The sequence below is a fragment of the Bacteroides ilei genome, assembly GCF_900128495.1.
Lineage (GTDB): Bacteria > Bacteroidota > Bacteroidia > Bacteroidales > Bacteroidaceae > Phocaeicola > Phocaeicola ilei.
Window position 1 is genome coordinate 519,045 of the sequence record NZ_LT635801.1, and the last position, 461,373, is coordinate 980,417.

Genomic DNA, 461,373 nt, shown 5'->3' on the forward strand with positions numbered 1-461,373 from the left:
TTCCGTAAATAAAAAGCCTGTAGTTTTGAAAGAAACAGGAAAGGACATGAATTTTCTACTTTGATAGTGAAAAAATTCATGTCCTTTCCTGTTTTATATATCTTGCCGGCCTGTCATTTCTGCCGTAGGCTGGATTCTATTTCCTCAATTTCTGCCTTGAATGCTTTGTCTACTTCTACCTGATCTTTTACAATCTTGCAGGCATGGAGCACCGTAGCATGGTCTTTGTTACCTATCATCTGTCCTATCTTTGAAGAGGAAGTTTCGGTATGCTTCTTGGCCAGATACATGGCAACCTGCCGTACCTGTACCACTTCACGCTTACGGGTTTTCGTATGGATGGTGGAAGCGTCTACCTGATAATGCGAGCAGACCTTTTCAATGATATCCTCAACCGTCAGCGGCTTGACTTCCGCACAGCGTACGGCTTTCCTTACAATATGTTGTGCCAGATCCAGGTTGATTTCACGTTTCAGCTTGATGGAATATACCAGCAGGGAGTTGACAATTCCTTCAAGTTCACGTACGCTTTCGTTTACGTTCTCTGCAATGTAGTTGATGACCGGTTCCGGTATGGAAAGACCGTCACGGCGGATCTTGTCCCTGAGTATGTTCTTCCGGAGCTCGATGTCCGGTTTTTCCAGTTCGGCCACCAGTCCCCATTTGAAACGGGTGAGCAGGCGGTCTTCCATCCCTTGCAGCATGACCGGAGCCCTATCGGATGTAAGGATAAGCTGCTTGCCGTTCTGATGCAGGTGGTTGAAAATGTGGAAGAACGTATTCTGGGTCTTGGTTACTCCCGCAAATTCCTGTATATCATCGATAATCAGTACATCGATGGTCTGGTAGAAACTGATGAAGTCATTGAAATGATTGGTTCTTACCGAATCCGTATATTGCATCTGGAAGAGGTGTGCCGAGATATACAATACACGTTTTTCGGGATAGAGTTCCTTGATACGTGTGCCGATGGCATTGATCAGGTGTGTCTTGCCCACTCCCGACGGACCGTATAGAAACAGAGGATTGAAGGTACGGGCCGGATTCTGGGCAACGGTTTCGGCAACCGTCCGTGAGAATTCGTTGCTCGCTCCTTTGATGAAGTTCTCGAAATTATAGTTCGGGTTCAGATGAGGATTCAGATCCTGTGCGTTCGAAGAAGCCTGTAATATTGTGGGCGCCTTATTGGCGTTATGGATAGACGTCTGGGGCGGTAGCGCAGCCGAGCGTTCCGTGCCTTTTATATCGACGGCTATATGGTTTGTCTTGTCGGTCAGGATAGAGTACATCAGCTCCGTGCCTTCTCCAATCTCCTTGTAGATGGCTGCACGAAGCAAGCCCACGAACTTTTCTTCCAGGTATTCATAGAAGAAAGGACTGGGTACCCCGATCGTCAAGGCCTTATTCTCGTATTTCAGCGGTACGATAGGCTCAAACCAAGTTTTGAAGGCTGTCGCATTCACGTTGTCTCTGATGAAAATGAGACAACGGTTCCATAATGCAATAGCCTGATTGTTCTCAATCATATTTATGTTCTAAAATTTAATAAGCGAAACTTCTACGTTTGCAAATTTCGTAATGAAATTCTAGAAAAACAAATCATATTTCTCTTGCTTTTTAATGGAATTATATAACTACCTGTTGTACAGAATTTTATACATCTGTTAAAATAGTGTATGCCTTAAAACAATTTGTTTTTCTATAAAGGTTTGAATTTCAGTTTATTGTGATAAAGTGTCTATTTGTTTATATTATAATGTCTTGATATTCCGATTTTGAATATCAAGACATTACATTGTAACTGCCATCATCCGGCAAGTAAATCCTTATTTAGAATTGTTCCATATAATGCCTAGTTGTCTTTTTTACCGAACAAGGAAAAATGTACGTAACGTTTAGGATGTTCCTTCAGGTCTTCCAGCAGGTTTGCGGCATTTACACTGGTGGCATTCAGGTTGTTGTAGAGTGAGGAATCATTCAGTAACAGTCCCAGGCTATTGTCTTTCCTGTTGAGCTTGTCGGTCAGGAGGTAGACATTCTGGAGTGTTGCATCCACTTTCTGGAAGGTTGCCGCATAGTCTATTCCCTTCAGGTTTTCACTGATTGTCTTCAGATTGGCCGATACGGCGTTCATGTTGTCGGCCAGTTGAGGTACCTCTGTGTTCATCAGCTTGTTGAGTTGTCTGCTTGTGCTGTTCAGTGAGGCGGTCAGCTGTTCTGTATTGTGGAGGGTATTCTTCAGTGCCGGATCGGCCAGCAGAGCGTTTAATGAAGCCAGTATCGAGTCCATTTTAGGGAGCATGACCTGTAGTTTGGGAAGCAGGTCGGTTTCAGCTGCTCCTAAAATACCGTTATTGGCATATCCCTGTAATGTATCTCCTTCTTCATGATAGGTCTTGCTTTCCATATTCAGGATAAAGTTCATCTTTACGGTACCCAGCATTTCCGTTACCAGTTCGGCATGGCTTCCGCTGGGAATGCGCATTTCATCGTCTGTTTCCACGCATACGACCACATGTCCCGGATGGTTGTAGTTATACTGTATGTCGTTGACTATACCTACCTTGTATCCGTTGGCGAATACAGGGCTGGATTTCGCCAGTCCGTTGATGTCTTCAAATTCTACATAGTAATAGCTTTCCGGTTTAAACATGTTTATGCCTTTCAGGTAGTTGATACCGAAAAAGAGAATAAGCAATGCAGCTATTCCTGCCAGACCTATTTTAAATTCTTTTCTCATATTGCGTTTCTTTTATTTATTTTCTGTTTTTCTTGAATTCCTTGATTGCGTCATTGACATTGGTCTTTTCACCGTTCTTGAAAGCGATGATGAAGGCATCCTTGAACTTAGCGTCGACCTTGTTGCGTTTCAGGCGGAGAACCTGGTTATAGTCGGTACTGTCACCGTATGTATATTTGTAAATGCCGTTCTCCTTATAGCAGCCCACCGGTGAAAGTCCCTTGAACAGCTTACTGCCAGAAGGCAGCTTCCTGTCCGAAGTCAGTATCTGGATCTTGAATACAGGCTGGCCACCGTTATCTGCGGGAGTATCCACTTTTCCAGGTGTGTCGTCACGGGTAGGAGAGGGAGCCTGTTTTTCCTTGGTTCCGGTTGCCGGTTTCGGGTCTGCATCTGCTTGCACTACCTGTGTATTTCCTTGCCGTTGTTGCCGGTAATTCATGAAGGCTAGATAAATGCTTCTGGCCAGTGCGGAAGAACCGTTTTCCGAAAGCAGGTATGCTTCTTCGTTCCTGTTCGTGATATATCCCAGCTCCACCAGTACGCTTGGCATAGTCGTTTCACGCAATACCAGGAATCCGGCCTGGTGTACCCCTTTGTCAACACGTCGGGCGTTGTTGCGGAACTGTGTCTGGATAAGCCGGGCAAAGCTGACACTTTGTGACATGTTCTTGTCCTGCATGAATTCAAAGATGATATAACTTTCTGAAGAGTTCGGATTAAAGCCGGCATATCGTTGCTTGTAGTCGTCTTCGATCAGAATGACGGAGTTTTCCTTTTTGGCAACTTCCAGATTATCCTGGGTGCGATGCAGTCCCAGCGTATATGTTTCGGTACCTCTTACCGAGCTGTTGCGTGAAGCTACAGAGTTTGTATGGATGGAAATGAACAGGTCGGCCTTGGCGTTGTTCGCAATGTCGGCCCGGCTGTGGAGCGGGACAAACACGTCCTTTTTCCGGGTATAGACAACCCGTGTATCACTACAATTCTGCTCGATAAGCTTTCCGAGCTTCAGTGCCACGTTAAGGTTGATGTTTTTTTCACGTCCCCGCTTGCCGATGGCTCCCGGGTCGTGTCCCCCGTGGCCGGCATCTATCACTACGGTAAAACGTTTGTCCGATGCACCGTAGGCCGGAGTTGCCGTGAGCAGGGTGAGTGCAAGACCGAATATATATAATATATAGAATTTAAAAGTTTTCATAACCGGATTATGTCTGCAAAGTTAATAGTTTTTTGCTCTTTTCCGAGAATTCGGACTTTAAGAATTACTATTTCAGTAGATAACGTCTATAAAAACAGATAAAAATGCTATAGTTCCAGGTTGTTTTCACTATTTTTGTCTGTAGCTTCTTGAATCTAAACATCTGTGCTTATGAAAAAGATCTTGTCGTTTGCAATTCCTGTTCTTTTTTGTCTGGGAATAGGAGTGGCCGGACGTTATGTCCAGGCCGAAGCCCAGGCGGAATGGTATCCGTTCCTGTCGAAACCGGCGCTTACACCTCCCGGATGGGCATTTCCGGTGGTATGGACTTTCATCTATGTCTGCATGGGGGTGGCATGTGGATTTGTCTGGAACATGAGTGAGGGTCTGCGCAGAAGGCTGCTGGCTCTCTGGATTGTCCAGCTTGTCCTTAATTTCTTGTGGAGCGTGCTTTTTTTCTATTGCCACAGCTTCAGTCTGGGTATGCTTGATATCCTGTTGCTCGACGTGTCGGTATTCTGTTTTATGTGGACCGGATTCAAGGTTAAGCCGGTATTGGGATGGCTTTTCGTTCCGTATATGGTCTGGTTGTTGCTGGCTACCTATCTGAACGGTTCTCTGTGGTATCTGAATGCCTGACAGGAAACGTGTATGGGGCAGGATGATGTGGTGTGGCAACGTTAATAAAGCATAAACCGACGGAATAATGTCAATCTGGCGCCCCGAAAAATTGTATATTTGTTTGTTTTCGTAGAAAAGACTAAAAATAAGTATAGAAATTATGACGTTAATTGATGGAAAAGCTATTTCGGAGCAGATAAAGCAGGAGATTGCCGCCGAGGTTGCCGAAATTGTTGCCCGTGGAGGCAAACGTCCGCATCTGGCCGCCATACTAGTCGGTCATGACGGAGGAAGTGAAACCTATGTAGCTTCGAAGGTGAAAGCTTGTGAGGTATGTGGATTCAAGTCTACCCTGATCCGTTTCGAGAATGATGTTACAGAGGCCGAACTGCTGGCCAAGGTCCAGGAGTTGAATGAAGACGATGACGTGGACGGATTTATCGTACAGTTACCTTTACCCGACCATATTTCGGCCCAGAAAGTGATTGAAGCTATTGACTACCGGAAAGACGTGGATGGTTTCCATCCTATCAACGTGGGCCGTATGGGTATCGGACTTCCGTGTTACGTATCGGCTACTCCCAACGGAATTCTGGAGCTGCTGAGACGCTATAAGATAGAGACCCAGGGAAAGAAATGCGTGGTGCTGGGGCGGAGCAACATCGTGGGTAAGCCGATGGCCATCCTGATGATGCAGAAGAAATATCCGGGCGACGCTACGGTTACGGTTTGTCATAGCCATAGCCAGAATCTGGAACAGGAATGTCGTGAAGCCGACATCATTATCGTAGCAATGGGAAAACCGAATTTCCTGAAGGCCGATATGGTGAAGGAGGGTGCCGTAGTGATAGACGTAGGTACGACCCGTGTCCCGGATGCGACCCGGAAATCGGGCTTCAAGCTTACCGGCGACGTGAAGTTTGATGAAGTGGCGCCCAAGTGTTCCTATATCACTCCGGTTCCGGGAGGAGTAGGTCCGATGACAATCGTCTCACTGATGAAAAATACATTGCTGGCCGGAACAAAAGCGATTTACAAGGATTGATACGGTCCGGTGAAATAAAGGCATACAAGGGAGGAGCAAGACGCTTCTCCCTTTTTCATTCCTTTGGAACAGGAGTGTTGCTACGGGCCGCTTTCAGTCCCAAGGTGGCAGCCAGTTCCGGTTCGTGCCGGCGTATGTATTGGCGGAGCACTTCCGGATTATGTCCATATTCGACGGCTGCCTGAGCTACAGGACGCGGATTCTTCTTCAGGCTTTCGATGGCCTCGGCATATTTGGCGGCTACGGTTTTCATGCGGCAGCGTGAACGGGTGATGTTCACTTCCGCATCTTCATCGGCGTGGATGCCTGCACGTTCCAGCACCAGTGCGCGGTGCCATTTATGCAGATAGAAGCGGAACCCTTCTGCCGCTACGCCGGTCCTTTTCACTATCTCTTTCATGGTAAGGGCTGTATCGCGGTACATGGCCAGCGCTTCGGCATATTTCTGTACGGTGGCCGGGAGCGGTTCATACTTGCGTCCGTTTCCCAGCAGCTCCCCGCGTTTCTTCTTTCCGCCGTGCTGTGCCCGTCGCCGGTTCTCCTTCTTTTCTTTCAACAGATCCTGGTGATAGAAACGCATGTGTTGCAACAGGCCGCCTTCGGATACGTTGCATCTTTGCGCCACCTCTTTGACCGTCATGTCTGTAGTACGGTAAAGTTCCAGAGCTCCTGCATATTGTTCCTTGCAGGCGGCACGCATTCCGTGGTGTATATTATCATTGATTCCCAGCTTTATCCGTACCTGTTCACGTCTGGTCAGGATGTCGGGATAATGTACTCGTATAAAGTTGGCCAGTGCCGTCCCGTTCACGCCGAACTTGCGTGCCACCTGTGAGACGTTGAGTTCTATGTACTGGAGTGAATCGCAGGCCTGTATGGCATCCTTGTATTTCTCATGCGATGCATAGCTCTGTCCGTCCGGTCCGTAAAACCGGATCTTGTACGGATCTTTCCCTTCTGTCTCTATCCCATACCTGCGCAGGATGAGTTCACGCCAGTAACGGTGCAGGTATACCCCCAGTGCACGTTCGTTTACGTTGCAGGTGGAAGCTATGGCACGTAACGGGGTTTCCGTTTCCGCATACAAGGTTACGGCTGCTTCATACTTGCTGTGCAGGGCATACCTTTGCCGGATGCGTGACCGCTCCCGGGCCGACAGGTGTTCTATGTTTTCCATTGACAGGTGTTGTTCATCCATGATACGTATGTGTTTATGGTTCTTGTTGCATGACCGTCCGGCGTACCGTTTCATAGGTAGCGTCTTTTAATATAACGCGTTTCTGTCCGTCAAGCAGGTAGAGCGACGGCATAGCCTTCAGATCGTACAATGCTCCCGTCTTCACCGCCTCACGGTCGGTGCCCACCGTCCAGTCTTGGGGCATGTCGGGCAGAGATTTGCGCCACGCCTCATCGTTTCCTTCGGTATAGACAGCCAGCACGCTCATTTTTCCGGCCTGTATCGTTTCGGCCAGTGCCTTGTCGGAGACCATCTGTTGCAGTACCTCATGACACGACTCACATTCGGGGTCGTAGAATACCAGCAACAGGCGGTTGTTCTTTACGGGTGTGGCGGCCAGCGTGCGGTGTGTGCCGTCGGGCAGGTAGTAGGTAAAGTCCGTAGCCTTGTCTCCTACGTTGTTGCGCCTCAGCAGTTCCAGCCTGAATTGATAGGAAGAACGCATGGCGTCCGTCTGCGGCAGCACGTCGAGAAGTGTTTCCAGATACATCCCATACAATGTTTCGTTGTAGTAGGGTGAATTGGGGTTATACAGGTAATCGTCCGTAAGCTGTGTCATAACCTGGCGTGAATGAGGATAGGGCAGAAAGTGTGTACACCAGTCGGCCAGGCTTTTACCCGTAAGTTCTTTCGTTGTTGTCCCATCCAGCAACAAGGCTATGAAATTCACAAAACCCTGTTCCGTCACGTCGCGGTTGTTTACCAAGGTAGTGTCGGCAAAGTCGAACTTATCCCAGTAGTGGGTGAGAAGGTAGGCTTTGCGGGCTTCCGGTTCCGTCAGAGTAGCAGGGATTTCGGGAAAAATAAATATTTGATCCTGTAGCTGTATAGCCACAGGATCTTGTTTATTTAATCTTGGAGAAGATTGAGAACCTGATTTTATCTGACAGGCTGTTAGTAGCAAAAGATTTCCAAGGATTAGATATTTAATTATCATTTTTTCGATATAAAAAATTTTATAGTGTATCAAGACACCAAATATAAATTTATTGATTGTCAAAATAATTGTTTGGGACATCGCGTACGCATCGTATATAATATGTACGGTTAATATGGCTATCATATCCACCTGGACAAGTTATCAAAGTCGAACGGATAAATCCATATCTTACATTCAGATTGGAGAATTGAGTGCAACAAGCATCACCATCTGTTGTATTGTCTGAACCTTCCAAAAGACCGGCAGCATTCATTGCTGAAAGTTCCACTAAGTTTGGAACACGCCAGTTTTTATATCCTTTTTCTCCATAAGTTGCACAGGGATTAAGCATTTCTCCGCTGAAATAAGTCCCATAACTTCTTCTTTCATTGTTATATCCAATGATGTCTCCTAAATTATATCTTTTTTTGTTGTTTCTTTCATCTTTTAAATAATCCTTTGCAACGAATATTCCTTCATAAAAAGAATTTACCGGTTGATCTTCATTATGTATACTTAGATTACCTTGTGCGCGAACACGATATAAATCATCAACTAAACGGTCTTTAAATTTTAATACAATAGGTTCTGTTTGAGTTGCATTAATTTTTTCATAGGTAGAAGCTGTAATTATATTCTGTAAATTACTGATATCCTGCTGGTCATTTATTGCTGGTAAAATGCGAATACAACGGATAGGTAATTCTGTTCCATAACTGCTACTAATACTACTATATGAGCCTTTTTCTACAGCCCAATAACATCTTTTATCGGATGCACTACTTGTAAAATACAAAGATCCATATTGTATGTAAGAAGAAGGATAGTAATCTATATTCATATCATTTTTGACTCCATGATAAAGTTTAGCTGTGCTGGAAATTGCATTGGAACCAATCCCCATGCGAATATATTCATTTAAAGAAGCAAGATACCAACGGATTTCATTAGGATTAATTATACCATCTCCGTTCAAGTCCCGATTACGTGAAAGACAAGCATAGTAAGCCTGCTTCATCTTGTAGGCATCTCCTCCATTTATTCCATCCAACTTATGAGAGGATATTGTAGATCCGAGTGTTTTAGTCCATCCATTTTTATTCAAATTTAAATATGTATCCCATTGGCCATAATCATTATCATTAGGTTTTTTCCCTAATAAATAGATTTGATTGGTTCGTCCATCTGAATCGTCTAATGTTGCATTACTTGGAAGCGTTGGATTTCCAAATGTAAATGTTAATGGCATTTCGTTATAAGTTTCAATCCCGAAACCATTGAGATTTATTGCACGGGAGTTATAAAATGTCTGCATAGAGAGTTGTGTTATATACGAATATACCTTATTGTATGAACTATTACCATCGTCAGAAATATCAGTACTCATAGAGATAATCATTTCACGTGGAATTTTGTTGGTAAATACGCTCCATGTAGTAACTGGGGCACCAGTTAAAGGATGTTTATAGTAATAGTATTCATCTACAAATGCTGTGAATCGTGCGACATAGTTATCGCCTGATTGACTTATAGTTATTCCTTTACCTGTGAAAAAATCTTGATTTAAAATACCTCCTTCAGCAAACTCATTTAGTGAAGGTTTCTCCTTCTTATATATTTTTTTTACTACATTTCCCATAGCAACTATTATATCATATGCATCCATCAAATTTTTACTACCTTCTGTTACATGTTCATTTGTGGTGCCATATACTTGTTCTGCTCCATTATTTAAGTCACTAACATCAGCTCTACTCCATAATGAAACACCTGGATATTCTGAAATTCCTGGATCTTTTTGTGGCAGGAATTCTATCCATTTATAATCAAATCCTTTAGTAGGAGTTGTTTCTCCTTTGATTCCATCAAGTATATCTTTCTTAGCTTGTTCAATATCTTGTTGATTACGTTTTGCATCAGCGTATATTTTATATGGCCACAATGAACCACGTTTGTTTCGTGTAGAATATTTACCTTCTTCTTCCTTATTATAATCCATTGCTTCCGACTGGATAATGAGAATCAATTGGTTGGCGATTGCATTATCCAGATCTTCTCCAGTTAAATTTGGATCTAGATTTGCGGCTATTTCTGAAAGGTTATACTCCAGATAAACTTGTTCATAGTGAGCATCTAGATTATAGCTATATTCTGTATGGTTATTATCATAAACGGAACCTTCGGCTCCTTGTTGTTCACCACCTTTCTTTTGTGCTTCAACAATAATATTGTCAACTCCTAAAATTTGAACCTTGTAGATATAACTATAATTACGCATCACAGAGAAATCTGTGAAATCACGTTGGCTATCATTTGATTCGCCAAAATCACCTAAATGAATTGTATACTCAACATTGGCGGTTACATGACCTGTTTCCGTACCAACAGTGGCCTCTCCTTCATATGTTCCACTTATCACAACGAAGGTACTGTTTTGAGGAGCTTTAGTCCATGTTTTATTTTCGGATGTAGCACCAGAGGAACCTGTCCATTCATCACGTTCGTTATAGCTTGTAGATTTACCGATTTGTTGTATATTCTCAGGCATGTAGAAGTTGAACGAATAATTTTCTCCTTGTGGTGTATCAATCTTTTCTGAAGCTGTATGAATGAACTGAACATTTTCTATGTTGTCTGTAAGCGCATAAGATTGGGTATCTTGTAAATCATTAGTCAAATAACTTTTCGTCGGAATGTTGTAAACCCGAAAGGAGCTTGGTGTAAAAATGCCTTTAGCATTATCTGGCTTTGCTGCAATATTGAATGTAATGTGTGCCATTGCACGCTTCATTTTTATTGCTATATCATTCGATTGATCTCCATACTTACCATAATTAGTGATAGTATTGTTCGTTCCAAAAATAATTCCCTCATTCCATCCTGAAATAAACATCTGTGACGGAGCTGTAATATGAAATGGTTGTATGCCGTCTTCTGATCCAGCTTGATCCACTAGATCCTGATTTATTTCTGCTATGATATTCTTAACTTCAATAAAATGTTTTTCCTGAGTAAAAGCTTTAGTTAATTCCGTTATCAGATTTTCCCAATAGGCACCATCGGCCACATTTGCTACAGCTATGAGCTTCTTTTCGCCGGAAGTACTCTTAAAACTTACTTTATAACGACGTTCGCCATTTGGAGAAATAAAATTTTCGTTTTTAGTCAAACCTCCACCTTCATAGCTAGTAACTATTTGTTCGAACGAACCGTCACCATGGAACACGCATATAATAATGTCGGACAATTCGGACAGGTCGCTTCCCGTTGCACGCGTGATGCTCACATCTGTTGACGGAACAGCCGAAAAATTCAGGCTAATAGCAATGGGGATGCCTTCTTTTACATTATTATGGTTGTTCTTCATCCAATCATCATCTTTACAGCTTGTCAAGCTCAAGGACAAAACACTCCAGCAGAGTAAGCTGACATATATCGAACGTAATATTCTTTTGGTATTCATATTGTATCCTCCTTCATTGTTTTATTCAAAAGCTGGAACATCCATTGTTTTTTCTCCCCAAGCATCTACCTGAATATACATGGTAGGTTCTGTAGGTTGCCATTTCAAGGTGGCGGTGATAGTATAGCTGGTGTTGCGATAAATATTATAATCATCTACAAAGCCATCATCATCAGCATCTTTACCTATGGCAATCGTATATGTTCTTTCTGTAGCATCAGAATTCTCAGGTCTGTAATTTAGTGTGAATGTAAAATATAAGTCTCCATCGGCCGTTTTATCATTGTATAGCTTTTCTGGGAAATAGACTATTGGACTAGTATATGGTTCATTTGGGTAACCAACAATTTCACCACTAGAAGAGAGTAAAGTCTTTGAATATCCAATACCGGTGATAATAGAACCATTTTCCCACAATGTGTATGATTCCGGACGTGTTCCATGTAAGGATACATTACTAATTGTAACTTCATCGTTCTCCGGTATTTTATTTTCACCTGTATTTTCCTTTTGTACAATCAGTTGCATCTTTGCTACACAGCGGACTAAATTAACATCTGCTATTTTGGTATCACTTCCCGGTTTGATGTATTGAGCGCTTGGATTAGCAATCATTAGAATAGGTTTAATACTCCAATCTTCTGTATCTGGTGTGGAAGTAATAATGCATTTTTTTAACTGAGTTTCCGTTAAATCACTCTTCCCTAAAAAATTAGTTAATGTTGTATTATTGCTATTGTATTTTATATATTCCTCTTCATTCGCTATAAAGTAGAACCTACAGTTTCCTCCAGAAAAGTTCTGGAGCTCCTGACTTATTTCATAATATGTTTTAGGGCCCAAACCTATTACCTTCCATGTCTTTATGTCATTTTGATCATAATATTTGTTACAAACCATTCTTGAAACATCATCAAAAACAATGATACGCAAGGTTTTGATATATTCATCATAACCATCTGACTCAGGGGTTTGTGTTACTCCACGTACCATAATGGAAAGCGTAGTTTTTTTAGATGTATTTTCATCCTCCATTGCCGGGTTATCACTACAACTCGCCGTACCACTTACCAACAAGAGTACAAGTAGCGAAAAGAACACCCAATTATATTTATATATAGAATGCTTGTTTATCATAATTTTCTGGTATTTAGCATAAACAAATTCGCTTATAATTCAATGTCTTTATCAATCAGGGTCCAACCATTAATGATGATAGTAATGGCCGACCATGGATCTTCCGGTTCTGGATCGGGTTCAGGTTCCGGATCGGGTTCCGGCTCCGGTTCTGGATCTGGATCAGGTTCCGGACCAGGTTCATCTTCATGCTCACATTCAAAGAGAAGTTCGATGAGGTAGCGGTCCTCACGGTCTAGTGCTTCCTGAGTCTGATATTGTTCCAATCGGGTGATGAGTCCGTCTGGGCCTGTCAGAGCATGTTCATATACCGTTGTTCCGTCGGCATTACGTATCACCAGACGTGAATCGGCATTGTCCTTCATCAGGCGGAGTTCGGAAAAGTCGGCCACATACGTATAGGCCTCTTCCGTAGGATAAACCTCCATTTCACCGTGGAAAAACGGATTATACCACTCTGGGAATCGTCCAGGCTGGTACGTCACTTCCTGTTTACCTACAATGTTGTTCAGGAAGTCATGTACCGCATTGTTATCTGTCAGGGTAGCAGTAATGTTCTGTGCATGTTCGGTATGGTGGCAATAGCCTTCGGTCATGCCTTTTTCTCGCCAACGTACCACTACGCGTACATCGTTACGGTTCTTCATCAGGTCAATGGGAACTACCTGGTCTTTCCCGTTTTCTACGGTAACCGTTTGTGGAGTACAGCCATGGAACAGGGAATCGGTAAGCATTCCGATTTCTATACTACGGCTGAAAGTCTGGAGCAGTGTCATACGGCCTTCCTCCAGTAATGTCGTTATATCCCCGTAATTATGTACCGTTTCGTCTTCGTAATGGTTTCCCCATACTACAAACTGGTAATCTCCACCCGGTAATTCAATTTCTTTCGTATAGTTTTCGGCAAATTGTGAGGCGGCTTCTTCAGTAATCTGCTGAATGAAACGGCCGGATTCATCGAACACGAACACATCGACCTTGTGTACCTGATCGTTGAAAAGGTCTACGTATGTACCGTTTTCCTGTGTGTTGTGCATTGTATAGGTCAGGGCCAGACGGAACGTTCCGGTGGTCGGTTCGGGTTCCGGCTCAGGTTCGGGTTCCGGTTCCACATTGATTGGACAGTCCGACAGGTCGTCCTTGATACACCCCGTCAAGCAGCCTGCCGATAGCAGCAGTCCGAGGAATAATAGGAATAGCTGATGTGTCTTGTTCATTGTTGTTTCTATTTATATAAAAATCGTTTAATAATAAAGGAAGGTACATTCAGCAATCGGGTATGATACCCGATTGCTGAATGAAAATAAATTTATTGAAGTACAATGTTTCTCTCTTCGAGCTCCCAATCCAAGACATCCAGAGTTACTGTTACATTAACATCAGGAGTTAAAGGAATATTTCCACCATCTCCTGGTTCAGAAGGCAAACCAGGTAATTTGATATCTGTTACTTTCAAATGGTACCAGTCATTGCGATAAATAGGAGAAGCATTACCTGTTTGATCAATATTAATCCAGATAGGACCAAAATAGCATTTACCATTTACATATTCCTTAGAAATCTTTGTGATACCGGTAATACCTGTGACCGTATAACCGTCTGTAGTCTCAGTAATATTCAAACCACTCTTTGGTGTTCCATTTTCTTCATACAAATCTGATTTCAAGATATAGTTTGAAGTGTAGTTTGCATCTCCATCAAGTACAACAAAGAAAGAAGGAGCATCTGCTGCTGTTGCTGGAGCTGTTACATCTTTATTGGATTGTACTATCCAAGGAGTTCCTGAAGTGTTAAAATTCAATACTTTAGCTGGGGTAAAAGTCGTTTGGAATTTTATATAAGTAGTTATATCCTGTGTGTATGTTTGATGTACATTTTCCATACAATAGTCAGCAGCGAAAGCTGATAAATCCTGATGGTTTTCTCCTCCAGTTACTGAAGTTTTACCTAAAGATACCTCCTTCCAATTTTCTGTCTGATTATTTGAAGGTAAGTATTCAACATCATTGGTAGGACTTGCAATGGTACTTTGCTGCAATAAGTAGAATTTACTGATTTTGTTTCCAAGAGCAAATTTCATATCACTCAATGTACCTCCATAAGTACTTGTAAAATTAGCTGGACTTTCTACTGTAACCTTAGCTGCCGCACGTTCGATATTGACAGTTATATTATTTTCTGTATCTTCGTTAATGGTATGTTTTATTCCTTTACCATTTTGATTGCTCATAAAGAAGTTATCAGATTGATAATAATTTGATTCTGTACCATTTGATACTAAATTTTCCGCCCAGCTAGTAGACAAATTATTTACATCATTATCATTAACATTGGCATAAACATAGAATGTTGCATCGCCCGCAGGAGTTTGAAATTCTAATGTTTTATTAGCCTCTGTCCATGTTACTCCAGTATCACCCTTTTTAAATACTTTTCGTGTATTGCTGCCATAATCTACTACTACCGTTACATTAGAAATCGTATTTTCAGCAGCAGTTCCTACCTGCTGATTAGTTGCTCCAGGGCTACCTTTTGTTAAAGGAGTATTCGACATGTCCAATTTCAATGTTACCACAGCTCCTTCATTATTCTGATCAGTTCCTCCATTAATGTCTTCTACAGAGGAACATGCTACCAAAGCCAATCCTATCAGCGTTGCAGCAAAAAAATTTCTTTTTTTCATATCTATATCATTTTAAGTGAATATTATTTTAAATTCATTTTCCCAGCAGTTCCAGGGCAGCCTTTACGGCCTCCCCATTCCCGGTAGCCTGTGCATATCCAGCCTGCACCGCCTGGCCGAACGCCTGTACCGCCTGCTGCCTGTTTCCGCTCTTGAAATAAGCAACACCCAGCAGGTTGAGCGAAGCACCGTCTTTCGTGTCTTTCAGCAGCGTAATGGCTTCGGTATAGTTTCCGGCCTCCACTTCCGCCAAGGCGAGGTTGTGACGGATGGCCACATTATCGGGATAAGTGCGCAGGGCTATGCGCAAGGCTTTACGGTAATTTTCCGAACCGTGGCCGTAACCGTCGGCCACACGTTGCATCTCGGCCGCACTCAGCAGGTCGGGACGGGTCTCGAGCATCTGCCGGGCCTCTTCGGGCGTGAAGTTGCGTACGGTGTATTCAATACGGTAATCGTTACGACGGAGCGGGGCATAGAGCTCGTCCAGCAGGTACTGGTAGTCTTCCCTTGAAAGCGAAGCCCGGATCTGCTTTTCGCAATCGTCCTGACTACCTTCGCACCCTTCCAGTATCTGAAGCACATCCTGACTCTTTTCCCAACCGGAAGCCTGCTCTACCTGACGGTGGAAGCCGTCCCAGTCTTCACCCTTCCATGCCACGTGCCAGAGTTCTTTCTTCAACTCCCTGTTATGTTGCCACACGTAGTCGGCAAAGGTCTGCGCACGGCGTTGCGACAGGCGTTCGTTGTATGTCATGGAGCCTTCGGGCGATGCGTATCCGGTAATGTAGATCCCTGTTATGGTGAGGTTCGGATTATCCTTTACCAGTGCCAGCGAGTGTTGCACGCTATCCAGTTCGGCCCGGTTGGTGCGGTATTCGGGAAGCACGGCATAGCTGTCACGCCGGTACTCCAGACGGGCGCTCTTGTCTTCGGCACGGCGCTTCACCTGCTCTTCGGCAGGCTGCATGGCCGTAGCCAGGGTAAACTCGGGTTCCCGGTACGGCAACACTTCACCCGCCGTCAGGATCTCGTCACCCTCGCTGCACCCGGCACATCCCGTAACGTATCCGCACAGTTCCAGACGGCCGTTCACCATCCAGCGGCTGAACGGAACCTCTGTGCTGTACTCTACGGTCTGGGCCTGTCCGTTTTCACGCCTTATCCGCAACGTACCTTCCTCTTCCGTCATGTCTCCCAAGGCCAGTTTCCGTGCCGTAACCTTGCTACGCACCTTCCCTTCTACCAGGATGGGAGCCAGTTCCTTCTGTTGCGTTCCGTCGGCCGATACGATGACCGGTACCAGACGCACCGACTGCTGGCGGTCAAGGTCCATTCCGTCCATACGAATATCGGCGCTTACCGTAACCTTGTTTCCCGTCTTTGTAACGCGCTGGTTTTCCAGTATCAGACTTTCAAGGTAGTGGGTCTGTCCGAAGGCTACCGGGCATGCCGCCAATAGCCAGCCGAGTAGTAATATCGTCTTTTTCATATCCTTCTCCTCCTTATTTAATAATGTATATCAGGGAAACGGCAGCTTTGGTCACTCCCAGGTAGTTCTTGTTTCCGGAACCCAGCCATTCACCGCAATGCACACACTCGTATTTGTCGTAATGGGCACGGATATAGCCCACACCGATGGCCGCTTCGATGCTCCAGCGCTTGCCCAGCAGCCACTGGTAACCATATACCAGACCACCGCCGGCGTACCAGCCTTCGTACCGATGATTCTCCAGGTCGTCGAACAGACCGAACGGCAACTTGATGCCGCCCCAGTTGTATTGTCCTCCCAGCAGATGGGCACCCAGAAAATGGCCGTTGAAACGCTCGCAGAACCAGTAGCGGGCTTCGGGTTGTGCCAGCCAATGTTTCCATTTCTTGTTCTCGCTGAATGTCCAGCCGTTGTAGTTGGCCGACAGGTCCAGGGTCCACTTTGGCGCCAGGCCGATTTCCGTACCTAAATTGATAGTCGCTGAGGCATCGTAAAGCAGGTTGGTCTTGACCGCAACGTTCTGGGCTGACAAGGATATGCCAACCATCAGAAAAAGTATACAAATGATTTTCTTCATGTCCCACATATTTAGGATGTGTATTTCCAGTTTATTTTACGTGTTTTTCCCATTCTTCCGTTACTTTGTAGGTAACGGATATCTTTATTCAACAGCAAAAATAGTAAAAACATTTTATAATTACATTAAAATAGTATATATTTTTTATAGACACCCAATATATTTTAAAAATCTGTTTTATAACATAATGTGAGTCTCTATTTTTACTGATTTTCTGACATAATAATAAATTGTTTCTCGTAAAGTCTTTGCGTTTTTATAAATTTAACCTGTATAATTGATCTATAAAGAATATTAGAAATAGTTTTTATGTCCCCATATTTCGCTGATTTTCCGTTACCTACAAAGTAACGGAATTTTATTTGTTAAAATAAATCTTGTATTCTTTTCTGATTATTAGTGGTTTATTCCTATATTTCATTTCTGGAATGTATAGCTTAATATGCCTCTGTTCATCTCATTGATACGCTCGTTTGAATGAGCCTTGAAGTAAGTTTCTGTTACTTTTACAGAGGAGTGTCCCATCGCATTCGAAATCAGTTCCTGCTGGTAGTCGCGGTAGTTGGCGATGGTGGCCCAGCTATGCCGGGCGCTATAGCTGCTTAGCGGGATGTTTCCGCCCAGCGATTCCGAGAGTTTTTTCAACTGGTAGTTGAATGTGCGCAAGGCGTATTGGTACTGGTGATATTCGTCGGTGCCGCATTTGTGGATGAAGGGGAACAGGTAAGGCGATCCGGTATCCGTGCTTTGCAGGGCATGGATGAGCTTCATGGCTTCCGGTTCCACGCGTACCGTAATCCACGTTCCTGTTTTCCGGCGCCGGTACGTAAGGATGTTGCCGTTCAGGTCACACCGTCGCAGGTAGGCGATGTCTACGAACGGGATTCCGCGTAGCATGAAGAGCAACAGGAAGAGTTTCCTGGCTTTTTCCATTTCCGTGTTTTCGGGTATCCGTTTCCTGTACAGGCGCTGGAGTGCCTGTACATCGAGCGCCCTTTTGACCGTTACGCGTGTTCCGGTATACACGCAATGGAACAGGCGGGAGTGTTCCGGCGTGAGCCCTTCGTCTACGGCGCGGAAATATACGGCACGGAGCATGCGCATGTAGGTGGAGATGGTGTTCCACTGGAGCTGGTATGACAACAGGTAGTTCTGGAAAGCTTTCAGCCACGAGGGGGTGAGTTCGCTGAACTTCAACGGACGTCCGCCCGTAAAGCTTCTGATCCGGTTGTAGGTGCTTTGGTACACGTGTGCCGTACCGGGCCGTCCTTCCTGCTGGAGGCGGACGATAAGCTTCTGCATGAAGCTTGTGAGGTTCTTTTCTTTCATCAATTTTTCTTTCATAAGTCTTGGTATATTGAGTTAAAGACAAATAAGGTTTGAGTTAAAGACAAATAAGGTTTGAGTTAAAGACAAATCAAATAGGGTAGTCGCTTCATGCTTGCCGGTACTTGAGGCAGATGGAACGGGCGGATATACCGGTGAATATAATGGAGATTTGCATGCAAAGACATCGGAGAAATTTTTTTGGTGATATTTTCCTTTCATTTATTTGCAAATTAAAAATCTTTAGCTACCTTTGCACTCGCTTTTGAAAGGGTAATCAACATGGTGACTATAGTTCAGTTGGTTAGAGCGTCAGATTGTGGTTCTGAATGTCGTGGGTTCGAGTCCCACTAGTCACCCTTCCTTAAAAAGCATTTTTTGATTCCAACATGGTGACTATAGTTCAGTTGGTTAGAGCGTCAGATTGTGGTTCTGAATGTCGTGGGTTCGAGTCCCACTAGTCACCCTAATCCCCGTTTACTGACAGGCCTCACAGATTTCTGTGAGGCTTTTTTTATTCCCGCTTTATTCTTGATTTTTAAAATTTTTATTATATATTTGCATATAATTAATAAATGAGGACTATGAAGCTGCGTGTAGTGGCCAAACTGGCAGTTATTGTTTCTATTGTTCTATTCTGTATAGGGGTAGGCTTCTATAGTTTTGCGCAGTTGAAGATGGTCAATGAAAATAAGGATGCCGATCTGCTATCGCTTGTGCCCCACGATTGTCTGGCGGTGCTGGAAACCGACAATATGGAATTTCTGGTCAATGAGCTCTCTCAGGTGAACTATGAGGCCCAGTTGGACACTACCCTGAGCCGTAGCAAGCTGCTTTCGGCCGTATTCAATAACCTTACCCCTTATATTGAAAACGATGGCGTACACGGGCTGAGCAACCGTCTGGATCGTGTCATGATAAGCATGCATGCGCCGGTGTCGCCCGACAATATCGTGATCTATTTCCGGGTGAACAGCCTGGACGACGGTTTCCTCAAGTCGCTCGTGAAGAATTCCTCATTGGATTTTGTACCTAAAGAAGAGATGTACCGTGGAAAGAAGATAGGGATCTATCCGCTCCGTGACGGGAATTTCATCGCCACTTATGCCGGGAAGGGGTTCCTGGCGGTCAGCCTCCAGAAACGCCTGATAGAGGAGGTCATCGATGCCGAGAGAGACAAGACTTCCCTGAAAAACGATTCTACCTTCATGGCCAGCTACCAGCCCAAGCGGGCGAATTTCGTCACCATCTACGCGCATGCCGCCTCCATTCCCCTGTTGGCGGATAAGGATGCCCGTTGCTGGAGCGGGTTCGACCTGCATTTCAATAATGAAGTGTTTTATTTGAGCGGATCCATCGACGGCAGGAATTCATGCATACGTGATGCCGGCGACCGTATCGCTTCCGTGCAACCGGTGGTGGAAGACAGCCTCCTGGTCCTTGCGGGGACGGAGAAGGTGGATAGTTGCATTTCGCGGTTACTTGCCCTTCCGGTGCGCGACAGGTTCCAGGAGTGCGTTTCGAACCTCTCGCGGGAGGCGTCGTTCATCATGGTGGCCGATATGGACAAGGCGGGCGCCGACATGCAGAGTTTCGCTTCCTTTATCCCTTCTTTCTTCAGCCGTCATTGGACGTTGTTCCGTCCCTTCATCCTTTCCGTACAGATTACGCACGTAGAGAACCGTCTGTCTTACCTCTTCGTGCTATCCATGAAAGATTAGTCTCACATCCCGTGTTTAGAACTAGTTTCACGTCCCGTGTTTGGAAAGACTAGTCTCACGTCCAGGTTCATGAAAGATTAGTATCACCTCAATCTGTTTTTATGGAAATAAGGTCCGGCCTTGACTATGAAGTATACCTGCGATACTACCGTCAGGACGGCTCCGAACAGGTATGCCATGCGGAAGGAGGCTATTTCGGCAATGTATCCTCCGGTGAGCATCCCTATACCCAGACCCACGTCCCACGAGGTGAGGTAGGTACTGGTGGCCGTGCCGCGCTGGTTGTTGGGTGCCAGGTTCACGAACAGGGTATTATAGGCGGGGAACATGGTTCCGAAGCCGATGCCCAGCAGCAGGGCGATGGTGAAGAACAGTACCGTTGTGAACCGGTAGTTCCAGGCGATGGTCCATCCGCATGCCGCAATCAGGAAATAGCAGATGCACACCATGTAGGTTCCGGCTATGATGACCTGGGTGATCTTCCCTTTGTCGACCAGCTTTCCGCTGAACAGGCGGCTGATGGCCATCCCGATAGCCATCAGGGTGAAGAAGAATCCCATTTCGGCCTTGATGCCTATCTGGAGGGCATACATGGCCACGTAGTTCGATGTCATGCCGTAGGGGATGGAAAGCAGGAGCAGGCTGAAGCCCGCGGGAAGTCCCTTGAGCAGGATGAAACGGTCGAGCGATATCGGCTCTCTCTTTACAGGCGGCTTGTAGGGGGTCTTTACGGCGCATGCCGAAAGGAAGCCCACGGTACCGGCTCCGATCGAGGCGATGAAGACGGTGTCGTAAGACACGCCGTGGCTATGCAGGAAGAGTCCGATCATCGGTCCTACCGACATGGCCAGGTTGTTGGCCAGACCGTAGTAGCCCAGTCCTTCACCCCTGCGGGAAGAGGGCATGATGTCTATCACGATGGTGTTTCCTCCCACGGTCACCATCCCGAACGATATGCCGTGTATGATGCGGAGCATGATGAACAGGGTAAGGAAGCCCGCCACCATGTAGCCGGCGAAGATGGCGATGAAGATGAAGTAGGAGAGCAGGTAAAGCGGTTTCCTGGCGAACGTGTCGAGCAGGTAGCCCGAGAACGGACGGATGCAGAGCGATGAAATGGTATAGCACGACAATACGAAACCGATCATGGCGTTCGAGGCGTTGAAGTTCTCGGCCAGGTAGAAGGGCAGGACGGGGGTGAGCAGCCAGAACCCGAAGTATAGCAGGAAGTTGGCCGCCAGGATGCAGCAGTAGCTTGGGGTGATAAGACGGTCCTTTTTCATGAAGGTAGGGTGATACGGATAAAATAAAAGGCTGTAATCGGAATTACAGCCTTTGTGGGTTATAATAGATACGGATTTCCGGTCTTTAGTTGGCCGACTCGAATTCCTTGAGGAAGCGCGTGTCGTTTTCCGAGAACATACGCAGGTCCTTGACCTTGTATTTCAGGTTGGCGATACGTTCCACACCCATTCCGAAGGCATAACCTGTATAGACCTTGCTGTCTATGCCGTTGGCGTCCAGTACGGCCGGGTCTACCATACCGCATCCCAGGATTTCCACCCAGCCTGTATATTTGCAGAACGGGCATCCTTCACCGCCGCAGATATCGCAACTGATATCCATTTCGGCGCTGGGTTCGGTAAACGGGAAGTACGACGGGCGCAGGCGGATCTTGGTTTCGGGGCCGAACATTTCCTGTGCAAACTGGAGCAGAACCTGCTTCAGGTCGGTGAACGATACGTTCTTGTCGACGTACAGGCCTTCCACCTGGTGGAAGAAGCAGTGTGCGCGGTAGCTGATGGCTTCGTTACGGTATACACGTCCCGGGCAGATTACGCGGATAGGAGGCTGAGACACTTCCATTACACGGCTCTGTACGGAAGAGGTATGTGTACGCAGGATGATGTCGGGGTGGCTTTCGATGAAGAACGTATCCTGCATGTCGCGTGCCGGATGGTCTTCGGGGAAGTTCATGGACGAGAACACATGCCAGTCGTCTTCCACTTCCGGGCCGTCGGCGATGGTGAATCCCATACGGCCGAATATGTCGATAATCTCATTGCGCACGATACTCAGCGGGTGGCGTGTTCCCAGTCCGATAGGGTAGGCGGTGCGTGTCAGGTCCAGTTCGTCCGAACAGGCATCCTGGTTTTCGAATGTCTCCTTCAGCGTGTTGATACGCTCCTGTGCACGGTTCTTCAGTTCGTTCAGCTTCATGCCCACTTCCTTCTTCTGGTCGGCGGGTACGTTGCGGAAATCTACCATCAGAGCGTTGATTGCACCTTTCTTGCTCAGGTATTTGATACGTAAAGCTTCCAGTTCTTCGGCGTTTGAGGCCGTCATGCTTTCCACTTCCTTGAGCAGCTCTTCTATTTTTGCTAACATATTACTTTTATAATTATTTTCGTAGCCGCAAAGTTAAGGATTTAAACTGAAATTTTTCCTTTTTCGGCCGATAAAAAAGAAATCTCTCACATTATTGCATCGGAAAACGAAAAAAAAGGTAATTTTGCAACTGATTTTTCTGGAGCACTGACTAATGAAAAGAATTGTATTCGGGTGCTGCCTGCTGATTGTTCTGGCGGTATCCTCTTGTGGAGGGGGCAAGAAGAAGATTGACCCCTTCGAGACTTTGACCGAGCAGATTGACTCATTGACCGCACATCCTGATTCTGTACAGGATACCATACCCGTGGTGGAAGACGTGATCCCGGCCACCGCCGACGAGAGTTTTGCCGATTTCTTTTACAATTTCGCTTCCGACGAGGATTTCCAACGTTCACGTATCGTATTTCCGCTCACTTCCTACAAGGGGAAGGAGGCCGTGCGCATCCCCAAGGAGGACTGGAACTACGACCCTTTGTTCAGCCGCCAGCCGGCCTATACCGTCCTGTTCGAAAGCGAGGAGGAGATGGAGATGGAAAAAGATACCGGCATGCACAGCATACAGGTGGATATGATCAACCTGAATACCGACCATGTAAAGCGGTATTACTTCCAGCGCAAGTCGCTTTCATGGTATCTGGAGGCGATCAATGTGGAGAGGCTGGTGCATGAAACCGATCCCGGCGAGGAGGACTTCATGCTGTTCTACAAGGAATTTTCGGCCGATTCCGCCTTCCAGGCCGAACGCCTGGAAAGTCCGCTGGGCTTTGTCACCGCCGACCCCGACGACGAGTTCCAGATTCTGGAAACTACCCTGGAGCCGGGACAATGGTTCGCTTTCCGGCCGCCTATGACGCCCGGCCGACTCACGAACGTGCATTACGGACAGAAGGAAGACCTGAAGGCGGATACGAAGATCGTGGAGTTCAAGGGCTTCGGAAACGGTTTCAGCAATACCCTTTACTTCGAACGCCGGGGCGGGAAATGGAAGCTCATGCGCTTTGAAGACTTGAGCGACTGACGGTGACTTGAGCTGCTGACTCTGAAATATCATATACATATATACACATATAGAAAGACGGAATGAAAGACATACAGAATTATCCGCTGCTTGCCCATAACACGTTCGGAATGGATGTGCGTGCGGCCCGTTTCATTGAATACGACAATGTGGACGAACTGACCGACCTTTTGCGGAAGGAAGGTGGCAGGCTGCATCCGCTCCTGCACATCGGCGGGGGGAGCAATCTCCTCTTTTCGGGCAATTATCCGGGTACGGTGCTACATTCGGCCATAAAGGGCTTCGAAGTGGTGGCCGAAGATGCCGATAAAGTGGAAGTGCGGGTCGGAGCGGGTGAAGTGTGGGATGATTTTGTGGCCTATGCGGTGGCGAACGGATGGTACGGGGCCGAGAACCTTTCGGCCATCCCCGGCGAAGTGGGGGCTTCGGCCGTACAGAACATCGGCGCCTATGGCGTGGAGGTGAAGGACCTGATTGTGGCGGTAGAGACCCTGGCGGCGGATACGGCCGAACGCCGTGTATTCACCAACGCCGAATGCGGTTACGCTTACCGCGAGAGTGTCTTCAAGAAGGAACTGAAAGGACGCTACATAGTGACCCATGTGGTGTACCGCCTGGGCAAACGTCCGGTGTTTCATCTGGACTACGGGAATATCCGTGCCGAGCTGGAACGCCGCGCGTGCGAGCCTACGCTCGAGACGGTGCGTGACGTGGTGATGTCGATCCGGGCTTCCAAGCTTCCCGACCCTAAGGTGCTGGGCAATGCGGGCAGTTTCTTCATGAATCCCGTTGTGCCGAGAAGCCTGTTCGAGACCTTGCGGGAGCGTTACCCCGACATGCCCCATTACGACGTGGATAATGACCGTGTGAAGATTCCCGCCGGCTGGATGATAGACCGTTGCGGATGGAAAGGCAAGGCGCTGGGCCGTGCGGCCGTGCACGACAGGCAGGCTCTGGTGCTGGTCAACCTGGGCGGAGCTACCGGAGAAGAGGTGATGCACCTGGCGCATGAGGTGGCGCGGTCGGTGCATGACACGTTCGGCATCGATATCCGTCCCGAAGTGAATTATATCTGAGTTTGGAAGTGAGTTGATACCCTGTTTTGTTATCCCAGAAAGAAGAATGTCATGAAAATTACCATATTAGGAAGCGGAACGTCTACGGGAGTGCCGCAGATAGGATGTACGTGTGCCGTGTGTACCAGTACCGACCCGAAAGACAAACGCCTGCGCTGTTCGGGCCTGGTGGAAGTGGACGGTGTGCGGATTCTCATCGATTGCGGTCCGGATTTCCGTGAGCAGATGATCCGCCTGAACGATTTCAAGCCCATAGACGGTGTGCTGGTCACCCACGAGCATTACGACCATGTGGGCGGACTGGACGACCTGCGTCCGTACTGCCAGTTCCGTGATGTTCCGGTGTATGCCGAAGCCTATACCGCCGAGCGCCTGCGCAACCGCATTCCCTATTGCTTTACCGAGCACCTGTATCCGGGAGTGCCGCACATTCCGCTGGAAACGATTCAGGAGGGGGTGCCGTTCACGGTGAGCAGCCTGGGCGGAAACACCGTAGAGGTACGTCCTTTCCGGGTGATGCACGGAAAGCTGCCCATTATGGGATACCGTATCGGCCGGATGGCGTGGATTACCGACATGCTTACCATGCCCGACTCGTCATACGATGTGCTGAAGGACCTGGACTGCCTGGTGATGAACGCCTTGCGCATCGAACCGCACTGGACCCACCAGAGCCTTTCCGAAGCCCTGGAGCAGGCGGCACGCATCGGGGCGCGTCAGACCTGGTTCATCCACATGAGCCATCAGATAGGGCTTCACGCCGAAGTGGACGCTTCGTTGCCCGAAGGCATCCGTCTGGCCTACGACGGTCTGCAACTTACCCTCTAACGCCCTGCCGGCCGTCATTTTCCGGCCGTAGCCTTCAACGATTCCTTGCAGAGCCCGTTCAGTCCGCATTGCTCGCATTTCGGCTTGCGGGCTACACATACGTAGCGTCCGTGCAGGATGAGCCAGTGGTGGGCCGTAGGCACAATCTCCTTGGGAATGTATTTCATCAGGTATTTTTCGGTAGCCAGCGGTGTGGTGCAGCTCATCGGTACCAGTCCGATGCGGTGGCTCACGCGGAACACGTGCGTATCTACCGCCATGGCCGCCTTGTTGAACACCACGCTCTGTATCACGTTGGCGGTTTTCCGTCCCACGCCGGGCAGCTTCACCAGCTCTTCCAGCGTATCGGGCACTTCGCCGTGGAAATCCTTCACCAGCATCTGCGCCATGCCCACCAGGTGCTTGGCCTTGTTGTTCGGGTAGCTCACGCTACGGATGTATTCGAATACCACTTCGGGCGTGGTGGCGGCCAGTGCCTCGGGTGTAGGGAAGTCGCGGAACAGGGGTGGTGTAATCTGGTTCACGCGCTTGTCGGTACACTGGGCGCTCAGGATGACGGCTATCAGCAGCTCGAAGGGGTTGTTGTAGTGCAGTTCGGTTTCGGCCACCGGCATGGTGCGCTGGAAGTAGTCGATTACCCGGTCATACAGTTCTTGTTTTCTCATGGGTCGTTTCGGTTTTTAGTGCCCTCTCCGGCAGGGGGCTGTTACAGGGTTCAATACCATTTCTTGTGCTTGAAGTAATAGTAGATGCCTACGGCCAGCACAATCATCAGGGCCCAGGCGTAGACGTAGCCGTATTTCCAGTCCAGTTCCGGCATGAAGTGGAAATTCATTCCCCAGATACCGGCCAGGAAGGTCAGCGGAATGAAGATGGTAGACACCACGGTGAGCTGCTTCATGATGCTGTTCATGCGCTGGTCGTTGCTGGAGATGTAGAGGTCTATCAGGGCTCCCACCATGTCGCGGCATCCTTCCAGCGTCTGCAGGGCGAATTGCAGGTGGTCGTTCACGTCGTTGAAGAACGGGCGGTTGACCTTGTGCAGGAGCTGGTTCTCGGTGTGGAACAGCTTGTTGATCTGTTCCTTGAGGGGCAGGATGCATTTCTTGATGAGGCGGTAGTTGCGCCGGTACGTCTGTATCTCGTCTATCCCCGGGTCTTCGTACGAGTCGGACGAGAGGAAGCGTTCTTCCAGGTCGTCCAGTTCGTCTTCCATGGCACTTAGGACAGACATGAAGTTTGCCATGACACTGTTCAGGATAACGCTGAGCAGGTAATCGGACTGCCGGTTCCGTATTTTCAGTACATTCTTGTCAAGGGCCGATAAGATTTCGTTGAAGAAGTCGGTTTCCTGTTCGGTAAAGGTTATCAGGAAATTGTCTCCCTGTACGATTCCCAGATGCTGCGGCAGGTACTCCCCGTCCTGGTTCCTTGAAAGCAGCTTGAGGATGATGACGTTGTAGTTGTCATGTTCCTCTATCTTGGTCAGGTGGTTGGCGTTCAGGATATCCTGCGTAGTGAGGAAATCGACGTTGAAACGCTCGCATACCTGGCGGATGGTGCCCGCGTTCTGAAGTCCGTGTACCTGGATCCAGTTGATACATTCCTTCTTCAGGAGCAGGTCAAGTCCGTCGGCGGTTTCCGTTTTGTGCCTCTCCACCGAAGTGGCGTTGTAGCTGCACACGTGCAGGTGGGTAGGGGTCCGGCTCGCCCCGTTGTAGTTCAGTTGCTCGCTGAGCAGATTGTTCTTTGTCATGATTCTCAAAAACTTCGTTGCACAAATATAACCCATTCCCCGAAAACGGACAAACGGCTTCCCCGTTTTTCGTTTGTCCGCCGGATTTCTGCCGGATGTGCCGGAGGGTTTCCCGGATTTCTGCCGGTTTGTGCCGGGGCTTTCCCCGGATCTGACGCCGGATGTGCCGGAGCTTTTCCCCCGGATCTGACGCCGGATGTGCCGGAGGGTTTCCGAATCTGATGCTGTTTTTTCTGAACCGCTTCCCGGAAATCTTGATGCCGCTAAGGTAGGGCGCTTCTGGCAGACCGCCAAAAACAGGGTACCGCTAAAGTGCAAAAATCTGTTAATGAAATTGCTTTTTTTCTCCAGTGGATTCCGTTCATTGCAGCCCTTACATTACAAAACTTACAGTAAGCAAAAAGAGAATCATAATCGGCTTGCGTTCATGCAGCCCTTACATTACAAACCTTACAGTAAAGCAAAAAGAGTTGCAATCGGCTTGCCCTGGATACTTGTATCAAAATTTTATATTATATATATAATATATATATTATATATATAATATAAGAAATATATTTACATTTCTTTAGGTTAATCCGGAAGCCTGATTTTTACTTTAAAACAACTGTAAGGTTTGTAATGTAATGGTTGTAACGGGAGGGAGTACGCTCTGTTTCGAGCATCGTTTTGTGGCGGTGTGGATCAGGGGTTCTTGGCAGGCATATGTATTAATTAGTGTTAAAAATAGGCAGAAAGGCACAAAACTTTTCATAATTGTGCGTTATAATGAGAGAAAAGAGGAGGATCCAGGCTTCCCGGTTCTGCAGATTCCGAAATTATTCGTATCTTTGTGCCCCGGATAGAAAAAGAGAACATTCACATGCGATGCCGTGAGTAGCGGCCGTGTATTCTAGAACACCACGTAAAAAACAGGAGCGATGAAGAAAGAAAACCTTGTTTCGGTACCTTTCATGGTCTTGGGTATCGTGTTTTGCGTCTGCCTGGTGGCAGCCAATCTGTTAGAGACCAAAGTTGTCCAGCTCGGGCCTGTGGCCGTTACCGCCGGACTGATTGTATTCCCCGTATCTTACATTATCAACGATTGCATTGCCGAAGTGTGGGGCTTCCGCAAGGCACGGCTCATCATCTGGATGGGATTCCTGATGAACTTCTTTGTAGTGGCCCTCGGGCAGCTGGCCATCGCCATACCCGCCGCACCGTTCTGGCAAGGCGAGGAAGCGTTCGACTTCGTGTTCGGCATGGCGCCCCGTATAGCCGCCGCCAGTCTGATGGCCTTCCTGGTGGGCTCGTTCATCAACGCCTACGTGATGAGCCGCATGAAGGTAGCTTCGCAGGGACGTCATTTTTCGGCCCGTGCCATCCTCTCTACCGTGGCGGGCGAGAGTGCCGATTCGCTCATCTTCTTTCCGCTGGCTTTCGGCGGACTGATGCCCGTGAACGAGCTGGTGAAGATGATGGTGGTGCAGGTGGTGCTGAAGACCGCCTACGAGGTGGTGATCCTGCCGGTGACCATCCGGGTGGTGAACTACATCAAGCGCGTGGACGACAGCGACGTGTACGACGAGCATATTTCTTACAACGTATTGAAAATAAAGGAGATTTGACGATGAATAATCAAGCTGCACTGGTTGTGTTCAGTGGCGGACAGGATTCCACCACTTGCCTTTTCTGGGCGAAAAAGCATTTTAAGGAGGTTTATGCCTTGAGTTTCGTTTATGGTCAGAAACACGTGAAGGAAGTGGAGCTGGCCCGTGCGATAGCCGGCAAGGCAGGAGTACATTTCGATGCGATGGATGTTTCGTTCATCGGGAATCTGGGACGGAATTCGCTCACGGATACTTCCATCAAGATGGATGAGGTGAAGCCGGACGGCTCGTTCCCCAATACGTTTGTGCCGGGACGCAACCTGTTCTTCCTGAGCATTGCGGCCGTATATGCCCGTGAACGGGGTATCTACCACCTGGTGACCGGGGTTTCGCAGACCGACTTCAGCGGTTATCCCGATTGCCGCGACTCGTTCATCAAGTCGCTGAACGTGACGCTGAACCTGGCCATGGACGAGCAGTTCGTGATCCATACGCCGCTGATGTGGATAGACAAGGCGGAGACCTGGGCGCTGGCCGACGAGCTGGGCGTGCTGGACATCGTGCGCCACGATACGCTGACCTGCTACAACGGTGTGCAGGGCGACGGGTGCGGACATTGCCCGGCGTGCAAGCTGCGCCGTGAGGGACTGGAAAAATACCTGGCTTCGAAGGGGGAGACGCTGGAGCGCCTCAAGGAAGCCGATGTGGAATGAATGGAATTACCCGAACGAAGAAAAAGACGAATCTGTATGGAAAGAAAAGACGAATTGACGATACTGGGAAAGACTACTGCCTACAAGCAGGATTACGCTCCCGAAGTGCTGGAGGCTTTCGTGAACAAGCATCCGGAAAACGACTACTGGGTACGTTTCAACTGCCCGGAATTTACCAGCCTGTGCCCGATTACGGGCCAGCCCGATTTTGCGGAAATCCGCATCAGCTACCTGCCCGACGTGAAGATGGTGGAGAGCAAGAGCCTGAAGCTCTACCTGTTCAGTTTCCGTAACCACGGCGATTTCCACGAGGATTGCGTGAACATCATCATGAAGGACCTCATCAGGCTGATGGACCCGAAATACATCGAGGTGACGGGTATCTTCACGCCACGCGGAGGGATCTCCATCTATCCGTACTGCAACTACGGCCGTCCGGGTACCAAGTACGAGGAGCTGGCCGAATACCGTATGCGTAACCACGACCTGTAACACACGGGCGGGCGTGCCCGGCGGGGGCCACGCCACGATACGCATTACGAGAGTTCCAGTCCGAATTCCTCTTTCAGTTTCAGCAGGTCGGGGTTCTTCTTGCTCATCATGTTGAAACGTTCCAGATGGCTGTATGCGCGCACATTTTCATTTTTCTGGCTTACGCGTACAGTCATCTTTATTTTCCGGTTATGGAGTTGCCCGCGCAGGTGGTTCTCTATCTGCGGCGCCAGGTTCTTCATGTACTTCTCTACCATCCCGTTGTCTACCACTACTTCGAATGTCTCCTTGTCGGCTAGCAGGTGCGGGGCGATGTTCATCATACGGGCCGCGTTGGCCGCTTCTTCCTTCGGGAGGCGGGAGGCGAATTCCCTCCAGTAATAGTTCAGGTCCTTTTCGTTGAAGATATAGTCTTCATACGTACTGTCGGTCATGGCTACGGTCTCGGGCGTCGGCTGGCGGCTGGCGGCGGGGGCCTGTTGTGCGTTGTTCCTGTGCCGGATGGAGAAGGTTTCCAGGGCTCCGGCCTTTACCACCGGTATCTTCTGCGACGGCGTCTGCACGGGCAGGGGACTTACGTGTACAGGTCGGGCAGGCGACTGAGGAGATGATGTCCCTGCGCTTGCGGGAGCCGTCTGCTGATGTGCGGGTACGGCCTGCGCCTGTGCGGGGCGTACGGCCTGCGCCTGTTGTCCGTTGGCCGGTTGGCCCTGTGCCTGGTTGAATATGGGTTTGATGGTCTGCGCAGGGCCGTGCCCTCCGCCGGCGTCGTCCGTTTCGGCGGTGAGCTGCGCCACCTGTATCAGGGTGAGCTCTATCAGCAGCCTCCTGTTCTTGCTTACCCGGTAGTTCAGGTCGCAGTCATTGCATAGTTTCATGGCCTTGTAGATGAATTGCGGCGTACATTTCCGGGCCTGTTCCTTGTAGCGTTCGCGGATAGACGCCCCCACTTCCAGCAGCGGGAGTGTAGCTTCGTCACGGCTCACGAGCAGGTTGCGGAAATGGCTTGTAAGGCCCGTTATGAAATGATTCCCGTCGAATCCCTTGGTGAGCACGTCGTTGAAAAGCAGGAGGCAGTCGCCTACCCGGTTGGCCAGGAAATGGTCGGTAAGCTTGAAATAATATTCGTAGTCCAGCACATTCAGGTTGTCTATCACGCTCTTGTAGGTGATATGTCCGTTGGTGAAGCTCGCCACCTGGTCGAAAATCGACAAGGCGTCACGCATACCTCCGTCGGCCTTCTGTGCGATGATGTTCAGCGCTTCGGGTTCGGCCTCGATCTGTTCTTTGGCGGCCACCTTCTCCAGGTGCTCCACAATGTCGTTGATGCCGATGCGGTTGAAGTCGTAAATCTGGCACCGGCTGAGGATAGTGGGCAGGATCTTGTACTTTTCGGTAGTGGCCAGAATGAAGATGGCATGGTGCGGCGGCTCTTCCAGCGTCTTGAGGAAGGCGTTGAAGGCCGATTGCGAGAGCATGTGCACCTCATCGATGATGTACACCTTGTATTTTCCGATCTGCGGCGGGATGCGTACCTGTTCGATCAACGAGCGGATGTCTTCCACCGAGTTGTTCGAGGCGGCATCCAGTTCATGGATGTTATACGAGCGCTGCTCGTTGAACGCCCTGCACGATTCACATTCGTTGCAGGCCTCCCCGTCGGCCGTAGGATGCAGGCAGTTGATCGTTTTGGCGAAGATGCGGGCACAGGTAGTCTTACCCACGCCCCGCGGTCCGCAGAACAGGTAGGCATGAGCCAGTTTCTGGTTGGCAATGGCATTTTTCAGGGTAGTTGTCAGCGCACGCTGGCCCACTACGGTATCGAATGTCGCCGGACGATATTTACGTGCCGATACGATGTAATTCTCCATACGTCGGATGTGATTGTTTAAGAAAGGTGATACGTTAAACTCTTCACAAATGTACATAATTTATCTGTTTTCTGATGTGCTTGCCGGTAAAATTTATATCTTTGCCGTTAAATCATCTGGTACTTTTTATGAGCAAACTGAAGCAATTGTGGAACTTTATCCGCCGTTACAAGTACATTGTCACGGTGTTTGTATTCTTGTTGATAATCGGCGTTCTGGACGAGGACAACAGCCTGATCCAGCGTTTCAGACACTGGCGTGAAATCCATGAGCTGAACACCGAGATAGAGAAATACCGCCGTCAGTACGAGGAGGACAGCAAGACCCTGAAGGAGATTACCAACAACCCGAAGGCGCTGGAGAAGGTAGCGCGTGAAAAGTACCTGATGAAGGAAGAGAATGAAGATGTATTTGTGTTTGAGGAAGATCTGAAGAAGAATGAAGATGAGTAAATTTTATCCTACCATATCGGTCATAGGGGCTGTCCTGCTTCTGGCAGGGGCGGTCATACAGATAACGCGTCTGGAGTGGGCGCCTTACCTGTATCTGCTGGGTGCCGTCATGTTCTCGTATGTGCAGGTCATGACCGGCTACGAAGGCAAGAGTTTTGTGATACGGCGTCTGCGCCGCCAGCAGATCATAGGCGCCATACTGCTTGTAGTGACGGGCGTGATGATGATTGTGTGGCATAACAACGAGTGGGTGCTCTGCCTGACCATAGCGGCCGTACTCGAACTTTACACGGCGTTCCGCATCCCTCAGGAAGAGGAGAAGGAGAAACGGGGCTGAGTCAGCCGCCGGATGGAGTGTGGAGGGAGCTTTCAGGCTCCTTTTTTTGTGCCCTGGCGCGGAGTACCTTCCTGGCGAGCCGTACGAATCCCATGCGGAGCAGCTCGGCCACCATTCCTCCGGCAAACAGGATGAGTGAGGAAAGCAGCACACTTTCCACGGGCGGGAGCTGCGTGTGGAGTTGCCGGGTGACGAGGTGGCTCAACCGGAATGCCTTGTTCTCGTGGAAGAGGTAGATCCCGAATGTGGTCGCGGCCAGGAAGTTGACGGTTTTGTGGCAGTTCATTTTCCAGTTCCGGAACAGATAGAACAGGAAGAGCGAGTCGGCCAGCATGAGGCTCGAGTGGCGTCCGATGTTACAGAAGAATACCTGGAGGAACCGGGTGTAGGGAACCTCCTTCAGCCAGCAGGAGGAGGCTATGATGAGGAGGGTGCATACCGTAAACCCGGCGGCCGCGTGCCGTTCGAAGAAATTGCCCGGGCGCGACAATACGATGCGGCAGGTCAGGTAGATGGCGATGAAGAAGGGAAAGTCTTCAATGAACGTGCCGTGCGACTGGAAGTTGGCGAGCAGCAGGAAGGCCGCCAGCACGTAGCATACCGGTCCCTGCAGACTGATACGGTTCAGGTAGGGGATGATGGCGTAGAGCGCCAGGTACGACCAGATGAACCAGTAGCTGGTGGTGAAGAACGGCGAGAACAGGAAGTCGTTTCCGAGTCCTTCGGCCCACGATGCCAGACTCTTGTGACCGGTGAAATAGCTGATGGCGTAGAACACGGCGATGTAGAACAGCGTCATGGCAATCATTCCCACGGTCTTGTGGAGTTTCACTTCGGTGGCCTTGCGCATGAACCAGGCCGTGATGATGATGAACGTGTCTACCCCCAATATGCCCCACGAGCCTATTGCGGTAAGGATGATGCGTTCGCCTTCCGTACATTCGTTCCGTTTGATGGCGGATGTACAATGGAACAGGACAATCATTCCCATGCATACCAGGCGTAGCAGCTCGATATTGCTTTCACGGCGTTTCTTGCGGGTGGCGGTATCCATAACTCAGTCTGTAGTTGTCTTAGCGTTCGGCGTCATGTTGGCTGAGCTTGGATCGGTAAAGCTGGCTTATCAGGTTGCAGGCGGTCTGCATGTCCATACTTCCCGTGTTGATGGTCAGGTCATATTGGTGCGGGTCGCCCCATTTCTGGCCCGTGTAGTGCTGGTAATGGGTGATACGGGCCTTGTTGATCCGTTCAATTTCGGCCTGCGGGTTTTCGGCCTGGAGCTTGTATTCTTCTACGCACCGTTTCAGGGCACTGGCCTTGTCGCAATAGCAGAATATCCTGATGAGCGAGCTGCCGGGCAGGTCCTTCAGGATATAGTCGGAACAACGGCCTATGATGACGCAGGATTCCTTCCGGGCTATTTTCCGTATGACACGGCTCTGTGACACGAACAGGGCGTCGGCCGAGGAGAGGCTCCGTTCGATGGGCGATTCATAGTCCTGCAGGATGATGTTCAGCAGGTAATTGGACGACATGGACTGCTCGTTCTGGGTGATGTATTTTTCAGAGAAGTTGCTTTCGCTCGCCACCATCGAAATCAGTTCCTTGTCGTACGAATTGATACCCAGCTGTTTGGCCAGCATCTGTCCCAGCTGGCGTCCGCCGCTTCCGTATTCACGGGTGATGGTGATGACAAGAGGATGTGGCACGGCATGGGCGCCGTCGGCCGCTTCTGCCCCTGTAGCCGGCCACGGAGACACGTTGAGCCATCCGTTGAATATGTTCATGTACGGGTTGAGGAAATGTACGATAGGGCCTACAATCAGGGCGGCGATGACGGTTCCTTCACGTACCCCTTCCAGTCTTCCCAGGAAGATGACCGACAGGATGCAGGCGATACTTACCAGGGTGACGTCGAAGCAGACCTTTACGAAACCGAATTCCTTGCGGATGAATTTGGAGATGACCTGTACCAGGTACTCTCCCGTAACCATGGCTACATTGGCCTTTACCTCCAGACCGATACCCAGGGCCAGCAGGAAGCAGCCTACAAGCAGGGTGAATACCTGGGTGAGGTAGTGTACCGGAGCAAGCCAGTACAGTATATTCATGGACACGTCAATGAACGATCCGAAGCATAAGGTGATGGGAACCTGGATGAGCAGCTCGTATTTCTTTTCCTTGATTTCATTTCGTTTCATGAGTACCATTTCCAGCAGGATAAATACCAGGTTCATCAGGATGGTATATTGTCCCATGGTGAGGTGCGCAAAAAGGCTGAGTACGTAAGGTACGCTGGATATGGGCGAGGTGCCCAGCAAGGCTTTGGTTATAACCGCGATACTGAAAGAATTGACAAATATGGCGCCGAGAAAAAGCAGATAGCGCCTGAACGTTTCTTTTGAACTCATAGTAATGTCCTCATTATCTAATACATTGCAAATTTAATGAATATCGGGTGACATTGTTCTGCCGGCTCTGCTTTTGTTGAGTAAAATAACGGGCTCCAGACCGGAATAACCAGTCTGGAACCCGTGGAAATGCATGTTTTTCGTATTTTCTGCTTATCTGATAATGTCCATTTCCTCTATCAGGTGGCGGGCACCCGCATACTTGTCGATGATGAACAGGATGTACCTGATGTCTACGCAGGCGGCGCGTTGCAATGCCGGGTTATAGGCTATGTCGCCGGTAAGCCCCTCGTAGTTGCGGTCGAAGGCCGTACCAATCAGTTCCCCGCGGGCATTGAACACCGGAGATCCGGAGTTTCCTCCCGTGTTGTCGGTACCTGTGGCGAAGCACACCGGCATCCGTCCGTCGGGCATGGCATATTCTCCGAAGTCCTGCTTTTCATACAGCTCTTTCAGTTTGGCCGGGACGATGAATTCGGGATTGTCCGGGTCTTCTTTTTCCATGACACCCTTCAGGGTGGTGTAGTAGAGGTATTCCACACCGTCGGCCGGCTCATAGGAACCTATTTTCCCGTATGTGAGGCGCAGGGTGGAGTTGGCGTCCGGATAGACCAGCTTCCCTTCTTTCTTTTTCAGCTCAAGCATGCCCGATACCCACGTCTTGTGTGCCAGGTTATATGCGTCCGTTTCTTTCTTCATGCTCTGGCCGGCCTCGTTGTAACCGTCCTTGACCGAGCGTGCGTACCGTACCATCAGGTCGTTCCTGAGGACATCGGCCGACGGCTTGCGGATGAATTCGTCGAGGGCTTCCGGGCTACGGAACACCGAGCGGTCGAAACATGCGTCTACAAATCGGTCCGTATTTCCCTGGAACTCTTCGTCGATGACCTTGAAGATACCGATGCGTTGCGCTTCCGGCACCAGTCGGGCATACAGGGCGATGAGCTGTTTGGACACCTTACGGTCCACGTCGGTGTTATAGTCCTTGTTGAAGAATTTTCCGCCCGCCTTTTCCAGCTTTTCCAGTTCCTGTTCGGTCTGTTTCCTGTCTCCCTTTTCGAGGGCCTGGAGAAGTTTGCCGGTATCGGGTATCTTGGAGAATTCCGTACCCAGCATGAGGGCTTCATAGATGGCCTGCTGGTTATACATGGCGTCATGGCGTTTGGCCACAATGTCTCTGATGGTTTCGTAGGCCTGCCGGTAGGCGTTGTTTCCGGTCTCCTCTCCATAGGCCAGCAAGCGTTCCTGCTCGGCACGTTTGCGGTCGAGCACTTTCAGGTGTACCAGACCTTCGTTCATGCCGATGGCGTTTTTCCAGTAGTTGGCCGATGAAGCGTATTTGGCCGCATATTGGATGCGTGTCCTGGCGTCTTTGGCCATTTCCTCACCCAGTACGCGCAACCGCACTCCACGTACCGTGTCGCGCATGAAGTTGGTAGTCTGCATCCGTTCCTCCACTTCATCGCTGATCATGTACCTCCAGTTCCGTCCGGGGAAACCCATGACGAAGGTAAAGTCGCCTTCCTTCACCCCTTTCAGGTTGATGGTTATGTGTCTTTTTACCTTGAGCGGTACATTCTGAGGGGAGTAGGCAGCCGGTTTCCCGTCGGCCGAGGCATAGATGCGGAAGAGCGAGAAATCGCCGCAATGGCGGGGCCACATCCAGTTGTCGGTGTCGGCGCCGAATTTACCTATCGAAGAAGGAGGTGCGCCTACCATACGGATGTCCTTATAGGTAGTCTTTACGAAAAGATAATACCGGTTGGCTCCGTAGAAGGGTTTCAGTTCCAGCGTAGTGAACTTGTCGGTCTTGATCTTCTCTTTCTTGGCGAAGCGTTTGGCTACGGTGGCCAGGTAGGAAGGCGAGAGGTAATTCAGGCCGTCGGGGTCCTTGTCTTTCTTGAGACGCTCCTGCACGTATGACGTCACATCCAGGATACGGTCGATGAATGTAACGCTCAATCCTTCGCAGGGAAGCTCTTCCGTGCGTTTCATGGCCCAGAATCCGTCGGTAAGGTAATCATGTTCGACCGAGCTGTGCTGCTGGATGTAGCTGTATCCGCAATGGTGGTTGGTGAGGACCAGTCCTTCGGAAGAGATGACCTCCCCGGTACATCCTCCGCCGAAATGCACTACGGCATCTTTCAGGCTGACATTGTCCGGACAATAGATCTTGTCTATCGCGATATCCAGACCCAGATCTTGCATGACCGCCGCATTCTGGCTCTTCAGGTCGGTGAGCATCCACATGCCTTCATCGGCATACGTGGTGAGGGAGCATGCGGCAAACAGAGTAGTTAGGATGATGTTCTTCATGTTTTCGCTGTTTTTGGTTTCAATGTTTCGGGTTTCTTGGGTTTCATTTGTTTATCTTTCCTGCAAATATAAGTAAAAGAGCCGGAACGGAAAAGCCCTCCCCGGAGTTCCGGAAAGGGCTTCTTCGTTTTTTTATGTCTGTCGGGGCGATTATTCCACGATGGTCATTTCATCGATCAGGTTCTTGCAACCGCCCAGCTTGTCGAGAATAAAGAGGATGTAACGGATATCTACCGCGATACAACGTTGCAGGTTGTTGTCGAAGTTGATATCGCCTGAAAGAGACTCCCAGTTACCGTCGAAGGCAGCTCCGATAAGTTCGCCGTTGCCGTTCATGACCGGAGAACCCGAGTTTCCGCCGGTAATGTCGTTGGTAGTAAGGAAGCAGGTAGGCATTTCTCCGTTAGGCATGGCGTAGCGTCCGAAATCCTTGTTGTTATACAATTCCTTCAGCTTGGCCGGTACCACAAATTCCGGATTGTTGGGGTCTTCCTTTTCCATCACACCTTTCAGAGTGGTGTAATAGTTGTAGTGCACGCCGTCTTTCGGGTTATACGATTTCACGTTGCCGTAGGTCAGACGGATGGTGAAGTTGGCATCCGGAGCCTTGGGAGTAGGAGCGTACATCTCGCACAGACCTCTTACGTACGTCTTGTGGAGCAGGTCGATGTCGCCGCTGGCCTTTTTCCGTGCGTCATACAGCTTCTGTGCCATTTCATTCTTGGTGGTAGAATATTGTACGGCCAGGTCGTTGTCGATGGCTTCTACGGTAGGATGTGCTATAAACGCGTTGAAGTTCTTTTCATTGGCGAAAATGCTGGTGTCATACAGGGCGTCGACATATTTGTCGGTATCTCCGCCGAATCGGGTCTTGATTGTTTCATAGAATGCAGGAAGAGCTTCGGCAGGCACGTTCTTGGCGTATAACGGAATAAGAACCTTGGCTACTTTACGGTCCACTTCATGGTCATAGTCTTTGTTATGTACGGCGGCGTATGCTTCTTTCAGCAGGCCTACGTTCTTTTCTATGTCTTTCTTCTTGTTCTTTTGCAGGGCCGTCTTCAGGTTATCGAAGATGAGGTAGGTAGCCCCGAATTCGATACCGTTACGGAATGTCTCGTTGAAGTAAGTCAGCTGCTTGGTAACAGGTGTAATGTTCTTTACATAGTCATCGATCTGACTCACTACCTTCTGGTAGGCTTCGTTGTTCTTTTCTTTGGCGAACTTGGCGAAGTTGGCTTCCTGTTCAGCTTTGGCTTCCAGAACCTTGTTGTCGACAATCGCCTTGTTCATACCGATGGAGTTTTTCCAATAGTTGCTTGAGCTGGCGAATTTGCTGGCATACTGGATACGTATTTTGTCGCTGGCCGCCATTTCCTTGCGCAATACCTCCTGGCGGGCTTCACGTACCTGTATACGGGGAGTGTTGGTACCCTCCATACGCAACTTCACCTCGCTTTGGGTGAGGTAACGGCTGGTACTTCCCGGGAATCCCATGATCATGGCATAGTCTCCTTCTTCCAGGCCTTTCAGGGAGATCTTCAGGAATTTCTTCACTTTCAGAGGAACATTGTCCTTGCTGTATTCGGCCGGATTACCGTTTTTGTCGGCATAGATACGGAACATGGAGAAGTCGCCGGTATGGCGCGGCCACATCCAGTTGTCGGTTTCCCCTCCGAACTTTCCGATTGATGAAGGAGGTGCGGCTACCATGCGGACGTCTCTATATGTCTTAATGAAGAAGCAGTAGAATTTGTTTCCTTCATAGAAAGGCAGAGCCTGGGTCGAGATACCCGGTTTACCCTTCAGGTCACTTTTCTTCAATTCCTGGGCGGCCAGTTTTGACAGGTATTCGGAACCGAAGGAATTGATCTCGCTCACCTTGCCGCTTTTGATATCGGCGTTGACCTTGTCGGTTACATCTACGATTCTTTCAACGAACCTGAAGGTCAGTCCCGGAGTAGGAAGTTCCTGGCTACGTTCCTTTGCCCAGAAGCCGTCGGTCAGGTAATCGTGTTCTACAGAGCTGTGTTGTTGGATTGCGCCATATCCGCAATGGTGGTTGGTAAGGATCAGACCGTCGGGTGAGATGATTTCGCCGGTACATCCGCCTCCGAATATGCCTACCGCATCTTTCAATGCCACGGCATTGGGGTTATAGATGTCAATGGCGTCAATTTTCAGGCCTTGGGCTTTCATCCTTTCGGTAAGGTTCTGTTCCTGCATGAGCTGGAGCAGCCACATACCTTCGTCTGCCTTTGCCGGTGAAAAGACTGTACAGATCAGTGCCAGTGCTAAGATTTTTAGTTTTTTCATATATATTACGTTATTAAAAATAGTTCCTACTTATTTAAGGTCGGCAAATATAGCGATTTTTGCGGTTAAAATTTCTGGATAAAGTAATAATCCTCTATTAAGTTTAAATTTTGGTAATTTTTTTCCCATACTTCACGAAAGATTATACCTTTGTCACTTGGAAATTTTAAAGGCTTGATGCATGCATAAATTTTATTTTCTTTTGATGTGTTGTGCTGTCATGCTTACGGCATGTGACAAGAAATATAACATAGAGGGTATATCTTCCGTTTCCAGACTGGACGGTAAAATGCTTTTCATAAAAGTCCCTTCAAACGGCCAGATGGTCAATATCGATTCGGCCGAAGTGATTCATGGACTTTTCAAGATGGAGGGCAAGGTAGACTCTACGGTCATAGGGTCTTTGTATATGGATGACGAGGTCATCATGCCTTTCGTCATAGAAAACGGAAAAATCAATATCAACATAGACAATTCGGGTATCACGATCAAGGGAACGCCGTTGAATGATAGTTTCAACGATTTTGTAATGAAGAAAAACTCGTTGGACGACCGTGCCTATGACGTGGAGCGTCTGGAAAGCCGTATGATTATGGACGGAGAAAATCCGGAGACCATCCGTACCGAAATAGAAAAGAAACGTGCCGAACTCTCTGAAGAAATGGACAAGCTGGCCAAGGAGTTCATCCAGACCAACTACGAAAACGTGTTGGGCCCGGGGGTATTCATCATGTTATGCAACACCTTGCCTTACCCGATGATGACACCCGTATTGGATGAGATCGTGGAGAAGGCTCCCGATTCATTCAAGAACAACCCGATGATCAAGGAATATGTTTCCGTGGCCCGTAGCAATATGGAGCAGATCCGTTCCATGAGCAGCAATTGACGGGATTTCGAAACGAAACGTTATACACACGAAACGTTATAGAAGAGATATAGAGATAAAAAGAACAGCGGTCATTTTCTCCCGGTTTCCGGAGATGACCGCTGTTCTTTTATTATACCGTTGTCTTTTATTATCCCGCTACTTTCTTTTATTATGCTGCTCTTTTATTATTATGTTCCGGTTCAATCCGGATTGTATTGTTTTCCCTTGTATTTTTCCGGCAGATCCTTTTCAATTTCCCGGTATGACTCTTCCATGATGCGCTGGAGGTTCTCTTCGTTCTTTCCGTTCGGATAGATCGGTTTGTGGATGGTGAGCCGCATCGGATGCCAGTGCAACAATTTGCCGGTGCGTGGCAAGACGTTGAACGGGCCGTCGATGGTGAGCGGTACCACGGGCATCTGTAGCTGGTGGGCAATCAGGAACGCCCCCTTCTTGAAGTCGGCCATATGGCCGGTATAGGTACGTGCCCCTTCGGGAAATACCATGAGTGAAGTCCCGTTCTGTAAGATCTTTTCTGCACTCTTGATGGTTTCCAGGATTTTGCGCGGACTTGATTTGTCGACAAAAATGAATCCGGCCGATTCGCATGCTTTCCCTACCAATGGAATTTTTCGCAGACTCTTTTTCATCATCCATTTGAAGTTCCTTTCCAGAAAGCCGTATACCAGGAAGATATCAAAAGATCCCTGGTGATTGGCTATGAAAACATAAGATGTATTCTTCTCCAGATTTTCACGGCCTTTCACCTTGACCGGAAGGAGGAACAGGTAACAGGTGAGTTGCGACCATATCTTTCCGGGATAATAACCCCAGAAGTTGCCGTTACCCAGCCAGCATCCCAATGTGGTGGTAAGGGCCGTTATGATTGTAATGGCCAGGAATATAGGGAGGCCGATACAGATCTGATAGATAATGTACAAGTATTTCATTGTCTGTTCTTTATTATGGATTAAATGGTTGTTTATTCTTCTGTTGGTTGTTTATTCTTCTGTCGTATGGGAAAGGCCGGTTTGCCGAATTTCAAAAGCCTGTCAGTTCCCGTCCTTTTCCAGTGTAATCACGGTTATTTCGGGCCATGCTCCCAGCCTCATGGGGAAGAGCACGTAACCTAATCCGATATTGACGTAGAGTCCCCGTTTCCCTTCCAGGTAAAGTCCGTTGTGCTCCGGATAGATGAAACGGGAGACGGAAAACCCGAATAGGCTGATCTGCATGTCGTGGGTATGTCCGGACAAGGTCAACTGGATATCGCTCTTGGGAAGTACCTCCCGGCGCCAGTGGGTAGGGTCATGGCTCAGCAGCACCTTGAACATGCCGTCGGTTCCGGAAAGTGCTTCCGGCAGGTTTCCCCGGTTGGGGAAAGGAGGGTTTCCGCTGTTCTCTACACCTATCAGGGCTATCGAATCATTTCCTCGCCTGAGTATGGCATGGGCATTGTTCAGCATGTGCCATCCCATTCTCCTTTCGCGCGATATGAGTGAGTCTATGTTATTCTGGCGATCGGCTTCACTTTTCCACCGTGAGTACATGGCATAGTCGTGGTTCCCGAGAACGGAATACACTCCGTCTTTGGCCGTGAGTTGTGACAATTCCGGTATAAACTCCAGCATTTCGTCGGCATTGCTATTTACCAGGTCGCCTGTAAATACGGCCAGATCTGGTTTCAGGGAGTTACAGATGCCGATGGCCTTCTGTATCGCCTTGCCGTTTCCGGTCCAGCTTCCGGTGTGGAGGTCGGATATCTGCAGGATGCGGTACCCCCGGAAAGCTTCGGGCAGGTCGGGGGAACGGAAGGTCACTTCCCTTACCTGGAAGTTTTCTTTGCCTTTTATTGCACCGAACAGCACGTATACAAATGAAACCAGTGCGATGGCGGTACTTAGCAAGACTTCCACCCTTTTTCCATACATCTGGTTATACGGGACATAGCATTTCCGTGCGGTCCATTCACAAAAGCGGATAAACAGGCTCGACAGGGTAAACGCTACTTTCGGAATGGCTACGCACAGGCATACGATAAGAAAAATGCCGGTAACGTTCCGGTAGGCGTTATGAAATATGGCAATGACGGCAAATGCCAGCAGCAACAGGATTGTGGGAGACCAGAACAGGCGCTTGATCCATCGCCGGCCGGTATTCCGCAGGTAGGTACGGTGTATGTACCAATCGGGAAGGAGGAACATGACGAGGAATGCCAATATGACTCTGAGTAATATCATATCTGTTCTTTAGTTTTGTAGATTGCCTAGTAGAAATTTTCTTGTCTTGCCTACGTCGTAACCGCGGCGTGCCGAATAGTCGGCAAGTTGTTCTTCATCGATTTTCCCGACCGCGAAATAGCGTGATGCCGGATGTGAGAACATGAGTCCGCAAACGGAGGCATGAGGTTGCATCATACCGTTTTCGGTCAGCCTGATCCCTATGAGTCCCATGTGTATCAGTTTGTCCAGAAGAAAGCTTACCGATATATCCGGCAGGGAAGGATAGCCTACCGCCGGACGTATGCCCTGGTATTCCTCATCCAACAATTGCTTGATGGTGAGGTTTTCGTCTTTCGCATATCCCCATACTTCTTTCCGTACATGTTCGTGTATCTTTTCGGCGGCGGCTTCGGCCAACCGTTCTCCCAGTGTCTTGATGAGCATGTGCTGATAGTCGTCATGCCTGAACTCCTCTTCCATCTTTTCGTCGATGGTGGTGGCGAATCCTCCTACGGTATCTTTGATGCCCGAAGATAGGGGACGTACAAAATCGCTCAGGCAAAGGAACGGGTCGTCGGGCCGGATACGGGTCTGCTGGCGGAGCAACGGGAAGACACTTCCGTCAAGAATCAGGTTGTCTCCGTCCGAATTGGCGTCCATCAGTTTATATAAAGAGTATACCTGGTAGCGCATGTCTACCTGGTTAAGCATGTGGACCGCATCCTGATAGAGCCGTACCGCTTCGGTAGCCTTCGGCCTGTCTTCTTCCGGAAAACCCGCAATCCATCCGGCCCGGCAGGAGTCACAACCGTGAATTCCGGCGATTGCCGCAAACCGGGGCTGGAACCCCCATGCGTGGAAGAAATAGATCCAGTTGATGTATTCTGCCAATTCGTGAATCTGATAGGTTACGGTCGTTATGGCTGTCTGCATACGATTGTTGTGTATAGGGTTTTAACGTTCGAAAATGAGTGCTTGTCCACGGTTGTCTTTATTTACTTTTCCGTCGGTGTAGGCCAGGTTGCCGTTGACAAAAGTCTTTTCCACTTTTGCGTGGAAGGTGCGTCCTTCCATCGGGCTCCATCCGCATTTGCTTTCAATGCATCCGGTGGTGACGGTCCATGTCTTTTCGGGGTTGACCAGAACCAGGTCGGCCTGGTATCCAGGTCGGATGAAACCACGCCTGCTTATCTGGTATAGTTCGGCCGGTGCATGACACATTTTCTGTACCAGTTGCTCGATGGTCAATACTCCTTCGCGGACCAGTTCCATTATGCTGACCAGCGAGAATTGCAGGGTAGGCATACCCGAAACGGCTTTCAACGCCCCTCCGTTCTTTTCACTCAGCAGATGAGGAGCATGATCGGTACCTATTACATCAATCAGGTTGGTTGTCAACGCCTGGCGGAGGGCGTCCCGGTCGGCACGGGTCTTTATGCTGGGATTACATTTGATGCGCGTACCCAGTGTCTTGTAGTCTTCATCACAGAACATCAGGTGAGAGACGCAGGCCTCGGCCGTTATCTTTTTCTGGCCGATGGGTTTGTCTTCGAACAGGCTGAGCTCCCGGGCCGTACTGACGTGAAGGATGTGGAGGCGGGCTCCGGTTTCACGTGCCAGTCTGACCGCAAGTGAAGACGATTCGAAACATGCTTTTTCACTACGTATAAGCGGGTGGAAACTGATGTCCGGGTCTTCTCCGTATCTGGCCTTGAAGAGTTCCGTGTTTTCACGGATGATATTCTGGTCCTCGCAATGGGTCGCAATCAACATTCCTGCATTGGAGAAAATCTTGCGCAGGGCTTCCATCCGGTCTACCAGCATGTTACCGGTACTGGCTCCCATGAATAGCTTGATACCGCAAACGTGGGTCTTGTCAAGTGATGGAAGCAGATCGGCGTTGTTGTTGGTCGCTCCGAAATAGAAAGAGTAGTTTGTAATACATTTGGTAGCCGCATCCGTGAATTTGGCATCGAGAGCCTCGAGGGTTGTTGTCTGGGGGATGCAGTTCGGCATATCCATGAACGAGGTGACTCCACCTGCCGCCGCCGCCGCCGTTTCGGTAGCCATATCGGCTTTATGGGTCAGTCCGGGATCACGGAAATGTACATGGTCATCAATGATACCGGGCAACAGGAAAAGTCCGGTTGCATCTATTGTCTCATCACATGAAACCGAAGGAATCTGGTCTCCACCTTCCAGTACTTCTGCTATTTTTTCATTCTCGATAACAACCGAACCAAGGAACTTACGGCCTTCATTGACGATTGTTGCGTTTCGTATCCATGTACGTTTCATAATTTTTCATGTTTTTTTTGCGGATATTTCTTGAACCAGCTGTCCCATTTGAGTCGGATAACACCGAATACGGCTTCGCCGAAAATGCTGCTGTTCATCTTGGAGGTTCCTAAAACACGGTTGACGAAGATGACAGGGACTTCCACCACTTTAAACCCACATTTGTAGGCCGTGAATTTCATTTCAATCTGGAAGGCATATCCTTTGAAGCGGATCTTGTCGAGATCGATTGTCTCAAGGACTTCCCGGCGGTAGCATTTGAATCCGGCGGTAGTGTCGTGGATGGGTACTCCGGTGATGATACGCACATATTTTGAGGCGAAATAAGACATCAGTACACGTCCCATAGGCCAGTTCACCACGTTGACTCCGCTTACATAACGTGAACCGATTGCTACGTCGCCTCCGTCATCGTGACAGGCTTTATACAATCGGGGCAGGTCGTCCGGATTATGGCTGAAGTCTGCATCCATTTCGAATATGTAGTCGTATTTTTTTTCAATGGCCCATTTGAATCCGGTAATGTAGGCCGTACCTAAGCCTAACTTACCCTGACGTTCGATCATGAAAAGCCGGTCGGGGAATTCCTTCTGGAGACGGCGTACAATGTCTGCCGTACCGTCGGGCGAATTGTCTTCAATAATCAGGATATGGAAGCATTTTTCCAGTCCGAATACGGCACGGATGATATTTTCAATATTTTCCTTCTCATTATAAGTAGGAATAATTACGATACTGTCACTTGTCTGCATACCTCTATTCTTATTTGGTGCAAAGATAGTTATTTTAATACGTTATTTGAACAAGAGCTGCGTAAATTCGGTCAGGTAAATCCGCCAGTTACGCCAGATGTGTCCGCCGTCCGTTTCCATATAAGTATACTTATATCCTTTCCGGTCCAGAAGTTTACGGAATTCGGCATTGTCCTTATAGAGAAAGTCGCCCGATCCTATTCCTATCCAGTACAGACGCGGCGCATGCTTGAATTGTACGGCCAGCTTTTCTTCCAGGTTGTCATAGACATCATTGTTCTCTCCTTTGTTCTGTCTGTTTATAGCGGCCGAGAATAAGCCGACATAGCCGAATTTGTCCGGATAGCGGGCCGAAATGTATAATGAATGGAAACCGCCCATTGACAACCCGCAGATGGCCCGGTGGTTTTTATCGTTGATGGTCCGGTAATGTTTCTCTATGTATTTCATTATGTCCGGGAAAGCTTTTTCTACAGATCCCTCCATCATTTTGGGGTTCATGAACTGGGGCTTCGGCATGCCGTCGGCCGCCTGTCCCGGTGCCGCCTGCTGTCCTCCGTTTCCGTTCGGCATGACTACAATCATGGGCTTGATTTTTCCTTGTGCTATCAGGTTGTCAAGAATCTGGCAGGCTCTTCCCAGGTCTCCCCATGAATCTTCATCTCCTCCTGCACCGTGCAACAGGTAAAGTACCGGGTATTTCTTGTGTCCTTCCGTGTATCCGGCAGGGGTATAGACGGTCATTCTCCGCTGGTCCATGCTCAATGTGGAACTACTGTACCACACTTTTGATATGTTTCCATGAGGGACGTCCTGTACCTGGTAAAGGTCGCCTTTTCCACCACCTACGATAAAGATGTTTGAGATAGTGGCTATATCACGGTTCTGGTATACATTGTTCGGATCGGGCGTGCGTTGTCCGTTTATGTAGAACGTATAGCTGTACAATTCTCCAGGAAGAGAATCGGTAGTCAGTTCCCATAGTCCGTTCTCCTTTTCTTCCATTTCCTTGCGTCCTGGAGCTTCCTGGGTGCCGGCAGGGGTCTGGATATGTCGGGATGGCAGGAAGTCCCCTTCTATTTCAACCTTGGAGGCCTTAGGGGCAACGAGACGGAACGTGACGGTCTTGTCGGGGTTGATTTGTGGAGAGGTGATATCTTCTCCTTTCCATAATGCCTGCTGCCCCCATAAGAAGGAAGACGACAGGCATGCCAATGCAAATACGTATAATTTTTTCATACCTATTCAAGTATTAAGTCGGGTATAAGGTAAATATTCTCTTCGGTGATGTCTTGTTCCAGCAATGCCGGTTTGTCGGCCATGTAAAGTTTCAGGAAAGCGTCGTGCGATCCGCAATTCTTTTCGGCCTTCCTGTAGTTCTCTATTGCCTTGGGTATATTGCCTTGTGCCAGATAGACATGCCCCAGATTTATCCAGTCGGAAGTCTGCATATCATTGGTTGACAACAATTTCTCATAGAAGCGTATGGCATCTTCATACTTCCCGGTCATGAAATAGCACCAGCCGATGGCACGTTGCGCATTGGCAGGTGATTTTTCCAGGTATTCCACTTTGAAGAAATAGGCCAGTGCCTTGTCGTATTTGTGCAGGGTGGCCAGAATCTGTCCTATCTGCATCAGCAGGTTCAGGTTTTCCGGTTGCATGGTTTCTGCCTTCTGGAAATATTCCAGTGATTTTTCATATTGTTTGGTCCGTTTATAGCATTGGGCCAGGTGCTTTATCGTCCAAAGGTTGTCCAGCTTGAGCATGTCCGCCTGTTTAAACGCTTCAATGGCTTCCGGATATTTTTTCATCTTCTGCAGGCTGAAGCCTAACTTCTGCCAAACTTCCGTGTTGTCGGGTTGGGTATGGCTCAGCATGCTGTATACTTGGACTGCCTCTTCGTAATATTCCTTGTTGAAAAGATGTGAGGCTATGCGTCCGAGCTGTTCATCCCGAGTCAGCAACGGCTTGAGCGGAATACAGTTCCAGAAATCGAGCTTGTCTTTGAACAGGTCGGTTTGTTCGTTACGGTAAGCCCATAGCTTGAAGAAACGGTACAGGTCTTGCAGGTATTGCCGGCATACCACGATGGGGGTACGTGCATTTTTTGCATCTTCTTCCAGTTGTTTGATGCTTTCGTTGGCTTCTCCCGAATCAATCATCTGCATACCGAGTATTTCACGTTGTGATTCCGGCAGGTTGGTCAGGGTAAGGCACATTGAATATTTGTCGGAGTTGCAGAACATGGTCGACCTTAACAGCACTTCAATAAAGGATGGCTTGTCGGATGGAGTTTGCTTTTCATCTTTGAAAACCTGTGAAACGGCTGTATTGTGACGGTCAAAGATATAGAACCAGTGGGCGGCCTGCCGGAAAAAGGCGTAACCTTTCAGTTGTGAGAATGTACTCATGTAAGTGTCGGCGCCTTCCATCTGTAGCTGGCCCAGTTCCATGATATTGTCTTTCATATGGTCCAGGTTCTTGTTCCACTCCGGATTCTTTTCTTCCATATCCTCCAGGTCTTCAATATCGATGATCTTCTGCTCCGGATTCATCATCTGTGTACTCCGCATCATTTGAGGAATGATCTCTTCCCGCATTTTCTTGTCGATCTTTTCCGTTTCACGTGAGAGGAGGAACAATAGCTGTACATCGCAGAGGCGTTGTATAAAGCTGTTGTCGTCCGAATAGAGAGAAAACATGGCAAGCAGGTCCGGATACATGGAAAGTCTTTTTTCCTGATAGTATATTATCAGGGAGATGCCTACCAGTGCGCGTTCGCTTACGTTTACATCAGGATGGTTGAAATAGGCGTTGACCAGGAAACGGAACTTGTTCGGATCAAAGATATGTAACAGGTTCAAGGTAACGGCGGTTACGGCTACCGCCAGGTCGTTGGCGGGCAAGGTTACCGATTTGAGCATGTTCTCGGCCGTTTTGATGTCTTCTTCTTTCCAGTAGGGAGATGTCCATAGCTCGTCGAACAACTCGTCCAGAGCGTTTTCATGGTTCCGGTTCAGTTCCAGAAGTTTCTGCCCCAGCTGGTTCTTGTCGGTTATTGTCAGACCCGTGACGTCCAGTTCCTGACTGATGTTTTCGAGTGTTTCAACGAGTTCCTTCAACGAATGTCCGGAACTTGACTGGCTGGCCCGGAACTTGTCGGCAAAGTAACCGAATTCCTTCCGGTATTTTGTGATGAATTCGGTACGGTCGGCCAGTTCGTATGCTTTGCGGTGTAGAGAGGCGTACATTTTACCACGTTCGGGGTCGTCCATACCTTGTGCGGCGTATTGCAACATGTACCCGTACGTATTCTGAAGGTTTTCTATATCTGATTTCAGTTCCCAGTTGTCGGTATCGGCTGCCATCGCACTGAGTTGTACGAATGCTTCTTTTAGTCGGCGCTGGTCCAGCAATTGAATGATGTCATTGTACATAGGTCTTGATTTTGTCTGTTTGTTACTTGCAAATGTAATAATAATTTTTGGATGCTTCTTTTTTAAGTTTATAAAAGTGGGATGACACGCTTTACGGAACGGAAGGAAAGGGAGAATATCCGACAAATACGGAGGGAAGGATTCCATTGAATATAATTATTTTATAATTTTGCAACCGTTTAGAATTGAAAGGATGGAAATAGCAGAACTTCAACGTATTTATGCCAAGCATCCTAATTTTGAAGGCTTGGCCAGACTGGTGGCAGACAAGGAAATCCGTACGGTTTTTCTGGAAGGTGTGCATGCTTCGTGCACTTCGTTGTTCGCCTCCGCATTTCTGAAGAAGATTAATCGTGTGCAGGTATTTATCCTGAATGATCTGGAGGAAGCAGGGTATTTTTATCATGACATGGTGCAGGTGAATGGTGATGGACAGATCCTGTTTTTTCCGTCTTCTTACCGGAGAGCCATAAAATATGGGCAGAAGGATGCGGCCAATGAGATTCTCCGTACTGAGGTGTTGAGCCGTCTGGAAAAGAAGGAGCCCGTGGCGGTTGTCACGTATCCGGATGCACTGGCCGAAAAGGTCGTTTCACAGAAAATCTTGAGTGACCGGACTTTGAAGTTGAATGTAGGCCAGCATATCGATACGGATACCATAACCCGGAAATTGGTGGATTTTGGTTTTGAGCATGTCGATTATGTGTATGAGCCGGGACAATTTGCCACGCGCGGGAGTATTCTGGATGTCTATTCCTTTGCTTCGGAATATCCGTACCGGATCGACTTTTTCGGTGATGAAATAGATAGCATACGTAGTTTTGAGGTAGAATCCCAGTTGTCGAAGGAGAAAAAGGAGGATATAAGTATTGTGCCGGAGCTTACCCAAAGTTGTGAGGGAGACATCGGTTTCCTTGATTTCATACCGGAAGATTCCATCTTGTGGGTGAAGGATTTGCAATGGGTCCGCGAGAAGATCCAGGCGGCACACGACGAGGTTCTTTCTCCCCAAGCCTTGCAGGCGTATGAAGGGGAACAGACCGATCTGATGAATCTGGAGAAGAAATTGATAGACGGAGCCCTGTTTGCGACGAAGGCGCTTGGCTTCCAGAGAATTGATTTCGGAAATAAGGCTACGGGGACTCCTCAGGCCAAGCTGACGTTTAACACTTCCATACAGCCTATTTTCCATAAGAATTTTGATCTGGTGGCGGGTACGTTGACCGATTACCTCCAACGGGGGTATAAGATCTATATCTGTTCTGATAGTGTGAAGCAGACCGATCGCCTGAAGGATATCTTTCAGGAACGGGGAGACCAAATTGATTTTATTCCTGTAGACCGGACCTTGCATGAGGGGTTCATTGATCATACCTTGAAGTGCTGTATCTTTACAGACCATCAGATTTTTGACCGTTTCCATAAATATAATCTCCGGAGTGATAAGGCCAGAAGCGGTAAGGTTGCTTTGTCATTGAAGGAGCTGAACATGTTCGAACCCGGAGACTATGTGGTACATATAGATCACGGTATCGGCCGGTTTGCAGGGTTGGTGCGTATTCCGAATGGAAATACTACCCAGGAAGTCATCAAACTGGTATATCAGAACGATGATGTGGTTTTTGTATCTATCCATTCGTTGCATAAGATTTCCAAATATAAAGGGAAGGAAGGTGAACAGCCGAAGATAAGCAAACTGGGCACAGGGGCTTGGGAAAAGATGAAGGAGCGGACTAAAACCAAGATCAAGGATATTGCCCGTGATCTTATCAAGCTCTATTCGCAACGCAAGCAGGAAAAAGGTTTCAAGTTCAGTCCCGATAGTTTCCTGCAACATGAACTGGAGGCGAGCTTCATTTATGAGGATACTCCCGACCAGTTGAAGGCTACTCAGGAAGTGAAGGCCGATATGGAAAGCGACCGTCCGATGGACCGGCTGGTATGTGGGGATGTCGGGTTCGGTAAGACTGAAGTTGCTATACGGGCGGCTTTCAAGGCCGTTGCCGACAATAAGCAGGTGGCGGTGCTGGTTCCTACTACGGTCTTGGCTTACCAGCATTTCCAGACATTCAAGAAACGTCTGGAAGGTTTGCCGTGCAAGGTGGAATACCTGAGTCGTGCACGTTCTGCTAAAGATACCTCACGTATCTTGAAAGAATTGGCGGCAGGCGATATCAATATATTGATCGGTACCCATAAAATCATAGGGAAGAGTGTCAAGTTCAAGGATTTGGGGCTGCTGGTTATCGATGAAGAGCAGAAGTTCGGTGTGAGCGTGAAGGAGAAATTGCGCCAGTTGAAGGTGAACGTGGATACATTGACCATGACCGCTACGCCTATTCCGCGTACATTGCAATTTTCGTTGATGGGGGCGCGTGACTTGTCGGTTATCCAGACTCCACCTCCCAACCGTTATCCTATCCAGACCGAGGTCCATACGTTCAATGAGGAAATCATTACCGAGGCCATCAATTTTGAAATGAGCCGTAACGGACAGGTGTTTTTCGTCAACAACCGGATTCAGAACCTTCAGGAGCTGAAGGCTATGATTCTGCGTAATATCCCCGATTGCCGAGTATGCATCGGACATGGGCAGATGCAGCCCGAAGAGCTTGAGAAGATTATTTTCGATTTTGTGAATTATGACTATGACGTGTTGCTGGCCACTACAATCATTGAAAGTGGAATTGATATACCGAATGCCAATACCATCATTATTAACCAGGCACAGAACTTCGGCTTGAGTGATCTGCACCAGATGCGGGGACGTGTAGGACGTAGCAACAAGAAGGCCTTCTGTTACTTGTTGGCTCCTCCGTTGGCCAGTCTTACCCCCGAAGCCAAACGCCGTTTGCAGGCCATAGAGAACTTCAGTGATCTGGGAAGCGGTATTCATATTGCCATGCAGGATCTGGATATACGCGGGGCTGGAAACATGTTGGGAGCCGAACAGAGCGGATTTATTGCCGATCTGGGATATGAGACTTACCAGAAGATTCTGGCTGAGGCTGTTACCGAACTGAAGAATGAAGAATTTGCCGACCTTTATGCCGATGAGATCAAGGCTGGGGAGGAGCGGTTCAGCGGAGATGAGTTTGTCGATGAATGTACGGTCGAAAGCGATCTGGAACTTTTGTTCCCGAACGAATACATACCGAGCAGTAGCGAGCGTATGTTGGTGTACCGTGAATTGGACAAGCTGGAACTTGACAGGGATGTAGAGGCTTTTAAGGCAAGGCTTGTCGACCGGTTTGGCAAGATTCCTCCCGAAGGCGAAGAGCTTATCCGCATCGTTCCGTTACGGCGTTTGGCGAAACGGTTGGGAGTGGAGAAAGCGGTCTTGAAGGCAGGACGTATGACTCTGTATTTTGTCAGCAACCTGGAAAGCCCCTATTATCAGAGTGATGCGTTTGGGAAAGTTATCAACTATATGGCCAAATATCCCCGTAACTGTAATTTACGTGAGCAGAACGGAAAGCGCAGTATGGTGGTCAAGGATGTGACCAGTGTAGAGCAGGGGGTACGTATCCTGCAGGAAATAATAAGCTTGTCTTGACGGTTCTGTAACAAAAAGATTGCATTGCTGTTTCATTTTGTGGTAGATGTCCTTTCCATGTCCGTAAAATAAAGACGGATATGGAAAGGATTGTTATTTTTGTACCGCTTGAAAAATAAACTATAAAGGATGAGGAGAATTTTGTTGGTGATATCATGGTTGGGTATGGCCTTTCCGTTGATGGCTCAGAGTGCCCAGGATGAGATCCGTGAAAATCCGGCTTTGGCCGCAGGTAAGTATTATGCCTATCAGGTGCCCGATATTCGCCTGACCCCGGCTCCTGATGGTTATGAACCATTTTATATTTCGGTCTTTGCCCGCCATGGCTCCCGCTATCTCACGAAAGAGAAGAAATATTCGGAACCGTTGGATCTGTTGCTGGAGGCGGATAAGGCAGGTGTATTGACAACCGACGGCAAACGTACGCTGGATATTGTTTCCCGATTGGCAAAAGAAGCGGAGAATAGATACGGGGAGCTTACTCCGAAAGGAGCCCGGCAACATCGGGAGCTGGTGGACCGTATGTTCAGGAACTATCCTCAGGTTTTTAAAGACGGTATCCATATCGATGCCCGTTCTACCTATAAGACGCGTGCCTTTCTTTCCATGGCCGCGGCCTGTATCGAATTGAAGGGATTGGATCCGAAGCTGGACATTACGGCAAACACAAGTGAAGCCGATACTTATTATATGAAATATGAGAATCCCCGGTATGAAGCCATGCATCTGGCAAACATGGATTCCGTCTATCGTGCGGCCGATAGTGTCTATGTACATCCGCAACGTCTGATACATCAGTTGTTCAATGATGAGGCATATGCCAAAGGACATGTCAAGGATCCGGTGAAACTGATGTCCGACCTGTTTGAACTGAACGGAATAAGCCAGAGCAGTTATGACCAGCCGGATTTGTCTTTCCTGTTTACGGATGATGAGCTGTACGATATGTGGCAACGCAATAACTTCGAGTGGTATTATGAGAAAGGAGCTTCTCCGTTAAGCGGTAATTGCATGTACAGGCTGGAGCGTAATCTGCTGGAGAATTTCGTGGCGACGGCCGATACGGTAATTGATTCCGGACGGAACGCTGTTACCCTACGTTACGGACATGATACCAATCTGGCTCCTTTGGCTGTTTTGATGGGGCTTGACAGCCTGCAGGTTTCCACATCCGATTGGCGGAAGATTGCCGATACTTACCGTACGTATCGCATTATTCCGATGTGTGGGAACGTACAGGTCATTTTTTATAGGAATAAGCGAAATAAAAAGGATATATTGGTAAAAGTTTTGTTGAACGAGCGTGAAGTTACTCTTCCGCTGGACGGCCGTGAGGCTCCCTACTATCGTTGGAATAGTGTTAAGAATTATTGGACAAGGACGGTAGGTTCGATAGAACTTCCGCTTCTACATTAAAATGGTGTGATTTGTATAGTTGTGATCTGCAAGGCGTTGGGTTAAACGTGTTGCAGATTTTTTTTGTCCTGCCCCGGTATGTGTGTAACTTTATTGTAACGGACGTGCAACGAACACGCAACAGACATGCAATGAACATGAAAAGCGATAGGTCTACTTTTGCGGCAAATAAAAAAGAAATGAAATCGAAATTGGTATTAGGTGCGTGTCTGTTGGCGTCGATCCACGCTCAGGCATGGGATTTGAAAGGAAGAATTAAGGATGCACAGACTGGGGAGGAGATTATCGGTGCATCGGTACAGGTAAAGGAGGAGCCTGGAAAGGGGGCCGTTACCGGTCTGGATGGTAGCTTCAACCTTTCGGTGGGCAGGAGTAAGTATACATTGGTATGCTCTTATGTGGGATATCAGAAAATGGAGATAAAAGTGGATGCTGCCCATAAGGATATTGAAATCCCGATGAAGACGGATGATGTGGAGCTGGCCGGTATTACGGTCGTCGCCAATAACCCGGGACGGACGGAAGCGGGAGCCCGAGGTATCGAAAAACAGTCTATGAATGTGGTGAATGTGATGAGTGCCAAGGCTATTGAACTTTCGCCGGATATTACGGTTGCGAATGTAATTCAGCGCATGTCGGGTGTGACGGTAGAGCGTAACAGTAGCGGTGAAGGACAATATGCTATTCTCCGTGGTATGGATAAACGCTATAATTATACATTGGTGAACGGGGTAAAGATTCCGAGCCCCGACAACAAGAACCGTTTTGTTCCTTTGGATATATTCCCTTCAGAAATGTTGGACCGTCTTGAAGTGACAAAATCACTTACGGCGAATATGGAAGGCGACGGTATAGGTGGAGCTGTCAATCTGGTCATGAAGGATGCGCCTTCGCAACGCCAGTTTACAGCAAATATCTCTACCGGTTACAACGCGATGTATTTCGACCGTGACTTCCAGTCGTTCGGTTACGGTGATATAGCAAAGAAATCACCGTATGAAGCGATGGGGAAACCTGAAGACTATAAAGTGACGATGGATAACTTCAAGATGTCAAATCTTCACATGAGCTGGAAGAGGCCGTTACCCGACCTGACGGCCGGGATTTCTTACGGTGACCGTTTTTTTGATGATAAGTTGGGCGTAATGCTGGCCGGAAGCTTCCTGAATACTTACCGGGGCAAGGAAAGTCAGATTTATTACCAGCCGGGTACGAGCCATAATGGTATAGAGTACCGTAACTATTCTTCCCAGCAGACCCGGATAGGAACTCACCTGAAACTTGATTATCAGATAAACCAGAACCATAAGTTGACATGGTATAACGGATATATGGATATGAGTGAGGCTGAAGTACGTGACGGTGAAGATGATAAAGAGCGCCAGATCCGTATGAAGTGGAATCATCAGTACATCATCAATTCTACATTGAAGGGGGAACACCAGTTTATGGATAGCGGTGATTTTCATATGAACTGGTCAGCCGTGGTTTCGAAAGCATACAGTGAGACGCCGGACAATACCGAAATCTATATGCAGGGATCGCATATCCAGACTTCGGGTGCGGCAACCCGCCGTTGGGAGCATAATTCCGATAGGGATCTTGCCGGTTACATCGACTTTATGTACAAGCTCCGTCTAGGTAACGGTTCGGTTTTCGATTTCTCTGCGGGAGGTATGTACCGTGACAAGAAGCGTGATAGCTTCTTTAATGAATATACATTCGATTCGGCTACAGGAAGTAAAGATCCTCAGTATGAAGGGGAGGACTGGAACAATTTTGATGAGATTCTTCTTACTCCGCGTGCTTACGGCAATATAGGTGACCCATTGAATTATGATGCAACCGAGAAGATTGGAGCCGGATATGGAATGGTGAAGTATACCAGAGGAAAATGGGAACTGATAGCCGGTGTCCGGGTGGAACATACCAACCAGGGATATGTATTGAAGTTTGCCCGTGACGAAGATCCAGAGGGCAATCAGAAATATACCGATGTATTGCCGAGTTTTCATGTGAAGTATGCCGTGCATAACAATTCGAATCTCCGTTTTTCGTATGCTCGTTCCATCAATCGTCCTAGTTTCTTTGAAATAGTTCCTTATAGCATTATCAATGAGGATTACAAGGAAAAAGGTAACCCTGATTTGAAACATACGATAGCCGATAATGTGGATATCCGTTATGAGCTTTTCCCTCGTTCGTCAGAACAGCTTATGGTCGGTGTCTTCTATAAACGTCTGCAGAACCCGATCGAGTACGGGCTGATCAATGAAGGTCAGGATACGTATTACAAGCCGATGAATTTCGGTAATGCCAGTAATCTGGGTGCCGAAATTGATGTGATGAAATATTTCAAATGGTTCGGTATCAAGGCCAACTATACATATACTCATTCCAGAATAACGACCGATAAACGTCTGATGAACGGTTCGGAAGTGACTTCTAGAAGACAATCCCGTCCCTTGTTCGGCCAGGCGGCCCATGTGGCCAATCTCTCACTTCTGTTTAAAGATACCAGGCACGGATGGGAAGGGCAGTTGGCCGGAAGTTATACGGGTAAGCGTTTGAGTGATATTTCCAATTGGTATGATGATGATATCTGGGAAGACGGATATTTTCAGTTGGATGCTTCCGTAGAGAAAAGTTGGAAAAACGGTATCAGTGTCTTTGCGAAGGCTTCCAATTTGCTGGACATACCTTTGCTCCGGTTTATCCAAAGCGGTCCCCATACCGAGAGCGTCGATTCCGACCGTCATAACGGAAATGTGATAGAGCGTAAGGAATGGCATGGCCAGTCGTTCATGTTGGGTATCCGATATAAATTGTGATTGGATAAGGATGATAAATATAATATAGTAAAAATCAATTAACCAAGTTCTTATGAAATTTAATTCGTTTTTAGTAGGTGCGGCTTTAATGTCAATGACATTGATGTCTTGTAGTGATGACGACACTGTAAACAATGGGGGTAATACAGATGAAGGGAATGGTAATGTAACCGAAGAATCTGTTTCAGGTGAAGTCGAAGGAGTCTGGGAAGCTAATTCTATCGTGAAAGTCAGTGGACATCTGGTTGTTCCGGAAGGAAAATCCTTGACAATTAAAGAAGGCGTCCAGGTCATTTTCGACGATAAAGGTGTAGGTGTCAATCATGTGCCTATTGAATTTACCGTGAACGGAAACCTGTATTGTGAAGGTACGGCTGAAAATCCTATTCTGATGTCGGTGGATGAGGCCGAACGTACTGAGAATAATATCTTTGCCGGATTGTGGGGAGGTATCGTAGCTTCCGAGTCGTGTAAGGAAATGCTGATTGACCACACCATTATCGAATATACCGGTGGACAGGTCATTGAGGGCTCTCCAGCCGCTACAAACGGTGTTTATACGGCAGGTGATGACGCTTATCCTCAGATTACGACTAATAATATCAACGGAAATTATGTAATTACTAATTCTATTTTGCGTAACGGTTGGTCGGACGGAATCTATTTGATGGGTGGAAATGCCATCATTGCCAACAATATCTTTGCTGCCAACGGTTATGACGGTGCGGAGGCTGTAAACGTAAAGGCCGGATGTACGGTTGATGTAGCCGGTAACATTATGTTCAGCCCGAATACAAACGGTCTGAAACTTTCCAGTTCCGGACAGAGTGAAACACGTGGCCAGGCCAAGGTTCAGGCATATAACAATACGATCATCAATGCCGGATGGCGTCGTGACGGTGAAAAAGGCGGTTGTGTATACGTAGAAAAGAATGCTTTGGTCAATGTAATAAACAACCTGATGGTAAATTGTAAGTTCAGAGCCATGACTCCCAGTTATACTATTCCGAACGATCCGGAGGAAGGATATGATTCAAAATCGGTCATCGATTACAATTTCTACGCTTCGGGTAATCAGAAAAGTGATATCATCTTTACGGAAGATAGCGGTGTAGCATATGCATGGGAAGGTTATAACTATAACCACGAAGATTATTATAACGGAGTGGTAGATGCACATAGTGTGATTGCTACAGAGAACAATCTGGAGGATCCGAAATTCGTGAACTTTGATGTCAACGGTGTTGGCCTTACAGAGTATGTATATAATGATGGATGGGATTTCCATGTAGAGGATGGCTCTTCGGTCTTGGCCGGAACTTATCCAGGCTCTGATATTGTCCCTTATTTTGCTGGTGGCCTGACTGTTAATGGCAAGTCCTATCAGTCTCCGGCTATAGCCGATTATTTCGGTGCTTACGGAACTAAATAATCAAGACTCCCTAATACACAATTTTATATATTTTAAAGCCCGGCCTGGATCTTTTTAGTGTCGGGCTTTTCTTTGGGGGGCGGGGGTGTCTGTTTTTTGTGGATTGCTTGTAGATAGATGCTTTTCAGATTTTTTTCAGCTTCGGTATGCATCTTTGTTCCATAATTACTGACTTTAATATTTATCAATTAATAAATATAATTTTATGTTTTCAACTAAAAGATCTTTTTTTGCCTTCTTGTTGGCAATGGTTTCTATCTTTTCATTTGCTCAAACTCCTGAGGTATGGAAGACGCTGGAGAAACCTTTGAATTTTTTTTCTGGCAAATGATTTGGGCCGTAACGGTTATTATGATCAGAAGCCTATTGCGGAATTGATGGGAAATATGGCCGAGAATGTAGATGTGGAATGTGTGGTTGCGGCCGGTGATGTACATCATTTTGAAGGTGTACGTAGTATAAACGATCCTCTTTGGATGACCAATTTTGAATTGATATATGCTCATCCGGAACTGATGATTCCCTGGTATCCGGTTCTTGGCAATCATGAGTATCGAGGTAATACCCAGGCGGTATTGGACTATGCAGATGTGAGTGCCCGCTGGGAGATGCCTGCCCGCTATTATACGAAGGTGCTGGAAAATGATGGGATTACGGTACGTCTGGTAATGGTTGATACAGCCCCTTTGCTCGACAAGTATCGTGAAGATACAGAAAAATATCCTGATGCCTGCAAGCAGGATATGGACCGGCAGCTTGCTTGGATCGATTCAGTCCTTACTTCTTCCAAGGAAGATTGGGTATTGGTGGTGGGGCATCACCCTATCTATGCGGAAACATCAAAGGAAGATGCCGAACGAGTTGATCTGCAGAAACGTCTGGATACAATCTTGCGTAAGCATAAGGTAGACATGTATCTGTGTGGACATATCCATAATTTCCAATATATCCGTAAGCCGGGAAGTGATATCGATTATGTCGTCAATTCGTCTGGTTCGTTGAGCCGTGATGTAAAACCGGTTGACGGAACCGTATTCTGTAGCGGTGAAACCGGTTTTTCATTGATTGCGGCTGATAAGAAGGTGCTGAATCTTCATATGATCAATAAGGAAGGCAAGGTACTTTATACGGTAACGCGTAAAAAATGACCGGATTTGCTCCGGATTTTCTGTTTGGACTTTGATCCGTTGGCATAATATGTACTACCATAGATAGAGTATGGCAGGGAGCAGGCAGAGATGGAAGATTGTTTTTCCTTTTTTGTCTGCTCCTTTGTTTTTTGTATCCAATTGTTTTTTCAGACCGGAATATTCAGCAAGGTTTGTTCTGCTTTTCATTAGTCTTATTCTATAAATAGTTTCCAAATAGTTTCCGTTAGTTTTTATAAAGCATATAGAAGTTGTCTTCCTGTATCATCAATGTGTTTATATATCGGGCGTAGGGTAGTGTGTAGTTTACATTTTGCCAACTGGACTTTGCTTTTTTGATAGATGGATAATTTGTAAGGATACTTTTTTTCTTTTTGATGCAAAATTATGTTGTGCAACCTAAAAAAACGCCCATTGTAGAAGTTTATCGGTTTTTTTTTCCTACTTTTGCACAGTTTAAAGTTTCTTGTGTAAAAAAGAAAATGTCAGTAGGACTGGCCTGGCTGTATGAGTGTGGCCGGAAATAAATCTTTAGAAGACAATAATTAAAACATAAAGCATGATACAAAAAGTATTGATCGCTAATCGTGGTGAAATTGCTGTGCGTGTAATGCGCTCCTGTCGTGAAATGGGAATCCGTACGGTAGCAGTATTTTCCGAGGCCGACAGAACGGCACGTCACGTACTTTATGCTGATGAAGCTTGCTTGATTGGACCGGCGGCATCACGTGAGAGTTATCTGAATATCGATAAAATCATTATGGCTGCCAAACGTCATGGGGCTGATGCAATCCATCCGGGATATGGCTTCTTGTCTGAGAATTCTGAGTTTGCGCGCCGTTGCCGTGAGGAAGGGATTATCTTTATCGGTCCGGATCCTGAAACGATGGATGCGATGGGAGACAAAATTTCTGCACGTAAACATATGATAGCGGCCGGAGTTCCTGTAGTTCCCGGAACGGAAAAACCATTGAGCAGTGTTGAGGAAGCGAAAGAAATCTGTAACCAGATCGGTTATCCGGTCATGCTGAAGGCTTCTATGGGAGGTGGCGGTAAAGGTATGCGCCTGATTCATAATGTGGATGAAGTCGAAGAAGCATACAATACGGCACGTTCGGAGTCTATGTCATCATTCGGTGATGATACGGTTTATCTGGAAAAATTTGTGGAAGAGCCGCATCACATTGAATTCCAGATTCTGGGAGACAATTATGGCAATGCCGTACATCTGTTTGAACGTGAATGTTCTATCCAGCGCCGTAACCAGAAGATCGTGGAAGAGACTCCTTCTCCTTTTATGACTCCTGAACTTCGTCAGAAAATGGGTGAAGCTGCGGTTGCTGCGGCAAAGGCCGTACATTATAAAGGTGCCGGAACTATTGAATTTCTGGTCGACAAGCATCGTAACTTCTATTTCCTGGAAATGAATACCCGTCTGCAGGTTGAACATCCTATTACAGAAGAAGTGGTGGGAGTTGACCTGGTTAAGGAACAGTTGCGTGTGGCAAGCGGTGAACCTTTACATTTCAAGCAGGAAGATCTGAAGCAGCGTGGTCATGCTATTGAATGTCGAATTTGTGCCGAAGACTCTGAAAACAACTTCATGCCGTCACCGGGTGTTATACGCCAATTGATGGAACCGAACGGTATCGGTGTACGTATCGACAGTTATGTATATGAAAGTTACGAGATTCCTATCTATTATGATCCGATGATCGGTAAACTGATTGTATGGGCAACAACCCGTGAGTTTGCTATTGAGCGTATGCGCCGTGTCTTGTATGAATACAAGATTACAGGTTTGAAAACCAATATCAGCTACCTGCGTCATATTATGAATGTACCTGATTTTGTAGAAGGACATTACAATACTTTGTTTATACCGAAACATCAGGACATGTTACGTGAATGGGCTGGGAAGAAGGAGGAAGATACTGAAAATATTGCCATGATTGCTGCATATATCGATTATCTGATGAATCTGGAGGAAAATAAATCGAATTCAACCGATAACCGTCCTATCAGCCGTTGGCGTGAGTTCGGCCTGAAGAAAGGTGTATTGCGTATCTGATAAATAAGGAAAGAAAAATTATGGAAATACATATTGGAAACAGAGTTGCGGATATCTCTTTGGTAAGTAAGGAGGGCAACAAGGTACAATTGACAATTGACGGAGTTCCTTACGATGTGGATATTGTAATGGCTGAAAATGGTAGTTGTTCTATTTTGCATGAGGGTAAGTCGTATAATGCGGAACTGATTCGTAAGGAAGGTGGAAAAAGCTATACGGTGAATGCCCATTATCAGTCGTATAACATTGATATCATTGATTCGCAGGCCAAGTATCTGCGTATGCGTAAAGGTAATGATGAGAAGCAGTCGGACAAGATTATTTCTCCTATGCCGGGTAAGGTAGTCAAGATACCGGTTAGGGTGGGCGACCGTCTGGAATCCGGTGATATCGTAGTTGTTATCGAGGCTATGAAGATGCAGAGCAACTATAAGGTAAACAGTCCTTGCATTGTTAAAGATATTCTGGTGAATGAAGGTGATTCGGTAAACAGCAATCAGGTTATCATGACACTGGATGTAATTAAAGAAGACGATAAATGATTATGACAACAGCAGAACAATATAAAAATTTCGAGGAACTTGACAAACAGGCTTCTCAGGGTGGCGGTGTAGAACGTGTGGAAAGACAGCATGCCAACGGTCACATGACGGCCCGCGAACGTATCGACATGTTGCTGGATAAAGGTACGTTCAATGAAATAGATAAGTTTGTAATCCATCATTGTACGGACTTTGGTATTGACAAAAGCCATATTCCCGGTGATGGAATAGTATGTGGCTATGGTAAAATCGATGGCCGTCTGGTTTATGTATATGCTTACGATTTTACGGTTTATGGAGGTACGTTAAGCGTAACTGGTGCCCAGAAGATTGTAAAGGTACAGCAGTTGGCATTGAAGAACGGTGCTCCCGTCATAGCCTTGAATGATTCGGGAGGTGCCCGTATTCAGGAAGGTGTGGGCAGTATTTCGGGTTACGCATCTATTTTTTACCAGAATACGATTGCTTCAGGAGTTATACCACAGATTTCGGCTATTTTGGGTCCTTGTGCCGGTGGTGCCTGTTATTCTCCGGCTTTGACTGACTTCATCTTTATGGTGAAGGAAAAAAGCCATATGTTCATAACCGGTCCGGATGTAGTGAAGGCTGTGACTCATGAGGAGGTTGATAAGGAAGAACTGGGTGGTGCTTATACACACAGTAGTAAGAGTGGAGTCACTCATTTCTTGTGTGATACCGAGGAGGAAACTCTCATGAGTATCCGTGAACTGTTGAGTTTCCTTCCTTCCAATAATATGGAAGACGCTCCAATGATTCCTTGTACAGACGATGTCCGTCGTGTGGAAGAATCTTTGATGACTGTTATCCCGGACGATCCTAACATGCCGTATGATATCAAGAACATCATTGAACCGGTGGTAGATAACCACTATTTCTTTGAAATCATGCCGCATTTTGCCAAGAATATCGTTATCGGTTTTGCACGTTTGGGAGGACGTTCGGTAGGTATCGTGGCTAATCAACCGGCTTATCTGGCAGGTGTGTTGGATATCGATGCGTCCGATAAGGCTTCCCGTTTCATCCGTTTCTGTGACTGTTTCAATATTCCTATCGTGACGTTTGAAGATGTGCCTGGCTTCCTTCCGGGATGTACTCAGGAGCATAACGGTATTATCCGTCACGGTGCGAAAATCGTATATGCATATGCCGAGGCTACAGTACCTAAAATTACTGTTATTACCCGTAAGGCTTATGGAGGTGCCTATATTGTAATGAACAGCAAACCTATCGGTGCCGATGTGAACTTCTCTTATCCGACAGCCGAGATTGCCGTAATGGGTGCCGATGGTGCAGTCAATATCCTGTACCGTAAAGCTACTCCCGAAGAAAAGGCAAAGGCTGTTGAAGAATATAAGGAAAAATTCTCGAATCCTTATCGTGCGGCCGAGCAGGGATATATCGATGAGATCATTCTTCCGAAGGATACACGCTATAAACTGATCCAGGCATTGGAAATGACACAGAACAAGAGCGTAAGTAATCCGCCTAAGAAACATGGAAATATGCCGTTGTAATCAAAGGCAATTATTATATGGCGCATATGGAACGCACTGTCATGATTTGGAGTGGCGGTGCGTTTTTTTATAAAAAGTTATTCGGTCATATTTTGAAAATTAGTAAGTTTGAATCCTGATAAAAGTTTTGGACTATGAAAAAATGGTGTATGATGATGTTGTTGGCATGTTGTGTGGGATGGGGAAACCTGACTTCCGCATGTGCCCGGCAGTCGGGGGCAGATGCCGCGGGTTATATTGTTAAAGTAGGGGATATGGCTCCTGACTTTGAAATGACGCTGACCGATGGCAGGACAATGAAACTTTCCGACTTGAGGGGGAAAGTAGTGATGTTACAGTTTACCGCCAGCTGGTGTGGAGTATGTCGTAAGGAAATGCCGTTTATAGAAAGTGATATCTGGCAGAAACACAAGGACAATACTTCGTTCGCTTTGTTCGGTATAGATCGTGATGAACCTCTTGAAAAAGTGAAGGCATTTATTGCTCAGACCAAAGTGACTTATCCGATGGGATTGGATCCGGGAGCCGATATCTTTGCCAGATATGCCGAGCGTAACGCCGGTATAACCCGCAATGTGTTGGTCGGCAAGGATGGCAGGATTGTGATGATGACCCGTCTGTATAACGAGGAGGAGTTTGCAGCATTATGTAAAAAGATTGATGAGCTGTTGAAATGAAAAAGGTAAAGATCTTATTGTTGCTGCTTGTTTGTCTGCTGGTTTCTCCAGGTTTTGCCAGAAAAAAGAAAGGGAATTATGAGCCTTTGTTCGGTAAGGCTTATGCTTCCTATTCCGTCACTTCCAGTAGTCTGAAAGGAGCGGTATTCTATCTGGTAAGCGGACATGGAGGCCCTGATCCGGGTTGTATAGGTAAGTACCATGGGAAGGAGCTCCATGAAGATGAATATGCGTACGATATCATTTTACGTCTGGGCCGTGAGCTGTTGAAGCGGGGAGCAAAAGTTTATTTCATTATTCAGGATGCGAAGGATGGTATCCGTGACGCCGCTGTCTTGAAGAACAGCAAGCGGGAAACCTGTATGGGAGATCCGATTCCATTGGGACAGATTCCCCGTCTGAACCAACGTTGTGAGGCGATAAACAGGTTGTATCGTAAAGATAAGAGCCGTTATAAACGGGCGGTATTTATCCACATTGACAGCCGTGGCAAGAAGGATCAGACCGATGTCTTTTTCTATCATGCTCCGGGTAGCAGGATGGGAAAGCGTCTGGCTCTCCAGTTACAGAAAACTTTTGCTGCAAAATATGATCGGCACCAGCCGGACAGAGGGTTTGATGGAACGGTGAGTGAACGTAATCTGCACGTGTTACGTAACAGTATTCCATATGGTGTATTTCTGGAATTGGGTAATATCCGTAATGCGCGCGACCAGAAACGTCTTGTAATAGCCGATAACCGTCAGGCTTTGGCCAATTGGATTACTGCTGCTATCGAGCAGGATTATAAGAAATCAGCGTCGGGAAAGAAATGATAGATATTTGTCTGTGTAATCGAAAATCCCCCTATTCCGATATTTTGTATATTAGTTGGAATAGGGGGATTTTATATCCTATTTTACAGTCGTTCTGTTGGAATAATTTTTCCAGGTCGTGGGAAAGATTAGAATTTCTGCTGCAATACACTTTTCAGTTTACCGGTAATTTCCGGATTAGGGATATCCGTCCTTCCAGAAAGGATTAGTGCAAAATTCGAAGCCAGAACCGTTTCCGGATTTTCTATATCGTTGGTATTGGCTCCTATTTTATCATACAGACTTTTTACTTCTTCTATCGGATAGATAATGGTATTTCCGTTTTCCTGTATAGGGACCAGCTGTTCATTCAGAGGGACAAGACCGATTTCGATGTAGTCATAGATTTCACCTCCGGAATAAGGACGGCTGGTATATTTGACCATCGTGCATTTTTCGTCTTTACCATTGACCGGTAAGGTTATATAGCTGTCATATCTGGTGACGTCAGGGTCGGATATCCGTTTTTCCATCAGGTCGGACGGGAACAAGATTTCGTGGCCTGTGACTTCAAATCCGATAGTGGCATAGGCTGCTTTCTTGAAATTCATGTCATTACGGGTCAACTGGTGGAACAGTTCTTTGGCTATGGCTGTTTTCAGCTGTGTTTCCGCTCCTGCTTTCAGTATGTTTTCTCCTATGGCAATCCAGTTCTTGCGTGTATAGCTTTCAATTCCACATTCCTCCTCCATAGTAGACTTGACCAGAATTATTTCGTTGGGAAACGAAATGTCCAGTTTCTGTTTTTTGATTGCTGTTTCAATATCTTTGAATGCTTTGTTTACTTTGGCTTTGTCGGCATCTCCCCATGATAAGGTAGAACTCATGGCCAGGGACAATAATTGTGATTTTCTGCCATCCGTTTTTCCTAGACGGGCATTGATATCAAACTGATTCCATCCGTTGGTATAGTCATCAATATCGGTTATGAGCATTTGGGCTTCTGCCTGTGTCGCAAATCTGTATGGAATAGTCTTTTTCGAGGTTTGAGCAAACCCTAATGTTGAGGTCAGGCAGAGTATTGCAGTGAATATAGTATGCGTCAATTTCATAATATTTGGTTTTTGTGTAAAAGCATACAGGTGTAAGCCTGTATGCTTTATTATATGATAGGAGTGTTATTTATTCCTTATCTTTCAAGGCAGCGAAAATCAAGCCTTCCAGTTCATCAGCCAGTTCCGGATTATCCTGGATACATTGTTTGGCAGCATCCCGTCCCTGTCCCAGTTTCGTATCGTTGTAGCTGTACCATGAACCGCTTTTCTTGATGATTCCCAGTTCGGATCCTAAATCGATGATTTCACCGCTGTGTGAAATGCCTTCTCCGAACATGATATCGAATTCTGCCTTGCGGAAAGGAGGAGCCACCTTGTTCTTGACCACTTTTACACGGACCTGGTTACCGATAACCTCTTCACCGTCTTTCAGCTGGGAAGCGCGACGGATATCCAGACGTACCGAAGCGTAGAATTTCAGTGCGTTACCACCGGTTGTCGTTTCCGGATTTCCGAACATGACACCGATCTTTTCACGCAATTGGTTGATGAAGATACAGGTGGTATTTGTCTTGCTGATCGCTGATGTAAGTTTACGTAATGCCTGTGACATCAGACGGGCTTGTAGTCCAACCCGGTTGTCACCCATATCACCTTCTATTTCTGCTTTTGGAGTCAAGGCGGCGACAGAATCGATGACGATGATGTCGATTGCAGATGAACGGATCAGTTGCTCGGCTATTTCCAGAGCCTGTTCTCCATTGTCCGGCTGTGAAATCCATAAATTATCTATATCCACTCCCAGCTTGGCTGCATAGAAACGGTCGAATGCATGTTCGGCATCGATGAAAGCGGCTATGCCTCCTGCTTTCTGGGCTTCAGCAATGGCATGGATTGCCAAGGTTGTCTTACCGGATGATTCTGGACCGTATATTTCGATGATACGTCCTTTAGGATATCCTCCCACACCCAATGCTGCGTTCAAAGCGATAGAGCCGGTCGGGATGACTTCTACTTCCTGTACATGGTCATCACCCATTTTCATGATGGATCCCTTTCCGAAGCTTTTCTCGATTTTATCCATCGCGGCCTGAAGTGCCTTCAGTTTTTCCGCATTATTGGGTTTCGAGGTAGGGGTGTCAATACCTCCTTCGAATTCAAGTTCGTCTTTTTTTGCCATAATCGAATATTACTTTAAAATTTGGGCGGCGTGATTTTGGTCTTTATCTCTTTTGGGGTGATGATCCGTTCGATGACGCCTTCTTCATTGATGATAAAAGTTGTACGGAAAGTACCCATATACTTCCGTCCATACATACTCTTTTCGCCCCATGCCCCGAACTGCTCGGTCAGCTTGTGTTCCGTGTCGGCAATAAGGGTGAATGGGAGTCCGTTCTTTTCAATAAACTTCTGATGTGATTTCTGGTCATTGATGCTGACCCCTATCACTTCATAGCCGGCCTTACGCAATGCTTCATAATTGTCTCTCAGGTTACATGCCTGGGCCGTACATCCGGAAGTCATGTCTTTCGGATAGAAATATAAAACCACTTTCTTTCCTTTATAGTCGCTTAAACGGATTTCTTCTCCTTTTTCGTTCAGTCCCAATATTTCGGGAGCTTTATCTCCTACGTTCATAGTCAGAATGTTTAAAAATTAAGCCGTTATAATACTGGCTTTATAGTAAAAACGGCAGTTATTTCAAAAATTTACTGCCGTCTTTATGTGTTTAAATATTTTTAGCAAATCAATTAAAGTTCAAGATCGCCGTCGAATACTTCATGCCATGGCAATCCGTTCTTGTTCAGTTCATCCATGAATGGATCCGGATCAAAATCTTCCACGTTCCATACCCCCGGGCGTTTCCATAGCCCTTTCAGATACATCATGGCACCGATCATGGCAGGAACTCCGGTAGTATAACTTACTCCCTGCATACCGGTTTCTTCATAAGCTGCATGGTGGGAACAGTTGTTATATACATAATAGGTATGTTCTTTTCCGTCTTTTAATCCGCGGATACGGCAACCGATTGATGTCTCACCGTCGTAATTTTCGCCCAGATCCTGCGGATTCGGCAATACAGCTTTCAGGAATTGCAGCGGAACGATTTCCATACCGTTGTAGTTTATCGGTTCGATACTTGCCATACCGATATCCTGAATTACACGCAAGTGAGTAAGGTATTCTTGTCCGAAAGTCATCCAGAAACGTGCACGCTTGATGGTCGGGAAATTCTTCACCAGTGATTCCAGTTCTTCATGATAGAGCAGATAGGAATCACGCGGTCCGATATTCGGATAAGTCAGATCCTTGTGGATTTCCAGTGGTTTGGTTGTAATCCACTTCCCGTTTTCGTAATAACGTCCGTTCTGAGTGATTTCACGGATATTGATTTCCGGGTTGAAATTGGTGGCAAAGGCTTTATGGTGGTTACCGGCGTTACAGTCAACAATATCCAGGTATTGGATTTCGTCAAAATGGTGTTTGGCTGCGTATGCTGTATATACTCCGCTCACCCCCGGGTCAAATCCGCAGCCTAAAATGGCAGTCAGACCTGCGTCTTCGAAGCGTTTTTTGTATGCCCATTGCCAGCTGTATTCAAAGTGGGCTTCATCTTTCGGTTCGTAGTTGGCTGTGTCCAGATAATTGACTCCTGCTTTCAGACAGGCCTCCATGATAGTCAGATCCTGGTATGGAAGAGCTACATTTATAACGATTTCGGGTTTGAATCCATTGAATAAAGCCACCAGTTCGTCGACATTGTCTGCATCGACTTTTGCAGTCTTGATGTTGGGATTACCGATTGCTTTTACAATCGCGTCGCATTTGGACTGAGTGCGGCTGGCAATCATAATTTCAGTAAAAACTTCGGGGTGTTGAGCCACCTTGTGTGCAACAACGGTTCCTACACCGCCTGCACCGATAATCAATACTTTACTCATTTCTGTCAGTTAATCATTTATGCCCGGTAAACGTTACCGTTCAGTATGCAAAGATAGAAAATTTTCTTAAACTCCATGCAGTATTTGGATTATATCCGTATTTTTGTAATAGACTGATTTATCAAACTAAACTGAAATTAAAGTATGAAGAAGATTTTTTTAGGGGTAGCTGCCATCTGTGCAGGTGCGTTGGTCACATCATGTGGAAGTGGTAAGAAGATAGCCGGGCAGGTTGATCTGTCGGGTGAATGGACCATTACATCGGTCGGCGGTGAAAAGATAGATATTGCTGAGATGCCTTATATAGGATTTGATGTTGCCGGCAAGCGTGTATACGGAAATTCCGGTTGTAACCGGATGTCGGGCGAACTGGATATCGATACGGTTGCCTATGCCGTCAAATTAGGTAATGTGGCTTCGACCCGTATGATGTGTCCTTACATGGATACAGAAACCAAGGTGTTGGATGCTCTGGCAAATGTTGCGGGATATAAGGGAACGGAAGAAGGGGCTGTATTGACCGATGCCGAAGGTAAGGATATCATGTCGTTGGTAAGACGTGAGGCCGTAACCTTTTCATTCAATGATCTGAACGGGAAATGGAATATTGTAGCTGTAGACGGTGTCGCTGTAGGACAGACAGAAGAAGTTCCGTTCCTGGCTTTTGATTTGGCTGCAGGCCGTGTAAACGGGAATGCCGGTTGTAATATCATCAATGGAGATTTCAAACAGGAGGAAGGAAAGTCTAATTCCTTGAAATTCGGACAGATGATTGCTACCATGAAAGCATGTCCGGATATGGAAACCGAACGCCGTATTCTTCAGGCATTGGACAAGGTACGCAGTTTCGGAACGAATCCCGAAGGGGCGTTGGCTTTGCTTGATGAAAACGGAGTAGAGATATTGACGTTAAGCAAGGTGGAAGAGTAAATACTTAGTTCTTTTTTACATACATGATGAAGCTTGCGCCGGGTATAGACCGGTGGCAAGCTTTTTTATTTGCGGAAGCAGCCTCTCCGGTTCGGGCAGGCGGATATTACTGCATCTTGTTGAACCGATATCTGATGGAAACTATAAAATAGCTTCCGAGTTGCCGTTCGTACCGTTCGTAAAATCCTTTGGCAGTACTGCTCCGGTTGATGTTCTTTTGCTGGTTCAGGATATCTGCCCAATAGACGGAAAGTTCGGCCTGGCGCTTTTTCAGGAATTTCCACGAAAGTTTCAGGTTCCATATCAGTTCGTTTTCTTCATTGCCGGAAACTCCGGTCCCGTTTAAAGCCGTGTATGAGGTTTCGGATGTCAGTTGCAAATGTCCCGGCAGAGAAAATGATGCGTCTAGCTGGGCTGTATAGGTGCGGTTGTAGGTATTGCCTCCGTAAAGGGAATTTTTGGACTGGTCGAAATTCCATTCTCCCGTAAGGTCTATATTTCCCCATGCGGGAAGGTATGAAACCGATATGCGTGTATTGATGTTGGAGGCACGGGTTATACTCCGTTCCAGCGTTTCGTTTCCGTTTTCATTGATGAGGCTGGCATCGTGGCGATAATTCCCGGAGCCGTTGAACTGCATCTTGAACTGTTTTATCTGTTTCTCATAACTGGCATTTCCTTGCAGGCTCCAATTGCCGTTGAGGTTCACAGGGTATGTAACGGTTCCTCCTGTTTCCGGATCATAGATAGTGGCATAGGTTATCTGGTTGATTGTCGGATTGGCCGAAATATAGGCCGAAAAACCTTTATTATAGTTCGAAAAAAGGATATTGAAGTATTGTTGGAATGACGGTTTCAGGTTAGGGTTACTTTTCCGGATATAGAGAGGTGAATTATAGCTGGTTGGGGCAAGCAGGTCCTGCAGCGAGGGCTGGTACGTGCTTCCGTAATATGAAAATTCAATCTGATAGTCATTCTTGTTGTATGATAAGTTGAAGGAAGGTTTCCATTCCGTCGAGTAAGCCGTGGTGTCTGTTCCGGCATGACGGTTGTTCTGTTGCAGTGATCTCCGCTGCGGCTGTATGTTCAGTTCGGCTCTGGCATTCCAGTATTCTCCTTCGTAATTGAAGGAAATGCCTATCTGATGTCCGGTTGTATGTCCTATTTGCCGGTTGCTCAGGCTGTCGCAATATCCCGATTCATAACCCTCCGGAAGTTGCCCGAACGGCAATTCTCCGTTTGCCCATGCCGAAAGGTCGTAAGTGTTCTGTTCCTGTCTTTCCCTGGTAAGGTTAAGGGCATAGGCAAGCTGCATATGTATCTTGTCACTGAAGGCTTGTGTATATGCAAGCTTCAGTTCATTGTTTATTGAAACGTTCGGCTGGTACTGGTATTGGTTCTGTCGTGCGATGGAATCTGTTCCGGCACTGCTTTTCTTCTGGTAAAGGGTGGTCTGTGAGAGGCTGTAGTCTTTCGTATCTTGCCGGTTGAGGCTGGAATTGGCCGTGATGCTGATATTGTTTCCTTTTTCATTCAACTTGCGTACCAGGTTTGCACTGACATTATAATCCAGTGATTCCATCCGGTTGGATGTCTGCTGCTCGTTCTTGTTTATCCTGTTTGACCGGTCGGTCTTGTCAAAACCCTCGAACGGGTGTTGCAGTGACAGTTCCGGATTGACATCAAATCCGGCAGAGAGTGAATTGTTCCGGTTGTCCGATGATCCCAATCCGAAACCTCCCGATATGAACAAGGTAGTCGATTTGTCTATTTCCCAGTGGAAGCTGCTTGCCCCGCGCAGATAGTTGTGTTTGTTGATGATGTTCCTTTCAGATATGTTGTACTGGTTCCGGCTGGTAAGATATTGTTCGTTACGGGCCGATGATTCCGATCCTTGTTTGTAGTTTGAGAAGTTGACGTTGGCCGAAAGGTTCATGCCTTCTTTCAGTTCCCGGGTGATATTGCCGTTGATGTTATTGGCTATATTTCCTTTGTACATGCTGCGGAAATGACGGTTGGTCGAATTGGCCAGTATTCCAAAATTGTCCCCTCCTTCATCGAATCTGAATATCTGGCCTGCGATGTTCCGTTTCCTTTTGTTTCCGTATCCGGCTTCCACATTGGCCATGGTTGTAGAATTCATTTCTTCTTTGGTCTGTATGTCAAGGACATAATTTTTTGCGCTGCTCTTGACACCCGTAGCTTCCTCTTCTTCGGTCGTCTTGTCGAATACCCTTATTCTCGAAAGGAAGCTGACCGGTAGATTCTCCAGCGCCACGGCATTGTTTCCCTGGAAGAAGGCCTTTCCGTTTACCGTAATTTCATTGATGGAATTGCCGTTATAGGTAATGGTATGGTCTTTCGGATTGTAGGACAGTCCCGGAACCCGACGGATCAGAGCTTCCAGGTAACTTCCTTCCGGAAGCTTGTAGGCCGATACATTATATATAATAGTATCAGCTCTCTGTTCCGTTGCCTTGACGGGGGCGGTCACTACAATTTCCTTCAGTTGCAGGGCATCGTCTTTCAGTTGCAATGTTCCCAATGAAACGGAATCCGTATCGGCTGTGAAACTCTGGTAATAGGTGGTGCAGCCGGTGTAGGACACTTTGATTACGTATCTGTTTCCTGTACTGGGGGCTGTCTTGAGTTCGAAATCTCCATTGCCGGTGCTGATACAGCCTTTCAGAAAGGTCGAGTCGGGCAGGACGAACAGGGAAATGTTGGCATAAGGAAGAGGTTGTACCGTATTGCTTATGTCAATGGAAGTTACTCGTCCGCTTACTGTCAGTTTCTGTGCCTGCAACAGGCACGGAAGGACCGACAACAGGCATATCAGCAGTATGGTTATTTTCTCTGTCTTCATGGCTATGGTTCCGATGCAAAGTTAAGAATAAACTTGAATCTGTTGTCCATTGTTGTCGGTATCTTCAGGAGACGGAAACGATTCTGTCATTTTATCTATCTGTTTAAGGTATGTTACAGGCTTTTTCTGATTCTTTTGTCATGCTTCGCTGTCAAAATGTCGGTTTGTTTCAAGAAAAGAACACTAGTTTCTTTTGGCATGCCATTTGTTTATATTAAGGCGTAATGCTTCGGCATTACAGAATAAACTTAATTAGATAATAAATAAAATAGATACAATTATGGGAAAGATTATTGGTATTGACTTAGGAACAACAAATTCATGTGTTGCAGTATTTGAAGGTAATGAACCGGTAGTAATTGCAAACAGTGAAGGTAAACGTACTACTCCTTCTGTAGTAGGTTTCGTTGACGGTGGTGAACGTAAGATCGGTGATCCTGCAAAACGTCAGGCTATCACTAATCCGAAACGTACAGTATATTCAATCAAACGTTTCATGGGTGAAACCTATGATCAGGTTCAGAAAGAAATTGCACGTGTTCCATATCCGGTAGTAAGAGGTGAGAACAACACTCCGCGTGTACAGATTGACGGACGTCTCTATACTCCACAGGAAATCTCAGCTATGATTCTTCAGAAAATGAAGAAGACAGCCGAAGATTATCTGGGTCAGGAAGTAACAGAAGCAGTCATCACTGTTCCGGCTTACTTCTCAGATTCTCAGCGTCAGGCTACTAAGGAAGCCGGTCAGATTGCTGGTCTGGATGTAAAACGTATTGTAAATGAACCGACAGCAGCTGCGTTGGCATATGGTGTCGACAAGGCTAATAAGGATATGAAGATTGCCGTATTCGACCTTGGTGGTGGTACATTCGATATTTCAATCCTTGAATTCGGTGGCGGTGTATTCGAAGTTTTGTCAACCAACGGTGATACTCACCTGGGTGGTGATGATTTCGACCAGGTTATTATCGACTGGTTGGTTCAGGAATTCAAGAACGATGAAGGTGCCGATCTGACTACCGATCCGATGGCTATGCAACGTTTGAAAGAGGCTGCCGAAAAGGCTAAGATCGAATTGTCTTCATCTACTTCTACCGAAATCAACTTGCCGTACATCATGCCGGTAGGTGGTGTTCCAAAACACTTGGTAAAGACATTGACCCGTGCTAAATTCGAAGCTTTGGCTCATAATCTGATTCAGGCTTGTCTTGAACCATGTAAGAAAGCGATGAGTGATGCCGGTCTGACTAACGCTGATATTGATGAAGTGATCTTGGTTGGTGGTTCTTCACGTATACCGGCTGTTCAGAAACTGGTAGAAGATTTCTTCGGTAAGGCTCCGTCAAAAGGTGTAAACCCGGATGAAGTCGTTGCAGTAGGTGCTTGTATCCAGGGTGCCGTATTGAATAAGGAAGCTGGTGTAGGTGATATCGTATTGCTGGATGTTACACCGTTGACATTGGGTATCGAAACAATGGGTGGTGTAATGACTAAGTTGATCGATGCAAATACTACTATTCCGTGCAAGAAGAGTGAAGTATTCTCTACAGCAGCCGATAACCAGACAGAAGTTACCATCCACGTATTGCAGGGTGAACGTCCGATGGCTGCCCAGAACAAGTCTATCGGTCAGTTTAACTTGACAGGTATCGCTCCGGCCCGTCGTGGTGTTCCTCAGATTGAGGTAACCTTCGATATCGATGCCAACGGTATCTTGAAGGTTTCTGCCAAGGATAAGGCTACAGGTAAGGAACAGGCTATTCGTATCGAAGCTTCATCTGGTCTGAGCAAGGAAGAAATCGACCGTATGAAAGCCGAAGCTGAGGCAAATGCTGAAGCCGATAAGAAGGAAAAGGAACGTATTGACAAATTGAACCAGGCCGACAGTTTGATCTTCACTACTGAAAATCAGCTGAAAGATCTTGGCGATAAGATTCCGGCAGACAAGAAAGCTCCTATTGAAGCTGCTCTGCAGAAACTGAAAGATGCTCACAAGGCTCAGGATTTGGCTGGTATCGATGCTGCAAGTGCCGAACTGCAGACTGCTTTCCAGGCTGCAAGTGCTGAAATGTATGCGCAGAGCGGTGCTCAAGGTGGTGCTCAGGCAGGTCCTAATGCTGGGCAGGCAAACGGCAACGCAGGTCAGGGTTCAAGCAATAAGAACAATGACAATGTTCAGGATGCTGACTTCGAGGAAGTGAAATAAGTATCGATAAACAACGATAAATATCCATAAGAAAAGAGGTGTAACTCAATAAGTTACACCTCTTTTCTTTTTTTTGTTTTTTTCTTTGATTTTGTTTGTTTGCTGTTTTTTTATTGTATATTTGTACCATATTTGTACCGCGATAAAAAAGTAGGAAATCTGCGATAAAATATAAATAAGTTGAATGCAAACAGTTAAAAATCAGCATTATGCCAGTAGCAAAGTTCGAGATAAAGCGTAAATGCCAAATATGCGGTCAGGAGTTTATTGCTAAAACCATAGAATCATGGTATTGTTCTAAACGCTGTTCCAATATAGCATATAAACGCAGGAGAGATGAGGAGAAGAGAAACCTACGCTTGGATGAAATCGTGAAAAACATTCCGGATAACCAAGATTATATCAAAGTATCAGAAGCCTATGCCCTGTTCGGTATCAGTATAGATACTCTATATCGTCTGATACATAAAGGCGCAATTTCGCATATAAATCTTGGGGTAAATCAAATCCGGGTTAACAAAGAGGAGTTACTGAAACTTTATCCACTACGAAGAAAAGCTTTGACTAAATCAAAACCTGTGGCAAAGCTTTATAGTTTGGAACCGGAGGATTGCTATACTATTGGTGAAATTGCAGAAAAATATCACTTAAATGATTCCACTGTATATTTACATATCCGTAAATACTCTATTCCTACAAGACAAATAGGTAATTTCGTTTATGTACCTAAAAAAGAAATTGATGAACTATATAAAGGCGCAAAGAAATGAAAAAAGCTATGGCAAATACAAGAGTTTCTGTGAAACTTAGAAAAACTGATTATCGGGAAGAATGGTATCTTTATATTGAGGCATATCCAGTATTTCAGAAAGGCTCTTCTACTCCGCAAAGAGTACGAGAATATCTTAATCGTACAATTTCTACTCCGATATGGGATAAATCAAAAAAATCCCGAACGAAAGCAGATGGGAAAAATACTTATAAGCCAAAACGCGATATGAATGGTGTTATACAATGTAAATCGCAGTTGGATCAAGAAAATTGTATATATGCAGACAAGGTCAGAAGCCTTCGACAAAAGGAATACGATAATGCAGCTCTCTATTCAGACACAGATGCACAACAGGCAGAAATGTTGGAACGTTCTCGTTGTAATTTCATCGAATATTTTAATCATGTGCAACAAACTCGTCATGTCCGTGGGTCTGAATCAATCATTGTTAACTGGAGACGTGTACATGAACTGCTGAAAATATTTGCTGATGGTGATACTATTACTTTTGCCCAAATTGATATGCATTTGGTTGAGTCATTCCGTAATTTTATGATGACGGCACCACAGGGAGGTGGTAAAAGTGGTACAGTGTCACAGAATACGGCTGCAACTTATTTCTCAATCTTCAAGGCTGCATTAAAACAGGCATTTATAGATGGATATTTGACAGTTGATATTTCCGCAAAAGTCAAAGGTATTCAGGAAAAGGAAAGCCGACGTGAATTTCTTACCGTTGATGAACTCAATCGTCTTGCCCAAACTCCATGTAGCCCAATACTCAAACGTGCAGCTCTATTCTCGGCCCTTACAGGCATTCGCCATTGCGATATTCAGAAAATGAAATGGTCTGAAATTGAAGAGTTTAATGGAGGTTATCGTATCAATTTTACACAGCAGAAGACAAAAGGTGTTGAATATATGCCTATTTCCGAACAGGCTTATCAACTCTGTGGTGAACGTCAGGATTCAAACTTGCTTGTTTTTGCCGGGCTTCCGGATCCGGCTTGGATAAGCCGGCCGTTAAAGAAATGGATAGAGGCTGCTGGTATAAAAAAGCATATAACATTTCACTGCTTCCGCCATTCATACGCTACCCTACAACTTGCTGGAGGAACAGATATATATACTGTAAGTAAAATGCTTGGGCATACAAATGTTAAAACTACTCAGATATATACAAAGGTTATTGATGCAAAAAAGGAGAAGGCAACCGAAACCATTAAATTAGATTTGTCATCTACGGAATAGAGTTATAGGTATGGACTTATCTATCTTTACAGTTGGTATTGTGGCTGATATAATTTATGAGTTTTTATGTCTTTTATTTATGGATGGCTTATGATTTTCTTATGATACTATTCATAAATAGAAAAAAACGATAATGGATTGTATCATTATATGTTTTGATAATCAATGATGTATGTTTATGTACTCAATGAATCGTCTATGCTTTTTTATGTGCTGCTCTGCATTGATAAATCAGCAATAAAAATCCTTTTTTCTTTGCAGCCATAATAACTGAAAGGAAGACATGGACGAGAAAAGAAACATTACATTTGAAGATTTGCCAAAGGCATTATCGTGGGTAATAGATAAGCTTATTCAGCTTGATTTAAAGATAGACAATCTAGCAAGTACATCCCAACTACCCCCTGCTGAACAGTGGATGAATTTAAAGGAATTATGTGAGTACTTGCCAAGTCATCCAGCAGAACAAACAGTTTATGGATGGACTAGTTGTCATCTGATACCATTCCATAAGAAAGGAAAGCGGATCATGTTCTTGAAATCAGAGATTAACTTGTGGTTACGAGAAAGCAAAATGAGATCATCGTATGAGCTTGAAAGAGATGCAGAGCAATTTGTTCAGTCCAAGAACGCGCGTAAATTCTGATATAACAGGCTTTGTTTTGTCATTGTTGACACTATCGGAAATATTATCTCTATCGTTTCACATCCATTTTAACTTATACAGTCAGGTTTTTATATTTGCTTATATGTGGTTTAGTTTAGTTTAGCATATATAAAGCTAACAAACCAAACTAAACTACTTTTTAAGATAATAATGCAGCCAAAAGAGAAGATATTTTTTCTTTTGGCTGCATTATTTTTATTCTCTTTCTTCTCCCTTTTATATGTTGTTTGTTCCCGTGTATCAGACTTTCGGGGCTTATGAATAAAATTAAGGTGCAAAGGTATATGTTATGGTAACTATTAAAGCAAGTTCATGTCTTTTGATTCTCGTACAAATCTCCACGCTCCTTTCTGGAGGTTGTATTTGTACACGAAAACTTGCATGAATAGCCATAACACCTTTTGAGCACCCGAATTTTAATCAACCCCGAAGTAGTTGATACTACATAAGGGAAATAATAACAATCAAAACGATAGCATTATGTTTGAATACGAAGAACAGACAGAAATCATTGGTGCAAGATGCACTTTGCACGAAGCGTACAAAGGCTATACAGAGGGAACGGTTGTAGGAGACTTCGGACTCAGAATTGTAGTACAGCTCGATAACGGTAAGGAGGTTGTCGAATACCGTGATGAAGTAACGATTTACGATTGATTGATGATCGATTAAATATATTGGGATATGGGAAATTTTAGATTTTATCAGGATTGTAAAGTTACGTGCTGGGAACGTGATTATTTTACCGTTGAAGCAGAGAATTATGAGGAAGCGGCAGCTATCGTGCGTTCCTGGAAATGTGATGATGTTACTAATGTCACTGACAAGCGCATTCACCTGGAGAGAAATGAAGTCCTTCGTGATACTTCTGAACGTATATTTCCTGATGAGAATGGTGGTTGTCCCACTATGGAAATATATAATACTGATGGTTTGGCTGTTATAAATGACGCTCCGGATTTGGAGCTAAATCTTGAATCTTAAATCAATTGTCGAAATGGATGTGATAATAGAACATATATTTTGTCAATATAGCGACGAAGCTACAGCCCTGTATTTACGGATAATCAATGTGATACTTTTGTCTTCCGATGAAGAAGAACTTCGTGCAAGTATGGAAAAACTAAGGCATACAACCAATTTTGATAAATACTTCATTTATGGTTTTGGTAAGCATCATATTTGGGTGTGTCTGCGCAAGCCAAGCGACAGGAATAAGGTATTTGAAAATCGGGTTTTAATGGCCCAGTTCTGAATTGGTCAGGTTTCTGGAATATTCCTTTCAGAAACCTGATTCCTTGTTATAAGCGGCATCCGCATAAATCCTGTTTTAATGCTTTCGTATCCGTTTATATCTCTGTCGTTTTCTTTTGGCTGTGCCTCTGCCTTTTTTACGTTATTAGCGCTATTGATGCGGGCCTGAGAGGGCCAGATGTATAATTCATTACTTTCCTATTCCTTTTCTCTTTTTTATTTCTCCTTTTCAAGGCGGATATGGTGTCCTCCGATGCATTTCCATCACCGTCCTTCAGACCATTCCCGTATTCAGGCAGCCTTTTGTCTGCTGCATTTTTTCCAAGCCAGATTCTCCTGGTGTTATCGTATCCTCCTTATACTCCATATCTTCGGAGCCGATGCTTTCTGTCCTGTCTTCATAAATCTGCCAGCTCCAATTTTTATGATGTACCTTGCCGGTTAGTACGAATTTATATTTCCATCCTTTTCCAACCTGTTTTTGTTGTTTGTTCCCGCTTTTTCATTATTGCTTTTGTCCGAAGTCGTCATCATTTTCCGATGCAAAGATAGTGTGCAGCCGGGAGTGGCCTATGGCCTCTGCCAATGGCGTGTATGCGAAAATCTTCCTTTATCAGGCCTTCGGTTTGGCATAAAGCCAAAATAAAGAGTATTTGCGCTACATCCTTGGCTTGTCCCTTGAACAGCACCTACTTTTTCATGCAGCGTAAAATTGATGTTTAACTTCTAAAAGCAATTGATTATGAAAAAGGTAGAAAACAACTTCATCGTAACAGGTTATGTAGGTAAGGATGCTGAAATCCGTCAGTTCACCACCGCAAGTGTAGCACGCTTTTCAATAGCGGTCAGCCGTCAGGAAAAGAATGGTGAGGAAAGCAGCTATGTATCGGCCTTCATGAATATTGAAGCATGGAGAAAGAACGAGAACACTTCTTCGTTCGAGAATCTGACCAAAGGAACGCTGCTTACAGTTGAAGGCTACTTCAAGCCTGAAGAGTGGACTGACAAGGACGGTGTCAAGAAGAACCGCATTATAATGGTGGCCACCAAGTTATATCCGGCCGTTGAAAAGGAAGAAGAAGCTCCTGCGGAAGCTCCCAAAGGCAAAAAGGGCAGGAAATAAATCCTGCCTTTACATACACAGGCGGCCTTCAGGCCGCTTTTTTTATATCTCTACACACTTTCAGAAGTTCCATTTTTATCACGTCATTCCGGGTTTCTACCACCGCAGATATTGAATTTGTACGTGCAAAATTAAGGAGGAGGTGAACCGTCAAGGAGCTTATCATTTTCTGTTAAGAATCATCAACTCGTTTACTCGCCAACAATTCTTAAACATAAATGATCCAGTATCCTACTTATTCGCTTCTTCCTTGGCTTGTTCACCTCTTTTCTCCTTTGTCAAGGCACGTCAATTCAAAATCCTGCCGGTGAGGTAAGACCTCAAAAGCAGGGAAATGAAGCAGAATGTATAACTTATATTTTTATATCATGAAACAGATGTTTATTTGGTCAAGTGAAGTTGTTTTTGATGAACAGACGAAATCAGAAATGCAGGAGTCTAAACGTGAATTGTTGGGCGATGATTCTTATGTACTGTCAGAGGAAGATATAGCCGACGAACTTCGCCGGGAACTTGAAGACGAACGCAGTAATCTTAACAAGATTATCGACGGCGTTATTATAGTATTTGGTGACCTCGGTCTTTGGAATGGCCGGCGGCAAGGGTTTCAGATTTTAGGAAATAATATTGCCAATATACTGTATAGTCAATGTGAGATAGCTGAGTGGTACGGAGACGGCTATAATATCAGGGGACGTATGTCGCACCACGATGGTACGAACTATACTCTTTATCGCATCGCTAAAGACAGAGAAGATGCAGAACATATTGCAGAAATGATTTATAACCATGAGATTGATGAAGCCGGTTTCAGACGCAGAACACGTTCCCTATATCCGCACGTGGCAGAGGTGTACGGATGGAAGATACGTGGGCGTAGAAATCTATAAAACTGACAACTATGATGGACGTTGCAGCATGATTGATGTATATTTTGCTGCAGCGTTCATTTTATAACACCCCCGGTACTTTCCCTTTGTAGTTCAATTGCCTTTTATATATTCCGGCCATACCGGCATATCCGCTTATAAATCTTGACCAGCATCTTCCTTGATGTGCAATCCAATCCGAAACGCGGTTATTTTGTCTGCAAAGTTCGATTGACTTCTCTTATTCCTGCCAAGGCCTGCTTCGAGCGTGCTGCTGAAAAATCTTCCTTTCGTTTTCTCGAAAGCGTATTTTTCGCATCATCCTTGTCCGGACTGTTTGTCAATCTGCGGGCAGAAAAATAATCAGCCTTCGGTCTAGGATGCGACCAGAGGGAAAATAAAACAACTTAAATTTCATAGTTATGACATTCAAAGAATTTATGCAGGAGAACGGTTACGAGTTGCAGACGACCTTTTGGGAAGACTTTACAATAGCTGACAGATTTGGTTTGTCAGCTATTCAGGACACATTCAATCGTGCTTTTGAAGAGTGGAAAGAGCATTACAAGTATCTTACCGAACTGATTCTTGTGCTTAATCATAAGATATGGCAATATCATGAGAAATGCCCTGAGTTTGCAACGCTGTATAATAGCCTTTGGGAACAGGCTGACCTTTATGCTCAAGAAAACCTTAAAGGTGACGAATTGGACTATTTTTATGAAGTAACTGATTAATTTACAAGGAAATGAAATCAAGTACAGAGCAGACAAATGAAAATGGCCGTTTGACGGTTGAAGAGTTAGTCAATCGAAACAAGACATTCCGGTATATGTTATTATCACGTCTTCAGTCTGATTGTGATTATTATCTTCACTATGGTGGCAGGCACCCCAAGGTCTTGTGGGCTGGCGATGAAACACGCCAGATAGAGTTTATGACAAAACTTCATGAAAGTTTCGGTGCAGGCGAAAAGCCTGAATGGCTGACAATGGAACAAATCCGGCACTATGCTGCCGAAATGTTGGGCGCAGACTCATAAGGTTTCCGACGGTTGGCATATATGCAATCGCCTTTTTATCAATGCTGCACGAACTTTTATGGTTTGGCAGCATTGATTGTTACCAATGTTGATGACTCCAGGTTGCTTGTGCAACAGGGCACAAAGATTCCATTTATACTGTTACCTGTCATCCTTGAAATTACTTTTTCCATAACCTCTCAGCAAGGCTTTTACTATTTTAGCGAATATCCATACTGCTGCAATGACTATTATAATTTCCATACTTATTATATTATTATACATTTATATTATTATATAATTACATGATTATATAATTCAATAATTATATAATCATGTAATTATACAATTAATGCCGTCTTGTTGACTAATATAGGCTGTTGGCCAATCAGTTACAGATTTTCAAGCTTTTCCTTGTTTTCTTCAATATACGTCATAATAATCGCCGATGCAAGAGTTCTCAGAGGAATATTCCTGTTCGAGTTAACACGGATTTTTTCTAATTCCTTTTTTACTTCTTTTGGTAGCCAGATTGCTTCTCCTTGTCCCCCGACACCGGTATATTTGACTATATTTTCTTCAAAGAGTTTTTTGCTCGTTCTTTTTGTTTTAGTTTTCTTTTCGGGACTTTCCTTTTCATCTTGCGCCTGTTCCTCTTTTATATCTTTCAATGTTTTCGGCTGTGTTATGCCGCGCACTATCTGGTCAAGCCCCATATTAGCCAAAGGATTGTCTATTGTAGGTCTCTCATTTCTTTTCATACTCATCTTTTATTTGATAATTTCCATAATCTTGTTGAATGCCGGTTTTACAATATCCAGTTGGGCCTTCTCCAAGGGGTACAAAGTTGTATAGCGTTTCACAGTGACACTTTGTTTTATTGTCGGCGTGACGGTTCCCACCAGACCAAGAAGTTCTGTAGTTTGGGCTCTCTGCCTCAATTCTTCTGATTTTCTTTCCGAGGTGATAATGCGGTTAGGCATAAACACAAGTTGGGCTTCCGATATACTTTTCAGGGCCTTTATGAAAATGCCGGTTGCATCTACGGTGTCGGGATCAAATGAAATCGGAATTACAGCTGTGTCAGCACTCTTATAGATATACTCAAGGTTGCGGTCGTTCAGGTTTCCGGGACAATCAATTAGGACAACGCCGGGAACCTTTTTAAGCTGTGTCATTACCTTTTTTAGTTGTTTGCTGTCCGTAGTGTCAAGCAAATCGACATTCCATGGAGCCTGTACTCCGACAGCTACATCTTGTTCTCTTTGACGGTGGCGATAGAGTGACGCCTGAAGGTCGGCATCTATGGCAATTACCGGAATACCGTTTTCTGCAAGATAACTTGCAAATAGTGCGCAGAGGGTTGTTTTCCCTACGCCTCCTTTGATGTTGCTGAATAATACAATTCTATTTTCCATGCCACTTTAGGTTTTAGTTTTTTTGCTGTTTGCAAATATAAATAATACTCTTATAATATCAAAATATTAATTATACAATTATATAAATATTGCAAGTATATTTATATAATTGTATAATTAATAAATTTATATAAACTAATGATATATAATACTATATGATGAATATTGTATTTTCAATGTTATTATATTACTTATCTTCATTTCGTTATATAATTATATTATTGAATAAAAGTATAATTATATTATTTCGTTCTACAAAGCTTTTTTATCTTGCCAATGCAAAGATGGTGGGTGGCCTGGAATGTTTTCCAATATCTGCCAATGACGTGTCTGCAAAAATCTTTTTTATCATACGAATCTCTTATATCTCTATTGCATTATACCCGTTGTCGCCCGTTAGGTGATGTCATTTTATCTGCAAAGTTAGTTTGCCCCTGAACGTTTTGCCAAGTGATGCTTTGCTTTTCATTTGAAAAATCTTCCTCCTTTGGAGAGTATTTTTCAAGAAACACTTGTCTTCACTATAGTGCAAACTTTGGGGCAGAAAAATCGACAATTTCCTCCGGGCGGAGTAAGCCGGGACATAAGGGAAACAAATGTTTTTAATTAACTTCTTAAATATTATTTGTTATGAGTATCTTAAAACAAGCTGAAAAAGTGCGTCCTCTTTCCGAACGTGGAGTTTATGCTTATCCTGTCAATCGTTTTAGCCGCGATGCGTCTGATGAGGATATTCTTTCCGATTATGAGAATAGTACCGACAATGAAGATTCGGTCAGGAAATATACCGTTGAAGAATTTCTGTCTTGCGTCAACGACGAGAGTTTTAACAGTCTGGACTATTGGGTTCGTTTGATTTAGTAACCTTGGTGATTCAATGTTCGTTGTTTTATATTAATCGGATAATTTTATGAATTTAGAGAATATCGACAAGAAACAGCTTTTTAGGGGGATTACTGAACTCATGCAGCCGTTGTATTTCCCTGTACCTTATAGTGAAGATAATATTCAGAAATTAGCTCAACACGAATACGAATTGTTTTGTAAGGTAATATCCGTAAAGTATGGTTTCGACAATGATAAGTATGTCTTTGAGCATGATGGCCATTCCCCGTTTGATGTCATATACAACGATGTCATTTGCGAACTGAAATCTCGTATGCGTAAGGACCCTTTCTTGCTTCAGAGTGAAGCCATTCGGCAGCATCTTGCCACGCTGGTGCGTCAGGCCGTTGTCAGAGTCGGAGGATGTCTTGGAACGTTTTACAAGAATGTGGGGATTCACCACATGGAACACGATTCCGAAGATATGTATGATGATGTTCCGGCTGTTGTTTTCAAGAGAGGTATGGCTTGTACTGCCGGTGGATATGAGAGTGCCATGCTGTACGATATTTATCTTGCACAGGATGACAGGCTGATGTGTACTGTTGATGACAAGGATTGTAGCGAGTATGATGTTCCACTTGATACAATTCTTCTTGAAAGCTTATTGGGGCTTGTTCATTGGTTACGTCTTAATAACTTTTTGCCGGATACAGATGCTCCAGATTGGGTGTGTGAGGAGTGCGGTTCATCAGATGTCGAAACTCTTGCTTGGGTCAGGCCAAACGAAAATAATAAATTCGTCGATTATCTTGGCATTGATGACAATGGCAACAACTGGTGTCACCATTGTGAGGAGCACACAGATATTATACAGTTTACAGGTGACGAGAGCTGTAAGCCCTCTTCACGGAATTAATGTTTATGGATAGTATTTGTATCAATAATTTCAATGTTAAAGTGACACACCGTTACAATATGACGTGTTCACATTGTATGATATTAAGCTGTGTCTGTGGTTCACAGCATCATAGTTTTAAGACGATGAGATACATTCTTTCTCACCTCAAACATTGTGAAATACCTTTCGCTTTTATCGTTATTTGAAATCAGATATAAAATAATGAAGACAGTAAACAGTTTGTCTGGAGGAAAAACATCTTCCTACATTGCCGTACATTACCCGGCAGATATCGAAGTCTTTGCGCTTTGTTGCATTGATTGTCACAATGCCGGAGCAACCATTGACAAGCGCATGAAGCAGATGGTCAATGACAGGTTGCAGAAGTATTGCTCACATTATCCCGAATTTGTGGCCACTTCAGAGGACCCGAAAGTCCTCAAGGTTATTTTCGACCTCGAACAGCGAATAGGGCGAGAGATTATCTGGTTACGCGGTATGGGCTGGGAGGAAATGATACGCCGTAAGCGTGCTATTCCCAATCGGACCAAACGTTTTTGTACAACCGTCTTGAAAATGCAGCCTATTTTTGAATTTTTGTATTTTTACCACGAACTGCCCGTTCGTATGAGGATAGGCTACCGTTACGACGAACAGGAACGGGCATTGCGTTTTACCGAGAATTTCAAGTTCGCTTATATGGCCGAGTGGCAGGAGCGGTCCTGCCGCTGGATTAACCGTTGGCAGGATATTCATTGGCGTGTGGGTGAGTTTCCTCTCATAGAAGACCGTATCACCCACTATGATATCCAGCGTTACTGGCAGGACAAAGGTATTGACTTCCCGGAAGATTCCAACTGTCTTAACTGTTTCTGGAAGGCTCCGGCACAGTTGCGCAAGAATTTCGATACATGTCCTCCCGTTATGTGGTGGTCAGCTATACAGGAGGACCTTCAAGGTAATACCTTCAAGGACAAAATGAGTCTTTCATCCATATCCAGGTTGCCGCTTCAGCTCGACTTTTTTTATGGTACAGGTTCAGGCTGTCAGGCAGGCTTCTGTACAGATTGATTTCGTATTCTTCATTGGACCTGCCGGCTGCCTGTCAGTGGGCCTTTCTTAACATTTGTATGCCGTTGTCCCCATCTCGGAAGTTCCCCATATACTTCTTTGCCGGTTAGTATCATCAATGTCGGTGGAAATTATTATACCCCTTTGTAGGTTTCATCTTCTCTTTTTATTTCCATGATTACTCCAATTATAGCTGTTGTTCCAACATTCATTGTTTACATAGGGAGTAGCCATTCATTTCACTGCAAAGTTTTATTGATGCCAGCCATATCTTTACAAGGTTCCCTTCCAGTTATGTCAGAAATCTTCCTTTTTCCTAAAGAAAAAGAGTATTTCAGTCATAAACCTTGCAGATATTGGCATCCATATATTAAGCAGTAAAATTGAATTAATTACTCCCTATTGATAAACAATGGATTATAATAGGGAAAAGTTGAACTTAAAATTTTATGATTATGGTTAAAAAAGTTTTTAAAGTAGGTGGTTGCAAATTCTTTTTATTAAAATGGTGTGATAAGTGGGTGTTTCCTCTTATTTCATATTATTTGGAGGGTAAAGATAGCCCTATTTACATGGCCCTTTTCTCGTGGAACCTGAAGGAAGGCATATTCGTAAAGGAAACTACTGTTACTATTAATTTTCCTAAGCATCCGCGTGGCTTTTGTTGCCAGTTTGTTGATCTCCAGAATAATGGTTCTTCAATGATTGATTGGCTTGTAGATAATGGCTTTGGTTTAGAGACGAAACGTTCTGTAACATCAGGTTTCACCTCTTATCCCGAATTCTACTTCGTAGGTGGCATTAATTTTCATAAGTACAGGAGGTTTTGTGATGAGCATCCGGAGATTTATAAATTTTTCCGTATTTGATTTTCCATCTGTTTTTCAGCCCCATAATCGGGGCTGGAATTTTTAAACAGACTTTCCATCCTGTTATATTTTCTTTTCTCCACTTATACGTGTCTCCCTTTTCTTTTATTGAAATATTAAATTCTTGTTAGCTATTCGGAATGTACTTTTTTATTTTTTCAGCAGCAAAGTCTCATTTTTGAGTAGATACCATTCTTTTATTTTGAAAAATTATTTTGTTAAGTATCGAAATGTTATAAGCCTTTTACAAAAAGACGTTTCTCGGTATGGGAAAATATCCATTTTGTGAAATGCAGATTGATATTAATATTGTTCGTCCAATAGATAGTCATTCTATTGGACGAATTTTTTAGATAGAAATAATCATTTCCTTAGTGAAGCCAGTATAATACGCTATCTTTTCAATAGGAATATTGTCTTTCTTCATTTTAGTTATAATATCTATGTCTTTTAGGGTCAGAGAAGATATAGGTTCAAATAATATATCTGACAATTTACGGATAGCTTCAATAACTTTTTTCCTGTCAGATTCTATTTTTAAATTGATTCCACTAAACGGAGAAAGTTCGTCATGTAAGATAAGATAATATATTCCCCCTACTATTAAAGCTGATATAGAAACGATATCAATATCTGAGTTGGAGAATATATCTGAGAATTTTTTATTCAATGGTAACGTATGCAGCTCTCGTAACTGGGCAGTACGTTGACTGGTATCATTGTTGCTAAACAGTTCCCATTTCAGAAGCTCTTGCATGACCTTATTTCCCGATAGAGATTGAAACAAACCTATGAGGATGTTTATATACAGTTCTTTATCGTTATGTGACTGTTTTTGTGACTTTACAATATCACTAAACCAATAGTCATATTTCTTTACATACTCGTCTATAAAACTATTCAAATCATCATATCTATTATAGAATTGTACAGGCTCAATTTCAGCTTGTCGTATAATACCTGTAACTGTTAAATTAGAGAACCCTCCATTTTCAATTAAACAGGTTGCTGCATTAATAATACTTTCCTCTATGTCCTTTGTACTTCTTCTCTTTCTTCGAACTTTCATTTTATTGTTTTATTTTTATGATTTTATTTATATCATTGAGAGCATTGACTAAAGCGTCTAACTGTTCAAATTTATGTGTTGCAAGTACACTGACTCTTAATCTTGCTTCTTTTGTCCTTACTGCAGGATATACAATGGCAATGGTAAAGATACCTTTTTCTTGCAATATTTTAGCTATTTCATAAACCTTTTTATTATCTCTTATCATGATAGGAAAAATAGGGGAAACGGATTTTCCTATGTCGAATCCGTCTTCTATCAATCGCCTTCTGAGATAATTCGTGTTTTCCCAAAGTTTGGCTCTTATTTGAGGCTCTTTTTTTATAATCTCTAAAGCCTTTAATATGGATGCTGTAACTTGTGGCGTAGGGGCTGCTGAAAACACATTGCTGTCCGCATAAAATCTCAAATACTGTATTACCTTCCTTGAAGCTGCTGCAAATCCTCCTACACAGCCAAATGATTTGCTGAATGTGCCGGTAATAATATCTATTTGACCTAAACAATTATAATGTTCTGCTGTACCCCTGCCATTAGCTCCCATCACACCTATGCCGTGTGCATCATCCATCATTAGCATAACTTCATATTTGTTGCATAATTTAATGATTTCCGGAAGTTTGGATAAGTCTCCATCTTGTGAATACACTCCATCGATTATAACCAACTTGGTCTGGTACTTGTCTTTTACATCTTTGAGAACCATCTCAAGGTATTCCAAATCATTATGCCCAATCCGTTTTACATTCGTGCCTTTCAATCCTGCCATTGCACTTGTGTGGATATAAGGGTCTATTAATGCAATATCATTTTTACCTAACAAGGCTCTTAAGATACCGGAATTTGCTCCAAATCCTGAAGAAAATAATATGGCGTCTTCTTGTCCTATGAATGAAGCAATTTCCTTTTCTAATTGTTGATGAATATCAAGATAGCCGCCAATTACCTGTGCTGCGCAAGCACCGGTTCCATATTTTTTAATAGCATCTATGCCGGCCTGTTTGGTTTCGTCTCTTTGTGACATACCTAAATAGTCATTGGATATAAATGCAATGACAGATCCATCGAATCCTTCTATGTTCATGGTCGCTCCAATGCCAGAATTTGAAGTTATCCAATAACTTTTACATCCAAAGGCATTTAGTTGTTCAATGTACTGTTGAAAGTCATCTGCTCTTTCAATAGCATTTTTCCCAAAAGATAGCTCAAAGTCTTTTAATGAGTAATAAGTTTTTTTCATATAATGTATAGTTTAGATTGTATATTACAAATATACGAAAAGAGTTATGTTTCTGAACATAAAGTAAAAAAATACCTATAAATTTTATTGGATATACAATATAAATTGTATATTTGCATTGGGTAATTAAATAAGAAAGATATGGGAATGAAATTTAATTTGAAATGGATGAATCTGATAATTCTTTGTTTCTTTGCTGCACTATGTTCAAGTTGCTTAGATAATGAAGATGATGAGGATTGGAGTGAAGTCGTAAATTTATATGTTGCTTCTGAAAAAGGGGAGTATTATCCTCAAGAATATCCTAATGGACTTGCACCGTTGGAAGGTATAAAGATAAAGGAACATCCAAATGATGAGTGGACTATAATATCTATTAATGGTATTAAAGGATTTGTATATGAAGAGGGATTTGAGTATTATTTGAGGGTTGAAAAAACGCATTTGGGTAATCCTCCGGCAGATGGTATGGATGTAATATATAAGCTTATAGAAATTATATCGAAAGAGTAATTGTTTTATTGTTTTTAACCTTAACTTTGAAAAACTGCTTTATGAGAAAGAATTGCTTAAATTTCATGGGAGTGGCAGCTTTATTGCTGTTGGCTTCATGTGAAAATGATGAGTTGTGTAAAAGTACAGTAGATTTGGCGAAAAATACATCTACTGAAAGTGAGATCATAACTCTTAAGTCGGGTTCTACCGTTGAATTGAAAGACGGGAAATATTTTTGGATGGGAGATGTCATGCTGTCAGATGCACAATTAAAACAACTTGATAAGACTGGAGATATTTTCCAAGAGGATCAAGAAATCGGACGTGACAGAGGTACATTATTATCCAGTCCTATGACAGGATATGCTTCTGTTCCTAAAGATGTCAATTCACGTTCTACAGCTATATATCCTACTCCATATAATTTATGGGCTATGGTAAGATTTACTTATGCTAAAAGTGGTACGGGTACGACATTAAATCCTTATACGAAGTCTCTTATTAGGGAAGCACTTGAGTATTGGGAAGCTCATACGAATGTGAGATTTTATAATGCAACAGACCAACCAACAGTTGATCCTGATTATGGTTTTGCCTATCCTTATGTTAATTTTTGCGACGGAGATGCTAATGCTTCTTATGTAGGGCGTATTGATGGAAGACAAGATTTGACATTAGTACCTTATGGATGTACAGTAGGAAGTGTAATACATGAAATAGGCCATGCTATAGGATTATTACATGAACAATGCCGTTATGACAGGGATAATTATGTCACGGTTAATATAAATAATGTAAGTTCTGATAACAGACATAATTTTGAAAAGCGAACAAGTAACTATTTATGTACAGGAGCTTTTGATTTTGAATCAATAATGTTGTATTCATCTTATGATTTTGCTGTAGATCCTAGTATTCCAACAATGACCAAGAAAGATGGTACTACATTTACTGCTCAAAGAAATGGCTTGAGTGATTTGGATAAACGTTTCCCAAATACTTATTATTTACCATATACTGCACGTTCTGATGTGTATCGGGAGTTAGATGATGTCGTTTATGATAGTAACAATAACAGATTGACAGAAGAACAAAGAATACAGTTACAAGCACAACTTAACAACGGTAATCCCAATCCTCCTGCAGGTGGACGTATTCCAAATGAATTTTAATGTTTTAAGAGTATAATTAGTAGAGGCTGAATTTAAAATCAGGGTAGCCTCTCAGATTCAAGATTACGCCAAACAGATGATACCCGTCTGCTGAATAATTCACATACGATCCTCTATTTAATCCCGCAGGCATTGACATAAAATCAATGTCTGCGGGATTCATTATGCCCCGTTCAATTTTCCATTTTTATTTCCAGGGGTACTCTCATTATGGCTGTTGTTCCAACATTCATTGTTTACATAGGGAGTAGCCATTCATTTCACTGCAAAGTTTTATTGATGCCAGCCATATCTTTACAAGGTTCCCTTCCAGTTATGTCAGAAATCTTCCTTTTTCCTGAAGAAAAAGAGTATTTCAGTCATAAACCTTGCAGATATTGGCATCCATATATTAAGCAGTAAAATTGAATTAATTACTCCCTATTGATAAACAATGGATTATAATAGGGAAAAATTGAACTTAAATTTTTATGATTATGGTTAAAAAAGTTTTTAAAGTAGGTGGTTGCAAATTCTTTTTATTAAAATGGTGTGATAAGTGGGTATTTCCTCTTATTTCATATTATTTGGAGGGTAAAGATAGCCCTATTTACATGGCCCTTTTCTCGTGGAATCTAAAGGAAGGCATATTCGTAAAGGAAACTACTGTTACTATTAATTTTCCTAAGCATCCGCGTGGCTTTTGTTGCCAGTTTGTTGATCTCCAAAATAATGGTTCTTCAATTATTGATTGGCTTGTAGATAATGGCTTTGGTTTAGAGACGAAACGTTCTGTAACATCAGGTTTCACCTCTTATCCCGAATTCTACTTCGTAGGTGGCATTAATTTTCATAAGTACAGGAGGTTTTGTGATGAGCATCCGGAAATTTATAAATTTTTCCGTATTTGATTTTCCATCTGTTTTTCAGCCCCATAATCGGGGCTGGAATTTTTAAGCAGACTTTCCTTTTGTATTTTTTCCCTTTTATACATTCCTTTGAATGTATGTTTGTGTATCGTATAGTTTTTATCGGTTATATTTGAATCTACAGTTTTTATTATCCACTTCTAAAACCTCACTTTTGGCTTTTAGATGAAAAGAAGAATGTTATCAAAGTTGTGGTCTGTAAGTTTATGTTAAGTTCTGTTGTTACAAGGTTCTATTCAATGCTAAAGCTAATGGATAGATATATTTGTTATATGTTTTGAGCTTTTCCAGATCTACGCCATATCCTGTATATGGATTGCTTGTTTCATCATAGAAAAAAATATCCATTATATCTCCGTTTCTCACAATTCTTTCACCTGTTTGCGGTATATCTTCCAAAGTGCAGATTTCCAGTGGTAGTGAATCCACGTTACAGGGGGTACCGTTTCCCAGTAAATTCATGTGGTAGTTGAATATTACAAATCCCTTACGTTTAAAATCAAGTCTGATTCCGTATGGACGGCTTGTAAGGAAGGCGTCTGCAGCTTTTGTTATATAATTCTCCATGATAGTTTTCTGATGTAAAAGTCATGCAAAGTTAAGGCTTTTTCCAAAGGTGTACAAAGCCTGTATCCTGTTTTTCTTGCCATTCGTCATGGTTGCCTGTGTTTGGCCAGCTCTTTCGGATATTCCCTGCAAAATTGTGGGGCTGCCTTTGTCAACCGTCAAACCGGGACACTGGCAGATTGCCTGTTCATGAAAAATCTTCCTCTGACATGCAGAGCGTATTTGTTCATGCCCTCATTTGTCTTGTTGCAGCAGTCCCACCCTATGGGCAGAAAATATCCCGATGGGCTGGCTGAAAGCCGGCAAGCAGAGGGAGTTAAACAAATGAGACTATGGCAGCAATCAACGAAAATCTGAAAAGGCAGTTGGCAAAGAAAATGTATCACTTCGTTAAATATTTCCCTGTACGCATCAGAAATGTAGGGGAAGATGCAGTCGAAAACCGTAAACTCGTATGGGGATTTAAGGATGCAAATCGTGAAGTCACACTTAAAGTGGCACAGATGACCGCATCATATCTCCTGAACGAATTTGGTGATAAGGTGAAAAGTATTGTTTTTGTATGTATTCCGGCAAGTACATGCGAACAGAACGAAAATAGGTACAGGTTCTTCTGCGAGCAGGTTAGCAGTCTGGCAGGTGTTATGAACGGATTTTCCCATATCCGGATTCTGGCTGACCGTCCGGCGGTTCACGAAAACCGGAAGAAAAAAACACATGTGGATTTTTCCGAACGGTTAATGAAATTTGATGAAGATTTCTTTAAGGAAAAAGACGTTCTGATTTACGATGATGTTGTCACTACCGGAATGAGTTATGCAGAGCTGGCCGAACGTTTGGAATTTTTGGGAGCAAATGTTTTGGGAGGGCTCTTCTTGAGTCGTACATACTATAAATACCAATAAATATGGAAAAAACAAAAATTTGTAATAAAGGTGTCGCTTTTACAGGACACAGAGATATTTTGTGTTCTAAACGCAGAGAGTTAAGGCAAAGGTTATCTTTTTGCGTGAGGAATTTGTATCACGAAGGAATGTTGGACTTTTATTGTGGTGCAGCTTGGGGATTTGACCTTTTGGCAGCCGAAGTTGTATTGTCTTTGAAAGGTGAGTTGCCAGCCATTCGATTAATTTGTGTACTCCCATATAGGGGGCAGTCTGAAAAATGGAATTTGATTGAGCAAGCAAAATATAAACGTGTAATATCAAAAGCTGATGACGTTGTCATATTGAGTGAAAATTATTTTGGAGGCTGTTTTTTTCGTCGAAATGATTATTTGGTAAATCATTCATGTGGGATAGTTGCCTATTATGACGGAAAGCCAAAGGGAGGAACTTTCTATACGGTCAGAAAAGCCCAGGCGAAAAGTTTATGGGTGATAAACCTTTATCATTAAGGGTCGTTCTCATAAGAGTACTTTTCGAGGCCACTAAGTCCTTTAATGTTAATAATTCTTTGAAGGACTTAGTGGCTGAAGACTATTCCCTCTTTTAAATGTCAACGCTAACATTTATTCCGGTTTATTTTTCTTGTTTTTATTGCGTGGCCCACTGAATTTTCCCCGGTTTAACTTTACACCATATTTATTGAGAATGCGAAAAACGGAACTTCTGCTACTGAATCCGCTCATTTCAAAAATATCATCAATGGAATGTCCGTTGTTGTACATGTCAACTATCATTCTTTCACGCTCTGTTTTAGATATGGATCCTCCGGTTTTAGAGGGTTGCTTAATGTATTGTTGCAAATGCATTATATGCGAAGATGACTTGCGTAAGGCAGCAATTTCTTCAGGAAGAGAACCAAACATTTTAATAACATCTGATACTTTTGTATCCGGGAATAATTCATCTTTGGTATCTATCCCGTCATGTATGGAAATAATGCGTGCATCTTTTATACGACATAGTTCAAGGAACGTTGCCAATTCACGTGTACCACGTACTGCATTACTGAACTTCGATACAACTATTTCATCTCCTCTCTCAATACTGGCCATCAGTTGTTTCCATAGAGGACGCAAAATCTCATGATCGGTAGATTCCTCAAATACTTGTACACATCCATATTGTAGCATCCATTCCTTGTCTGCCTCAAGCATATCATACTGGTTTGCCATAAAAATGTAACCTACTTTTGCCATATATTTAGTTGATGTTATTGATAACAATTGCAAATATAGAAGTTTTATTCTGTATTAAATCATACTTTAATGAAATTTTGAAAATCGTCGATTCTAATCATTTATTCTTTCTCTTTTTATCATTGTAAATCAAACTATTGAATATGATAGTACAATTAAATCAAAATCTGTTTTTTGATGCATTGTTTCCTGAAAATAATATATAGATTTGCATAGTAAAATATGAATTAAGAATATGAAAATTAAAAAATCATACTTTGAAATCATGGGCTTGATAAACAGATTTGCGCCCATTTTATTTTCCATCTTGCTGTTTATTTCTTGCAGCGGAAAAAATGGAAAAAACATTGTTGATAGTGTAAATGATCCTGTCACAAAATACAAGACTTACTTGAACAAAGTGCGTAAAATTGAAAATATATCAGTGAGCGACCTTATATTGTATGTTAACGATTGGCAGAAACTTAAAGATACCGTATCGGTACTTATCAGTCAAGATACAATAAAGGCTCATTCTACAGCACAGATAGACTGTGCTCTTTTATATGATTCCATTCGCATGGAGTTTTCTCGATTAGTTATGGAAGTCCCTCGCACCTATAAAGAGGTGCTTATAATTAAAGAGCGTTTATCGCCATACGATTCTATTAAAGAACTTCAATCTTCAGTTGACAAGATAAGACCATTTTTTAGTTCTTTGGATAAGCATGCAACTCATAAAGAGGGCCGAAATGGTATCTTGACTATTTATCGTTCCCTTTTGAAAGAGACGCTGAATAAGGGTATTCATAACATAGATGAACTTAAGAACTTCATTGAAAAAGAAGATATAGTATTCAGATCATTTCTCCCATATATGAGTGAGTTGAATGATATGGACATAACTGATATCGCCAGAAATACGGATAAATGTTATTCTTTCGTTTTTTCTAAATACGGTTGCCATGACATAACCTACACTGATGCTATGGTATATATAGCAATGCGAACCAATCGTAGGTTAATTCAGAATGTCCGGATGTGTCTGGAAGACATACACCAAGGAAAAGTGAAGAACAAGCAACAGGCTTGGGCCTATATCTACATGATTCTACAGCCTTATGCTTCCTTGGATTATTTAAATACAGCAGTGCTTTCACATAGAGAAAAAGAAGAGCTGTATGATATGGCAGCCTGCATTCCCAGAGCTTTTGAGATACTGGCAGCAACTCTGGAAACTGAGGATAAAAGATTGAATGATCTGCCGGGTATGCTTATTGATATATTCATAAGTTCATTATAAATTCTATTTTGATATATTAGGTATTATGCTGAGACATTTTTTGGATGATTTTTTATCGTTTGTTCCACTCCAACTGCCACAACTGCTTGATGTGACAACAATGGAGGAGCCAAAGTTTTATGGCGATTATGTATTACTGACATTCCCTCTAAGAGATCCGTATGAATTGGAAGAAGTAATGGATATGTTTGAGGATGATATGGAGTTGATAACCCTTTATCATCATATTCCTATGCTGTCTGAAAAGTTTGGTCATTGCACTTGTGCTTATTCCAATCCTTCATTTGGCCAGATGTTTAAGATGAATGCACGGACAGATGATAAGGGAATGGTAACTTTCATCACAGCTACTGTGTATGATTCATTAGAACAGATGTATGGTGATTTGTGTCTTGATCTTGATGTGCATTCCAAAGGAGGAACTTTCAAATACAAGAAGGAGAAGGAAGACATATTGCTAGATTTTATGTAAGTCTACACAGAATGCGACATACTTTATACAAGCGGCTTGTTTATTGGATTGATGCCAACCAAACTTGGATAGAAGTGGTCAATGACAATCTTTACAAGGAGCAGCTCATCAAAGGATATGGACGAACAGGATACTGGGTTTCACGGAACCTGATGCTGAAAGCATACCGTTCCAATGGTGCATATAAAAAAGGAACGACTTGGATAATTCCCGAGAATGATTTGGATAAGGCATTGGCAGCTTATCGTAAAAAAGATCCTCTGTTCAAACAGCGCATTAAAAGGCATCCCGATAGTCTGACTGCCAAAGATACCGAGGTTATCATCCAAATGGCCACATATGGCCTTGTACGATTAGAACTAGATAAATATTCCATTTTTACAATTCCAGAAATATACAAACTATGACTTGGATTATCTTACATTTCATTTTCCTTTTAATACCGGTCGTTGTACCTGTTGCTTTGTACAGGAACAAAGGACGTATAATGACACATTTCTATTTGATAATGGCTATGAATGTCAAGGCACGAAAGTTCTATGTTCGATTCTGGCTTCTTTTGCTGCTACTATTTCATTACGACAGTACATTTTTGCTGAAGGACAGGTTGGGCATTATGTTATCGACAATATTTTGTATAATGATGTTTTCCTTCAAATGGTCTGACCGATGGATGAAAGATGTACATGACCGCATAAGGACAGTTGTCATTTTGTCTATAATGGCATTGGTTGCTGTTGCCATACCACAGTTGTACACACTGTCGATTAGTATTGTCCTATTTCTTACGGCATCTCTTTTTTACCCATCATCAAAGGTTATATCCGAATGTCAGGATACGGATAATGTCCAAAATTTATTGAAACATCCTGATGAGCTGATCAAAAGCTATTACAATTATCATCACGCATAAAGCCACGATTTTGCGGATAGTGGCATTGGGGTTCATCCGCATGAAAAATCAATCAATTAAAACATGACAGAATGAAAAATAAGCAAAAATTATCCGCTTCAATAGTAGCGGACGTGGAGGTCTTTGACTTCCTTAAAGAAAAAGTAGGTGAAAGGAAAACACGAACGGAAGCATATTGTGATTTATTGGACAAGTCACAAAATGGTTTTATTTCCCCTTTTTTAAGAAGAGTGGATTATGCACTTGAGCCGCATCAGTGTCATGTGACCATATCTGACCTTGCAACGGAATGGCGTTGGCATCGTGCTACTGTACGTTCGTTTTTGGACACCCTTGAGGAAATGGGGCAATTGAAAAGGGTTAAGTTGGCAAAAAGTGTAGTAATCACAATGGCATTGCATGAACAGGAAGAGAAGGCTGATAATGTACACGAAGAATCAGCTTTTACCATACGCTTGATGGAAGCATTGTCCAATTGGATTGTTGGCAAAACAGATTCAGTCATGACAGGTAAATCATGTACTGAGATAATACAACAGAAAACAGGTGTATTGTTCAACAAAGAAGACTTCTTGGTATCTGGTACCGTTTTAGATGAGTCGGCTTCTTATTGTGAACAGCAAAACGAAATTAGGGAAATAACAATGAGTTGTATTGCCTTTGCCGCATTACAAAAGGTCTTGAGAAAATCAAGGTTTGATGAAAGGAAGCCGTTACAGGAGTTTTTCCAGAATGATTGTTGTGGTCAATGGGATAATTTTCTTGAGTTATGCAAGACTCTTGCAGAACTTGTAGTAACCGGAACAGAAAATGGAGCTGATACAGATTCTCCAATAAAAAAAGAACTCAAATCCCTTCGTTCCCCTTTTCTTTCATTGCTTGCAAAATCGCAGGAGGTTATCTGAGTTCTAACCGATTTCAAATGATTGTATAACTACGGATATTTCTTATTGTTTCGGCAGTATGGCGTACTACCTTTTGTAAATGGCATCCGGGCTTGCCCGTCTGCCACGAAACAGAGGGAAGGGGGAGCCTAATACCCCTGGTGACTTACGTCACCGGGAGAGGTGTCCAGACAAGCAGCAAGCTGGGACACATGGATTATCCTGAATTAATAGAATTGTAGTATGGTTAAAGCAAAACAGGTACTTGATGTACATGTATCAAAAGGCATTACCAGGGCGCAAAGCAATGAGCATCTGCGTTGCCGTAGCGCAAAAGCCACAGAATATGCCATGAGCAAGGGAAACTATGATCCTACACGTGAACGCCTCAATTTTGAGATTGTTCGCGGTGGAAAGGTGCAGCAGGTAGATACCAGCCGCAGCATCCCGGACCGGATGGCGGTATTGTTGCGTAGCCGTGGAATAAAGGACCCTAATGAAGGACTGGCGGAACCTAAATACCGTACAGTGGTCAACATTATTTTTGGTGGTTCAAGAGAGCGTATGCAGGAACTTGCTTTCGGCAATCAGAATGTGGATTTTTCCAAAGATAGTGATAACTCCCATATTGTAAGAAAGCCGGAAATTGAACAATGGGCAAAAGACGTTTATTCATTTGTTTCTGATAAATATGGAGAGGAGAACATTGCAGCTTTTGTTGTACATCTCGATGAGCTGAACCCGCACGTCCATTGTACGCTTTTGCCAATCAAAAATGGGCGGTTTGCATACAAAGAAATTTTTGCGGGAAAGGATAAGTTTGAATATAGCGAACGAATGAAGCAGCTTCACAGTGATTTTGCGGAGGTGAACAGAAAATGGGGAATGTCACGAGGTACAAGTATTTCGGAGACAGGTGCTAAGCACAGATCCACGGAAGAATACCGACGTATGCTTTCCGAAGAGTGTACAACTAAAGAAGAACAGATTGAACGCCATAAGGCTGTCTTAGCTTCACTCCAGTCTGATATAAGATTGGCAGAACGAAGAGTGAAGGGCCTTACCTCCATGGTAGAGAATCTAAAGCATGATATGGAGAAAAAGCAGGCTCAGCTGTCATCATTGGAAAATGAATTGAAGGAACAAAAGGGCGATGCTTCTGCCATTTCGGAACAGAAAGAACGGCTTGAAAAAGAATTGGCTGCTATTCAATTGAAACTGGCAGACAAGCAGGAAAAGCTTGATGTCGCTGATAGACAGCTCTCTGATTTAAGGGAGAATATGAATGCCATTAAAGAGCGGACAGAAGAGCTGAAAGAAGAAGCTTATCGGTATTCTCGTGATGTACATTCTAAAGTGGACAGTTTGCTTAAAGACGCAATGCTGGAAGAAATGGTTAACGAACATCGTGGCTTATCGGCAAGGTTGCCTCTTTCAGAACGGCAGATTTTTGACGATTCACTTGTCCGATCTGTAGCAGAACGCGGTACTGAAGTCATGCAATGTGCTACAATGCTGTTTCTCGGAATGGTGGATGATGCCACTACTTTTGCCGAAACACATGGTGGTGGAGGTGGTGGAAGCGATCTCAAATGGGGACGTGATGAAGACGAGGACAACCGTGCCTGGGCACGGCGTTGCATGAGGATGGCATCACGTATGATGCGTCCTGCCAGTGGCAAGAAACCTAAGCGTTAATTGGCAAAGAATTGTCGTTAGGTAATTTTTTAACTCATAATTAATTCGAATATGATAAAACTGATTACTATTTGTTTTGTTACGTTATGTACGATACAAACGTATGCAAGTGAGCAATACCATTATACAGATACTGTACAATGTAAATCGCGTGAGTATAGCCAGGAGATTTTACAACCTCTGGAGCCAACCTGGCTTGATGGTGTGCTTGTTCCGGCAGGTAGAAGCGGCAACTGGTTTGTCACGGTTGCAGGTGGATTGAATGCATTTCTTGGAACACCGTTGGGGTGTGATGATTTGTTTGGCCGTATGAAGCCGGCCTACAGTTTTGCTGTAGGCAAATGGTTTACTCCGGCTGTAGGCGGCCGTATCAATTATAATGGGATGGCATTTAAAGATGGTTTGTTGTCCGATCAGAAGTATCATTATGTCCATGCGGATCTGATGTGGAATATATTTGGGCGCAGGTATGCCAGACAGGAACAGGTACGATGGACTGTCGCTCCTTTTGCAGGTGTCGGAATGATACATCACGCTACCAATGGTAATAATCCTTTTGCTCTGTCTTATGGCATCCAGGGACAATATAAACTCTCCAAAAGAGTAAGTCTGCTTATGGAACTTTCTGGCATGACTACCTTTCAGAATTTCGATGGTTTAGGCCGTCCGAATCGTCCAGGAGACAATATGCTTCTGCTTACAACGGGATTGTCATTCTCTATTGGAAAAACAGGATGGAAACGTGTTGTTGATGCCGGACCTTATATGCGAATGAATGAACAATTGGTTGGATATGCCAATTCTCTTTCAGCGGAAAACCGTTACTATGCCGGTAAGAATGAGAAGAACAAACGGACTTTGATTGAACTGAAAAAAATTATGGAGATAGAAGGATTACTCGATAAGTATTCCCATCTTTTTGCCGATAGTTGTGAACATGCCGGACACACTTACCCTGTAAATAATTATAGTGGTTTGAACTCGCTTTTGGCAAGATTGAAGAATAAGAAATGGAATGGCAAATCGGTTGACGAAAGTTCAAGTCAGATTCCTGTAACGTTTCCGAGAGATAGCCTGTGTTCAAATGACAATAATACTCAGGGGGTATGTACTGCTGAAGAATTGGAACCAAAATATTTTTCGGAAGTAGATTCTGCATATATGAAAAAATATGCCGGTTGTTTTTCTAATGGAATCATTGGTTCACCTGTATATTTCTTTTTCAATTTAAATTCGGTACAGCTTACCGATAGGTCACAATCCATTAATCTTGATGCGTTAGCCCGAGTTGCCGTTAAATACGATTTGTGTGTAAAGGTTACTGGTGCGGCTGATAAGGAAACAGGGAGCTTTGCTATCAATGACTCGTTGAGTCTGACAAGGGCCAATTATATCTCGGAGCAACTGCAATGCCGGGGTGTAAAAGCTGAAAAAATAATTGTGGATAGTAAAGGTGGCATATCAGATTATTTGCCTACAGAGGCTAACAGAAACACTAAAGTTGAACTGCTTGTTCCGGATATAGTGAGGGCTTCTGGAATGTAGGAAAAATAAGTATAGAGAAGGATTGTCTGATTGTTAAGTTTTGTGGTTGATCAGAAAGCAGGGCCGGATTTTGTTTTTGACCCTGCTTTCATTCGTTTTGTATAATAAGAAAATTATGTTATGAGCAGACAATTACCAGCTGTTGGTCAAAAAAGCATTTCCAACGATCAGGCTGTCGGCTGAGAGTGTTATTGTTGTAAAGAGTGGTCGCTTTTTGTCCACGTTAAATACTTCCTTGTAAAAAACTATATAGGCACATCTGAACTCAATAGTTCTAAAGACGGAATTGTCATCAGTTCTGTATAAAGTGATTTTCCCACTGACGGGTTTGAATTGGCTGTTCACCATTGATTCAAGAATTTCTGTATCCTTTGTGGCCTCTATGCTGAATGTTAGTCTTCCTCCTATAACAGATGTTACAGGTCTGCCTTTATTATCTGTCTTGCGACTGAATTCAATGTGAGAAAAAAGAATATCTATTTCTCTTCCACGCATACTTACGGTTGCTCTCAATGCTCCCATACTATTGTTGTTTAATGGTTATGAATCAGGATTAATAACATTCTGATTAAAGCAGAGCCCCGCTTTCGAAAAATAAAAAGGATGTCTCAAAAAACAAATATAGAATGAAAATGTATTTCTTCCAAACAGTTTTGGGAAAAAGGTATGTTTTTAGTTTGAAAAGTCATGAAAATAGCTATTCTTGTGGTAGATAAAAAGAAATAAAGATAAAGATATCGTAGAATTACACTGATTTTGTATCTTTGCTATATACGAACAACTGATAACTTAAAATTATGATTACTAGAAAAGACTTTGATACAATTGTTATAATTGCTGATAATATATGCTATTCCAAAGAATCTGTTGGAATTTACAGCAGAGAACCAGATAGAGCCCAAAAAAGCAATGTTGACAGTTTAATTGATAGCATGAAGAAAATATTCAACAATGTTGTTTTATATAATAATCCTGCACTATTTTTAGAAAAAGCTACATTACATAAAAATGATATAATTTTTCCTTACTGGCATGGAGAGAAATCGAGAAATAAGCAGGCACTTGTTGCTTCTATATGTGAGACTTACAATATGATTTATATTTGCATATTCCGGTGGATACCCGTTCAGCATTTCCGGTGATATCCGTTCAGTCCCCAGTTAGTATTCAGTATCGTTGGCAAAGTTAATACTTCTTTCTTAGGCTCTCTCCTTTGAGGTCAAATTTTATTGCCTTATGCACGATTCTGTCCAGACAGGCTTCTGCAATGAGCTCGCTTTGGAACACATCATACCAGTCTGCAACGGGAAGCTGACTGGCCAGAATGAGTGCTTTCCGGTTGTACCGGTCATCTATGATCTGTTCAAAGTCATGCTGTACTTGTCCGTCCAGCTTGACCATCCCAAAATCATCTATGATCAGAAGGTCATGTGCATTCAGCTTACGGAAGAAGTTTGTCTCCCGTCCTTCCAGGTGTACAAGCTTCAGGTTCTCGATGAGCATGTTCATCGTGAAGTACAGTACCTTCCGGCCGTTCCTGCATGCCCTGTCACCCAAGGCACAGGCGAAGTAGGACTTTCCTGTTCCTGCCGGTCCGGTAATGATGACCGTCATTCCGCCCGTGATGTAATTTCCGGTCGCAAGGTCGGCTGCAGAGCAGGCCTGTATTCCCCTTGCCGTGTCTGTTTCCAGTTCTTCCATCGAGGCTCTCAGACGGAAGCCGGCATTCTTTATAAGACGCTGTATGCGGTTGTTTCCTCTCGTGTCACGCTCGTGCTGGAGCATGATCTGCATGCCTTCACGCAGGGTAAGCTTGTCCAACTGATGTGTTTCTTCCAGGGAGCTCCAGCAGCTTGCCATTCCCGGAAGCTTCAGCTCGTGCAGTGTTCTTTCTGTTTCGTTGCTCATAATCATTTATTGTTGTTTGTTCATGTCATTTCCTGTAAAATAGCTTCTTCCACGCATGTTTCCGTGGTTTGCCGGTATAGGCGCGTGGAAGATTACCGTCTCGTCGGCAGATGCGTTCATACCGTTACGCCTGAGTATGGCTTCAAACTTGCTGTAGGAGTAAATACCGTACTCCATGCACTGGCGGCAGGTAAGGTCAAAAGTGGCCAGGTCGTACTTCCGTCTGAGGCTGACTATGGAGTTGCACAGCTTGTAATACACCTCTTCAGGCTGTGTGGTACGTTTTGGGTCAAAGATTCTCTTTACATACTCATGGCAGTCAGGCGATATGTCTTTCGCTTTCTCCACATAATAGGCCGCCGAACGTTCCATGATTGCCCTGCTGCTGGATGCGAGATGTTCCCTGACTGTGGTATAGCCGTATGTATGGCTGCGGATGTGTGAGGCTACCAGTTTCTGCTCCACATAGACCTTTACCCATGAACGCGTAAAGACTACTCTTGCCTGTTTTCCTACATGGATATAGGGTACGGAGTAGAAATGGGTCACCTTGTCCTGTCTCAGTTCCACATGGCAGTTTGCCTGTACTTTCAGGTCGGCATACAGGCGCATCTCATAAGGCTCCGGTTTCAAGGGTTTCAGCAGCTCCTTCTCCATGGCATGAAAGCGCTCCTCACGGCTGTAGGGACGCTTCTGCATACGTGTCCGGTTGTGCCTTTCCATCAGTTCCCATACGGCACGGTTCAGTTCCATGAGTGAATGGAAGGTGTGGCTACGCAGTCTGGCATAAATACGGTTGTATGTGATTCTTACAGAGTCCTCTACCAGAGCCTTCTGGGTGGGCGATGCAGGGTCACATGGCAGCACTACAAAATGGTAGTAGTTGCCCATGTCCTCAAGAGCCTTGTTCAGCTTCGGCTCATGCCTGTCATTGCTGATTACCGCCGATTTGAGATTGTCGGGAGTCAGTATGGGAGGCACGCCGCCCAGATGTTCCAGACACATCCTTATGGCATACAGGAAGTCCTCCGTTTTCTGTGAAGGTACACATGTCACATAGGTATAGTCGCTGTAAGGCATACAGGCGACAAACACCTCCACCTTTATGACTTCTCCGGTTTCGGCATCCACATAGCTGAGCTTGTCACCGGCAAAGTCCACCATAAGTTTCTCACCCGGTTTGTAGGTGCTGGCCAGTACGGCTGTAACATCCTTTCTGGCGACGAGATTCTGCTTCAGATGATAATAGAACTGGGACTTGCCGTAACCGTCGGGATGGGTCGTACGGTATTCATCGAACAGGACCTGCCGGCTTACATGGGATTTGGGATCCGTCAGCAGTTCCCTGTATCTGGGCAGCAGACTCAGGAACTCTTCCATTCTCCTGTCCGTATATGCCGGAGAACCGGCATGGAACATCCTTTCCAACTCGGGATCGTCAATCTCAAGGAGGTCGCTGATGTTCCATCCGTTGGCTTTTACTGTATTCACATAACCGTTGACGGTTTCCTTATCAATCGGTAACTTGCGGCTTACACCGCGGTTGGATTCTCCGGCCTGCTTGAGCTGGAGTACTTGTTTTATGAGACTCATATCCTTTGTTGTTCCTGCCATGATGCCGAAAACGGAGCATCCCCACCCACTCTGAACGGCTTAATCCATCCAGTTTTACCGCTAAATTGGCCTTGAAAAGTGCCTGAAAAACGGAGTATATCCGTTCATTTCAGCTAAAAACGCCACAAAACGCCATAAAAAACGGAGCATATCCGTTCAGTGGTTTGGATATTACGATAGAATCTCCGTTTTCTCTACAGAAATCGGAGTATATCCGTTCACTAATGAGAATGTAATAATACTATAATCAGTTGTCTACATACGGAAAACGGAGTATATCCGTTCACCTTCTCACAGAAACGACAATGCCTGCATAAAAAACGGAGCATGTCCGTTCACTTGCTACTCTTTTCCCGTATCTTGTATGCAGAAAACAATCTTCATACGATACGACTATGGCAGGAAAAAGTAAGAATATGAGCCAGATCAAACAACTTCTTCTACTAAAGAAGAGCGGAATCTCCAACCGCAAGGCTGCTGATATAATCGGCATGAACAAGGAGACAGTGAACAACTACATGAACAAGGTCAACGCTGACAGCCTGAGCCTTGATGAACTTATCAGGTTGGATGATCCCATTCTTGAGCACCGTCTCAAGGGCGGCAATCCTGCATATAGCGACAAGCGTTTTGAAACATTCAAAGCCCTTCTTCCATATCTTCAGGAGGAGATGAAGCGCAAGCATGTCACGCTGAAGCTGCTTTGGGAGGAATACCGTAATGAGCATCCGGATGACCACTACAGCCTGACACAGTTCCGTTTTCATTACAATCAGAACACAGAGGCCAGAAAGGAGTCGCCATCCACCATACTTGCCGACATGCGTACGGGCGGCGAAAAGCTTTTCCTCGATTTTGCCGGTGATACTATGGGGTACGTTGATATGGAAACCGGTGAGGTCGTCCAGTGCCAGGCTTTTGTAGCCACTCTGCCTGCAAGCGACTACGGTTATATCCTCTTCGTACGTTCACAGCGCACGGAAGACTTTGTATATGCCATAACGCAGTGCCTGAAACATCTTGGCGGCGTACCAAAGATGCTTGTCCCTGACAACCTTAAAGCTGCCGTTGTCAAGACAGACAGATATGAGCCTTCGCTTAACCGTGTAATGGAGGATATGGCCAATCATTACGGCACGGTCATCATACCGGCACGTCCCGCACACCCAAAAGATAAAAGCAACGTGGAAGGGACCGTGAGGCTTGTCTATATGCGTGTGTTTGCCGAACTCCGCAATGAAACCTTCCATTCACTGGAAGAGCTTAACCGGGCAGCCTCGCTCAAAATGAAAGCGCACAACCAGAAACGCATGCAGAAGCATCCTTATACGCGTGAGGAACGGTTCCTTGCCGTAGACAGGCCTAATCTTATGCCGCTGCCTGACAGGGATTTTGAGATTGTGTCATATACCGATTTGAAGGTGTCAACCAACTGCTGTATCTATCTCGGACGTGACCAGCACTATTATACAGTACCCTATCAGTATATATCCAAAACTGCACATGTTGCATATACACGCACATTGGTAAAAGTATATGTGGACGGTGAACTTGTAGCCACTCACATACGTGATTACAACAGGGGAAAGTATACTATCGTAAAGGAGCATCTTGCAAGCAACTCCCGGGAATACAGAGGGATGAGTGCAAAATCATACATAGAGCGTGCCGAGCGTGCATCCGGCATACTTGGAGATGTAATCCGCCGCATATTTTATTCTTCCACAATGCCTCCGGAGACTCATTACAAGACCTGCGACGGGCTTCTAAACCTGCAAAGGAGCAGTGATCCGGTCGTTTTCCAGAAAGCCTGCGAGACAGCCCTGAATGTAGACAGATGCAACTATCGCTTTATCCGTTTACTGGTAGAGAGCAAGTGTGCCGGTGTGGGGCAGCCTTCATTTTCCTTTGCTCCTCCGCAGCACTGTAATATCCGTGGAAAATCACAGTTCAAATGACAGACTTCTAACACTCAAAACAAATAACGATGGATGAAATTATCAATGCTCTAAGAAACCTTAAGATGCCCGGAATGGCCCATTACTGGGCTACCATGCAGGAGACGCGACAGGCAGAGTCGCTCTCCTTGAAAGACGGTCTGCAACTGCTTATACAGGCTGAACTGGATAACCGGAATCAAAGCCGGAATGCCCGTCTGATAAAAAAAGCACACTTCCGTTATCAGGCTTCCATAAGTGAAGTTATCTATGACTGCAAGCGTGGCGTGGACAAGCAGAAAGTACTTAATCTTGCCACTTGTGACTATGTGAAAAACGGGGTATCCATACTTATTACGGGTGCTGCCGGTACCGGTAAAAGCTGGTTGGGTACAGCGTTTGGTCATCAGGCCTGCATGAACGGATATAAGGTTGCTTATTATAACCTGTACAGGCTCTTCGAGGAAATAAGCCTTGCCCGCATATCCAGTACTCTGCATCGTTTCTTCGCCAAGCTGGCACAGACTGACCTGCTTATACTGGACGACTTCGGCATGAAAGTTCTTGACGGACAACAGTTGCTTGACTTTATGGAGATTATAGAAGACCGCCATGGACAAAAAGCTACGATCATCATATCACAACTGCCGGTTGCTAACTGGTACGATGTGATGAAAGGCAACACGACTGCAGCTGATGCAATATTAGACAGGCTGGTACACACAAGTGTGCGCTTCGAGCTACAAGGCAGCAGTTTACGTCAAAAAAGACATCAAAACTGCAACGTTACAGACGAAAATCAATAAATTTGCATCGCCATAGGTAAAGAGTATGAAAAGTGAACGGATATCCCCGTTTTGGGTGAACGGATATCAACCGTTTTCAGCAGCCATGATTGTGCTGTTTCGTATAAATTTACCAGCACAAAGGAAACTGAAATCGGAGAAAGAATGAACGGATATGCTCCGGAAATGAAGATATGCACGGATGATTCTATGCACGGTTGAACGGATATGTTCCGGAAAAATGGAGAGCATACGCTTAAAGTGAACGGGTATGCTCCGGAAAAAAGGTGTTGCAACGTGCAATTCTCGAAAGTGAACGGATATGCTCCGGAAAAATTGAGATTTTAATGTCTGGTTATCCATTTTTTCATCCTTTTAGGGGATGAACGGATATAAAATTGCGTTTTTAAGGCCTGGTTTTATGCCTTAATAAGCTGCCGGAAAGTGAACGGGTATGCTCCGGAATATGCATTATATTGGTGGAGATGCTTATACCAATATCGTTTGTTGCGACAAAATTTTATCAAAAGATATCTGTAGATTATCTGATATAAAAACGCCAAAACATATGGTGGTGAACAAACTAGTTACAGATATTGATTTATCACGACTTAAATACCCATTACTCATAAAGCCAACGTATGAAGGAACTTCTATAGGTATAACTCAGGATAACTTAATTTTTAGCGAAGATAAAAATCGAATTATTAAACTTATCAATAATCTATATGAGAATTTGAACCAACCTATCATTATAGAAGAATTTATAGGAGGTAAAGAATTAAGTGTAAGCATTATTGGGTGGAAAGACAATATAAAGACTTGGGGAGTTGTTGAGAGATATTCGGAATTTAATGACAATTATTTCAATAATAATATACATAGTTTTGAGGATAAATTATATCATAAAATAAAACTAAGAAACGGCAAACACTTATTAAACGATTACAACATATCTAACCTCTTTAAATTATTTAATTGGTTAGATAAAGTTGAATATATTAGAATTGATGGCAAGCTAGTTAATGATACCTTTTACTGTTTTGAATTATCGCATGATACAACATTAAATCCGTCAGGGGCATTCTTTACTCCATTTTATTATGAAGGCTATAATTATCTATCTGTTCTCGAATTACTTATTGATAATTGTTTAGAACGGTATAATAATCTATGTCCCAGTTAACAATTAACACAGGGAAAAAATCACTTCGGATAATAGATGGTACTTGTGGATAATTATTTGTCAATAGTTTGCTATAATGACTAGCTAAAAAAGGAATATTTTCTTCATCATCTATTAACTTTGCGTATTTATAGCAGTTATAGACAACAGATTGAAAAATTGAACTGTTTTGATAATAGGACTTTCGTAAAGAGACTAACAAATTTTGATAAAATTCAACACCGCTATTTTTATCTTTTTGAATTATACAACAGCATAATAAATTAGATTGTATTGCAATAGAATCATCTGAATTTGTACAAATTTCAAGTGCTCTATATAAATTTAATAAAACCTTTCCAGATATATCTTGCGCCAGTATTCCTAGTACAGATTGATTATTGTAAAACATATACATTGGGAATACGGCCTTTTGAATGTGGTAGCTAGCTTCATTCATCCATTTATTGGCTTTTTTATAGTTACCCATAAATAGATAATCTCGCATTAATGTTAAACAAGAAGCAATAATTCCGTATGAATTGTTTCGAGTTCTAAATATATTATAGGCTTCTTTTATACGTTTTATCCTAAACTCCAAATCATTGTGAATACATAAACATGAATAACGCAAGAAATCGCCTTCCCACAATGAATTATTAAATACTTTATTCTCATAATATTCCATCCATAAATTATAGCAGTCATGTTTCTTGCGAAGAGATCTTAGCGTTCTCAATTCAACAAGCTTAAGCCCTAGATTATAAATTGAATCTTTTTCTTTATTACTCATTATGATATTCATAGCTTCCTGTGGGCTCTCACTTGATAAGGCTGCTATATAACATAATTTCACTCGTATATCTTCTATTGTTGAAAAAGAAATCTCATCAATAATCTTTTTATAATAGCCACAACGGAAATAAATATAAACAGACCATTTAATGATTTCTTTGTCAAATTCGTCATCTAGTTTGTTCGCATCATATGTTGCTCGTATTAAATTTAAATAATTAAGAACTGTATCAATAGGGAAAGAAGCTAAATCATCGTTTATTTGCTCAAGTATTTCAATAATATCTAAAAAAGAGTTGAGTTTTAAATAAAATGAAATCAAGTATAAATAGTTGTTTATTCTCTCTTCAATGCTTAGTTTTTCTTGATTTTTTTCTTTGTAGTAGGCAGCCATTCTCCTTAAAACAACAATGTATATTTTTTTAACTCATCAAGCTTATTTAGTTCTTTAAATAGGCTGTCATGTGTTAATTTAATATCTATTGGAGTACATTCTATTATGTAATTATCCATTAAGAGTCTCAATGAAGTATCGATTTCCCTGCAATTTATAAGATCTGATAAATGTGTCGCTATTAGCTCATACAATTTAGTATAAGAAATGCCATTTCTATGAGATTCTATAATTATCAAAATTGCCTTTATTGAGTTGTTAAAATTATTAACAAGATTCTTAATCGTTTCACTATAAACTAATTCTTTATGAAGCTTTAAACATTTGGCATCATTTAAAAGTAACGAAAGCTTAAAAAGATTCCCATCAGAAGTATCATATGATTCATTGAGAATGCCAATGATTATATCGTCCTTAACTCCAAGAGTTTTAATAATTTCAGCTTTGTCAAGTTTAGAAAGAGTATATTCAGATATATCTGCTGCTGCTTGAAAAAAATCATGTAACTCTGGAATAGAAAAGTTATAACGAATACCAGTAGTGTATTCAAAAATCAAATAAGCGTTATTTGTTGATTGAATAATTTCCTTTAAAACTTGTACCGAATAATTATCAATATTTTGGATATTTTCAATGGCTAAAATTAATTTTCTTCCTCTTAATACATACTTAATATATTCTTTTCCCAGTAATAGTAGATTAAATTCATTACCTAACCATTCTTGGATATTATCTTCCGTTGATTTTACATGATCAAGGTAATTATCAATACCTACTGAGGAAAATATTTTTTTTATTGTTATTTCACCAATTATTTCTAAAAGGTTTTTTTTTAATGAAAATTCATGAAATCTTAAATACCCGGCTTGATCGTGCAAAGCATTAATATCAAGCATCTTAACTATCCTTTTTATAAAAAAGCCAAGATCACATTCTTCAGATTCACTTTGTTTTATTTTTACTCTATGATCTAAATCGTAATTTAGCTTGTTTTTTACAACCTCATCAATTAATGATGATTTACCCAAACCTGATGGACTGCTTATTATGACTATTCTAGATTTAGAACGAGCTAATGTTATATCTTCTTGAAAAAATTTCTTTTCAATTTTCCTATTTATAAATATTCTAGTAATCATAATTTTAAGTTATCAGTTATTCATACCGGTATTTTTCCTGGTGATATTCACTTTCTCGATGCTTTGTATTTCTTTCCTTTGCGAAACTTTAATATATACCAGAATGAAAGAAGTAATTGAACAGCAGAGAAGTTATACAGCTATTAAAAATGTGATGAGTGACTTTTTGTCTCATTGTCGATATGAAAAAAGACTAAGTGAAAAGACGATTAAAGCCTATAAGGTAGATGGACTTCAGTTTGAAACTTTTGTCAACGGTGATTTTAATGTTACCTATTTTGAACACATAACCAAGGAAATGATAAAAAGATATATACAGACTATATCCACATTTAAGCCAAAGACAATTAAAAGAAAGATAGCATCACTGAAAGCATTATTCTCGTATTATGAATACGAAAATGATTTATTTGTAAATCCTATACGAAAAATTAGACTCCAGGTAAAAGAGCCTAAAGTATTGCCTGTAGTTATGCACTATAATGAGGTCGAGCAGATTCTCAGATATTTGTACGAAATAAGGGAAGAGAATGTTAAACCTCAAAGCTACACTTATTTGGCCAGAACACGTGATGTATGCATGATCGAAGTCCTGTTTGCTACTGGAATACGGGTTGCAGAACTATGCAGTCTGTCCTGTAATGATATAGATCTTGAGAATGGTGTTCTAAAAGTGAATGGTAAAGGCAGTAAGGAGCGAATAATACAAATATGCTCATCGGAAGTACTTGATATTCTAAAAGAGTATTATGTTTTAGTACAGCCCCAGACTTTTTTCTTCGTGAATCGCTTAGGGAATAGAATATCCGAGCAGTCAGTTAGATTGTTAATCAAAAAGTGTGTAACCGGTCTGCAGATGAACAAGAGAGTAACCCCTCATACATTTCGGCATACATTTGCTACATTACTTTTGGAAAGAGGAGTTGATATAAAATATATCCAGAATCTTCTCGGACATAGCAGTATCGTTACGACGCAAATCTATACGCATGTAAATATGAATATGCAAAAAGAAATACTACAAAGCAAACATCCAAGAAATGAATTGAAACTTATCGGTTTCAAAGCGGATGTTGATACTGAATTATAGCTATATTTAATGCCTATCTTTATATTGCTCAATTATTTGATTTATACAAAAATGCTTATGTAGTTTTATTGGGCAAGTCGATTGAAACAGTTTCCTATGAAAAAGGGAACCTTTTTTCGTATTGCTTACCAAACTTTGAAAGGAATAATCAGCGAACATACCAATAAAAGAAAGCCGGCTAATAAACAATTAGCTGGCTCTCTTTTTCACACTATTAATCAATCAAATTAGCTCAAAATGGTTATCTTTATTTCTCCTCTTTCCTTAAAGGATTATCAATAAATATCCAGGAAGAAGATTCCCAGACAGTATATTCACCGTTGCTTACAGATTGTCCTTCATACGTAACCTTTGCCTTGCCATCTTTGAAAGGGAAGGCAAATTTATAGCTTGGAGGGATGATTACTATTCCCAGAGTATCTGCAAATCCGATGGCACCATCTTCGTCTATAATTCTGAATAGCCCTTCTTGTGGGTAGTCTGGTCCATTGTCATACTTGAATACGTTAAAAAGCTTATTGCCTTTTTTGTCAAGGCATACTATTTTCCCGTTTCCTTCAGCCACAAATCCAATATGATTGATTGTGTCGGTATAGGCAAATGGATACATACATGGTATTACAGTATCACCATTTTCTGAGACATATCCGAATAAACCGTTATCTTCGACCACGAACAACTTCTCGTCAGGCGTTCTCGTACAACATGCAAGCCCGACTGTGCAGATGAATGAAAAATACAATAGGGTTCTGTTCATGATTCTTTCTATAGGTTATTGTAAAACATAGAGCTCAACATCGCCACAATCCGTAAAATAAGCTTTTCCTTCCACTTTTTCACCATTAAACAAATCCACATGTCCGGAAGCATCACTCCAATTACAGTTCTTGAAGATTATGATACCTTTTTTCCCTTTGAAGTCTTCCAGTTTTTTCCCTTTTATCGGTGTGCCGCCTATCTTTTGCTTGATGAAGCTAAGCATGTCAGTTACTCTATAAAGATACCATTTCTTGTCCTTTCCCGAAGATGTGGCACCGTCATAGCGTGATATGGGCATACCTGAATAGTTAAAGGCATACGACAGACGTATTGCGCATGCGTTGGTGAAGAAGCCGGCTTTTATGTTCTCTTCTACTTTTCCGCCGATTAGTTTACCGACCGCTGATGTTGGTAGATCCTTAACTTTGCTGAAGTTGGAACTCAGTGTTGAATAAGTAATGCTCATAATGTTCTTTTTTAGTTCGTTAAACATTCATTATAGAATAGCTTCAAGTAGTTGCTTCATCTTAAAGGAACCATAAGTTGGCTCGTAATATAATAAAACTTATTGATACTTGAAAATATTTTCAGGAACTTATTAATGTTAATAATGAAATTAGGTATCTTTGTAGAAGAAATTAAAAAATAATGCAATGGATATAAGGCAAATAATAAAGGAAAAGCGTGATATTTTTAAAGCCATGGATCAGGCAATAGACAAAACATTAAATGTACAAGATGCTCAAATGCGTAAAGAAGGTAGATTGGATCTGGATAAACTACGGGGCAAAGACCCGGCAGTACCTTTTTTTATCGGTTATGCGTATGAATTTGAATATGATTGTTCTAAAGATACAAAGTATGCCCAAAAAGCAATAGAAGAGTATAATAATCTTATTAATTATGAATATGCTTTTTTACATGCAAATATTGAACGGTTGCAGAGTGCTGTAAATAGTGTAAATCCATAAATGTATAAAGAATCTATATTCTTGAAAAGATGTTTGCTCGGGGTAAGAACAGACATCTTTTTTATTGTGAGTTTTGCTATATTCAATGAAGATTGATAAGATTGTCAAATATCTTAATTCTAACACAATTATGGGAAATAATATAAACCTTTGTGATAGTGTTGTTGACATAATATCATTGATATTATGGATATTACTAATGATGTTATTAGTAACAATGTGTTCTGGCAACAAATTCATGCATCGATTTTTACCTATTGGATTTGTAGAAAGTAAATGGAAATATTTCCTTATATCTTTTATTCTGGCTTTTGTGTTGATTTTTTTCTTACTTCTTGTTTGCATTTTTAATGAAGGGGAGTTTTTCTGGATAGTGAATAAGAATATCTCAACAGAATGGGAAACTTGGGGAGGTTTTGCCACTTGCTTGTCTGCAATCTTTACGTTGATAACTGTCTTTTATGCCTATACCGCATTTACGAATTCCAATAGGGCTTTGAAGTCACAACAGAAAGCTGCCGAAAGAGCCTCATTTGATGCGACTTTTACACAGATGTTTGCACAGCATAATATATTGTATGCCAAAAACAGATGTTTGAGGTACAAGCATTGTCATTTTGCAGAGTTTGTTGAGTTCTTTGAACGAATGTCCGTTAAGCAGGACATAAGTATATCCAAAATGTGGAGTAAATATAACGAAGTTCTGGATTGTGGTTGTGGTGCAGGATGTTCAAGTAACTTCAAGAACTATTTTAAGTATATACATAGGGAGCTGACTTTCATACGTGGAAAAATAGAAGCTCAAAATGGTATAAATGGAAGTTCTTCCTGTTGTTCTAACCGACAATATGAAGCGAATCCGATGCCTGCTTTCTTGGCTGATTCCATAAAGGAATATGTAAGGTTAATAGAGGGGCAGATGAATAATGACGAGTTGTTCTGCTATTTCATAAATCAGTTGGATTATTATGAGAACCATCTTAATGAAGAGAAGGAACTACAGTGGTATTTTCAATATTTAATAGATATGGCATTCTTCAAGGAGATATGTAAAGATACATACAAGTACCATAGCATGGTTAGACGGGCTGTTATGATATTTATGATAAATGGCGGTCAACATCAAAAACATCTTCCTATTAAGTTAGAGTGGATAAACTATAGCGAGTAATCCTCCTCGCTGTTGGTTTATTCTGCTTCTATGAGTTCAAGAAAGCAAGGATTTCATCACAGCAGGCCGCTGCATGTTTGAATCCTTTTGGTAATACCATTAGGCATCCATTGTCGCTGTATAGGGCACCTGTTCGGGGATTTTCGTTTTTATATAGTTGACGAATAACTCCATTGAAATCCCCACAATCAGTTATGCGACAAAGAAATCTTCCTTGATTCTGACTTAGCCAATATCCTCCATGCATTCTATTTTCTTTGGGAATCTTCCAAAAATCAATAAGTACAATGCGCTTTTGGTTTCCATGCAAGAAATTCATTCTTTCCAGGAGGTTATTGCAATACAAATCTCCAAAGCTATATCCTGCAATTACCAGTTTGTGATTTCTGATGATACAGTTGGTCATATTGGCATGATAAAAGTCAAATGGAACGCAGTTTAGCTTATCCGTTTTACGCAATCCTGTAACGATTGGAGAAGAATAATATGTTTCTCCTGATTGGGTACAAGGCTGGCTTTGTCCTCGTCCCATCATCAATCCTTTAACTATCTCATAGTCAGGATATTTATATAAGTCATTTGATAGATAATTATAAATATCAGTATTCGGATCTTTATATGACTGGAAGTAATAATTTATACATCCATGCAGATGATTTATAGTAGATAAGCCATTCGGATTTTCAAACAACTTCTTGGGATTGAACCGTAGGAATGCATCTTGAATTTCATCCAGTTCAAATCCATCCTCATAATTTTCTATTGATTTCTCAATTGTAGTGTCATAGTTTAATACAAAGAAGTCACTGTTTTCGCCAAACTGTTGATAAAATCTCCAATACCATTCATTCACCTGTTCTTTCATGATGTTGGAATCATACCCATTTACAATATCCATTATTCTGAGGATAAATTGGTCCATGACAGAACGAAGTGTATTAGGATCAAAGTCTATATTCGGTTTGGTGAAAGGAGCAAAAACCGGATATCTATTCGGATTATTACATTTTTTGTTCCATACCCAACTGTAAGCATCTAACATCTCTAATACGTGAAACAAATGTTCAAAATGAATATAGGGGGCAGGTGTTCCACTTATATATGGATTAGAACACTCTGATGGATAATTTTCCATGAGCCAGTTGTAGATATCATTTACAATAGTTATTGTATCCCCTTGAGTAAGATAATTTTTGTAAGGTCTGCAAACATCTTCTGTGATTTTTGTAGTTGCAGGTTTAATCACATCTTGTGGTAAAACCAAGTCAAGCGGTGTTCCTGCACCTATTAAAAATGTTGTACGATTATTTTCCATAATTCGCTATATTTACTCATTGAAACATTTCAGGAACTATATCTTCAATTTCAATTCCATCTATTACCTTGGCCGAGAGTTTTTTGCCAAAGTCGCGTACTTTATTACCTGCATACTTATCAAAGATATAAGTACTCTTGTGGGCGAAATCAAAGTTCTCCAATATCATTTTGTTAATTCCTTCGTCTTTACATCCATATCCTATGATTATCAGTTTTTCTGCATTTCGCAGGTTCTTTCTGAATCTTTTGAAGAGTTTCTTGAAAAGTAAAGGATTGTTGTATCTTTCTATTTTAGAGGTTGTGCCGGTCAGAAAATCGGCGTGGTAAGCAATCGGGCAACTTTCATAACCTATTTTGCTTCGTATTCCTCTTAATAAGTCACTCACGCCAATACCTTCCCTTATTTTCACATACTTAATGGGTATCATGAAATTGTTCTCAACAGTCTTGTAATAAGGCACATAATCTAAGCTACCATGTAATTTATAAAGCCTTATAGGAGCGTCGTATCTGGCTGCGTATCTTTCTAACCGGCAATGATAAGTAGCATTGTCTCTATTCAGTATTCCATAGAACTCCGAACCATATTCATCAAAGCCGTCAGAAATGCTACCATTGATATATTCAGTCTTATTAAAAGATTCAAAAAGTAAATCATGGTTCAGTGTATGCACATCAATGATATAATCTTCTTTCAAGTGATTTAGGTATTTCAGAAAGCCATCGTAATGTTCCACATATCCTACGTGGAATGGCTGGTTTTCGTAAAAAGAATTACCATCTTTATCTCTCAACAAATATCTCACCATCTGATTATAGATGTCGGGGAGACTGAAGACGAAACTTCCATAGTCTGTATATTCGTCTAATAAATCATCACACAATGTTTCGTAGCATGAGTTATATACTTCTTCACTTTTTATAAAGTCATAAAACTCTTCATAGTCGAACTTATGTGTCTCTGCATACTTTTTTATTAGACGCTTGCAAAATACGAAATGTTTTTGATGCAGATTAAGTATCCCTTCTTCTTGAAAAGCTGGTTTTTCTCCAGTTGTTGAGCAACATAATACACCACTTGGTGAAAAATCTGCATTATATTTTTCAAAGTCCAATATATTCTCATTCAGAGTATTTCCTATCGGATACCCTTGTGGCGCAGAAAAGCCAGCTCCAATTAAGATGGAGATGTGCTTTCTACCTGTCAAAGGCTTTTCTGGTATTTCATAGCCCAAATCTATATCTTTTTTCATAATGAGTCCTTTCTTTTATATAAACTTATTTATCAAATAATGTGTCTATATTTATGTACTAGCTTCTGCTCTGATTACAGTGGCGAGTTGTTGAAGATGGGCAGGAATGTCCGTTCTTTCATTCCCAACTTTCTGGATACTGGGAGTACAATCATTTTAATACCTTTATCAAAGGTGTAGTTTTTTCATTTTATCTTCAAAGTACGTTTTCATATTTTTCAAGATTTTACCATTAATACAAGTATTGTCATTAGGTGATGTACCTACCCCGATATTCCGATTCACTATAGATTAATTATTATAAGAATAAATATAACATAACTCCCATATTATATTTACAGTCTCATCTTTTCCAATCTTACAAAAAAAAGATTTTTGTTTTTGATTTAATTTGTTATATATATCAATTATTATTGGAGCTGTTTTTTTCTTATCCCTTAAAACAGCCTTATCTTTACATTTTTCAATTACTAATTGAAAAAATGGTAATATAAAATTATTGTATACATAGTTTCTTTCCAATCCAAAAGAAGGAGTAGTTAACTCTCTTTTAGATACCGTGATTAGATTTGACAATATATTAGAATCAATTATGTTGTTGATTCTGTTATGACAATTTTCAATTAAGGATTCATTATATAATGCATTTGTTACTATTTTTAATTCTATATTTGCAGATAAACTATATAACCCATCATCAGGCCTATCAATTGGACCAACCCACAGTGAGACGTTTATTGAATTTGATTGACTCAACCTAAATATAATATAGCTATAATATATATCCTCTAAATGTTTACAAAACACAAACAAGTCTTTATAGCATAATTTATTTAAACATTTATATCCATCTATATGGGGCGATGTTTCAATTGTTTTAACTATATGTTTCTTTAAAGAAATTCTATCCATTTACTTACTATAATAATTTTTACCATATGTCCAAGTAATACCACTTTTCTTCATTTTTCTTAGAAGGCTTCTCATTTCAGGACTTTTTCTTGGATCATGATCAAAATGCCAATGGGGATTAGCTTTCATTGATAATTTATTTGCTATATCCTTATTTAATTGAGTATTCATCCTTTTTAAAGACTCTTTACTTCTTGGACCTTTTGAGAAATTGTCAGATTTAAATTCGATATCTACCCCATCTACATATTTATCATAAACTCTTCCTCCAATCCGTCTACCATCACCCTCTCCAAAAATTTCTGTTGCACGTTTATCATGCCAAATCTTTGCGTAATTAAGCCATATACGTCCAGCCAATCCCAATATATCAATCCACGTATTGGAATCATTGACATACCCGTAAAGGTTATGTATTCCCCCAGCCAGCCCAATCGAATCTTGCGAGATATACATCCCCATTTGCGGCGAGTAATACCTGAATCGGTTGTACGCCAGCCCTGTCTCTCGGTCATAATACTGTCCTTGGAACAGGAACGGTATCATTCCGATATTTCCGGTCTCCTCGATGACTTCTCCGTTCATATCCAGAGTCCTGCTCCACACCTCGTTGCCTTGCGTGTCGTATGCCTCGGTTGGTGTACCCAGATGGTCTGTCAGTATAGAGTAGGCCCTGCCTTCTTTTATCATGGCGGCAGGCACGAAGGATTCCTCCTCAAAGAGCCAGAGCGTGCGGTCTTTACGCTCTTCCTCGGTCAGCCACGCATCCTCTTCCATTGAGTAGCTCCGTCTCTGCTTCCACTGGTGCAGTGGCACGTTCCCGTTCCACATCCATCGTGTCACGGTCGTTCCGAAGCTCTTCGAGAGCCTTCTTCCCAGCGCATCGTATTCGAATGTCACTTCCTCACCGTCAGGTCGTACCACCTTTGCCAGCGATCCGTCAGCGTTCCACCTGTATTTCCAGTGCTCCTTCTTTCCGTCCAGCCATCTTCCCGTACCGATGTATCGTTCTGTCAGATTCCCGTCCTTGTCATACTCGCAGTGCCACTTCCCGTCCTGTTCCATGGCTCCGCCTTTCAGGAAGCGGCGTACCATGCAGTCGGGGTCGGGGTACAGGTTTCCCAGGCTGTCGCTCTTTCTCCACTGTTCCGTTCCGTCTCCGTACTCGGCATACTCCAGCTGTCCGTTCGGAGTGTACCCGTACCGTGTCGTTCCCCGTCTGCTATCTTCCGTTGCGAGCAGCCGGTCAGCCTTGCCCCAGCGGTAGCGGCGCAGGTGTCGTGTCCGTGCATCCTTTCTCGTGCGTGCATCCACAAGGCGGCCAATGTTGTCGTAAGCGAAACTTCGCATTACGCCTCCGGGTAGCATACGTTCTGTTTCAAAGCCCAGTGTGTCATAGCTGTGCTGTGACTTCCACGGCATTTCACCGTTCCCGCAGCCGTCTCCGGCTCTGAACTCCGTCAGTTCTCCGAATTCGTTGCGTTTGTATTCCAGATTCGCCCCGAGCGTACTTTGCAGGGACAGTATCTGTCCGGTCCTGTCGTAGGTGCGTCTGATGGTCTCACCGTCTGCCGTTTCCATTACCGGCAGTCCTAGTGCGTTGTAGGCAAACTCCACTCGGCTTTCACCCCGTGTTGCTTCCACGAGCCTTCCCGATATTCCATATTGGTAGGTCTGGTCGGGCTCATCCGTTGTCACATACGACACCCTTGTTACCCTCGATGCATTGTCATATTCGTATTCCCTCACGATTCCGCTCGGCAGCCTTTCGCTGGTTACACGTCCGGCGATGTCACGTTGGTATATCCTTGTTCCCCGGTCAAACCCTGTTTCCCGGATTACGTTGCCTACGTCGTCAAGATCGAACTCATAGTATTGCATCCGCTCGTTTATCACGTGGCGCAACCGTTCTTCCCTGTCATAATGGAAACCTACTACACCTCGGCTGTCCTTGCGGTGTGTCAGCTTCCACATGCCCGAGTAGGTGTATTCCACTTTCTGCAGGTCGTCCCGGTATTCCAGCAGGTTGTCTATGCCGTCATATCTCAGGTGTATGTGGTTGCCGTCGAAGTCCTCCACTTCCGTCACGCGTCCTATGGCATCATAGTGTCTTGTCTGTACAGCACCTTTCGGATTTGTCACCTGTGTGCAGCGTCCCAGTCGGTCATAGCGGTAGCTTGAGGTGTTTCCCCGGCTGTCTGAGGCTTCCGTCAGGTTGCCGTCTTTGTCGTAGCTCAGTACAGTTTTTACACCATACGGGTCAGTGATACTTTCGGCCAGTCCTTCGCTGTACTCTATCTGTGTTTTCGCCCCTTCTGGGTTAGTACGTTTAGTCACATTTCCCTTTGTGTCATAGTCGAACTTCCATGTACCTCCGTCCGCTGTGGTCACGCTCAGCGGCCTGTTGCGCAATGCCCCCTTACGGAAAAACACGGCCGATACGCTGCCGCCTCCCGGATCGGAACTGTCGGTACAGTTTCCCCAGCGGTCGTATTTGTACAGGCTGCTGTTGCCTGCTGGATCAGTTTCCTGCAGGAGCTTGCGGTCCGAGTCGTATTTCCATCGGTGTTCGCCTCCGTTGGCATCCACCTTCCGATACACTAGTCCGTCCTTGTGGCAATATTCTGTCGGCTTGTCATGGCTGTCAAGCACTCTGGTCATGCCATCGAGGAATTGCAGTTTGTGGTCGTATATGCCTCCGTCTCCCCATGTATGTATGCATCGGGATCCGATTTCGCTGCCGTCGTATTCGAAGAACCAGTTCAGTCCGTTTCTCCATGTTTCCTTTACGATCAGCCTTCTTTGGTATTCATATCGCATGGCATCACCCACGGCGTTGCGCTGGCATATCATGTTTCCCTCCGCATCGTATTCGTATGATGCGAGTATTGTTTCTTCTCCCTTGTTCTCGGGATGAGGGCCTTTTATTATCAGAATGTGTCCGTTACGCTCGTCGCATTCTACGGTAAGCTTTCTTCCCGCACTGTCGGTAATCTCCTTCAGGTATCCCTTGTTGTTGTACCCGAACCGTATGGCGAACCCGTTCGCGTCCGACATGCTCTCCAGCAGGTGTACATCGTCATATTCTTTCTGTGTGAATCGGTAGTACAGGTCTTCGTCCATATCCCAGATGCAGTAGCCGTCCTTTTCTTTTCGTGCCTCCTTGCGTTCTGCACGGATGAACGAGGGCTTCTTCTCAGTAGGTAGCGGGAAGGCTACGGGTATTCCGTCAGACATTCGTAAGGTGAGGATACCGTCTTCCACTACGATGCCCATGTCGTATGCATGATGCCATCCATTGCCCAGTGGCCCCTGGTAGTCGCTTCGGCTGTACCAGGTACGTTCCCAGGAGAGAGGGATTGGACCGTCTATCCAGAAGTCCTCTTCATCTGTGAAGAATGTGCCGCTTGCCACGTCCACCGGGTGTCCGGTTACGGTACAGATGGTCTTGTGCAGCATGTCCTGCAACTTTCCGCTCTTTATCTTGTCATTTACGGCTCCATGCAGTTTGTCTGCCAGCTTCTCGGTTTTTTTCTTGTACAGTCTTCCGAAAGCCCCCATGCACTTGCGTGAGAGGGCAGCCATCGGGTTAAACGGCACGGGCACGGGGCTGGTCAGAATCTGTCTGACCGGAGGGATCGGGTTGATTACGCCTGTCGGCAGGAACAGTCCCGGCACCTTGTGTACGCTCGACATGCCCAGGTCGTTGCAGTCCAGATGCATGTGTGTTCCTCCTCCCGACAGCGGAAGTCCGTCGGCAAGTACGGTCAGACTTCCCATGAAGGCATGTCCGTTGTTTTTCGGGATTGGTATTGAGTTTGCGGCAAATCCGGCTCCCATCGGTACATGCGGTATGCTGCGTGTGGGGGTGGAAGCCACGGCACGTGGAATGAATCCGCCGATTTTTACGGTGGCACCCATCATGCCCACGGCCATGGTCAGTGCCGTGTGGCCTATCTCTGCGAGCTTGGCCGAGTCTGCATCCCCGGTTTCTTCCGCTGTGGGCGGAGGGGGGATATACGAGGCTACCGCCGCCGTCATGAAGTCCTGCGGACAAAGCAGTGTCCCTACATACGGGTGAGGCATCGGCACGCTTGTGGCCGGTGGTATGTTCACCAGGTGAATATCCACTCCGATTACAGGGTCGAGCTGTTTGGAGATGGGCAGGCACGCCTGTCCTTTCATCCCCAGTGCTCCGAGCACGGGGAGTACGGCTGCCTCGCTCACGTTGTCTGCCAGACTGCCCAAGGCTGTGGCTGCCTTCAGTCCGGTGTCAAGCGCGTTGACGGACGGGGATACACCCGCCTCCGCATTGGCGGAAGCTCCCGAAACCACACCCGACATCTGTGCTCCTACGGTGGCTTCAAGCTGTGCGCTTACCTGGTCGAAATACCCTGTTCCTGATGACATAGTTTATAGTTGTTTTTAGAGTGGGTTCAAGTTTTGAAAAACAGATAGGCCGACAATAGTATGGACAGCACTACGATAACTCCGAGCCAGAAACGGAATCCGTTTGGCCCCAGCAGGTCAAGCCAGAAGTTCCCTCCCCAGCTTCCGGGGCGGGCATAGGTCCATTTCCAGTCCAGTATCAGTCCTGTCAGCCATATCAGCAGAATCAGGATGACTACAAGGTAGCCCGATTTCGGGTTTTCCTTGATGTACCCTGGGCCTTCACTGAACATTTGCTGAAGGGTCGTCCATATTTTGTTGATCCATTCCATGATATTTTCCTAGATTTCGTTTGTATTCATACAGAAAGTCCTCCCAGTCTTTGCCGATAACACGGCTCAGCACGGAGTTGATTTCCTCATTGCTGACTGACGGCTGGCGTTTCCGGCTTTCCAGCAGCTTGAGCAGTAGCAAAGGGTAAGACGAATGCTTTATCAGGTCTGACGACAGTTTGTCTGCCAGTCGGAATCCCTCAATGTAGCACTCCGTGGCTCTTTCCGTATCGTATGCTTTCTCCCGGCACCACCCGCACATTCTCAGTGTTTCTGCCTGCATGAGGTAATCCTTGCAGTTTGCATAGGCGTCTGCCCCCATCCGGTAGGTTTCTGCGGCATCGTTCCATGCGGATTTCCGTATCTGTATGGATGCTTTCCCTACAAGCGAGCTGCCGAGAAGACGTCCCGAAAGAGACGGGTCTAGCTTTCCTTCTCCCATCCTTGCCGCTTCTACCGCTTTGTTGGCAAAATACAGAGCCATGTCCAGATCCTTATGATTAATGCGGTCTGTATATAGGATGGTATATACTGTTACGAACTGGCTCAGCCAGTTCATGTCTTTTTTTACATTGGCAAGTGCCATATCGAGGCATTTGCGTGCGTATAGGTCTGTTTGGGCAGCGTCTCCTTTCTTGACGCTGCTCATGAGTCTGGTCAGTGCCAGTCTGAATTCTGAGGCGGCAGGATCGCTCCGATCTTCGTTGGCTGCTTGTTCTGCCAGTTTTTCGGTTGCCCCGTCCATATCTATCGGAGGATAGATGGAAACCGTTTCCTTCGGATAGGTCGTCATGAGTTTTCCGAATTGTTCCTGGCCGGTGATATCTCCGGTTCCCCATACCATCTGTTTGTCAAATGGTTGGGAGAGTGCCTGATTGAACCATTGCCGGCATCCTTCATAGTCCGCAGTGCCTTCCAGATCGAAAATGAAGCTGCATTTCATGTCGGTACCGTTGACAAGTTCACGGGTCAGCCGGTTGAGATTTTCCACTACTGTCTGGGCTGCATTTCCGCTATTTATGGAGCTGTCGTTAGCCTGCCATTCCACTTTTTCAAAAATGATGTCTTCAGGCTTCTTGGAGTTGTTCCAGTACTCTATTTGTTTGCTGATATATTGCAGTACATCTTTGCTGAACTCCATTGCGGATGTAAATGGGAGAGTGATGATGAAGACCATGTCTTCTTCTTCGCTGTCGATGGCCAGCATGTAGTCATAGAAGGCCTTGAGCATGGTTTCGTCACCCGGATTGATGACAATGCGTATCATCTTTACCGGTTGTGTCACGGTATTCTCCCAAAGGTGGAGCATATTGTCCGCTATTTGTTGTATGGCATTGCTCATAGGTCAGTTCAGTTTTACGATTGTACCTGCTATGGCGGTTGTTCCGCTGGAGTCCACGGTTGCCTGCGTGGTACCCGAAAGGGTTGCCGTTTTGCTTCCCGTAGCGGTCACGTCACTTCCTTTTATGTTATATGCTTCTTCGGCACTGCTGTTTATTGTTTTTGCAGTCTGCGTTATTTCGTTGGCGGCCGTTTCCGTAATCTGGGCTTCTGCGGAGGATTTGATGTTTCCTTCGCTGTCCAGTTCAATGCTGGTATTGCCTACGCACAGCATGATGGATTTGGATGCGGAAATCTTGATGTTTCCTTTTCCGTCGGCGGCATAGCTGTTGCCGGCCTGATCCGTCATGGTGATGCTGCCTTCGTCATCATCTATGGTGAGGGTACATCCGCTCCGGGTGGTCAGGCTCTTTTTCTTGTTGCCGCTGTCACCGCCTGTTCCTGTCTTCCCGTTGAACAGGCTGCCCATTACGAACGGACGTTTCGGGTCGTCATACCGGAATCCAACCAGTACGATGTCGTCCTTTTCCGGAATGAAGACAAAACCTCTGTTGGTTGATACTTTATTGCTTATTCCGGCATCAGGAGTCATGACACGTATCCATGAGGTTGTCATGCCATCGCCCTGCCAGTTCATCTTTACCTGTACGCGTCCCTGTTTCTTGGGGTCATCGTTGCTTATCACTACCGCCTGCTGTGTCTGTGCCACGGGTAGAGGTACTTCCGGGGCAGGAAGACTTGTTGTCTGCGAGTAGAGTGCGGTAAAGTTGTTGTTATAGCTTTCTCCGGTTCCGGCTATATGGGTAATTTCAGTGATGAAATATTCACCTAAAGTCTTTTCAATAAAATCAAATTGGAAGTTCTGGATTGCGGTTTGTATTTCCACTACGCTGCCGAGTGTTATCCGGTTGCAGTCCGTTTCACAGGATATATAGTGTGAAGGCGAGGCATCGCTCTGCTGTTTCTTTTGGAAATGGTTTTCTGCCTGACTGTCGTTGGCAACCCTGATTTCCGTATGTTGGAATGCTTTCGATTTGAAGAGTTTGACAGATGCGTCAAAAGCTGTTTGTCCCAGCATGTTCATGCCGGTAGGAACATTGGAAGCGGCACCTTTGCTGAATTTGCCGTTGGCGGAGTCGTATGAGTTTCCCTCTACCAGGCGGGCAAGCGTCTGGATTCCGATGTTCAGGTCGGATATTTCGCGTCCGTAGCTCAGTGGTATGGCTGATGGCAGTTTGTCAGGCTTGCCGAATACAAGTTGTTTCCCGTCATAATACAGCCATTCGTGATATTGTCTGGCCAGCCTGCGGATAAAGTCGAAGTCGCTTTCCATATACTGGCATTCGTATTCTATGTCAGCTGTATATTCCGGCTTGATGGCGCAAGGCACACCGGCCCTGTCGCATATTTCCTTTACTATGCTGAATAGCGTGGTATTGGTCCACGAAGCACAGTTTAGTTCTGTTTCAAGGAGGAAGGTCAATGAATACCCCTGGATAAGCAGATAGCCGTGATTGCCTTTCGAGCGGTGCAGTCCCACATGTGTCACTATTCCTTTGAAGCTGTTGCCGCCCAAAAGGATTTCCGCTTGCTTGCCTATCCAGTTCATGCTGTTGTCAAGCGTATGAGTCTTGTAAAATTCACCGGACTCTATATCCATGTGAACTTCAAAATAATGATGATCATTGATGCACTGTTTCAACACAACCTGAAAAAAGGAAGGAAGAGGAACATCATCAATATTGACGGTTGTCATCTTCTGCTCAAGCATAACGGCAATGATTTTTTAGGTGAATAAATAAAATTGCCGCTTGACGGATTGAGCCCTTCAAGCGGCAATATCTTACATTCCGCTTAGGGGCGTTGCCCCGGAGCGTTTAGTTTTTCGGCCATCTGTTGTCAAGCGCAGCGTTGCCCACATTGATAAGCTCAGCGGAGAATGTGAGTGCGATGGTCATCGGCACGTCGTTGTTCACGTCAAGAGTTTCCTTGTAGTGTACGATGTAGGCGTTCTTGAACTCGATTTCCTTCATCTTAGCATCCTCTTCAATCTTCTTGTACACGATTTTTCCTTCCACCTGCTTGAACTGGCTGTTCAGCATGGCTTCGATGGTCGCAGTGTCGTCAGTTGATTCGATAACTACCGAAACACGTCCTCCCTGGATGTTTGAGGATGGTTTTCCCTTCGCGTCTGTTGTACGACTGAATTCATACTCAGAGTGCAGTACGTCATACTCTTTTCCTGCAAATTCCAATGTAGCTCTAAATGATGCCATAATTGATAGAATTTAAAAGTTTAACAATAAATTTGAATGACTCCGTTTCCCTTTTCTGAATCCTGTCGTCTTCCGTCAGAAAACAAAAAAAGAGAAAACTTCAAAAACGATCTTTTGAAATTTCCTCCGGTTCTTCCAGACGATTTCTGTTTTATTTGTGGAAAAAGAAGAAGAAAAATAAAACATCATCTTTGTCAATCGCAATTATAGGGAAATAAAATCATATATCCAAATATTTCTCCGATTTTTTTAGAAAAAGTTTTTTTGTAATCTTATATTATATGGATTTATCTTGTTGTAGTATTATGTTTTGCTCTTTTTCTTTGAACATTATTGTTTCTTTGGCAAAACTATAACGGATAATTTGTAGTTCAGATAAAAAACAATAGATTTGCAAATGTCACAATCTGAAATTTTGGAAATATATGAAAGAGAACAATACATTCGTGGCTCTATGTACAGAGTCTTTTACTTTCAATCATGCCGCAATATGTTCTGTTGCTATGGTGAAGGTGATTAATTCTGTAATAGTGCAGGAGCTCAATTCGCTTATCAGACCAGTTGCCGGTAAAGGAAACATGCTGGACACGTTTCTCTCCGTATTTGGTGGTAGTAAGTATGCCAATGCACCGGAGTTCCCGGAAGTGTTACGTTTGATGGAAATATTTACAGGTAATTGTAAGGTTGTGGTTTACGATGAGAAAGTAATTGTACGGTTGCGTAAAAACTGTAGATTCTTTGGCGCTGAGAGCACCTCTTTTTTTACTAATGAGTTTTTTTGTATTTCCCGTATGCCGGGAGAGGAGTTGGAGGAATCATGTGAGTGCTACAAGATTAAGCTGAAAGCTGATTGTTCTTTGCTTGATAAGGCACGTGCCTGTGCCGGATTGTATATGAAAGTCGGGCAGGCTCATAGGCTGTCTTCAAATGAATTGTGCGATGCTTGGGAACTTTTTTCAATGGGTAAGGAGGATTTGTATAATTTGCTTCCGGATCATGAGATTACAAACAGGAATACAATATTTTATCATAAGCATATTTTTATCTCCGGTATTTTTTCCCGATATCCGGATATCAATGTCTTGCTTTCCAAACTGCATAAGTTCGGAGCCATTAACTTGTTTTCATTTTCTTATACAGCCGATATGGTTGTTCTCGGAAAAGGGGCTGACCGCTCGGTTTGGGAAAAATTAAGACAAGATAATAATATTCAAATACTTACGGAAATTGCATTATATGATATTCTGGATGATATTGAAGGACGATAGAATTATGCTTTCGGTAGTTGGTATTCCCGTTCTATTTTAGCAGACAGTTCTTTTGAGTCTGCCTGCCAGTCTTCGCCATAAAGGTTTTCCATCCGTCTTGCTATTTCTTCACGTTCTTTTCCATCCAGAGAATATATTTTATCAATGTAGGTGCTTGCAATGAAAGAAAGGTTTACGGTTTTCAGTTCATTGTCATCAAGTGCATATCCGTATTCAAAGGCTTCTGTAAGGATTGGTTCATAAAAAAGCCTGTCTTTTTTAAGTGCGGCAAGCAGTGCATAGCCATATTGGTTGACTGCTATGGATTTCAATTCCTCTTTCTTGGCAATTTCAGCTCCTTTAAGGAAGCATTTTACAGCTTGTTTGGTATCTCTTGAAAGATTGAATGCGATACCCTTATAGTCATATAGCTGTATCAGAATCTGGTTGCATTCCTTGGTTTCTTCTTTAGCCGTTTGTACAATGCTGATTCCTCTATCTAGTATTTTATGAGTGAAGGCAGATTCGCTTTTGAAACTCAGCATGAATCCTCCATAAATCAGATAGGCTGAAGCCCACATTACCGTTCCTCCAATTTCACGGCATATATCCACAAGCTCTTCTCCCAAATTTTTCACTTCCTGCTTTTTGCCTGCATTTGCAGCTTCTCCCAGTTCAAATAGGCATTTTCTATATCTCACTTGTGGATCATGAGGGTCTCCTTGTGTGGCTATTTCCTTGTAGGCTCCTGACATATTCTGGTTAGGTATTTTAATCAGGCACGCCTTTTCCTTAAGCTTCTCTAGCAGTGGTTTGTATATTTCTCGGCCGTTATAGTCTGTTAATATCAGACTGGACTGGGTTGGAAGAATCTCCGCCAGTTCCTTTATGCACTTGTTTAGTGATTCCACATCTGCTATTTTGTAAACAACGACTGTTATACCCAGTATATTATCCGTGATTCCGGCAAAGGTTTTGAAACTGGTTACCAGACGGACATAAAATGATTTCATTTCGTCAATATCGTCATAGTTCAGTTCTTTTGCTTCCTGTTTCAGTTGTTCGAAGTCCGTCCATTTCCATTCCGGGTATTTTTTCATATCAGTCTCAAAGGACGTAATCCATTCAGTTATCAGAAAAGCATATAATGCCTTTGGCGATTCATAATCCGTCATGAATGCAAGAATAATGTCACTGCTTTTTCCGTAAGCAGATCCTTCCAGACGGATAAATCCTTCCACTAGTGGGTAGTCTTCCTGATTACAAGTTAGACAATATACCTTTGCATCTGGACATTCTTGCCTTTTCTCCATCCAAAGATTCTGTATATAGCCTACTCTGATAGCTATCGGATTATGTTCGTTATTTATCATATCGGATTATATTTCTATTGTTTTAGCAAACTTTGTACTCGTTATTGTATATTCTTTGTTCAAAGACAAAGTCATGTCAGTAAATCATGAGCCCGGATATTGGCGAATATTTTCTGTGGTTTCCGGAAAGCCTGTAATGATTTCGTGTAGTGTTCTTGATACATACGATTCCTTGAAGAATACCAGATCGTTGTTGGGCTTGTTGATGTCTGACTGCAAAGTTTTGTTGGCATAGGACAGGATATCTCGGTCTCTGCTGTTATCATGCTTTCCAATCCGTCCTGAAGCAGCGAGTTGAAACGCAGTTTGAATGGTGGACGGGTAATCTTCGCATTCTTCAGATAGAATCGGATATTCACCATTTTGTAGATGTATCTCATGAGTACAATAATCTTCATGATTGTACTCTTACAGCTGACAGACTTGTCGATAAATACGGTCAGTGGCTTGATATATCTTATTTCCACTTCTTTAAGTGGGCCTAAGTTTTTGATGATTATGGATTCTTTCATTATTTGAAGTTGTTTTCTTATAGACAAAGATAGAGAATAATTAATGGATTACGGGTGTGTGGGGACTGATTTTTCAATATTTAATTTGTTTGCCTCTGTCTCAAACGGTTTTAGTGTTTGTTTGACTACATGTGCCAACGTACATTAGAACAGTTAATAGCCTGTTTTCTTGGTTGTTTTCAGGTAAAAGGCTATCTTTGTAACCAAAATACATTGATTATGTGCAAATTCTCTGAATCTACTAAACAGAAACTTGGTAATGCGATTATATATATTGCGCGTCATACATCCAGTCTCAGCAAGACAAAGCTGTTGAAACTTTTGTATCTGATGGAGGAACGTATGGCGTTGAAATATCATGTCCCTTTCATTGGTATTCCGTTTGAGGTATGGCAGGCAGGCCCTGTAGCGAAGGATGTTTTCGTTGACCTTTCGGACGGCCCGTATCTTCTGAAGTCTTTTGTAAAGACAGATTTCAAGGATGGCGGTACCTTCATTGAGGCGGTAGCAGATTTTGATGACAGCGAATTCTCAGAATGTGAGATAGAGATGATGGACGAGATACTGGCAAAATATGGCAATATGACTGCTTCCGACTTGGTTGCAGAGACACACAAGGAGGGTACTCTTTGGTATCGGGTGGCTGCTCGCACGGGATTGCTGGAAGCATTCAATAAGCATGAATGCAACAACTCCGACCGGCAGATCGACTTTACTGAAGCAATGACTGATTGTGCGGCAGAGGATTATCGCGAGAGTTTGAATATACGGCAGACAGCTAACCTCTTAAATGCGGAATCCCATGTTTGAAGAAGGTAATTTGTTGTTTTTCCGTCCTTTTTTGTTCAAGAACGGAGCTGAGCCGCAGAACAAGTTTTTCCTTGTGCTTAAAAAAATGGAAAGTGATATTTTGCTTGCCAGTTTGCCTACATCTAAAGACCATGTACCATCAGATTTGGAGGTTAAGTATGGATGCTTGAACATTCCGGAGAGGATGCTGAATATTTTTGTGTTTATGGCTGGTGAGAATGTGGCTGTTAAGGATGACGGTACACCTTTTGCGTTTGATGAGAATACTTTTATTTATGGCTCCGATCTTGATACCTATCCGGCTGGACAGCTGGATTTACAGGAGCGTATGGCGCAGACTTCTATTGAAAAAATAGGTACATTGGATGAAGGTGTTTTTAATAATCTTATCGCTTGCCTGTCAGAAAGCAAAATGGTGAAGAATAAGTTCAGAAGAATACTGCAAGATTAGACGTATACTTATGTAAATCTCTATGATTGATTTAAATAATATTGTGGCCAAAGAGGGTATTGGTGAGGGAGGCAATTGGAAAGTATATAGATGCCTGTTGCAGGACTGTTCATCTGTGATTGTCAAGGAGTCTAAAGGTTTTGTTGATATGGTCATAAAAGGCAGTATAAAGAAATATCAGCTTATCAAAGCTTTAGATATTCCTACCACATCGTTTTTGGAAGTGGTTTCTCTGGATGGCAAGTCTGTATTGGTTACAGAGGATTTGAATAGTAATAATCTATGTTTTGTATCTCCTAATAGTGTTAAGACAGAAACAGATGAACTCCTGGCTTGCTTAAGGGATAATTCTATTCCTTGTTTATCTTCTGAAAGGATAGATTCTAAGGCTGAGCAGTATTTTTATAAGAACAAAATAAAGGAAATTTCAAACTTTCCGTCTTTTTTACAACGTGTTAAAGAAGATATTAACAAGGCTGCATGTCACAATATATCTATTGCCTTCGACTCTTATTTCTTCTCTATCGAGAAAGGTAAATTCTGTTCCGTTATTGATTATAGGATTGCAGATTGGGATAATATAGAGGAATGTGAAGATATAGATTTCAAGGAATTATTGAATGCTAATATTGTGGAGTTTCAGGATGCTATGTTTCGGTTCCTTGAATTATTTGTTCAGGAAGGAGAAAAAAGGGAACTTTATCAATCATTGATTTCAGGTCTGACTCCGTAATATTGTAATAAACTTACTGATATATTTTAAATTGATTATTGGTTTTATATATTTATGAATAACTTTTGGATTGTTTTTGTCAAGACTTTGAATCAGACATTAAACATGTTGACTTTGGTTTCTGTCATCCTTGTTTTTTGTTTGGATATGTGGCTTTTTGATATTCCTGCTCCCTGCCAGTTCTTTGTTGCTTGTGGAAAATTCTTTTATGGAGTCGGACTGTCGTTCATTGCCGCCTACATATTCTACCTCATAACAGTTCATTATCCTGAAGTAAAGAAGGCAAGGACTGTTTATAAGGTTTCTGACTTTCCGGCTATGGCAATAGTTACGAATATCGAACGGATATTCTTTGATATGGCAAAGAAGCAAGGAATGGATATTAAGAGGGAGAACCTGAATGAAAAGTTGATTAAGGATATTCTTTCTTCTACAAGATGTTATGATGATTCAACTCTCAATGATATTGATTCTCAAGGGAAAATAAAAGCAAAAAACTGGCTTGGGTATATTGTTTCCGTTGAAAAGACTTATCGCTCATTTATTAATGGTGTCAAACCACTCTATTCTCAGCTTGATTCAGAATATGTTGCTGCTATATCTGAGATTGAACAATGCGATTTTTCTCAGCCTATTATGGCGATGCTTCCCTTTTTAATATTACGACAACAGGCAAAACAGGAATCACAACAAAATACAGATTCAATTACTTTTGAGTTTGGTCTAGAGGATTTTTTTCTTAAGTTATATAATAAATCTCAAGTTTTGCGTAAGATTATTGAAGAACGTCGGCTGAGATATAAATATTAAATTTGTTTTGTATTTTAGCTCTATCCTAAATTGTAGAATAAGTCAACGAAAATCATCAGTGAAACATTATAAAATAGGCTTTTTATACTAACGTGAGTTCGATATAAGAATAAATATAATCTATTGAAAAATAGGAATATAGTAGTAAAGTGTTAAATTTATAGTGTCTAATTAGGGACATTCAGTAAATAGTATAAAATTAGCCAACTAATTCATACACAAAGTGTTGCGAATTAGTTGGCTTTTTTGTATCTTTAGGTATTCCCTCGCAAATAAGGTTTGGCAGCCAAAACGGGGGAAATTCCCCAACTAAGATATGGCTAAGATACAAAATATTTCAGAAATTCACCCTACTTTGGGCTTTACAGAATTTGATATTCTGGAAAAATACCGCAAGAGTTTTAACGAGAGTGAGCTTGGCAGGCTTCACTCGGTGTTTCCGTTTGAGCGTATGGCAAAAGCCTTGGGCCTGTCGGAACAGCGACTGGGACGCAGGAACATCTTCAGCCCTGCGGCAAAGATTGCTCTCATGGTCCTGAAGGCATACACCGGATTCTCCGACAAACAGCTGGTGGAACATCTGAACGTCAACATACACTACCAGATGTTCTGCGGAATCATGATAGACCCGTCCTTTCCCATAACCAACTACAAGATAGTCAGTGCCATCCGTAATGAGATGGCATCCCGTCTTGACATTGAATCCCTTCAGGAAGTGCTGGCCACACACTGGAAGCCGTATCTTGAAAACCTTCACGTGTGCATGACCGATGCCACATGCTACGAAAGCCACATGCGTTTCCCCACAGACATGAAACTCCTCTGGGAAAGCCTCGAATGGCTCTACAGGCATATGTGCCGTCATTGCAGGAATCTGGGCATAAGACGTCCCCGCAACAAATATGATGATGTTGCCAAGGCTTATCTGTCCTACTGTAAGAAAAGAAAGAGAAAGGCATCAAGGACAAGGATGCTCAAGCGCCGTATGATCAGACTCCTTGAAAAACTCCTTATGCAGAGGGATGGAATTCACAGGGAGTATGGAGCCTCACTCCGGTATACTCAGGATTACCGGAAGCGAATTTCCATCATCAGAAAGGTTCTTGTACAGGAGAAGGAAATGTTTGAAGGCCGGAAGGTCAGTGACCGCATCGTCAGTATTGACCGTCATTATGTGCATCCCATCGTCAGAGGAAAGGAAACGAAATCCGTTGAGTTCGGTGCGAAGGTAAACAACATACAGATAGACGGCATATCGTTCATCGAACACCTCTCGTTCAAGGCTTTCAACGAGGGTATACGCCTGAAGGACTGTATCCGCATGCAACAGAAGCTCATGAACGTGAGGGTAAGATGCGTGGCTGCCGATTCCATATATGCCAATAACGCCAACAGGAGGTTCTGCACGAAATACGGAATATCCACGTCCTTCGTACGCAAGGGAAGGGCGGCCAGGGATGAATCCTTGAGGAAGGTTCTCAGAAGTGAACTCTCCAAAGAAAGGACCACCCGGCTTGAAGGAAGCTTCGGCACACAGAAGCAGCATTACTCGCTCTCCAGGGTAAAGGCACGGAACAGGAGGACGGAAATCCTGTGGATTTTCTTCGGAATACATACGGCAAATGCCGTACTGATGATTGACAAGATTAGGAACAGGGCGGTTAAAGCGGCATGATATGATTTTACTGACGGAATCGGAAGAGGTCATCTGGCTTCTTCAGAAGTGTCATGTCCTGACGGATAGAATTATGTAAGAATACATGGAAAAATGACAATAAAAAATGGCATATGAAGATGATAGACCATAATCATTTCATATGCCATCTTATTTTGGGGACATTTACTGAATATCCCTAATTATAACATTTAAACGATTACCACTATGTTCGCAGAGTCTAAAATTACAGAGATTTATTGTATGGCCGATGATTTTTGCAAGGAATTTGCGTTGCAACAGGAAAAATATATGATTGAAGATAAGAATACCAAGCAACGAAACAAACCAAACCGCATGAGCGATGCTGAAGTTATAGTGATTCTTATCCTGTTTCATTCCGGTGGTTTTCGTTGCTTCAAGCATTATTACAAGGAGTATATCTGCAAACATCTGAAAAACCTATTTCCGTGTCAGGTGTCCTACAACCGTTTTGTTGAACTGGAAAAGGAAGTACTGCTTCCCCTAACCATTTTCATCAAGAAAGTACTGTTAGGGACCTGTACCGGCATCAGCTTTGTTGATTCCACTCCCTTATATGTTTGCCGTAATCAGAGAATATTGATTTATAAGACATTCGAAGGACTTGCTGAACGTGAAAAATGTTCTATGGGATGGTTTTCGGATTTAAGATTCATCTGATTATTAATGACAAAGGTGAAATCCTCAATTCCATGTTTACTCCCGAGAATGTGGATGATCGGGAACCGTTGAAAAGGGGAAAGTTCCTGGAAAACATCAAAGGAAAACTATGTGCAGACAAGGGATATATCGGTCAGGCTCTATTCGAAAACCTTTTTCTTAACGGCATACAGCTTTTCACTAAAGTTAAAAATAACATGAAGAATACCCTAATGAGTATAGCCGGCAAGATTCTGCTTAGAAAAAGAGCTTTGATTGAAACTGTCAATGATGAATTGAAGAACATAGCACAGATAGAGCACTCCAGACACCGTTCCTTCAACAATTTTATTGCTAACTCTTAGTCGGCTATTGCAGCATACTGCTTCTTTGAGAAGAAACCCGCCATTGATGTTAATTTTATCAATGACGGGCAACTTCCTATCTTTTGATTTTATATCGAATTCACGTTGTATTAGAATAGCCTTTTTGTTCCCTATCCTTATAGCCCGTTCCCGATAGTTGTTTTAACCACTTAACACCTGTTTGTTTCCCTGAAAAAGAAAGCCCCCAATCCCTCAATTATCATACGGGGAGAAAAAACGAACAAATATGTACTAAGCACAAAGGGAAAGCTAATCCCTTAAAACCAACAGAAGAAGACAGGGAAAACAATTAAAATACCTGTTGATAACTTTTGGGGAGAAGGTGATTTTTTAATCATTGTATTACCATGTTTTATACTTATATAAGATTATTCGTTATTATTTATAGATTTTTCTTGAATGACTAATAAAGCATTATGAATGTAATCAATACTTCTCGAACTAAATAATTTTAATGGTGTATTAAAGTTCTCTTCAAAATCAATTATTCTTAAATTATTCTTATATAGCATTGAAACAGGACAAATTTCAAATATAATTTCTCCATTTCCAAAAGAAATATCTGCATAGAGTTTTATTTGAGATTGCTCCAACCTGATTTCAATGGATAATATAATTTCATCTATCCAATCTTCTTCTGATTTCTTCCAAGCCTTATTACATACAGTACTTATATTCCAATTATATATATCTTCTCTTAAATCTACTTCTATTCTCGAATACGCAACATTATCCATATTAAAATTCTTAATTGCTGAATTTATATGTGCTAATGTTGGTTTTATGAATAGTTCACTCCATTCTCCAAGACTTACAATATTGCTTAGCTTCTTACCCATAACCATTTTAATGACAAATTTTGACTGAATCTGTTCTTGCTTGTTGAACTTGTTCCGCTAATGGATTAGGAACACCTTCTTTACCCTTTAAGTTACCCCATTCGGTTATTTTAACTTTATCAGGATCATTTTTTGGTTTAATACTAATGTGTCCTCCACCGTCATCAACTGCTATCAAATCACTGCCTAATTTAGATAAATCTAAAACTTGAGCTTTCTTTACATTTGGTAATCTTTGTTTTAAGACATCAGTACTTGAAAATGTGGAAAGTCCTTCTATATCTTTCGGTAATGATGGAGTATAGTTATTTAAAGTATTTCCACCAGCTCTATATACTGTGCCCTCTGTTAAAATATCGCCTTTCGCTAGTCCAAATACATCAACCTGACTATTTATATCAAAAACATAAGCATACAGTGTCGGATTATTCCCTGCAAGCCCTATGGGGTCTTGCGATAAATAATTGCCAGTATTAGAATCATACCAGCGGAAACGATTGTAGTACAGCCCATCAAGTTCGCTTTCAGCGTACATTCCTTGCATACAGAACGGAATGAAGCATTTTTCTCCTGAATATTCTTTCGCGTTTCCGTACACGTCCAGCAGCATTTCCCAAACAAGCTTTCCCTTGCTATCGTATGCCTGCGTAGGCGTTCCCAGATAGTCATGCACAATCGTGTACCGTTCCTGTTCCGTCACCTTGGCTACGGGCGTGAAGTTCTGTCCGTCATACACCCATGTAATGACATTTTCAAATGTCACCTTATGGTCATAACTCTCCCTTCCCATGTCGTCCGTCACAAGCCGTGGCCGTTCGTTCTCCCTGCAGTCCCATTCATGCAGCAACACGTTGCCGTCCCAGCAGAACATCCTTGCCGTTCCGTCAGAGGTCTTTGCCGTGCGTCTGCCCAATGCGTCATACTCAAAGGTTACGGTCTTTCCTTCCGGTGTGATGACGCTTTCCAGCATACCGTTGGCCAGCCACGTGTAGCAGGTGTCTCCCGGCTGCCATGCCTGTGCATCGTCTGCTTTTGCTTTCTCACTTCCCGAGAAGATACCCAAGAATCCGTGCTTTGCCTGTGCCTTTGGCGCTTCTGTCAGATTTCTCCGGCTCTTGCATACGAGGTTCCCCTCGCAGTCATAGCTGTAGTGGAACTCGCCGTCGCTTAGCAGCCGTCCGCCCCTGTCGTAGGTGCGGTCTCTGCGGTTCTCGTCCTGGTAGATGTTTCCCACCAGGTCGGGTGTGCGGAAGATGCGGTCGAACATACCGTATTCTCCCCGTATGAGGTTTCCCACCGAGTCGTAGTCGAAGATTACCGGTTCTGCCGACAGGTTGCAGCGCATCGACATCAGCCTTGCGCCCACATCCCATCTGTAGCTGCGGAATCCCGTATGCCTTCCGCCTGAATACACGTGGCGCGAGCGCACCATTCCCGTGTCGTCATAGTCCGTGGCTATGCGTATTCCTCCCGTGGCGAAGCGTTCCACCTCGCGTCCGGCATCGTCACGTCTGATGCCGCTTTCCCATTTGGGATTGGCTTCCTTGCCGCAGCTTGCACTTACTCCGCTTACCAGTCCGAAGCTGTCATAGTCCAGCCTCACGTCTGCGCCCAGCGAACTCCGTACCCTTGTGCGGTTTCCGTAGCCATCGTATTCCGATTCCACGGAGGTCACTTCCACGGGTGTGTCTCCTCCGGGCAGTTCCATGCTTTCCCTGGTGATGCGTCCTGCCGCGTCACGCTCCAGCCGGATGCGTGCCGATGCGTTTGCCGCCATTACCAGGTTGCCGTTCTTGTCGTAGGAGTATTCCTCTTTCGTGCCGTCATGATATGATACAGTACACACGCGTCCCTTTGCGTTATATTCGTAAGCGGTGCTTCTTCCTCCGGGGCGTTCCACAAGTACGGTCTCTCCGGCACGGTTGCGTATGTAATTGCGCGTCATGCCGTCAAATCCCCTTTCCGTGCATACCTGTCCGGCCTTGTCACGGACGAAGCTGTATGAGTCGCCACGTTCATTCACCACGTCCGTCAGCCTTTCCATTCTGTCATAAAGGAATTTTACCTCACATTCGCCTTCCGCACGTGTGGCAAGGCTTCCCAGCGGAGTGTATGTCATCCTTACGTGGCGGTGTGCATCCCGTGCTTCCGTCACGCTGTCGTATGCGTCATATCCCAGTTCCACCGTGTTGCCGTCATGTGCGTACACGCGTGTGACACGTCCCAGCGCATCGTATTCGAAGCGGTCAGGCCGGAGCATGGGCGAGTGTTCTGCAGTCACCTGTCCCTTGTGGTCATAGTCCCACCGTCGCAGTGTCTTGCCGTTCTCGTTCCACGAAACGAGGTTGTACTGCTCGTCGTATGCCAGTTCGCTTACCCGGTCTCCTTGTGTCATTCTGACGAGCATTCCGTGTTCATCATATCCAAAGACCGTCACCTCTCCGGTTGGTCCTATGGTTCTGGCTACCAGATGTCCGCGTTCCTCATCGTACAGCCGGTGCGTACGGTGCCCTTCTGCATCCACCCGTATTATGGGGCGTCCCAGTTCGTCATATACATACATTTCACCGGTCCCGTCAGGATGTGTCACTCCAGTGAGGTTGCCTTCCGGATCATAGCTGTAGCCTGTTACGCGTCCTTCGGGATCGGTTACGCGATACAGTTCCGAATGTTCGGTATATTCATATCGGGTGATGTTGCCCAGAGGGTCTTCTTCCGAAGTGACGATTCCGTCCGGCCTGTATCTGTAGGTGGTTACTCCACCCGTGGCATCGGTCACCAGGTTGTAGCCCTTTTCCGGATGGTACTCGATGCGTCCCTCCTGAATGCCGTCCTTGCCCCAGGTATGCACGCAGCGTTCCTTGCCGTCATATTCCCAGTGGAAGGTATCTCCGTTGCGGTCTGTCTTTTCTGTCATCAGATGTCCCTCGTACATGATGCGTGTGGTCTGTCCGAGTGCGTCAGTGATGGCCGTCATGTTTCCGTCCCTGTCATAGTCGTAGGCCACCAGTGTCTCTGTTCCCTTGTCTGTCTCAAGCGATAGCCGGGTGATGAAGCCGCGTCGTTCTGTTTCTATACGGATGCGCCTTCCGGTCGCATCTGTCATTCCCGACGGCTTTCCGTTGCTGAAGCCTATTGTGGTACCCAGTCCGTCCGGGTTCACCGCCTTTGTCATGCGGAAACGCAGTCCGTCACCTTCGCGCATATCAAACACATAGGTCATCCATGTGTCTTGGTCGTATGCCTCGTATCCTGTTTTTGTATGCTTCAGGGTGATTCGTTCTTCACGGAGGTAGAATTCTTCGCCTTCAGCTATAGCCGGAAATGCCACGGCCCGTCCGTCTTCCATGCGAAGTGCCACTGCATCGTCTTCGGGCAGTTCCTGTACGGTACGGTCATAGATACTATGCACACCGTGCCCCAGCCATCCCGTGTAGTGGGAGTCTGAGTACCATGACCGTTCCCAAGACAATGGCACCGGTGAAGGAAAACGAAAGTCCAGCCCTTCGTAAACCACCACGCCGCTTACCAGATCGACCGGCTCGAAGCCCATCTTACAGAATTTTTCGGACAGTTTCTTTGTGCCTGGCACTTTCTGCATTACCTTGCTTTTAAGTACCTTGTGGTTGAATTCTGTCAGTATCTTCTTGCCAATCTTGCTGCCGCTTTTTACAGCGGCCTTCAGCACGGAACTGAACCCGATGCTTGAAAGCAGTCCCATGGCCGCCCCTCCGATGTCCGGGATATATGGGCCGCCTACAAATACGGGCTTTCCCGTCGGGGCGGGGATGGAGAATGATGTCGGCGCGAAGAGCGTAGGCTTCAGCTTCTTTTTTCCTGCCTTGCTTTTTCCCATGGTGGCAGACAGCGGAAGCCCCGTGTCGTTACAGGTCATCACCATGTATCCTTTCGGACTCAGGCGGCTGCCGTCAGAGAATACACTCTGTGATGAGAAAAAGTTCATGCTTTCATGTCCGATGACGGGTGCCATCGTAAAGGCTCCCACCAGTGGGATATGCGACATGGTAAGCAGCATGCCGCTCGTATCGGACACACCTCTTTTCATTCCGTTTATGGTGACGTTTGTCCCGAGAAACGGAATGTAGTCGGCCGGGTCAATCACTATCCCTATGTAGGGATGGATGGGATTGTAGGGCGGTACGGTGGTTGTATGTACGTCCACGCCCGTAACCGATGTCATGTGTGTGTCCGCAAGCAACATAGAAAGTTTCTTTAACTTAAAGTGTTTATGTAAATGAATATATGCTTCTGTGACATAGCACCAAGATTCTTCAAGATTTTATCATAATTTTTGATAATATAAATTACTTGTTCCTTTCGTTAAGTTATTATTTATGGTCTATTGATAAAAAGTTTAACCGCATTAAATTCTTTTGCGTTGCATCTAATTTTGAAAATATTTTTTTTTGTTCTTTTATGAGTCATTATTAATTTGTTGTCTTTTAAATAAAAGACAACATTATTTAGGCTTGTTTTACCTTTTCCTCCATTACCCCATTTACAAGGGAAAAAATATAAAACTTGATTTTTTTCTTTGTTAATGTCTATAAATCCGTTTTTATTCTTTCCGCAAACAACTATTAAGCGAAGAGTGTTCTGGGTTTCTATATATGAATCCACAGAAGGTTTGGAACAAACCAATATACCTATAAGCATATGTATTAATACCATTTTCATTTACTTGCATTTATTTAATTTTTTTATTTTATCTGCTAGAATTGAAGGCGTTACACCAAATAAAAGATTTTTTTTGTACCATGGAATTTTTATCTCATTTATTCCCGCTGCTTGAGATGCTCCATATGCAAAACTTGCACATTGTCTATTTCTAAGGTTATAACCTATTCCATTTCCATTTTTTGAAGCAAATTCATTGATATAGCTTCTTAAATTGCTCATTTGAGTATCATCTATATCATAAGTTATACTAACTAAATCAGGGCTATGCAGATGGGATACATCATTATAATCCAACGCTCCTTGCATGTCTGAAAAAGTAATTCTTAGGATATCGCCTTTGCCACTAAATCCAGGATCAGGCCATTGACCTATATATTCAGTTGTACCATTTTCTGTAATACTAATAAAGGCATGTCCTATCGGATCTCCTTTAGGAGAATCTGAATATATTGTAATTTGTCCTTTTAATCCTAATAAGTCTATTTTTATATTAGCATTATTTACATAGGAATAAATATTTATACCTCCGATAATCGAAAGAGGATCTTTACTAGTATAATTTCCCATTTCAGGAGAGTAGTACCTGAACCTATTGTAATATAGACAAGTTTCGCTATCTTCATACTGTCCCTGATACCTGAACGGAACAAAACATTTTTCTCCTGTATATACCTTCGCGTTCCCGTACACATCCAGCAGCATCTCCCATACAAGTTTTCCCCTACTATCGTATGCCTGCGTAGGCGTACCCAGATAGTCGTGTACTATCGTGTACCGTTCCTGTTCCGTCACCTTGGCCACGGGCGTGAAGCTTTGTCCGTCATATACCCATGTGATGACATTTTCAAATGTCACCTCACGGTCATAGCTTTCCCGTCCCATGTCGTCCGTCACAAGCCTTGGGCGTTCGTTCTCCTTGCACTCCCATTCGTGCAGCAGCACGTTGCCGTTCCAGCAGAACATCCTTGCCGTTCCGTCGGAGGTTTTTGCCGTGCGTCTACCCAGTGAGTCATACTCAAAGGTCACGGTCTTTCCCTCCGGCGTGATGACGCTCTCCAGCATACCGTTGGCCAGCCATGTGTAGCAGGTGTCTCCCGGCTGCCATGCCTGTGTATCGTCCTTATCCGTTTTTTCACTGCCCGTGAAAATGTTCAGGAAGCCATGCCTTGCCTGTGCCTTTGGTGTTTCTGTCAGATTCCTCCGGCTCTTGTGTACGAGGTTCCCCTCGCAGTCATAGCTGTAGTGGAACTCACCGTCGTTCAGCAGCCGTCCGCCCCGGTCGTAGGTGCGGTCCCTGCGTTTCTCGTCCCGGTAGATGTTCCCCACCAGGTCGGGAGTCCGGAAGATACGGTCAAACATGCCGTATTCTCCCCGTATGAGGTTTCCCACCGAGTCATAGTCAAAGATGACCGGTTCTGCCGACAGGTTGCAGCGCATCGACATCAGCCTTGCGCCCACGTCCCATCTGTAGCTGCGGAATCCAGTATGCCGTCCGTCGGAATATACGTTTCGCGAGCGAACCATGCCCATGTCGTCATAGTCCGTGGCTATGCGTATTCCTCCCGTGGCGAAGCGTTCCACCTCGCGTTCGGCATCGTCACGCCTGATGCCGCTTTCCCATTTGGGATTGTCTTCCTTGCCGCAGCTTGCACTTACTCCGCTTACCAGGCCGAAGCTGTCATAGTCCAGCCTCACGTCTGCGCCCAGCGAACTCCGTACCCTTGTGCGGTTTCCGTAGCCATCGTATTCCGATTCCACGGAGGCCACTTCCACGGGTGTGTCTCCTCCGGGCAGTTCCATGCTTTCCTTGGTGATGCGTCCTGCCGCGTCACGCTTCAGCCGGATGCGTGCCGATGCGTTTGCCGCCATTACCAGGTTACCGTTCTTGTCGTAGGAGTATTCTTCTTTTGTACCGTCATGGTATGATACGGTACACACGCGTCCCCTTGCGTCATATTCGTAGGCGGTGCTTCTCCCTCCGGGACGTTCCACAAGTACGGTCTCTCCGGCACGGTTGCGTATGTAGTTGCGTATCATGCCGTCAAATCCCCTTTCCGTGCATACCTGTCCGGCCTTGTCACGGACGAAGCTGTATGAGTCGCCCCGTTCGTTCACCACGTCCGTCAGCCTTTCCATTCTGTCATAGAGGAATTTCACCTCACGTTCGCCTTCCGCACGTGTGGCGAGACTTCCCAGCGGAGTGTATGTCATCCTTACGTGGCGGTGTGCATCCCGTGCTTCCGTCACACTGTCGTATGCGTCATATCCCAGTTCCACCATGTTGCCGTCATGTGCGTACACGCGTGTGACACGTCCCAGCGCATCGTATTCGAAGCGGTCCGGTCGGAGCATGGGCGAGTGTTCTGCAGTCACCTGTCCCTTGTGGTCATAGTCCCACTGTCTCAAGGTCTTTCCATTCTCGGTCCACGAGACGAGGTTGTACCGCTCGTCGTATGCCAGTTCGCTTACCCGGTCTCCCTGTGTCATTCTGACGAGCATTCCATGTTTATCATATCCGAAGACTGTCACCTCTCCGGTCGGTCCTATGGTTCTGGCTACCAGATGCCCTCGTTCCTCATCGTACAGCCGGTGCGTACGGTGCCCTTCTGCATCCACCCGTATTATGGGGCGTCCCAGTTCGTCATATACGTACATTTCACCGGTTCCGTCAGGATGTGTCACTCCCGTGAGGTTGCCTTCCGGATCATAGCTGTAGCCTGTTACGCGTCCTTCGGGATCGGTTACGCGATACAGCTCCGAATGTTCGGTATATTCATATCGGGTAATGTTGCCCAGAGGGTCTTCTTCCGAAGTGACGATTCCGTCTGGCCTGTATCTGTAGGTGGTTACTCCACCCGTGGCATCGGTCACCAGGTTGTAGCCCTTTTCCGGATGGTACTCGATGTGTCCCTCCTGAATGCCGTCCTTGCCCCAGGTATGCACGCAGCGTCCCTTGCCGTCATATTCCCAGCGGAAGGTATCTCCGTTGCGGTCTGTCTTTTCTGTCATCAGATGTCCCTCGTACACGATGCGTGTGGTCTGTCCGAGTGCGTCAGTGATGGCCGTCATGTTTCCGTCCCTGTCATAGCCGTAAGCCACCAGTGTCTCTGTTCCCTTGTCTGTCTCAAGGGACAGCCGGGTGATGAAGCCGCGTCGTTCTGTTTCTATACGGATGCGCCTTCCTGCCGCATCTGTCATTCCCGACGGCTTCCCGTTGCTGAAGCCTATTGTGGTACCCAGTCCGTCCGGGTTCACCGCCTTTGTCATGCGGAAACTCTGTCCGTCACCTTCGCGCATATCAAACACATAGGTCATCCATGTGTCATGGTTGTATGCCTCGTAGCCTGTTTTTGTATGCTTCAGGGTGATTCGTTCTTCACGGAGGTAGAATTCTTCGCCTTCAGCTATGGCCGGAAATGCTACGGCCCGTCCGTCTTCCATGCGGAGTGCCACTGCATCATCTTCGGGCAGTTCCTGTATGGTACGGTCATAGATACTATGCACACCGTGCCCCAGCCATCCCGTGTAGTGGGAGTCTGAGTACCATGACCGTTCCCAAGACAATGGCACCGGTGAAGGAAAACGAAAGTCCAGCCCTTCGTAAACCACCACGCCGCTTACCAGATCGACCGGCTCGAAGCCCATCTTACAGAATTTTTCGGACAGTTTCTTTGTGCCTGGCACTTTCTGCATTACCTTGCTTTTAAGTACCTTGTGGTTGAATTCTGTCAGTATCTTCTTGCCAATCTTGCTGCCGCTTTTTACAGCGGCCTTCAGCACGGAACTGAACCCGATGCTTGAAAGCAGTCCCATGGCCGCCCCTCCGATGTCCGGGATATATGGGCCGCCTACAAATACGGGCTTTCCCGTCGGGGCGGGGATGGAGAATGATGTCGGCGCGAAGAGCGTAGGCTTCAGCTTCTTTTTTCCTGCCTTGCTTTTTCCCATGGTGGCAGACAGCGGAAGCCCCGTGTCGTTACAGGTCATCACCATGTATCCTTTCGGACTCAGGCGGCTGCCGTCAGAGAATACACTCTGTGATGAGAAAAAGTTCATGCTTTCATGTCCGATGACGGGTGCCATCGTAAAGGCTCCCACCAGTGGGATATGCGACATGGTAAGCAGCATGCCGCTCGTATCGGACACACCTCTTTTCATTCCGTTTATGGTGACGTTTGTCCCGAGAAACGGAATGTAGTCGGCCGGGTCAATCACTATCCCTATGTAGGGATGGATGGGATTGTATGGAGGCACGGTTGTCGTATGTACATCCACGCCCGTAACTGTTGTCATGTGGGTGTCCGCCAGTAACATAGGCTGTTCCTCCGATTTGTATTGTTGTTTTATTTTACATATTCAAGTTCAATATGCCACCTTTCACGTTGGTCATTGTTTTACCGTCCACATCAATCATAGTTCCTTTGATGGCAACGCTCTGTTTTCCCTCTGCTTCGATGGTAGGAGCGTTTTCTTTGATTACAGTAGAACTTTTGATTGCAGTTTCCGTAGTCCCGTCAATCTTGATTTTGTCACTTGTCATGCTTGCTTCTGTCTTACCGTTGGCATCTATCTTTTCATCGGCATGTATTTCGATTACTTTGGAATGTAGTGTAATCTTCTCTTCCGAGTCGATGGTAATGGTTTTATCACCGCCCAGCAATACTTTGCTACCGCTCGGATCTGTGATAAGGATACTTCCTGCATCATCATCTATGGTGATGGTGCATCCGCTCCGGGTAGTCAGGCTCTTTTTCTTGTTGCCACTGTCACCGCCTGCACCGGTATTTCCGTTGAACAGGCTGCCCATTACGAATGGACGGTTCGGGTCATCATGCCGGAAGCCTACCAGCACGATGTCGTCCTTTTCTGGGATGAAGACAAATCCCCTGTTGGTAGATACTTTGTCGCTCATTCCGGCATCCGGTGTCATGACACGTATCCATGAGGTCTTCATGTCCCCCGACTGCCAGTTCATCTTTACCTGTACACGTCCCTGCTTCTTGGGGTCATCGTTGCTTACCACTACCGCCTGTTGCGTCTGTGCCACGGGTAGAGGTACCTCCGGAGCCGGCAGGCTTGGTACAGTTGCGCTCAGTGCCGTAAAGGTATTGTAATAGCTGTTGCCAGACCCTATGATATGGGTGATTTCCGTAATGATATACGAGCCGAGTGTCTGTTCTGCAAAACTGAAGTTTTCGATTTGTATGGCCGTTTGTATGTCAACCACACTTCCTACTGTCAGGCTGTAGCAGTCGCTTTCGCTGGTAATGTAGTGTGAAGCCGCAGTATCGCTTTGTTGTTTCTTTTGGAAATAGCTGTCAAGTTCCCCTTTGTTGGATATACGGGGTTCGGCCGACTGATTGGCTGGTGATTTGAACAGCCCTATGGAAGCCTGAAATGCCGCGTGTCCTAAATTTCCGAGACCTTTTGGGGCATCAGGCGATGTTGATTCATACTTTTGTCCGTCCGGCGAATGATAGGATTGACCAGCCAGTGGGCGGGCAATGGTTTGGATGGAGATATCTAGGCTTTGCAGATTACGTCCATACATCAGCGGTATGCCTGCTGGTACAGCCGGCTTGCCAAATATGAGTTGCTTGCCGTCGTAGTACAACCATTCATGGTATTGTCTGGCCAGCCTGCGGATAAAGTCGAAGTTGCTTTCCCTGTATTGGCATTCGTACTCTATTTTCTCTGTATATTCAGGTGAAACCTGTGCGGTTACGCCTGCTTTCTCACAAATTTCGCTGACGATATTGGCCAGAGTCTTGTCCAGCCACGAAGCGCAGGTCTGGTCCGATTCCAGAAGGAATGTATTTGAATATCCGGTCAGAAGCAGACAGCCGTGGTTTCCGTCAGCTCGGTGCAGCGAAACATGAGTGGCGATTCCCACAAAGGTGTTTTCACCCATCTGTATGACTACTTTTTTCCCCAGCCAGTTTTTCGCCTGTTCCAGCGAATGCGTGGCATAGGTTTCTCCCACCTCTATATCAAGACTGATCTCGAAATAGTGATGGTCATTGATTACTTGTTTCAGCATGACCTGCAGAAAAGAGTGCAGCGGATTTCCATCTATGCTGATTGATATTTTCTTTTCTTCCAGCATGGCACAGTATGTTTAAAGTTCAACAACCGGAATTCTCTTACTGAAATATGTCAGGACATAAAAACAAAAAGAGAAAACTTCAAAGCCTGATCTTTTGAAATTTCCTCCTTGCCCTTCATCTGATTTCAGTTTTATTTAGAAGAAAAGGAGAAAAATAAAACATCATCCTTGCTAACCGCAAATATACGTGAATGAAAAGACAAAACCAAATTTTATATCTGGAATTTTATGCCGAGAGATATTCAATAAAAGCCAGATAATAACTCACTTAGAAAAATAAAGTGATTATTACTTGGCTTTTGTTCCCTTATTTTGTATTATATTCAACAATGCCGTATATCCATTTTGGGGAGTGGAAAGAATAGTCTTTATATTCTCCATTCTTATATGTAATAGACATTATTAAGAAATCATCAGTATCATAATATGAAGCTGCAAATTCAAATTTTTTCAAATATCGATCGCTTTCATTCTTTTTATCTGTAGCTTCTAGTTCTTGAAAGTCGGTATCATATTGATTTATAAAATCCAGAATTTCATTTTGGGCATTTGAATTTCTCTTGTTTATTATTTTTACAACTTTTCTTAATTTCAATCCATCTTCAGTTACGGTGATATTTTTCAACGGATATTCTTTTAAGGTTCGTTCATTATCTATTTTGAATACAATGAAACGGCCTATTAAATTACCCAACTCTTTTTCTGGATCCATTATTTTTATTTTTCTAACAAAAACTATTGCCCCATCTTTTATGCCAAAAGGTTCTAAGGATTTACCTACTACTTTTAGTTGTTCCAAGTTTGACATATCTACCTCGGCTATGCCTAGTTTGTATTTAGGGGCATTTTTGGGAAGAGGTGCAATATCTATGTTGGAAACATCGGATGATGGATGGCCTGCAAATACAATTTTATGTTTCACCGTCATTTTTTTCGTGATGAAATTCATGCAGATATAGGCTGCAGTTATTGCCAATATTATAATAGTTACTGTCATTTCCTTTAATTTATCTTTTTTCAACTTCATACGATGGACTAACCACATATAATGCTGAAACTTTTAATAATATGATACAACCGAATAAGCATGTAATACTTGCTATTTTTTGAAGCTCACAGGAATGATAAAAAATGCTTATTAACAATGTTACAAAAACAGAAAAGATCGCAAAGTATGATGCTTTTATCCAGGTTGGATTTAATTGCTCGTTTTTACCAATAGTCCAAAGTTGATAGAGAAAATCAACAAAAAATGCTATAATCCATATAAGCAGAGGAGCTATGATTTTTGTATAAAAATCTTCATTGGTAATGGGAGAAAAGTCTCCTTTTACTATTTTATGAATGGACGATATGATTTGATTGAATGAAGACACTAAAGAAACTATTGTCCAGAACAAAGTATAGACAATATTTTTTAGAGTGAAGACAAACTTTGTCTTATCAATTTTTATGTTAAATCTCATAATTATAACCCTTCATTAATGTATTTCATGAAAAAGATATGCAAAGATACTATTTTCCTTTTATATTTTCAATGATACACAATGACTTATTATAGAAGGACCTTATTCATCCTTCAGTATACTTGAGAAATGTTATGCTTTTTGTTGCAATGATTCACAACTCCAATGAACAATAAATATTGCCGCTTGAAGGTTCTTGCACCGTCAAGCGGCAATTCCTTTCTTCACTCTAATGGTCTTACCCCGGAGCGTTTAGTTTTTCGGCCATCTGTTGTCAAGCGCAGCGTTGCCCACATTGATAAGCTCAGCGGAGAATGTGAGTGCGATGGTCATCGGCACGTCGTTGTTCACGTCAAGAGTTTCCTTGTAGTGTACGATGTAGGCGTTCTTGAACTCGATTTCCTTCATCTTAGCATCCTCTTCAATCTTCTTGTACACGATTTTTCCTTCCACCTGCTTGAACTGGCTGTTCAGCATGGCTTCGATGGTCGCAGTGTCGTCAGTTGATTCGATAACTACCGAAACACGTCCTCCCTGGATGTTTGAGGATGGTTTTCCCTTCGCGTCTGTTGTACGACTGAATTCATACTCAGAGTGCAGTACGTCATACTCTTTTCCTGCAAATTCCAATGTAGCTCTAAATGATGCCATAATTGATAGAATTTAAAAGTTTAACAATAAATTTGAATGACTCCGTTTCCCTTTTCTGAGTCCTGCCGCCTTCCGTCAGAAAACAAAAAAAGAGAAAACTTCAAAAACGATCTTTTGAAATTTCCTCCGGTTCTTCCAGACGATTTCTGTTTTATTTGCGGAAAAAGAAGAAGAAAAATAAAACATCATCTTTGTTAGTCGCAATTATAATCAATTATTTTATAAAAAACAAATTTCCATTATTTGTTTTAATCTATTTAACATTATTCGAGGCAAATATCTCTAATAGTGTCCCATAAATATGAATTGTTCATTTCCTGTATTCATTTCAGTTACGTTTTCCATACCATGCTATCAGGAGCGAACTTGCTATCAGGATTGTTATACCGATAATCCACAGATAAATGTAGTTCTCGCGTTGGTTCTGCTCAATAATCCGTGTCTGATATCTGTTATATTCTACCAATGAACTTATCTGCTCTTGCTGGGAGCGGATTAAATCCAGCAATTCCTGATTGATTTCCTGTTGTCCTTTGAGCGATTGAGTCACATTCTTGAAGTTTCTGTTTATGGTGTACTCATCCTTGATATAGCCCATGGTACTGATTTTCATTTCCTGTATAGAGAGGCTGTCTTGCCTCTCTATAATAGGTGGGGTGATATCTTCTTTTTGGGCATAATGTTTGAAGCAGAGAATGCCAATAAGAATACCGCTCAAAAGAAAAGCTATGAGTGCTATAATGATATAGAACAGGTAGTTTTTACGCACAGTTGCGGTTGTATCTGTTCTGGCGTTTCTTATTTCAGTCTTGCTTTCATTCATTCCTGTGTTCTCTGGCTGTGGACTTGTATCTTGGTTCATTTCCTTTTCCTCCATGGCTTTTCTTTTACTCATCTCAATAAACTCTCGTTTGTTAATTTGGTACTTGTCACCTTGATATAGGACCACCTCATTTTTTACCAGCCAGTCCAAGGCTTCACGTACACTGCGTTCCGTAACTTTGATATTCTGGATGTTCCAGTATACTTCTGAGCAGGTTACCCAAACGGGCTTGACAAGAGATTTTGCATAGAGAATCTCCATGATCTCTTTCTGTAATTGTTCTTTGGTCTGTTCCATACGCTTTTACGGTAATAAATGTTTTGGAATGAAGTAATATGTTTCTCCCGACATTGATACGGTTTCGAATGACTGTTCCGCATACATTCCTTCCAGTATCTTAAGCTTGTTAATTACAGCCGGATAAATGGAATGGAAGCCGTTTTTCTTGCATTTTCTTTGTCTCAGTTTGCGGATCTTCAGGTTGTAAAGCAGTTCTTCTTCTGCTGGAATCCCTGTACGGTAATAAAACAGGTCTGATATTACCGCATTTCTTTTCAGAAGCTTGCGATGGAATGACCGGTTTATACCGCTTCTTTGTTTCCTATATACCTCAAATCCGCAACCGCCCTCATAAGATGACACAGAGGTCAAAAAGGTAGCGACACTGTGGCAAAAGAGGGTGCAACGCAGCAAAAATCGCCACAAAGACGCATTAAATCCCCTTACCCCACCATGCGACTTGAGGCAATACGCAAAATCACGACCATAAGTTGTCGGTGTCATCCAAAGTCATTCTGGAACACATCAGCATAAGCGTTGTTGCATGAATAGATATTCAGCACATACTGCCTTGATGTCCTGACCCATTTGGCTGGCACAGAGATGAACTTGAAGACAAACGCCTTGATGCGGCTTGTTGCTTTGAGTCCGAACCTCTTCACGTCAAGCCTCGCCATGATGAATTTATAGAAGTTGCGTATGAGTGCCGTAAGCAGAAGAAACACCGTGTTTTCTCCCATGAAGGATTTTGGAAGCCTGTTCCAGCCGAATCCGTTATTCATGTCATCGAAGATGCGTTCCTTCCCTCCACGGAGGTTATAGAATTCGACAATCTCTTTCTCGGAAGACTCGTAGTCATTTGTAAGGATGCAGCGGTAGGTGTATTCTCCTTCCCACAGGTCGAGTTCGCCGTCTATCCGCTTCTGTCTTTGAATCACAAGACGGTATGCCTTCCCTTTCCATTTCTCGATGAGAATGGAGGCCAGCTCAAACTCAATGCCGCCCAATTCCACTTTCTTCCAACCTCTGAGGGCAAAGATGTCATTGTAGAGCGAACTGCATCGGTTGGCACGGATATAGAAGGTCTTGCAGTGTTTAGCAATCTCTTCCACTATCTCTTCAGAACACGAGCCGCAATCAGCTCTGAAACGGTTGATCATAAGCTTGTTCTTTTCAAACCTTTCAAAGAACCTCTTCAGCGTGTCCTTCTGGTGGAAACGGACATTTGTGTTGCCGTCGCTGTTCTCAATGCCGACAATCAAGTCGCCAATAACCGCCACGCCAGGACGGTATCCGAGAAACTTCTTGTATGTGGGTTTCGCATCAAACTTCTCAGCCTCTATGAACTGGTGGTCGAAGTCAACGTCATACCCCTCGCCATCTTTCAGCTGCCCTGTGGACAATAGGCAATTGAGGAGCAGTGTATTCAGCATGTCTGCCGTGTTTAAGTCGTAGGTCTTGCCAGTGTCGGATGTGTAGGAAATGTTATCCTGGGTCAGTTCCTTTATGGCTCTGAGAATCGTGTCGGCACTGCATGTGCGAAGTGTCGGATGAAGCGAGAGGTGATACATCAGATGAGTGGTGACATCCTCTATGCATGAGCCGCCACAGAAATAAACGCTCATAAGCGAACGGATGATTTCGCTGTATTGATAACCATACAGCCTACATCTCATACCGAGGGTTGAGTCGATTACAGATGAGAGATTGGAGTCAAATTGCTCCATTATTGAAAAAATTCCTCCAAAAGGAGAGAGTTTCTCAGATTTTATTGCTACCTTTGCCATGTCTGTCGGGTTTGATACATATTTTGATTTGCAACACTAAGATAGGTGAAAAATCTGACATGGCAAAATCCTGAGCAACTTTTTGTTGCTCAGGTACTTATAAAATAAGTTAAACTAAAATGCTGCGGAATTTAGGATATATTCTTCGCAATATACGGAATTCCTTTTTTTGTATGCTGTCTGCAAATTCAGGGAGTAATCCACGATAGTTCTGCAATAGGTTTTCAAGTTCCTTTTCACTGAAGACATATCCTTCCTTATATTTCCAAAGTGATGAATCTGGTATGGAAAGTTTTGTGAAATAAGTGTCTGTTACGCTGTTACGGCTTATTCTTTCCATTCGTATGGTATCATTTTTATATACTTTTCTGACAATTTCTTTTAGATCATCTGTCGGACGGCTTCTTAATGTTCCCAGTTTGCTTTCATGATATTGCAAGGATTCTAGCAGTGTTGCATTTGTCGTCTGGATATTCATATTGATAGAGTCCAGTGCAAGTTCCAATGCTGTATTGTGCAGGATACCTCTTCCTTTTGGGAATATGATACCTCCTGCTGAAAGGCTCTTGGATGGTACGTCAAACAAAAAGATATTTGCCTCGTCTGTTTCCAGATTCCTGAAGAGTTCTGGCTTGATCAGCTTGTCATCTACAATATAGTTGGCTATATGGTTCACATATTGTCGTGACAGCTCATCCAGTGTAGATTTGGCTTGTAGGACAAAGTCTTGATATGGTGTGTCATAGGAGCGGTTTGTCTGTACAAACAGAAAACTGGCTGATTTTTGTCCCGCTCTGGCAATCAGGCTCTCATTTATTTTCAGGTTTTGATTGCTTCCTAATATGATGAACAGATTCTTGTCAAAGACATTTCCGTTTATCGTATTCATTATTCTGCTTAAAGCGCTGTTCAGTCCTGAATTTTCGCGTGATGTTGAAAATTGAATGCTGTCAGTCGTAATGAAATCGATCCATTTGGAAAAATCGGAAAGTACTTGAGAGTAACGGTTGCCGGTATTGGATATACATGTGGCGGTGAATCTGTATTGCACATCCGGAGATAATTTCATTTTCATGTTTTGCAGGGTATTGCAAAGCATATTCGCACGTTGCTGCTCATGCTCGAAATAAAGGAAATGGATGTTTACCAGATTATTTTCTTTTTCCATACGTCTGATATCAGAAGAATGGATATTTCCTCCTTTGATGTTTATCAGATTGTTCCATCTACTGTTCCATACCAGAACGGGAATATTGATATCCGTGTGTCCGGATTCCGACAAGCCGGATTGTCGGACATTCCCTGCATAGTCAAACAGTATCCTTGATTGTAGGCTGGCTTCCTGTATCTGAAGGGTATCATGCGTTTGGGTCAGTGCGGGAATTGAATCGGTATAGTGCGCATTGCTCAGCAGGAACGACCTGTTCTGGCCGACTTCTGCAATCAGGTCAGAAGGTACCCATCCGAATACTTTTCGGGAATCATCGTCCAGAGTGGGACAATCTGATACCAGGACAGATCGTTTGCTTTTGTCGTACTTATAGGCATAGACGATTTGTCCGCTTAACAGGCCGCCTTCCATCTTGTTTTTCAGGAGGGGCTCGCCGAAAACACACAATGTGTCTCCTCTGAAATATCTTCCCATGTCGAGCAATCGGTTCGGCATCGTCAGTCCTACACGGAATTTTACAGGCTGGTTGTTTTCTTTATCAATGTAGGCATGGTCAAACATCAGTATATTGTCCGCAGGAATCCATCCGGCATATTCGACCTTTGAAGGATCTTTGAAATGCCTTTTCTTGGATAACAGGAAACTGTAAAAGACCTTGGGCTTGCCTATAATGTCCTGATCGGCACGGACAAGACTGTAGTTCCCGTTTTCCTCATCAATGATGTAGTATGGGACGCCAATTTCTTGCTTTCCTCTTTTACGCTGGAAATAAGCATCCTCGTATGCCTGATTGCCATTTCTGTCGGAGTAGACAATCAGATTGCTTCTGTCTTTTTTGACTGCAGGATTTTTCCCTGCATCCGGCAGATAATTGAATATGTTTTTCCCTGTTGTTCTGGTTCTGTTCCATGCAGATACTTGCCCGGATACGTGTACGGGCATACTGCATCCGGCCCACACCAGAAATAATATGGCTATGGATTTGTAGTATTTCTGTTTCATCTCTCTGTGTAACTTTGGGTTATTTGGATAGTTGATACACAATGAAGTTTGTCGATAAGCACTTCATCAATGCGGACGCGTCGTTTGGTATTGCTTTCGAGGAAATGAAGCCCTTGGCAGTAACCGGTAAAGTCATTGTATTTGTCTCCGTTTACCACGACTGCGACCCTGTCAGCAGGGATACAGAAGTATTTGTTCCGTATGTAGTTATAGTGTTCGTAATAGACAGAGTGCTGTGAAACACGTGCATCTGCAATGGCTTGCAAATGTTGGCGAATGTCGTTCTGTGCCAGTACGAGTGAATCCACTGTTACTATTTCTTCTGCTTTTTCAAAGCGTGGCAGGATTGTTATGTGATGTTTTACAGGGTACTGCGTTGTATTCGTTTGCAGTTTTACAGTATATTCTCCCGGATTCTCATAGGTATATACCACCTGCTGGTCGTATGCATCAACAGTACCGCTCTCTCCAAATTCCCATTGCCAGGAATTCATGCCATATCCCTCTGCCGCAAAGACGAGCTCTTCCCCCTGATAGCCTTCAGTTACGCCATAAATATGCGGAACAGAATCAATGGCTGCACGTTCAGTTCCGGATATTACTTTTATGTATTTGTTGATAGTGTAGCTGTTGTCTATTTTCAGTGTTACCAGATATTTACCCGGAGATTCATAGCTGTATTTCATATTGCTTTTGTCGCTTATTGCATCACCGTTTCCCATCTGCCACAGCAGTTTCCTTCCTTTTACGGCAGCTGTATCGTTTATCATGAATTCCAGCTTCTCATTCACTTCGTAATGATAATTGTCATTGGAATCAAATACATAAAAGTCGATGTTGCTCAATTGAGATTTAGAGGGCAACAACAGGATGATGATTATACCTCCTATGGCAAGTATACCAAGGGCGGTGATGATAATTTTTCTCTTGTTATCCATATCGCTTATAGATTAGCTTTACATTCTTCCAGGTCTTTTTCTATTAGCTCATTGTTGTGTTTCAGTGCACTCAGTTCTTCCTGTATGTCGAAGTGGAATCTTAATGTTTTGGAAGTCAGTGCACCGAACATGAATCTCGAATTCATTCCGTTTTTGGTGTAGATTTCCTGAAGGCCATATATTTTTCCCTTTATTTCATCCATACGCTGTACCTGGTATGCGTTGAAATCCAATGAATCGATTTGATTCCATATTACCGAAGATTTTTTTGCATGTTCCTTTTGTTCGGTAAATATGGTTTCCGAGTGGTTGATGTCCTTGATCAGCTCCGAGCTTTCTTTCATTGGAACATCAAACACATACTTGCATAGGATGATAAAGGTCAGCACTACGGTAAACACCAGCAATATCGCAAAGCGTACATTACCCCATATATTTTCATCTTTTGTCATGGTTTCTGCAATTTTTCTTTTGTTAATTCCTGATACTTATTCCTGCATTTCTCCAATTGCTCAATATTGGATTCTCTTTTTTTAGCTTCACGGTCAAGGTTATCCATGGTAACCTGTATCTCTTTTATCTGGTCGAGCATTACCTTGTATACCTCATAGTTCTGCTTGTTGGATGCGAAGCTGGTTATCTCATTCTCCATCAGCTGGCGCTTCTTGGTTATCAGATTTTGCAAATGCTTGTGTTCGCTCGCATTTCGCTTCTTGGTTTTCAGACTGTTCAGTTCACGGAACAGTTCTTCAATCTGGAAATTGAGTTCAGCCTGTTTCTTGAACACTTCGTCGTATTCCGACTTTTTGTTTTCAAGAAGTGCGATTCCTCTCTGGGCTGTCACAATCGAGATGCTGCCGCATAAGGCAATGACCAGTAAGGTGACGACGAATATGATGGAGAATTTCCACTTGGCGCTTTTGCGCTCTTCTATGTTCATTGCTTCCATAATTCAGTTTTTTAATTACATGAAAGACCATTTCTTTTTCTTCTCTTCTTGGGGGGAAGCAGTGCTCTCTTCTCCGACTACAATATTTTCTCTCACTAGGCCGATATATTCAAGTTCTCCCATTTTGTGAAACATCCGTTCCAGAAGAGAAAGAAATGCGCCTAAAGTATGCAGTGAAGAACTGATATCCGTATGCTCGTATGTAATACCGGCGACTTTTTCAATGCTGTGCATAAAGTCTGATGGAGTAATATTGGTCCACTCGTAGTAATATTGCAGCAGCTCCTCACGCATGGTTTCAGACAAGGTCTGTAATGCGGAAACAAGCCCGTTGGCCAATTCATTGACGGCCTGGATAAGAAAAATAGGAGGCTGTTCTTGAGCTATCTGTTCTATAAAGAAGATATGGCTGTTATAAAAACTGCTGAAAGCATTGCACAGGACAAACGTATTGTTGGCCAGAGCATCCCTGCGCTTGTCTGACAGGTTACGGCTGTATATAGTCCTTATATCCTCCCGTATGTTGTGCAGAATGTGTGTCAGTTGGTTTATGAATGATTTCAAACCGTCATGATAGACAGATTTCTGCAATGGCGGTATATACTGGCGATTTACTGCAAATGCGTTTCCATGGGATTTTATTTCTCCGATTATCAGAAAGTTTTTGCTGTAGAATGCCTTGTTCGTTTGGTTTTTGGGTATAATATGCATTTTTATGCCTGGCAGTACATGAGGATGATGTAAGGGTACAACATCCGGATCTGGCTCGCCTATGGGTATCATTTCATAAGGGTTTATTGATACAAGAATGAGGAACACATTGTCCTCTATAGAGAGTGGATTGCTGTCTGGCAATGTAGCTGTAGGCACGTAATCTCCATATAGCCCTTCATAGAAGATGATTGGAATACCGCCTCTCGTCAGTCCGTTACATTTCTTCAGGCGTACACACAGGGTATCAAGGGATTCTCCGGTTATATCGAATTCTATATTGTCATTTGAGTTGTCAAGTGCTTTCCCGATTCCATAGTTGTAGTCAGTCAGTTGGCCCTCGATACTTCCATATAGAGATTCTATCATGTTATAATAATTCCCGAAGAAATGATCCTTTGTCAACTTTACTCCGTTGACCCAATTGATCGGTAAATGTTCTATCTTCATATGCTTACTCTTTTGTTGAAGTTAATTTTACTCTTCTGATATATATAGGTCGATTGTTCCTGATTTTGTTCTGCTTACTGTCCTTGTGGGGATCAAGAATCCGTATCAGCAGCGGATAACTGAACCATTTTGTTGTATAGAAAGTCCATCCGACCTTGTAACCGTCTTTTCCTGTTTCGATTCGGTTCTGCGGAAATCTGCGGTTTTGGTCTTCTATAAACCAGTTGAACCAATTACCCAGAGAAATGCCGTCCGGCAGCTTTACAACCAGCGAAACGTAATTCTTGTCACCTATCTTTCGGTTGATTTTTACTTTTACGGACTTGAACTCAAAGCTGTCAATATTGTCCCAATAGTTACGGTCGAAAGTCCCGAATTCCAGTTCCCACGGAGCATAGATGGGAGGCGGTATAAGCAGAAACAGTTTTCTGCCCAGCATAATCATGTATGGTACAATGAACCATAGTACATTCAGTGCTCCCCAAATGGCATACGGAAGATTGCTTATCCTCTCAAATATAAGGTAATATATCCATCCTCCGAGTATGCCGGAAACAGAAAGCAGCAGTATTGTTCCTCCGGTGGATTCTCCAAGTCCGACTGCTTTGAAAGAATCTGATTCTGTGTACTTCCAGAAGATAAAGCCCAGCCCGATGTAGCATAGGATTGTCAGAAGAAGTCCGCCCCATACGAATTCATTTCTGAGAAGTCCCAACAGGCAGGGAAGGGCAATTATCAAAGCTGAAACAAGTATGAAGATAATGGCTTTTTTCATACTCAGCTTCCGTTTCAGATTTTTCATGCCGTTCAGGAAAAACAGCATGACCGTTACGAGCAGCGGTGCTAACAGGTATTTCAAGAAAAAAGATAATAACATTTCCATATTCTAACTTTTTTATCTGTTGTTTATAGATTCATATCATATCCCAAACGGTTTTCTCCCAGAATACAGTCGGTACGTCCCTGTATCAGGTGTTTTATGTGTATTTCTCTGAATGAAAGTATAAAGAAGCTCAATATCTCTGTCACAATAGTGTCGATACGTGATTGCCTGTTGTAGTCATCTGAATTATCTGACTGTCCGAAGACTATGGTCGCTTCCATATCGTCGCCTTCACATTCTACATCTCCGTTCAATCCAAGATTTTCTCCCAGAATACCTTCATTGATAGGCGAATATTGTGAAACGGAAATCACATGCGGTATATATCTGAGCCTGACTTCAAGGTCAAGAACAACAGAAAACATCCTTTCAATGGCCGGGAGATTCTCCATGTATCCATCCGATTGGCAAAGAAAAAGGAACAATTTGTACTTTTGATGGCTGGTGATATCCAATGGTATGCCCAGCATCGTTTCTACAAGGTGGTTCAGATTTTCACGCATTGTTGGATTTGAAAAGAAATTCAAATCACGGTCGATGATTTTGACACGTTCCTTGAAGAAGGCTGTATCGAATGGAATAAAAAAAGAAATCAGCTCCTTCTCCTTTTTTTTGTTGGCACGTATCGCATCCACAATTTCCTTGTTGCTCATTCCCGGTGTGCTTATGACGAGAGGATGGAACAGGAGTTCCGGAAGCTGGTGATACATACTGTTCCTTGCTAGATGCAGGGCTACAAATTCCTTGTATGAATTTGACGTAGAGAAATAACGTAATGAAGCGCTCATAATGTCTTTGGAGTGGACACGCGGATTCATCCCGTGACAAATTATCATGAGAGAATCCAGCAGGTCTTCTTTGAGGATGAACTGCAATTCCTCAAAAAAGACTTCGGCAATGTAATTGTTTGCACTGCTGCGTTTCAGTTCGCTTATTTTTTCTTTCCTGTCTATTGGAGTTCCCATACAAGTTCGTTATTTCTTAAATTGACTACAATATTGTCACCTGGTTTGATCTGTTCCGAAACGATAAGTCTTGATACCGTTTTTTTAATATACGTTCTTATTACTCCTGCTATAGGGCGTGCACCGTATTTTGGTGAGAATCCTTTTTGTGAGAGGTACTGAAGTGCTTCTTCCGTCAGCTCAAGATTGATGTTCTTTTGTTCAAGTAACTGCTTTTTCAATCTTGAAAAATGCAATAAGAAGATTTCTTTGGCCACATTCTCATTTATAGGGGAAAATGGTACCACCTCTGTCAGTCGCCCAAGAAATTCAGGCCTGAAGTATTGGGCCATAACCTCTATAAGTTTTGCAGATGTTGGGGTATGGCCGGCCTGTATCTGATCCACAATCCATTGACTTCCAATGTTGGATGTGAAAATGATTATCGAGTTGGAAAAATCACCTTCTCTACCCAGTTTGTCATGTATCTTACCTTCATCCATCATTTGAAGAAATACATCATATACGCTGGAATGTGCTTTTTCGATTTCATCAAAAAGGACTACAGAGTAAGGCTTTTGTCTGATTTGTGTCACCAGCAGACCACCTTCTTCGTAGCCGACATATCCCGGAGGTGCTCCATAAAGCAGGGCAGCTGAATGCTCTTCCTTGAATTCGGACATATCAAACCTGATCATGGCAGATTCATTGTCAAACAGCAGTTCTGCCAATGATTTGGTCAGCTCAGTTTTACCTGTTCCGGTAGGTCCAAGGAAAAAGAAGGAGCCTATGGGCTTTTTGGGGTCACTCAATCCACTTCGTGATTCGATTATGGCATCAGACAAGGTAGTAATCGCTTTGTCCTGACCTTTGACTCTTTCCCTAAGCTTTGATTCTATACCGAGAAGTCGGTCTTTCTCCCTTGCCTGTATTTTTCCTATAGGAATATTGGTACATTCGGCCACGATTGCTTCAATTTCCGCTGCGGTTACGGTTCCTATGGTGCGGAGTGATAGATTTTCCAGCTCTGTCAGGATTTTATTAATCCATTGGAGTTTTACCTCATATTTGTCTTCATCATTCCATGTGTAGGTATCTGAAAGTTTCGATGTTATAACTGAACCTATTTTGTTGAAAATCATCCGGTAAAGTAATTGCAAATCGGAATTCTGAATTGTACCTTCTGCATTCTCCTGCAGGCGTTCGAATTCTGCCCGGATATTTTCTATTGTATTTCTTGCATTTTTGTTGCACAGACGGACTGCGGCAGAAGTTCTGTCCAAAAGATCAATTGCTGCAGATGGAAGACTGCGTTCCTTGAAATATCGGCGTGATAATTGTATTACATTTGGAATGCAGTCATCAGAAATTTCAAGACCGTAATGGCTTTCTATTTCCTTTTTGTGCAGGTGCAAGGCACATAATAGAGTGGAATAATCCAGCTCTTCCGCATTTATGATAACCAGTTTGCTTTCTATAGATTGCTTTTCTATGTGTTTGCGGTATGCATCTTTTGTAATGGTAAATATGAGATTGCAGGCTCCTTCACCAATCTGGGCATTGAGAATATTTATCAGAGTAGTTGATTTACCTGTATTCCCGTTTTCCAGTAACACATGAAGGTCATCTATCACAAGAACTACTTGCTCAATTTGTTTCAGTTTATGTATCAGGGCCACAGTCTTTTGGGATATCTCATTTTCTGATGATGTTCCGGCCAATAATTTGGCTGTGTCCATTCCTACAACAGAAACTTGTTGCAGCATTTCGTCTTTATTATAACAGATTTCTTTGACAAAAGCATTGATTATGGATGTTTTGCCTATACCTGAATCGCCTATTATCATTATGGCTTTATTTTCTGAGCGTTCCAGACATTCAAGCATGGTTCTGATTTCCTTGTCTCTGCCTACCACTATACTTCCGTTTTTGATGGTCGCTTCTGTTTTCAGATTCTCAGCGTATGGAAACGAGGCCAATATCTGGTTTTCTTCTCCTTGAAAGGAATAGGCCGGTGCAAGGGCGTCATAATATTTTAGAATATCCTCTTCACTTACTCCAAGTAATTCTATTTGCTGGTGCGAATAGATGACACCTTCTCTGGATATGGCTGTAAATACACAGAGGGCGTCTATGTGGTCACTTCCCAGCTTTATTTTGGAGCGTTCTGCTTCATCCAGTACTTTGGACAGTTCATCATCCGCGCATATTTCGTCTGAGTCGCTTTCCGACGATGTGTACATTTCTTTACGCGTGTCAAACCAGTCCATCAGATAGGCAACGTCCTTTTGCATGGATTGCAGGATCTCCTTAAGGCCTGTACTTTCTGTCAGCATGGCTAACACCAGATGTGGAACACCGTATGTACTTTGTCGTTCCTGCCGGGCCATTGATTGGGCTAATTTTATGGCAGAAACCAGACTGGGGCTGTAGTCGTTGTTTGTCATAAGAATACAATTTTATAAGATGAATTGCATACGGACTTTTCAGTCAGATCCTTTTCAAGAAAATGAGCGAAAACGGACAGATCCAAGAAGTCTCCTATATTTTGTTTTAATTTTATTTCAACTTGAACTATGCGGACAAACCCTTTTTTCCTTTCCGGAGAAATGGCTACACCGTCCTTAATCTGTATATTCTCTACATTGTTTCCTATCTTGTGGTAAATATAGTTATATATATCCTGCTTTGATACGATTCTGTCTCTGCTGACAAGTCCGTATCTCAGGCTGTGTACCAGATTGGATTCTTCTGTATGCACGATTCCGCCTTGAACGGGAGTTCTGAAAACAAGACTTGTAGCATCATATTTTTCCATGTTGAACTGTTGGATAAATGCCCTTTCATCAAGTCCGTTGGCCAGTCGTCCTGAAGTGATCCAGAATTTTACTTCCGCACTCGTAGCATTGGGGGCTGGTACCGTCAGAGCGAAAATACGTTGCCTTTTTTCATCCCTGCTTACGTTTTCTACAGTCTTTTCAATCTCGGAAAGTTTTGTGAACAGCTCTTTCAGTTGCGCTGTCAGCAAATCTGGATTTAATGCGGAAAAGGCATTTCCGTCTTCTCTGATTCTTTGTAGAATCTGGCTGATCAGATCAATGGCACTGTCCGAATCAAAGCGTTCCAGGTCTCCGAAGTACAAATCAAAAACACCTGTCGGATTTTCGTCATACTGCTGCAATCGGTTGGGGTACTCCTTTCCTGTATTGTCACAAATGGAGCGGATATTAAGGAAATAGGCTCCTTTTGGACATGGAAGAGGAATGTAACGCCCGTTGGTCGCAAAATTATGCTGTTTATAAACCAGCTTTCTGTTTACTACAGGGTATGTGTTCAGATATATGTTCAGTGAGTCAAGGGAATCTTGTGAATTGAAGACTTCAGGTAAACGGAGTTTTATCCAAAAGTATCCGTTCTTTATGTCTATATCCTGATTCTCCTGATTGGTCTGAGGTATAATTTGTGGTAATGCTTTGAGTGATTTGTCTGCTCCTGTTAGATTTATTTTAATAAAATAATCGTTGTAGAAGTCTTTTATTTCCTCAAAATAGTGAGCGTTATTGAACGGATCCTCCACAGTAAGACCAGATTGGGATGGCATCTTTTTCCCGTTGCAATCATAAAATTGGGCCATTTGCAAGAAGGGGACAAAGGACGTGTCGTCAGGAATCAGGCAAAGTGTCATTTCCTGTGTTTCTGCCAAATGTTCTTCGTCTATATCGATACCGAGCCAGACAACATATGATTCTATCTGATCTTTACGGCTGAGGAATACATTGGAAGCAGTACTCCTCTCAGAAAAGGTTTTGATGGTATCACCGTGGGCAACGAAACGGAGCCGGCCATTCACCAGAGGATAATTGAAGAGAGGAGTAAAGAATACTTGTACACTTTCTTTGCCGAAAATGAATTTCTCAGTATAGAAGTGGTCTTCCGCATTTAGTATGCAGGTTTCATTATTATTGGGGGTTACAGACATTAATGCGTGGGCCGGAATAGGCAAGGCCCATTTGTTGTCTATAAGTATACGTGACAACTGATGGAGCAAACGGGAGTCCGACGCTTTTATTTCCTGATGCAGACGGGCCGTTTCGTATGCGAAGACATCCAATAACAAATCGACTACGGGATCCATGTTGCGTGAGTCATTGATACCCCATAGTTCCATAGCGAATCTCAGAATTCTTTCCTTTATTTCAATATGTCTTTTGTCTGGCATAGTCTTTACTATTTTATTATTGTGATAACGGACTTATATAAACAAGCGTGCTGAAATAGAACGGTTGGTCCGTTGAACTTATGTTTCCTCTCACTGTTATTTGAGCTTTTCTGCGTACATGAGTATCTTTTTTATTCTCATCGTCAATCTCGGATAAAACCACATTTACGGTTACCTCTTTCAAGCGCTGTTCATACGTCGTTATGGCTTGTAACAAAGACTCCTGAACTTTATTCTCCCAATCGCTGATTTTTACCAATTGACTGAATTCCAGTTCCCATATTACAGAGCCATAACTTTCTTTACCAATTACCTCTCCATAACGTGAAACAATCAGCAACATTATCTGCTGTGCAATGGATTCTTCATAAGAACATCTTTCGAGTTTCCCGCTTACAGCTGCCTTCAAATCTATTGGTATTTTCAGATAACTCATGTCTTTTAGCTTTTATGTTTATTGTTGGTTTTCGCAAATATACGGTTTTTTATTAAAAACCCTAAGTTTTTCCATAAGATTCTTCTATATAAATTTGATGAAACAAAAATAAATTCGTATATTGCGCCCGATGCATCTTAAGAGTGAATTAAAACGGATTATTAACATATAAAGAAAAAATTTATGGGAATGTACAATTACGGAATTGGCGGCAATGAAGTTAAGGTCGATGCGAATGAGTCTATAGCCGAGATCCCTTCCAACCGAACTTTAATTGTCCAGAAACTGACAGACGATGCTCCTTCTGAGCCTGAGTGTGTTTACGGTTTGCAGACCATAGAAGATGTGTTTGGGCGTTTTGAGCCTACCGTGCAACTGGAACATGTAGATGCAGAAGGCAACGAAGTAAAGGAGGTTATGACTTTCAAAGGCCTTGGAGACTTTGGAGCGGGCAAAATTAAGGAGAACAGCGAGTTTTTGAGCGAGCTGGATATCGAACGTGAACAAAGTATCAAGATTGCCCGACAGCTTTCTTCTAATAAGGCTCTCCAGAAAGTGATAGAAAATCCTGCTTTAAGGGAAGCTTTGGCTGAAGTCCTGGAAATCTCTATGCAAGAGATTAATGAAGCTCAATCTAAGTCTAAAATTTAAAATTGAGATTTATGAAACCTGAAAATGAACAAAAACTACAACAGGCTGTAACGGCTACTTCTGTTCAAACAACCTCTCAAGGTAAGGCCGCTTCTGCCTCCGCAATAGATCGCCTGAAAGAATTCGGTGGCTTTTCATTCTTGGAAAATATTATTGACGGGTATTCAAACATGAACCCTAACAGAAAGGCTCGTCGAAATATTTTCTTGACTGATGCACAGTGGGATGCTGAGCGTAAAGCTCTCGTCAGACGTTTAGGTGTATGGGTAGATTTGCTCCGCAACAATACCACCACAGAGCAAATGCGTGATAAGGCTAAGGAAACTGCTCTTCAGGCCGAAGAATTGTTGAATAAGAATTTGAAAGCCGCATTGGCTCGTACCCATGATTTGGAAGTAGCTTACCGTTCCGTTGCATATTTCTATAAAAATACGGAAAATGACAAGGTCAAGAATGTTACAATTGTTAATGCCAGTATGGAACAGTTGCGTGATTTGGATAATACTGTTTTTGCTGACTATATCAACAAAGAATTGAAACAAAATTTTGACCGCCTGGATTTACGCCGTAATTATTCTTTGCTTGTTGTGCCTGGTTATTTGGGCTCTAATGCTATTTTGGACAAATGGTCTAAGATGGCTTATGACAACAAGGCATTCCTTATTACAGACTTCCAAGACTTGGAGTCTCCTGATGATGTAATTGATATATTCTTTAATGCAGATCACACAAGTGGTGATGCTTTCAAGTCAAATACAGTGATGACATGTAACTGGCTGCTTGGCCGTGCAAAGGAGGATTCCGTAGGAGAAGAAGAGAATCTTTATGTTCCGCCATCAACAGCACTCGCCGGTAAAATCTATGGGACATTGATGTCTCAGGTTGTTGCCGGAAAGAAATTTGGAGGACTCAATGAAGTTGAAAGTGTTCGTTTTGACTTGAAGCGTAGTGAAATCTCTGAACTTGAACGGATGGGACTTGTTCCGATGGTTAATGAATATAGCAAAGTAATGGCTTTCTCTGCCAAAACTTTGTTCAATGGAGATAACCTCGGTTTGCAGACTTATTCTGTTGTACGTGTGTTCGACTATATTACGAAAGTATTGTTTGACTTCCTCAACCGTCGTGCATTTGAAAACTGGAACACTCGTACAGAAGCGGATTTACGCTCTCAGATTGTAAAGTTCCTGGATAGTGTAATGGGGCCCAACAAACTTATCGAACGCTTTAAGGTGGTGAAGATTGAACAGGATCCGAACCAGAAAGACCGTATCTTGTTGGATATACATATTACACCGTTCTTCCCTGCTAAGAGTTTCGTCATTCAGCTTGCCGGTCACAAAGGTGACGGTCCGGAAGAAGCTGTTTGGGAAAGTGAGTACAAGCAAGAGTAAATTATTCTTTTACCAGCAAGCAATATGTCCTTTTTTGAGAAGGGATTATTGCTTGCTGTCTTTTTATACAATGGCTTTATGGATAATATCGAGAATTTAGGGTTAGTATCTTATCTTAATTCACAATTGGCATCGGCATGGCGTATGGCTGCTGATAGTTCAAGCTATGCAGAAACGCCAGAACAATATTTGTGTAAAACGATAAATATGTCTCTCAAAACAAACCCGCAAACAAAGGTTGAATTGGATTTATTTGCCCAAGAAGCAATGAAACAGTTGCTTTCGAACTCGATGCTGTTGAGGGAGAATGGAATTCCTACAGAAAATAATTCTTCTTTCTTTGACAATTCTTTAAATGTCGCAGGTAAAGTTAGTAGTGGTGTTGGATTTTATGCCGGTTATAAACAATACGACCTTTACATTGAAGCTAAGTGGAATAATGGTGTGGGGAAATGGAAAGGGAAAAACGGTGTATGGTATATGGAAAAAGTTGAAGGGAAAAAGAATTTCTTTGGAAATCAATATACCGGTGCAAGAAAAAATATTATTGCTGAATCAGAAAAATATGCTAATATTGGAAGCAAACTGTTTTGGATAGGTTGCGGTATTTCTATATATCAAGGTATTAAATCTTTTCAGGCGGGAGATGGTCAAGGGGTAATTAAAGCTGGAGCTGATATAGCCGTAGGAATTATAGCTACATGGGGTGGTCCGGTTGGATGGGCTATTAGCGGAATTTATATGTTTTTAGATTTGGCTGGAGCATTTGATCCAAGGTATACTAAGTGTGTATCACCTTATGCCAATAACCCTCATGTTCATTTGCGGGATAAAACCTATGTTAAACCTCCTGTTATGCCTACATATTTACCCAGGAGAGTGTCATCAGCTCCTACCAGCAATGCAGTATTCCGACAAGGTTATAAAAGATATTAATTTATATGAATGTTTGGAAATATATCTATATTAAGTTTTATAAATTTCGACGATGGGGGTTGGGTAAAACACTCGGAGAAGATTATGCTGCAATGTTGTTTGTAGCATCTTTTGATGTGCTTTTGTATTTTGGAATACTAATACTTATAGACAAATGGGTAGATAATGTATTATCAATAAAATATGAGCCATTGTATTTTGCTCTTTATTTATTGGGAATGTTTACTATTGAACGGCTTCGTAACCGTTCAATGTGTAAAAATGGAGCTTTTGAGCGTATTAAAAAGGAAGTTGAGAATGAACCTGAAAAGTTGAAATGGGGTCTTTTATCCATCCTATATATGATATTTGTGTTTCTCTTTTTTTTATCGTGTTGCTACATTGGAAAGTACGGATTAAACTTTTGAGGATGACTGTATGAACCAAATACAATATACCCCACTGGGTGTTTGAGAATATAGATCTATTGAAAGGAACTTTTTCAGTCGTTTATTTTATTTACGATTATATTTGTGACATTGGTCATGTATTGCAGATGTCGGTTTTAGCTTCATCTTGAAGACTATTTCAGAAGATCAGAAGCTCATTGTTGATTGGTGTCCTTTTTTGTCTAATGTTTTTTTACATGGATTGGTTTATATTGATTTTAGCATATTTTCATCATTCAACCATATAAAAGCATTGAGCCTTATTTTATTAAACTGGTATTATATTCTTCCTCCTTATTTCTCTGAGATAAATCCTATTTTACTCTGAATATTTAATTTCCTGTTTTAGACTTCGTACTAATTATCTTGCTGTTTATTTTGCTCTCTTGGCGTTATTGTCGGCCAGATTTTATTATGCAAAGATACATCTCAGGCTGTACCACATGTACCGCTTTGCTAATTTACGTCATATTTTTTCAGAAGTCTTCCACAAATCGTAGATTAGGGTATTCTATAAAAATATTCCTTCATTTACATGTCTGAACATCCCTTATCGCTGATATTCTAAGCATATAAAATTCATTCCCGACAATGCAAGCTAAGAGCTTCAAAAAAGAGGGAAAAAGATGTTTAACAATTAAAAACTTGGAATTATGCCAAATTGGTGCAGTAGCAGTTATGTCTTGATAGGCAGCGCAGATGAAGTGAAAGAACTTTATGGAATAATGAAAAAGCTGGAACAGAGAAAAAAAGCATCCATTGAAAACGGTTTCGGAATAACTTGGCTTGGCTGTCTTGTTGATGCATTGGGAGAAGACTGGAAAAAAGTGTCTTGCCGTGGGGAATGGAATGCAGTCAGCAAAAGAGGAAATACATTGAGGTTTACGACAGAAACGGCATGGGGACCTTGTAATCAGGTCTTTGACCTTGTTTGCAGAAAATATCCTTCTATCAGATATTATTTTCAGAGTGAAGAACCGGGAATGGTTGAATACCTTACCAATGATAAGGAGGGAAAATATTTCAAGGATAAGTATTGTGTCGATGTTTATACTCCGGAAAAAGAATTTAAGCATAGGCATTTTTTAGATGAACAAAGTCTGTATAAATGGCTTGGAGATATACTTGGTACTATCGTCACTTCTGCTGATGATGTTGAAAAACAAAATAAACGATGGTATGATACTGGCAGTTCGGCTTTTTGCCACATTTATGAGTTCAGGAAAATTTGAATATATTGTGAGTGGAACAGGAATGACATTATCCTGTTCCACTTTTTTGTAATCTTATGGGGATAAGATACTTTTATATACCATCGTGTCCTGCCTTTTCTAAAAAATAGTCTTTTTATTTTGGTAGCATATACCCTTGTCTCACCATTTATCCTTGCCGTCTTGATTTTACCATGCAAAGGTAAAGCGTACGGAAGGATTCCAAGTACCGTTTTCACTATCAGTTATCTGATTTTACCGGCAGCCTTCCACAAATCAAAGATTTGGGTATTCCAACAAAATCATTACTGCTTACTTGGCTTACCATCCTTTCACGCTTTTGTTTTCGGCATGAAAATTCATTCCCGACAATGAAATGGAGCGAAAAGCTTCAAGTAAAGGGAAAATAAGATGTTTAACAATTAAAAAACTTGGAATTATGCCAAATTGGTGCAGCAGTTCGTATGTCATTGAAGGTGACAAGAATGAGGTTAAGAAACTTTATGGTATCATGTCTGAACTCGAAAAAATGGAAACACCAGCCGTTGAAAACGGATTCGGGACAGCGTGGTTAGGATGTCTGGTAAATGCTCTTGGAGCTGATTGGAATAAAGTCTATTGCAGAGGAGATTGGAGCAGTCTTGAAATGGAGCGAGACACTTTGAAATTTTCGACAGAAACAGCATGGGGGCCTTGTAATGAAGTCTTTGACCTGATACAGCAAAAGTTCCCTTCATTGAGTTATTATTATCTGAGCGAAGAGCCAGGTATGGGAGTATTTCAGACAAATGATAAGGATGGCAAGTATTTTACGGATAAATTTCGTGCCGATATTTGTACTCCAGAAGAAGAGTACCAGTGCGAATATTTTGAAGATAAGCCAAGTATGTTCAAATGGTTGGAAGAGATATTCGGTCAGCCAGTCACTTCTGATGAAGATATTGAAAAATTAACTGATGAATGGGAGAATGCCAATGAGAATGCGTTTTGCAACATTGATGAATTTGTAGTGATAGAATAGAAATTGGTGAAGCAGGGTTATGGACACTAACATGACTCTGCTTTTTGTTCTTGGCAACATAGCTTTTATACCCTTTTTATTACTGGCCTGTACGGATTTTCTTTTTCCCTCTTTTATTTACCGCTTATAAGTATTCAGCTCATGCTTTTACGCAGTCGCCGGCCTATCCTTGCTACTGAATTTTATGATGCAAATTTACAGCATCGGGACGGACATCAAGTACCGCTCTGCTAATTTGCTTCTGAATTTGTCGGCAGCCTTCCACAAATCACAGATTGGGGTATTCCGTTAAATTCGTCTGCCATTTACTTGCCTTTACCATCCATTGAATGCTGTCGGTTGCATATAAAATTTCCTTCTGCAAGGAAGCCGGGAAAGCTTCTACAGGAAGGGAAAAAATGAAGTTTAACAATTTATTTTTTTTGTATTATGCACAGTAAGATTTTTCAAATTACCCAGAAACGTGTAGAAAAGGACTGTTATTTGAATGAGGATACTCTTATGCAGGGGGCAGGTAGTTTTTTTGACTATTGCGGAGAAATTGATGAGGAGGAACGTCAGTTACATATTGAAAATTTGGTGAATGGAGTATTGCCAAAAGGGATGTTTGAGTTTGTGTCCAAAGATACCATACGATACTTGGGGGGTGCAGATGAATGGAAACAAAACTTTGCCAAAGCAGTTCGCTTAAAGGCAGAAGACGTAATACCTGAGAAAGTACAAGAGTGGATTGGCCCGGTCTATCAGCTTGAGAAATTCCTTAAAAATCCTTTGGATACTGGCTATTGGTTTTACATGGATGAGAATGGCGTGCAGTCTTATGCAGAGCAATCCTACGAGTTCTTGCGTGAAGTTTGTGGTCTTGAGCCTGGTACATTGCTTTATATAGGTGGTGTTATTGATTATCATTTCTGATTTTATGTCATGTAGGTGGCTTGCTGGTATTCATTACCGGCAGGCTGCGTCTTAATTAGAGCAAGTACACTTTTATAGTTGCTTCCCCTTTTTATCTTTTTCATACTCTTCTTCCTTTTCTACATCTTTAGGAGAATCTCCGTATTTTGCAATAAACTCGCGTCATTTTGTTTTTTACTCAGCAAATGTACGGTGGACGGATGGCTGCCCAAGTACCGCTGTCGCTACATCGTCAAATTTTTCCGAAACTTTCCGGAATCACAGATTACGGTTTTTCATAAAATTTCATCCTCTGTTCCTTGTTTTTCATCCTTCTTTCCGCCGTGATGTTCGCACGTAAAAATCAACCTTTCGGCGAGTCTAAAGGCTCAAGATAAGGGAAATAAATAAACTTAATAAATATTTGATTATGGGAAAATATGATTTTATCAAGGAAGGAAATGTCTTGTTTTGGCACGACCCTGACAATGGACTCTCTGACGGTGTGTATCAAGTAGTTTCTGTGCCGGAAGTTATAGAGGACGATAGTATAATTCTTATTTCAGCATCAGGTTCTGAAGCGGAGGTTTATCCGACGGAACTGTCCCCGATAAATTCAGGCAGGAGTTACAAGGAAACATTCTTACGTTGGAAGGCCGAGCGTGAGGCAGACGGTAAGGTGTTTTATGACAGGCTTTCAAAGGTAATGAAAACGGACAGTAAAATGAAAGTCGGTGATAGGGTCATCTTTACAAACGATGCCGGTCTTGTGTACGGGCCTTATGAGGTGCTTGCTTTTGACAAGCCCGATAATGGCAGATCCCGGTGCGTATATATCGACCACGATTGCTATTGGCTTTCGGAAAGTCCCGACGATTTGCTGCTCGTTCCAAAAAAGAAGTACGTGATGACAAAGGAAGACAAATATCTTAGTAGGCTTTGCAAAAACATTATTGCTGGACGTTTTGATTGGCGTAAGTACTGTAGGCAACAGAGTTACTTCGGTCGTGAAATCTGTGTGACTCCATTGTTCTGCTCTTATGGGCAGGTAGGCTATACGGTTTACTTCCCATATTCCGGTATGCCGGATGTGGAATATGATTGGGAAATGAGAGAACTCACAATCGACGAAATGGATTATCGGAAATATTTTGAACAGGAGCAGGGGTGAAAGACAGAGAGGACGGGAAGGCACTCCCGTCCCTCTGTTTCGCCCCTCTGTTTTACCTTCTGAATCCGCTTCGTTCCATTTCTTCCTCTTCTTGGTATTCTTCCATACTTTCCAGCTTTTCATTCACTTCCGTCAGGTTGTCATCCAGCGCCTTATCATGGTTATACTCGAAGCTGTGCTGCACTGCCAGTCCCGAATTGGTTGCAGAGCCTACGTCCAATGTGTCTTTTTCCCTGTTATAGTTGATATACAGCACTTCGCCATTGGGCATCTCAAAGGCCGGAATATTCTTTTGTGATATTTCCGCAAATTGTTCTGCTACCATAGCTTTTGCCACCTCCTTTACGTCATTGCTGGCTCTGCCTATTCCATATCTGCGGATATGGTCACGTACTTCTTCTTCCGTATATTTCAGCATAATGTCATAGGTTCCACCTACGCTTCCGTTATACACCACGGCGAAGTTCTGGTCTTCAATCAGCAGGTCATCTCCACGATTCTGTAATGGTGATGAGTAAGTGTACTGTTCATCCATGCCGTTACCGTCATAATATTCTTTTGCAAGGGTTAGCAGACCGTTATAGTCCCCCTTGTCCTTCAGTTCTTCCAATTGCTTGGTATCATCCGCCATTTGCAGATAGGCTACAGATGCGTAATACATCTTTTCTTTTGGTGCTTCTGTCTGTTCCTGCTTTTCCGCCTTTTCTATTTCTATATCTCTGGCAATCTGGTCTATTTTCTGCGTAATCATGGATGATGCTTTCTTTACATCCATTAGCACAGTCTTAATGTACTGGGGGGACTCCTTCAGGTTATCCAGCCACGATTTCAGGTACGGACAGCTGTCTTCCTTGATATGCTTTGTAATGCCGTATCGTTGGGCTGTCAGTGCTCCGCATAACTCAGCCACAAGCTCCTCGTCGCTGTACTCCTTTGAACCGAATGCGGTCGGCTTAAAACGGTCTAGTACGCCTTCTGCGCCTGTCGAATGTCCCATTTCATGGAACAGGGTTCCATAAAATGATTCTCCGCTCTTGAACTGCACTTTCTCCGGAACGGTGATTTCGTTCTTGCTTATTGAATAGTAAGCATCATCCTGATGTCTCACATTGATGGGGCAGATCCACAGGTTGTCACGTATCATTCTGTCAGCCGGTTCAAAGCTGAACATTTCGCCTTCATGAACAAATGGGCGTCCGTTTTCCTGTTCCAGCTTTTCCCACAGTTCTGGACGAGCTTCTTTCAGATTTGTCTGAGCGACGTTAAACACGCGGAAAACCTGCATTTTGGGGTACACGTTATACTGTTCCTTCTCATCATTTGACAGACTCTTGTACTCATCATATTTGATCTTTTCCTTGGTTTCCTTGTGGATGCAGGTGAAGGTGGTCAGCATGACAGGAAACGATTTCTCGCCTTTCTGTACCGAAACCCGCGGCAATTCTTCACCGTCCTTGCCCGGCTTGTTCAGTCGCTGTACACAATCAAAGGTGCAGAACCTCGGTATATTGTATCCCTCTTTTTCGCAGTGAAACATGAGTAGGCTCGGTATGGGACGCCTTGTCGTCTTTCGGCGATAGGTTTCCCCATACCTGCCTCCAAACCGAACGTACATGTCTCCATGTATTCGGCTTTCCGTTGGTAATGTCAATTTTCTGTTAAACATAGCTTTGAATCAGTGTATTGCATTTTTCGCATACTGCCAATGTCTTGCGTCCTCTCTTCAGCATCAATCTATTCCACTCCGTATCTGCTTTCAGTTTACAGAGTGTTCTGACATGGTGCATTATCAGTGGCGCTTTATTTCCGCAAAGTTCGCACACACAGTTATTTAGCCTTTCTACAAGCGATGCCTGCGGCAGAAAATATGTATTCGGCATGTGGTCACATTCTGCAAAATCATTGACAGTTTTTCTTCTGAACCCCTCATTGTACAATACCCTGCACTTTTCTTGACCCTTGTTGTCCATATATCGGACAACAAAGTCCTGTCCTTCACGATAACGTTTCCATTCTTTACGCATGGTACTGTTATGTTTGTGTGCAAGAGTTTTAATGCAACTGCGTTTCATGATACCTCCGAAAGTACCTCCGACAGCTGAGATGTTATTGGCTATCGAATAGTAGTTATAGAACCCTCTTATTTCAAGGTTGTATCTGGCTATGATATCCTCCTCTTTCATGCTTGTTAGGAAACCTCTGGATTCAGCCCACCATATTTCTTTGCCATTGACTTGTTTTATTGCCATAGCATTCATAGCGAGCAGTTTCTCCCTTGCAATTTCAGTAGGGACATGTAGCCTTACATTTCCGTTGAACATTCGATTCGTTCTACCGAGGCTATTCTTTACCTTGCTTTCGGAACGTTGTACATAAATTTCATATCCGAGAAATTTTGCCTTGTCCTGTGCGTTTGTGATTAAGGTCTTTTCCTCAGACAGCTCAAGTTTTAGTTGTTCTTGCATGTACTTTTTGAGGTCTGCCTTTATCGCTTCACAGTCAGCTTTACTGCCGATAACCCCTATAAGGAAGTCGTCAGCATATCTCACGTATTTTAGTCGTCTGTACTGTTCATCCATGTCATTCCCATACGGGAGTTGTTGCATTTCTGTACGCATGTTTCTGATTTGCGAGATAAGGATTTTCCTTTTCTCCACGTCAGTTTCGGCGTTCAGTTTACGTTTCAGCGAGTTTCTTTTGTTGCAAATACGGTTGTAGGCTGGATTTACCCGTCTCTTGTTACCCTTGTCGAACCTCTTGGCATACTCGTTCATGAACTTATCAAACTTGTCAAGATAGATATTCGCCAGTATTGGACTGATGATTCCACCTTGAGGTGTTCCCGAATAAGTATGATTGAACTGCCAGTGTTCTACATATCCGGCTTTAAGGAACTTTCTAATCAAGCGAATAAAGCGAACATCGTTTATTCTTTCTTCAAGTATGCTTATCAGTACGCTATGGTCTATGTTGTCGAAGAATCCTTTAATGTCTCCCTCGATGAACCATTTAGCTCCGACAAACCTTTTCTGAATGCTTGATAGTGCGGTGTGGCAGCTTTTGAAAGGTCTAAACCCATGTGAGGTGTATTCAAAATACCCTTCATATATGGCTTCAAGTATCATTCTTACCACCTCCTGTACAAGTTTGTCTTCAAAGGAGGGTATGCCCAACGGACGCATTTTACCGTTCTTCTTGGGAATATATACCCTCTTTGCCGGATTAGGTTGATATGTCTCGTTTTTGAGACTTGCTATAAGAGATTCTATTCTTTGAATGCTCATTTGGTCAATGGTCTTGCCGTCAGTGCCAGGTGTCATATTGCCTTGCTTAGTGTAAATACGTTGATAAGCAACATAAAACATCTGTTCATTGAATAGATTTCGATACAGCCTTTCGAACCTGTAGCCCGAAACTTTGCTGTGTTCACATAAATTGTTTAATACTTGCTTTGGATTTCTCATAATGTCTCTCACATTATCCGTTGTTTGTATTAAAATTACCAACTGCTTCCCTTCGCCATGTACAAAGCTTTCCCTTGCTCAGACTACTACGGAAGCTCCGTTGCCATGTCGGGTATTCAGAGTCTTTACCCATAGCCTTTTGGCATCCCGATTTAGGCAATCTCCAGTTAGCACGCATAGTAACTATTGGCACGACAGATTGTCGGATGCGACTTTCGTTCTTTTCTTGCTTATCGCAAGTGCGTCGTGGTTGATACCTTTTGCCCATATTCCTAATGCTTTGGAATTGAGTACCACGAGAGGGCGTAGATATAACTGCCTTTCCGCCCACGCCACGCCTTATGCCGCTGAACTATCGTTGAACCAATGCAGGCTTCATCCTTATATCTGTCTTTCCCCCTCACGGAACTGTGTCGCATGACAGTTAGCCACACATTCCGTTTTACTGAAATGCTGTTTTCACCTTTTGCTTTCGCTCGGGGCTTATTCAGTTGGGAGTAGAACATATTGTATCCTATTCTAATCTCTTGCCACAGAGATATTTACTATGCGACCATTCTGGACGCACGCATCAACGCATTCATGCCGTTGTATTCGCGTCCGGCCAGATTACGGGGCCACTGGAGTGCTCCCTCTGTAAACCAGGGTTTTTTCCAGTCCTTACCGATGGTCTCCAGCTTTTCTATCATCATCTCAGCGAACAGGTCAAGAGCCTTGTCTTCGCTGTTCGGTCCGTCCGCATTGCGTTTCCTGTAACTTGCCATATCGTCAGTTGTCGTTAGATGCCGGAACGTATTGGTTTATCTCCTGACAACGGCATGTAATATCAACTTTGCCGTTATACAAGGAGAAATCGATTTCACCTTTTGCCTCTATTTTGGTAGCAGGCTGCAACCAGGATTCACGTTGTTTGTCGAAACAAAAGAATCTTACCCACAGGTATTCGAAATTTTCATTTACCTTTTCTGCGCTAAAGGCTGAAAAACTGAAGAACGGTTTGCCGTTTTTGTCCGTTCGTTCATCTACAGTTTTTCCAACTTTGCCGCGGAATGTGAGTTCCCCCTGCAGGCTGTCTGTGTCGCCTGCTCCGGCTGGTACGATACTTTCTGCCGACAGGTTGAAGTAAGTCTTGTCGCCCCTGTGTTTCGGTATCAGTACGCCTGTCACCTTTACACGCATACCGCTTCGCAGACGTGATGCTTCTTCCTGTGTACCGTCCATGCTGACGCTGATTTCCACTGTCCCGCTCTGGCCGTCCTTTCCTTGGATGGCGGTCTGTACGGTCATACTGACGAACTGTTTCCCTTCTTTTCCGTTTCTGATGATGGCATCACGGCTGATTAAGCCGCATACCGTTACATTACATTTGATCATAAAGTGTCTTGTTTATTAGTGTTACATGCCCACAGACCATGTATGTGCTGAATATTGATGTTGAATGCTGAAATGATTCTGTCTAATCGGGTGCACGGATTTTTATATAGACCATCCATGCGGCGATGGCTACCTGTACGGTTACGACGACTGCCGTACCTTTCCAGCCGACCAGCCGGTGGCATATCAGGATATGCATTGCCAGTGTGGATAGTCCGAGTACACATTTGCTTATTGTTATCACCACGCGTTTTGTCATGTCTTTTATGTGTTTGTTATGTCTATCTTTTCATGGTTTCCGTCTGTGTCTGCTGTTGCGACATGCCTTGTTCGAAATTACGGGAGGCGGTTTCCGAAAGAATTACGGTATTCAGCAGTCCGGTCACCCGCATCCGTTTGGCTTCTTCTGAAAGCTCGTTGTTGTTTAATACGGCAGACAGTCGGCTCAACTCGGCCGATGTCAGCTCGCGTGATATTTTCAGTTCGCCGTTATCTGCTTTCAGGATAGCCTTCCCGTTTTCTTCAATGCTCAGTTCACAAGTTCTCATGCCCGGCATCAGGGATGTCAGGTCAAGCCTGTGCCTGTCCATTGCAGCCGAGATTGCGGCATTCTGCTCTTCTTCGCTTTTCGCATCTATCTGCGTAGCTAATAGCATCAGTGATGTGAAAGCGGTCATCGCCATTTCTACGATGGGGTCATTGCATCCCGATATGCCGACACCGCTATCCTCCGAGGAAAGCAGTTTCTTCATCCAAGCATCAGGATTCATGGTCTTATCTATGTTTATGTTCTCGTTATCCCTGTACTTGGCTAGAAGGTCACTTCCGTTGTACATCACCTGCTGTTTTATATTTCCTTTTTGGGCGATCTCTGCTAGATAGGCCGCCGGATCCACCTCACGTTTCGTTCCGTCGCTGTATATGTTTGTCACACCGAAATGCAGATGCTCACCGGTTGTTCTGGTTCCCGTGTTTCCGGAGGTTCCGAGCCGTTGTCCTGCATTTACGCTGTCACCGGCTTTTACGGCGATGTCGCTCAGATGCATGTAGGTGCATTGTACCTTGTTCCCGTCCGGCCTACTGTATTCTACTGTTATCGTCTTACCTCCGCCAGAGTTCACATTATTGTTCACCGACACGACCTTTCCTCCGTTTTCCGTAGCCAGCACCGTGTCCCCCTTGCATCGTATGTCAAGTCCCTTGTGCATCTGCTGCTTCTCCTTGTTCATCGGATCCTGGCGCATACCGAAGGCCGACGTTACAAAGAGGAATTCCTTGCGTTCCACCGGAAATGAATACTTTTCTGCCGTTCCTGCCTTTTCTTCTCCGTGCAAAGGATTCTGCTCAATACCGAAATTTTTTCCCTGCGCGGCCATTTCCTGCATGACCTGACGATCGTATTTGTCAAGACCGTTATTTTCGATGATTTTCTGTAGTGTAGCTGCATAGTTTCCTCCAGTTGCATATCCGGCTTTTGCTATTCCTTCTGTCCATCCCTTATAGTCATCCGCACGGAGATTGAAGCACTCGGCATAGCGGCTGTTCTCTTTCAAAAATCTGGAATGATGTTCGAATGATTCGCCCACATTGTCATAGCTGCAGAATTTTTCGTTCGGCTTGTCATCTGTGTAAAGTCCGTATCGGCCACCCTGCGCAATCCAGTCGGGAGTAGCCTTGATCCCGAAGTGGTTATTCTCGTTCTGTGCCAGACGGCTCTGTCCGTTGCTGCTTTCCAGAATGCCTTGGGCAAGTGTCACGGATGCCGGTATGCCGTAGCGGCGCATCTGCTCCATGGCATACTCTGCATACTTGTCTGCATATTCTTTATTTTTCCCTGCCATATCCTTATCTTCTTAATGTTGTACGTTGTTCCTCTGATTCTTTGCTCCCGTCTTGTCCGGGCACTTGGCCTGTATCTCTGGTTGTGCCTTCGGATTGCCTCCCACCCGACATGCCTTCAGACTGTTGCGCGGCTTTGCCTCTTGCTTTCTCCAGTTCCGGAGCATCACAGATGACTACACGTTCACCGCCTCTGATCAGTTTGGGCAGGTACTCGTCCAGTTTATGATAAGGAAACTCTGCCGATTGTGCAAAGCCCCGTTCACTTCCTCCCGAAAGCTTTTTTACGATAATTCCCAGTATGCTGGCACCCTTTTCTGCATCTTCATTGTACATACGGTAAAAGTCACCCTTCCGTACCAATTGCAGGGCATCAGGATGTTTTGCCTTTATCCTGTCCCAGGATTCCCGCTGTGCAGACGTTTCATTCTGTATCGTCTTTTCAGCACTGTCTTTTGCGGTCTCAGTTGTCTGTTGTCTTTCGGCATCCTTTTCCTGTTTTTCTCCGGCGTGTTCTTCCTGCGTCTGTCCCTGTTGCAGTACGTCTGCAAACAGCGTTGCAGCCAGGTTGCGTTTATACTCATTCTTGTCCTCTGCCAGCCACATGCGTTGCCACTGCTGGGGAGTCATGCTTCTCGGTTGCATACGGTTGCCGTCTATGGTAGCCGCACACTGGATGCCGTCTTTCTTCGTCTTGAATACGCAGACCTTCTGTATGCGGTTCAGGTCTATATCCCTGGTGTCAGTACTGAACAGGTCCACCTTCAGGTCTGGTTTTATCTCTGCCAGTGCATAATACTTGTGTGCCAGCTCCATGCGTACCTTGTCGATGTCATCCATTGCCTGTTTCAGCGTGGTGAAGAAACGGTTCACATCCTCCTTGTCCGGATAAACGCTGTATCCCGGTTCATTCTCCGGTTTCAGATACAGGGCCCAGCGGTTCTTGTCATCCTGTACCATCTGTATCTTGTCAAAGCATTTTTCATTGGCTTGTTTTACGGCTGGAGTAACGTCCAGCGTAGAGAGTACTTCCATTGTCCAGTTTTTCAAACGGGCCAGCGACACTTGTTTTTCTGCGAAATACGCATCATCGGGTCGGTAGCCCAAGGCACCGTCCGGATTGAAGAAACGTACGTTTTCTATACCTTCCAGTCGCAAGGCACGTTCGATACGTGCTTTGTTCATGCCCGGAACCTCATTGTCCACCTCCGTAGAAGCGCCTGCAGGCAGTACCACGTCTGCCTTCTTGCCCTGACGGTCTATGACAAGCACGATGTTCTTGTCTTCCTTGTTCGGATATCTGCTGATTTCATCCGCTACAAAATAGTGCTTTGGAAGCTGGTCGCGCAGGTCAGTTGTCTTTTGCCGGTTACGCAAAGTGGCATATTCTATTCTTTCGCCTTTCTCCGCTTTGTGAATCACCTCAAGGGCGTTGTTCACGTCACTTTCCAATGCGTCTATCAGAATAGGGTTTTCTTTGAGTTCCCTGTTCCAGTAGTCTGCCATCTTCATGCTTTCTTCCGTCAGTCGTGCCGGCAGGCCAAGTTCCAGCATCTTGATTCCGGATGCTATTTCTACTACCAGCCTTTCCTGTTTCAATGCATCTTCCGAAGGTGGCATCCCGTTTTTCATCACCATACCTTCTCGTGCAAGTCGCTGCTGGTGGCCGGTGGCACTCACAATCTGACGAAGGGCTTCCTGTATATAGTCATGGTAATGTTTGAAATCTCGCTGTCGGGGCATATACACCGCGTCACGGTCTGTCTCATAGTGGGGCATACCGCTTCCGTCCGAACGTACAGGGACAAGATACTCGCGCATTTTCAGCAGGAAATCGTTGAATCGGATGTGCAGCTTGCGTTCGTCAGCCTCCGAATATCCTTTCTCCGTGATGCCGCCGTCGGTCTTCAGAGCAAGGTCGTAGCCCCTTTCGTCCACAGAGGGAAATGTCGTCTGATCGATGTTGAACAGGGTGCGTATTTCACGGTTGTGAATGCCTTTGTACTGTTCCTTTACTTCCGGTTCCAGCAGGAGATAATCCCTTCGGGTGATAATATCCTCCGGGTTGTTGCGGTTCACATAGCGGTTCCAGTTGTAGTAGAGGAACGGGACTCCCTGCTCATGTTCCCTTACTGATGTGCCGCGTGCCTTGGCATCGGTGTACAGGGTGAACAGATTTGTCTTGCACCCTTTGCTGTCCGAATGCAGGGCCATAAACAAGGCGTTGAACGGACTGGCCGAGACTCCTTGCGGGTAGAGTCTCGGATAGTGCTTACCGGCTGCATTGAGCCAGTGGCCGTTGGCATCCGAAGCGCTGCTCAATGCCGACGAAAGCAGTTCTACTTGCTTTTGTGCGGCATTCTTCTCTATTTGCGACTTTTCTTTCATATATTGGATGTGTTTGTGTTGTTGATTTTCTGCTAGTTTTACTGGATACCTCTGCTTCTGGCCGCTGATTCCTGTTGGCTGCTGTCGTAATTTTCCGCAGCCATCTGACGCAGTCTGTCACTTTGGGCCAGTATGGCGTTGGCCAGTGTGTTCAGAGGCACTGCGCCGCTGCGGTAGGCATCCGCTACTGTCGGACTGATTTGTATGGTGCAGGGCACACGATCTATCGTGGCAATTAGCGTGCAGCCCTGCAATACCGGATTTGCGATACGTGGATTCAAAGGTTCGTCCGCGTACCGCTTGTATTGCAGGTTTCCGCTTTCTTTACGGGAATATCCGTTATCCTCGTTCTGTTGGTTTGACAGGGCCTCCTTACTGGCCTTGTTCAGCAGATTGGCACCGCCAAGTCCCATGAGAAGTATTTTCAGCAGCGGGTTTCGGACAAACAGTCCGGCTACAATGCTGGCTATCGGCAGAAGGTTGTCTTTCAGTCCGAGGGATTTCGTTTTTCCGGTAAATAGTCCCAGCAGCATATCCGGCAGCATGGCAATGATATAGCCCAGATTACCGGCTACTTTTCCCATTCCGTCAAGACCGAAAGAGCGCAGAAGACCGTCCCATCCGTTTATGTTGGTTTGTTCAGCTTGGCTTTCCGTCTTTTCCCGGGTTTCGATAGCTGTTTCGACATCCTCCGCATTTTGTCCGGTATATCCGTCGGTCTGTGTTTCAGTATTATTCTTTGTCTGTTCCCTTTCAGCTTCAGCTTTTTCCTTCAGCATTTCCTGTTCTTTCAGGTAGGCATCCTCATATCCCGGGGCTACCACAAGGGGGACGTCTTTGTACTGATCTTTACGTTCTTTTCCCGGCATACTGTAGTTCTTCATCCATACCGGTTTTTCATTTTCTTTTTTGCTCCAATCCATAAAACCAAAATTGATGACAGGTATTTTGTTTCTCAGCTGTCCGTTGACTTGGGCAATCAGTGTATTTTCCTTGGCTGGAATCATGGTCGCTTCCTTACGGAAAATGTCGAACACATTGTTCTCCTTCCCGAATACGCCTTTGCTGATACATTCCTCTACGGATTTTTCCCGGGGAGTATCAGGCATAAGGCTGTCGGCGGCAGCAGTCAGTGCCACATCCATACCCACGAATCTGGCAAGAGAGGCCCACGAGCCGGCACCTCCCAGCATAATGGCGTCAGCCGAAGCGCCCAGTACATTTCCGGCACCCTTTTCCAGCGTACTTGGATGATAGGCAGCCTCACTGCGTGATTCTATCTCTTCGGCCAGCGGCGAACGTCCCAGTGTCTGGGCCAGTCCCAGCAGACTCGATTGTCCGGCCTTTCGGATAATGTATTCGGCCGATGACTTGGGTATCCGGTCGTTCACCAGCTTGTCCACCATCAGTTGGTCCATCCGGTAGTCCAGATAGGCATACGCCAGATCACATCCCAGTTTCTCAGAAAGGGCATCGTAACGCTTACGTCCGATTTCCGCCACTACGGTTTCACGCCACCGACCGGCCATACAAGCCAGGTCACGCTGGATGTCATCCGAGGCCAGAATGCGTTCCTTACACATTCCGATATACTCTTCCGTAGTCTTTGAGTTCCATTCTCCGGTCAGTTTGAGTGTCTGGTATGGATCTCCTAAAGGTTGTCCTGCAGTTGCCATCATACCGAGAATACCGCTGACCGAGGTAGAGTATTCCTTCATTTCCTCCACCTGCTTACGGTTAAGATAAGCCTGCGTTTCATTCATTACCGGTACCAGGTAACAGCGGAAATAACTGCTTGCAAGAGCCTCCATTTCCGCAAACCGTCTGCTATTGATTCCGTCCATATCTTGTTATTGTTTCGCTATACCATGTTAATCTGTTTGAGCAACTGCTCCTTGGTCTGCTCGATGGCGTGGTGATATACTTCCATCTGTCTTGGAAAATATTCTTCCAGCCATTTGTCCTTCTCTATGTTGTCCTGCAGGAAGCGTACTGCCTGGTCACGTTCAATTTCCACCGATGCTTCTCCTTCATCATGGTTGTTGAACCATGCCTTTGTCCACCAGCGGATGCCGAACCGGTCAGGATATACAGAAACTATCCTCGGAATGTCGAAGCTCTGGATGTCTATATCCAGTCCCGCCAGCGGATCGATCACACCTCCGCTGGCTATTGCTTCGCTATGGAGTTTTTTTTTAATTCCTCATCAGTCGTATTCAGGAATATTTCGTGTCTGAGTGCCAGGTAGTTCAGAAAATCCCTGATAAGCAGGTTCTGTACCTTTCCGGCAAGTGGCAGGGCCCTGTGTCCGAGTCCCAGCGGATTGGCCATACTGGGCATTCTTTCATAGAAGTACTCCTTTACGGCTCCCATGGTGAACAGATGACGCAGGTTCTGTTCCGTATGTTCCGGAAGCGTATAAGCACCGGATCTCAGGTCGTCCATATAAAGTGGAAGGAAACGGAGCATCAGTTTTTCTATTTCCTCTCTGTCATTATCGTAGTCAGTTACTACGGTCATTCCTTCTTCGTCAAAGTCTGCTGCGCTGCCGGTTGTCTGTCTGGCTGCCCGGATATTTCCGTACAGCATGGTCAGAAATTCAAGCGGATTCAGTTCTTCTCCTTTGAAGCGGGTTTCCAGATGCAGCAGGTCACCGCTAAGTGCCACTGTCTGTCCGGCTTTTACACGCTGTCCGAACTGTGCAAATACGTTCGACAGATGCCCGTAGGTCACTTCGTAGCAGTCATATCGGATAGTCTGACAGATACCGTGCACCGGATTGTTTGACACGCCCGACACGATACCGTCCGCAAGGGCTGACAGCATCCGGCAGTGCACGTTGAAGTCAATGCCGTGATGAAAGAACTTTTCTCCAGTTGTCGGATGTACCTGTTCGCCATATCCCAGCGACATTTCCACATCTTTTCCACGTACTTCCTCAAACGGCATACAGTAGCCGCTTTTCGAGTGCAGGATCATTTCTTCTGTATATTTCATATATTGTATTGTTTTTAAGTTCTATCTTCTCATGCCTCCCGGTCGCACTTGCTCTTCTTCCGGGGCGGCTTGTGGTTGTGTCCTTACGGCATTTTCCTGTGTGGGTGTACGGGCAATACCCGAATTGTTGCCGATAAGCATCATTCCCAGCAGTGCACCGGCGATTTTGCCGAGCCATCCGAAACGGCCGAATACGAGGAATGCGGCCGCTACCAGTCCTGCGATGCTCAGGCCTGATACGTTTCCACGCCCCAGATTGCCGAAAAAGTTTCCTATCATCGTTCCAAGTCCTCCGCTTGTCGTTTCTTTCAGGAAGTTTGATATTCCGTCCAGTTTCCCGTCCAGCCCGGATACAGCTTCCGTTACTGTATCCATTGCCGCTCCGGCTTTTTCCTTCAGGGCTTTCATTCCATCGGTCGTACCGGCAAGGGTATCCGTAGCATTTTTGCCTACTACAGCTTCGCTCACAATCCTTGCCACGCTTTTGTCCGATGTCAGTTTTTCCCAGCCTACATAGCCCACAGCACCCGTTACCGTAGCTGCCTTTATAGCATGACCGGCCGTGCGCAATGTTCTCGTAGGATGCAATATTGCACTTCCGGCCGTTTTTCCGGTCTCGGCAGCTGCTGCTCCTACACCTTTGGCAGCCTTGCCGCCATATTTTAATAAACTGCTCCAAAATCCCATATCTTTTCGTATATTAAGGTCTTACATTCTTTCCTGCCTGTTTCCACCGCCTTTTGGCCGCTTCTACAATGTCCCGCTTGTCTGTCACGGGCCGTGCGCCTTCGTCTATCTCCAGCCAGATGTCACCAAACGTGGTGTACTTTACGGCTTTGGTCAGCCGTTGCAGTTTCTGGTTCATTATCCTTAGTTTGGGACGGATGCCGAATACGATTTCCATCCGTTCCTTTTCGGTCATCTTGTTGTCAGATATACAGACGGACCGTATGTCATTCACAATTTCCACGCTATTCAGTATCAGTTCCCTGTATATGGCATTTCGCCTGGCGGAGAGGGCTACTGCTACGGCGTTCGGAGAATTCCGTGCCAGCTGCCGGCTGAAGTCACCCATATTGTCCGTCAGTTTGGATACTTCGTGGTAGAATCCGTATGTCTGCGCCGCATAGCTGACTATCGAGCGGAACGAGTCCAGATAATTGTTGAATTCCCGTTGCAGGTCGGTAGTTGCTTCCACCTCTTCCTTGGTCCAGATATGACCAGTTGTCTGCATCAGCATTACCTTCTCCTGGTTCTTCAGTTCCTTTTCCGCTTTCTCCGTGTACAGCAGGATCATACCTGCAAGTACCGGGTCGTTCTGTGCCCGGACTTTTGAAAGCCCCGTACACAGCAGAAGTGTCATTATTAATATTATCCTGTTCATTTTGCCTTGTTTTATCGTGTCATGGCTGCAGCCCTCCGCCAGCGCGACATGGCTGTTCTGGCCACTTCTCCGTTATTTCGTTCTATCATCCCGGCTGTCACGTTGTTCCATACGTCATTCAGTGTATAATAGCGCACACTCAGATAGAGCAGATGCAGTTTGCGGCTGAAAGCCGACAGCTTGTCATTCAGTGCCCACAGTGTCTTGCTGCGTTCTGCGCCCGTCAGCATGTTCTCTGTTCCTCCCTTGGCTACGGCATCGTTCAGCAGCGTAAAGACAGACACCAGTTCGGTGGCCGTCTCTATATACAGGTTGTTCATGCTCATTCCGGCTGCGATACCCTGTGGATTGTCACGCACGGCCTTGCCAAGTTTTCCCAGTGTAAGAAAAATCCTCACTCCGTCGTTGTACAGATGGGTACAGGCTTTCAGCGACGATGCATAGCCGTTTACGGTCTTCAGATAGCTGTTGTACTGTTTCTCCCACTGGTGGATGCGGTTGAACTCTGCTGCAATGGTATTTTGTAACAGTGCAGTCTGTGTCTGTCCCTTAATCTGCTTTTCTATCTGTCCGTTTATCAGGTCATTGCCCTCGGCCAGCGCCATCCATTCCAGAGGATTCGAAGCTGCTACCTGTGCACGGAGCGCCTGTGGAACTATAATGGCAAGTGCCAGCAGTATGCTAATGATTGGTAATCTCATATATTCCCTTTTTTCGTTTGTTGTATTCCACGCGTTCGCGTATCAGAGTCACGATTCTGTCACTGCGTTTCATCCCCAGCAGATCAAGCCGGGGCGTGTTCCGGTCCATCGAGAGGATGCTTACTGTTTTCAGTCCGCATATCTGTTGTAGGATACTCTGTTTCTCCTGAAAATCCACGATGCGGTACAGTTCCATATAATCCACTTTTCTTAACAGAATACCGCGCTCGCATACAAGCTGTTCGGCAGTGATGTCGTAGCGTATTCTGCGCAGGTAGATGTAGCGGTACAGCAATACAAGAAGTGTTAATGCAGATATTATGGTCGCCATGCTGCTGAGAGGCATATTTTCCATGCCTCCGTATATCAGTCCAGCAATACAGACCGACATCAGCGGCAGTTCATTGATGACAAACTGTGCCGGATGCGGTCGGAAGTTGATGATATTGTAATGTGTCATTTGCATAGGCAGACTCTGTTTATCGGTGAAACCGTGGTTGGTTCTCTTCTTTTATCTCTGGTAAGGAATCGGATATCTCTTTTTCCAGGCGGGATAGTTCTTCCCGGATTTTGTACATCTCCTGGAAACCTTTTTCAGGCATTCCCTGATCTTGGGTTTCAAAGGAGAATATTATTTTGTCCGCACGCTCAATTCTCTGTCGTACAGCCTTATAGTCCGCTTCGTCATACGTCCCGGTACGGATATGTTCCGGATTGACTTCCGGCAAAGCTGCCAAAGCACGGTTCAGAGTGGCTTTTCCGCTTATCTCCTGAAGTTCGTTCCTCTTTTCTTCTATTGGCCTCCCTTGGTCTAGTAGCTGGTCGTTCCAGTCCTTGTAGCCGTCAGCTGCCGGCTCATAGATGATACGGGATGTGGTGTTAGGGTCCAAGGAATCCGGCCTTCTTGCCGCTTCGTTTGTATTTACCGGCTCTTCTCCCTGTTTCCCAAATGGTTGGATTATCTTGTCAAAGTCAAAGGGTTCCAGCTTTATTTCATGGCGTAGGTTTCCTTTTCCGTTTTCCTGAATGACAAGCAGGTCCGCTTCCGGGGTGAAGCTGGTAAATTCCATTCCGGCATGGGTGAGGGCAAAGGTTATTGCATAGATTTTTCCCGCACGGTCACGGTCAAAGCAAAGGTGGTGTGAAGCCTGTGGCGCTGCTTCAAGCATTCCTCTGAACTGCTGGCGGCTCGGTGAACCTCCGGTAGATACAAACACGGCCTTTCTCAAATCCCTGTTTGTTTTCTGGTGCAGCTGGTAATAGGCCATTGCGTCGTATGCGCTTTCAAACCAGTAGATATCTTTTGCGTCAGCCGGCTTGGTCTGTGCAGGACTGGCGGCCCAGACACCTTCATTCGAATTGCTTCCTTCTGCCTTTCCTTTGTAGCTTCCGCTTCCGTCTGGTCGCGGACGACCCCTTTCCTCAAATCCCACAGTCTTGTCCGGCTCTTTTGGCAGAATCAGCGGAAACGACAAGTTTGTATAGGATCTCCCGTCTTCCAGATGTCTGGTTGCCAGACAGAAATTCCTGTGAAAAGCATATTGGGTGTACAGGTCTATACCTCTGCTCTTGAAATAAGGATAAAATCTTTTCTGTGTTTCCCGATCCTGTGGGTTGAATTTATGCAACTCGTAATGTTCAATGTCAAAAGGCCTGATATCCCGTTTGGGCTGTAGGATGCGGGCACTGCGCTCCTCTATGGGGTGGTTGAGCAGACGGCAGCATACAAGGTTCACCAGTCTGTCAGGTGAGACTCCGGTTTTGTATTCGGCAAAAAGCTGCGGATGCTCCTTGATGAACGATATTATATTGTAAAGTTTCTGTTGCGGTGGCTGGAAACAGCATTGTCCGTTGGCTGTCACTATGAACTTGTCGCCACGGATACGTCGTCCGTCGCTGTCCGTGCGGACATACGAAGGATAGCGCAGGCCGTCCCGCCTGTTCAGGCGGTAACCCGCATCAATCAGCACATCCTGAATGTTCAGTCTGCGCAGATAGTCGTCGTATGTAAGGTCTCCGTCTCTCATATTTACCTTCCTAATCTCATATCTGTTATTTCCTGGTTCATTTCTGCTTCGAAGTAGCGTATTGCCACATCCCTTGGAGTGTCAACTCCCGGTTTGTAATAGGGTCTCGGTCCGCAGTAATGCTCGCTGTACACCTCAGGGGCATGATGGCACCGCAGGTTGTGTGCCACTTCCGAGGCTACCACCGTACCTGCAGTCAGTGCGGCAAGTATCTTTACGCCCAGCCCCTGTCGGGCTTCCGGACGCATTTTCATGTCCACTTCGTCAAACACTTTCGAGAACAGTTTCATCCTGTGATAGTCATCAACTGCAAGAAACTTGTCATATTCCTTCTGACTTATCTCATGGCTCACAACCTGTCCGTTAATTACGGCACTCATCCGGTACTTTCCCTCGGATTCAGCAGGATGTACGGCTATTTCACCCACTTCGACCTCACGTCCGTTTCTTTCTTCCCTGTACCAGCCCATCTTTTCGTTGATGGGTGTGAGGTCACGTCCGTCCACAGTAGCTGCTGCCTGTATGCCTGTTGTCATCCGTTGTTCCTGTACCTGCTGTTCCTGCAGGAAAGTGTTTTCCTGCAATTGGTTTTGCTGTTCTATTTCCTGACGTATTTCAGGATGCAGTCCGATGGCAATACGGCTGTTGCTGTTCAGCGTTTCCATACTTACCTTGTCGGCAAAGTCCGGACTGATGATATCGTTTATCAGGCTGATGCGTTTTTCTGCCGGATGCTCTTCTATCGAGTTGGAGGTCAGTATGGCTGCCTCTTCATCCGATAGGTCATAGACCATGTCCACCGTTTCTTGTTCCGACTGTACAGTCATGGTCTTGGCTTCCTGATCAATGATTATTCCGTGCGATGACAGGCATTCCTGCCATTTCTCATTGGAAAAATATACCGGAGACGTTATCAGTTCGCGGTATGGAATTGCCGGTTCCGCACTTCTCGGTCGGCTTGTCATCGGAGTGATTACAGCCTGAAGGTCCTGCAGTACGTCCCGTTCTTGCTGTGGCTGGGGTTGCTTGTTCCCCTTGTAGTAGAAGCCGTAACCGCCTGACTGCAGTTCTCCGGGTTTCATCCGTCCGTCCCATCGTTCCGGCACAGCCGGTCCTCCCGGATAGAACAGGTTGCCTCCCACTCTGCGCAGATGAAAGCCCCACTGGTTGCGTGGAGTCCATCCTAAAAACGGAGGCGGCATCCTGAGCCATGCAGTCCGTCCGTATTCTCCTATGCCTATCCTGTAGCCGTGTAGTCCCATGGCCACACGCCCGTTTGCGTTTCTTGCATGTACAAAGTTCTTGGGCAGATAAAAGTCACTGCCTATAATGCTGGTAAATACATTGTAGGCTTTCTTGTTTGCTGTGTTTGTTCCCCAGTCCGTAAGGGCCAGCATCTGGCGTTCGGTGATGGCGTAGGTCAGCAAAGGTGAGTCATGTCCCTGAACGACCAGTCTATATCCCGTGCCGTCAGACACCACATGGGCCTGCATCCCGTTGCGCATCAGTATTTTTTGCATTTCGGGTTGCAGATCCATTTCCCGTGGATTGGTATTTTTTCGTATCGCCATAGTCCGTTGTGTAGTCTTTTGTTAGTTGTTTTTCTATGCTTCTCCGTTTTCCATGGCAGCTTCAAGTTCAGCATCCTTATGGCGGACAAACTCGGCTGCTGATTCGTTTCCTATGGAAAAGCCGTTCTCTTCGCAATAGCGGCCGTACTCCTCCTGCCACTCAGCAGAATAATGGTTGATGTAGTCCAGCCAACCGTATTCGCCGCTTTCCATTTTTTCCACCAGAATATCTTCTGGATAATATTTTTGTTCTGACATCTTTTTTTATTTAATGATTTTATAATGCTGTCTTATTTATGAAGGGCTGTCGCACGGTTCCTTTCCCCGCTTTTCTTCTGCTCGTTCCAGATTTCTTCTGTGTACTCTTCTTCCGGCACATAATCCAGGTTACCATCATCGTCCATTACCCAGCATCCGTAGCAACCGAAGTTGTATTTGTCCCATTCACGTTTGTCACGCTCTTTCCATTTCTGTCCGTCACCGGAGCAGAATCGGATCCCTGTCGGGGTTGTCAGGTCGATACCTACCGTAACCGTATCGTCATCTACCAGTAGGGTAAGCGGATCTCCGTGCTGCATACTCTTGATTTCCACTGCCCCCAGACGCAGTTCCTCGGCGAGAACCTGAAGGTTGCGTCCGATGATGGGTGTGGGTACCGACATTACCTGTTTCGTCCCCGGATCTATCTGTACGAAAGCCTTGCCGTGTCTGCCGTCGGTCTGTATTACATCTGCAATGATGGCTTTCCCGTCCAATAATTCTTTTTGTTGTTCAGGTTTGTATTGTTCCAGTGGCGATGATTTCAGTACCGGATAGAATACTACGTCTGTCGTTCCGTCATCCTTTCGGATACATACAAAGCGTGTACGGCTCTCTGCAGTCTGTCCGTTCTCATCAGTTACGCGTACAGGTAATACCGGTGAATGTCTTCCGTTGCATATTTCTTTCAGTACACGCATGGGAAGGTCTTCTATCATTTCTCTGCTAAGCCCAAATTTTGACAGTACCTGATAAGGTAACTCACTAAGATCGAAATTATTATTTTTCATATTTTAATTCCATATTAAAATTATACTCTGCAAATATATCTTCAATATCTAATTGCTGTAAACTATCAGATATATAAAGAGTTATATTATATCTTTTTTATGATTTAAGTATGATTATACTCCAAAAATCATATTCTAATATTAAAATAATCATATTTTAATCACATAGTTTTGTGGAAATTCGTCCTGATATGTTGGTCCCATTATCTTTGCTCCATGAGAAAAAATATATTGATTGGTCTGATGGGTATTTCAATTTTTGCTGAGTCTGTTTATGCACGAGCGTGTCCACTTGTGACAATGGATGATTCCTATAAATCAGACATATTGATTCTAACTGACAATAGTGGTGCTGTCAAATCGTTCGGGAGTGTTAATCCTGATAATTCCGAGATGTCAGGAAAAGCGGACGAAGCAAGAAAGTTTTGGACAGAAAGATATTTGAGTGTAAGTCTTCCGCTGAAAGCCCTGACGGTAACGTCATCTTACGGTTATCGTACCGATCCTTTCACCGGAAAGAAAAAATTCCATGGAGGTCTTGATCTTCATGCCAGAAATGAAGCAGTTCTGGCTATGATGTCCGGAATAGTAGTTAAAGTCGGGCAGGATAATGCTTCTGGAAAATATGTTGTTCTACGTCATGGAAATTATCTGGTCAGTTATTGCCATCTTTCACGGATTCTGGTGGGTAAAGGAAAACAAGTAAACCCCGCAGAACCAGTCGGAATAACTGGTTCTACGGGGCGCAGTACGGGCGAGCATCTACACGTTACGTGCAAGCTAAACGGAAAAAGTATCGACCCGTGGATTCTTTTCCGCCACATCAAAAATATTAAGGATGAATGTGTAAGGGCTTTGAGAGACCTGTAATGGCATTTCAAGGTTTCATGCTTATGTCGCTGTTTCATCTTTTCCTCGTTTTCAGCAGGCATTTTACCTGAATATACCAGACGTGCATTCTCAGTAAAAAAAGCGGCGGAACTTCCACCGTCTTCCCATAGAAGATGGCAGCTGTTACCCGTCCGCCGTGCCGTTCTATCTCTTTCTTATACTCGGATACGCTCTGCCCGGTGGTCATCACGTCGTCCACGATGACGATGTTTTTTCCTTCTACCTCGCCGGTGATGCTATAGTTCCGTTTGAGAATACGTTTTTTGCCGCCTTTCATCTTGTGCAGGCTTTCGCGTGTTCCGGTTATCACCACATCGTTCAGTCCCGAGGTCATCTGCGGGCAATGCATGGATATATATTCGTCCAGCCGTCTGAAGCGGCGGATGTATTTCTCACGGCTGCTGCACGGCATGAACATGATATGCAGGTTCCCTTCTTCAAGATGCAGGGCTTCCATGCAGGATTTGAAGAATCTCACTCCGCTGATTCCACCGTCCTTAAATCTGAATAGCGCATGGCAGAACATCCGCTGCCTGTCACTCAGCAGCTTTTCGTAGCGCATGGGGTAGTAGTAGCCGTAGAAGGCCATTTTCATCCCCCGGAAGCTGTACGGTTTCAGCGGTTGGCGGCTCTCGTATATGTCCGTATGTGAAAAGAAGAACATTCGGCAGGCATTCCTGTTACCGGCCAGTACGGACAGTCGGCAATACCGCTCACGCTCTTTCTTGTCTATAGCGGCTTGTGCAGCAGCAAAGGCAGCATCGCCGGCTTTCCTTCGCCAGAATCCTATGACGTAAAACAGAATGCACACCAGCGTACATAGAAGCGTGAATACGGATTTCGCAAACATATCTGTTTTATCGGGGGCTTTGGAATAGTTTTCTGATATCCATCGAGAGGAAATTTTCTACGCTGATGCCGCCGTCGCCGACAATGAACGAAGCCTGTGGTGCAAACAGTTCCCTGAATTTATCCAGGCCGTCTGTCCTTTTCTCGGCATTGCTCTTTACCTCGATGGCTATTGTTCTGTCTTTCTTTCGGATGACAAAGTCCACTTCATCATTTCGTTCCCTCCAGTAGAACACTTCAAACCGGTGGATGAACCCCTGACTTACAAGGTATGCTCCGATGCCGGATTCAAATATATGGCCCCATACCCGACGGTCAAGCAGGGCTTGTTTGAATGATACAGGGCTGTACACCGTCTTCAGTGCATTGTTGAACACCTGGAACTTCGGAATGCTGGCTTTTCTTCGGGCCGTATCAATGCTGTACTTCTGTAAGCCGCACAGCAGTCCGCTTTCTTCCAGCAGATTGATGTAGCCGGCCAGTGTGGCCGTGTTCCCTGCATCCTGAAGGGAACCGAGCATCTTGTTCAGCGACAGCAGGTTGCCTGAGTATGCCGCTCCCAGTTCAAAGGTCTGTCGCAGCAATGCCGGCTTGCTGATGGGGGTATCCATCAGGATGTCTTTGTTGATGGTCGCCTCGATAATGGCAGACTGTATATATTGCTGGAAACGGTCTTCGTCACCGATAAGTGAGGCTGCGCCGGGATAGCCTCCGTAATAGAGATATTGATCGATTGAGAAACCGAAACTGTCCCTCATCTCCGTATAGCTCCAGTGGCTCATGCGTATCTCTTCGAATCTTCCGGCAAGAGATTCCGACAGTCCCTTTTCCAACAGCACGCGGCTGCTGCCCAACAGCAGCACCTTGATGTTGCGGTCATGAAATGTGTCATCGTCCCATTCCTTTTTTACTACCTCGCTCCAGTTGGATATCTTCTGTATTTCGTCTATTACCAGGACGATCTCTTCCCATCCGTTGTTTTCTTTGAGGCTGCGCACTGCCGCCCAGCAGTTGGATATCCATGCACTGTTCGTAGCCGGTACATTATCAGCGGAAAACAGCTGATACGGAATGGATATATCCTTCAATACCTGTTTAACTACTGTCGATTTTCCTATCTGGCGTGCACCCATCACGACCTGAATGAACCTTCTTGGTTCTTCTATTCTGCTTTTAATTATCTGGTATTCAGCTCTTTTATACATAGCTTTACATTTTACGCAGTGGAGTGCGTATTTTTACGCAGTGCAAATATAATAAATTTATCAGACTATATCAATTTATTGAAGTACAATATTTTGCAATTATGTTTTTGGCCATGCTGTTCTACAGTCGCACCTTTTTTATCTCAAGATCTGGACAATCCAGATGATATGTACTACAAGTCTGGTATATATTTTATTTATTGCATGTCTTGATATGCTGAGGAAGAAAAAGAGCCTACTTCTTATTTGATTTATATTATAATATCAACATAATTCCCAAACCAACATAAGGACAGAAAAGCTATCTATCTGTTAACGACACATAGGCATACAGAGCGGCCATTATATATTCCTTTATTGGAACCTGGAAGTTTAAGATATAAATGTGAGATAAGCACTGTATTATGAAAGGAACGAAAAGAATATGACAGAATTTCTTCCACGGAATTGGGTGAATTTAGAAGGATTCTATTCCGATATAGATATAATTTGATGTTATCAGTTTCGACTCAGGGGCGACCTCAACGAACCGTACCGAGTCGGGATAATTTATTCCTCTTTTGCATTACGTACTTTACGGAGGCTTACATAACATCTGACGGATGATGCATTCTAAGCAGTAATCGGGTGGTTTTCACACGGAAGCAAACTGGTCTATGCGATTGAAAAAAGAACTCAAAAATTTCAGGTGTTATGCATTAACTGAATAATATTACGTCAGTATGGAAAGGGCTTTTCCGTCTCATTGACGAATAAGATTTTAGGGTATATTGCTATATTTTCTAAAAAAAAATAAATAATTTGTTGTTTTGTTATTTGTTTTCTAAATTAGCATTAGATAGTATTTCTATTTTTATTAAAACGCACAAAATTTGTAAGTATATGAGCAATTCAATAGATGGTTGGACATATATATCCGCAATATTCCAAGTTATGATAGATTCTTTAGATAAAAATAATCTAATTGAACCTAGACTCATTTTTCGGGGAGTAACAAGTAGATACTTTTCATCCTCAAAATCTATACCTAGTTTTTTACCTCAAATCCGCAACCGCCCTCATAAGATGACACAGAGGTCAAAAAGGTAGCGACACTGTGGCAAAAGAGGGTGCAACGCAGCAAAAATCGCCACAAAGACGCATTAAATCCCCTTACCCCACCATGCGACTTGAGGCAATACGCAAAATCACGACCATAAGTTGTCGGTGTCATCCAAAGTCATTCTGGAACACATCAGCATAAGCGTTGTTGCATGAATAGATATTCAGCACATACTGCCTTGATGTCCTGACCCATTTGGCTGGCACAGAGATGAACTTGAAGACAAACGCCTTGATGCGGCTTGTTGCTTTGAGTCCGAACCTCTTCACGTCAAGCCTCGCCATGATGAATTTATAGAAGTTGCGTATGAGTGCCGTAAGCAGAAGAAACACCGTGTTTTCTCCCATGAAGGATTTTGGAAGCCTGTTCCAGCCGAATCCGTTATTCATGTCATCGAAGATGCGTTCCTTCCCTCCACGGAGGTTATAGAATTCGACAATCTCTTTCTCGGAAGACTCGTAGTCATTTGTAAGGATGCAGCGGTAGGTGTATTCTCCTTCCCACAGGTCGAGTTCGCCGTCTATCCGCTTCTGTCTTTGAATCACAAGACGGTATGCCTTCCCTTTCCATTTCTCGATGAGAATGGAGGCCAGCTCAAACTCAATGCCGCCCAATTCCACTTTCTTCCAACCTCTGAGGGCAAAGATGTCATTGTAGAGCGAACTGCATCGGTTGGCACGGATATAGAAGGTCTTGCAGTGTTTAGCAATCTCTTCCACTATCTCTTCAGAACACGAGCCGCAATCAGCTCTGAAACGGTTGATCATAAGCTTGTTCTTTTCAAACCTTTCAAAGAACCTCTTCAGCGTGTCCTTCTGGTGGAAACGGACATTTGTGTTGCCGTCGCTGTTCTCAATGCCGACAATCAAGTCGCCAATAACCGCCACGCCAGGACGGTATCCGAGAAACTTCTTGTATGTGGGTTTCGCATCAAACTTCTCAGCCTCTATGAACTGGTGGTCGAAGTCAACGTCATACCCCTCGCCATCTTTCAGCTGCCCTGTGGACAATAGGCAATTGAGGAGCAGTGTATTCAGCATGTCTGCCGTGTTTAAGTCGTAGGTCTTGCCAGTGTCGGATGTGTAGGAAATGTTATCCTGGGTCAGTTCCTTTATGGCTCTGAGAATCGTGTCGGCACTGCATGTGCGAAGTGTCGGATGAAGCGAGAGGTGATACATCAGATGAGTGGTGACATCCTCTATGCATGAGCCGCCACAGAAATAAACGCTCATAAGCGAACGGATGATTTCGCTGTATTGATAACCATACAGCCTACATCTCATACCGAGGGTTGAGTCGATTACAGATGAGAGATTGGAGTCAAATTGCTCCATTATTGAAAAAATTCCTCCAAAAGGAGAGAGTTTCTCAGATTTTATTGCTACCTTTGCCATGTCTGTCGGGTTTGATACATATTTTGATTTGCAACACTAAGATAGGTGAAAAATCTGACATGGCAAAATCCTGAGCAACTTTTTGTTGCTCAGGTACTTATAAAATAAGTTAAACTAAAATGCTGCGGAATTTAGGTTTTAGAAAAAAATCCTAATTTTGTAACATTAGATAAACATAAAGACTCAAAACAAGAAAGGGATAAAAAAGCTTATGAAGTGTTTTATAAAAGGTTTTGTACATATTATAAAGATGACCTAAAAAAGAGAGGAATTACAAGTATAGAAATTCTTCAAGAACTAATGAAATGTGAAGAATACAAATATGTACCGCCAGAGTATATCAAATCTGGTGCAGCAATAAGGATGCAAAAACTTAAGAATCGATCACATATCGACTATATTAATTATATTAAATATTTAATTCGTGATGCTAAAATCAGATTCCCAGAATATACAGAAAATTATTCTGATATTGAAATATTAGCAGATATTCAGCATAAGGGAGGAGCATCTTGTCTTGTTGATTTCAGTAACAATTTTCTTATTTCTCTATGGTTTGCTACACAGACAAATAATGATGATAATAATTTCGGGTATTTATTTTGTTACGACATCAATTCAGAAATGATAGAAAAAGACAATTTATCTATTTTGTCATATTGTCGTAGTAAAAGTAGAATCGAAGATTTATTATATGCTACAACAAAAAGTACAAGATATAGCGAAGAAAAATCTCATAGATTCTGGATATGGAAACCATCTTTCTTGAATGAAAGAATAGCTAGACAAGATAGTGTGTTCATTTTTGGATTAGACCCGTTTTATATCAAAGAACATGGAATTATTGTTATTCCAATACCAGCAGATTGGAAAAAAGCTATTCAAGTTGCATTGAAATCTTATTTTGGAATCACAGAAGAAAGTATATTTGGTGATAATAATGGTTTCGCAACATCACACGATAAATCAAAACCATATGAACGCGTTATATCTCATTATTTTAATGAACAATTTTCTCCAATATCAAAAAATAAAAACTTGATTCTTAGCAATTTACAGAATGGGATGTCTTGCTTATTTCATGATGAATATGATTTGGCTTTGAAGTACTTTTTATCTTTTGAATCAAGTATTAAAGATAAAATTAGAGACATTTTAGACAAGCGACCACGAATTTCTTCAATAGACGATAGTGCGCAAGATATCAAAATGTTTCTAATAGATATAGAATTACACTTTTCAAAAGCTTTATGTCTTAGACACTTAGACAATAAATATAGAGCCATAGAAGAGTATGAATTGACACGGAAACATTGTATTGTATTGATTGAGAAAATTGAAGAAAATATTAATCATTGGGACAATAAACATATATCTATAGAGGAAATAAGTAAAATTGAAAGACTCAAAATGTATGCTCTGACAAAATATCAAAAGACGATAAAGGATTTAATTGATTTATTATACGATACAAAACAATATAATAAGGCTTTAGATCTTGTATCCTCTATCAAGAAAGTAATGCCCCAATTATCAAAACCATTACTGGAAACGATAACAAATGAGCTTAATACATTACATGAATTGTTTAAAAATAAAAATAGCGAAAATAAGATAGATAGTAATATAATTAAATCTACTTCAGCTGGCACTATTCAACCTTTATGCTACGTTCTAAATTATTACTTTATTTGTATACTAAAATCTGTACGTAAACAACAGATAGATACAGAATCATTGAATAATTTATGCGAAAAAATAGCATCAAAAAAAATATGGATTATTCAACACAATGTCATTTTACTCAATGGGATTTTTCGGATATAGTCTCTGCAATAGAATCTTATAAGGAATTTAATCCTAATTTATACCACGATTTAATTACTGTAACTGCAAAAGTTGAAGAATTTATGGGATTTATTAATGGCAAATTGAGAATACCTCCATATTAATAAATGTGTTTTATGAGAATTGAAGAGGCTGTGTCAAATTGAAGTGCACCCCAAAAGTTAGATACAAAACTTTTGGGGTGTTTTTTATGAAGTACAGTTACGAACAAAGGCTTATTATCGTAGCCGGGTAAAACAAGGAGAGTTAATAGCTCATTTGTCGAAAGAGTATCATATCAATAAGACTCAGATATTGGCATGGGTGAGAATGATGGGTAGCCACACATGTGTCCTCATGAGCTTTGTTAGGCTTTGGTTCATGTCTGTTATTGCTGATTACCGCAGATTTGAGGGTGTCCTAGTGTCAGTATTGGAGGTACATGTCATGCATGGGCATAGTCGCTGTAAGGCATAAAGGCAACAAACCCCTACTCTGATGATATCTTCGGTCTCGGTGTTCACATAGCATATCACTTTTATATTCCTCCTTTGGCAGATTTTCCATTTTTATCCGAACAGCAGTTCCTTTTTTACCGTTACATGTTCCGATTTATTTCCTGTTCCGCCTCACATATGGTACTCATCACCGGCATTGATTTTCTTCGCGAATCTACTGGCCGGTCCGAACCTACAGGTACCGCTCTGCTAACCGGGTACGGATTTGACGGCAGCCTTCCGCAAATCAAAGATTTTGGTTTTCCGTGAAATCCGCAGCCGCTTTCCCTGCTTTTGTCGTCCGCTTTTCCAGTCTTCATTGCTCAAAAATTCCAATCCCGGCATGAGAGTCCGAAATGGCTCGAACTAAGGGAAATTAACAATTAAAAAATACAGGTATGGACACAACAACAGCAACAACAATGCATCCGGCAGAAGCTTATCTCCGTAACGAACAGAACCCACCGGTCTTGTATGTCAGGATTTACGGGGAACGCCGGAAATTGTTTATCAACCGTGGTAGGGAGAACGTCGTCGGTATCATTGCGAAAGGCAAACGCAAACATGGCTACATCTTTTCAGACTGGAACCGCATCGAAAAAATCTATTACCCGTCACAGGAAAAGGAGAACGAAAAGGATTTAGACCGGAAAATGATACTCAAATACCAGCGGCTGGCCGCTCTTGCCACACATACCAACGACTGGCTCCGGAAGATTGCCGCAGCAGACCTTGAGAAGTCCCTGTACGAAAACCGTATTACCACAGGAACGGCTATTGACGGAAAGTGCATCCGCCTTTCCACGATTGAGAAGTATTGCGGAAGCTGGAACATGCAGCGGTTCCGCCAGGCCATGAAGAATAAGGAGAAATTCTCGACGCTTCGTTTCGACTTTTGCGGATACGACGGTACGCTTTGGTGCGAGCCGCGGGACAACGACGACATGGCTGCCGGTTTCAGCAAGGAATACCGGAATTGCGGCAACGGCTATTACTATCTGCTTATCAATGACGACTTCATGATTGGTTACGATATTGACTGATAATCCACGGACAGACCTTACCGGGGGGCCGGCAGGGTCTGTTCCGGCTTCGGTCTGCCGACGGCAAATTCCCTTTTTATCGATGGCATTGCCATGCGCCGTTCCTTTTTTACCTCAGATTTTCCTTTTCTATCTTTCCATCCGCCTGTTTTCAATCCTTTTTTATTCATCCCTCTTGTAGCTGCTCTTCCGTTCTCCACCGTGCGACCTCGGGGGATTGGATTTTTCAGCAAAGGTAACCGCCGGTTTCCATTCCTGCCAATGCCGGCATTCTGCCCGTGGGGTCTCGGAAAAATCTTCCTCTCCGGCTGTCGAGCGTATTTTTCCTTACCGGCCATGGCAGATGGCCACCGCCACCTTTCAAAGCAGAAAAATAATCCCTGCGGCCGCAAACGGGCCGAAAAAAGGGAAATAAAAAAATTAGGTTAAATCATGGGTTACAACAAATTGACATCATTATCGGCCAACATCAAGGCCATAGAGACAGCAGTAGCTATTCGCATACAGGGCAGGACGGCTACACAAGAGGAAAAACAGATATTGGCGCAGTATTCAGGTTTCGGCGGTATCAAGGACGTGCTGGACTTGGGTACGGACAAACCGCTTGACAAAGGCGTGTCCGAGCTGTTGAACCGTCTGCTGGATGCGTTAAGGACACTTGCAGGGGGTGACGAAGCCGCTTGCCGTTCACTTGTTGAAAGCATCAAGTCATCAGTCCTGACAGCGTTCTACACACCGCAATTCCTGATTGACGCAGTGGCGGCACAGATACACGGCACTTTTTCCGCAAACGGCTTGCAGATGCACAGCTTTCTTGAACCGAGCGCAGGCATCGGCGGTTTCCTGCCTGTAGCCATGTCCGGCACACACAGCTATGCTTTTGAAAAGGACACCATTACAGGACTTGTACTTTCGCTGCTGCATGAGGACGCAACCACCGTAACGGCAGGGTTTGAAACGATAGGCACACAGGAGCTGGAGCATCGGAAATTCGATGTCATTGCGTCCAATATTCCTTTCGGCAATTTCCGTGTATTCGATGCCGACCTGTGGAAAAAGGGCGGTATCTACGAACAGGCCACCAAGACCATACACAACTACTTTTTTGTCAAGGCTATGGAGCTGCTTTCCGAGGGCGGCCTGCTTGCCTTTGTCACTTCAAGAGGTGTGGCCGACACGGCAGGAAACAAATTTGTACGTGAGTATCTGGTGAGCCATGCCGACCTTGTCAGTGCAGTACGTTTGCCTGACGCTCTTTTCATGCAGACAAGCGGTATTGAAGTGGGCAGCGACCTGCTCATATTCCAGAAGCATACCAATAAGGCGGCACTTTCCGCACGTGAACAGATGTTTTTGCAGGTAGCCAAGGAAATGTACGACATGAACGGAACAATGACCGAAAATGCCAACAGGCTGTTTTCCATGCCGAAGACCGTACTGGCAACCGACAGCCGTATCGTGATGAACCAGCACGGCAAATATGTACGCAAACACCAGTGGCTCGGCTCTGATGCGGCCATGGCGCAATACCTTTCCGCACTTCTGAAATACGACTTTGACCGGTATTTCCGCAAAAGCCTTTTCGGACAGCAGGGCGAAGCGTCCGTACAGATGTCGCTGTTCGGGATGCAGGAGACGACCGCACTCTCCGTAAACAGAGGACGGAGGCCATATACTGAAAAGCTCGATGATTGGATGAAAAGCGGTACATTGGTAATGTTCGAGGGGCAGATTGGTACGGTCGTGTTCCGCAAGTCAAGCCACTATGTCGATGTGGCCGTGGATTTCGTTCCGGTGGACGAGGGAAAGGTCAATATGGAGCGTGCAACCGACTATTTCCCTGTCCGTGAGGCGTACTTTATGCTTTCTGTCAGGGAAAGGGATCTGCAGACCGAACAGACGGCCATACGTGAGCGGCTGAACACGCTGTATGATGCCTTTGTCACCAAATGGGGATTTTTCCATGAGAACGACAACAAGGAGTTTATCATGCTTGACAGCCTCGGTGTCGAGGTGTTCACTATTGAAATGCAGCTTGGCAGCGATATAGTCAAGGCCGACATCATGCGTGAGCCTGTAGCTTTCACAAAGATTGTGGCTGACCGCATTTTACAGCCGTCGGAAGCGCTGGCAAGCAGCCTCAATTTCTACGGGAAGGTGGAAATGGACTACATCATGCGCTCTACCGGCTTGTCTGATGAAGATGTAATCGCAGCACTGCAGGGCGAGATATACTACAATCCCCTCACGGAAGAATGGGAACACAAAGGCAGGTTCCTTGCCGGAAATGTGGTGGACAAGTACAAGGAACTCACATCCTGCCTTGACGACCTGTCCGGCAGGGAAAGGGATTGGGCGGAAATCTCCGCAAGGGCACTGGAGAACGCAACACCCGAACTGATACCTTATGAAGAGCTGGATATCAATATGGGCGAGCGTTGGATTGACCCCCAGCTTTACGCCGACTTTGCGGCAGACCTTTTCGGGGTGGAAGCCGAAGTGATGTACTTTGATGTAAACGATACCTATGTGGTACGTCTGAAAGGTTACTCCCCGGCAGCATACAACACCTATTCCGTGCGCAATTTCAACGGTGAAGACCTGTTTGTTCATGCCTTGCACGATACCGTACCCGAAATAACCAAAGAGGTGTATCGAAATGGTGATAAGATACGTGTGCCCGACGAGGAAGCCATTCAGGAAGCGGCTACCAAGATACAGGAAATCCGCAGCAATTTCAACCAGTGGCTCGATGCCTGTCCTCTGGAAGTCAGGGATGAACTGGTACGCACATACAACGAGCGTTTCAACTGCTATGTTCGTCCTGCCTATGACGGCTCGGCACAGACCTTTCCGCAGCTTTCCTTTGAGCAGTTCCCGTACAATGAACTCTACCCGTCGCAGAAAGACGCAATCTGGATGATTAAGCAGAACGGCGGCGGTATCTGCTGGCACGAAGTAGGTACAGGCAAGACGATGATAATGTGCGTCTCGGCCTATGAAATGAAGCGTCTGGGATTGGTACAGAAGCCTCTGATTATCGGCCTGAAAGCAAACGTCCACGAGATAGCCGACACATTCCGCAAGGCATACCCGAACGCCAAAGTCCTATACCCGGGCAAGGAAGACTTCACGCCGGCCAACCGCAAAGAGGTGTTTTCCAAAATCAAGAACAACAACTGGGATTGTATTATCCTGACGCACGACCAGTTCGCCAAGATACCGCAGTCCGAGGAAACCATGATAGAGATATTCACCGAAGAGCTTTACGATGTGGAGCGAAGCCTTGAAGTGTTGGAACAGTCCACCATGCGCTACCGCAGCCGTAAGATGCAGAAAGGGCTGGAAGTAAGGCAGGAGAACCTGAAAGCGAAGCTGTCCGAACTCCGTAGAAAACTGGACGACCGCAAGGATGATACCGTGGACTTTCATTCAATGGGTATAGACCATATCTTTGTCGATGAATGCCACATGTTCAAGAACCTCATGTTCCAGACACGCCACAACAGGGTGGCAGGTATCGGCAATACTAAAGGCTCGCAAAGGGCTATGAACCTGCTTTTTGCCATCCGTGACATCCAGCACCGCACAGGCCGTGACCTTGGGGCTACGTTCCTGTCCGGTACGGTGGTGGTAAATGCGCTGACAGAGCTTTATGTGATGTTCAAGTATTTGCGGCCACGTGAACTCAAGCGTCAGCAGATTAGCTGTTTCGATGCCTGGGCGGCCATATTTACAAAAAAGACAGCCGACTATGAGCTGAACGTGACAGGGGCAATCAAACGCAAGGAGCGTTTCCGCACTTATATCAAAGTGCCGGAACTGGCGATGTTCCTGCGTGAAATCACCGACTACCGTACCGCCGACATGATAAATCTTGATGTGCCGGAGAAAAACGTCCGCTTTCTCTCTCATGCACCGACAATCGAGCAGGAAGAAATGATCGGACGTCTCGTTTCCTTTGCCGGTAGCGGAAACTGGGAAGACCTCGGACTTGATACTCCCGAGCCGGACAACCTCGACAAGGCAAAGATGCTCATTGCTACCAATGTGGCACGCAAGATGGCTCTCGACATGCGTCTTTTGGGTGATAGGTTCAGCGATGATGCCAGTAACAAGGCTTCCATTTGTGCCCGAACCATCTATGACTATTATGTACGTTCGGCAGCCAATAAGGGTACGCAGTTTGTCTTCAGCGACCTAAGTACCTACAAGCCTAACGAGTGGAATATCTATACCGACATCAAGGAGAAGCTGGTACGCCTCGGCATCCCGGCTGATGAAATCCAGTTTATCCAGTGTGCCACCACGGAAAGGGCGAGGAAACGCCTCTTTGAAGACATGAACAGCGGCAGGGTACGTGTCCTCTTCGGTTCTACATCCATGCTCGGTACAGGGGTCAACGCCCAGCAGCGGGCTGTGGCAGTGCATCATCTGGAGATACCGTGGCGACCTGCCGACATGGAGCAGCGCAACGGTCGTGCGGTACGCAAGGGCAACACCGTGAAACTCTGGGGCGGTAACGTGGTGGATATTGTAATCTACGGAACGGAAAAGACGCTTGACGCCTACAAGTTCAACCTGCTCAAAAACAAGCAGATGTTCATCAACCAGATAAACAACGGCACTATCGCCGTGCGCCGCATCGACGAGGACAGCATGGACGAGGACAGCGGAATGAACTTTGCCGAGTTCGTGGCTATCCTTTCAGGAAATACCGACCTTTTGAACAAGGCCAAGCTCGACAACAGGATTATGCAGCTGGAGAAAGAGCAGGCCATATTCAAGAAAGAGCGCATCCGTGCAGAGCGTAAGATTGCAGCCAACACGGAAGCTGTCGGTATGGCAGAGCGCATCATGGCACAGGTTAGGCAGGATATGGAGTATATCGCATCCTATAACGGCAACAGGGAAACGCTGTTGCTCAATCTGCCGCAGGCTACCCGGGAAGAGACAGGTCGTGAACTGCACCGCATAGCCAAGACATACAGGAGCGAGGCATACCGAACCATAGGCAGCTATATGGGACTGAACCTGCTTGTCCGCAGCGAGTACACTCTTTCCGGCTCGTTCGACCGTAACGCTTTCTTTGTCGAGGGCGTAAGCGGACTGAAATACCGCTGTGGCGTGTCGGGAAGCCTGCCGTTGGGATTCGCTGAATCGGCACGCTACCCACAGGCCGCACTTGAAAGGATGCCGTCACTGATAGAGAAGCAGCAGAAACAGATAGCCATGCTGCAGCACGAAATACCTACCTTGCAGGAAATCACCGCCCGGAAGTGGAACAAGGCGGAAGAGCTGGAGCGGTTGAAACAGGAATGTAAGGACTTGCAGCAGCGGATTGACGAGGCACTTAAGGAAGCCGAGTGTCCGAAGCCGGAAGTTCCCGAAGAAGAAAACACTGTCAGGGCAGCCTGACCATGATTCATTGATTTAACCTTTTGCCTGTCCGGTCGTGATGATCGGGCAGGTTTTCCTGTGTTCTGTCCTGCCGGGGCCCAGTTGGCTTTTATAGCCTGGCATCTGCCTTTTTTATCCTCCTTTCCCCTTTTTATCGCCTCCCTTTATATCTGTCTTTCAATCCTTTTATATCTTTGTCCTTGCAGTCCGTCCTGACCTTCCGGCTTATTGTTCCGCGAAAGTAACGGATAACAGCTGTACCTTGCAAATCCTCACGGCCTGCGGTGGCCGACGGAAATCTTCCTTCTCGGGGAGAAGCGTATTTCTGTCGCCAGATTTGTCCGGTTGCCGTTATCACTTTCGTGATGCGGAAAAATAAATCCGGCAAAGGTCTTTAAGGACCGAAAGCAGGGAAAGAAAAAAGTAAACTTAAAAGAAGTAGCATTATGGAAAATGAAATCAGAGAAAGGGAAGTGGTTGTTGACGGCAAGACTCTGACATTGTTACGAAAGGACGGAAAATGGGTTTTTCCGCTTGTCACATATTACAAGCATGGACTCGGAACACCGCTTTGTCTGGCATTGTTGGCGTATGTGGAAGACAGTAACGAATTTGAGTCAGAAGCTGTTATTACGGTCAATCTTCCTGGTGCGGAACGCGGTGCCGGGTGTCAGTTCATCGACACGAACAACAACGGAGAAGAAGTTCTTGGCTGGCTTATGCTTTACGGCTTGTGTACTCCTACCGGCAAATACGCCGTTTCCGGTTTCTGCAAGTACCCCGAGGTGGACTTTTATCAGAGCGAACGCTTCATGCGACAGAAAGAGCTTTGTGACAGGTATTTCAACTTCGTTGATTGACAGGCAGGAGAAGGCGGTCATACAGGACTGCCTTCATGGCCTTGCCTGCCAGTGCCCTTTTATACGAATACCTTTCCGGTATTTCCTTCCTTTTCTATCCGGCTTTCCCACCCGAAGATCTAAGGTATGGTGTCTGTGCCGCAGTCCGCCCTTCACTTCAAGGTACGGAAGGCTGTGCCCGATCAACGGCAGTCTGCATCATGCCGCTTCATGCCGGAGCTTCGACCTGTCGAAACAACCGGTATTCCGCTATATGGGCATCCTGCCTGGTTGTTGCTCCGGCACATTTCGCCTTTTGTCCGCAGCTTTCCTTTCCGGGCCGACGGCGTCATGGGCAAACGGTGACACATTCTGCTTGTGCCGTCCGTCGAACCTCCGGAATGTCACAGTCAGAAAGAGTCCCCATTTTGTTTGCCCGGCAGACCGTTTCTTTTACCCGCCCAAGCCGTCATTCCTTTTATCAGATGCCTTTTATACAGGCCGATGGCCAATTCCATTTCTATTTGCGATTATTGCCTGCTGTCATTCCTTGTCTGCCACCGCATAGGTTTTATCGGGTGCGAATGTAGGCTGTCGCGCCTGATTCTTCCGTTTTGAAATGCATTTTGAAGGAAAATCTTCCTTGCGGGCAAGAGTATTTTGCTTCAAAAAAACGTCGAATGGGCTTTACCGACATCCATTGTCTGCACCATAAAACCCCAAGGCGGTTCGGCAGAAAGGAACCGACCAGAGGGAAATAAAAATATTATTAACAATTAAATTCGATGAATTATGGAAAAAACAGGAATGCAGTCAGTAGAAGAAAAGAACATCAGTATGGTAGCATTGGCAGACATTCAGCCGAGCGGTTACAACCCACGCAAGCATTTTGACGAGGCGAGCCTTGCGGAACTGGCAGACAGCATCCGTCAGCAAGGGGTCTTGCAGCCTATCGGTGTACGCCCGATTGAAGAAAGCGGAAAGTTTGAGATAGTGTTTGGAGAACGCAGATACCGAGCTTCCCTTATGGCAGACATGACGGAAATTCCTGCTGTCATTCTGAATGTGTCGGAAGAGGTGGCAGAGGAAATGGCGGTGACGGAGAACCTGCAACGTAAGGATGTCACACCTATTGAGGAAGCAAACGCATTTCAGAAACTCATTGAAAGCGGACGACACGACATTCAGTCTTTGGCCGTTCAGTTTGGCAAGAATGAAACCTATATTCGTACCCGATTGAAGTTCACAGCCCTTATTCCCGAGATAGCGGAACTTTTGGAAAAAGACGAACTGACTATCAGTGTGGCAAGTGAAATCTGCCGTTATGATACTGATATTCAGAAAGAAGTGTTCGACAAACATCTGAAAGAGGGTGTTATGTATGGCAGTTGGAGAGGTATGAAAGCTACCGAGGTGGCAAAGAACATTGAACGTAATTATACGACCGACCTTAGCCGTTACAACTTTGACAAGGCCGTTTGTGCTTCCTGTCCGCACAATACTAACAACATGACTCTGTTTTGTGAGGGTGGTTGTGGAAATTGTGCAAAGCGCAGTTGTCTTGCTGAAATGAATACGGCATTTATTGTTGAAAAGTCTGTTCAGGCGTTAAGTGCCCATCCGCTACTTTCTCTCGGGTACAATCAATACTGCTATGATATGGAAGCTGTAAACCGCCTTAAAGAGTTGGGCTATGAAGTTACAGAACTTTCAGGCAGATGTTACCAATACCCAGAATTGCCGGAAGAACCGCAGTCCTCTGACTATGAAACGGAAGATGCATTCCGGGAAGCCAGATTGGAGTATGACCAGGAAGTCAACGACTATATGGAAGAATGTAAGGAACTGGTTCGAAGAAACGAAGAGGGAGAGATAAGCCTGTATGCTCAGATAGGTCAGAAAGATATTTCCATGTGTTATGTGGAAGTGGCAACCCAAAGTTCAATTGGCGGACAGCCTACAGGACAGGAACAGCTCTCACCGATACAGAAGCTGGAAAAACAGGATAAGCGTAACAAGGAAATAGCACGTGAGAAGACGGTAGATGATACCAAGAGACGGATTTTTGAAGTTGATTTGACCGAAGCCAAATTCGGGGCAGATGAAGATAAAATGATATATTTCTTCCTGCTTTCATCGCTTCGCAAAGAGCATTTTGCAACCGTTGGATTGGTGGATGAAAATATTCCATATTTGACTGACGAGAACAAACTGAACATTATAGCAAATCTTACTCCAAAGGCAAAGGCTGTTATCCGCAGGGATTATCTGATTGCCAATTTCAAGAGTAACGCATACGGAAATAATGCAGTAGCCGACATGTTGCTTGAATTTGCACAGAAACACATGCCTGAAGAACTGGCTGAAATCAAGGGTACGCATGACGAGGTGTACGAAAAACGCCACCAGCGTATTGAGGAAAAGAAAGCTGTTCTGCAGGTGCAGGAACAGGCAAAGCAGGAGACAGGGCATTCAGAAAGTGATAGTACCGAACAACAGCCTCATTCACAAGAGGCTGCTGCCTGACCATAATTCATGATTTGTATCAGATACAGGGCGGAGGAATCTGTCCTGTATTTTTTTGTGTCGGTATCTCATGTGCCCGCCAGAATCACTTTTTTAATTACCTGCTTTTTCTCCGGTAGCCTGTAGCTACTGGAGATATTCGGTCCGGATCTATGGCTGATGACGGAATCCGGCACGAGCCGTCTTCTGTCATCGGCCGCTCCGGGAGCCTTTATAATCTTCCTCTTATATACGCCAGGGTTCTGGCTGTCCTTTTTATCAGCTTCTTGTCTTTCGGCAGCTTTTGGCTGCTGAAACAATACGCTCCGGGAATTTGGCTGATTTCTACTGACAGCACAAGCAGTCATCCGTCATCGGCCGTCCCGGGAGACTTTTATATCATTCCCTGTATCATGTGTGGTTAATGCTCTTTTTTATCCACCTCCTTATCTTCCGGTAGCCTGTGGCTACTGGAATCATCTCGGTCCGGATCTGTGGCTGATGACGGAATCCGGCACGAGCCGTCTTCTGTCATCGGCCGCTCCGGGAGCCTTTATAATTTCTCCGGTTATACACCATCCGTCACATTGCCCCGCCGCCACCCTTGTCCCTTTATATTTTCCCTTTTATACAGAAGTTACTGGATGTCGAGTTTTCCTTTCGCCCTTCCTTTGTCACCGCATTGGTTTTATCAGGTGCAAATTTAGTCAGCCGCGCCTGCTCCTCACGTTTTGAAATGAATTTCTTGATAAAATCTTCCTTGCCTGAACAAGAGTATTTTACCAAGAAAAAACGTCGGAATAGGCTTTTACGGCAGACATTTCTCGCACCATAAAACCCGAAGCGGCTCCGGTAATAAGGAAGCCGAACTGAGGGAAAAAATAAACGAGTTTTCAATTTAATAATAGAATCAACTATGGACAAAAACATTCAGGAGTCTAAAGAGTTCCGCCTTGCCAAGGATTGGGAAATGGCGGTGAACAGTTTTTCTTTCAATCCGAAACGCTTTGCGGCTGCAATCCCTACAATGCATCCTACGCTGCAACAATGCCTGTACAGACTGATTAGGGAATGTATCAAGGTTATGGCAGATGATACTCGTTACTACGATGACCGTAACATGGCTTCGCATGAGGAAGCGAAATGTTTGATGGAATACCTCAATAAACATGGACGTAACATACCGCTTAAATAATTGAATTATGAAAACAAAGGAATATCATTTTGACGGCAGCACTTATGTATGTCGTATTGTTCAAGCCAACGATGGTGAAGAACTTGTTATCGCACCTACCGCTTTGTTGGATGTCATCCAACCAGGTAGCATTGAAGATGAAAATGAAGGCTTTGCCAATAAGGAAGCCGAATATATTTATGACGAGATTTTTTTCTTTACTGATGCGGAAACTCTTGCTTTACCCGAGGAGCAGTTTATCGAAGAGCTGAAGAAAGATAACCGTGGGTAGTTTGAATAATTAGTATGTAATCATTAAATACTTTAGCATTATGGATAAAGATTATGTTATGCGTATAGCTGAGACTATCCGCGAACAGCTGGTAACAATGACCGACACAGCAGTCCTTTTGTCATGGGGTATTCATGAATTTATGGCAACGGTATATAAGGATTTGCCTGGATTGAAGTTCCGTGTCAACGGATGTCTCTTTCAGGGGTATGTTTTGATTTGTCTGAACAGTTCAGATTATTATGAGGTGTATCTTCAGAATGAGGAAGGAACTAGGTGCATTAGTGATGAAGTTTGTTTTGATAAACTGGGAGAGGTTATTGACTGGTATATCGAACTAAATATTGATGAAGGTGTCGTATGATTTGTTAGACTTAAAATAATTCTTTGATATATTTGTGAGTCATTTAATATTTATATTTTCTATAGAATCTTATACGTGAAATATTTATAGAAGTTCATAAATTAAAAGCTTAATAGGTGAATTTAATTAGGATTAAGACATGATGAATGCCTCATTATTGAATCTGTAAGAAAATGGATAGTTTATTTTTGATGTCACACTATAAATAAGTTTTTTGATATATCAATTTTCGGGTGACACCGAATTATAGCTTTATAATAGCAATTTTCTTCAGATTCTTTGAGGATTTCCCAAAAAAATACTACATTAGGGCCCGAAAGGTTGTTGCTTTATGAAAACATGAATATACTGTAACTTTTATTCAGAATGCTATCAAACGTTTTTTTACCGGTGCGTAGAAATTCGTAACTTTTATTAAAAAGAGGTGGAAGGGGCACCGACCTAATACCTCACAATACAAATAGTATGAAAATAGCTATTTTTTCAAGCGCAGCATTGTTGGACGAATCTTCTCTCCAGCAATTGAAGGGTGGTATTAATGACAAACTGGAGCATCTGGAATTGTCTAATTCTAACTCAAATTCGAATAGCAATTCGAATTCTAACAGTAGCATTGCTTCAATGCAAATGGCAAGTGGATGCAACTGTGGTTGTAGTTGTGGCTGTAACTGTTAAAGTGCAAAATGTTTTTATGTATGGGTTTATTCTTAAGCCCATACATAAAATAAATTAACAAAAGGATGAAAAAGTCTAGTAGATATAATCGATATATAATTGTTGATGATGAACTTTATGTTTATAATTTGTTGTCAAGAGCATTAATATGTCTTGGAAATATAGAGCTTGGTGATAAGCTTAGGAATAATTCTTTTTCTGATTTTGATGCGGTATCTTTGGACGTTTTGGAGAAGAATAAGTTTATCTGTGATGATTCTATAGACGAATATTTACAAATTGTACGTCTGCAAAGAATTATTAAATATGGAAATAGAAATGCTCGTCTAACAATTCTTCCAACGTTGAATTGTAATTTTAGATGTTGGTATTGTTATGAAGAACATACGGCAAAGAACCTATCAGAAAAAGATTGCGAGATTTTACTGAAATATGCAGAAAATCTTTTGAATAATAATCACTTAAATAGTCTAACTTTGGATTGGTTTGGGGGTGAGCCAATGCTTAAGTTTAATGATATAATTGTTCCTCTTTCATTAGAAATTAAACAGTTATGTGAGAAGAAAGGAGTTGTATTCTATAACATGATAACAACAAATGGCGCTCTCATTTCAGAAAAACAAATTGCAGACATGGATCGTATTGACCTTAAAAAGTTTCAGATTACGTTAGATGGTGGTAAGGAGTTTCATAATAAAACAAGATTTTCAAAGAAATTTCCTGATTCTTACGATTGCATTGTAAATAATATATCCATGTTAATTAATTGTTTGTCTAATCTTGATTTAACATTAAGGATTAATTGTACGCCGGAAAATATTGAATCAATTATGTCAATAATCGATTCTTTTTCTATGGAAGTAAGAGGTAAAATACATGTCAATTTTCAACCGATTTGGCAAGAAATAGATACCTTAAAAAAACTTTCTAAACGAGTAACGGAAATTACAGCCCATTTTTATGAAGCAGGTTTTTCTGTTCCATCATTTACTATACTCCCAACAACCCCCAATATATGTTATGTTGAAAATATGTTACATTATACAATAATACCAGGATTGGAAGTATATAAATGTACCGCAAGGGATTTTAAGAAAGATTCAGTAAATTATATTGGGAATATATCAGATGATGGGGCTTTTATTTCGAATGATAATATTTTAAGATATTATTGTAATTCTTTTTTTGAAAATGAAAAGTGTAGAGAATGTGAAGTCCTTCCAGTATGCAGAGGAAACTGTATTCAGAAATGTGTTGAAAAAAATAGGTTGGATTGTCAAAAGGAAAATTTAATAAAAGGTGTTGATTCAATTGTAATTGCTATGATTAAACGTGCGAAGTCATAACAATGTCAGGAGATAATCTATTCTTTCATTACCATTATTTATAATTTGTTATGCTCCGTGTTATTCATAGACTTTTTGGAAAGTGTTTTCCTATTATTTTGCAGAAAGATAGCATGCAGTGTGGTGTCGCATGTTTGAGTATGATTAGTTCATATTACGGTCGTTCATATTCGTTAGATTTTCTGTCAAAAAAATGCTTTCCTACAAAGGAAGGTGTTTCTATGCTTTCTATATCTAAAGCAGCAAAACAAATCGGATTGGATAATATAACGGGATTGATAAGCCTAGAAGAGTTGATGCGTGCTCCATTACCATGTATTTTGCATTGGTCCCAAAATCATTTTGTTGTATTATATAAAGTTAAAAAATGTAATACATTTTATTTGTCTGACCCGGCAAAAGGTAAAGTAAAACTTTCCTTAAATGAGTTTTGTGCTCATTGGCTTAATCAAACAGGAAAAAACGAGAATAAAGGTGTTGCTATGTTTTTTGAGCCTGAGCCCGAGTTTAAAATGCATATGGAAACTAATGTGTCAGAAGTCCATTCTTTGAGGTTTCTAAACAAGTATGTTAAAGAATATAAAAAATACTTGTTTCAGATTCTTTTAGGATTAATATTGGGCTGTATTCTACAATTAATAATGCCTTTTTTGACTCAAGCAATTGTAGACATTGGAATAAAACATAATGATGTTAGTTTTATTTGGCTTGTATTAATTGGTGAGTTGATAATTGTAATTGGCAAGACCATAACTGATTTTATTAGAAGATGGTTAGTCTTGTACATCTCAATGCGAATTAATATTTCTTTGGTAAGTGATTTCTTTATTAAATTACTTAAACTTCCAATGGCTTTTTTTGATACCAAACTAATGGGAGATTTATTGCAACGTATAAATGATCACTCTCGTGTACAATCTTTTTTGACAAATCAAGTTCTTGGAGTTATCTTTACATTTCTCAGCTTTATTGTTTTTGGTGTTGTTCTGTTGATTTACAATCAAACAATTTTTTATATTTTTACTATTGGTAGCGTAATATACGGTTTATGGATAACAAAGTTTTTGCACAAACGAAAAATAATAGATTATGAATTGTTTGAGCAACAAGCCAAAAACCAGAATAAGACGTATCAATTGATTACTTCCATGCAAGAAATAAAGTTGCAAGATTGTGAACAGCGTCGTAGGTGGGAATGGGAAGATGTGCAGGCTGATATATTTTCAGTGCAAATGAAATCATTGAAGTTACAGCAAACGCAAGAGGCAGGATCTATTTTTATCAATGAAGTAAAAAATATAACTATTACCGTACTTGCAGCTACTGCTGTAATAAACGGTCAAATGACTCTTGGTGCAATGCTTGCAGTACAGTATATAATAGGGCAACTAAATTCCCCAGTAGAACAATTTATGTCTTTCATTTATTCTCTTCAGGATGTTAAGATTTCTCTTGAACGTATCAATGAAATACATGAAGGGAATGAGGAAGAAACAAGTGATAATAAAAGAAAAGGTTTCGATTCTGAGAAATCAATAAGAATAAGTAATATAGATTTTAAGTATGATCAATATGCGATGAAGAAAACTCTGGAAGGAGTTTCTTTTGAAATTCCCGCAGGGAAGGTTACGGCAATTGTTGGGGCATCTGGAAGTGGTAAAACTACTTTAATAAAGCTCATGCTTGGCTATTATAAGGTTATGTCAGGTAGTATTTTAATCGCTGGTCACGATATAAATGAATATAATCTTAAATGGTGGAGGCGCCATTGTGGTGTTGTATTACAGGATGGAGTGATTTTCTCCGAATCTATTGCTAGAAATATAGCAATAGGTGATGGTGATATAGATTGGGAGCAATTGGAATGGGCTGCTAAAATAGCCAATATACATGATTATGTAATAAGTTTGCCTTTAAAATATGAGACACTAATTGGACGAGATGGGATTGGTTTAAGTCAAGGGCAAAAGCAAAGAATTTTAATCGCGCGTGCAGTATATAAAAATCCAGATTTTATCTTTCTCGATGAAGCCACAAATGCTCTTGATGCAAAAAATGAAAAATTAATAGTGGAGCGACTTTCAGATTTTTATAGAGGAAAAACAGTAATAGTTGTGGCACATCGTCTTTCAACAGTTAAAAATGCTGATCAAATAATAGTTCTTGATGAGGGTAAGGTTGTAGAAATAGGTACTCATACGTCTTTAATTAATATCAGAGGTGTCTATTATAATCTAATTAAAAATCAATTGGAATTAGGTAGTAACTAAAATTGCAATAAATATGAAGAATTATTCTAAAATGAGTTTAAAGGTCTTTTTTTCTATATTTTGCTTTGTATGCTTCCCCTCATTGAGAGGAATAAGTCAAACACTCGATAGTATATCAACTATTGACTTGAAGGAAGTGGTAGTGAAAGCTCAGATGCATCGAACAGATGCATCCTCTTCTACTTTTACTCCTACAATAAATCAAAAAGCTTCCGCACAAAATGCAATAGACCTTTTGAAACAACTTGCTATTCCTCAAATCAACATAAACATGATGGACAATACAGTCACTACGCCAAGTGGACAGAGTGTAGCCATATACATCAACTATATTCTCGCTTCAGCAGAAGAAATGGAAGGTATATCCACTTCAGACGTACGGCGAGTGGAATATCTTGACTTTCCATCGGATCCTCGCTTCCAAGGAAATGAGCATGTGGTTAATTTTATTGTACAGAAATATGAATACGGTGGATATACAAAGGCGACATTGAATGAAAACTTTCTGATAGGCAAACTTTCAAGCCGGGCTTCGATTTATTCTAAGTTTGTGTATAAACGTATGACCTACGATTTGTATGTGGGGGCTTCCAATCACAATATCAATCATTCGGGCAATTCCGTTTCGGGAGTTTACAGTCTGGAGAATGAAGCGGGAGAAGCCTATCAGATAACTCGAAACGAAACATTAGAGGGTGCCCATCTCAAGTATAACCAGTATCCGGTTACGTTCCGGGCCGTCTATGACACAGATAAAATGCAAATAGCCAATACCGTCGGCTTCAACTTTGACCAGACTCCATTGTCGGAAACAAAGGGTATGTTGTCGTTTGTTCCTCAGCAAAACACGGATTATTCCTATTATAAGAATGAACCATCCACTAGCCGTTATTTTGTCTGGTCGGGTAATTATTATTTCATCCTTCCTCGGGATTTTCATCTTAGCGTATCGCCTGGCATGAATTATGGGCATACGAATTATTCGTATATTTATCAGACCTCATTGCCTGGCAATTCCAGTATCGCGAACATTTCAAGAGAAAATGTTTGGCAGTTTCGTGGAAGCGCTACTTTATTCAAAAAGTTAGCTGACAAGCAGAGTGCTTTCTTCCGGACATGGTTTGGATCGACATCCAATGATGTGAGCTATTCCGGTACTTCGCCCTACGATAATGAATTCTTAGATATGTACGCCGGTGCCGCACTGGGTTATAATTTCTCAAACGACAAATGGAACGTCCGGGCCGATGCCGCCTTCCAATGGGAAAAGAACCAGATTAATGATCAGTCTGTGGCGGAAGTCTATCCGCTACTGAACTTGTCTGCAGGTTTCTCTCCCTCACAAAAGCACTCGTTCCGTACTTTCTTCCATTTCGGGGCAAACTATCCAGGGGCCAGTGAAAAGACGCCAAATGTTCTTCAGCAGAACGAACTGATGTACTATACGGGAAATCCCACCATCGGACTTTCCCGACAGGTGACCTTCAACCTGTCCTACAACTGGATACCGACGAGTGCATTCTCTGCTTCGGCATTTATGCAGTACTTCGGCGAATATGACCTGTATGTGCCGGTTTACCAGCCTTATCAGGAAGGTAAGGCTTTGCTGCGTACGTTTGAAACGGATGGAGCATACAACCGGACACAGATAGGTTTGTCGTTTAATTACAGGTTACTCAATGGAAAACTGCAACTGGCGGCCTCTCCTTCGGTCTCCTTCTATCGCATGACAGGGCTTTTCGACATTTCGCAGTCCCCGTTCTACTGTAATGCCTCTGCCACTTATTATTTAGGTAACTTCTATTTTCAGGCAGCCTATCAGACCCGAAGCCTTACGGTACAGGGCAATCGGGGCGTAATTTATAAAGACCGTGATTTCTATCAGGTTTTAGCCGGATGGAGTCATTCCAACTGGAACATTCGTGTTAGCGGAATGAATCTGTTCCGGAAGGATTGGCTGTGTGCCACGAATCTATTGTCTACACCTCTTTATTCCGAAACCCAGCTTGTGGAGGGCAACAATTTCCATCAGCGCCTAAACTTGTCGGTTACCTATACATTCGGATATGGCAAAAAGGTTAAACGAGGGAACGAGGTCGGCGAACAATCAGGAGCAGCATCAGCAATTATGAAATAAAATGCATATTAGTAATGACAAAATATTAAAGTTATATTTGTCTGGTTGGTGATATGTATATCTTAATCACGCAAAAAATATAGAATAAAATTAAATGAATAATGAGTTCTCGAAAAATATTGATTCACGTTCAGAAAAGGTTCGTAATCTTTTGGGGGAAAAACCTCCTTTCTTTGTAAGGTGGGGTACATCAATAGTCGTAATTATGTTTTTGATTCTATTGTTGATACTTTTAGGTTTGCAGTATCCTTATTCAAATGGAGAAAGCATATTGCAACATTTACTTCGTTGAAATATGATTATTTTTAAATTCTGATGAGAAGAAATAAAGAAACAAATTTCTTCAATACAAAATAGCCATATAGAACTTTTTAGAAGTTTGTATGGCTATTTGTTTTTTACATTATGGGGTATATAGAAGATGTAATTCTATGAGCCTACGCCTTTTTATGGATGCAACTGATTTACCATTGTAGTAACAATAAGAAACATATTCCTCATAGATATTCCTGTCACCAACCTCCAGTTTTCGAATAAGTCTGCTTTTAGGCATTTTTTTTGTACCTAAAAGTCTGTAGGCTCCCACCTTATGTAAACTTTTACATAATGTCGGTTATGTAAGCAATTTTATTATGTAAATAAAGAAAATATAAATCATTGATTAACAAATAGTATATTCATTTTTCACAGGATTACTTTTTACATAATATTCCTAACTTATTAGGTAAAATCATAGCATTATTTCCTAATAAGAGATATATTGAAGCTCCATCAAATCAAATAGATGGAGCTTCAATTAATATCAAACAATAAATAATGTTTTTATGGAAGAAAGTAATTTTTATGATTTAAGGAAACAAGTTGTCCAGCAACTGCGTGAAAGACATTATGCACCTTTAACTATTTGTGCATTTAAGAGTAGTTATAATAAACTGGAATGTTATATGCTGGAAAATAGAATTGAAATCTATTCTGCTCGTGTAGGGGAAGATTTTTTGAAAACTCGCCATAAAGGTGTTGCATACGCCCAACTGTCTGATTTTGAGAAGAACATGGTTAGACATATAAGAATAATGAATGAAGTTCTGCATACAGGAATTATCATTGGAAAACCAACACCGCGAAGTCCCATGTTTGAATTCAAAGGAGATTTAGGCATACAATTCAATGAATTTATTTGTCATGAAAGGAGAATTAAAAGTCCTCTAACAGTAAGTAAATATCACTTGTATTTGAGAGATTTGTTTAATTTTCTAAAAGAGAACAACAAGCTCGTTAAAGACTTTGACATTCCCAGTTGCTTATTATTCTTACGTGATTTGAAGCGACAGAAACGTCCTTGGCCTCATGTTGTATCTTCTGTAAGGGCTTTTATTAGATACTCATGTGAACGTAACTTATTAGGAGATTGTAATTTTTTTCGTTGGGATAAAATATTATGTCTCCATCGTCCAAGAAACCCTCAATTGCCATCGTATTATAGTAAGGAGGAAATAGAGAAATTATTGGTCACAATAGACAGGTCTTCTCCGAAAGGCAAACGTGACTATGCAATGATTTTACTTGCAGCACGTTATGGGCTCCGCGCTTCAGATATAGTAGGAGTTACATACGCCAACTTTGAATGGGAACTCAATCGTTTGTCCCTTGTCCAGACAAAAACAGGAAAACCTGTTTCATTTCCATTATCAGAAGAAATTGGAAGTGCCATTATTGATTATATCAAATTTGGACGACCAGAAATTGACAGTCCATATGTCTTTTTGGAACACATGGCTCCATACCAAAGAATTTCCCCCCAGGCATTACCAGGAATTGTTTCTGAATGGATGCTTTCTGCCCAAATAGATATCTCAACACGTAAACACGGTCCTCATTCTTTACGTCATAGTCTTGCTATTAACTTGTTTGAGAATGGTGAAACTCCAAGCGTTATATCTGAAATACTTGGACATTCTAATTTATCAACCACTTTAAATTATGTGAAAGTTGATTTAAAGCATCTAAGACAATGTGCACTTGAAGTTCCTCAAATTCCTGAATTTTTTTATTTAGATATATATGAGAAAGAGAACTGGTAAATTATGCAGCGTATTCTCAGGGTTAATTACCCAATATGTAGAATATAAACAAAACATAGGTTGTAAAACAACCGTAATGGAATTTATGTTGAAGCGATTTGACAAGTTTGCTAATGACAGAAACGAGAAAGCCCTTGGTATTTCCAAAGACTTGGCAGATGCCTGGTGCTGTAAATTTTCTGGAGAGTCCGAAGAAAACCGCTATTATAGGATCGTCATTCTTCGAGGATTCTCTTCTTTCCTGCAAATAATTGGATATAATTCATATATTCCAATATTACCAAAACATCAATCAAATTTTACCCCCTATATTTATACATCTGATGAAATAGAGAAGATTTTCAAGGAATGTGATAGGATTAACTCCTATTATCACTTAGTCAATTCAGCCCGATTTTCCATGCCATGCCTAATCCGTTTACTATATGGGACAGGAATCCGTGTAGGTGAAGCTCTAAAATTGAAACACAGTGATATCGATTTCAAAAATGAATGCTTATTGCTTAGAGAATGTAAAAATGGGAAAGACAGGTATGTGCCTCTTTCTCCTTCCTTGGTACTAATGTGCCATGATTATGTAGCCCAAAAACAGAAATTTGGGTTTAGTATTAATCCAGAAAGCTATTTCTTTGTAAAATGTAATGATACTTCCATCTCACCAAGGACTGTTTCAAATCATTTCAATCATATATTAGAACGTGCTGGTATTATGCGAAACGAAAATAGAAAAGGTCCTCGTCTACACGATCTCCGACATACATTCTGTGTAAATTCATTTGTGCAATTATGCAAATCAGGGAAGGATATACATAATGTGATGCTAATACTAATGACATATATGGGACATCAATCCATTAAAGCCACAAATAAGTATGTCAGAATAGTAGAGGCTATGTTTCCTGAAATTGTAGAACAGGTGGATATGGCTCATAATCATATTTTCCCTAATATGAATGAAATGATTGATTAGTTATGCGTTAAGACTTGGAATTATGACAGATTTTGGAAAATATCTCACAGATTATTTAAACCGTTATCTCACAATGGAATGTGGTTGTTCCTATCAAACGGTAAAACAATATAGTGTAACATTTATGCTTTTTATACAATACATGTATAAAATTGAACTAATAGCTCCGGAAAAACTATGCCTTAAAGAATTTACAAAAGAAAGAGTTTTGGGATTTTTACATTGGCTGGAAGATACAAGAAAATGTTCAATATCAACAAGGAACAACCGTTTATGCGCCTTACGGTCATTTTTTAAATTTCTTCAATATCGTGAGGTTAAGGGTATGGCTTATTGGCAAGCTATATTGAGTATCAAACAGAAAAAGACACCTTTTAAGGAAATGTCTTATCTGACTACGGAAGGAGTAAGGGTATTGCTTGAACAACCGGATTTATCAACTCGCAAAGGGCGTAGAGACTTTGTTCTTATGGGGCTATTATACGACAGCGGTGCCAGGGTTCAAGAAATCATAAACCTCACCCCGGAAAATATAAGATTAGGAGAAACTACGACTGTAAAATTACATGGGAAAGGTAATAAAATCAGAGTAGTTCCTCTCTCTACCAACCAAGTGAAAAATTTAAGGTTGTATATGGACGAAAACAATCTTTTTGCAGCACAATATAGATGTCATCCATTATTCCCTAATCCCAAAGGAGAAAGGTTGACAAGAATGGCTGTATTAGATATTGTGAAAAGACATGCAGAAAATGCAAGGAAACAATATTCAGAGTTGATACCCAATAATATATCTTGTCATACTTTTCGACATTCAAAAGCTATGCATATGCTGGAAGCAGGTATAAATCTCGTTTATATTCGTGACTTTCTTGGACATACTTCTACAACAACAACGGAAATATATGCCAGGGCAAGTGAAAAAATAAAAGAACAGGCATTGAAGAAACTGACTTCTGGTATTATTCAAGAAAGCAAAACTACATGGCAAAAAGACGGAGATTTAATGGAATTCCTAAAAGCTTTACAAGTAAAATATAAATAGAGGAATAGAATAGAGTGAAGAGTATTAGTTTAAAATTCTCTTCACTCTATTAAATATAATGTAAACAATTCAATAACTACAAAGTTAATAATCAGATAATTAACAGATGCTTTTTACATAATAAAATTGCTTACATAACCAACCTGGTATGCCAGACAGGCTAAAAGCACTGAATCATGGCCAAATTTACTGAATAAACGGCAAAGTTTCATCATGTCCGCTCTTAAGATAGAATCTCCCTGAGCTTTTGTGATGTCGTTGGTAAATCTCTCTCCGGGAAGGACCTTATGTCCCCATCCAACATAAGGCCAGTGTCTTTTTTCCCCATGCCAACCTTCATAGAATTTTATACAACTTATAGCCCTTTCCAGCGGTGGAAGACTGTATATGGACAGTTGGGTGGATGCCGGTTTTGCTCTGTACCTTTCCTGCCCATATACTGTCGTCATAGCCGCTATCATCAGCATGAAGATAAATATTTTTCTATGCTTCATTTTGCTCCGCGTTTGTTTAGTACATCCTTAATCATTTCCTTCACATCCAGTCCTACCTGTACAAAGTTTTTGTACAGGATGCGTTCCCTTTCATCCCTTGAATTGAATGTATAAAATTTGGGCAGTGGTACATATCCGGCTTCTTCTTTCTTTATTTCTTCCATATCGAAATCCGTTTTACAGAAGAACTTTGTGGTCTTGAATTCTTCTGATTCCTGAATGTTCATTGTTCCTCCGTTTCCTACCTTTGTTTTCACAAAGTCACGGGCTGTCTGTCCGCATATCCATCCGGTAGGCATGTCGGATATCTTTGATGCAGGTACCAGGCTGTCCATATTCTCGTTCAGGTTGATACTTGTCTTGTCGCGGTCTATGGTTACGCCTTTTTTCAGCTGAACCACTTTTCCGAAGATGTCATTCGACAGCCATTCCAGTGTTTCTTTCGAGCGAGCAGAACCGCTTACCACGTTACCCACTGTAGTGATAATTTTCTGCATACCAACCTTGCCGTAGTCGGCTTCAAGCTGCGGCAGTTCTTGGAATCCCAGCGTCACGCTTACCTTGTTGCTTCGTGCTGTTCCTATGAGCCGGTCTATCTTGTGGAAATATAGTGTCGGCAGCTCGTCCACGATGATGCTCACTGGGATATTCTTGCCCTGTCCGGTATTCACACGGGTTACAAGGCGGTTCAGGATAAGGGCGTTCAGCGCACCTATGATACTTTCCATTTCCGGATCGTTGGCTATGAGCAGGTAGCTTGGGTCCTTCGGGTCACTTACTTTCAGGTCGAAATCGTCCCCGTCCTTGTGGAATATCCAATATGATTCCTTGGTAGCCAGACGGGAGGTATATACTCTCAAGGTACCGATCATACCTTCCAGCTGCTCCATGGCCTTGTTCTTGAAAGCCGTTTGGAACGGGCCAAGAAGGGGAGCCACCTCATTGTCTGTTTCCAATACCTCGAAGATGGTCTGGTAGCTCTCGTTCAGGAATGACAAGATGTGTGGCATATCCGAGTATTTCCCCAGCCAGTAAGCAGGTTCTACAATATTGCCGTCTTTCTTGTCACGTACCACGCCGGTCGGCTTCCAGAATTTTGTTTCAGGATCCTGACGTTTCTCAGCATACAGCATGTTACCGTCCTTGTCGTAGGGTTCTCTCTCATAGTTGACAAAAAAGTAAATGCAAGCTGCCAGAAAGTTCACAGCGGAGGTCTGGAAGAATTGGTCGCTTCCGCCACCTCCTTCCTTCTTTCCTTTCTGCAATGATTCAAGCAAGGTCTCGGCAGTTTCGCTGGCGGCGGCCAGATTGTTTATATACTTTGCCTGTATGGGGTTCACACGACGGCTGTATTCTACATCCACAAAGTTGATGATGTTGAACTTGCAGCCTTTTGGCAGCTTGCCGAGTTTCTGGTTCTTCTTGTAATGATAATACAGTTTTGTCGCCAAGGTAGGGAACTTATAATCGTACACGACCATAGCGAATCCCTTGGCAGAGTGCTGTCTGATAAATGGTTCGATGATTGAAAATGTCTTACCACTACCCGGTGTACCTACTACCCATGTCCCGCGAAAGGGGTTGCTTATGCTTACCCAGCCCTTGCGGAATTTACCTTTATAGTAGTAGCGCATGGGGATATTTACACTGTATTTGTTTTCCTGTATTTCCTCGCTCTGCTCAAAACTCTCGTTCTCGAAGTTGAACCTGTCTTTCATCAGCCCGTCCTTCAGGAACTTTGAAATGTTGTCAAGGGCAATATGCGCCAGTATGACACCGGCAAGTGAGGTTGCCATGTAGAGCCAAATGTTCAGCGGCAAGGTGTACAGCCGCATGCCCATTTTATATCCGAACAGCCATACGGACAGTACAATCAGCCCTACACCGCCCACAAGCGGATACAGCACCATTCGCCGGGCATCAAATTCCAGCTGTTTTTTGTTGCGGGTGCCGATACAGGTGATACAGATGAGCAGGAAGGTTGCTACCTTGCTGTACACCAGGTGTCCGTCATTATATATCATCCAGCGCTTGATACGTCCGTGTATGTCACACAATATTCCGCTCCAACTGTCAAGCAGGGCCGGCTCCAGTGCATATTCAAAGAATTCCATAAGCACGGATATATAGATTACAGCCCGGAATATTCTGTAGAATCCCTGCAACTCTTTACTTTCTTCCATAATCTTTATTGAGTGTGTTTGTGTATGATGATAACCGTTTTCGAGTTGTTCTCTATTTTTATTTGTTCAGAGAGACAATAGGTCTTATACGGTGAGCTTGTGTCTTCGGTGTTTCCTGCATTGCTCCGCTGCCTAACGAATAGAGCCAGGCTTTTGCCGTCTGCTGTCCATCCACTTCTGTCGAAGTCCAATACCAGCAGTCCTCGGAGGTTTCCGGAAGCGGATCTCCACCGCATAGCTCTATTACGGGGTTTATAGTCTGGCGGGCAGTGTACAGCAAGCGCATCTCTGCTACTGAAGGGATAAAGGCACTCTGTCCGTATCTCCACATGTCAAGCACGGATTCTGCCATGGGAGAGGCAGTCTCATTTGTGTCGTAGAGGGCAAATGTATTGGCATTGCCGTCATAGGCATCTGTATTGGCAGATGTTCCTTGTTCGATACCCAGACTGTCTGCAAACGCCTGTTCCTTAAATTCCCAGAGATAGACGGCATACCCAATTCCTTTTTGACCGTCACGGATGCCTGTGTCAAATACTACAGCGATAGCTTTTTCCTTTGTCTTGTCGTACATTTCATAAGGTACAGTCGAACCGTCTTCACAAAGGATATGTCCTGGACGTACAGTCATGTCTGTTTCCTCGATGTGTGCATCACAAGCTGTCAGCATTGCGGCAATCAGCGTTGCCGGCAACAACCGGCAGATTCTTGTTATAGTCTTTCCTTTCATCTTTTCCCTTATTTTATCGGTAGTTTTACACCCAGTGCTATACCTGTACGAAACAGGTCAGCTCCATTGATCATCACGTCGTTTTTTACCTGCCAGTAAAAAGTCCAGCCTGAGCGTAGTACATAGTTATGCTCATAGCCCAGATGTATTCCTGCCACGAATTTCTGTGTGTCACTTCCTCCTGAACCTCCAATGCGAAGACTTCCGTAGTGGTTACGTCCTCTGATTACGCAGGGCTTGTATGCGATTCCGACTCCCCAGGTGCGATAATTCCTCCAGAAACTTTCCGGACATACATGTCCGCAGGTTCCGCAGTCCGTCCATTGCAGATAGCCGTTGGCAAAAAACTCCCATGTGTGTCTGTAGTTTACCTCATGTTCGTAGGCGAGTGTAGCTTCCATACCGTTCTTGTATAATAGTCCGGTACCAAGCAAAAGACGGCCGCTGTTACGTTGCGCCGATACGCTTATACAGAGGAACATGCACAAGAGGGAAAAACAAATCATCTTTTTCATGGCTATTCCTCCTCCAAAAGATTAGAATTAAACGAATCGGCCGAAAGGACATCTTCATAATCTATGTTCAGACTGATGTTGCGTCCGCTTATCTGCTTCTCTGTCATTTCAATGGTCAGCACCTTGTCATTGGGAAATGTCAGTTTCTTTATGGCAATCACGTTACGGTAACCGTGTCTGAATGTCTTGCCAGGTTCCAGAACAAGAGCCGGTGCCAGTTCGATTACCTGTGAATTGGTGGCTTTTGTTACTTTCTTGTCGGCAAGTTTGATACGTATTTCGTCAATGTCAAAGCGGATGTTGGTCTTGTTTTCAATGGAGAAGTCTATGAAAAAATAATCACCTACTGAATAGATGTTATTCAGGCGCATGACCATCCGATGCTCTTTGCTTGCTACGTTCCTGATTTTGGCCGGTGAATTCCAGATACGTCTGGCAAATCGGGCCATATCGGCAAGTGGCATCGAAACTGCCGGATTGTTGAAGGCTTCACGTTCTTGTAAAAGCACCTCTTTGTCCGTAACAGCTTCCCGCATCCGGGTTGTATAGAGTAAGGCATATTGCGTACGGTAGCGTTCTGTTACGATAGTCACAATAGCAAGTATGTCACCGTCTTCATGCCCGGCTTCTTTTGGCTTTAGGCGGATAATGTTGTCTATGGGCTGATCCCCAACAATTTTTTCAGTAGAGATATCTACAAAACGTATGGGTTCGGATGCTGTAATCACGGTTGTAACCTGTTCGTTTACTGTCAGATGTTCCATCTCTTCATAGGTACGCTGTGCCAGCACCTCACGTCCGGCAAACAGCCCCGTTGCGAGGAATAATACCATTATTGTTCTTTTCAAGTTCATATACATTTCGTTTTGTCCTTTTATTATTCTTTTGTTGCCTGTATTTCAGTATTATGTTGCTGCAGCTCTTCGTCAACACGTTTTTGGGCTATCTCATAATAGCTCTTTTCGGTTTCAAAGCCTATATAATGTCGCCCTGTCCGGATTGCGGCTACTGCAGTTGTGCCCGAGCCTATGCAATTGTCCAGAACTATGTCTTTTTCGTCCGTATAGGTTCGTATCAGATATTCCAGCAAGGCTACCGGCTTTTGCGTCGGATGATAGAATGTGCCCTTACGGTGTTCCTTGGGTATGGCGATTACCGAAGTGGGATATTTGTCATCAGCCATACGTATGGGAGACAGTTCTGTCTTGCCATAGCACCGGTTGGTAAATCCTTCTGTTTTCCGGCGGCTGTGGTTTCTTTGCTCCGGCAGGCTGGGCTTCATCTGCGGATGATAAACTGGTTGGTGCCTGTAGAAGATTATAATATCCTCATGCTGGCGCAGCGGCATCCGGTTGGCGTTCAAGTGTCCTGTTACCCTGTCCTTATGCCATACAAGGTTATACCTCCACATTTGTGGTTGCGAAAGCATCAGCTTTGCTGTAAACATGCCTTGTGAAAACAGGATGATGGGACTCTCCGGCTTGGCAATACGAAGATATTGTTCCCACAGCAGGTCCAAGGGAAGTTGTTTGTCCCATACTGCTGAATGGTTTCTGCTGTTCAGTACACCATACGGTAGGTCGGCAATGATGGCATCTACACTGTTGTCTGCCATTTGGTTCATTCCTTTCAGGCAGTCCATGTGGTATATGTGATCTGTTTCTATCATAATCTTTTATTGTTTGTTATTACCATTTACCAGATAGACAAAGGTTCCGTATTTCAGCTTCACCTTGTTTTTTTTGATGGCCTTGCCGATAGCGTTGCTCGTTTTCTGGTAGGCATTCTGCATTGCTTGCATTCCCCATTGGGCCAGACTGTTCCCGGCCCCCGTTGTGTTCATGCTGATGTTGCCTGTTACGGCACCACTTGCAACATCTTTGCTCGTTTCCCGGAACTGGCTGTTGGGTACATACAGTCCTTCCAGTCCATCCGTGTCATACAGTGACAGACTTACTTTCACCAGTTCGTCATCTACAAGTATGCTGTTGATGCTGCCTTTTACCCGCCCGGAAGAGAATCCGCTCATGGTGGCATACAGGTAAGAGCCGCGTTTGACTACATGTTCGTCAATTTCCACATCATCAAGTAGTCTTAGACGTACACGTGAACCGTCAACAGCCTTGATATTTTCATCAATGATGGCCTGTATGAGCTTTGGTTCACGGGAGTTTTTAGCCAGTGTATTGAAGTAGTCGGAGGTTGTCTTTACTTTCTTCACCACTTCACTGGCTTTTGCTGTTTCAGCAGGGGCTTTCACCGAACGGCTGTCTTCTTCAATTTTTCCCGCAGAATGGATTGTGTCCATGGGTATGGCTGTGGCATCAGAATCTCCAGCTATAGGTTCTATTGCTTTCTGTCCTTTTAACCTCGCTTCTGCCAAAGCCTTCTCCAGTTCCGCAAGGGCTTCTTTTTCTCTCTCTTTGGTATCGGTCTCTTGTGTGGCCATAGCCTTGTCTTTCTCCTGCTGGTCGAGCAGGGCGATGTCATTTTGTGTGTATTGCGATTCATAAGCTTGTTTGTTTTCGTCCGGTTCATCACGGTCGATGTTATCTACTGCGGAATAGTCTTGTATTTTACCCCATGATTTTGCCATGTTCTCATATTTGCTTCCGATTCCGTCTCCGTCTTTGATTTGGGCGTCCGGAAGCTCAGGATTCAGAAATTCCGTCGTCTGCAGCGTTTTATCCGGAATCTCTGCTTTTTCTGCATGGAACAGGTCGAAGATAAAGTACGATCCGCCCATCAGCGGAATGTAGAGGATTGCCGGTAACATAAATTTGGGCTGCCTCCAGTTGATTTGCTTGATTTTTTCCTTTATGTTCATTGCTCTCATTAATTGATTTGTACATATTTCCCTTCTAGGGCACACGTCTTTAATATTTCTGCATTGTCTTTTCCAAAGGCGATAAGGATACTTCCACATCCGGGCGAATCACCGCGTGTACCGTCCGGACGGTAGAATCTGATGCGGTGGCGTAGAAACTTCATGGCTATTGCTTTCTTGAAGATGATGTCCTGGAACATCTTGGAATCACATCGGTTATACAGCAATGCGATGCCGTTTCCATGTTCTGCCAGCCGGCGCACAAACTGCTCTATAAGTGGACGTGAGTAAGGTGGATTGAGCCATACGCGGCCTTCCCATTTTTGAGACAATCCGTCAATACGTTTGTCATACATGACTGTAGCTGTCGGCCACAGCGGAGCGACCGGTGCACAGGGGTCAAGGTCGAATTTTCCCAATGCCTCCAGTACATCTTTGGGAGTATACCATTCATCTGATGCCTTTTCAGTCCTTTCAAATCTTGTATTCATACGTGTCATGGTTGTGTTTGCTTTTTTCTGGATTTGTTTTTATGGGCTTTTTTCTTCTGCTTTGCTGCTGTTATGTTCAGATGGCGTGTAAAAGACTTTTCGCCGTTCTTTGAGTACGGAGTCTTGCATTTCGGTTGCTGTTCGTTGCACGGGCTGATGACGGTACACTACAGAAATGCGGTAAATGTTCCATACCAGTCCACCTAAGACAAAAGCAAAGACAATGACCAGAAACAGGTTCCGGTGCATGTTGGCAAACCCTTGCACTTTGGCTGCCGCCTTGTCTATTCTGGTTGCTTTGGCAAATTTGCGTCCGGCTTCTATGTCACGCTCGTAGCGTTCCTTGTATTGCGGATCATTCTTGTCCGGCATTTTCTCGCCGAACAGCATTCGTCTGAATCCTTTGGTATTCATGTTACTATAATTTTAGTAGTTTATTTTGGTTTTCTGTTCTATGTCTTTGTTCAGCAGCGTGCGCCAGTTGGTGATGAGCAGTCCGTGGGGGTTGTTATCGGTTCTCGGCACTCTTTTCAATTGGCCTGCTGTCACAAGTTCACGCATCAGGATGCTGCTGCGGCGTTCGATACGCTGCCTGCCATAGTAGGTGAACTCCATTTTTTCCTTGTCAAAGGCTATACTGTCACAGAAAATCGAAAACACGGCACTTGTTCCCAGAATATTGGAATAGAATCCTTTTTCTTTTAGTGTATTGTACTGTGCAAGTCCTGTCTCATCCACCAGATACATGGCTTTTTCCATCGTGTATCGGATATATTTGTCATCCGGTGCCAATGTGAAGAAATAGTGGTGGAACATTTCCACATGGCTTCTGGCTTCCACGTCCAGCGTTTCGTCCATAGTTGTGCGGTTTACAAGTATGGGGACGTTTCCGTCCAGTACATACACTTTTTTCTGGGCGTCAGTTACCATGGTACGGGCTGTCCAGATGCTCGACACACTGATGATGATACACCCTATGAGGAAGGCGGTACAGATAATACCTACCAGTTTTATCTTGTTCTCTAAGTTCTTTATTACCATAATTCTTTTATTTAGTTGTTCAATGTCCTCATATATTCCGCATGAAGCATTGGTATGAGGGTTAAGCGCAGTTCCGGCAACAGCCGGTCGAATTCTTTAGCGAAATACTTTACGTCATGTCCCAGTAGGATAACCTGTACAAATACCCACCAGATTCCTTCTCTGCGCTTCTTGGAGTTTTTTTTCAGTTTGGCACGGTGCAGTCTGTACACCAGATAATCTACTACCGGTACGACATACCGGTCGTCACGCCCGAAGCATTCATCCAGTTCCTCATATTTCAGGTCATACGGATAATTGTTCAGTATATACCTGGCTATTTCGGTAGTACGCTTTTGCGCGAAGCTCATGAATGCTTCATCTTCCAGCCATTTGTCAACTTTCTCTTTGCGTTTCATTTCTTCTTTTATATGTTGTTTTATCTCATTATTCCTCCTACGGCTCCGGTTGCCGTCATCTTGGCCTGTTGGGCAACTCCTTCTCCGAAGTTTCGGGTAGAGAATGCCGTATCGCCTTCCGGAATCATCCATGCCGCGAGGTCAGGTACGAGGTTCAGACACTTGAGTGCCACGATACTAGCCGCCATCAGATAGCCGGCAGAGAAGAACGAGTTTTGTAAGTAGGCTGCCATCGTTTGTTCGCTTGCGGTTATCGCCGTAAGGTTCTCTACCTGTATGCACAGTACGATGTCAAACAGCAGTAGCACGTAGAACCCCACAAAATACAGCATTGCCCCGTAGAAATGTACCGTCAAGTACCTTGTCAGCCATTTGGCCCAGGCACTTTCCCATTTCGGCAGGAGGGAAAATGCCCATTGTATAGGTCCGAAGATGGTCAGCATCCCCAGCAGGATCTGCTGGCAATATATGGTAGCCCACCAGCCTATGCGAAACACGATCAGGGCTATGAGCATGATGATTTTGTCAATCCCCACCATTACACCGGAAGTCAGTGAGGTAAACCACAGCTTGGCAGCATCCTTTTCCATCCCTGTCACTTCGTCCACACCGGTCTGTTCCATTGTAGCCTCTATCAGTCCGGGGTCTGATGTTCCCGTATGGGCCACGTCCGCCTGAGCCTGAAGGCTGGTGTAGAGTGTGTCGCGTACGTATATCAGTTCTTGTACTTCCGCGAACTTGTCTGATATTTGGGTGGCTTCCGCTTCATAGAGGTCATGCGTGTACGAACCGATGCAGTTGGGTATGTAGGACAGGAAGTCCAGAAAACACCAGCTGTTTCCGCTGTTCGCCATGCCTGTGTCCGCCGGAGGGTACCACCAGCATAGCACCACAGAAATAGCAAGAGGCCGGAACAGTTTCATCACGTCCAGAGGCTCGTGTTTTACCATCATTTTGTAAGTCATTCCGGCTGCCATAACAAGAGAAAACAGTGCGGCCAGTGCCATGCACATCTGCAGGATCCACCAGAAAGGGCCTTGTGACCCAGTAAAAGTCGCGTCAGTAAGAAATTCGTTCGTTTGGAATATCACGTCATCTATTTCCTCTTCAAGAATATTGATGCCGAAGTCTGATAGTATGTTTCCGTCTGCCATTTTTTCCTCCTTTTCCCTCTTATCTGTTTACTGTTTCTTCACCGTCACCGCCTTGTGTGCCGCCCGTATCCTGCGAACCGCGTACGGCAAAGCGTGATTCGTTCCATCGGTTCATCGCTTCCCTGGCAATGCTTCCTTTTTCGGGAGTTCTGTCCACCACATTCGCATTCAGCAGTTCACTTGTCAGCGAGGCGTTCTGTCTCTTTGCCAGATAGCATACAAGGATCTCGTTCTCTCGGGCCACATCCTCATAGATGCGCAGGTATTCCTTCTTGCGCTGTGCATTGGGCATATAGGCATCCCGAGTTGCGCTTATGGCGCATTCGTAGATTTGGTAGTATTCTGTCCACCGTTCTCTGTCGTCAGGGGTGCCGCCGGCAGTCAGGATGCGGTCGATGTTCCGCTTGAATCGTTCCATCTGTCCGTTTATCTTGTCTCCTTCAGCCTGCCATGCAAGGTCTATCTGGCGGTCTGCCACGTTCAGTGCCTCAATTTCCGCACGCTTTACCAGTGCGGAATCTATTGCTTCCGCATCGTCCACCTGTCCGTATAGGTTGGCTCCCGCAAGGGTACGGAAAGACAGTTTGTTTTTTGTCGCCGCCGTCTTCTTGTAGCTATTGTGCAGCGCCCAGTAATACAATTCAGGAGTGAGCGCACCCGTACCGGTTTCCATTACTGTAATCTGATTCTGCTTGGGTGAATCATGGTTGTAGGTCGCATACTGTGCATGAACCGTCGTAGCCTGAACGGCTATCACGGCAAGCAGGATAAATGTCCTTGATGTCTTCATATCTTTTTTGTTTTTATCGTTAATAATCCAGACGACCGGCACCGCGCCAGCGGCCGAAGGCACCGTCTATGATTTCCTGTTTGGTTCTTTCTCTGTATATCTTTGCTTTCCAGTAGCCGATTCTTACCTGAATGTATCTCCAGGTCTCTATGTAGGCCTGGTTCAGATGACGCTCGATGTCATCCAGCGATCGGTTCACCGATTCCAGTACCATCAGCAGGTCGGCGGTCGAGCAGGCGGCGGCACCCGTTGCATAAAGCACAAGGTCGCTAACCGACTTGTATAGCTGTTCCCCGTCATGGGCGATATCCCGTATGGCTCTTTCATTAATGGTGATTATCAGCAGGTCCGACGGATCTGCACGCCCATGCTGCAGTATCTTTTCGTTATAGGCCCCCAGCATGTCCTTGTAGTCACTTATGCGGTTGCTCACCGTGGTATAGGTGTTCTTTACGTTCAGCACCGTCCGCAGTGACTGGTACATCACGTCGATTATGTCAAAAGCTCTGGTATAACGGTCCAGATCAATATTCACTTCCTTGTAATTGCCTACCTCGTCCCGGCTGTATTCATGCAGCAGCTTGTTGCTGTATTCCAGTGTACTGCGTGCCAGCAGCAGACTGCGCTGTTTCTTGTGGTCGTTGATGTAGGCTTCTACCGATACAATATCAAAAGTCCATTGGGCTTTTGCTGCTTCCGGCAGAAGGATAATCAGCAACAGGCCGATAATCAGATAATGTTTCATGGCTCTACCTCCTTTCTGCTTGTCCTTTCCGGAAGGTTTCTGGCATTTTCCACCCACCGTTCATGGCATTCTTCCACCAGTGTCCGGCGGCGTCCTTCGTCCCAGTCCAGTGTAGGGGCGATGTCCTTCAATACGTCAATGATATTCCGTTTGTAGTGCATCATCTTTTCCAGTGATACAAGGTCGGCGTATATTTTCGTGATGCGCGAATCCACTTCTCTGGCTATCTCCAGACGGTCGCTTGACCAGAGCAGATGATATACCTCTCCGGTGGGTGTCTCTTCCAACGGAGGGGTTTTCATGTATTCCGTCGTAATCTTGCACGACGGGTACTGGCGGGCAATTTCCGCTATACGGTCATTTACCTGCTTTGTCTTCTCTGTATCGGACATGCCCGGGTCCAGCGTGATTACTTCGGCTACATGGGTATCCGTGTAGTCCGAGGTCAGTTCCCAGCTTATCTGTACGATAGCGCGGTGTATCTTGATGCCGAGAAAATATTTCGGTTTTCTGGCTATGGATACTGTCGCTTGGAAAGTGATTACCCCGTTAATGTTGGGCATGGTGGCCTTACGGACAAATGTGTAGCCGTTCCATGAACCGCTGTCCTCCCAGCGGAGTCCGTAGGTGGTCTTGCAGTCCTGCATGATGGCAGGTATGCGGTAATAGTCGTCCGTAGCCACCGAATTGTCCGCTGCGGCATCGGCTTTGGCCTGTTCGTATTCAGACAGTTTCCGTTCCCATTCGGAAAGCTCTGCCTTCAGCTTGTCTATCTGCGTCTTGTTCGCATTGTATTGCTGGCGGAGCACGGCAGCGTCTTCCACACTGGCTTCCGAGATTTTTTTCAGCAGTATGGCGTTCTCTTCCTCCAGTGCCTTGATCTGTGCTTCCAGCGATGCTTTCTTGTTTTGTGCTTCCTGAATTATGCCGTCCAGTTCCGACAGGTCCAGTTCGTCATCCGTCACCGAGGTCTGCATGGCACATTCTTTTGTGTGTGCGTTGGGAGAGCTGCCGCACTTTCTGCATTTGTATTGGGTACTCCCTTGTCCGAGAGTCACACCGTCCGAACAGGTTACGCTGATGGTCACGCTCTCACACCCCTGAAGCTTCACTTCATCCGTGGCCTGATAGTAGTTCCTGCCGTCCGATGCTATATAATAGGTGTAGCCGTCCTCGTTCTCATTGAACTCCGACAGCCGTGCGTTCAGTTGCGCCTTGAAGGTGTTCAGGTCCATCGAGTAGGAATCGAAGACCTCTTCATATACGATTTCCTCATGGTTCCAGCTTTTCTTTACATGAATCTCGTATGCATAGGCTTTCTTGGTCTGTTTGCCGCCCCGACTGATGATGTAGCTCTTCATCCAGTAGTTTATACTGTAGTTGTTTCCGTCATTTTGTCTGTTAAGCTGTTCCACACGGTTTCTCGACCATCCCGCGTAGCGTTCTGAGTTGGCCAGCGCCTGCTCTCTCTGCGATGCGTTCGGATAGAATCCGGCATCCGTGGTGGCAAAGCGTGTCCATTCGCCGCCGTTGAGGATACTGTTGTCGTCTGTGGGAGGATAGTAGTCACACAGTGCGATGCTTCCCTGGTCGCGGCGGGCTATGTACCACCGCTGGGTATAGTAGGTGCCGGCAGTTTCATCCAGATAGTCTGTTATCCATTGGGTGAGGTTATAGTTGCTGATGTCAAAGAGGCCTGCCACGTTGTCCGGACCGCCTACCATGTCTATCAGCAGTCCGCCGGCGTCCAGCTCGGCGCGTTCCATCAGTCCGCTGTAATGGTCGTAAAGGTTGAATATTTCCTCCACCTTTCCGTTCATCAGGTTGTGGAACGCACTCTTTTGCAGCAGGGCTTCCCCCAGATTGGCCGTACCGGCGGTGGCAAGTCCCACTCCCAGATTGTACAGGTTGTCTATGTCCTGACGCAGATTTTCTTTGGTAAAGTTACCCGGGACACTGGCCAGATCGTCCAGCATACGCTGCCAGTCAATGTTTCCAATTTCCGACAGTCTCAGAAGCGGGGCTATTTCCTCGCTGATTTTCAGAAAGGTGATGTCGGAGAAGGTCAGCGAACTGTTGGTTACGATGCTTTCAAACTGCATACACAGGTTTTTCGTGTCGTCGCAGACCTTCATCAGATAGCTCCCCCAGTAGATGGCCGTTTGCGGCGAATGGAGCATCTGTTTGGCCACAACCACAATTTTGGGCAAGATTTTTTCCGCTACCATGCGGTAAATGCGTCGGTAATAGTAATTTTCCGTACTGCTGCACCAGATTCCCAAGTCTGTAAAAGCCTTGTGCTGAAGAAATTTCGATGCGAATATTCCTGCTGCGGCCACTTCCGCGGCGTTGTAGTGCTTCAGAATATTATCCACCTGTTCACCGTAATAGCCCTCCGCTACGGCTTCCGTACCGAATGCGGCCGCCATGGCCGCCACGGTACGTGCGTCGTAGTTCACGCTGTAATACTGGGCATGTACGGGTCGGGTGACAGCCAGCAGTAGTATTGTTATGATAAGTGACAGATGTTTCATTATGGTTGCTTTTGCTATAGGTTACTCCAACAAATGGTATCATACACGTCTATTTCCCCTTGGCTCATGCTGGGATGCAGACCTTTTCGGCAAGCATGTCCTTTATGTGCTGTAGGTTCTTTCCTTTGATAAAGGGAATATTTGAAAGCTATTCTTCGGTTTTCCTGCACATTTCTCTATGGTTACAATATCCGCCTGCATCAGTGCCTTGCGGATAACCATATACGGACGTACCTATTGTGATGTGCATGATTGAGATATGCGTCTTTACATTCATTCCATCGTCTGCTTGTTTTTTGATGGCTTCAGATTCAATACTTTCCCGGCTTCATTCACTTTCTTTGCAAAGGGAAGTGATTTGCTGATTCCGCTGGCATCCCAATCACGACAGTAGGCTTCGATGGCTTCCTGATGAGAGCATCCCAGCTCTTTCTTGTATAGTTTCAAGGCTTCCTTTTCCGCACGTTCCGTCGTATAGGTCATATAGCATTCATGCGGTTCCTCCACACCATACACACCGCTTGTACTTCCTCTTCTGATAAATACCTCCCTGAAGAAACTTCGTCCCTCCTTGTTTTCAAGGCGGTTTACAGTGAATATCTTTTTGCAATCCACATCGGTAAGTCCGAGGATTGCCTTGATTTCATCAAAGCGTTCTCGGAATTTGCTTTGATCAAGCAGCATGACCACATCCGAATTGTTTATGATGGCTTCTTTTACTATCGGACTGCCGATAATATCCTGTATTTCCTGGGTTACAACTCCTACCGAAGCCCAGAATTTACGGGCGGTCTTGTACATAAATTTGATATACTCGGCCATCAGCGGGCTGGCGATGGCTTTCCATGCTTCCTCGATTACAAGCACCTTACGGTTCTTCTTGATACGCATCTTCTGCAGGAATACATCCATGATAATGAGCGTAACAAGAGGGAACAGGAGGGGATCATCTTTTATACTGTCGATTTCGAAAACAATGAATGTTTCATCAAACAGGCTGCTGTCCATGTTCTCGTTTAATGTCTTCTCATGGTTGCCGCCTCGATAGAAGTCTTTCATCATATACCGGTAGGTGGAAAGGTCAATCCCTGAAATTCTGTTTTCACTGCAAATGTCCGGGATACGCTGTACAGAGAACTCGTAAAAGGAATTGAAGGAAAGTTCCTTCACCTTCAGTTCTTTGCGTCGTCTTTCCATCTCGTTTATCATTCTGTCTATACGTGCATCCCGCTCTCTTTCGCTTTCATCCCGCCTGTCGTTGTGATTCCGCTCATCTATCTGAAGGCTCTTTTGTAAATCCTCACGCTGCGTTACGGTAAATCCTTCGAAACCATTAAAATACGTATCGTAGTATTCAGTGATTACCTGCTCTATCAGGCGGTCTTCCGTCTTTGTCACCGTACCCTGCGAGCCTTTCCAGATAAGCAGAACAAGATTTTTCAGGAAGCCGGTCTTTTCCACATTCAGTTCGGCACGGTTGATGCGGAACGGATTCATGGTTATCGGCTTTTCTTCCGTATAACTGATGTACTTGCCGTTCAGATATTCACAAAGTCCTTCATAGGAATTACCGGTATCTACCATCACTACATCCGTACCTTGCTCATATAACTGTCGTACTACCGAGTTCATGTGGAAGCTCTTGCCGCTTCCGGAAGGGCCGAGACAGAAGAAGTTCGAGTTGTCTGTCAACTTGTATTTTCCTTCTTTTCCTGTTATGTCGATAGCCACAGGTACACCCTGACGGTCAGTATAATATATTTTCAGTGGGGTTTCCTCACTGTGCTGGATACGTTCTTTATACATCAGACACATGGCCGCATCACTGAGCGTCAGAAAGCGGTCATAGTCCTCGCTCATACTGTAGCAGTTACCGGGGAAGGAGCTGACAAACAGTTCCAGTTGGTTATAGGCCCGTTTGCTGATATGGATGCCCAGACGTGAAAAAGTATTCTCCAGATGGTTTGTACATTTCTGCAAGTCAGTATCAGCCGGAACGGCTACTATCAGGTTATAATGGGTATAAACCAGTTGCTTGCTCTCTCTGGCGATTACTTCCTGTACTCGTTTTATGTCTTCTACTGCCATTTGGTTTCCAGGGTTTGGTATGCTTGCATGGCGGTTCTTCTTCTTGTCAAGTAAGGCCAATTCTCGTTTCTGGTTAGGCAGGAAGATAATCTGGTTATACACCACAGTTTCTGCATTTGGGATGCTGTCTATGGCCGAAAGCAGATCAACAGGCATCTCACTGTTGTTCACTTCAATATTTGAGTATGGACGTATAAGTGATGGCAGGCTTACACAGTCCACATCTACCAGGCTGTACACCTTGCAGCGTTTGTCACCCATTGACAGATTTTCATCACTCGCTTTGAAGTTGGTCATCGAAACTGTCTTGTTTTTGAAATCCATGGCAAAGAAGCGGTCTACATAACTGCTCGCCTCTGTTTCATTCAGGAATACTGCCTGTACACCTGCATCGTGCAGCAGGTCATGCACCTTGCGGATTTTTACCAGGAAGTCGCGCCACTTCTTGTTGTCAAATGAGAAAAGGCGGCTTTTCTTGGATTCCTGCGTAATTGTCAGATAGCATACACTGTCCGTGTAGTGTCGTCCGTTGAAATACCTGAAATAGGCTGCCGACAGGAATTCATGCTGATCTCCGCTTCCGTCTTCAAACTGTTTGCGGATAAATATGTCTTGCTTGTGAATGGCATACCCTTCGCCTAAAGTTTGTGCAATGGCAGAAAACAGATGTGTAAATTCATAATAGCTGTCTGTATTGGCCGAGTATTTCTGCACCGGATTTTCTATTTTCAGGATGGCGGAATATTCTCCGGTTTTGGTATAGATGATACCTATGCCATCTGTATTCTCTACAGAGAAATAGATGTCTCGGAAAATGTGCTTGCGTTTTCCGCCGGTACCGAAAGCATGGACAGAAATAGCCATTCCGATACATAAGGCGATGAAGATTAGAAGAATATATATTGTCATTTCTGTATTATTTCAATCAAATAAGGGCAGATTCACCTTCAGTGAAGGCGAACCTACCCGCATTCAAAATTTAACATTCAACTTGCCCACACATGTCTCATGATGGTTTATTTTTATTCAATCACATTTTCTTGGAACTTGCATAGACGAACACTCCCTTGTCGATTCGTTTGGAGTGCAGTCCCTGTCTTTGTTTCACGATGATCAGTGAGATGCCTGCCGACAGGATGGCCGTCAGGGCTATCAGTCCGGCAACAAAACCGAGCAGGCAGTAGGCGGCGATGAAGCCTACAATGGCTCCACCTGCCGTACCTGCAGCCCAGTAGATGTATCGCCCCTGAATCCCCATGAGTTCAAGCGGACGTTGCAATCCCTTGAACACCGGATAGTCAGGATAACGGGTCTCTTTGCTTTTCATCTTCTTTACACTGTTTTAGGCTGTGATTCCAAAGAACAACGGGAGTGCCTGAGCTGCTGCAATCAGGAAGATGCAGGCGCCTACTACCATCATAATCTTCTTCTTCACGTCCTGTTCCTCGTTGTTCATGGCGATATAGACGCTGATAGCACCCACAATGGCAACTACACCGGCAATGGCGTAGCACAGTTTAACCATGATTGGCACATACTTCGCAATTTCTTCCGCCACGGTGGACAGAGCATTTGTTCCTGCCGTGTAATCACCGGCCGTATTCTGTGCCATGAGCGAAGTTGCTCCGCACAGCAGCATAATCAAAAGCATCTGCACTTTCATGGATGCGGATGCTGTCATCCTTTTGAAAAACCCCTTTACTTGCTTGATCATTCTTTTTTACTTTTTTGTGTTATACTTGTGTTTGTTTTGGCCTCGTTTCTTCCATTCCGTTCCTTTATATGCGGTATCCGAAAAAGGCCGGAAAAACGATTGATGCTCCGATGATGAACAGGCAGGCGCCTACCAGAGTGGTAATTGATTTCGTGATACCGTCTTCACCTGTGTTCATTTTGATATAAATCTGGAGCGCGGACACGACAGCAAAGACTGAGGCGAATGCGTAGCAGATGTACAGGACATACAGCATCATTGTCACCACATAGTCGTGCATTGTCGCTAGTGAATCGGCGCCCCAACTGTAGTTTACGCTTCCGCATTTGGCGAATGCGTAATAGGGCATCAGACATAAAATACATAGTAGTTTTCTCGTTAGTTGCATTGTATTGTTTTACAGTTTGTCTCTGATTGGTTTCCAGGCTAAGGCCGGACGGTTGTCTATGTGTCCTCCCGATACCATTGCTTTGTACATTTCTTCTGTCGTAAATGCATCCGACAGATAAGGTTCGGTTTCTTCCATCCGTTCTTCGGCTTTTGCTTTCAGCCGTTGCAATTTCTCTTCCGGCGTTTCTGTTGGGGGAGCGGTTTCCGGTTCTTGCTGTTCTTCAGTAGCTGTACTGCCTTCTGTTTCATATTGCTCGCCACCTACGCTGAAACCGGTATCACTTTCTGTGACTGCGACGCTTTCCTCCTCGGACGGATCCAAGTCGAATACCTCTTCCTCTGTCTTTTCTTCCCTTTTTTTGCCATAAAGTTCCTGTGCGATGATTACGGCGTAGTAGATGATATATGCCACCGTTAGGACAATGGCGAAAATTAAGTATGATTCCATATTTTATTATGATATGATTATATGGTTTAAATATGATGATGCAAAGAAATATTTAAGATTCAATATTCTGAAATGCTTGAATATTAAATATATATCATCTTAATAAGATTTATCCAAAAACAAAAAATCATATTCAAAAATCATATTATAATATTGGATTGTATGAAGTAAAGTTTGATTTTACGGCAATAAATAATGGTATTCGTATTTCGATGTAACAATTCAAGAAGCTGATATCTGTATATATTACTTTTGAGATAATAATATTTATTAATGAGTTGGATTAAAATATTCGTTACTTTTGTAGATGGTGTAGTGAAACTGATATTTAGAATCACTCCTTGAATGTTTAATTTTAAGTGTAATTGTATATGGGAATAGTTAAAGACATGCAGGCAGACTACGAAAGCGGTCTTATGCATACTTTTGATGAAGATAGGAAAGTTTGTGCAGAACATTTTAGTGATCCATATTTGAAGGAGTATATTCGTAAGAACGGGTATAAAGGAAAATGTTCATATTGTGGCAAAACAAATACTTTAGTATTGGATATGAAAGGTTTTATGCAATATATTGAAGGACGATTGTCACAAAGATTATGTTCTTTGGATGATGCAAATTTGCCACTGGCTAGTTCATTCTACGATGATGACGAGGAAGAAATACCCGGTTTTTGCCGTGCCGGGTCTTATATCCTGCCTGAGAAAGTAGAAAAGTATGATGATGTACTAGATTTGATGGATAGCTATGGCCTTTGTACACAAAATGATGATCTTAATGAGGATATTGCTTCTTGTTTCAATGATAGCGAATGGACACAAACGGATGCTTTTGCAGAAGATCTTGATGAAGAATTGTCTTATGCATGGGATTATTTCTCCAAAATGGTTAAATACAAAAAGCGTTACACTTTTTTTCAGGATCCGCATTTCATAAGGCAAGAGGAATGGAAAGATGATGTATTGACAGAGCTAAACCAACTTTGCGGAAATATTCTTATATCCAGACTTAATAAGGGAACCCTCATATTCAGAGGACGTCCCAATGATACAGGTGTTCCACGTACTTCATTTAAGGATTTGACAGCACCTCCAACTGAGGCTGCCAAGGAAAATAGAATGAGCGCTGCAGGAATTTCTATGTTTTATGGTGCATTGGATAAGGAGACTCCGGTAAAGGAAATCAGAAATTATACTCCAGGTGCCGTGATAGATTTGGGTGAGTTTGAATTGAAAAGAGAACTTGTGGTTATCGACTTGTTCAAGATACCTGAACACCTGTCATTTTGGATGCCCAAATATTTCAGAGAATATAAATTCCTAAAGAAGTTTCATTCGGAAATAACACAACCTGTAGGTAAGAATCCGGGAATTGATTATGTGCCCACTCAAATTTTTACAGAATACATAAGGTTTATGAATAATTACCACATTGATGGTATTATATATCGAAGCTCTATGACTGGTGAAAAGAATATTGTACTTTTTTATGACAATGATACTTCCAGTGAAGTTCTATTGCTGAACAAGGTAGTTACAGCATAAATTTTGATATAAAAGGAGGGCTTCATAATGAGGCCCTCCTTTTATATGATTCCTTTAGCTTAAAGTAATTTGGCTTTAGAAAAACGGCACTTTATAGAGTAATGGCAGGGCTAAATATTTCTAATCATTTTTTGTCCTGTGTAGGATCAGTTTTTTTTAAAAACTCATATATTTTTTTTATTATTTCTTCTGCATCTTCTTTGGTTAATCCTATTATTTTATTTGCTTCTTGTAAATCTTTAATCGCTTTTTCTTTTTTCTTTTTCCATATTGAATAGCTGATTTCACCAATTGCAAATAAACTACTTATTATACTTAATGATTCTTCCACAATTGGAAGCCAATCTAGATTAAATCTTTGATCCTTACATCGTCTCTCTTTTACAGAAAGCAATTCATCAATCAAAAGTGATTTAATTTCAAATTCATTTTCATTAAAATAATGTTCAATCATCATTTTTAAAAAATCTTTTTTAAGTTAAACTCCAAATCTAATATATAATTATATAACATACAGTCTGGTGAATTACCCATTCCTTCTGGTACAATATAATTTCCTTCAGGTAATCTTGATATACGCATTCTACATCTTTTCTTTATAGAATCAAATTGTTTGAATTTCTGACAATAAGATCCATGGTGTGGACACATCGTTTGATTTAATGGACATTGAAAATATCCTGTTTCTAGGAATGTATTTTTTACAGCATGAGAAAATAGTCTGCATAATGTTTCTCTTATTGAACCTTGATTATTCTCAAGAATTTTCCTTATTTTTTCTTTATCTGAATCGAAATCAAAAAGTAGTTGCCGCTCTCTTATATTACTATTGAACCACTCCGTGTAAAAATTTGTAAGTCCAGTATTATAAATAATATAATTTCCTAGAAGGTGGATGATTTCTAGGCCTTGTCCATTGCAAAATAATATTTTTTGATGCATATATTGTAAAACACGTAATGCAGGCCAATTAAGAAAATCTTTATACTGCTCCTTTTTTATTAAAATGCCATTAAGTTGCTCGGTAATCATATTTTCTTTATGAGCAAAAAACCGTTTCATCAATGCATGATCTATCGACTGATACGTCTCTTCATAAGTTGGCCATCCAAGTTTGGTTGAGACCCAATCATGGAAAGTTATATAAAAATCCTCATTATCTTTTGCAGCAGGAAATCCTTGATTATCTCGTACAGCCTTTATTATTTTATAAAGGCGTAAGGGAGGACAAAAGTCCTCTTTTTTATAAGTTCCTGTTTCTGTTTTGTTTAAGATGTATTCTAAACTAGGTATATTCATTGAGACTTCTAAAATACATCTTGTAATATTATATATTTCTTCCGCCTTACTTTTTCTTAGATTTAATGGAATGTCGTGTTTATAGTAATCGAATAATTCTCTATAGTCATTTCTAATAAATGCAATGAATATAATGATTATATGGTTGACAAGCTGGTATTCATGATTAGCTTTAAGTTTAAGAATATCTATATTAATTTTTTCATTCTCGAATTTATATGGGAATAGTTTCTCTTCATTTGCGATTTGATGTAGAAGTTTGCATTCATCATTGTTTTCAGCCATATAAAAGACATCCCAGAAACTCTTATTATTTGCGCTACATTCAATTAAATCCTTGAATGATACGGCATAATTATCTAAAAATGATTCATTTGGGCTATGAAAGTTATATTCATCGTCTTTGGGCTTTTTATGTTTTTGTTCAAATAGATAATTTTTCAAATCTATAATTTTCCTTAACTCTTCTTTGGCTTGAGCATATTCTTCATTGAGTGTTAACTTATTATTGTATTCAATGTTTTTTGCATCTAAGAGAGGAAAACGAATGTCTGGATGGTGACTTAAAAATTTGATGTGACCAGCAATCCAGTCTGATATCTCTGCTTCTAATATGCAGGCAAAATTACTTAGATCTTGGACATAATGATTTAACTCATGCCAAAAATGGATACATTCACGCGTAGAATCAATATCAGCTATAGGGGAATAGGATAAATAGTTTTTTATTCTAGAATCAAATGAATATTTGTCTTCTCTATATTTATCTGGTTCAATAGGTTGCTTTATAAAAAAACAACCGCTATTATAAACCAAATTGTTGAAATTATCTTCTGATTGTGTCATAAAATTGTAAGTTAAAAAATATATTGAAAAAATTATTTAGCAATGATGGTGTCGTATTCTGTTATATCTGGAGACATGGCAGTGGTATTCTTCTGTTTGCTATCCAGGCCTGTTTTGTACCATATGTCTGTTATGCATGTGGAATTTATAAATATATTTAAGACTTTTGAAGCCTGCATAGACTATGGCATACCTTTCTCTTTCATGAACGCTTTGAACCCGTTCACAGTTATGTCATTGGCTTGTTCATACATGTCCTCCATACATTCAAGAATTTCCGGGTAGTACTCTTTGATGAAAAGTAAATCCTGAATCTGTCTGGATACAGCTTCCCTGATGTTGTTGCAGATATGCGTGTTGGGAGGGATGATTTTACCGTCTTTTATCAGTGTGGCCATACATAGCGTACAGAAATGTCCGGCCCAGCACGAACGGCATTCCTCACGGTTGATTATGCGGAAATAATCTGCGTACATCTGCTTTACAGTGCTTTCGTGGATGCCGTCAGCAACATTTCCTATCGGTTTGGAAAAGTCGGTGCGCTCGCACAAGTGCAGATTTCCCCTTGTGTCCACGAAATAGTTGGCTCTTCCGGCAAAGCATGAGTTAAAATAATTGCTGTATATCGCAGGTGTCGTGGCTGTTTTTTGCAGGATAGTGTAGATGAATTTCAGCCACGAGCGGACAAGAGGCTGGCTGACCAGGCTTTTGTATAGTTCGGAGCCTCTCAGTCCGGCATTATGCAGTTCGAGGATATTCTTTTTGATATCAAATTCCTGCAGCTGTCTGTCTTGCTCATGTTTATTTCTGTAATCACTGAACTCTATATAGTTGAGTTGTTTCACCCCGCCGATGGATTCTCCGATAGTACGGTTTCTGAAATAGCTATCCACCGCCGTATGGTCATAGTTGGGGGCGAGTACGGCCTGTATCTGTACATTGTTCAACAGATACGGTTCAGAAATTCTTCGTATCATACTGAATACTTTCTCTATTCTTTGGCCGGTTCCTTTTCCGTCTTTGAATACCCTGTTCTTGTCATTCTCTTCAGGGGGACCGTCATAGCTGATGGTGAGCGAAAAATTGTTCTGTATCAGAAAGTGAAGTTTCTCTTCTGTCAGCAGTGTCCCGTTTGTAGTGATATGAAACATCACTTTTTCATTGGGTATGTCGTACTTTTCCCATGGCAGCGTACGCGCATAGCGGCTTAATTCCTTCATCAGACCGAATTGCAACAATGCCTCGCCTCCGTAAAAGCCGATTGCGGGAGGATTCCTTTTGAGATAATATTCCCTGTATTGGCTGGGTACCTTGCCAAAGATATTTACATACGAGTTGAAATAGTTCTTTATTCCAGATTTTCCGGATTCTGCCGAAAGGGTGGCTGTCCCATGGGCTTTGCCATTTCCGTTTTCCTCATGAATGGTATATGGGCAATATTTGCAACGCAGATTACATGCGTTCGTCAGCTCAAGTGTAACCTTTTTGGGCACTGCATCATTCATGGCCTGCTGCCAGATTCTTTCTATATTATCTTCTTGCGTGTTGACCCTTGAGTCAAGTATGCCGGGAACCAGCACGTTATTTCGCTGTAGTTTTTTGATGAAATCTGTATCATCGGAAGAGAGATTCACATGGGCTTCCTCTTCCGATGACTCATTCAGACTCAGATATCGTGAAATAGTGTCACTTTCTTTGGGAGAAAGGCACAGAAAAATGTTTGCCCTTCCGTCATATAGATAAGTGTTGCCTTCTTTGGCGGCGAATGTCTTGATTAGAGGAAAGTTTTTGTATTTTTCTTTTTTCATGGATACCCGAGATTAAGTGTGACAATTCTGATTTCTTTTGTATGCAGCAGACGGCTTATTGCCAGGACATAGACCAGTAGTTCAGCTGCTGTCCCTGTGTGTCACCTTCTTGATAGCATACACATTCACAGACGCAATTATCCAAAACGGATGATTGTCCGCCTTTGATTTTTTCAAGCTGTTCAGCGTTGAGATCGTTCGCCGGTAGATCTTCAGGCCGGAGATTCAATTTTGACAGTTGTTTTTTCATAACATGTTAGATGGAGTTGGTTATGATGCCATATTTCTGCTACTCCTTTAGCAGATTAGGCCCTTTTTCAAATATACGAAAAAAAGTACAGAATCTTCTGTTTTGGAATGAAAAGAGTTCAAATATTTTGCAAAAAAAGAGAAAGAGTGACTTCCTACGATAAAAACAGATTCTATCGTTCACCATTTCACCCGTGTTCATAAAATCTGAACACGTCCGGACGAATGAACAGTCATAGCCATAAGCTTATGAAAATAATTTTCTATAAAAAATATTTTTATTAAAATGGATTGCGCTTCTTTACAGATGAAAGTATATAAAGCGGAAAAACGATGGGTATATCTAACAAGCCATCGGTAGAAGCTGATGATTTCTTTGGAAGAAAAAGGAAATTCGCAGGGCAGATGGGAGCGGAAAGACCTCATTGCTCAAAAGAATGTATTTCAGCATAGAGAATAGTGGCAAACAGCTTAAGCCGGTATTTATTGAGGGAAAAGAACTTTTCTCGACCGATGATATATGAAAGTTTTGTCCATTGCAGGATGATTCCTGCAGGACTGTTCTGTTGATTGACAATATCCAGCACTATTTCGAGAGGACTGATAATACCGAGCAGTATAATTTGAGGGGAAAGCTCAATAAAGCCGGTGCGCCCATTCTGATAGCGACATCCGACAAGGTGCTGCCGGCATTCACCGATTATGAGTCTGCTTTCTTCGAAGGATTGAAGATTTCTTATATACGGCCGCTTGCCGTTACTGATTACAGTATGTTCGTAGGGAACGAGACGGATATGGCACGTTTGGAAAATCTGATGTCTTACCTGCCTAAGACACCCCGTTCTGTACAGATAGCCGCAAAGATTATTGAAGATTCAGCAAGTCTGGAAACGGATATCATGCTTCTCATAGATTATTTCTCTTTCTATTATCAGGTAAAGTATGAGGGCTATGTAGTGCAGATTCAAAGGATTTTGTCGGCTATAGCAAGGGTTGAAGATGGAGTCAGTCTGCAGGAGATCTGTCAGATGACAGGTCAAGACAACGGTAAGATATTCCCGTATTTCAAACTGAAGGCTGACCGGAAAATTATAGATAAGACATCCAAAATCCAGCGGGGAGGTATATATAACATTGCAGACCCGCTGTTTAGATTATGGCTGCAAACTAATGTGTATTGTTCCCAGCATAATATTGTGACTCTAGTTGGAACGCTATGATGCGAAGTCTAAGAAAGACACACTCTTATTTCTAATAAAAAAGAGGAAAGTATATTGAATCTAATATTACTGAGCAATATGTTAAGCACAAAAAAGGGAGAGCACATAGACTCTCCCACAAATAATATAAATAAGTTAATCACTTACTAAAAGTACATTGTGCTATATAACCGGAAGAAGGAGTTGTCCCTTTTCCCTTAAATTCCCATTTAAATCCTTTATTTGGAACATTTGCATCCCAATATGAAGTCCAAGTAAATCTTGTGTTCCATAACGGCCCCGTTCCACTGAACGCTACACTTTCAGGTGTTAATATATTATCGTCCGGACTAGGTTTTGCGTTTGGATTTAATACTTCAAAGAAATAATAATTGAATGTAATGCTGTTATTAACAGCAACATCCATTATTAATGTTCTACTTGAATCATAAAAAACTCCAGTGGATGCGTCAGGAGATCCTCCGAATATATTAAGGGTTGGATAAATAGCTCTAGTTTGCGCAGTTACACCATTCGCTACAGAAAAGTCAAACCCGGCATCTTCTTTTACTTTCTTAACCAATGTCTTTCCATTTACTGAGAATACCATGTAGGCTGTATTAGGATTTGCGATGGCCTCTGCTACTTGTGCATTTAACACTTTCAATTCGGACTCATACTTTTCAAGACTTAACGGACTAACTTTTTCTAAATCTTGCCAATCCGAACCTGTAACGTAAGATAAGGCTCTTGTTTTCTTGTTCTCGTTAATGTAATACTCGTTTGTTGTTTCATTTACATCAACAAATCGGGAAATGACTTCCATGTCAGTCTGAGTGTTACTAACAACAGGTTCCATAACCTCATTATCACTACATGAACATACTGCAAGAGTTGCAAGAACTCCCAATGCGATTGAACTAATTTTTTTCATATTACCTCCGTTTTTGGTTAATGAATTGTATTTTCCACAAATATACATTTTTTTTTCGTATATTTGCATGGAATTCAATTTTTTTATAGCAATGAAAGCAAAAATCTTAATTATACTGTTCTCATTTCTTTTTATAAGCTGCATTGAAAGAAATGGATATTATTCTTACGAAGAAGAAAGTGTTATCTCACTTATTTGTGACATCACTTGGTCTACAAGTACATATAAAACAGAGAACGATGAAATAGGACAAACGACATACAATTTTAACCGAAACGGAATTTATAAGAGAACTGATATAGTAACAAATCAAAATGGAGAAGAAAAAAAATCTGAATATAATGGAAGATGGACTTTTGGAGACCCTAGTTTCAGTACTATATATTTCGGAGGTAATCATTATTGGGATATAGACAAATTGACCGAAAAAAAGTTTTCTTTCTATGATAGAACTGGAGAGTTTGGTGACCCCTTTATGTACAGAGAATATTACGAATTAATTCCTTATCAAACTTTAATTAATTAGTTCTATAAGATATTGAAACTTCTCAGGTGTTGGCGTAAACGAGTTTTTTGTTCGCGTCATACTCGTAGGCGTGGCTGTTGCGTGTCTTAATGATGTTAACAAAAAGAGGCAATCTGCCTCTTTTTGTTTTCTAGATTTTCAAATTGACTTTCATTTAATCATATGTATTCAATAATTTTTGCCGCAATTTATAGAACTCGTGTTTTGGAGGATAATCTTTATTTTTGAGTAAATCAAGCAGAGTTCTATTGTCGTCTTTTCCATATATGGTAATACGCCTATTAAGTGACATCCCTTTTTCATTGCATAAATAATCTACAATATCAAGTTTTTCTAAAACGACGGGATAATCAAGGATACATTCTCCATTAATCTCCATATAAGGGGATACATGCCCTTGTTCTATGAGTATTTTTGTATAAGTCAATGAAGTGCATACAGCTATAAATAATGGATTTTTCTTTAAACTTGTTGTTGAATCTAAAGTTACAATATTGGGATTTGCTCCAAAATTTAATAAATCTGTAATAAATCTTGGATCCGAGTTATAATTATCGTCAATCAAACCAGCTGCCAGTATTAGAGGAGTGTCGCCATTTTGGCAAATACTGTTTGGATTTGCTCCAAGTTCTAAAAGACATCTGAATGCTTTATATTTTCTATTGAATATAGTCCACATTAAAAGAGGCTTTCCGAAAATAGCATCAGGGGTGTCTATATTTAATTTTTTTTTATGAATATATAGTTTCATTTGAGTAGTATCTTCTCTATCTACAAGTTTTGCGAAATTCTCTATCGCAGTACCTTTATAACACTCAACATTATAAAATGTTATATTCGTTGTATTTTGACGGCAAGAAGCCGCCAAAATACAACAAAATGCAAGCCTTATGAAAGTAGCCAAATTCATTTCCTAATAATTTTTTCTTTTAATGTAGAAAGCGTATGATTCTTTACCCTTTGTCCTGAACGTATTAAATCGTCTATTTTTGTAAACGGTATTTTCGGACAATAATTTGCAGGTAAATATACCCTATTGCCTTCTGCATGCATATTTATTAAGCTTTGCAAATAGTCAACAATCTCTCCAGTTACGATATAAGCGGTTATATTGGGCTTATAATATAAATTTAGAGTTTCTTTTGTACTATTACTTAGTGCTGCGGCATTAAATGTTATAGCAGGATTACCTGTTGCCAAAGCATTTGCACTTGCTAGTCCGCCACCTAAAGAATGTCCAACAAATGTTAATTCTTTGTCGGAAATCATTTGGGAACGGGATAACAATCTAGCATTACTAACAGATTGATTGTATTGTTCTGATTTTCCAAATAATTGTTTGACATTATTATTCCAATCTTTATAACTATCAAATTTTGTTCCTGCTGTCGCGTAAACAAATTCAGTGTAAGTATCAGTTTTGTCATCATACCTTCCATACAACGCTGATTGGAATCCTGTTTCTTCATTTGATGTTCGAAATCCTGTTCCTAAATTTTTAGTGTTACGTATATATCGCCAATTTCCAGGTATTTTATTAGTACCAGGTGCATACGCATCTTCAGCCATTGCTAAAGCTTCTACATCTGTAGGTTCAAATCCATGGTCGTCAATATAATTAAGTGGATTATTAAATGTAAAACAGAGGCTACTAAAATTGGGATATTTTTCTTGCATCGGGTCTGTTGACATCCAAAGACTTATTCTTGGGTCATAATACCTTGCACCGTAGTAATACAGTCCTGTTTCCTCGTCGAATTCCTTCGCGTTGAAGAGGTAAGGCGTATTCCAAATGTTGTTCCGCTCTTCAATGAACACTTCGCCGAACGGCACGTACTCTATGTGTTGTACCACTTCGCCATCCAGGTTGGTGATGTAACTGCTGCTACCCAAATGATCGGAATGGTAGTAGAACTGCAGATTCTCGTAGACGTCGCCTTCCTGGAAGTTGTCCTCCAGTGCCTTTGCCATGGCACGTGTCTGGGCTGCTTCCATCGAGCCGTCGTCACAACAGAATCCCTCACCGTTTACATAGTCGTTGTTGTCCGTTCCGTTGTACGGCACCTCAAAGGTAACATAATTTTCTTTGATTGCCTCCTGTTGAGCCGAATATTTTCCGGCATAGTCCACAGATATGGCATCTGCCTCGCTTCCTGCATATTGTATGCGTCTCGGGTCCGAGCCGTAGGATGCGAAGTCACCTATCTTGGATACAATGCGCTGACTGCCTATATAGATGTGCTTGGTGTAGCGTCCGCCTTGGTTTGCCACGAGATAAGGGCTCACGTAGAGTGAGAATTTGGCCGTGTTGGTGCGTCCGCCGGCAAACTCTGAGTTCACATATACCTGCTCGCTCTCGCCGCTGGTCTTCACTGTGCGCTCGCCGTCTGCGTCATACCAGTAGTTGGTCACGAATCCGTCGTCGTCAGAGGCCAGCAGACGGTTCTCCTCGTCCCATTTCAGCTTGCGCTCATGGGCTTTCTCGTCTGTCGTTCCGTCCTTCTTTGTGCGTCCGGTATTTACGTAAACAAGGTTTCCGTTCGCGTCATACTCGTAGGCATGGCTGTTGCGGGTCTTCTGGTTTTCGTTCGGAGTGACTTCCGTGCGATAGTTCACGTCACTGACGTTGTCAAGCTGGAATTTCTTTCCATCTTCCTGTCCGTAGGTGTACGTCAGGTCATAGCCCACGTTCAGTGTGCCGTCAAACTGCAGGTTGCCCTGTGTCAGGTGCTGGCTCTTCGAGGTGATGCGGTGCATGTTGTCGTAGCCCATTGCCAGTGTGTAGCTTGCCGCCTTGCTGTCTGCACCCGTGTAGGTTCCGGTTGCGCCTGTCAGGCGATATAGTGCGTCGTAGGTATAGCTGTGGCTCATCTGTCCGCCGGCCTTGCCGCTCTGTGGCAGGGCTGCTCCGTTTGCCACGCTCAGCACGTTGCTCACTGCGTCATACGTGTAGGCGTTGTCCATGATGGTATTGCCTCCGGCATTTACTTTCAGGTTCTGCAGTCTGCGACGCTGCGGGTCGTAGGTGTAGAATGTCTCCGCTCCGTTGCAGTACTTCATGTACGTTCGCTGGCCGAATCTGTCATATCCTATGCGGTTCACATAGTCATATCCGTACGACTTGTATCCGTGTACGTTCGTAAGTTGTCCGCCCAGGTCATACGTATAGGTCACTTTCTCTTCGTCCGGGTAGATCATCTCCAGCAGTCGGTTGTGGCTGTCGTAGGTCCATTGTGTCACGTAGGTGGCGATGGCCTGGTTAGGCACGATCATAGTGCGTCGGGTCTTGGTTACTTCGCCCATCTTGCCGTAGAAGTATTCTATGGCACCTGTCCCGTCCTCACGCAGCATCAGTCGTCCTATGCGGTTCTGTGAGGCGTTGCGTCCGCCGTAGTAGTACTTCACGTTGTTCTCCGGATGGTCGGGATAGTTGATGCCCGTCAGTCGGTTGTAGTCGTAGTCATAGGTTATCGACTTGCCTTCCTTGGCCAGGTTGGCTGTCTGCTTGCTTGTCACGTTGCCCAGTGCATCGTAGGTGAATGTGGTCTTTCCGCTGGCCGGGTGGTTCACCTCCGTGCGGCGGTCGCCCATGTCATACGTCGAGGTCGTCACGTTGCCGTCAGCATCTGTTACACGTACAAGTCGCTGGATGCCGTCGTATCCGAATGTGGTAACTATGGCTCCGTCCGGACCGCTTTCCTGTATGCTCTTCAGCGTCTTTCCGCTGCCGCTCGTATGGATGGTCTGCACATTGTTCAGTGCGTCTTCCACGCTTGTCACCAATGCATGGCTGCTTCTTTCCATGCTGTATGTGGTCTTTGTCTCTGCATTGTCCGGCAGAGTTACCTTGATGGCACGATCGAGCACGTCATAGGCTGTGATAGTCGGGGTCACATTGTCAAAGGCCTTGTTGAAGGCAGCTTTGTTTCCCAGTGGCTCCGTGGTCGGATAGTAGGTCTTCGCTACGCGTCCGAATGCGTCATACACGTTCCGTCCGCTTACTATCATCACGTTCTCGGCGCTTGATGCGCTGCCGTTCGCCACGTCGGTCACTGTGCCGTCCTTCTTCACCTGTACCGCACGCCCGAATCCGTCAACGAATGTCACTGTTTCTATGTCGTCTTCAGGATGCTGTATGTCGTAGTGCTTCGTCACAGCGTATGCCGGGGCAGTGATGCCGTTTTCATTGAAGGTGGCTTTGGGCTGGTATTCAAATGCGATGATATAAGGCACACCTGTGGCCAGTTCGTTTGGTCCGCGCACGCCGGTAATACGGCCCAGATTGTCGATGTCGGTTTCGTAATAGAAATTGTTCAGGTCGCGGCGTTCCAGGGCGATACCGTAGCGGTAGTCGAAGTTGCCCGCTTCGCTTCGGTAGCCGAATGCATCCTCTACGCGTTCCACGTACATGTTCATTTCCGGCTCATAGCGGTACTTGTACCACATGCGCTGTCCTTCGGCGTTCTCCGGCAGGGTCTTCTGCGTGATGTTTCCGTATGCGTCATATTTGTAGTCGGTCACGGCTGTTCCGTTGCCCAGCTGCTGCGTTATCTGCGTCAGGTGGTTCGGATAGTTCGTATTATAGGTGGCCGATACATTGTGATATACCGTTCCGTCTCCGCCGGTTACGGTCACGTTCACGGGCAGACCGAGGATGTTCTTGGTACTGTTGGAGGTGTACTGGATGGCAGTCTGGTAGTCGAAGCTGCCGTTTCCGTCCTCACCGAGTGTGCCTTTGTCACTGTACTTGTACGATTTCAGCTCGCCGTGGTGGCCGGTCAGGTAGTATTCGTTCCATGCTTCCGAAGTGATCATGCCGTCAGCTGTACCTTCATACTGCAGGTTGGCCGTGTAGCGCAGCGGTACGAACGCCGATGCACGGTCGCTGCACAGGTTGCTCTGTGCCGTAAAGGTGTAGTCGTCACCGTTGGCTGTCAGATAGTAGCCGTCATATTCGTTCTTGGTTTCGGTGTACTTGTTGCCTGCTGCATCCTGTACGGAAGTATTGGTCAGGTTCCCCTGTACATAATAGTTGGCCACGTCGTATTCTTCCACGGCCTGACGGTACAGCGCATTGCCCTGTTCCGTGTCGAGGTTCTTGGTTATTACTTCACCGAATCCGAGGAACTCACGTTCATGGCGGTCACGCCGACCATTGCGGTATTCGAATGCGGTGGTCATTGTCGGTCCGTCATCGCGGATACCGTCGTCCACTGTCAGTTCCGACATTACCCATTTACCGCCCGGCAGTCCGTAGGTCGGGTCTGTATGTTCATAGTCGAGGGTAAAGGTTCCTCCCAGTGAATTCACTACCGATTTCAGCATGTTCGTGCGCCCGATAGCCGAACGGGTCACCTTCAGTTCGCTTTCCTTGTCAGATTCCACGATGTCAAGATATCCGTCGCCGTCCACATCCTGCAGCGTGTAGTTCACGCGGCTGATGCTGTTGCTCAGTGACACATTCGGATTGACAGAAAACTTGATAGGTATGATTTTCGGAGTGACGTTTACTGTAAAGGCCACATTGCCAGATTCGGAAGTTGATGCGGATTTGTTCAGGGCTGTTGCACCTTCCCACGAAATCGCTTCTGTAAATCCGTTTCCTATGTTGAAGGCTACCATGATGCCTTCTCCTGATACCCATACCTTGTCTGGCAGGCCGTCAGAGTTTACGTCCATCAGATTATACTGCTCACCATTCTGTGTGGTGACCATATTATATCCTCCGGCAAAACTCGTAGAACCGCTTTCCAGATTTTTGAATTTATTCTTAAATGGATTTTCACCGCCCGTTCCGCTTGCTCCTACATTGATGGAAGTTGCTTCACCGCCTTGTATGCGGTCAATGTCCCATTCAATAGGTTCAGAGAACGTATACCCATAGTTCAGACGAACTTTCTTATCCGATTGTATTTTGTCTGGCAGACCGTCACCGTTTACATCTACAAAGCTTTCTGTACTATGATCTTCATTATGCGGAATACCAAGAGAGACGTTGACACTTGCTTTTGAGTCTGCGCTTGATTTCTGGGTTTCTGAAGCGCGTTTCCATCCGGCTATGTGTCCTACCGTCATACTGGCAGATATGACAGGAGCACTTCCTGCTCCCCAAGTGGTTGCTTCGTTGGTACTGCTTATTGTTCCAATACCGGAATATCGTTCTCCGCTTATACCACCTAACGTATTGGTATATTGGATTGTTCCGTTGGCTATGATGTCAGGATAACCGTCTCCGTTCATGTCCATCATAGTGGAGCGTGTTGTACTTCCACCTGATGCTTCGCTCCTGGTGATTCCTACAAGTCCCACTTGTGTGACTGTGCTTGTACTGATTACTTCCTGAGTTATGGCTGCTGCTCCGGTTCCTTGCAGACAATCTCCGGTAAGTGCGGCCACATCTCCTAATTCGTCAAATGGATTGGTCAACACTACGTTTTGCTCAGTCAGGCGGGCAGTTCCCATTTCCGAAGCTGTAAGATATATCTCTGGCCTCTGTCCACTCCACCTGTCAAGGGTATTGAGGTCAGTCCCCACGGGAGTGAAAGCCCATGTCAATGGATCTATCTGGTCATTTTCATCTTCAGGCAGATTGAGCAAGGACTCATTGATGGGATTTGCATATCTGCCTTCTGCTGTATTATATGTGAATCCTCCCCAGCCGCGATATAGCGGTCCGAATCCAGTAGAGTTTTCCGATGTATATAAATTGACAGCGATTATTTTCGGGATTACTAACGATAGAGTGTCTTGTGGATTGTCTATTGAAACAGAAGCTTGCAATAGCTTATCTGACAATTGAGTGTCGTTGGAAAAGATTTCAAACCATACCGTATCACCCTCAATCTCACTGCGATTTATGATAATGGAGTCCGTTACAGATTCTTGTGTATTAATCTGGATAGAGCGTTTCCCAAATAGTTTGTTTATTCCCTTGACTGTCAGAGTGACATTTCCGTTATAATTGACTAACGGTTTGAATGTTAAAATTGGCTTGATGGACAATAATGAATCTTCTTCTGCAAATGCGTAAGGTTCAGCAGTGAATACATGGTTGGTATATAGCTTCATATCAGCACTGGTATTCCATTGCTGTTCATTGTTGTCTGAATCCTTATAAATAACTATCGGTTGCCATTTGATGTCTTCCCATCTGACGTTTGAGGATGCTGAAATCTCAAAGCGGAAGTTGGTGAACAAGTCCGGATTCTGGATTTGGAACTTCAGACTGTCATCAAACTCTTCGTTCCATGCAAATGTTCGTGCAAAAACTTCTTTTTCCTGATAGTTAGGATTCGCATTTCCTTCTCCATCTGCTTTATTATTGGACGCAAAAGCCTTGAGGATAACATCGTCAGATGTAACCGGTTTTACAAATTTACCGGAAACAGATACAATGCTGTTTCCTTCATCAATCATAGCTGATGAAGATGCATAGTAAACTGCTCCTTCGTCTGGTTTGTATATGTTGGACGTATATCCGTCAGGCGTTGTATGACTGACTCCTGTATATGTTATAACTGGTGACCAGTTAACATTGTCAAATGAGCCATTGCTCATTTCATTTGTACCGGACTGTACACGGAAATAGATCCTATCGTTTTTCTGAACGGTAAGATTATTTACATTCGCAGGATATGCAGTAGCATCCCCTTTGGATATTGTTTTATTCCAGCGTTCCGTACCCCCTGACTGTATGGCTACTCTTACTCCGTCAGCATGTTCATACTCGTTGGCATCATAGTCGCCTGAAGGAAGAATCAGATTAACTGTTCCGGTAATATTGACAATACCATTGTACGGGGCACGCCATACACGTACCATATCAACCATGGGGGAGGTTCGGATAAGCTCCGCTTGTTCCTCTGGATCAACGGCACCGATTGTTTTGTCTATGTTATTTGGGTCGTATATGATTGGGCTTGGAGTATCTGCACTGCTAAGAGTGAATGTCGGGATAGCGTTCCCGTTATCGTCAAACTCCAAATGGTTGAAATACACTTTCCCATTTGACACAAGGTCTATCAGCCCATCCCCGTTGATATCAGAGAAGTATTCTTTGGTCTTGGTATTGGTTCTTGAATTGTCAGAACCGGCAGTTCCAACTATTCCACCCCAACCGATTTTTACGTCACCTCCTCCTGAGTAAGAATTACTGCTGCTGGTCGAGAAGCTTGAAATACCTATGACTTTAATCGCTGCTCCGTATTCTACTGAACTGTTATTTGACGATTTTAATTGAGGACGGTAATAGACAGCCCCACCTTGACGGAAAACTTTGTCAGGCAAGCCGTCGCCGTTAAGATCTACAAATGTGGATAGTCCTTTTGTTTGGTCATTGCTGTAGTTGAATGATCCACCGGCTGTAGAACTTGTTGAAGGGCTTTGGTCATCTGGTCCGACACCGACATAGAACGAGCCACCGATAGAAGAACTGGTTGTTCCACCCAAAGCTGTTGGACGGTCACTGAATGTACCGAAAGATTGTAATGGATTGATGAATCCTGCATCCAGACCGTCGTCATGGAGGTTCCATGTCTCGCTGCTGCTTTGGAACGGTACATAGCCGTTGCCTGACTGTACGTCGTCATAATAGTCAAATGTCTGGAAGGCTACTTCCTGATTGTCGGAGTCAAACTGCCTCACGCTTTCCAGAACCTCCTTGAAGAAGGCACCATCCTTGTAGGTGAAGGCATAGCTTCTCAGCTCCTCTCCGAGGAAGTTTACAGTGACTTTCTCCAGCAGGCGGTTGGACGAGGTAAGGAATCCGTAACGTGCATTGTTCGATTTCAGTTGTTTTACCTTGTTTCCCTCAAATACGATAACCGTATGCGGTTCCTGTCCGGCGTTACCGGCATGTACTTCTTTCAGGTAGATGGCCTTTGCCTTCAGGCCTCCACGTACATCCTCGTCGGCCGTTTCATATACATATTCTATATAGTCACCGTGGGTTTCTTCCACACGTGCGAGTTTCCATTCGGAAATCACTTCCCGGGTTGCGCCGGTAGCGTCCGTTATAGTGCCTTTCAGCACGGCGTCCTCGCCTCCATAGGTGTATTTCACTCCCTGTTTGTCGGTCACTTCCCAGTAGTACTCCGTTGGCGAGTTTCCCTTGCGGATGATACGGGCGAAGTCGCCGCCCTGTCGGGTATAGAATTGCCGGTCGGCCTTTCGGCTCATCTTTTCGCCGCGGTGGGCCACACCCATGGTTCCATTTTCATCCATGGTGGAGAGCATGGCTCCCGACAGCAGGTAGGTCTCCGTTTCCTTTTCCGTGTCGTAGCGTGGTACACCCCAGCGTGTGTCCAGTGTGATGGACGGTACCGGCATGTTCCAGCCTTCTCCCAGCCAGCCGCTACCGCCCTCGCTGCTGTACTGGATGCCGAGCGAAGGTGTCATGCCGTTTCGGGCAGGAGGCATCTCAAAGGCATACTGTAGGTTGGCGGTTCCCCGGCTGTTGGCTGCCGGAGGTGCTATCACGTTGATTTTCGAAGTCGGATCAGCCGCCTTGATGTCGTTCATCATCGTAGGGGCAAACCCTTCAGTCTCCGGAGACTCGGGTGCCTGGATGACACCGTTTATCATGTCCGTGAAGTGGGTTGTCCTTGATACCACACAGGCAGCTTCCTTATCTACTTCCACTCTTTCCAGAGCTACCCAGTGACGGGTATCGGTATCAAAATAGTAGGTTCTGATATCATCTTCGGTATATCCGCTAGGTATTCTTGTCCGGTCGTATTTCAGTTTTACCGTAGCGCCTTCACCTGCGAAATGGTTACCATGAGGCAGGAAACGGTAGCCTTCACTTTCAGCAGTGACATTTGTCATGCCGAAGTCCAGAGCCGGTACATCAATGTCACGCAATGAGTTGACCGACAGTCTTCTGTCACTCAATAATATATCTTTTCCTACAACCAGCTTTCCTCCGCTGATGCTGATGCTGTCTGCGGTTTCCTTGTTGAAAAGCTTGGCTACAGGTCTTGATGTATATGCAGTATATTTACGGCTGAAATCGGCTTTCCCTCCGTCGCTTACTGCAAATGTTCTGGTAGCTATGCTTCCGTCGGCTTTCGACGCTGTGATGGTTACCTTTCCAGATTTGGCGCTGACCATTCCTTCAAATTCACCGTCGGTCAGATTAAGCGGTTCGCTTTCGGCTTTCACGGTATGGATGCCATTGCCTGTAAAACCGTGGATATATGTTTTTCCCTCATAGGCTATAGGCATGAGCGCAAGAGATATGCTCTCATCATTTCCATCTGCTGTTTCTATTCGCAAATTGCGTACGGAATATGCGGGCATTCCTTCCACGGCTGTGAACAGAATGCGGTTGGTGCCTTTATGTAACCATGAAGGATTGATTTCTTCGCGGACTGTAGTCCAGTCTTTGTTTACAACAGCATGGTAACCGCCTGTAGCGGGCCGGTCATTGATACTCTTGCTTACGCCGTTCCCGGAGCTGATACCATACAGGTCGTATGCCAGCCATACCCGTTTGTTGCCTGCAATATTTTCAGCCAGTTCTATTTCAAAGAGGTTGTCCTCAGGATTGTCCGAAGCTTTTCCTTCCGGTATTCCTATATGGCCTATACTTTGCTCCGAGGTTATTACCAGCATTGGAGTTGATGCTGGAGTTTCGGATTTCTCAGGGTCGGAAGATGGCGAACCTGCGGTTATGTTGCCATGTTTTTCAGACATCTGGTCATTTTGCTCAGCAACGGGTGCCGTTGGCTGATATCCTTTTCCGGACACAGTATCAGGAGAGTGGTCCGAAAAATGCCGTGATGTGGCAAAGCCGGCGACAGCCAGTACCAGGGCTGCCGTGGCAATTATATGTGATCTTCTCATAATATTGTTGCTTTAGTCGTTATTTTACAATAATTTTTCTTGTAAACTCTTTGCCGTCTGCTGTAAGGACTTTGATGATATAGACACCTGGACCAGGCACCCTGAATTCTGTATTTTTCACGGATTCACCTTCCATGTCCTTATTTTCTATCATTCTGCCCGATGCATCAAAGACAATCAGTGTTGCTGATGACGTTATGTCACGCTCCAGTACCGCATCATAAATTCGTGTGGCATTACCTTTTTCATTGACAATGAGGTTGTTGTGCTCTGTGTTTCCAGTATTGTTGCCGTTCTGGATTTCAAAGTTCTGTTTTTCCCTCATTTCCTCCGTACCGTTAGGGAGTGTATCGTCACATTCGCTGCCCACATGTACGGTCAGATTTACGGTATTCGACTTTGGCGTTTCAATTTGTACGCTTCCGGAAGTTGCAAATGATTCAACCGGCTTACCGTTTACCGTAAGATTGGTAATGTGTGTTTCTCCGGTTCCGTATTTGATGCAGAAACGCCATGACCGGAGTGACCAGACCGTTTCACGATGGAATACCACACCGTTCACACGGTAAACCACTTGCATACTACCCACCGAAACGCTCAGTACATCACCCTCTTTTATCGTGGCATACTGTGTTATGCTGGTATAACCGTCGTATATGATATGTGCTCTGTTGCCGCGTACGTCAAAACCGTATTGCGTGATTTCGTCGGTAAGAGCAGGCTCAAGTCCCACACGATAGTTGGAGTTGGTTTCAGCTACTGTCCATGTAATTTCACCGGACAGATAGGTATGTGTATCGTGCGAATAGCTGGTGTATAGCGCATTTCCGCTGCCGTAGATATCATTTCCACCTCCTTGTGTGACGGAAAGCGTATAGGTTCCCGGGGCAAGGCTGTCAATCCGGTGTGTGTCACCTATAAATGTTCCGCTTGCTACTGTGGTACCGTGTTCCATTCCTGCCACAGTATCTACCGACAAGATATAGTTATACACAGGGGTGCCTATATTTACTCCGATTTCTATCGAACCGTCGTTCTGCGGCACTCCGTTTTCACAGCTGGAAGGGGTTGGTTCCGCCTCAATATCCAGACCATCATAATAGGCAAAGGTGAACATGTCACTGCCGCTGCCGTCAGCATCCCAGAATATATTATGGAATATGGTCTTTCCTCTGGCTATGTCAGGTTTTGAACATCTCACTACTATCATGTTCTCTGGATCGAACGTTCCTTCTCCGCTAGGATCTATGAGCATGACAGTGCGCTTACGGCAGTAGTCGGCAAATTCACTTCCGGCTGTCAGATTATAACTGAGCTCTGCCTGGTTCCCGGTATCGCCGATACCTCCTGTACGTAGAGAGATAATAGACAGGGGTACTTCAGCCGATTGCGTCCGGATTATTCCGTTTGATGTTCCCGTAGTATCAGGTGCGGCCATAGTGTAGTTGGCGCTGCCTGAGCCGTCTATACGGAGAAACAGATAGCCGTTTTCACGACGGATTGAAAGCATTCTTCCGCTGACTCCGGTTGCCACAGTTCCGGAAGATACCTGCCCGTTATTGATGGTATATACAGAACCGTTATTGCCGATTCTGAATCCATAGACACATTCATTGCCACCGGCGGTAAAACCGATATCAAAGGTCGGATGTGTTGTCGGGCATCTGAACTCCATTGCTCCTCCTCCTGTTGGCATAGCTGGGGTTATGGCGTATGCTCCTGCTGTTGCAGTTGTTTGGGTAATATCGTCCAGGAATCCTTCGCTCGTTACATCAAGTCCGTTTCCGGTCCATCTGGCCATGAGGCTGTCTGCGCTTGCCGGCATATTGCTTTTTACTAGCCAGGTACGGTTCATGATATGCCACAGTGTGTCATTCGGTGCGGTATAGGTTGATGTCTGGGCATCATCGTCTCCCCAGAATACATAGCTGTTATCCGGCATCGTATTGCCATATTCTCGTCCCATAACCAGCAGGTGCGCAGCTGAAGGGAGATTGTATGAATTGGACTGATAATAACTGTCGTTCTCTTTTAATGACGAGTAGGCAGGGGCTTCTTCGTAAGAAGTGGAAGATAGCGGCTGCATGAGTTCTCCATTCACATCCTGGCCAAAGGCTGCCACTCTGTTATGATACGGCCGGTATTCGTCCCTGTCCCATATCAGGTTCCCTTCACTGTCGAGATATGATCCGTTTAATGTTATACCGTATTTTACAGCCAGATAACTTTCCACTTTTCTCCTTTCTATGGGAGTGAGATATCGGCTGTAAACAATATATTCTGGTGTGTAGCCGTCAAATTTCTCATTTCCGAAGGATGATACGTCAAAAGAAGTGCTGTAATCGGTATCTGTTGATGAATATGCACTGCCAAAAGATATGGCGGTTTGGCTGTCTTCTCCCCACAGATTGAAGTTCGGTCTGTCGGCTTTCAGGTAAGTCGCAATACGGGGTGATTGCTCCTTGAACTCATCTTCAGACAGCGAATCGGAAGACGAATATACCAGATCTTCTCCGTTTTCACTTCCGTAGTCAAGCGGGTCAGTTCCTTGTGTACGGACTGCTTTATCTTTCGTAAATACGGTACCGGAGCCTTTGCGGCCGTTGATGGCATATAATACCATGTCTTTATTGCTGCTTGTCGATAAAGGAGCAAATACTCCGAAAACGGTCGCTTGTGACAGGTTGGAATACTTCAGATGGGCAGACTTACCGAACGAACCCTCTGATAGGTTGAATGCTGGATGAAAGTTGATAGCATGCAATGTGGCACGTGACTGTGTAAATTCTGTAAGTACTGAACTGCCAAGCCTGCGTTGGTTAAGTCTCACGGAATCGCCGGAATGATCCAGCCAGTGATAGTACCCTTGCAAGTTGGATGTCACCGGTGATGCCTTGAACCAAAGATCGGTTCCATTTACACCACCAGGCGATTGTGCATGTGCATGCAACGCTCCAATTCCTAATAGAATTAGTAAAGTCTTTTTCATGGGTAAAGTTTTTGTTGTGTAATTGTAAAATGCATTGTAGAAAAGCAAAGTTTCAAATCATTTCAGACTTGAACTCATCGAGAGGATGCCACTTTCAGTGCTTGTTCGCAAAGAGGCTGATGGACTATACATACTTTCTAATAGGGGATAATATGCCGGCTATATCGAGTGTCCGGCTGACAATAGATTGTTGATTCTCCCCTAACCCCGTCTAAATTTATATATAATATTTTCGTGACAAAATATTTTGATGTTAAATTTTATTGATTTATAATTTTTTAATATTAAGTTTATATTCTATAAAATCTGAAAAGTATTGTTATATTGCATGGGGATGGCCGTATTGCTGGTTAAAAAAATAAGAGCCCACTTTTAAGGAGGGCTCTTGAAAAAAAAGTGATAATTGCACATTACATTTTTCTGTCACGTAAATAATCATTCAGATCCTTATATTCGAAATATCTTGATGATTCGTCGCTAGTGTGTTCTGCATAAATTCCAGAGATTGTCTCTACCGTCTTTTTCCCTGCCATGTCGTTGTCAAGGTAACAATGGATTTGTTGGTAGTCATTTATGACCCCCAGAGTTTTCTTCAGATTATTGACTGAATTCATGACAAGGTAATCAGAGGGAAAGTCAATACAGACCTCTTTGTTGTCGGACTGTTTCAGTGTCAGGTAGGAAAGAAAGTCCATGAAACCCTCGAATATACAAACATGGCATTGTATTTCGTCATGTCGGTGTCTGATAATAGATATATCTTTGGTTTTGATGCATCCTTTGTAATATGGATTCCGGATTTCAAATCCTTCTGACTGGTTTCTGAAGCCAAGGGCAAAATATTTTCGCCCTCTCAGTTCATAGTGTATCTCCTTGCAGAACATTTTTGCCACTTCTGTATTAATAAGTCGAGTCCTAAGATAGGAAAGCAAGGCATGGTTCTTGAGTGGAAGCACAATCAGATTGCTGATTTCCGGTTCTATCGGCTGTGATACTGGACTAGGCAAACGGATGTGTGGTATGACAGTTCCTTTTACATGTTGCTCTATGTTGGCCAGCACCTCACTCACACTGTTTGTCTGGTACAGATGCTTTCCCAGTTCCACCAGGTCACCGCCGGTTGCTGCTCCGAAATCGTACCATTCATTGATCCGGCTGTTTACCTTGAATGAAGGTGTCTGTTCTTGCCTGAATGGAGACCGGTACCAGTACTGTCCGGATTTTACACATTGTGCATGATACCCAAGCGATGCCAGGTAGTCCACGATGCATAATCGTTTTGCTTCTGCTATGGTCATATTGTTTATCTGTTTTACCTTTCGGTTTAGTTTGGTTTATTTCCTTTATATATAGATACTAAATTAAACTGAATTATATAGAGAACCGGCCGCCGTCATTCTTCATCAAAAAGCATGGCTTCGGCTTTGCTCATGTCATAATAGAAAAGTTTGTCTCGTTTTATAATCAGTTTCAGGTTGTCTGTCAGGTATTGCAATAATTTGACCATGACATTGCGTCCGCGTTTGAAGCCGATGCCTTCATAGGAGACCATCAAAGCCTGCAGCATGTTTTCAAATCCTTTGATAGGTTTGTCATTGAAGGCAGCTGACAGGGCTTCTCGGTGTTGCTCAATGCTGAGTTCGGTATAACTCGACCTTTGTCTGGGTTTCGGCTTATCCGGTGAGGTACTGCATTCTGCAAGAATCGGGAGTCCGTTGTCATCTATGGTAAAGGCAAATGGCTGGAACTCTTTTTCACGGATGTGCAAAGCATGCACCTCACTGACAGAAGGGTTTTCATTGTTTTTGCTGATTACAAGAACTGTTTCCGCCTTATTGCTCATCTCTGTGCCAATATGTCCGCGCACATTGTTGTCCCCTTTGTTGAGATGTAGGACACAGTGGATGTGCAGATCGTATTTTGATGACCATTCCATCATCTTATTGATAACCTCCACTGATTCGCTGGTGCTGTTGATATCCAGCATGAGGTCACGTATTCCGTCTATAATGACTAACCCGTATCCTCTTTTTTGTTGTAAGGCATAGTCAATTATCTGTATCCTCAATGACGGAGAATATTCTCGCAGACCGATAAAATCAAGATTATCGTTATCGGCTGTTGTAGGCATATCGGCTAGTTTTAGAATACGCTCAAGTACATTGTGACAATGGTATCTGCTCTGTTCGGTGTCTACATACAGTATTCTACGTTTGCCTTCAGGTAAATGGGCTCGGTAGTTCAACACTTGCTTGCCGGCTAGTGAAGCGGCTACGATGGCAGATACGTTAAAGGTCTTTTTTGATTTTGCCTTACCTGTTGATGCACTGAAATTTCCAAGCGTGGCTATTGTCGAATTGTCTATCCAGATTATTTGTGGAGGGGTTTCGTATGTGTCTGTTACCTTGATCTGGCAGGCTGACAGCATCTCTGATAGCTGGTTTATGTCAAGATCTCCACCGGATGTGTAATTAGTTTTTCTTTCTTCTTCCATATTGATTGTGATTCTTTAATGGTTGTGTTGCAGATATTTCAGTAGCTAAATGCATGGCTTCGTCTGCTGCTGGTTCGTAGTTCTGCAACAGCCAGTTGTCCAGATCTTTTTTTGTGAAATAAATTTTCTTTCCACGTGGCTTGTAATGGGGTATTACTTTGTTGGCGGTAAGTTTGTAGAGCAGACTTTCCGATACACCGATATAGACACAGGCTTCCTTGAATGTAAAGACATTCTTTGTCGTATAGATACTGTCTTCAAGTGTGTTCATACGCTCCAGGATTCCTTCTATGGGTCCCAGCTTTTTGATAGCAGCTTCCATTTCACTCAGCTGTTTGTTCAACCGTTCCATGAGTGTTGTTCTGTTCGACATATAATAACTTTTTAAAATTTGACAATAAGAATGTTCCTCCGTTGAGCGGCGCGCTAACGGAGGATAAAGGTACAATCTGTATTCTCTGATACCGAATTTATTGCGTGATACTAAACACGTATCACTGCTACTATCACGCTTTTACCTTTCACATTCTTTCATTTCAGTCTTTTCTTGTCATTTTCTCAGTCTTTCTATTGCCTCCCTTATATTGTAGGCAGCGGAAGTCATATTGTTCTTTGCCGCAGATAATGCGGAAGAAAGACTGGAAGCGGAAACGAATCTTTTACCGTCTTTTGAACGTAAAAAATGCCCTTTGCTAAGGATGGATTGCCAGTTTAACTGGATAAATCTGTTTTCCAAAAGGGCATCAAACAAAATGGCCAAAAGCCTGATATTATTTACTTGTATGCAGAACCCTTTTTCACAATAAAGAAGATTCTGCATATCCTTGATGGTAAGTGTAGAAACACAAAACAGATGGTAGGTATCAGCGCAAGCTGTAATACATACCATCTGTTCTGCTGTAATATTGCATCCCAAAGAAGGGGGAGGAGTACGCATGAGAGTGCTCAAACTATGTGCCTCAGTTGTTTTCGACGGAACTGATGAATCGTACATCTGTTTAAGTTCCATGCATTTCTCAAATGATAATGTACCGTGAGTAAAAGAACTTCTTACGATCCCAGAATACTCTGTCAACAGAATCTTCACTATGTGAATATTCATTTCATGACAATTCCTGCAAGCAACATCGTCACATTCTATGTAACGATGGCTGTTTACAAAATCATCGACATAGCGCGAGTACTGTTTGCTGCTTTCCAGTACTTCCTGCAAATAAACCTTTTGTGCTTCCTGTAGCAGGGTGCACAGTTCGTTAGCAACATCTTCTACTGTTACGAAATGGTTCACGTGTTTGCCTTTCCCAAAAAGAGAGAAGGCAATAGCCTAAATCTTTTTTCATAATAGAAACTTTGAATTAAGTTAAACGATATTATAATTGATTTTACTCCAGCCTTTTATATGACTGGAGCATAACTTGAGGTTTTCTTTTGCAGAATTATAGTGTCATTTTATTTTTTTTCATTCAAATAATCCGTTGGTCAAATTTACTGCCAGTCCCTTACGCTGCTCAATCATTTTTGCGTACTCAAGAGCCATCTTTATATCTGAGAGCCCAAGTAATTGGGACGTTGTATAAAGATCGGCTCCTAGTGTGAGCATCATAGCAGCGAATGTATTACGTGCTGTCTGGAACGTTATTTTTTTTTGTATTCCTGCTGCCTTGCCCCAGGATTTGATAAGCAGGCTGATCATGACAGTTGAAGGCAAGTCGAAAACATAATCATCGGCTTTCTTTTGCCCGCGTTCAGGCATCCATTTTACCGCCTCTGAAGATAAAGGAATATGGATGGGGGATTTGCCTTTTCGTATTTCCATCTTCAAATGATATTGTCCGTTGTTAATATAAATGTGACTCCATTTCAGTTCACGTATATTGCCGATACGGAGTCCACAGAAACAAGAAAACAGGTAGGCACTCTTCACTTCTCTATTTTTCATTGGAGTTGCTATCAGTGTGCGTATTTCATCTAACGTCATATATTCCCTCCTGCACTCAGGTTTATGGATCTTGCAGTCAGAACTTATTTGAGTAAAAGGATTCACTTTTATATGGCCGGCTCGTACTGCGGCATTTAGTGCACTGTTAAAGACTCGGTAATAATTGTATAGTGTATAGTTCGATACGTTTTTTCCGTTCGGGCGGTACTTTTCAGTCAGGTAATTAATGAATCCTTGACAGAACTCCTTGTCAATATGTTCCAATAAAACTGGTGTTTGTACATAGTCGCCAAGGATCCGCGTGGCAACTTTTATTTGCTCACTGTCCTTTTTCCCTTTTTCTTTTTGATTTTTCTTATAGATATTCATCCAATCAGATAGAGATATTGCTTTCAGGGAATTATTGCCTGTTCCTGCTTCCTGATTGGCTAATTCAATTATTCGCTTTGTCTTGATTTTATTAGCAGCTGCCAATATAGCCTGATTTTGGTTTCGGGCATTATTATCGGTTTCTGGTATCAGATACATTTTCAAATACTCGTAAGAGCGTTGCCCGTTATGGTATATATCCAGATATAGGCTGTAGTTCCCATTTGTGAGTGCCTTCATCCGGAGCCGGACAGGTTCTTTTACCCTTGTTGATTTTTTCACTCGTGCCATAGGACATATTCTGTTGTCTATATAACAAAGTTAACGATTAGAATTGACAAAAAGAAACAAATAAGAAACAAAATATTCCTTGAAATCAACCATGGATCACATTCTGATATGCGGAATAAAATATATTATAATTCCCTGAATGATAGATAATTCATGTGAATAATAAAAGTGTTCAATTATTTTGTATTATTTGTCGATTAATAAATTTCTATAATTTATACACTAAAAGCATGGATTTGTCATAAAATAAACATTTGTAGTATTAATCTTTAATTAGAATCTGGCTATAGACTCATCTATTTCTATTTTGTGTCTCCCTGAAATTGTTCGTAAATTTTTCCTGACGGTCTCGAATGATGTATTCACAAACCATTCGCTGAATGTCTCCATTACAAATGTAGCTGTCGCTTCACTGCTTAGGTTATATTGGAAAGCAATATTCCAGGCAAAGTTCTTCAAGGAAATTTGTGTTACCGCCATTCTTTTTTTTATGTGAATGCCCTTAATGGAAAGAACCTTACGATTGGTAACAAAATAGCGGACACATTCATTTATTTGAAAGATTTCTGACTCGTCAAATCCCAATTGCTGGAACGTATCACGTGTATATCTTAATACGGCACATAGCTTTTTGTTTTCTTCTCTTTCTTTTTGTGAAATGTATTGCTGATGCTCTTGTTGATATTCATAATGAAATAGCTCCATTCTTTTTTTCAATAGAATCAGGTCACTTTCTTCCTGATTAACATCTTGGGAGGTATTCTCATTTACTCCATCTGTGGAAGTAGTTGATTCCAGTTCTTTGAACATGTATATGAAGTAATGAAATATGAGTTTGAGTGGAATATAGATGGACACAATAACTACGGGCAGTAAGATGAGTTTTGTACCAAACAGATTACATGCCTGGAATGCAAACATAGACGCCAACAGTATTGTTATGGCTTGGACTGTCAATGACCAGAATAGGTTTCGTTTTTGGCTCATATCTATTTTTATTTATTGATGTGACAAAGATATAATAGATTTCCATAAATAAAGAAAGACAAGAGCCCTCTGCCTGATTGTAATTTTTTGACTTATAGAAAGTTATGAAAAGAAGAGCCGAACAACTGCAAATAAATCCTCAAAAATGAAAGGATATGAAAGTAAAAAATACTCAGTTAAAAAAATATAAATATTCGTGATGGTAATTTATTGCTTAATTATATGTTATTGTATGAAGGGAGTAGAGTAGATTCTTCTTATTATGAAATTATCTTTTAATAAAAACAGACAGGATATTACCGCCCCTCCCGGAACAGACCTTCGATTATCGTAATACCATGAAGAACTTTACAATGAGATTATAATTTTCGATAAAAACGAAAGGTTTCTTAGCACAAAACACTTCATAATACCCTAATAATCGTTTTCTTGTAAAGAACTAATAGCAGACAAACTGTAAAGGATAGAGGATAGTAAGCATTGTATGTCGCTTTATTTTTTCCTCTGTTTTGCCTAACAGCTACCATCTTTATATTTCTGTCATGGATGCAATAAAGAACAACCAAGTAAAGCTGAACGGAAAATACGTTAATCGCTTACAATAGAGAGGAATATTTTTCAGTTCATCCCTATGACTGTCAACCGGCATTGTCAGAATTGTGACGGGCAGGTATTTTCGCAATAAAATAACTCTGCCGAGGTTGTACAGCTGAATGGTGAAACATGGGATAAAAGAGTTCTGTTAATAACAGGAAAGTGATATGCAATATAGAATGAAACGAGAAAAGCTGCTGATTTTTTTTAGAACAGAAAAAATGTGTTACTTTTGCAGCAACATGCTTACCCCGCTTCCCATAAGAACAGCGCGCTCAGGGTGAGCTTTTTATTTTATATACTCATGGAGACGAAAACGAATAAAATTCCTTATCCCAAGCATCAGACAAAAACTAATTTTTAGAGTATGGTGTTCCCAATGAGTCTCAAGCTATATTGAGTTACAAGGAGGAGCCATGAAGTAGAGAAAGAAAAATAAGATACAACTTTTACAGGACTTGAATATAGTACTGTTTGTAGTGCTATCGTTATTTGGCAGAAGATTGAAACTGATTTATTCAATATAAAATCTGCGAATATCCTTTGTGGTAAAATGCATGCCAGTGTGCATACACATTATTAAGAAAGCAGCAAAAAGAAAAATTCGGAAGTATATTGTCTAATAGTCTAAGCAAAAGACTAGATACCAAATTTGATAAGGTTTTGGGTGCTAATAACCAGTTTAGTTTAGTTTAGTTCCCCTATATATAGATACTAAATTAAACTGAATTATATAGAGGTCCGCGCGTGCCATCTTTTCCAAACATTGTGATAATTTGTGTAATATGTGAATAACTAGGTTTTTAGAAATTATTTTTGTAGCATGAGAAAATATTTCATAGCTCTTTAACTCTCCCGAAGGCATACAGGAAAGATGTAACCATTTGTTTATGCATCTCCATATAAATGTTTTCAACTTTACATTTTACTTCTAAAGAATAGATTCTTTGTTCTGTTTATTCCTGGTCTCAATGTTAAAAATATTTCACCTTTGCAGTACAAGTGTCTGCTAAAATCACCGATCGATGGATATGCTATGAAATTGCGACAACCATTGATCATGGAATTTCGTGGTTAAGGTTTATAATTGGCTTTAAGATATTACATTCTTTACTTCCAGCATATAGTTGTGCTTGTGAATTATGCGATGTTTATGAATATGCGCATTGATTGCCTACAACACTGAAAACTAACTGGGGACTGAACGGATATCACCAAAAATGCTGAACGGGTATCCACCGGAATATGCACATAGATGATTATTTAATAGTAAGAATTGGCTGTGAAACGATTTTTTTCGTATAATTGCTCAATCTTTTTTTGAGGGCTTTTTCCCCTATTTTAAGCTTCAAAAAGTACTGCTATAAAATACCCATATTTGTACCATGTTATACATAACTAACTGATTTTCAGCACACGTTATCTTTGAGGAAGTGAAATAATATCGGTAAACAAACGATAAACTCCATAAGAAAAGGTGTGAAACTCAAGCGGTTTCACACCTTTTCTTTTTTTATAGCTAAGAATGAGGCACACATGCCTTTACCGCTCTCCCAATTATGAATGACTACAGCATCTGTACTGGATATGTGGGAGAGTCCACATTTATTCTCCCAATCTGAAATCTTTTACGTGATCAGTGGTCAGCTGTAGATTCTCAAAGGTTGAAATACATTCATCAGATTGAGGGGCTTGGCTGCAGATGCCCAGATAGATCTTATCACCGTACTCGTTTTTATAGAGACGGACCATCTGCCATGTCTTACCGTCCAATGAATAGTAATTGGCTATAGTCTGCGTGTCGGATGATATTTTAAAATAAATACATTCCGTGTCATCATTTACCACTTCATGGTTGTTGTCATCGGATGTTCCGATGGTACGTACGCTGACTACGCGATGTGTCCCTCTTTCATCCTGCTCGAAACACAATTTCTGCCAAAGCGTATCGTTGGCATATACAAACAGTACGGCCGCATTGTATGTCCCTTCCGGAGTGAAACCCGTTCTGACTTTGGCGGAATACGTGAAAGGTTTCTTGTTGTCTATTTCCATAAAAAGGATGGCGGCATCATCTTGCGATATTTTTCCGTTAGGGTCACAGAAAAAATCGGCTTGAGGTTTGGCACGGAAGGTGACAATACCAGCCGAATCGCTTACCTGTTTTTCTGCTCCGTTGAGTGATTTGGTAAAGTGAAGACCATTTAAGGAGACGTTACATTCTGTCAGTCTGGAACTTTCCGCAACTTTTACGGTCTTATCTGCCGTTTTGTTGGAGCAGGCGGCTGCCATCATCGCAGCCATAGCTAAAAAAAGATATTTTTTCATGGTTCTATTATATTTAATAGGTTTATAATTAATTCAGTCGAGATCTCTCATATTCATTTGGCCCGGGTTTTTTCCATTAACCGATCATGCCCAGTCTTTTTGCTTTGTGACATGCCTCGATGGTATTGTTTACCTGTAGTTTGGCTATGATATTCTGTCTGTGGCGGTCTACCGTATGCTTGCTGATTTTCAATTTGTCTGCAATCATTTTACTGGATTTCCCCCTTTGTATCATTTGCAATATGATCTTCTCTCGGACAGAAAGAAGTTTGTCCTCATCCGTTAAAAGAATTTTCTTTTCCCCTGTCATCGTATTTATCAGATAAGCCACTCCGCTATCTTCAGGTGTCGGATTATATAGGCAGAGAGAATAACTTATCCCTTGTTGTCCGTTTCCTGAGAAATAAAAGATACGATGCCTCCAATCGTGGTATTCACCTTCTTTATTGCACATCCGTATGGTGTTTTCAAGATACCATGAGAATATTTCTTTCGAATGGGATGAAGATACCATACGGAAAAAAGTCAGCTCTTGCAGACATCGTCTTTTCCGGTCGTCCGGATGAATCCGGTTGTAAATCTCTTCCTCCCATACAGAATCAACCGTTTAAATCGTATTGGATTTACCTAATCCCAATATTTCACAAGACTTTCCGAAGAAAATATGGCTTTGGTCGGTACGCAAATTGCTTAATACAGCAATGGAGTTCTCACAGATAGCGTATGACTGTGCGACAAGACAAAGACGTTGTTCTTCGTCCTGTGCATATACTCCATCCATTTGTTGATGGAACTTTTTGTTTAATCTGTCATCTATATCTATCATACATTTGTTTACAGTATAACAAAAGTAAATAAAGCTTTTCCGAACTGCAATGAAATGCTGGTGTTCTTGATAATGTATGGTTATAAATCAGTATACTTTTCTTAATGGATGTTTAGTGGAGGAACCATGAAGGGATATCTCTGGAGCAGATCAGGATTCTATATGTCAATAAGTGTGAAGATTTTATTTTACTGGAGAAAGTATTTTTATCGTTTAGTTAATTTTTTGTAAAATAAAACCGTTCCGGTTAAACATTTATTTTATATCTTTATCCAATGACAAACCAAAATCTAATGAAAAACAATATGAAACAAATGTTAGGGCTAGTGGGGCTTATGGCTGCAGCCTTTGTACAGGCGCAGGATTTGAAGCTGAATGAGAAAGATTATTTTGAACGGCAAGGCATCAATGTGCTGGTATTCAGCAACAGTTTTGACGGTGGGTTTAACGACGAAAAGAATTCGGGCATCGAAATTATCCAGCACGGCGTCCGTTCCATTCAGGGTGGAGCCGTCCGGTTGAACAATACCCCGGAACAGTGGGATCTGGTACCGAAGATGACTTTCCGGCATGTGGACCGTGAGAAAGGTTGCATCGAAGTGGGGTTACGTTATGATGATTATGATTTTGACAGCCGTATTGTTGTGACGGCAAAGGGAGAAGCGGTGGAGATAGCCGTGTGGCTCGACAAGCCTGTGCCCGAGAAGCTGGTGGGAGAGGCCGGTCTGAACCTGGAATTCCTTCCTTCGAGATATTGGCTGAAGACGTTTACTATGGACGGCCGTTTGAACCGTTTCCCGCGTTATGCTACCAGTAGGACCGTTACCCGGCCCAATGCCGAGAAACCCCGGCAGTTCAAGGGGTTCAAGACGTACGATGACCGAGGGACGGGACGCTTTGTCGATCCTTTGCCTTTGGAAACGGGGCATAGCATTACCATGGCTATGGACGATCCGGAACGGATGGTCAGCATCCATAGCGATGATTCCGAACTGAAACTTTATGACGGCCGTATGCTGGCGCAGAATGGCTGGTTCGTGCTGCGCAGTGTGCTGCCCGGAGGCAAGACCGGAAAGGTGGTGAGCTGGACGGTAGAGCCGCATGCCATTGAAGGATGGATCAGGAAACCCAATATCGGATTCTGTCAGGTGGGCTATACTCCCGACCAGCCGAAGGTGAGTGTCATCGAACTGGATAAGAATGATGTGCCGAAAGCTACCGCTTCCCTGATGCGCATCAACAATGACGGGACGGTTTCGAAGGCTTACGAGGGGAAAATCAAGACATGGGGTCCTTATTTTAAATATAATTATGTGAAGTTCGATTTTTCGGAAGTGAAGGATCCGGGTATCTATTATATCCAGTATGATACCGTGAAGACCAACAATTTCCTTATCGACAGTCACGTGTACGACAAGATCACCGATGCAACCACCGATGTGTGGGTGCCTATCCACATGAACCACATGTTTGTGAACGAGGCTTACCGGGTATGGCATGGCGAACCTTTCAAGGAGGGTTACCTGCAGGCGCCTCCAAGCGACCATTTCGACCTGCATTACCAGGGTCCTGTGTCTGATACCAAATACAAGTCGCTGGAACTTATTCCGGGGCTGAATGTGGGCGGATTTTTCGATGCGGGCGATTTCGATATCGAGACGGGTTCGAACATCAGTGTGGTAGAGAACCTGATCCGCGCATGGGAGCTTTTCAAGCCGGAGCGTGACGAGACATTCGTAAGTGAACGGCAACGTTACGTCGACCTGCACCGTCCCGACGGTATACCCGATATCCTGCAATACATAGAGCATGGTACACTTAACCTTGTGGCACAGGCCGAACAGATAGGCCATATGGCATCTACGTTGTCGAATTCCGTACTCGACAATTATCACCATCTGGGAGATGCCGCATCCATTACCGACGGACTCCATTATGATCCGTCGCTCAAACCGTATGAAGTATCGGCCGACGGCAAGAGGAGCGGTACCCCCGATGACATGTGGGCCTTCACTACCAGAAATCCCCAGCTCGACATGCGTGCCGCTACCATGTTTGCCGCCGCCGCCCATGCATTGGAAGGTTATAACGACAGTCTGGCGGCACGTGCTCTGAAGCAGTCCACACGTCTCATGCAGGAAGCCGAGGAACTTATGAGCCGCAAAGGTAAATCTGCCGATAAGGAAGATTCCCGTATGAAAAGCCGTGGTCTCGCCGCCACCAACCTGCAGCTTTATGCCGCTACCCACGACCGGAAATACCTCGATGTATTCAAGAAAGAGATCTGGAAAGATCTGGACCGTAACCTGGAATTCAATATCCAGATTGCCCTTGACGCTATACCTTATATGGATGATGCATATCGCAGCAAGTTGCGTCCTTATGTAGAGAAATATGCACAGTACATCCACAGTTTCGACACCGACAATCCTTATGGTGTGCCTATCGGTTTGGGTAACTGGGCCGGAAGCGGCCAGCTGCTCGGGTTCGGTACTTCCGTATGTTTCGCACATCTGTATTTCCCCGATATCGTTGCAAAGGATGATGTGTACCGTACAGCCAACTGGCTTTTCGGCTGCCATCCTTACCACAACTATTCGTTTGTTGCCGCTGTAGGAGCTGCCCGTCCTAAACTGGTGTTCTATGGTAATAACCGTGCCGACTTTTCGTTCATTCCCGGAAATGTGGCTCCCGGACTGCTCTTCCGTAAGCCCGACCATTTTGAGAATTTCGATGACTGGCCTTTCCTTTGGGGACAGAACGAAGGTACCATTGCCGGAAATACGCAGTACATCATCTTCGGCTCCGCATTCAAGCATATCATGGAACAAATTGACAGAAAATAAACGATATTTAACGGTTGGACATGCAGGATTTGTCTTTATGCTTTATTTATATGGCAGATAATAAGAATAAATTTTAAACCATAAGATGAATTATGAAGACTCAATCATTATTGCGTAAAGGACTTGTCGCCATGCTGGCTGTATTTCTTTCGGTAGGATTACAGTCATGCCTGGATGACGATGACGACACTTTGTATTTCTCTAATTATTATGCCAATGCGCTTGTAACCGTGAAACTGAACGCCGACAATGCACCTTACCTGCAGTTGGACGACAGTACTACCCTGCGGCCGGTGAATATGTCACGTTCTCCGTTCGGTGAAAAGGAAGTGAGGGCACTGGCGAACATTGCGACTTCCGATGAAGATCCGCAGGGATACAGCCGGGCGGTTTTCGTCAACTGGATTGACAGTCTGCTGACCAAACCGATGGCCCTGAACCTGGGTGAAGAGGAAAACGACCGTACTTACGGTAATGATCCGGTCGAGATTTTCAATGACTGGGTTACCATAGCCGAAGACGGATACCTGACACTCCGTTTCGCTACCCGGTGGGGGAACGGAAAGGCACATTTCGTCAACTTGGTTCCGACGGACAATCCGGAGAATCCGTACGAGGTGGAGTTCCGTCACAATGCGTACGGTGATACGGATGGACGGATGGACGATGCGCTGGTTGCCTTCAAGCTTGACGGGCTGCCCGATACACAAGGCAAGACGGTGAAGCTGAAACTGAAATGGAATTCGTTCAGCGGAGAGAAGTCGACCGAGTTCGACTATTGCACCCGCAAGGCTACCAACCCTCAGGCTGATGCCGTGACCTCTGTCCGTACTTCGGTAAATGTGAAATGATCTATTGCCAAAAAAGCCATTCCAGTATGTGTCTGGAATGGCTTTTTCTTTTTTCCATCAGTGTTTTACAGGAATCAGTCTGTAAAGCATTCTACGTGTCATAATTCTGTGGTTCAGGAAGTTTACTATATATCCTGTAATAAGTGCCGCAATGACCGATCCCTCACGGATGCCTTCTATACGCATGGTGAACGCCAGTGAAGTGACAATGGCCAGAACCACCAGTGTGATATCTACATACACTTTCACGTTTCCGAATTCCTTGTGGCTGTGGCGGCAGATGTATTTTACCAGTCCTTCCGCACTCATCATGGCTACTTTAGGTTTGATTTCGAGTACTACGCCCATAGCCTGGATAATACATCCTACCAGCAGGATACCTACCGACATGGCATAGTTGCCGGGAATCAGTCCCCGGGTGAAGAACATGTTCAAGTCTATGAAGGCCGAGAATATGAACGAAAGCGGGATCTGAAGCAGTATCTCTATGAAATCCTTGCGGGTACCGTATCCGTTGCGGATAAGCAGGAGCTGGATAATGATCATGATCATATTCGTGATGAAGGTCCACGTACCCAATGTGAGCGGTGTATTGATGCTCAGCACATAGTTGATACTCGAAATGGGGGTTGTTCCCAGGGCGGAATGTACAATCAGAACGATTCCTAAAGCCAGAAAATAAAGTCCTACAATAAATACAAGGTAACGTTTCAATAAACTATCTTTTTCCATGGATCTATAAATCCCTCTTTATAAGGGTCATGCAAATTTCGTAAAAAATCCGATATGTTGTATAACATAAAATGTGATTTTTGTCTTATTGTCGCAGATTTTGTATATTGCCTTCAATAATAACCTTTATAACAATATAGAATCTATGGATGTAATGCATGATGAGGCCCGGAATCTTTTCCGGGTGGAGGCTGAAGGGCATACGGCCTATGTGGAATATGCCGTCCATGACGGGGCACTGGATATCCTGCACACCATTGTGCCCGCCGAAATAGGCGGGAAGGGAATCGCTTCGGTTCTGGTAAAGGCCGCCTACGACTATGCGCTGGAGCATGGGCTCAAGCCACTGGCTACTTGCTCGTATGCCGTGGTGTGGCTGCAGCGCCATCCCGAATACCGGCGCTGACAGCCGGTCCGGGGTCGTCAGCATCCACGGGCAATACGGCGTGCGGCGGCCCGGTCGGGTTTTCCCGTTCCGGTAAGTGGAAGCTTGTCTACATACATGACCTGCTTGGGGCGCCAGTAGGGAGGGAGCGTGGCAAATGTGTCTTCGGGAAGCGCCTCTTCGGGAGAGCCGGGAATCTTTTCCAGCAGCAGTACGATGCGTTCGCCGAAACAGGCGTCGGGGGCGGCCGTTATCTGGAAGGGGCGGTGAAGGTGTTTCTTCAGCAGCTCTTCTACCTGTTCTATCTGTACTTTGACACCTCCCGTATTGATTGTATTGTCTTTCCGGCCCAGTATGCGGAACTGCCCTTCGGCGTTGAATTCCACAATATCATTCGTAACCAGCGTCTCCTTGCTTACGGCAGGGGCATGTATTATCAGTGTGCCTTCGTCCGACGGAGAGACCGATACGTTCCCGAACGGTGTGTACCATGTTGAGGCATGAGGACCGTCCAGCCGCCTCAGTGCTATGTGCGACAGGGTTTCGGTCATGCCGTATGTGCTCCATACCGCATGCGGAAAGCTTTTCAAGGCTTCGGCCAGTGCGTCGTCTATGGCACCTCCGCCTATAATGAGGTGTCTGGTTTCTTCCAGCATTTTCCGTTCTTCGGGCACCTGCAGCGAGTTATATACCTGCATGGGTATCATGGCCGAGAATACGGGAGCTTCCTTCATTCCCTGCATGGGATGTCCGCATGGAGTTACGGGCAGCAGGTCGAGCTGTCCTACCAGTGCACGTACCACCACCATTTTTCCCGCAATGTATTGCAGAGGCATGCAGAGCATGGCAGTGTCATGCGGTTTCAGTCCCAGAAAGGACACCGTCATCACGGCACTGTTCATCATACGTCGTTTTTCCACCTGAAGCTCCTTCGGTGTGCCGGTAGATCCCGACGTATGTACTTTCAGTGTTTCGGAGCCGTCGAACCATTCGGCCAGGAAATCGGCCAGTGCGGCATGGAAACTTCCGGCACCGTATCTTTCCCCGAACAACCGTTGTAGCATGCTGGGCTGTCCTGCCGTAGCCTGTGCTTCACGAGGCGTATAGGTTGTGCCGTCGACGGTGATTGTCTGTTGTTCTATTTCAGTAATCATTTTCCCTGTAATTCTGTAGTGTTATCCTATTCTGAAATCCCTGCAGTCGGAAAAATCATTTCCTCAGGAACGCCTGAAGGTCGGGTTCCTTCTCTTCCGGGTGGAACCACAGGCAGTCGCCCTGAATATGCAGCGGATAATCGATGTTGTCGGTAAATAGCAGTCCGGTACCCAGTCCCTGCGGCATGGCCGGCTTCAAGGTAGCGCACCATTGTGCTATGGCGTTCAGTCCCACGTTCGATTCCAGCGCCGAAGTGACCCACCATCCGATACCTCTTTCTGTAGCCAGGTCTATCCATTCCCTGGCTCCACACAGTCCGCCGTGCAGAGACGGCTTCAGGATAATGTAGCGGGGGCGTATCGTTTCAAGCAGTTCCTTTTTCTTCTGGAGTGTGTTTATACCTATCAGCTCCTCGTCGAGCGCTACGGGGAAAGGCGATGATGCGCAGATGGCCGCCATTTCCTTCCACTGTCCGGCCCGGATAGGCTGTTCTATGGAGTGCAGGTTGTAGCGGGCCAGCATTTCCAGCTTGTGCGGTGCATCGGCAGGAGTAAAGGCTCCGTTGGCATCTACGCGCAGTTCAATCTGTGATGGCGGGAAATGTTTGCGGATATGTTCCAGCAGTTCCAGTTCCTTGTTGAAGTCGATGGCGCCTATCTTTACCTTGATGCAGCGGAATCCCAGCCGCATCTTCTCTTCGATGCGCCGGTACATTTCTTCGAAATTTCCCATCCATATCAGTCCGTTGATGGGGATTCCGGCTTTTCCTTCCGAAAAAGACGTGTGCCACAGCTGCAGGTTTCCGGCCTTGAGGTGTGCGAAGGCCGTTTCCAGTCCGAACAGGATGGAAGGGTACGGGCGCAAGGCTTCGTAATCTATTTTTCCGCTATCAGCCGTTTCACGACAGAAGCGTTCCAATATGGCCTCATAGTCGGGGAGGTCGTCGCAGCTCAACGCCGGAAGCGGTGCACATTCGCCCACTCCCCGGCGGCCTGTAGCGGGGTCGGTCACGTTGACATACCACACCTTACGGGTCGTGTAGACACCGCGTGAAGTTCCTGCCGGCTGTTTGAAATGCAGGGTACGCGGAATGACGGTTATTTCATACATACATACTTCTTTTTTGATCGTATGTTGCAAAGATACAAGGTTCCGTTCAATTTCAGTGGCAGGTATTCCGCCTTTTTCTATTGCAGTATCTCCGGCATTGGGCACATATGTCATATCCCAGTAATGCACCCAGTATGAAATCTTCTTCAGGGCTAAGCTTGTTGAGCGGGCAGGTTACCAGCATCCGGATGGCATGAATACATTCCTCCCGTCCGAAGAACAGGTTGATCCGTTCCTCATCTACTTTTTGTATCACATAGTCGATGTTTTGTCTTTTCAGCCGGTTTTCGGCAAAAATCTGGTACCGTCTGTTCATGGTATAAAGTACCATTTGCCGTATTCCTTTCTTGAATTCATAGATGTGGTTCAGAAAAACCTTAAGTTCTACGGGATTGATATCGGGAGTCATCATAGGCTATTTGTCTTTAGAGAGAATCAGTTTATTCCAGTCCGGCTTTCAGGGCATCGGTCCATGCCGTGATACGGCGTTCCGTACGGTCGCTTTCATTGACATCGTCTATAGCCAGTCCCACAAACTTTCCGTCCGTTTCGGCTACAGATGAACTGTACGTATATTCTGATGCGTCTACAGCCCCGATGAATCGGCATCCGCAGTCTTTCAAGTCTTCAAACAGAATCCCCATGCCGTCGCAGAATGTATCCGGATACGATTCCGAATCACCGCAGCCGAACAGGGCTATTGTCTTTCCCGTGAGGTCTGTTCCTTTCAGGACCTTGATACCGTCATACCAGTCATCCTGCAATTCTCCGTCTCCCCATGTAGAGGTCCCTAAAATCAGTACATCGTATGAGGCGGCCAGTCCGCTTGTCAGTTTGCTTACGTCGTGTACGTCGGCTGCGGCAATACCCAATTTGCCGGCAATCAGAGATGCCACATTTTCGGTGGTTCCGGTAGTGGAACCGTAAAAAATACCAGTCTTTTTCATATCTTTTTTCCTTTAGAGTTTGACAAGACAAAGAAAGGGCTTGCATCCGGTTTTTGAAATACCGAAAAATGAGGAATTTGTGGCTGTAGCAGCAGTTACCTGGATAGCATGATTTAGGTATACGGATGGCTGTCCGGTTTTATGTATCGGTGGTAGCATCCTTTTCTGTCATCCGTTATGGCTAGTTTCTTTTTGTATTGTCCGCTACCGGCATGTAGACCGGCTGGTTCCGGGTGCCTGCGTTGCGGATTACCTTTTCGTCGATGAGGCGGTTTATGTGGTTCAGGGCAGTGCTTTTCCTGAAGCCGCACAACTCTTCGAATTTCTGTCGGGTAATGAAGGTGTTTTCTTTGAAATAACCGGTCAGCAATTCTGCGATTTCCTCATGAGTGAGATTCCTGGAGTGCAGGCTGCTGCCTTTACGGCTCTGTTCCAGCCTGAGCGATTTCTCCAGCCGTTTTTTCAGTTGCCTTTCTGCCTGGAACTTCACCGTTTTCAATTTGACAGCCTGCCTGTCCGGTTTGTCGGAGTTTCCAGCGTCTGTACACGACAGTGCCAGTGAAAAATATCCCACCTCGGCCATATGGATCCGGTTTCCTTCCTTCATCACTTCTACCATCACTTCCGACAGTGCGGTGAGTACGGCAATGGTGTCGGCGGCATTTACCGTACAGCGTTTCTGTATCAGTTCGGCCAGTTCGTCCTGTTCCACGGTACGTCCTTCTACAATGCGTGCCTGATAGGTTTTCTTCTGGCTCAGTTTCGATCCCGGGTTTTCATAGATTTCAAATTTTGCGCTCATATAGTAATAAGATTTATAAGGTTTAAAAGGTGTTCAATATCTCTTTAAAAGGTTTTTTAAAGGTCTCTTATGCGTTTGTGGTATGGTAGACGATCGTTTCCTGTATGGTATACGATTGTTTACGGTACGGTAATCAGCCGTCTACGGTATGGCAGACGATATAAAGATAAAGTTGTTTTGTGGATTGGCATAACAGTTTTAGGATAAAATGACTAATGTCTGTTTTTAAACAAGGTTTGGATAACTTTATTGATTGGAAATGAGATTTGATAAAATGATTTGATCTTTCTTAACTAGATCAAATTCCAGAATGTTTTATTTGATAATGATGTATTTTAGTCCTGAATTTTAATTAATATAATTATGCCGAATTGGTGTTATACATCTTATGTTTGTGTGGGAAACAAAAAGGAAGTTTACGATTTATATGAAAAAATGCTTGACTTGACGGAACGTAATACATCTTTAACTGTCAATGATTTTGGTAAAGAATGGGTAGGTAATTTGATTGTAGTGTTGGGTGGAAATTGGAAGGAGATTTCATGTCGTGGTGAATTTGGTGGTTTGGATTTTGAAGACGGTATTCTTCGATTTTTTATAATGTCGGCTTGGGTCGAGTTGTCTGATGTCAGAAAGTTTATAGAATCCTATTATGTAAATCTAAAAATGTATTATTATGCGGAAGAACCCGGATGTAGCTATTATATAACGAACGATGTGATGGGTTATTTTTTCCCGGATAGATATATTTTGGGAATTGAAGATGACGATGATATGTATTTTGAGCATTTGGAGGATTTATTTACGGCAATAGAGACTATGACAGGATTGATTTGTAAATCGGAAGATGACATAGAACGCATTCTTGATACTGGTAATGGAAGATTACTTTCTTTTAATCAAATTGTAGTTGATCATTTTAACCTGTAAATATATTCTTATAAATGCCATGTCCAGGTTTGATTATCTTTTATAATTATCTCTTTTCCTGGTATATTTACGCCATAAACGTAAATTATAATGGTTTTATGGAGACGAGATATAATATAGGAGATATCATTTATTGGTATTGTGATGAAGAACAATGTGTTCATCATGCAGAAGTTTTATTTGTGAATTATGCAGGGGTTGGTTATCCAGATATTAATTATGAGGTAACAACGGAGTGTTGTGGTGAATTGAAAACGCTTTTTATTGATGAGGAGAAAATAATTACACTTGATTTGTAATTTTTTATATTAGAGTTGATTTTGTGTCGTAGAAATTATTCAGTAGACTTGTTATAATATCGTTTTTTCTGTAAGTTTGTTTCTATTCTATGTCATGAGAAATAATATTACTATGAAAGGGTTGGAAGAAGGTGTTTATGAAAATCTAATCAATAAAGATTTACAGGATAAAATAATATATGAAAATGAGATAGGAAAAGTATGTAAAACTATTCCGATTGATAAAGCTGAATCGCCATCAATGCTTTCTGAATATTTGTCTCAGGTTATTTATAATAAGCTAAATGATGAGACATTGTCTACTGAAGAGCGTTTTAAAATAGTTAATAATATTTTAAAAGATGCTGGCGTGCCTGAAGAAGAATATTTAGCCAATTCGGAAAATTATCTTTCAGCTGTTTTATGTAAAGAAAAAGCGGCAGAATTAGCTATTACTCAAAAAGATTTAATACGTCCGTTATCTGGTTTTCGTAATAGTAATTTGTTCACAGGCGGCCAAAGTTTCTTATCATTAGATTCAGAAATAAATAAAGATATAGTTTCAGCTGATCATATTTGCTTAATAGTATCATTTTTAAAGTTATCGGGGATTCGTTTATTGATAGATAACCTTAGTAAGTTTTGCGCCAATAATAATCATACTTTACGTATTATTACAACTACATATTGTGGAGTAACTGATGCAAAAGCTGTACAGCAATTATCTGAATTGCCTAATACGGAGATTAAAATTTCTTATAATACTGATATTGAAAGGTTACATGCAAAGTCTTATATTTTCATTAGAAATTCAGGTTTTCATACGGCCTACATAGGTTCATCTAATCTTTCTAAGTCGGCTCATACGGATGCTTTGGAATGGAATATTCGAGTAACAAATATTGAAAATCCTCATATTATACGCTCTGCTATAGCGACTTTTGAGATGTATTGGAACAGTCCTAATTTTGAAGATTTTCGTATAGGCGGTATTAAAAAATTTTATGATGAAACGCAAAAGAACCAGATAAGATCTAGAACAACAACTGTTTTACAACAATATCGGTTATATCCTTTTCAAAAAGCTATTCTTGACAAGTTACAAGCAATCCGGGAAGAAGCTCATAGTTTTCATAATTTGGTCGTTGCTGCAACAGGTACGGGCAAGACTGTGATATCTGCATTTGATTACCAGTATTTTAAAAGAAATAATTCGCATAATAATCGGTTATTATTTATTGCACATCGCAAAGAGATTCTTGAGAAATCTCTTCAAACTTATCGTGGAGTTTTGGGTGATGCAAATTTTGGAGAGTTATGGGTGGGTGAATATAAGCCGGAGAATGATTTGACACATTTGTTTGTTTCTGTGCAAACGGTGAATTCAAAATTCGAAATATTTAGTAAGTTACCTGCTGATTATTATGATTATATTGTAATTGATGAGGCTCATCACATGGCAGCTAATAGCTATCAACAAATTATAAATTATTTTAAGCCTAAAATATTATTAGGGCTTACAGCAACTCCTGAGCGAATGGATGGTATCAGCCTTTTACCAGATTTTGATAATCATATAAGTGCTGAAATTAGATTGCCTAAAGCGTTAAATGAAGGACTTCTAACTCCTTTTCAATATTTGTGTATTTCAGATAATACGGATTTGCGAGATGAAACACTTTGGGCTGGAGGTAAGTACATTAAATCTAAATTGGCGGATAAATTATGTGATGAAGGACGATTACATATAATTTATCAAGCATTGCAACGTTATATTCCAGACGAGACTACCTGTAAAGCTTTATGTTTTTGTACTAATAAAAAACATGCAGATTTTATGGCTGATGGCTTTAAGAAATTAGGATTAAAAGCTGTAAGTCTTACAGATGAGACTCCTAGAAATGAACGTGAATCGTTAAATCATAAATTAGCCGAAGGAGAAATCAATTATATATGTACCGTTGATATTTATAATGAAGGAGTGGATATTCCTGAAGTTGATACTGTATTATTTTTACGGCCAACAGAAAGTTTAACAATTTTCTTGCAACAGTTAGGTCGTGGCTTAAGATTAAGTGTAGGAAAAAGCCTTTTGACAGTTTTAGATTTTGTAGGTCAGGCTAACCGGTCTTATGATTTTGTAAGTCGTTTTCGTGCTCTTTTAACTAAACCAGGAACCAATGTAGCCGAGCAAATAAAAAAAGGATTTACACTATTACCTCAGGGATGTTATATTCATATGGAGGAAAAAGCTCAAAAATATATTCTTGAGAATATTCAAGGAGCTATTTATAATGTTCCACGTTTGATAAAGGAATTACAAAGTTATTCAATTTGTCCTACCTTGGAAGATTTTCTTGAAGCAAATGGACAAGATATTGGGTTGATATACCGTGATAATCATTGTTGGACTAGTTTAAAACAAAAGGCTGGAAAATGTTATTATACCCCTGATGCGAACACAAAAAAGTTTGAAAAAGGAATGAGTAATTTTTTACATATTAATTCTTTCAGCTATATACGTTTTATAAAAAGACTTATTGCGGATAATTTTAAGTATGAAATTAAAAATAATACGGATGAAACATTTTATTTGATGTTTTATTATACTCTCTTTCAGGATCCTATACAAAAGACATCGTTTAATTCTATTGTAGAAGCTTTGAAATGTTTCGCACAATATGCTTTATTTGTAGAGGAGCTTAAAGAAATTATAGAATATAGGATAGAGCATATTGAAACGAAGACATTTAGTATTGGAAAAGGTCTACCTGAAGCTCTTGAACAATACGGTTGTTATTCTCGTGAAGAAATTTTTATCATTTTTGGCCAACAAACTATTAATAAAAAGATGCAAGGGAATGTATCGGGATTATTCAATTTTGCTAATATAAATACTGAAATATTTTTTGTTACTTTGAATAAGTCGGATAAAGATTTCTCACCTACAACCCAATACCAAGATTATTTGATAAATGATCAAATATTTCATTGGCAATCACAAAATACAGACTGTCATGCAAAGAGAGGACAACGTTTTGTTAATCAACATTCTTTAGGGAAAAAATTTATCTTATTTGTCAGAGAAGATAAATACGATGGATATAGAAATACATGTCCTTTTTATTGCCTTGGACTGATTGATTATATTCGTTCTTATGGCGATTTTCCAATGAATATAGAATGGAAATTACAAGAGCCTGCTTTACCTCAATTTATTAAAGCGGTTTAGTGAATATAAGGGTTTCTTTAATTGTAGGATGGTAAAATGATTAAGTTTTTTATTGTACGGAAAAAAGAAAGGATGCATAACCCATATAGGGCCTGTGCATCCTTCTGTTCCGTATAGTGGGTACCTCCTTCCGGAGCCTTTTTCATCAGGGGAATTTAGGGTATTTAGACCAGTCCGGCTTTCTCTTCTCGAGGAATGCCTTTCCGCCTTCCTGTGCCTCTTCGGTCATATAGTAGAGCATGGTGGCATCACCGGCCAGTTCCTGTATGCCGGCTTGTCCGTCCAGTTCGGCGTTGAGTCCGGCCTTGATCATGCGCAAGGCAAGCGGACTGTGCTGCATCATGGTTTCGGCCCATTCCACTACTTCGTCTTCCAGCTTGTCGAGGGGAACCACTTTGTTTACCAGTCCCATCTGGAGGGCTTCCTGTGCCGAATACTGGCGGCAGAGGAACCAGATTTCACGGGCTTTCTTCTGGCCTACGATACGGGCTAGATAGGATGAGCCGAAGCCGGCGTCGAAGCTTCCCACACGCGGGCCGGTCTGGCCGAAGATGGCGTTTTCGGATGCGATGGTCAGGTCGCATACCACATGGAGTACGTGGCCGCCGCCTATGGCATATCCGTTTACCATGGCGATGACAGGTTTCGGTATGGAGCGTATCTGCTTCTGCACGTCGAGCACATTGAGGCGCGGTACACCGTCGGTGCCTACATAGCCTCCGTGGCCTTTTACGTGCATGTCGCCGCCCGAGCAGAAGGCTTTGTCGCCGGCACCGGTCAGCACCACTACGTTGATGTCCTGACATTCACGGCAGTACAGCAGGGCGTCGCTTATTTCGGATGTGGTGGTCGGGGTGAAGGCGTTACGGTAACGCGGGCGGTTGATGGTTATCTTGGCTATTCCGTTATAATAGTCGAAAAGAATATCCTGGTATTCTTTGATGGTTTTCCATTCTCTGGGTTGTGACATGATTGTTCTGTTTTTTAAGATTGGTTTAGTGTTTCAGTGCCCGGTAATAGTTCTTCAGCAGTTCTATATCGGGATTCTTCTCGGTAAAAACTTCAAGCAGCAGAGGTTTCTGCGTGATTTCGGGCTGGGTGAAGTAGGTTGCCGCAGCCGAAAGTTCCGCATCGTTGTGTGCCGACAGGTATTCGAATCCACGGTCTTCGGCCCAAGCCTTGGCATTGGCCTGATGGGTGGCGGTCACGAACCGGCGGGCGTTTTCATGGAGTTCCAGTCCCGGAAGGGCGTGGAATATCTCGCCTCCGCTGTTGTTGAGCAGCAGTATGCGTACGTTCGATCCGTAGTTGGGGTTCCACAGGGCGTTCATGTCATAGAAGAAGCTCAGGTCGCCTATAATGATGAAGTTCAGCTTTTCGGATACGGTGGCATATCCCAAGGCGGTAGAGAGTGAACCTTCTATTCCGTTGGTACCCCGGTTGGAAAGGATCTCCACATCGGCCGGTACTTTGAAAAGCTGGGCGTAGCGTACGGTAGAGCTGTTGGCCAGGTGCAGCGAGCACGGTGCGGGCAGGCAGGTGATTATTTTCCCGATGGCGCTCATTTCGGAATACGGGAAGTCCACGTCGGGCACGGCTTTGGAGCGTGCTTCCCATCCGCGCGGGTATTCGGGGGTGCGGTTGTCCATCATGGGGGCTATCCTTTCGAGGAATTCGAAAGGGTCCATTTCGATGACGGTGGTAAGCGAACCGAAGAGGTCGACCACTTCGCCGTCGGGCGAAATGTGCCAGTGCTCTATAGGCGGGTGACGCCGGAGGAAGTTTTTCAGGCGTTTGGAGATGATGTGTCCGCCGTAGGTGATAAGCAGTTCGGGGCGCATCTTTTCCTGCTCTTCATTGTTCATGGAGCAGAGCAGCGGATCGATGTTTCGGATGGGTTGTCCGGGTACGGTCTGGTTACTGATGTTTTCGGCAAACCAGGCGAAATGCTTGTAGAGCATCTTTACATAGCGCTTGTCGAAGAGGTAGATCAGGCTCATCTGTCCTACCACCACCATGCGGCGCTGGTATCTGTTGAGGCGTTCTATAAGCGGCTTGTAGTCCTTGTCGTATACGCTCAGGCCTTGGTAGCGGGTAATTACACGGGCTTCGGGCAACTGGTCGACAGGAAGTTTGAAGAACGGTTCGCTGATGGGTACATTGATGTGTACGGGGCCTTTGCCGTGATGGTTCAGCTCCAGCAGGGCCTCGTTGATGAGGCGGTTACAGAACCATTCGTCTTCGTCGGTCTGTACTTCGGGCAGGTTTACCGATTTCTTCACCAGCTTGCCGAATACGTCGGGCTGGGGGAGTGTCTGTCCGTCCATCTGTCCGATCCATGCCGCAGGGCGGTCGGCCGAGATCACTACCAGCGGAACTTGTTGGTAGAAGGCTTCGGCCACGGCGGGGTGCAGGTTGAGCAGGGCAGTGCCCGAAGTGCAGCACACAGCTGCAGGTGCTCCACCGTGCAGGGCCAGACCGATGGCGAAGAAGCCTGCGCTCCGTTCGTCGGTAACCGGGTAGCAGGTGAACTCGGGGATGTTCGTGAAGGTCTGTACCAGAGGGATGTTCCGGCTTCCCGGGCAGAGTACAATCCGTTTGATGCCGTGTGCCTTGAGCAAGGCCGCCAGTTGCAGAATGCTTTTCTTGTCTGTATACATAAAATTACAATATATTTCTCATGGTGTTCATTTTCTGTCGGGTCTCCTCCCATTCGGTTTCGGGAGTGGACGATGCCAGGATGCCGCCTCCGGCATAGAGTGTGGCCCGGTGGTCGCCGATGTTCATGCACCGCAGGTTGACGTACAGGTTGGTGTTTCCCTGCGGGTCTATCCATCCGATGATTCCCGAATAGTAGCTGCGGTCTATGCCTTCGTTTCCGGCTATGAATTCGTAGGCTTCCTGTTTGGGAAGTCCGCATACGGCGGGAGTAGGATGGAGTTCCTGGAGAATATCACCCTGATGGTGGGCATCTTTCAGCAGGAAGTGGAAGTCGGTCTTCAGGTGTACCAGTTGGCCGGCACGGGCGGTATACGGTCCTTTTTCGGTAATCTTGCTACCGAATTTTCTGACTATGCGCCGGATGTATTCGCTCACCAGAGCCTGTTCTTCCTGGTTTTTCCGGCTCCATTCGGTGGGCATTACTTCACCCTGCATGGGCATGGTTCCGGCCAGCGCTACCGTATGCCAGAGGGTTTCATTGCCGCTGAGGATGATTTCGGGTGTGCTTCCCAGCCAGGTTCCCGTTTCGGGTGTGTGGCACAAGGAAATCAGCATGCGAGGATAGCTGTTGCAGGCTTTGATGAACGTAGCCAACGGTGAAAAGTCGGAAGGCAGCCGGTGTTCGGCCTTGCGGCATAGCACCAGTTTCTGGAATTTCTTTTCTTTCAGCGGGACAATGAAGCGCTGGAAGGCAGCCATGTAGGCTTCCCGGTCTTCGTCGGTGTCGGTCACATCTACAGCCCGGCTGCTTTCCCCGCAGCCGCTGTCTACGGCCTCCAGTTCGGGGTGTTTCTGCAGGAAGCTGTCAAGTGCGGGGCAGATGGTGTCCCAGTCGTGTTCCACCAGATCGGGGCGTATCAGTACGATGGGATGTTTTTCCGAAGGGCTGAAGGGGGCGAGCAGGAATCCTTTCTTCCCGTTGAGGTCGGTCAGGCTTTTCATGGTTTCGGGCCGGCCTTCTTCCTGAAGGACGAAAATAGGTTCGTCGGTCCACGGAATCCGGGTGATGGCGAAACTGATGTCGCTTCCGGTCAGTCGGTCGATGAGTTGGTGTATATGCCTTTCGGGTAGGTTCATGGGCGTTCCTTTATGATGAGATTCACTACTCTGGCGGTAGAGACCAGCTTCCCTTCGGGAGTGGTGATGTCTACGTTCCAGACATGTTGGGTACTCCCCCGGTGTATCAGTTTCCCCACCGCTTCCACATGTGTGCCTATGGGCACCATACGGACGTGGCTGGCGCTGACCTGTATGCCGCAGGGCATAGTACCTTCTTCACAGAGGGGATAGGAACCGAATCCGGCCACAATTTCGGCCAGTGCCAGCGAGGCGCCTCCGTTCAGGATGTCGGTGGGCTGGCTGGGGCGCGAGGTACGGCTGTTTACGGGCATGGTAGCCTTTATGTAGCCGTCTTCTACTTCTTCTATCTTGATTCCGAGATGTTCGGGAAGGGAATCCGCCAGACGCGGAAGCCTTGGTTCATTGGTTTGGTTCGGTTTCATAACTATGTCTTTTATCTGTCATTTCTTGCAAATGTATATAATTTCAGGGAATTTCCGGAGTGTGGCGGTGCTTTTTGTGGAGAGGCGTTCGGATATTGCGATGGAGATTCTGGACGCTGGAAACGGGAAATGGCTGAATTTTAATATTTTTTTGTTTGTCTTTGAAATGGAGGTTTCTTATTTTTGTCCACGTGATTAGAAAAGTCGTGCCGTCATGCGAAATCTTCTGTTTATCCTGCTGGTAGCCCTTATCGGTGTGAAGCTCTGTTCCGGTTACGGAATGGAACGGCAGGTTGCGGATATGCCTGAGGGAGCGGCCGTAGTGCCGGACGAGGAACGCCATGCCCGGCAACTGGCCTACAAGGCGTTGGAGAATGCTCTGGACTTTTCAATCTGTTGTGATGAGACGGCCCAGTCGGTCTCCCATCAGTTCAATGTTTCACAACGGCTGTTGCTGCGTATCGTGCAGGGTAATTCCCAGTTGGCGAACAGGATGCAGGCCAAGGATCTGATCAGGTATATCCATCATCAGACAGCCGTGGGTGAGTCTTCATGTGGAGTCTCTTATTGCATAGGCCGTACGGGCGGACAGTCGCTGTATGTCTATGCCATCCGTCATCTTCTGATTTAGCCTGTTGGATTTTTTGTCTTTTTATGTAACGGGCAGGTACGCGTTGTATCTGTCGGAAAAATCTTTTTGTCAAACTTTTAAATCCAATTCTGGTTATGTCAACAAATCAATTACTGTATGCATTTGAAAATCAAGATATAAAGAAACGTATAAATTCACGTAGCATTGTCATTGCCCTGGTCCTGCTGCTGGCGGGATTTGGCGTATTCGGCCTTCTTCCGGCCGATCCGGGATCCAACCTGGACATACTGCGCATCTGTGCCGGCGTTTTTCTGGTGGTGATGGCCTTGTTCTTCCTTACCTTCCGGCTTACCCATCTGGTGTATGTTCCTACTTCAAGCGAAGTCTTGAAGAAGTCGGTATCGTATGATACAGGCGATTTCATCGGTCTGAAGGCCGGGCTGGGCAAATTTGTGGATGTGTCGGGTATCCGTATGGTCGACGACAAGAGTCCGGTACGTATGGACTGCTTCCATTCCAGAGACGGCCGTTACATCGCTTTCCAGCTTTTCCAGTATGCTTCATACCTTGACCAGCCCATTTCGGCTGTTTTCCATTTGAAGGATGAAGCTGCCCGCGGACTCATGGATATGATGGATAAGAAATGATTCTTCCGCATCCGTCCCTTTATAGGTTACCGGGATATTCGATAGGTATGATGAAATATTCGATACGCATTAGCGGATAAACTGCTATTTTTGCATAGAAAACATTTTGAAAGGATGAAAAATATGCAGTTGGATATAGTAAAGGCGTCTTTGTCCGATCTGGACCGCCTGATGGAGATTTTTGATACGGCACGCCGGTTTATGGCTTCTACCGGTAATGCGAACCAGTGGATTAACGGTTATCCGCAACGTGAACTGATAGCCGGAGAGATTGAACAGGGGCATTGCTATGTGTGCCGTGACCGGGAAGGTGTCATTGTGGGTACCTTTTGTTTCATAAAAGGCCCCGATCCTACGTATGCCTATATTGAGGATGGAGAGTGGCCGGACGATGAGCCGTATTATGTGGTTCATCGGCTGGCTTCCAGCGGAAGCTGTAAGGGGATATTCGATGCGTGTATGGATTGGTGCTTCCGTGTGTGCCCCAATATCCGTGTGGATACCCATGCCGACAACAAGGTGATGCAGCATCTGTTGCTTTCACGTGGATTTTCGCGGTGCGGTATCATTTATATTGCCAACGGTACGGCACGTATCGCTTTCCAGAAACATATACATTAGTGCCCAAAGTGTTAATAATCCATTTATTTCGGGTAAAAACAGTCTGATATCGAATAAAAATATTTATCTTTAGTGATATAGATAAATTGATTCGGTATGATGACATTCAGGAATATTATGGCGGTTTGTCTGTTGTTGTGCTCTATAGGTAGCATGATGGCGCAGAGAGAGACTGAAATTAAGGAAACTCCGGTACAGGCAGAGGAAGATAGCCTGTTTCTCAAAAGGAAAGTTGCCATCGGGCGTTTTTCAAATGAGACACAATATGCGAAAGGTATATTTTATGACAGAGAAAATGATCCTATGGGCAAACAGGCTCTTGACATTCTGTCGTCGAAGCTGGCGGCTTCCGGTAAGTTTCTTCTGTTGGAGCGGAATGATCTTGCCACTTTGCTGGAAGAGAATGCCAGAAACGGAAATCCGTTCTCTACTGTGGGGGCCGATTATGTGATTATCGGTTCCATTACTGAATATGGCAGGAAGAATACCGGACGGAACAAAGTGTTTTCTTCAGAGAAGACACAGACTGCAGAAGCTGCTGTAGCCATACGCTTAGTGGATGTGTCGACTGGATTGATCATTTACTCCGATGAAGCGAAAGGTAGTGCCGAACTGACGACAAAGACAACTCTGGGATTGGGTGGACAGGCTTCGTTTGATGCAACTTTGAGCGATAAAGCCATTTCGGAGGCTATTGGACAACTTGTTGAGAATATTATCAATAAATGTACCGACTCCCCGTGGAAGACATATTTCCTGTCGTATGGTCCGGACGGCATTCTCATTGCTGGAGGACAGAGTCAGGGAATCAGGGAAGGTATGGTGTTTTCTGTTGTCAGTAAAGGCCGTAAAGTGAAAAATCCTCAGACTGGAATCATGATTACATTGCCAGGGAAAAAGGTAGGAGAGGTCAGAGTGCTTTCTACCGGTGGTGATACTCCGGAAACAGAATATTCTTTTGTGGAAATCAGCGGAACCACTGGAATCAATTCGGAAAATATGGGTGACTATATCATTGAAGAATCAGAATAAAGGCGGGAGTGTATGAAAAGGCAGATTAAGGGAATAATGTGTGTCGTGGCACTATTGTTTGCATTGCTGGCAGGATGTAAAGCTCCTGTAGCCCAACAGAGCGGTAAAGAAGATATCGCTTATCTTCTGTTTGTTAGTCCGGATGTGTATGCCGGAAAAGAAGTGACGGTTACTTTGGACGGTGAGAAGCCCTTTTTAGCGAAAGTGGTGGAGGAGAGGAAATCGAACAGAAAAGGTACGCGTTATGGGGTAAAGACCGGTACAAGGAGTATAAAGGTTACATGCGACGGCAAGACATTATACGGGAAGAAGATTTTTGTGTCCACACAGGAGGTGAAACAGATAATTCTTCCATAATTAATTAATCGGAAACAGGAAAGGACGGGTGCTATGAAAATCGGCAGGTTATTATATCTATTGCTCCTGTTTATGGCTGTGTCTTTGGTTTCTTCATGTATGGGGCCCGAAAATTTATATTCATGGCATAACTATGAGGATGTCACGTATAGGTATAATAAGAGGCATACGGAAGAACTGAAATCGGAAGTCATTGAGGAATACCGGAAAATAATAGAGGAACAATATGGTAACCGGTGTACGGTTCCTCCAGGGATGTGTGCGGAATATGGCTATATACTCTATAAGACAGGAAAACAGGAGGAGGGTCTCAAATACTTGAAGGAGGAAATCAGGCTTTATCCTGAATCGGAAAGATATATTTCTCGGATTTTAAAACAGTTGGAACAATGAAAATGATGGATGTGCCCGGAGCTATGATATATGGCACGTTGGGAAGGAGTGGTATGGTGATGATTAGGACATTGCTCCTGTGGGCGGTGGCAATGTCTGTATTTTCATGTACGGTTCCGAAAACTTTAGGCCAGCAGTATCCTGGAATGTATGAGGAAAAGCCCGTTTCCATAGCTATTATGCCGCCAATTAATCGGACTACACATGTGGAGGCTAAGGATTTTTTCTATACCACACTGTATATACCTTTGTGTGAAAAAGGGTATTATGTGTTCTCGCCGTATCTGACTATGGAAATGTTCCAGCAGGAAAGTGCATACGATGCCGAACTGTTTCTTGAAGGTAGTCTCTCTTCCTTTGCCGATGTGCTGGGGGCAGATGCGGTTATGTTTACCATTATAAAGGATTGGCAAAGGATGAATCTGAGTGGTGAGATTACGGCTCAGATAGAGTACATTCTCCGTTCTGCCCGGACCGGTGAAACGTTGTATAGCCGGGAAGGGAAAGTGACAATAGATACAAGTGTAAATGGTGGAGCCGGTGGATGGGGAATCCTGGTGGATCTTTTAGCAACGGTTGTCAAGACTGCATCTACCGATAATATAGAGGCTGGCAGGAAATGCAACAGTCTGGTCTTGTCGGATATGCCTGTCGGAAAATATTCGCCCGATTATGGCAAAGACAAGGATTATCCTGGGGGAGAAAGATTTGTAGAGGTGGTTGTGAAATAGAGTTTACATCGATTTCTGTTAAAATATTATAATCCAAAATTATTTTCCATTGGAAATTTTGTTTGAAAGAAATAAATAACTTCTTTTGCGAAAAATTTCCATAGGAAAATAATTATAAACGAAAATAAAATAAGGATTATGATGAAATACGTTATTGTTGGTGGAGTGGCCGGTGGTGCAACTGCTGCGGCCCGTATCCGCAGAAATACTGAAAAGGCTGAAATCATTCTGTTTGAAAAGGGAGAACACATCTCGTACGCCAATTGTGGGTTGCCGTATTATATCGGTGGGGTTATCGAGGAACGTGACAGATTGTTCGTGCAGACTCCGGCCGCTTTCGGTAAACGTTTCAATATCGATGTGCGTACCCGTTCGGAAGTCACTGCCGTTGATTTAGCTGCCAAGCAGGTTACAGTACGCAAGGCCGACGGATCAGTTTATACGGAAAGTTATGATAAGCTGCTGCTTTCGCCGGGTGCTTCTCCTGTGCGTCCGCCTCTGTCGGGAATCGATCTTCCGGGAATCTTCACTTTGCGTAATGTAAGTGATACAGACCGTATCAAGGGCTATATGCAGCAGCATAACGTGAAGCGTGCAGTCATTGTGGGTGGTGGTTTCATTGGTTTGGAAATGGCCGAAAACCTGCATCACGCCGGTGCTGAAGTGGCTGTGGTTGAAATGGCCGACCAGGTGATGGGCCCGATTGATTATTCGATGGCGGCTCTGGTACATGAACATCTGTTGCAGAAAGGTGTGAAGCTTTATCTGAAGCAGGCCGTGGAAGGTTTTGAAAAGAACGGGGAGGAAGGATTGACCGTACATTTCAAGTCGGGAATCAAGCTTGACGCCGGGCTGGTCCTGCTTTCTATCGGTGTACGTCCCGAAACCCGTCTGGCTTCGGAAGCCGGCTTGAAGATTGGCGAGGCCAGAGGGATTTATGTGAATGAATATCTGCAGACCTCCGATGAATCGGTGTATGCTGTGGGTGATGCCATCGAATTCCCTCATCCGCTTACGGGTAAACCTTGGTTGAATTATCTGGCAGGTCCTGCTAACCGTCAGGCACGTATCGTGGCCGATAATATGGTGTTCGGCAACAAGGTGAAGTATGAAGGGGCTATAGGAACATCTATAGCCAAGGTATTCGACCAGACCGTTGCGTCGACCGGACTTCCTGCCAAACGCCTGAAACAGATGGAAATCCCTTATCTTTCCGCTACTATCCATTCGAGTTCCCATGCGGGTTATTATCCGGGCGCATCACAGATGGATATCAAGATTACTTTTTCGCCTGAAGATGGAAAACTGTACGGTGCACAGATTGTTGGTTACGACGGCGTGGACAAACGCATTGACGAATATGCTCTGACCATCAAACGGGGTGGGACGGTATACGATCTGGTATGTCTGGAACATGCGTATGCCCCTCCTTTCTCTTCCGCAAAAGATCCTGTGGCCATTTCGGGTTATGTGGCCGGCAATATCTTGAGCGGGAAGATGACACCGCTTTACTGGAGGGAATTGCAGCAGGCCGATTTGAGCAAAGTTACACTGGTGGATGTCCGTACGGCAGATGAATTTGCTTTGGGAGGCATAAAAGGTGCGGTGAATATTCCGTTGGACGATCTGCGTCAGCGTATGCAGGAAATTCCTACCGACAAACCTGTCTATCTTTATTGTGGAGTAGGCTTGCGCGGATACCTGGCTTCGAATATTTTGAAGGATAACGGGTATAAGGATGTACGTAACCTGATAGGCGGTCTGAAGACATATCGTGCGGCTGTTGCTCCTCTTCCAACTCCGGGTTCGGGGAATACCGGTGGCACATCATGCTGCAGTTCATCGTCCTTTACCGAAAGTACCTCGGCCTGTGAGTGTAAACCGGAAACCGAAGTGAAGGTCATTAAGGTAGATGCCTGCGGGATACAGTGCCCGGGTCCGATTCTGAAATTGAAGAAAAGTATGGAGGCGCTGGTTCCGGGAGGGCGTCTGGAAGTACGGGCTACCGATGCCGGTTTCCCTAGAGATGCCGAAGCTTGGTGCAGGACTACCGGAAACCGTTTCATTTCGTCGGCTTCGGAAGGCGGGGTTTATAAGGTAATGGTCGAGAAAGCCACACCCTGTGCCGTAGAGGCTTCACGTCCGGCCGTGGAGGAGCATGGAAAAACTTTCATTCTGTTCAGCGATGACCTTGACAAAACTTTAGCTACCTTTGTGCTGGCAAACGGTGCTGCCGCTACGGGTAAGAAGGTAACCATTTTCTTTACTTTCTGGGGGCTGAATGCCATCAAGAAGGTGAATAAGCCTAAAGTGAAGAAAGATATTTTCGGAAAGATGTTCGGCATGATGCTGCCGTCGGATTCTTTACAATTGAAACTCTCTAAAATGAACATGCTGGGTATCGGTGCCAAGATGATGCGTTACCTGATGTGTTCCAAAGGAATTGATTCATTGGAATCACTCCGCCAGCAGGCCATTGACAACGGTGTAGAGTTTATCGCCTGCCAGATGTCGATGGATGTAATGGGGGTGAAGCGTGAAGAACTGCTTGATAATGTGACGGTAGGAGGTGTAGCTACCTATATGGACCGTGCCGAACAGGCTAATGTGAATTTGTTTATCTGATAGAAGAAAAGATTGTAATCGGGTTTTATGGAAAAAATAAAATGCATCTGTGTCATGCGGGATCTGTTTCAGGCTTTATCGGAACTGGAATCCCAACTGGTGGAAAAGTATGGTATATCCCTGAATGAAGCGATGGTGCTTTGTAGCGTGGGGGAAGACAAGGTGGCTGCAAGTGGAATTGTGGAGCGCACCGGTCTGACAGCCTCCCATGCGTCGAAGGTTATCGGTTCTGTCGAGAAAAAAGGGTATCTGCTCCGTCATCTGGGTGAGAAGGATAAGCGACAGATGTATTTTACGTTGACCGATGAGGCCCGCCGCTGTCTGGATGCCGTGAAAAGTAGGGGGGTGGATATCCCCGAAGCATTACAACCTTTGTTTATGGGAAAGGAGCAGCCGGCATGAAAAGGAAAAAGTTTGTGCTTGAAGTGCCGGGAGGAGCCGGAAAGGTCCTGCTTCATACTTGTTGTGCTCCTTGTTCATCGGCTATCATCGAATGTCTGATGCAACATGATGTGCGTCCTACCATTTATTATTGCAATCCGAATATCTATCCGCTCGAAGAGTACAATATCCGTAAAGATGAGTGTACCCGTTATGCCCGGTCGCTCGGTCTGGATATTGTAGATGCCGATTATGACCATGATTTATGGCGCTGTACGGTAAAAGGGCTGGAAGATGAGCCGGAACGTGGAGGCCGTTGCCTGCAGTGTTTCAAGATGCGTTTACGTGAAACGGCCAAGTATGCCCATGAACATGGCTTTACTGTCATTACCACGACTCTGGCTTCTTCACGCTGGAAAAGTCTGGAGCAGATCAATGAGGCCGGGCATTATGCTGTGGAGCCTTATCCGGATGTTGTATGGTGGGAGCAGAACTGGCGTAAAGGCGGGTTGAGCGAAAGGCGGGTTGCCATCATCAAGGAATATGGTTTTTATAACCAGCAGTATTGCGGCTGTGAATTCAGTATGCGGAACACGGAAAAGAAAGAAATACCGTCTCTTGTTTCTCCTGAAAGTACCGGAAAAAAATAAAGAAAATTCCAGGTTGTCGGGAAAAACGAATCCCTGGAACTTGCCGTCAGTCATTTGGCCGGTTCCAGGGATTTTTTATGGTAGTATCATATTATATCAGACCAGGAATCCCAGTAGGATACCGGCTGCTACCGCCGAACCGATTACACCAGCTACGTTCGGACCCATAGCGTGCATCAGCAGGTAATTGCTCGGATCGTATTCCAGTCCGATTACCTGTGAAATGCGGGCAGAGTCGGGCACAGCTGATACACCGGCATTACCGATAAGCGGGTTGATCTTGTCTTCTTTCTTCAGTATCAGATTGAAAATCTTGACGAAGATGACACCCGATGCGGTTGCGATGACAAATGACAGGGCACCGAGGATAAAGATCTTGATGGAATCCCAGGTAAGGAACTCGGATGCCTGAGTGGAAGCTCCTACGGTTACACCCAGCAGAATGGTGATGGTATCAATCAGCGGACCGCGGGCTGTTTCTGCCAGACGGCGTGTCACGCCACTTTCTTTCAGCAGATTACCGAAGAACAGCATACCCAGCAGCGGCAGACCGGAAGGTACCAGGAACGTGGTGAGCAGCAGACCTACGATAGGGAACATCACCTTTTCTGTGTGCGATACGGCGCGCGGAGCCTTCATGCGGATAAGGCGTTCCTTTTTGGTGGTGAGCAGGCGCATGATAGGAGGCTGTATTACCGGTACCAGTGCCATATAGGAATAGGCGGATACGGCAATCGCACCCATCAGGTTAGGTGCCAGTTTGGATGAGAGGAAGATGGCGGTCGGACCGTCGGCACCGCCGATAATACCGATGGCAGCTGCCTGCATCGGATCGAAACCGATTTCAAGGGCAATCATATAGGCTCCGAAGATACCGAACTGTGCAGCGGCGCCGATCAGCATCAGTTTCGGATTGGATATCAGGGCCGAGAAGTCGGTCATGGCACCGATACCCAGGAAGATGAGCGGCGGGTACCAACCGGAGGTCACTCCCTGATAGAGGATGTTAAGAACTGAGCCTTCCTCGTAGATGCCTACTTTGAGTCCGGCTTCCATATTGAACGGAATGTTACCGATGAGGATACCGAATCCGATCGGAATCAGCAGCATCGGCTCGAATTCCTTGGCTACGGCCAGATAGATGAACGCTATACCTACCAGGATCATTACCAGATGTCCCGGTGTTGCATTGAAGAAGCCGGTATAGGTCCAGAAATCGGCCAGATTATTCTGTAAGAAACTAAAAAACTCTCCCATATTATTCAATGATTATAAGGTCTGTACCTTCCAGTATTGATTCTCCTTTGCTGACTTTGATGGAAGTGACTTTTCCGTCGCGGTCGGCCTTGATGTCGTTCTCCATCTTCATGGCTTCCAGAATGAGCAGGGTCTGTCCGCGTTTTACGGTATCGCCTTCTTTCACCTTGATTTCGAGGATGACACCCGGAAGCGGTGACTTGATGCCTTTTCCTCCCACATTCGGACGAGTTACGGCTGCTGCCGGCGGTGCTGCCGGAGTGGTGGCGGCCGTACGGACTACCGGTTTGATTTTTGGAGACGTTTTCTTTTCCAGTTCTACCGTGTAGGGAGTGCCGTTCACTTCTACACGTACATGATTTTCTTCTATATCGCCAACGGTCACTTTGTAGAGGTTACCGTTGATTTTGTATCTATATTCTTTCATAATTCGAAAATGTATTAAGCGGGTTATTTCTTATGTGGAGTTTCACGGAGGGTATAGATCTTGGAGCTCCATGGCGAGTAGCTGCGTTTTACGCGGCTGATGGTAAGGATGGTCTCTTCTACGTCATGGTCGGCTCCACGGGCTTCATGCAGAGCCATGGTAATGGCAGCAATGACTTCGCCCGGCGCTTCTCCAAGTCCTTTTTCCTTGGCTTCCTGCTTGTCGGTTATGTTCTGTACCTTCATGGCATTCTGCTTACGCAGTTTGACGGCAAGACGGCCGATGAGACGGAAGCAGATGTATAGCAGGATCAGACCCAGAAACACTACACTCATAGCCGAGATGGCCATACCGATTCCCGACGGGTCGTGCAGTTCGAACTTGTCCATCTTGGGATTGCTGTCGATGGTCTTGTTGTTGGTACTTGGTGTCACGTATTTTTCGGCACTGTCGTCTTTCACTTCCCATGTAGGAGAAGCGTCGCCTACGCGTGCGTATGACTGGTTGGCCTTCAGGATTCCGGCCGGGACCACAATCTGGTCAAGCAGTTTCTTGCCGGAGTCGAAGAGTCCGATCCAGTTGCTGTTTTCCTTGCTTAATACAAAGTTCGTATGGAATGTTCCGCGGCGGGGAGCACCGTCGGCCCAGAACAGGGTGTGCTGGCGTGGCTTGATGGCCGTAAGGACATCACCTTTTGGGATAAAGTAGGAAACGGTATCTCCCGGGGTGTTGCTCACTTTCAGGTAGCATCCGGCCAGATCGGCACTGCTGTATGATTTGTTGAATATTTCAATCCATGCACTATGTATACCGTAATCATCCTGGTAGTTGCTTTCATTGTCTACAAGCACTTCGTTGATGATGAGTTTCGTATTGCTGGTCTTGTTTTCTGATGAACTGTGGCACGAACTGAGCCCTAGCATCAGAAGCATGGAGAAAAATATTCCTATCTTGTTTATTTTCATAATTTTTCGGTTTGGTATGGATTACAAAGGAATATTGCCATGTTTCTTGGCCGGATTGGTCAGCTTCTTGGTCTGCAGCTGCTGTAATGCCCGGATAATGCGGAAACGTGTGTTGCGAGGTTCGATCACGTCGTCGATGTAGCCATATTTGGCTGCATTGTACGGGTTGGCGAACAGTTTGGTGTATTCCGCTTCCTTTTCGGCCATGAATGCTGCCGGGTCGGCCGCTTCCTTGGCTTCTTTGGCATAGAGCACCTCTACGGCACCGGCACCACCCATAACGGCGATTTCGGCTGTAGGCCATGCATAGTTCATGTCGCCGCGCAGCTGCTTGCAGCTCATCACGATGTGTGATCCTCCGTACGACTTGCGCAGGGTGACTGTTACTTTAGGCACGGTGGCTTCGCCGTAGGCATAAAGCAGTTTGGCTCCGTGCAGGATGACGGCATTGTATTCCTGTCCGGTTCCCGGAAGGAATCCCGGAACGTCTACCAATGATACAATAGGAATGTTGAAGGCATCGCAGAAACGGACGAAACGGGCCCCTTTGCGTGATGCGTTGCAGTCGAGCACGCCGGCCAGGAACTTGGGCTGGTTGGCTACGATACCTACCGACTGTCCGTTGAAACGGGCAAAACCGATAATGATGTTCTTGGCGAAGTCGCGTTGTACTTCAAGGAATTCTCCGTTATCGACGATGGCACCGATCACTTCATACATGTCGTACGGTTTGTTCGGACTTTCCGGAATGATTTCGTTCAACGAGTCCTCCAGCCGGTCGATCGGGTCGGTACAGTCAACATAGGGAGGTTCTTCCAGGTTGTTCTGCGGAATATAGCTCAATAGCTTACGGATCAAGGCAAGGCCTTCCTCTTCGGTAGCTGCCGTAAAGTGAGTTACCCCCGAGCGTGTGGAGTGTACGCTGGCGCCTCCCAGATCTTCCTGGCTCACGTCTTCTCCGGTAACGGTCTTCACTACTTTCGGTCCGGTAAGGAACATGTACGAGGTTCCTTCCATCATCAGCGTGAAGTCGGTCAGGGCCGGTGAGTAGACGGCACCTCCGGCACACGGTCCGAAAACTCCCGAAATTTGCGGGATGACACCCGAAGCCAGGATATTACGCTGGAATATTTCGGCATATCCTGCCAATGCGTTGATACCTTCCTGGATACGCGCACCTCCCGAGTCATTCAGTCCGATACAGGGGGCACCCATCTTCATGGCCAGATCCATAACCTTACAGATTTTCTGTGCCATGGTTTCCGACAAGGAACCTGCAGAAACGGTGAAGTCTTGTGCGAAGATATAGACCAGACGTCCTTCAATGGTTCCGTAACCGGTTACCACACCGTCGCCCAGATAGTGCTTCTTGTCCATTCCGAAGTTGGTACAACGGTGCTTTACAAACATGTCAAGCTCTTCGAAGCTGCCTTCGTCCAGCAGCATGGCGATACGTTCGCGAGCTGTATATTTACCTTTTGCGTGTTGCTTTTCGATTGCTTTTTCACCGCCGCCTAGTCTGGCCTGGGCACGCAGTTCGATAAGCTCTTTTACTTTTTCTAACTGACTACTCATGGTATTAGAGGGTTTATTGATTGATAAAAATGAGGCTGTGACCGGCTTCGTTGACCGGACGGAATATGAAAAAATTGTCATTCCAACAGACAGGCAGGCAGAGAGTCCGTCTTGGGCCAGCTTATGGCTGGAGTCGGATTCCTGTTTTACCTGCGGCTGTTCGAATGACAATTCTTTGCGTAACCGCTATCCTATATCCGAAGCTGATCTTCATCTGCCGGATTTATTTTTCACAAAGTTCGGTTAATACTCCCATGGTTGATTTCGGGTGCAGGAATGCGATGTGCAGTCCTTCTGCTCCCTGTCTCGGGGCCTTGTCGATGAGGCGGATACCTTGTCCTTCGGCTTCTGCCAGTGCATTGGCCACTCCGTCTTCCACGGCAAAGGCTACGTGGTGCACGCCCATTCCACGGTTCTCAATGAATTTGGCTATGGTGCTTTCCGGACAGGTAGGTTCCAGCAGTTCTATCTTGGTTTCGCCACACTTCAGGAAGGCGGTCTTCACTTTCTGGTCTTCTACTGTCTCTATATTGTAGCATTTCAAGCCGAGAACATTTTCATAATAGGGGAGGGCTTCTTCGATACTTTTAACGGCAATGCCCAAGTGTTCAATGTGAGAAATTTTCATGATAAATATTGTTTTTTTAATGGTATTAAATTCTAAAGTTTGTTCGTTTCTGCACAAAGAAAACAAAAATGTGCCGGATTCGGAAACTTTTTCCTTGTTTTCTTTCAGTAAAAATGTGCTTTTCTGTAAAGTTCTGAAGATGGTTCTGTAGATTGTTTCGTCAAGATGTCTATATATAGATATGTATAAGGAACCTGTTCAGCCAGTTCCAACGTACACGGTACCAGCGGCGGGTGCTCATCTGCTTGCCCCCGAAACGGAGGATAAAGTCGCGGTAGCTGTATTTCCGGAAGGGAAGTCCCGCATCGATGAACTCGAAGTGCCGGAACCCTTTGTTGCGTGCATAGACCATGGCGTTCCATACAGCCAGTACTCCCGGGTACAGTAAAGGATAGCTTTTACGCATCCCTCCCGAAAAAAGGAGGTAGATGGTGTCACCCGAGAACAGGCATGCCGATCCTCCTATAATCTTGTCCTTAAACCGGATGTTGAAGATTTTGCCCATTTCATGGCCGCCTGGTTTTTCCAGCAGTGCGTAGAAGAAGCGGATGTCGGGCAGGTACCGGTGTATCTTTGGTGAATAGTAGTTCTTGAGCATTGTGAAAAAACCGTCGACAGCCTCTTTCGTGTCGGCTGTTTCCATGACAGCACCGTTCTTGAGGCCGCGTGCTATCTGGCGTTTGCGGGAGGGACTCATCCATTTTTCGAGTGTGTTGTGATGAATGGAGTTCCGTACACGTAGCCAGCGTACGGGGAAATATTGGTTCTGTCTGAAATAGCGGTATCCGAAAAGCGGTTCTTCCAGATTCCTGAATTCCAGCAGGAAGGATTTTTCTTTGTACAGGTAGGTAAAGTACGACAGCATTTCGTTGAAGATGAGCTCGCGGTCGGTTTTAGGGTCAAAGTATTCGCCTGTACCATAGGAGTAGGTCTTGCTGGTAAAGTAGAGCAGCCGCGAGTTGCGGCGGGTAATGAAAAGCATCTTGGCTACCGGATTTTTTCCTTGGAATGCAACCATGAGGGAAGGGGTATAGCCGGGAGTCTTTTCCAATATCTGGAAGAACTCGGTCGAATGGAAGACATTGCTGCCCGGTAACGGGGGAATATCCTGTGATTTTTTATATATAGTAAGTCGTATAGCCATCAATGCAAAAATAAGATTTTTTTTGAGCAGTTCGGCCGAAAAAACTATATTTGTCATGTTAAAGCAGAAGAATTTATGGAAAAGTTCAGCGATTTGATAAGACAAAGGCGCAGCATGCGCAAGTTTACTGAGGAGGAACTGACTCAGGAAGAGGTGGTAGCCTTGCTGAAGGCTGCCTTGATGTCGCCTTCTTCCAAACGGAGCAACTGCTGGCAGTTCATTGTGGTAGACGACAAGGAAACGCTCGACAAGCTGTCGCGCTGCAAGGAGACGGGAGCTTCTTTCCTGAAGGATGCCCCGCTGGCTGTGGTTGTACTGGCCGACCCGCTGGCCAGTGATGTATGGATTGAAGATGCGGCTGTAGCTTCTCTGATGATCCAGTTGCAGGCCGAAGACCTGGGACTGGGAAGCTGCTGGATCCAGGTACGTGAACGGTATACGGCTACCGGTATGGCTTCCGACGAGTACGTGCATGGAGTGCTGGGCATTCCGTTGCAGCTTCAGGTGCTGTCTATCATTGCAGTAGGGCATAAGGGGATGGAACGTAAGCCGTTCGATGACGCCCATCTGCAATGGGAGAAAGTGCATATCAATAAATATGGAGGGCAGTAACAGTGGCGGCTAAAGCTATCAATCATAAGGATACCTACCGGGCGGCGGCAGTGCTGCTGGCCTTTATGGGGGCACTTTATCTGGTCGACAAGCTGGTGGGTTTTGCCGCCCACGGTTTCCCGTGGGTTATGCAGAAAGATACGATGCTGCTTTATGCGGCTGTCATCTTCCTGTGGTTCAAGGCCGACAAGTCGGTAGGGATTATTCTGGCAGGACTCTGGTTGATACAGAATATCGGACTGGTGGTTTCTCTGCTGGGACATATGTCGGGTTATCTGTTGCCGCTGGCGCTGCTGCTGGTGGGACTTCTGCTCTACTGGCTTTCGTCAAGATAGAAAGCCTATGGCTTAGGTTTATCTTATCACCTTGGTGATAAAAGCTTTTCACGGGAGTGATAAGATCTTTTCACTGGAGTGATGAAGTCTTTTCACCTCAGTGATAAGATCAGTTCATGAAGAGATCATTTTTTAGTGATATGGATATCAAGAATATTGTATTGATAGGTGCCGGAAATGTGGCAACACATTTCGGCGTGGCACTGGAGAAGGCCGGATATACGGTAAAACAGGTGTATAGCCGTACGGAAGTGTCGGCAGTCAGATTGGCGGACAGGTTGGGTTGTCCGTATACCGTTTCGTTGCCGGATGTCTTTCCGGATGCCGATGTATACATTGTTTCAGTCAAGGATTCGGCATTGGACGAGGTACTGCCTGAACTGGTGAAACGGAATAGGGATGCGCTGTATGTACATACGGCCGGCAGTGTGCCGATGGACGTATGGAAAGGGCTGGCCCGGCGTTATGGGGTGCTCTATCCGATGCAGACGTTCAGCCGTGAACGTGCGGTGGACTTTTCGACCGTACCTTTTTTTGTAGAGGCTGACAGTGCGGATGACCTGGAGCTGCTGGAGCAGATGGGCCAACGTATGGGAGGGAAAGTTTATGAAGCTACTTCCGAACAGCGTCGCTACCTGCATATTGCAGCGGTCTTTGCCTGCAATTTTGCCAACCACATGTATGCCATAGCCGGGCATCTGCTTGAAAAGAACGGAATACCTTTCGAAGTGATGCTGCCGCTGATAGACGAGACGGCCCGGAAGGCACATGTACTTCCTCCGGTGGAAGGGCAGACCGGCCCGGCTCAGCGTTACGACAGGAATGTGATGGACCGGCATCTGGCCATGCTGGCCGATGAACCTCAGCTGGCCGAGATTTACAGACTGTTGAGCCGGAACATACATGAATATGCAATGAATCAAAAAGAAGGACAGGTATGATAGATTATGATTTGACCAAGATCAGGGCACTGGTGTTCGATGTGGACGGTGTATTGAGTGCAGAAACCATATGCCTGCATCCCAGTGGGGAGCCGATGCGTTCGGTCAACATCAAGGACGGGTATGCGTTGCAGCTGGCTGTGAAATGTGGGTTGCATGTGGCCATCATCACCGGCGGAAAAACGGAAGCTATCCGCAAGCGTTATGAAGGGCTCGGCATCAAGGATATCTATATGGGTGCCGCGGTAAAGACCCGTGAATATGCTCATCTGGCAGCCAAGTACGACTTGAAGCCGGAAGAGGTGCTCTATATGGGTGACGATATACCCGATTATGAAGTGTTGAAACTGGTAGGGCTTCCTTGTTGTCCGGCCGACGCTGCTCCTGAGATCAAGTCGGTATGCAAATACATATCCCATCGGAACGGAGGATATGGTTGCGGACGTGACGTGGTGGAGCAGGTGCTGCGCGCGCAGGATAAATGGATGTCGCACGAAGATGCTTTCGGCTGGTAAGAGGCCGTTGGTGAAAAACAGACAGATTATGGTACTTGAAAATTTAAAGAAATATAAGGTGATTCTGGCTTCCAATTCGCCCCGCCGGAAGGAATTGCTTTCGGGGCTGGGAATTGATTACGAAGTGAAGATTCTGCCGGGTATTGACGAGACTTATCCCGATACGTTGGAAGGGGAGGAGATACCCAAATACATTGCCCGTGAAAAGGCGGATGCCTACCGTGCGGGGATGAAAGATGACGAACTGATCATTACGGCCGACACGATTGTCTATATAGACGGTGAGGTACTGGGTAAGCCGAAGGATGAAGCGGATGCCTGCCGGATGCTGCGCTGCCTGTCGGGGCGTACACATCAGGTGATAACCGGTGTCTGTATAACTACGGCCACTTTCCAGAAATGTTTCGCCGCAGTGACGGATGTGACTTTCGACGAGTTGTCGGAGGAAGAGATCACGTATTATGTAAAGGAATACCGTCCGATGGACAAGGCCGGTTCCTACGGTGTGCAGGAATGGATCGGTTTTATCGGGGTTACCGGACTGAAAGGTTCCTATTTCAATGTAATGGGGCTTCCGGTACAGCGCCTGTACCGGGAGCTGAAGAGCCTGTAACCTTTCAGTCTCCTCTATAGTAGTACAGCAGGGAATGGCGTGCAATGAAGTCAGCATTCTGCTGTACCGTTTCTTTCTGTCCGCTTCCGGGAATGGCTGCATCGGGTATATAGTTGTTTTCTATGCAGTATGTCAGCAGGTCGGGCGGACAGAGGGTTTCTTCGGTCAGCAGTCGGAAAGCCTGTTTCTCGGCTGTCTGTCGGTCGTACATGGGATTCCGTGGGTCGGCAATCAGTTCACATATATCCTTTGCCAGCAATATGCCTTTTTCGGGTTCCGTCATCAGGACAAAGTTCCGGTGGGCTTTCATCTGCGGTAGGGTATGTCCTTCGTCATCGGGCCATTTCAGCACGTCTACCAGGAAACGGTGTAGTTCTTCATAACCGTTGAGGTAGACAATCCGGTTTCCGTCTGTGCCTTCCGTGAAATTCCGGTAAAGTTGTCCGTGACTTGTCCGTACATTTTCCGGCAGGACCGGTTCAGGAGTATAGAGGTCGGGCACGTTTTTCCACTCCCCGTTTCCGCTGAGTAGCCCGATCCATTCGTGCAGGAAGAGGGCCAGTGGGCCTGTAGGAATGATGAACTTGTCTTTCGGTTCCATTTGTCCGATGTACGGCAACATGGCCGGTTCGGTCAGGTATGTATGTCCGAAAAGCCAGTCGAGTTTGTGTATCGCTTCTTCCGTATCCTTGAAGCTGTCAAAGTATTTGTCCAGAAAAACGTTTTCGGGGGCCTCTTCGTATGCCTTGTCCAGTATGTTATAAAAAAGTTGTGCCTGTTCTTTGATCCGCCTGTCGTCCGGGTCGATGTACGGATGCTCGTAATGTGCTTTCTGCCAGGTGTTCCAGATGATGAAACACACGTCTTCTTCGTTGGGCTCGCCGGGTATATAGGATTCCGTTAAAGGATAGAAAGGCAGTTCCTTGCCGTATAGTTGCCGGTGTTTGCCGATGAAGCTGTCCCACAGACCCAGGCCGGAAATGATGTCTTCCAGGTAGGCCGAAACGTAAAGGCAGAGTTTCCGGTGTACGGCTTCGGGCATTCCGGTCAGATTTCCCGTCTGCAGCAGCTGGTTTGCGAGGTCTATGAAATAACTGTCCGATGGCTGTTGCTGTCGGTAAGGGTGGATATGTATCCAGTCGTTCGCGTAGATTCTGTTTCTGTTCATGTCTTTTCCTTTTTCCGGATAAAGGTAAGATTTATTTCCGTAATTTTTCTATAATCTGTAAGCCGGATGTAAATCAATGTTTCCCGAAGAGCGTGATCAGCAGGGATATTCCGGCCAGGCATATTCCTACTCCCGTCACACCGGTCCAGCCGAAATGATGCCAGAAGGTTCCTGCCAGGAAAGTTCCCAGTGAGCCGCCTATGAAGTAGGTAGTCATGAAAATGGTGTTGACCCGGTTGGAAGCTTGTGGTACGAGTGACAGTGCGCACGTCTGGTTACTTATCTGTATGCACTGCATGCCGATGTCGATGGTTATGATACCCGTAATGATTCCGATATAGCTGTTCTGGCAGATATAGAGCAATATCCACGAGGCTATCATGATAATACTTCCGATATAGTTGAAACGGCGTACCCCGTATCGGCGTACGTATTTTCCTGCCACGGAAGCTGTGAGTGCTCCCGCCATACCGCACAGTCCCAGCAGGCCGATAATGTTGTTGCCGGCGTGGAAAGGTTCCCCGCTCATCTTGAATGCCAGACAAGCCCAGAGGGTGAGGAAACTGCCGAAGCAGAATCCGGCCCGGACGGAAACCATGCGCAGGGTAGCGTTTTTCCCGACCAGTGTAAATACAGATTTCATCAATCCCCAATAGGTCCCCTTGAAGTTGGACGGCATTTCGGGAAGTATGCGGAGGACGATGAAGAGGCTGACAAGCATCAGGGCGGAGGCGATAAAGAAGATGGTGCGCCATCCCCAGTATTCACCTACAATACCGGCTATCACACGTGAGCCCAGAATACCCGTAAGCAGTCCGCTTAGGATGAATCCCACATTCTGTGCCTTCTTTTCAGGTTCGGAGAACTGAGAGGCTATAGGAATGAATATCTGTGGCATGACCGAACAGATGCCGGTAATAAGTGAGGCCGGCAGGATGAAGCGGATGTCCTGAGCCATGCCGATGCCGAACATGGACACGGACAGCAGCAGGAAATTGACGGCTATGATGATGCGCCGGCTGTACAGGTCGCCCAGCGGGATGATGAACAGCAGTCCGGCGGCATAGCCTATCTGGGTGGTCATCGGGATGAGGTTGGCTACAAATTCCGTTACTTCCAGGTCCTCACTTATTCTGTTCAGCAGAGGCTGGTTGTAATAAAGATTCGCTACAGATATACCCGCAATGATTGCCAGAGTCCATAGCAGCGAGGCCGGCAATCCTTTGTTTTCTTGCAATAGTGTTTTCATGCCGGCAAAATTATAAAATAAATCGCTAGCTTTCTTCTTTTTTTGTATCTATGGCTACCGTATTATCCTTATAGGCCGAGAAGCCTTTCACACGTACACGTTCCTTCTTTTCTTCTTCTTCCACGCTGAGGCTTCCCAGTTGGTTCATACTGTCCTTGATGGCGTTATGGGCTTCGAAAAAATAGTCGAGCAGCATTTTGAGATGTCCTTCCAGTTCCCCTTCATTGGGTGAGAAATAAGTGTGGCAGTGTGCATGAAGTCCGATGGTCTTCTCGTCTTCATCGGTCATATAGACCGTAGTGATGAGTGAATTGACATTGGTAAGGTTTATCACTTCCTTCAGGATAGGAAGTGCTTCGTTGTCGGAACTGATGCATCCCCACCACGGGTTCCATATCATGATGAACCGGTTGTCCTCTTCGGCGGTGATATAGAAATCGTCTCCCTGGTACTTGAATACGATATTTCCGTCTTCGTTGGTCTGGGGCTGGCATCCTATCTTTTTGAGTGTACTTATTACCAGGTCTTTGGTACTGATGTCGTCAAGTTCGTTCCGGGTCATCCGTTCGATGTGTTCCAGACGCCGGCGCCTTTTGTTGAGCATTTTCAGCAATAGCAATACAACAGGCCACAAGGCAAGGGCTATGACGGCAATGAGCAGGGTGATGTCGGAAATGTTGTTCATAGCATTCTATAGGAAAGGTGAATAATTTGTTTTGCTGATATTAAAGATAGGTAATATTCGGTAAAGAAGAGTGTGTACGGCTTATTTTATCTTTTTTTTAACAAAGGGATCCGGAAGAAACGGAAGAAGCCTGACAGATAACGGCTCTGCCAGGCTTCTTTATCATAATTTATGGTCTTGTATCAGTTGTTGTCGGCCGATTTAGGAGTCATGTCGCCTTCTATATAGAGGCGTACCACTTCCTGTTCGGCATTGGTACGTATGGTAATCGCCTTACGGAAATGTCCCGGGAATTTACCTGCGCCGTTATAGACAACCGTGATTTCTCCGCTTTCTCCCGGTTTGATAGGTTCTTTGGGATAAGTAGGTACGGTGCATCCGCAGGTGGCAAGAGCCTGATGGATAACCAACGGACCGTTACCGGTATTGGTAAACTTGAACTTACAGGATACTTTCGGGTTACTTTCCGAAAAAGATCCGAAGCTGTAGGTGGTCTTTTCGAAAGAAATCTTGGCGGTACCTTGTGCTATGACCATTGCAACGGCCATCACAAGGAATAAGGTTGTAAGAAAAATCTTTTTCATTTTTATACTTTTCATTTTTACCGGCCATAAAGATAAGCACTTTATCGGTAAGGTGGCACTTTTATTAGGTTTATTAACAGAACTTCTGGTGAAAAACATTCCTGTAAGCCATTATCCGCGGTTTACCTGCTTTACTCCCTTGACTGTCTTTATCTTCTTGATCAATGATTCCAGTTTCGACAGGTCGTCGACCATAACCGTCAACATACCCGAGAAGAGTCCGTCATTCGAGTCGATGCTGATAGACCGTAACTGGATGTTCATCTCCTTATTGATGATGGAAGTGATATTCGTCACGATACCGATATCGTCATGTCCCACGATGCGGAGGGTGATAGGATATTGTTTTCCCTGGCTTTTTCCGGCCCACCGTGCCTTTACGATACGGTAGGGGAAACGGGCCTTCAGTTCGGGGGCATTCGGGCAGTCGCAACGGTGTATCTTGATACCTCCCGAGATGGTGACGAAGCCGAATACCTCATCTCCATAGATCGGGTTACAGCACTTGGCCAGGTTGAAGTCTATCCCTTTCAGGTTCTGGTCGATAACCAGTACATCGTCCTTATAGAAGTCTTTTTCTTCAGGTGTCTGCTGTATGTTGAAGCTTTCGGCGCTGCGGTACGTCACTTCTTCATGCTGTTCGTTTTCCTTTTTCTGCAGTTCCAGATAACGGTCGATCACGGAATTGATATCCATCGTTTCGTCGGCTATACTCTGGTAGAAATCGGTAACGGTCTTGAATCCTAGTTTCTTGATGAGCCTCATCAGCACAGCCTCATCATATTCCAGCTTACGGTTCTTGAACTTGCGTTCCAAGGTTTCTTTGGCGAATTCCGTCTGGCGTGCGGCCATTTCCTTCAGTGCCTGGCGGATTTTTGTCTTGGCTTTTGAGGTGATGACAAAATTCAGCCAGTCGCGTTTCGGACTTTGGGTATTGGCCGTCATGATTTCTACCTGGTCTCCGCTTACCAGAGGTTGGCGTACCTGTGCATTTTTGCCGTTTATCTTGGCACCGATGCAATGGCACCCTATATTGGTGTGGATCATGAATGCGAAATCCAGTACGGTAGCTCCTTGAGGAAGTTTGTACAGGTCGCCTTTCGGGGTGAACACGAACACTTCATCTTTATAGAGGTCGAGCTTGAACTGGTCCATCGCTTCAATGTCACTGTCGGCGTTCTCCAGGGTTTCACGTATGGAGTTCAACCATTCGTCCAGTCCGCTTTCACCTTTTATTCCTTTGTATCTCCAGTGTGCCGCCAGACCTTTTTCTGCTATTTCGTCCATGCGTTCGGTACGTATCTGTACTTCCACCCATTTTCCTTCGGGTCCCATGACGGTGATGTGCAGTGACTCATATCCGTTGCTTTTCGGGACCGAAAGCCAGTCGCGCAGACGTTTCGGGTTAGGCAGATACATGTCGGTGACGATGGAGTACACCTGCCAGCACTCCTGCTTTTCCTTGTCCAGAGGTGAATCAAGGATTACACGGATGGCAAACAGGTCGTATACCCCTTCGAACGGACAGTTCTGTTTCTTCATCTTCTGGTAGATGGAGTGGATGGATTTGGTACGCCCCTTGATGTGGAACTTCAGTCCGCTTTCTTCCAGCTTTTTCTTTATCGGCTGGATGAACGCCTCGATATAGCGGTCACGGGCAGCCTTGGTGGCATTCAGTTTGTCTTTGATATGGTAATATACATCATGCTGGGTGTATTTCAGGGAGAGGTCTTCCAGTTCCGATTTCAGCTTGTAAAGTCCCAGCTTGTGTGCCAATGGGGCATACAGGTAGGCGGCTTCATTCGCTACTTCAAGCCGTGCTTCGTTGTTTGGGCTGTCCTTGATCTGCCGCATCAGGTTCACACGGTCGGCAATCATGATCAGGATTACACGCATGTCTTCGGCAAAGGAGAGCAGCAGATTTCTGAAATTTTCCGATTCGATGGTAGGGCTCTTTGAATAGAGTTCATTGATTTTTACCAGTCCGCGTATGATTCCGGCCACATCCTTGCCGTATTTCTGTTCAATACTTTCAAGCGTGCAGAGTTTGTATTTTACGGATTCATGCAGCATGATTCCCAGAATGGAGGCACGGCGCATTCCGATTTCTTCGGCTACGATGACAGCGGTCTGCATGTCTTTGATGATGGGGTTCATGTTGAATACATTACGTGGAATGTTACCTTCCGACATGACCTTGATCAGATGTTTCTTCAGGTTGCTGCAGTCATCTTTCTGTAATGTGTCTCCGGACAGTTGCAAAAGTCTTTTGTATAAGGAAATGAGCTGTTTGTGTTCTTCCGGAGTAAATATAAATTGTTCTTCCATGATGTATTCTATATTACTTTGTTGGTAAAGATAGTTTTTTTCTTTCTCTATTATACCAATCTTAAGGGTTTTTTTATACATTTGAAGGGTAATCACAACAATATGGAATATTATTACTTAAATTTATCAATATGTTAACACACGAAGACAAAGAGTTATTGGCCCAAAAAGGCATTTCTGAAAAACAGATCGAAGAACAGTTGGCATGTTTCGAAAAAGGATTTCCTTATTTGAAGCTTTCGGCTGCAGCATCTGTGGAAAATAATGGTATTATGGTTGCCGACGGAAATATGCAGCGTGAATACCTGGCTGCATGGGATGCTTATAAAGACGGTGACAAGAAAATCGTGAAGTTTGTACCTGCATCGGGAGCTGCTAGCCGTATGTTCAAGAATTTGTTTGAATTTCTGGGAGCTGATTATGACGTACCGAAGACCGATTTCGAAAAGAAATTTTTCGACCATATCCATAACTTTGCATTCTATGCTGATCTGAATGCTGCCTGCATGGATAATACCGGTAAGGATGTCAATGCCTTGCTGTCGGAACGTAATTACAAGGCTGTGGTTTCTAACCTTCTGGAATCGGCCGGACTGAATTACGGGCAACTGCCTAAAGGATTGTTGAAGTTCCACCGTTATGCCAACGAAGTACGGACACCGCTGGAAGAACATCTGGTGGAAGGTGCATTGTATGCAGCCGGAAAGACAGGTAAGGTAAATGTACATTTTACCGTATCCCCTGAACATCGGGACCTGTTCCAGAAGCTGGTGGATGCGAAGGTTGAGAAATATGCCCAGAAGTATGGTGTACAGTTCGATATTTCGTTCTCCGAGCAGAAACCGAGTACCGATACGGTTGCTGCCGATATGGAGAACAAGCCGTTCCGTGACAAGGACGGTAAGATTCTGTTCCGTCCGGGAGGACACGGGGCCTTGATCGAGAATCTGAATGATCTCGATGCCGATATTGTATTCATAAAGAATATTGATAATGTGGTCCCCGACCGTTTGAAAGATGATACAGTCACTTACAAGAAACTGCTGGCCGGTGTACTGGTAACATTGCAGAAGAAGGCTTTCCAGTATCTGGAACTGCTGGACAGCGGTCATTATAGCCACGACCAACTGGAAACGATTATCCGTTTCGTACAGCAGGACCTGCGCTGCCGGAAGTCGGATATCAAGGATCTGGAGGATGCCGATCTGGTTATTTATCTGCGTAAGAAACTGAACCGCCCGATGCGTGTATGCGGAATGGTGAAGAATGTGGGTGAGCCGGGTGGCGGTCCGTTCCTTGCCTACAATCCGGACGGGACTGTATCTCTGCAGATTCTGGAAAGTTCACAGATTGATATGAAGGATCCTGAAAAGAAGGCCATGTTTGAGAAGGGAACTCATTTCAATCCGGTAGATCTGGTCTGTGCTATCCGTGACTATAAAGGCAACAAATTCAATTTGCTGGAACATGTCGACAAGGCTACAGGATTCATTTCATATAAGTCCAAGAACGGTAAAGACCTGAAGGCACTGGAACTTCCCGGTTTGTGGAACGGTTCAATGAGTGACTGGAATACGGTTTTCGTTGAAGTGCCGTTGAGTACGTTTAATCCGGTCAAGACAGTCAATGACCTGTTGCGTGAACAGCATCAGTGATTCTTTGAGAAGGAATATATGAAGGTAAATTGTCACCTTTTTTCCGGACAGTCCGGTTGAAGGGTGGCAATTGCCGTTTAAATACCGTTTAAAATTTATTCAAATGTTTGTTTTTACGTATGCGTTTCCTGTGGGGAATCTGACTATAGGTGAAAAGAACGGTGCCTTACGTTATATCACGGCGGGTATTGTACCCGGTATCCAGATACGGAAAGAGACAGAGCTGATAAGAGAGACGAAACGCCAGCTTGATGAATATTTTAAGGGGGATCGTACAACATTCGACCTGCCGTTGGATATGGAAGGTACTCCGTTCCAGGTCAAGGTGTGGCATGCCTTGCAGGCTATACCTTATGGGGAGACGCGTACTTATAAGGAGATAGCGGAGGTAATAGGTAATCCGAAGGCCGTCCGTGCGGTAGGAATGGCCAATCATGTGAATCCGTTCATTATAGTGGTGCCCTGTCATCGGGTAATCGGGACAAACGGGAAACTGACCGGTTATGCTGCCGGTCTGGACAAGAAACTGTTGCTGCTTGAATTGGAAAAGGGAGTAGGGCAAAGGAAATAAAGGAAAGTTGCCTCCGCACATCCGGCGAGGACAGGATGTAGAGGCAACCGGTATGTCTGTCCGAAAAGAATGAGTATCAGATACATCCTTTACTTGATGGAACTTCAAAGTGGTAGATATCCCGTTTGACTGCCATCTTGATGCTGCGTGCCAGCGCTTTGAATATCCCTTCTATCTTATGGTGTTCGTTCTGTCCTTCAGCCTTGATGTTCAGGTTCATGCGGGCCGAATCGCTGAGTGACTTGAAGAAATGGAGGAACATTTCAGTTGGCATTTCGCCAATCTTTTCACGCTTGAATTCTGCATCCCATACCAGCCAGGGGCGTCCTCCGAAATCCAAGGCTACCTGGCAGAGACAGTCGTCCATAGGCAGACAATATCCGTAACGTTCTATGCCGCGTTTGTTTCCCAACGCCTTGAAGATACATTCACCCAAAGCGATGGCAGTGTCTTCAATGGTATGGTGTTCGTCTACATTCAGGTCTCCTTTTACCTGGATATCCAGATCAATGGATCCGTGCTTGCCTATCTGTTCCAGCATGTGGTCGAAGAATCCCAATCCGGTATGTATATCGCATGCTCCTGTACCATCCAGGTTCAGTCTGATATAGATATCTGTTTCCTTGGTTGTGCGTCGTATTTCAGCCGTACGTTCTCCTGCAAACAGGTATTCGGTTATTCTGTCCCAGTCGGTTGTGGCCAGTACACATACATTTTCCAGTCCTTTTTCTTCCAGACACGTCTTGTCTTCTTGCAGTAGAATGGCTTTGCAGCCCAGGTTACGTGCCAGTTCCACGTCGGTGGCACGGTCGCCTATCACGAAACTGCCTTCCATGTCGTATTTGTCCGGATCCAGATATCGGGTAAGCATGCCGGTACGGGGTTTGCGCGTGGGGGCATTGTCTTCCGGAAAGCTCCGGTCTATCAGTACATCGTCGAATGTGATGCCTTCATTCTCTAAGGTTTTCATGACCAGATTGTGTACCGGCCAGAAAGTGTCTTCGGGGAATGAAGCGGTTCCCAGTCCATCCTGGTTTGTGACCATGACGAATTGGAAATCGAGCTTGTTCCGGATGAAATAGAGGTTTCTGAACACTTTCGGATAGAATTCCAGTTTTTCGAAAGCGTCCAGCTGATAATCGACAGGCGGTTCGATGACCAGCGTACCGTCGCGGTCTATGAATAATACTTTCTTTTTCATGATCTATTCAGAATATTGTTTGAGGGCTTCCAGCAGCATGTCGTTTTCGGGACGGGTACCGATGGTGATACGCAGGCAGTCTTTACATAAAGTGATATTGCTGCGATTACGTACGATAATACCTTTAGATACCAGATAATCATAAATGTGTTTGGCATCCGTAACTTTGGTCAGGAAGAAATTGGCATCTGTCGGGTAGATGTGTCGGCAGCATGGAAGCTTGGCAAATTCCTTAATCAGGCGGGAACGTTCCTCCAGCAGGGAGTCTATCCACCGTTGTATCTCGTAATGTTTTCTCATCATCCGGATGGCTTCCTGTTGAGTGAGCCGGTTTACGTTATAGGGGTATTTGATTTTATTGAATATCCCTATGATTTCAGGTGAGGCGAATGCCATTCCCAGGCGGATAGCCGCACATCCCCATGCCTTGGAAAATGTCTGGAACACGATCAGGTTAGGATAGTTGTCCAGATCGGCCAACAGGGAAGCTTGGCTTGAAAAGTCTGCATAGGCTTCGTCTACGATAACCAGTCCCTGGAATTTTTCTATCAGTTTGATTATCTCGCTACGGCACAGGTTGTTTCCGGTCGGGTTGTTGGGTGAGCAGAGGAATATGAGTTTGGTATTGTCGTCGGCTGCTGCCAGCAGTTTGTCTGCCTGGAATTGGAAATCGTTGTCGAGCAGAACCTTCCGGTATTCCACATCATTCACGTCGGCACATACCTGATACATTCCGTATGTAGGGTCGATGGCGACAACATTGTCTATTCCGGGGCGGCAGAAGGCACGGTAGGCCAGGTCAATGGCTTCATCACTTCCGTTTCCGAGGAAAATCTGTTCCGGGTTTACTTTTTTTACGGGAGCGATCAAAGCTTTCAGATCCCGTTGCAAAGGGTCAGGGTAACGGTTATTCGGGGTATTGTATGGATTTTCGTTGGCGTCCAAGAATACCGATGCCTCCGCTCCATTATATTCGTCGCGTGCCGAAGAATAGGGTTTTAGGGTCCATATATTCGGACGGGTGAGTTCTTTCAAAGGTTTCATAAGTGTCTTTTTCTGGTTCTATGTTATTTTTTCAAGGAATTCAATCGGACTGTAATAGCGTTCTTATGTCCGTCCAGACATTCGTTGGCGGCCATTACCTGGATAGCCGGTCCGATCAGTGAAATACCTTCGGCATTGATTTCCTGGAAAGTAATCTTACGGATGAAACTGTCCAGACTTACTCCGCTGTACGCTTTTGCATAACCGTTGGTGGGTAATGTATGGTTGGTTCCTGAGGCATAATCGCCGGCACTTTCAGGCGAGAACGGTCCGAGGAAGACAGAACCGGCATTGACAACCTTTTCGGCCATATCCATGTAGTTTTCCGTTTCTATTATCAGATGTTCGGGGGCGTATTCGTTTACCATTTCAATGGCTTCATCCATATCTTTGACCAGGATCAGCTTGCTTGATTCCAGGGATCTGGAAGCAAAATCCTTGCGTGGAAGTTCGGCCAGCTGACGTTCCACTTCCTTTGCCGCCTTGCTGAGCAGTTCTTCCGAATCGGTTATCAGGATAACCTGGCTGTCGACGCCATGTTCGGCCTGTGACAGTAGGTCGGCGGCCACAAAGGTCGGGTCTGCAGCAGCGTCGGCCAAAACGGCAACTTCCGAAGGACCTGCCGGCATATCGATGGCTACGTCCCGTAGAGAGACCTGCTGTTTGGCTGTCGTCACATACTGGTTGCCCGGTCCGAATATCTTGTATACTTTAGGGATGCTTTCCGTTCCGTAGGCCATGGCTCCGATGGCTTGTACGCCACCTGCCTTGAATACATGGCTTACTCCTGCCGCACGGGCTGCATAAAGGATGGCCGGATGTATTTTCCCTTCCCGATCGGGGGGAGAGCATAGGATGATTTCACGGCATCCAGCAATCTTGGCGGGAGTGGCAAGCATCAGAACTGTAGAGAAGAGCGGAGCCGTACCTCCCGGAACGTAGAGTCCTACCTTTTCGATTGCGACAGCTTTCTGCCAGCAGTTCACTCCCGGCATGGTTTCGACTTTTTTCCCTTCGAATTTCTGTGCCATGTGGAATTTGCGGATGTTGTTCAAAGCCAGCAGGATGGCAGCCTTAAGTTCGATTCCGATTTTCTTTTCGGCTTCTTCAAACTCCTGTTCGGTTACGGCAAGGGAGGAGAGTTTTACCTTATCGAATTTCTCTTCAAATCCGATGACGGCCCTGTCACCTTCCTTGCGGACTTTATCGAGTACTTCCAGTACCGTGTCCCTCAGTGATTCAGACTTTAATGCGGAACGTTTCAGCAGTCCGCTCCATTCGTTCCGTTCAGGATATCTTATGATGTTCATAAATTGCGTTATTTTTAAGTTCGGTATGTTGTTTTTATAGTATCATCTTTTCAATCGGCAATACCAGGATTCCCTGAGCTCCCAGTGCCTTCAGCTTGCCGATGATTTCCCAGAAACGTTTTTCATCGAGTACGGTATGGACGCTGCTCCATCCTTCTGTGGCAAGTGGCATGATAGTAGGACTCTTGACTCCGGGAAGGACTTCTATAATTTCTTTCAGCTTGTCGGTAGGAGCATTCATCAGTACATATTTCTTGTCTTCTGCCGCTTTTACAGCTTTGATACGGAATAAAAGTTCCTGCAGTATTTCCTTTTTCTCGTCACTCAATCCGGGAGTTCCAATGAGGAGAGCTTCACTCTGCATGACAGTTTCCACTTCCTTCAGATTATTGCTTACCAGGGTAGATCCGGAGCTTACAATATCAAAAATACAGTCGGCCAGTCCGATTCCAGGAGCTATTTCTACAGAACCTGTGATAACATGGATATCAGCCTGGATATTGTTCTCTTCGAGGAAAGAACTCAGGATTCCTGGATAGGAGGTCGCTATTTTCTTCCCGTTGAACCAGTTTGTGCCTTCGTATTTTTCTTCTTTAGGGATGGCCAGTGACAGGCGGCATTTGCTGAATCCCAGGCGGTAGATCACTTCTGCCTTTTCCGCCCGCTCCACGAATTCATTTTCTCCGACGATACCAATATCGGCCACGCCGGATGCCACGCTTTGCGGGATGTCATCATCACGGAGGAACAATACTTCTACAGGAAAGTTGGTCGACTGGGTCAGCAGTGTGCGTTTGGAAGTCGACAGTTTGATGTCTGCTTCGGCCAGCAGGGCCATGGTGTCATCGAAAAGACGACCTTTTGATTGTACGGCAATTCTTAGCATATTCTTTTCAGTTATTTAAATTTCAAGTATTTGGATAATAATAAAAAAGGCTTACCGTAAACGGCAAGCCTTCAAATGAATTATGTAATATCTTATACCTACACGACCATTCAGCCTACCGTTTTATACGTCAGGGCAATGATGATGGCGATGTGCAGTATTGTTGTTCATGTTTTCCTTTATTCGTTACAAGTGCAAAAGTAAAGGATGAAGTCGATATATGCAAGCGTTTATCAGGAAAAGTTTTCTTTTCCTTTCGATTTATAGCTGATAAATGGCTTCTGACAAGGAATTGTCATTTTTCTGTAATGGCGTGGGATTCTATTCCTCGTCTTCCGACTTGCAATGATGGAAGAACATTTCCTGCTGTGCCTTTTCGGGAGAGAAGGTGAAATAGGTACATACGGCTTTCGTACATTCTTCTCCTGCTTCATTGTAGAGTGTGGCGTCGACAATGACAATGTTTCTCCGTAGTTCTCGGATAGATGCCCGCAGGGTAAGCTGTTTGTCGGTAGTGTGTACCGGTTTCAGATATCGGGTCTCCATCTTGGAGGTTACGCCTGTAGTCTGAAGTTTTCGGATGATGGCCCATGCACTGATTTCATCGAGCATTACCGCCTGGATGCCTCCGTGCAGTGTGTTGAGCCAGCCTTGGTACCGGCGTTCCGGTTTCCAGTAACTTACTATTTCATCTCCGTCTTCATAAAATTCCATTTGCAGTCCGGAAGGGTTTTGCGGTGCGCATCCGAAACAGAAATATCCTTCCACATCTTTCCATGGATTGACCAGTTTTTTCATATGCTGATTATAGTTACAGGATTTAGAATTCGTAGTCGGTGCATGCACGTCCGCATCTGGCGTTTTTCAGTATGCCGGCTGCCGCAAGATGGTTAGGATGGATGGAATACGCCTTTACATCGTCCAGGGTATCGAATTCGCTGTCCAGACAGATATCCCATTCTTCATCGGGATTGATATTCAGGCCTACATAGATGTGGCGGATAAAAGGTATTGTGGCAGGAAGTGCTTCGATGGCGTTTTTGAAACGTGACATTACATCTGCCTTCTCTTCTTCTGACAGAGTTTCTTTCAGTTTGAATAGAACAATGTGCTTGACCATAGTTGGATATTTTTATGATTTATCTTATTTTTGTATAGATGCACAAATGTATAACTAATTATTGAAAAAACATAATTATGATTATTATTGGAATAGCCGGAGGTACAGGTTCGGGTAAAACTACGGTAGTAAAAAGTATTATGGAAGACCTGTCGCAGGATGAGGTGGCTCTGCTTCCTCTTGACTCTTATTATAAGGACAGCAGCCATGTGCCTGTAGAAGAACGTCAGAATATCAATTTCGACCATCCCGATGCTTTTGACTGGAAACTTTTGTCGGAACATGTATCGATGCTCCGCAGGGGGGAAGCTATAGAGCAGCCTGTCTATTCGTATCTTACGTGTACCCGCCAGCCGGAAACCATTCATGTAGAGCCCCGTAAGGTGGTGATCATTGAAGGAATTCTGGCCTTGAGCGACAAGGAGCTTTGCAAGCTGATGGATCTCAAGATCTTTGTGGATGCCGATCCTGATGAACGTCTCATCCGTGTAATCCAGCGTGATGTCATTGAAAGAGGGCGTACGGCGGAGGCTGTTATGGACCGGTATATCCGTGTATTGAAACCGATGCATCAGGAATTCATTGAGCCGGCAAAACGTTATGCTGACTTGATTATCCCTCAAGGAGGCCATAACAGGAAGGCTATAGAAATATTGCAGATGTATATTGAAAAGATGCTGGGCCGATGAAGTGGACGTATGCAGCAGCCGGCCTGCTTCTGCTCCTGTTTTTTGCCTCTTGCGGAAACAGGAAAGGAGTCAGGATGGTCGACGGGGAGGCGGATATCGACTTGCCGGATATTCAGGAACGTGGAGAGCTGGTTGTATTGACAGCCAACAGCTCTACTTCTTATTTCGACTACCGGGGTGAGCCTATGGGATTCCAGTATGAACTGGCCCAACAGTTTGCCCGTTCCCTGAATCTGAAACTGAAGGTCAAGGTGGTCAACGATGTCATACAGATGGTGCATTGCCTGATGAGCGGAGAAGGTGATCTGATAGCCTATAACCTGCCTATTACAAACGAATGGAAAGACAGTCTGATTTATTGCGGTGAAGAAAACATTACGCATCAGGTTATCATCCAGCGGCGGGGGAAAGATGCCTTGAAAGATGTCACACAGCTGGTAGGGAAAGATATTTATGTACAGCCGGGGAAATACCTGGACCGTCTTTCCAATCTGGACAACGAATTGGGAGGAGGTATCAATATCTGTCGTGTATCTGCCGACAGCACTTCGGTCGAGGATCTGATCACCCAGGTAGCCATGGGTGAGATCGACTATACTGTCGCTTCGAATGAAATAGCCCGGATTAACCGTACGTATTATCCTAATCTGGATATCAGTCTGAAGATCAGTTTTGACCAGCGTGCTTCCTGGGCTGTTCGCAAGACTTCTCCGTTGCTGGCTGCGGCGGCCGACAAGTGGCATCGGGAGAATATCAATTCACCGGAATTCAAGGCAAGTGCCAAACGCTATTTCGAACTGCTCAAGCATACTCCTCATACAGCCATCTTGTCGGTCAAGGACGGTAAGATTTCACATTATGATGATTTGTTCCGGAAATATGCGAAAGAGATAGGGTGGGACTGGCGTCTGTTGGCTTCCCTGGCGTATACCGAGTCCAATTTCGATCCGAATGTGGTATCGTGGGCCGGGGCGAGAGGGTTGATGCAGCTGATGCCGGCTACGGCACGTGCCATGGGAGTACCTCCGGGTAAGGATTCGGATCCGGAAGAAAGCATTAAGGCCGCCGTGAAATATATAGCCCGGCTTCAGCAGATCTTTGCGAAGGTTCCCGATAAAGCAGAGCAGGAGAAGTTCGTGCTGGCTGCCTATAATGCAGGAGTAGGACATATTACAGATGCCATGGCTTTGGCCGATAAATATGGTAGGAACCGTTATCTTTGGGACCATCATGTAGATCATTATATCCTGTTGAAGAGTAACGTGGAGTATTACAGTGATCCCGTCTGCAAGAGCGGGTATTTCAGAGGAACGGAAACTTATAATTTTGTGCGGGAAGTGACTGGAAGAGCTGCTGTATACAGGCAGAAGATCAAATACTGAAAAACAATATTTTTCTGTTGCAATCGATGTGACCGGACAATGTACAATAAAAATGGGAGGCGTTTCAAAATGCCTCCCATTTTTGTTGCGTATTTATCTGCAATTTATTTCTTGGTGTTTCCAGCCGGATTGTAACGTGCGTTCAGACCGTCTACAATTTCCTGGGTAATGTTATATGCCGGATCGGCATAAAGCAGGTTGTCTAATCCTGAGTTGCTGATAATCAGGCTATAGCCTTTAGTCTTGTTATAGATTTTCAGGAAAGAGTTGATTGAATCACGGAGCTGGAGATTATTTTTCTGGTTTTCTGCCTGCAGTTCGTTTGTCAGCTTTTCCTGCAACTGCTGGAGGTCACGCTGTTTCTGGCTGATACGGAGATTTTCCTGTTCTGCACGTTCACGGCTTGCAAAACCGTTATTCTGCAGTTTACGGTTGAACTCTCTCATTTCGTTGTCCAGATCCTTGGCCTTTTCATTCAGGGTGGTACGGATGTTTTCCTCTTTCTTGATCATCATTTCGTTCAGATCATTGCAGAAGCGGTATTTTGTCAGCAAGGAATCGATTTCAACATAAGCAATCTTCATGTTCACCGATCCTCCTGTTGCTGCTGGAGTTGCATTTGCTGTGTCGTTCGCCTTGTTTTCGGTACATTGGGCAAACATAAAAATGAGTGTCAATGCGATAAATCCGTTAAGGATATGCTTCATTTTTTCCATAATAGTAAAAAGTATCTTAGTTATTAATTTAAATTCCGGTTTCCTCTTCCGGCCGTTCACGTTCCGCTATGGCATGCGGATTATTTTTCTGGGCTTCACGGTCCTGCGACTGTACACATCCGATGCCCCTTTCCCGCATGGCTTTACTTCCACTTACGTGCGTATTCGGGAAACGTCCGTTTTTTTGGAAGATTATCTTTATTGCCAATAGTGCGATGCAAATAGCAACTATTAACACTGTTATAAGGATAGTCTTGAGCATTTCTATTAATTTTGTGGTGCAAATATAAAGTTTTTGTCACCGATACCATCTTTTCAAGACGAAAAAAGAGATTTCAGGTCTGCTTAGTCGGTGTTTTTAACTTCTTTTTACACTAACAGAATGAATTTGAGATTATATAAACAAGATGTCTATGGAAAAAAATGAATTGCAACCTGCTGTAGTCTTTCATTACTTTGATGAAGTATGTCAGGTGCCCCGTCCCTCCAAGAAGGAAGGTAAGATAAGGGAATATCTGGTTGGTTTTGCCGGAAAGCATAATCTGGAATGTAAGACCGATGAAGCCGGAAATGTGCTGATCAAGAAGGCTGCTTCGGCCGGCATGGAGAACTGTAAGACTGTAATCCTCCAGTCGCACATGGATATGGTATGTGAAAAGAACCACAATACGGAACATAATTTCGAGACGGATCCGATCCGTACATATGTTGACGGTGAATGGCTGAAAGCCGAAGGTACTACTTTGGGAGCGGATAACGGTATCGGTATAGCTACCCAGTTGGCTATACTTGCTTCGGATGATGTCAAGCATGGTCCGCTCCAGTGTCTGTTTACGGTAGATGAAGAGACCGGACTTACCGGTGCATTCGCCTTGAAGGAAGGTTTCATGGAAGGGGATATCCTTATCAATCTGGATTCGGAAGATGAAGGAGAGCTGTTTATCGGTTGTGCCGGAGGTGCGAATACCACCGCTCATTTCCCGTGCCCGATGGTAGAGGCTCCGGAAGGTTATTTCTTCTTCCGTGTAACGGTCAGAGGACTTACGGGAGGACACTCCGGCGATGACATCAACAAGAACCGTGCGAATGCCAACAAGCTCTTGAACCGTTTCCTGATGCAGCTGATGAAGAAATATGATTTCCGTCTGGCCGAAATAGACGGAGGTAATCTGCATAACGCCATACCTCGTGAAGCTCATGCCTTGTGCGCCGTTCCGATGAAGGACAAGGAATCTGTCCGTGTGGATCTGAATGTATATCTTTCGGAAATTGAAAATGAGTTTTCTGTGACGGAGCCGTATCTGAATATGGAACTGGAATCAGAACCGGCCCGGAAAGAGGTGATGGAATACAGTGCCATGAAATGTTTCCTGCTTTCCATCTATGCCGTGCATAACGGGGTATATGCCATGAGTCAGGATATTCCCGGACTGGTAGAGACTTCCTCCAATCTGGCGTCGGTCAAGCAGCGTGACGGTGAAATCGTGGTGGTAACCAGTCAGCGTAGTTCCATCCTGTCATCACGTAAGGATATGTCGCAGATGGTTCGGGCTGCCTTTGTGCTTGGAGGTGCCGCTGTGGTTACAGGCGACGGATATCCGGGATGGAAGCCGAATCCGTCGTCCGAGATCTTGAAGATTGCCGTAGAAAGCTACAAGAAGCTGTTCGGCGTGGAGCCGAAGGTGAAGGCAATCCATGCAGGATTGGAGTGTGGCCTGTTCCTTGAAAAATATCCTTCCTTGGATATGGTTTCGTTCGGGCCGACGTTGCGTGGCGTACATTCACCCGACGAGCGGATGCTGATTCCTACCGTCGACAAGTTCTGGCGTCATCTGAAAGATGTGTTGGCTCATACTCCGGTAAAGGCGTGAATTTGTTTCCGGTAAAAATAATGGTAGGGTTTGCTGTGTGTTGCTGCTGTCTGGCTGGCAAGGCACAGCAAACCTTTTGCATTATGGAGTATAATGTGGAGAATCTGTTTGACTGCCGGCACGATTCTTTGAAGCAGGATGAAGAATTCCTGCCCGGGTCGGTACGCCATTGGACGTGGAAGAAATACCAGGATAAAGTCAACAAGATAGGAAAAGTGGTGCTGGCTGCGTCTGCTGCCCAAGTTCCCGATATCGTAGGGCTGTGTGAGGTTGAGAATGAATCCTGTATCACCCGGCTGGTGAGGTATTCTCCTTTACGTGATGCCGCTTACCGGTATGTGATGACCGATTCACCCGATGAACGTGGAATTGACGTAGCTTTGCTGTACCAGCCTCATACTTTCCGTCTGATAGCCTACCGTTCCATCCGTATTCCGCTTCGGAAACTGAGGCGGCCTACCCGTGATATCCTGCACGTGACGGGCAGGGTAGTATCGGGCGATACCCTTGATATTTTTCTGTGTCATCTGCCTTCGCGTAGCGGAGGGCAGAAAAAGAGTGAGCCTTACCGTCTGGCAGCGGCTTCACTGCTGAAAGAACAGACCGATTCGGTGATGGGAACCCGTAAGGATCCGCATGTAGTGATTATGGGAGATTTCAACGATTATCCGCCCGACCGTTCCATACGTGAAGTGCTCGGTGCATCGCGGCCAGGCAAGGAAGTGGAGCCTCGCAGGCTCTATAATCTGATGGACGGGAAAAAGAAAGGAACCTACCGTTATAAGGGTGAATGGGGGATACTTGACCAGATGATAGTGAGCGGCACCCTGTTGACAGGTGCGTCTGGAATCTCTACATCCTATGAGAAGGCCCGGATACTGGATTTTCCTTTCCTGCTGGAAGAAGATGAACAATATGGAGGCGACAAGCCCTTCCGCACTTATCGCGGGTATCGCTATCACGGTGGTTATAGCGACCATCTGCCTGTCGTGCTCCATCTGGATATCAGGGAATGAGTCAGTCTTTAGCCGGGAGAATATCCAGTCCCATGATATAATCATTCATATAGAATCCGTTCCCGATGTGGAAATCGTCTTCCCTCAGTTTTCTCATACCCATGTGTTCGTAGAATCCCAGCGCCCGGTTATTCCGGTTTACCCGCAGTTCCATCAGGCACGGTTCGGGATGAAGTTCCCTTATGGCGTTTACGGCCTGTTCAAAGAGCTGTCTGCCCAAGTGGCTTTTCTGGTAATACGGAAGTACATAAATTTTCTGCAGTTCGAACAGGTCCTTATCCAACGGCTGGATGGAAACATAACCTGCCGGTTCACATTCTTCGTAGGCTATATAATAGGTATGCCCTTCTTCTTCCATCTGCTTCCGCAGGTTCTCGGGAGAATACATCCAGTCCATCATGTAGTCAATCTGTTCTTTACTGATAATGTCTTTGTAGGTTTCGGGGAATGTGGCCCATGCCAGTTTGTTTATAACGGGAATATCTGCAATATCCGCTTTTCTTATTTGGAACATATCATTAAATTTTAAGGTTTATTCTTGTCTGCAAATATAAAGAATATGCGTATATGATTATATGCTTTACAGACAGTCCTTCAACTATAAAATGTTAAAATGTATAAATTTATAGTACTATGTATAACAAAGTACTAAAGTAATGCATATATTTGTGCTATACAAAAAGAGTGACAGATGAATGTAGACAATGTAAAATCACAGATGCGTAAGGGAATGCTTGAATATTGCATTCTTTTGCTGTTGCACCGGGAACCGTCGTATGCTTCGGACATTATCCTGAACCTGAAGGAAGCCAAGCTGATTGTGGTGGAGGGAACATTGTACCCGCTGCTGACCCGGCTGAAGAACGATAACCTCCTATCGTATGAATGGGTGGAGTCTACGCAAGGACCTCCCCGCAAATATTACAGGCTGACGCCTGAAGGTGAAGAATTCCTTGCCGATTTGCAGATTGCCTGGGACGAATTGTCGGATACGGTTAACCATTTAAGAACAAAACTTTTAATTTCCAAGAACAATGAAGAAAACGCTGACTGTTAATTTGGGTGGCACAGTCTATCATATTGACGAAGATGCCTATACTTTACTTGATAATTACCTGAACAATCTCCGCTATCATTTCCGTAAGGAAGAAGGGGCCGACGAGATTGTACGGGATATGGAGGTCCGGATTGCCGAACTGTTTGACGAGTACATCCGGACTGGCATGCAGGTGATCACCATCACTCAGGTTGAAGAGGTGATAGCCCGTATGGGAAAACCGGAAGATCTGGATACAGATTCGGATTCCGGCAATGCTTCGGAGAGTGCCCGGAACGGAAAAACTTCTTATACCACTACCGGCAAACGTCTGTTCCGTGATCCGGACGACCGCATTCTCGGTGGTGTGGCATCGGGTATTGCCGCTTATTTCGGATGGAACCCTACCTGGGTACGTCTGGCCATGGTGGTTCTGGAACTGTTTTTCCATGGATTTTTCCTGATTTACCTCATTTTGTGGATTGTAATTCCGTTGGCCTATACGGCTACCGAAAAACTGCAGATGAGAGGTGAGCCTATCAATATGGAAAATATCGGCAAGACAGTGACCGACGGTTTTGAAAAGGTAAATGATTATGTCCGTTCGGACAAACCCCGTTCTGCCATAACCCGGTTCATGAATGCCCTTGTACGGGTTATCGGTTTCATCATCAAGGTTATCCTTATTATAGTAGCCATCTGTTGTGCACCGGCTTTGCTGATAGCTTTGGTTGTTATCTTTGCTCTGCTTATGGCTGCTACCGGTCTGATTGCCGCTATGCCGGCCGTGGTATACCATGTGTTGCCGGAAGTGGACTGGAGTATGATTACCGTGTCGGATACGGCTGTAATCGCTCTGGCTGTATGCGGTATCTTTGCGGTAGGTATTCCTGTGGTGGGGCTCTTCCAGCTGATATTCCAAGGCTTCAATGTATGGAAGCCGATGTCGACTCCGGTCAAGATAACCTTAATCCTGCTTTGGATCATTGCAGTGACGGTAGGGCTGGTCATAGCTTTCAATACCCCGTTCATCGTGCAGTCGCTTTATGTCATATAGTTCTTTTCCGGCTAATTGTAAAAGAGAAATTGGCTCTTAACGAAATAAAATCGTTATCTTTGCCAGAAGGAAATTTAATCTTACAACTATATGACTAAGAAAATACTTTTGCTGGGTTCCGGCGAATTAGGAAAAGAATTTGTAATTGCTGCCCAACGTCTGGGTCAGTATGTGATTGCGTGCGATTCATATGCAGGTGCTCCTGCCATGCAGGTGGCCGATGCCTGTGAGGTGTTCAGCATGCTTGATGGTGATGCCCTTGACCGTGTGGTAGAAAAATACCATCCGGATATCATCGTTCCGGAAATTGAGGCCATCCGTACCGAACGGCTTTATCATCTGGAAAAGGAAGGCATTCAGGTTGTTCCAAGTGCCCGTGCCGTAAACTATACCATGAACCGGAAGGCAATCCGTGACTTGGCTGCCAAGGAACTGGGACTGAAGACGGCGAAGTATTATTATGCGAAGTCATTGGACGAGCTGAAGGAAGCAGCAGCCAAGGTAGGTTTCCCGTGCGTCATCAAGCCGTTGATGTCATCGTCAGGTAAGGGACAGTCGGTAGCCAAAGGTCCGGAAGATCTGGAACATTCATGGGAATATGGCTGTAACGGAAGCCGTGGCGATATCAAGGAACTGATTGTAGAGGAATTCATCAAGTTCGACAGTGAAATTACTCTGCTCACGGTTACCCAGAAGAACGGTCCTACTCTGTTCTGTCCGCCTATCGGTCATGTACAGAAAGGAGGAGATTACCGTGAAAGTTTCCAGCCGGCCCATATCGCTCCGGAACATCTGGCCGAAGCGCAGCGTATGGCAGCCAAGGTAACCGAAGCGCTGACCGGTTACGGTATCTGGGGAGTGGAATTTTTCCTGAGCCATGAAAACGGAGTCTATTTCTCCGAACTTTCTCCCCGTCCGCACGATACCGGTATGGTTACATTGGCCAACACACAGAACCTGAACGAGTTCGAACTTCATCTGTATGCTATTCTCGGTCTGCCTATTCCGGGCATTACACAAGAGCACATCGGTGCCAGTGCCGTTATTCTTTCACCGATTGCCAGCCAGGAGGCTCCCCGTTATAGAGGTGAAGAGCTGGTCTGCTCACAGCCGAACACGTATCTGCGTATCTTCGGCAAACCTTTTACCCGTGTAAACCGCCGTATGGGTGTGGTAGTTTGCTACGACAAGAACGACGGCGACCTGGATGCTTTGCGCGACAAATGTAAGGCGTTGGCAGCCAAGGTAGAAGTATATTGATATTGAAAAGGTCCGGTTCGTCCGGAGTCTATAGGGTGTATCCTCTTCGGGTGGAATCTGTTCCGTCCGAAGAGGATATTTTTTTAGCGTGCAAAGTTTCTTTATGAGTCTAAATCTGTAAGCTTGAAAAAGATGAAGTTCTTTTCCGGAGAAGATGAAGACGAATATCCTTAAAGATGAAGGAAAACTTCTTCATACATGAAGTTCTTTGGGATGAAAGATGAAGATATTTTTCAAAAAGAACTTCATCTTTGGACATCAGGCATAGCTGTGCATGCCTCCCATAAAGAAATTGACTCCGAAGTAAGTTATCAATACACAGAGAAATGCCAGGATGGTAAAACGGTGGAAGAACATCGGTTGCCTGAAGGCCGAAAGAGAATCTGTGTGCAGAGCCGCTGCGTAAACAAGCAGCGTGATCAGAGCCCATACTTCTTTCGGGTCCCATCCCCAGTAACGTCCCCATGAAACATTTGCCCAGACGGCACCGATGAAGATACCTGCCGTGAGACAGGCTACAGCAGGGTAGACCAGTAAGCGGCTGACCAGACAAAGTCTTTCAACGGTGATGTAATCGGACGGGCGGGCGTGGTGCAGTATTTCGGCCATGACGCCGTTCATCATCATGAATGCCAGCAGGGAATAGGAAATCATGATGAACATTACATGGATACTGAGCAGAGGCGATTGCAGTACAGGTATCAGATGTGTGACAGGCGGGTTGCTTTCACCGAACATAGAAACCAGAAGCGACAGGCCGCAGATAAGATATCCGAAACTGAGCAACAACCGGAATTTATGTTGGAAAATGAAGGTGATGATTACACTGAAGAGGGCCATGAACTGCATGGTCTCATATCCGTTGGAGAGGGGGATATGGCCGCTGACGTATCCTCGTAGTCCGATGGTCAGGCATAGGTAAAGGCATATTGCCGCCAGCAATGTGAGCAGGATGTTCCTGAGGGTCCGGTCGGAAGCCGAAGTACAGGAGTGTCGGCTCATTCTTCGTCCGGTCCAGATAAAGCTGAGGATTCCGATGATAGTACAGATGATAGCAGCTACGTCTGTATGGTTCAGTCGGTTATAGAATTTTTCTGCTTTGAAACGCGTGTCGGAAGGCAGTATCCCGACAGCTTCGTTTTGTTGGTATTCCTTGATTTTTCGAATGATTTCCACGGCTTTTCCATATCTTCCGTGAGCGATTTCTTCGGCCGTAAGGTCCATGCTTCTGCGAATGAAAAGCCATTTTCCGGATGAGATATCGGCAGGCAGTTTGTCATTGATGGAGTACCAGACAGGCTGTCTGTTTCCTTTTTCCCGGGAGGGATAGATACGGAACAGACTTCCGGTGGCTGCCATACTGATAAGGTTGAACTTTTCATTGGCTTCCTCCAAGCTTCTGCGGGTGTTGAGACGCTGTTCCTGCTGGAGAGGTTGTTCCAATTTGAGTCCTCTACCATCTACGAAATCGGTCAAACTGGCATATTTCCCTTTTATTCCCAATACATTCGCCGCTTCTCCTTTGATACGGATTAGAGGTTCTGTCTTCCACCGGTCGTAGTTGAAGAGCCATCCCAGTAATACCTGTTCTGCTGTCAGTCCTTTATAGCCAGGTTTACCATACAGTTTGGTAGTGAAGTCACGTGCCAGTGTCTGCAGGGGGCAGATCCGGTCGTTATAATAGACATAAAGATCGCCGAAGGTTTCGGCTACCTCCAGAGGGACGGTTTGTGGAGTTACATCGGTGGGACCGGAAACAGCCTGCAGGTTCAGGCTCCCTAAGGCGAGAAGACATGTGAGGCTTCCTTTCTGCAGGAGCGGATGGTGTAACAACGAACGGAATCTGCTGTGCGGAACCAGGAAATACAGTATCAGGCTCCAGCCCAACAAAGCATAGCCGGCATAGGTGATCCCGATGCCGTATGGGTCGTATGAGACTGAAAGGATGCTGCCTTTACTGTCGGAATCGTAGGCTGACTGGTAGAAACGGTAGTGGCGGTATTTGTATACATGATTCATGGAGACTGTCCCTTTTTGCCGGATGTTCCCGTCGGTTACAGTCACGTCACTGATATAGTCCATCGGAGCGGTAGTGCCGGGATAGTATCCGATGTGGAAATCGTCAAGGGTGATATGGAACGGAAGTGTTTCGGCCGTACCTTCTTCCGAAATGAATTCCTGCATGGCTTTGCCGTCGGTACGCAGGTGGATGTTTCCTTGTTTTCCGGTAAGGAACGATGTCAGTGCCCCGATCAGGATAAGTGCCAGTGCCAGGTGGATAGACAAGGTTACCGGATGGTGTTGCATTTTCCGGAATAATATGTAGAATATGCCACTTATCCCTGTAGCTCCCCATAACATGATGAAAATAGGAGAATGGTAGATATGTCGGGTGACGAATTCGGTCCCGTATATCTTTTCTAGAATAGTGGCTGTAATCATAAGCACCAATATGATGCCAGTAATGCCGAACGGCAACAGTTTCGGTAATGGAAATTTCATTTTGTAGTATGAAAAGATAATGGATACAAATAGTCGGCAGCATTGGGCTGTCCGGCTATTTGTATAATAACATATAAGATCAGATGGAATCGATAAATTTGATTATAGCATCGCGTTCTTCTTTAGACAGTTCACGGAATTGTTCTATGGTGTGGCGGGCGTCACTTTTCGCATTGCCGTGCCACATGATGGCTTCCAGGGTAGTACGGGCACGGTTATCATGCAGACGGTCGGCCGTAGCGGATCCGGTACACATCTGGTGAAGTCCACGTCCCCATAGTGGAGTGGTACGGCACCAACCGGTACGGATATCGTTTTCCATGTACAGCTTGTGTTGTACCATGTCTGAATACGGCCAGATGGTCTGATTGGGGTATTTGGGGAGCCGGCTGTCTCCTTTACTGAAGAACCCGTTAGGATCGTAGTAATTGTCGTCACCGGTAGTCCATGATGGACGATGGCAGTAGGCACAACCTATCTGACTGAAAAGTTCTTTTCCTTTCAGAACGTCCGGATCATTTACATTGCGTGCAGCCGGAACGGCCAGTCCCCTGTGCCATACGGCAAAGTCGAGAAAATCTTCATCGTCCATTTCCACATCCAGTTCCTTGGAGTTCAGATAGGCAGTAATGGCTGCCGCCACTTCTTCCTTGTCGGCATAATTACCTGCATGCCAGGTAGGGTGGTTTTTGTTGGGGTCTACCTGTTCGATGTACTTCTGATAGCCCGCCTGTACTTCCGGATCGTTTGCCGAAGCAACGGTGTAACTGCCGGCTGCGTCACCGTAATGGTAACGGCGGTTGCTGCGGGTTACGTTCGTAATGTTCCATAAAGCGTTGATACCGGCAGCGTCCATGAGTGGGCCGCGGCTCAGTGCATAGGTAAACCGGTAAGGATGTTCTTCATATTTGTCGGCGAAATCAGGGTTTACATCGGTTCCCTTTTGGTTGGAATATAGTTTCACCCATTCTCCGTTTTTGAAGAAAGCCGGGTTGATTCCGTTGGGCAGATAGCCGTCTTGTTCTTCTTTGGCGTATTGTGCTTTCAGGTCATCGTCGGTGATGGCATCCAGCAGTCCTGTACCGTAAATGCCGATGGTTGATTCCAGCAGGACCTTATAGTTTCCCAGATCTTTTATGGCTCCCTGGTTGTAGGCATAGACAGCATCCGGACTCATGGTCACTTCCGGATACTCCAGATCATAGGTCTCGCCGTCGGGAAATTTGTTGCCCCATTCGTCGGTATATTTTTTCCAAGTAATGATGACCTTGCTTTCATCCAGCGGAGCCTTGAACGGTTCAACGGCATGTCCTTGTGGCATGCCGGCCAACCAAGTTACATAGGCATCATTATCAGGGTTATAGACTACCAGTAGACATCCATTTCCTACAGAGTTGGTCTCGAAGCTACCGGCGGGATTACGTTTGCCGTGTCCATATCCCGGGTGGCAATGGATACAAGAACTGCGTACATAGGTAGGACCCAGTCCGCAACGTACTCCACTGTGTGTACTCATGAACATCTTTTCGAAAAGCTGTTCTCCGTTTTTGAAACGTTGTGTCATTTCCGCATTTTCTTCTACCGGTGTAGTCGGTTGTTCGAAGGCATTCGAGGTCGCCAGATAGGCTGTTCCTAATTGTCCACCTGTATAGTACCAGTCGGGCATTTCTGTTGTCTGGTTTTCCGAGTCATTTCCGCTGTTGCCGTTTTCGTCATCACTGCACGAACTGAGCCATATGGTAAGCAGTAGTGCTCCGGCCAATAAATATATTTTCTTCATATGATGTGCTAAGTGTTAAGAAATTTAGATAAAGTCAACCATCCGGTCATGGAACTGTATGTTCCATTCCGGATGACTGATGATAGAATTAATATAGTAAAAAAAGAGGGTCTCAGTTGTTGAGGAGAGTTGAGTTAGCCTTGTCCAAAGCCGTCGACAATGTCTCTAAGGCAACAATGGCGGCATCGGCTTCAGCTCCGGTGGCATTCAATGCAAACGGTTCGGGGATAAGCTCTATCTTAGCGATGGCATCATCAATGGCTGTCTTTACTTCCTGGTCTATTTCTGGATCCACACTTGCAAGGTAGTCACTTACCGACTTGTCATCGCCTACACCTTCATATGAGTTTTTCACGCTACGGATATTGTCTGCGAAATCGACAATGGAGTTCAGGGCATATGGTGATTCAATGTAACTCTTGTCATCGGCGCTTGTTCCATTATTCGGGCGTCCTATCTTCTGTGTTCCGACTTCATCTACGATGTCGATACATCCCTGTATCAGTTCCTGTGCTGCCAGGGTAAAACTCTGGTATTTGCTGCTGCCAGCTCCGGCGTTCTTCATGCTTTCACCGTAATTGAATGATATACTGATTTCGGCGTCTTCCAGAATCTGCTGTTTTTCGGATGTAATGTTTTCAAGACCGGCCCAGAAAGCTTCCAGGCGGATACATTGGTTGCGTAGGTCTTCTGCTACGGCAGCCATGTAAATCAGGTGGTTTTGTGTAATGTTTACTACCTGTTTCGGATAATTGTAGGTTTTGGTAAAGTCTCTAGGTTCAGTTGTGCTATCGGAAGTGAGTTGGAACAGGATATATTCAAGTGCATGGAATCCCAGAAGACCGTATCCCAGGTTGGAGCTTACATAGGCACCGCCGCTTTCTCCTATCTGGTTCATGATGCTCTGGTTGTTCAGCAGGTTGTCAAGGGCAACTTGGTCGAGTGGCCATGAATCGATATGCGGGTCAATGTCAAAGTCGCCGGCAGCTCCAAACAGGAATGATTCGCTCAGTTCCCAGGCTTCACGTGATTTTTTCCAGTGTTCACAGGCTTGTTTGTTATATTCGGTAGCCTGTGCCTTGTCGGTTTCCCAAGTATCCCTTACCAAATCACAGTATTTGCTCACTTCGATGGCTTCGTCGGCCATAGTCTTGTAAGTGGCTATAACATTGTTGTCTACATAGGGGATAATAGCTTCTTTCAATGCTGTATTCTTAGTGTCTGAACCAGTATCTACTGGATCATCACTGTCACTGCAGGCTGCAAGTCCTGCTGTCATAAGGGCGCTCACGGCCATGCAGAACGGAAATTTTAAAAACTTGTTCATTTGTTGTATTGTTTTATAGTTAATATGATGTTGTTTTTATAGGAATCATGATTTACCTGCTGAAGAATCCGGCATATGCAATTCCTACAGATATGGCAGGCTCGTTGTTGTAGGGATCCTTTAGCAAGCCGATGGAATATTCACCTTTCAATACAATGTCCCTGATGGGATAGTAATTGATTCCGGCAGCGATGCGGTTACGTCCGCAGAACTTGTAGATCGGTGTGCTGGTTTTATACATGGAGTCGTAGTAGTCGTAACGGCCAAATACGTACAGTTTCTGTCCTTTTTCATGTAGTTTTCCGAATTGGGAAAATAGGTTATATCCGGCTTCCACACCGGCTGCAATGGCGGCTTCAGCCACATTCTGGTGTGAGGAAGGTGAATTCTGGCTCATGTTCTTGTTAACTTCCGAAATCTTGTCGGCATCGTTTAGATGGCCGTAGTCGAAGTTTCCTCTGACAATCCAGTTATGGGCGTTGTAGCAGAAGTCGAATGCGCCGATAGCTACTGTACCTTTCACGTTCCTGTATTTCTCACTGTCTTTCTGTGAACTGAGAGTATTGTTGAATGAATTTCCGATGTATCCGCTCAAAGAGAGTCGTAACCCGGGAATGGAATAGTTGTCGATACGGAAGGCCCCGGCTACGGAATTGCCTATCTTGAATTCATATGGACTTCCGGCTCCGTCCTGTATCCAGTTCAGACGGTTGAACCGTTCCGAATCTAATCCCGGTATAAGGAGAATTTCGTAGCGCCATGCTCCTTTTTGTCCCCAGACACTAATACCTGTCTCGTGCCAAGTACAAGGTAAGATGGTGTTTTCCCCTTCCGGACGGTAAACTCCGAAGAATTCGGTTGGCATGTGATGCTGGTTAGTTCCTCCTACAGGAACAATGATGTGTCCCATTTTGACGTTGAATTCCGGACAGAATGATTTCTGGATCCAGAATTGTTCGAGTGCTACTTCCCCGCCGCGTTCAATTTCGCTTTCGTATTCACCTGCTTCTTCTTCTTCAATTTCAATGGCACTTTCGGTTCCACCATGTTCGAATTCTATTTCGCTGCCCATGGTCCATCCTTTTCCGAAGTCATACCCCAGAAAGATGACTACATGAGGAAGATCGAACCGTCCATGAGATTCTCCTTTATAAATACTGGGATCTTTGGCTGTATAGCGGGTATATTTGTCGCTATAGAAATTATGACTATAGACAGCCTCACCGTAACCGCCTATCGTCAGACGAGGTTTTCTTCTGTCTACGGTCTGCTCCTTTTCCTGGCCATTTTGCCGTGAGATGTCATTGTTTTCCACTGGCAATCCGTCGCTTGAGGCAAAGGCTTGTGTACCCATCGCCATGCAAAAAGAGAAAAGTAATGTTTTTGTCTTCATTTTTTTTCTTATGCTTTTAGTATTTTTAACTGATACAAAGGTATATGAGGGAAAAATGGCGGTCAATACCTATTTGTAGGTAAAAAAAGATGTTAAATACTAACATGTAGGTATGGATTAGAGGCTATATTTGCAAGAAGTTATCAATTTAGAGGTAATGAAGGAATTTTTAATGGACGGACTGACAATCAAAGAGGTCCTGCTGGAACTGGCTGAAAACGGTAACCGGAAATTTACCGAGAGCCTGCATCCTGGGGTAGAACATATTCTGGGAATCCGGATTCCCGACCTGCGGAAACTGGCGGCCCGGATAGCAAAGGGTGACTGGGAGCTGTACTTGTCGACAGCCGATACTTTCTATATGGAAGAACGTATGCTTCAGGGGCTTGTATTGGGATGCATCAGGCCCGGTAAGGATGTGGATGCCTATTTGAACCGTGTAACCGATTTTGTACATATCATCAACAGCTGGTCGGTGTGCGACACGTTCAAGTTCGGGGGAGGCAGACGTTTTATAGAAGATAACCGGGAGCGTTTGTGGGAGTATCTGAAATACTGGATGCATGCTGCCGGGGAATATGAAATCCGTTTCGGTACAGTGATGTCCATGCAGCTTTTCATTGATGAAGAGTATGTCGGTGAGCTATTGACGGAATACGACCGTATCCGTCATGAGGGCTATTATGTGAAGATGGCCGTAGCATGGGCTCTGTCGGTCTGCTTCGTGAAATACCCCGACCGTACGCTGGACTACCTGAAGAACAGTTCTCTTGACGATGACACCTATAACAAAGCGTTGCAGAAAATAGTGGAGTCATACCGCGTTCCGGCAGACCTTAAAGCGGTGGTCCGCAGCATGAAACGCAGGCGTTCATCTGTCAATTCATGAGGTTACAGTAGAAACCGGTCCTTTCCAGCTTTATTCATGGTGGTAAGGTCCGTTGTTCAGGATGGTCATGGCACGGTAAAGCTGTTCAACGAATATGAGGCGTATCATCTGGTGGGAGAAAGTCATTTTCGAGAGTGAAATCTTTTCCTGTGCAGCAGCATAGACGGCGGGAGAGAATCCGTAGGGCCCTCCGATAATGAATACCAGACGCTTGCTGACGGTATGCATCTTGCGTTCTATCCAGGCAGCAAACTCTACCGAGCGGAATTCTTTTCCGTGTTCGTCGAGCAGTACCACTACATCTCCGGGTTGCAAGGCTTTCAGTATCAGTTCGCCTTCCTTTTCCTTCTGCTGGTCGGTGCTGAGGCTTTTGGTGTTTTTCAGTTCCGGAATGATTTCCATGTCGAACGATATATAATGCTTGGTCCGTTCCAGATAGTCGTTGATAGCGGTGATATAATGTTTCTCTACGGTTCGGCCTACGGCCAATAATGTAATTTTCATGGGCTTATCTGCTTGATTTTGAATTTTATTTTTGCAAAGATAGGGAATAATCTTACCTTTGCGTTGAAATAACTTACATAAAATAAAGAATAAAATGGACGAAAAAGTTGTTAAGGATCTGATAGACCGGTTAATTGATCTGTCGTTTGCGGAAGATATAGGAGACGGTGACCACACTACCTTGTCGTGCATTCCAGCCGACGCCATGGGTAAGTCAAAGCTGCTGATAAAAGAAGAAGGAATTCTGGCAGGCATTGAGGTGGCTAAGGAGGTATTCCGCCGTTTTGATCCGACCATGAAAGTGGAAGTGTTTATTCAGGACGGTGCCCATGTGAAGCCGGGTGATGTGCCCATGGTGGTTGAAGGAAAGGTACAGTCACTGTTACAGACAGAACGTCTGATGCTGAATATCATGCAGCGTATGAGTGGTATTGCAACCATGACAAATAAATATGTGAAACGTCTGGAAGGTACCAAGACACGTGTATTGGATACCCGTAAGACAACTCCGGGAATGCGTGTACTGGAAAAGATGGCGGTGAAGATAGGTGGCGGTGTGAACCATCGTATCGGTCTGTTCGACATGATTCTCCTGAAAGACAATCATGTGGATTTTGCCGGAGGTATAGACAAGGCGATTACACGTGCCCGTGAATACTGTAAGGCGAAAGGCAAGAACCTGAAGATTGAGATTGAGGTCCGTAATTTCGACGAGTTGCAGCAGGTTCTGGACTTGGGTGGTGTAGACCGTATCATGCTCGACAATTTCTCGGTTCCTGATACCCGTAAGGCGGTGGAAATGGTTAATGGACGTGTAGAACTGGAATCCTCGGGAGGCATTACTTTCGATACGTTGCGCGACTATGCCGAATGTGGGGTGGATTTCATATCGGTAGGTGCGTTGACTCATTCGGTGAAAGGTCTGGACATGAGTTTCAAGGCCTGTTAGAATATAATGACCATTTATTTTAATACATACCAACAGATGAGAAAAATGAATATATGGAAGTGGGTACTTGCAGTCTGCTTCGTCTTAACTGTAGGTACAGAGGCCGATGCCCAGGACTGGAAGTCCATTCTTGGAGGGGTTGTCAATGCAGTGACTGACGGGAATACCAGTCTGACCGGGAAAAAATCGGTTGAAGGTACGTGGACTTATGCAGGTCCTGACTGTAAGTTTACCAGTGACAATCTGCTGGCTAAGGCCGGGGGAGAAGTGGCTTCAAAAAAGATTGAAGGCGAAATGGGGGATATCTTGAGTAAACTGGGTTTTACAGAAGGATGTACCTTTACATTCAATTCGGATGGTACTTATAGTTCTGTTGCGAACGGACGTACGACAAACGGAACTTATACCTATGACCCGGAAACAAATGATCTTCAGATGAAGACCCGTCTGGGACTGAAGTTCAATGCTACCGTATCATGGCCGTTGACAGGCAATAATATGAGTCTGCTGTTCAATGCCGACAAGCTGATGACACTGGCGCAGACTATCGGCAATGCGGTAGGAAAGAGTTCTACAACACTGAGTTCTGTCAACTCATTGCTGGGCCAATATGACGGCTTGCAGTTGGGTATGGAATTGCAGAAACAATAATCCGGGCCTGTAAGGCTATGAAAAAGAATGGCTGCCTCGTTCCTGATAAGAAGGATATGAGGCAGCCATTCTTGTGAAGTGGAATAATGGGAAGTGATTATTCTTTTTTGCTCTGTTCTACGTGCTTCATGGTTCCGTCTTCGTTATAGAAGAGTTCGTCGAAGCATACGGAACGTCGTCCGATGGCACCTTTGTGTCCGTCAATGGTCAGTACGGCGTTATGATAGAATAGGTACCATTTACCTTTAAATTCAATGATTCCCGGGTGAATGGTAAAGCTGTTTTCGGCCATACCGGTAAGTTCTCCTTTGTAGTCCCATTTATTCCCCATCTGTGAAGCCATGGCATATGAGATGTTTTCGCGTCCTTTTCCCATAGAGGCATAGGTGAGGTAATAATGATTGTCTTTTTTATGCAGCCAGGGGCCTTCTACATACCGGGGCAGGTCGGCAACCATTATGTCACCGTCCAGTTCAATCATGTTGTCTTTCAGTTTGGCGATGAAGCAGGTTCCGTTACCCCAGCACAGCCAGGCTGTCCCGTCATCGTCTATCAGTACGGTAGGGTCAATGTCGTTCCACCATCCACGTTTGCCGTTCGATGTCATTTTGTCGTTGACCAACGGTTTCCCTATCGCATCTACAAACGGTCCGGTAGGTGAATCGCTTACTGCCACTCCTACCGCTTTTCCGGTATAAGGTTCTCCTGCCTGCACTGTCGTGTAGTAGTAGAATTTCCCGTTCCGTTCCACAACCTGTGAAGCCCATGCTTCACCTACTGCCCATTTGAAATCTGTCGGTTTCAGTACGGAGCCGTGGTCGGTCCATGTTTTCATGTCGTCGGTAGAATAACAGAGCCACTCGGTTATGTTGAACTCTTTTCCTCCCGAAGCCGTATCCTGGCCTTCGTAGAATTCGTCGTGACCTACATACAGATACAGTCTGTTGTTGTGTACCATAGGGGCAGGATCTGCCGTAAACTTGTCGGTAATGAGAGGGTTCCCTTCAAATTTGAATGTCTTCTGTGCTAACGACGGAAGGCAACTGCCGGCCATTATCATGCCGGTCAGGAGCATAGTTGATATCAGTTTCATAATTAAAGGTATAAGGTTTAAAGTTAAATATAATGAAAATTAGTCTTTCGGGAATATGATCTGGTACTTTCCGCTGAGATGCATGAATGCGAACAGCCGTAACAGTCCGTCGTAATAAGCGTCGAAATACCCGTCATCGTACGGTTCATGTTTGGCTTCCCATAATTGTTTGGCGAATTCATAGCATCGGGTGTCGGTGCAGGTCAGTGATACGGCTGCCGAAGTAGCCACAAGTCCCAGTGAATGGCGCAGTTTCCTGTATTCCTCACGGTTCCCGCCCAACAGGATTTCCTTTACCGGAGTTCCGTCTACGTTGTACTGGTCATCGAATGTATAGAGTCCCTTTCCGTACAGGAAGTTCTGTATCTTGTTGCCATATTCCTGCTGCCATTTTCTGTCGGAGCATGACCATGAGTAGTCCAGTGCGATATTCATCGGGACACGCCAGGAATCGAATCTGAAAGCGTCTCCTATGATACCCTTATTACCCAGCAACGATCCGTCGTAATTGTTATAGTCCGGATTCAGTCCGGTTACAGGATGTATACTTTTGTGCAGGTATTCACGGCTACGTTCGGCACATTCTTTCCAGAATCCGCTTCTGCCGTCTTGTGCCCATCTGGCCCATACTTCATAGAATGCAGGCAGGTGATAGGAAGGGTCTGTAAAGCTGGCTCCGTATCGGGTGGGGGTAAATGTGATCAGCTTATGTTCGAGGTCAATCAGCGGTGTGACAAAGTCCATTCCCGTTTTCTGCATGGAACAGTCCAGTATGTACTGCGCCTCTGCCAGATAGTTGATTCCCGAATCGTTTCCCCACCTGTTTGAAGCGAAGATGAGGGAAGTGATGTAATACAGTTCTCCGTCGGATGCCGGACCTTGTGAGTTGCGTGTGCCGTCGGTCTTGCAGCTCCAGGCAAAATAGCCTTTGAACATGCCGTCGGGATTCTGCATGTACTTCTTGCACCAGTGCCAGAGACGGTCGAAAATATCCTTTCTGTCGAATTGGACAGCTATCATCATACCATAAGACATGCCTTCCGTACGGACATCGTTATTCTTTACGTCACTGATGTATGCCATGGAATCGCCTACCTCGAAATAGATTTTGTTGGGGCCGTAGAATACTTCATTGAAAACCTCTTTGAGCTTGGCATCGATTTCTTCTTGTGAATATCCCATTTCGGCAAAGAAGTTCCGGTATTGCCGGGTGTTGAAAGCGCCTTCCGACCATGGTACGGCATCGAAACCGATCCAGTCAATTTCTACAGAAGAACCTTTCAGGAGAGACAGGCGGATATCATGGATGCCGGTGGGTGCTCCGGTTACAGGAGCCGTGATGATACTCCAGTCCTTGCTGGCAGGAATGTTGACCCTTACCAGTTCTTTCCCGGAGGTTTCGATCCTGACACTCCCTTCCTGGGCAGACCTGATACGCATCTTCACTTCCGATACCGGTTTCTGTCCGAAATCGACCTTATTGTATGTTAACCAGGAATTCGTTTTATTGAATGTACATTTCCAACCTTCAAACTTGTTCTTTTCATTGAGGAAGGAAACTGTAACCCCTTTTTTACTTGTTTCACTGTATCTGTCAATCTGTATTTTCATGCGTGCATCTGTAATGCCTACACCTCGTAATGTCGGTCTGACTTTCCGGATGGTTCCGTCGGCATTAAAGAAGAGCGAATCTATCCTTGCAGAACGGTTCTTGTCGAATTCGGGTGAATAGTCGTTATGATGGTAGAACAGGTACCACTGTCCGTTATATTCCACGATAGAGTGGTGATTGGTCCAGCATCCGGTAGAGGATTCATCCATTATTATGCCTTTGAACTTGAACGGTCCGGTAGGGGTATCTGCCATGGCATAGGCCAAGGTTTCTGTTTTATCTTTTACCCACGGAAATGTGAGGTAATACTTTCCGGCTCTTTCAAAGACGAAAGGTCCTTCTTTGAATCCTTCGGGCAGTCCTTGTATTTCCACCGGTTCGGAGGCAAGTTCCCTCATATTGTCTTTAAGTTTGGCCATTCTCAATCCGTTTCCTGCCCAGTAGATGTAAGCCGATCCGTCTTTGTCGACCAGAACACAAGGGTCTATACCCATAATTCCTTTGATCGGTCTCCAGTTGGGGAAAAACGGCCCTTCGGGATGATCGGAAACGGCGACACCGACCGAGAATCCCTTCGTGTCTTTGGGTTTTGAAGGAAAAAAGAAATAATACTTCCCGTCTTTGTATACACAATCGGGAGCCCACATGGAATAGGAATTCGGTTCTACCCATGGAATATTGTTCTGTTCCAGAATAATTCCGTGATCGGTCCAGTCTGTCAGATTTTCAGAAGAATATACATGATAGTCGGCCATGCAGAACCAGTCGTCGGATGGGTCTTCAGGATTCCTAATGTCATGAGACGGATACATGTATATCTTCCCGTTGAATACCCTTGCAGTAGGATCAGCCGTAAAATCACTGTTTATAACCGGATTCTGTGAGTTGGCTTTTCCTGTGCAGGCAAGTAATAGGAGTAGGCTGAAATAAAATTGTTTCATAAGCGTCTTGAAATTGCGCAAATTTTGTAAAAGCTCTGTGTATATACTAAGAAAGCTGTCTCATCATTTCTTTTGAGACAGCTTTCTGTACTAAAAAGAGTTGAATATTACATTAGTTGGCCGAATTACCGTGCATGTTGGTATTGGTTGTCAATTCCGTTGATGGAATAGGTACACGTAAATGACGTTCGTAATTGAATGTTTGTGTACCTGTCAGATTTGTCTGTTCAACCTGGATAGCATTCTTGTTCTTCAGGTTGTCCAATACAGATTCACGGTCCGGATCATTCGGGTTGTTATACCAGCGCATCAGATTAAAGAAGCGCCAGCCTTCCCAATAGAGTTCTACAGAATATTCGTGTTTCAGAATTCTACGTACGGTATTAAGTTCCATACCTTTGCAGATTACGTCACCGTTTTCGCTGACAACTCTACCTACAACAGGATGGCTCTGCAGCAGTTCGTCTACAGTAGGCAATGTACCGCCTTTCAGGTATGCGTTACCTTTATCGGCTTCTGTTGTGTTAAAGGCTTCTGTATTGTTGTTGGCACGGTTACGTACTTTCTGGATGTAGACTTTTGCTGTTGCTTCATCTCCTGTTTCCAGACAACATTCAGCGTACATCAACAGGATATCTGCGTAACGGATCAGACGGTCGTTGATACCACTCTGTTCCTTGGTTCTGACTTGATCCAAGCTATATTTACGGCATCCGAACCATTTACCTTGCCATTCATCGAATACATCACCGGAGAACAGTTGTTCATAAGGCAACCAGTTTCCTGATTTTCCAAGGAAGCGGCAACCTCCAGGTATATACAGTCCCAGATAAGCACGTGGGTCTATGATATTCCCGTCGGCGTCACGTTCAAATTCGTTGTACAGGGCAAGTGAAGGCTGTCCGTTCCACCATCTGGCAGATTCTGTAGAGTTCGGAGCACTCATTTCAAGTTCACGGATAGTGTTCTGTCCAGTTACAACCCAGCTGTTGATATCACCGGGAGCGGCCGGGTTGAATCCACCGGTTTCAACACTTTGGCAGAACTGTACTTCAAACAGAGATTCAGAGTTGTTTTCGTTATCTTCAGTAGCGTTGTCACGGTAGTTGTCTACCAATGAATATTTTCCTGAATTGATGATCTGTGACAGAACTTCCTTTGCTGCAGCCCAATCAGCATCACCGGCTTTTGCTGTACCATCGAGGATCGGACGGGCCATGTATGCTTTAGCCAGGAAGGCAAGTGCAGAACCTTTGGTTGCACGTCCTTCATCTTCAGTTCCTTCATAGTTCCATTCGGTCAGGAGTTCGGATGCATCTTTGAAGTCCTGTATCATGCGCTGATAGATTTGTCCAGGTTGGGCAGGCGGTAACAGATAGTCATCGCCGCCTGTAGTTACATAGTCACGGTCTGGAATTTCATCTCCCCAGAAATATACCAGATAGAACCGGCTCAAGCCGCGGAGGAAGATTGCTTCACCTCTCAGACGGTCGTACAGTTTCTTGTCATCTGGATTGTCAAGATTGAAGACGCCGTTCGGGTTCGCTTCGATTTTTTCCAATGCCAGGTTGGCGGCATATTGCAGCACATACATATCCTGATATGTGGTTGACATACTTCCAAGGTCGGCGTTTACGTTATATTGTGACAATCTGGCTGTTTCCGGTTCTCCGGCTGCGGCACCACTTGTAAAAGCGTATTCATCACTACGGGCGTTAAGCATGAACGGCATCCAACGAGCCCATCCTCCTGCTCTTTGAAGGATGTTATATGCTCCGTTTACTGCATAGATAAGGTGTTCTTGCGTATTGTAATAGCTGTTTTCACTATCTGCTGCAGGATTGTCGAAATCCATTTCTGGCTGGCAGGAACTTAAGGACAATAATACAGATCCTAAGCAAATACCTATATATGTTTTAATGTGTTTCATAATAGTCAAAATATTTTATTGTCATTTAAAACGTCAATTGTAATCCGGCAAAGAATTCGCGGTTAGCCCAGTATGTATCTCCAGAGTAGTAGAATGCTCCGTCAACTCCACGGTTCAATGTAGAACCATTGTTAGGTACTTGTGGATCGAACATAGAATAACCGGTGATAGTGAACGGATTCTTGACACCTACATACAGACGTAAAGATTCGATGTGGGCTTTTGAAATCAGGCTCTTGTCGAATGTATATCCCAATGTGATACGGTTGCAACGGAAATAAGAACCGTTTTCGATGAAGTAGTCTGAAGCCATAGTGTGGTTACCGTTAGGGTCGTTCAATACGGCACGTGGTATGTTGGTATTGGTATTGGCCGGTAATGTAATGGTTTCGCCACCTGCAGTTGTGAAGGTTACATCTTCAGCACGGAAACGGTTGTTCATGTCGGTCATCTGGTTCTTGGCTGCATATCCGCCCATAAGTTCAGTCTTCCAGTTGTTGTAGATCTGGTTTCCGAAGTCACCTTGCCACAACATTGAGAAGTCGAAACCTTTGTATTCGGCTGTAATGTTCAGACCTAAAGAACAGTCGGGCAATGAAGACCCGATGAATGTCTTATCATCATCTGTAATCTGTCCGTCATGGTTTGTATCTACATATTTGAGGTCACCTGCCTGAGCAGAAGGCTGGAGGCGTTCACCCTTTTCGTTGACGTAGTTGGCAGCTTCTTCATTGGTACGGAACAAACCGTCGGTCTTATATCCCCAGAACTGGGCAACCGGTTGTCCTACTACAGTCATTGTTACGTTACCGGTGCTACAAGAACCTCCGGCTAATGAAGCGTTACTTCCCAAGCTGGTAACTTCGTTGCGATAGAAAGAGAAGTTAGGTGAAATGGTCAGATTGACGTCACCGATCTTTTCACGATAGGTTGCGGCGATTTCGATACCCCAGTTCTTCATGCTACCGATATTCATATATACAGAGTTGATATTACCGGTAGATTTAGGCAGCTGTACAGCCAGCAACATATCTGTGGTCTTACGGTTATAATAGTCGAATACCAGACTGAACTTGTTGTTGAACATATCCAAATCGAAACCGACACCGGCATCTCTTGTTGTTTCCCATGACAGATCAGGGTTAGCGAAGTTTTCAATCAAAGGAGCTGGAGCGTTAGAAGCGGTACCTTCCGGATTGATCTGGTTCGGTCCGAATGTATAATATCGGTTATCGCTTTCAACTACTGACTGGTAGTCATATCTACCTACGGCATTGGCACTACCGATCCATCCTAATGTAGCACGGATCTTCAAATTGTCGATCCATCCTGATGTAGCTTCTTTCATCCATGGTTCTTCACTGATTCTCCATCCGGCAGAGAATGATGGGAAATATCCCCAACGGTTACCATCTTTGAACTTGGAAGATTTATCAGCACGGAAGTTGGCTGTAATCATATACTTGCTGTTGTATGAGTACATGACTCTGGCAAGGTATGAATAGTATGCTTCATTGTATTGTGAACTTACGATTGTCTGATAATCCGGATAACGGCTTTCCTGACCGAAATCTGCATATTCATTGCTTTGTCCTGCATTCTGTGTTGACCATCCGTCGAATGATTCTGATACGATACCCAATACACCTGACAGGTTATGACCACCATTGAATGTCTTGTCGAAAGTCAACAGGTTTTCAATGATCTGATGTCCGCTACCACCTTTTGTGGTTGTTTGTGTGTTGTATGCCTGTTTTCCGTTTGCTGTTCCCAAGTCATGTTCCGGAACAATGGTTGCATCGTTGTTTCTTGCAAATGAGTAAGTGTATGTCAGACGGTATTTCAACCAGTCGAAGATTTTGATTTCACCGAATATACTTCCTAATCCTGTGATTGAATTGTTGCGGAGCTTTTGATTTTTCAGGAACCATACCTGGTTGACCATATCGTTTCCATCACGACCGTTGTTACCGGTAAGGAAGAGTGAACCGTCTTCGTTATATACCGGAAGGTTTGACGGAGTCAACATCATGTTCATCAGAGAAGCTCCACTGAAGCCTCTTGTTCTGCTGTTGCTGGCAAAGATACGTCCTCCGTAAGTGAAGCGTCCTACTGTACCTTGTACGTTTGCATAGATGTTGTCTGCTTTAATATCTTCTTTATGCATCTGGTCATCATTGTCGGCGTGGGTAGCACCGATACGATAGTTGGCGTATTGGCTACCGCCACTTACAGACAGGTCATATTTCTGGTAATTCGTATTGCAGAAATATTCATCCCACCAGTCGGTTCTACCCAACGGGTTACTAGGATTGGCAACTCCTGTCGGAACGACTTTATTCCATGAGCCGTTAGCAATAGAAGCGGCATCAGAAGAATTATAATAAAGTTCGTTTACATATACTGCATAATCGTATGGATTCAGCATGTCTACTTTATTTGTGTTAGATCCGAAACCGGCGTATGCGTTGAAATTGACTTTCGGTTTTCCTTCTGCACCTTTCTTAGTAGTGACTACGATAACACCATTAGCACCACGTACACCATAGATGGCACAGGAAGCGGCGTCTTTCAATACTTGGATAGATTCGATTTCATTGTCGTTAGGAATATTTCCTGAAGCGTCGATGATACCATCTACAACCCACAACGGATCGGTGCTACCAGTGATGGAAGCTGTACCACGGATACGGATCTTACCTCCTGATACGTTGACACCTGCGGTACTTCCTTGTAATGCATCAGTAATACCACCCGGCGATTTCAATACTTCGGTCGGGCTTAATGTTGAAATAGCAGAAGTCAAATCCTCTTTCTTTTGTGTACCATAACCTACTACTACTACATTATCCAGCATTTGTGTATCTTCTGTCAATGTAACGTTCAGTGTAGTTTTTCCGGCTACTGGAATTTCTTGTGTCTTATATCCGACAAATGATATAACGAGTGTTGATTGCGAGGGGACATTTAGATTAAAATTACCATCAAAATCTGTGATGGTACCATTGGTTGTCCCTTTTTGAAGCACACTGGCTCCAATAATAGATTCTCCATTTCCATCTTTAACGGTACCTTTTACCGTAATGTTCTGCGATAATGCCCATAATGGAATCATACAGAACAATAAAAGTAACCCGATAGGGCGTAATTTAAAAGAGTTTTTCATAGGTTATATTATTGTTATATGATTAGAATTTACATACGTATTAATAATTTAATCTAATTGAAATCTATGCTATATTCCAGCTGTTTTTTTGAATGACTTATACAACTGACTGCTATAGTTGATAGACTTATTTGATTGATGATATTTAATGTTTTGCCAAGTATTAGTTTTTATATTTATTATTATGTAATATCTTGTTTTTAAATGCTGGATTTTTTAAAGGGTGGCGTTTGTTCCCTTTGAAATGTCAATTAAAAACACAGATATTATTGTTACTTTTCTAAGAATTAGAAGGTTGTAAAAAAATATTAAAAAATATTTATAAAACAATCCATCTCCTTAAAATTTCGACTCCAAAATTACATTAAAGTGTATTTTTTTAGTTACCCCGCATGTAACATTTATTGTCCATAAAGTAACTCCTATGTTTGTTCATATTACAAAATATAGAAAAGAATCGTACATTTGTGCTTTATAACATAAACGGGCATGGACTTTATTTCCTACAGCTTGGATAATTGATGTGAAAAATGTAACATGAAGGATTGTGAGGATAAATAAAAAAGACCATGTATAAAAGTATACATGATCTTTATGGAGCGGAAGACGGGACTCAAACCCGCGACCCTCAGCTTGGAAGGCTAATGCTCTATCGACTGAGCTACTTCCGCAGGAAAGTGGGCAAGGATGGATTCGAACCACCGAAGGCGTAAGCCAGCAGATTTACAGTCTGCCCCATTTGGCCACTCTGGTACTTGCCCGTTCAAAATAAGAGCGGAAGACGGGACTCAAACCCGCGACCCTCAGCTTGGAAGGCTAATGCTCTATCGACTGAGCTACTTCCGCAGGAAAGTGGGCAAAGATGGATTCGAACCACCGAAGGCGTAAGCCAGCAGATTTACAGTCTGCCCCATTTGGCCACTCTGGTATTTGCCCGTTCGCTTTTGATATTATCACTATTGCCAGTGCTTTTCTCAATTGCGATGCAAAGGTACAACTATTTTTTTAATCTGCAAGCAAAATCAATCATTTTTATTGCAGTAACTGCACATTCGTCTCCTTTGTTTCCAAGTCTTCCTCCCGAACGTTCTTCTGCCTGTTCCATGTTGTTGGTGGTAATCAGGCCGTAAATGACTGGAGTGTCAGTAGTTGCGTTCAGCTGGGCTATACCTTGGGTTGTTCCGGCGCAGACATAATCAAAATGGGGAGTGTCACCGCGGACTACACAGCCTAAAGCAATGACTGCATCTACTTTACCGCTTTTTATCATCTGTGCAGATCCGAAGGTCAACTCGAAACTGCCAGGCACAGTGGCCACCAGAATATTTTCATCCTTTGCACCATGTCTTTTTAATGTCTTTACCGCACCTTCCAGCAACGGGCCGGTAATATTATGGTTCCATTCGGAAACGACGATACCAAAGCGCATCTGTGAAGCGTCTGGAACTGAATTGAAATCGTAATCGGAGAGGTTATGAAATGCTGTTGCCATAATGAATAATTTTTAATGGATTAATGTCTTTATTGTAAATGTAAATAGCGGTATAAAAAAACGAAGAATCCGGTAAAATGCTTTTGCGTGACCTACACAAAAGGAAGATTACAAGATTCTTCGTTTGCTCAATTTTTTTAAAGTCTGATCCTGATTATTGCAAGGTCTCCTTTATTATTTAATTGACGCACGTTCAATATATCTGTCAATATCGTAAGCCTGCATGGAATTTCCGTATTTATTCTTAATTTTGGTGTAGGCTTCAACTGCTTCGGCATTTTTGCCTTGTTTTTCCAGAATTTGTCCTGCCTGAAGCAGATACAGCGGACTCAATGACTGGCTGTCTGCTTTATCAGCAGCTTTCAGCAGTGTGGCTGCAGCTTTGTCCAGTTGTCCCAATTCTGCATAACAATTACCCATAGTGCCCAAAATTGCCGGAGAAACCATGTAGTCGTCTGCACTGAATTTGTCCAGGTATTTCAGGGCTTCTTCATATTTCCCCAATTGAGCGTAACAAAGTCCTGCATAGGCATTGGCTAAGTTTCCGGCGTCGGTACTGCTAAATTCGTCTGCTATTTTCAAGAATCCCTTGTAACCAAGGCTATCACCTTTCAATGCTATTTCATACTGGTCATTGCCGAAATATGCTTCACCTTTGAAGAGGGCTTCGGAAGCCTTTTGTTCATTAGGTTCACTGATGAAATGTCTGTAACCGAATGTACCCAGAACAATCACTACGATTGCTACTACGATACCGATCAAAACGTTTTTGTACTTAAAAAGGAATGATTCTGAAGCAGAGAGTGCTTCGTCTACATTCAATGGATCATGAGTGTGTTTTTGTTCTGCCATTTTATATTAGTATTTATTATTTCTTGAGTGAAACTTTTCGGTCAGCAAAAGTAATTTATTTATAGTTATAAACGAAATTTGAAAGCATGTTTTTTTAGCTATCCTGCTTTTATTGCTATTTTTGTAGTCTCAAATTAAGATTTTGTTTATGTGGTTGAAACGCATTTCAATATTGAACTATAAGAATCTGGAACAGGCGGAACTGAGTTTTTCTCCTAAAATGAACTGTATTATAGGTAAAAATGGTATGGGAAAGACTAATCTGATGGATGCGGTCTATTATCTTTCATTCTGTAAAAGCGCCACTAATCCGATAGATTCCCAAAATATTCTTCATGAGCGTGATTTTTTTGTTTTGCAGGGCTTTTACGAAACGGATCAGGGTGATCCGGAAGAAGTCTATTGTGGTTTGAAAAGGCGTCAGAAGAAACAGTTCAAACGTAATAAAAAGGAATACAGCCGTTTGTCGGACCATATCGGTCTGATTCCGTTGGTGATGGTTTCTCCTGCCGATTCCTGGTTGATTGCTGGGGGGAGTGAGGAACGCCGCCGTTTCATGGATGTGGTGATTTCTCAGTTTGACCGGGAGTATCTGGATGCCTTGATCCGCTATAACAAGGCACTTTTGCAGCGTAATACTTTGCTGAAGGCGGATATGGAGCCTGAGGAGGAATTGATGACGGTATGGGAGGAAATGATGGCTGCCAGCGGTGAGATTGTGTATCATAAACGTCGTGCATTTATTGATGAATTTATCCCTGTGTTCCAGTCGTACTATTCTTATATATCTCAGGATCAGGAGGAAGTCAGTCTTCGTTATGAGTCACATGCCGAACGTGGAGGTTTGCTGGATCTGTTGAAGGAATCACGCCAGCGTGACCGTATTTTGGGATATTCAACCAAAGGGATTCATAAGGATGATTTGGTAATGGAATTAGGTGAGTTCCCAATCAAGCGGGAAGGGTCTCAGGGGCAGAACAAGACTTATCTGATTGCATTGAAGCTGGCTCAATTCGAGTTCTTGAAACGGACGGGAAGCCGGACTACTCCGATTGTTTTGCTGGATGATATTTTCGACAAACTTGACGCTTCGCGTGTGGAACAGATTGTCAAGCTGGTGGCGGGTGACAGCTTTGGTCAGATTTTTGTTACGGATACCAACCGGGATCATCTGGACAAGATTCTGAAGAAGATTGATGGTGATTATAAAGTTTTTGAAGTTACCGACGGTGTAGTTCATGAACGTATACAGGAAATTGAAGCATGAAACGTGATAATACGGAACATATAGGTGATGTGATCCGCCGGCTTCTCCGTCAGGAAGGACTGGAGACTCCGTTGAATGAATACAGGTTGATTGACGCATGGAAAGATGTGGTCGGTCCTGCCATTTACCGTTATACAACCAATCTGTATATAAAGAACCAGACTCTTTATGTACAATTGTCGTCGTCTGTTCTACGTCAGGAGCTGATGATGAGCAGGGAGGTATTGTTGAGAAACTTGAATGCCAGGGTGGGGGCACAGGTTATAGTCAAAATTGTATTTTACTGATTCGTCCCTTTTCACTCCAAACTTCATCCATTACCATGTCAAACGGTTCGGCGGGGATATATTCCTGTACCTGAAACTGGAAACAGATCCCTATTTTGTATGCTTTCAGTTTGGGGAGTAGGCGGTCGTAGTATCCTTTTCCTCTTCCCAAACGGTTCCCTTGGGCATCGAAGCCGACTCCGGGTATGAGTGCCAGATCTATCCTTCCATAATCGGAAAGAGGTTCTCCTCCGGGTTCTTCTATCCCAAAACTGCCTTTTGTGAGGTTATCTTTTCCCGTATATTTCCGCAGTTCCAGTTCATTTCCTTTGACTACCGGAAGAATGATTTCTTTTTCACGGCTCCATTTATCTATGAATTTTTGGGTCTGCACTTCGTCGGGGAGTGAATAGTAGAGCAGGATGGAAGTCGCCTGACGGAATCTGTCGAGCTGTTCTATCTGTTGCAGGAGTTGGCTGGAATATTCTTCCAGCTCTTTCTGTGTATAAGCTTTTTTCTGTGTTGCAATATAACGGCGCAATTCTTTTTTGGTAACTGTCATAGAGTAATATTATTATATGGAAATACCGGAATCCTTGTTTCCGATTGAAGAAAAAAGGATTCCGGTATGTGGATTTGTTATTGTTCTGTCGTCATTTTTTTTGGGGGGCTTTCGGGAATGAATCACCGTTCTCAAGGACTTCTACAGCTTTCAGAACAGTATTGTCCGACTGGTTCATGTACTGCAGGTAAGCCTCCATCCCCAGCATGTTATAGATAATATTGCCGTATAAAGCTTCGTCCAGTATTTTTTTGGACTTGTACATCAGAATATTTCTGCGTTTCAGATCTCTTTTTTCGGCATATGATGCGAATTTTTCCAACAGGTTCTGTTTTTTCAGGTAGGCTTCCATCTGTTCCGGGGTAGAGTATTCCTGCAGAACTTTTCTGTTCTTGTCGGTATAGTCCAGTGAGAATCTGGCTATCAGTCCTTTGGTTACCGCCATACGGTAATAGGAAGTCATGCCCGTAGTGTCTTGTGGTACAAATATGTCCGGCATAATGCCACCTCCACCATATACCGGACGTCCGATACTGGTATAATAGGTTTCTTCCTTATTCTGCTTGATACTGTCGGCCGAGAAGAATTCACCGTGCTCATATCGTGTGATGATATCCATTTCATATTCGGCATCATTTCCTTTGGCATAAGGCTTCTGGATGCATCTGCCAGACGGGGTATAATAGCGGGCTATTGTCAGGCGGATGGCAGAACCGTCGCTAAATTCGATAGGCTGTTGTACCAACCCTTTACCGAACGAACGGCGTCCGATGATGGTACCGCGGTCATTGTCCTGGATGGCACCGGCAAAAATTTCACTGGCCGATGCAGACCCTTCGTCGACCAGAACAACCAGCGGTAATTTCTGGCTACTTCCTGTTCCGTTAGAAGCATAATCCTGACGAGGGGATTTACGTCCTTCCGTATATACTATCAGGCGGTTGTTCGGAAGAAATTCGTTTACCATCTGGATAGCAGCGGCCATATATCCGCCGGTATTGCCACGCAGGTCGATAATCAGTCCTTCACAGTTCTTTTGATTCAATTTGGCCAGTGCTACCAGTAGCTCCGGATAAGTGGTTTCACCGAATTTGTTGATCTTGACATAGCCGAATTTGTCATTGATCATGTAGGTGGCGTCAATACTCTGTACGGGGATATCTCCGCGGACAATGGTAAAATGTAGGATTCCTTTTTCTCCGGGACGATACACACCTATCTTGACCTTACTTCCTTTTTCTCCTTTCAGGCGGCGCATGGATTCCTGGTTTGTAACAATCTTGCCTACAAAGGCTGTATCATTCACTTCTACAATACGGTCACCTGCCATAAGACCTACTTTTTCGGAAGGGCCTCCGGCAATTACATTATTTACATGAATGGTATCATCTTGAATCGTGAACTGAATACCAATACCGCTGAAGCTTCCTTTCAAATCGGCATTGGCCGCTTCCTGGTCTTTAGCGGAGAAATAAGAAGAATGCGGATCAAGTTCTTCCAGAATCTGAGGCATCGCATCTTCTACCAGGTCGGCCATGTTGACAGAATCAACATATTGGTCGTCGATGATGCGTAACAATGCATTCAGTTTATTTGACGAGGTGTTGATAATGCCTAATTTATTGCCCGAAAAATGATTGGCGTAAAATGTTCCTATGAGGATACCTGCCACCATACATATGGCAAGCAGGAATGGCATAAGTCGGTTCTTGTTATTTGTTGTCATATTCTTATTCGTTTGGGTTTAAGTAGACCAATTCGATATTTGCGCGTCTGAGTAGATTGAGTCCGTCTTCCAAACGGTATTTTTCGGCATATACTACTCGTTTTATGCCTGCCTGTATAATCAGTTTGGCACACTCGATGCATGGTGAAGCCGTAACATACAGGGTAGCTCCTTCACTGCTGTTGCTGGAACGGGCTATTTTGGTTATGGCGTTGGCTTCAGCATGGAGCACGTAGGGGTGGGTCACCCCGTTTTCATCTTCACATACATTCTCAAATCCGGATGGAGTTCCATTGAAACCGTCGGAAATGATCATCTTGTCCTTTACGATCAGGGCACCTACCTTACGTCGTATGCAATAGGAATTTTCTGCCCAAATGGTAGCCATACGCATATAGCGGCGGTCAAGTGTTTCTTGTTTGTTGTTTGTTTCCATAGCTTTTTCAATCTCTGAACCCTACCGGGTAAAATTGGATATAATGATTTTTGTTGAGATTAAACAGTCTGATTGTCTTGGAATCACCCCGGTAGAACTTCGCGTCGCTGATTTCATTGAAAAAAGTCCGGTCCAGTCCGGTAGGAGTTCTGTCTGACTTTATTTTAATAGAAAAACTGTTGTCGTCACCGTTGGCACTCCATTTTCCTTCGATTGTGATAGCATCCCCTTTGCCGGTTACAGTCCCGTCATTCTGGAATTGGATGGTATAAACTTCCTGATTCTTGTTGATCTGGGATACTTCATCTTTGGTAAGGGTGGGGGTGAACTTGTTTTCATCCTTCCAGTTGGAGGTGTCATATGATCCGCTCCAGTGCCAGATTTGTCCGCTGGCAAAAATTTCATTTATGTTATCACTTTGGCAGCTGCAACATAGCAGGGAGATGACGGCCAGAATAGAAAATATATAGTTTTTCATATCGTTGGTTTATCATTTGATTCCGTTTCGTTTTAATAAAGCGTCAATAGTCGGTTCCTGTCCGCGGAAGCGTTTATACAGAACCATCGGATGTTCCGTGCCTCCTTTAGACAGGATGTTGTCACGGAAGGATTGCGCCACTTCGGTATTGAAGATTCCTTTTTCCTTAAAGACCGAAAAGGCGTCGGCATCCAGAACTTCTGCCCATTTATAACTGTAATATCCGGCAGAGTATCCGCCCGACATGATATGGCCGAACTGGACACTCATGCAGGTATCTTCCACCTGTGGCAGTACCTGGGCACGTTTCCAGGCTTCCCGTTCATAGCTGCGGACGTCACCTTCAAAAGGAGTCTGGCGGGTATACCAAGCCATATCCAACAATCCGAAGCTAACCTGGCGCAGGCACGCATAGGCAACGTTGAAGTTCGATGCATCTACAATGCGTTGCAACAGATCGGCTGGTATGGCTCCATCTGTTTGATAATGACATGCAAATGTATTAAGAAAATCTTTTTCTATTGCAAAATTTTCCATGATTTGCGACGGGAGTTCTACAAAATCCCAATACACATTGGTTCCGCTCATGCATTGGAACCGGGTGTTGGCGAACATTCCATGTAGGGCATGTCCGAATTCATGCAGGAAAGTGTTGACTTCCGAGAATGTCAGTAAGGCCGGTTTTTCAGCTGTCGGTTTGGTGAAGTTCATGGTTACTGAGACATGCGGCCGGCTATTATGTCCGTTGTCATCAATCCATTGTTCTTTGTAACTGGTCATCCACGCTCCCGAACGTTTTCCCTCACGGGGATGGAAATCAGTATAAAGTACAGCCAGGTAACTACCGTCCTTGTCGAATACTTCGTAGGCTTTTACATCGGGGTGATAGACTGGAATGTCTTTGTTTTCCTTGAAGGTGATTCCGTAAAGTCGGGTGGCTAGACCGAACACGCCTTTTTCTACACGGCTCAGTTCAAAATATGGCCTTAGAGCCTCCTCGTCAAGGTTGAATTTTTCATTTTTCAGCTTTTCTGCATAATAGGAGAAATCCCACGGCATCAGTTCAAAACTTTCCCCTTCGGTTTTGCGTGCCAGTGTGCGTATTTCTTCCACTTCCTTGAGGGCAGCAGGTGTATAAGCATCCAGCAGCTGGTCGAGCAGGTGATAGACATGCCCGCTGTTTTCTGCCATCCGTTTGCGGAGCACATAATCGGCGTAGTCGCTGAATCCGAGCAGCTGTGCCACTTCCATACGCAGGTTTACCAGCTGTTTTACAATTTCGATGTTATTTTGTCCGTTTTCATGGGTACATTGGGTATTGTATGCCATGTAGAGTTGTTTGCGCAGGTCACGTATTGCACTGTATTTCATGAACGGAACATAGCTGGGTGCCTGTAGGGTGATGATCCATCCTTCCTTTCCTTTTTCCTTGGCGGTATGTGCAGCCGCTTCAACGGCGCTTTCCGGCAATCCTTTCAGTTGTTCCGGATCGGTCAGCAACATTTCGTAGCTGTTGGTTTCTTTCAGGTGGTTCTGTGAAAAGCGTAGGGTCAGGTTACTCAGTTCCATTGTGATTTTCCTGAAAGTGACTTTATCCGTATCGTTCAGGTTGGCCCCGTTACGGACAAATCCGTCGTATGTCTTTTCAAGCAGACGGCGTTCTTCGGCTGTCAGTGTCAGCTTGTCACGCTCCTCATAAACCGTTTTGACGCGTTGGAACAGTTTTTCGTTCAGGTTGATGTTATTCCCGTGTTCTGACAGTTCCGGCATCATTTTTTCGGCTATGGCATCCAGTTCATCGCAGGTTTCCGAACTCATCAGGTTGAACATGACAGTCGTGACACGGTCAAGCAGTTTTCCGGCATGTTCCAGTGCCAGCAGTGTATTGGCGAAAGTCGGAGCTTCCGGATTTTCTGTAATGGCCTTGATCTCTTCATCTTCTTGGCGCATTCCTTCACGTAGAGCCGGTTCGTAGTCGCAAAGCCGGATTTTATTGAACGGAACAGTTCCGTGGGGAGTATCATAAGGTTCCAGAAATGGATTTTGCATAAGCGGTCAGTTTAAGTTTTTTACGTATTTGATAACTTCTTCCAGTGCCGGAATGTAGATTTCTTTCCGGCTTAATGTGATCAGTTCATTGTCTCTTAATTCATTCAAAACCTTGGAAACGTTGATGCGTGTGTCGTCAATCAGAGATGCCAGGTCTTCCATCCGTATATGCAGGATCTTTTTCCCTGTAGGATTTGTGCAGCGCAACTGGAGGAAGTTGGCAATCTTTTCGTATGTGTTTCCTATATGGGCGTTCCAGAGCTTGCGGTAAATTGTCTGGGCACGGTTGCTCAGGAGATTCAGATAATTCAGTTGGAATATCTGATACTTGCTGAGCTCCGACAAAATATAGGATTTGTCTACCGTTACAATGTTGGTGTCTGTATTCGTGTAATAGGATGCGGTATATTGGGGGTGCATCCCGAACAGGGAATAAGGTTCGATGACATGTGGACTTGTGAATGTCTCTTCAAGGGTATATCCATGTTGGCTGTCGGTCGATTCGGAGTGTATTTCACCTTTCAATACGAATATGATGTTCCTGCATGTATCACCCTGATGTGCAATGCAGACTCCAGGACCATATTTTTGAAAATGTAGTTTTACTTTTTCCAGTATAGCTGTAAAGTCTTCTTTGCCAAGACCTTGAAAAAGAGGAAGCAGTAAAAGTTTATCATACATTGTTACTTCCATACGTATTTAACTTTATTAAGTTATATTTTAACATACAAAGTTAGTTAATAATTCGATAAATGTTTTGCCTTTTACCTTTTTTATCGTTTCTTACCGTCTGATAAAGGTTGTAATATCTTGCAGATGTTTAAAAATTGTATAACTTTGTATCTGAAATAGACTTAATTGTTTTGGAAATTATGGGAAAGTTTGATTTTCAGGAGTTGGCGAGTGCGTTTATTGTATTGTTTGCTGTCATTGATATAATCGGTTCAATACCAATCATTCTGGATTTAAAGCAGAAAGGCCGTTCAGTAAATGCCATTAAGGCTACGTTGATTGCCGCGGTTTTGCTGGTGGGCTTTTTTTATGCGGGCGATATGCTTTTAAGGCTCTTCCAGGTCGATATCGCATCCTTTGCCGTTGCCGGTGCTTTCGTCATATTTCTGTTGTCACTGGAAATGATTCTCGACATTGAGATTTTCAAGAATACAGGACCTATCAAGGAGGCGACCTTGGTTCCGTTGGTGTTCCCGTTGCTGGCCGGTGCCGGTGCCTTTACTACCCTGCTGTCGTTGCGGGCCGAATATGCGCCGATCAATATTCTGATAGCCCTGTTGTTGAATATGATATGGGTTTATATTGTTCTGAAGCTAACCGACCGTGTGGAACGCCTGCTGGGTAAAGGCGGAATTTATGTGATACGGAAATTCTTTGGCATTATTCTGCTTGCCATTTCTGCCCGTCTGTTTACTGCCAATATAACTTCTTTGATAGAGCAGTTCCATCAGCTGGACTGATCATTTAGTCGGGCATGTCTCCATAAGGTTTCGGGGTATGCACGAACGTGACACAGCCGGTTTGAACCGGAACATTCTTTTCCTATACATTATATTATATTATCTTTTTGATATACGCCTGCCGGTTTACCTCTTGCATGAGTCTGCTGTAACCGGGGGCGGATTCGTTGCGCATGTGAGATTCTTGTCGGAATAGTAAATTTTCCATGATGCGCTTCTTCATATTTAAATTGTATCAGTAAGAGTCAGATCTTTGATTCTTCAGTAGCTTCATTGCCGGTTCATTGTCGGCAATGGTTGCTTGTTGTTTCCTGAAAAGATTCTGTTATGAATGTGATTCTAGTCATTATGTGAAGAAAACAGAAAACATGCTCTTGTTTCATTTTGTTATTTATTTTGTTGTTTTTATATCTTTTTATTTATATATTTGCGGATATAACTTTGTAGTGGTTGGTTTTTACGTAATATTATAATAAAATGATATAATATATATTGCCTTTAAAGTCAAAAGTTGTAATTTTACAAGAAAAAAATAAGCAAAAAGGTTTTCTCGTTTGGACAAGCATCATCCAAATGTAGTTTGAGCCAGAAAGTTGGATAAGGTATAATTTAAAAAGGTAAGATATGGATAAAATAATTGAGAACCGTGATGCGGTGAACAAATGGATGGAACGTTTCGGAGTTCGTTTCGGGGTGTATAAGAACGGGGTTTTTAAAGAACAGCTGTTTCCCTTTGATGCTATACCGAGGGTAATTACCAAAGATGACTGGAGTTATCTGGAAAGGGGACTTATACAGCGCGTCAATGCTTTGAATTTATTTTTATATGATATTTATCATGAGAAAAATATCATAAAGGATGGTGTCATACCTGCAGAGTTTATTTATTCATCCAAGGGATATACTCCTGAGTGCGAGGGAATTTCTCCTATGCATAACATTTATTCCCACATATCGGGTATTGATCTGGTCCAGGCGAAGGACAACCGTTGGTTCGTGTTGGAAGATAACTTGCGTATCCCTTCCGGAGCTTCTTATCCGATGATAGCACGTACCATAACCCGGAAGGTCTCTCCACAGACTTTTCAGGAAAATGCCGTAGCCGACAATCGCGATTACAGCAATTTGCTGAAAGACATGATGGATTATGTGAATGACGGACGGGGGATTTCTGTCATATTGACTCCCGGACGTTATAATTCAGCTTTTTTCGAACATTCGTATCTGGCAGAGAAGACGGGGGCTACCTTGGCTTTTCCGGGCGATCTGATAGTGGAAAACGATATTGTCTACTACATGGGGTTGTATAAGGAAAAACAGCAGGTAGGATGTATCTATCGCCGTGTCAGTGATGAATATTTGGATCCGCTTGCTTTTAATTCGGATTCTTTATTGGGGATTCCTCATCTCATGCAGGCCTATCGCAAGGGTAATGTGGCGGTGGTCAATGCATTGGGTAATGGCGTGGCTGATGATAAAGGTATCTATTATTTTGTGCCTAAGATGGTTACGTATTATTTGAATGAAAAGCCTATCCTTCAGAATGCACCCACTTATCTTCCATATTATAAAGAAGATTATCAGTATATTCTGGATAATATAGCCAAGCTTGTCATTAAGGATGTCAGTGAAGCCGGTGGGTATGGAGTGGTATTCGGGCGCGACCTTTCTCCCGAAAAGCTGTCGGAACTGAAGCAACTGATCATTGATGATCCAAGGCGTTGGATTGCACAGGAAGTGATAGACTTCAAGGATCTGGAAATCCAGGAGGGTGATGAGCGGGTGGAAAGAAAAGCCGACCTGCGTGCTTTCGTTATTTCCGGTAAACAGACCCGGGTATGGAAAAGCGGGCTGACGCGTTTTTCACGTAACCCGAATTCATTTGTAGTGAATTCTTCGCAGGGAGGAGGATTCAAGGATACATGGGTAATGGAGAAATAAATGGTTCCGAGTGTAGGAAACAGATAACTGGATACAGACATTAAAAAAACAATATTATATGATTACATGCAATGCTATTTCAGCCATTAAAGCCAACCGTCTTTATTGGTTAGGCCGCTATACAGAAAGAGTTTATATCAGCCTTCATCTTTTGCGCCGTTATTACGACAAGATGATTGACGGTGAGCCTAAGGAGTACGAGGAATATTATCAGAAGCTGGATACCAGCAATCCGTATCCGGATATGGAAAGTTTCCGGATGGGGTATATGTATGATGACAAGAATCCCTGTTCTCTGGTGTCAGGACTGATGGCAGCCAATGACAACGCCATTGTCCTGCGTGAAGAAATCATGAGCGAGACACTTTCGTATGTCGAGCTTTCCCTGGCATATATCCGTAAGTCTGCCGAGAAAAAGGATGGGAATATCACGGATCTTCAGCCGATAACCGATTATCTGCTGGCTTTCTGGGGGTCGGTAGACGAACGGGTTTTCGATGAACGGGTACGTAATTTTCTGCGGATAGGCAAGCTGGTGGAAAATATGGACATGCACATCCGCTTTGATTATCCTTTTTATCGCATACAGGAAGCATACGAATCATTGAAACTTTGTGCAGAAACGGAGGAAGGTATTTTTGACCAGATGATTCTGGAACATCTGGATGATTTGCTGAAAGAGGATGCTTATGACTGTTCCAATTTGCAGTATAAAGCTACCGTACTTAAATATCTCAACCATCTTGTCTTGCTGTAAAGATTGAATATAATGAAGCCATGATTGTAAAGAAATACTTATATAATTATCAGACAATCATACATTTCAGCTCTCCTGTAACCGGACATTTCTTTAGTCTGAGGTGTATGCCGTGCGTAAATGCGTGTCAGCAGGTAGAAAAAAGGGACATGTTCCTGCATCCGGCGGATTATGTCATTTACGGAGCCGATGCCTGGGGAAACCCGCTTCAATACGGTAGCCGGACAGAGGCCCATGATGCCTTTATTTTTGTCAGTAGCGGTGAGGCGAAACTTAAGCCTTACAGCATTCCGGAATCTACGCCGGGATATGTCTTCCGGGTAGAGTCTTCGCTTACCGGATTATCCGATTCCATGAAAGAATTTATAGCCGATGTGGACAAGTCGGGAAATGACCCGCTGGATTGTGCCATGATGCTAGCCGAAAGGATATATGGTTATATGTGCTATTCACCGGGCAGTACACAGGTTGATACTACGGCTATGGATGCCTTCAGCCAGCGGAAAGGTGTATGCCAGGACTATGCGCATATATTGATTGCGCTGTGTCGTGCCTGTGGTATCCCTGCCCGTTATGTAAACGGTTTCATGCAGGGCACAGGAGTAACCCATGCCTGGGTGGAAGTGCTTGTAAACGGTGAGTGGAAAGGAATAGACCCGACAAACAACCGGTTGATAGAATATGGCTACATCAAGTTGGCTCATGGACGTGATGCCATGGATTGCCGGGTCAATCGTGGCGTTTTTACCGGTAACGCCACACAGCAGACAGAAATCCGAGTAATAGTAGAAGAAATATGATAAAGACAGTGGTATCTACCGCTCTACCTGTTGATGAGCGGTTGTTGATCAGGAAGAATGTAATCAGCCATGGAAATTCTGCCAGACGTATTTGTGTCGTAACCGGGACTCACGGCGATGAGCTGGAAGGCCAGTATGTCTGTTTCCGGCTGAATCAGATTGTACAGCAGAACCTGGATAAACTGGATGGTACGTTGGAAATCTATCCGGCGTTGAATCCGATGGGTATCGATTCCATTACACGGGGAATTCCCGGTTTCGATCTGGATATGAACCGTATTTTTCCCGGCAATCCGGAAGGGACAATGGCAGAACAGGTGGCCTATACCCTTATACACGATTTACAAGGGGCAGATATGGTGATCGATATCCATTCAAGCAATATTTTTTTACGTGAGATTCCGCAGGTACGCATTAATGTGCAGACGGCGGATAAACTGGTTCCTTATGCCAAGCTGCTGGATGTGGATTTCATCTGGGTACACGAAGCCGCTACGGTACTGGAGTCTACGCTGGCGCATTCGCTGAACAGTATCGGTACCCCTACTCTGGTGGTGGAAATGGGAGTGGGCATGCGTATTAACCACGGTTATGGAAACCGGTTGGTGAATGGTATCCTGAACCTGATGCATGCCATGGGAGTCTGGGCCGAAGCACCCGGGAATATCTCAGTGTCTGCTCCTACTGTCTCCGTGGGCAATCAGGTGAACTTCATCAATGCGGATGCTTCCGGAGTTTTCCTTACCGAAATCAAGAATAACATGATTGTGGAAAAGGGAGAGAAAATAGGAGAAATAGTCAGTCCGCTGACCGGAGAAATCCTTCAGTCTGTTGAGGCGACTACCCGGGGGCTGCTTTTTACCCTCCGTGCTTATCCGATAGTCTATCAGGGTTCACTCCTGGCACGTATTCATCAATTATAAACGACTGATATGAAAAATGAAATTATCTTCAGCATGGAATCTCCTTTCCGTGACACTTTCCGCATTCAGGGATTCCGTTTCGGAGAAGGTGAAAAGAGCCTTGCTCTAGTAGGCGCCATGCGTGGTAACGAGATACAGCAGCAATACATCTGTTCACAGACTGTATGCCGGTTGGCTGCATTGGAGAAAGAAGGCCGACTGGCTCCCGGACATGAAATTCTGGTTGTCCCTTCTGTCAATCCTTTCTCTATGAATATAGAAAAACGTTTCTGGGCCATGGATAATACAGACATAAACCGTATGTTTCCGGGCTATGACCAGGGAGAGACGACCCAGCGTATAGCCGCCGCCCTTTTTGAAGCTATCCAGGGGTATACCTACGGCATCCAGTTGGCCAGTTTCTATATTCCGGGAGATTTTGTGCCTCATGTACGGATTACCCGGACCGGCTATGAAGATGCGTCTGTTGCAACTCTGTTCGGCCTTCCGTTTGTCTGCCTGTACAAACCTTTGCCTTTTGATACGACTTTACTCAATTACAATTGGCAGATCTGGGGGACAAAAGCCTTCTCTATCTATAGCGGGGGGAATGATACGGTGGAAGGAAAAACGGTGACCGACTGTATCCATACGCTTTTCCGTTTTATGCAGCGCACGGGGCTGGTAGACTATACTGACTACGGCAGCCCGGATTATAATTCACGTCTGCTGGATGAGGAAGAGCTGGTCCCGGTGAAAACTCCCGTTTCGGGTATCTTGTATAAGATGAAATACGCTTGCGATGTAGTGAAGAAGGGGGAAGTGATGGCTTCTGTCATCGATCCTTACACCGGTCAGGTCCTTATGGAGATTCAGGCTCCGACCGGCGGAGTAGTCTTTTTTGCACATAACAAGTCGCTGGTATTACAGAATACTGTAGTATATAAGATTGCATAAATGTAGATTATTGCTCCCGATTGTTTCACGTAATCCTGAAATGATCGGGAGCATTTTTACAGAAAACAGTAAAGACGGGTGAAAAACTACCGGTTTTTATCCGAATCTCGGATAAAATTGTTAATTTCGCACTTGAAGTGTTTTTAGAGGTTACATAGTGTATCCCGTAACTTTACAATACTAACCAAACAGAAAAATAAAGAAATGAAAAACACCATTTTGGGATTGGCATTTTTTGCCGCTATGCCGCTTTTTGCTCAGCAAGAAGTTTCGGTTACAGTTCACCCGGACCAGGGAAAGAACATTATCAATAAAGAGATTTATGGTCAGTTTGCAGAACATCTGGGAACCTGTATTTATGGAGGTTTGTGGGTAGGAGAGGACTCGTCTATTCCGAACGTTCAGGGATACCGTACGGATGTACTGGAGGCGTTGAAGAAATTGAAGGTGCCTGTATTGCGCTGGCCGGGAGGCTGTTTTGCCGATGAATATCATTGGCGCGACGGTATCGGTCCCCGTGACAAACGTCCGCGTATGGTCAACAACAATTGGGGAGGTACCGTGGAAGACAACAGCTTCGGTACGCATGAGTTCCTGAACCTCTGTGAACTGCTGGGGTGTGAACCTTATATAAGCGGTAACGTAGGTAGCGGTAGTGTAGAGGAAATGGCTAAATGGGTAGAATACATCACGGCCGAACAGGGCAGCCCGATGGCGAAGCTCCGTAAGGAAAACGGACGTGAAAAACCTTGGAAAGTGAAATACTGGGGGGTAGGAAACGAAAGTTGGGGATGTGGCGGTAGCATGCGTCCGGAATATTATGCCGATCTGTACCGTCGTTATTCCACCTATTGCCGTAATTACGACGGTAATGTGCTCTTCAAGATTGCAAGTGGTGCCAGTGACTATGATTATGACTGGACCGAAGTGTTGATGAAGAATGTAGGACACCGTATGGACGGTATTTCTTTACATTATTATACCGTTACCGGATGGACCGGAAGTAAAGGATCGGCAACTAAGTTTACCGATGATGACTATTACTGGACTATCGGCAAGTGTCTGGAAATTGAAGATGTGCTGAAACGTCATATTGCCATCATGGACAAATATGATCCGGAAAAACAGATCGGTCTGATGGTAGACGAATGGGGAACCTGGTGGGATGAAGAGCCGGGAACCATTAAAGGACACCTGTACCAGCAGAATACATTGCGCGATGCTTTTGTAGCTTCCATGACTCTGGATGTTTTCCACCGTTATACAGACCGTATCAAAATGACGAATATTGCCCAGGTGGTCAATGTGCTCCAGTCCATGATTCTGACCAAGGACGACAAGATGGTGCTGACCCCGACTTATCATGTATTTGAGATGTATAATGTGCATCAGGATGCGACTTATCTGCCTGTCGACCTGAAATGTGAACGGAAGATTGTGCGTGACGACCGTATCGTTCCGGTTGTAAGTGCAACTGTTTCACGTAACAAGGACGGTGTGGTACATGTTTCCATGTCGAATATCGACTTGAAGGAAGAGCAGGAAGTAACGTTGGATCTGGGCGGAATCAAGGCCAAGAGCGTAACAGGAAGAATCCTGACTTCAAAGAATGTTACAGATTATAATTCATTCGAACATCCGGATGTAGTGGTACCGGTTGAATTCAAGGGTGCCAAACTTACTAAGGATGGTTTGAAGATCACTCTTCCGGCCAAATCAATCATTACTCTGGAACTGAAATAAAAGATAGAAGTCTTTTTTCGGTAAGCATTCGAAGAAATGCACCTTTTACATTTTGAGGTTTGGTTGTAGCTTTGCGGCAGTGAATACAATCAAACCTCAATTATTATGAACAGACAAGAATTTGAAGAATTAGAATTGCAGGTGCAACAAAGCGAGCTGCCGTTGAAGTCGTACCTTCAACAGATAGGTGTAAGTTATTCAACCTATCACTACTGGCGTAGAAAATGTTCCGTTGACAGGAGCAGTATCAAACACGAGTTGGCTCCTATCAGTTTTAAACAGGCATTTACGGAGTCTTCCCAAGAAGAACAATTGCCGCATGGTGTTGCGCTGCTGTTTCCCAATGGACTTCGTGCCCACTTCGGGAGCGGTTCTGAAGATTTGCTGAAGGAAATATTTACCCAAAGTCTTCGAAACGGTCATGTTTAACCTGAACGACACGATGCGCTACTTCCTGTGTCCTGGCAGGACAGATATGCGCAAGGGTATCAGTTCGCTATGCGGAGTGGTACATGAGAAAATGAACAGTGAAGTGAGGAACGGTGATGTCTTCATCTTCATCGGTTCCAGCCGCAGGCTAATGAAACTCCTTCATGCCGAAGACGGAGGTATGGTAATGTATGTAAAACGTCTGGAGGCCGGTCGCTTCAAGTTGCCGGAGTATGATCCCAAATCAAACAGCTATCCCATGGAGTGGCGCGATCTGGTGATGATGGTTGAAGGAATACAGGAAAACCCGGAACAGAGGCTCCGGCGGTTAAGAGCCGAACGTAAGGAATACCATGTATAACATGTTTTTATGTGAGTAAACTTTGGATATTGTTGCATAATTCACTGTTAATTAGTATATTTACATCATTAAAAGAAGTATAGACAATGGAAGAAAAAGAAATTTTACTCAAGACGATAGAAGGGCTGAATGCCTCTATAGCCTCATTGTCTACTACTAATAAGAATCAATCCGAACAGATAAAAAATCTGCAGGAACGTATCAAGGAGTTGACGGCTCAGGTCGCATGGCTGAACCGTCAGCTCTTTGGTCGTAAATCGGAGAAACTTCGCGTATATGATCCTAATATGCCAGATCTCTTTGCCGACGAGTTTTCCGGACTCCGGCAGCAGGCGGAAGAAAAGCGGGACGAGGCTGTGGAAAAGATTGAGAAGGAATCGGTGGAAGACGTAAAACGAAATCGTCAGAACCGCAAAATGATAGAGGACTTGCCCGTATTGGAAACCGATACAATAGAACCGAAAGGCGTAGACTTGTCTTTATACCGTAGAATAGGCGAAGAGATAACAAAAGTCGTCAAACACAAGCCGGGAATGCTTTACGTCAAGGTGATCATCCGTCCCAAATATGCTCTCAAGGATAGTACCCTGCTTCCTCCGGCCGGACAGAAAGGCGTAGAGATAGCTCCCATGCCGCTGATGCCGGTCGACAAGTGCATTGCTGACACCAGCCTGCTTGCCGAGATACTGCTTCAGAAGTATGAATATCATGTCCCGTTCTACCGTCAGATACAGCAATACCGCCATCTTGGAATGAAAGGCCTTACCGAAAGTACACTGGACGGCTGGTTCAAGAAAACCGTGGAACTGCTTAAGCCTCTGTATGAAGAACTCAAATGGGAAGTCTTCTCCTGTGACTATGTACAGGCGGATGAAACTACAGTTCCGGTCATTAACAGAGAAAAACACAGAGCCGACAAGGAATATCTCTGGATGGTAAGATCAGTCATGGAGAAACTGGTCATCTTCCATTACGACGGGGGATCACGGGCCGGAGCGGTCATCGAATCCCTGGCAAATCACTATCACTTCAAGGGATATCTTCAATGTGACGGTTTTGCAGGTTATGAAACAGCCTTCAAGACCAACCCCGACGTGCGGCTACTCAACTGCCTGGTGCATATACGCCGTCATTTTGAGCAGGCTTTGGATGAAAACAGGGAGATGGCGCAACATGCACTGACTCAGATACAGCATATCTATAAAATAGAACGCCAGTGTGACGAAGCCGGCCTGTCATATGATGAGCGCAGACAGACGCGTCAGGAACTGTCCAGGCCAATCATGGAGGCAATGAAGGTATGGATGGAGACAGAAGGAATTAAATACAGTCCAAGTTCTTTGACAGGCAAGGCCATAACATATGCCTATACCAAATGGGATAATATTATGAGATGTCTGGACGATGGCCGCCTGTACTGGGACAACAATCTGGCGGAAAATGTCCAACGGCCCATCACTCTGAGCAGAAAAAATTTTCTCTTCTGTGGTAATCACGAAGCTGCGGTTAATATGTCTGTCATATGTTCTCTGCTGGCCACATGTAAGGCGCACGGGGTAAATCCCAGGGTATACCTGAACGATGTTATCGCACAAATGCCTTATCACAAAAAGGCAACCCAAGAAGAACTTTTGAATCTACTTCCACATAAATGGAAGTTGAAACATCCGGAATGTGTACTGACAAGGCAAAAGGAGGAATCTTGTAACTGATATAAATTGTAACATATGGGTTCAACAAAACAATAGCGGCTGATACTATTAGGTTCATAGTGACAGTCGCTATTGTTGTATATAAAGGTTTAATACCTGTAGTTGGCCGAATACTTACTTTTTTCGATGCAGGAGGGCTATATCCGCTTCCGGTTTTTCCGGAGACGGATATAGCCTTTTTTCTTGTCCGGCTGGGGAATGTGGAAAAGGTGCGGTAATTCTTCTCCGGACTTGCTGTTGTTTCCTTTAAAAGATGCTGTTGTCTTGTTTAAAAGATGAAGGTCTTTCAGGCGGAAGTCCAAGGAATTTTTTGAAAAGACCTTCATTTTTCCTGAGATGCGGAAAATCAGGACCGGAATTTTCTGATTTCCCCGCTTCCGATACATAGATGTGCATCCTTATCGTAGATGACTCCGAACTGTCCGGGGGCGATGCCCTGAATCTTGTCCTCGCTTTCGATGTAACATTCACCGTTATGGAACGTGAGTATGCCTGACTGGAATGCGTCGGTATGGCGTATCTTGAAACGGATTTCCTGCTGTATTCCGTCGGTCCACGGGTTTTCGGTTATGAAATGGAAGTCTGTCAGTCGGAATCTGTTTCCGTATTGCTTCTCGGTGTCATAGCCGTGTGAAACATAAAGTATATTTCTTTCCGTATCCTTATCTACTACAAACCATGGTCCTCCGCTCAAGCCCAGTCCTTTCCGTTGCCCGATAGTGTGGAACCAGAATCCTTTATGTGTACCGATTTTCTTGCCGGTTTCCAGTTCGATGACGGCTCCCGGTTTTTCTCCAAGAAAACGGCGTATGAAATCGTTGTAATTGATTTTTCCCAGGAAACAGATACCCTGGCTGTCTTTCCGGCGGGCACTGGGCAGTCTGGCGTCTTCGGCTATTCGGCGTACCTCTTCCTTCATCAGCCGGCCTAACGGGAACATCAGCCTGGAAACCTGCAGATAGTCTATCTGTGCCAGAAAATCGGTCTGGTCCTTTATGGGATCTTTGGCTGTAGCCAGCCAGATTTTCCCGTCCCTATCGCAGGTAGAGGCGTAATGGCCTGTGGCGATCTTGTCGTAGGCATGTCCCACTTTCTGCCCGAAGCATCCGAACTTGATCAGCTTGTTACACATGACGTCGGGGTTCGGTGTGAAGCCGTTTCTGACCTTTTCGACAGTGTATGCCACTACGTTTTCCCAATATTCCTTCTGGAGATCTATGATTTCGAATTTCAGCCCGTATTTCCGAGCGGTAGCTGTGGCCAGTTCGATATCTTCTTCGGCTGTACAGCTCAGTCCGTCGTCGGTATCCATTCCGATGCGGATGTAGAACAGGTCGGGGGTATACCCTTGTTCGCAGAGCAGATGTACGGCGACCGCACTATCCACTCCGCCTGATATTAATGCGGCAATATTCATCTCTTATAAATTTGGGGGCAAATTTACAAACGACTTCCTGACAGAACAATACCCTGAATGGGGTATATTGCATAGTCTGTCTTGTGTCCGATTCCGTTATTTCCTGCCGTACAGCTTTTCGATAAGATCGCCGCGTCCTATCTTCCTGAGTTCGTTGATGATGGCCTTCCGTTCTTCCGGCTTGTACCAGAAAAAGAACATGCGTTGTGCCAGCTTTTCCTTTTGTGTCTTGGCTGAGAATACGGGTTCCAGGGTATAAGGATGTACGCCTGTATACCAGGCTTCGGTAGCTACGGTCATAGGTGTGGGAGTGAAGTCCTGTACTTGTTCCAGATGGAAATCGAGGCGTTTGGTGATGACCGCCAGTTCGGCCATGTCTTCTTCCGTACACCCCGGATGGCTGCTGATAAAGTAAGGGATAATCTGCTGGCGCAGGTTCAGTTCCTTGTTGATGCGGTCGAATATTCTCTTGAATTCATAGAATTGCTCAAAGGGTGGTTTCCGCATGATATAAAGCACTTTGTCGCTGGTATGTTCGGGAGCCACTTTCAACCGTCCGCTTACATGTCGGGCTATGAGTTCACGGGTGTATGCGGCGGTACTCTTGTTGATCTCGGGGTCTTTGCTCTGGTGCAGGAGAAGGTCATAGCGGACACCGCTTCCGATAAAACTTTTCTTGATTCCCGGAAGTGCATCGACAGCATGGTAGATATCAAGGAGCGGCCGGTGGTCGGTGTTGAGGTTCGGGCATACCTTCGGGTGTATGCAGGAAGGACGTTTGCAGCGGCGGCACATCTTTTCATCTCGTCCATGCATCGCATACATATTGGCCGACGGCCCTCCCAGGTCGCTCAGATAACCTTTGAAGTCGGGCATTTCCGTGATGGCTTTCACTTCCTTGAGAATGCTTTCTTTGCTCCGGCTCACAATGAACTTTCCCTGGTGGGCCGAAATGGTGCAGAAAGCACATCCGCCGAAACACCCCCGGTGCAGGTTGACCGAAAATTTGATCATGTCGAATGCAGGGATCCGTTTCCCCTTGTATTTGGGGTGGGGCAGACGGGTATACGGAAGGTCGAACGACATGTCGAGCTCACCCTGTGTCATAGGTGGGTACGGTGGGTTTACGACAATGACCTGATTGCCGGTTTCCTGATAGATGCGCGCCGCTTCATACTTGTTCGACTCCTCTTCAATATGCCGGAAGTTCCGGGCTTGTTTCTGTTTGTCTTTCAGACATTCTTCATGCGAAAAGAGCCGGAGGTCGCTTTCTTCCGGCTGGAACTTGTCCTTATGTACCCGATAGGCTGTCTGTAGTAAGCTGGTGGGTATTCCATCATGTTCCTTGAGGTACCTGCATAGGTCGGTTACCGGTTTTTCCCCCATCCCGTAGATCAGCAGGTCGGCCCCCGATTCGGCCAGGATAGACGGCCTTACCTTATCCTGCCAGTAGTCATAATGGGTCAGCCGGCGCAATGAAGCCTCAATTCCTCCTATGACAACCGGCACGTCAGGAAACAGCTTTTTCAGGATCTGAGTATAAACGATGGTCGGGTATTCCGGACGCATGTCGTGACGTCCGTCGGGGGTATAGGCGTCTTCACTGCGCAACCGTTTGTTGGCCGTATACTTGTTGACCATACTGTCCATGCACCCGGCCGAAATTCCGAAGAACAGACGCGGACGGCCCAGCTTCTTGAAGTCACGCAGGTCATCCCTCCAGTTGGGTTGAGGTACAATGGCCACTTTCAGCCCTTGTGCTTCGAGCATGCGTCCGATAACGGCAGCTCCGAATGAAGGGTGGTCTACATACGCATCTCCACTGAACAGGATAACATCCAGTTCGTCCCATCCTCTTAGTTCTACCTCTTTTTTTGTTGTAGGTAGCCAGTCGGTTAATTTATACTCTTTCAATTCTGTGTCCTGTTTTTATTCAGCTTCTTCTTCTTCTTTTTCGCGTTGCCATTTGATATAGAGCTGTATCAGCTGATAGAGCCCATAGGCTTTCATGTTGTTATGGTATATGACGTCAATACAGAGATCAAGTAAATCTTTACTGTTTTCTTCCATGGAAGCAATCAGTGAGCGGACATTCAGTTTCAGTTTGTCGAGTACAGATTCGTCTACAATCCCGTTACTGTCTATCAGGTGCTGGAACAATGCATATTTCTCTATGGTTTGCAGATGTTCTTCCGAAATTTCCATGGTACGTGTGCCTGAGGCATTTGTTTGTATTGTATACATGACTTGAAGTTTTTAAAGTTTTATACAAGCAAAGTTAGACGTTTTTCTGTAATAACCTCAGAAATTGTCGTTTTTTTGTTGGTCTGGCTCTGGTGTTATTTTTCATTGAAGAAGTTGAGTATGGAACTCATTATATGGTCGCGTTGCCCGGCACCCTGTACCGATTCGAACGGAAACCCCATGACGAACGTCCTGTAATCGTTGCCTTTATAGGCTACGCCGGCACTGTAGCTTCCTTCGGTATAGATAAAGGCCGGGAACGATTCCCGGGTAGGCAGGATACAGTCGGGGGCAGGCACCGCATAGCTTACCTGGTTGGCTCTTCTCGGTATATTGAAGCGGATATTGGTCCCGAAAATTTCTCCGGACTGTGAATTGATCATGCTTCCGCCGTAGGTATATTTCAGAATATTTCGGGTGAAGTTGTCGGTGCCCAGTCTGCTTCCTACGTAGGAGCCACTTACAAGCAGTTTCCCTCCGTTCCGGCAATAGTCGGCCAATGCTGTTTCGGTAGCTGTTCCCAAAGCCTTTTGTTCTGCTCCGAAAATGATATCTACTATGGGATAAGGATTCAGGTCGGCCGATCCGCTTTCCAATGTTTCGTTGCTGCAAGATACGAACGAATAATGGCCTGCGTGCTGGATTGCTTTTCCGTGGACAAACGGATAGTCGAATGTATTACCCATGATTTCCATTCCTTCCAGTTCATTCCCGCTGAATCCCAGACCGTCGGACGTTTCGATTCCAGCCCTTTTCAGGTCGAAGTTCTGCTGGTATCCGCAATATTGGGTAGTGCTGATGTAAGGAAGTCCCGGATCTCTCCAGAGGTCGAATCCCTGCGATTGCATGCCTTCTACGGTAGCAGGGCCGCTTGTCCGATGGAAGGCGTTGATGATCAGTATAGTACCTTGGCTTTTAGGAGCTTTGTAGGCCGACAGAATTTCGGATGGGAAACTTTCCCCACCACGGTTTACGGCCGTTACCTTGAAGCTGTAGACCAGTCCCGGTTCTGCCTGTACCGTGTATCTGTTTCCTTTCACATAAGTTCCGTTGTCGAATCCTCCGTAACCGATCCGTGTGTATACTACATATCCTTGCGGGGCGGATGTGGGTTCCAGCGGATCATTGACGGGTGTCCATGCCAGTTCGAACGTATTTTTCTTCTTGCCTTCCCTGATGGCGAAATGACTCACCGGCAACGGTTGTACGGTGTAGTCGGTATTATGCATGGTTGCCAGGTATTTCAGGACAGATTTATATACCGAACGTCCGACGGTGAACTTGAATTCGGGTTCATATCCCAGTTTCAAGTCGGCAAAATTCTGGTGGGAGAGAGTCTCGAGAATGACCGACGGGACAGCCGGTAGACGGGTCTCGCTGTAGTTCCGGTTCCACATGCTGCGTCGTGTCCATTCGATGCCGAAGCGGGAGGAAATATCTTTCTGAAGTCCTGTAAGCACCATATCCGCCAGATCGCGTGAGGTATATCGGGAGATGCCGCAGTTCAGCTTTCCTCCGTTGTAGTCGGTTGTGTAGATGCCGAGAGAACCTATCAGGCTGTCGCCTGTAAAATAGCCTGCATCACTGTGTACAGCCAGACCTATTTCGAACGGAACCTTCAATCCTTTTTCAGCAGGGTTATATACAGATCCCCCGCTCAGGTAATTGAGAATCAATGAACGTGCGTTTATGTCATCGTTATAATCGTTTTTCCCTTCGCTTTTGCTGTATACATTGTAGGGCATACCGGCCCATTGTCCCCAATAGCGGGCACCTTCCAGGTAGCGGGGAAGTCCGCTTACCTGACCGTTGCGCCGGATATTTCCCATACCCCCTCCGAAACGTACCGCATCGGCACAGACTACACCGTTGTGTGAACTTTCATTGCTGAGAACTACCATGCCGTAATCATTGATTCCTTTATCGAATTCGAAAGTACCTAGGTAGACCCATGTACCCCCACCTATCTGCTGGTTGACCTTGAACTCTGTCACTCCACCTTTATGGAATACCAGATATCTGGCATCCGTAACGCTGTTGGGCATAGTCTGGTAACTGATGTAGACTGCATACTTTCCAGTTTCCGGAATCTCGGGTATCCATTCGGCAAAAGCCTTTTCAGGTTTTGACAATGTTGGGATAAAGCGTGCTGTCCCATCTTTGAACGGGTTGTGGTTATCGATGTATTGCCGGTATTTCTGGGCAAATCCGGGCATGCCGGATGTATTCCATCTGTATTTCTTTTTATAGTTGACTTCCAGATATCGTCCTCCTTGGGTGCATATGTCATTATCTACAATGACTTCATGTTTCTGCCAGTCCCTTTCACGTGGCGTATATACTATTGCTCCGGCATTTTCAAGCATAGGGATCAGATAGGGGATTACAATAGACTGTGTATAAAGGTCTTCTGTTGTACAGAAAAGCCGGGGTCGCTGCCAAAGCCATTCATCCCGGTCGTTCCGGTAAAATTTTCCGTGGCTTTGCCATAAGGCTATGTGGCGTCCTTGCAGTCCGCGGCTGATTTCATATGGTTTTGACATATTGTGGATCCATGGAGCCCCTTTATATTCAATTTTGCCGTAAAGGCGGGTCTTGTCTTTGTCTTTGTCTTTGTTGCGGAAGGCATTCGGTATCAGATTTTCTATGGGTTGGTTATCGGTGTAAAGTACGATATTGTAATAATTGACCGGTCCGGGCAGGATCTGTTTCAATGAACGGTATATGGCCCGGGTATTCTCTTCCGTGAACGGTTGGTAGCCGAATGTACTGTTTGCATAGATTTGCAGAGTCTTTCTGTCGTGGTCGATTGAAAAATGGTCCAACCGGCAACGTCCGATATTTGCATATACAGTCCTGTAATTGCCGAAAAAATCATCCAGACGTTCCTTTATGTTACTTTCCAGACTTTGTGCCTGCAGGTGTAAGGAGGCACATAATAATTCTATATAAAAAAGTAGAAGAGTCTTTTTCATGGTTGAAACTTTCTTTATGTGTTTGCAAAGGTATAAAATAAAATGTCCTGCAACTTGTATTTTCAAGTGCAGGACTATCTTTTTACATACTTTCCAATATACATTGTCTAGATTTCTCCGATATCAAACTTTTCGGGATGTTTTCCTCTGAAATGTTTGAAATACAGCTTTATTTCGGACATATCCTTTTCGATGTCTCCTGTAGGAATCATGTACTTGCTGGCCGATATGCATTTCTTTTCATAGTCTATCCCGATCAGTACGATTGGGATTCCGGCGCCCAATGCCATGTAATAGAAGCCTTTTTTCCAGTTCGGGTTGGGTGAACGTGTTCCTTCTGGGGTGATGGCCACATGGAACTTTTCCATTCTTTTGATTTTCTGTACCATCGAATCCACCATTGATGTACGTTTGTTGCGTTCTACCGGAATTCCTCCCATCCAGCGGAACAGATATCCTATTGGAAAGAAGAACCATTCCTTTTTCATGAGGAAGCCCGACTCACGTCCGATTGCATTGATAAAAAGTTTTCCGATCAGCAGATCCCAGTTGCTGGTATGTGGAGCTGCACAGATGATGTATTTGTCGAAATCCGGAACAGTAACTTCCGATTTCCATCTCAACACCTTATAATATATAAAGCGGCAAATGGATTGTTTGATGTTCATCTTTACCTCAATTCTTCCAGCTGCTTCAAGAAACTTCTTATTTTAGCGCTGAAATCTTCGTGCAGTTTCTTATAGTATGCTTTTGCATTGTTCGGTTCGGTATGGTTGATACGGCAGATAGTGTCAAAATAGGTATCCATGATATCTTGGTATATCTCTGCGTATTTTTTCTGCATTTCACAGGGAGCATCCATGCTTTCCAGAGTACATAATTCGCTGACAATGTTTGTAAGGGCATAGATATGTTTCTTCAATTTTCTTCTATTAGCCATAATTCAATAAGATTTTTAAAGGGTTGATAATTTAATTGTTTGTGTAAAGATAATATCTTTTGATGAAATATACAGAATTTTTATTTGAAAATATGCATTTGTAAGTTAATAAGTATTTTTTTTAAACTTAACTTTTGTATTTCGCAAAAAAGCACGAAATTTGCACTATGCCAAATTTATACCTTTAAACAAAGAAATTAGAAATTATGACAAAAAGTGCATTACAAATCGAAAGAGCTGCTTATCAGCCCAAATTGCCTAAAGCCTTGAAGGGGGCAGTAAAGGTACAGGAAGGAGAACCTACTCATTCTGTTGCTGATATGGAAGAAATCCAGAAGTTATTTCCTAATACTTATGGTATGCCGTCCATCAAGCTGGTTGAAGGAGAAGCTAAGGAATATCCTGTAATCAATGTAGGTGTAATTCTGTCTGGTGGTCAGGCTCCTGGCGGTCACAATGTGATTTCAGGTTTGTTTGACGGATTGAAGAAGTTGAATCCTGCTAACCGTCTTTACGGGTTTATTCTGGGTCCTGGCGGTTTGGTCGATCACAATTATAAAGAACTGACAGCCGATATCATTGATGAATATCGTAATACCGGTGGTTTTGACATTATCGGTTCTGGACGTACAAAACTTGAAAAAGTAGAACAGTTCGAAAAAGGATATGAAATCCTGAAGGAACTCAATATCAAGGCTGTTGTCATTATCGGAGGAGATGATTCCAATACAAACGCCTGTGTATTGGCCGAATACTATGCCGCAAAGAATTACGGTATTCAGGTAATCGGTTGTCCGAAGACCATTGACGGTGACCTGAAAAATGAAATGATTGAAACTTCATTCGGTTTCGATACTGCCTGCAAGACTTATTCTGAAATGATCGGTAACATTGAACGCGACTGTAACTCTTCACGCAAGTATTGGCACTTCATCAAACTGATGGGACGTTCGGCTTCACATATCGCTTTGGAGTGTGCATTCCAGACCCATCCGAACATCTGTTTGATTTCTGAAGAAATTGAATCAAAGAATATGTCTTTGGATGATGTGGTTACATACATTGCCCAGGTTGTTGCCGACCGTGCTGCCGACGGTAATAACTTCGGTACAGTCTTGATTCCGGAAGGTCTGATCGAGTTCATTCCGGCCATCAAGAAGCTGATTGCTGAGTTGAATGACTTCCTGGCAGCTAACGGTGAAGAATTTGCTGCAATTGCTCCGGCAAAACAGCGTGAATACATTATCGGTAAGCTGTCGCCTGAAAATTCTGCCGTTTATGCGTCTTTGCCTGCCGGTGTTGCCCGCCAGTTGACTTTGGACCGTGACCCTCACGGGAATGTACAGGTTTCACTGATCGAGACAGAAAAACTGCTGTCTGAAATGGTTGCAGGTAAATTGGCCGAATGGAAGAAGGAAGGTAAATATGTAGGTAAGTTCGCTGCACAGCATCATTTCTTCGGTTATGAAGGTCGTTGTGCCGCTCCTTCTAACTTTGATGCCGATTATTGTTATTCTCTGGGTTACACTGCCTCTATGCTGATTGCAAACGGTAAGACTGGTTACATGTCATCAGTCCGTAATACTACAGCTCCGGCTGAACAATGGATTGCCGGTGGTATTCCTATTACTGAAATGATGAATATGGAACGTCGTCACGGTGAAATGAAGCCGGTTATCCGTAAGGCTCTGGTTGAGCTTGACGGTGCTCCGTTCAAGGCTTTTGCTGCCGTACGTGACCAGTGGGCCAAGAATACAGATTTTGTATATCCGGGTCCTATCCAGTACTTCGGTCCGTCGGATGTCTGTGACCAGACAACCAAGACCCTGCAGTACGAACAGGCAAAATAAAATAGTAGGGGACCCTTATTGTCCCGTATAGCCGTAATGTCATTTCTGGTAGATACAGTGCTTTGATTTTCAAAGTTTTATCTACTGGAGATGACATTACTATTGATAAAGTATTAAAAGGAACTGTTATGGTAAAGGAACCGCCCGTTATGGTGGTAAATAAGACAACACGTAAAACTGCCCGGCAAAAGAGAAGTACAGCTGGAACTCCCCGCTGTCCGTCAGGGGGGAACAGGCGCGGGAAAGGCCGTAGAAAAAAGAGGATTGTCCGTAAGTGGAAAGTCCCTATGTGGTTGTATTATATCCTTATGGGAGGAGCGGCGGCTCTACTGATAATCGGTTTCTATTATTTCTTTATCCGTCCTTATGCTTATCGTTGGAAGCCTTGTTATGGAACAAAGGCATATGGCGTCTGTCTTCCGGCTGGGTATGAGGTACATGGTTTCGATGTTTCCCACCATCAGGGTGAGATTGACTGGAAATTGTTGCAGAGTACGCAGAACTCTTCCTTTCCTATCCGTTTTGTCTTTATGAAAGCATCTGAAGGAGGGGATTTCAGTGATACTACTTTTGTACATAATTTTGATTCGGCCCGCTATTATGGGTTTATTCGTGGGGCTTATCATTTCTATAATCCGCGTACAGATGCGGCGCGTCAGGCCGAGTTCTTTATCCGTTCCGTCAAACTGGATGCCGGTGACCTGCCTCCTGTCCTTGATATAGAAAAGACTGGCGACGATGTAGACAAGATGAAAAAAGATCTCCAGATATGGTTGAAGCTGATAGAGCGTCATTATAACGTCAAGCCGATCCTTTATACCTCCTATAAATTCAAGAGCCGTTATCTGAATGATTCGATCTTCAATACGTATCCTTACTGGATTGCCCATTATTATGTGGATTCTGTTGAGTACAAGGGAGAATGGAAATTCTGGCAACATACCGACGCCGGCCGGTTACCGGGGATAAAGGAAGACGTTGATTTGAACGTGTTCAATGGTTCACTTGAAGACTTGAAGAGATTGACTATCCATTAGGCGGATGAAAAGAAAAGTCATTGGTCCTGTGCCGGATGCGGTAAGACAGAATCAATGACTTTTTATTTTTATCCTGACTACTGTTATTCCATGATAAGTTTTACAGCTGCCCATCGGTCTTTTTCACGATGGTGGATGAACTTCATGCCCAGGCTTGCTCCTTTTTCTGTAATGGCAGGGATATCTTCCACATAAAATCCGCTCATGTAGATTTCTGAACCTTTATGCATGCATGCTGCATAAGCCGGCATATCGTTCAGCAGGATGTTACGGTTGATGTTGGCTATAATTACATCGAACGGGGTATGTCCTTTCAATAAGGAAGCGTCGCCCAGCTTTACGTCAATGTTGGAAATCCGGTTCAGTCTGATATTGTCGCGTGAGTTGTTTACACACCAGTCGTCAATATCGATGGCTGTTACCGGATCGGCTCCGCGCATACTTGCCAGAATGGCCAGGATTGAGGTACCGCATCCCATATCCAGTACAGATTTTCCGGCTAGGTCGGCATCGAGCAGTTCGGCGATAATGGAACTGGTTGTGGCATGATGGCCTGTGCCGAAAGCCATCTGTGGATTGATCACGATATCGTATTCTGCTTTCGGATAATCTTTATGGAATGTGCTGTGGATAACACAACGGTCGCCGATGACGATGGGCTGGAAGAAGTTCTTTTCCCATTCCTCATTCCAGTCCTTGTCTTCCGGTTCGGTAATGGTATAGTCTATGGTAGTACCCGGTATCGGGAAATCTGCGATTATCTGTTTCAGCGATTTTTCGTCAAACAGACTTTGCTGGATGTAGGCGTCCAGGCCTCCTTCACATTCTACAAAGCTTTCAAAGCCGATTTCGGCTGTCAGGGCTGAAATCACATCGGTTACAGTCTCATTGCACGGATGTGGGGTAAAGGTTACTTGAAAGTATTTCATATCCGGTTTAATTTGGTTTTCTTGTTTATCAATACAAATTTATTTAAAATATAGGGAAAACCCTATTTTGAAATAGGGAAAATCTACTTGTTTGCGGGATTTATCTTGTTACATTTGTACACGTATAAAAAGGTAGTGACAATATATAAAAATAATACACATTATGAAGAGTAGAATATTCGTTTCGTTGTTGGTTGCTTGTTTGCCATGGCTTGCGATGGCCCAAAGCAATGACGACATTTATTTTATTCCGAAGAAAGAGAAAAAGGTTGAGCAGCAGGAGAGGACGGTTGGTCTGCAGGAAAAGGTGGGAGTCGTTCCCAAGGAGGTCAGCCGTGCCGTCGTGCATGAAACTCCTGGGGCAACGGTAGTGGTGAAGGACGTAAGCGGTAAGGTTCGTGACGTAGATGAGTATAACCGCCGTTATTCTTCACGTGACTATAGTTTCTCTTATCAGTCGGATTCTTTATCGGCCGATGGTACCTCCTTAGGTAATGATACATTGTTTATTTCGGAAAAACCGTATAGTGAAAGAGGTGAATGGGTGAACGGGTTTAACGGAACGCAGAATGACTATGAATATGCGATGCGCATTGTCCGTTTCCGTAGTCCCCGTTATGCCATTCCTGTAAGCAGTCCGTTGTATTGGGATGTCGTGTATGGTGCTTTTCCGTCATGGGATTGGAATGTGTATGACGACGGCTTGTATGCATACATATTCCCTACCTCGACCAATCCGTTGTGGTGGGACTGGCGTTGGAACTGGAGTTTGGCCGGTCCTGGTTTCGGATGGGGATGGTATTCGCCCTGGTATTATAACAGTTGGTATTCTCCTTGGTACAGCAGTTGGTATTCTCCATATTGGTATGGCGGATTTTATGCCGGTTACTGGGGAGGCTATTGGGGACTCGGCTGGCATCATCCTTATCCCGGATGGGGATGGGGAGGAGGTTGGGTTCCAAGAGGACATACCGATTTCCGTCCGTCCCGTTATGAAAACTATGCAAGCTCCCGTCGTCAGGGAGGTGTTACAGGTAGAACTGTGACTGGTCGTCAGACCAATCCGCTTAACAGTTCCCGACGGAATTCCTCTATCGGCCGTGTGGTCCGTCCCAGTTCTGTCGGTAATACAGGAACATCTGTCCGCCCTGCAGCCGGTTCATCTTCGCTGAGGGGAAGTTCATCGAGAGTAGGAGCTATCCGTGGAGGTAATTCCACTTATGTCCGTCCGAGCAGTACCGTGAACCGTTCCGGATCTTCATACAATCGTCCGAGCAGTACGCGTCGGAGCTTCAACTATGGAGAGTCGAATACGCGCAGTACCAACCAGTTCAATTCTTCACGTAGCAGTAACCGGAGTTCATTCTCCCGCGGTATGGGTAGCAGCACCCGCAGTAGCGGAGGCGGTTTCCGTTCGGGTGGAGGTGGAAGCTCACGTAGAAGATAATTTTTGAATTAAAATTTGACAAATTATGAAAACTAGAATATTGGCTGTTGCCGCCATGGGATGTATGGCATGTGCGGCAATGGCCCAGAATCAATATGACGCTCTTCGCTTTTTAGGCAGTGATCTGAACGGTACAGCACGTTTTGTAGGAATGGGGGGAGCGATGAGTGCTTTAGGAGCTGATCTTTCGACTATTGCAACGAATCCGGCTGGTATCGGATTGTATCGGAGCAATGATGCAGCTGTCAGTTTCGGTTGGAATTCGAATAGTATCAAATCTGATTGGAATGGAACGAATGTTACACAGAATTCGGATAAAATGTCGTTTGACCAGATAGGTTTTGTGTGGACAACCAAAATTGGTAACAAGACCGATTTGCGCTATCTGAATTTTGCCTTTAATTATCATAAGAAAGCTAATTTTACACGTGAGTTCAATGCTAAAGGTGCCTTGAATAACGGATTGTCCATTACCGACCAGATGGCGGATATGCTATGGAATGCGGGTAATGATATGGGGCCTACCTTTCTTACTGAATCGGATTTTAACGGTCTGCTTGATTCACAGAATCCGTATCTGGCAAATAAATATATAGGAACTCCGTTTTTGGGTACCATGGGCGCACGTACCGGATTGGTAGATCCGGTCTGCGATCCGGAAACCGGGGAAATTACCGATATGTATGGTTGGCAGGGCCAGGACGGTGAATATTACAGCCGTGAAGAAGGCAGTATTTCTGAATACGATTTTAACATGTCTTTTAATGTGCGGGACCGTTTTTATTTCGGAGTGACTTTAGGAGTCTATGATTTGAACTATACCCGTTATTCTTCTTACGGAGAAAATCTGGAGCAGGGAGCGGCGCTTACCCTCGATAACTGGGCGAAGACGGAAGGGACCGGATTTGACTTGAAGCTGGGGGCCATTATCCGTCCGTTCGAATATTCTCCTTTCCGTATAGGTTTTGCCATACATACTCCTACATGGTATGCAATGACAGACAAGTATGTATCTACATTGACTAGCTATAATATACCTGATTATGATGGAAAGCCCCAAACTTATACAGAGAATCTGCGGGATTATTACGGTGAACCCAATTATTTGTTGGATTACCATTTGATTTCTCCATGGAAATTTAATGTGAGTGCCGGTACTACTTTTTCGGGAATAGTGGCTTTGGACGCTGAGTATGAGTATGATATGTATCAGAAATCACGTCTGACAGATACCGAAGGATATGATTATAACGGAACGACAGCCATTGACGAGACTTTGAAAGGTGTCCATACCTTCCGGGTGGGAATGGAAGCATGTGTCACTCCCAGATTCAGTGTCCGTGCCGGATATAATTTCCAATCGTCACCTATTACGGATGATTCGTTCAAGAATATAGCTGCAACTGACGAGACACGTACCGATCCGGAATATTTCAATCTGAAATCGACTCAGGCTGTGACTGTCGGACTGGGATACAGAGGTAGAATCATATATGCCGACTTAGCTTATAAATATGCTTTCTATAAAGGCGATTTCTATGCTTTTGATGCCGATTATACAGCAAATGGGGGGTATGCTTTGTCTCCAGCCAAGATAGACGGTAACCGTAACCAGATTCTGCTTACTGTCGGTGTCCGTTTCTAGAGATGAGGCTAGTTGCAGATTTCATTGTGATTTTAATAAAAACTGAGGCTGTCTTGACTTCATGTCGGGACGGCCTTTTCTATGATATCAAAAGTTAAGTGGTTGAATTAAAATATTTGAATGACAATGTGTAGAGCTATTCTTCCTTGTGTCTGTACTGTTTCTGTTTCCAGAAATTGAATCCGGCGTAAATCCTCAGGCTGCCGAAAGAGTTGGTCATGGAGAAATTGCTTTTCCGGTAATCATATGTATTTAAGACAAATGAAGCTCCTATATAATATTTTTTGTTGTTCCATACCAGAGCGGCTCTGGTTATTATGTCGAAATTGATATCATTAGTCCAATTGAGCCATTGACTGTCGGTTGTATCGGAAACCTGGCCGTCGAACTTAGCTTTTTTGTAGGCAATGGCAGGCATCAGTGAAATGTTGAAAAGGCAGTTCTTGGCAAATACCCAGTTATATCCATAACCCAGACTGATGTTATAATCGTGGTATTGCAGTGTGTGAAACTTTAATGACGGACGTAATTGTCCGGTTATGTCGTCAGGTAGTTTCCCAGGGTCGAACGTTATATCGTGATTGGAATAGGAGAAACCAGCCATGAATGATCCGCAACTTTTTTTCTGGTTGGTCGACTGGCTATATGCTGCCGGGTAGGAAAAATGTTTGTTGTTGAATATCCAGTAAGTATTCAGACCGATAATTTTACTTTGGAATCCTTCGAATTTTTGTCCTATGTGATTTTCCGGTACATTGAATCCTGAATAGGAATTGATACGGAAATCACTACCGGTCTTGCGGTAGTAGAGATCCAATCCGATACGTGAACTGTATAGGTTGAATACATATTCCTGTTTGGAACTTCCATCATGTCCTTTCTTGAAAATGTCTCTGACATTGAATGATACGCCCAGAAAAATCCAGCGCCATCCGAAATAGGCCCCGATTTTTGGAGTGGGGGTAGGGGCAAAGCTAATGGCCTGTCTGTCGTTGTTTATAGTTGTTTTCAGTTTATATCGTTCCGACCAAAAGCTTTGCTCAATCATGAATGTAAGATTATATTCATTAGGAGCAATGTAGGCGGTATCTGTTTCACTGAATGTCTTTCCGATTTTCTGTATGAAACTGAGAGACTTCTCTGTTTGGGCAAAGAGATGTGTCCCTAGCAATATGAGGGGAAGGCAGATATATCGGAATTTTACCATAGACGATTTAAAGCCGTTTTGTTATCTGGAAAATGTTGTTTGGAAAGGTGGCAGTTATCCGGTATGGAAGGGTTGTAAAAGTTATGTGCCGTATACCGGATAATTGCCGCCAGTGTAAGTTTATAATTTGTTCAGAATACGGTCCATCACCCAATTGGCAGGAGTGGCACTGACCCCGTCGCAGGTGCAGATTGCTTTGCCTTGTAAATGCTCTACTACAGCCTGTATCAGTGGAAGCTGTACATATGAAGGGTTGGTAGGAAGAATCTCCTCACGGCCACGTTCGGTATGTAGTGCTATCGGATCATAGGTGAATACGGAAAAACAGATCATACCTTTGTCTCCGATAATCTCGATACGGTCTTCTTTAGCTGATTCGTGGGCGACGAAACACCATGATCCGGAGCCGGGGAGTCCTGATTCGAACTTGAAACAGGCACTGATGGTATCTTCTGCCTGATAGAGTCCTCCACGGTTACTTTTGTATCCTTCAGCTTCCAGTATACAGCCGAACATGTCCTGCAGCAGGTCAAGCTGGTGCGGTGCCAGGTCATAGAAATATCCTCCTCCAGCGATGTCCGGCTGAACGCGCCATGGCAGGTTGGTACTGTTATAGTCAAGGTCACGTGGCGGTTGGGCGAAACGGATCTGTACATTGATTACGTTACCTATCTGCCCTTCTTCTACCAGTTGACGTACTTTTTGGAAATAAGGAAGATATCTCCGGTAATAGGCTACAAAACATGGAATTCCGGTTTCTTCCGATATACGGTTTATACGGGCACAGTCTTCATAACTGGCAGCCATCGGTTTTTCTATGTATACGGGTTTACCGGCTTTCATGGACATGATGGCAAACGTGGCGTGTGAAGAGGGAGGGGTTGCAATATAGACAGCATTTACTTCTTCGTCTCCGATCAGTTCTTGGGCATCGGTATACCAGCGGGGCACATTATGACGGCGGGCGTACGACTTCACCTTTTCTTCGTCACGACTCATTACTGCTACAACTTTGGATCCTGGTATCATGTTGAAGGCCGGTCCGCTTTTCTTTTCAGTTACTTCTCCGCATCCGATGAATCCCCATCGTACATTATCTAATTTTATCATAGTAATAGGAGTTTGTCAATAGTTGAAATATTTTTTATATAATTGTTTGAATTTACTAGTCTTTTTATATGAATCCAGCCATGTGTTCAGGCTGTCCAACAGGATTGGGGAGTGTTTGCTGACTCCCCATGCATAGAATTGTGTGAATCCTATATCCGTATGTATGTCAAGGTTAGGAAATTGTCCAAGTATGGATTCTGCCGTATTTTCGTCGCATACGGCATAGTCGATGTCTCCTGCCGAAACCATGGCTAGCAGTTGCTGGGGACCGTACTGGTCTACTTCTTCAATATAGATTGTATCGGCTATTTCGCTTATCAAGTTATGAATGCGCAGCAAGGCAGGCGATCCTTTGATTATATGAAGCTTTTTTTTTGCCAGTTCTAACTGGCTTTCAATGTATATGCTGTCATTATTTCCACTTCTACATCGTTGTACCAAGACTTGTTTGCTTAACAGAATGGGGTGTGTGAACAATAGAGTGTCTTTCGACTGGCTGGTAATGACAGTTCCCGTTGCCAGTATATCGTATTTTCCCTGTATTACTCCTTGTATCCGTTTTTCGTAGCTCATTTCAGGAATTATTTCCAGCTTGAGTCCTTTCTCTTCCGCAAAATGGTGCAGCAGTTCATAGTCAAATCCTTGTAGAGTATCTTCTTTAACGTGATAGCTTATGGTGTTATATTCGGTTACGGCATGCAGTATTCCCGATTCTTTGATTTCTGCATAGTCTCTAGGAAAGTATGTCTCTTTTTTGTCTTCCGTTGTATTGAACAATATGATTCCTGCTGCAATAGCTATTGCAATCAGTGCGTATCGTAACCAGGACTTTTTCATAGGCATTTGTTTTAGTCAAAGAAGTTCCATGATATACCGACTTTGAATAAACGGGGGTTAAGCGGATAATATGGGGTATAGAAGTAGCTGTGTTTACCCTGTCCTTGAGTGAGGTTATACATCTGGAGCGAAATACGGGTACGTTTCAGATGCAGATTGATATATCCGTTTATCATCGGGTAACCTCCCAATTTATAGCGTGAGTCTTTATTCTGTAGGTAAAACTGTCCGATGGCCGCTGAGTATTCCGGGGCGTAGTATTCGGAGAAATAACGCATGTCGGCACCCATCTCGATGTTAAGAACTTTCTTTGCCAGAGAAAATTTGAGATATAGGTTATGGTAAAGTGCCAGACTAGGAAAAGGGATAACGTCCTGATTGCTGGAAGTCTGGTAAGTCACTTCATTGTCGAGGTGGAGAATCCCTAGCTTGAAATCCTGTTTTAATGTTGCACTGAATATCTGGATATTGTCGGCGCATTGGCGGACTGCCAGATTATTCAGGTATTTGCTGTTTTCTTCATTTCCGGAAGCCAGGACAGAATTATCGTCCAGGTAGGTGTAGTTCTTGATGTTTTCCACTCCTGCCTTCAGTTGTGTCTTCCATCGTTCAATGGTCAGTTTCCCTTCTATGTGGGTTTTCATTATTTTGGACAGGTCCTCATTATCCCACCAATAATGTTTGGAGTGGAAATGGCGGAAGAAGAAGGTGGGGTTCAGGTTCTTGATATAGGCTTTTGCATCCAGACGGACAGTGTCATTGAACAGTCGGAAATTAAGATTTCCGTTCCCCTCAATTTCAAATTGTCCGGCATCTTCGCCCAACAGACATATTTCCCCCAGTACATTATAATGCAGCAGACGTCCTTGCTCTTTGATGAGCTGGCCACCTACCGATACTACATTTTCTACGTATTCCAGTTGATTGGGTTGTTCCTCCGGGTTGGTCCATATACTGTCGTTCATGTTGAAACGGCGGTATTCGTGGGTAGCGAATGCTGTCAAGCCGGCTTGTGCCCATTTGTTAAATCCTTCCCGTAGTGAAATTCCTACTGTATTTTTGATTGAAAAGTGTCGGATGACATCTTTTTCAAGGTCGGGGAAGTAGTTATGTTGGTAGTAGCTGTTAAGCTCTTCTTCGTTCTGGGTTATGTACTGATGTTTGTTTATGTCTAATTTTATTGTATGCAAGAAGCTGGTTACAGGTATGAACTCCTGTGTTACCAGAGTGTCCTGTTCATTTTCTGGTTCTCTATCCCGATAGAATCCCAAATTGTAACGTTGGGTAAAAAAAGCATGATATCCGCTATTGTGATTCCATACACTCGAGAAGTTTGTAGGAATTTCACTGTTGCTGTATGTTTTTCCTCCTTCTGCCATATCAAGGGGATAGCGGACGTAACGTTCGTCGGTGATACCCCCGTTCTCGGCAACTTTCATGTTATTGTAGATAAAGCTGAAGTGCATATTGTACTTATCACCTAGATAATAGGCAAACAGGTCTCCATTGAACAGAGCTGTAGACTGATGGTTATATTTTCCTCGTCCGTACACATAGTCTACATTAGTACCGAATCCCATGCGTTTGTTTGCATTTACAGCCAGATATCCTTTGAAACGTTCTTCTCCATCCCTACTGCTTCCTTGTTTGAAGTAAGTCAGGTTGGTAAAAGGTGATTTGGTATTGGTATAGACTACAGTTTCCGGGCGGATATAAGTATAGTCGTAAGGGTCAAGAAAGAAAAACTGACTGGTTTCAAGTCTGTCGAAGAATACATGTGCGATACGTGGTGAACCCAAGTTCCCTAAAAACGTATAATGTCCTGTAGGACCACCTGTATCATTTGAGTTTGGAAAGCCGGTTTGCAATGTATCTACAGGTACTTCTGTCCGATTGCCGAAACGAGGTTCAATGACCCATGAATTCAGTCCTATAGGAATGGTGCTGGCATCGACTACAGCTGATGTGTCGATAGGATTCCCGTTACGGTCATAATTGTTGCGGTCCAGCCCGGAAGCAGAACTGCCCAATCCTGTCCCCAGTTGGTTTTGCGCCGATAGAGTACAGCAGGCTATTAATATGGTAAGTATAAATAGTATCTTTCTCATAATGGGGACAAAGATAATATATAAAAACGAAAGAATAGGGTAGGAGAGATGCAAAAATACGTAAAGATAACCCCCGTTATATAACGGTCGTATTGAGGAATGTTCATCTGATAAGAATAAAAAAGAAATGACACAACGTATAAACCTTTCCTCTTTGTTATGAAAGTTCTATACTTTGCGTCATTTCATCCGTTTTATTGTTCCGAATGGATGTCTTTATCAGATTTTCTTTATGATATCCATTCCGATATGAATTGCTTCTTCATTCATCGGTATCAGATGATGGTGGCGTTCCGGCAGTGTTTTGTGTAAGGCTTTGATGACACTGTCAATAGATACGATAGGGCGGATTTTAAGTAGTCCTCCCAAGACAATCATGTTAAATGTTTTTGCCATTTTCCGTTCATTGGCTTCGTCCATGGCATCAATCCGATATATTTCGATATCTGTACGGGTTGGAGGATTGAGTATTCCATAACCGTCATAAATCAATACCCCCCCCGGTTTTACTTTGCTTTCGAACTTGTCGAGTGAAGGTTGGTTTAAAATAATGGCTGTATCGTATTTGCTCAGGATGGGTGATGAAATGCGTTCGTCACTTACTATTACAGTTACGTTGGCTGTACCGCCCCGCTGTTCAGGTCCGTAAGCTGGCATCCAGGTAACTTCCTTACCCTCCATCAATCCCGAATAAGCCAGAATCTTACCCATTGACAATACACCCTGTCCGCCGAATCCTGCTATAATGATTTCTTCTTGCATATCTTAATTTTTATTGGTCAACAGATATTGTGGTTATTTATCTCCAGTTGTGTCTTTCAGGTCGCCCAATGGATAAAACGGGAACATATTTTCTTCCATCCATTTATTGGCAGCTTCAGGGGTCATTTTCCATCCGGAGCTACAGGTTGAAACAATTTCTACCAGATTGGATCCTTTACCTTGCATGGAGTTTTCGAAAGCTTTACGGATTGCTTTTTTAGCTTTCCGTATGGCGGCTACTGTATGTACAGATTGCCGTGTTACATAACAGGTTCCACGTAAGGTAGCAGCTATTTCTGTCATCTTTAACGGATATCCGTGTATTTCCGGATTACGTCCGTAGGGGCAAGTCGATGTTTTCATTCCTACTAATGTGGTAGGGGCCATCTGTCCACCTGTCATGCCATAAATGGCATTATTTATAAAAATGATAGTAATGTTGTCTCCACGGTTCAATGAATGGATGGTTTCTGCTGTTCCGATACAGGCCAAGTCACCATCACCTTGATATGTGAATACCAGACGGTCTGGCCATAGACGTTTGATGGCTCCAGCCAAGGCCGGAGCACGTCCATGTGCTGCCTCCAGACAGTCGACATCAAGATAGTTGTACATGAATACAGCACATCCTACCGGGCTGATGCCGATTGTCTTGTCTGTCATGCCCATCTCTTCAATGACTTCAGCAACCAGTTTATGTACTACTCCGTGACTACATCCCGGACAATAGTGCATGGGATTATCATTTAAAAGCGTCGGTTTCTGGTAAACCAGGTTTTCCGGCTTCATTATATCTTCTTTTGTCATAAATATACCTCCTTGTGATTAGCGTAGAAAGAAACGGAAAACAAATTCCATCATTTTCACGAAGAGCGAAGCTCCACATACGTAGAAGAAGATGGTTTTGTCGTCGCCCAATGCGAAATATAATATGAAGGAAGCTACGGCTCCAATCATGAAAATAACGTTGAGAACGGCTCTGATTCTATCTATATCCATGTTTCACTTATTTGTTAATGAGTTTCTCTTTCAAAGCGTTGATGACTTCATCCGGATCTGGGACAATACCTCCCAGGCGTCCAAAATGTTCGACTGGCATTGTACATTTGACAGCCAGTTCCACATCTTCAATCATCTGTCCACTGTTCAGCTCGACCACAAGGATTCCCTTGACTTGTTTAGCTCTGTTTTCAAGTGCCTTTGATGGGAAAGGCCAGATGGTGATAGGTCGGAACAAGCCCACTTTAATACCCTCTTCACGTGCGTGTTCCATTGCTTTTTGGGCAATACGGGCACACGAACCGAATGCTACAATCAGATATTCAGCGTCATCGCAATTGATTTCCTCATAGCGGACTTCTTTTTCCTGAATTTCAGCATATTTGGCTTGCATGTGCAGGTTGCGTTGTTCCATAATAGCCGGATCTAGTTCCAAAGAGGTAATGATATTAGGTTTACGTCCACCTTTCCGACCTGTAGCTGCCCATGGACATTGTTCCAGTATTTCAGCTTCACTACGGCGTGGACGAGGTTCTGGAAGAACTACTTTTTCCATCATCTGGCCGATAACACCATCGGCCAGAATCATAGCCGGATTACGGTATTTGAAAGCCAGTTCGAATGCCAATCCTACAAAATCAGCCATTTCCTGTACAGATGCAGGTGCCAGGGCTATGAGATGGTAATCTCCATGTCCGCCACCTTTAGTTGTTTGAAAATAATCAGCCTGGCTGGGCTGTATGGTTCCCAATCCTGGACCTCCACGCATTACATTGACTACCAAACAGGGAAGTTCGGCACCTGCAATGTATGAAATACCTTCCTGCTTAAGGCTTACACCAGGGCTGGATGATGAAGTCATTACCATTTTTCCGGTACCGGCACCTCCATATACCATATTAATTGCTGCTACTTCACTTTCAGCCTGCAGAACTACCATACCGGTAGTTTCCCAAGGCTTCTGTTCGGCAAGAGTTTCCAATACTTCCGATTGGGGGGTGATGGGATAACCGAAGTATCCGTCGACACCATAGCGGATAGCGGCATGTGCGATGGCTTCGTTACCCTTCATAAGAACTACTTCTTTTGCCATAATTTCTCCTTATTTTGCTTTTAAGCGCTTTATTAATCTTCACATTTAGCTCTGTATACAGTCAGACATGCGTCAGGGCATACGATTGCACAGGATGAACAACCGTTACAAGTGTTTTCTACTGTCTGCTGTACGTAGTTATATCCTTTTGAATTTACTTTGGCGGTGAGTGAAAGTACATGCAACGGGCAAGCTACAACACATAGGTTACAGCCTTTGCAGCGGTCTGTATTCACTATTACTACGCCTCTCATTTTAGCCATAAGTCAGTTATCTTATTATTTATTGATTAAACATGTCTTTATTATAAAAATTCAGAATATCCATAACCATACTTCTTGCTTCTCTGGCAGGTCCTTCCGGATTTAAATCGATGGATTCCTGATAATTGTTTAATGCTCCTTGCCAATCCCCCATTTTTCGGTAGGCATTTCCCCGCAGATAATAGGCTTCGGCAGCCAGTTCCGGATGTGTTGCTATGAGTTGGTCCAGTAGGCTGATGGCATTTTCGATATGTCCGTTTCCTATCTGTCGTTTAATTTCGCTTAGCTTTTCAGTCATGGTTTTAATTTGTTACTACGCCTACAAAGATAAAATTTATTTTTAGGTATTTTCCTTTTTTTCTAATAAAATGATATCAATTTTAGTAAAATAATTTTTTAGTACAAGTGTAAATGGTTGATTTATAATTTATAATAGACTATCAATGATCGTTTCATTTGAAAAGGTTGTATATATAACCAAGTGGCGTTCTCTGGCCTATTTTTCTTGATTATGCAAGTTCCTGTTATGAGTGCCATTTAGGGAAACACTCAAAATTTTTTGCATATATGCATATTAGTGATATATTTGCAAGTTATACGCAAAAAGCTTGGATTTTTAATGAATAACTAACTTATTTACAATAAAAATGAATAAAATTATTTCAAAAGAGCATTTCTCTGAAAAGGTTTTCAAGTTGGTCGTGGAAGCGCCTTTGATTGCCAGATCCCGGAAAGCCGGACATTTTGTGATTGTCCGTGTAGGAGAAAAGGGGGAACGTATGCCATTGACTATTGCGGCCGCTGATCCGATAAAAGGAACGATTACGTTGGTAGTGCAGGAGGTGGGATTATCGTCTACCCGTTTGTGTGAACTGAATGAGGGTGATTATATTACTGATGTGGTAGGTCCGTTGGGTAAAGCTACTCATATTGAAAAATTCGGTACAGTAGTATGTGCTGGTGGTGGTGTAGGTGTTGCTCCTATGTTACCTATAGTACAAGCTTTGAAGGCTGCGGGAAACCGTGTTATTACTGTGCTGGCAGGCCGGACAAAAGAGCTTATCATCTTGGAAAAGGAAATGCGTGAAAGCTCGGATGAAGTAATTATTATGACTGACGACGGTTCTTATGGGAAGAAAGGATTAGTGACCGAAGGTGTTGAAGAAGTAATCAAGCGCGAAAAGGTAGATAAGTGTTTTGCTATCGGTCCTGCTATCATGATGAAATTTGTTTGTCTATTGACAAAGAAATATGAAATTCCTACTGATGTTTCTCTGAATACGATTATGGTTGATGGCACAGGAATGTGTGGTGCTTGTCGTATTACGGTAGGGGGAAAGACGAGATTTGTTTGTGTAGACGGTCCGGAATTCGATGGGCATGAGGTGGATTTCGATGAAATGCTGAAGCGTATGGGGGCATTCAAGGATATTGAGCGTGAGGAAATACATAAACTTGACGAGCATCCTGAAACTTGTGAGGCTACCGAATCACTTGATGACCGTACTGCTCCATGGCGTGAAGCGTTGCGTAAATCTATGAAGCCGAAAGAACGTACTGCTATACCGCGTGTGAAGATGAACGAACTGGATTCTGAATATCGTTCTCATAGCCGTAAAGAAGAGGTGAACCTTGGCTTGAACGAAGAACAAGCACTTACTGAAGCCAAACGTTGTCTGGATTGTGCTAATCCGTCTTGTATGGAGGGTTGTCCGGTAGGTATCAATATTCCGTCGTTCATTAAGAATATAGAGCGGGGTGAGTTTCTGGAGGCTGCCCGTGTATTGAAGCAGACCAGTGCTCTGCCAGCCGTGTGTGGTCGTGTGTGTCCACAGGAAAAACAGTGTGAGTCCAAGTGTATCCATTTGAAGATGGGACATGAAGCGGTGGCTATCGGTTATTTGGAGAGATTTGCAGCTGATTATGAGCGTGAAAGTGGACAGATTTCTATACCCGAAATAGCTGAGAAGAATGGTATTAAAGTTGCCGTTGTCGGTTCGGGACCTGCCGGTTTGTCATTTGCCGGTGATATGGCGAAATTGGGATACGATGTAACGGTCTTCGAAGCCTTGCATGAGATTGGCGGTGTATTGAAATATGGTATACCCGAATTCCGTCTGCCTAATAAAATAGTAGATGTCGAAATTGACAATTTGTCTAAAATGGGTGTACAGTTCGTGAAGGATTGTATTATAGGTAAGACTGTCAGTGTGGAAGATCTAGAGAAGGATGGTTATAAGGGTGTATTTGTGGCATCCGGTGCCGGTCTGCCTAATTTTATGAATATTCCGGGTGAGAACTCGATCAATATCATGTCATCAAATGAATATCTGACCCGTGTCAATCTGATGGATGCTGCGAGTGAGGATTCTGATACTCCTGTCACTTTCGGAAAACGGGTAGCAGTCATTGGTGGCGGAAATACAGCGATGGACTCTGTACGTACGGCACGACGTTTAGGGGCTGAGAAGGCTATGATTATCTATCGCCGTTCTGAAGCTGAGATGCCGGCACGTCTGGAAGAAGTGAAGCATGCCAAAGAGGAAGGAGTTGAATTCCTTACATTACATAATCCTATTGAGTACATAGCTGATGAAAAAGGTCGTGTGAAACAAGTGGTGTTGCAGAAAATGGAATTGGGTGAACCTGATGCTTCCGGTCGCCGCAGTCCGCTTCCTATTCCCGGTGCTGTTGAAACAATAGATATTGATATGGCTATCGTGAGTGTAGGTGTATCACCGAATCCGATTGTACCCCATTCAATTCCAGGTCTGGAATTGGGACGTAAAGGGACAATTGCCGTAAATGAAAATATGCAGTCTTCCATTCCTACTATCTATGCCGGAGGGGACATTGTACGTGGCGGTGCTACTGTGATTCTGGCAATGGGGGACGGACGCCGTGCTGCTGCAGCGATGGATAAGCAATTACGTGGAAAATAAGGATTAGTTTTCGAAACAGGCCATTACGGCTCCTGGATTTGGAAGATTTAATAAAAAAGAGGTATATCGGGATGGTGAACATCTGGATATACCTCTTTTCTATGTTTTGTTTTTAAGAAGTTTATTTCTTATTGAATATGTTGTCTTTGTCACTGACTGTAGATGGAATGCCTACAACACCACCTAGGTTGCAGTTCTTCAATTGGATGTACTCGGTATTGGTGAAACTCAATCCGATGCTTGTTTTGCCGATATTTACGTTTTCAAAACTTACATTGTAGATTGGACGGGTTGTAGTTCCTTGCAGTACAATACCTGCTGAGCTGGCCGTGTTACAACTCAAATCCTTTACATGGATGTCATGCACTTCTGTAAAATGGTTGTTATCCAAGCCTTCACCTGCATACATGGATGTGGCGTAAAATAAGTCTTCTACGTTACCGAATTTACAATTGTTTATATATATGTTACGGATAAATCCGCCTCGGTCTGGGTTGGTCTTGATGTAGATACCGCGTTTACAGTAGCCACCGTATGTGCAGTTTTCGATGAATATGTTCTGGATTCCAGCAGACATTTCACTTCCTAGTACTACACCGTGCAGACCTTTGAATTTGCAGTTGCGGATTATGATATTTTCCGACGGGCAGTTTGTTTTCCATCCGTCATTGTCTCGTCCGCACTTGATTGCTATATTGTCATCTCCATTGTTGAATGTGATATTTTCAATCAATAGATTTCGGGTATATTCGGGATCTATTCCGTCATTATTAACCAATTTGGCGTCGTAGCGTATATCACGGCAGATAATGTTTTCCGATTTTAACAGATGGATGCACCAAAAGGGTGAATTGGTAATGAATACTCCTTCGATTGTGATATTTCTGCATTCAAAAAGTTGGATGAGCTGCGGGCGCAGGAAATACCCTTCTCCGAAGTTACGTTCGCTCACAGGTGTTTCATTATGGTTCATGTCACGGGTGAGTTGCTGTCCTTTTTTCTGCATACTTTTCCAGGTCGCGAAGCTGCTTCCCGCATTACCGTCTATCGTTCCTTTTCCGATAATGGATATATTTTCTACCTGATATCCATAGATGAACGGGCTGTAATTTTGGATGAATGTTCCTTCCCAGCTGGTCTTTACAAGTGGAAGGTAATATTTCGGTTCCGGAGAAAACTTCAGCGTGGCTCCATCCTGCAATTCAAGACATACGTTGCTGGTAAAATGGATAGGTCCGTTCAGCAGATATTCACCTGCCGGTACAATGATATGAAGGCCCCCCGTGCGGACCGCTTTTTTCATAGCCTTGTCAAATGCAGGTTTGCAGTCCTTTTCACCGTTACCTATGGCTCCTAATGAAGTGATATCGATAGTAGCTTGTGGAATATCAGCTCCGGTAATTTGTGACAGGATAGAGTCACGTCGTGCTGTACGGTCGGTATCACTGATTGCCATTGATGGTATACAGATGTACAGGGCTGCAATCACCAGTAGTATATTTTTTTGTATAAAATTGGTCATAGCTTGTATTTCAAGGTTGGAAATATGTTTTATCTCATGGAAGTTTTGGTTACTTCTCCGGTATACATGATATATGTCTTAGTCGTATCGGCGGTCTGATTCAAAGCTTTGACTTCATCAGCCGACATTTTTTGTGACATCATTTTCTTACACTCAATGACAATGCTAGGCTGTGTATTGTTAGCTGTATAGAATTGTATAGAATATGTTTCGCTTTGTTCCATCAGTGCACTGGCTGCAATACGGCTCTGGTCAAGTAAGATATAGGCAATGTCTTTGTTGAACATTTTCCCAAATCCACCCCAATTGTCAACTTGGATATTCAGCTCTTCACCGTTAGCTTTCAATGTGATTTTTCCTTGTTTTGCTATTTCAGTAAGGTTGGTAGGAATCTGCGTAATTTTTACTTCCTTCAGTTCGTTCGATGAATTTAATGTTACTGTAGTGGTTGCCGTTGTAGGATCAATGACTCCGATTGTGGCTTTTTCTGCAGCCAGTCCACCTACTCCTAGTTCATTTCCTGCCGCTTCAAACAATTCATCTTTCAAATTTATAGTTTCGCGTCTGAACTTTCCACAGATTGGGGCCAGTTTAGTCTGTTTTTTATTTAGTGCCATATCATCTGTAATCCATTCTTCAGCTGTGTATCTTTCACCTCCATCTCGGGCTTCATCATACCAGTAGCGTATACGGTTCATGGTCATGTCACATTTTCCGTCCTTAGCTTCGATTGTAAGCAGGTAATAGATGCGGGTACGGTCTAATGATAAGGCAGTCGATGAAAAGACCAGATATTCTTCGGCAGATACAGCTATTTCCCCTGTCTCCGGATTCTTGTAGGCAACGAAGCTATGCAACTTTCCTTCAGGTTGAAATCGACTTTCCGCCCATGTAAGCATGCGGTTGTAGATATCATTTTGGGACGCATTCGGTACATTGAAGTGTTTGCTGAATGTTACTTTTCCGTCGGTAAGTGTTACTGCACCTTTCAGGTATTTGGGATTTGTCTTGTCATTATCTTCTTTGGCCATGCCAATCAATGGCATGCATAAAAGTAGAAGGAATATCAGTTTTTTCATGGTTTATTGAATTTTGTTTTTATTGACAGACAAATATATGAAAAAAAAAGAGAAGCAACTGGATGCTTCTCTTTTTTATGTGTTTTAAGACAGATTATCTGACTGGAATCTTGTCAATTCTCTTTTGGTGGCGTCCACCTTCAAAAGATGTATTGAAGAATTCCGTCATAATTTTGTCAGCCATGTCTGTATCAATGAATCTTCCCGGCATAACAAGTACGTTGGCATCGTTGTGTTGGCGTGCCAGATGTGCTATTTCCGGAATCCAACAGAGGGCGGCTCGGATGCCTTGATGTTTGTTGAGTGTTATGCTGATACCTTCGCCACTACCACAGATAGCGATACCTGGATAACATTCACCTGCTTCTATGGCATTTGCCAGCGGATGGGCAAAATCGGGGTAATCGCAGCTTTCGGTGCTGTATGTACCAAAATCTTTGTATTCCCATCCTTTTGCTTCCAGCCATGTCTTCACGTATTGCTTTAGTTCAAATCCGGCATGGTCAGAGGCTAGTCCTATTATTTTCATTATAACATTGCTTTTACTTGTTTATATACATTCTCTGCGGTGAATCCCAGTTTTTCGTCCAGAACTTTATAAGGAGCAGAGAATCCGAATGATTCAAGTCCCCAGATTTTACCGTTGGCACCTACCAAGCCAAGCAGATTGACAGGCAGACCGGCTGTCAGTCCGAATACTTTAGCTCCTGTTGGGATTACGCTTTCCTGATATTCCTTGCTCTGGCTGCGGAACAGACCTTCTGATGGAACAGATACAATACGCAGTTTGATACCATCCTTACGTAACAATTCTGCACCAGCCACCAAAGTAGAGACTTCTGAACCTGAGGCTACCAGAATGACATCCGGATTTTCGTCAGAGCCGGCTACGATATAAGCACCTTTGGTTGTCTGTGTATAATCATTACCTTCCGGCAGGTTGGCTATATTCTGGCGTGAGAAGATAAGGGCAGTAGGAGTAGATGTATTTTCCATTGCCAGTTTCCATGCCTGAGTAGTTTCTTCTGCGTCTGCAGGACGGAGAACCAATACTGAGTTGTGTCCCTTATGGTTCTTCAGTTTTTCCATCAGACGGATTTGAGCTTCCTGTTCAACCGGTTCATGAGTAGGGCCGTCTTCACCGACACGGAATGCGTCGTGTGTCCAGATAAATTTAACAGGAGTTTCCATCAATGCAGCCATACGTACAGCGGGCTTCATGTAATCGGAGAATACGAAGAATGTACCGCAAGCCGGGATGACTCCTCCATGTAAAGCCATACCGATACAGCAGCAGGCCATGGTCAGTTCTGAAACACCGGCCTGGAAGAATGCACCGCTGAAATCACCTTTGGCAAATGCATGGGTCTTTTTCAGGAAACCGTCGGTCTTGTCTGAATTTGAAAGGTCGGCTGAAGCGCATACCATATTTTCTACTTGGGTAGCCAATACACCTAGAACGGTAGCTGAAGCGGCACGGGTTGCTGAACCTGGTTTCTGTTCGATTGAATTCCAATCCACTTTCGGAGCCTTGTTTGAGAACCAGTATTCCATTTTTTCTGCCAGTTCCGGATTGGCTTTAGCCCATTCTGCTTTAGCTGCATAGCGTTCTGCTACGATTCCTTTCAGTTCTTCACGGCGTTTTGCATACAGTTCGGCAACTTCCGGGAAAATCTTGAATGGATCGGCCGGGTCGCCTCCCAAGTTCTTGATGGTATTGATGTATGCTTCACCACCCAGCGGAGCACCGTGAGTAGCGCAGTTATGTTCGTAACTGGAGTTATCGGCCTTACGTGCACCTTTACCCATGATTGTCTTACCGATAATCAGAGTCGGTTGTCCGGTAACGGCTTTAGCTGCAGTCAAAGCTGTACGGATTTCATCGGCGTCATTGCCATTGATTGTAAATACTTTCCAGCCCCATGCTTCATATTTCTTTGCAACGTCCTCATCCGTTACGTCCTTACATTCTGTTGACAGCTGGATATCGTTTGAATCATAGAACATAATCAGGTTATCCAAGCCTAAGTGACCTGCGATACGGCCTGCACCTTGAGAGATCTCTTCCTGTACGCCACCATCAGAGATGTAAGCGTAGATAGTCTGGTTCATTACGTCTCCCAGACGTGCTTTCAGAAATTTGGCAGCAATAGCAGCACCTACTGCGAATGTGTGTCCCTGGCCTAACGGACCGGATGTATTTTCGATTCCACGCATGATGTCGACTTCCGGATGTCCTGGAGTAGGACTTCCCCATTGACGGAACTGTTCAAGTTCCTCCATAGTGAATTTACCGGTTAACGCCAAAGTCGAGTATAGCATAGGTGACATGTGACCCGGATCAAGGAAGAAACGGTCACGGCCTTCCCACCGTGGATTTTCAGGATCGTAAACTAAAAATTCAGAAAATAATACATTTACAAAATCTGCACCACCCATTGCGCCACCTGGATGTCCAGATTTGGCCTTTTCTACCATCGAAGCAGCCAGGATACGGATATTGTTGGCTGCACGATTCATTAATTCTTTACTGTTTTTCATTATTGGATATGTTAAGTTTCCGCAAAGATAATAATAATATCTAATCTCCGAAGAAATTTGTAAAACAAAAAAAGGTCTTTTACGAGGTGAAAAATACAATTTTTTTTTCATGGTAAAAGATATGTCATACAAGGCTCTGTTACATGAAAATAATCGCCTGAAACTCCTTTATTGAAGTTCCAGGCGATTGTCAGTTTATTACTTGAATAAGATTATATATATCAGCAGATTTTGCGAGATCCGTCAGATATTACGACATCATAGACCTTAGGTGAACGTCCGAATTTAGCCGTGAAGCGTTCCTTGGCAGTTGTTATGAATGTTTCATACAGTTCATTTTTTACCAGGTTGATGGTACATCCTCCGAAACCTCCTCCCATTACGCGTGATCCGGTTACACCACAGTCAAATGCTATATCGTTCAGGAAATCAAGTTCTTCGCAGCTTACTTCATAAAGTTTGCTCATACCATGGTGGGTTTCATACATTTTTTGTCCTACGGTTTCATAGTCACTGCGTTCCAATGCGTCACAGACGTCAAGTACACGCTGGATTTCTTCAATGACATATTCGGCACGCATGTAGTCTTCTTCTGAAACTTCAGCCTTTACTTCCTGCAGCATGTCCATGTTACAGTCGCGGAGAAATTCTACTTCCGGATGTTTTGTCTTGATGGCTGCTACTACATTCTCACAGCTTTGGCGACGTTTGTTGTATGCAGAAGAAGCCAGTTCGTGTTTTACGACTGAGTCTAGCAGTACCAGACGGTAACCTTCAGGTTTGAATGGATAGTATTGGTATTCCAGAGAACGGCAGTCCAGACGCATCAGATGCCCTTCTTTTCCGAAGACTGAAGCGAATTGGTCCATAATACCGCAGTTTACACCACAATAATTATGCTCTGTTGCCTGACCTACCTTAGCCAATTCGAATTTATCGATTTTATTTTCTCCGAACAGGTCATTCAGGGCAAATGCATAGGTGGATTCCAATGCTGCCGATGAAGACATGCCTGCACCCAAAGGAACGTCGCCTGCAAATGCCGTGTTGAAACCTTTTACGTCTACACCGCGTTTGATCATTTCACGGCACACACCGAAAATATAGCGGGCCCAACTGGCTTTAGGAGCGTCTTCTTCATTCAATCCGAATTCCACATAGTCTTTCAGGTCGATAGAGTAGGCACAGACTTTATCTTTTCCGTTGGGTTTTATTTCTGCCATAATACCTTTGTCTACAGCTCCGGGAAATACAAATCCGCCATTATAGTCGGTATGTTCACCAATCAGGTTGATACGTCCCGGAGAAGCATATATAGATCCAGTTGTTCCGTCGAAATGTTTGATGAAACGGCTTCTTACAAATTCAATATCCATAGTGGTAAAAGTTTAAGGGTTAATAAAAATAGAGCAAATGGTAACGGATTACCATTTGCTTTATATGATAATTGATTATTCAACAGGAATGTCTTCATTTACGTTCTTGCAGCCTACCAGTCCATAGAACAGCAGATAGGCAAGCATGGCAATGATCAGCCAATAACTGGCCATATATCCTACGGCGTCCGAGATGAACTGTTGTAAAAGCGGGAGAATACCTCCACCCACAACCATCATCATGAATATGCCCGAAGCTTGTGCGGTATATTTGCCCAAGCCTTCAACAGCCAGATTGAAAATACCTCCCCACATGATGGAGGTGCACAGGCCACAAAGTACAAGGAACAATGCACTGATAGGTACTTTAGGCGTTTCCATTGATCCCAACACATAGTCAGGAGTCAGGTTGGCTGCAGTCAGTTGATCAGTGTGCTGGCTTAAAAATTCCTTGGACGGATTGTTGATGAAAGCGGTTATGTCGTTTTCTGCAAAGCCTGCTTCGGTCAGGATTTCTGTCGTCTTGGCAGCTGGGTCATATACAACTTTCGGGACGTTGAAACCTACTGTTTTGGGTGTAAAGATGGCAATCAGTGTAAATAGGATGGCTGTAACCGAAACGGTAATCAACTGGGTCCGTGTTGAAACTTTACCGCTGATAATACTGCTGGTAAGACGTCCGACCAGCATCAATAGCCAGTAGATGGCAGCGATGGCTCCACCGATGGCTGCACCGTTGATCAGGATTCCAGCACCTTTTTCACTTGAATCAGCCAGATAAAAGTTCAGGGTTCCTGGTATGCCTATTTCTATACCTACATAAATAAAGATGCCGATGACTCCTAATACTGTATGACGGAAGCTCCATGGGCTGTGTGAAAATTTTTCTTTTTCAACCGGACCTTTTCTCATATGAGGTTCCGGGATGGTTACAAATGAAAGGATGATGAAGCTCAATGCAAAGACTCCCATAGCAATGAACAACAAGGGTGATACATCCGACATGGCTGTTTTGGGGGTGACTGTACCGATCAGTACACCTACGAAAAGCGGGGTCAAAGTTCCGGAAAGGGAGTTCAGTGCTCCACCGGCCTGAATCAGCTGGTTCCCTTTGTTTCCACCACCTCCTAACAAGTTCAGCATCGGGTTTACAACTGTATTGAGCATACATACACAGAAACCACAGATGAAAGCTCCCAGCAGGTATATAATGAAATTCATCCGAATGGCATATGCACCGGCTGTGAATACAGTGGTTTCAGCTCCGATAATACTGGAAAGATATTGGATGAAGAGTCCTATGAAACCGATAGCCATGGCCCACAGGGCTGTTTTTTTATATCCAACCTTGACAAGCATATTTCCTGCCGGAATACCCATGAACAGGTATGCCAGGAAGTTCATCATGTTACCCATCATTCCTAATGTGTTGGCACCCGCATACTGGTTTTTCCAGATTGTACCGAACGGAGCTGCCAGATTGGTTACAAAAGAGATCATCGCAAATAAGAAGAACATTGTAATGATTGCGATGAGATTGCCGTGTTGTTTTTCTTGATTCATGGTTTAAATATAGATTGATTTTAGGTTAAAGACTCTTTATTTTTCGATGCCGAATTTATAGATGGTCACCTGGCGGTAACTTTCTCCTGGATTCAATTCTACGGAAGGGAATTGGGGTTTGTTGGGTGTATCAGGAAAATGTTGTGCCTCGAAACAGATAGCACTTCTTGACGGATAGGTAGCTCCGTGCCACCCGATGAATCCGCTGTTCCAATTGGCGGTATATACCTGTACTCCCGGTTCGGTTGTATACATTTCCAATGAGCGTCCGCTTATAGGTTCTACACATTTTACAGCAAATGTCAGTTCACCCGGTTCGCGTTTGTTCAGTACATAGTTATGGTCATATCCGGCTCCCCATATCAGTTGCTGGAACGGTTCGTTGATCCGGCTACCTACAGTATGCGGGGTACGGAAATCCATCGGAGTACCTTCTACTTTCAGTATCTCTCCCGTCGTGATTGATACTTCATCCATCGGAGTGAAATGGTCGGCATTGATGGTAAGGATATTATTTTCTACACTTGGAGTCGGATTGGCCAGTCCTGCCAGGCTGAAGAATGCATGGTGTGTCAGGTTGACGATTGTACGTTTGTCTGTTTTTGCGGAGTAAGTGAGTTTGAGTTCGTTCTGGTCGGTAAGTGTGTAATTGACTGTGATATCAAGATTTCCGGGAAATCCCTCTTCACCGTCTTTGGAAAGGTAATGGAGTGTCAGGCTTTGTTGGCTGGTCTGTTCTGCATCCCATACTCTTGCATGATAGCCTGTAGGTCCTCCATGAAGGGAGTTGGGGCCATTGTTTATGGTCAGGTTATATTCCTTGCCGTCCAATTGGAATTTTCCTTTGGCGATACGGTTTCCGTAACGGCCGATCAATGTGCTCAGGAACGGTTCCGGACTGTTGATTACCTGGTCAATATTGTCATGCCCCTGTACCACGTTTCCGAATTTCCCGTTTTTGTCCGGAACCATAATCGCCAGAATGGCACCTCCATAATTGGTAACGGCAACTTCAACGCCATTATCGTTCGACAAGATATATAAGTCGGTAATTTTTCCATTGATGCCTTTCTGGAAATCAGCCCGTTTGAGGCCACAGCGATTGTTTTCTTGATAGTATGTGTTATTCATGATGTTTAGATAAAATTTTTATGTCGTTTGAAAAAATATTTTGTATGCAAATAAAAAGATTTTATTCAAGAAACCCAAACAATTTACTTATTTAAATTTGTATACAAAGAATGTCCTGTCACTTCGGATACTTCAAAATGCCGGAGGATGATCATTCCTTGCAATATATAAGGACGAGCTTACATTGATAGATGTCCCGGATGATAGACGGTCGACAACAGGTCTGCTACAATGAAACTGCTTCCTCCTACAAATATGAAGTCTTTTTTACCGGCTTGCCGGTGAGCCGTTTCAAATGCAGTCTTTACATCTGGATATCTGTCTCCGTATAATCCGTATTTTTCTGCCAGACTTTTTATCTGTTCGGCAGGTAAGGCTCTTTTTACACTGGCTTGGGTGAAATAGTAGACGGCATCTTTAGGTAGCATTTGTAAAACGCCACTGATGTCTTTGTCGTTTACCATGCCTATCACAATGTGCAACTTTTCATATTTCTGCATTGACAATTGTTCTACGATGTATTGGATGCCTCCTATGTTGTGTCCTGTATCACAGATTACAGTAGGGTTTGAGTCTAGTTTCTGCCATCTTCCCATCAGGCCGGTCAGCTCACATACATGTGAAAATCCGTTGCGTATGCTGTCTTCGGTAATTGGGTAGCCTGTCTTTAGCAGTTCTTCTATTGCTGCTAGCAGGGTATTGGTGTTTTTGAGTTGGCATAGTCCGCCTAGTTCTCCGATAAGATGGGGATAGTGGACTGTATCATAACAATATAATCCGTCCTCTGTACGGGTATATCCTTTCAATAAGGGTGAATCTTCTGCAAAGGTGATGGGAGCATGTACTTCATCTGCCTTTTGCTGGAATACAGGACGGGTTTCGGGGGTGGTTTCACCTATGATGACCGGAATGCCCTCTTTGATGATACCGGCCTTTTCCGAAGCTATTTTACCCAGTGTGTTTCCTAGAAATTGTACATGATCGAAACTTATGTTTGTTATGATACATAAGTCGGGCCGGATGATGTTGGTGCAGTCCAGCCGTCCTCCCAGACCGACTTCAATGACAGCTACATCTACCTGTTGCAAGGCAAAGTAATGGAAAGCCATTGCGGTAGCCAGTTCAAAAAAAGAAGGATGGAGAGGTTCGAAAAAACTTCGGTGGTGTTCTACAAAATCCATGACAAACTGTTCGGAAACCGGAACTCCGTTTACACGAATCCGTTCCCGGAAGTCCACCAGATGGGGAGATGTGTATAGTCCCACCTTGTATCCGGCCGACTGTAGGATTGCCGCAAGTGTATGTGAACAAGAGCCTTTGCCGTTGGTGCCCGCTACATGAATGGTACGGTAATTCCGGTGAGGATGTCCGAAATGTTCATCCAATTTATAAGTTGTGTCCAGTCCTTCCTTGTAGGCATCTTTTCCTATTTGCTGGAAAAGAGGAGCACTGGTATATAGATACTGAAGCGTTTCTTGATAATTCATTTTTTTGATAGGTTAGTTTAATACCACCAGGGATAATCATTTTTTCTGCCTTCCACCCCTATACTGATTGAACTGCTTTCACCCAGCTTGAAATTGATCATTCCGCCTATACGGTCGGGGCAGTAATTGGGTAGTGGATAAGCGTAATAAGGACGTTGGCGGGTCAATGATTTGTTTCCATAGGCATAGAGGCTGATACGGTCGTTTAATTTGTATGCGGCAACACCTGCTATACCGATGTTCCTGTAATTCAGAAATCCCCAGTCCATGTTACTCACGTAGAGTCCGCCAGCTACACTAAGACGGCTGTTGATAGGTATGGCATACATGAATGCGGCATCTTGTCCGAATCCTACTCCTGAAGGGGCGTAACGGTCAGGGCTGAATGTCAGATTGAATCCGATCGATGCATTGAATCCTTTGTGGAGTTCCCACGTGGCATAACTGTAATCGAAAGGGGTGATGCCATACATTCCGAAAGGAGGAATGTATCCCACTTGGGGTACTGGAGAGACTAAAGGTACACTTAATGCCGTATCGGATGCCATGGAAAATGTTGCTTCCGGATGACTGACGGAATCTGTGGGAAGAATAATCTCTCCTTTGTTCTGGGCTACAGCCGGTGCTGGAATGAATTCCCATCCGAGTAATAATAAAATGATATATAACTTTTTCATTTTGGCCTGTTTTACCGACTATTATGCATCAAATATAACGATTATTTGGAATATAATGACGCCCTATGGAATTCATTTGATGGGATTTCACGGAGTTTAATATTCTTTGACGTGTTTCCTGTAACTTGGCGGAAGAAAGAAAAAATGCCACTCTTTCTCTCAATAAAAGAGTGGCATTTACTATGTTTTCTGTCAGTCAAACAGACTTCTGAATTTCTTGAAGATCTTTTCTTTCAGGCTCATGTTAGGTTTGAAGTTTTCTGATTCCTGCCATTTTTCCAACGCCTGCCGTTCTTCTTTTGTCAGTGTTTCAGGAATATAGACACTGACATTGACCAGCAGGTCGCCTGTACCGTTGCTGTATCCATAGCTATTGATATTAGGCAGACCTTTTCCGCGTAAGCGAAGTACTTTTCCCGGTTGGGTTCCCGGTTCGATCTTGATTTTAGCCTTGCCGTCAATGGTCGGAATTTCTACTGTCCCGCCTAATGCAGCTGTCGGTACACTTAATAACAGGTTGTATATCAAGTCACTTTCATCACGGATAAGTTCAGGGTGCTTTTCCTCTTCAATCAATACCAGTAAATCACCCGCTATGCCATTATGTTTGCCTGCATTACCTTTACCGTTGATGGTAACCTGCATGCCTTCGGCCACACCTGCGGGAATCTTTACGGTTACCACTTCTTCACCATAAACCACTCCGTCGCCGTTACATTCCTTACATTTATTCTTGATGATCTTTCCTTCACCTCCACATTGAGGGCATACGGTCTGTGTCTGCATCATGCCGAATATGCTTTGTTGGGTTCGGGTTACACTACCTGTTCCATGGCATGTAGGACACGTTTCGACACCTCCGTCGCCTTCAGCTCCCGTTCCGTGGCAATGTGAACATGTTACATATTTTTTCAGCTTGAACTTCTTTTCTACTCCGGTAGATATTTCTTTCAGGTTCAACTTTACCTTGACACGGAGATCAGATCCGCGGAATTTCCGTTGACGGCTTTGACTGCTTCCGCCCCCAAATCCTCCGAATCCTCCATGACCGCCGAATATATCACCGAACATAGAGAAAATATCATCCATTGACATTCCTTGACCTCCGAAACCTCCGAAACCTCCGGCACCTGCAGCTCCTTCTACGCCTGCGTGTCCGAACTGGTCGTAGCGGGCACGTTTGTCTGGATTGCTCAGAACTTCATATGCTTCTGCGGCCTCCTTGAATTTCTCTTCGGCTTCTTTGTCACCCGGGTTCTTGTCGGGATGGTACTGAATTGCTTTTTTACGGTATGCTTTCTTTATCTCATCGGCTGATGCGGTCTTTTCAACCCCTAATACTTCATAGTAGTCTCTTTTTGCCATAGCATTGTGGATTAAATGTGAAGGTGATTACCAACTATTATTGTGCAACTACCACCTTGGCGTGGCGGATGACTTTGTCGTTCAACTTATATCCCGTCTGGACACAGTCCAAGACTTTTCCTTTCTGTTCTTCATTGGGGGCCGGTACCAGGGCAACAGCCTCATGGAAGTCTGTGTCGAACGTTTCACCTACCGGTTTCATCTCTTTCAGTCCTTCCTGTGCCAAGACTTTCTGGAATTTCTGGAAAATCAGGTCAACTCCTTCCGCTACAGCCTTTATATCTTCTGCCTTTTGAATATTTTGCAAGGCCCGTTCAAAATCGTCAAGTATAGGAAGTACGGCACAGATAGTCTTTTCACCTCCGTTCTTGATCAGTTCGGCTTTTTCCTTGATGGTACGTTTCCGGAAATTGTCGAATTCGGCCGACAGACGCAGATATTTGTCCTTTTGTTCGTCAATGATTTTCTGTGCCTTCTCTAATTCTTTTTCCAACTTTTCTTCTGCTGTCAGTTCCTTTTCTTCTTCTGCAGTATCTTGTGTTTCTTGAGTATCCTTTTCGTGGGATTCTGCAGTCTTTGCATTTTCAGCAGCTTCCCGCTGTTCTTTCAGATCTTCTTTTTTCTGATTGAAATTTTGATTTTTGTTGCTCATATCTTAAAGTTTTTTTATTTCATTTTAATGTTTTGCTTTCTTCCCAGCAAAATTCGTGCCTTAATCTGACTCTTATACAAATCGGCCGCAAAAATAATAAAAAACTGACACACTGACATAGAAAAACAGAAGTTATCGGTGTTTTTCCGGTTCTCGGCATTTCATCTGCCCGAAAGGGCGGTTCAACCCTTGATTTGTCAGCTTCACATAATTGCAGGATCTCTATAAAAGAAATGATCGGTAATTTTGTTATCATTATCAATCAACATAATCAAGAAAATGTTCAAGAAAATAGTCCGTTTTTCAATCCGAAAAAAACTGTTTGTCGCATTGACGACACTGTTTTTAATGATAGGGGGTATTTATTCTATGCTGACATTGCCCATTGATGCCGTGCCTGATATCACCAATAATCAGGTACAGGTGGTTACGGTATCGCCCACCTTGGCTCCTCAGGAGGTAGAGCAGCTGATTACATTCCCGATAGAAGTTGCCATGAGCAACATTATGAATGTACAGGAAATCCGTTCGGTATCCCGCTTCGGACTTTCCGTAGTGACTGTAGTGTTCAAGGAAAGTGTACCTACGCTGGATGCCCGTCAGCTGGTGAATGAGCAGATACAGACAGTGGCCGGTGAGATTCCATCCGAACTTGGTGTACCGGAGATGATGCCTATTACCACCGGTTTGGGTGAGATCTACCAGTATGTACTGAAAGTGGCTCCAGGTTATGAAAAAAAGTACGATGCCATGGAACTGCGTACTATCCAGGATTGGATTGTGAAACGTCAGCTTTCGGGTATTCCGGGTATCGTGGAAATCAACAGTTTCGGAGGGTACCTGAAACAGTATGAGGTAGCGGTCGATCCGGATGCATTGTATTCGCTCAACATTACCATCAGTGACGTGTTCGATGCCTTGAGCCGGAACAATCAGAACACTGGAGGCAGTTATATAGAAAAGGTGAATCGGGCGTATTATATCCGTTCGGAGGGTATGATTTCTGATTTGAAAGATATTGAACAGATTGTTGTGACCAATCGGGGAGGGATTCCCGTACATGTAAGTGACATTGGAAAGGTGCGTTACGGAGCTCCTAAACGTTTCGGTGCCATGACCAAGGATGGAGAAGGTGAGTGCGTGGGAGGTATTGCCATGATGCTGAAAGGAGCCAATGCCAACGTTGTGACGCAGGAACTGGAGAAGCGGGTGGCAAAGGTTCAGAAGATGCTTCCCGAGGGAATCAGTGTAGAACCTTATCTGAATCGTTCAGAGCTGGTGAACCGTAACATCTCGACCGTTATCCGCAATCTGGTGGAAGGAGCCATTATTGTGTTCCTGGTATTGATTGTGTTCCTGGGAAATGTACGTGCCGGACTGATTGTCGCTTCTGTTATTCCCTTGGCCATGCTTTTTGCCTTTATTCTGATGCGGATATTCGGCGTGTCGGCCAACCTGATGAGTTTGGGAGCTATCGACTTCGGTATTGTGGTGGACGGTTCCATCGTGATATTGGAAGGTATTCTGGCACACATCTATGGAAAGAAATGGATGGGCCGTACACTGAGCAAACAGGAAATGGATGAGGAAGTGGAAAAAGGTGCCGGTAATGTGGTGCGGAGTGCGACGTTTGCCGTACTGATTATTCTGATTGTGTTTTTCCCTATATTGACCTTGACGGGCATTGAAGGGAAATACTTTACTCCGATGGCCAAGACTCTGGTGTTCTGTATCATCGGTGCCCTCTTGTTGTCGCTCACTTATGTGCCGATGATGGCTTCGCTTTTCCTGAAACGTACTGTTTCGGCAAAGCCGACTTTGGCCGACCGGTTCTTCGAGAAGTTGAACCATGTGTATCACCGTGTCTTGCATTTCTGTCTGGCCCATGTATGGGGTACACTGGCTTCAGCATTTACATTATTAATATTATCCTTCTTGTTGTTCACCCGGTTGGGAGCCGAATTTATTCCGACACTCGATGAAGGTGATTTTGCCATGCAGATGACGCTTCCGGCAGGTAGTTCTTTGAGCCGTAGTATAGAGGTGTCGCTTGCGGCCGAGAAGAAACTGAAGGAAGATTTCCCGGAAATCAAGCACGTGGTCGCCAAGATCGGTACGGCTGAAGTGCCTACAGACCCGATGGCGGTAGAAGATGCCGATGTGATGATTGTGATGAAACCGTTCAGCGAATGGACTTCGGCCGGCAGCCGGGCGGAAATGGTGGAAAAGATGAAAAAGTCGCTGGAGTCGGTGAAAGGTGCTGAATTTAATTTCAGTCAGCCTATTCAGTTGCGTTTCAATGAGTTGATGACAGGTGCCAAAGCTGATATCGCCATCAAACTGTATGGTGAGGACATGACTGAGCTGTATGCTAAGGCAAAAGAGGCCGCGAAATATGTAGAACAGGTGCCTGGGGCTTCTGATGTATTGGTGGAACAGGCCATGGGACTTCCTCAGTTGCTGGTGAAATATGACCGTACCAAGATTGCCCGTTACGGCATCGACATTGAGGAGCTGAATACGATTATCCGTACGGCCTACGCCGGTGAGACTGCCGGAGTGGTCTTTGAAAACGAACGCCGTTTCGATCTTGTGTTGCGTCTGGACAAGGATAAGGTGAAAGACCTGAATATCGACAAACTCTTTGTCCGTACGAGTGAAGGTATCCAGATACCGGTCAGCGAAGTGGCCAGCATCGACCTCGAGAACGGACCTTTGCAGATCAACCGCGATGCTACCAAGCGCCGGATTGTGATCGGTGTCAATGTGCGTGATGCAGATATCCAGCAGGTTGTAGAACAGATTCGTACTTCTTTGGAGAAGAATATCAAGCTGAAACCGGGTTATTACTGGGAGTACGGCGGACAGTTTGAAAATCTGCAGAATGCAGTCCGTACCCTGAGTATCGTCATCCCGATTGCCTTGATGCTGATTCTTTTATTGTTGTTTTTTGCATTTAGAAGTGTAATTTATTCGTTAGTTGTTTTTTCTACCGTACCTTTGTCATTGATTGGAGGTATCGTGGCATTGTGGTTGCGCGGCCTTCCGTTCAGTATCTCGGCCGGAGTAGGATTTATCGCCTTGTTTGGTGTGGCTGTGCTGAATGGTATCTTGATGATCAATCATTTTAATGATTTACGTAAGGAAAAGACTTATACTATGTGTACGAATCGAATTATTGCAAAAGGATGTCCTCATTTGTTGAGACCGGTATTCTTGACCGGATTGGTGGCTTCGTTAGGCTTTGTGCCCATGGCGGTAGCTACGTCGGCCGGAGCCGAAGTACAGCGTCCACTGGCTACCGTAGTGATTGGCGGACTGATTGTGTCTACTGTGTTGACCTTGATTGTTATTCCGGTGTTTTACCGGCTGGTGAATGTCATCACCCATTTGTGGGGACGGAAAAGACACCGTGTACGGATGAGTCGTAAGGCCGGGATGACATGTGCATTGCTTTTGTTGGCAGTGTCGGTTTCTGCTGTGGTTCCTCAGAAGCCTGTTTCTTTGGACGAGGCTGTAGAGATGGCCTTGCAGAATCATCCACGGCTGAAAATGGCCAATGCGGAGATTGAACGTAGCCGGGCTGCCCGTGGGGAAGTTTGGGACGGAGGGAATACTTCGTTCAGTTACTCATGGGGGCAGTTGAACGGGGGATACCGAAAGGATAACGAACTGTCGGTGGAACAGTCGCTCGGCTCGTTTCTGACCCCTTTTTATAAGAATGCTCTGGTAAATGCCCAGGTGACAACCGGCACTAATTACCGTGATATGGTGAAGAAAGAAATTGTGGCTGAAGTCAAACGGGCGTGGGTATATTACCAGTATGCTTTCCATTTGTACCGTTTGTATGGGGAGCAGGAGGAACTGGCTTTGAAGTTGCGTGAGAGTGGAGATCTGCGTTATCAGCAGGGAGATATCGACCAGACGCAAAGGAATATGATCGCCACGCTTGCTGCAGATCTTCATACCCGTAGCCTGCAGGCACGTCAGGAAATGGAGCTGGCTTCCCGGCGCTTTGCGTGGGCTTGTTATGCCGATGCTCCGGTGGTACCCAACGACAGTTCACTGGCTGTACTTCCGCTTACTTTACAGAATCGTACCCTGTCGGTTGCCCACCTGAACTATTTTGCCAGTCAGGTACAGGAAAAGAAGTCCGAACTCCGCATTGAACGCAGTAAGTTCTTTCCGGAATTTTCTTTGGGATATGTCCGCCAGAAAATTGCTCCGCTGAACGGATTGGATTCATGGATGGTAGGTGTATCTTTTCCTATCCTGTTCTTTCCGCAGCGTAGTCGCAGCAAGCAGGCTAAGGTGAATCTGCGTATTGCTGAATGGCAGGCCGAACAGAACCGTGTACAGCTGAACAATCAGGTGGAAGAACTATACCGCCGTGCACGTCAGCAGCAGGAGAGTCTGGACTATTATTCCAAGGCAGCCTTGAAAGAGGCGGAAGCCTTGCAGGAAAGTGCCTTATTGAAGTTCAAGGAAAGCGAAATCAATATTACGGATTTCGTGCAGAGTCTGAATTCTTCGCGTGAAATCCGCCGGGGTTACATTGAAACGGTATATGCCTATAATGTATCCGTACTGGAAATTGAATTATATACTGAATAAACATAAAAAGCATAACAACATGAAACCGATATTACTTTTTTCAGCTATATGTGTACTGGCTTTTACCTCATGTGGAGGTGGTTCATCCGAACAAACAGCCGATGAATCTGCCGGAACGTCGTCGGCACAACAGGACAGTCTTGCTGCATCGTCCGACAGTATGGAAGTGGATGGAACTTCAGGGGCTACCCAGGTGGCTAATGCCCCTTCTTTCAATGGTATTCTGATGGTACCTCCACAACAGCATGCCACGATAACTTTAAGTATGGGAGGTGCCGTACACAGTGTGTCTTTCCTTCCGGGTAGTTTTGTTCAGAAAAATCAGGTGATTCTGACATTGGAAAATCCGGATTTCATTACTTTACAACAGACTTGGCTGGATGCAGCTGCACAGATTGAATTTCTGGAAAAGGAATACCTTCGCCAGAAGAACCTGGCTTCGCACGAGGCTGCTTCACAGAAACAGATGCAGCAGAGCAAATCGGATTATCTTTCCATGAAGAGCCGGCTGGATGCTGCTGCCGCCCAGTTGCAGATTCTGGGAATGGATACCCGACACTTGCAGGCAAAGGGCATCCATCCTTATCTGGAAATCAAGGCGCCTCTTAGCGGGTATGTGACGAATATGAATGTCAATGTAGGAAAATATTTCAATGTGGGGGAACCTGTATGCGACGTCATCAACAAGCAGGCACTGATGTTGCAGCTGACTGCCTATGAGAAGGATCTGGATGATTTGAAGGTGGGCGACCATATGGAGTTTCATGTGAACGGTATGGGAAATAAAACCTTTGAAGCCGTACTGGTATCAATTGACCAGATGGTGGACAGTACAAACCGTTCCATCAAGGTGTACGCCCGTGTACTTCATCCGCTTAAGGATTTTCGTCCCGGAATGTATGTATCGGCCCGTAAGGTACCCAAAAAAGCATGATTTTGAAGCATGAAGCGAATCGTGGACAATAAATATCTGCTGGTAGTGAATGCCATCTCCATTATGGTGGCATTCCTTACGCATTTTCCGGAACTGATAACGCTGTCGAATCCGTATTCGGCCGACGGCTTGTCTTTTCCGGGTATGCATTGGGCGGATGTAGGTAATGAAGTGCTGTTCACCTATGTTTCCCTGTTGTTGCTCTTTTTTCTGAACGAGGCCATATTTCATTTCAACAGTGATATGGTTTCTATCGGATGGAAGAAAATGTTCTGTGCATTTATCTTGACATGGATCGTGAGCAACCTGCTTGGAAAGTGTTTTGTGTATTTACATCAGCACTTCGACATTCCTGCTATTGATGCCATGCTTCACCGTTATCTTCATCCTTTGCGTGATTTCTTGATTACGTGTATCGTGACAGGAAGCTGCTATTTTTTTCATCAGAACCGGAAGAGCCGGAAAATGTTGCTCGAGAATCAGCAGTTACGAACGGAAAACATCATCAACCAGTACGAAGCCTTGAAAAGCCAGTTGAATCCTCACATGCTTTTCAATTCGCTGAATACCTTGTATCTGCTCATTCGGGAATCGCCAGACAAGGCACGGCTGTATTTGGAAGAGTTGTCGCATGTAATGCGTTATACATTGCAGGATAACGAGTCTCATTCTGTTACATTACGTGAAGAGATGGATTTCGTACAGTCGTATATATACCTTCTTCAGGTGCGTTATGAAGATAATCTCCGTTTTGATATTCATATCAGTCCGGAATTGTTTTCACGTCAGCTTCCGCCTATGGCTCTTCAGTTGTTGATCGAAAATGCTGTAAAGCATAATGAAATCAGTAACCGTCGCCCGCTTACAGTGACGGTTACGGCTCATGATGAAGTGATAGAGGTCAGTAATCCACTCCAGCCTAAACGTGGAGGAAGTGCCGGAATGGGTATCGGACTGGCGAATCTGGCCAAGCGTTATCAGTTGCTTTATAAAAAGGATGTTACCGTAAAGGAGGAGGACTATCGTTTCACTGTGATTTTGCCTTTGATATGAAAACACTGATTATAGAAGATGAAAAAGCGGCTTTGCGTAACCTGAAAGCCGTGATGCAGGAAGTGGATACTGATTTTGAGATTGTCGGGGAAGTGGACAGTATTTTCGATAGTGTGGAATGGTTCCATACGCATCCCATGCCCGAACTGGTGTTTATGGACATCCATCTGGCCGACGGTTCTGCATTTGATATCTGTGCTCAGGTGGATATCACTTGTCCTATCATCTTTACTACGGCTTATGATGAATATGCTCTGCGGGCGTTCAAGGTGAACAGTGTGGCATACCTGCTCAAACCCATCAGCCGGGCTGATCTGCAGGAGGCCATGCATAAGCTGGAACTGCTGGGGCGACAGCCGAAAGTCGAAAAACAGCCTGATTTGTCTGAAATTATCCGGAGTTTGAAAAAGGAGGAAAGCTATAAGACTCATTTTCTGGTACCGGTGAAGGGAGATAAGTTCCTGCCGGTATCGGTGGATTCAATCCAGTATTTCTATATCTCCAACGGACTGGTCAAGGCTGTAGATGGAGATGGGAAGGAATTTGTATTTTCGCAGTCGCTCGACGAACTGGCCGACTTGCTTAATCCGCACGATTTTTTCCGGGCCAACCGTCAGTTTATCGTGTCACGGAAAGCCGTGTCCGATATCAGTTTGTGGTTCAACGGACGGCTGGCTATCAACCTGAAGGTTCCGGTGCCGGAGAAAATCATTATCAGTAAAGCCAAGGCTTCGGAGCTGAAGGACTGGTTTTAGAAAAAACGTGTTGTTGTTATTTTCTATATTTCGTTGGAAATCCGTATCTTTGCCGCGTAATTAAAATAAGGTAAAAAAACAGATGATAACAGTTTCGAATGTAGCCGTCCAGTTTGGTAAGAGAGTATTGTATAATGATGTGAACATGAAGTTCACGAATGGTAATATTTATGGTATTATCGGTGCCAACGGTGCCGGGAAGTCTACTTTCCTGAAGGTGATTTCGGGTGAACTTGACCCGACCAAAGGAAGTGTGACACTGGGACCGGGTGAACGTCTCTCTGTACTGAGCCAGGACCACTTTAAGTTCGACGCCCATACGGTAATGGATACCGTGTTGATGGGACATTCCGTTTTATGGGACATCATGAAGCAGCGGGAGGAAATTTATGCCAAGACTGAATTTACGGATGAAGATGGTCTGAAAGCTGCCGAACTGGAAGAGAAATTTGCAGAGTTGGAAGGTTGGAACGCCGAGAGCGATGCCGCCATTCTGTTGAGTGGGCTGGGTATCAAGGAAGACAAGCACTATACATTGATGGGTGAGCTCAGCGGTAAGGAAAAGGTGCGTGTCATGTTGGCCCAAGCCTTGTTCGGGAACCCTGATAACCTGTTGCTCGACGAGCCTACCAATGACTTGGATATGGATACGGTAACATGGTTGGAGGAGTATCTTGCCAACTTTGAACATACTGTACTGGTGGTGAGCCACGACCGTCACTTTCTTGATTCGGTATGTACGCATACGGTTGATATCGACTTCGGCAAGGTGAATCTCTTTGCCGGTAACTATAGCTTCTGGTATGAATCCAGTCAGCTGGCTCTTCGTCAGCAGCAGAACCAGAAGGCCAAGGCAGAAGAAAAACGTAAGGAACTGGAAGAATTTATCCGCCGTTTTTCTGCCAATGTGGCCAAGTCAAAACAGACTACCAGCCGTAAGAAGATGCTGGAGAAACTGACTGTTGACGAAATCAAGCCGTCTTCACGTAAATATCCGGGCATTATCTTTACAATGGACCGTGAACCGGGTAACCAGATTCTGGAGGTTTCCGGGCTGCGTGCCGAGACTGAAGAGGGTACCGTGCTCTTCAATGATGTGAATTTTACGGTAGAGAAGGGTGATAAGATTGTTTTCCTTAGCCGTGACCCGCGTGCCATGACGGCCTTGTTTGAGATTATCAACGGGAACCGAAAGGCACAGGCCGGACATTATAACTGGGGTGTGACTATCACCACAGCTTATCTGCCACTGGATAATACCGATTACTTTAACTGCGACTTGAATCTGGTGGACTGGCTGAGTCAGTACGGTCAGGGCAACGAGGTGGAAATGAAAGGTTATCTCGGTCGGATGCTGTTTTCCGGTGAGGAAGTGATGAAGAAAGTAAACGTGTTGTCAGGAGGTGAGAAGATGCGTTGTATGATTGCCCGTATGCAGCTCCGTAACGCTAACTGCCTGATACTGGATACTCCTACCAACCATCTTGATTTGGAGTCTATCCAGGCCTTCAACAATAATCTGAAGACTTATAAAGGGAACGTACTTTTCTCTTCTCACGACCATGAGTTTATTGAAACGGTGGCCAACCGTATTATCGAACTGACTCCGAATGGAATCATCGACAAGATGATGGAATACGATGAATACATCACCTCCGACCATATCAAGGAGATGCGTGCAAGAATGTACGGCGATAACAAATGATTGTTATGATCAGGTTTATATAATCTGAATGAGATAAAAAATGGCGGAGATCCTGTGATCGGGTTTCCGCCATTTTTATCTCATGTGATACTTGACTTTACATATGGCTGCCTGTCATTTCAGAAATTCACTGCCGAAAGAAAGTGGAAGCAGGTTCTTTGTGCCGTGTAGCAGGTAGATTTCATTTTTGCTGTATAACAGAATGCGCATCGGGTGTTTGTACCGTTGTTCGGTTTCCAGCAGGACCTGCCTGCAGGAGCCACATGGGGGGATTGGCTTTTCCAGGAATCCGTCCGGACTCTTTGCTGCTATGGCGAGCGTTACCACGGCCTGGTCGGGGTATTCGGAGTTGGCATAGAATAAGGTTGTACGTTCGGCGCATGTTCCCGACGGGTAGGCGGCGTTTTCCTGGTTGGTACCCGTAATGATCTTGCCGTTTTCGAGCAAGGCTGCTGCACCTACGGCAAATCGGGAGTAGGGAGCATAGCTGCGTAGGGTGGCCTCCTTAGCGGCGTCAATCAGTTGTCTGTCTTTTTCGTCCAGTTCATCGTAACTGTATGACCGGATGTTTATTTCAATCTTAACTTCTTTCATAACGTTTTTTCTGGTTGGTAGGAGACAAATCTAGTGAAAAAAATGGAGAAATCCTATCACATTTGTTTATATTCGCCTAATCGTTTATCTTTGTCATGTTTAATCGATAATTCTGGATAGACATGAAACTTTCTCGCTGTGTGGCCTTTATGGTTGCTGTGTGTCTGGCATGTGTGGTATCGGCCCAGCAACGGAACAAGGCTTATGAAGATTATATAAAGAAATACCGGGGTATTGCTGTGGAAGAGATGAAGCATTACCGGATTCCGGCCAGTATTACATTGGCTCAGGGCTTGTTGGAGTCCGGAGCGGGAAAAAGCACGTTGGCACGTAAGTCGAACAATCATTTTGGTATCAAGTGCGGAGGTTCATGGGACGGGCCTACTGTCCGTCATGATGACGATGCCCGGAACGAATGTTTCCGTGCCTACAGGCATGCCGAAGAGTCGTATCGGGACCATTCCAAGTTCTTGCGTTCCCGTTCCCGTTACGCTTCTTTGTTCCGGTTGAAGATTACCGACTATAAAGGTTGGGCGAGAGGATTGAAGAAGGCGGGATACGCTACCGATCCGAATTATGCCAACCGTCTTATCAACATCATCGAGCTGTATGAGCTGTATCGATACGATGAGAAAGGTGGTCTCAAATATGCCGAACAATTTCTGAATCCTCACCAGCCTTATCTGGCAAACGATCTGCTTTACATTATAGCGCGTAAAGGGGATACGTTCAAGAGTATCGGCGAGGAATTTGACTTGAGTCACCGTAAGGTACGTAAATACAATGACCTTCCTAAAGATTATGTATTCCGGGGAGGTGAAATCGTTTATCTGGAGCAGAAACGTCGTCGTGCCACAAAAGAACATATCGTGTATGTGGTACGTGCAGGCGATTCCATGTATTCCATATCACAGAAGTTCGGAGTGCGGCTGGACCGTTTATATAAGATGAATAAGATGAAGCCTGATTCGCCAGCTCCTAATGTGGGTGATATTTTACGTCTGCGTTAAGTTAACAGATATTGTTTCAGATTTGTTTCAAGGTATCAGTCTGCAAGAGGTCAATCAGATGATTGGGCTTGTAGAAAACATGAAGATCTTTTAAGGAAAAGATTCAGGAGTTTTCCTTAAAAGATCTTCATGTTTCAGTGAAAAGATGCAGGTCTTCTGTCCAAAAGATGCAGGTCTTTTTATAGAAGACTTTCATCTTTTTAAAGGTATGACGGATGAACCGGTTATTTGTGGTACTGTTTATGGAATTCCACTACAGCCTCAATACCTTTCCGGAAGATATCCAGTGAGAAATTTTCGTTGGGTGAATGGATAGCATCACTTTCCAGGCCGAATCCCATCAGTATGGTCTTGATACCCAGAATCTGTTCGAAATCACTGATTATGGGGATACTTCCTCCACGGCGTACTGCCAGCGGTTTCTTTCCGAACGCTTTTTCAAAACCTTTCTCGGCTGCCTTGTAGGCCGGGAGAGAGATGGGGCAGACGTAGCCTTCTCCTCCATGCATCGGAGTGACTTTGACCTGTACATATTCGGGAGCAATGTTCCGGATATAGTCGACGAAGAGTCGGGAAATCTTTTCATGGTTCTGGTGCGGAACCAGTCGGCAGGATACTTTGGCGTATGCTTTTGACGGTAGGACCGTTTTTGTTCCTTGGCCGGTATAGCCTCCCCATATGCCGCAGATGTCGAACGACGGTCGGCAACTGTTGCGTTCCAGAGTGGAATATCCTTTTTCGCCTTTCAAAGCCTTTACTCCGATGGCTTCCATGTATTTCTTTTCATCGAAAGGAATGTTGGCTATCATTTCACGTTCGGCTGCAGGTACTTCTTCCACATCATCGTAGAAATAAGGGATTGTAATTCTTCCGTCTTCGTCTACGACCTGTGCCAGCAGGCTGCAGAGAGTGTTGATGGGGTTGGCCACAGCTCCGCCGAAGTGTCCGGAGTGAAGGTCTCTGTTCGGTCCTGTTACCTCGATTTCCCAGTAGGCCAGTCCGCGCAGCCCGGTCGTGAGCGATGGCAGATCGGCACCCAGCATACTGGTGTCGGATACCAGGATGATGTCGGCTTTCAGCAGTTCCTTGTGCTCTTTCAGGAAAGCGTTGAGGCTGGGTGAACCGATTTCCTCTTCACCTTCGAAGATAAATTTCATATTATGGGTAAGCAACCCTTCCTTTACCATGTATTCGAAGGCTTTGGCCTGGATCATGGCCTGCCCTTTGTCATCATCGGCTCCTCGTGCCCAGATGTGTCCGTCACGTATCTCAGGTTCGAAGGGACGGCTTTTCCACAGTTCCAGCGGTTCGGCGGGCATGACATCATAATGCGCGTAGACCAGTATGGTGGGAGCGTTGTCACTGATATGCTTTTCGGCATATACCAGCGGATTGCCGTTTGAAGGCATTACTACTGCCTTGTCGGCTCCGGCCTCCAGAAGCAGTTGTTTCCAGCGTTCGGCGCAGGCCAGCATATCATCTTTATGCTGGGGAAGGGCACTGACACTCGGAATGCGGATTAGGCTGAAAAGTTCGTCAATAAAACGGGCCTCATTCTTTTGGATGTATTCTTTGATTTCCATAGAAGTATCTTTTAAATGTTTTTGTTCTGTTATTGTTAGAGATGGCTAGTCTTGTCGAGCAGATAATAGTCGAGCAAGGTCATGGCGGCCATTGCTTCCACGATGGGGACTGCACGGGGCAATACGCAGGGATCATGGCGCCCTTTGGCTTTGAGTATGGTTTCATTTCCGTTCTTGTCTACCGTAGGCTGTTCCATCAGTACGGTCGCTACCGGTTTGAAGGCTACACGGAAATAGATATCCTCTCCGTTGCTGATGCCTCCCTGAATACCTCCCGAACGGTTGGTACGGAGTGCGATCTTCCCGTTATTATTGTAGAAGATATCATTCTGCTGGCTACCCTTGAGGTTCATGCTTCCGAAGCCTTGTCCGTATTCGAACCCTTTCACGGCATTGATGCTTAACATCGCATTTCCGAGGGCTGCATGCAATTTACCGAATACCGGTTGTCCCAGACCTGCCGGACATCCTTTGATTACGCAGCTGATAACACCGCCTATGGTATCGCCTTCGCCTTTGATGTTGAAGATGTATTCTTCCATCTGCTTGGCCAGTTCCTGGTCGGGACAGCGTACCGGATTTTCTTCAATCCGGCTCAGGTCATATGCAGTATAGTCTTTATCAAGCTTATAGATTCCTACTTGTGAAGTATAGGCCGTAACGGTGATTCCCAGCTGGCGTAATGCAAGCTTGGCAAGTGCACCGGCCACTACACGTGAAATGGTTTCACGGGCCGATGAGCGTCCGCCGCCCCGATGGTCGCGCAGGCCGTATTTTTGTGTATAGGTAAAATCGGCATGCGACGGTCGGAAGAGGTCTTTCATGTTGTCATAGTCGTTAGAGTGCTGGTTGGTGTTCCATACAGCAAAGCCGATGGGGCAACCGGTAGATACTCCTTCATAGATACCCGAGAGGAATTCTACCTGATCGGCCTCCTTACGGGATGTAGTGATGGATGATTGTCCCGGTCTGCGCCGGTTCAGTTCCTGCTGGATGAAGTCCATATCAATGGCGATACCTGCAGGAAACCCGTCGATGACACCGCCTATAGCTTTTCCGTGTGACTCGCCGAAACTGGTGAGACGGAATATGTTGCCAAAAGTATTGTTGTACATAGTTGTATCTTGTTTGTTTTGATTAAAATCTGCTGCCTGCGCCTCCGCCGCCGAAACTTCCGCCACCGAAGCTTCCACCGCCGAATCCGCCTCCGCCGTGTCCACCGAATCCGCCTCCAAAGAACGGGCCTCCGATAAAAGGACCTCCGTGTCCGCCACGGAATTCGTTGTCGTTTTTCTTTCTTCGTCTACGGCAGGTATATCCACAGTTGGTGCAGAGGTAGTCCACTTCTTCCAGAATAAATCCGTTGCTTCTGCCTACCACTCGTGATGAAACCTCTCGGATGGTATGTTTATGGCATTGGGGACATCTTCTGCGTTGGCGTATGCTGTACCAGATGAGAAACGGGACTACAAGAAAACAGCATATAAGGATAATTAAGATGGTTATCAGACTGTTGTCTTCTTCTACATTCCGGTTTCCCAACGGACTTCCCGTACCATCCAGCTGTTGGCGGATGGCCTGAATACCGGCTATCATACCTGTATCCCAATCCCCTTTGCCGAATGGTTTGTTCATGTATCGTACCTGGATCTGTTTGCATACCGCATCGGGCAGGTTACCTTCCAATCCATATCCGGTGGCGAACTGGATACACCGTTCTTCTGTGACCAGCAGTACCACCAGTCCGTTGTCCTTCTGTTTTTGTCCTACTCCGTTCTGTTGTCCCAGACGGTAGGCAAAATCGAAACAGTCGCCTCCGTCAATTTCTTTGACGGCTACTACCAGTACTTGTGTACCCGTCTGTTGCTCCAGAGCATACAGAGTGGTGTCAATGGTAGCTACCGCGGCTGTACTCAGTACTCCGTCGGGATTGCTGACATAGCGTGTCCGGTCTTGCAGATGTACCATAGGTATTTCCTCCACCTTGTAAGGTTTGGCTTCGGCCAGAGAGGAAAACAGCAGGCAAATACTGCATAGACAGAATATTGTGAACCGTTTCATACGGATCAGAATTTTACTTCGGGAGCTTTTTCGGCACCTTCTTCAGCCTCAAAATAAGGGCGCTTTTCGAATCCGAACATACCGGCGAAGATATTTTTCGGGAAACGGCGGATAGCTGTATTGTATGTGCGTGCGGCTTCGTTGAAGTTACGGCGTTCTACACTGATCCGGTTTTCGGTACCTTCCAGTTGAGCCTGCAGGGTCTGGAAGTTTTCGCTGGCCTTCAGTTCCGGATAATTTTCGGAAATGGCGAGCAGACGGTTCAGTGCACTACCAACTTCCCCTTGTGCACGCTGGTAGGCAGCCATTTTCTCGGGAGTCAGTTCATCTATGCTGATGGTAGTCTGGGTAGCCTTGCTGCGGGCTTCTACAACGGCTTGGAATGTTTCCTTTTCATGGGCTGCATATCCTTTTACTGTGTTTACCAGGTTCGGGATGAGATCGGAACGGCGTTGGTACTGGTTTTCTACGTTGCTCCAAGCATTTCCTACCTTTTCTTCCTGTGATACCAATGAGTTATAGGCGGTAATACCGTATATCACAATGACAGCAATAACGGCAATTACAATAAGCCATGTCTTTTTCATAAATCGTGTTTTTTAGATGTTATTAATCAGTTCGGTTACAAACATACGTAAAAAAAATGAGATGTGGGGAAGCTTCCCGTTGTTTTGCGTTTTTTAGGGATGGATATATTTGCCGGTGAAGGTTTCTACATGCCGGGTATATGCTTCCGGATAATTCCTGTAGGAATGTGCATGGTCGGTTTCCGGTACAATCCACAGCTCTTTAGGTTGTGGCTTTGCTTCGTATAGTTTATATACCATCCAGGTAGGTACGAAATCGTCTTGGTCACCGTGGATGAACAGCATAGGCAACCGGCACCGGGCCACCTGGTCTGTCGCAGATGCTTCCTTGAAGTTCCATCCGTTCTGTAATTGGCAGAACCAGCTGGCCGTATAGAGCAGTGGAAATTCGGGCAGTCCGAACAGTTCTTCCAGTTCCTTTCCAAACTGGTCCCATACACTGGTATAGCCGCAGTCTTCCACGAAACATTTTACATAACCTGGAAGTTGTTCGCCCGATACCATCATTGTTGTGGCGGCTCCCATGGAAATGCCGTGTACCACTATCTGTAAGCTGTCGCCGAAAATTGAGGGGGCCATATTGATCCATTGAATGACATCTTTCCGGTCGAGCCATCCCATCTGTATGGCATCTCCTTCCGACAGACCGGTATAACGGAGATCAGGGAGCAGAATATTATAGTCCAGTTCCTGGTTGTAGAGGTATCCGATGTGGAACATGCGGATGGCATTGTCTGTATAGCCGTGTACAATGACAGCTGTGCGTGATGTTGGTCGGGAGGCATATACATAATAACCATGCAGGCGGATACCGTCGGGGGCAGTGATGAAAGTATCCTTCAGGGCTTTGTACTGTTGCAGGCTGTCAATCCATGGAATGATCTGCGGGTAAGATTCACGCATGTATTCCAGGGAGCCTTCCAGATCCTTTCCCCGGTTTTCCGGTCGGAGTGAATAGTCTAGCATATAAAGGCTTCCGCCTGTAAGGATAATGATTACTGATACAATGGCAATGCCGATGCTGATAAGCAGTTTCTTTTTGAGACGGTTCATATGGATTGGGGTATATAGTTACAAAAAACGCAGTGACAAGGATCTCTCCGAAGATTCTTCTTCACTGCGCAGTCTTATTGGCAGAAACAATATAAATGTGTTCAGGTTCTGTTACTTGTTCCAGATATCCCATGATCCGTATGCCTGTAACAGCAGCATTTCCAGTCCGTTCTTTACAACGGCACCCTGATCTTCTCCTTTCTTCATGAAAAGTGTAGTGCTGGGGTTATACAGCAGGTCGTATAGAAGGTGTCTCGGGGTGATACATCCGTATGGAATATCCGGGCATTGGTCCGCTTTGGGATACATTCCTACCGGAGTACAATTTACAATGACTTTATATTCGTCCATCATTTCCGGAGTCAGTTCTTCATAAGTGACTGTATTGTCGTTGTGTCGGCTTCTGGAAACGAACAAGGTTTCCAGTCCTAACTCTTTCAGGGCATGGTTGACGGCTTTCGATGCTCCGCCTGTCCCCAGAATCAAGGCTTTTTTATGGTAAGTTTCCAGCAGGGGTTCGATAGAGCGGCTGAAACCGATGACATCCGAATTGTAACCGGTCAGCTTGACTTTGTTGTTTCTGGCATGTTCTATGCGGATTACGTTGACCGCACCTATTGCGGCAGCATCTTTATCCAGTTCGTCAAGGAAAGAGATGACCTTTTCCTTATACGGGATGGTGACGTTCAGTCCTGCCAGATTAGGATTGGAAGCGATGACTTTAGGCAGGTCGTCGATGGTTGGAATTTCAAAGTTCACATATTCTGCGTCTATGTTTTCCGACTGGAATTTCTCATTGAAGAAATTCTTGGAGAAGGAATGACCTAGAGGATAACCTATCAAACCGAATTTTTTCATAAGAATATGATTATAAAGATTCTACTTTGTTGCGAAATAAAGGGTACATATACCGAAGGTGAGCCGCTTGAATGTGACCTCGCCAAATCCGGCTTTGCGGATAATTTCCTGCATCAGTTCTCCTTGCGGGAATGCCTTGATGGATTCAGGAAGGTAGGTATAGGCACTCTGGTCTTTGGAAAATAGTTTTCCTAGTGTAGGGATTACTATTTTGGAATAAATGGCATACAGCTGTTTCATCGGAAACGTCTCGGGAACGGAGAGTTCCAATATGACAAGGTGTCCCCCCGGTGCAAGTACCCGATGCATTTCCTGCAGTCCGAGATCCAGGTTCTCGAAGTTACGTACCCCGAAGGCAACGGTTATGGCGTCGAAACTCTTGTCTTTGAATGAGAGTCGGGTACAATCTTCTTTGGCAAAAGAGATGCGGTCGGAAAGTCCGGCTTGTCTGACTTTTTCACGGCCCACATTCATCATACCTTCAGAAATGTCGGTTCCTACCAGTTTCCGGGGATGCAGGATGCGGCAGGCCTGGATGGCAAAATCGCCTGTGCCTGTAGCTACATCCATCATCTGTTGCGGACGGTAGGGTTTCAGAAGATTGATGGCTTGGCGACGCCATATTTTGTCGATTCCTAAAGAAAGGATATGGTTCAGGTTATCATAAGCCGGTGCTATGTTGTCGAACATTTTTTCAACCTGTACCGCCTTGCTTTCATCTTCATTATAGGGCTTGATATTTTCCTGCGGGTAGTGAGGCATAGATAGGGATTGTCTTGGATATTTGTTCTATATGTCGGAGTTTACCGGTTCCGGGACTGAAAAATCTGGTAAAACAAAGTCTGCCATATTCTTTAGTCCCGGGAAACGGTACTCTTTTATTTTGTCAGGTATTCTGTAACGTTCTTTTCGATACGGGCAGCCAGACTGTCTGTATCAGCCTTGACGAATGTTTCGCCGGTGATATGTTCGTACAGTTCGATGTAGCGGTCACTGATGGAAGCTACGATTTCTGGGGTCATTTCGGGTACTTTCTGACCTTCTTTTCCCTGAAATCCGTTGGCCATAAGCCATTCGCGTACGAATTCCTTAGACAATTGCTTCTGTGCTTCACCTTTTTCGAAACGTTCCTGATAGCCTTCAGAATAGAAGTAACGGCTTGAGTCGGGAGTATGGATTTCATCCATCAGATAGATTTCACCGTTATATTTTCCGAATTCATATTTGGTATCTACCAGAATCAGGCCACGTTCTGCTGCTATCTGGGTTCCGCGTTCAAACAGAGCCAATGTGTAATTTTCGAGGGTTTCATATTCTTCGGGAGTAGCGAGACCTTTAGCCAGGATTTCTTCTTTGGAGATATCTTCATCGTGCATACCCATTTCTGCTTTGGTAGTAGGAGTGATGATCGGGTGAGGGAACTTTTCGTTTTCACGCATACCTTCCGGCAGGCGGACACCGCAGATTTCACGTACTCCGCTGTTGTAGGCACGCCATGCACTTCCACACAGATATCCGCGTACAATCATTTCAACAGGAAAGCCTTTGCACATAACTCCTACGGTAACCATCGGATCGGGAGTTGCCAGTTTCCAGTTCGGGCAGATGTCTGTAGTAGCGTCAAGGAACTTGGCTGCAATCTGGTTCAGCATTTGTCCTTTGTATGGAATTCCTTCAGGTAGTACTACGTCAAAGGCCGAGATACGGTCGGTAGCAACCATCACTAATTTTTCATCGTTGATGTTATATACATCACGCACTTTACCATGGTAAACGCTTTTCTGTCCAGGAAAGTGATAATCTGTTTTTGTTAAAGCTTTGCTCATTTTTCCTATATTTAAATGATTCTATAATTAGGGATATATGTTCAGTCTAAGAATTATTCTTCCTTTCCGTTCTGGTGTGTTTTGGATGCCTTTCTCCCGGCTTCAGCAGTTGCGGCCTTTTCGGCTTTCATTTTCTCCTCAAACTTTTCATAGGCTTCTACGATGCGGGTAACGAGTTTATGGCGGACAATGTCTTTTTTGTTCAGTTCAATGAAGCTGATACCTTTTACTCCTTTCAGTATCTTGATGGCTTGTATCAGACCGGAAGCCTGTGATGAAGGAAGGTCAATCTGGGTCATGTCGCCCGTTACAATCATTTTTGTATTCATACCCATACGGGTGAGGAACATCTTTATCTGCTGGCTTGTAGTGTTCTGGGCTTCGTCCAGAATAACGACGGCGTCATTCAATGTGCGTCCGCGCATGAATGCTAGCGGTGCAATCTGGATGATATTCAGTTCCATGTATTCTTTCAGCTTGGCTGCCGGAATCATATCCTGCAGGGCGTCATAGAGCGGTTGCAGGTACGGATCTATCTTGTCTTTCATATCGCCGGGGAGAAAACCCAGTTTTTCTCCGGCTTCAACAGCCGGACGGCTCAGAATGATTTTCTTTATTTCCTTATTTTTAAGGGCTCTGACGGCTAATGCAATTGCTGTATAAGTCTTGCCCGATCCGGCCGGGCCGATAGCAAATATCATGTCATTCTTGTCGAATTCCTTGACCAGTTTCAATTGGTTTGCACTGCGGGGAGTTATAGGTTTTCCCGTTACGCTGTATACGATGGCGTCGCCCACTTTCTGTGCTTGAGGCTTGTTGCCTTTTACTATGTCAAGTATAGTTTCTTCGTTAAGTGAATTGTATTGGGCACAATATTTCTCCAGAGCCAACACGGCTTCTTCGAAGGCGCACATTTCTTCTTCGTCTCCCATTACTTTGATGACATCTCCTCTTGCCACGATGCGCAGTTTGGGAAACAATGCCTTGATCATTTGCATGTTGGCGTTGTTTACGCCATAAAAGATAACCGGATCAATATCTTCTAGTACAATATGTTTTTCAATCATTCAATAAATTTAGATAGCTCGTAAGTTTAATTTCTTGCAAATTTAATCAATCCTTTTGATACTTGACGTAAATCAGGTAATTTATTTCAGCTTTTGATTGTTTCACGTTTCAGATTATTATCTATATCTTTGTGTCGGTAAATTTTGAATAAGGACATATCTTGTCCGTGAACGCTAGTTTCTGCGGAACTTAATTTTGACATGTGCATGAAAAAGCTATTTCTTATGGCTGTACTTATATTTCCGGCCTTGCTGGTGGGATGTGGACATAAGGACAGATCCATCCGCCTGAATTATCCTCATAATATCCGTGGGGTAATAAGTTATAAACGAAGTTTCAATGATTTGAATGATGTGCAGCTTGCTTCTGCAAAACGTTTGGGTATCAAACCTGTATCGTCACGTGAACAGGCGGAAGAGTTGAAAGGCAGGCTGATGGAGATTTCTTCGTGTGACCGCTATGACGTGGATGAACTGACTCACTCCATACCCTATCTGGTGCCGGAAGCAAGTGCATTACTAGATACTATTTCGATGAATTTTCTGGATTCATTGGCGTGTAAAGGACTTAATCCTAATAAGCTGGTGGTTACATCGGTATTGAGGACCAAAGACGACGTGAAGAAACTACGCCGTACGAACGGTAATGCTTCCGAAAATTCGTGCCATTTCTATGGAACGACTTTTGATATCAGCTGGAAACGTTTTACAAAGGTGGAGGATCCCGACGGACGCCCGATGCAGGATGTCGGGGCGGATACGTTGAAGCTTGTGTTGTCGGAAGTGCTGCGTGATATGCGTCAGTCCGACCGTTGTTATGTAAAGTATGAATTGAAACAGGGATGTTTCCATATAACGGTCCGTTAAAGATGGCTAGGTATTTCATTTATTTGGCATACGATGGGACAAATTACCACGGATGGCAGATCCAACCGAACGGTAACAGTGTACAGGAGACTTTGATAAAGGCTCTTTCTACGTTTTTGCGCCGACAGGTCGATGTGGTAGGGGCAGGACGTACCGATGCAGGTGTGCATGCACGTATGATGGTAGCTCATTTCGATTTTGAGGATGGACTGGACTGTCTGTCTGTAACCGATAAGTTGAACCGTTTGCTTCCTCCTGATATTTCGGTCTATAAGGTCTGCCGGGTAAAGCCGGATGCACACGCACGTTTCGACGCCCTTTACCGTACCTATAAATATTATGTTACTACTCGCAAAAGTCCGTTTAACAGGATGTATGCCTGGCGTATCTATCAGCCGTTGGATTTTGAAAAGATGAACGAGGCTGCTGCCACATTGTTTGATTATGTAGACTTTACCAGTTTCAGCAAGGTACATACCGATGTAAAGACCAATAATTGTAGGATTATGTATGCCCGTTGGGAGCAGACGGGTGATTCGGAATGGGTGTTTACCATTCAGGCCGACCGTTTTTTGCGTAATATGGTACGTGCCGTGGTGGGTACGTTGGTAGAAGTGGGACGTGGAAAAATGACGGTCGACGGATTCCGTAAAGTGATTGAAAGAAAAGACCGTTGCAGTGCTGGATCATCGGTACCTGGACATGCCTTGTTTCTGGTAGATGTGGGCTATCCCACTACATTGTTTCTTGATATTGTCTGTGAGGACTAGTTTTTCTCTGTCAGGTATTTCCAATATCTTACAGGCATGTCTTTCTTGTGTTTTGCCGGATTGAGCCTTTCCTTTATGCAGATAGCTTTGAAGTAGCTTTTCCACAATGTCTGGAACAGTTTCTCGTCTTTGTCGAGAATATCGTCATTCAGTTTTCCGGTCGTGAAGTGTGCTTCTTTGTGAGATGCAAAGGTTATTTCTGCTATTTCCTTGCCGTTATAGTAGTATCCGTAATGTCGTCTTGAATCATAGATGAGCCATTGTTGATCATTGAAACGGTCGCTGAAGTGCCGGATGGTAAGGGGGAATACATTATATATAGGATCCATGATGCCATAATAGATTCCTTCGGATGTTTTCTGGAAGCGCATGAACTGGAGTATACGGTGTTTTTCATCATTCACTTTCTTTCCCAGCTGTGCTACGGCGAGTATGTCCGGATCAGAGAAATTAGTTTCAACGGAGATAGGTGCATCAACGACTTTTTGCATGAACTTCAGCAAAAGATAAGGCGCTCCGTCGGTTTCGGAAAGCCAGCAATGGGTCATTGTAGCAAGAGCGGTACGTGACAGTTTCTTTTTCAGTGCTTTCCATACTCTTTCGGCTTTTTCATTGTCGGTTGTCACTTCATGAACCTCGTCATAGAACAGTGGGAGAGTTTCATTCCGGTCCAGAAGCATATCAGGAAAAGTTTTCCGTTTATATGCATCGAACAAGGCAGTCAGCAGTCCTTCGAATGTATGGTCGTACTGGAATATGGTCATGGTGGTTATCTGAAATAAAGTCGGGCAAATATAATATTTACATACCGGTTACTGTGTCGGGGAAGGAACGGCTTTCCCGCGTGAGTAACCGGTTTTATGGTTCTGTTTTATTTCTGTATGGCGACATCTTCCAGAATGATGGAGTAGCTGGTGCTGAAACTTTTGTCGGGAGCCAGTTGTTGCATCCATTCACGGTTCTGGAATTCACCTTTGTAGCCTATCTTGTCGCACCGACCGTACCATGGTTCAATGCATACGAAAGGAACATCGGGATGTGCAGTACTCGGCGACCATATAGCCAATAGAGGTGTGCCACATTCTATACTGATGTACGGGTTCTTCTGTTTGTCGAGAAGGGTTACTTTCTTTACCTGGTTGTTGTCGAATATATAGGTGTCGCAGTCGAATGTCTGCTGGGTCAGTTCCATATAGCCGTTATCTAGTTTCAGGATATGCCGGTTATCGGATACGCATCCTTTCTCTACCGGTGAAATATATTCCAGGCTGGTAGCCTTTTTCCCGAAATAGAGGAATCCTCGTTCGCTGGTCGAGATATCAAGATCTCTGTAATAGAAGGCCGGGTGTGCACCTATCTGATAATACATGTCGGTTTCTCCCGTGTTCTGGATGCTCCATATCACTTCAATCCGGTTATCTTTCAGACGGTATCCGACTTCCAGGACAAATGGAAAAGGATAGACCTTGAGCGTATCGCTATTGCTTTCAAGAGTATAGATAACAGCGTTGTCCTCTTCATATGTAAGCTGGAATTCCATGTCACGCGCAAAGCCGTGTTGTCCCATAGAATAGGTTTTTCCTTCATAACGGTATTCGTTGTTCCATAGTCGGCCTACGATAGGAAAAAGGACCGGAGAATGGCGTCCCCAGTATTTGGGGTCGGCTTGCCATAGATATTCTGTTTCGTTTGCACAGATACTTATCAGTTCAGCTCCATTATCGGATATCTGAATTGTAATGTAGTCGTTCGATAATGTTTTCATAATATGCAATTAGTTTAATAATAGGTTCACATTCAGGATATTGCTTTTATCTTTCGTTTCCGGTTAAGGTAAAATTCTGATTTCTGGATGTTACTTATTTTTATAGTTTCCCCAAAATTAATGATTTTAATTGCTTGTTTGTGTTAAAATAATGACTTATTTTTGTTTGTTTTATCTTTTTACTATATTTGCGTCATAACCTAATATGGAAAAATGCAGAAGTTTTTACGCTTTGTCTCATACATGGGCCTGATATTTTGTTTGATAGGCTGTCATGCTGGTGGTAAGAAACGGCAGTATGACGTATCAAAAGACAATGAGATAATCCGTATGTTGGAAGATTCACTGAATTACCATCCTTCGGAAACGGATGATCAGGTTGATTTTTTTTTAGGAAAAGTCAGGGACAGCTTGTCTTATTATCGGTTGCTTATAGTGAAGGCTAAAGCAAAAATGATCAGTGCGGAGATTGATTCGTCTGTTGCGATTCTGCAACGGATCGAGTCATTCTGTTCGTCTGCATCACTTTCCGAACACGGGCGTTTCCTGCTGCTGTCCAATGTACATAATATGCGGGGAAACCTTTACGCCCGTCGGGTAGTGATGGATTCTGCATGCATGGAGTTTACCCGTTCTTATGATTACTGTATAAAGGCAGGCGACCCGGAAAAAAGTCTGGATGTAATGTTGAATCTGGCTGATTCGTATGTGCGGAGCGGAAGGTATGACTTGAGTTCGTATTGGTATCGCCGGTTTCTGATTGTGGCGGATTCTCTTAAACTTCCGGATGAAAAACGTTTTCCGGCCTATTATGGGCTGGCGCAAGTCAATATGGATCTGCAGAACTTTGAGCAGTGTGACTATTATTTTAATCAGGCAAACAGGTTCTTTGACAAGATGGATCCTTCTGAAAAACAAATTTACTTGAATAATAGGGGGAATTCTTATTATTACAGAGGCGACTATAATACAGCCCTGCGTTATTTTAAAGAGTTGATGGCTTTTTTAAAGGAATATCCCGAAATGGAATTTGAACAGAATCTGGCTATGGTCAATTTGGGTGAATTGTATTTGTTGACAGACAAGATGGATTCTGCTGCATACTATCTGGACCGTTGCCATGACTTTTTCTTGCGTATAAAGAATAACAGTGCCCTTTACTATATAGATACACAGCTGATAGAACTGGCTTTGAAGCAGGGGAATCTGCCTTTGGCCGAAAAGCGTATGGAAGAAGCTGTAAAGCCAGACTATGTAGAGCCGAACATGTTGCGTATACGGAATCGGTATTTACAGCATTATTTTGAGGAAAAAGGCGATTACAAGAAAGCTTATCATTATCTGCTGGAAAATCATCGGATAGATGATTCCACACGGAATGAACGGGTCAAGATGCGTACGGCCGAGGTTATACTGAAATATAGACAGGACAGTACGTTGATGAAAAAGGAAGTGCTTATCCGGCAGAAAGAAAACGAGGTGTTGCGGCTTCACCAGTGGATTTATGTGGCAATAGGAGCTGTATTGTTGGTCGGACTGCTGGTTGCCGGCAGGTTGTTTGTTTTGAAACGTCGGCATGAAAGGAGTGCGTGGAGGATGCGTACTGCCATCATGTCACTCCGTCTGGAGAATATCCGTAACCGTATATCGCCTCATTTCATCTTTAATGTCTTGAATAGGGAAGTGACGCTAAACAGGTTGAACCAATCAGATGATATGATGGAATTGATAAAGCTGATGAGGCGTAATCTGGAACTTACGGAAGGATTGTCTGTCTCTTTGGCCGATGAACTGGATTTTGTGCAGACATATATCAATCTGGAAGGGAAGACTTTGGGAGATGATTTTATTTATTGTACAGATGTTGACCCGGATATAGATTTGCAGCAGTTCAAGATTCCTTCCATGTCACTTCAGATACCGGTGGAAAACGCCATCAAACATGCCTTGTCGGGAAAGGAAGGCCGAAAATGCTTATGGGTCATAGTGAAGAGGAGAGGGAGGGCTGTTGAACTGTCTGTACGTGATAATGGAGGCGGATACGGTCATCATACATCTGGAATCCGGGGAACCGGTACAGGAATGAAGGTGGTGACACAGACCATCCAACTGTTAAATACGTATAATATTGATCCGATAGTAATGACAATCAATAATGTAGATATGGAAGAAGATAATGGTATGGGTTGTGAAGTACATTATACTGTTCCATTAAATTATTCATATAAATTGAATTTGGAAAAGTAGGGAAATATGGAGAAGATTTGTAAGGCTGTAATTGTTGATGATGAGGAAAGCGCTATTGAGAATTTGCAGCTGGAGCTGCAACGTTATGATTATATATCGGTAGCCGGAACTGCGAAGAGCGGTGCCATGGGGATGAAACTGATTGAAAAGATTCGTCCCGATCTGGTATTTCAGGATGTGGAATTACCGGATATGCTGGGGTTTGATCTGCTGGCAAAATTGCGTGGACGCATTTCCTGGAATATGGATATCATATTCTATACGGCATATGACAGGTATATGATCAATGCATTGCGTGAACATGCATTCGATTTTTTATTGAAACCGGTAGACAGTGAGGAGTTGAAAGTTGTTATGGACCGTTTCTGTGAGCATATGCGGACAAAAGGCAATTTGAATTTCTTTCCACAAAGTGTTGGGGAGCGTCCGTTCATGGTAATGACGCCGACCGGCGACCTGCGTTTTCTCCGGGCTTCGGAAATCGGTTATTTCCGTTATCTGTCGAACAGGAAAATATGGGAGGTTGCGCTTACCAACGGGACTTTCCTTCCTTTGAGAAGAAGTACCACGGCCGACCAGTTATGTGCACAGAATCCCGGGTTCATTCAGATACATCAATCGTATATCATAAATATGAGGTACTTGATCATGGTTCAGGATAACCGTTGTATAATGTATCCACCGTTCGATAAAGTGGATGAACTTCAGGTCTCAAAAAAGTTCAAAAAGGAGATGATGGACCGTTTTTTTCAGTTCTGAAGTAATGTTTTTGTCCACATAGAACTTATTTTAGCTCGCATAGTTTCATGATAGCGTCGAATAGTCCGGATTTATCTCTTTTATGGAGTGTAAGTTAATAGATAAATTCTTATTTTTGTTATGTTCTTTTGATAGATGTTAGTTTCAATTTAGTGAAGTAAGCTCTCAGGATATTGGAAAAGCTGTTTTTTTGGATGTAGTATTATCTTGTCTGTCTCTTACTCTTACTGCTTCAAGAGCAGCTTTTCCTCTTTTATTTTCTATTCTTTTATTTGTTTTAGTAAAGTTCCGTCCAGTTGGAATAAAGAGACCTGTCCGTTTTCATATACGGCGAATGTAGGAACATTACCTCCTTTCGGAAAAGTGACCGATCCTGTATTGCATATGATTTTATTTCCTTCTTTTTCCAGTTTCCACAAATGTGTATGCCCATAAAAGAAAAAGTCGGTTTTCACTTTAGGCTGTTTTTCTTCATTATAGATGTGACCGTGTGTAAGGAACAAGCGTTTTCCACTGTCGACAATCATCATGTAGTCTGACATTACCGAAAAATCCAGTAGCATCTGGTCTACTTCCGATTCGCAGTTGCCTCTTACGGCAACGATGTTTTCGGCCATGTCATTCAGGCGCTTGGCGATACCTTGGGGATCAATTCCTTCGGGAATTGTGTTTCGTGGGCCGTAATTTAATATATCTCCCAAAAGGCACAGCATATCGCACCGGTTGTTTTCATAGAATGTAAGTACCTTCTCCAAGGCTGGAAGAGAGCCATGGATATCGGAAACTATCAGGTATTTCATAAGTTCTTCAGTTTAGTTTTGCTTTGCAAAAATAGGAATTTTTTTGTTTGGGTGTATTTTTATTTTGTTGAAATCATCCGGATGGACAGAGAAGTCCTTTAATGAAAAACGGCTGCCTTATGTAATACAAGGCAGCCGTCTTATCATTTATAGAATATGTGTCAGTTATGCGGAGGCATTATTCATTATTGCTCCAGTCCATAGCAGCCATACGTTTGTATGAATCGTAACGTTTCTTAGCCATCTTTTCGCAAGCGTTGAACAAGTCGGCAGCTTCAGCAGGATACTGTTTCATTACAGAAGCAAAACGAACTTCACCCTTCAGGTAATCCTGGAAGTTATCCCAGTTCGGTTCCTTAGAGTCGAGTGAGAACGGATTCTTACCTTCATCTTCCAGAGCCGGGTTGAAACGCCACAAGTGCCAGTAACCACATTCTACAGCCTTAGCCTCTTCAGCCTGAGATTTACCCATACCAGCTTTCAGACCGTGGTTGATACATGGAGCGTATGCGATAACCAATGATGGTCCAGGATATGCTTCAGCTTCGCGGATAGCTTTCAAAGTCTGAGCCTGGTCGGCACCCATTGCAATCTGAGCTACATATACGTAACCGTAAGTAGTAGCAATCAGACCCAAGTCTTTCTTACGTACACGCTTACCAGAAGCAGCAAACTTAGCGATAGCACCCAGCGGAGTAGCCTTAGAAGACTGACCACCTGTGTTAGAGTAAACTTCTGTATCCAGTACCAGGATGTTTACATCTTCGCCAGAAGCGATAACGTGATCCAAACCTCCGTAACCGATATCGTAAGAAGCACCATCACCACCGATAATCCACTGTGAACGTTTAACCAGATAATCTCTGAATTCATAGATAGTTGCGCAGTTTGCACATTTATCTTTTGCAGCTTCTACCATCGGGATGATCTTTTCAGCAGCAGCTTTGCTCTTGTCTGCATCGTTACGGCCGTCAATCCATTTCTGGAATGCTTCCTTGTATTCAGCCGGAGTACCTTCTGCAGCGATAGCAGCCTTCATAGCATCTTCGATGCGGTTACGCAGTTTCTTGTTGGCCAATTCCATACCCAAACCAAATTCGCAGAAGTCTTCGAACAATGAGTTTGCCCAAGCAGGACCCTGACCCTTTTCGTTTGTTGTATACGGAGTTGAAGGAACAGAACCAGAATAGATAGAAGAACATCCGGTAGCATTAGCAACCATTTCACGGTCACCGAACAACTGAGAAATCAGTTTCACGTACGGAGTTTCACCACAACCAGAGCAAGCTCCAGAGAACTCGAACAACGGAGTAGCGAACTGTGAGTTCTTCACGTTAGCCTTGATGTCAACCAGATTCTGTTTAGACTTCACATTTTCTGTACAGTAAGTCCAGTTAGCAGCTTCAGGCAGCTGACTTTCCAGATGTTTCATAGTCAAAGCCTTGCCACCCTTCTTCGGGTTACCCGGACATACATCGGCACAGTTACCGCAACCCAGACAGTCGAGAACGTCTACCTGTACGCGGAATGTCATACCGTCGAACTGTTTGCCCACAGCCTTCAACATCGGGAAGTTTGCACCCTTCTGTTCTTCTGCGTCGAGTACGAACGGACGGATTGCAGCGTGAGGACAAACATATGCACACTTGTTACACTGGATACAGTTTTCAGGATTCCATTCAGGAACGAATGCAGCTACACCACGTTTTTCGTATTTAGCTGTTCCCTGATGCCAAGTACCGTCTTCGATACCCTTGAATGCAGATACAGGCAGCAAGTCACCGTCTTGAGCATTGATAGGACGAACAACTTCATTGATGAATGCAGGATCATTGTTGGTTGCAGGAGCTTCAACTTCGAGGTTAGCCCAAGCCGGATCAACAGTCAGCTGTTTGTATTCACCACCTCGGTCAACGGCAGCGTAGTTCTTGTTGACAACGTCTTCACCCTTCTTACCGTAAGACTTCACGATGAACTTCTTCATCTGTTCAACAGCCAAATCTACAGGAATAACGCCTGTGATACGGAAGAATGCAGACTGCAGGATAGTGTTGGTACGGTTACCCAAACCAATTTCCTGAGCAATCTGTGTTGCGTTGATATAGTAAACAGTAATGTTATTTTCTGCGAAATATTTCTTAACCTTGTTCGGCAGGTTCTTAGCCAGTTCTTCACCTTCCCAGATAGTGTTCAACAGGAATGTACCGTTCTTGCGCAGACCACGAGTTACATCGTACATGTGCAGGTAAGCCTGAACGTGGCAAGCTACGAAGTTCGGAGTAGTTACCAGGTAAGTTGAGTGAATAGGATGATTACCGAAACGCAGGTGAGAACAAGTGAAACCACCAGATTTCTTAGAGTCGTAAGAGAAGTAAGCCTGGCAGTATTTATCAGTATTGTCACCGATGATCTTTACAGAGTTCTTGTTGGCACCTACAGTACCATCAGCACCCAAACCGTAGAACTTAGCTTCGAATACACCTTCTGCACCGAGAGCGATTTCTTCTTTCTGAGGCAGAGAAGTGAAAGTAACATCATCCACAATACCGATAGTGAAGTGATCCTTCGGCATCGGGAGTTCCAGGTTTTCGTATACTGACAGAATCTGAGCCGGAGTTGTGTCTTTTGAACCCAGACCGTAACGTCCGCCTACGATCAACGGAGCGTTTTCCTGTCCGTAGAATACGTCTTTTATATCCAGATACAAAGGTTCGCCGTTAGCACCCGGTTCTTTGGTACGGTCCAGAACAGCAATACGTTTTACAGTCTTAGGCACTTTAGCCAGGAAGTGCTTGGCAGAGAACGGACGATACAGGTGAACAGCAACCAAACCAACCTTCTTGCCCTGAGCAGTCAGGTAGTCGATAGCTTCACGGGTAGCTTCTGTTACAGAACCCATAGCGATGATGATGTTTTCTGCATCTTCAGCACCATAATAGTCAAACAGACCGTAGTTACGTCCTGTAATCTTATTGATTTCATTCATATATTCTTCTACGATAGCAGGAACTGCATCATAGAACGGATTACCTGATTCTCTGTGCTGGAAGAAGTGATCCGGATTCTCAGCCATACCGCGGGCAACCGGTTTGTTAGGTGACAATGCGCGGTTACGGAATTCGGCCAAAGCTTCCTGATCGATCAGCGGAGCCAGATCTTCATTGTCCAGCTTTTCAATCTTCTGGATTTCGTGAGATGTACGGAAACCGTCGAAGAAGTTTACGAAAGGAACGCGAGACTTGATTGTTGCCAGGTGAGCTACACCAGCCAGATCCATTACTTCCTGTACAGATCCTTCGCACAACATAGCGAAACCTGTCTGGCGTGTTGACATTACGTCCTGGTGGTCACCGAAGATACACAAAGCGTGAGAAGCCAGTGTACGGGCAGATACATGGAATACGCATGGCAGGAATTCACCTGCAATCTTGTACATGTTAGGGATCATCAGCAGAAGACCCTGAGATGCTGTATAAGTAGTTGTCAATGCACCTGCCTGGAGTGAACCGTGAACTGCACCGGCAGCACCACCTTCAGATTGCATTTCCTGTACCAAAACTGTTTCGCCGAAGATGTTTTTACGACCTGCGGCAGCCCATTCGTCTACATGTTCAGCCATTGTAGACGACGGAGTGATAGGGTAGATTGCAGCTACTTCTGTAAACATATACGAGATATGTGCAGCAGCTTCGTTACCATCACAAGTGATGAATTTTTTTTGTTTAGTCATACAATTACTAATTATATATTAGGTAATAAAATCTTGGTTCTTAACTGGTTAGTAGAGGAAACCGAACATCCATAAAGGTATCTGGTTTCCGTGCCCTATCTCGGCCTTATGGATGGCATAGTAGACGTTCGGGTTACTTTTCAACTTGTTCCCGTCGGTACAGATCCTGAAATGCAGGTCTCCGTCGACCAGAAAGGAAGTCCCTTTTTCTCCTTTGTTTACTTTATGGTCTTTCCACAGGGAATTGACGAAGAATGTTTCCAAAACATCCTGTTCTTCCACTTTTACCGGATAGATGCTGTACATCAGGTTGGTGTTATGCATCATGATCTTGGCCGGTTTTTTTGGAAAGACCTCTCCCTTGGGATATACCATGTTGATGAGGCGTGCGTCGGCCAGATACTTGATGTAGTTCATGACTGTGGCACGCGATGTCTGTATGTCTGTAGCCAGCTGGCTGATGTTTGGTGCAACAGGTCCGTCAACTGCTAGCAAATATAATAATTTTTTAATTTTAGACAGATATTTCAGCTCAATTTGTTTGATTAATAAAATATCCACTTCAATCATCATGTTCATGGTTTTCAGCAGGTTCTCTGAAAAATTCCGTTTTTCGAGGAAGAACGGGTAGAAACCATGGTGGATATAGTCTTGAAAATAATTCAGTGGATTGATGTGAGGCAGTATGGTCTTGGCAATATGTTCATGGTTGTCAAGTATTTCTTCCAGTGTGTACGGTGAGAAATGGTTGCCGGTCTGGAGATTCAGAAATTCCCGGAAAGAAAAGCCGCGCAAGTTGTATGAATGGACAATTCCGTTCAGTTCCGGATTTTCGTCTTTCAGCCGCATGACAGATGATCCGGTGAAGATGATCTTGAGCTGAGGGTAACGTTCATAACATGTACGCAGGTCGTGGCTCCAGTGGGGGAGCTTAAATACCTGGTCGATCAGCAGAACTTTTCCTCCCTGCTTTACGAACTCTCCAGCAAAGTCGACCAGACTAAATTGGGAGAAATAGAAATTATTCATGTTTACGAACAGGCATGAACGGTCCAGGCCGAACTTTTCCTTTGCGTATTGCAGAAGGAATGTGGTCTTTCCGACTCCTCGTGTACCCTTGATGCCGATAAGACGGTCATTCCAATTAATCTCATCCATCAGGTCTCTGCGTACAGGGGCGTTTGTATGCTCAACCAAGTAACTGTGTGTCCTGTAAAATACTTCCATGAATTTCGGTTTCTTGGTTGCAAATATAGTAATACTTCCTTAATTTGCAAACTGGAGTTAGCAAAAAATATATATTTTTACAGCATGGATTTTGATTGTTCCTGATAGCTTTTTCTGAGGTGTACAGGAACTTTCGGATACGGGTTTCTTGTACCGGATCTTTCTATGTGTATCGTCTGAAAACCATTATCTTTGTACTTCAAAAAAGTTCGATCAAGATGGCTGTATATCTGTTTAATCCGGAAAATGACATGGCGTTGGCTAATTTTACGCCTTATTACAGGCCGCCGGCTGAAATCGGGGTGATGGCTTCAGACCTGGCATTGCTTCCGGCATGGTATGCCGTGACGGGTAGTGTGGTGAAAGTCGGGGAAGATGAGTCGGAAAAAGAGTTTTTGGAGCGTTGTGGCACCCTTTGTCCTGATGTCCGTCTGTCGGGTTCGTTACTGGATATGCCTTACCGTCCGTGGGGCTGGTCGCCGGCCCTCGTCCATACCTTGCAGTCGGGAGGTGTTTCTTTGCAGTATCTGCCTGATACCGCGCGGCTGGAAAAGATCCGTCAGCTTTCATGCCGGCGCCGTGCCGGGGAGGTCTTGGAGAAGTTGCAAAGTATGGAGGGGTGTTGTGGCTTGTCTGCATATGTCACTTCGCTGGAAAGTGTCCGCTCATTTCTAGAGCGGTATGTGCGTGTCATATTCAAATCTCCCTGGTCGGGTAGTGGAAGGGGGCTGGTTACGGTAACTTCCAGGGAATTGTCGGCCTCATATGAAGGATGGATTTTAAGGATTATCCGAACACAGGGAGGGATTATGGCCGAACCTTTATATGATAAGGTGGTTGATTTCGCTATGGAGTTTTATTCGGACGGGAAAGGTGAGATGAAATTTGTGGGGTATTCACTTTTTGATACAGATACTCATGGAAACTATAAGGGAAATTTCCTGATGTCGGACCAGGCTATCGTACAGACCTTGTCGGCATATGTTTCTCCGGATCTGCTGACTGCAGTCCGTACTTCCCTGCTGGAAATTTTTGTGCCGTTATTGGGCGGGGATTATCTAGGTTATTTCGGAGTGGATATGATGATATGTCGGGACAACGGCCGGTATCTCCTTCATCCTTGTGTGGAAATCAACTTGAGGATGAATATGGGAGTCGTTTCTCATATATTGTATGAACGTCTTATCTGTCCGGATGTAAAAGGTAGGTTCCATATTGTCCATTTTACGGGGGAAGGGGAATGTCTTGACTTCTATAAGACGCAGTGTGGAAGTTTCCCTCTGGAATTGGATAAAGACCGCATCGTAAATGGATATTTTGCGTTGACTCCGGTAGGACCGGGTACACGTTATCATGCTTGTCTGCATGTAGGTGGAAGCTTTTAATGAAGAAGATTGTAGAGTCTGCAAAAAGATGAAGGTATTTTAGAAAAACTCCAGCATCTTTTCATGAAAATGCTAAGGACTTCGGATTCAAACTTCTTGGTCTTTAAGATGAAACTCCTTCTTGTTTTTCGTCAAATGTCCATGAGACATAAAAAAAGCCTGCAAATTTGACTTGCAGGCTTTTTTCGTTGGAAATATTTTTATCAGAAGAACAAGTAGCGTTTGTCTTCTACGTTGTTCTTGAGTTGTAATTCAAACAGACATTGCTGTGCATAGCGCGGAGCCATTGCCTTGACAGATTCTTCTTCTTTCTTGACGTCGAATGTCTCGGCTCCCTTTTCCTTGCTGTACGGCTGTATCATGTACACGCCAGAGAATCCCTTGATAGGACCGGATACTTTGTTGACTTCCGTTTTTGAAGCGTAGGCGCTGACAGCCGGTTCACTGCCGCGTGTTACACTTACATAGGCCGGTGCCGAGAATGTCACGTGTTTTACACTGTCGCTTACAGCATTCTGCATGCCTTTGACCTGATCAAGTGAAGTGAATCCCTTCATCTGGTCCATAATCTTTGCTGCCTTTTTGTCGCGGATAACTTCCGGTCTCAGCATGTCGGCTACCTGATTCAGGCTTGCATATCCTTTCGGGTTGACAGCCTCGAGAGCGACTACCAACAGATGGTCGTTTTCACCACATTCATATAAAGGAGAAACTTCTCCCGGTTTTGCGTCGAAAATCCATTTTAAGGCTTCGCGGGTAGATTTTACACCACCTACATAATGTTCGCTGCTTCTCAGATTAGTTCTTGGGGTAATGGTGTAGCCTGCTTCTTCGGCATTCTTTTCCATATTTTCCAGCGTCGTGTTCTGGGCAACGAACTGGCTGAATTTGTTATAAGCGTTACTGTAGGTTTCCTTGCTGAATTCTACAGGACGTTTTACGATGGCAACCTTATATTTGTCTTTCATTGCCTTTTTGTCCATGACCTGAAGAATCAGGTTTCCCTGGCCCAGTTTTACGTTGGCCAGTTCATTGACCGGCTGGCTGATCAGTGTATTGATGAACTTGGCATTTTCATTATCAAGATTTGCACCTTCCCAGCTCATTGCGTTAACCCAGGTTGACTCTCCTGTCTGGCCGTATTTCTTGGCGATTTCAGCAAAGTCGGCTCCACTCTTCAGGGCATTGTAGATACTGTCGGCCAAAGTTGTAGTCTTAGCTTCAGTGTCTGCATAGACCTGTATCTGACGGAACTGGATTGAATCAGGTGCTGTAGTCTTTGCTACAATTTTGAATGCATTGTAAGAATCATCAGCCTGATTATAGTAAGGACCGTACACCTCATTGATGGCTGTAGAATCCAGACGGGCTGCTACATCAGACGGAAGTACTGTCTTTCCGACGGGTACGTCAGAATAGGAAACAGATGAACCGGTAGAACGTACGAATGTAGGGAAATCACTGTTGACAGTGGCCAGTTGGTTGCTGTATTCTGTTACTTCTTTCTGAACTTCCTGACGGTCGGCATCGGAAGGAACTACATGGACATCGATGAATTTGATGTCGCGGGTTTCAACCAGCTGCTTGAATGATTCTTTTCTTGTGTCATACAATTTCTTCAGGTCATCGTTTGTAACCGTGATGGTGGAATCACTGATAGAAGAGTAGGGGACACCGGCCAGCAGCAGGTCTGTCTGGTCGTTACGTCCGTTAAAGTTGTCTTCGGCCTGTACCGGATTGGATATTAAGGATTTGGCAATCAGGTTCTGGTATTTCTGTGCCAATGTAGTCTGTCTCAGGGTCTTTTCTACAAACTTCCAGAAGCTGTACATCTTTTGGTAATATTCAACATACTGGGCCGGCATTTTGCTGGCGTCCAGGTTTGCATAGTCGACCAGGAATTTCTTCAGCATGTCTTTATCGAAAGCGCCTGTCTGTGGGTTACGGAACGGAGTCTGCATCAGCAGTTGGTTGGTACCTTCGTCAATGATGGACTGTAATTCGGCGTCTGTAACTTTCAATCCCAGCTTTTTTGCTTCGTTAGCCAGCAGTTCGTTCGTTACATAATTGTCCCAAACCTGGTCCTTGATGTTATTCAACTGATCTTCATTCAATGAGCTCAAGTTATTTGTCATCTTGATCACTTCACTTAGCTCATCTACCATCTGCTGGTAATCTTGTGCAGAAAGTGTTTTTCCATTAACTTCTCCCACTTCTTGTTTGCCTTGGTGTGGCTGGAGTATTTTCCAGGCGTCACCTGCTATGAAGGCAAAAAGAGCAAGACCGATTACAATGACCAAAAGCGGTCCTTTGCTTCTAATTGTTTGTAAAGTTGCCATTTAAAGTTATGATTTTGTTTATTGTTTTTTCTTTAGCGCACGAAGATACAAAAAATGTACTTAGAAGTTCCTTTTTTACTGAAAAATTTTTAGAATATGCAGTCTCCAGAATCATTTATGTTCAAACAACCGGACTTGTTGATCTGCTTCCGGAATCTGATTCTGTCAATAAATTTGCCGTACATTTTGGGAAAGGCAGGTGGGTGCCGGGCATTCTTTACGATAGGACTTTCAGCTTCACCAGTTCGATTTTAGTATTGGTGACTTTGATGATTTTGAACTGGTATTTGTCGATCGTAATGATTTCGTGCACTTGCGGGAAACTTTGGTATTCGTGTAGGATGAGTCCTCCAATCGTTTGATATTCATCACTTTCAGGGAGGTTCAGATTGAATTCTTCATTGGCTTTTTCTATTTCCAGCCTTCCTGAGAATATGTATTCGTTTTCTCCTATGGATTTGGCGACAGTCGAATTGGTGTCATGTTCGTCTTCAATGTCGCCGAAAATTTCTTCCACCAGGTCTTCCATTGAAACGATGCCCGATGTTCCTCCGAATTCGTCGACGACCACAGCCAATGTACGTTTCTGCTGCATGAATATTTTCATCATCTTGTGTGCACTCATCGTTTCGGGTACGATAGGAATGCTGCGGATATTTTTCCTCCAGTCGGTCAACGGCTTGAACATTTCGGACGAATGGATGTATCCGACAATGTTGTCGATGTTCTCTTTATAGACGATTACCTTGCTGATTCCGTTCTCTATGAATTCTTCCTTCAGGCCTTGCAGGGAAGTGTCGGTATCTACGGCGATGATTTCTGTCCTTGGAATCATGCAGTCGCGCACCTTGATGTTGGAGAAGTCAAGGGCATTCTTGAATATTTCGATTTCGGTACCGATGTTTTCCTGGCCTTGTGATTCTTCAATGCTGCTCTGGATAAAGTAATCCAGATCTACTTTTGAGAAAGCCTTTTCGGTTGCATCCTTATTGATTTTGGTTCCGGTAAGATATAGGATACATCCTGATAAAGATGATGCGAGCCGGCTGATAGGATAAAGTATTACATAGCAGATGAAGGCCGGAACAGCGAAGATGCGCAGGGTACTGTTCGGATTGATTTTGAATACCGTTTTGGGAAGGAACTCTCCGGTAACCAGGATGATGGCAGTCGATATGATCGTTTCCAGAACGAGTAAGGCTGCCCCGTTGATGGGGATTCCTACCAGAAAATATTGCTCGATGAGTTGTGCCATCCAGATGCCATACACGACGAGGGCTATATTGTTCCCCACAAGCATGGTAGAGATGAAATTATTCGGGTTGTGGTAGAAGATGGAAAGTATCCGGGTGGAAACGTCGTTCCCTTTCTCCATTTCAAACCTCAGTTTGTTTGATGAAACAAAGGCGATTTCCATGCCTGAAAAGAAGGCCGAAAACGCCATTGATATTAGCAAGCTTATAATTAGTCCCATAACCAGGTACAGAATTTTCTAGTTGTTGTTGGTTGCGGTATCGGCCGGTGCAGTGTCTTCTACCGTAAAGATACCGGTGTTGTTGTATATCTGGTATTCGGTCATCTGTTGGTTCGACTCGAAACCATAGCCAGTAAGAATCTTGTCCGGTTGTTCGATACGTATGAATTTGTCGGAATAGATTTTTTCTTTTCCTTGGTCCCAGTACATGAGCTGGGTATCAAATTTGTCGCCCCGCTGGCTGCGGATATGGACATTGCTTTTCAGAACCCACAATTTCTTAGGTTCATAGAAATAGGCTGTATCAGCCTTGATGGTAGCGTCGATGTGGAACAATGTGTCGAATTTTTCAAGGTAAATGCCTTTTTCGAACGCCCAGAACGGAGTATCTACCTGATTATATACCAGCCATTCGGCCGTTATGATTTTGTAGCGGATCAGGCCCGAATCGGAAATAAGGGTGGTGACTCCCGTGGTTCTCATATCAGGTATGGAATCATCTTTGCCAATCGCATCGGCCAGTTCTTTCTTTTTGCTACATGATGATAAAAAGATAAACATAACAGTTGCCAGGACGGCAACTGTTATGTTTAAAGTCGTTATATAATTTTTCTTCAACTGTCTATATAACATGAATCGTATTATCTGATTGTTGTAGTTTCACCGATCCAGCCGCCGATTGTAACGGAAGCTCCTTTCTTCAGACCGAGGAAGAACAAGTCTTCATCTTTCGGAGTATGGGCAGCGTAAGTACTGATCAGTTTGTTGGCTTCTTCTGCAACGCTCGGGTCTACAGATTTGGCTCTCTGCAATTTGTCGATTACTGCAAAATAAGTACATTTGTTCAGTGCAGCTTCATCGCTCCAGTTAGGACTTGACGCATACATCTGCGCAATCAGGATATATGGTTTTCCGTTTGATCCGTTGTATGAAATGGATTTCAGGGCATATTGTTTTGCACGGCTCAATTGTTTCTTGCTGAACAAGACAACAGCGGCGTTGTAGCAGTATTCTGCCTTTTGTGCCTGATCTTGTTCCAATTGGATAGCCTGGTCGAAGTATTCCATACTCTTGTCCATATCGCCTTTCTTGTAATACATGTAACCGCAACCGGCGGCAGTAGCAGCTGTCGGTTCAATCAGATGGGCAGCTTCAGATGCTTCGAAGTAGGCTTCTTCATTTGTACATTTCAGGAATTGCATTACAGAGATAACCTGTTTCAGGTAATCCAGGTTTGTCTTGTTCTGGGCGACCTTCGGGCCATAGATTGCCTGCAGGTTTTCACAAGTGGCGGTACCGCTATTGATGAAATAGGCGTCTACGTTATCTTTGGCGGTCTTCAACAACTTTTTGTCCTTGTCTTTGGTAGCTGCCTTGTATGCGGCATCGGCATAACCGGATGCGGTAAGATAATCTTGGATGAATTGTTCCTTGTAGTTCGCATCGGCTTTCAGTTTACGGGATGCAATGTCCATGAAATCCTGGAACATGAAATAGTCTGCTTTATCTTTTTCCAGATCGAGGCCTTCTTTGGCAATGGCATATGCAGTATTGGCATCAAAGTTGTTTCCGGAGAATGCGATATAGTCATGAGCTTTCATTCCCAAGATAGATCCTTTGGTTGTAGGAGTCTTTACAAGTCCGTTCAGCTGGTCAAGGTATTTGATGCGCTGATCATGAACAGCCATCAGTTCATCAAAATACGTTTTCTGCTGTGCAGCGTCTTTAGATGATGCAATCAGTGCACGAAGTATCTTTGCTCCGTTAGTATAAGTACCTACCTGAGCAATAGGCGCTTCAGTAAATACAGCCTTCCAAGGATTGTATGCATCCTTGAAATTGTCCGTTTTTACATATTCAGTATAAATACTGATGTTCTGGAGACAACGGAGACTGTCTTCACCGTGTCCAAAACGTGATCCGTCTTCTACTCCTTTTTGAGCAAAAGCAGCTGTTGTACCTAATGTAAGTGCAACCAGCATTGTAAACATCTTCATTTTCATCGTATATAAATTAGTTGTTCTATTAGTTAACTTTCCATTTCATAAACCAACGTTCGTTGAAGGTAAGTCCGATTTTTAAAACAAAGCGGTTTTCCGACAACATATTGGAAATCGAAGGTGAAACACGTACATACTGTCCGGTTATATTCAGTATCGTGTTCCGTTGGAACAGGTACAAGGGCAGTCCGAATCCGGCGCTGACACCGTATTCTTTCGGACCGTCGTATTGGGGAAGCCTTAGATACGGAGTGGCGTAGTAGGCACCGACCCGGTACCGGATCCGTTCCAGGTAGCTTCTTCCTATTGCGTTAGGCAGGTATTCCGCTCCTGCCGCTACGCGGGTACGGTCGTTGTAACAGTCCGTCCGGTTATCATATTTCACGTCCGACCATTTCTGCAAAGAGTAGTCTATTCCTACAGTCAGGTTATTCTTATGCTTATAGGCAAGTCCGGCACCGAAGGAATGAGGGACACCGTAACCGTTTTGGAATACCTCTTCTTTGGTAGAATAATAGTTGGAGTTGTCTGTCACCTGTATTCCCTTGGTAGACGTGCTGTTCAATGTATGTCCAAGATCATAGACCAGTCCTAATGTAATGTTGTCGTTTTTGTTGATCTTTTGGGTATATTGTAGACCAAAGTTGACAACATAGCTTTTCACATCGGTAGTGTTATATACATTGGTCTGGTCGCTTGTCGTGTTGAACCCTATACTTGACTGATATGTCATGGAACCATACAGATAGCCTCCGTTGACTCCGATCGAAAGGTTGTCCAGAATCTTGAATCCCAATCCGGCTGTAATCTGCTGCAGGCCTCCATCTCCTGAAAAAGCATTTGTCGCAGTAACGTCACTTACTCCTTCTACCGGTGAAGTTGTCGAAAAACTGTAGCCTACGGTTGAATAGGGTGTAAAGGCAATCACCATACCCAGTCGGGGATGTAAGCGGAACTGCATAGCCAAATTATCGAAACTGGCATTCTTTGCATTACTTTTGAATCCGTTTTCCTGGTAATTAGAACTTTTCAGACTCATTGCAACGTCAAACATAAAGGATAATGAATCTACGGCCGAATAAGATGCCGGGTTCATCATATTGATGTGGCTCTGGTCCCTTAATCCGTAGCCGATTCCTCCCATTGCGACATTGTTCGTAAATGCATTGTTCGATAAATCACCTAGTCCGTATCGTGTATAAGGAGAATTCGTACTCGATTGGGCTGCAGCTGCCATGGTCCCTGCCACCATCAGTACGCTTATAATTGCTCTATTGTTTAACATTGTAGTCCAATATTCTGTTTAAACCTTTCAAAACTAAAAATCTATCTGCAAATATGATACTTTTTAAATTTGTATCAAAAGAAAATTTATCTCCTCCAGTTAAAAAAACCAAAAGATTAGGATATTTCTTTTTCATATTGCTTATATAGCCGGCTATTTCAAATTCCATGCCTTTGATGACTCCCGTTCTTATAGCGGTTTCTGTACTATAACCGAATTCGGGGGTGTCTCCGTTTTTTTCTACAAGAGGCAGCTTGTCGCAGCAGGCGTTCAAGGCTTTGAAACGTGTGTATATCCCAGGAGAAATGTTCCCTCCGTAGTAGCGGCCTCCGGCATCGATAAATTCATAGGTGAGTGCGGTTCCGGCATCGATTACCAGCAAATCTTTTCCAGGAGAAAGGTAGTTGGCGCCTACTACGGCGGCCAGGCGGTCCATACCTAATGTCTGTGGGGTTTTATACAGGTTTTGTATCGGGACCGGTGTCTTGTAAGTCAGTTCCATTACGGGAAAGTCCAGTTTACCAAGCTGCCGGCGGATGGTGTTGCTTAGTGTGATGACTGAAGCAATGATCCCATTGGTGATGGGATATTTGTTGCAGAGCATTCCAAGGCAGTCTAGTGAGTGGTTGGAGCTTCTTATTATTTCGATGACTTCTCCTTGGTTGAATACAGCAACTTTTGCTACTGTATTTCCTATGTCGATAACTAAATTCACTTCTTTTATTCTGTTTTGTGATGCAAAGTAAAATAAAAAATAAATAGGAATGACAATAAAAGAGTGATTTTATTTAGAAGTTATCGATTATAGGTGTACTTTTGTGCTGAAAAACTGAATTTGGACGGATGAAGGTTGCTGGGGTGTAACTCTGTGTTTGTAACTATCTTTCTTTCCGTATGAAAAATTGGATTTGTATGAGAAGCTTAAAATATTTTTTTCTGGGTCTGTTTACAATTCTTACACTCTCTGTATGCGCACAGAGGCAGGACAGTATCCGTTTCAGTCTGTTGACGTGTGCGCCAGGACAGGAAATATACGCATTGTTCGGACATACGGCAATCCGTTATGAAAACTATACGCAACATACGGACATTGTATTCAATTATGGGATGTTCAGTTTCAGGACTCCTCATTTTGTAATGCGGTTCATATCCGGACAGACCGATTATCAGCTGGGTATTACTCCCTATAATTATTTTGAAGCGGAATATGCTTTCCGTGGATCTTCGGTTTATCAGCAAGTACTGAATTTGACTCAGGAGGAAAAGCTGCGTCTGCTGGCTTTGCTGGAGGAGAATTACCGGCCCGAAAACCGGACTTACCGCTATAATTATTTTTATGACAATTGTACTACCCGTGCGCGTGACCGGATTGAAGAGGCTATTGAAGGTAGTGTAGTATATCCTGATTCGATAGCCGGACTTTCATTCCGTAAAATAGTCCATGAGTTTACGGCCGGTTCCGATTGGGATGAGTTGGGTATTGATTTGTGTCTGGGTAGGCAAGCTGATGAGGAAATAGGTAAAAGACTGCAGATGTTTGCTCCGTTTTATATGTTCCGTTATGCATCGGATGCTTATATTATAGATAAAAACGGTGAGAAACGTCCGTTGGTTCTGCAAGAGACAAAAATTGTAGAGGCCGAGGCAGAACCTGCGGAGCCAGGTTTCTTTATGTCTCCGTTTTTGTGTGCGGCATGTTTTCTCTTTTTGTGTGTGCTGATAGGCTGGTTGCAATGGCGGAACCGTAAGATATACTGGGGATGGAGTGTGTTCCTGAATGTTGTTCAGGGAGTGGCGGGGTGTATCATTGCTTTCCTTTTTTTCTTCTCTGTCCATCCTACGGTATCATCCAACTGGCTACTGATGTTTTTGAATCCGGTACCTCTTTTCTATATTCCTTTTATGATTTATTTTAGTTTAAGGGGTAAAAAAGACCCTTATCATCGGATAAATGTCGTGTATTTAACACTTTTTATGGTGATAGTGCCGGTTTGTGGCCAAAAAATTAATTTATCAGTATTACCTTTGGCACTCGGTTTGCTGGTGAATTCAGTAAGCTATGTATTAGTTTGGAATAAAAGGAAATGAAAGGACGCATACTGACATCTTTTTTACTTACAGCTGTAGTGATAACTGGTCTTCAGGCTCAGGCGGCTTCCCCTGTTCCGAAACTGGTTGTGGGGTTGACTATCGACCAGTTGCGCAGTGATTATATAGAAGCTTTTTCTGCATTGTATGGTGAGCGTGGTTTCAAGCGTCTGATGAAGGAAGGACGTGTATATTATAATGCAGAGTATGACTTTGTGAATGTGGACCGTTCTTCGGCTGTTGCTTCCATCTATACCGGAACAACACCTTACTATAATGGAATAACGGGCAACCGTTGGATGGACCGTTCTACATTGTGTCTGATAAAGAGTGTAGACGATCCGGCTTATATGGGGGTATATTCATCTGAAAGTACTTCTCCGAAGTATCTGCAGGCGTCGACTCTGTCGGATGAACTGATGGTGGCTACCGGAGGAGCGGCTGAAGTCTATTCCATTGCTCCGACCCGTGAAATGGCGGTTCTGGCTGCCGGACATTCTTCGAAGGGGGCGTTCTGGCTGAATGATGAAACAGGAAAATGGAGTGGCACGACTTATTACGGTGCTTTTCCTGAATGGGTGGCGACTTACAATGATAAGGAGGGACTGGATTTCAGGATTGATAACCTTTCGTGGGGACCCTATCTGCCTGTTACATCTTATAAATATGTGACTTCGGATGCAAAGCAATTGACCTTTACACATGATTTTGCCGACGAGCGTGCAGAAAAATACCGTAGGTTCAAGACAAGTCCGTATGCTAATGATGAAGTTAACCGTCTGGTCAATGCCTGCCTTACAGCTACTCAGATCGGTAAGGACAATGTCCCTGACCTGTTGACAATTTCTTATTATGCCGGAAACTATGCTCATCGGTCTAATTCGGAATATGCGATGGAGATACAGGATATGTATGTCCGTCTGGATAACAGTATAGGCGATCTGCTGGATCTGATAGACCGTAAGGTTGGGTTGAGCAATACTTTGTTCTTTATTACCTCTACCGGATATACCGATCCAGATCCAAAGGATCCGGATACTTACAGAATACCGGGGGGAGAGTTCCATATCAAACGTTGTGGAGCTTTGCTGAACATGTATTTGATGGCTATATATGGTCAAGGTAACTATGTGGAGACTTATTATAACCGCGAAATATACCTGAACCATAAATTGATTGAGGAGAAAAAACTTAATCTGACAGAGGTACTTAACCGTTCGTCCGATTTTATTGTGCAGATGAGCGGCGTGCGTGAGGCATATACTTCCCAACGCTTGATGTTGGGAGCGTGGACTCCTAAGATTGACCGGATCAGGAATGGATATAACATCAATTGTTCAGGCGATATTTATGTGGAAGTCATGCCTGGGTGGTCGTTCGTGGATGAATATTCCAATAATTCGTATGTAGTACGTGATATCTATGCTTCGGCCCCACTTTTCTTTATAGGCAATAATGTCAAACCAGAGATTCTTTATACCCCGGTGAAGGTGACAGCCATTGCGCCTACAGTGGCTCATTTCATGCGTATCCGTGCTCCTAACGCTGCTTCTTCGGCTCCTTTGAGCAATATCTGTAAATAAAATAATATAATAATATACCGAAGATAATCAGCAAATTGGTTATCTTTGTGCACAAATTTTCTGAAAATATAATTTTGAAATAATAAAAACAACAATATACAATGGGATTTAACGAATTTATCAGCAAACTTTTCGGGAACAAGGCTACCCGCGATATGAAAGAAATTCAGCCGTGGGTAAATAAGGTGAAGGAAGTCTATCCTGAAATTGCCAAATTGAGTAATGACGAACTGCGCGCCAAGACTGAAGAATTGAAGAAATATATCAAAGATTCGGCCGCAGAAGAAAACAAGAAGATCGAGGAATTGAAAGCCGGCATCGAAGCCGTTGATATAGAAAAGCGTGAGCCGATTTTCAGCCAGATTGACAAGCTTGAAAAAGAAGTTCTCGATAAGTATGAAAAAGCACTGAATGAGGTGCTTCCCACTGCATTTGCTATAGTAAAGGACACGGCTCGCCGCTGGACGGAAAATGAAGAAATAGAGGTGACTGCTACCGATATGGACCGTGAACTGGCTGCTCAAGGAAAGGATTTTGTCCGTATTGACGGAGACAAGGCATATTGGAAAAATCATTGGATGGCAGGCGGTAATGAAGTAACTTGGAATATGATTCATTACGACGTCCAGCTGTTCGGTGGTGTTGTCTTGCATCAGGGGAAAATTGCTGAAATGGCAACCGGTGAAGGTAAGACACTTGTAGCTACTCTTCCGGTATTCCTGAATGCTTTGACCGGTAACGGTGTACATGTGGTGACGGTTAATGACTATCTGGCTAAACGTGACTCCGAGTGGATGGGACCGTTATATCAGTTCCATGGCTTGAGCGTTGATTGTATAGATAAACACCAGCCGAACTCTGTAGCCCGCCGTAAAGCATATATGGCCGATATTACATTCGGTACTAACAATGAATTCGGTTTCGATTATCTGCGTGACAATATGGCTACCAGTCCGAAAGATCTGGTACAGCGCAAACATAATTATGCGATTGTCGATGAGGTCGATTCTGTATTGATTGATGATGCGCGTACTCCGTTGATTATTTCTGGTCCGGTACCTAAAGGAGAAGACCAGTTGTTTGAAGTGCTGCGCCCGTTGGTTGAACGTCTGGTTGAAGCCCAGCGTAAGTTGGCTACCCAGTATCTGGCTGATGCAAAACGTCTGATTGCATCCGATAAAAAAGAAGATGTAGAGGCCGGATTCCTTGCTTTGTTCCGTAGTCATAAGGCTCTTCCGAAAAACAAGCCGCTGATCAAGTTCTTGAGTGAACCGGGTATCAAGGCTGGTATGTTGAAGACGGAAGAAATTTATATGGAGCAGAATAACAAACGTATGCCGGAAGCTGTAGAACCGTTGTATTTCGTTATTGATGAAAAACTGAAGAGCGTGGATCTGACAGACAAGGGTATCGATTTGATTACCGGTAAATCGGATGATCCTACATTGTTTGTTCTGCCCGATATCGCTGCCCAGATGTCTGAATTGGAAAACGACAAGAGTTTGAGTGATGAAGCGAAACTGGCCAAAAAGGATGAGTTGATGACCAATTATGCCATTAAGTCGGAACGTGTGCATACCATCAATCAGTTGTTGAAAGCTTATACGATGTTCGAAAAGGATACGGATTATGTCGTGATGGACGGTCAGGTCAAGATTGTTGATGAGCAGACGGGCCGTATTATGGATGGACGTCGTTGGAGTGATGGTTTGCATCAGGCTGTCGAGGCCAAGGAAGGGGTTGAAGTACAGGCCGCTACTCAGACTTTTGCTACGATTACATTGCAGAACTATTTCCGTATGTATCACAAGTTGTCGGGTATGACCGGTACAGCCGAAACCGAAGCCGGTGAGTTCTGGGATATATATAAGTTGGATGTAGTGGTTATTCCTACCAACCGTCCGATAGCCAGAATTGATATGAACGACCGTGTTTACAAGACCAAACGTGAAAAATATAAGGCGGTAATTGAAGAAATTGAAAAGATGGTTGCTGCCGGACGTCCGGTTCTTGTCGGAACGACTTCCGTCGAAATTTCAGAAATGTTGAGTAAGATGCTTACCATGCGTAAGATTCCACATAATGTGTTGAACGCCAAGTTGCATCAGAAGGAAGCTGAAATTGTGGCCAAGGCAGGACAGAGCAGTACGGTAACCATTGCTACAAATATGGCAGGTCGTGGTACCGATATTAAGTTGAGCGATGAGGTTAAGGCTGCCGGTGGTTTGGCGATTATCGGTACCGAACGTCATGAATCACGCCGTGTCGACCGTCAGTTGCGTGGTCGTGCCGGACGTCAGGGTGACCCAGGTTCTTCTGTATTCTTTGTTTCTCTGGAAGATGACCTGATGCGTCTGTTTGCTTCCGACCGTATTGCCCATTATATGGATAAGCTGGGATTCAAGGAAGGTGAGATGATTGAGCATAGTATGATTTCCAAGTCAATTGAACGTGCTCAGAAGAAGGTTGAAGAAAATAACTTCGGTATCCGTAAACGTTTGTTGGAATATGATGACGTTATGAATAAGCAACGTACCGTAATCTATACGAAGCGCCGTCACGCATTGATGGGTGAACGTATCGGAATGGATATTGCTGACATGATTTGGGACCGTTGTGCCAATGCCTTAGACCAACCTACCTATGAGGATTGCAAGATGGAAATTTTGCAGACTTTGGCTATGGAAGCTCCGTTCTCTGAAGAAGATTTCGACAATAAGAACAAGGATGGTCTGGCCGAAAAGACATTCCAAGAAGCAATGGCTGCATTCAAGCGTAAGACAGAACGGATGGCTCAGATTGCAAATCCGGTAATCAAGCAGGTTTATGAGGCTCAGGGACGGATGTATGAGAATATCATGATTCCTATTACAGACGGGAAACGTATGTATAACATTGCCGTGAATTTGAAAGCGGCTTATGAAAGCGAGTCAAAGGAAATCGTGAAGGCTTTCGAGAAGGCAATTCTACTCCATACCATTGATGATGCGTGGAAAGAAAACTTGCGCGAGTTGGATGAACTGAAACATTCCGTACAGAATGCAAGCTATGAACAGAAGGATCCGTTGTTGATCTTCAAACTGGAGTCTGTAAACCTGTTTGACGCAATGGTCAACAAGATAAACAACAATACGATTTCTGTATTGATGCGTGGACAGATTCCAGTACAGGAACCGGAGCAGGTGAAAGAGGCTGCTCCCGAACCTCAACGTCCCCGTCAGCAGTATAAGGAGGAGAAACAGGATTTGGACGATCCTGCTCAGGAAGCTGCAGCTGGGCGTGATACCCGTGAGGCTAAACAGGAACCTTATCGTGCCGAAAAGACTGTAGGCCGTAATGATCCTTGTCCATGTGGCAGTGGATTGAAATATAAGAACTGTCACGGTCGTAATATAAATAATTAATGACCGTTAGGCAGTTTGGACCTAAAAAACACTTGTATGTTTGACGTACAAGTGTTTTTTTGTTTTTTAACCTGGAGAATCCCATGTTCTATATTTCATGTGATAATTTTCTGTATCTTTGTTTCGGTAGGAGATAGATAAATAAATGAAAATCATGAAAGCATATAAATTTCTAGTTTTGTTGATTGGTGCAGTCTTTGTGTCCTGCAGTTCGGTGAAAGTAATCTCGTATGATGAGTTGAAGCCTGCACAGGTCAGTTTTCCTCCTCAGGTGAGAAATATTGCTGTGGTAAATAATATGCCTCCGGTCCCTCAGGCCAGACAGGGAGTTGTTACCATTGGGGATTTAGATGGTGACGGGAAACTTTCGGCCGAAAGTTTGGCTTCGTCGTTGGCCGACACGCGATATTTCCGTCAGGTGATGATTTGTGACTCAGCCTTATATGCTTCTGATTCCAGTGAAGTAAGATATCAGCTTGATATGAATACAGTTAACGAACTTTTGCAAGATCTTGATGCTGATATGTTGTTTTCGTTGGACAGGGTTTTTATCCAGACAAAAAGAGTGGAATTGTTATACCCGGATATGCCGGTTGCATGGCCTGTCTTGAATGTAAAAATGGCTCCGGTGTTGAGCCTGTATATTGCAAACAAGGAACGTCCTGTACAGATAATAACTAAAACGGACAGTCTGCAATTGGATCTTAATGGCCTGTTGAGTGACAATGATATCCGTCAGGCGGTAGCGTCGGCTGCAGCATCTATGTTGTCCAGGCAGTTGGTTCCTTATTGGGTTTCTACCGAACGCCTTTATTTTGATGGAGGTGGTGTGGAGATGCGTGATGCCGGTGTATATGTCCGTGAAAATGACTGGAAAAATGCATTGGACATCTGGCAATCATTGTATGATCATTCCAAATCGAAGAAGATAAAGGCACGTACAGCATGTAACATTGCTTTGGCATATGAGATGCTGGGTAATCTGGAGGATGCCCAAAAATGGCTGGATAGTGCGGAATCAAGTGCTTCCGAAGGGTCCGATGAGGCTAGGGTAATACAGATTTATAAGGTAAAGTTGATGGAGAGATTGAAAGAGACCCCTTATCTTAATATGCAAATGGGACGTTTCGGTAACAAATTCTAGCAATATTTCTTGTACGAATGATTTTTTTTGTACATTTGAAGTAGTTAAAATAATGAAAGCATGATGAATCTAAGTGAACAATCACATTCTTCTATAGCTTCCACTTTACGGGAAGCTGTCAGCCGTTATAAGGTCGGTGGTGAAAATTCTGTAATAACCGATATTCATTTGCTACCTAAACAGGATAGTGGCGAACTTCTTGTTTATGATGATGACGATCATGAACTTGCCAGGACTATTATAGATGAATGGATTGATTATGAGGGAGATGACTTTTATCAAGAGGTGGAAACGTTGCTTCGTACCGCAGTAACGGGTTTAAAGACTGAGGGTATATTGGATAGTCTTTGTCTAATGAAACCGTACTCGTTTGTGTTGGTTGATGAAGATAAAGAGACTATTGCCGAGCTGTTGCTTGTGGATGAAGAAGAGACAATGTTACTTAATGATGAATTGTTGAAAGGACTTGATGAAGAGCTTGATGCTTTTCTAAAGGATCTGCTGGAAAAATAAACATAACGGAATAGTTTACTCTGCCCGGTTGCGGATACTGCGGAGGAATATGGTATAGGCGAGGAATCATCATGTGTATCAGGACGGTTCTTCGTCATTCTCTTTTATAGATGAGCCTTTTATTAAAATTTGTATGTTATGGGCGAGCGTATTACATTCAGAAAGAACGAGCAGTTGCGTACGGTTAATCCGCGATGGCGTGGTAATCCTACGGCTAATGGAAAATTTTTTAACCGTCAGCATCGTTGGAGGCCCGGTATGGGGAGCGTCTTGAAATGGAGATTCTCACCTAATCCCCAAAGAAAAGAGAAACGTATGGTGAAGTGGAATCCGAAAGTCCATTTTTTACGCTCATTGGAAGGTGTCGTTGGAAATTCATTGATTTGGTTGGGGCATAATTCCTTTTTTATCCAGTTGGGAGGAAAGCGTATGATGATAGATCCGGTTTTTGGCAGTATTCCGTTTGTAAAACGCCGTAGCCAGTGCCCGGCCAATCCTTCCATTTTCAAGAATATCGATTATCTGCTGATCAGTCATGACCATTTTGATCATCTCGACAAGCCTAGCGTATCTTTGCTGGTAAAGGAAAATCCGCAGATGAAACTGTTTTGCGGTATCGGTACAGGTGAACTGATACAGAGCTGGTTCCCTTCACTGACCGTCATAGAGGCTGCATGGTACCAGCAGCATAGTGAAGGAGATTTTCGTCTGACTTTTCTTCCTGCACAGCATTGGAGTAAACGGGGAGTGAGTGATGGGGGGGAACGTTTATGGGGAGCATTCATGATTCAGGCTGATGGCATTACCATTTATAACAGTGGTGATACCGGTTATGCACATCATTTTTCTGAATTGCCGGAAATGTTTCCTCATATTGACTATTGTATGATCGGGATAGGGGCTTATAAGCCCCGCTGGTTCATGAAACCGAACCATATATCTCCTTATGATGCCTTGACTGCTTCTTCGGATATGAACGCTTTTCTGACTATCCCTATGCATTACGGTACTTTCGACCTTTCAGATGAACCTTTGTTCGACCCGCCGCATGTGTTTGCAAGGGAAGCAAAATTGAGAAATAAGAAAGTGCTGATTCCTGAATTGGGGGAAATTGTGAAATTGCAGCCTCAACACTAAAAAATAAGGAGTAAATAATGATGTTAAAAGGTAATTTCTGGATATGTCTTGTGGTGTTGTTTATAATTCCTTGGTCGGGTTGGGCCAAGAATGACGGTAATATGGAATCTGTCAGTGGACAATTGGAGCAGTTGCGACATAATCCTGATAATTTACCTGCTTTACATGATGTCTGTTTCTATTATCTGAAAAAGAGTGATTATAATAAGGCTATTTTGTATGCCGGTAAGTTATTGACTGCATCTTCGTCGGCTGGTAATGACAGATACAGGGTTTATGCTGAAATTTGTCTTGGGCAGGCTTATACTATGACCGGTAATATAAAGGAAGCATTTCGGAATTTGAGTCATGCCGAACTGATGGGAGTAGAAACAAAAAATGATTCGGCTCTCTGTTCTGTATATAATGGATTAGGGCTGTATGCGCTGAATATTCAAAATGATTACTACCGTTCTCTTGACTATTTTTTCAAGGGGATAGATATAGCCAGACGTTTGTCGTATGACAGGCTTTATTCTATTCTGCTGAACAATATAGCGGGAGTCTATTACCTGAAGAATGATATTACTGGGCTGAAGTATGCGATAGAATGCCGTGATTTGGGCCGGAAATGGAATGATATTTATTTGTTGTATACCGGTTCTATAACTATGGCCTATATGTATTCGTTAGGCAAGAATTATCAGATGGCCTTGAAATCTGCCGGAGAGGCTGAAGAAATCATGGTTCGGAATGATTTTTATGACAAAGCAAATATTTATAATGTCTATGGGGCCATTTATGCGGATATGGGAAAGGATGAACAGGCTATCGCTTATTTTAAGAAATCGTTGAAACCGGGTGAAGCCAATAATATAACGTCGGTAATGGGTGCTTATTTGGGATATGCCCGAATTCTTATGAAGCAGCATAAATACGATCGGGCCGTCACTCTTTTGGAAAAGGGGCTTCAAATTTCTTACGAGAATGCAATGGTGGTATTCCGGAGTGATCTGCTGAAAGAGCTTTCCGAATGTTATGAAAGGAGGGGGGTGTTGTCGGAGGCCTTGAAATACCATAAGATATATAATAGGGAGACCGACAGTCTTTATAATGCCGAACGTGAACGCGCCTCGATGGAGGTACGGGTAAAATATGATATGGACAAACAGGAGAATGAAATCCGTAACAGCCGGATGGAACTTCTGAAAAAGGAAAACAAGATGAATTTGCTTGTCATCGGGTTGATTTGTTTCATTATCATAGCATCATTATTGTATTATCTGTATTACCGGAAAAATAAGTTGTACCTGGCTATTGTACGACAGAATCAGGACGCAATCGGGCGTGAGAATCAGTTACGTTTAATTATCAGCAAGCAGAAAGAAAAGCTTGATTCCTGTACTGTGTCAAATTTTCAGTCGGAAAAGTATGCGGCTTCTTCCCTTAGTGACGAGAGGAAAATGGACTTGTTCCAACGCCTTGAGAAACTTTTGGCTGAAGACAAGATTTATTCCGATAACTTGTTGACTAAAGAGAAGGTGGCTGAGATGTTAGGGACAAACCGGACTTATCTTTCACAGATCATTAATGAGCATACGTCACAGACATTTACTCAGTTTGTCAATGGATTCCGTATACAGGAAGCTGTACGGATATTGTCAGACCCGGAAAATTCAACGCCCCTGAAGGCTGTTTCGGCCGAATTGGGATTTAATTCTACAACTACTTTCTATAACCAGTTTCAGGCGGTTACAGGTATGACACCTACCCAATACCGGAATAAGGTAAAGAATTTACATAAAAATTCATAATATTCCTATAAATCCCTTATTTGATACTTTATTTTATCCAAAAACGGCAATTGCCGTTTTTGGATAAGGCTTTTTTGTACAAATCTGAAACATTTTCTATTATTTTGTTTTCACAAGCTACGGAAAATAGACGTAAGTTGTGACGTTTGGCAAAGAAATTTTCTTTAATTAATGCGAAAAGAAAAATGAAAGATTTAGGTTGTTGCAGACTTGTGACCCTAAAGGCTGTGTTATTTATCATAGCGTGTCTTTGGGGGGGATTTGTTTGGGGACAGGCAGAACGGACCGTTAATGGTATCGTTGTGGATGAGAACGGTGAGCCTTTACCGGCAGCTCATGTCCGTCAGGTATCCCAGTCGGAAACAGGATCGGTCACTTCTGTCATTACAGATTTGAACGGTCATTTTAGAATTTTGCTTCCTTCGGTCACGAAAGAGATTGAAGTCTCTTTTTTAGGGTATGAAACATCGAGGGTGAAGTTGACTGGAGATAATAATTACAGAATTCAAATGAGACCGACTTCCGAATTACTGGAGGAAGTGGTTGTTACCGGGTATCAGACCATATCACGTGAACGGTCTACAGGATCGTTTGTCAAGGTAGATAACAAGAAATTGGAGCAGGTACGTTTGAATTCTCTTAATACCTTGCTCGAAGGTAGGGTATCCGGATATACGGACGGATTGATACGCGGTACAACTTCCATGAATGGGATGACTACTCCTTTATATGTAGTAGATGGATTCCCTATCGAGAATACACGTTATGATTCGGACGGGAACCTAAACGAGAATCTGCCGTTATTGAATATGGAAGATATAGAAAGCATTACTGTATTGAAAGATGCTGCGGCTGCTTCCATTTATGGGGCCCGTGCCGCTAACGGAGTGATAGTCATTACTACCAAAAAAGCTGCGAAGGGAAAGACAAATGTTTCGTTTTCCAGTACTTTTACGCTGACTCCTTACTCTTATTATAAAGATAATATTGCTGATGCCGCTACTATCATCGGTCTCGAAAGGGAATGGGCACAGAATAATCCTAACCTTCAGGGAAGTGGGGCTGCAGAATATGCCGCTTCTGCATTGTCGAATTCACTTTATACCAGTGGAGGTATCCGCACTATTCTGAAAGGATATGCAGGACTGATGTCACAGTCTGAAGTCGAGGACCGACTGAACAATATGGCATCCCAGGGATACCGCTACTTCAATGACGTAGAAAAATATACCAAGCGGAATCCTTTTGCCCAGCAATATAACCTCAGCGTAGGTAAGGGTACCGAGAATAATGTGTTCAATGCTTCGGTTACTTACCGGAACAATAAGCTGGAGGATAAGTATTCCGGTAATGAGTCATTAGGCCTGAATATCATGAACAGTCTGCAGATTACTAAATGGCTGACATTGGACCTGGGAAGTTACCTGAATTATGGTACCAGTACGACACAAACCTATTCGGCTTTATCGCCAGGATATACATATATGCCGTATGATGGTCTGGTAAACAGTGATGGCAGTTATTATACCAGTCCGGCGGCCGACCGTACCAGTGAGAGTTACCAGCATACGTTGGCCCAGTATGGCTTATATAGCATGGATATAACTCCGTTGGATGAGATAGGATGTAACTTGAGTAACGGAAAAGACCTTTCATCTCGTTCATATGCGAAATTAAATATTCAGTTTGCTCCATGGCTGAAATATAACGCAATGTTCCAATATGAGTATGGAAGTTTCCGGACCGATGAACTTATGGATAAGAATTCGTATACTGTGCGATCAAAAGTAAACAGTTTTGCTTCGTTGGACAATAACGGTGATGTGGTTTTCAATTTGCCTTACGGTAATATCTATTATACGGAAGACCAGTACAGCAATGCGTATAATTTCCGCCAACAGCTGGATTTCAACAAGGTTTTTGCCGACAAGCATGATGTAACGGTCATTGTCGGTTCGGAGACCCGTCATACTAAAATAGAATATACTAGTAATTATCTTTATAATTATGATCCGGATATGCTGACCTATACCGCAATCGACGGTAATAATCTTTCTACTATTCAGGGAATTTTGGGCGGGAGTTCGTGGACCAGCCGTGATATGACGTATAAGCGTGAAATTATAAACCGTTTCGTTTCGTTCTACGGGAATGCCGGATATACTTACGATGGCCGTTATACGGCTACTGCCAGCTTGCGTTGGGACCGTTCCAATCTGTGGGGGACAAATTCAAAATACCAGAACAAACCTTTATGGTCTGTGGGGGGAAGCTGGAATGTCCAGAATGAAGAATTTTTTAAAGTTCCTTGGATCAATATGCTGAAGGTACGTTTTTCATATGGTATAGGAGGAAATATCGCCAAGGATTCGGCTCCGTATATGACAGCTAATTATTATCCCAACTATAATGTGGGTGGTATTTACGGAACCATCAGTCGCCGTCCTAATCCGGAATTGTCATGGGAAAAGACTATAACGACCAATGTGGGTGTTGATTTCGCTCTGTTCAACAACCGTTTGAATGGTTCGGTAGATTTCTATA

General features: G+C 44.3%; 384 protein-coding genes, 6 tRNA genes and 9 pseudogenes (2 of these 399 running past the window's edge). 163 read left to right on the plus strand and 236 right to left on the minus strand.

Translation table 11 applies throughout. The annotated features are described in order from the left end of the window. Positions 1 to 12, plus strand: the end of a protein-coding gene (locus BQ7489_RS02160) for a nitroreductase family protein (RefSeq protein WP_072531987.1). Its footprint begins 729 nt before the window's first position; only the last 12 of its 741 coding nucleotides appear in the window; the start codon falls outside the window, past its left edge; the stop codon is at positions 10 to 12. A 101-nt stretch (positions 13 to 113) separates the two neighbouring features. Here BQ7489_RS02160 and dnaA read toward each other — a convergent pair whose 3' ends face one another. The 3 genes from dnaA to BQ7489_RS02175 all read right to left on the minus strand — a co-directional run bounded on the left by dnaA (position 114) and on the right by BQ7489_RS02175 (position 3,941). Then, complete coding sequence (dnaA, locus tag BQ7489_RS02165; protein ID WP_072529859.1) at positions 114 to 1,526, minus strand: chromosomal replication initiator protein DnaA; 1,413 nt, start codon at positions 1,524 to 1,526, stop codon at positions 114 to 116. A gap of 326 nt (positions 1,527 to 1,852) precedes the next feature. Then, positions 1,853 to 2,740, minus strand: a complete 888-nt coding sequence (locus BQ7489_RS02170) for an MlaD family protein (RefSeq protein WP_072529860.1) — start codon at positions 2,738 to 2,740, stop codon at positions 1,853 to 1,855. A gap of 16 nt (positions 2,741 to 2,756) precedes the next feature. Beyond that, entirely contained in the window at positions 2,757 to 3,941 is a 1,185-nt protein-coding gene (locus BQ7489_RS02175) for an N-acetylmuramoyl-L-alanine amidase family protein (protein WP_072529861.1), read from the minus strand. Positions 3,942 to 4,112: 171 nt separating this feature from the next. Between BQ7489_RS02175 and BQ7489_RS02180 the strand changes: the two genes are divergently transcribed. Together BQ7489_RS02180 and folD are read left to right on the plus strand one after the other, a co-directional pair. Continuing rightward, the gene (locus tag BQ7489_RS02180) at positions 4,113 to 4,580 is read left to right on the plus strand and encodes a TspO/MBR family protein (RefSeq protein ID WP_072529862.1); all 468 of its coding nucleotides are present in this window, start codon (positions 4,113 to 4,115) and stop codon (positions 4,578 to 4,580) included. Between the two features lie 142 nt (positions 4,581 to 4,722). Next, positions 4,723 to 5,607, plus strand: a complete 885-nt coding sequence (folD, locus tag BQ7489_RS02185) for a bifunctional methylenetetrahydrofolate dehydrogenase/methenyltetrahydrofolate cyclohydrolase FolD (RefSeq protein WP_072529863.1) — start codon at positions 4,723 to 4,725, stop codon at positions 5,605 to 5,607. 55 nt (positions 5,608 to 5,662) lie between these two features. On the opposite strand, the gene BQ7489_RS02190 is transcribed toward folD, so the two are convergent. The 9 genes from BQ7489_RS02190 to BQ7489_RS02230 all read right to left on the minus strand — a co-directional run bounded on the left by BQ7489_RS02190 (position 5,663) and on the right by BQ7489_RS02230 (position 18,444). Then, positions 5,663 to 6,859, minus strand: a complete 1,197-nt coding sequence (locus BQ7489_RS02190; RefSeq protein WP_072529864.1) for a hypothetical protein — start codon at positions 6,857 to 6,859, stop codon at positions 5,663 to 5,665. Beyond that, entirely contained in the window at positions 6,819 to 7,679 is an 861-nt protein-coding gene (locus BQ7489_RS02195; RefSeq protein ID WP_239496912.1) for a DUF5106 domain-containing protein, read from the minus strand. Before BQ7489_RS02195 ends, BQ7489_RS02190 begins: the two co-directional genes overlap by 41 nt. Before the next feature lie 151 nt (positions 7,680 to 7,830). Beyond that, positions 7,831 to 11,130, minus strand: a complete 3,300-nt coding sequence (locus BQ7489_RS02200; RefSeq protein WP_072529865.1) for a DUF4906 domain-containing protein — start codon at positions 11,128 to 11,130, stop codon at positions 7,831 to 7,833. 117 nt (positions 11,131 to 11,247) lie between these two features. Continuing rightward, the gene (locus tag BQ7489_RS02205) at positions 11,248 to 12,363 is read right to left on the minus strand and encodes a fimbrial protein (protein WP_072529866.1); all 1,116 of its coding nucleotides are present in this window, start codon (positions 12,361 to 12,363) and stop codon (positions 11,248 to 11,250) included. Between the two features lie 32 nt (positions 12,364 to 12,395). Continuing rightward, on the minus strand, positions 12,396 to 13,580 hold the full coding sequence (locus tag BQ7489_RS02210; RefSeq protein WP_072529867.1) for a FimB/Mfa2 family fimbrial subunit: 1,185 nt from the start codon (positions 13,578 to 13,580) through the stop codon (positions 12,396 to 12,398). 92 nt (positions 13,581 to 13,672) lie between these two features. Then, complete coding sequence (locus tag BQ7489_RS02215; protein WP_072529868.1) at positions 13,673 to 15,046, minus strand: Mfa1 family fimbria major subunit; 1,374 nt, start codon at positions 15,044 to 15,046, stop codon at positions 13,673 to 13,675. 34 nt (positions 15,047 to 15,080) lie between these two features. Continuing rightward, positions 15,081 to 16,538, minus strand: a complete 1,458-nt coding sequence (locus tag BQ7489_RS02220; RefSeq protein ID WP_072529869.1) for a DUF3868 domain-containing protein — start codon at positions 16,536 to 16,538, stop codon at positions 15,081 to 15,083. 13 nt (positions 16,539 to 16,551) lie between these two features. Beyond that, a complete protein-coding gene (locus BQ7489_RS02225) occupies positions 16,552 to 17,124 on the minus strand; it encodes a DUF3575 domain-containing protein (protein ID WP_072529870.1) in 573 nt (190 codons plus the stop codon). A gap of 408 nt (positions 17,125 to 17,532) precedes the next feature. Next, positions 17,533 to 18,444 (minus strand): tyrosine-type recombinase/integrase, encoded by a 912-nt coding sequence (locus BQ7489_RS02230; RefSeq protein ID WP_072529871.1) that lies wholly within the window; start codon positions 18,442 to 18,444, stop codon positions 17,533 to 17,535. Positions 18,445 to 18,726: 282 nt separating this feature from the next. Between BQ7489_RS02230 and BQ7489_RS02235 the strand changes: the two genes are divergently transcribed. The 3 genes from BQ7489_RS02235 to BQ7489_RS02245 all read left to right on the plus strand — a co-directional run bounded on the left by BQ7489_RS02235 (position 18,727) and on the right by BQ7489_RS02245 (position 20,162). After that, positions 18,727 to 18,800, plus strand: a tRNA-His gene (locus BQ7489_RS02235). Positions 18,801 to 18,833: 33 nt separating this feature from the next. Then, positions 18,834 to 18,907: transfer RNA gene (locus tag BQ7489_RS02240), tRNA-His, on the plus strand. Positions 18,908 to 19,025: 118 nt separating this feature from the next. Then, positions 19,026 to 20,162: a cupin domain-containing protein gene (locus BQ7489_RS02245; RefSeq protein ID WP_072529872.1), complete on the plus strand. Its 1,137-nt coding sequence runs from the start codon at positions 19,026 to 19,028 to the stop codon at positions 20,160 to 20,162. An 83-nt stretch (positions 20,163 to 20,245) separates the two neighbouring features. Here BQ7489_RS02245 and BQ7489_RS02250 read toward each other — a convergent pair whose 3' ends face one another. Further along, entirely contained in the window at positions 20,246 to 21,445 is a 1,200-nt protein-coding gene (locus BQ7489_RS02250) for an MFS transporter (RefSeq protein WP_072529873.1), read from the minus strand. An 85-nt stretch (positions 21,446 to 21,530) separates the two neighbouring features. After that, positions 21,531 to 22,550 (minus strand): phenylalanine--tRNA ligase subunit alpha, encoded by a 1,020-nt coding sequence (gene pheS / locus BQ7489_RS02255; RefSeq protein WP_072529874.1) that lies wholly within the window; start codon positions 22,548 to 22,550, stop codon positions 21,531 to 21,533. Positions 22,551 to 22,704: 154 nt separating this feature from the next. Here pheS and BQ7489_RS02260 point away from each other — a divergent pair, with 154 nt between their 5' ends. The 3 genes from BQ7489_RS02260 (at position 22,705) to BQ7489_RS02270 (ending at position 25,475) form a co-directional block, all read left to right on the plus strand. After that, on the plus strand, positions 22,705 to 23,571 hold the full coding sequence (locus tag BQ7489_RS02260; protein ID WP_072529875.1) for a DUF4348 domain-containing protein: 867 nt from the start codon (positions 22,705 to 22,707) through the stop codon (positions 23,569 to 23,571). 62 nt (positions 23,572 to 23,633) lie between these two features. Next, entirely contained in the window at positions 23,634 to 24,647 is a 1,014-nt protein-coding gene (gene murB / locus BQ7489_RS02265; RefSeq protein ID WP_072529876.1) for a UDP-N-acetylmuramate dehydrogenase, read from the plus strand. A gap of 51 nt (positions 24,648 to 24,698) precedes the next feature. Continuing rightward, complete coding sequence (locus tag BQ7489_RS02270) at positions 24,699 to 25,475, plus strand: MBL fold metallo-hydrolase (protein ID WP_072529877.1); 777 nt, start codon at positions 24,699 to 24,701, stop codon at positions 25,473 to 25,475. 14 nt (positions 25,476 to 25,489) lie between these two features. On the opposite strand, the gene nth is transcribed toward BQ7489_RS02270, so the two are convergent. Together nth and corA are read right to left on the minus strand one after the other, a co-directional pair. Beyond that, positions 25,490 to 26,140, minus strand: a complete 651-nt coding sequence (gene nth, locus BQ7489_RS02275) for an endonuclease III (protein WP_072529878.1) — start codon at positions 26,138 to 26,140, stop codon at positions 25,490 to 25,492. A gap of 50 nt (positions 26,141 to 26,190) precedes the next feature. Next, positions 26,191 to 27,231, minus strand: a complete 1,041-nt coding sequence (gene corA, locus BQ7489_RS02280) for a magnesium/cobalt transporter CorA (RefSeq protein ID WP_072531989.1) — start codon at positions 27,229 to 27,231, stop codon at positions 26,191 to 26,193. A gap of 920 nt (positions 27,232 to 28,151) precedes the next feature. On the opposite strand from corA, the gene BQ7489_RS02290 reads away from it, so the two are divergent. Genes BQ7489_RS02290 through queF form a run of 3 tightly spaced genes read left to right on the plus strand, consistent with a single transcriptional unit; the run spans position 28,152 to position 30,025 of the window. Next, positions 28,152 to 28,838 (plus strand): queuosine precursor transporter, encoded by a 687-nt coding sequence (locus tag BQ7489_RS02290; protein ID WP_072529880.1) that lies wholly within the window; start codon positions 28,152 to 28,154, stop codon positions 28,836 to 28,838. Positions 28,839 to 28,840: 2 nt separating this feature from the next. Beyond that, on the plus strand, positions 28,841 to 29,533 hold the full coding sequence (queC, locus tag BQ7489_RS02295) for a 7-cyano-7-deazaguanine synthase QueC (protein WP_113745229.1): 693 nt from the start codon (positions 28,841 to 28,843) through the stop codon (positions 29,531 to 29,533). Positions 29,534 to 29,569: 36 nt separating this feature from the next. Next, entirely contained in the window at positions 29,570 to 30,025 is a 456-nt protein-coding gene (gene queF / locus BQ7489_RS02300; protein WP_072529882.1) for a preQ(1) synthase, read from the plus strand. A gap of 44 nt (positions 30,026 to 30,069) precedes the next feature. Here queF and BQ7489_RS02305 read toward each other — a convergent pair whose 3' ends face one another. After that, on the minus strand, positions 30,070 to 31,896 hold the full coding sequence (locus BQ7489_RS02305; protein ID WP_072529883.1) for a DNA polymerase III subunit gamma/tau: 1,827 nt from the start codon (positions 31,894 to 31,896) through the stop codon (positions 30,070 to 30,072). Positions 31,897 to 32,024: 128 nt separating this feature from the next. Between BQ7489_RS02305 and BQ7489_RS02310 the strand changes: the two genes are divergently transcribed. Together BQ7489_RS02310 and BQ7489_RS02315 are read left to right on the plus strand one after the other, a co-directional pair. Further along, complete coding sequence (locus BQ7489_RS02310) at positions 32,025 to 32,348, plus strand: FtsB family cell division protein (RefSeq protein WP_072531990.1); 324 nt, start codon at positions 32,025 to 32,027, stop codon at positions 32,346 to 32,348. Beyond that, positions 32,341 to 32,685, plus strand: a complete 345-nt coding sequence (locus BQ7489_RS02315) for a hypothetical protein (RefSeq protein WP_072531991.1) — start codon at positions 32,341 to 32,343, stop codon at positions 32,683 to 32,685. Before BQ7489_RS02310 ends, BQ7489_RS02315 begins: the two co-directional genes overlap by 8 nt. A 1-nt stretch (position 32,686) precedes the next feature. Here BQ7489_RS02315 and BQ7489_RS17710 read toward each other — a convergent pair whose 3' ends face one another. The 5 genes and pseudogenes from BQ7489_RS17710 to BQ7489_RS02335 all read right to left on the minus strand — a co-directional run bounded on the left by BQ7489_RS17710 (position 32,687) and on the right by BQ7489_RS02335 (position 39,728). Continuing rightward, positions 32,687 to 32,845 carry a hypothetical protein gene (locus tag BQ7489_RS17710; RefSeq protein WP_239496913.1) on the minus strand — a complete coding sequence of 53 codons (159 nt, stop codon included), beginning with the start codon at positions 32,843 to 32,845 and terminating at the stop codon, positions 32,687 to 32,689. Positions 32,846 to 32,869: 24 nt separating this feature from the next. Continuing rightward, a pseudogene (locus BQ7489_RS17945) lies at positions 32,870 to 33,739 on the minus strand (acyltransferase family protein); the annotation flags it as partial. Between the two features lie 19 nt (positions 33,740 to 33,758). After that, positions 33,759 to 35,096, minus strand: coding sequence for a cytidylate kinase family protein (locus BQ7489_RS02325; RefSeq protein WP_072529885.1), 1,338 nt, complete (start codon positions 35,094 to 35,096; stop codon positions 33,759 to 33,761). A 153-nt stretch (positions 35,097 to 35,249) separates the two neighbouring features. Then, positions 35,250 to 37,412, minus strand: coding sequence for a S46 family peptidase (locus BQ7489_RS02330; RefSeq protein ID WP_072529886.1), 2,163 nt, complete (start codon positions 37,410 to 37,412; stop codon positions 35,250 to 35,252). Positions 37,413 to 37,562: 150 nt separating this feature from the next. Next, positions 37,563 to 39,728: a S46 family peptidase gene (locus BQ7489_RS02335; RefSeq protein ID WP_072529887.1), complete on the minus strand. Its 2,166-nt coding sequence runs from the start codon at positions 39,726 to 39,728 to the stop codon at positions 37,563 to 37,565. 181 nt (positions 39,729 to 39,909) lie between these two features. Between BQ7489_RS02335 and BQ7489_RS02340 the strand changes: the two genes are divergently transcribed. Then, the gene (locus tag BQ7489_RS02340; protein ID WP_113745230.1) at positions 39,910 to 40,617 is read left to right on the plus strand and encodes a DUF4369 domain-containing protein; all 708 of its coding nucleotides are present in this window, start codon (positions 39,910 to 39,912) and stop codon (positions 40,615 to 40,617) included. Between the two features lie 182 nt (positions 40,618 to 40,799). Here the strand turns inward: BQ7489_RS02340 and BQ7489_RS02345 are convergent, their stop codons facing one another. The 7 genes from BQ7489_RS02345 to BQ7489_RS02370 all read right to left on the minus strand — a co-directional run bounded on the left by BQ7489_RS02345 (position 40,800) and on the right by BQ7489_RS02370 (position 49,311). Beyond that, positions 40,800 to 41,549 carry a lysophospholipid acyltransferase family protein gene (locus tag BQ7489_RS02345; RefSeq protein ID WP_072529888.1) on the minus strand — a complete coding sequence of 250 codons (750 nt, stop codon included), beginning with the start codon at positions 41,547 to 41,549 and terminating at the stop codon, positions 40,800 to 40,802. Positions 41,550 to 41,651: 102 nt separating this feature from the next. Next, positions 41,652 to 42,839, minus strand: coding sequence for a metallophosphoesterase (locus tag BQ7489_RS02350; protein WP_072529889.1), 1,188 nt, complete (start codon positions 42,837 to 42,839; stop codon positions 41,652 to 41,654). Between the two features lie 9 nt (positions 42,840 to 42,848). Continuing rightward, positions 42,849 to 43,754, minus strand: a complete 906-nt coding sequence (locus tag BQ7489_RS17250; protein ID WP_083580438.1) for a vitamin B12 dependent-methionine synthase activation domain-containing protein — start codon at positions 43,752 to 43,754, stop codon at positions 42,849 to 42,851. Between the two features lie 21 nt (positions 43,755 to 43,775). Next, the gene (locus tag BQ7489_RS17255; RefSeq protein WP_083580440.1) at positions 43,776 to 45,119 is read right to left on the minus strand and encodes a dihydroorotase; all 1,344 of its coding nucleotides are present in this window, start codon (positions 45,117 to 45,119) and stop codon (positions 43,776 to 43,778) included. Then, on the minus strand, positions 45,116 to 45,871 hold the full coding sequence (locus tag BQ7489_RS02360) for a polyprenol monophosphomannose synthase (RefSeq protein ID WP_072529890.1): 756 nt from the start codon (positions 45,869 to 45,871) through the stop codon (positions 45,116 to 45,118). The genes BQ7489_RS17255 and BQ7489_RS02360 overlap by 4 nt, the downstream gene beginning before the upstream one ends. Positions 45,872 to 45,913: 42 nt before the next feature. Further along, on the minus strand, positions 45,914 to 47,110 hold the full coding sequence (locus BQ7489_RS02365) for an esterase (protein WP_072529891.1): 1,197 nt from the start codon (positions 47,108 to 47,110) through the stop codon (positions 45,914 to 45,916). Positions 47,111 to 47,112: 2 nt separating this feature from the next. Beyond that, positions 47,113 to 49,311 (minus strand): tetratricopeptide repeat protein, encoded by a 2,199-nt coding sequence (locus BQ7489_RS02370; RefSeq protein WP_072531993.1) that lies wholly within the window; start codon positions 49,309 to 49,311, stop codon positions 47,113 to 47,115. 193 nt (positions 49,312 to 49,504) lie between these two features. On the opposite strand from BQ7489_RS02370, the gene mfd reads away from it, so the two are divergent. The 10 genes and pseudogenes from mfd to BQ7489_RS02420 all read left to right on the plus strand — a co-directional run bounded on the left by mfd (position 49,505) and on the right by BQ7489_RS02420 (position 65,334). Then, complete coding sequence (gene mfd / locus BQ7489_RS02375) at positions 49,505 to 52,867, plus strand: transcription-repair coupling factor (protein WP_072529892.1); 3,363 nt, start codon at positions 49,505 to 49,507, stop codon at positions 52,865 to 52,867. Positions 52,868 to 52,996: 129 nt separating this feature from the next. Next, positions 52,997 to 54,283, plus strand: a complete 1,287-nt coding sequence (locus BQ7489_RS02380; RefSeq protein ID WP_072529893.1) for a histidine-type phosphatase — start codon at positions 52,997 to 52,999, stop codon at positions 54,281 to 54,283. 179 nt (positions 54,284 to 54,462) lie between these two features. Then, on the plus strand, positions 54,463 to 57,114 hold the full coding sequence (locus BQ7489_RS02385) for a TonB-dependent receptor (protein ID WP_072531994.1): 2,652 nt from the start codon (positions 54,463 to 54,465) through the stop codon (positions 57,112 to 57,114). Positions 57,115 to 57,166: 52 nt separating this feature from the next. Next, positions 57,167 to 58,546 carry a hypothetical protein gene (locus BQ7489_RS02390; protein WP_072529894.1) on the plus strand — a complete coding sequence of 460 codons (1,380 nt, stop codon included), beginning with the start codon at positions 57,167 to 57,169 and terminating at the stop codon, positions 58,544 to 58,546. 247 nt (positions 58,547 to 58,793) lie between these two features. Further along, positions 58,794 to 59,694 (plus strand): annotated as a pseudogene (locus BQ7489_RS02395) (metallophosphoesterase). Positions 59,695 to 60,253: 559 nt separating this feature from the next. Then, positions 60,254 to 61,765, plus strand: a complete 1,512-nt coding sequence (gene accC / locus BQ7489_RS02400) for an acetyl-CoA carboxylase biotin carboxylase subunit (protein WP_072529895.1) — start codon at positions 60,254 to 60,256, stop codon at positions 61,763 to 61,765. Between the two features lie 20 nt (positions 61,766 to 61,785). Further along, entirely contained in the window at positions 61,786 to 62,307 is a 522-nt protein-coding gene (locus BQ7489_RS02405) for an acyl-CoA carboxylase biotin carboxyl carrier protein subunit (protein WP_072529896.1), read from the plus strand. A gap of 2 nt (positions 62,308 to 62,309) precedes the next feature. Further along, on the plus strand, positions 62,310 to 63,842 hold the full coding sequence (locus BQ7489_RS02410) for an acyl-CoA carboxylase subunit beta (RefSeq protein WP_072531995.1): 1,533 nt from the start codon (positions 62,310 to 62,312) through the stop codon (positions 63,840 to 63,842). 134 nt (positions 63,843 to 63,976) lie between these two features. Beyond that, the gene (locus tag BQ7489_RS02415; protein WP_072529897.1) at positions 63,977 to 64,519 is read left to right on the plus strand and encodes a TlpA family protein disulfide reductase; all 543 of its coding nucleotides are present in this window, start codon (positions 63,977 to 63,979) and stop codon (positions 64,517 to 64,519) included. Continuing rightward, positions 64,516 to 65,334: an N-acetylmuramoyl-L-alanine amidase family protein gene (locus tag BQ7489_RS02420; RefSeq protein ID WP_072529898.1), complete on the plus strand. Its 819-nt coding sequence runs from the start codon at positions 64,516 to 64,518 to the stop codon at positions 65,332 to 65,334. The genes BQ7489_RS02415 and BQ7489_RS02420 overlap by 4 nt, the downstream gene beginning before the upstream one ends. 128 nt (positions 65,335 to 65,462) lie before the next feature. On the opposite strand, the gene BQ7489_RS02425 is transcribed toward BQ7489_RS02420, so the two are convergent. From BQ7489_RS02425 to BQ7489_RS02440, 4 genes and pseudogenes are all read right to left on the minus strand, one after another. After that, a complete protein-coding gene (locus BQ7489_RS02425; RefSeq protein WP_072529899.1) occupies positions 65,463 to 66,425 on the minus strand; it encodes a hypothetical protein in 963 nt (320 codons plus the stop codon). Between the two features lie 70 nt (positions 66,426 to 66,495). Continuing rightward, positions 66,496 to 67,548 (minus strand): recombinase RecA, encoded by a 1,053-nt coding sequence (gene recA, locus BQ7489_RS02430; RefSeq protein ID WP_072529900.1) that lies wholly within the window; start codon positions 67,546 to 67,548, stop codon positions 66,496 to 66,498. Between the two features lie 9 nt (positions 67,549 to 67,557). Further along, positions 67,558 to 68,006 (minus strand): annotated as a pseudogene (gene bcp / locus BQ7489_RS02435) (thioredoxin-dependent thiol peroxidase). 113 nt (positions 68,007 to 68,119) lie between these two features. Further along, complete coding sequence (locus BQ7489_RS02440) at positions 68,120 to 69,313, minus strand: saccharopine dehydrogenase family protein (RefSeq protein ID WP_072529901.1); 1,194 nt, start codon at positions 69,311 to 69,313, stop codon at positions 68,120 to 68,122. 144 nt (positions 69,314 to 69,457) lie between these two features. On the opposite strand from BQ7489_RS02440, the gene BQ7489_RS02445 reads away from it, so the two are divergent. Continuing rightward, a complete protein-coding gene (locus tag BQ7489_RS02445; protein WP_072529902.1) occupies positions 69,458 to 70,243 on the plus strand; it encodes an META domain-containing protein in 786 nt (261 codons plus the stop codon). 106 nt (positions 70,244 to 70,349) lie between these two features. Here the strand turns inward: BQ7489_RS02445 and BQ7489_RS02450 are convergent, their stop codons facing one another. Beyond that, complete coding sequence (locus BQ7489_RS02450) at positions 70,350 to 73,109, minus strand: outer membrane beta-barrel protein (protein WP_072529903.1); 2,760 nt, start codon at positions 73,107 to 73,109, stop codon at positions 70,350 to 70,352. A gap of 280 nt (positions 73,110 to 73,389) precedes the next feature. On the opposite strand from BQ7489_RS02450, the gene dnaK reads away from it, so the two are divergent. The 11 genes from dnaK to BQ7489_RS02510 all read left to right on the plus strand — a co-directional run bounded on the left by dnaK (position 73,390) and on the right by BQ7489_RS02510 (position 82,296). Further along, complete coding sequence (gene dnaK / locus BQ7489_RS02455; RefSeq protein ID WP_072529904.1) at positions 73,390 to 75,318, plus strand: molecular chaperone DnaK; 1,929 nt, start codon at positions 73,390 to 73,392, stop codon at positions 75,316 to 75,318. Between the two features lie 209 nt (positions 75,319 to 75,527). Then, positions 75,528 to 76,088, plus strand: coding sequence for a helix-turn-helix domain-containing protein (locus BQ7489_RS02460; protein WP_071150286.1), 561 nt, complete (start codon positions 75,528 to 75,530; stop codon positions 76,086 to 76,088). Next, entirely contained in the window at positions 76,085 to 77,341 is a 1,257-nt protein-coding gene (locus BQ7489_RS02465; protein WP_071150285.1) for a site-specific integrase, read from the plus strand. The genes BQ7489_RS02460 and BQ7489_RS02465 overlap by 4 nt, the downstream gene beginning before the upstream one ends. A gap of 283 nt (positions 77,342 to 77,624) precedes the next feature. Next, entirely contained in the window at positions 77,625 to 77,987 is a 363-nt protein-coding gene (locus BQ7489_RS02470; RefSeq protein ID WP_071150284.1) for a helix-turn-helix domain-containing protein, read from the plus strand. A 501-nt stretch (positions 77,988 to 78,488) separates the two neighbouring features. Then, positions 78,489 to 78,665 carry a ribonuclease P gene (locus tag BQ7489_RS02475; RefSeq protein WP_071150283.1) on the plus strand — a complete coding sequence of 59 codons (177 nt, stop codon included), beginning with the start codon at positions 78,489 to 78,491 and terminating at the stop codon, positions 78,663 to 78,665. A 27-nt stretch (positions 78,666 to 78,692) separates the two neighbouring features. Next, positions 78,693 to 78,992: a hypothetical protein gene (locus BQ7489_RS02480; protein WP_071150282.1), complete on the plus strand. Its 300-nt coding sequence runs from the start codon at positions 78,693 to 78,695 to the stop codon at positions 78,990 to 78,992. 13 nt (positions 78,993 to 79,005) lie between these two features. Next, the gene (locus BQ7489_RS02485) at positions 79,006 to 79,263 is read left to right on the plus strand and encodes a hypothetical protein (protein ID WP_071150802.1); all 258 of its coding nucleotides are present in this window, start codon (positions 79,006 to 79,008) and stop codon (positions 79,261 to 79,263) included. Between the two features lie 741 nt (positions 79,264 to 80,004). Next, entirely contained in the window at positions 80,005 to 80,385 is a 381-nt protein-coding gene (locus tag BQ7489_RS02495) for a single-stranded DNA-binding protein (protein ID WP_071150281.1), read from the plus strand. A gap of 368 nt (positions 80,386 to 80,753) precedes the next feature. Next, complete coding sequence (locus tag BQ7489_RS02500; RefSeq protein ID WP_071150801.1) at positions 80,754 to 81,275, plus strand: hypothetical protein; 522 nt, start codon at positions 80,754 to 80,756, stop codon at positions 81,273 to 81,275. Between the two features lie 401 nt (positions 81,276 to 81,676). After that, the gene (locus BQ7489_RS02505; protein WP_071150280.1) at positions 81,677 to 81,991 is read left to right on the plus strand and encodes a hypothetical protein; all 315 of its coding nucleotides are present in this window, start codon (positions 81,677 to 81,679) and stop codon (positions 81,989 to 81,991) included. 11 nt (positions 81,992 to 82,002) lie between these two features. Further along, positions 82,003 to 82,296, plus strand: a complete 294-nt coding sequence (locus BQ7489_RS02510) for an LPD11 domain-containing protein (protein WP_071150279.1) — start codon at positions 82,003 to 82,005, stop codon at positions 82,294 to 82,296. A 371-nt stretch (positions 82,297 to 82,667) separates the two neighbouring features. Here BQ7489_RS02510 and BQ7489_RS02515 read toward each other — a convergent pair whose 3' ends face one another. Beyond that, the gene (locus BQ7489_RS02515; protein ID WP_071150278.1) at positions 82,668 to 83,036 is read right to left on the minus strand and encodes a hypothetical protein; all 369 of its coding nucleotides are present in this window, start codon (positions 83,034 to 83,036) and stop codon (positions 82,668 to 82,670) included. Positions 83,037 to 83,045: 9 nt separating this feature from the next. Next, positions 83,046 to 83,693 carry a ParA family protein gene (locus tag BQ7489_RS02520; protein WP_071150277.1) on the minus strand — a complete coding sequence of 216 codons (648 nt, stop codon included), beginning with the start codon at positions 83,691 to 83,693 and terminating at the stop codon, positions 83,046 to 83,048. Between the two features lie 630 nt (positions 83,694 to 84,323). Between BQ7489_RS02520 and BQ7489_RS02525 the strand changes: the two genes are divergently transcribed. From BQ7489_RS02525 to BQ7489_RS02540, 4 genes are all read left to right on the plus strand, one after another. Beyond that, a complete protein-coding gene (locus BQ7489_RS02525) occupies positions 84,324 to 84,554 on the plus strand; it encodes a hypothetical protein (RefSeq protein WP_071150276.1) in 231 nt (76 codons plus the stop codon). A 49-nt stretch (positions 84,555 to 84,603) separates the two neighbouring features. Continuing rightward, the gene (locus BQ7489_RS02530; protein WP_071150275.1) at positions 84,604 to 85,437 is read left to right on the plus strand and encodes a hypothetical protein; all 834 of its coding nucleotides are present in this window, start codon (positions 84,604 to 84,606) and stop codon (positions 85,435 to 85,437) included. Between the two features lie 204 nt (positions 85,438 to 85,641). Continuing rightward, complete coding sequence (locus BQ7489_RS02535) at positions 85,642 to 86,490, plus strand: hypothetical protein (protein ID WP_071150274.1); 849 nt, start codon at positions 85,642 to 85,644, stop codon at positions 86,488 to 86,490. 455 nt (positions 86,491 to 86,945) lie between these two features. Continuing rightward, a complete protein-coding gene (locus BQ7489_RS02540; RefSeq protein WP_162617766.1) occupies positions 86,946 to 87,359 on the plus strand; it encodes a DUF4313 domain-containing protein in 414 nt (137 codons plus the stop codon). Between the two features lie 349 nt (positions 87,360 to 87,708). Here BQ7489_RS02540 and BQ7489_RS02545 read toward each other — a convergent pair whose 3' ends face one another. Together BQ7489_RS02545 and BQ7489_RS02550 are read right to left on the minus strand one after the other, a co-directional pair. Then, positions 87,709 to 88,428: a TetR/AcrR family transcriptional regulator gene (locus BQ7489_RS02545; protein WP_071150272.1), complete on the minus strand. Its 720-nt coding sequence runs from the start codon at positions 88,426 to 88,428 to the stop codon at positions 87,709 to 87,711. Position 88,429: 1 nt separating this feature from the next. After that, on the minus strand, positions 88,430 to 89,668 hold the full coding sequence (locus BQ7489_RS02550) for an aminotransferase class I/II-fold pyridoxal phosphate-dependent enzyme (RefSeq protein ID WP_071150271.1): 1,239 nt from the start codon (positions 89,666 to 89,668) through the stop codon (positions 88,430 to 88,432). A 141-nt stretch (positions 89,669 to 89,809) separates the two neighbouring features. Here BQ7489_RS02550 and BQ7489_RS02555 point away from each other — a divergent pair, with 141 nt between their 5' ends. The 3 genes from BQ7489_RS02555 (at position 89,810) to BQ7489_RS02565 (ending at position 92,225) form a co-directional block, all read left to right on the plus strand. Beyond that, entirely contained in the window at positions 89,810 to 90,181 is a 372-nt protein-coding gene (locus BQ7489_RS02555) for a DUF4377 domain-containing protein (protein WP_071150270.1), read from the plus strand. A 41-nt stretch (positions 90,182 to 90,222) separates the two neighbouring features. Beyond that, entirely contained in the window at positions 90,223 to 91,335 is a 1,113-nt protein-coding gene (locus tag BQ7489_RS02560) for a M12 family metallopeptidase (protein ID WP_083381018.1), read from the plus strand. 476 nt (positions 91,336 to 91,811) lie between these two features. Beyond that, positions 91,812 to 92,225 carry a DUF4313 domain-containing protein gene (locus BQ7489_RS02565; RefSeq protein WP_162617767.1) on the plus strand — a complete coding sequence of 138 codons (414 nt, stop codon included), beginning with the start codon at positions 91,812 to 91,814 and terminating at the stop codon, positions 92,223 to 92,225. 240 nt (positions 92,226 to 92,465) lie between these two features. On the opposite strand, the gene BQ7489_RS02570 is transcribed toward BQ7489_RS02565, so the two are convergent. Continuing rightward, a complete protein-coding gene (locus BQ7489_RS02570; RefSeq protein WP_071150267.1) occupies positions 92,466 to 92,810 on the minus strand; it encodes a hypothetical protein in 345 nt (114 codons plus the stop codon). Positions 92,811 to 93,142: 332 nt separating this feature from the next. Here BQ7489_RS02570 and BQ7489_RS02575 point away from each other — a divergent pair, with 332 nt between their 5' ends. After that, the gene (locus BQ7489_RS02575; protein WP_071150266.1) at positions 93,143 to 93,715 is read left to right on the plus strand and encodes a phosphoribosyltransferase; all 573 of its coding nucleotides are present in this window, start codon (positions 93,143 to 93,145) and stop codon (positions 93,713 to 93,715) included. A gap of 2 nt (positions 93,716 to 93,717) precedes the next feature. Continuing rightward, the gene (locus BQ7489_RS02580; protein WP_071150265.1) at positions 93,718 to 94,206 is read left to right on the plus strand and encodes an SLOG family protein; all 489 of its coding nucleotides are present in this window, start codon (positions 93,718 to 93,720) and stop codon (positions 94,204 to 94,206) included. A 114-nt stretch (positions 94,207 to 94,320) separates the two neighbouring features. Here the strand turns inward: BQ7489_RS02580 and BQ7489_RS02585 are convergent, their stop codons facing one another. Continuing rightward, positions 94,321 to 94,953, minus strand: a complete 633-nt coding sequence (locus BQ7489_RS02585) for a recombinase family protein (protein ID WP_071150264.1) — start codon at positions 94,951 to 94,953, stop codon at positions 94,321 to 94,323. A gap of 235 nt (positions 94,954 to 95,188) precedes the next feature. Here BQ7489_RS02585 and BQ7489_RS02590 point away from each other — a divergent pair, with 235 nt between their 5' ends. From BQ7489_RS02590 to BQ7489_RS02620, 6 genes are all read left to right on the plus strand, one after another. Then, a complete protein-coding gene (locus BQ7489_RS02590) occupies positions 95,189 to 96,235 on the plus strand; it encodes a hypothetical protein (protein WP_071150263.1) in 1,047 nt (348 codons plus the stop codon). Positions 96,236 to 96,260: 25 nt separating this feature from the next. Continuing rightward, positions 96,261 to 96,707, plus strand: a complete 447-nt coding sequence (locus tag BQ7489_RS02595) for a hypothetical protein (RefSeq protein ID WP_071150262.1) — start codon at positions 96,261 to 96,263, stop codon at positions 96,705 to 96,707. A gap of 11 nt (positions 96,708 to 96,718) precedes the next feature. Continuing rightward, complete coding sequence (locus BQ7489_RS02600) at positions 96,719 to 97,114, plus strand: hypothetical protein (protein WP_071150261.1); 396 nt, start codon at positions 96,719 to 96,721, stop codon at positions 97,112 to 97,114. 577 nt (positions 97,115 to 97,691) lie between these two features. Further along, positions 97,692 to 98,525: a MarR family transcriptional regulator gene (locus BQ7489_RS02610; RefSeq protein WP_071150259.1), complete on the plus strand. Its 834-nt coding sequence runs from the start codon at positions 97,692 to 97,694 to the stop codon at positions 98,523 to 98,525. Between the two features lie 222 nt (positions 98,526 to 98,747). Then, positions 98,748 to 100,202: a MobV family relaxase gene (mobV, locus tag BQ7489_RS02615; RefSeq protein ID WP_071150258.1), complete on the plus strand. Its 1,455-nt coding sequence runs from the start codon at positions 98,748 to 98,750 to the stop codon at positions 100,200 to 100,202. A 51-nt stretch (positions 100,203 to 100,253) separates the two neighbouring features. Next, the gene (locus BQ7489_RS02620; protein WP_071150257.1) at positions 100,254 to 101,747 is read left to right on the plus strand and encodes an OmpA family protein; all 1,494 of its coding nucleotides are present in this window, start codon (positions 100,254 to 100,256) and stop codon (positions 101,745 to 101,747) included. A gap of 132 nt (positions 101,748 to 101,879) precedes the next feature. On the opposite strand, the gene tssD (BQ7489_RS02625) is transcribed toward BQ7489_RS02620, so the two are convergent. After that, positions 101,880 to 102,269: a type VI secretion system tube protein TssD gene (tssD, locus tag BQ7489_RS02625; RefSeq protein WP_071150256.1), complete on the minus strand. Its 390-nt coding sequence runs from the start codon at positions 102,267 to 102,269 to the stop codon at positions 101,880 to 101,882. Positions 102,270 to 102,544: 275 nt separating this feature from the next. On the opposite strand from tssD (BQ7489_RS02625), the gene BQ7489_RS02630 reads away from it, so the two are divergent. Further along, a complete protein-coding gene (locus BQ7489_RS02630) occupies positions 102,545 to 102,889 on the plus strand; it encodes a hypothetical protein (protein ID WP_071150255.1) in 345 nt (114 codons plus the stop codon). Positions 102,890 to 102,932: 43 nt separating this feature from the next. On the opposite strand, the gene istB (BQ7489_RS02635) is transcribed toward BQ7489_RS02630, so the two are convergent. Together istB (BQ7489_RS02635) and istA (BQ7489_RS02640) are read right to left on the minus strand one after the other, a co-directional pair. Further along, positions 102,933 to 103,655: an IS21-like element helper ATPase IstB gene (istB, locus tag BQ7489_RS02635; RefSeq protein ID WP_071150800.1), complete on the minus strand. Its 723-nt coding sequence runs from the start codon at positions 103,653 to 103,655 to the stop codon at positions 102,933 to 102,935. 6 nt (positions 103,656 to 103,661) lie between these two features. Further along, positions 103,662 to 105,248, minus strand: coding sequence for an IS21 family transposase (istA, locus tag BQ7489_RS02640; RefSeq protein ID WP_235817107.1), 1,587 nt, complete (start codon positions 105,246 to 105,248; stop codon positions 103,662 to 103,664). 416 nt (positions 105,249 to 105,664) lie between these two features. Between istA (BQ7489_RS02640) and istA (BQ7489_RS02645) the strand changes: the two genes are divergently transcribed. The 3 genes from istA (BQ7489_RS02645) (at position 105,665) to BQ7489_RS02655 (ending at position 109,177) form a co-directional block, all read left to right on the plus strand. Continuing rightward, a complete protein-coding gene (gene istA / locus BQ7489_RS02645) occupies positions 105,665 to 107,227 on the plus strand; it encodes an IS21 family transposase (protein ID WP_071150253.1) in 1,563 nt (520 codons plus the stop codon). Between the two features lie 29 nt (positions 107,228 to 107,256). Continuing rightward, on the plus strand, positions 107,257 to 108,012 hold the full coding sequence (istB, locus tag BQ7489_RS02650; RefSeq protein ID WP_071150252.1) for an IS21-like element helper ATPase IstB: 756 nt from the start codon (positions 107,257 to 107,259) through the stop codon (positions 108,010 to 108,012). A gap of 433 nt (positions 108,013 to 108,445) precedes the next feature. Next, a complete protein-coding gene (locus BQ7489_RS02655) occupies positions 108,446 to 109,177 on the plus strand; it encodes a hypothetical protein (RefSeq protein WP_083580442.1) in 732 nt (243 codons plus the stop codon). On the opposite strand, the gene BQ7489_RS02660 is transcribed toward BQ7489_RS02655, so the two are convergent. Both BQ7489_RS02660 and BQ7489_RS02665 read right to left on the minus strand, forming a co-directional pair. Then, positions 109,131 to 110,345 (minus strand): hypothetical protein, encoded by a 1,215-nt coding sequence (locus tag BQ7489_RS02660; protein WP_072529907.1) that lies wholly within the window; start codon positions 110,343 to 110,345, stop codon positions 109,131 to 109,133. The genes BQ7489_RS02655 and BQ7489_RS02660 overlap by 47 nt on opposite strands. A gap of 5 nt (positions 110,346 to 110,350) precedes the next feature. Further along, complete coding sequence (locus tag BQ7489_RS02665; RefSeq protein ID WP_072529908.1) at positions 110,351 to 111,484, minus strand: hypothetical protein; 1,134 nt, start codon at positions 111,482 to 111,484, stop codon at positions 110,351 to 110,353. A gap of 103 nt (positions 111,485 to 111,587) precedes the next feature. Between BQ7489_RS02665 and BQ7489_RS02670 the strand changes: the two genes are divergently transcribed. Then, positions 111,588 to 112,574 carry a tyrosine-type recombinase/integrase gene (locus tag BQ7489_RS02670; RefSeq protein WP_071150249.1) on the plus strand — a complete coding sequence of 329 codons (987 nt, stop codon included), beginning with the start codon at positions 111,588 to 111,590 and terminating at the stop codon, positions 112,572 to 112,574. 247 nt (positions 112,575 to 112,821) lie between these two features. On the opposite strand, the gene BQ7489_RS02675 is transcribed toward BQ7489_RS02670, so the two are convergent. Further along, entirely contained in the window at positions 112,822 to 113,331 is a 510-nt protein-coding gene (locus BQ7489_RS02675; RefSeq protein ID WP_071150248.1) for a WG repeat-containing protein, read from the minus strand. Positions 113,332 to 113,346: 15 nt separating this feature from the next. After that, positions 113,347 to 113,799 (minus strand): type VI secretion system amidase effector protein Tae4, encoded by a 453-nt coding sequence (locus tag BQ7489_RS02680; protein ID WP_235817106.1) that lies wholly within the window; start codon positions 113,797 to 113,799, stop codon positions 113,347 to 113,349. Positions 113,800 to 113,986: 187 nt separating this feature from the next. Between BQ7489_RS02680 and BQ7489_RS02685 the strand changes: the two genes are divergently transcribed. Both BQ7489_RS02685 and BQ7489_RS02690 read left to right on the plus strand, forming a co-directional pair. Continuing rightward, positions 113,987 to 114,304, plus strand: a complete 318-nt coding sequence (locus BQ7489_RS02685) for a hypothetical protein (protein ID WP_071150247.1) — start codon at positions 113,987 to 113,989, stop codon at positions 114,302 to 114,304. Positions 114,305 to 114,434: 130 nt separating this feature from the next. After that, positions 114,435 to 115,475, plus strand: a complete 1,041-nt coding sequence (locus BQ7489_RS02690; RefSeq protein ID WP_159434504.1) for a hypothetical protein — start codon at positions 114,435 to 114,437, stop codon at positions 115,473 to 115,475. 28 nt (positions 115,476 to 115,503) lie between these two features. Here the strand turns inward: BQ7489_RS02690 and BQ7489_RS02695 are convergent, their stop codons facing one another. The 8 genes from BQ7489_RS02695 to tssD (BQ7489_RS02730) form a co-directional block, all read right to left on the minus strand. Continuing rightward, positions 115,504 to 116,790 (minus strand): SIR2 family protein, encoded by a 1,287-nt coding sequence (locus tag BQ7489_RS02695; RefSeq protein WP_071150245.1) that lies wholly within the window; start codon positions 116,788 to 116,790, stop codon positions 115,504 to 115,506. A gap of 16 nt (positions 116,791 to 116,806) precedes the next feature. Then, on the minus strand, positions 116,807 to 118,045 hold the full coding sequence (locus tag BQ7489_RS02700; RefSeq protein ID WP_071150244.1) for a hypothetical protein: 1,239 nt from the start codon (positions 118,043 to 118,045) through the stop codon (positions 116,807 to 116,809). Between the two features lie 291 nt (positions 118,046 to 118,336). Further along, positions 118,337 to 118,957 carry an Imm25 family immunity protein gene (locus BQ7489_RS02705; protein ID WP_071150243.1) on the minus strand — a complete coding sequence of 207 codons (621 nt, stop codon included), beginning with the start codon at positions 118,955 to 118,957 and terminating at the stop codon, positions 118,337 to 118,339. Next, the gene (locus BQ7489_RS02710; RefSeq protein ID WP_083381015.1) at positions 118,958 to 123,367 is read right to left on the minus strand and encodes a DUF6531 domain-containing protein; all 4,410 of its coding nucleotides are present in this window, start codon (positions 123,365 to 123,367) and stop codon (positions 118,958 to 118,960) included. A 26-nt stretch (positions 123,368 to 123,393) separates the two neighbouring features. Next, a complete protein-coding gene (locus tag BQ7489_RS02715) occupies positions 123,394 to 123,678 on the minus strand; it encodes an immunity 17 family protein (RefSeq protein WP_071150242.1) in 285 nt (94 codons plus the stop codon). After that, the gene (locus BQ7489_RS02720; RefSeq protein ID WP_071150241.1) at positions 123,629 to 125,020 is read right to left on the minus strand and encodes a hypothetical protein; all 1,392 of its coding nucleotides are present in this window, start codon (positions 125,018 to 125,020) and stop codon (positions 123,629 to 123,631) included. The genes BQ7489_RS02715 and BQ7489_RS02720 overlap by 50 nt, the downstream gene beginning before the upstream one ends. 3 nt (positions 125,021 to 125,023) lie before the next feature. Continuing rightward, positions 125,024 to 126,790, minus strand: coding sequence for a type VI secretion system Vgr family protein (locus BQ7489_RS02725; RefSeq protein WP_071150240.1), 1,767 nt, complete (start codon positions 126,788 to 126,790; stop codon positions 125,024 to 125,026). Between the two features lie 106 nt (positions 126,791 to 126,896). Next, positions 126,897 to 127,295 (minus strand): type VI secretion system tube protein TssD, encoded by a 399-nt coding sequence (gene tssD, locus BQ7489_RS02730; protein ID WP_071150226.1) that lies wholly within the window; start codon positions 127,293 to 127,295, stop codon positions 126,897 to 126,899. Positions 127,296 to 127,720: 425 nt separating this feature from the next. Here tssD (BQ7489_RS02730) and BQ7489_RS02735 point away from each other — a divergent pair, with 425 nt between their 5' ends. Then, positions 127,721 to 128,563, plus strand: coding sequence for a hypothetical protein (locus BQ7489_RS02735; protein ID WP_071150239.1), 843 nt, complete (start codon positions 127,721 to 127,723; stop codon positions 128,561 to 128,563). Positions 128,564 to 128,565: 2 nt separating this feature from the next. Here BQ7489_RS02735 and BQ7489_RS02740 read toward each other — a convergent pair whose 3' ends face one another. Both BQ7489_RS02740 and BQ7489_RS02745 read right to left on the minus strand, forming a co-directional pair. After that, positions 128,566 to 129,915, minus strand: coding sequence for a hypothetical protein (locus BQ7489_RS02740; RefSeq protein WP_071150238.1), 1,350 nt, complete (start codon positions 129,913 to 129,915; stop codon positions 128,566 to 128,568). A gap of 71 nt (positions 129,916 to 129,986) precedes the next feature. Next, positions 129,987 to 130,427: a hypothetical protein gene (locus BQ7489_RS02745; RefSeq protein WP_071150237.1), complete on the minus strand. Its 441-nt coding sequence runs from the start codon at positions 130,425 to 130,427 to the stop codon at positions 129,987 to 129,989. Positions 130,428 to 130,646: 219 nt separating this feature from the next. On the opposite strand from BQ7489_RS02745, the gene BQ7489_RS02750 reads away from it, so the two are divergent. The 6 genes and pseudogenes from BQ7489_RS02750 (at position 130,647) to BQ7489_RS02775 (ending at position 136,018) form a co-directional block, all read left to right on the plus strand. Beyond that, on the plus strand, positions 130,647 to 131,237 hold the full coding sequence (locus tag BQ7489_RS02750) for a Panacea domain-containing protein (protein ID WP_071150236.1): 591 nt from the start codon (positions 130,647 to 130,649) through the stop codon (positions 131,235 to 131,237). Continuing rightward, complete coding sequence (locus BQ7489_RS02755; RefSeq protein ID WP_071150235.1) at positions 131,230 to 131,688, plus strand: hypothetical protein; 459 nt, start codon at positions 131,230 to 131,232, stop codon at positions 131,686 to 131,688. The genes BQ7489_RS02750 and BQ7489_RS02755 overlap by 8 nt, the downstream gene beginning before the upstream one ends. Positions 131,689 to 131,710: 22 nt before the next feature. Next, on the plus strand, positions 131,711 to 132,421 hold the full coding sequence (locus BQ7489_RS02760) for a hypothetical protein (RefSeq protein ID WP_071150234.1): 711 nt from the start codon (positions 131,711 to 131,713) through the stop codon (positions 132,419 to 132,421). 105 nt (positions 132,422 to 132,526) lie between these two features. Next, positions 132,527 to 133,231 carry a hypothetical protein gene (locus tag BQ7489_RS02765; protein WP_071150233.1) on the plus strand — a complete coding sequence of 235 codons (705 nt, stop codon included), beginning with the start codon at positions 132,527 to 132,529 and terminating at the stop codon, positions 133,229 to 133,231. A 316-nt stretch (positions 133,232 to 133,547) separates the two neighbouring features. Continuing rightward, complete coding sequence (locus tag BQ7489_RS02770) at positions 133,548 to 134,906, plus strand: transposase (RefSeq protein ID WP_072529909.1); 1,359 nt, start codon at positions 133,548 to 133,550, stop codon at positions 134,904 to 134,906. Positions 134,907 to 135,113: 207 nt separating this feature from the next. Further along, positions 135,114 to 136,018: pseudogene (locus BQ7489_RS02775) on the plus strand (IS982 family transposase). 302 nt (positions 136,019 to 136,320) lie between these two features. Here the strand turns inward: BQ7489_RS02775 and BQ7489_RS02780 are convergent. The 21 genes from BQ7489_RS02780 to BQ7489_RS02880 all read right to left on the minus strand — a co-directional run bounded on the left by BQ7489_RS02780 (position 136,321) and on the right by BQ7489_RS02880 (position 164,307). After that, positions 136,321 to 136,791: a hypothetical protein gene (locus BQ7489_RS02780; protein ID WP_159434503.1), complete on the minus strand. Its 471-nt coding sequence runs from the start codon at positions 136,789 to 136,791 to the stop codon at positions 136,321 to 136,323. Between the two features lie 7 nt (positions 136,792 to 136,798). Next, positions 136,799 to 141,013, minus strand: coding sequence for a DUF6531 domain-containing protein (locus BQ7489_RS02785; protein ID WP_235817105.1), 4,215 nt, complete (start codon positions 141,011 to 141,013; stop codon positions 136,799 to 136,801). 131 nt (positions 141,014 to 141,144) lie between these two features. Next, the gene (locus tag BQ7489_RS02790) at positions 141,145 to 141,489 is read right to left on the minus strand and encodes a hypothetical protein (protein ID WP_071150230.1); all 345 of its coding nucleotides are present in this window, start codon (positions 141,487 to 141,489) and stop codon (positions 141,145 to 141,147) included. Next, on the minus strand, positions 141,490 to 145,806 hold the full coding sequence (locus BQ7489_RS17990) for an RHS repeat-associated core domain-containing protein (protein ID WP_235817104.1): 4,317 nt from the start codon (positions 145,804 to 145,806) through the stop codon (positions 141,490 to 141,492). 34 nt (positions 145,807 to 145,840) lie between these two features. Further along, the gene (locus tag BQ7489_RS02800) at positions 145,841 to 147,598 is read right to left on the minus strand and encodes a type VI secretion system Vgr family protein (RefSeq protein ID WP_071150229.1); all 1,758 of its coding nucleotides are present in this window, start codon (positions 147,596 to 147,598) and stop codon (positions 145,841 to 145,843) included. A 307-nt stretch (positions 147,599 to 147,905) separates the two neighbouring features. Continuing rightward, complete coding sequence (locus BQ7489_RS02805; protein ID WP_159434502.1) at positions 147,906 to 148,595, minus strand: LexA family transcriptional regulator; 690 nt, start codon at positions 148,593 to 148,595, stop codon at positions 147,906 to 147,908. Positions 148,596 to 148,605: 10 nt separating this feature from the next. Then, positions 148,606 to 149,064 (minus strand): hypothetical protein, encoded by a 459-nt coding sequence (locus BQ7489_RS02810; protein WP_071150227.1) that lies wholly within the window; start codon positions 149,062 to 149,064, stop codon positions 148,606 to 148,608. A gap of 252 nt (positions 149,065 to 149,316) precedes the next feature. Next, positions 149,317 to 149,715, minus strand: a complete 399-nt coding sequence (gene tssD / locus BQ7489_RS02815; protein ID WP_071150226.1) for a type VI secretion system tube protein TssD — start codon at positions 149,713 to 149,715, stop codon at positions 149,317 to 149,319. A 328-nt stretch (positions 149,716 to 150,043) separates the two neighbouring features. After that, entirely contained in the window at positions 150,044 to 150,835 is a 792-nt protein-coding gene (locus BQ7489_RS02820) for a DUF5457 domain-containing protein (protein ID WP_071150225.1), read from the minus strand. 6 nt (positions 150,836 to 150,841) lie between these two features. Beyond that, positions 150,842 to 151,321, minus strand: a complete 480-nt coding sequence (locus BQ7489_RS02825) for a hypothetical protein (protein WP_159434501.1) — start codon at positions 151,319 to 151,321, stop codon at positions 150,842 to 150,844. Next, positions 151,318 to 152,604 (minus strand): IS1380 family transposase, encoded by a 1,287-nt coding sequence (locus BQ7489_RS02830; protein WP_071147970.1) that lies wholly within the window; start codon positions 152,602 to 152,604, stop codon positions 151,318 to 151,320. The genes BQ7489_RS02825 and BQ7489_RS02830 overlap by 4 nt, the downstream gene beginning before the upstream one ends. A 109-nt stretch (positions 152,605 to 152,713) precedes the next feature. Beyond that, the gene (gene tssR, locus BQ7489_RS02835) at positions 152,714 to 154,777 is read right to left on the minus strand and encodes a type VI secretion system protein TssR domain-containing protein (protein WP_071150223.1); all 2,064 of its coding nucleotides are present in this window, start codon (positions 154,775 to 154,777) and stop codon (positions 152,714 to 152,716) included. After that, entirely contained in the window at positions 154,774 to 155,715 is a 942-nt protein-coding gene (locus BQ7489_RS02840; protein WP_071150222.1) for a PKD domain-containing protein, read from the minus strand. Before BQ7489_RS02840 ends, tssR begins: the two co-directional genes overlap by 4 nt. A gap of 5 nt (positions 155,716 to 155,720) precedes the next feature. Next, positions 155,721 to 156,167 carry a type VI secretion system TssO gene (gene tssO / locus BQ7489_RS02845; RefSeq protein ID WP_071150221.1) on the minus strand — a complete coding sequence of 149 codons (447 nt, stop codon included), beginning with the start codon at positions 156,165 to 156,167 and terminating at the stop codon, positions 155,721 to 155,723. Continuing rightward, positions 156,164 to 156,664 (minus strand): type VI secretion system TssO, encoded by a 501-nt coding sequence (gene tssO, locus BQ7489_RS02850; RefSeq protein WP_071150220.1) that lies wholly within the window; start codon positions 156,662 to 156,664, stop codon positions 156,164 to 156,166. Before tssO (BQ7489_RS02850) ends, tssO (BQ7489_RS02845) begins: the two co-directional genes overlap by 4 nt. Before the next feature lie 15 nt (positions 156,665 to 156,679). Then, positions 156,680 to 157,825, minus strand: a complete 1,146-nt coding sequence (locus BQ7489_RS02855) for a hypothetical protein (RefSeq protein WP_071150219.1) — start codon at positions 157,823 to 157,825, stop codon at positions 156,680 to 156,682. Between the two features lie 4 nt (positions 157,826 to 157,829). Then, the gene (locus BQ7489_RS02860; protein ID WP_071150218.1) at positions 157,830 to 158,708 is read right to left on the minus strand and encodes a TssN family type VI secretion system protein; all 879 of its coding nucleotides are present in this window, start codon (positions 158,706 to 158,708) and stop codon (positions 157,830 to 157,832) included. A 23-nt stretch (positions 158,709 to 158,731) separates the two neighbouring features. After that, entirely contained in the window at positions 158,732 to 159,673 is a 942-nt protein-coding gene (locus BQ7489_RS02865; protein ID WP_071150217.1) for a hypothetical protein, read from the minus strand. Beyond that, positions 159,658 to 162,099, minus strand: a complete 2,442-nt coding sequence (locus BQ7489_RS02870; RefSeq protein ID WP_071150216.1) for an AAA family ATPase — start codon at positions 162,097 to 162,099, stop codon at positions 159,658 to 159,660. Before BQ7489_RS02870 ends, BQ7489_RS02865 begins: the two co-directional genes overlap by 16 nt. After that, entirely contained in the window at positions 162,096 to 163,871 is a 1,776-nt protein-coding gene (locus BQ7489_RS02875) for a type VI secretion system baseplate subunit TssF (protein ID WP_071150215.1), read from the minus strand. The genes BQ7489_RS02870 and BQ7489_RS02875 overlap by 4 nt, the downstream gene beginning before the upstream one ends. Before the next feature lie 16 nt (positions 163,872 to 163,887). Continuing rightward, on the minus strand, positions 163,888 to 164,307 hold the full coding sequence (locus BQ7489_RS02880) for a GPW/gp25 family protein (protein ID WP_071150214.1): 420 nt from the start codon (positions 164,305 to 164,307) through the stop codon (positions 163,888 to 163,890). A 183-nt stretch (positions 164,308 to 164,490) separates the two neighbouring features. On the opposite strand from BQ7489_RS02880, the gene BQ7489_RS02885 reads away from it, so the two are divergent. The 9 genes and pseudogenes from BQ7489_RS02885 (at position 164,491) to BQ7489_RS17260 (ending at position 172,013) form a co-directional block, all read left to right on the plus strand. Next, positions 164,491 to 164,958, plus strand: a complete 468-nt coding sequence (locus BQ7489_RS02885; RefSeq protein ID WP_071150213.1) for a hypothetical protein — start codon at positions 164,491 to 164,493, stop codon at positions 164,956 to 164,958. Between the two features lie 11 nt (positions 164,959 to 164,969). Then, entirely contained in the window at positions 164,970 to 166,352 is a 1,383-nt protein-coding gene (locus tag BQ7489_RS02890) for a DUF5458 family protein (protein ID WP_071150212.1), read from the plus strand. A 78-nt stretch (positions 166,353 to 166,430) separates the two neighbouring features. After that, a complete protein-coding gene (locus BQ7489_RS02895; RefSeq protein ID WP_159434500.1) occupies positions 166,431 to 167,288 on the plus strand; it encodes a hypothetical protein in 858 nt (285 codons plus the stop codon). Between the two features lie 5 nt (positions 167,289 to 167,293). Next, positions 167,294 to 167,695: a hypothetical protein gene (locus BQ7489_RS02900; RefSeq protein WP_071150210.1), complete on the plus strand. Its 402-nt coding sequence runs from the start codon at positions 167,294 to 167,296 to the stop codon at positions 167,693 to 167,695. 746 nt (positions 167,696 to 168,441) lie between these two features. Beyond that, positions 168,442 to 168,948, plus strand: a complete 507-nt coding sequence (locus tag BQ7489_RS02905; protein ID WP_317042531.1) for a hypothetical protein — start codon at positions 168,442 to 168,444, stop codon at positions 168,946 to 168,948. A gap of 418 nt (positions 168,949 to 169,366) precedes the next feature. After that, a complete protein-coding gene (locus tag BQ7489_RS02910) occupies positions 169,367 to 169,948 on the plus strand; it encodes a hypothetical protein (protein WP_071150208.1) in 582 nt (193 codons plus the stop codon). Positions 169,949 to 170,377: 429 nt separating this feature from the next. Beyond that, positions 170,378 to 170,863, plus strand: coding sequence for a hypothetical protein (locus BQ7489_RS02915; protein ID WP_071150207.1), 486 nt, complete (start codon positions 170,378 to 170,380; stop codon positions 170,861 to 170,863). A gap of 409 nt (positions 170,864 to 171,272) precedes the next feature. Continuing rightward, positions 171,273 to 171,731 (plus strand): annotated as a pseudogene (locus BQ7489_RS02920) (hypothetical protein); the annotation flags it as partial. An 18-nt stretch (positions 171,732 to 171,749) separates the two neighbouring features. Continuing rightward, entirely contained in the window at positions 171,750 to 172,013 is a 264-nt protein-coding gene (locus BQ7489_RS17260) for a hypothetical protein (RefSeq protein WP_083381060.1), read from the plus strand. A 52-nt stretch (positions 172,014 to 172,065) separates the two neighbouring features. On the opposite strand, the gene BQ7489_RS02925 is transcribed toward BQ7489_RS17260, so the two are convergent. The 18 genes and pseudogenes from BQ7489_RS02925 to BQ7489_RS03010 form a co-directional block, all read right to left on the minus strand. Further along, the gene (locus tag BQ7489_RS02925) at positions 172,066 to 173,628 is read right to left on the minus strand and encodes a zincin-like metallopeptidase domain-containing protein (protein ID WP_239496915.1); all 1,563 of its coding nucleotides are present in this window, start codon (positions 173,626 to 173,628) and stop codon (positions 172,066 to 172,068) included. Between the two features lie 43 nt (positions 173,629 to 173,671). Further along, the gene (locus BQ7489_RS02930; RefSeq protein WP_071150798.1) at positions 173,672 to 175,477 is read right to left on the minus strand and encodes a reverse transcriptase/maturase family protein; all 1,806 of its coding nucleotides are present in this window, start codon (positions 175,475 to 175,477) and stop codon (positions 173,672 to 173,674) included. A 569-nt stretch (positions 175,478 to 176,046) separates the two neighbouring features. Continuing rightward, a pseudogene (locus tag BQ7489_RS02940) lies at positions 176,047 to 176,241 on the minus strand (ArdC family protein); the annotation flags it as partial. A gap of 4 nt (positions 176,242 to 176,245) precedes the next feature. Further along, on the minus strand, positions 176,246 to 176,851 hold the full coding sequence (locus BQ7489_RS02945) for an OB-fold nucleic acid binding domain-containing protein (RefSeq protein ID WP_071150205.1): 606 nt from the start codon (positions 176,849 to 176,851) through the stop codon (positions 176,246 to 176,248). Between the two features lie 82 nt (positions 176,852 to 176,933). Further along, complete coding sequence (locus BQ7489_RS17630) at positions 176,934 to 177,110, minus strand: hypothetical protein (RefSeq protein ID WP_162841933.1); 177 nt, start codon at positions 177,108 to 177,110, stop codon at positions 176,934 to 176,936. Positions 177,111 to 177,132: 22 nt separating this feature from the next. Further along, entirely contained in the window at positions 177,133 to 178,692 is a 1,560-nt protein-coding gene (locus tag BQ7489_RS02950; RefSeq protein ID WP_071150204.1) for a glucosaminidase domain-containing protein, read from the minus strand. A gap of 4 nt (positions 178,693 to 178,696) precedes the next feature. Continuing rightward, entirely contained in the window at positions 178,697 to 181,078 is a 2,382-nt protein-coding gene (locus BQ7489_RS02955; protein ID WP_071150203.1) for a MutS N-terminal domain-containing protein, read from the minus strand. Positions 181,079 to 181,116: 38 nt separating this feature from the next. Beyond that, positions 181,117 to 182,922: a hypothetical protein gene (locus BQ7489_RS02960; protein WP_071150202.1), complete on the minus strand. Its 1,806-nt coding sequence runs from the start codon at positions 182,920 to 182,922 to the stop codon at positions 181,117 to 181,119. Between the two features lie 17 nt (positions 182,923 to 182,939). Further along, entirely contained in the window at positions 182,940 to 183,224 is a 285-nt protein-coding gene (locus BQ7489_RS02965; protein WP_071150797.1) for a hypothetical protein, read from the minus strand. Between the two features lie 23 nt (positions 183,225 to 183,247). Next, positions 183,248 to 184,075 (minus strand): M23 family metallopeptidase, encoded by an 828-nt coding sequence (locus BQ7489_RS02970; RefSeq protein WP_071150201.1) that lies wholly within the window; start codon positions 184,073 to 184,075, stop codon positions 183,248 to 183,250. 21 nt (positions 184,076 to 184,096) lie between these two features. Then, entirely contained in the window at positions 184,097 to 184,762 is a 666-nt protein-coding gene (locus tag BQ7489_RS02975; protein WP_071150200.1) for a hypothetical protein, read from the minus strand. Positions 184,763 to 184,775: 13 nt separating this feature from the next. Next, a complete protein-coding gene (locus BQ7489_RS02980) occupies positions 184,776 to 185,459 on the minus strand; it encodes a hypothetical protein (RefSeq protein ID WP_071150199.1) in 684 nt (227 codons plus the stop codon). A gap of 11 nt (positions 185,460 to 185,470) precedes the next feature. Then, positions 185,471 to 186,160, minus strand: a complete 690-nt coding sequence (locus tag BQ7489_RS02985) for a hypothetical protein (protein ID WP_071150198.1) — start codon at positions 186,158 to 186,160, stop codon at positions 185,471 to 185,473. After that, the gene (locus BQ7489_RS02990) at positions 186,141 to 186,626 is read right to left on the minus strand and encodes a PH domain-containing protein (RefSeq protein WP_071150197.1); all 486 of its coding nucleotides are present in this window, start codon (positions 186,624 to 186,626) and stop codon (positions 186,141 to 186,143) included. Before BQ7489_RS02990 ends, BQ7489_RS02985 begins: the two co-directional genes overlap by 20 nt. Positions 186,627 to 186,639: 13 nt before the next feature. Next, entirely contained in the window at positions 186,640 to 188,187 is a 1,548-nt protein-coding gene (locus tag BQ7489_RS02995) for a toprim domain-containing protein (RefSeq protein ID WP_071150196.1), read from the minus strand. A 2-nt stretch (positions 188,188 to 188,189) separates the two neighbouring features. After that, positions 188,190 to 189,758, minus strand: coding sequence for a hypothetical protein (locus BQ7489_RS03000; RefSeq protein WP_071150195.1), 1,569 nt, complete (start codon positions 189,756 to 189,758; stop codon positions 188,190 to 188,192). Between the two features lie 33 nt (positions 189,759 to 189,791). Beyond that, positions 189,792 to 190,016 (minus strand): hypothetical protein, encoded by a 225-nt coding sequence (locus tag BQ7489_RS03005; RefSeq protein ID WP_071150194.1) that lies wholly within the window; start codon positions 190,014 to 190,016, stop codon positions 189,792 to 189,794. 32 nt (positions 190,017 to 190,048) lie between these two features. Further along, entirely contained in the window at positions 190,049 to 190,807 is a 759-nt protein-coding gene (locus BQ7489_RS03010) for a DUF4099 domain-containing protein (protein ID WP_071150193.1), read from the minus strand. A gap of 216 nt (positions 190,808 to 191,023) precedes the next feature. Here BQ7489_RS03010 and BQ7489_RS03015 point away from each other — a divergent pair, with 216 nt between their 5' ends. After that, positions 191,024 to 191,677: a M23 family metallopeptidase gene (locus BQ7489_RS03015; protein ID WP_071150192.1), complete on the plus strand. Its 654-nt coding sequence runs from the start codon at positions 191,024 to 191,026 to the stop codon at positions 191,675 to 191,677. A gap of 34 nt (positions 191,678 to 191,711) precedes the next feature. Here the strand turns inward: BQ7489_RS03015 and BQ7489_RS03020 are convergent, their stop codons facing one another. From BQ7489_RS03020 to BQ7489_RS03030, 3 genes are all read right to left on the minus strand, one after another. Beyond that, entirely contained in the window at positions 191,712 to 192,548 is an 837-nt protein-coding gene (locus BQ7489_RS03020; RefSeq protein ID WP_071150191.1) for a phosphoribosyltransferase family protein, read from the minus strand. 7 nt (positions 192,549 to 192,555) lie between these two features. Next, positions 192,556 to 193,752 carry an ATP-binding protein gene (locus BQ7489_RS03025; protein WP_071150190.1) on the minus strand — a complete coding sequence of 399 codons (1,197 nt, stop codon included), beginning with the start codon at positions 193,750 to 193,752 and terminating at the stop codon, positions 192,556 to 192,558. Between the two features lie 1,209 nt (positions 193,753 to 194,961). Beyond that, positions 194,962 to 196,248 carry an IS1380 family transposase gene (locus BQ7489_RS03030; protein WP_071147970.1) on the minus strand — a complete coding sequence of 429 codons (1,287 nt, stop codon included), beginning with the start codon at positions 196,246 to 196,248 and terminating at the stop codon, positions 194,962 to 194,964. Positions 196,249 to 196,548: 300 nt separating this feature from the next. Here BQ7489_RS03030 and BQ7489_RS03035 point away from each other — a divergent pair, with 300 nt between their 5' ends. From BQ7489_RS03035 to BQ7489_RS03115, 15 genes are all read left to right on the plus strand, one after another. Further along, a complete protein-coding gene (locus tag BQ7489_RS03035) occupies positions 196,549 to 198,075 on the plus strand; it encodes an FRG domain-containing protein (protein WP_162617768.1) in 1,527 nt (508 codons plus the stop codon). 895 nt (positions 198,076 to 198,970) lie between these two features. Next, a complete protein-coding gene (locus tag BQ7489_RS03040; RefSeq protein ID WP_071150188.1) occupies positions 198,971 to 199,615 on the plus strand; it encodes a hypothetical protein in 645 nt (214 codons plus the stop codon). Between the two features lie 432 nt (positions 199,616 to 200,047). Continuing rightward, positions 200,048 to 205,033, plus strand: a complete 4,986-nt coding sequence (locus tag BQ7489_RS03050; RefSeq protein WP_071150186.1) for an N-6 DNA methylase — start codon at positions 200,048 to 200,050, stop codon at positions 205,031 to 205,033. Between the two features lie 428 nt (positions 205,034 to 205,461). Beyond that, on the plus strand, positions 205,462 to 205,875 hold the full coding sequence (locus tag BQ7489_RS03060; protein ID WP_071150185.1) for a DUF4313 domain-containing protein: 414 nt from the start codon (positions 205,462 to 205,464) through the stop codon (positions 205,873 to 205,875). Positions 205,876 to 206,646: 771 nt separating this feature from the next. Then, entirely contained in the window at positions 206,647 to 208,380 is a 1,734-nt protein-coding gene (locus BQ7489_RS03065; RefSeq protein WP_071150183.1) for a ParB/RepB/Spo0J family partition protein, read from the plus strand. Between the two features lie 152 nt (positions 208,381 to 208,532). Further along, positions 208,533 to 208,784: a hypothetical protein gene (locus tag BQ7489_RS17540; protein WP_162617769.1), complete on the plus strand. Its 252-nt coding sequence runs from the start codon at positions 208,533 to 208,535 to the stop codon at positions 208,782 to 208,784. A gap of 491 nt (positions 208,785 to 209,275) precedes the next feature. Then, positions 209,276 to 209,554: a hypothetical protein gene (locus BQ7489_RS03075; RefSeq protein ID WP_071150181.1), complete on the plus strand. Its 279-nt coding sequence runs from the start codon at positions 209,276 to 209,278 to the stop codon at positions 209,552 to 209,554. A 7-nt stretch (positions 209,555 to 209,561) separates the two neighbouring features. After that, entirely contained in the window at positions 209,562 to 209,825 is a 264-nt protein-coding gene (locus BQ7489_RS03080; RefSeq protein ID WP_071150180.1) for a hypothetical protein, read from the plus strand. A 40-nt stretch (positions 209,826 to 209,865) separates the two neighbouring features. Then, positions 209,866 to 210,189, plus strand: a complete 324-nt coding sequence (locus BQ7489_RS03085; RefSeq protein ID WP_071150179.1) for a hypothetical protein — start codon at positions 209,866 to 209,868, stop codon at positions 210,187 to 210,189. A 740-nt stretch (positions 210,190 to 210,929) separates the two neighbouring features. After that, complete coding sequence (locus BQ7489_RS03090; protein ID WP_072529912.1) at positions 210,930 to 212,210, plus strand: radical SAM/SPASM domain-containing protein; 1,281 nt, start codon at positions 210,930 to 210,932, stop codon at positions 212,208 to 212,210. Positions 212,211 to 212,260: 50 nt separating this feature from the next. Further along, on the plus strand, positions 212,261 to 214,480 hold the full coding sequence (locus BQ7489_RS03095) for a peptidase domain-containing ABC transporter (protein ID WP_071150177.1): 2,220 nt from the start codon (positions 212,261 to 212,263) through the stop codon (positions 214,478 to 214,480). Between the two features lie 271 nt (positions 214,481 to 214,751). Further along, positions 214,752 to 216,617: an outer membrane beta-barrel family protein gene (locus tag BQ7489_RS03100; protein WP_235817103.1), complete on the plus strand. Its 1,866-nt coding sequence runs from the start codon at positions 214,752 to 214,754 to the stop codon at positions 216,615 to 216,617. An 824-nt stretch (positions 216,618 to 217,441) separates the two neighbouring features. Then, positions 217,442 to 218,698 (plus strand): site-specific integrase, encoded by a 1,257-nt coding sequence (locus BQ7489_RS03105; RefSeq protein WP_083381013.1) that lies wholly within the window; start codon positions 217,442 to 217,444, stop codon positions 218,696 to 218,698. Next, positions 218,679 to 219,668, plus strand: a complete 990-nt coding sequence (locus tag BQ7489_RS03110) for a tyrosine-type recombinase/integrase (RefSeq protein WP_071150175.1) — start codon at positions 218,679 to 218,681, stop codon at positions 219,666 to 219,668. Before BQ7489_RS03105 ends, BQ7489_RS03110 begins: the two co-directional genes overlap by 20 nt. 22 nt (positions 219,669 to 219,690) lie before the next feature. Then, a complete protein-coding gene (locus BQ7489_RS03115; protein WP_071150174.1) occupies positions 219,691 to 220,713 on the plus strand; it encodes a tyrosine-type recombinase/integrase in 1,023 nt (340 codons plus the stop codon). 137 nt (positions 220,714 to 220,850) lie between these two features. On the opposite strand, the pseudogene BQ7489_RS03120 reads toward BQ7489_RS03115, so the two are convergent. The 20 genes and pseudogenes from BQ7489_RS03120 to BQ7489_RS03215 all read right to left on the minus strand — a co-directional run. After that, a pseudogene (locus BQ7489_RS03120) lies at positions 220,851 to 221,162 on the minus strand (glycoside hydrolase family protein); the annotation flags it as partial. Between the two features lie 41 nt (positions 221,163 to 221,203). Beyond that, positions 221,204 to 223,390 carry a type IV secretory system conjugative DNA transfer family protein gene (locus BQ7489_RS03125; protein WP_072529913.1) on the minus strand — a complete coding sequence of 729 codons (2,187 nt, stop codon included), beginning with the start codon at positions 223,388 to 223,390 and terminating at the stop codon, positions 221,204 to 221,206. 58 nt (positions 223,391 to 223,448) lie between these two features. Beyond that, the gene (locus BQ7489_RS03130; RefSeq protein WP_113740929.1) at positions 223,449 to 224,060 is read right to left on the minus strand and encodes an Lcl C-terminal domain-containing protein; all 612 of its coding nucleotides are present in this window, start codon (positions 224,058 to 224,060) and stop codon (positions 223,449 to 223,451) included. 68 nt (positions 224,061 to 224,128) lie between these two features. Further along, on the minus strand, positions 224,129 to 224,635 hold the full coding sequence (locus BQ7489_RS03135) for a hypothetical protein (protein ID WP_113740896.1): 507 nt from the start codon (positions 224,633 to 224,635) through the stop codon (positions 224,129 to 224,131). A 2-nt stretch (positions 224,636 to 224,637) separates the two neighbouring features. Next, positions 224,638 to 225,468: a conjugative transposon protein TraN gene (traN, locus tag BQ7489_RS03140; RefSeq protein WP_235817139.1), complete on the minus strand. Its 831-nt coding sequence runs from the start codon at positions 225,466 to 225,468 to the stop codon at positions 224,638 to 224,640. 44 nt (positions 225,469 to 225,512) lie between these two features. Beyond that, the gene (locus tag BQ7489_RS03145) at positions 225,513 to 226,304 is read right to left on the minus strand and encodes a DNA-methyltransferase (RefSeq protein WP_071150171.1); all 792 of its coding nucleotides are present in this window, start codon (positions 226,302 to 226,304) and stop codon (positions 225,513 to 225,515) included. Between the two features lie 6 nt (positions 226,305 to 226,310). Next, complete coding sequence (gene traM / locus BQ7489_RS03150; protein WP_071150794.1) at positions 226,311 to 227,462, minus strand: conjugative transposon protein TraM; 1,152 nt, start codon at positions 227,460 to 227,462, stop codon at positions 226,311 to 226,313. Between the two features lie 8 nt (positions 227,463 to 227,470). Continuing rightward, complete coding sequence (locus BQ7489_RS03155) at positions 227,471 to 227,953, minus strand: DNA N-6-adenine-methyltransferase (protein WP_071150793.1); 483 nt, start codon at positions 227,951 to 227,953, stop codon at positions 227,471 to 227,473. A 39-nt stretch (positions 227,954 to 227,992) separates the two neighbouring features. Continuing rightward, positions 227,993 to 228,367: a hypothetical protein gene (locus BQ7489_RS03160; protein ID WP_071150170.1), complete on the minus strand. Its 375-nt coding sequence runs from the start codon at positions 228,365 to 228,367 to the stop codon at positions 227,993 to 227,995. Between the two features lie 12 nt (positions 228,368 to 228,379). Beyond that, the gene (gene traK / locus BQ7489_RS03165) at positions 228,380 to 228,994 is read right to left on the minus strand and encodes a conjugative transposon protein TraK (protein WP_071150169.1); all 615 of its coding nucleotides are present in this window, start codon (positions 228,992 to 228,994) and stop codon (positions 228,380 to 228,382) included. 11 nt (positions 228,995 to 229,005) lie between these two features. Continuing rightward, positions 229,006 to 229,392 carry a hypothetical protein gene (locus BQ7489_RS03170; RefSeq protein ID WP_071150168.1) on the minus strand — a complete coding sequence of 129 codons (387 nt, stop codon included), beginning with the start codon at positions 229,390 to 229,392 and terminating at the stop codon, positions 229,006 to 229,008. 20 nt (positions 229,393 to 229,412) lie between these two features. Next, positions 229,413 to 230,546 (minus strand): hypothetical protein, encoded by a 1,134-nt coding sequence (locus tag BQ7489_RS03175; protein ID WP_071150167.1) that lies wholly within the window; start codon positions 230,544 to 230,546, stop codon positions 229,413 to 229,415. A 19-nt stretch (positions 230,547 to 230,565) separates the two neighbouring features. Beyond that, positions 230,566 to 231,336 (minus strand): DUF5045 domain-containing protein, encoded by a 771-nt coding sequence (locus BQ7489_RS03180; protein WP_071150166.1) that lies wholly within the window; start codon positions 231,334 to 231,336, stop codon positions 230,566 to 230,568. Positions 231,337 to 231,355: 19 nt separating this feature from the next. Continuing rightward, the gene (locus BQ7489_RS03185) at positions 231,356 to 232,081 is read right to left on the minus strand and encodes a hypothetical protein (protein ID WP_071150165.1); all 726 of its coding nucleotides are present in this window, start codon (positions 232,079 to 232,081) and stop codon (positions 231,356 to 231,358) included. Then, on the minus strand, positions 232,078 to 234,615 hold the full coding sequence (locus tag BQ7489_RS03190; protein WP_071150164.1) for a hypothetical protein: 2,538 nt from the start codon (positions 234,613 to 234,615) through the stop codon (positions 232,078 to 232,080). Before BQ7489_RS03190 ends, BQ7489_RS03185 begins: the two co-directional genes overlap by 4 nt. A 273-nt stretch (positions 234,616 to 234,888) precedes the next feature. Then, on the minus strand, positions 234,889 to 237,612 hold the full coding sequence (locus BQ7489_RS03195; RefSeq protein ID WP_071150163.1) for a TraG/VirB4 family ATPase: 2,724 nt from the start codon (positions 237,610 to 237,612) through the stop codon (positions 234,889 to 234,891). Positions 237,613 to 237,733: 121 nt separating this feature from the next. Beyond that, positions 237,734 to 238,030, minus strand: a complete 297-nt coding sequence (locus tag BQ7489_RS03200; RefSeq protein WP_071150162.1) for a DUF4133 domain-containing protein — start codon at positions 238,028 to 238,030, stop codon at positions 237,734 to 237,736. Between the two features lie 15 nt (positions 238,031 to 238,045). Then, entirely contained in the window at positions 238,046 to 238,417 is a 372-nt protein-coding gene (locus tag BQ7489_RS03205; RefSeq protein WP_071150161.1) for a DUF4134 domain-containing protein, read from the minus strand. Positions 238,418 to 238,481: 64 nt separating this feature from the next. Beyond that, positions 238,482 to 238,805 carry a DUF4134 domain-containing protein gene (locus BQ7489_RS03210; protein WP_071150160.1) on the minus strand — a complete coding sequence of 108 codons (324 nt, stop codon included), beginning with the start codon at positions 238,803 to 238,805 and terminating at the stop codon, positions 238,482 to 238,484. Positions 238,806 to 238,814: 9 nt separating this feature from the next. Next, positions 238,815 to 239,255 carry a hypothetical protein gene (locus BQ7489_RS03215; protein WP_071150159.1) on the minus strand — a complete coding sequence of 147 codons (441 nt, stop codon included), beginning with the start codon at positions 239,253 to 239,255 and terminating at the stop codon, positions 238,815 to 238,817. A 371-nt stretch (positions 239,256 to 239,626) separates the two neighbouring features. Between BQ7489_RS03215 and BQ7489_RS03220 the strand changes: the two genes are divergently transcribed. After that, on the plus strand, positions 239,627 to 240,799 hold the full coding sequence (locus BQ7489_RS03220; protein ID WP_071150158.1) for a HEPN-associated N-terminal domain-containing protein: 1,173 nt from the start codon (positions 239,627 to 239,629) through the stop codon (positions 240,797 to 240,799). A gap of 124 nt (positions 240,800 to 240,923) precedes the next feature. On the opposite strand, the gene BQ7489_RS03225 is transcribed toward BQ7489_RS03220, so the two are convergent. The 3 genes from BQ7489_RS03225 to BQ7489_RS03235 form a co-directional block, all read right to left on the minus strand. Beyond that, positions 240,924 to 241,256 (minus strand): hypothetical protein, encoded by a 333-nt coding sequence (locus BQ7489_RS03225; protein WP_071150157.1) that lies wholly within the window; start codon positions 241,254 to 241,256, stop codon positions 240,924 to 240,926. Between the two features lie 2 nt (positions 241,257 to 241,258). Beyond that, positions 241,259 to 242,944: a hypothetical protein gene (locus BQ7489_RS03230; RefSeq protein ID WP_071150156.1), complete on the minus strand. Its 1,686-nt coding sequence runs from the start codon at positions 242,942 to 242,944 to the stop codon at positions 241,259 to 241,261. 182 nt (positions 242,945 to 243,126) lie between these two features. Beyond that, the gene (locus BQ7489_RS03235) at positions 243,127 to 244,752 is read right to left on the minus strand and encodes a radical SAM/SPASM domain-containing protein (RefSeq protein WP_071150155.1); all 1,626 of its coding nucleotides are present in this window, start codon (positions 244,750 to 244,752) and stop codon (positions 243,127 to 243,129) included. Between the two features lie 785 nt (positions 244,753 to 245,537). On the opposite strand from BQ7489_RS03235, the gene BQ7489_RS03245 reads away from it, so the two are divergent. Beyond that, positions 245,538 to 246,221 (plus strand): ATP-binding protein, encoded by a 684-nt coding sequence (locus tag BQ7489_RS03245; protein ID WP_072529914.1) that lies wholly within the window; start codon positions 245,538 to 245,540, stop codon positions 246,219 to 246,221. 139 nt (positions 246,222 to 246,360) lie between these two features. Here the strand turns inward: BQ7489_RS03245 and BQ7489_RS03250 are convergent, their stop codons facing one another. Further along, positions 246,361 to 247,134 carry a hypothetical protein gene (locus tag BQ7489_RS03250; protein ID WP_071150152.1) on the minus strand — a complete coding sequence of 258 codons (774 nt, stop codon included), beginning with the start codon at positions 247,132 to 247,134 and terminating at the stop codon, positions 246,361 to 246,363. Between the two features lie 91 nt (positions 247,135 to 247,225). Here BQ7489_RS03250 and BQ7489_RS03255 point away from each other — a divergent pair, with 91 nt between their 5' ends. Next, positions 247,226 to 247,660 carry a hypothetical protein gene (locus BQ7489_RS03255; RefSeq protein ID WP_235817101.1) on the plus strand — a complete coding sequence of 145 codons (435 nt, stop codon included), beginning with the start codon at positions 247,226 to 247,228 and terminating at the stop codon, positions 247,658 to 247,660. Positions 247,661 to 247,814: 154 nt separating this feature from the next. On the opposite strand, the gene BQ7489_RS03260 is transcribed toward BQ7489_RS03255, so the two are convergent. From BQ7489_RS03260 to BQ7489_RS17280, 12 genes are all read right to left on the minus strand, one after another. Then, a complete protein-coding gene (locus BQ7489_RS03260; RefSeq protein WP_071150151.1) occupies positions 247,815 to 248,570 on the minus strand; it encodes an ankyrin repeat domain-containing protein in 756 nt (251 codons plus the stop codon). After that, positions 248,567 to 258,505, minus strand: coding sequence for a Tle-like phospholipase domain-containing protein (locus BQ7489_RS17270; protein WP_071150150.1), 9,939 nt, complete (start codon positions 258,503 to 258,505; stop codon positions 248,567 to 248,569). Before BQ7489_RS17270 ends, BQ7489_RS03260 begins: the two co-directional genes overlap by 4 nt. Positions 258,506 to 258,524: 19 nt before the next feature. Then, on the minus strand, positions 258,525 to 261,494 hold the full coding sequence (locus BQ7489_RS03275; RefSeq protein ID WP_071150149.1) for a DUF8202 domain-containing protein: 2,970 nt from the start codon (positions 261,492 to 261,494) through the stop codon (positions 258,525 to 258,527). A 410-nt stretch (positions 261,495 to 261,904) separates the two neighbouring features. Continuing rightward, complete coding sequence (locus tag BQ7489_RS03280; protein WP_071150148.1) at positions 261,905 to 262,792, minus strand: toprim domain-containing protein; 888 nt, start codon at positions 262,790 to 262,792, stop codon at positions 261,905 to 261,907. A 95-nt stretch (positions 262,793 to 262,887) separates the two neighbouring features. Beyond that, positions 262,888 to 263,988 carry an AAA family ATPase gene (locus tag BQ7489_RS03285; RefSeq protein WP_071150147.1) on the minus strand — a complete coding sequence of 367 codons (1,101 nt, stop codon included), beginning with the start codon at positions 263,986 to 263,988 and terminating at the stop codon, positions 262,888 to 262,890. Beyond that, positions 263,966 to 264,340 carry a helix-turn-helix domain-containing protein gene (locus tag BQ7489_RS03290; protein WP_083381012.1) on the minus strand — a complete coding sequence of 125 codons (375 nt, stop codon included), beginning with the start codon at positions 264,338 to 264,340 and terminating at the stop codon, positions 263,966 to 263,968. The genes BQ7489_RS03285 and BQ7489_RS03290 overlap by 23 nt, the downstream gene beginning before the upstream one ends. Positions 264,341 to 264,538: 198 nt before the next feature. After that, the gene (locus BQ7489_RS03295) at positions 264,539 to 265,309 is read right to left on the minus strand and encodes a hypothetical protein (RefSeq protein ID WP_071150145.1); all 771 of its coding nucleotides are present in this window, start codon (positions 265,307 to 265,309) and stop codon (positions 264,539 to 264,541) included. 138 nt (positions 265,310 to 265,447) lie between these two features. After that, positions 265,448 to 266,587, minus strand: coding sequence for a site-specific integrase (locus tag BQ7489_RS03300; RefSeq protein WP_071150144.1), 1,140 nt, complete (start codon positions 266,585 to 266,587; stop codon positions 265,448 to 265,450). Positions 266,588 to 266,860: 273 nt separating this feature from the next. Then, positions 266,861 to 267,397: a hypothetical protein gene (locus BQ7489_RS03305; protein ID WP_317042533.1), complete on the minus strand. Its 537-nt coding sequence runs from the start codon at positions 267,395 to 267,397 to the stop codon at positions 266,861 to 266,863. A 2,376-nt stretch (positions 267,398 to 269,773) separates the two neighbouring features. After that, positions 269,774 to 270,496 (minus strand): DUF1349 domain-containing protein, encoded by a 723-nt coding sequence (locus tag BQ7489_RS03310; RefSeq protein WP_072529915.1) that lies wholly within the window; start codon positions 270,494 to 270,496, stop codon positions 269,774 to 269,776. A gap of 76 nt (positions 270,497 to 270,572) precedes the next feature. Continuing rightward, positions 270,573 to 270,950, minus strand: coding sequence for a response regulator transcription factor (locus tag BQ7489_RS17275; protein WP_162617770.1), 378 nt, complete (start codon positions 270,948 to 270,950; stop codon positions 270,573 to 270,575). A 153-nt stretch (positions 270,951 to 271,103) separates the two neighbouring features. After that, entirely contained in the window at positions 271,104 to 271,277 is a 174-nt protein-coding gene (locus BQ7489_RS17280; RefSeq protein ID WP_162617771.1) for a hypothetical protein, read from the minus strand. A gap of 350 nt (positions 271,278 to 271,627) precedes the next feature. Between BQ7489_RS17280 and BQ7489_RS03320 the strand changes: the two genes are divergently transcribed. Both BQ7489_RS03320 and BQ7489_RS03325 read left to right on the plus strand, forming a co-directional pair. Further along, on the plus strand, positions 271,628 to 274,168 hold the full coding sequence (locus tag BQ7489_RS03320) for a glycoside hydrolase family 9 protein (protein WP_072529916.1): 2,541 nt from the start codon (positions 271,628 to 271,630) through the stop codon (positions 274,166 to 274,168). 92 nt (positions 274,169 to 274,260) lie between these two features. Beyond that, the gene (locus BQ7489_RS03325; protein ID WP_072529917.1) at positions 274,261 to 275,019 is read left to right on the plus strand and encodes a NigD1/NigD2 family lipoprotein; all 759 of its coding nucleotides are present in this window, start codon (positions 274,261 to 274,263) and stop codon (positions 275,017 to 275,019) included. 57 nt (positions 275,020 to 275,076) lie between these two features. Here BQ7489_RS03325 and BQ7489_RS03330 read toward each other — a convergent pair whose 3' ends face one another. Continuing rightward, positions 275,077 to 275,751, minus strand: a complete 675-nt coding sequence (locus BQ7489_RS03330; RefSeq protein ID WP_072529918.1) for a YczE/YyaS/YitT family protein — start codon at positions 275,749 to 275,751, stop codon at positions 275,077 to 275,079. A 145-nt stretch (positions 275,752 to 275,896) separates the two neighbouring features. Here BQ7489_RS03330 and BQ7489_RS03335 point away from each other — a divergent pair, with 145 nt between their 5' ends. Next, a complete protein-coding gene (locus BQ7489_RS03335) occupies positions 275,897 to 276,157 on the plus strand; it encodes a GNAT family N-acetyltransferase (RefSeq protein ID WP_072531998.1) in 261 nt (86 codons plus the stop codon). A gap of 17 nt (positions 276,158 to 276,174) precedes the next feature. Here the strand turns inward: BQ7489_RS03335 and BQ7489_RS03340 are convergent, their stop codons facing one another. The 5 genes from BQ7489_RS03340 to BQ7489_RS03360 form a co-directional block, all read right to left on the minus strand. Beyond that, positions 276,175 to 277,290, minus strand: a complete 1,116-nt coding sequence (locus BQ7489_RS03340; RefSeq protein WP_072529919.1) for an AMP-binding protein — start codon at positions 277,288 to 277,290, stop codon at positions 276,175 to 276,177. Between the two features lie 55 nt (positions 277,291 to 277,345). Next, the gene (locus tag BQ7489_RS03345) at positions 277,346 to 278,401 is read right to left on the minus strand and encodes an o-succinylbenzoate synthase (protein WP_072531999.1); all 1,056 of its coding nucleotides are present in this window, start codon (positions 278,399 to 278,401) and stop codon (positions 277,346 to 277,348) included. A 52-nt stretch (positions 278,402 to 278,453) separates the two neighbouring features. Continuing rightward, entirely contained in the window at positions 278,454 to 278,813 is a 360-nt protein-coding gene (locus BQ7489_RS03350) for a DUF2023 family protein (protein WP_072529920.1), read from the minus strand. Between the two features lie 28 nt (positions 278,814 to 278,841). Next, the gene (fldA, locus tag BQ7489_RS03355; RefSeq protein ID WP_072529921.1) at positions 278,842 to 279,348 is read right to left on the minus strand and encodes a flavodoxin FldA; all 507 of its coding nucleotides are present in this window, start codon (positions 279,346 to 279,348) and stop codon (positions 278,842 to 278,844) included. A gap of 181 nt (positions 279,349 to 279,529) precedes the next feature. After that, positions 279,530 to 280,150, minus strand: coding sequence for an HU family DNA-binding protein (locus BQ7489_RS03360; protein WP_072529922.1), 621 nt, complete (start codon positions 280,148 to 280,150; stop codon positions 279,530 to 279,532). Positions 280,151 to 280,546: 396 nt separating this feature from the next. Between BQ7489_RS03360 and BQ7489_RS03365 the strand changes: the two genes are divergently transcribed. The 3 genes from BQ7489_RS03365 to BQ7489_RS03375 all read left to right on the plus strand — a co-directional run bounded on the left by BQ7489_RS03365 (position 280,547) and on the right by BQ7489_RS03375 (position 284,590). After that, entirely contained in the window at positions 280,547 to 281,080 is a 534-nt protein-coding gene (locus BQ7489_RS03365) for a hypothetical protein (RefSeq protein WP_162617772.1), read from the plus strand. 98 nt (positions 281,081 to 281,178) lie between these two features. Then, on the plus strand, positions 281,179 to 281,379 hold the full coding sequence (locus BQ7489_RS03370) for a hypothetical protein (protein WP_162617773.1): 201 nt from the start codon (positions 281,179 to 281,181) through the stop codon (positions 281,377 to 281,379). A gap of 112 nt (positions 281,380 to 281,491) precedes the next feature. Next, complete coding sequence (locus tag BQ7489_RS03375) at positions 281,492 to 284,590, plus strand: DUF3427 domain-containing protein (protein WP_072529925.1); 3,099 nt, start codon at positions 281,492 to 281,494, stop codon at positions 284,588 to 284,590. Between the two features lie 145 nt (positions 284,591 to 284,735). Here the strand turns inward: BQ7489_RS03375 and menB are convergent, their stop codons facing one another. The 4 genes from menB to BQ7489_RS03395 are packed head-to-tail and all read right to left on the minus strand — an operon-like array spanning position 284,736 to position 288,813. Beyond that, positions 284,736 to 285,560: a 1,4-dihydroxy-2-naphthoyl-CoA synthase gene (menB, locus tag BQ7489_RS03380; protein ID WP_072529926.1), complete on the minus strand. Its 825-nt coding sequence runs from the start codon at positions 285,558 to 285,560 to the stop codon at positions 284,736 to 284,738. A gap of 25 nt (positions 285,561 to 285,585) precedes the next feature. Then, the gene (menD, locus tag BQ7489_RS03385; protein WP_072529927.1) at positions 285,586 to 287,250 is read right to left on the minus strand and encodes a 2-succinyl-5-enolpyruvyl-6-hydroxy-3-cyclohexene-1-carboxylic-acid synthase; all 1,665 of its coding nucleotides are present in this window, start codon (positions 287,248 to 287,250) and stop codon (positions 285,586 to 285,588) included. Between the two features lie 4 nt (positions 287,251 to 287,254). Then, the gene (locus BQ7489_RS03390) at positions 287,255 to 288,388 is read right to left on the minus strand and encodes an isochorismate synthase (protein ID WP_072529928.1); all 1,134 of its coding nucleotides are present in this window, start codon (positions 288,386 to 288,388) and stop codon (positions 287,255 to 287,257) included. Beyond that, positions 288,385 to 288,813, minus strand: a complete 429-nt coding sequence (locus BQ7489_RS03395) for a PaaI family thioesterase (protein WP_072529929.1) — start codon at positions 288,811 to 288,813, stop codon at positions 288,385 to 288,387. Before BQ7489_RS03395 ends, BQ7489_RS03390 begins: the two co-directional genes overlap by 4 nt. 214 nt (positions 288,814 to 289,027) lie before the next feature. Here BQ7489_RS03395 and BQ7489_RS03405 point away from each other — a divergent pair, with 214 nt between their 5' ends. The 10 genes from BQ7489_RS03405 to BQ7489_RS03450 all read left to right on the plus strand — a co-directional run bounded on the left by BQ7489_RS03405 (position 289,028) and on the right by BQ7489_RS03450 (position 296,842). Then, entirely contained in the window at positions 289,028 to 289,444 is a 417-nt protein-coding gene (locus BQ7489_RS03405) for a hypothetical protein (RefSeq protein WP_072529931.1), read from the plus strand. 95 nt (positions 289,445 to 289,539) lie between these two features. Continuing rightward, the gene (locus tag BQ7489_RS03410) at positions 289,540 to 290,052 is read left to right on the plus strand and encodes a hypothetical protein (RefSeq protein WP_072529932.1); all 513 of its coding nucleotides are present in this window, start codon (positions 289,540 to 289,542) and stop codon (positions 290,050 to 290,052) included. Between the two features lie 123 nt (positions 290,053 to 290,175). Next, complete coding sequence (locus tag BQ7489_RS03415) at positions 290,176 to 290,673, plus strand: GNAT family N-acetyltransferase (RefSeq protein WP_072529933.1); 498 nt, start codon at positions 290,176 to 290,178, stop codon at positions 290,671 to 290,673. A 96-nt stretch (positions 290,674 to 290,769) separates the two neighbouring features. Then, positions 290,770 to 291,705: a CsgG/HfaB family protein gene (locus tag BQ7489_RS03420; protein WP_394334064.1), complete on the plus strand. Its 936-nt coding sequence runs from the start codon at positions 290,770 to 290,772 to the stop codon at positions 291,703 to 291,705. A 12-nt stretch (positions 291,706 to 291,717) separates the two neighbouring features. Then, entirely contained in the window at positions 291,718 to 292,062 is a 345-nt protein-coding gene (locus tag BQ7489_RS03425) for a hypothetical protein (RefSeq protein WP_072529934.1), read from the plus strand. A 72-nt stretch (positions 292,063 to 292,134) separates the two neighbouring features. Further along, a complete protein-coding gene (locus BQ7489_RS03430; protein ID WP_239496917.1) occupies positions 292,135 to 292,455 on the plus strand; it encodes a DUF4810 domain-containing protein in 321 nt (106 codons plus the stop codon). Continuing rightward, positions 292,452 to 293,186 (plus strand): GNA1162 family protein, encoded by a 735-nt coding sequence (locus BQ7489_RS03435; protein ID WP_239496918.1) that lies wholly within the window; start codon positions 292,452 to 292,454, stop codon positions 293,184 to 293,186. The genes BQ7489_RS03430 and BQ7489_RS03435 overlap by 4 nt, the downstream gene beginning before the upstream one ends. Positions 293,187 to 293,327: 141 nt before the next feature. After that, positions 293,328 to 295,811 (plus strand): FAD-dependent oxidoreductase, encoded by a 2,484-nt coding sequence (locus tag BQ7489_RS03440; RefSeq protein WP_072532002.1) that lies wholly within the window; start codon positions 293,328 to 293,330, stop codon positions 295,809 to 295,811. 27 nt (positions 295,812 to 295,838) lie between these two features. Further along, positions 295,839 to 296,213, plus strand: a complete 375-nt coding sequence (locus BQ7489_RS03445) for a MarR family winged helix-turn-helix transcriptional regulator (protein WP_072529936.1) — start codon at positions 295,839 to 295,841, stop codon at positions 296,211 to 296,213. Next, complete coding sequence (locus BQ7489_RS03450) at positions 296,210 to 296,842, plus strand: epoxyqueuosine reductase QueH (RefSeq protein WP_072529937.1); 633 nt, start codon at positions 296,210 to 296,212, stop codon at positions 296,840 to 296,842. Before BQ7489_RS03445 ends, BQ7489_RS03450 begins: the two co-directional genes overlap by 4 nt. 96 nt (positions 296,843 to 296,938) lie before the next feature. Here the strand turns inward: BQ7489_RS03450 and BQ7489_RS03455 are convergent, their stop codons facing one another. The 6 genes from BQ7489_RS03455 to BQ7489_RS03485 form a co-directional block, all read right to left on the minus strand. Then, the gene (locus tag BQ7489_RS03455) at positions 296,939 to 298,099 is read right to left on the minus strand and encodes a sodium ion-translocating decarboxylase subunit beta (RefSeq protein ID WP_072529938.1); all 1,161 of its coding nucleotides are present in this window, start codon (positions 298,097 to 298,099) and stop codon (positions 296,939 to 296,941) included. Position 298,100: 1 nt separating this feature from the next. After that, positions 298,101 to 298,526 carry a biotin/lipoyl-containing protein gene (locus BQ7489_RS03460; RefSeq protein ID WP_072529939.1) on the minus strand — a complete coding sequence of 142 codons (426 nt, stop codon included), beginning with the start codon at positions 298,524 to 298,526 and terminating at the stop codon, positions 298,101 to 298,103. Positions 298,527 to 298,549: 23 nt separating this feature from the next. Further along, positions 298,550 to 299,491: an OadG family transporter subunit gene (locus BQ7489_RS03465; protein WP_072529940.1), complete on the minus strand. Its 942-nt coding sequence runs from the start codon at positions 299,489 to 299,491 to the stop codon at positions 298,550 to 298,552. Positions 299,492 to 299,512: 21 nt separating this feature from the next. Continuing rightward, positions 299,513 to 301,066 carry an acyl-CoA carboxylase subunit beta gene (locus BQ7489_RS03470; RefSeq protein ID WP_072529941.1) on the minus strand — a complete coding sequence of 518 codons (1,554 nt, stop codon included), beginning with the start codon at positions 301,064 to 301,066 and terminating at the stop codon, positions 299,513 to 299,515. A gap of 223 nt (positions 301,067 to 301,289) precedes the next feature. Beyond that, the gene (mce, locus tag BQ7489_RS03480) at positions 301,290 to 301,694 is read right to left on the minus strand and encodes a methylmalonyl-CoA epimerase (protein ID WP_072529943.1); all 405 of its coding nucleotides are present in this window, start codon (positions 301,692 to 301,694) and stop codon (positions 301,290 to 301,292) included. A gap of 169 nt (positions 301,695 to 301,863) precedes the next feature. Further along, positions 301,864 to 302,838 (minus strand): GNAT family N-acetyltransferase, encoded by a 975-nt coding sequence (locus BQ7489_RS03485; protein WP_072532003.1) that lies wholly within the window; start codon positions 302,836 to 302,838, stop codon positions 301,864 to 301,866. Positions 302,839 to 302,913: 75 nt separating this feature from the next. Between BQ7489_RS03485 and BQ7489_RS03490 the strand changes: the two genes are divergently transcribed. The 5 genes from BQ7489_RS03490 (at position 302,914) to BQ7489_RS03510 (ending at position 305,854) form a co-directional block, all read left to right on the plus strand. Further along, a complete protein-coding gene (locus BQ7489_RS03490) occupies positions 302,914 to 303,450 on the plus strand; it encodes a nitroreductase family protein (protein ID WP_072529944.1) in 537 nt (178 codons plus the stop codon). 65 nt (positions 303,451 to 303,515) lie between these two features. Next, entirely contained in the window at positions 303,516 to 303,785 is a 270-nt protein-coding gene (locus BQ7489_RS03495) for a hypothetical protein (RefSeq protein ID WP_239496976.1), read from the plus strand. Positions 303,786 to 303,901: 116 nt separating this feature from the next. Then, on the plus strand, positions 303,902 to 304,726 hold the full coding sequence (locus BQ7489_RS03500) for a Rossmann-like and DUF2520 domain-containing protein (protein WP_072529946.1): 825 nt from the start codon (positions 303,902 to 303,904) through the stop codon (positions 304,724 to 304,726). After that, positions 304,723 to 305,241, plus strand: coding sequence for a KdsC family phosphatase (locus BQ7489_RS03505; protein WP_072529947.1), 519 nt, complete (start codon positions 304,723 to 304,725; stop codon positions 305,239 to 305,241). Before BQ7489_RS03500 ends, BQ7489_RS03505 begins: the two co-directional genes overlap by 4 nt. A 28-nt stretch (positions 305,242 to 305,269) precedes the next feature. Next, positions 305,270 to 305,854: a Maf-like protein gene (locus tag BQ7489_RS03510; protein WP_204352738.1), complete on the plus strand. Its 585-nt coding sequence runs from the start codon at positions 305,270 to 305,272 to the stop codon at positions 305,852 to 305,854. Positions 305,855 to 305,858: 4 nt separating this feature from the next. On the opposite strand, the gene BQ7489_RS03515 is transcribed toward BQ7489_RS03510, so the two are convergent. The 5 genes from BQ7489_RS03515 to BQ7489_RS03535 all read right to left on the minus strand — a co-directional run bounded on the left by BQ7489_RS03515 (position 305,859) and on the right by BQ7489_RS03535 (position 311,868). Continuing rightward, entirely contained in the window at positions 305,859 to 307,022 is a 1,164-nt protein-coding gene (locus BQ7489_RS03515) for a DUF3843 family protein (protein WP_072529949.1), read from the minus strand. Between the two features lie 73 nt (positions 307,023 to 307,095). Further along, positions 307,096 to 308,271, minus strand: a complete 1,176-nt coding sequence (locus BQ7489_RS03520; RefSeq protein ID WP_072529950.1) for an MFS transporter — start codon at positions 308,269 to 308,271, stop codon at positions 307,096 to 307,098. Positions 308,272 to 308,296: 25 nt separating this feature from the next. Next, positions 308,297 to 308,947, minus strand: coding sequence for a hypothetical protein (locus BQ7489_RS03525; RefSeq protein WP_072532004.1), 651 nt, complete (start codon positions 308,945 to 308,947; stop codon positions 308,297 to 308,299). A 191-nt stretch (positions 308,948 to 309,138) separates the two neighbouring features. Next, the gene (locus BQ7489_RS03530) at positions 309,139 to 309,540 is read right to left on the minus strand and encodes a DUF1573 domain-containing protein (protein ID WP_072529951.1); all 402 of its coding nucleotides are present in this window, start codon (positions 309,538 to 309,540) and stop codon (positions 309,139 to 309,141) included. A gap of 111 nt (positions 309,541 to 309,651) precedes the next feature. Further along, positions 309,652 to 311,868: a RelA/SpoT family protein gene (locus BQ7489_RS03535; RefSeq protein ID WP_072532005.1), complete on the minus strand. Its 2,217-nt coding sequence runs from the start codon at positions 311,866 to 311,868 to the stop codon at positions 309,652 to 309,654. A 131-nt stretch (positions 311,869 to 311,999) separates the two neighbouring features. On the opposite strand from BQ7489_RS03535, the gene BQ7489_RS03540 reads away from it, so the two are divergent. Next, positions 312,000 to 313,523: a DUF4301 family protein gene (locus BQ7489_RS03540; protein ID WP_072529952.1), complete on the plus strand. Its 1,524-nt coding sequence runs from the start codon at positions 312,000 to 312,002 to the stop codon at positions 313,521 to 313,523. Positions 313,524 to 313,626: 103 nt separating this feature from the next. After that, a complete protein-coding gene (locus tag BQ7489_RS03545; protein ID WP_072529953.1) occupies positions 313,627 to 314,094 on the plus strand; it encodes a methylated-DNA--[protein]-cysteine S-methyltransferase in 468 nt (155 codons plus the stop codon). A gap of 76 nt (positions 314,095 to 314,170) precedes the next feature. Here BQ7489_RS03545 and hisB read toward each other — a convergent pair whose 3' ends face one another. From hisB to BQ7489_RS03575, 6 genes are all read right to left on the minus strand, one after another. Then, positions 314,171 to 315,295: a bifunctional histidinol-phosphatase/imidazoleglycerol-phosphate dehydratase HisB gene (gene hisB, locus BQ7489_RS03550; RefSeq protein ID WP_072529954.1), complete on the minus strand. Its 1,125-nt coding sequence runs from the start codon at positions 315,293 to 315,295 to the stop codon at positions 314,171 to 314,173. A 3-nt stretch (positions 315,296 to 315,298) separates the two neighbouring features. Further along, positions 315,299 to 316,339, minus strand: coding sequence for a histidinol-phosphate transaminase (gene hisC, locus BQ7489_RS03555; RefSeq protein WP_072529955.1), 1,041 nt, complete (start codon positions 316,337 to 316,339; stop codon positions 315,299 to 315,301). Between the two features lie 23 nt (positions 316,340 to 316,362). Further along, positions 316,363 to 317,649 carry a histidinol dehydrogenase gene (hisD, locus tag BQ7489_RS03560; RefSeq protein ID WP_072529956.1) on the minus strand — a complete coding sequence of 429 codons (1,287 nt, stop codon included), beginning with the start codon at positions 317,647 to 317,649 and terminating at the stop codon, positions 316,363 to 316,365. Positions 317,650 to 317,683: 34 nt separating this feature from the next. Next, positions 317,684 to 318,535 carry an ATP phosphoribosyltransferase gene (gene hisG, locus BQ7489_RS03565; RefSeq protein ID WP_072529957.1) on the minus strand — a complete coding sequence of 284 codons (852 nt, stop codon included), beginning with the start codon at positions 318,533 to 318,535 and terminating at the stop codon, positions 317,684 to 317,686. Between the two features lie 321 nt (positions 318,536 to 318,856). Further along, positions 318,857 to 319,333, minus strand: a complete 477-nt coding sequence (locus BQ7489_RS03570) for a PaaI family thioesterase (protein ID WP_072529958.1) — start codon at positions 319,331 to 319,333, stop codon at positions 318,857 to 318,859. 22 nt (positions 319,334 to 319,355) lie between these two features. Continuing rightward, entirely contained in the window at positions 319,356 to 319,655 is a 300-nt protein-coding gene (locus tag BQ7489_RS03575) for a Dabb family protein (RefSeq protein WP_072529959.1), read from the minus strand. Positions 319,656 to 319,732: 77 nt separating this feature from the next. On the opposite strand from BQ7489_RS03575, the gene udk reads away from it, so the two are divergent. After that, positions 319,733 to 320,344 carry a uridine kinase gene (gene udk / locus BQ7489_RS03580; protein WP_072529960.1) on the plus strand — a complete coding sequence of 204 codons (612 nt, stop codon included), beginning with the start codon at positions 319,733 to 319,735 and terminating at the stop codon, positions 320,342 to 320,344. Further along, positions 320,341 to 321,726, plus strand: coding sequence for an MltF family protein (locus BQ7489_RS03585; protein ID WP_072529961.1), 1,386 nt, complete (start codon positions 320,341 to 320,343; stop codon positions 321,724 to 321,726). Before udk ends, BQ7489_RS03585 begins: the two co-directional genes overlap by 4 nt. 104 nt (positions 321,727 to 321,830) lie before the next feature. Here BQ7489_RS03585 and BQ7489_RS03590 read toward each other — a convergent pair whose 3' ends face one another. Continuing rightward, the gene (locus tag BQ7489_RS03590; RefSeq protein ID WP_072529962.1) at positions 321,831 to 322,442 is read right to left on the minus strand and encodes an OmpH family outer membrane protein; all 612 of its coding nucleotides are present in this window, start codon (positions 322,440 to 322,442) and stop codon (positions 321,831 to 321,833) included. A 28-nt stretch (positions 322,443 to 322,470) separates the two neighbouring features. Continuing rightward, positions 322,471 to 322,704 carry a hypothetical protein gene (locus BQ7489_RS03595; protein ID WP_072529963.1) on the minus strand — a complete coding sequence of 78 codons (234 nt, stop codon included), beginning with the start codon at positions 322,702 to 322,704 and terminating at the stop codon, positions 322,471 to 322,473. A gap of 151 nt (positions 322,705 to 322,855) precedes the next feature. Here BQ7489_RS03595 and BQ7489_RS03600 point away from each other — a divergent pair, with 151 nt between their 5' ends. After that, positions 322,856 to 324,313, plus strand: a complete 1,458-nt coding sequence (locus tag BQ7489_RS03600) for an aminoacyl-histidine dipeptidase (protein WP_072529964.1) — start codon at positions 322,856 to 322,858, stop codon at positions 324,311 to 324,313. Between the two features lie 20 nt (positions 324,314 to 324,333). After that, positions 324,334 to 325,329 (plus strand): endonuclease/exonuclease/phosphatase family protein, encoded by a 996-nt coding sequence (locus BQ7489_RS03605; protein WP_072532006.1) that lies wholly within the window; start codon positions 324,334 to 324,336, stop codon positions 325,327 to 325,329. 1 nt (position 325,330) lies between these two features. Here BQ7489_RS03605 and BQ7489_RS03610 read toward each other — a convergent pair whose 3' ends face one another. Beyond that, a complete protein-coding gene (locus tag BQ7489_RS03610; protein WP_072529965.1) occupies positions 325,331 to 325,843 on the minus strand; it encodes a GNAT family N-acetyltransferase in 513 nt (170 codons plus the stop codon). Positions 325,844 to 326,020: 177 nt separating this feature from the next. Here BQ7489_RS03610 and BQ7489_RS03615 point away from each other — a divergent pair, with 177 nt between their 5' ends. The 3 genes from BQ7489_RS03615 to purT all read left to right on the plus strand — a co-directional run bounded on the left by BQ7489_RS03615 (position 326,021) and on the right by purT (position 328,682). Next, complete coding sequence (locus tag BQ7489_RS03615; RefSeq protein WP_072529966.1) at positions 326,021 to 326,386, plus strand: PadR family transcriptional regulator; 366 nt, start codon at positions 326,021 to 326,023, stop codon at positions 326,384 to 326,386. Beyond that, on the plus strand, positions 326,364 to 327,422 hold the full coding sequence (locus BQ7489_RS03620) for a PspC domain-containing protein (protein WP_072529967.1): 1,059 nt from the start codon (positions 326,364 to 326,366) through the stop codon (positions 327,420 to 327,422). Before BQ7489_RS03615 ends, BQ7489_RS03620 begins: the two co-directional genes overlap by 23 nt. Positions 327,423 to 327,512: 90 nt before the next feature. After that, a complete protein-coding gene (gene purT, locus BQ7489_RS03625; protein ID WP_072529968.1) occupies positions 327,513 to 328,682 on the plus strand; it encodes a formate-dependent phosphoribosylglycinamide formyltransferase in 1,170 nt (389 codons plus the stop codon). A gap of 258 nt (positions 328,683 to 328,940) precedes the next feature. Here purT and ccsA read toward each other — a convergent pair whose 3' ends face one another. The 4 genes from ccsA to BQ7489_RS03645 form a co-directional block, all read right to left on the minus strand. Continuing rightward, on the minus strand, positions 328,941 to 331,184 hold the full coding sequence (gene ccsA / locus BQ7489_RS17885) for a cytochrome c biogenesis protein CcsA (protein WP_072529969.1): 2,244 nt from the start codon (positions 331,182 to 331,184) through the stop codon (positions 328,941 to 328,943). Positions 331,185 to 331,263: 79 nt separating this feature from the next. Continuing rightward, a complete protein-coding gene (locus tag BQ7489_RS03635; protein ID WP_072529970.1) occupies positions 331,264 to 332,964 on the minus strand; it encodes a di-heme oxidoredictase family protein in 1,701 nt (566 codons plus the stop codon). 112 nt (positions 332,965 to 333,076) lie between these two features. After that, positions 333,077 to 334,291 (minus strand): imelysin family protein, encoded by a 1,215-nt coding sequence (locus tag BQ7489_RS03640; RefSeq protein ID WP_072529971.1) that lies wholly within the window; start codon positions 334,289 to 334,291, stop codon positions 333,077 to 333,079. A gap of 52 nt (positions 334,292 to 334,343) precedes the next feature. Next, a complete protein-coding gene (locus BQ7489_RS03645) occupies positions 334,344 to 335,684 on the minus strand; it encodes a hypothetical protein (protein ID WP_072529972.1) in 1,341 nt (446 codons plus the stop codon). A gap of 157 nt (positions 335,685 to 335,841) precedes the next feature. Here BQ7489_RS03645 and BQ7489_RS03650 point away from each other — a divergent pair, with 157 nt between their 5' ends. Continuing rightward, positions 335,842 to 336,573: a DNA alkylation repair protein gene (locus tag BQ7489_RS03650; protein ID WP_072529973.1), complete on the plus strand. Its 732-nt coding sequence runs from the start codon at positions 335,842 to 335,844 to the stop codon at positions 336,571 to 336,573. A 30-nt stretch (positions 336,574 to 336,603) separates the two neighbouring features. Here BQ7489_RS03650 and rlmH read toward each other — a convergent pair whose 3' ends face one another. Next, positions 336,604 to 337,077 carry a 23S rRNA (pseudouridine(1915)-N(3))-methyltransferase RlmH gene (rlmH, locus tag BQ7489_RS03655; protein ID WP_072529974.1) on the minus strand — a complete coding sequence of 158 codons (474 nt, stop codon included), beginning with the start codon at positions 337,075 to 337,077 and terminating at the stop codon, positions 336,604 to 336,606. A 94-nt stretch (positions 337,078 to 337,171) separates the two neighbouring features. Here rlmH and nadC point away from each other — a divergent pair, with 94 nt between their 5' ends. Both nadC and BQ7489_RS03665 read left to right on the plus strand, forming a co-directional pair. Next, positions 337,172 to 338,026, plus strand: a complete 855-nt coding sequence (gene nadC / locus BQ7489_RS03660; protein WP_072529975.1) for a carboxylating nicotinate-nucleotide diphosphorylase — start codon at positions 337,172 to 337,174, stop codon at positions 338,024 to 338,026. 36 nt (positions 338,027 to 338,062) lie between these two features. Next, positions 338,063 to 338,677, plus strand: coding sequence for a DUF4923 family protein (locus BQ7489_RS03665; RefSeq protein ID WP_072532007.1), 615 nt, complete (start codon positions 338,063 to 338,065; stop codon positions 338,675 to 338,677). A gap of 97 nt (positions 338,678 to 338,774) precedes the next feature. Here the strand turns inward: BQ7489_RS03665 and BQ7489_RS03670 are convergent, their stop codons facing one another. The 10 genes from BQ7489_RS03670 to BQ7489_RS03715 form a co-directional block, all read right to left on the minus strand. Continuing rightward, entirely contained in the window at positions 338,775 to 339,737 is a 963-nt protein-coding gene (locus BQ7489_RS03670) for a glycoside hydrolase family 43 protein (protein ID WP_072532008.1), read from the minus strand. A gap of 72 nt (positions 339,738 to 339,809) precedes the next feature. Then, entirely contained in the window at positions 339,810 to 342,323 is a 2,514-nt protein-coding gene (locus BQ7489_RS03675; RefSeq protein ID WP_072529976.1) for a glycosyl hydrolase family 8, read from the minus strand. 112 nt (positions 342,324 to 342,435) lie between these two features. Next, positions 342,436 to 344,253 (minus strand): RagB/SusD family nutrient uptake outer membrane protein, encoded by a 1,818-nt coding sequence (locus BQ7489_RS03680; RefSeq protein WP_083580450.1) that lies wholly within the window; start codon positions 344,251 to 344,253, stop codon positions 342,436 to 342,438. 25 nt (positions 344,254 to 344,278) lie between these two features. Beyond that, positions 344,279 to 347,419: a SusC/RagA family TonB-linked outer membrane protein gene (locus tag BQ7489_RS03685; protein WP_072529978.1), complete on the minus strand. Its 3,141-nt coding sequence runs from the start codon at positions 347,417 to 347,419 to the stop codon at positions 344,279 to 344,281. Between the two features lie 595 nt (positions 347,420 to 348,014). Next, positions 348,015 to 348,090, minus strand: a tRNA-Gly gene (locus BQ7489_RS03690). 7 nt (positions 348,091 to 348,097) lie between these two features. After that, positions 348,098 to 348,180, minus strand: a tRNA-Tyr gene (locus BQ7489_RS03695). A 12-nt stretch (positions 348,181 to 348,192) separates the two neighbouring features. Then, positions 348,193 to 348,265 (minus strand) — tRNA-Gly (locus tag BQ7489_RS03700). Between the two features lie 7 nt (positions 348,266 to 348,272). Next, positions 348,273 to 348,355, minus strand: a tRNA-Tyr gene (locus tag BQ7489_RS03705). Between the two features lie 61 nt (positions 348,356 to 348,416). Next, positions 348,417 to 348,911 carry a 6,7-dimethyl-8-ribityllumazine synthase gene (gene ribH, locus BQ7489_RS03710; RefSeq protein WP_072529979.1) on the minus strand — a complete coding sequence of 165 codons (495 nt, stop codon included), beginning with the start codon at positions 348,909 to 348,911 and terminating at the stop codon, positions 348,417 to 348,419. 174 nt (positions 348,912 to 349,085) lie between these two features. Continuing rightward, the gene (locus tag BQ7489_RS03715; RefSeq protein ID WP_072529980.1) at positions 349,086 to 349,763 is read right to left on the minus strand and encodes a tetratricopeptide repeat protein; all 678 of its coding nucleotides are present in this window, start codon (positions 349,761 to 349,763) and stop codon (positions 349,086 to 349,088) included. Between the two features lie 148 nt (positions 349,764 to 349,911). Here BQ7489_RS03715 and recF point away from each other — a divergent pair, with 148 nt between their 5' ends. Next, positions 349,912 to 351,030: a DNA replication/repair protein RecF gene (recF, locus tag BQ7489_RS03720; RefSeq protein ID WP_072529981.1), complete on the plus strand. Its 1,119-nt coding sequence runs from the start codon at positions 349,912 to 349,914 to the stop codon at positions 351,028 to 351,030. Further along, on the plus strand, positions 351,027 to 351,317 hold the full coding sequence (locus tag BQ7489_RS03725; protein ID WP_072529982.1) for a DciA family protein: 291 nt from the start codon (positions 351,027 to 351,029) through the stop codon (positions 351,315 to 351,317). The genes recF and BQ7489_RS03725 overlap by 4 nt, the downstream gene beginning before the upstream one ends. Here BQ7489_RS03725 and BQ7489_RS03730 read toward each other — a convergent pair. The 6 genes from BQ7489_RS03730 to BQ7489_RS03755 all read right to left on the minus strand — a co-directional run bounded on the left by BQ7489_RS03730 (position 351,298) and on the right by BQ7489_RS03755 (position 357,240). Continuing rightward, entirely contained in the window at positions 351,298 to 351,858 is a 561-nt protein-coding gene (locus tag BQ7489_RS03730; protein WP_072529983.1) for a 5-formyltetrahydrofolate cyclo-ligase, read from the minus strand. The genes BQ7489_RS03725 and BQ7489_RS03730 overlap by 20 nt on opposite strands. Positions 351,859 to 351,949: 91 nt before the next feature. Then, entirely contained in the window at positions 351,950 to 353,584 is a 1,635-nt protein-coding gene (locus BQ7489_RS03735; RefSeq protein WP_072529984.1) for a S41 family peptidase, read from the minus strand. A 4-nt stretch (positions 353,585 to 353,588) separates the two neighbouring features. After that, positions 353,589 to 354,020 carry a dCMP deaminase family protein gene (locus tag BQ7489_RS03740; RefSeq protein WP_072529985.1) on the minus strand — a complete coding sequence of 144 codons (432 nt, stop codon included), beginning with the start codon at positions 354,018 to 354,020 and terminating at the stop codon, positions 353,589 to 353,591. 7 nt (positions 354,021 to 354,027) lie between these two features. Then, positions 354,028 to 354,498 carry a DUF4847 family protein gene (locus tag BQ7489_RS03745; RefSeq protein ID WP_072529986.1) on the minus strand — a complete coding sequence of 157 codons (471 nt, stop codon included), beginning with the start codon at positions 354,496 to 354,498 and terminating at the stop codon, positions 354,028 to 354,030. A 12-nt stretch (positions 354,499 to 354,510) separates the two neighbouring features. Next, positions 354,511 to 356,547, minus strand: coding sequence for a M3 family metallopeptidase (locus tag BQ7489_RS03750; protein ID WP_072529987.1), 2,037 nt, complete (start codon positions 356,545 to 356,547; stop codon positions 354,511 to 354,513). Positions 356,548 to 356,553: 6 nt separating this feature from the next. Further along, complete coding sequence (locus tag BQ7489_RS03755; RefSeq protein WP_072529988.1) at positions 356,554 to 357,240, minus strand: Crp/Fnr family transcriptional regulator; 687 nt, start codon at positions 357,238 to 357,240, stop codon at positions 356,554 to 356,556. Positions 357,241 to 357,416: 176 nt separating this feature from the next. Between BQ7489_RS03755 and BQ7489_RS03760 the strand changes: the two genes are divergently transcribed. The 10 genes from BQ7489_RS03760 (at position 357,417) to tnpC (ending at position 367,621) form a co-directional block, all read left to right on the plus strand. Next, a complete protein-coding gene (locus BQ7489_RS03760) occupies positions 357,417 to 358,019 on the plus strand; it encodes a MarC family protein (protein ID WP_072532009.1) in 603 nt (200 codons plus the stop codon). A gap of 624 nt (positions 358,020 to 358,643) precedes the next feature. Further along, the gene (locus tag BQ7489_RS03765) at positions 358,644 to 359,960 is read left to right on the plus strand and encodes a circularly permuted type 2 ATP-grasp protein (protein ID WP_072529989.1); all 1,317 of its coding nucleotides are present in this window, start codon (positions 358,644 to 358,646) and stop codon (positions 359,958 to 359,960) included. A 58-nt stretch (positions 359,961 to 360,018) separates the two neighbouring features. Next, complete coding sequence (locus BQ7489_RS03770; RefSeq protein WP_072529990.1) at positions 360,019 to 360,717, plus strand: alpha-E domain-containing protein; 699 nt, start codon at positions 360,019 to 360,021, stop codon at positions 360,715 to 360,717. A gap of 20 nt (positions 360,718 to 360,737) precedes the next feature. Next, entirely contained in the window at positions 360,738 to 361,517 is a 780-nt protein-coding gene (locus BQ7489_RS03775; protein WP_072529991.1) for a transglutaminase family protein, read from the plus strand. Then, complete coding sequence (locus BQ7489_RS03780; protein WP_072529992.1) at positions 361,514 to 362,440, plus strand: M14 family metallopeptidase; 927 nt, start codon at positions 361,514 to 361,516, stop codon at positions 362,438 to 362,440. Before BQ7489_RS03775 ends, BQ7489_RS03780 begins: the two co-directional genes overlap by 4 nt. A 9-nt stretch (positions 362,441 to 362,449) precedes the next feature. Next, on the plus strand, positions 362,450 to 363,376 hold the full coding sequence (locus BQ7489_RS03785; protein ID WP_072529993.1) for a M14 family metallopeptidase: 927 nt from the start codon (positions 362,450 to 362,452) through the stop codon (positions 363,374 to 363,376). 204 nt (positions 363,377 to 363,580) lie between these two features. Next, positions 363,581 to 365,119 (plus strand): alpha-N-arabinofuranosidase, encoded by a 1,539-nt coding sequence (locus BQ7489_RS03790; protein WP_072529994.1) that lies wholly within the window; start codon positions 363,581 to 363,583, stop codon positions 365,117 to 365,119. 105 nt (positions 365,120 to 365,224) lie between these two features. Further along, entirely contained in the window at positions 365,225 to 365,548 is a 324-nt protein-coding gene (gene tnpA, locus BQ7489_RS03795) for an IS66 family insertion sequence element accessory protein TnpA (RefSeq protein ID WP_022233666.1), read from the plus strand. Next, complete coding sequence (gene tnpB / locus BQ7489_RS03800; protein WP_071149928.1) at positions 365,541 to 365,909, plus strand: IS66 family insertion sequence element accessory protein TnpB; 369 nt, start codon at positions 365,541 to 365,543, stop codon at positions 365,907 to 365,909. The genes tnpA and tnpB overlap by 8 nt, the downstream gene beginning before the upstream one ends. An 86-nt stretch (positions 365,910 to 365,995) precedes the next feature. Next, positions 365,996 to 367,621, plus strand: coding sequence for an IS66 family transposase (tnpC, locus tag BQ7489_RS03805; protein WP_072529846.1), 1,626 nt, complete (start codon positions 365,996 to 365,998; stop codon positions 367,619 to 367,621). Positions 367,622 to 367,967: 346 nt separating this feature from the next. On the opposite strand, the gene mnmA is transcribed toward tnpC, so the two are convergent. The 6 genes from mnmA to BQ7489_RS03840 all read right to left on the minus strand — a co-directional run bounded on the left by mnmA (position 367,968) and on the right by BQ7489_RS03840 (position 375,197). After that, positions 367,968 to 369,038 carry a tRNA 2-thiouridine(34) synthase MnmA gene (gene mnmA, locus BQ7489_RS03815; RefSeq protein ID WP_072529996.1) on the minus strand — a complete coding sequence of 357 codons (1,071 nt, stop codon included), beginning with the start codon at positions 369,036 to 369,038 and terminating at the stop codon, positions 367,968 to 367,970. 96 nt (positions 369,039 to 369,134) lie between these two features. Beyond that, on the minus strand, positions 369,135 to 370,952 hold the full coding sequence (locus BQ7489_RS03820) for a YgiQ family radical SAM protein (RefSeq protein WP_072529997.1): 1,818 nt from the start codon (positions 370,950 to 370,952) through the stop codon (positions 369,135 to 369,137). A 15-nt stretch (positions 370,953 to 370,967) separates the two neighbouring features. Next, a complete protein-coding gene (locus BQ7489_RS03825) occupies positions 370,968 to 371,282 on the minus strand; it encodes a hypothetical protein (protein WP_072529998.1) in 315 nt (104 codons plus the stop codon). 95 nt (positions 371,283 to 371,377) lie between these two features. Further along, positions 371,378 to 374,257: a golvesin C-terminal-like domain-containing protein gene (locus tag BQ7489_RS03830; protein WP_072529999.1), complete on the minus strand. Its 2,880-nt coding sequence runs from the start codon at positions 374,255 to 374,257 to the stop codon at positions 371,378 to 371,380. 107 nt (positions 374,258 to 374,364) lie between these two features. Continuing rightward, complete coding sequence (locus tag BQ7489_RS03835) at positions 374,365 to 374,919, minus strand: 1-acyl-sn-glycerol-3-phosphate acyltransferase (RefSeq protein ID WP_072532010.1); 555 nt, start codon at positions 374,917 to 374,919, stop codon at positions 374,365 to 374,367. Positions 374,920 to 374,927: 8 nt separating this feature from the next. Beyond that, positions 374,928 to 375,197: a hypothetical protein gene (locus tag BQ7489_RS03840; RefSeq protein WP_072530000.1), complete on the minus strand. Its 270-nt coding sequence runs from the start codon at positions 375,195 to 375,197 to the stop codon at positions 374,928 to 374,930. A gap of 206 nt (positions 375,198 to 375,403) precedes the next feature. On the opposite strand from BQ7489_RS03840, the gene BQ7489_RS03845 reads away from it, so the two are divergent. After that, positions 375,404 to 377,047 (plus strand): diphosphate--fructose-6-phosphate 1-phosphotransferase, encoded by a 1,644-nt coding sequence (locus tag BQ7489_RS03845; RefSeq protein ID WP_072530001.1) that lies wholly within the window; start codon positions 375,404 to 375,406, stop codon positions 377,045 to 377,047. A 128-nt stretch (positions 377,048 to 377,175) separates the two neighbouring features. Next, on the plus strand, positions 377,176 to 378,084 hold the full coding sequence (locus BQ7489_RS03850; RefSeq protein WP_374044750.1) for a glycoside hydrolase family 25 protein: 909 nt from the start codon (positions 377,176 to 377,178) through the stop codon (positions 378,082 to 378,084). An 83-nt stretch (positions 378,085 to 378,167) separates the two neighbouring features. Here the strand turns inward: BQ7489_RS03850 and prmA are convergent, their stop codons facing one another. After that, positions 378,168 to 379,013, minus strand: coding sequence for a 50S ribosomal protein L11 methyltransferase (gene prmA / locus BQ7489_RS03855; RefSeq protein ID WP_072530002.1), 846 nt, complete (start codon positions 379,011 to 379,013; stop codon positions 378,168 to 378,170). Between the two features lie 163 nt (positions 379,014 to 379,176). Here prmA and BQ7489_RS03860 point away from each other — a divergent pair, with 163 nt between their 5' ends. Both BQ7489_RS03860 and BQ7489_RS03865 read left to right on the plus strand, forming a co-directional pair. Continuing rightward, on the plus strand, positions 379,177 to 380,460 hold the full coding sequence (locus tag BQ7489_RS03860) for a hypothetical protein (protein ID WP_072530003.1): 1,284 nt from the start codon (positions 379,177 to 379,179) through the stop codon (positions 380,458 to 380,460). 25 nt (positions 380,461 to 380,485) lie between these two features. Continuing rightward, positions 380,486 to 382,105, plus strand: coding sequence for an OmpP1/FadL family transporter (locus BQ7489_RS03865; protein WP_072530004.1), 1,620 nt, complete (start codon positions 380,486 to 380,488; stop codon positions 382,103 to 382,105). A 136-nt stretch (positions 382,106 to 382,241) separates the two neighbouring features. On the opposite strand, the gene BQ7489_RS03870 is transcribed toward BQ7489_RS03865, so the two are convergent. The 10 genes from BQ7489_RS03870 to BQ7489_RS03910 all read right to left on the minus strand — a co-directional run bounded on the left by BQ7489_RS03870 (position 382,242) and on the right by BQ7489_RS03910 (position 390,782). After that, a complete protein-coding gene (locus tag BQ7489_RS03870) occupies positions 382,242 to 383,312 on the minus strand; it encodes a DUF4421 domain-containing protein (protein ID WP_072530005.1) in 1,071 nt (356 codons plus the stop codon). A gap of 120 nt (positions 383,313 to 383,432) precedes the next feature. Next, entirely contained in the window at positions 383,433 to 384,422 is a 990-nt protein-coding gene (locus BQ7489_RS03875; protein ID WP_072530006.1) for a Gfo/Idh/MocA family protein, read from the minus strand. A gap of 15 nt (positions 384,423 to 384,437) precedes the next feature. Continuing rightward, on the minus strand, positions 384,438 to 385,259 hold the full coding sequence (locus BQ7489_RS03880) for a transporter substrate-binding domain-containing protein (RefSeq protein WP_072532012.1): 822 nt from the start codon (positions 385,257 to 385,259) through the stop codon (positions 384,438 to 384,440). 11 nt (positions 385,260 to 385,270) lie between these two features. Continuing rightward, positions 385,271 to 387,367, minus strand: coding sequence for a putative porin (locus tag BQ7489_RS03885; RefSeq protein WP_072530007.1), 2,097 nt, complete (start codon positions 387,365 to 387,367; stop codon positions 385,271 to 385,273). A gap of 219 nt (positions 387,368 to 387,586) precedes the next feature. Continuing rightward, complete coding sequence (locus BQ7489_RS03890; RefSeq protein WP_072530008.1) at positions 387,587 to 388,129, minus strand: 2-oxoacid:acceptor oxidoreductase family protein; 543 nt, start codon at positions 388,127 to 388,129, stop codon at positions 387,587 to 387,589. A gap of 33 nt (positions 388,130 to 388,162) precedes the next feature. After that, the gene (locus BQ7489_RS03895; protein WP_072530009.1) at positions 388,163 to 388,936 is read right to left on the minus strand and encodes a thiamine pyrophosphate-dependent enzyme; all 774 of its coding nucleotides are present in this window, start codon (positions 388,934 to 388,936) and stop codon (positions 388,163 to 388,165) included. A gap of 18 nt (positions 388,937 to 388,954) precedes the next feature. Continuing rightward, complete coding sequence (locus BQ7489_RS17635; protein WP_204352739.1) at positions 388,955 to 389,128, minus strand: hypothetical protein; 174 nt, start codon at positions 389,126 to 389,128, stop codon at positions 388,955 to 388,957. 7 nt (positions 389,129 to 389,135) lie between these two features. Beyond that, positions 389,136 to 390,221, minus strand: coding sequence for a 3-methyl-2-oxobutanoate dehydrogenase subunit VorB (locus tag BQ7489_RS03900; protein WP_072530010.1), 1,086 nt, complete (start codon positions 390,219 to 390,221; stop codon positions 389,136 to 389,138). A 32-nt stretch (positions 390,222 to 390,253) separates the two neighbouring features. After that, the gene (locus BQ7489_RS03905; protein WP_072530011.1) at positions 390,254 to 390,484 is read right to left on the minus strand and encodes a 4Fe-4S binding protein; all 231 of its coding nucleotides are present in this window, start codon (positions 390,482 to 390,484) and stop codon (positions 390,254 to 390,256) included. Between the two features lie 19 nt (positions 390,485 to 390,503). After that, positions 390,504 to 390,782, minus strand: coding sequence for a tetratricopeptide repeat protein (locus BQ7489_RS03910; protein WP_072530012.1), 279 nt, complete (start codon positions 390,780 to 390,782; stop codon positions 390,504 to 390,506). 349 nt (positions 390,783 to 391,131) lie between these two features. Between BQ7489_RS03910 and BQ7489_RS03915 the strand changes: the two genes are divergently transcribed. Beyond that, entirely contained in the window at positions 391,132 to 393,426 is a 2,295-nt protein-coding gene (locus BQ7489_RS03915) for a bifunctional dihydroorotate dehydrogenase B NAD binding subunit/NADPH-dependent glutamate synthase (protein WP_072530013.1), read from the plus strand. A gap of 121 nt (positions 393,427 to 393,547) precedes the next feature. Here BQ7489_RS03915 and BQ7489_RS03920 read toward each other — a convergent pair whose 3' ends face one another. The 12 genes and pseudogenes from BQ7489_RS03920 to BQ7489_RS03970 all read right to left on the minus strand — a co-directional run bounded on the left by BQ7489_RS03920 (position 393,548) and on the right by BQ7489_RS03970 (position 406,819). After that, on the minus strand, positions 393,548 to 394,882 hold the full coding sequence (locus tag BQ7489_RS03920; protein ID WP_394334074.1) for a glycoside hydrolase family 28 protein: 1,335 nt from the start codon (positions 394,880 to 394,882) through the stop codon (positions 393,548 to 393,550). Between the two features lie 95 nt (positions 394,883 to 394,977). Beyond that, the gene (locus BQ7489_RS03925; protein ID WP_072530015.1) at positions 394,978 to 396,027 is read right to left on the minus strand and encodes a DUF4468 domain-containing protein; all 1,050 of its coding nucleotides are present in this window, start codon (positions 396,025 to 396,027) and stop codon (positions 394,978 to 394,980) included. Positions 396,028 to 396,121: 94 nt separating this feature from the next. Further along, on the minus strand, positions 396,122 to 396,556 hold the full coding sequence (rpiB, locus tag BQ7489_RS03930) for a ribose 5-phosphate isomerase B (RefSeq protein WP_072530016.1): 435 nt from the start codon (positions 396,554 to 396,556) through the stop codon (positions 396,122 to 396,124). Continuing rightward, entirely contained in the window at positions 396,556 to 398,568 is a 2,013-nt protein-coding gene (locus tag BQ7489_RS03935; RefSeq protein WP_072530017.1) for a transketolase family protein, read from the minus strand. The genes rpiB and BQ7489_RS03935 overlap by 1 nt, the downstream gene beginning before the upstream one ends. A gap of 221 nt (positions 398,569 to 398,789) precedes the next feature. Then, a complete protein-coding gene (galK, locus tag BQ7489_RS03940; protein WP_072530018.1) occupies positions 398,790 to 399,944 on the minus strand; it encodes a galactokinase in 1,155 nt (384 codons plus the stop codon). Positions 399,945 to 400,019: 75 nt separating this feature from the next. Then, positions 400,020 to 400,310, minus strand: a pseudogene (locus BQ7489_RS17890) (MFS transporter); the annotation flags it as partial. A gap of 204 nt (positions 400,311 to 400,514) precedes the next feature. Beyond that, positions 400,515 to 401,507 (minus strand): annotated as a pseudogene (locus BQ7489_RS03945) (MFS transporter); the annotation flags it as partial. Positions 401,508 to 401,543: 36 nt separating this feature from the next. After that, complete coding sequence (locus BQ7489_RS03950) at positions 401,544 to 402,638, minus strand: aldose epimerase family protein (RefSeq protein WP_072530020.1); 1,095 nt, start codon at positions 402,636 to 402,638, stop codon at positions 401,544 to 401,546. 179 nt (positions 402,639 to 402,817) lie between these two features. Further along, positions 402,818 to 404,125 carry a bifunctional folylpolyglutamate synthase/dihydrofolate synthase gene (locus BQ7489_RS03955; protein WP_072530021.1) on the minus strand — a complete coding sequence of 436 codons (1,308 nt, stop codon included), beginning with the start codon at positions 404,123 to 404,125 and terminating at the stop codon, positions 402,818 to 402,820. Between the two features lie 17 nt (positions 404,126 to 404,142). Then, positions 404,143 to 404,802, minus strand: a complete 660-nt coding sequence (locus BQ7489_RS03960; RefSeq protein WP_072530022.1) for a hypothetical protein — start codon at positions 404,800 to 404,802, stop codon at positions 404,143 to 404,145. 192 nt (positions 404,803 to 404,994) lie between these two features. Then, positions 404,995 to 406,167, minus strand: a complete 1,173-nt coding sequence (gene dnaJ / locus BQ7489_RS03965) for a molecular chaperone DnaJ (protein WP_072530023.1) — start codon at positions 406,165 to 406,167, stop codon at positions 404,995 to 404,997. Positions 406,168 to 406,204: 37 nt separating this feature from the next. Next, positions 406,205 to 406,819 (minus strand): nucleotide exchange factor GrpE, encoded by a 615-nt coding sequence (locus BQ7489_RS03970; protein ID WP_072530024.1) that lies wholly within the window; start codon positions 406,817 to 406,819, stop codon positions 406,205 to 406,207. Positions 406,820 to 407,098: 279 nt separating this feature from the next. Between BQ7489_RS03970 and BQ7489_RS03975 the strand changes: the two genes are divergently transcribed. From BQ7489_RS03975 to BQ7489_RS03995, 5 genes are all read left to right on the plus strand, one after another. Further along, positions 407,099 to 411,433, plus strand: coding sequence for a CusA/CzcA family heavy metal efflux RND transporter (locus BQ7489_RS03975; protein ID WP_072530025.1), 4,335 nt, complete (start codon positions 407,099 to 407,101; stop codon positions 411,431 to 411,433). A gap of 19 nt (positions 411,434 to 411,452) precedes the next feature. Further along, complete coding sequence (locus BQ7489_RS03980; RefSeq protein ID WP_072532013.1) at positions 411,453 to 412,367, plus strand: efflux RND transporter periplasmic adaptor subunit; 915 nt, start codon at positions 411,453 to 411,455, stop codon at positions 412,365 to 412,367. Between the two features lie 9 nt (positions 412,368 to 412,376). Beyond that, positions 412,377 to 413,420: a sensor histidine kinase gene (locus BQ7489_RS03985; protein WP_072530026.1), complete on the plus strand. Its 1,044-nt coding sequence runs from the start codon at positions 412,377 to 412,379 to the stop codon at positions 413,418 to 413,420. Then, positions 413,417 to 414,175 (plus strand): LytR/AlgR family response regulator transcription factor, encoded by a 759-nt coding sequence (locus tag BQ7489_RS03990; protein WP_072530027.1) that lies wholly within the window; start codon positions 413,417 to 413,419, stop codon positions 414,173 to 414,175. Before BQ7489_RS03985 ends, BQ7489_RS03990 begins: the two co-directional genes overlap by 4 nt. Before the next feature lie 82 nt (positions 414,176 to 414,257). Next, a complete protein-coding gene (locus tag BQ7489_RS03995; protein WP_072530028.1) occupies positions 414,258 to 415,880 on the plus strand; it encodes an ABC-F family ATP-binding cassette domain-containing protein in 1,623 nt (540 codons plus the stop codon). Between the two features lie 114 nt (positions 415,881 to 415,994). Here the strand turns inward: BQ7489_RS03995 and BQ7489_RS04000 are convergent, their stop codons facing one another. Further along, positions 415,995 to 416,474, minus strand: a complete 480-nt coding sequence (locus BQ7489_RS04000; RefSeq protein WP_072530029.1) for a cytidine deaminase — start codon at positions 416,472 to 416,474, stop codon at positions 415,995 to 415,997. Positions 416,475 to 416,596: 122 nt separating this feature from the next. Between BQ7489_RS04000 and BQ7489_RS04005 the strand changes: the two genes are divergently transcribed. After that, positions 416,597 to 417,484, plus strand: coding sequence for a glucosaminidase domain-containing protein (locus BQ7489_RS04005; protein ID WP_072530030.1), 888 nt, complete (start codon positions 416,597 to 416,599; stop codon positions 417,482 to 417,484). Positions 417,485 to 417,708: 224 nt separating this feature from the next. Here the strand turns inward: BQ7489_RS04005 and BQ7489_RS04010 are convergent, their stop codons facing one another. The 9 genes from BQ7489_RS04010 to BQ7489_RS04050 form a co-directional block, all read right to left on the minus strand. Then, complete coding sequence (locus BQ7489_RS04010; RefSeq protein ID WP_072530031.1) at positions 417,709 to 419,067, minus strand: dipeptidase; 1,359 nt, start codon at positions 419,065 to 419,067, stop codon at positions 417,709 to 417,711. 35 nt (positions 419,068 to 419,102) lie between these two features. Beyond that, positions 419,103 to 420,182, minus strand: coding sequence for a chorismate synthase (gene aroC, locus BQ7489_RS04015; RefSeq protein WP_072530032.1), 1,080 nt, complete (start codon positions 420,180 to 420,182; stop codon positions 419,103 to 419,105). Between the two features lie 22 nt (positions 420,183 to 420,204). After that, positions 420,205 to 421,128, minus strand: a complete 924-nt coding sequence (locus tag BQ7489_RS04020) for a TPM domain-containing protein (RefSeq protein WP_072530033.1) — start codon at positions 421,126 to 421,128, stop codon at positions 420,205 to 420,207. A 5-nt stretch (positions 421,129 to 421,133) separates the two neighbouring features. Then, positions 421,134 to 421,715 carry a LemA family protein gene (locus tag BQ7489_RS04025; protein ID WP_072530034.1) on the minus strand — a complete coding sequence of 194 codons (582 nt, stop codon included), beginning with the start codon at positions 421,713 to 421,715 and terminating at the stop codon, positions 421,134 to 421,136. A gap of 93 nt (positions 421,716 to 421,808) precedes the next feature. Beyond that, entirely contained in the window at positions 421,809 to 422,768 is a 960-nt protein-coding gene (locus BQ7489_RS04030) for an alpha/beta hydrolase (protein ID WP_072530035.1), read from the minus strand. Between the two features lie 111 nt (positions 422,769 to 422,879). Next, positions 422,880 to 423,626 (minus strand): shikimate dehydrogenase family protein, encoded by a 747-nt coding sequence (locus tag BQ7489_RS04035; protein WP_072530036.1) that lies wholly within the window; start codon positions 423,624 to 423,626, stop codon positions 422,880 to 422,882. Positions 423,627 to 423,647: 21 nt separating this feature from the next. After that, complete coding sequence (gene ubiE, locus BQ7489_RS04040; RefSeq protein ID WP_072530037.1) at positions 423,648 to 424,388, minus strand: bifunctional demethylmenaquinone methyltransferase/2-methoxy-6-polyprenyl-1,4-benzoquinol methylase UbiE; 741 nt, start codon at positions 424,386 to 424,388, stop codon at positions 423,648 to 423,650. 116 nt (positions 424,389 to 424,504) lie between these two features. Further along, positions 424,505 to 425,452: a phosphoribosylaminoimidazolesuccinocarboxamide synthase gene (locus tag BQ7489_RS04045; protein ID WP_072530038.1), complete on the minus strand. Its 948-nt coding sequence runs from the start codon at positions 425,450 to 425,452 to the stop codon at positions 424,505 to 424,507. 53 nt (positions 425,453 to 425,505) lie between these two features. Continuing rightward, positions 425,506 to 426,519: a PhoH family protein gene (locus BQ7489_RS04050; RefSeq protein WP_072530039.1), complete on the minus strand. Its 1,014-nt coding sequence runs from the start codon at positions 426,517 to 426,519 to the stop codon at positions 425,506 to 425,508. 225 nt (positions 426,520 to 426,744) lie between these two features. On the opposite strand from BQ7489_RS04050, the gene BQ7489_RS04055 reads away from it, so the two are divergent. Then, positions 426,745 to 427,386 (plus strand): DUF5715 family protein, encoded by a 642-nt coding sequence (locus BQ7489_RS04055; protein ID WP_374044751.1) that lies wholly within the window; start codon positions 426,745 to 426,747, stop codon positions 427,384 to 427,386. Between the two features lie 2 nt (positions 427,387 to 427,388). Further along, positions 427,389 to 428,156: a tRNA pseudouridine(38-40) synthase TruA gene (gene truA / locus BQ7489_RS04060; RefSeq protein ID WP_072530041.1), complete on the plus strand. Its 768-nt coding sequence runs from the start codon at positions 427,389 to 427,391 to the stop codon at positions 428,154 to 428,156. Here the strand turns inward: truA and BQ7489_RS04065 are convergent. Together BQ7489_RS04065 and BQ7489_RS04070 are read right to left on the minus strand one after the other, a co-directional pair. Further along, entirely contained in the window at positions 428,153 to 428,920 is a 768-nt protein-coding gene (locus BQ7489_RS04065) for a TIGR03915 family putative DNA repair protein (protein WP_072530042.1), read from the minus strand. The two genes, truA and BQ7489_RS04065, sit on opposite strands and share 4 nt — an antisense overlap. Positions 428,921 to 429,027: 107 nt before the next feature. Beyond that, complete coding sequence (locus BQ7489_RS04070) at positions 429,028 to 429,921, minus strand: aldose 1-epimerase family protein (RefSeq protein ID WP_072530043.1); 894 nt, start codon at positions 429,919 to 429,921, stop codon at positions 429,028 to 429,030. Positions 429,922 to 430,134: 213 nt separating this feature from the next. On the opposite strand from BQ7489_RS04070, the gene BQ7489_RS04075 reads away from it, so the two are divergent. Both BQ7489_RS04075 and BQ7489_RS04080 read left to right on the plus strand, forming a co-directional pair. Beyond that, on the plus strand, positions 430,135 to 432,168 hold the full coding sequence (locus BQ7489_RS04075; RefSeq protein WP_072530044.1) for a tetratricopeptide repeat-containing sensor histidine kinase: 2,034 nt from the start codon (positions 430,135 to 430,137) through the stop codon (positions 432,166 to 432,168). A 6-nt stretch (positions 432,169 to 432,174) separates the two neighbouring features. After that, positions 432,175 to 432,927: a LytR/AlgR family response regulator transcription factor gene (locus tag BQ7489_RS04080; RefSeq protein ID WP_072530045.1), complete on the plus strand. Its 753-nt coding sequence runs from the start codon at positions 432,175 to 432,177 to the stop codon at positions 432,925 to 432,927. A 260-nt stretch (positions 432,928 to 433,187) separates the two neighbouring features. Here the strand turns inward: BQ7489_RS04080 and yfcE are convergent, their stop codons facing one another. From yfcE to BQ7489_RS04095, 3 genes are all read right to left on the minus strand, one after another. Further along, a complete protein-coding gene (gene yfcE, locus BQ7489_RS04085) occupies positions 433,188 to 433,727 on the minus strand; it encodes a phosphodiesterase (RefSeq protein WP_072530046.1) in 540 nt (179 codons plus the stop codon). Positions 433,728 to 433,905: 178 nt separating this feature from the next. Further along, on the minus strand, positions 433,906 to 437,457 hold the full coding sequence (nifJ, locus tag BQ7489_RS04090) for a pyruvate:ferredoxin (flavodoxin) oxidoreductase (protein ID WP_072530047.1): 3,552 nt from the start codon (positions 437,455 to 437,457) through the stop codon (positions 433,906 to 433,908). Positions 437,458 to 437,505: 48 nt separating this feature from the next. Beyond that, positions 437,506 to 438,684 carry an ATP-binding protein gene (locus BQ7489_RS04095; RefSeq protein WP_072530048.1) on the minus strand — a complete coding sequence of 393 codons (1,179 nt, stop codon included), beginning with the start codon at positions 438,682 to 438,684 and terminating at the stop codon, positions 437,506 to 437,508. A 218-nt stretch (positions 438,685 to 438,902) separates the two neighbouring features. Between BQ7489_RS04095 and BQ7489_RS04100 the strand changes: the two genes are divergently transcribed. Beyond that, positions 438,903 to 440,069, plus strand: coding sequence for a hypothetical protein (locus BQ7489_RS04100; protein ID WP_072532014.1), 1,167 nt, complete (start codon positions 438,903 to 438,905; stop codon positions 440,067 to 440,069). A 203-nt stretch (positions 440,070 to 440,272) separates the two neighbouring features. On the opposite strand, the gene BQ7489_RS04105 is transcribed toward BQ7489_RS04100, so the two are convergent. From BQ7489_RS04105 to BQ7489_RS04130, 6 genes are all read right to left on the minus strand, one after another. After that, the gene (locus tag BQ7489_RS04105) at positions 440,273 to 442,408 is read right to left on the minus strand and encodes a peptidylprolyl isomerase (protein WP_072530049.1); all 2,136 of its coding nucleotides are present in this window, start codon (positions 442,406 to 442,408) and stop codon (positions 440,273 to 440,275) included. Positions 442,409 to 442,625: 217 nt separating this feature from the next. Next, positions 442,626 to 443,882: a hemolysin family protein gene (locus BQ7489_RS04110; RefSeq protein WP_072530050.1), complete on the minus strand. Its 1,257-nt coding sequence runs from the start codon at positions 443,880 to 443,882 to the stop codon at positions 442,626 to 442,628. Positions 443,883 to 443,900: 18 nt separating this feature from the next. Then, entirely contained in the window at positions 443,901 to 444,515 is a 615-nt protein-coding gene (lptC, locus tag BQ7489_RS04115) for an LPS export ABC transporter periplasmic protein LptC (protein WP_072530051.1), read from the minus strand. A gap of 8 nt (positions 444,516 to 444,523) precedes the next feature. Continuing rightward, positions 444,524 to 445,885, minus strand: coding sequence for a tetratricopeptide repeat protein (locus tag BQ7489_RS04120; protein WP_072530052.1), 1,362 nt, complete (start codon positions 445,883 to 445,885; stop codon positions 444,524 to 444,526). Positions 445,886 to 445,907: 22 nt separating this feature from the next. Then, the gene (locus BQ7489_RS04125) at positions 445,908 to 447,167 is read right to left on the minus strand and encodes a BamG family beta-barrel-assembly machinery protein (RefSeq protein ID WP_072530053.1); all 1,260 of its coding nucleotides are present in this window, start codon (positions 447,165 to 447,167) and stop codon (positions 445,908 to 445,910) included. Continuing rightward, complete coding sequence (locus tag BQ7489_RS04130; protein WP_072530054.1) at positions 447,154 to 447,882, minus strand: type III pantothenate kinase; 729 nt, start codon at positions 447,880 to 447,882, stop codon at positions 447,154 to 447,156. The genes BQ7489_RS04125 and BQ7489_RS04130 overlap by 14 nt, the downstream gene beginning before the upstream one ends. A gap of 197 nt (positions 447,883 to 448,079) precedes the next feature. On the opposite strand from BQ7489_RS04130, the gene lnb reads away from it, so the two are divergent. From lnb to BQ7489_RS04170, 8 genes are all read left to right on the plus strand, one after another. Beyond that, entirely contained in the window at positions 448,080 to 449,255 is a 1,176-nt protein-coding gene (lnb, locus tag BQ7489_RS04135) for a lipoprotein N-acyltransferase Lnb (protein WP_113745234.1), read from the plus strand. Then, positions 449,252 to 450,838, plus strand: coding sequence for an alkaline phosphatase family protein (locus BQ7489_RS04140; protein WP_072530056.1), 1,587 nt, complete (start codon positions 449,252 to 449,254; stop codon positions 450,836 to 450,838). The genes lnb and BQ7489_RS04140 overlap by 4 nt, the downstream gene beginning before the upstream one ends. 101 nt (positions 450,839 to 450,939) lie before the next feature. Beyond that, entirely contained in the window at positions 450,940 to 454,242 is a 3,303-nt protein-coding gene (gene secA / locus BQ7489_RS04145; RefSeq protein WP_072530057.1) for a preprotein translocase subunit SecA, read from the plus strand. A gap of 154 nt (positions 454,243 to 454,396) precedes the next feature. Further along, the gene (locus tag BQ7489_RS04150) at positions 454,397 to 455,386 is read left to right on the plus strand and encodes a DUF6340 family protein (protein WP_072532015.1); all 990 of its coding nucleotides are present in this window, start codon (positions 454,397 to 454,399) and stop codon (positions 455,384 to 455,386) included. A gap of 63 nt (positions 455,387 to 455,449) precedes the next feature. Next, positions 455,450 to 455,899, plus strand: a complete 450-nt coding sequence (locus BQ7489_RS04155; protein ID WP_072532016.1) for a hypothetical protein — start codon at positions 455,450 to 455,452, stop codon at positions 455,897 to 455,899. Between the two features lie 138 nt (positions 455,900 to 456,037). Continuing rightward, positions 456,038 to 457,036, plus strand: a complete 999-nt coding sequence (locus BQ7489_RS04160) for an MBL fold metallo-hydrolase (RefSeq protein ID WP_072530058.1) — start codon at positions 456,038 to 456,040, stop codon at positions 457,034 to 457,036. A 17-nt stretch (positions 457,037 to 457,053) separates the two neighbouring features. Beyond that, positions 457,054 to 458,829 (plus strand): helix-turn-helix domain-containing protein, encoded by a 1,776-nt coding sequence (locus tag BQ7489_RS04165; RefSeq protein ID WP_072530059.1) that lies wholly within the window; start codon positions 457,054 to 457,056, stop codon positions 458,827 to 458,829. A 185-nt stretch (positions 458,830 to 459,014) separates the two neighbouring features. Then, positions 459,015 to 461,373 carry the 5' portion of a SusC/RagA family TonB-linked outer membrane protein gene (locus tag BQ7489_RS04170; RefSeq protein WP_072530060.1) on the plus strand. Its footprint extends 920 nt past the window's final position, so the window shows 2,359 of its 3,279 coding nt (coding positions 1-2,359); it begins with the start codon at positions 459,015 to 459,017; its stop codon lies off the right edge, out of view.

Coding starts and splice junctions, on each gene's coding strand:
- BQ7489_RS03840 (WP_072530000.1), bottom strand. CDS start 375,197: ATGGCTAATAGAAGAAAATTGAAGAAACATATCTATGCCCTTACAAAC.
- BQ7489_RS02860 (WP_071150218.1), bottom strand. CDS start 158,708: ATGGAAATGTTATTATCTTTTTTCTTGAAATACCTGTTAGCACCGCTG.
- BQ7489_RS03860 (WP_072530003.1), top strand. CDS start 379,177: ATGAAGAGTAGAATATTCGTTTCGTTGTTGGTTGCTTGTTTGCCATGG.
- BQ7489_RS03025 (WP_071150190.1), bottom strand. CDS start 193,752: ATGTATAAAAGAGCTGAATACCAGATAATTAAAAGCAGAATAGAAGAA.
- BQ7489_RS03960 (WP_072530022.1), bottom strand. CDS start 404,802: ATGAAAAAGTTATATATCATTTTATTATTACTCGGATGGGAATTCATT.
- BQ7489_RS02405 (WP_072529896.1), top strand. CDS start 61,786: ATGGAAATACATATTGGAAACAGAGTTGCGGATATCTCTTTGGTAAGT.
- BQ7489_RS03345 (WP_072531999.1), bottom strand. CDS start 278,401: ATGTATGAAATAACCGTCATTCCGCGTACCCTGCATTTCAAACAGCCG.
- BQ7489_RS02440 (WP_072529901.1), bottom strand. CDS start 69,313: ATGAGTAAAGTATTGATTATCGGTGCAGGCGGTGTAGGAACCGTTGTT.
- BQ7489_RS03845 (WP_072530001.1), top strand. CDS start 375,404: ATGACAAAAAGTGCATTACAAATCGAAAGAGCTGCTTATCAGCCCAAA.
- BQ7489_RS02345 (WP_072529888.1), bottom strand. CDS start 41,549: ATGAAATACTTGTACATTATCTATCAGATCTGTATCGGCCTCCCTATA.
- corA (WP_072531989.1), bottom strand. CDS start 27,231: ATGACAAAGAACAATCTGCTCAGCGAGCAACTGAACTACAACGGGGCG.
- BQ7489_RS03510 (WP_204352738.1), top strand. CDS start 305,270: ATGGTACTTGAAAATTTAAAGAAATATAAGGTGATTCTGGCTTCCAAT.
- BQ7489_RS02335 (WP_072529887.1), bottom strand. CDS start 39,728: ATGAAAAAACTAAAAATCTTAGCACTGGCACTGATCTGTACAGTCTTT.
- BQ7489_RS02910 (WP_071150208.1), top strand. CDS start 169,367: ATGCCAAATTGGTGCAGCAGTTCGTATGTCATTGAAGGTGACAAGAAT.
- traM (WP_071150794.1), bottom strand. CDS start 227,462: ATGAACATAAAGGAAAAAATCAAGCAAATCAACTGGAGGCAGCCCAAA.
- BQ7489_RS02565 (WP_162617767.1), top strand. CDS start 91,812: ATGGTTAAAAAAGTTTTTAAAGTAGGTGGTTGCAAATTCTTTTTATTA.
- BQ7489_RS03180 (WP_071150166.1), bottom strand. CDS start 231,336: ATGAAGACATCAAGGACATTTATCCTGCTTGCCGTGATAGCCGTTCAG.
- BQ7489_RS02800 (WP_071150229.1), bottom strand. CDS start 147,598: ATGCTGGAAGAAAAGAAAATATCAATCAGCATAGATGGAAATCCGCTG.
- BQ7489_RS02510 (WP_071150279.1), top strand. CDS start 82,003: ATGAAATCAAGTACAGAGCAGACAAATGAAAATGGCCGTTTGACGGTT.
- BQ7489_RS04065 (WP_072530042.1), bottom strand. CDS start 428,920: ATGACCATATTCCAGTACGACCATACATTCGAAGGACTGCTGACTGCC.
- BQ7489_RS03415 (WP_072529933.1), top strand. CDS start 290,176: ATGCAGTTGGATATAGTAAAGGCGTCTTTGTCCGATCTGGACCGCCTG.
- BQ7489_RS03205 (WP_071150161.1), bottom strand. CDS start 238,417: ATGATCAAGCAAGTAAAGGGGTTTTTCAAAAGGATGACAGCATCCGCA.
- BQ7489_RS02740 (WP_071150238.1), bottom strand. CDS start 129,915: ATGATAAATAACGAACATAATCCGATAGCTATCAGAGTAGGCTATATA.
- BQ7489_RS02820 (WP_071150225.1), bottom strand. CDS start 150,835: ATGGAACAGACCAAAGAACAATTACAGAAAGAGATCATGGAGATTCTC.
- BQ7489_RS02525 (WP_071150276.1), top strand. CDS start 84,324: ATGAGTATCTTAAAACAAGCTGAAAAAGTGCGTCCTCTTTCCGAACGT.
- BQ7489_RS02930 (WP_071150798.1), bottom strand. CDS start 175,477: ATGAGAAATCCAAAGCAAGTATTAAACAATTTATGTGAACACAGCAAA.
- BQ7489_RS04095 (WP_072530048.1), bottom strand. CDS start 438,684: ATGGAAGTATTTTACAGGACACACAGTTACTTGGTTGAGCATACAAAC.
- BQ7489_RS02230 (WP_072529871.1), bottom strand. CDS start 18,444: ATGAAAGAAAAGAACCTCACAAGCTTCATGCAGAAGCTTATCGTCCGC.
- BQ7489_RS02445 (WP_072529902.1), top strand. CDS start 69,458: ATGAAGAAGATTTTTTTAGGGGTAGCTGCCATCTGTGCAGGTGCGTTG.
- BQ7489_RS02735 (WP_071150239.1), top strand. CDS start 127,721: ATGAAAGAGAACAATACATTCGTGGCTCTATGTACAGAGTCTTTTACT.
- BQ7489_RS04150 (WP_072532015.1), top strand. CDS start 454,397: ATGAAAGCATATAAATTTCTAGTTTTGTTGATTGGTGCAGTCTTTGTG.
- BQ7489_RS02340 (WP_113745230.1), top strand. CDS start 39,910: ATGCATAAATTTTATTTTCTTTTGATGTGTTGTGCTGTCATGCTTACG.
- BQ7489_RS02550 (WP_071150271.1), bottom strand. CDS start 89,668: ATGAAAAAAACTTATTACTCATTAAAAGACTTTGAGCTATCTTTTGGG.
- BQ7489_RS03060 (WP_071150185.1), top strand. CDS start 205,462: ATGGAAAATGAAATCAGAGAAAGGGAAGTGGTTGTTGACGGCAAGACT.
- BQ7489_RS03910 (WP_072530012.1), bottom strand. CDS start 390,782: ATGACTGAAAAGCTAAGCGAAATTAAACGACAGATAGGAAACGGACAT.
- BQ7489_RS03340 (WP_072529919.1), bottom strand. CDS start 277,290: ATGATTACTGAAATAGAACAACAGACAATCACCGTCGACGGCACAACC.
- BQ7489_RS03275 (WP_071150149.1), bottom strand. CDS start 261,494: ATGAAAAAGACTTTACTAATTCTATTAGGAATTGGAGCGTTGCATGCA.
- prmA (WP_072530002.1), bottom strand. CDS start 379,013: ATGAAATACTTTCAAGTAACCTTTACCCCACATCCGTGCAATGAGACT.
- BQ7489_RS03905 (WP_072530011.1), bottom strand. CDS start 390,484: ATGGCTAAAATGAGAGGCGTAGTAATAGTGAATACAGACCGCTGCAAA.
- mce (WP_072529943.1), bottom strand. CDS start 301,694: ATGAAAATTTCTCACATTGAACACTTGGGCATTGCCGTTAAAAGTATC.
- BQ7489_RS03520 (WP_072529950.1), bottom strand. CDS start 308,271: ATGAAAACACTATTGCAAGAAAACAAAGGATTGCCGGCCTCGCTGCTA.
- BQ7489_RS02560 (WP_083381018.1), top strand. CDS start 90,223: ATGAGAAAGAATTGCTTAAATTTCATGGGAGTGGCAGCTTTATTGCTG.
- BQ7489_RS02660 (WP_072529907.1), bottom strand. CDS start 110,345: ATGGCTGCCTACTACAAAGAAAAAAATCAAGAAAAACTAAGCATTGAA.
- BQ7489_RS03155 (WP_071150793.1), bottom strand. CDS start 227,953: ATGAATACAAGATTTGAAAGGACTGAAAAGGCATCAGATGAATGGTAT.
- BQ7489_RS03515 (WP_072529949.1), bottom strand. CDS start 307,022: ATGAACAGAAACAGAATCTACGCGAACGACTGGATACATATCCACCCT.
- BQ7489_RS02215 (WP_072529868.1), bottom strand. CDS start 15,046: ATGAAAAAAAGAAATTTTTTTGCTGCAACGCTGATAGGATTGGCTTTG.
- BQ7489_RS03920 (WP_394334074.1), bottom strand. CDS start 394,882: ATGGCAATCAGTGATACCGACCGTACAGCACGACGTGACTCTATCCTG.
- BQ7489_RS02665 (WP_072529908.1), bottom strand. CDS start 111,484: ATGATTACTAGAATATTTATAAATAGGAAAATTGAAAAGAAATTTTTT.
- BQ7489_RS03305 (WP_317042533.1), bottom strand. CDS start 267,397: ATGTTCAAAGAACTGGAATCAACTACTTCCACAGATGGAGTAAATGAG.
- BQ7489_RS03650 (WP_072529973.1), top strand. CDS start 335,842: ATGAAGGAATTTTTAATGGACGGACTGACAATCAAAGAGGTCCTGCTG.
- queF (WP_072529882.1), top strand. CDS start 29,570: ATGGAAAGAAAAGACGAATTGACGATACTGGGAAAGACTACTGCCTAC.
- BQ7489_RS02250 (WP_072529873.1), bottom strand. CDS start 21,445: ATGAAAAAGGACCGTCTTATCACCCCAAGCTACTGCTGCATCCTGGCG.
- BQ7489_RS03750 (WP_072529987.1), bottom strand. CDS start 356,547: ATGCAAAATCCATTTCTGGAACCTTATGATACTCCCCACGGAACTGTT.
- BQ7489_RS02545 (WP_071150272.1), bottom strand. CDS start 88,428: ATGAAAGTTCGAAGAAAGAGAAGAAGTACAAAGGACATAGAGGAAAGT.
- BQ7489_RS02780 (WP_159434503.1), bottom strand. CDS start 136,791: ATGGGTAAGAAGCTAAGCAATATTGTAAGTCTTGGAGAATGGAGTGAA.
- BQ7489_RS02915 (WP_071150207.1), top strand. CDS start 170,378: ATGCACAGTAAGATTTTTCAAATTACCCAGAAACGTGTAGAAAAGGAC.
- BQ7489_RS02690 (WP_159434504.1), top strand. CDS start 114,435: ATGGGAAATAATATAAACCTTTGTGATAGTGTTGTTGACATAATATCA.
- BQ7489_RS03970 (WP_072530024.1), bottom strand. CDS start 406,819: ATGAGCAACAAAAATCAAAATTTCAATCAGAAAAAAGAAGATCTGAAA.
- BQ7489_RS03145 (WP_071150171.1), bottom strand. CDS start 226,304: ATGATAGAAACAGATCACATATACCACATGGACTGCCTGAAAGGAATG.
- yfcE (WP_072530046.1), bottom strand. CDS start 433,727: ATGAAATACCTGATAGTTTCCGATATCCATGGCTCTCTTCCAGCCTTG.
- BQ7489_RS02790 (WP_071150230.1), bottom strand. CDS start 141,489: ATGAAAATGGTATTAATACATATGCTTATAGGTATATTGGTTTGTTCC.
- BQ7489_RS03320 (WP_072529916.1), top strand. CDS start 271,628: ATGAAACAAATGTTAGGGCTAGTGGGGCTTATGGCTGCAGCCTTTGTA.
- recF (WP_072529981.1), top strand. CDS start 349,912: ATGTGGTTGAAACGCATTTCAATATTGAACTATAAGAATCTGGAACAG.
- truA (WP_072530041.1), top strand. CDS start 427,389: ATGGCTAGGTATTTCATTTATTTGGCATACGATGGGACAAATTACCAC.
- BQ7489_RS02350 (WP_072529889.1), bottom strand. CDS start 42,839: ATGATATTACTCAGAGTCATATTGGCATTCCTCGTCATGTTCCTCCTT.
- BQ7489_RS03490 (WP_072529944.1), top strand. CDS start 302,914: ATGGAAAAGTTCAGCGATTTGATAAGACAAAGGCGCAGCATGCGCAAG.
- BQ7489_RS02890 (WP_071150212.1), top strand. CDS start 164,970: ATGAAACCTGAAAATGAACAAAAACTACAACAGGCTGTAACGGCTACT.
- BQ7489_RS02715 (WP_071150242.1), bottom strand. CDS start 123,678: ATGGAATGGATCAACAAAATATGGACGACCCTTCAGCAAATGTTCAGT.
- BQ7489_RS02705 (WP_071150243.1), bottom strand. CDS start 118,957: ATGGATAGAATTTCTTTAAAGAAACATATAGTTAAAACAATTGAAACA.
- BQ7489_RS02695 (WP_071150245.1), bottom strand. CDS start 116,790: ATGGAAAATAATCGTACAACATTTTTAATAGGTGCAGGAACACCGCTT.
- fldA (WP_072529921.1), bottom strand. CDS start 279,348: ATGAAAAAGACTGGTATTTTTTACGGTTCCACTACCGGAACCACCGAA.
- tnpA (WP_022233666.1), top strand. CDS start 365,225: ATGAACAGACAAGAATTTGAAGAATTAGAATTGCAGGTGCAACAAAGC.
- BQ7489_RS04005 (WP_072530030.1), top strand. CDS start 416,597: ATGAAACTTTCTCGCTGTGTGGCCTTTATGGTTGCTGTGTGTCTGGCA.
- BQ7489_RS02805 (WP_159434502.1), bottom strand. CDS start 148,595: ATGACAGTAACTATTATAATATTGGCAATAACTGCAGCCTATATCTGC.
- BQ7489_RS04165 (WP_072530059.1), top strand. CDS start 457,054: ATGATGTTAAAAGGTAATTTCTGGATATGTCTTGTGGTGTTGTTTATA.
- queC (WP_113745229.1), top strand. CDS start 28,841: ATGAATAATCAAGCTGCACTGGTTGTGTTCAGTGGCGGACAGGATTCC.
- BQ7489_RS03540 (WP_072529952.1), top strand. CDS start 312,000: ATGTTAACACACGAAGACAAAGAGTTATTGGCCCAAAAAGGCATTTCT.
- BQ7489_RS03300 (WP_071150144.1), bottom strand. CDS start 266,587: ATGGCACGAGTGAAAAAATCAACAAGGGTAAAAGAACCTGTCCGGCTC.
- BQ7489_RS04030 (WP_072530035.1), bottom strand. CDS start 422,768: ATGAACCGTCTCAAAAAGAAACTGCTTATCAGCATCGGCATTGCCATT.
- BQ7489_RS17250 (WP_083580438.1), bottom strand. CDS start 43,754: ATGCAGACAGCCATAACGACCGTAACCTATCAGATTCACGAATTGGCA.
- BQ7489_RS03170 (WP_071150168.1), bottom strand. CDS start 229,392: ATGAAACGCAAAGAGAAAGTTGACAAATGGCTGGAAGATGAAGCATTC.
- BQ7489_RS02885 (WP_071150213.1), top strand. CDS start 164,491: ATGGGAATGTACAATTACGGAATTGGCGGCAATGAAGTTAAGGTCGAT.
- BQ7489_RS02370 (WP_072531993.1), bottom strand. CDS start 49,311: ATGTACAATGACATCATTCAATTGCTGGACCAGCGCCGACTAAAAGAA.
- BQ7489_RS03600 (WP_072529964.1), top strand. CDS start 322,856: ATGGAAAAAAATGAATTGCAACCTGCTGTAGTCTTTCATTACTTTGAT.
- BQ7489_RS03575 (WP_072529959.1), bottom strand. CDS start 319,655: ATGGTCAAGCACATTGTTCTATTCAAACTGAAAGAAACTCTGTCAGAA.
- BQ7489_RS03370 (WP_162617773.1), top strand. CDS start 281,179: ATGGAGACGAGATATAATATAGGAGATATCATTTATTGGTATTGTGAT.
- purT (WP_072529968.1), top strand. CDS start 327,513: ATGACTAAGAAAATACTTTTGCTGGGTTCCGGCGAATTAGGAAAAGAA.
- BQ7489_RS02585 (WP_071150264.1), bottom strand. CDS start 94,953: ATGGCAAAAGTAGGTTACATTTTTATGGCAAACCAGTATGATATGCTT.
- BQ7489_RS02410 (WP_072531995.1), top strand. CDS start 62,310: ATGACAACAGCAGAACAATATAAAAATTTCGAGGAACTTGACAAACAG.
- aroC (WP_072530032.1), bottom strand. CDS start 420,182: ATGTACAACAATACTTTTGGCAACATATTCCGTCTCACCAGTTTCGGC.
- BQ7489_RS03280 (WP_071150148.1), bottom strand. CDS start 262,792: ATGACCATAGCAGAAGCAAAACGATTATGCATCGTGGACTACCTGGCA.
- BQ7489_RS02925 (WP_239496915.1), bottom strand. CDS start 173,628: ATGTACGTTCGGTTTGGAGGCAGGTATGGGGAAACCTATCGCCGAAAG.
- BQ7489_RS03585 (WP_072529961.1), top strand. CDS start 320,341: ATGAAGTGGACGTATGCAGCAGCCGGCCTGCTTCTGCTCCTGTTTTTT.
- BQ7489_RS04125 (WP_072530053.1), bottom strand. CDS start 447,167: ATGTTAAACAATAGAGCAATTATAAGCGTACTGATGGTGGCAGGGACC.
- BQ7489_RS02315 (WP_072531991.1), top strand. CDS start 32,341: ATGAGTAAATTTTATCCTACCATATCGGTCATAGGGGCTGTCCTGCTT.
- BQ7489_RS04025 (WP_072530034.1), bottom strand. CDS start 421,715: ATGAAAAAGACATGGCTTATTGTAATTGCCGTTATTGCTGTCATTGTG.
- BQ7489_RS02220 (WP_072529869.1), bottom strand. CDS start 16,538: ATGAAAAAGACGATATTACTACTCGGCTGGCTATTGGCGGCATGCCCG.
- BQ7489_RS03450 (WP_072529937.1), top strand. CDS start 296,210: ATGAAAAGGAAAAAGTTTGTGCTTGAAGTGCCGGGAGGAGCCGGAAAG.
- BQ7489_RS17990 (WP_235817104.1), bottom strand. CDS start 145,806: ATGTTACTGGCGGACACCCACATGACAACAGTTACGGGCGTGGATGTA.
- BQ7489_RS02480 (WP_071150282.1), top strand. CDS start 78,693: ATGGGAAATTTTAGATTTTATCAGGATTGTAAAGTTACGTGCTGGGAA.
- BQ7489_RS02610 (WP_071150259.1), top strand. CDS start 97,692: ATGAAAAATAAGCAAAAATTATCCGCTTCAATAGTAGCGGACGTGGAG.
- lptC (WP_072530051.1), bottom strand. CDS start 444,515: ATGTTATATAGACAGTTGAAGAAAAATTATATAACGACTTTAAACATA.
- BQ7489_RS02225 (WP_072529870.1), bottom strand. CDS start 17,124: ATGTGGGACATGAAGAAAATCATTTGTATACTTTTTCTGATGGTTGGC.
- BQ7489_RS02765 (WP_071150233.1), top strand. CDS start 132,527: ATGTTGACTTTGGTTTCTGTCATCCTTGTTTTTTGTTTGGATATGTGG.
- BQ7489_RS02825 (WP_159434501.1), bottom strand. CDS start 151,321: ATGACACCGACAACTTATGGTCGTGATTTTGCGTATTGCCTCAAGTCG.
- galK (WP_072530018.1), bottom strand. CDS start 399,944: ATGGATATTGAATTTGTAAGAAGCCGTTTCATCAAACATTTCGACGGA.
- BQ7489_RS02540 (WP_162617766.1), top strand. CDS start 86,946: ATGGTTAAAAAAGTTTTTAAAGTAGGTGGTTGCAAATTCTTTTTATTA.
- BQ7489_RS02460 (WP_071150286.1), top strand. CDS start 75,528: ATGCCAGTAGCAAAGTTCGAGATAAAGCGTAAATGCCAAATATGCGGT.
- BQ7489_RS02450 (WP_072529903.1), bottom strand. CDS start 73,109: ATGAAGACAGAGAAAATAACCATACTGCTGATATGCCTGTTGTCGGTC.
- BQ7489_RS02675 (WP_071150248.1), bottom strand. CDS start 113,331: ATGAACAGAACCCTATTGTATTTTTCATTCATCTGCACAGTCGGGCTT.
- BQ7489_RS04000 (WP_072530029.1), bottom strand. CDS start 416,474: ATGAAAGAAGTTAAGATTGAAATAAACATCCGGTCATACAGTTACGAT.
- BQ7489_RS02270 (WP_072529877.1), top strand. CDS start 24,699: ATGAAAATTACCATATTAGGAAGCGGAACGTCTACGGGAGTGCCGCAG.
- BQ7489_RS03775 (WP_072529991.1), top strand. CDS start 360,738: ATGATTGTAAAGAAATACTTATATAATTATCAGACAATCATACATTTC.
- BQ7489_RS03000 (WP_071150195.1), bottom strand. CDS start 189,758: ATGGCGATACGAAAAAATACCAATCCACGGGAAATGGATCTGCAACCC.
- BQ7489_RS03725 (WP_072529982.1), top strand. CDS start 351,027: ATGAAACGTGATAATACGGAACATATAGGTGATGTGATCCGCCGGCTT.
- BQ7489_RS03785 (WP_072529993.1), top strand. CDS start 362,450: ATGAAAAATGAAATTATCTTCAGCATGGAATCTCCTTTCCGTGACACT.
- BQ7489_RS02895 (WP_159434500.1), top strand. CDS start 166,431: ATGGATAATATCGAGAATTTAGGGTTAGTATCTTATCTTAATTCACAA.
- tssO (WP_071150221.1), bottom strand. CDS start 156,167: ATGACAAAAGATGAAAATATATGGGGTAATGTACGCTTTGCGATATTG.
- BQ7489_RS02880 (WP_071150214.1), bottom strand. CDS start 164,307: ATGAGTTATCTGAAAATACCAATAGATTTGAAGGCAGCTGTAAGCGGG.
- BQ7489_RS03125 (WP_072529913.1), bottom strand. CDS start 223,390: ATGGAAGAAAGTAAAGAGTTGCAGGGATTCTACAGAATATTCCGGGCT.
- mnmA (WP_072529996.1), bottom strand. CDS start 369,038: ATGAATATTGCCGCATTAATATCAGGCGGAGTGGATAGTGCGGTCGCC.
- BQ7489_RS03230 (WP_071150156.1), bottom strand. CDS start 242,944: ATGACACAATCAGAAGATAATTTCAACAATTTGGTTTATAATAGCGGT.
- BQ7489_RS02330 (WP_072529886.1), bottom strand. CDS start 37,412: ATGAAGAACATCATCCTAACTACTCTGTTTGCCGCATGCTCCCTCACC.
- BQ7489_RS04080 (WP_072530045.1), top strand. CDS start 432,175: ATGGAGAAGATTTGTAAGGCTGTAATTGTTGATGATGAGGAAAGCGCT.
- BQ7489_RS03260 (WP_071150151.1), bottom strand. CDS start 248,570: ATGAATTTGGCTACTTTCATAAGGCTTGCATTTTGTTGTATTTTGGCG.
- BQ7489_RS02575 (WP_071150266.1), top strand. CDS start 93,143: ATGGCAGCAATCAACGAAAATCTGAAAAGGCAGTTGGCAAAGAAAATG.
- BQ7489_RS02245 (WP_072529872.1), top strand. CDS start 19,026: ATGAAGCTGCGTGTAGTGGCCAAACTGGCAGTTATTGTTTCTATTGTT.
- BQ7489_RS03730 (WP_072529983.1), bottom strand. CDS start 351,858: ATGACAGTTACCAAAAAAGAATTGCGCCGTTATATTGCAACACAGAAA.
- BQ7489_RS03670 (WP_072532008.1), bottom strand. CDS start 339,737: ATGATAATGGCCGGCAGTTGCCTTCCGTCGTTAGCACAGAAGACATTC.
- BQ7489_RS03755 (WP_072529988.1), bottom strand. CDS start 357,240: ATGGAAGTAACAATGTATGATAAACTTTTACTGCTTCCTCTTTTTCAA.
- BQ7489_RS02760 (WP_071150234.1), top strand. CDS start 131,711: ATGATTGATTTAAATAATATTGTGGCCAAAGAGGGTATTGGTGAGGGA.
- BQ7489_RS03250 (WP_071150152.1), bottom strand. CDS start 247,134: ATGAAAAAAATTAGTTCAATCGCATTGGGAGTTCTTGCAACTCTTGCA.
- dnaK (WP_072529904.1), top strand. CDS start 73,390: ATGGGAAAGATTATTGGTATTGACTTAGGAACAACAAATTCATGTGTT.
- BQ7489_RS03570 (WP_072529958.1), bottom strand. CDS start 319,333: ATGAAAAAACTGGTCAATCCATGGAAAGATGTGGAAGGATATTTCTGT.
- BQ7489_RS03680 (WP_083580450.1), bottom strand. CDS start 344,253: ATGAAACACATTAAAACATATATAGGTATTTGCTTAGGATCTGTATTA.
- BQ7489_RS04010 (WP_072530031.1), bottom strand. CDS start 419,067: ATGGAAATCAAAGAATACATCCAAAAGAATGAGGCCCGTTTTATTGAC.
- BQ7489_RS02190 (WP_072529864.1), bottom strand. CDS start 6,859: ATGAAACGGTACGCCGGACGGTCATGCAACAAGAACCATAAACACATA.
- istB (WP_071150800.1), bottom strand. CDS start 103,655: ATGAGCAACGAAACAGAAAGAACACTGCACGAGCTGAAGCTTCCGGGA.
- BQ7489_RS03765 (WP_072529989.1), top strand. CDS start 358,644: ATGGATAAAATAATTGAGAACCGTGATGCGGTGAACAAATGGATGGAA.
- BQ7489_RS03880 (WP_072532012.1), bottom strand. CDS start 385,259: ATGAAAAAGTCCTGGTTACGATACGCACTGATTGCAATAGCTATTGCA.
- BQ7489_RS03500 (WP_072529946.1), top strand. CDS start 303,902: ATGAAGAGATCATTTTTTAGTGATATGGATATCAAGAATATTGTATTG.
- BQ7489_RS03445 (WP_072529936.1), top strand. CDS start 295,839: ATGGAAAAAATAAAATGCATCTGTGTCATGCGGGATCTGTTTCAGGCT.
- BQ7489_RS04070 (WP_072530043.1), bottom strand. CDS start 429,921: ATGAAAACATTATCGAACGACTACATTACAATTCAGATATCCGATAAT.
- BQ7489_RS03495 (WP_239496976.1), top strand. CDS start 303,516: ATGGGGGCACTTTATCTGGTCGACAAGCTGGTGGGTTTTGCCGCCCAC.
- mfd (WP_072529892.1), top strand. CDS start 49,505: ATGGAAATAGCAGAACTTCAACGTATTTATGCCAAGCATCCTAATTTT.
- BQ7489_RS03685 (WP_072529978.1), bottom strand. CDS start 347,419: ATGAAAAACTCTTTTAAATTACGCCCTATCGGGTTACTTTTATTGTTC.
- BQ7489_RS02980 (WP_071150199.1), bottom strand. CDS start 185,459: ATGAACAGGATAATATTAATAATGACACTTCTGCTGTGTACGGGGCTT.
- rlmH (WP_072529974.1), bottom strand. CDS start 337,077: ATGAAAATTACATTATTGGCCGTAGGCCGAACCGTAGAGAAACATTAT.
- BQ7489_RS02620 (WP_071150257.1), top strand. CDS start 100,254: ATGATAAAACTGATTACTATTTGTTTTGTTACGTTATGTACGATACAA.
- BQ7489_RS02865 (WP_071150217.1), bottom strand. CDS start 159,673: ATGGGAACTCCAATAGACAGGAAAGAAAAAATAAGCGAACTGAAACGC.
- BQ7489_RS02680 (WP_235817106.1), bottom strand. CDS start 113,799: ATGAGCATTACTTATTCAACACTGAGTTCCAACTTCAGCAAAGTTAAG.
- BQ7489_RS02530 (WP_071150275.1), top strand. CDS start 84,604: ATGAATTTAGAGAATATCGACAAGAAACAGCTTTTTAGGGGGATTACT.
- BQ7489_RS03175 (WP_071150167.1), bottom strand. CDS start 230,546: ATGGCAGACGGAAACATACTATCAGACTTCGGCATCAATATTCTTGAA.
- BQ7489_RS02590 (WP_071150263.1), top strand. CDS start 95,189: ATGAAAATTAAAAAATCATACTTTGAAATCATGGGCTTGATAAACAGA.
- BQ7489_RS02325 (WP_072529885.1), bottom strand. CDS start 35,096: ATGAGTTCAAAAGAAACGTTCAGGCGCTATCTGCTTTTTCTCGGCGCC.
- BQ7489_RS02785 (WP_235817105.1), bottom strand. CDS start 141,013: ATGTTGCTTGCGGACACACACATGACATCGGTTACGGGCGTGGACGTA.
- BQ7489_RS03420 (WP_394334064.1), top strand. CDS start 290,770: ATGATGACATTCAGGAATATTATGGCGGTTTGTCTGTTGTTGTGCTCT.
- BQ7489_RS02700 (WP_071150244.1), bottom strand. CDS start 118,045: ATGAAAAAAGATATAGATTTGGGCTATGAAATACCAGAAAAGCCTTTG.
- BQ7489_RS04045 (WP_072530038.1), bottom strand. CDS start 425,452: ATGAGCAAAGCTTTAACAAAAACAGATTATCACTTTCCTGGACAGAAA.
- BQ7489_RS03890 (WP_072530008.1), bottom strand. CDS start 388,129: ATGCAAGAAGAAATCATTATAGCAGGATTCGGCGGACAGGGTGTATTG.
- BQ7489_RS03950 (WP_072530020.1), bottom strand. CDS start 402,638: ATGAATAACACATACTATCAAGAAAACAATCGCTGTGGCCTCAAACGG.
- BQ7489_RS02945 (WP_071150205.1), bottom strand. CDS start 176,851: ATGATCAAATGTAATGTAACGGTATGCGGCTTAATCAGCCGTGATGCC.
- BQ7489_RS03065 (WP_071150183.1), top strand. CDS start 206,647: ATGGAAAAAACAGGAATGCAGTCAGTAGAAGAAAAGAACATCAGTATG.
- udk (WP_072529960.1), top strand. CDS start 319,733: ATGATTATTATTGGAATAGCCGGAGGTACAGGTTCGGGTAAAACTACG.
- menD (WP_072529927.1), bottom strand. CDS start 287,250: ATGTATACAGACAAGAAAAGCATTCTGCAACTGGCGGCCTTGCTCAAG.
- lnb (WP_113745234.1), top strand. CDS start 448,080: ATGAGAAGCTTAAAATATTTTTTTCTGGGTCTGTTTACAATTCTTACA.
- BQ7489_RS04100 (WP_072532014.1), top strand. CDS start 438,903: ATGGCTGTATATCTGTTTAATCCGGAAAATGACATGGCGTTGGCTAAT.
- BQ7489_RS02905 (WP_317042531.1), top strand. CDS start 168,442: ATGAAAAAGCTGGAACAGAGAAAAAAAGCATCCATTGAAAACGGTTTC.
- BQ7489_RS03545 (WP_072529953.1), top strand. CDS start 313,627: ATGTTTGTTTTTACGTATGCGTTTCCTGTGGGGAATCTGACTATAGGT.
- BQ7489_RS03255 (WP_235817101.1), top strand. CDS start 247,226: ATGAAAGCAAAAATCTTAATTATACTGTTCTCATTTCTTTTTATAAGC.
- BQ7489_RS03225 (WP_071150157.1), bottom strand. CDS start 241,256: ATGATGATTGAACATTATTTTAATGAAAATGAATTTGAAATTAAATCA.
- BQ7489_RS03185 (WP_071150165.1), bottom strand. CDS start 232,081: ATGAAACATTATCTGATTATCGGCCTGTTGCTGATTATCCTTCTGCCG.
- BQ7489_RS02205 (WP_072529866.1), bottom strand. CDS start 12,363: ATGATAAACAAGCATTCTATATATAAATATAATTGGGTGTTCTTTTCG.
- BQ7489_RS03310 (WP_072529915.1), bottom strand. CDS start 270,496: ATGAAAAAATATCTTTTTTTAGCTATGGCTGCGATGATGGCAGCCGCC.
- BQ7489_RS02720 (WP_071150241.1), bottom strand. CDS start 125,020: ATGAGCAATGCCATACAACAAATAGCGGACAATATGCTCCACCTTTGG.
- BQ7489_RS03285 (WP_071150147.1), bottom strand. CDS start 263,988: ATGGAAGAAGAAAGAAAAACTAATTACACATCCGGTGGAGATCTTGAC.
- BQ7489_RS03825 (WP_072529998.1), bottom strand. CDS start 371,282: ATGTATACAATACAAACAAATGCCTCAGGCACACGTACCATGGAAATT.
- BQ7489_RS02485 (WP_071150802.1), top strand. CDS start 79,006: ATGGATGTGATAATAGAACATATATTTTGTCAATATAGCGACGAAGCT.
- BQ7489_RS03875 (WP_072530006.1), bottom strand. CDS start 384,422: ATGATAAAATTAGATAATGTACGATGGGGATTCATCGGATGCGGAGAA.
- BQ7489_RS02900 (WP_071150210.1), top strand. CDS start 167,294: ATGAATGTTTGGAAATATATCTATATTAAGTTTTATAAATTTCGACGA.
- ubiE (WP_072530037.1), bottom strand. CDS start 424,388: ATGCCTCACTACCCGCAGGAAAATATCAAGCCCTATAATGAAGATGAA.
- BQ7489_RS03955 (WP_072530021.1), bottom strand. CDS start 404,125: ATGAATTATCAAGAAACGCTTCAGTATCTATATACCAGTGCTCCTCTT.
- BQ7489_RS03895 (WP_072530009.1), bottom strand. CDS start 388,936: ATGACAAAAGAAGATATAATGAAGCCGGAAAACCTGGTTTACCAGAAA.
- BQ7489_RS03220 (WP_071150158.1), top strand. CDS start 239,627: ATGGGAATAGTTAAAGACATGCAGGCAGACTACGAAAGCGGTCTTATG.
- BQ7489_RS03050 (WP_071150186.1), top strand. CDS start 200,048: ATGGGTTACAACAAATTGACATCATTATCGGCCAACATCAAGGCCATA.
- BQ7489_RS03535 (WP_072532005.1), bottom strand. CDS start 311,868: ATGGAAGAACAATTTATATTTACTCCGGAAGAACACAAACAGCTCATT.
- BQ7489_RS03095 (WP_071150177.1), top strand. CDS start 212,261: ATGCTCCGTGTTATTCATAGACTTTTTGGAAAGTGTTTTCCTATTATT.
- BQ7489_RS03505 (WP_072529947.1), top strand. CDS start 304,723: ATGATAGATTATGATTTGACCAAGATCAGGGCACTGGTGTTCGATGTG.
- BQ7489_RS17255 (WP_083580440.1), bottom strand. CDS start 45,119: ATGAAACGTACATGGATACGAAACGCAACAATCGTCAATGAAGGCCGT.
- BQ7489_RS03105 (WP_083381013.1), top strand. CDS start 217,442: ATGGAAGAAAGTAATTTTTATGATTTAAGGAAACAAGTTGTCCAGCAA.
- BQ7489_RS04160 (WP_072530058.1), top strand. CDS start 456,038: ATGGGCGAGCGTATTACATTCAGAAAGAACGAGCAGTTGCGTACGGTT.
- traN (WP_235817139.1), bottom strand. CDS start 225,468: ATGGTATTATTCCTCGCAACGGGGCTGTTTGCCGGACGTGAGGTGCTG.
- BQ7489_RS03485 (WP_072532003.1), bottom strand. CDS start 302,838: ATGGCTATACGACTTACTATATATAAAAAATCACAGGATATTCCCCCG.
- BQ7489_RS02750 (WP_071150236.1), top strand. CDS start 130,647: ATGTGCAAATTCTCTGAATCTACTAAACAGAAACTTGGTAATGCGATT.
- dnaA (WP_072529859.1), bottom strand. CDS start 1,526: ATGATTGAGAACAATCAGGCTATTGCATTATGGAACCGTTGTCTCATT.
- BQ7489_RS03090 (WP_072529912.1), top strand. CDS start 210,930: ATGAAAAAGTCTAGTAGATATAATCGATATATAATTGTTGATGATGAA.
- BQ7489_RS03160 (WP_071150170.1), bottom strand. CDS start 228,367: ATGAATACCAAAGGATTCAGACGAATGCTGTTCGGCGAGAAAATGCCG.
- BQ7489_RS17280 (WP_162617771.1), bottom strand. CDS start 271,277: ATGGATGGAGTATATGCACAGGACGAAGAACAACGTCTTTGTCTTGTC.
- istA (WP_071150253.1), top strand. CDS start 105,665: ATGGCAGGAAAAAGTAAGAATATGAGCCAGATCAAACAACTTCTTCTA.
- BQ7489_RS03030 (WP_071147970.1), bottom strand. CDS start 196,248: ATGGCAAAGGTAGCAATAAAATCTGAGAAACTCTCTCCTTTTGGAGGA.
- BQ7489_RS02420 (WP_072529898.1), top strand. CDS start 64,516: ATGAAAAAGGTAAAGATCTTATTGTTGCTGCTTGTTTGTCTGCTGGTT.
- recA (WP_072529900.1), bottom strand. CDS start 67,548: ATGGCAAAAAAAGACGAACTTGAATTCGAAGGAGGTATTGACACCCCT.
- BQ7489_RS03530 (WP_072529951.1), bottom strand. CDS start 309,540: ATGAAAAAGATTTTTCTTACAACCTTATTCCTTGTGATGGCCGTTGCA.
- BQ7489_RS04140 (WP_072530056.1), top strand. CDS start 449,252: ATGAAAGGACGCATACTGACATCTTTTTTACTTACAGCTGTAGTGATA.
- BQ7489_RS04050 (WP_072530039.1), bottom strand. CDS start 426,519: ATGATTGAAAAACATATTGTACTAGAAGATATTGATCCGGTTATCTTT.
- BQ7489_RS02505 (WP_071150280.1), top strand. CDS start 81,677: ATGACATTCAAAGAATTTATGCAGGAGAACGGTTACGAGTTGCAGACG.
- tssD (WP_071150256.1), bottom strand. CDS start 102,269: ATGGGAGCATTGAGAGCAACCGTAAGTATGCGTGGAAGAGAAATAGAT.
- tssD (WP_071150226.1), bottom strand. CDS start 127,295: ATGGCATCATTTAGAGCTACATTGGAATTTGCAGGAAAAGAGTATGAC.
- BQ7489_RS02210 (WP_072529867.1), bottom strand. CDS start 13,580: ATGAACAAGACACATCAGCTATTCCTATTATTCCTCGGACTGCTGCTA.
- BQ7489_RS02755 (WP_071150235.1), top strand. CDS start 131,230: ATGTTTGAAGAAGGTAATTTGTTGTTTTTCCGTCCTTTTTTGTTCAAG.
- BQ7489_RS02960 (WP_071150202.1), bottom strand. CDS start 182,922: ATGGACGGAATCAATAGCAGACGGTTTGCGGAAATGGAGGCTCTTGCA.
- BQ7489_RS03375 (WP_072529925.1), top strand. CDS start 281,492: ATGAAAGGGTTGGAAGAAGGTGTTTATGAAAATCTAATCAATAAAGAT.
- BQ7489_RS02290 (WP_072529880.1), top strand. CDS start 28,152: ATGAAGAAAGAAAACCTTGTTTCGGTACCTTTCATGGTCTTGGGTATC.
- BQ7489_RS03015 (WP_071150192.1), top strand. CDS start 191,024: ATGAGAAAAAATATATTGATTGGTCTGATGGGTATTTCAATTTTTGCT.
- BQ7489_RS02360 (WP_072529890.1), bottom strand. CDS start 45,871: ATGCAGACAAGTGACAGTATCGTAATTATTCCTACTTATAATGAGAAG.
- BQ7489_RS03885 (WP_072530007.1), bottom strand. CDS start 387,367: ATGAGAAAGATACTATTTATACTTACCATATTAATAGCCTGCTGTACT.
- BQ7489_RS03410 (WP_072529932.1), top strand. CDS start 289,540: ATGTCAACAAATCAATTACTGTATGCATTTGAAAATCAAGATATAAAG.
- BQ7489_RS03470 (WP_072529941.1), bottom strand. CDS start 301,066: ATGAGTAGTCAGTTAGAAAAAGTAAAAGAGCTTATCGAACTGCGTGCC.
- BQ7489_RS02595 (WP_071150262.1), top strand. CDS start 96,261: ATGCTGAGACATTTTTTGGATGATTTTTTATCGTTTGTTCCACTCCAA.
- BQ7489_RS03590 (WP_072529962.1), bottom strand. CDS start 322,442: ATGGAAAAAATGAAGCATATCCTTAACGGATTTATCGCATTGACACTC.
- BQ7489_RS03640 (WP_072529971.1), bottom strand. CDS start 334,291: ATGAACAAGTTTTTAAAATTTCCGTTCTGCATGGCCGTGAGCGCCCTT.
- BQ7489_RS03130 (WP_113740929.1), bottom strand. CDS start 224,060: ATGCTGACAGCTTGTGATGCACACATCGAGGAAACAGACATGACTGTA.
- BQ7489_RS03020 (WP_071150191.1), bottom strand. CDS start 192,548: ATGTTTGCGAAATCCGTATTCACGCTTCTATGTACGCTGGTGTGCATT.
- BQ7489_RS17270 (WP_071150150.1), bottom strand. CDS start 258,505: ATGAGAAGATCACATATAATTGCCACGGCAGCCCTGGTACTGGCTGTC.
- mobV (WP_071150258.1), top strand. CDS start 98,748: ATGGTTAAAGCAAAACAGGTACTTGATGTACATGTATCAAAAGGCATT.
- pheS (WP_072529874.1), bottom strand. CDS start 22,550: ATGTTAGCAAAAATAGAAGAGCTGCTCAAGGAAGTGGAAAGCATGACG.
- BQ7489_RS03235 (WP_071150155.1), bottom strand. CDS start 244,752: ATGAAAAAAGAAAAATACAAAAACTTTCCTCTAATCAAGACATTCGCC.
- BQ7489_RS02555 (WP_071150270.1), top strand. CDS start 89,810: ATGGGAATGAAATTTAATTTGAAATGGATGAATCTGATAATTCTTTGT.
- hisB (WP_072529954.1), bottom strand. CDS start 315,295: ATGAAAAAGAAAGTATTATTCATAGACCGCGACGGTACGCTGGTCATC.
- BQ7489_RS03975 (WP_072530025.1), top strand. CDS start 407,099: ATGTTCAAGAAAATAGTCCGTTTTTCAATCCGAAAAAAACTGTTTGTC.
- BQ7489_RS02875 (WP_071150215.1), bottom strand. CDS start 163,871: ATGCCAGACAAAAGACATATTGAAATAAAGGAAAGAATTCTGAGATTC.
- secA (WP_072530057.1), top strand. CDS start 450,940: ATGGGATTTAACGAATTTATCAGCAAACTTTTCGGGAACAAGGCTACC.
- BQ7489_RS03395 (WP_072529929.1), bottom strand. CDS start 288,813: ATGAAACCGAACCAAACCAATGAACCAAGGCTTCCGCGTCTGGCGGAT.
- BQ7489_RS03865 (WP_072530004.1), top strand. CDS start 380,486: ATGAAAACTAGAATATTGGCTGTTGCCGCCATGGGATGTATGGCATGT.
- BQ7489_RS02830 (WP_071147970.1), bottom strand. CDS start 152,604: ATGGCAAAGGTAGCAATAAAATCTGAGAAACTCTCTCCTTTTGGAGGA.
- BQ7489_RS02630 (WP_071150255.1), top strand. CDS start 102,545: ATGATTACTAGAAAAGACTTTGATACAATTGTTATAATTGCTGATAAT.
- BQ7489_RS03870 (WP_072530005.1), bottom strand. CDS start 383,312: ATGGTAAAATTCCGATATATCTGCCTTCCCCTCATATTGCTAGGGACA.
- BQ7489_RS02600 (WP_071150261.1), top strand. CDS start 96,719: ATGCGACATACTTTATACAAGCGGCTTGTTTATTGGATTGATGCCAAC.
- BQ7489_RS03040 (WP_071150188.1), top strand. CDS start 198,971: ATGGACACAACAACAGCAACAACAATGCATCCGGCAGAAGCTTATCTC.
- BQ7489_RS03925 (WP_072530015.1), bottom strand. CDS start 396,027: ATGAAAAAACTGATATTCCTTCTACTTTTATGCATGCCATTGATTGGC.
- BQ7489_RS17540 (WP_162617769.1), top strand. CDS start 208,533: ATGGCTGATGACGGAATCCGGCACGAGCCGTCTTCTGTCATCGGCCGC.
- BQ7489_RS02390 (WP_072529894.1), top strand. CDS start 57,167: ATGAAATTTAATTCGTTTTTAGTAGGTGCGGCTTTAATGTCAATGACA.
- BQ7489_RS03035 (WP_162617768.1), top strand. CDS start 196,549: ATGAAATGTGAAGAATACAAATATGTACCGCCAGAGTATATCAAATCT.
- BQ7489_RS03620 (WP_072529967.1), top strand. CDS start 326,364: ATGAAGAAAACGCTGACTGTTAATTTGGGTGGCACAGTCTATCATATT.
- BQ7489_RS02535 (WP_071150274.1), top strand. CDS start 85,642: ATGAAGACAGTAAACAGTTTGTCTGGAGGAAAAACATCTTCCTACATT.
- BQ7489_RS03740 (WP_072529985.1), bottom strand. CDS start 354,020: ATGGAAACAAACAACAAACAAGAAACACTTGACCGCCGCTATATGCGT.
- BQ7489_RS02855 (WP_071150219.1), bottom strand. CDS start 157,825: ATGAAGATAGAACATTTACCGATCAATTGGGTCAACGGAGTAAAGTTG.
- BQ7489_RS02475 (WP_071150283.1), top strand. CDS start 78,489: ATGTTTGAATACGAAGAACAGACAGAAATCATTGGTGCAAGATGCACT.
- BQ7489_RS17260 (WP_083381060.1), top strand. CDS start 171,750: ATGACAAAGGAAGACAAATATCTTAGTAGGCTTTGCAAAAACATTATT.
- BQ7489_RS02955 (WP_071150203.1), bottom strand. CDS start 181,078: ATGAAAGAAAAGTCGCAAATAGAGAAGAATGCCGCACAAAAGCAAGTA.
- BQ7489_RS04120 (WP_072530052.1), bottom strand. CDS start 445,885: ATGAAAATGAAGATGTTTACAATGCTGGTTGCACTTACATTAGGTACA.
- BQ7489_RS02415 (WP_072529897.1), top strand. CDS start 63,977: ATGAAAAAATGGTGTATGATGATGTTGTTGGCATGTTGTGTGGGATGG.
- BQ7489_RS02580 (WP_071150265.1), top strand. CDS start 93,718: ATGGAAAAAACAAAAATTTGTAATAAAGGTGTCGCTTTTACAGGACAC.
- BQ7489_RS02770 (WP_072529909.1), top strand. CDS start 133,548: ATGGCTAAGATACAAAATATTTCAGAAATTCACCCTACTTTGGGCTTT.
- menB (WP_072529926.1), bottom strand. CDS start 285,560: ATGTCACAACCCAGAGAATGGAAAACCATCAAAGAATACCAGGATATT.
- BQ7489_RS03980 (WP_072532013.1), top strand. CDS start 411,453: ATGAAACCGATATTACTTTTTTCAGCTATATGTGTACTGGCTTTTACC.
- BQ7489_RS03985 (WP_072530026.1), top strand. CDS start 412,377: ATGAAGCGAATCGTGGACAATAAATATCTGCTGGTAGTGAATGCCATC.
- rpiB (WP_072530016.1), bottom strand. CDS start 396,556: ATGAAAATAATAGGACTAGCCTCTGACCATGCCGGATTTGAACTAAAG.
- BQ7489_RS02975 (WP_071150200.1), bottom strand. CDS start 184,762: ATGGGATTTTGGAGCAGTTTATTAAAATATGGCGGCAAGGCTGCCAAA.
- ccsA (WP_072529969.1), bottom strand. CDS start 331,184: ATGAAATTTCCATTACCGAAACTGTTGCCGTTCGGCATTACTGGCATC.
- BQ7489_RS02470 (WP_071150284.1), top strand. CDS start 77,625: ATGGACGAGAAAAGAAACATTACATTTGAAGATTTGCCAAAGGCATTA.
- BQ7489_RS03135 (WP_113740896.1), bottom strand. CDS start 224,635: ATGAAAAAGATGATTTGTTTTTCCCTCTTGTGCATGTTCCTCTGTATA.
- BQ7489_RS04020 (WP_072530033.1), bottom strand. CDS start 421,128: ATGAAACGGTTCACAATATTCTGTCTATGCAGTATTTGCCTGCTGTTT.
- BQ7489_RS03715 (WP_072529980.1), bottom strand. CDS start 349,763: ATGGCAGAACAAAAACACACTCATGATCCATTGAATGTAGACGAAGCA.
- BQ7489_RS02670 (WP_071150249.1), top strand. CDS start 111,588: ATGAAAGAAGTAATTGAACAGCAGAGAAGTTATACAGCTATTAAAAAT.
- BQ7489_RS17630 (WP_162841933.1), bottom strand. CDS start 177,110: ATGACAAAACGCGTGGTGATAACAATAAGCAAATGTGTACTCGGACTA.
- hisC (WP_072529955.1), bottom strand. CDS start 316,339: ATGAAACCTTTGAAAGAACTCACCCGTCCGAATATATGGACCCTAAAA.
- BQ7489_RS04105 (WP_072530049.1), bottom strand. CDS start 442,408: ATGGCAACTTTACAAACAATTAGAAGCAAAGGACCGCTTTTGGTCATT.
- BQ7489_RS03350 (WP_072529920.1), bottom strand. CDS start 278,813: ATGATGACTCCCGATATCAATCCCGTAGAACTTAAGGTTTTTCTGAAC.
- BQ7489_RS02465 (WP_071150285.1), top strand. CDS start 76,085: ATGAAAAAAGCTATGGCAAATACAAGAGTTTCTGTGAAACTTAGAAAA.
- BQ7489_RS03360 (WP_072529922.1), bottom strand. CDS start 280,150: ATGAGCGCAAAATTTGAAATCTATGAAAACCCGGGATCGAAACTGAGC.
- BQ7489_RS03290 (WP_083381012.1), bottom strand. CDS start 264,340: ATGGAACGGTTGAACAAACAGCTGAGTGAAATGGAAGCTGCTATCAAA.
- BQ7489_RS03455 (WP_072529938.1), bottom strand. CDS start 298,099: ATGGGAGAGTTTTTTAGTTTCTTACAGAATAATCTGGCCGATTTCTGG.
- BQ7489_RS02970 (WP_071150201.1), bottom strand. CDS start 184,075: ATGAAATATACAGAAGAAATGATCCTGCACTCGAAAAGCGGCTACTGT.
- BQ7489_RS03645 (WP_072529972.1), bottom strand. CDS start 335,684: ATGAAGACAAAAACATTACTTTTCTCTTTTTGCATGGCGATGGGTACA.
- BQ7489_RS03100 (WP_235817103.1), top strand. CDS start 214,752: ATGATGGACAATACAGTCACTACGCCAAGTGGACAGAGTGTAGCCATA.
- BQ7489_RS03460 (WP_072529939.1), bottom strand. CDS start 298,526: ATGAAAGAATATAGATACAAAATCAACGGTAACCTCTACAAAGTGACC.
- BQ7489_RS03995 (WP_072530028.1), top strand. CDS start 414,258: ATGATAACAGTTTCGAATGTAGCCGTCCAGTTTGGTAAGAGAGTATTG.
- accC (WP_072529895.1), top strand. CDS start 60,254: ATGATACAAAAAGTATTGATCGCTAATCGTGGTGAAATTGCTGTGCGT.
- istA (WP_235817107.1), bottom strand. CDS start 105,248: ATGAGTCTCATAAAACAAGTACTCCAGCTCAAGCAGGCCGGAGAATCC.
- BQ7489_RS03610 (WP_072529965.1), bottom strand. CDS start 325,843: ATGTTCCAAATAAGAAAAGCGGATATTGCAGATATTCCCGTTATAAAC.
- BQ7489_RS02990 (WP_071150197.1), bottom strand. CDS start 186,626: ATGCAAATGACACATTACAATATCATCAACTTCCGACCGCATCCGGCA.
- BQ7489_RS03430 (WP_239496917.1), top strand. CDS start 292,135: ATGGCTGTGTCTTTGGTTTCTTCATGTATGGGGCCCGAAAATTTATAT.
- BQ7489_RS03215 (WP_071150159.1), bottom strand. CDS start 239,255: ATGGAATCATACTTAATTTTCGCCATTGTCCTAACGGTGGCATATATC.
- BQ7489_RS03005 (WP_071150194.1), bottom strand. CDS start 190,016: ATGTCAGAACAAAAATATTATCCAGAAGATATTCTGGTGGAAAAAATG.
- BQ7489_RS02570 (WP_071150267.1), bottom strand. CDS start 92,810: ATGGAGAATTATATAACAAAAGCTGCAGACGCCTTCCTTACAAGCCGT.
- folD (WP_072529863.1), top strand. CDS start 4,723: ATGACGTTAATTGATGGAAAAGCTATTTCGGAGCAGATAAAGCAGGAG.
- BQ7489_RS02745 (WP_071150237.1), bottom strand. CDS start 130,427: ATGAAAGAATCCATAATCATCAAAAACTTAGGCCCACTTAAAGAAGTG.
- BQ7489_RS02685 (WP_071150247.1), top strand. CDS start 113,987: ATGGATATAAGGCAAATAATAAAGGAAAAGCGTGATATTTTTAAAGCC.
- BQ7489_RS03440 (WP_072532002.1), top strand. CDS start 293,328: ATGAAATACGTTATTGTTGGTGGAGTGGCCGGTGGTGCAACTGCTGCG.
- nth (WP_072529878.1), bottom strand. CDS start 26,140: ATGAGAAAACAAGAACTGTATGACCGGGTAATCGACTACTTCCAGCGC.
- BQ7489_RS03850 (WP_374044750.1), top strand. CDS start 377,176: ATGGTAAAGGAACCGCCCGTTATGGTGGTAAATAAGACAACACGTAAA.
- BQ7489_RS02385 (WP_072531994.1), top strand. CDS start 54,463: ATGAAATCGAAATTGGTATTAGGTGCGTGTCTGTTGGCGTCGATCCAC.
- BQ7489_RS03210 (WP_071150160.1), bottom strand. CDS start 238,805: ATGCAACTAACGAGAAAACTACTATGTATTTTATGTCTGATGCCCTAT.
- BQ7489_RS02495 (WP_071150281.1), top strand. CDS start 80,005: ATGAAAAAGGTAGAAAACAACTTCATCGTAACAGGTTATGTAGGTAAG.
- BQ7489_RS02305 (WP_072529883.1), bottom strand. CDS start 31,896: ATGGAGAATTACATCGTATCGGCACGTAAATATCGTCCGGCGACATTC.
- BQ7489_RS02365 (WP_072529891.1), bottom strand. CDS start 47,110: ATGAAAAAATTATACGTATTTGCATTGGCATGCCTGTCGTCTTCCTTC.
- BQ7489_RS04035 (WP_072530036.1), bottom strand. CDS start 423,626: ATGAAAAAATTCGGTTTGATAGGTTATCCTCTAGGTCATTCCTTCTCC.
- BQ7489_RS02520 (WP_071150277.1), bottom strand. CDS start 83,693: ATGGAAAATAGAATTGTATTATTCAGCAACATCAAAGGAGGCGTAGGG.
- istB (WP_071150252.1), top strand. CDS start 107,257: ATGGATGAAATTATCAATGCTCTAAGAAACCTTAAGATGCCCGGAATG.
- BQ7489_RS02170 (WP_072529860.1), bottom strand. CDS start 2,740: ATGAGAAAAGAATTTAAAATAGGTCTGGCAGGAATAGCTGCATTGCTT.
- BQ7489_RS03745 (WP_072529986.1), bottom strand. CDS start 354,498: ATGAAAAACTATATATTTTCTATTCTGGCCGTCATCTCCCTGCTATGT.
- BQ7489_RS03405 (WP_072529931.1), top strand. CDS start 289,028: ATGCGAAATCTTCTGTTTATCCTGCTGGTAGCCCTTATCGGTGTGAAG.
- BQ7489_RS03780 (WP_072529992.1), top strand. CDS start 361,514: ATGATAAAGACAGTGGTATCTACCGCTCTACCTGTTGATGAGCGGTTG.
- BQ7489_RS02180 (WP_072529862.1), top strand. CDS start 4,113: ATGAAAAAGATCTTGTCGTTTGCAATTCCTGTTCTTTTTTGTCTGGGA.
- BQ7489_RS03085 (WP_071150179.1), top strand. CDS start 209,866: ATGGATAAAGATTATGTTATGCGTATAGCTGAGACTATCCGCGAACAG.
- BQ7489_RS02500 (WP_071150801.1), top strand. CDS start 80,754: ATGAAACAGATGTTTATTTGGTCAAGTGAAGTTGTTTTTGATGAACAG.
- BQ7489_RS03595 (WP_072529963.1), bottom strand. CDS start 322,704: ATGCTCAAGACTATCCTTATAACAGTGTTAATAGTTGCTATTTGCATC.
- BQ7489_RS02985 (WP_071150198.1), bottom strand. CDS start 186,160: ATGAGATTACCAATCATTAGCATACTGCTGGCACTTGCCATTATAGTT.
- BQ7489_RS03770 (WP_072529990.1), top strand. CDS start 360,019: ATGATTACATGCAATGCTATTTCAGCCATTAAAGCCAACCGTCTTTAT.
- BQ7489_RS03935 (WP_072530017.1), bottom strand. CDS start 398,568: ATGAAAAACAGTAAAGAATTAATGAATCGTGCAGCCAACAATATCCGT.
- BQ7489_RS04110 (WP_072530050.1), bottom strand. CDS start 443,882: ATGGGACTAATTATAAGCTTGCTAATATCAATGGCGTTTTCGGCCTTC.
- BQ7489_RS03790 (WP_072529994.1), top strand. CDS start 363,581: ATGAAAAACACCATTTTGGGATTGGCATTTTTTGCCGCTATGCCGCTT.
- tnpB (WP_071149928.1), top strand. CDS start 365,541: ATGTTTAACCTGAACGACACGATGCGCTACTTCCTGTGTCCTGGCAGG.
- BQ7489_RS02710 (WP_083381015.1), bottom strand. CDS start 123,367: ATGTCATCAGGAACAGGGTATTTCGACCAGGTAAGCGCACAGCTTGAA.
- BQ7489_RS03335 (WP_072531998.1), top strand. CDS start 275,897: ATGGATGTAATGCATGATGAGGCCCGGAATCTTTTCCGGGTGGAGGCT.
- BQ7489_RS02950 (WP_071150204.1), bottom strand. CDS start 178,692: ATGGCAGGGAAAAATAAAGAATATGCAGACAAGTATGCAGAGTATGCC.
- BQ7489_RS03435 (WP_239496918.1), top strand. CDS start 292,452: ATGAAAATGATGGATGTGCCCGGAGCTATGATATATGGCACGTTGGGA.
- BQ7489_RS03635 (WP_072529970.1), bottom strand. CDS start 332,964: ATGAAGAAAATATATTTATTGGCCGGAGCACTACTGCTTACCATATGG.
- BQ7489_RS03735 (WP_072529984.1), bottom strand. CDS start 353,584: ATGACAACAAATAACAAGAACCGACTTATGCCATTCCTGCTTGCCATA.
- BQ7489_RS04155 (WP_072532016.1), top strand. CDS start 455,450: ATGAATCTAAGTGAACAATCACATTCTTCTATAGCTTCCACTTTACGG.
- BQ7489_RS02995 (WP_071150196.1), bottom strand. CDS start 188,187: ATGAGAGACGGAGACCTTACATACGACGACTATCTGCGCAGACTGAAC.
- tssO (WP_071150220.1), bottom strand. CDS start 156,664: ATGGAAGCAATGAACATAGAAGAGCGCAAAAGCGCCAAGTGGAAATTC.
- BQ7489_RS03325 (WP_072529917.1), top strand. CDS start 274,261: ATGAAGACTCAATCATTATTGCGTAAAGGACTTGTCGCCATGCTGGCT.
- murB (WP_072529876.1), top strand. CDS start 23,634: ATGAAAGACATACAGAATTATCCGCTGCTTGCCCATAACACGTTCGGA.
- tssR (WP_071150223.1), bottom strand. CDS start 154,777: ATGAAACAGAAATACTACAAATCCATAGCCATATTATTTCTGGTGTGG.
- BQ7489_RS17275 (WP_162617770.1), bottom strand. CDS start 270,950: ATGTGCAATAAAGAAGGTGAATACCACGATTGGAGGCATCGTATCTTT.
- tnpC (WP_072529846.1), top strand. CDS start 365,996: ATGGAAGAAAAAGAAATTTTACTCAAGACGATAGAAGGGCTGAATGCC.
- BQ7489_RS03605 (WP_072532006.1), top strand. CDS start 324,334: ATGGTAGGGTTTGCTGTGTGTTGCTGCTGTCTGGCTGGCAAGGCACAG.
- BQ7489_RS03330 (WP_072529918.1), bottom strand. CDS start 275,751: ATGGAAAAAGATAGTTTATTGAAACGTTACCTTGTATTTATTGTAGGA.
- BQ7489_RS04055 (WP_374044751.1), top strand. CDS start 426,745: ATGGCTGTACTTATATTTCCGGCCTTGCTGGTGGGATGTGGACATAAG.
- BQ7489_RS02840 (WP_071150222.1), bottom strand. CDS start 155,715: ATGGATAACAAGAGAAAAATTATCATCACCGCCCTTGGTATACTTGCC.
- BQ7489_RS02380 (WP_072529893.1), top strand. CDS start 52,997: ATGAGGAGAATTTTGTTGGTGATATCATGGTTGGGTATGGCCTTTCCG.
- BQ7489_RS03075 (WP_071150181.1), top strand. CDS start 209,276: ATGGACAAAAACATTCAGGAGTCTAAAGAGTTCCGCCTTGCCAAGGAT.
- nifJ (WP_072530047.1), bottom strand. CDS start 437,457: ATGACTAAACAAAAAAAATTCATCACTTGTGATGGTAACGAAGCTGCT.
- BQ7489_RS03080 (WP_071150180.1), top strand. CDS start 209,562: ATGAAAACAAAGGAATATCATTTTGACGGCAGCACTTATGTATGTCGT.
- BQ7489_RS02175 (WP_072529861.1), bottom strand. CDS start 3,941: ATGAAAACTTTTAAATTCTATATATTATATATATTCGGTCTTGCACTC.
- BQ7489_RS17635 (WP_204352739.1), bottom strand. CDS start 389,128: ATGGATATAGATAGAATCAGAGCCGTTCTCAACGTTATTTTCATGATT.
- BQ7489_RS02810 (WP_071150227.1), bottom strand. CDS start 149,064: ATGAGATTTAACATAAAAATTGATAAGACAAAGTTTGTCTTCACTCTA.
- BQ7489_RS03115 (WP_071150174.1), top strand. CDS start 219,691: ATGACAGATTTTGGAAAATATCTCACAGATTATTTAAACCGTTATCTC.
- dnaJ (WP_072530023.1), bottom strand. CDS start 406,167: ATGGCAAAAAGAGACTACTATGAAGTATTAGGGGTTGAAAAGACCGCA.
- BQ7489_RS03200 (WP_071150162.1), bottom strand. CDS start 238,030: ATGAAAAGCAAAGAGACCCGTTATCCTGACTATCCGGTGTTCAAGGGA.
- traK (WP_071150169.1), bottom strand. CDS start 228,994: ATGGTAATAAAGAACTTAGAGAACAAGATAAAACTGGTAGGTATTATC.
- tssD (WP_071150226.1), bottom strand. CDS start 149,715: ATGGCATCATTTAGAGCTACATTGGAATTTGCAGGAAAAGAGTATGAC.
- BQ7489_RS03110 (WP_071150175.1), top strand. CDS start 218,679: ATGAGAAAGAGAACTGGTAAATTATGCAGCGTATTCTCAGGGTTAATT.
- BQ7489_RS03990 (WP_072530027.1), top strand. CDS start 413,417: ATGAAAACACTGATTATAGAAGATGAAAAAGCGGCTTTGCGTAACCTG.
- BQ7489_RS02515 (WP_071150278.1), bottom strand. CDS start 83,036: ATGAAAAGAAATGAGAGACCTACAATAGACAATCCTTTGGCTAATATG.
- BQ7489_RS02725 (WP_071150240.1), bottom strand. CDS start 126,790: ATGCTTGAGCAGAAGATGACAACCGTCAATATTGATGATGTTCCTCTT.
- BQ7489_RS03615 (WP_072529966.1), top strand. CDS start 326,021: ATGAATGTAGACAATGTAAAATCACAGATGCGTAAGGGAATGCTTGAA.
- BQ7489_RS02200 (WP_072529865.1), bottom strand. CDS start 11,130: ATGAAGAACAACCATAATAATGTAAAAGAAGGCATCCCCATTGCTATT.
- BQ7489_RS03390 (WP_072529928.1), bottom strand. CDS start 288,388: ATGAACCTACCCGAAAGGCATATACACCAACTCATCGACCGACTGACC.
- BQ7489_RS03195 (WP_071150163.1), bottom strand. CDS start 237,612: ATGACAATATATATTCTTCTAATCTTCATCGCCTTATGTATCGGAATG.
- hisG (WP_072529957.1), bottom strand. CDS start 318,535: ATGCTAAGAATTGCCGTACAATCAAAAGGTCGTCTTTTCGATGACACC.
- BQ7489_RS03465 (WP_072529940.1), bottom strand. CDS start 299,491: ATGAAAATAAACAAGATAGGAATATTTTTCTCCATGCTTCTGATGCTA.
- BQ7489_RS03900 (WP_072530010.1), bottom strand. CDS start 390,221: ATGGCAAAAGAAGTAGTTCTTATGAAGGGTAACGAAGCCATCGCACAT.
- BQ7489_RS03830 (WP_072529999.1), bottom strand. CDS start 374,257: ATGAAAAAGACTCTTCTACTTTTTTATATAGAATTATTATGTGCCTCC.
- BQ7489_RS02425 (WP_072529899.1), bottom strand. CDS start 66,425: ATGAAATTGACGCATACTATATTCACTGCAATACTCTGCCTGACCTCA.
- BQ7489_RS02870 (WP_071150216.1), bottom strand. CDS start 162,099: ATGACAAACAACGACTACAGCCCCAGTCTGGTTTCTGCCATAAAATTA.
- BQ7489_RS02310 (WP_072531990.1), top strand. CDS start 32,025: ATGAGCAAACTGAAGCAATTGTGGAACTTTATCCGCCGTTACAAGTAC.
- BQ7489_RS03665 (WP_072532007.1), top strand. CDS start 338,063: ATGAGAAAAATGAATATATGGAAGTGGGTACTTGCAGTCTGCTTCGTC.
- ribH (WP_072529979.1), bottom strand. CDS start 348,911: ATGGCAACAGCATTTCATAACCTCTCCGATTACGATTTCAATTCAGTT.
- BQ7489_RS03010 (WP_071150193.1), bottom strand. CDS start 190,807: ATGAAAAATAATAATTTCGATCTTAGTGAGTTACCTTATCAGGTACTG.
- BQ7489_RS03675 (WP_072529976.1), bottom strand. CDS start 342,323: ATGAAACAATTTTATTTCAGCCTACTCCTATTACTTGCCTGCACAGGA.
- BQ7489_RS03190 (WP_071150164.1), bottom strand. CDS start 234,615: ATGAAACATCTGTCACTTATCATAACAATACTACTGCTGGCTGTCACC.
- BQ7489_RS03915 (WP_072530013.1), top strand. CDS start 391,132: ATGAATAAAATTATTTCAAAAGAGCATTTCTCTGAAAAGGTTTTCAAG.
- BQ7489_RS03425 (WP_072529934.1), top strand. CDS start 291,718: ATGAAAAGGCAGATTAAGGGAATAATGTGTGTCGTGGCACTATTGTTT.
- hisD (WP_072529956.1), bottom strand. CDS start 317,649: ATGAACATCATAAGATATCCTGAACGGAACGAATGGAGCGGACTGCTG.
- BQ7489_RS02655 (WP_083580442.1), top strand. CDS start 108,446: ATGCTCCGGAATATGCATTATATTGGTGGAGATGCTTATACCAATATC.
- BQ7489_RS04075 (WP_072530044.1), top strand. CDS start 430,135: ATGCAGAAGTTTTTACGCTTTGTCTCATACATGGGCCTGATATTTTGT.
- nadC (WP_072529975.1), top strand. CDS start 337,172: ATGGACGAAAAAGTTGTTAAGGATCTGATAGACCGGTTAATTGATCTG.
- BQ7489_RS02260 (WP_072529875.1), top strand. CDS start 22,705: ATGAAAAGAATTGTATTCGGGTGCTGCCTGCTGATTGTTCTGGCGGTA.